Origin of the sequence: Agrobacterium sp. InxBP2 (assembly GCF_026191755.1) — a bacterium.
GTDB classification, from domain to species: domain Bacteria; phylum Pseudomonadota; class Alphaproteobacteria; order Rhizobiales; family Rhizobiaceae; genus Agrobacterium; species Agrobacterium pusense.
The window spans coordinates 169,500-627,011 of record NZ_JAINDY010000033.1 but is presented as its reverse complement, the minus strand read 5'-3'; the positions used below and the strand labels follow the sequence as shown (position 1 = coordinate 627,011).

The following is a 457,512-nucleotide window of genomic DNA, read 5'->3' as shown; positions in this document are numbered from 1 at the left end:
CGGAGGCGACCTGCGCGGCGTAACCGGAGAATTCCTGGCCGAGCGTCAGCGGCGTTGCATCCTGCGTGTGGGTGCGGCCGATCTTGATGATCTTTTCGAACTGCTTGACCTTGGCTTCCAGCGCCTGATGCAGGTGCCTCAGGCTCGGCAGCAGGTGGTGAACGATCTGCTCGACGCAGGCGATGTGCATCGCCGTCGGATAGGTGTCGTTCGAGGACTGGCTCATGTTGACGTGGTCGTTGGGATGAACCGGCTTCTTGCTGCCCATTTCGCCGCCGAGCATCTCGATTGCGCGGTTGGAAATCACCTCATTGGCGTTCATGTTGGACTGGGTGCCGGAGCCGGTCTGCCAGACGACGAGCGGGAAATGTTCGGTCAGCTTGCCGTCGATGACTTCCTGTGCGGCGGCGATGATGGCTTCACCGATCTTCGGGTCGAGGCCGGCAAGCGCCATGTTGGCACGGGCGGCGGCCTGCTTGACGATGCCGAGCGCGCGAACGACAGAGGCGGGCTGCTTTTCCCAGCCGATCTTGAAGTTGCCGAGCGAGCGCTGCGCCTGCGCGCCCCAGTAGCGATCGGCCTGAACTTCAATAGGGCCAAATGTATCGGTTTCCGTCCGTGTGGCTGTCATCAATCTTGCCTTTTTACTCGTGTTCCTCCGCCAAAACGGCGCCTTCGCCCGCCTTGCGCGGCCGATATATAGAATCATCGCGGCGGCAAAGAAAGCCGCTGCAATGCGGCGCGGGAAGATATTTCCCGTCGTTCCGCGGCGATTTGCCTGCAGCGAATGCAGCAAGGCGAAAAACCCGGCTGCGTGGCATTTTTACTACGTCATGAAAAGGCAGGGAAACCGGGCTTGTACCGGGGCGGGCGCTCAAAGCAAAGTGAATGAAATAAATAGAAATTTAACCATTCTCGCCAATTCTGGAAATTACGTTTTTACGGCTTTGGCTGTATTATGAGGTTCATTTCGGCACGATTTTGAGCTTTGGGCGTTTTCTTTTCAACAGGCCGTTGATCGGCTAGACAGGCATGAAACTAATGCCCGCCGTTTTTCCGGTGGTGCTGGGTGCTACGAGGATCAAATTGCAAGTCACATCTGGAAAATCATCGGCAGCACTGGTGCTGGCTCTCGGTCTTTCCGTTTCCACCGCTCTTCCCGGCAGCGCCGGTGCGGTGACCCTGATGGACCTCCTGCGCGGCGGGCCCGGCAAGATCGCGCGGGATCGCGGCGAGTTGCCGCCGGCCGGCATCGTCACCTCGCCATCCGGCTCCGGATCGGGCGCTGGTCAGAGTGCAGATGCTTCCGATCCCGAGCCTTTGCCCCGCGTTTCCGGCCCACGCTATTATGATTACAAGGCAGATGCAGCCCGGGCGGTGAACACCGCGAATTTCGGCGAAGGCCTTGCCAATCTCAAGTTCAGCGCCACGCCCGAGATCGCCAAGGCGCTTGAGGCTTATTACGGCGCTGGCGGCAAGACGTTGTGGGTATCCGGTGGCGAACTGACCGAGCGCGCCAACGCCGCCATCGCTTTCCTGGAGACGGTTGGCGAAAGCGGTCTCGATCCCGCCGATTACAGCATTTCCGCACCGGCCAAGGATGTGACTGCGAGTATCAGCAGCAATGTTGCCGGCACCACATCGAACGGCACACCGGTCGAGACGGCTTCGGCGCCTGTTTCCGATGCCTATCAGCGGGCGCAGATGCAGTTCGAGCTGGCGCTGTCCGCCAAGGTTCTCGCCTATGTGCAGGATACGACCCGTGGCCGCGTCGATCCGAACCGGCTGTCCGGTTACCATGATTTCAAGCGCAAGACGGTTAACCTCGCTCCCGTGCTGAAGCTTGCTGGCCTTAGCCCAGATGTGGCCGCTTATCTGCGCAGCCGCGAGCCCTCCAGCGCCGAGTATCAGGCGCTGAAGGCAGAGCTTGCCCGCCTGCGTGGCGAGGGCGATGCCGCCCATGTCGTTCGTGTTCCCGCCGATCTGGTGCTGAAGCCCGGCAACAGCAGCGCTGACATGGCGAGTGTCGTCAAGGCTATCGAACATCGGGCTTCTCCCGCCTTCAAGGCGGAACATGCCGCAACGATCTCCGCTTACCAGCAGACACCGGATTACACGCCCGATCTCGTCGATCTGGTGAAGGCGTTCCAGAGCGAAAATGGCCTGAAGGCGGATGGCGTCATCGGTCGTGCGACCGTGCGCGCCATGGTCGGCGAAAGCAATGACGCGAAGATCGCCAAGGTGCAGGTGGCCATGGAGCAGATCCGCTGGTTGCCGGCCGATCTCGGCCAGCGTTACGTCTTCATCAACCAGCCCGCTTTCATGGCCTATTACCACAATGAAGGCGTCGAACAGTTCGGCATGAAGGTCGTGGTCGGCTCCAAGTCCAACCAGACCTATTTCTTCCAGGATGAAATCCAGACGGTCGAGTTCAACCCCTATTGGGGCGTACCGCAGTCGATCATCATCAACGAGATGCTGCCGAAGCTGCGCCGTGACCCATCATACCTCGATCGCCTGGGTTACGAAGTGCAGGTGAATGGCCGTGCGGTATCGTCTTCCAGCGTCAACTGGTATGGCTCGACCAACGCCGTTTCCGTGCGCCAGCCGCCGAGCAGCGACAATGCGCTGGGCGACCTGAAAATCCTCTTCCCCAACGCGCATGCCATCTACATGCATGACACGCCGGCCAAAAGCTTCTTCAACCGCGATATGCGGGCGCTGAGCCACGGCTGTATCCGCCTGGTCGACCCGCGCCGCATGGCGGCTGCCGTTCTTGGCACCAGCGTTGACAAGGTTGGCGAGCAGATTGCGTCAGGCAAGAACCGCGCCGTGCAGGTGCCGGAAAAGATTCCGGTTTATGTGGCCTATTTCACCGCCTGGCCGGATAAGGACGGCAAGGTCCAGTTCTTCGATGATGTCTATGATCGCGACAGCTACGTGCAGAAGGCCTTTGCGGTGACGACGAAGGCAAGGGCCAGCTCGATCTGATTAGGGTCTATTCAAAAGAAAAGCGCCGGAAACGGCGCTTTTCTTTGTTTTATGGATCGGTTTTGGAATAGTTCGGCTGCAGACCCTGTCAGGGATGTTGGCGTAAACGGGTACTCCGTCACCCCGGACCTGATCCGGGGTCCAGCGCGATCAAGTCCTTGATTGCAAAGGCTCCTTTCACGGCGCAGACGCGCCGTGGCTGGATGCCGGATCAAGTCCGGCATGACGGACGGCAGGGAAGTCGTTTAGCTCTCATTGATGTCGAAAGTGCCGTTTCCTTGCGTTTGTCGCTCAGTCTCTCAAGCCGCGGCCGCACCCCTTGCAATCAGCTTCTCGAACAATGTCGGTGTCAGCGCATCAAAATTATCGATTACTACATCCGGCTTCAGCTCGGCCATCGGTACATCCGTGTAACCGAAAGTGACGCCGATGGAGGGCACGTTGGCGTTTTTCGCGGCGAGGATATCGTTGATGCTGTCGCCGACCATGATCGTGCGCGCCGGGTCACCACCGGCCCTTTCGATGGTCCCCAAGATATGGCGCGCGTCCGGCTTGCGGAATTCGAACGTGTCGCCACAGGTGATGGCCGCGAAATACGGCGTAAGGCCGAGTTTTTCGAGCAGCGGTACAGCGAGGACTGCGGTCTTGTTGGTGCAGACGGCAAGCGTGATGCCGGATTGCGAAAGCGCATCCAGCGTTTTGACGATGCCGGGGTAGGGGCGGCTTTCGCCGGGCATTTCAGCGCGGTAATGGGTGATGAAGCGTTCGTAGAGCGGATCGATTTCGGCTTCCGGCAGTTCCGTTTCGCGCAGTGCAAAGGCGCGCTTGATCATGACCCGTGCGCCCTGGCCGACGAGATGCGTCAGGTCGTCATAGGTGACGGGCGCAAGCCCGGCTGCGGCAATGGTATGGTTGAGGCTCGAGACGAGATCAGCGGCGGTATCGACCAGAGTACCGTCGAGATCGAAAATGGCGAGCGGGGCGAGCGGGCGGGATGTCACGGAAACGGCCTCTTGTAGAATGCGGGGCTGAGCTATTCATGCTTTCATTCGCGCCAAGCCTAGGCAAAGCCTCCTGTCTTTGCAACCGCATCACAACGTTCTGTTCGTTGCCTTGAAAAAGGCTTTCGTTTGGCTTTCGACCCGTGTAAACAGCACGGCGACGACAAAGCTACCGGAGTTTCAGGCACATGGATGCCCGCCAGATGAAGATCAAGGCCGCCGAGGCCGCATTGTCCCATGTACAGGATGGGATGCGGCTCGGTATCGGCACGGGTTCGACGGCCGAGGAATTCGTCCGGCTTCTGGCCGAGAAGGTCGCCGCCGGCCTCAAGGTCGAGGGCGTGCCGACATCCGAGCGCACCGCGCGTCTGTGCGTCGAGCTTGGCGTTCCGCTGAAATCTCTCGATGAATTGCCGGAACTGGATCTGACCATTGACGGTGCGGATGAGGTTGACCACGCGTTGCGGCTCGTCAAGGGCGGCGGCGGTGCACTGCTGCGCGAGAAGATCGTCGCGGCGGCATCCGCACGCGTGATCGTCATCGCCGACCAGAGCAAGGTTGTGGAGACGCTGGGCGCCTTTCCTCTGCCCATCGAGATCAATCCGTTTGGCCAGGTTGCGACCCGCATCGCCATCGAAAAGCTGGCATCGCGGTCCGGCCTGTCGGGTGAGTTGAAGCTTCGCTCTTCCGGTGACGGCGTCTTCATGACGGATGGCGGACACCTTATTCTCGACGCATCTTTTGGCCGTATTCCTGATGCAGAAGCGCTAGCACGCGAGCTGAACACGATTCCCGGTGTCGTCGAGCACGGACTTTTCATAAATTTGGCATCGCTTGCCATTATCGCTGGCCCTGAAGGCGCCCGCGTGATGCAGGCAGTATAACAGGAGCGAGATTTTCATGATCAAACTAGCGGGACTGGGCAAAGCTGCCGCTGCTTCGATCCTCATTTCCGGCATCGTGTTCGGTACTGCCGCACGCGCCCAGGAAATTTCCGAAGCGCATATTGCTGCCGCGCGGCAGGCGATCGCCTCTCTTGGCGTTACCGACCGTTTCGACGACATTCTGCCGGGACTGGCCGAGCGTCTGAAGGCAGAACTTATTCAGGCTTCGCCGAATGTTCAGGATGCGATCACCGCGACGGTTGACGCCAAGGCGCTTGAGCTTGCACCGCGCCGCGCCGATCTCGAGCGTGAGGCCGCGCTGACCTATGCACGTGCTTTTTCGGTCGAGGAACTGAACGCCATCTCCACCTTCTACAGCAGCGAAGCTGGCAAGAAGCTGTTGAAGGACGGCCCGATTGCGACCCGCGAACTGATGAAGGCTGCCGATATCTGGGCCGCCGGTATCAACCGCGATCTCAACGCTGCCAGCATGACCGAACTGCAGAAGGTCGCAGGCGCTGATCTGAAGCCGCTTCCGGCGGATCACAATGCCACGGGTGGCGCTCCGGCTGCCAAGCCATAAGGCGCTTTTCCAGGTTCAGAAATATTCAAAGCCCGGCCGCAAGACCGGGCTTTTCATTTGTGCGCCGCAGCACCTATATGTGGGCGTGAATGCACCGCTGCCCGTTTGCGGCTGATGGCGGTTTTGATCAGGGGTTTTTGACTATGACAGCTTATGACTACGATCTCTTCGTCATCGGTGGCGGTTCCGGCGGCGTGCGCAGCGGCCGTGTGGCTGCCTCGCTCGGCAAGCGCGTGGCGATCGCCGAGGAATACCGCTATGGCGGCACCTGCGTCATCCGCGGCTGCGTGCCGAAGAAGCTGTTCGTCTACGCCTCGCAGTTCCCCGAGCATTTCGAGGATTCTGAAGGTTTCGGCTGGAGCGTCGGCGAGCGCAGCTTCGACTGGAAAAAGCTGATCGCGGCGAAGGACAAGGAAATCACCCGTCTCGAAGGGCTCTACCGTAAGGGTCTGGAAAACGCCAAGGCTGATATTTTCGACAGCCGGGCGGAACTCGTGGATGCCCATACCGTCAAGCTGACGAAAACCGGCGAAACCTTCACCGCCGAGCGCATCGTCATCGCTGTCGGCGGCACGCCGAACGAACACAAGGCGCTGCCCGGCCATGAGTTGACGATTTCGTCCAACGAGGCTTTCGATCTCGAGGAGCTGCCGAAATCGATCCTGATTGCCGGCGGCGGTTATATCGCGGTGGAATTCGCCAATATCTTCCACGGGCTCGGCGTTGAAACGACATTGATCTATCGCGGCAAGGAAATCCTGTCGCGCTTCGATCAGGATATGCGCAAGGGCCTGCATGAGGCGATGGAGGCCAAGGGCATCCGCATCATTCTGGAAGACATCATCGAGGAAGTCAGCAAGGATGGCGCCGGCGGTTTCGTGGCCCGCACCAAGCAGGGCGCTTCGCTGCATGTGGGCCTGGTGATGCTGGCGCTTGGCCGCGATCCGAATACCAAGGGGCTCGGTCTCGAGAATGCCGGTGTGGAGGTGGACGCCCGCGGCGCGATCGTCGTTGACGATTATTCGCGCACGAACGTGCCCAGCATCTTCGCACTTGGCGACGTCACCGACCGGGTACAACTGACGCCGGTGGCGATCCACGAGGCGATGTGCTTCATCGAGACGGAATACAAGAACAACCCGACCAAGCCGGATCACGAGCTGATTGCGACGGCGGTATTCTCGCAGCCGGAAATCGGCACTGTCGGCCTTTCGGAAGAGGAAGCCGGCAAGAAATATCCGGAACTGGAAGTCTATCGCGCCCAGTTCCGTCCGATGAAGGCAACGCTATCTGGCCGGCAGGAGAAAACGATCATGAAGCTGATCGTCAATGCCGCTGACCGCAAGGTCGTCGGCGTGCATATCCTCGGCCATGAGGCCGGCGAGATGGCGCAGCTTCTCGGCATCACGCTGAAAGCCGGCTGCACGAAGGATGACTTCGACCGCACCATGGCTGTTCACCCAACGGCGGCAGAGGAACTGGTGACAATGTATTCGCCGAGCTATCGCGTCGTAAACGGCGAGCGGGTCTAGCTCATCTTCCGCTCCGGCTTCCAGCTCGTCTCTGCCTGATAATGGCGGCTGCCATCGAATAACGCCTCGTTGCCCTTCAGGAGAGCGACGAGGCGATCTATGTCGAGCCGCATTTCCGGGGCGTGCCGGTCGTCGTCGTTGACGATGATCCAAAGCGGATGGGAGAGTTCCTCGATGATCTCGCCGTCGCGGACGAGGCCGGGGACGTTGTCACCAGTAAAGCAGGGCAGGACGCCTTTTCCGGCGCCGCTCTGGATCAGGCTCGGCAAAAGGGCAGGGGCATTCGTCCAGGTGTGGATCAGCGGTTCCCGATGCCGGAACACCCATTTTTCGGCCTCGGATTTCGCGACCTCGGTGCCGATCGAAATCCATTGCTCAACATTCTTGCCTGAGCTGTCGCGCGCGCGATAGGCGCAATAGGCAACGTCGACCGATTTCCGGACGGCGAAATTCCCGGCGGCTGGCCTGACGTGCCTGATCGCGATCATGCCGCGCCTGTAGGTCAACTCGTCGTCATTCTCACATTGCTTGCAGCACAGGCGGAAAGCGTCCGACGGGCCGCGAATGGCCGCCGCATTGGTGGCTATGAATCCGGCAATCCAGATGTCACTCGACAGAGAAACGATCGGTAGCGAAAAAGCGTCGCTATGCCATTGAGTGATTTCCGCCGCGCTGTTGCGCATGGACCTTACCTTCTCGAACAGGACCTGGCCGTCCGGTGCGAGCCGGTATCCGTTCTGACTCCGAATAAAGAGCGTTCGCCCCATTTTGCGTTCAAGAAGCATCATCTTTCGGCCAATCGTCGGCGCACTGAGCCCGGCTTTACCCGCCGCGCCGGCGAGGCCGCCCTCTGTGGCGACAATGTCGAAAAGCCTCAACTCGTCCCAGTCCACTTCTGTCACGGCATCCTCTCCACATCATGGCAGCATCTTAGCCGCATCAGGGCCTGTCTTCTCCGTTCAGATATGAAACGGGTCTTTCAGTCCTGCCTCTATGCTTGCTGCAGGGCGCAACCTAACTCGTCTCCAACAAAGGAGACAGACATGTTACCCGAAACCATGTTCCTTATGGAGAAGATTAGACACATGGAAATCCGCCACGGAAGAGGCGGGTGTGTTTCCGAATGGGAGAACTGGCCTTGCTCGCCACTGGACCGGCTTGTGGTGTTTCTCTTGCATCTGCCCCATTCCCTGCGCCGATATCTCTGCATCAAGCCCGGAAGTCGGTGACTTCGGAGGGATGGGCAACCATCCACGGAAACTATTTAAATCGTTTGAAATCATTTTTCTCCTTCATGGCGGATCAAAACGGTCCGAAAGAGGGCGGGCGGCGCGCGGATGTCTATGCAAAGCCTGTGCTTGGAGCTATAAGCCGCTCAAATTTCCGAGGCGGTCGCGCGGCGGTTGCGCGGTCGAAAGAAGGGTAAGAACATGGCACAGAATTGGACCCCCGGCAGCTGGCGGCAGAAACCGATCCAGCAGGTTCCCGAATATCCTGATGCGGCAGCGCTTGCGGCAACGGAAGCCACGCTTGCAACCTATCCGCCGCTGGTATTTGCCGGTGAGGCCCGCCGCCTCAAGAAGCAGCTTGCCAATGTGGCGGAAGGCAACGCCTTCCTGCTGCAGGGCGGCGATTGCGCCGAAAGCTTCCTCGAGCACGGCGCGGACAATATCCGTGACTTCTTCCGTGCCTTCCTGCAGATGGCCGTGGTGCTGACCTATGGCGCACAGCTGCCAGTCGTAAAGGTGGGACGCATTGCCGGCCAGTTCGCCAAGCCGCGCTCTTCCAACGTGGAAGTGCAGGATGGTGTTTCCCTGCCGTCCTACCGCGGCGACATCATCAACGGCATCGAATTCAACGAAGCCTCGCGCATTCCGAACCCGGAGCGCCAGCTCGATGCCTATCGCCAGTCGGCGGCGACGCTGAACCTGCTGCGCGCTTTCGCAATGGGCGGTTATGCCAACCTCGAAAACGTTCACCAGTGGATGCTCGGCTTCATCAAGGACAGCCCGCAGGCCGACCGTTACCGCAAGCTGGCCGACCGAATCTCCGAAACCATGGACTTCATGAAGGCCATCGGCATTAGCGCGGACAGCAATCCGAGCCTGCGCGAGACCGACTTCTTCACCAGCCATGAGGCGTTGCTGCTTGGTTACGAAGAAGCCTTGACCCGTATCGATTCCACCTCTGGTGACTGGTACGCCACGTCGGGCCACATGATCTGGATCGGTGATCGCACGCGTCAGCTCGACCATGCGCATGTGGAATATTTCCGCGGCATCAAGAACCCGATCGGCCTGAAATGCGGTCCGTCGCTGACGCCCGACAATCTGATCGAGCTGATCGACGCGCTGAACCCGGCAAACGAGGCCGGCCGTCTGACGCTGATTTGCCGTTTCGGCCATGACAAGGTGGCGGACAGCCTGCCGAAGCTCATCCGTGCTGTCGAGAAGGAAGGCCGCAAGGTCGTCTGGTCCTGCGATCCGATGCATGGCAACACGATCACGCTCAACCACTACAAGACGCGCCCGTTCGAGCGTATCCTGTCGGAGGTCGAAAGCTTCTTCCAGATCCACCGCGCCGAAGGCACGCATCCGGGCGGCATCCATATCGAGATGACCGGCAAGGACGTGACGGAGTGCACGGGTGGCGCGCGCGCCGTGACGGCGGATTCGTTGTCCGACCGTTACCACACCCATTGCGACCCGCGCCTCAATGCCGATCAGGCGCTGGAACTGGCGTTCCTGCTGTCAGAGCGTATGAAGAGCGGGCGCGACGAGAAGCGCCTGGCAATCGCCAGCGCTTGATGGAAGAGCTGAAAGTCTCTCTGCGCTTGCGCGAGGTCTGATCGTGCCGGACTGAAGATCTGGTCCGGCTTCGGGAGTGTGAGGCTCCCGCTCGCGGACGCTTCAGCCTCTGGTAATGATAAAGCCGCCGGATTTCCGGCGGCTATTTTTATCTGTGGCTATAGGCTTACTGTACCAGAGCCGGCTGCTGGCAGCGGACATCGGTAACACGAACATCGGCTTCGCCGATCTTGACGCCGAGAACCAGAAGCGTGTTGTAAAGCAGCGTATCAACCGGTGCGGTGACGAGGGACAGCGTGTTGGCGAGCGCCGTCTGGATGACGCCGAGGCCGCCAAGGTTGAGGAAGAGAATCCTGATGTCGAGATCAAGGTTCTTCAGCAGCGAGCTGACGAGCGTCGTGACGGTATCCTTCGTGGAGACGCTCTTGATCTTGCCCTGGGCAATATCCAGCTGCGTGAAGGTCAGCTTGGTCTTCGTCATGTTGGTGGCGTTGATGAGGGCGCTGCCGTTGACGGCAAGCAGGGCAGAATCCACGATTGCCGCCTTTGTCACGCGCGGGTCCCGTCCGAAATTGGCGAAGGCCGTGGTATCGACATTGCCAAGTGCAATTTCTGCAACGCCGGGAACAACTTCGACATCCACGGTTCCCTGTGCGCCGCCCGTGCAGCGAATGTCCGCAAGCCGGGCTTCCGCGTGGGCGACTTCCACATAAAGCGGGACATTGACCTTGAGGCCAGCGATTGCCTGGAGCCCATCCACCACGACATTGACCGCAAGGCGGGTCTGGGCGGTACGGACCACGGTGCCCTGGCCGCCAACGGCGAGCGAAGGCGTTTCGACCGGCGGCTGGCCGATGGCGAGTGTCACCTTGGCCGAGGCGAGGCCGAGAACATTAGCGCCGAGATCAAGCGCCAGCTGGTTGCCGCCATTACCGGCAACGGCTGCGGCATTGAGAAGGTCGAAGACGCTGGCATTGACCTTGAGATTTTCCCCGCTGCCAATGAGCTTTTCGGTGAAGGGGCCGAGATTGACGATTTCTTCTAGCTTGAGCTTGATGTTGCTCTTGCCGGCGGTTTTTTCCAATGTCTTCAGAACGGTGACGACGGCTGGCTGCAGGCCCGTCGTTTTTGTCAGCGCGTTCAGGAACTTGCCGTAGGTAATCTCCGTCTGCAGCACGTCCTTGTAGGTGCCGGCGGTGAGGCCAAGATCGATCGCGAGAGCCTCGACGACATGCAGCGCGTTGACATCGGCATCGACGAGGGCCTGATAGTCCATGAGCTTGAGCGAGACCGTGGTGCCGAGCAGACCGCCGAGCAGGCTGTTCAGGAGGCCGTCATTGAGGCTGGCAAGCCGCGATCCCACCGAAAACGCGGCGACTTTCTGAGACGAGGCGGTTCCGGCGGCCGAAATCCTTGGCGGCGTTGTAAAGGCCGAAGCGAAGAAGATCTGGCCCTTTTCGAAGATGTTTACTTTCACCGCATTGGTCGGCTGGGCGTTTTCGACGAACCGCTGTCCGACCGGGAGGCTGGCATCCGGTTCATAATGGCCTTTGACAACCTCGGCGTAGCCGTGGGTTTTGGCAAACTCATTCCGGGGATCGAAAGGCTGCAGCCCGGTTGGTGTTAGCAGCCCCTGCGCCGTCCTGACGCCGAGGTCCAGGCCGTTGAGGGCAAAATATTGCTGCACCGTCTTTTCGGCGTCGGTGACGTTGGCTGCTGCCGAAATGGCCGCGAGATCGGCGGTCTGCTGCAATTGCCGCTTCTGCAGGGTCAGATAACCGTAATCGACGCCAATCGCCAGGATGCCGATAAAAAGCGGCGCCGTCAGGCCGGCGGAGATGGCGATGTTGCCGGCGCGATCCCTCAGGAAACCGGAGAGCAGGGAATGGATGGTCCTCATGTCATGCTCCTCCGATCCGGATGGTGGAAAAACGCCGGATGACCGGCTCGGGCAGGGTGTAGCTGTAGAGGCTCCAGATCGGCAGATCACGGGCGTCATATTCGACTTTCACCGTGAACTGGTTGGCATTGGCGGGATCAGTGGCGACGTCGACCGTGAAGTGTCTTTTATCCAGGAAGGCGTAGCCGAGATCGCTCTTGGCGACGAAATCCCGGGCGAGCTGCTGGCGCTCGGTTGTGTTAAGACCGGCGACCGCCGTTCTTGCCGCGTCGGCGGCGATCTGCTGCACCGAATAGGCCGCCATCAGATAAATGCCGTAGGCAATCATAGTCAGGAGGACGAGAAAGAAGATTGGCGCGACAATGGCGAACTCGACAGCGTTCGAGCCGGACCGATCGCGAAGGAAACGCACTGCATTACGCATAAAGCACCCCCGTTCCTTAAGGCACCAAGGTTCGATGCCTTGATTTATTATTTTCGGAAATGCTAATTTATAGGTGTTAATTTTGTGTTGACGTGCGCTTATGGGTTGCAGGCCTGTGTAAACCTTCGCGTCTGCGTCAGATCAGGCGAAGGCCCTTGAAGCTGGCGTGGCCATCCTTGCCGATGATGATATGGTCGTGGACGGCGATACCGAGCGGCTTTGCCGTATCGATGATGGTCTTGGTCATCTCGATATCCGCACGCGACGGTGTCGGGTCGCCGCTCGGGTGATTATGTATTAAAATCAAGGCGGTAGCGGATAGTTCGAGAGCGCGGCGCACCACTTCGCGGGGATAGACCGGTGTATGGTCCACGGTCCCGTGCCCCTGCACTTCGTCGGCGATGAGGACATTGCGCTTATCGAGGAACAGGATGCGGAACTGTTCGCGCGTTTCATGGGCCATGGCGGCGTGGCAATAATCGATGACCGAGGACCAGGAACTCAGAACCTGCTTGTTGCGGATTTCGCTTTTCAGCATGCGCTGGGAAACGGAGGCGACGAGTTTCAGGTCGAACGCCACGGCTTCGCCCACGCCCTTCACCTCCTGCAACAGTGGCAGAGGTGCGCCGAGTACACCGCCCAGCGTGCCGAAACGGGCAAGGAGCGCCTTGGCGATGGGCTTTGTGTCGCGCCGCGGTATCAGCCGGAACAGTAAAAGCTCCAGCAACTCATAATCGGCAAGCGCCGCGTCGCCGCCATCGCGATACCGCGCCCGCAGCCGGTCCCGGTGACCATGATAATGGGCGGCATCCGCCGGCGGCTCGATGACAGGCACCGGCTTCTTCACCGCATTTCGCGGCTCGGCGAAAAAACCGCGCTCGTCCGCCCCTTCGAAGAGATCGCCTTCGCCCGCCTGAAAGCCGGACGTCGTGGAAAGCTCGGCGGGAGGCGGGGCGGGGCGTCTTGCCATGGGCGGTCTGGCCTTATGAAGGGGTAAGCGGCGGCAGGCCCGGACGGTCGAAGCCGCCGGGCGACAGCGTGAAGATTTCGCAGCCGGTGGCCGTGACGCCAACGGCGTGTTCATATTGGGCGGACAGCGAACGGTCGCGCGTCACCGCCGTCCAGCCGTCGGAAAGCACTTTCACATGCGGTTTGCCTAGATTGATCATGGGCTCGATGGTGAAGATCATGCCTTCCCGGATTTCCGGACCTTCGTCCGGACGGCCGTAATGCAGGATGTTTGGCGTATCGTGGAACAGCCGCCCAACGCCGTGCCCGCAGAAATCGCGCACCACCGAGCAACGTTCGGCTTCCGCATAGGTCTGGATCGCCGCGCCGATCGCGCCGGTGCGCACACCGGGCTTTACAGCCGCGATACCACGCAGCAGGCATTCATAGGTCACTTCCATCAGCCGCTCGGCAGCGCGCTTGATCTGGCCGACCGGATACATGCGGCTTGAATCGCCATGCCAGCCATCGAGCACATAGGTAACATCGATGTTGACGATATCGCCTTCCCGCAGCGGCTTTTCATCGGGAATGCCGTGGCAGACCACATGGTTGATCGAAGTGCAGACGGATTTGGTATAACCACGATAATTGAGCGTTGCCGGCAGCGCGCCGTGATCGGCGCCGAATTCGAAGACGAAACGGTCAATGGCGTCCGTTGTCACACCCGGCTTGACGATTGCGGCGAGTTCATCGAGACAACGCGCCGTCAGCTGGCACGCCTTGCGCATGCCGTCGAAATCCTCAGGGGTGTAGAGGCGGATGACGCCTGTATTCTTGAGGGGGGCGGAGGCGGCGTCGATATAGGTGACCATCATAGTGCTTTCTGTCTCTTTACGTCCCTGTTCATAAAACAGCCGGACGCCACTCGTCCATCTTAACCGTTCCGTTGACTGAAATTTGTGCCGGGGCGACCGCGCATTTCACGGCATAAGCCTCCACGCCCCGCGCCATTGCCCGTTGGAAAGCCAGCGCATAGACCGGATCGAGATCGTCGCAGATGCGCATCCGATCGCAATCGCCGCGCTGGATGAGATAAAGCATCACCGCCCGGTGACCGGCTTCCGCTGCATTGCCCAGTTCCTCGAGATGCTTTGCGCCGCGTTTGGTGGCGGTATCGGGGAATTCTGCAAGGCCCTTCTCGCGCATGAAATGCACGTTCTTGACTTCCACATAGGCGTCCGGCCGACCGGGTTCGGATAGCAGGAAATCGATGCGGGAATTGCGCCCGTATTTCTGTTCTCGGCGGATTATCGAATAGCCGGCGAGTTCCGGGATACGGCCGTTCAGGATCGCCTCTTCCGCCAGCCGGTTCGGCATGCCGGTATTGATGCCGACGACGGTGCCGTCGGCCTCGACCATTTCCAGCATATGACGGTATTTGCGGGTGGGGCTGTCATGTTGCGACAGCCAGATGCGGGAACCCGGCGTCGTCAGCCCACGCATGGAGCCGGTGTTGGGGCAGGACCCGGTGATCGCCGTGCCGTCTTCCAGAACTGCGTCGAAGAGGAAACGTTTATATCGGGAGATCAGCGTTGCGGGAACGAGCGGGGGCGTGAAGAACATGATGCCTTGAGGTAAGCTTGTGTGTTTGCAGGGTCTTTTTATCTCTCATCCCTGTGCTTGTCACAGAGAACCAGCCAGCCCAAGTCCTTGGGCTGAAGCAAGTCTTTCGCCGCGTAGACCGGCGCCTACTGGATTCCTGTGACAAGCACAGGGATGAGGGTGACGGGGAACGCCTGTGGAAGAGGCCTTTCTGCCGTGTACTGGTCATCTTTTTCACAGATATTCTACAAAAGAACATAGGTTCCCGGCGCATCGCCGAGCACCGGGCGCTTGCCGTCCTCCGGTTTCCGCGCCTTTACCTTCTCGGCGTTCTGGCTTTCGATCCAGTTCTGCCAGTGCACCCACCACGAACCCTTATGAGGTGTGGCGGCGGCCTGCCAGGCGTCGAAGTCTCCGGCTGGTGATGGCCCCGTCCAATATTGGTACTTCTCGAGCTGCGGCGGGTTCACGACGCCGGCAATGTGGCCGGAAGCGCCGAGCACGAATTCCACCGGTCCGCCAAACAGGGCAGCACCCGTGAACACCGATTTCGCGGGTGCGATATGGTCATCGCGGGTGGCGAGATCGTAGACGGGTATGTTGATATCGCCGAGATTGATGCGCTTGCCGGCAACGCGCATCAGACCGCGGGCGAGATTGTTCTCGAGGTAACAGTTGCGCAGATAGAACGAGTGGCTGGCGGCCGTCACCCGGGTGGAATCGGAGTTCCAGTAGAGCAGGTCGAATGGCAGGGGTTCGGTGCCGCGCAGATAATTATCGACCACATAGGGCCAGATAAGATCGGAGGCGCGCAGCATGTTGAAGACGGTGGCCATGATCGAACCGTCAAGATAACCGACGGCCTGCATGTGTCTGTCGAGCGCGGCCAGCTGACCTTCGTCCACGAAGACCTTGAGGTCTCCGGCATGGATGAAATCGGTCTGGGCGGCGAGCAGCGTGGCGCTGCGGATGCGCTCATTGTTCTGCTGCGCATGCAGTGCCAGCGCCGAGGCCAAAAGCGTGCCGCCGACACAATAACCGACGGCGTTTATCTCCTTTTCGCCAGTCCGTTCCTCGATGGTATCAAGCGCAAAGTCGATGCCTTCGCTGATATAATCGTCCCAGCCTTTTTCGGCCAGACCGGCATCCGGGTTGATCCAGGACACCATGAAGACGCTGTGGCCCTGTTCGAGGCACCAGCCGACGAAGGATTTCTGCGGGTTGAGATCGAGAATGTAGAATTTGTTGATCCAGGGCGGTACGATCAGCAGCGGCCGTTTGAAGACCTTTTCCGTCGTCGGCTCGTAATGGATGATTTCGCAAAGCGCGCTTTTCGCAACGACCTTGCCTGGCGTGACGGCAATGTTCTGGCCAATGACGAATTTGCTGTAATCGGTCTGGCGAAGCTTCAGATGGCCGTTTCCGGCCGCGACATCCTCCGCCAGCTGCGCCATGCCCTTGACGAGATTGGCGCCGCTGGAGGCTACCGTCTCGCGGAAGACCTGCGGGTTGGTGAAGACGAAATTGGCGGGAGAAAGCGCCTCTGTCACCTGCCGCATGTAAAACAGCGCCTTGGTGCGGGTGTGCTCATCCAGCCCCTCCGCCTCCGTCACCATCCGGTCTGCAAAACCGACGGTCGTCTGATAGGCCTTTAGAAGAAAATCGAAGAACGGGTTGGCCTGCCAGTCGGCATCGGCAAAACGTTTGCTTCTGCGCTGTGCAGGGCCGCTTTCGGCCGTTTTCTCCGAGGTCGAATCGGAGGCTCCGGAAAATTGCGCCACCGATTTCGACCACAGATCGTAATAGCTCGACAGCAGATGGGTCTGCGCTTCCAGTGACCGCTTCGGCTCGGCCATCCAATATTCGGCGACATCGGAGAGCGTCTTGACCAGATCGGTCACGGGATCGGCGCTCGTCTGCGGAATTTCGCCGCGTTCGCGTGGCGCCAGCCATTCACCGGCAGCCTTGCCGAGGTTTTCGAGCGCGCGTGCGATGTTGATCGCGAAGGTTTCGGGGTCGCGGATCAGGTAGGCCTCGGCGGAACTGGCGTCGAAGCCGGGCGTTTTGTCACCCTTTTTCGTGCCCCCGCCGTCAACACCTGCCATGCACCATCCTCCACCAAATTTGTGTTTGCACATTCTGCATGAAAACGAATACAAGTTCCACCAGCAAGGGGAGGCCGCAAAGGGCCGAACCGCGGTCGAATTCGATATCGGCAGATATCCTTACAGGCGGAACATGACGATGGGCAAGCACATGGGCAAATGCGGCACATGGGGAACATATGCGGAAAGCGCCGCAAGAATAGCTTTCCTCTCGCTCTCCGGCGCCATGCTCGTCACCACGCTTGCCGCCTGCAAGGCCCCCGAGCCGATTGTCGCGCCCGCCCATATGCGCCGTCCGACGGCTGAAATCGTCGGACCTCGCCCGGTCAGCGACACCGCGGTAAGCCAGAAGCGCGACACCGGGACCTATCCGACGTTCTCGCAGCCGCTGACGGCCGCTGGCACGCAGATGGGCGACGACGAAGCCTCAACCATGGAATCGAGCCTGTCTCGCCTCGGCGCGGCACGGCGCAACGGCCAGATATCGGAAGCCGAATACAAGCGCCGGGTGGCCGAGCTGCGGGCGCTGGCAGAAAATCAGAAGCCGGTTGCGACGCCTGCATCGCAGTGACGAGCTGGGCGAGTGCATGTCACTTGTTTCTTCTCCCATAGGGGGAAGTCCGCGGCAGCGGGATGAGGGGCAAGCTCTCCGCATATCTCCGCGTTTGCCCCTTCATCCGGCCCGTCGGGCCACCGTCTCCCCGCCGGGGAGAAGAAACAAGCGGGGATGCCGAACATCCTACAGCGACAATCACGGCTGAAGGTCCTGTCGGCCCGGCAATCATAACTCCTTCTTTACCCTGCATTTGAACCTTCCGCTTACCGAAGATGTTAAGCGGATGGATGCGGTTTGCAGCTTATGGTGCAGCCATAACAAACAGGCCGCTGAAAAAGCGGCGCACAGGGTGAAATATCATGAAATGCATCGCCGCTTTGCTGGTCCTTGCCGGTTTTGCGCTCGCACCAGCTCAGGCGCGGGCGCCGCACATCAATTTCGGAACGTCCGCACTTCAGGGGCGATGATCGAGGGGGCGGCTGTCAGTCGTTGCCTGCCGCTTCACTCAGCGCATCGAGATCGGGCACGGTGATGTGACGGTTGTTCTCGATGCGGATAATGCCTTCCTTTCGCAGCTTTGTCATTTGCCGGCTAACGGTCTCGATGGTGAGACCGAGGAAATCGGCAATGTCGGCACGCGAGAGCGGCAGGTCGAAGCATGACTTGTCGTCGTTTTCCGGATCGATATGGGTGGCGATCATATAAAGGAAGCTGGCAACCTTTTCCTGCGCCGATTTGCGCCCCAGTGTCAGCATCCAGTCACGTGCCTCGTCCAGTTCCTTGAGTGACTGGCTGTGCAGCTTGCGTTCCATATCAGGCACTTCGGAGACCATGCGGTCGACGACGCGGCGCGGAAAGAGGCATATTTCCACATCGGTTGCGGCTTCCGCCGTCATCTTGCTTTCCGCCATGAACGGACGGCCGAGAAAATCCGGTGCGAATTGCAGGCCGACGATCTGCTGGCGGCCATCCGACATCATTTTCGACAGCTTTACCACGCCATTCAGGATATTGCCGTAGGAGGTGACGAGCTCGCCCTGGCCGAGAAGCTCATTGCCCGCCTCCAGCTTTTTGCGGCTGGAATGGCGGTTCAGATCGCAAAGCTGCTGCGGTGTCAGCGTGCTGCAAAGACCGCCGTGACGCGCCTCGCAGGAGCGGCAAACAACCGGCTCTTCCGAATTGTGGATGGTCTTCTGCAGCGTGTCCATAAGCCTTTTCCAATGCTGGCTTTGCGGGACGATTGCGACCCTGGATATCAAATCCGGTCTCTTTAAAGGCGTGTGCGCTGTAGCCGTCGTCCCCGCGTCTACTTTAGCAAGAACTTATGGCTCAATTTGATTGAAGTCAAAGTTGCAAACTGTCGCAGCCGCTACTGAAAGAGGGGAAATCGACATTTTCTTGATAAAAGGCAAATCGGGTGATGAATATCGACCTTCTTCACAAATATTCCGGGGCAGTGCCGCGTTACACGAGCTATCCGACCGCGCCGCATTTCCACGAGGGAATCGATAATACGACCTATCGCGGCTGGCTCGGCGCACTCGGTCACAGGAATCGCCTGTCGCTTTACGTGCATATTCCCTATTGCGACCGGCTTTGCTGGTTCTGTGCCTGCCATACCAAGCACACGCTGAAATACGAGCCGATTGCTATTTATCTTGAAGCACTTAAGCAGGAAATTGCTGCGGTCGGCGCACTTGTTTCGCCTGACGCCGTGGTGAGTGCCGTGCATTTCGGCGGCGGCTCGCCGACCATGCTTGACCCGCAGGACATGCAGGACCTGATGGACTGTCTGCGGCGTCACTTCACCTTCGGTCTTGCACCCGAGATCAGCGTCGAGATGGACCCCAACGATCTGGATGACAGCCGCTATGACGCGCTTGCCGCCATCGGCATGTCGCGGGCGAGCCTCGGGGTGCAGGATTTTGATGACAAAGTGCAAAAAACCATCAACCGCATCCAGTCTTTCGAGCAGACGAAATCCGTGGTGGACGCCGTGCGGGCGAGGGGCGTTCACTCAGTCAATTGCGACATTCTTTACGGGTTGCCGTTCCAGACATGCGAGACACTGAAAACAACGGTCGATCAGATCGTATCGCTTGACCCTGATCGCATCGCGCTTTTTGGCTACGCCCATGTTCCCTGGATGAAAAAACACCAGTCGCTGATCCCCGAACATGCGCTGCCCGATGTTGCCGAACGCTACCGCCAGATGACGATGGCGGGGGAGATGCTGAGGCAGGCCGGATACAGCCAGATCGGGATCGATCATTTTGCCCGGCCGACCGATACATTATCCCAGGCCGCCGAAGCCGGCGCCCTGCGGCGGAATTTTCAGGGCTATACGACCGACACGGCCGATGCGCTGATCGGGCTTGGCGCATCATCCATCGGCCGGCTGCCGCAGGGCTATGTGCAGAACATGGTGGCAACCGGTGAATATCAGCGCATGGTGGGTGAGGGCGGTCTTGCCGCCGTGAAGGGCATTGAGTTGTCGCAGGACGATCATCTGCGCTCGCATGTGATCGAAAGGTTGATGTGCGATTTCTCTATCGATCTTTCGGACTTGCAGCACCGTTTCGGCAAGGTGAGCCATTCCGTGAGGGATCAGGCGCAGCAGTTTGCCGCAGGCGACAGGGACGGTCTGGTGCGGCTGGATGCCGATATTTTTGCCGTGACGGAGGTGGGAAGGCCGTTTGTACGTAATATCGCGGCAATCTTCGATACCTATCTCGGCAATGGGCGCGGCCGTCATTCGGTTGCTGTTTAGGCAACAGTTTTGGGGCAAATTTCAAAGTTACGTCACGAAACCATTGGCTTTTTTGTGCGACTTGCCTATGTGGTGCGTCAGAAAGAATAATTCATACGAACGACAATAAGGATTATGGGCGTGACAGCTACATTCGACAAGGTTGCCGACATTATCGCCGAAACCAGCGAAATCGACCGCGAAACCATTACGCCGGAGAGCCACACGATCGACGATCTGGGCATCGACAGCCTCGACTTTCTTGATATCGTTTTCGCGATCGACAAGGAATTCGGCATCAAGATTCCGCTCGAGCAGTGGACGCAGGAAGTCAATGAAGGCAAGGTTTCCACGGAAGAATACTTCGTGCTGAAGAACCTTTGCGCCAAGATTGACGAATTGCGCGCGGCCAAGGGCTGACATGACGGTGCCCGCTTCCGGCGGGCATTTTCTTTTGATGCCGCCTGCGGGCAAACCATGACTAACCGACCAGAGACGGGCCGGACGGATGCTGCTTGAATATTTCCAGATGATCGACAAGGTCGAGGCCGTGGACATGACGGCGCGCACGTTGAAGGCGCGGTCCGTTGTTCCCGATAAAAGCCCGGTTTTCGAAGGCCATTTCCCCGGCATGCCGCTGGTTCCGGGTGTGCTTCTGATCGAGACAATGGCGCAGGCCTCCGGCATGCTGGTTCTGGCATTTTCCGATTTCGCGTCCATGCCGTTCCTGATGTCGGTCGATGGCGCCAAGATGCGGACTTTCGTGGAGCCGGGTGCTGTTCTCGACATCGAGGCAGTGCTTGAGCATGACGGTTCGGGCTTTGCGGTTACCAAGGCAAAGATCACCTCCGATGGCAAAAAGGTCTGCGACGCGCAGCTGAAACTGCGCACCATGCCCTTCAGCGAGATCCCGCTTGGGCCTATCGTCAAGAAGCGGGCGGAAGAAGTTGGCCTGATGGCGGCGATTGCCGCCGATGCACGGAAATAAGCTTTTTCATTCGTTTCGGAGAAGACAGTTTTTCCTGTCGGCCCGGTTTTGATGCACGAAAATCGTGGGCTCGCGACGGTGGATCGGGTCTTCGCCATTGCCAATCCGCACCGCGCGCTTTATTCCGCAACGCATGAAGTGGTTGTTCTCAACCGCTGTTGGATAGCCGTGACCGTTTCGGCGGGCCGGCTGCAAAGGATGACAGACGATGAAATCTGACAATGATGTGGTGATAACAGGGGTCGGCATCGTGACCTGTCACGGCGTTGGCAGCCAGGCGCATGTGGCGCTTCTTTCGGGAACCGCCGCGCCGGCGACGATTGTCGAGACGGAAAAATTCAAGCCATATCCGGTTCATCCCATGCCCGAGATCGACTGGTCGGCCCAGATCGCCAAGCGCGGCGACCAGCGCCAGATGGAAAACTGGCAGCGGCTCGGCGTTTTTGCCGCCGGTCTTGCACTTGATGATGCCGGCTTGAAGGAAAATGCCGAAGCCTGCGCCACCATGGATATGATCGTTGCTGCCGGCGGCGGCGAGCGCGACATCAATGTCGATACGCTGATCGTTGACGAGGCTTTGAAGCGCAACGACCGCGAAAAGCTGCTGAACGAAAAGCTGACGACGGAACTGCGCCCGACGCTGTTTCTCGCCCAGCTTTCCAACCTGATGGCCGGCAATATCTCCATCGTGCACAAGGTCACCGGCTCTTCCCGGACCTTCATGGGCGAAGAAGCGGCCGGCATTTCCGCCGTCGAAACCGCGTTCCATCGCATTCGTTCGGGCGAATCGAGCCACGCTCTCGTGGGCGGCGCCTTCTCTGCCGAACGTCCAGACATGATCCTGCTGTTCGAAGCCATCGGCGCGCATGCGCAGGGCGAATGGCAGCCCCTGTGGTCGCGCGAAGGCCAGGACGGCGGCGGCATGGTTTCCGGCTCGCTCGGAGCCTTCCTCGTGCTGGAATCACGCAAGCATGCCAGCGAGCGCGGTGCGCGCATCTATGCCCGCATCGACGCCATCGAAGGTGATCGCGGCAGCCGCGACGACGGCAAAATGGAAAAGCGCATGGAGCGTCTGCTGGCCCCGGCAACGGACAGCGCCGCGACCGTCGTCTTCTCCGGCGCCAGCGGTTATGACGGCGTTACGGCCCGTGAGAAGCACATTCTCGAAAAGACCTTGCCGAAGGCTGCCATCCGCGGTTTCGGCGGTGTCACGGGCCATGGACTTGAGGCGCAGTTTCCGCTCGGCCTCGCTCTGGCGGCGCTGACGCTTGAAAGCGGTGCCAAGGTTCCTACCTTCGACGCGAATGCGGAAAAGCCAATGGGCGAGGCGGCGACCGAGGCTGTCGTCACCACTGTTGGCCATGTCCGCGGCGAAGGTGTCGCCGTTCTGTCCCGTGACGTGTGAGGAGAAAGACCATGACCAATTTTAAGGATCATCTCGGTCGCCCGATCGTCGCCGTCACCGGCATGGGCATCATTACCTCGCTCGGTCAGGGGCTTGCCGATAACTGGGCGGCGCTGACCTCGGGTAAGTCAGGCATTCACAAAATCACCCGTTTCCCGACCGAAGGGCTTTCGACCAGGATCAGCGGCACGGTGGATTTCATCGATATTCCGGTTCCGAATTCCGTCGAACGTTCCTATGCCTTCGCGCGCGAAACCACCATCGAGGCGCTGGCGCAGGCCGGCATTTCCGGTGACTTTGACGGCCCGCTGTTTCTCGCAGCGCCGCCGATCGAGCCGGAATGGAGTGCCCGTTTCGAGCTTGCCGACCGCTCTCCGCCAGCCACCCAGCCGGGTGATGCCTATGAGCGGTTCCTGACGGCCTTCCGTCAGCGTCCCGATCCGGCATTCCAGGAAGCAGCGCTGTTTGGTGCCATCTCCGAGCGTCTGTCTGACCGTTTCGGTACGCGCGGTCTGCCGGTTACCCTGTCGACCGCCTGTGCATCCGGCGCGACCGCGATCCAGCTCGGCGTCGAGGCCATCCGACAGGGCCGCGCCGAACGGGCTTTGACGGTCGCGACCGATGGTTCTGTCAGTGCCGAGGCGTTGATCCGCTTTTCGCTGCTGTCTGCCCTTTCGACCCAGAACGACCCGCCGGAAAAGGCTTCCAAGCCGTTCAGCAAGGACCGCGACGGTTTCGTGATCGCTGAAGGTGCGGCAACGCTGGTGCTGGAATCGCTCGAAGCCGCCGTCGCACGTGGCGCGAAGGTTCTCGGCATCATCAAGGGCGCCGGTGAAAAGGCCGACAGCTTCCACCGTACACGCTCTTCGCCCGATGGCGGCCCCGCGATTGCGACGATCCGTGCGGCACTGGCCGATGCGGGCGTGGCCGAAAGCGATATCGGCTATATCAACGCCCACGGCACCTCGACGCCTGAGAACGACAAGATGGAATATGGCTCGATGCTGGCCGTCTTCGGCGAAGGCCTGAAGAACATTCCGCTGTCGTCCAACAAGTCGATGATCGGTCATACGCTGACCGCCGCAGGTGCTGTGGAAGCGGTGTTCTCGCTGCAGACCATGCTGACCGGCACGCTGCCACCAACAATCAACTATAACAATCCCGATCCGACCATCACGCTCGACGTGGTGCCGAACGTGAAGCGGGATGCCGAGGTGGGTGCGGTTCTGTCGAATTCCTTCGGGTTCGGCGGGCAGAATGCAAGCCTTGTCATGACGCGGGAACCGGCTTAACCGGTTCGTTACAACAGGGGCGTTTCCGAATGACTTGCGGAAACGCGCCCGTTTCTTTGATTTCGCATTCCAGCCGCAAAACCGTTACAGAGTTTTGCTGGAATGATTTTAGATAACGCCTTCGGGCGAAGGACTGATATATGCGCGCTCTTCAACTCGTCGACGACCGGAAGCTCGAAAAAGTGGATCTGCCCGAACCGGATGCGCCGGCGCCGGGCGAGGTAACGCTGCGCGTCAAGGCCGTGGCGCTCAACCACATCGATGTTTGGGGCTGGCGCGGCATGGCTTTCGCCAAGCGCAAGATGCCGCTCACAATCGGTGCGGAAGCCTCGGGTGTGGTGGAAGCCATCGGTCCGGGCGTATCCAACGTGCTGCCCGGCCAGCTGGTCGCGATCTATGGCGCGCGCACCTGCGGGCTGTGCAAACCCTGCCGCGAAGGCCGTGACAATCTGTGCGAACATGTCCAGGGCGTGCACGGTTTCCATCTCGACGGTTTCGCGCAGGAAAAGATCAACATTCCCGCCCGCCAGCTCGTGCCTGCGCCGCATGGCGTCGACGCCGTCGGTGCCGCTCTCGCGCCGGTGACCTTCGGCACGGTCGAGCACATGCTGTTCGACAATGCCAAGCTGGAGTCCGGCGAAACCATCCTCATTCATGCCGGCGGTTCGGGCATCGGCACGGCGGCAATCCAGCTTGCGAAGAAGATGGGTTGCACCGTCATCACGACAGTCGGTTCCGACGACAAGATCGAACGGGCGAAGGCGCTCGGGGCCGATCATGTGATCAACTATCGCACCGACCGTTTCGAAGGCGTCGTGCGCAAGCTGACGAAAAAGAAGGGCGTCGACGTCGTGTTCGAGCATGTCGGCAAGGATACCTGGGCGGGTTCCATGTTCTCGCTGAAGCGCGGCGGTCGTCTCGTCACCTGCGGTTCCACATCCGGTGTTTCCACCGACATCAACCTGATGATGCTGTTCCAGCAGCAGCTGAAACTGCTCGGCTCCTTCGGCTGCCGTATGGAGAACATGGCCAACGCCATGCAGAAGATGGCACGTGGCATCGTGCGTCCGGTCATCGACACCGAAGTGACCTTTGACGATATCGACCGGGCGCTGGAGCGCATGGAGACGCGTCAGGTGTTCGGCAAGATCGTGCTGCGGATGGACTGAGCATCTTGAAGCTGTTCCTGACACGGATCGTCCTGAAACTGGACCACTTCCGGCAGTGGCTGATTGCGACATTCGCCTTCGGCCTTCTCAACCTGCTGAAGCTCTTTCCCGCCGATGCGGGCATTCGCGCCGCTGACAGACTGGCACGCTGGGTGGGGCCGAAAACCGGCCGCCACAAGCTGATGCTCTACAATCTGGCCCGCGCCTTTCCGGAGAAATCCGAAGAGGAACGGCTGGCAATCGCCATGGACAGCTGGGCTAATATGGGCCGGCTGGCGGCGGAATATGTCTTTCTCGACCGGCTGTTCGATTTCGATCCGGAAAAGAACGAGCCGGGACGCATCGAGGTCCAGGGCATCCCGACCTTCCTCGAGCTGCGCGACAATCCGCGGCCTTTCATCGTCTTTACCGCCCATAGCGGCAATTTCGAACTGCTGCCGGTTGCCGGCTCGGCTTTCGGTCTCGATGTGACGGTGCTGTTCCGGCCACCGAACAATCCCTTTGTGGCCGAGAAAGTGTTCAGTTTCCGCAAGGAGCGCATGGGCAATCTCGTGCCCTCGCATGCCGGCTCCTCCTTCGCGCTGGCGCGGCAGCTGGAAAAGGGCGGTGGTGTGGGTGTGCTCGTCGACCAGAAATTCGGCAAGGGACTGACGACGAAGTTCTTCGGACTTGAGGTTCGCACCAATCCGCTTCTCGCCAAGCTGGTGCGGCAGTTCAATTGCGATGTCTATCCTGCCCGTTGCGTGCGCCTGCCCGATAATCGCTACCGGCTGGAAATCGAACCAAAGGTTGAGATACCGCGCGATGACAAGGGCAATGTCGACATTCAGGCGACGGCGCAGCTTCTGAACGACAAGGTGGAGAGCTGGGTGCGCGAATATCCCGGCCAATGGCTGTGGTATCACGACCGGTGGGACGTTAAGCACCAGATTTGAGGATGCCGGCCGGCTCGTGCTTTCAGAGCAATTTTCACAAAATCGGGCGCAGAAACTGTGCTTTTCGAAATTTTTCCATAGTAGTGGAACCTCATTTTTCGTTCATGGATTATCGAAATTGAAAAAATAGCAGCAGCTGTGATATTTTGAACAACAATCCCCGCCGTGTTTTCGTGCTTCGTTACGTCATTTTTAAGCGCGGAGACGCTATTATCAGGGATAATTGGTCTATCCTTTCGGATTAGGATCGGGATGTTTGCCCGTTCAGGGAGAGTTGGGTTGAAAGATTTGATTGAGCTGTTCTGGCTGCGTTATACGGAACTGCAATCTGCCGTTGGTAAAAACGAGGCCGACAAGATCGCAGTGCTGGAGCGTGAACTGGAGCAGCTTCTCGAGCGCGTCGTCGGACGCAAGACCGAAAGCTCCGAAGACATTCGCGAGCAGTTCCGTTTTGCTATCGATCTCCTCAACCACGAGGCGGAAGACCTTGGCTGCGTGCAGCGCAATTCCGAACTTCTGCGAACGCTCGTCGACCGTTACGTCGGCATGCCGCTCAAGGCGAAAGTGATCGGTGACGAAGATGCGGATAGCCTCGAATGGCACCACCGCCATCTGATCCTCGATGAAGATATGCTCAACGATCTCGATGAGCCTGTCGTCATCGTGTCCCCCGGTTACCGCGTGTCCTTTGCCAATGCGCTCGACGCCTTCCAGCGTAATGCGCCGGAAGGGCTCGTCGGCTGCCACATCGCCGAACTCGTCGGTGTCCACCGTTTCCAGAACGCACTCAGGGAAAAGCTCGATAATTGCTTCAAGGGCGATACGTCGAAATATACCTATGCGGAAGACCAGAACGGTCGCACAATCGTCAAGTCGCTCGAAATGTCGCCTTGTTATTCTTCCGCCTACAAGCTCGTGGGTGCCATGGTGGTCATCCGCGAAATTGCCGATCGCAGGCGCCGCGCTGCGGGTTGACCCCAAACTCCGCTGATATCCGAAGGACGCGCTGAACGCGCCCGATCAGTCCCTTATTTCGGGAAGACGGTTTCCCAGATCGTGGCGATGGACCAGGCGGACGAGGCGTCAATCAGAAGCTTCGTCGCCATGGCCAGACACGACAGAACCAGAAGCGGGCGGATGATCTTCGCGCCGTTTTTCATGGCGAAACGCGACCCGATCTGCGCCCCGATGAATTGGCCGAACCCCATTGCCAGTCCGAGCTTCCACAAAACCGCGCCGCCCATCGCGAAGACGACGAACCCGCCGAAATTGGAGCCCAGATTGAGAAGCTTGGTATGGGCTGTCGCCTTCAGCATGCCAAAACCGGCAAGTGCCACGAAGGCGAGCATGTAAAAGGAACCGGCGCCCGGACCGAAGACGCCGTCATAAAAGCCGATCAGCGGCGCGGCGGTAAATCCGAAAACCAGCGGTGTGATGCGGCGATGGCTGTCTACATCGCTGAGCTGTGGCTTGAAGGCGAAATAGATCGCTATGGCGATCAGCAGGAAGGGCATGATGGTGCGCAGAAGATCGGCAGGCACGAAGGCGGCCGTCAGCGCCCCGAGCATTCCGCCGGCCATCGCCATCAACCCCATCGGCAATTGCTCTTTCAGATTGACATGGCCACGTCTTGCGTAAGCGAGAGTAGCGGAGGCCGAACCGAACTGTGCCTGCAGCTTGTTCGTGCCAAGCGTATCGAGTGGCGGTATTCCCATGATCATCATTGCCGGAATGGTGATGAGGCCACCGCCGCCGGCAATGGAATCGATGAATCCGGCAAAGATGGCGACGCAGAAGAGGACGATGAAAACGTTGAGGGCGATGTCTTGCACTTGGCATGTCCGGGCAGGCGGAAGGAGAGGCCCCTTCTTTCACCGAAAACGCGGTCACGCAATATTTTTCTGTATGGTCTGAGGGGCGCCGGGGGATTGCGGTGTGGCCGCTTATCGTTATGTTTCCGTGGCGCGTCGCCGGAACGACGGATGGCGCCTGACACATGTGGATGAGGGCATTATGCATAAAGTGATATTCGATACGGACCCCGGTGTGGATGACGCCATGGCGCTTCTGTTCCTGCACCGCCACCCCGATATCGATCTGATCGGCGTCACCACCGTTTTCGGCAACGCGCCTATCGACATCACCACCCGCAATGCGCTTTTCCTCAAGCGGGAATGGCAGATGACCGCGCCGGTCGCGAAAGGGGCGGGCGTGACCTTCGATCCGGCCCGCAAGGAAGGCCACTGGCCGACCTTTATCCATGGTGAAAACGGCCTTGGCGATATCGACATTCCAGCGACCATCGACCTGCCGCTCGACCCGCGGCCCGCGCATCGCTTCATCATCGAGACCGTTAAGGCCAATCCCGGTGAAGTGACGCTTATTGCCGTTGGCCGCATGACCAATCTGGCGCTGGCTTTGCGCGAAGAACCTGATTTCGCGGCGCTCGTGAAGGAAGTCATCGTCATGGGCGGCGCCTTCGACATCAACGGCAATGTCTCGCCGGCGGCCGAGGCCAATATTCATGGCGATCCGGAAGCGGCCGATCTTGTCTTCACCGCGCCGTGGCGCGTGGTTGTCGTCGGTCTCGATGTCACGACAAAAACCGTGATGACCAGCGCTTTCATGGCTGAGATGGCAGAGGCGGGCGGCAAGCCGGTGCAGCTGCTTTCGGACCTGTCGCAATTCTACATCGATTTCTACAAGACCCGCACCGGTGACGGCATGGTGGTGCACGACAGCTGCGCCTGTGTTTATCTCGTCGCGCCGGAACTGTTTACCACCCGCAGTGGCCCGGTGCGCGTCGTCTGCGGCGGTCTTGCCGACGGCCAGACCATCCAGAAACCGGACGGACGCGCCTTTCCGCCGGGCGACTGGGACGGGCATCCGAGCCAGCTGGTCTGCACGGATATCAAGCCGGAGCGCGTGCTTTCGGTCATCCGCGCGGCAATTGTGAAGGGCGAGCGCGGCTGAACGACAGGAATGGCCGTTCTTGAGCATGGCTTGCCTTGCATTTTCCCAGAATCTGGCGTTATGCAAGTTCCCTGATCATAGTGCGCGATCCGCCTTGCCGGAGGGCTTGAAAAGGCGGTGCCGGTAGGACGGGCGGATCACCGCTAGGCGGCGTTGGCCCGAGAAAACCCTTGTGGGTTTTCCCCTGCTTTGCGCTACAATGAATAACGCCTGCCGGGTCGGTTCGTGTCGGCTGCGTTTAACAACAAAAACGAACCTTCGTTATGGACCGGAAGAACCGGTCCATTCCCATGAGGAAAGAGATGGAAGAGTTTCACAAGGTCCGGCGTCTGCCGCAATACGTCTTCGAACAGGTCAACCGTTTGAAAGCGAGCGCGCGAGCGGCCGGGGCCGATATCATCGATCTCGGCATGGGCAATCCCGACCTTCCGACCCCGAAGGCCATCGTCGACAAACTTTGCGAGGTCGTTCAGGACCCGCGTACCCATCGCTATTCCTCGTCCAAGGGCATTCCCGGTCTTCGCCGCGCGCAGGCGGCCTATTATGCCCGCCGTTTCGGCGTTAAACTGAACCCCGACACGCAGGTCGTCGCCACGCTCGGCTCCAAGGAAGGTTTCGCCAATATGGCGCAGGCCATCACCGCGCCGGGTGACGTGATCCTGTGTCCGAACCCGACCTATCCGATCCATGCCTTCGGCTTCCTGATGGCGGGCGGCGTTATCCGCTCGATGAATGTCGAGCCTGACGACAGCTTCTTCGGGCCGCTGGAGCGCGCCGTGCGCCACTCCATTCCGAAGCCGCTGGCGCTGATCGTCAATTATCCTTCGAACCCGACGGCGCATGTCGCGTCGCTCGATTTCTACAAGGACGTCATCGCCTTTGCGAAGAAGCACGAGATCATCGTGCTTTCCGACCTTGCCTATTCGGAAATCTATTTCGACGAAAGCAATCCGCCGCCCTCCGTTCTCGAGGTTCCCGGTGCGATCGACGTTGCGGTGGAATTCACTTCCATGTCGAAGACGTTTTCCATGCCCGGCTGGCGGATGGGCTTTGCCGTTGGCAACGAGCGGCTGATCGCGGCGCTGACCCGCGTGAAGTCCTATCTCGATTACGGCGCCTTCACACCCATCCAGGTTGCTGCGACCCATGCACTGAACGGTGACGGCTCTGATATCGCCGAAGTGCGCAATGTCTATCGCCGCCGTCGCGATGTCATGGTCGACACCTTCGGCAAGGCGGGCTTCGAAGTACCGCCGCCGGCGGCCACCATGTTCGCCTGGGCGAAGATCCCGGAAAAATTCCGCCATCTCGGCAGCCTGGAATTCTCCAAGCTCCTGGTCGAGAAGGCAGATATCGCCGTTGCTCCCGGCATCGGCTTCGGCGAGATGGGCGATGATTACGTCCGTCTCGCGCTCGTGGAAAACGAGCATCGAATTCGTCAGGCAGCGCGCAATCTGAAGCGTTTCCTGTCGACCGCAGACGAAACGATGCACAACGTCGTTTCGCTCAACGCCCACAGATAAGGGCAAACCCAGGGCGGCCGGGTCTCGGCCGCCACCATCACCAGCAATCAGGAACATACCCATGGCAGATTCATTGAGAATCGGCATAGCGGGGCTCGGCACTGTCGGCGCTTCGCTCGTGCGCATCCTCCAGCAGAGAAGCAACGAACTTGCGATTACCTGCGGACGCGCAATTGAGATTATTGCCGTAAGCGCGCGCGATCGTTCGCGTGACCGCGGCATTGATCTCACGGGTATTACCTGGTTCGACACGCCGGAACAGATGGCGAGCGAAGCCGACATCGATGTATTTGTCGAACTGGTCGGCGGTGCTTCCGGACAGGCCGAAAATGCGGTGCGGGCAGCGCTGTCGCGCGGTCTCCATGTGGTGACAGCCAACAAGGCGCTGCTGGCCAAGCATGGTGTCGAACTGGCGACCATTGCCGAAGACAAAGGCGCGCTTCTGAACTTCGAGGCGGCGGTCGCTGGCGGCATTCCCGTCATCAAGGCCCTGCGTGAATCGCTGACCGGCAATCACGTGACGCGCATCTACGGCATCATGAACGGCACCTGCAACTACATCCTCACAAAGATGGAGAAAGAAGGCCTGTCCTTCGAGGCCTGTCTGAAGGAAGCGCAGCGGCTGGGATATGCAGAGGCTGATCCCGCCTTCGATATCGAAGGTAACGACACCGCGCACAAGCTTTCCATTTTGACCACGCTTGCCTTCGGCAACAAGATCGCTGCCGACGACATTTATCTCGAAGGCATCACCAATATTTCGATCGAGGACATCCAGGCGGCTGCCGATCTAGGCTATCGCATCAAGCTTCTCGGCGTGGCGCAGGTCACCGAATCCGGTATCGAGCAGCGCGTCCATCCGACCATGGTGCCGCTCGATTCCGTCATCGCGCAGGTCGATGGCGTCACCAACGCCGTGGCGATCGAATCCGACATTCTCGGTGAATTGCTGATGGTCGGACCCGGCGCCGGCGGCAACGCCACAGCATCCGCCGTGCTTGGCGATATCGCCGATATCGCCAAGAGCCGTCCCGGTGCACAGCGTGTGCCGGTGCTCGGCCGTCCGGCGAAATCGCTGACGGACTATCGCCGCGCCAAGATGAAGAGCCACGAGGGCGGTTACTTCATCCGCCTCACGGTGAAGGATCAGGCCGGTGTGTTCGCCTCCATCGCCAGCCGCATGGCTGACAATAACATTTCGCTGGAATCCATCGTGCAGCGCCAGCGCGTGCACGTGGAAGGCGCGCCGCAGACAATCATCCTTGTTACGCACGCGACAATGGAAGATGCGATCCGCAAGGCGGTAAAAGCGATCAAGAACGAGAAATATCTCGTCAGCGAGCCCCAGGTCATCCGCATCGAGCGGACCTGAAGCGCGACGCTACTGTCGTGAGATCAAAAACCGCGTTTCCATCCGGAAACGCGGTTTTTTGTTGCTTGGGGGACCGGCGCCTTCCTGCGGTCTGGTGGCCGCAAAATTTGAGGGGACGGTGCGTGAAGCGCTGGAAAGCAGGGCGATTCGGCCTTATGGTTAATCGTGTTCACCAAGCGAGGGAGGCGTGGCCGTGACATCGATCATCCTGTTCAAGGACAACAAGCGCCAGGGCGCTCCGGCGAGCCATCACCGGGCGCGGCCGCACAATGCCAATGACAATATTCGCAGCATGGAATTCGATATGGCCGAATATGAGCGTAACTGGTGTTCGCTCGCGGTATTTTCGCTGCTGCTGCTTGTCGCGGCCGTCTCGATTGTCAGCCCTTTTTTCTCGATTTTCTCGACGTGATTTCGTCAAGGCGCGTTTTTGCTTGAAAAACGCAGCATCGCCATTTAGCCCGTTCTAACCATTAGAGCGCCTGTTGGCGCGAATGACAGGACGAATGGACAGGATGGTAATGATGGAGCCGGCCGATACCGTGGCCCGCGCATTTTTAAGCGTGGAGCGGTCGGCAACAGAACAGCGGTGGGTGTCTCGGCTGGATCAGGCCGGGCAGAACCGTGCGCTGGCCATGTCCCAGGTCCACGGTATTCCGGAACTGATCGCCCGGGTGCTCACCGGGCGCGGTGTAGGGGTGGACGATGCCCTGGCGTTCCTTGATCCCACCATTCGCTCCCTGATGCCCGACCCGCATGTGCTGACCGATTGCGAGAAGGCCGCCGAGCGGCTTGTGCGCGCCATTGAAGCGGGTGAGAAGGTGGCGATCTTCGGTGATTACGATGTCGACGGCGCTGCTTCCTCCGCGTTGATGTACCGGTTTCTTGCACATTTCGGGCTGACGCCCGAGATCTACATTCCCGACCGAATTTTCGAGGGTTACGGGCCTAACCCGGCGGCGATGCAGCAGCTGGCCGCCAATGGCGCGACGCTGATCGTGACGGTGGACTGCGGATCCACCAGCCATGAATCGCTCAAGGCGGCAAAAGAGGCAGGAACGGACGTTGTGGTCATCGACCACCATCAGGTGGGTACGGAACTGCCGCCGGCGGTGGCGCTGGTCAATCCCAACCGGGAGGACGATCTGTCGGGGCAGGGGCATCTCTGTGCCGCTGGCGTGGTGTTCCTCGTGCTCGTCGCCACGCTTCGCGTTCTCAAGGACAGGCGGCACCGCCAGGCCTTCACGCTCGATCTGCTGTCATTGCTCGACATCGTTGCGCTTGCGACGGTCTGCGATGTGGTTCCCCTGAAAGGGCTGAACCGCGCCTATGTGGTGAAGGGCCTGATTGCCGCACGCCACATGAAAAATGCCGGCCTTGCCGCGCTGTTCAAGAAGGCGGGGCTGGGCGGGCCTGTGACACCCTATCATTTCGGTTTCCTGATCGGGCCCCGCATCAACGCCGGGGGGCGTATTGGCGACGCTGCGCTTGGCAGCCGATTGTTGACGATCGATGATTCCTCGCAGGCCGAGGTGATTGCCGAGCGGCTGGACGAGCTGAACCGCGAGCGACAGGCGATGGAAGCGGCGATGCTGGCGGAGGCCGAAGCGGAGGCCCTGTTCGAATATGGCGACGGCTCGGGTGCCGGTGTTATCGTCACCGCGCGTGAAAACTGGCATCCCGGCATTGTCGGCTTGTTGGCCTCGCGCCTGAAGGATCGCTTCCGCCGCCCGGCTTTTGCCATTGCCTTCGATCCCTCCGGCAAGGGCACCGGCTCCGGCCGTTCGATCGCCGGCTTCGACATGGGGCGGATGGTGCGCACTGCCGTGGAGGCCGGCCTGCTGGTCAAGGGCGGCGGTCACGCCATGGCGGCAGGCCTCACGGTTGAGCGCGCCAATCTCGGCAAGCTCAGGACCTTTTTCGAGGAAGCCGCGGCAAAGACCGTAAACGAGCTGGTAGAGAGCAGCGTATTGAAGATTGATGGCGCCATCGGCGCTTCGGGGGCTACCTTGCAGCTTGTCGACCAGCTGGAACAGGCCGGTCCCTATGGTTCCGGTCATTCTCAGCCGATCTTTGCCGTTCCGGCGCATCGCCTGCGTGATGTGCGGCTGGTGGGCACATCCCACGTCAAGATCACGCTGGAGGCCATGGATGGCTCACGGCTGGACGGAATCGCGTTCCGCGCCGCCGAGGCGCCCCTGGGACAGATGCTCATGAATGCCCGCGGACGGAATATTCACGTCGCGGGTACTGTGGGCGCCGATCTCTGGCAGGGGCAAAGGCGGGTTCAACTGCGTGTTCTGGACGCCGCTTTCGCGCCCTGAGAGGGGCCACCAATCTATCTCGACTGTCACCGGCCAACGGTTGTCGCTGACCTATGCACTACAACAGGATATCTTTACGCGATGCGTGAAGATATACGTTTATGCTGCTGATTTTAAGGAAGAAGCAAGTGGCACGCCCTAGGGGAGTCGAACCCCTCTTTTCAGAATGAAAATCTGACGTCCTAACCGATAGACGAAGGGCGCGTGCGCTTGTGGTGTGGCGCCCTTATAGTCAGGCTCCCGTTGCTCCGCAAGCGGAAAAACTGATTTTTTTCGCTTTGCGGCGAGTTTTTTTGGCAGGGCGGAACGGGCTGTGGAAAACTCGGTCGGACCGGCCCAAATCCTTGAATTACCGCTCCAATCTCGCGCGGCACGAGACGCGACGATGCGGTGCAAGTGGGCAAAGCCCAGCATCTTGGATGTTGAACTGGCAGTGCTCTGCCGAAGCTCGGGACTTCCTGATGATCCGGGAGAGGGGAAAGGCAAGCCGGGTGAGTTGCGCGGCGGCATTTCGTCCGGCTTGCCTTCCATCGGGGGGACAGGCATCTAACGTGCCGACGGCAAATCGGTTCCGCAGCAATGATGAGATGCTGGAATTATTGCGATTTTATCGAATGATTTTGCCGTGTGGGAGGTAACCAGGGAAGCAAGTGGCACGCCCTAGGGGAGTCGAACCCCTCTTTTCAGAATGAAAATCTGACGTCCTAACCGATAGACGAAGGGCGCGTGCGCTTGTGGTGTGGCGCCCTTATAGTCAGGCTCCGGTTGCTCCGCAAGCGGAAAAACGCATGATTTGACAAAAAAATGACACGGGTGGCCAGAAGCCCTGAAAAACAAGGATTCTTGTTTCGTAACAAAAGGTTAAAGCGTGCTTGGTCCCGCGGTTTTGCGCTTCTAACGGAAGAGAATGATGTGGGGGACCGCGTTGGTGGGCAGTGATTCACTCAAGTGGCTCCGGGACGTGAGAAGCGCAGCGTCATGAAAAGCCAAAGATCACGCCAGATCTGGAGCTGGGTTGTCGTCATAAAAAAACGGGGCCCAGAGGCCCCGTCCGATGATGCTTGTTCTCAATGCAGTATCTGGCTGAGGAACAGGCGGGTACGCTCGTGCTGCGGATTGTCGAAGAATTCGGCGGGCGAGTTCTGTTCGACGATCTGGCCCTGGTCCATGAAGATAACGCGGTTTGCGACCTGACGCGCAAAGCCCATTTCGTGGGTCACGCACAGCATGGTCATGCCGTCTTCTGCGAGGCTGACCATGGTATCAAGCACTTCCTTGACCATTTCCGGGTCGAGCGCCGAGGTCGGCTCATCGAAGAGCATGATCTTCGGCTTCATGCAGAGCGAGCGGGCAATCGCCACACGCTGCTGCTGACCGCCGGAGAGTTGGCCCGGATATTTATGCGCCTGCTCGGGAATCTTCACGCGCTTCAGATAGTGCATCGCCACTTCTTCGGCTTCCTTCTTGGGCATCTTGCGAACCCAGATCGGCGCCAGCGTGCAGTTTTCGAGGATCGTCAGATGCGGGAAGAGGTTGAAGTGCTGGAACACCATGCCAACTTCGCGGCGCACCTCGTCGATCTTCTTGAGGTCGTTGGTAAGCTCGATGCCATCAACGACGATGCTGCCCGACTGGTGCTCTTCCAGACGGTTGATGCAGCGGATCATGGTCGATTTGCCCGACCCGGAAGGACCGGCGATGACAATGCGCTCGCCCTTCATGACCTTCAGGTTGATATCACGCAGCACATGGAAATCGCCGTACCATTTGTTCATGCCGGTGATTTCGATTGCGACGTCCGTCGCCGAGACGGTCAGTTTTTTTGCCTGGGTTTCTGCCATTTTGAGCGTCCCTTATCGTTTATGCCCGGTGTCGAGGTGCCGTTCCATGAACAGCGAATATCGCGACATGCCGAAGCAGAATATCCAGAATACGAAGCCTGCGAAAATATAGCCAGTCATGGCGGTGACGGGCGTGGCCCAGTTCGCATCCGATTGGTTGAGTGTGACAATACCGAGCAGGTCGAACATGCCGATGATCGAGACCAGCGACGTGTCCTTGAAAAGCCCGATGAAGGTGTTGACGATGCCCGGAATGACGAGCTTCAGCGCCTGCGGCAGCACGATCAGCCTCGTCTTCTGCCAGTAATTCAGGCCGAGCGAGTCCGCACCTTCATATTGTCCCTTCGGAATGGCCTGCAGGCCGCCGCGGATCACTTCCGCCATATAGGCGGAGGAGAACAGCGACACGCCGACCAGCGCACGCAGGAACTTGTCGAAAGTCCAGCCGTCGGGCAGGAACAGCGGCAGCATGATGCTGGCGAAGAACAGGACGGTGATCAGCGGGATGCCCCTGATGACCTCGATGAAGAGGACGCAGAGCATCTTGATGACCGGCAGGTTCGAGCGTCTGCCGAGAGCCAGAAGAATGCCGAAGGGCAGCGACACCGTTATCCCGAAGAAGGACAGGATGAGCGTGACCATCAGGCCGCCCCAGAGCTGCGTTTCCACCTTCGGCAGGCCGAAGACGCCGCCGATGAGCAGGAAGAACGCAATGAAGGGCAGGATGATGAAGAGCGCCAGCGCATTGAGACGCTTGAACGGCGCCTTCGGTATGAGCATCGGGACCAACAGGATCGCGAACGTCACCATCACGAGGATGGGACGCCAGCGCTCGTCAATGGGGTAACGGCCGAAGACGAATTGTCCGAGCTTGGCCGAGACAAAGGCCCAGCAGGCGCCGGACTGTCCGTCCGGAAGCGCGCCGCCCTGTGAAGCGGTGAGACACGCAATACGGTCGCTGCCGGTCCAAACCGCGTCGATAAACAGCCACTCGATGATCGGCGGCACGATATAGACGAGGAGGGCAATAGCAAGGACGGTAAGCACCGTATCCTTGGGCGTGGCGAAGAGCTTGGTGCGCAGCCAGTGGGTTACGCCCACTGCGCTCGATGGCGCGGGGCGGGCTTCCTCAATGGTCTGGCGCACGAAGGCGTGGTTGCTGATCGTCATCGTCATCTCTCCACCAGAGCCATTTTCGCGTTGAACCAGTTCATGACCACGGCCGTGAGCAGGGACAGCGAGAGGTAGATGACCAGCCAGATGGCAACGACTTCAACCGCCTGACCCGTCTGGTTCAGGATCGTACCGCCAACGGAGACGATATCGGCAAAGCCGACGGCGACCGCAAGCGACGAGTTCTTGGTGAGGTTGAGGAACTGACTTGTCAGCGGCGGAATGATGATGCGCATGGCCTGCGGCACGACGATGAGACGTGTCGTGGTGCTGGAGCGAAGCCCAAGCGCGTCGGCAGCTTCCGTCTGCCCCTTCGCCACGGCCTTGATGCCGCCGCGAACGATCTCGGCGATGAAGGAGGCGGTGTAGAAGGACAGCGCCAGGAACAGCGACATGAATTCAGGCGCGACGACGGCGCCGCCCGAAAGGTTGAAGCGTCCGGCGATGGGGTAATCGAATGTCAGCGGCGCGCCGATTGCGAGGAACGTGGCGAGCGGCAATCCGATGACGAGCAGCGTTATCGTTATTCCGGTGCGGAATTGCTGTCCGGTTTTTTCCTGTCTGGCTTTCGCCCAGCGGTAAACAAGCACGCTGACGACGACGGCGACAAGGAAGGCCAGCGGCACGAGCCAGATTCCGTCCCCCCAGAGCGGTTTCGGAAAGAAGAAGCCACGATTGTTGAGGTAGGTGCCGAGCGGCAGCTCGAGCGATTCGCGTGCCTGCGGCAGGACCGAGATGACGCCCTTGTACCAGAAGAAGATCACGAGCAGCGGCGGGATGTTGCGGAAGATTTCCACATAGGCCTGCGCGAGCTTCGAGATCAGCCAGTTGTTGGACAACCGGGCGATACCGACGATGAAGCCGATGATCGAGGCGGCGATGATGCCAAAAAACGCAACCTGGATCGTGTTGAGAATGCCGACGAGCAGCGCCCGGCCATAGGTCGCATCGCTGGTATAAGCGATCAGCGACTGGCCGATGTCGAAGCCGGCGCGTCCGTTGAGGAACCCGAAGCCGGATGAAATGTTTGAACGTTGAAGATTGGTGATCGTATTCGTCACGATGACCCAGACGAAGGCGGCCAGGATGACGACCGTCAGGACCTGGTAAAAAATGCCGCGTATGCGTGGATCGTAGATAAGTGACGACGCGCTTTGCGCGCGCGATCGTTGCGAACTGACCGCGTTGCCTGCCATAGGCACCTTTCCCTTTTATATGCTCTTTGCGAGCTTATTTATATAATTTGAAGCGGAGGCCGGGTGTTGCCCAGCCTCCTTATGATCTAGCCGATGATGGGGCCGATCAACGGACCGGCGGTGCGTATTGCAGGCCGCCCTTGGTCCAGAGCGCGTTCTGGCCGCGCTCGATCTTCAGAGGCGAGCCGGCGCCGACGTTGCGGTCGAAGACTTCGCCGTAGTTGCCCACCAGCTTGATGATGTTGTAGGCCCAGTCATTGGTCACGCCGAGATCGGTACCGATCTTGGTGCCTTCTTCCGTGCCGAGCAGGCGCTTCACGTCCGGATTTGCGCTGTTCTTCTGCTCGTCGACGTTCTTGGAGGTGATGCCAAGTTCTTCGGCATTGACCATGGCGTAATGAACCCAGCTGACGATGTCGAACCACTGGTCGTCACCCTGGCGAACGGCCGGACCAAGCGGCTCCTTGGAGATGACTTCAGGCAGAACGATGTTTTCTTCCGGGTTCTTCAGCTTCAGGCGGATCGCGTAAAGGCCAGACTGGTCAGTGGTGTAGACGTCGCAACGGCCGGCATCATAAGCAGAGGTCGCGTCGGCTTCCTTTTCGAAAACCACCGGGTTGTACTGCAGATTGTTGGTCTTGAAGTAGTCGGCGAGGTTGAGCTCCGTGGTCGTGCCGGTCTGTACGCAGACGGCGGCGCCGGAAAGCTCGAGAGCGGACTTCACGTTGAGGCTCTTCTTGGCGATGAAGCCCTGGCCGTCGTAGTAGTTGACGGTACGGAAGTTGAAGCCCAGCGACGTGTCGCGGCTGATCGTCCAGGTGGTGTTACGGGTCAGAACGTCGACTTCACCGGACTGGAGAGCCGGGAATCGGTCCTTGCTCGAAAGTGCGACGAACTTGGCCTTCGAAGGATCGCCGAAAACCGCTGTGGCAATACCACGGCAATAGTCCACATCGATACCGGACCACTCGCCCTTGTCATCGGGATTGGAGAATCCCGGAATGCCGGCGCTGACGCCGCAGGTGACGAAACCCTTGCCCTTCACATCCTGAAGCGTCGCAGCCGAAGCGACCGAGGCTCCTCCCAAAACTGCTGCGCCGATGGCGGCCGACAGAATTGCCTTTTTCATTTTTCCCAACCTTTGTTTGTTATCGTCACTTGGAAGAGGACCGGCATGTTTGTTCTGCCCCAGCTCCCCCTTCAGCGAGATCTTTTCGATCCGCTTTTTCTATCACAATCGCAATTGGCAGCGGGGTCAAGACGTGCGGGCAATAATTGTGCCTATAAAACGGAATTTTCCAAAATTTGGTCGTGAAGTGTGCAAAGGGTGAAAATATAAGCATATTTTTGCGGAAATTTGCACTTGCACAGTATTTGTATACTTGTTGTATTCTGGCTGGCGATGGATCAATCCCGTCGGTTGTTGCGTCCCGGCGGGACTTGACCTTGCGGTTCGCTCTCAGCATTGTCGCACGCGTCAATGTTCCTTCGAAAGCTGATCTGAAATGACCAAGACAAATGACCTGCTTTCCGCCGCAGGTGTGAATACGCGCCTCACCCATGGCGGCAATGATCCCGCGGACTGTTTCGGTTTCGTCAATCCGCCAATCGTGCGCGGCTCGACGGTGCTTTTTCCCGACGCGGAGACGCTTTCGACCGAAAACCAGAAATATACCTATGGCACCCACGGCACGCCGACGACCGATGCGCTCTGCAATCTCGTCAATGAGCTGGAAGGGTCTGCCGGAACCATACTCGTGCCTTCGGGCCTTGCGGCCATCACGGTCCCGTTCCTTGCCTATCTCGGCGCTGGCGACCACGCGCTGATCGTCGATTCCGTTTATTTTCCGACACGTCGCTTCTGCAATATGATGCTGAAGAAGCTGGGTGTCGAAGTGGAATATTACGATCCGGCCATCGGGGAGGGCATAGAGGCTCTCATCCGGCCGAACACGAAGCTGGTGCATCTGGAAGCGCCGGGTTCCAACACCTTCGAAATTCAGGATGTCAGGCTGATCACCGATATCGCTCATCGGCATGATTGCGTTGTGACGATGGACAATACCTGGGCGACGCCGCTTTATTTCAAACCTTTGGATTTTGGCGTCGATGTTTCCATCCACGCTGCCACCAAATATCCCTCGGGCCATTCGGATGTGCTGATGGGCTTCGTTTCGGCCAATGAAAAGCACTGGAAGGCGCTTTATCAGGCCAATACCAATCTCGGGATCTGCGTCACTTCGGACGATGCCTATCAGATCCTGCGCGGCATGCGCACGATGGGAATCAGGCTGGCGCACCATCAGAAAAGCGCGCTCGACATCGCCACATGGCTGGAGAGCCGGGACGACGTCGTGCGCGTGCTGCATCCGGCGCTGCCGAGCTTTGCAGGGCATGATCTGTGGAAGCGCGATTTCAAGGGAGCAAGCGGCGTCTTCTCCTTCGTGCTGAAGGCGGAAGAAGGCAGATACAAGCAGACGGCGGCCGCGTTCCTGAATGCGCTGACCTTTTTCGGGCTCGGTTACTCCTGGGGCGGCTACGAATCGCTTGCCGTTTCGGTCTCGCTTGTCGACAGGACCATCGCCAAAGGTCCCTCGGAGGGACCGGTCATCCGCCTGCAGATCGGGCTTGAAGATGTCGCCGATCTCAAGAAGGACCTCGAGGCCGGCTTTGCAGCCGCGGCCGCGGTTTGATCTCAGCCCTTGGCGCGATAGCCGTAGAGCCAGTCGAAGTCCTTCAGGAAGGCGTCGGTGGGACGCGTGGAAAACACGAAGTCCCGCGCGATACGCACCGGGCCCGTGGCGTGATAGGCAAAGCGATTGAGAGAGGCCCGCTTGCGGGCCTTTTCTATGCGCGGCAGGCGCAGCGCCTCGAAGGCGGCAAGAGCCTGCGGCGCGGGCAGGGTGGCTGCAGCATCGCTGCCCACCATGGTTCCCGCGAGTTCAAACGCATCCTCGATCGCCATGGCTGCCCCCTGGGCGGCGAACGGCATCATGGCATGCGCTGCGTCGCCGATCAGCACCGTGTCCCGGCCATTGTGCCAGCGGCCGGGGCCGGCCTGATAAAGCGGCCAGAAGGTCGGGTTTTCGGACGAATCGAGCAACCGGACGATGTCAGGGCTGAAGCCGCGAAACTGTTCAAGAAGCAGGGCTTTCTGCCGCCCGCTCGATTCCGCCCGCCATGTTGCACCGGGATCGGCGCCCAGCGCGATGGCGACGATGTTGAAACCGCCGACTTCTTTCAGCGGATAGGCGACGATATGGCCACCCGAGCCCAGATAGGCCGTGACGGCGCTTTTGTTGATGGCCGACGGCACGGCATTGGCGGCAACGGTGAAGCGCCAGGCGACATTGCCGGAGAAGGTGGCGGTGGGAGCGGCAGGAACGGCAAAGCGGGCCGCCGACCAGACACCGTCCGCGCCGACAATCAGATCATGGGCGCGGAATGTGGTTGCGGCAATCACATCGGCCGTCGCGTTTTCGATGCGTTTGCCGAGATGCAACCGGCATAGCGGATTATCTGTCACCGTCTGGAGAAGTGCGCTTTGCAGGGTGGAGCGGTGCAGCACGCCATAGGGTGCGCCCCAGCGTATACGCGCCACCGCGCCCACAGGCAGGGAGAGCAGCGTTGCGAGCGATTTTCCGGAGGCGAGTTCGACACTGACGGGCTCGGTCCAGCGCGCCTCGATGGCAGGCAGCACGCCAAGCGTGGCGAGAATGCGGGCGGCATTGGGCGAAATCTGCAGGCCGGCGCCCACTTCCGTCAGTTCGCCGGCCTGTTCGATGATGTCGCAGTCTATACCGTGCCGGGCAAAAGCAAGGGCAGCGGTGAGACCGGCAATGCCGGCACCGATAATGGCTACGGATTTTATGGGCATGGTGCGCCCCGATCAGGAAAAGTGGAGGTCAGGCAGCCTTCACGTGGAAAACGCAGCCCGGAGGATTGGTCTGCTCGGCCTTCAGCGACGGGTTGTAGCGATAAAGGGTGGAGCAGTAGGAACAGACCTTCTCATTGTCGTCGCCCATATCGATGAAGATATGCGGATGATCGTAAGGAACGGAAGCGCCGGTGCACATGAATTCCTTGACGCCGATCTCGATCATGCGGTGTCCGCCATCGTTCTGGAAGTGGGGAATGGTATGCCCGGCCATGTTCGTCTCCAAATGCAATATCGTTGTAGAGCCGCAATCCGTCTTCGCATGCCGGCTCGTCGTTGCGGATATGTAGCCTCAAACGCATTGCATCTCCATAAAAATCGTCAGCAAAACATGTTCAACATTGCTAATTCCTGCCATATGGTCCGGCAAAAAGGATGTCCTTGATGAATCTCAACACGCCGCAGTTTTCCGATTTTTTCCATGACGGCCTTCGCCTCGCTTATTTTGACGAAGGCGATCCGGCGGGCGACCCGGTTTTGCTGATCCATGGCTTTGCATCCAGCGCCAACGTCAACTGGGTCCATCCGGGCTGGCTGAAGACGCTGGGAGATGCCGGCTACCGGGTGATCGCCATCGATAATCGCGGCCATGGCGCAAGCGACAAGCCGCATGATACGGAGGCCTATTATCCGTCCGTTATGGCCGAAGATGCGGTGGCGCTGCTCAACCATCTCGGCATCGCAGAGACGCATGTGATGGGTTACTCCATGGGTGCGCGCATTTCCGCCTTCCTGGCCATGGCGCATCCCGAGCGCGTGCGTTCTCTGGTCTTCGGCGGGCTCGGTATCGGCATGGTCGAAGGTGTGGGCGACTGGGACCCGATCGCAGAGGCGCTTCTCGCGCCTTCGCTCGATGTCGTGACCCATGAGCGCGGCCGCATGTTCCGAGCCTTTGCCGATCAGACGAAAAGCGACCGCTTGGCGCTTGCCGCCTGCATCGAGACATCGCGGGTTCTCGTCACACGCGACCAGGCGGCAAAGATAGATGCGCCGACGCTGATCGCGGTCGGAACGAAGGACGATATTGCCGGCTCCGGTGAAGAGCTCGCTGCCATCATGCCGCACGCGCGGGCGATCGACATTCCCGGCCGCGACCACATGCTGGCCGTCGGCGACCGCGTGTTCAAGGCGGCGGTGCTGGATTTCTACCGTTCGTTCTGAGTTGACGCATTTTCGAGGAAAAACGGGGCAGGCTTTCCGCGCAGAAGCGCGGCAAAGCGCAGTTCGGCAAGAAACGGTTTTTCAAGCTGCATGAAGAAAAACTGAAGCCGTGCCGCCTTTAAAGTCGTCATTCGAATCCCATTTCTAATGCACGTCTTTTTCTGTATAAAGAACGACCACTGCAAACGAGGAGACCGTTCATGGTCGCACGTACCGAGGCCCGTCAGCCTGAACAGCTGGCGATCGTCGACCCGATCTGGGGCAGCCTGCTGCATGAAGCGCGCAGCGCCGCTGCACAGGATCCGCTGCTTTCAGCCTTTCTTTATTCGACGATCCTCAACCACCGGTCTCTCGAAGAATGTGTGATCTACCGTATCTGCGAACTTCTCGACCATCCGGACATACAGGCCGTGCTGTTGCGTCAGACCTTCCAGGACATGCTGGATGACTGGCCGGAATGGGGAAGCGTTCTCCGCGTCGACATCCAGGCCGTTTACGATCGCGATCCGGCTTGCACGCGCTTCATGGAACCGCTGCTCTATTTCAAGGGTTTCCAGGCCATCCAGACCCATAGGCTTGCCCACTGGCTGCTGCAGAAGGGCCGCAAGGATTTCGCGTTTTATCTGCAGAGCCGGTCTTCGAGCATTTTCCAGACCGATATCAACCCCGCAGCACGCATCGGCAAGGGCATCTTCCTTGACCACGCCACCGGGCTGGTGGTCGGCGAGACGGCAGTCATTGGCGATAACGTCTCCATCCTGCATGGCGTCACCCTCGGCGGTACCGGCAAGGAAGGGGCGGATCGCCACCCGAAGATCGCCAACGGTGTGATGATCGGCGCGGGGGCGAAAATCCTCGGCAATATCGAAATCGGCAGCTGCTCGCGCATCGCCGCAGGATCTGTGGTGCTGAAGCCGGTTCCGCCGAAGACCACGGTTGCCGGCGTGCCGGCGCGGGTGGTGGGAGAAGCAGGGTGTTCTGAACCCTCGCGCCTGATGGACCAGCTCATCGGAGCCGATATCTGAGCGGCACTGTCGCGCTGACAGGTGGCCGGGTTTTTTGCCGTCGTCCGTGTGGAAGACACGGATGACCTGCCGCTTTCACTTTACTTTGGCCTTTGTCCCATGCCAAAAGCGGGCCAACGCGAACCGCACAGGAGAATAGTGGTGAAAGCCGACGAAATCAAAAAACTCGACGCCTACTTCAAGCGTACCTTCAACCCGACGATGGTGGTCAAGGCGCGTCCACGCAAGGACGATTCCGCCGAAGTGTATCTTGGCGAAGAGTTTCTCGGCGTCGTTTACATCGATGACGAAGACGGCGACCGTTCCTACAATTTCTCGATGGCGATCCTCGACGTCGACCTGTGATCGTCACCGTTTGGTGACCCAGGGGGCCTCCATTCATCGCCCGCGGTGGTTCACGCCGCGGGCGATTTGTTTTTCCGTTGCACGATCCGCATCGTCAGGCGATTTTCCGGCCGCAATGTTACCCGCATCAGCGGTGCCGCAGTTGCCGTTGACCTGTTTTCCAGATGAAGGCCTTGCAGAAGAACGGCCAGGATCGTCACGGCTTCCATCATCGCAAAAGCATTGCCGATGCAGATGCGGGGTCCCGCCCCGAATGGCATATAGGCATAGCGGTGGCGCGCCTTCGTCTTTTCCGGTTCGAAGCGCGACGGATCGAAGCGCTCGGGCTCGTCCCACAAGGCGGCGTGGCGGTGCACGGCATAGATGGGCACATAGAGAACGGTGCCCGCCGGAATATCATGCCCGCCGAGCCTGAAGTCTTCAAGCGCCGTGCGTGTGATGACCGGAGCTGGCGGGTAAAGCCGCATCGCTTCCGAGAACACCTGTCGGGTGTAGGTCAGGCCGGCGATATGTTCCGCCGCGACCGGTTCACCGGCGGTGACGGTGTCGATTTCCTCGAGAATTTTTCTCTCCGTCTCCCGGTTCTTCGACAGAAGGTGAAACGTCCATGCTAGACCGAGCGCCGTCGTTTCGTGGCCGGCGGTGATGAATGTCAAGAGATTGTCGACGATTTCCGTGTCGGTCATCATGCGTCCGGTTTCAGGATCCCTGGCCTCCAGCAGCATCGAGACGAGGTCGTTCCTTTCGGATGGATTTTTCCGCCGTCCGGCAATCACCTTCGCAAGGCTTTCGCGCAGATAACCGACGGCGATCCGGGCCTTGCGCCGGCCAGGATGAGGTAGCCATTCCGGCGCCCCCAGCATGGTGAGCGCGAAGGTCCAGCCTGTTGGTTTCAGATAATCGGTGATGCTCTGTTCGACCCGCGCAACATCAATTCCGTATCCACCGGACATGATCGTTTCGACGATGATGTCGAACGTGGTTCGCATCATTTCGTGGCCCACGTCGATGTCACCAATGGAAGGAGAGCGCCAGCGCGCTTCCGTGCGTCGTGCCGTCTCGATCATGACCGGAAGCAGATCCAACAGCTTTTCGTGGCGGAAAGCGCCCGCGACGGATTGCCGTTGCCATTTCCAATGGTCCCCGTCCGCGGTCAGAAGTCCCTGACCGAGGGCCGGGCCGAGGACGCGCCTCACATCTTCACCCTTGCCAAGCAGATGGGCGTTCTTGACCAGAGCCTCGTGGATCAAAACCGGGTCGGCGAGATGCACGCGCATCGTATCGCCAAGGCGAGTGAAAACCGCAGGTTCATGAAAGATTTCCGGCGGCAACGCCTTCAACGGATTGCGAATAATGGAGAGAGCGAGACGCGCGGTGGCGAGTTTCGATACGGTTTGTGTCCCGATCGCCTCGGGTGAGGGGGTGCGAAGGCCGGTGTCGGTCATCTGCGGGTCCTTTATGCGCGTTGAACAATGGCAACATGCTGTTAAGGTGTTTACCTTATACCGGTAATTTAAGGTGTACGCCTTAATTTTCAATGGTGGGGTGAAATTTCTATGATGAACGGCGCGAAACGGCCGGGGCGATCCCTGACACGTGAAAAAATTCTAGATGTTACGCTCGGTCTCTTCAACGAACGTGGCCCGGACCGTGTGACAACGGCCGAAATCGCCGGCGATGTGAAAATAAACGAGGGCAATCTCTATTATCATTTCCGCACCAAGGAATCGCTGGTCCTTGCCCTGTTCGCCCGCTTCGAAAACGATGCGCTGGCGCTCGTCGCGACTGTTGACGGAGCGGACGAGGCGGCTGCGGCGACTTATGCCGGCTTTTTGCGGCAGTGGTTCTCTCTCGTCTGGAACTACCGCTTCCTTTTTCGCGATCTTGTCGGTCTGGTGGCGTTGGCACCGGGGCTGGTGGAGCCCGTCCGAACCATAAGCGCCGCCATGCGTCTGGCGGTCGGCCACATCGTCACGCGGATGCAGAATGCGGAGCTGGTGGACATTCCCGAAGCGGAGCGCGAGGCGGTTTTGACGAATTTGTGGATCGTCTCGACCTATTGGGCGTCCTATCTTAATCTGCAGGAAGGTGGCAGCGAATTCGGGTCGCAGCAACTGGAGTGGGGGCTGCGGCAGGTATCCAGTCTGTTCAGGCCTTATCTTTCTTCCGAGGCAATGGCCGAGCTGGAGTCACTGGGAGAAGGCGAGAAATAGTGTCTCCGACAGGGGACATTTGCGCCAATGGAAAACCGCCCGTTTATAGCGGGCGGTTTCATTACACCGGTTTTCCGGTGCAGGCGTCAGGCCGCCTTGAGCAGGTCGCCATGCGGATCGAGCACGAACTTGGTGGCTGCGCCCTGATCGAAGCTCTCATAGCCCTGTACGGCATCGTCGAGCGCAATGATCCTGGCGTTGACGATGTCGGCAATCGGCAGGCGGTCGTGCAGGATCGCCTGCATGAGCTGGCGGTTATATTTCAGCACCGGTGTCTGGCCGGTGTGGAAGGATTGCGCCTTCGCCCAACCGAGGCCGAAACGCAGTGACAGGCTGCCCTGTTTGGCAGCATCATCCACCGCGCCCGGATCTTCGGTGACATAAAGGCCTGGAATGCCGATCGAGCCGGCGGCGCGGGTGATTTCCATCATCTGGTTGAGAACGATCGCCGGCTGTTCGCCGCCTGCGTGGCCGCGCGCTTCAAAGCCGACCGCGTCGATCGCGCTGTCCACCTCGTTGGTGCCGACAATCTCGGCGATCATGTCGCCCAGCCGGTCGCCCTTCGAGAGATCGACGGGTTCGAAGCCGACTTTCGCAGCGTGGGCAAGACGATCCTTGTTGAAATCGCCGATCATGACGACCGCAGCACCCAGAATGCGGGCGGAGGCGGCAGCCGCGAGGCCTACCGGGCCGGCACCGGCGACATAAACAGTGGAGCCGACGCCGACACCGGCCTTCACTGCGCCGTGGAAGCCGGTTGGCAGAATGTCGGAGAGCATGGTGAGGTCGCGGATCTTCGACATCGCCTTGTCACGATCCGGGAATTTCAGCAGGTTGAAATCGGCATAGGGGATGGTGACATATTTCGCCTGACCACCGATCCAGCCGCCCATGTCGACGTAGCCATAAGCGCCGCCGGCGCGGGACGGGTTCACCGTGAGGCACACGCCGGTATCCTGCGACTTGCAGCAGCGGCAGCGGCCGCAGGCGACGTTGAACGGCACGGAGACGATGTCGCCAACCTGCAGCATCTCAACGTCGATGCCCTTCTCGATGACTTCGCCGGTGATTTCATGACCGAGAACGAGGCCCGGCATCGCCGTGGTGCGGCCGCGCACCATGTGCTGGTCGGAGCCGCAGATATTGGTGGAAATCACCTTGAGAATGACACCGTGCTCGATGCGGCGGCCATCCGGCGCCTCAAGCTTCGGGTCGTCGATGTCGCGGACTTCGACCTGACCCGGCCGCATGTAGACGACGCCTCTGTTCCTGCTCATATCCATCTCCTCCATGGTTGAACACCGTACCTGTCCGCTCCTCCGCGGGCAGATGACTTCATGGGTGCAGCAAACCATGAGAGGGGAGATGTGGCGTTCGGGAATACGACACGCGGTGTGGTCGTAACGACACCGCGTTTCGCCCGATGTCACGGTGGTGTTATCTGTCGAGCGGTTTCCTGAGGCGGCCGGCGGCGTCCTGAATATATTGCCAGGCGACACGGCCTGAGCGGCCGCCGCGGGTGGTTGCCCATTCCAACGCCTCGTGATGCAGTGTCTCGCGGTCGAGACCCAGATCGAAATGCGTGGCATAGCTGTCGATCATCGTCAGATAATCTTCCTGACCGCATTTGTGGAAACCGAGCCAGAGGCCGAAGCGATCGGAGAGCGACACCTTTTCCTCAACCGCTTCGGATGGGTTGATGGCAGTGGACTGCTCGTTTTCCATCATGTGACGCGGCAGAAGATGGCGACGGTTGGAGGTCGCATAAAACAGCACATTGTCAGGACGTCCCTCGATGCCGCCGTCGAGCGCTGCCTTCAGCGATTTATAGGCGGTGTCGTCATGGTCGAAGGAGAGGTCGTCGCAGAAAACGATGACGCGCTGGCCGGAGGCCTTGAGGATGTCGAGCAGGGCGGGCAGGGTGTGGATGTCCTCGCGGTGCACTTCCACCAGCTTGAGCGAAACACCGCTTGCAGCACGCACATCTTCGTGAACGGCCTTCACCAGCGATGACTTGCCCATGCCGCGCGCACCCCACAGCAGCACGTTGTTGGCGGCGAAACCTTCCGCGAAACGCAGCGTGTTTTCGTGGAGAATGTCGCGGACATGATCGACGCCGCGGATGAGTTTCAACGCGATGCGGTTGGGGCGGGCAACAGGCTGCAGGAAAAAGTTCAGCGGCGCCCAGACAAAACAATCCGCCGCATTCCAGTCGTTTACGGCGGGCGCCGGTCCCGCCAGCCGTTCGACGGCATCGGTGAGCCGGCGCAGTTCTGAAAGAAGCAGGGAGGCCGTTTCTTCTCGAATCATGGTGTTTCTTCCGCTTGTCTGATGTTCAAAACTCTGTTTTGCGCCCGGCCTAGCATGGTGTTTGGCGCCCATAAAGGTTAAGAGGTCCGGAATCGGTACGGCGAGGGCCCTGCATCTGTTGCAATCCCGGCGTTCCCCACTATATTCCGGCGGCTTGAAAGCTGGGGCGGCATACGAGGTCGTGCCGTAATCGTTGAGGAGTTTTATATGTTCATTAGTCAAGCTTTTGCCCAGGATGCAGCGGGCGGCACGTCGGCGCTGGGTTCCGGCCTTGAAATGCTTTTCCTGTTTGCGCCGCTCATGGTGGTCTGGTATTTTTTCCTCATCCGTCCGCAGCGCGCACAGATGAAAAAGCGCCAGGAAACGCTGACCAATATTCGCCGCGGTGATCAGGTCGTTCTCGGCGGCGGCATCGTCGGCAAGGTGACCAAGGTCATCGATGACAGTGAACTCGAAGTCGAAATCGCCGAAGGCGTGAAAATCCGCGCTGCCCGTGCTTACATTGCCGAAGTGCGCGTGAAGGGCGAAGTGGTCAAGACGGAAGCCGCTTCCTGATCCTGCCGGACAACCGAATGCCCGATTGCGAATTTTGACGGGTTGCGCAGAGCGCGACCCCAACCCTGACCGAGATCGAAATGCTTCATTTTTCCCGTTGGAAAACAGTCTTCATCTGGCTGCTTGTGCTGGCAAGCGTCGTCATCGCCTCTCCCAATCTGTTTACGGACAAACAGCTGGAGGGCATGCCCGCCTGGTACAAGGACAACAAGGTAACGCTCGGTCTCGACCTTCAGGGCGGTTCCCACATCATGCTCAAGATCGAGCGTTCCGACATCGTCAAGGAACGGCTCGAAACCATCGTGGGCGATGTGCGAACGCAGCTTCGCGATGCCAACATCCGTTATTCGGGCTTGACCGGCAACGGCCAGCAGATTCAGGTCCGCATCAGCGATCCGGCGCAGCTGGAAGCCGCCAAGAACGCACTTCGCGACCTGACGCAGCCGGTCTCCGCCGGTACGCTGGTCGGCGGCTCCATTACCGAAGTGACGATGAATGATGGTGGCGACAATCTGCTGCGTCTCAATCTCACGGATGAGGGCATCGATTACCGCCTGTCATCAGCCGTTTCGCAGTCCATCGAAGTCGTGCGCCGCCGCGTTGACGAAGTCGGTACGACCGAGCCGCTCATCCAGCGTCAGGGTTCCGACCGTATCATCGTGCAGGTGCCTGGTCTTCAGGATCCGCAGCGCCTGAAGTCACTTCTCAACCAGACGGCAAAGCTCTCCTTCCGCATGGTTGACACCACCATGCCGGTGCAGGAAGCCATGAACGGCCGTCCGCCAGCGACGTCCGAGGTTCTCTATTCGCAGGACGATCCGCCGGTTCCCTATCTCGTGGAGCGCCGTGCGCTCGTTTCCGGCGACAATCTCGTCGACGCGCAGGCAAGCTTCAACCAGCAGACCAATGAACCCGTCGTCACCTTCCGCTTCGACAGCCGCGGCGCGCAGCGGTTTGCGCAGGCGACGCAGCAGAATGTCGGCAAGCCTTTCGCCATCGTGCTCGATAACCAGGTCATTTCCGCGCCTGTCATCCGTGAGCCGATCATTGGCGGTTCGGGCCAGATTTCAGGTAATTTCTCGGTGCAGGGCGCGAACGACCTTGCTGTGCTGCTGCGCGCCGGTGCACTGCCGGCGACGCTGACGGTGGTTGAAGAGCGTACCGTCGGTCCGAGCCTCGGTAACGACTCCATTACCGCCGGTCTGACGGCAAGCGCCATTGGCGCCGTGGGCGTCCTCATCTTCATGTTCGTCTTCTATGGCTTCTTCGGCCTGCTGGCGAATATCGCTCTTGTGGTCAACGTCATCATGCTGCTGGCCGTCCTCAGCGTGATCGGATCGACGCTGACACTACCGGGTATCGCCGGTATCGTCCTGACCATCGGCATGGCTGTCGATTCCAACGTACTGATCTATGAGCGAATACGCGAAGAGGTGAAAAGCGGCAAACCACTGATCCAGTCACTGGATAATGGCTTTACCCGCGCCTTTGCGACCATCATTGACGCCAACCTGACGACGCTGATCGTGGCGAGCGTGCTGTTCTACATGGGCACGGGCCCGGTCAAGGGCTTTGCGGTTACGCTGGCCGTCGGTATCATCACGACCGTCTTCACGGCCTATACACTGACAGCGTGGATGTTCGGTTACTGGGTTCGTCGCAGCCGTCCGAAGCATCTGCCGAAGGGCGTTCGTACCGCCATGTTCGATGGTCGCGACATCCCGTTCATGCGCTACCGTCGCGTGGTGTTCATGATCACCGGCGTCATCATGCTTGCCTGCGTTGGCGGTTTCATCGCCAAGGGCCTGAACCTCGGTATCGACTTCCAGGGCGGCTCCGTCATCGAAGTCCGTGCCAAGCAGGGTGAGGCCGATCTGGCCGATATCCGCGATCGTCTGAACCAGCTCAACCTGGGTGAAATCCAGGCTCAGAATTTCGGTACGCCGCAGGATGTTCTCATCCGCATTCAGGCGCAGGAAGGCGGCGAAAATGCCGAGCAATCCGCCATCACCATGGTGCGCGGCGAGCTTGAGGACAAATATGACTTCCGCCGCGTTGAAGTTGTCGGCCCCGCCGTTTCCGGTGACCTCACCTTCACCTCCACGATCGGCATCCTGCTCGCCATGACGGCGATCATGATCTACATCTGGGTTCGCTTCGAATGGCAGTTTGCGCTCGGCGCCGTCATTTCGATGGTGCACGACGTGGTCTTCACAATCGGCCTCTTCGTGTTCCTGGGGATAGAGTTCAACCTCACCAGTATCGCGGCGATCCTGACGATTATCGGTTATTCGCTGAATGACACCGTCGTCATCTATGACCGTATCCGCGAAAACCTGAGGCGCTATAAGAAGATGCCGCTGTCGATGATTATCGACGTGTCGCTGAACCAGACGCTGTCGCGCACCATCCTCACCGGCTTGACCGTGCTTCTGGCGCTGCTCGCGCTCTACCTCTTCGGCGGCGAGGTCATCCGCTCCTTCACCTTCGCCATGCTCTTCGGTGTCGGTATCGGCGTGTTCTCGTCGCTCTACATTGCCGCTCCGGTGCTGATCGCCTTCAAGCTTCGTCCTGATAGCAAGGATGCGGAAGACGAGAAGGATGAAAAGTCCGGCAACGCCATCGGCGGCAAGCCTGCCGTCTGATGGCCGGCGGGATCGAAATACGCCCGGCCCATTTTCCCGGCCGGGCGCCCATAGATGCTTATGGCAATGGCGGCTTCCGCTTTGCCGACATGTCGCATCGAGGCTCGCTTCTGCTCCTGCCTTCGGGCATTTACGGGTGGGAGCCCGTTGACGCCAAAGAACTGAGCGTCGGGCATTTCGAAAAGGTTCTTGCGGAAGCGCAGGATATCGAAGTGCTGCTGATCGGCACGGGAGATGGTATGCGGGTTCTGCCGAAGGAGCTGCGCGCGGCTTTCAAGGAAGCGGGCATTTCCATTGATCCGATGAGCACGGGTGCCGCCGTACGCACCTACAATATCATGCTTTCGGAATCGCGCGCCGTGGCTGCGGCGTTGATTGCCGTCGAAGGCTGACGTAACGCTCCGCGCGGGGAACCATGGCACCCACAGAAAATCTCGACGTCTGCCTTGCGACGCTGCGCGATACGGATCGTGACCGCTATCTCGCCTGTCTTCTGTCTCCCGCGGACAGGCGCAACGCCCTTGCAGCGCTTTATGCCTTTAACGCCGAGATTGCGCGTATTCGCGATTCCGTGCGTGAAGCGCTGCCAGGTGAGGTGCGCATGCAATGGTGGCGCGATCTGCTCGAGGGAAGTCCCCATGGGGACAGCCAGTCGCACCCCGTCGCGTCGGCGCTTCTGGATACGATCGAGCGTTACAGACTGCCGCGACCGGTGCTTTCCAACATGATCGAGGCGCGCATCTTCGATCTCTATGACGATCCTTTCGAGGATCGCAACGCGCTTGAAGGCTATGCAGGGGAAACGGCTTCGGCGCTGATCCAGCTTGCCAGCCTCGTTCTGTCTCCGGAAGAGGCCGCAGCAAGCGCGGAAGCGGCTGGACATGCGGGTGTGGCGCAGGCCATGGCCGGCATGATGCTGCTCATGCCACTGCACCGTCGCCGTGGTCAGGTGTATATTCCAGCCGACATGCTCTCGGCCGCCGGGCTTGACCGGGAGACGTTCCTGGAAGGCACGGACCGACAGCGGATCGGCATTGCCATCGAACTGTTCGCGGCCCATGCGCTGGATCATATCGAGAAGGCAAGACGCGCTCGCATTTCGGGCAACGTCTTTGCGGCCTATTTGCCCGTCGCCATTTCCGGACCGGTCATAACGGCCGCGAGAAAGGCTGGCGCGGGCGTGTTTGAAGGCGAAGTGCAATTATCGCAGCTTCGTCGGCAATGGCTGTTGGCAAAAGCCTCTTTCCTCAAGCGCTTCTGATCGTCGCTCCTGGCGCCGATGCGGGGAGCCATACTTCGCGCAAGCCTCGTTTCCTATCAAAGCGAACCGGGTTCGCTTCGTTTCGATTCGCGACCCATGATGTTTGGTTGCTGAGGGAGCGTTCCGGATGAATATGGCGATCTGGATTATCGTTTTCGTGCTGCTTTTGGTCTTTGCCGTTTATGCCTGGCGCATGTCGCGGGCGACGGATGAGGACAACAGCCATGATGTCGGGCAGGCGATCATGGATTTCGCCCGCGCCTTTCCCAATGAGGCGATCAGAAGCCTGCACATGACGGTAGATGGAGGCGCTGCCTTTGTGCGGCTGCACGACAACAAGGCCGGTTTCATGCGCAACATGGGTTCTCATTACGTCTGCGTGATGATCGATCCCGAGCGGATACGGGTGGAGAGCCTGGAAAGCGGAGACGGTTTCGTCGTTACCTTCTTCGACATGCCGAAATATAGCGGTTCATACCGATTCAAATCGGCAGGAGAGGCGGCCGAAGTCTCTCTCTGGCTGCTCGGCAGTCTCGTCGAGGCGCAGGATCATCACGATGAAGGGCCGCTGCCTTCCGGCACCTGATGGCTATCGCATGGCCCGTCACTGCCCGTCGAGCGGCGGCCGATTGGCCCCTGCCTGCTGGCGTTCGCGCCAGATGATGAACAGGCCGGATGCGACGATGATGAAAATACCGAGCCATTTCGACGGCGTCGGAAAATCCGAGAACAGCGCATAACCGAGGATCGTCGCCGAGATGATCTCGAAATACTGGAACGGCGCCAGCAGCGAGAGCGGGGCCAGCCTGAAAGCCCTGACGATCAGCAGATGCATGTAGCCGGATATCGATCCTAGCAGCACGAGCAGAGCCAGGGCCAATCCCGATTGCGGCAGCGAGACGGCGAAATCCTTGTCGCCGAGCGCATCGCCGGCAAGAAGGGCAGCTCCCATGAATAGCGTGCCGGCAATGCCCGACATGGTCTGCATCACAAGCGGGCTGTCGGCGTCGCCGATGGCTCGGTTCAGGAAGAGGTAGAGCGTGTAGAGGAAGGCGCAGGCCACCGGCAGCAGCGACGTCCAGCCGAAGATTTCGAAGCTCGGCTGAATGACGATCATCGCGCCGCCGAAGCCGACCACGATCGCCGTCCACCGCTTCCAGCCGACCCTGTCGCCGAGAAACAGAGCCGACATCATCGTCAGCATGAACGGTTCTACGAAATAGATCGCGAACACATCGGCAAGCGGCATGTATTTGACTGCGGCGAAGAACATCAGGCTGGCCGAAGCGTGCAATACGCCGCGCAGGCAGTTCATCCACGGACGCTTCGCGCTGAAAAGCGCGCTGGGTGAGACCATGAGCAGCAGCGGCAGGGTGCAGACCACCTGGAAGAAGAAGCGATAGAAGGTTACCTGCGCCGGTGACATGCCGCCGACCACGGCCATGTATTTGGCTATTGCGTCCATGACGGGCAGCACGAACATGCAGGTCGCCATGATCGTCATGCCCTTGGCGACATCGCTGAAACCGGTCTGGCTGGTCATGGTTCGAATAGCGCTTTCGACCGGGAGGTCCATTGAGAGAAGGGGGCGCTAAAGGCTGCCCCCCTTCGCAGGTCAGGCGGCCTTCTGGCGCGGCAGGCTCTTCATATCAATGACGAAACGATAACGCACATCGCTTTTTATCATGCGTTCATAAGCATCGTTGATCTGATCGATATCGATCATCTCGATTTCGGCGGCGATGCCTTTTTCGGCGCAGAAATCCAGCATTTCCTGGGTCTCGGGAATGCCGCCGATCATCGAGCCGGCAAAGGTCTTGCGGCCCGGAATGAGACTGAACGCCATTACCGACAGCGGCTTTTCCGGCGCACCCACCTGCACCAGCGCGCCGTCTCGCTTCAGCAGGGCAAGATAAGCGTTGATGTCATGGTCGGCGGCGACGGCATCGATGATGAGGTCGAGGCTCGAAGCGGCCTTTTTCATCTGATCCGCATCGCGGGAGACGATCACCTCATGGGCGCCGAGTTTTTTTGCGTCTTCAGCCTTGCCGGGCGACGTCGTGATCATCACCACCGTCGCGCCCATGGCATTGGCGAGCTTCACCGCCATATGACCAAGGCCACCGAGACCGACAACGCCGACCCGCTTGCCGGGGCCTGCATTCCAGTGGCGCAGCGGGGAGTAGGTGGTAATGCCCGCACAGAGCAGGGGTGCGGCAGCGGCCGGATCGAGACCTTCGGGTATGTTGAGAACGTAACGGTCATCGACCACCACATGAGCGGAGTAACCGCCAAGCGTATGGGCGCCGCCGCCCATCGCCTTGTCAGGCGAATTATAGGTGCCGGTCATGCCGTTCTCGCAATATTGCTCCAGCCCCTCGGCGCAGCTTGCGCATTGCCGGCAGCTATCCACGATGCAGCCGACGCCGACGCGGTCACCCGTCTTGAACCTGGTGACATCCGAACCCACGCGGCCGACACGGCCGATGATTTCGTGGCCGGGAACGCAGGGGTAAAGAGAGCCCGGCCATTCGCTGCGTGCCGTGTGGATATCGGAGTGGCAGACGCCACAGAATTCGATTTCGATTTCGACATCGCGCGGGCCGGGATCGCGACGCTTGATGGTCGCGAGCTTCATCGGTGAAGATCCGTCGTCGCAGGCGTAAGCGGATGTTGTGAACATGGTCGTTCCTCCTCTTGTGTTGATCGATGCATCAAACACCGGCCTGCGGCAAGGGTTGCGGCGGTCAGCCGCCAGCGCCGGTTTCGGGGACTGCCGGGCCAAAAACCTCCTCGAAGGCCTCGCGCAGCAGGACGTCGACATCACCGATCATAACCGGCAATCCAAGATCGACAAGGCTGGTGACGCCATAGGCGCTGATGCCGCAGGGAACGATGCCGGTGAAATGCGAGAGATCGGGATCGACATTGATCGCGAGCCCGTGAAAACTCACCCATTTGCGCAGACGGATACCCAGTGCGGCAATCTTGTCTTCTGCCATGCCGCCATCCGGCAGGAGAGGTTTTTCGGGGCGCCTGACCCAGACGCCGACGCGATCCTCCCGTCGCTCGCCACGCACGTTCATCTTATCAAGCGTGCGGATGATGACATCCTCGAGTGCCGCAACATAGGCGCGGACATCCTGGCGGCGGCGTTTGAGATCAAGCATGACGTAAGCGACCCGCTGGCCAGGGCCGTGATAGGTATATTCGCCGCCGCGCCCCGTGGCGAAGACCGGGAAACGATCCGGTTCGATCAGATCGGCCACATCGGCGCTGGTGCCGGCCGTATAAAGCGGCGGATGCTCCAGAAGCCAGACGAGTTCGTCCGCCTCGCCAGCTGCGATGGCGCTAACCTCGCGCTCCATTTCCTCTACCGCCTGCTCGTAAGGCACGAGGCCATCGGAGATTCGCCAGCGAACGGGCGGCGAACCGGCGGCGGGGAGCATTTTTGTCTCGATATCCGTGCGTGTAAGCATGAAAAAGTCCTTTCCACAGCCTTCTCGCAAAATGGCGTCACGGCCGCAACCCCAGCATTTCCGGGCTTCCTGCATATAGGATGGTGCAGTGCGATTTTTAATTTCAAAAAACTGTCACGACGCTCTTGTGCACCCAAAATCCTTTTGCTACATGCACCCCCGTCGGCGCAAGTCGACGCCTACCACGATGCGGTCGTGGCGGAATTGGTAGACGCGCAGCGTTGAGGTCGCTGTGGGGCAACCCGTGGAAGTTCGAGTCTTCTCGACCGCACCAAAGAAACCCGCTTCGGCGGGTTTTTTCTTTTTTAGCCAATCGGTTAGCCCTGACCCCACAAGACGCCGGGCTGCCTCTGAGCCAATTCGGCTACTGTGTTTTATCTTGCCGTCGGCATTATAAAAATTACGGGCGGCAAATCATTGACCCGACGCCGCCCGAATTGAATGGCCGGACTGAACTAGCGTCGGTAACGCTGTCCGTCCCCGACACGGTAGGGGTCCCCATCCATTACCTGATCCATTCGCCACTCGTTTCCACGATATGGGCTATGCCACGTCTGGCATCCGGCCAGAAAGACGGTTGCGGTCAGCAATCCGAAAGTAAGGGCGGCTCGCATCATCTTGAACTCCTCGAAATGTCATCCCAGCCATGTAGGCGCCCGCCCGCATGTTTGCGATACCTCGTCGGAATTTGTCGTCCGTTTTAGAACGGCGCAACAATTTGGATTGCCGGAAAATTCCGGTGGATATTGATGCACGCTTTGGTAGCTCGTCTGCTCCCCCCACAAAACGAGGGGTGGAATATGAGAGGTCTGATGTTAGCTTTTGTCAGGAAATAATATCCGGGGGTTTTCGTGCAGGGGGACAAGACGGATTCAGACAATGCGCTTGGTTATTACATGTGGAGCATTTCCGACAACAGGCTGATCATGGATGCGATTACCGCGGAATGCCATGGATTTTCCGAACCGGTTGCATCACGCGGGGTAACGATCGAGGAGATTCTGGAAAGGATCGATATTGAGATGCGCGATCGGGTGGCACAGGCCATTTTCGACAGCATCACCACGGGCGTCTTTTTCGATCAGCGTTACAAGGTCAACCTGCCTGACGGCTCTAGCCGATGGATCGCGGCAAAGGGCAGGGCGATCTTCGATCCGGAGGGCACGCCTTTTCTCGGTATAGGCAGCGTCCGGGATATCACGCTGAAAAAACCTTACCAGTTTGAACCACGCCAGTAACGACAACAAAAAAGAGGCGGCTTTCGCCGCCTTTTTTCGTCTGCGCCTTGCCGGGACATCAGAACACGGCGAGATATTTCAACAGCGAAATAATGCCGATAATAATGACGATCACCTGTGCGATCTGTTTGGCGCCGCCGCCAACGGGCAGTCGCGCGATGAGCCACAAGACAAGCACAATCACCAGGAAGGTGATCAGAATGCTGACGAGCGTAGATGTAACCATATGTCCCAGCTCCCTATTGAAATTAGATATTCAACGATGGTTCACCGTTGCGTGAGTAAAAAGGCGCCAGCCAGTATTTTGTTCCATGTGATCGATTGCGCGCGATTAAATTAGGATTTTCTGAATGACCGAGAGCGTGAGGATGAAATCGAGGCCGGTCGGCGCTTCCGTCAGCGTGGGGCGGCTTGGCCGTCCTCATGTGTCGTCGGTCACCGGTGGCGCTCTGGACATCGTCACGGGGATTTCGGAGCCAGGGTTTAACCCAATCGATCTTTTATACTCCTCGCTGGCCGCGTGCCTGGCGCTCAGCGTCCGCATCGCAGCCAGCGGCTTGGGACTGCTCGATCTGTTCGAGGGTGTTCGTGTTGATGTCTCCGGCGAGAAATCGGCTGATGAACCCTATCGCATCATCCGCTTCGACATTCGGATGGAGATCGCCGGAAACTTCAACGCGGCGGAGCGACTGGCGCTTGCGCACAGGGCGGAGGATATCTGCACCGTCAGCAACACGCTGAAGGGCGATGCGAAATTTGTGCTGTCGATTACCAGCTGACGTTACGGCTTCCTCGACTTTTCCCATTTCTTCACCAGCCGGTCGCGTTTCAGCTTCGAAAGCCGCTTCACCCAGAAAATGCCGTCAAGCTGGTCAATCTCGTGCTGGATGCAGATGGCGTGAAATCCCTCGACGGCCTGACGGTGCTCCGCGCCGTCGATGTCCTGAAACCTCACTTCGATCTTGGATGGCCGCTCCACTTCGTCCGTGAAGCCCGGCATCGAGACGCTGCCCTCCACATGTCGCATGGTCTGCGTGGCGCGGCCGATGATTTCGGGATTAACGTAGGTAAGAACCGTCCCCGGCGTTAGTTCCAACACAAAAACACGCTGCTTCACGCCGATATGGGCGGCGGTGATGCCGACACCCGGGGCGGCGCGCATCGTGTCGATCAGGTCGCTGACAAGATCCTGCAATTGCCCGTCAAACACCGTGACCGGCTCGCAGATTTCCGATAAGCCGGGATGCGGATAGGGCAGGATAGGCCTGGTTGCCAAGGAAATGCTCCGTTCGTTTCAAATCCGGGCGGCGGCAGCGAGCGCCTTTCCCTCCGCTGTCGCTTCCAGGAAGCTGCGCTGGGTGCGGGCATCGCGTCTCGTTACCTGCACGAAGCGCGGTGACAGACCGGCGATTTCGCGCAGAACGAGGGCATGTGCAAGACCCAGCCTGTTGGCAATGCCGCGGCTGTCGGTGGCTATATTGAAGTCGACCGCAATCAGTATCGCCGCGCCGGTGGATGTGAGCAAGGGCTGCGATCGCTCTTGAACCCGTGCCACCGCGGCCATGAAGGCATCAGCGGACTGTTCCTCATTCATCAGGAGGCATCCGGGCGCAGGCGGACGGACACGAGCACGGATTTAGACGTCGGTGTAAAACTGTCTTTGCCATAGCTCGACAGCGGCACCAGCACATTCAGTTCCGGATAATAACCGCCGATGCTGCCCCGCGGAATATTGTAGGGCACCAGCCGGAAATTCTGTGCGATGCGTTCGATCCCATCGCCATATTCGCCAACGACATCGACACGCTGGCGGGAATGGGCGCCGAGCGCTTGCATATCCACCGGGTTCATGAAGATGACGTGGCGTTCGCCATAAACGCCACGATAGCGGTCGTCCATGCCGTAGATCGTGGTGTTGTATTGATCGTGGCTGCGGAAGGTCTGCAGGACGAAAAGGTTCTCGCGCGTGAGCGCCTGCTGGTGTTCGGTCTGCTCGGGCAGGGGGCCGCTGAAAAAGATCGCCTTTTTCGCCGGTGTGTTCCATTGCCGTTCCGCAGCCCTATTGGGCAGACGGAAGCCGCGCGGCACGCGAACGCGTTCGTTGAAATTCTCGAAGCCGGGTATGACCCGCTCGATCATGTCGCGGATAAGATCGTAATCATCAGCGAGCGCTTTCCAGTTCACAGGCCCGCTGCCCAGCGTCGCTTCTGCGATGCCGGCGATGATGGCGACTTCCGAGCGCAGCTCGTCCGACGCCGGGGGATTGATGCCGCCGGAGCCGTGCACCATGCTCATGGAATCCTCGACCGTGACGATCTGCGCCCGGCCTGCCGAATTGCGGTCGATCTCGGTTCGCCCCAGGCAAGGCAGCACGAACGAGGTTTCGCCCGGCACGAGATGCGAGTGATTGAGCTTGGTGGCGATGTTGACGGTGAGCTTCTGATTTTCGAATGCCTTGATAATAAGCGGGCTATCGGGCGTGGCGCGCAGGAAATTACCCCCGAGCGCAATGAAGGCTTGCGCCTTGCCCTCAAGCATGGCCGCCACAGCCTCCACCGTATTGTGGCCGGGCTTGCGCGGCATGGTAACGCCGAGTTCCTTTTCCAGCGCATCGAGAAGTGCGGGCGGTGCTTTTTCATCGATGCCGACGGTGCGGTCGCCCTGAACGTTGGAATGACCGCGCACGGGGCAAAGGCCCGCACCGGGACGACCGACATTGCCGCGCAGCAACATGAAATTGGTGATCTCGCGCACGATGACGACCGAGTGACGATGCTGAGTGACGCCCATGGCCCATGTCGCGATGACGGAGCCGGCCTTCATGTAGATGTGGGCGGCTTCTTCGATCTCCTCGCGGGTGAGGCCGGACTGGTCGAGAATGGTCTCCCAGCTCGTCGCTTCGACGGCGGCACGGTAGGCCTCGAACTCCGCTGCATGTTCGGCGATGAAGTCGTAGTCGATGATGGCGGGTTCGCCCGCCGCCCTTGCGGCGTCGTCAGCGGCGAAGACCGCCTTGCTCATGCCGCGCACCGCCGCCATGTCGCCGCCCTGGCGCGGCTGGTAATAATTGGTGGCAATCTTCGTGCTGCCGCCACTGATCATCTCGATCTTGTCCTGCGGGTCTGCAAAGCGCTCCAGCCCCTTTTCGCGAATGGGATTGAAGACGGCGATCCGGGCGCCGCGCAGGGCGGCGCGGCGCAGGTCGCCCAGCATGCGCGGATGATTGGTGCCAGGGTTTTGCCCGATCACGAAAATCGCGTCGGCCTTTTCAAAGTCCTCGAGCAGCACCGTTCCTTTGCCGACACCGATCGATGCGTTCAATCCGACACCGCTTGCCTCGTGGCACATGTTGGAGCAGTCGGGGAAATTATTGGTGCCGTAAAGCCGCACCATTAGCTGATAAAGGAAAGCCGCCTCGTTGGAAGCGCGGCCGGACGTATAGAATTCAGCCCGGTTCGGGTTGTCGAGACCGTTGAGGATGCTGCCGATTTCGGTAAAGGCCTCGTCCCACGATACGGGCAGGTATTTGTCGCTCATCCGGTCATAGCGCATGGGATGGGTGAGACGCCCCTGTTTTTCCAACTCGTAATCGGACCAGCCGCGCAGTTCGGAGACGGTGTGGCTGGCGAAGAACGCCGGCGGCACGCGGGCTTCGGTCGCTTCCCAGGATACCGCCTTGACGCCGTTTTCACAGAACTCGAAAGAGGAGCCGTGTTCCGGATCGCCCCAGGCGCAACCGGGACAGTCAAAACCATCCGGCTGATTGGTCTTCAACAGGGTGCGGACGCCCGAGATCGGTGCCCCGGATTCCAGAAGGCGCTTGCCGACGCTTTTAAGTGCGCCCCAACCGCCTGCGGCGGACGATGCCTTGCCGATGAAACCCGTCTTGCTCATGGTTTGCCACCCCGAAACCGACTTTCCGCGTCCGGTCGGCGCGGTTTGTCCTTTGTCAAAAACATCTTCAGAAGCGCCCATCCGCATCGGCTGTCAACGCCTTTGTTGTGCGTTGCGGTAAAACCAGCGTCATGGCTATCAACCTTGGCTGCGGAACGGCGTAAAGGGTGCGGGCGTTGTCGTAAAACAAGCGGCACGGATCGGCTATTCATGCTTATAAGCCGCACTCCGCCCGGTCCTGCCGGAGAGGCGAAGAGGAATGACGAATGGAATTTTCGCGACACGCGCGAAGCTTAGGTATTTGCAGCTATCCGGTTGTTGACAATATGCTTTTTAACGCCATTCTGCCTTCGAATCCGAGCATTGCGGCATTTGAATACAAGGGGACGCCAGATGACAGACCGTGACGACGACGCTGTCGCGCCCGATGAATTGAAGCCGTCGGATGCCCCGTCGGATATTTATGCCGAAGATGGCTCGGTGCGTTCCGATTTTCTGACCATGGTGGGTGCGGCAATCGCCGATCGCGACCTCTTGTTCCTGCGCAAGAATGTGGCGCGACTGCATGAATCCGAACTCGGAGACCTGCTTGAATCCATTCTCCCGGAACAGCGCCACGCGCTTGTGCGGCTGCTCGGTTCCGATTTTGATATGACGGCGCTGACCGAGGTGGATGAAGGTATCCGCCTCGATATCGTCGATCAGATGTCGAACGAGCAGATCGCTGCCGGTATCGGCGAACTCGATTCGGACGACGCCGTCTACATTCTTGAAGACCTCGACGACGAGGATCGTAAGGACATTCTCTCGCAGCTGCCCTTCACCGAACGCGTGCGATTGATGCGGGCGCTGGACTATCCTGAGAGCTCGGCCGGTCGGCGCATGCAGACGGAATTCGTCGCCGTGCCGCCATTCTGGACTGTCGGGCAGACTATTGATTATCTGCGAGAGGAGGAGGAACTCCCGGATTCCTTCACCCAGATTTTTGTCATCGATCCCACTTTCAAGCTGGTCGGCGCGCTCGATCTCGACAAGGTGCTGCGGGCCAAGCGCCAGGTGAAGATCGAAACGATCATGCACGAGACAAACCATTCCATTCCAGCAGAAATGGACCAGGAAGAGGCAGCGCAGCTCTTCGAGCAATACGACCTTCTGTCCGCCGCCGTGGTGGACAATAACGGCCGGCTGGTCGGCGTGCTGACCATCGATGACGTGGTCGACGTCATCCAGGAAGAGGCCGAGGAAGACCTTCTGCGTCTCGGCGGTGTGGGTGACGAAGAGCTGTCGGACTCCATCGCCAGCACGTCGCGTTCCCGTGTTCCGTGGCTCGCCGTCAATCTCATCACTGCCTTTCTGTCCGCTTCCGTCATCAGCCTGTTCGATGCGACAATCCAGCAGATCGTCGCGCTGGCGATCCTGATGCCTGCGGTCGCCGGCATGGGCGGCAACGCCGGATCGCAGACCATGACGGTATCGGTGCGCGCGCTTGCCACCAAAAGCCTCGATATCAACAATGCCGCCCGCATCATCCGGCGCGAGGCGGGGGTGGGCATTCTGAACGGCATGCTGTTCGGCTGCGCCATCGGTGTTGTCGCGGCGCTATGGTTTCAGGACATCCATATTGGCGGCATCATCGCCACGGCCATGTGTCTCAACATGCTCGCGGCGGCCCTGGCGGGAATTCTCATTCCGCTCGTCCTCGACAAGTTCGGAGCTGACCCTGCCGTCTCATCCGCCGTTTTCGTAACGGCGGTGACGGACATTGTCGGGTTTTTTGCCTTCCTGGGAATAGCGACCTGGTGGTACGGAATTTCGGGATAGGCGAGGGCGGCCATAAAATTGACTTTTACGTGAAGGTCAAATAATAATTATCCGGTAAGGAATCGGATAGGCCCGTGAACAAATATTATAGCATAACCGAACTGACCCGAGAATTCGGTGTTTCCACCCGCACACTCAGATTTTATGAGGATGAAGGGTTGATCCATCCTGAGCGGCGCGGGCGCACCAGGCTTTTCCGCGCTGCGGACCGCCGTCTCATTCAGGAAATCCTGCGCGGTCGCCGTATCGGTTTCACGATAGCCGAAATCCGCGAGATCATTCAGGTCTACAAGGAGCCGCCGGGGGAATCGGGCCAGCTTGTGCTCCTGATGAAGAAGGTCGATGAAAAGCGCGCTGATCTTCGGCAGAAGCGTAAGGATATCGAGGAGACGCTGGCGGAGCTCGACAATGTCGAAGAAGCCTGTCTAACGCGTCTTGCTGAAATCGGCGTTGGGACCTGAGCACTGCTTTTTAGCGGTATTGGATATTCCGTTGACGTAACTGTCGGGAACGGCTCCGAGCCTCTCCGCTTTGCTTCATAGGAAACGAGCGGGTTCCGCTAGCCTTTTCTCCCCGCCGACGAGAATGTCGCGGCAGCGGGATGTGGGACATGATCTCGATTTATCACCGACGTTCGCCCCCTGATCCGACCCTTCGGGCCACCTTCTCCCCGGAAAGGGGGAGGAAAGACGGCGACCGCTGACGCTCTGGCTGCCTGCGCTACTGCGCCTCAACAGTGCACTGCTGTGCCACTTCGCTGACCTTCGTCTGCTGATCCGCGGTCAGCTTGCCTTCCATCATGATGTCAAAAAGGCTTTCCGCCTGGAGCTTCTCCAGCGTGCAGCCGCAGAAGCGCTGGCACAGCTCCAGCCCGTTCGCCTGTTCGACGCAGCTTTTTTCGCAGCTTGATTTGTATAGTTCGACCTGATCGACAGGCGGCGGCGGGGCGACGAGCGACAGGGTATAAACAAGGCCGATTAATACCGGCTGGTGGATGAGATAGAAGGCAAGGCTGTGACGGCCGGCGCTTGCAAGAAGGTTGCGAGGTGAACTCGGGCTTCGAAAGCGGTCGAGCCAGCCGCGCGGCGAGACGAATTGCGAGACCGCAAGCCCGGCGAGGAACGGCGCAAGCCAGGGCAGCAGCGGGACATAATCATTCGAACGGGGTGGCTGGGTGGAAAAGCCGATCCAGGCCAGCCATTTTGCATTGAACAGTTCGGATTGCAGATATTGCGGCAGGATAAAAGCAATCACAGCGAAAAGCAGTGTCACGGCTGCGGGTGCCCTGAGGAACAACAGTCCCACGAGGCTTGCGGCGGCAATATTATGCAGTATGCCGAAGAAGATGAAGCTGTCCGGAAAGGCGAAATAGGTGGCGATGGTGATGAGCAGCGCCGAACCGGCCACCATGGCGAAACGCTTGCCGAAGGATGGCCAGTTCACGCCCTTGCCGTGGGCGAGAAACAGGCTGAAACCCGCAAGGAACAGAAATGACGTCGCGATGCCGCGTGCGTACAGCTTCCAGAGGCCCGTGGTTGCCGTGCCTGGTTCGAGATAACCGAAATATTCCAGATTCCACGTGAAGTGGTAGGACGCCATGGCGATGAGGGCCAGCCCGCGGAGCGTGTCGAGGCCGCCTATGCGGCCTTTACGGCGGTTTTCGTCGGCGACTGTGTTTGTGTCCATGGTTTCCGTTTTTCAGCTTTCGGTAAGGCCGGTGTCTTGCTCGGCTTGGCCCTTGAAGTGCGGCTATTTCAAGGCCTGTTTTCTTCCATGATGGCGCGTCGCGCCTCGGAAAAGAACTGGCGGCGCAAGAGCGCGACAATGATGATGACCGTGCTGGCGATGAAGACATAGGGGCTGATGAACCAGCCGAGATAACCGATGGACAGAAAGATGGTCCGCAGGCCGTCATTGAAGTTCTTGGCGGCGATGATATTCATCTTGATGACGTTCTCGGCCGCGCGTTCCGCCGCCTCGCGGTCGGCGCCGACGTCGTGCACCATGGGAATGGCGCCGAAGAGGATGGTGCAATAGTTGAACAGCCGGTAGGACCAGCCGAATTTGAAGAAGGAGTAACCGAAGAGACAGGTGAGCCCGATGACCTTCAGTTCAAAAGCCGTGCGACCGGCATAATGCACGAAAGGCATGTCGCGAAACACCGACTCGACCTGCTCGGTCGCCCCCAGAAGGGCAAAACATCCGCCGATGGCGAAGATGGAGGTGGAAGCGAAAAAGGCGGTTCCGTTCTGCAGGCCGGCCATGATCTGTGTGTCGATCATCTTCAGGTCGCGCTTCAGCGAATTCATGATCCAGTCGCGACGGCGCTCGGCCATGGCCTGGTTGAGGCTGGCGCGCGAAAACAGCCTCGTTCCCGTCGTCACATGGGTGTAGGCGGCCCATAGAAGGATGAAAACGACAATCGCGATATAGTCGATGACGGTCATTACGGGCAGGCCACCTTGCTGTTTGCGAATCTTCGAAACCATATTGATTTGAAGGCCATGGCAAGGCAATGGCGGCGGCTGACGTCACTCCCATATTCTCTTTTGGCGTTGCGGTTTCATCATTCGGTTTAACGCTAACTTTCCGGTAACCAAGTCGCTTTATCAGTCCTGTCGCGGACGACAGGTCTGCCGGTTCCGGGTTAAGGTTTTGCGTACCGGTTCCGCCTGGTTTTTCACCAACGGCAGGGACGGATTGACAGGATGGACGTTCGCACCTAGCTTTTCTTCCGGACCGGTGTTTCCGGTATCCGGAGCGTCAAGACTGATATGCCCCGCATCCTGCAGGCAGGTCTTGTTTTTTCCGGCCCGGTATCAGCGGCAGTCCGGCGTGAGCAACCGGGGGACGCCTTTTCTACGAATCGTTCCTTTCATGTCCGCCTGTCACTGGCTCGCGACCCGGCGAAGATGCCGGTCCGTTTATTCTCTTCCTTCAGGTTTCCCATGACAGATAATAACCGCTCCGTTTTCATTCTTGGCGGCGCGCGCTCCGGCAAATCGCGTTTTGCGGAAGAGCTTGCCATAAAAGCGGGCGGAAACCTGCATTATCTGGCCACCGGCCGGGCTTGGGATGACGAGATGCGTGACCGGATCGCCCATCATCAGGCGCGGCGTGGCGGCGAATGGGCCACCCATGAAGTGCCCGTCGATATCGCCGCCATGCTGGAGCGGCTGGACCGGCCGGACAATGTCGTTCTCGTCGATTGCCTCACTTTGTGGCTTACCAATCTGATGATGGAAAATGCGGATTTCGATGCTGCCTTCGCGGCACTTGAGGCGGCGATCCTGTCGGCTCGGGCGAAGCTGATTTTCGTTTCCAATGAAGTCGGTCTCGGCATCGTGCCGGAAAATCGCATGGCGCGGGAATTCCGGGATCATGCGGGGCGGCTGCATCAGCGAATCGCCGCCATTGCCGGTGAGGTCTTTTTCGTCGCCGCCGGGTTGCCCCTGAAAATGAAGGGCTGAAGCGGCACCCGCGAAAGCGCGGTCGACATCGCCGCACTCCAGCTTAGAGGCAAATTTCCCCTGCAAATGCGAGCCGCATTTTGGCGAGGCTGCGGCAGCTTTGCTTTCTTGATCTGGATCAAGGTCGCTTCCCATTCCCGATGGCAATGCTCCAACCGACGCAAAGGCGCACGTCCGCTCTCCCAGGCGCATGCAGTGCCTTTCGTCGGTCGGCTTGCACGTTGGGGGAAACCAACAATGAACTACACACTGGAAACCGCGATCGTGGCCCTTGGGGCCTTTCTCGCGTTGCTCGGGGCGGCATTCGCCCATGACAGTCTTTTCGCCGCCCATATGTGGGTGCTGTTCTTTACGCTGCTGGTCAGCACGGTGCTTCTGTTACGCCGTGTCTCCTTTGCGCCCGTCGATCCGGCCGCGCGGGCCCGGCGCAAGTCGGAATATTTCGACGGAGTCGTACGATACGGTGTCATCGCCACCGTCTTCTGGGGCGTCGTCGGCTTCCTGGTCGGCGTCGTGGTGGCGCTGCAGCTTGCTTTTCCGGATCTCAACATCGCGCCCTATTTCAATTTCGGCCGTGTAAGGCCGCTGCACACGTCGGCGGTGATCTTCGCTTTCGGGGGAAATGCGCTGATCGCCACCTCATTCTACGTGGTGCAGAGAACCTGTCGGGCACGCCTGTTCGGCGGCGATCTCGGCTGGTTCGTGTTCTGGGGCTACAACCTCTTCATCGTCATGGCCGCCACCGGCTATCTGCTCGGCATAACGCAGGGACGCGAATATGCGGAGCCGGAATGGTATGTCGATATCTGGCTGACGATCGTCTGGGTTGCCTATCTCATCACGTTCCTCGGCACGATCCTGACACGCAAGGAGCCGCATATCTATGTGGCGAACTGGTTCTACCTGAGCTTCATCGTGACGATTGCCATGCTGCACATCGTCAACAACCTCGCCATTCCCGTCTCTTTTCTCGGCGTCAAGAGCTACTCCGCCTTTTCGGGCGTGCAGGATGCGCTGACGCAATGGTGGTATGGCCATAACGCCGTCGGCTTCTTCCTGACGGCCGGCTTCCTCGGCATGATGTATTACTTCATTCCGAAGCAGGTGAACCGCCCGGTTTATTCATACCGCCTGTCGATCATCCACTTCTGGGCGCTGATCTTCATGTATATCTGGGCAGGCCCGCACCACCTGCATTACACGGCACTTCCGGACTGGGCGCAGACGCTTGGCATGGTGTTCTCGATCATGCTGTGGATGCCATCGTGGGGCGGCATGATCAACGGCCTGATGACGCTTTCTGGCGCCTGGGACAAGATCCGTACCGATCCCATCGTGCGCATGATGGTGATGGCGGTTGCCTTCTATGGCATGGCCACCTTCGAGGGCCCGATGATGTCGATCAAGGCCGTCAACTCGCTCAGCCACTATACCGACTGGACCATCGGCCATGTGCATTCGGGCGCTCTCGGCTGGAACGGCATGATCACCTTCGGCGCGATCTATTATCTGACGCCCAAGCTGTGGGGCAGGGACCGTCTTTATAGCCTGCAACTCGTGAACTGGCACTTCTGGCTCGCCACGCTCGGCATCGTCATCTACGCCGCCGTCATGTGGGTGGCCGGCATCCAGCAGGCGCTGATGTGGCGCGAATATGATAGCCAGGGCTTCCTTGTCTATTCCTTCGCGGAATCGGTGGCAGCGCTGTTCCCCTATTATGTGATGCGTGCACTGGGCGGCCTGATGTTCCTCAGCGGCGCGCTGATCATGGCCTACAACGTCACCATGACCATCCTCGGTCATCAACGCGAGGAGGGCGCCAGCAAAGGCGCGGCTCCTTCGCTGCAGCCCGCTGAATAGGAGGGGCCGATGTCCATACTCGACAAACACGGCGTCATCGAACGTAACGCCACCCTGCTTCTGGTCGGCTCGCTGCTGGTGGTCTCGATCGGCGGTATCGTGGAAATCGCACCGCTCTTCTACCTCGAAAACACCATCGAGAAGGTGGAAGGCATGCGGCCCTACACGCCGCTGGAGCTGGCCGGGCGCAACATCTACATCCGCGAGGGATGTTATGTCTGCCACAGCCAGATGATCCGCCCGTTCCGCGACGAGGTGGAACGTTATGGGCATTACAGCCTGGCGGCGGAATCCATGTACGACCATCCGTTCCAGTGGGGTTCGAAGCGTACGGGGCCTGACCTGGCGCGCGTGGGTGACCGTTATTCGAACGAATGGCACGTGCAGCATCTGGCTGATCCACGCTCGGTGGTGCCGGAATCGATCATGCCGTCCTATGCCTTCCTCAAGACAACGCCGCTCAAGATCACTGACATCTCCATGGAGCTGAAGGCCAACCGTGCTGTCGGTGTGCCCTATAGCGACGAGATGATCGAGAAATCCGCGGCCGATCTCGCCGCCCAGGCGGACCCGAATGCGGATTCGTCGGAACTGCTGACGCGCTATCCCAAGGCCAAGGTCGGCGATTTCGACGGCGATCCGGCAAAGCTCACGGAGATGGATGCGCTGGTCGCTTATCTCCAGATGCTCGGCACGCTGGTCGATTTCTCGACCTATGACGATGCCGCCGGTTACCGGTGAGGAGGCGGAACGATGGAAACCTACACGGCCATGCGCCACTTCGCCGATAGCTGGGGCCTGCTTGCCATGACCCTGTTCTTCGCCGGCGTCGTCATCTTCACGCTTCGCCCAGGCTCGAAAAGGGCCGCGGACGATGCGGCCAGCATTCCGCTCAGGGAGGACTGAACATGTCCGAAAAACACATCGATAAAATCAGCGGCGTCGAAACCACCGGCCACGAGTGGGACGGTATTCGCGAATTGAACAACCCCATGCCTCGCTGGTGGGTGTGGACATTCTACGCCACGATTGTCTGGGCCATCGGCTACACCATCGCTTTTCCGGCATGGCCGCTGATTTCAGGTGCAACCCAGGGCGTCCTCGGCTGGAACAGCCGTGCCGAAATCGCCGCGGACCTGGCCGATGCCAGACAGTCTCAGAGCATCTATGTCGACAAGATCGCCAATTCGTCGCTTGCCGACATCCAGGCGGACCCGACGCTGATGCAATTTGCCCTTTCGGGCGGTGCTGCCGCTTTCAAGGTCAATTGCATTCAGTGTCACGGTTCTGGCGCGGAGGGCGGGCAGGGTTATCCCAACCTCAATGACGACGACTGGATGTGGGGCGGCAGCGTCGATGATATCTATACGACGGTGAAGCACGGCATCCGCTTTCAGGATGATCCAGACACACGTGCTTCGGAAATGCCGGCCTTTGGCGATATACTGCAGCCGGATGAAATTCGTCAGGTTGCCGCTTATGTGTTCAGCCTCACGGGAACGCCTTCCAACCCGGTGCTGGTGGAACCCGGAAGGCAGCTGTTTGCCGACAATTGTGCCTCTTGCCATGGGGAAGATGCCAAGGGCAACCGCGAATTCGGTGCACCCAATCTTGCCGACGCCATCTGGCTGAAATCTCATGGCGAGGAGGGGATCGTTTCGCAGATACGCTCTCCCAAGCATGGCGTCATGCCCGCCTGGGGTGAGCGCCTCGGTGACACGACGGTCAAGCAGCTTGCGATCTTCGTGCACTCGCTGGGCGGCGGCGAATAAGAGCGTCTGAGCAAAAGCAGGGGCCGCATCATGCGGCCCTCGACTGTTTCCATTCTTCTTCGATGATGCAGCTCGGCTGCGGGCGGAGAAAACCGGCGCTCGAGCCGCGAGGCGTCCCGCCCCTCAGGACGTGACCTTATCGAGCGCGCGTTCGATGCGCTTTGCCGCTTGCCAGAGGTCTTCCATCCTCTCGAGGCTTGCTTCCTCCAGCGTCTCGCCATTTTCGCCAAGCGATTTTTCGATGTGGTTGAAGCGCCTGCGAAATTTCGTGTTGGTGCCGCGCAGCGCGTTTTCCGGATCGGCCTTGACGTGACGGCCGATATTGACGAGGGCGAAGATCAGGTCGCCCAGTTCGTCTAAGACCTTTTCAGGCCTTCCTTCCTCCAGCGCTTCGCGCAGTTCGGCGATTTCTTCTTCGATCTTGTCGAGAATGGGGGCGGGGTCCGACCAGTCGAAACCGACGCGCGCCGCCTGTTCCTGCAGTTTGAGCGCTTCGGTCAGCGCCGGCTGGCTGCGTTGCACACCGCCGAGAAAGCCGGCCTTGAAATCCTCCGTCATGCCCCGGCGCTCACGGCGCGCTGCGCGCTCGCGTTTTTCCTCGGCCTTGATCCGGTCCCACTGCAGCTTGACGCTGTCGGGCGTATCGGCCTCGGAGGCGGCAAAGACATGCGGGTGTCGGCGGATCATTTTCGAGGTGACGGCATGCACCACATCGCCGAAGGCAAACTCACCGCGCTCTTCGGCGATACGTGAATGAAAGACGACCTGCAACAGAAGATCGCCCAGTTCTTCGCAAAGATCGTCCATGTCCCTGCGCTCGATGGCGTCGGCGACTTCATAAGCCTCTTCAATCGTATAGGGCTTGATCGTCTCGAAGGTCTGGACGACATCCCACGGGCAACCGGTTTCCGGCTGGCGCAGGGCTTCCATGATCTCGATCAGGCGGGAAATGTCCTTCGAGGCTTCCATATGCTCAAACCTTCGCTTGTGTTTATGCCGGTCCGGCCGTCCAGTTCCGCGCTTAATTCAGAGGAATATCGTTGCCGCCCTTCGACGACTGATAGCTGGTGGACAGATCGTCATAGGCCGCCTTGATGCGGGCGGTCTGCGCCTTCAACGTGCTCTTCAGCGGATCCTCCTCGGCTTCCACCAGATCGGTGATGAAATACGAGTTCCAGAAAGCGTTGTTGCGGCGATAGCCGCCCGGCTCCAACCCGAAGACTTCCTTCAGAATTTTCAGATCATGCGGGATAGCGAAAGCGTCGCGCGAATCCTCGTGGCTGAAGAAGGAGTAGAAATTGTCGAAACCGGCCCAGGTGATGGCGGACATGCACATGGTGCAGGGTTCGTGGGTGGAGAGGAAAATCAGGTCCTTCGTATTCGGCTTTTCGCCCAGTTCGTAAAACCGCTTCAGCGTATGCACCTCGCCGTGCCAGAGCGGATTTTCCAGCTCGTTGTTGGTTTCCGCAACCACCAGCGACAGGTCGGACTTACGCAGGATTGCCGCGCCAAAAACCTTGTTGCCAAGGCTGACACCGCGCGCCGTCAATGGCAGGATATCGTGTTCGATGACATCAAGAAGGCGGGCGGAAAGTGGCTGGCTGGTCAAGGGGGCGGTCCTTCTTGCCGCTTGTATAAAGCGGTCTTCGCATGGAAAACAGATGGCAAATTGTCTTCCCTTGTTCGGCGCAGGGGCCGGGTTTGTCAAGGGATTCGCGCTGCGCTTGGAAGCCTCCAGGCGTGCGGGAAACAGAGGCCGGTTTGTTTTCCTCCAAAACCGGGGTGTTCGAGAAATAAAAATCCAGGTGCCGGAAAGGCTTGAATTTCTGTTTCTTCAATCTTGCGCCGCGATGCGGGATATATGTCCAATGCACAACGAACATGATTTTTCCGCTGCCGGCGATCGCCTTTCAACCTTCCCCGCATTCTTCCGGGTCGAGGGCAGGCAGGTTGCCGTCTTCGGAAATGGCGATGAGGCCTTCGCAAAGGTCAGGCTTCTTGCCAATACCAATGCGCATATCGTTGCCTATGCCGACGAGCCGGAGGCTGATTACGCAGTTTATCTCCGCGAACACGGCATCGATCATCGGCCTCATGCTTTTGCCAGCCATCTGATCGACGGTGCGACCCTGGTTTTTGCTGCAACTGGCGAGGCTGTTCTGGACAGGGACATCGTTGCTGCCGCGCGTTCCCGGAAAATCCCCGCCAATGCGGTGGACCAGCCGGAATTCTGCGATTTCTTCACGCCGGCGCTTGTGTCCCGGGCACCCGTCGCGGTGGCTATCGGCACCGAAGGGGCAGGGCCGGTGCTCGCGCAGATGATCCGCGCGCGCATAGACCAGATGCTGTCGCCTTCACTTGGCAAGCTGGCACATCTCGCCGTGCAGTACCGCGGTGCAGCGGAACAAACCGTACCGAAGGGCGCGTTGCGGCGCAATTTCTGGCGGCGATTTTTCTCCGGTGCAGTTGCGGATGCCGTCGCCGTCGGCGACGCCCCGGCCGCCCATCAGGCTGTCGACCGTCTTCTGCGGTCGCCCGAACGCAGCGAAGGCCGCGTATGGCTTGTCGGCGCCGGGCCCGGTGCGGAAGATCTTCTGACGCTGCGCGCGCAGCGCGTGCTGATGGAAGCCGACGTCATCGTTTACGATGCGCTGGTGCCGCAGGCGATCATCGATATGGGCCGTCGCGACGCCGAGAGGCTATCGGTCGGCAAGCGCAAGGGCTGCCATAGCAAGTCGCAGGACGAGATCAACCGCCTGCTGGTGCGTCTCGGAAAGGACGGCAAGCGCGTCGTACGCCTCAAATCCGGCGATCCCCTGGTTTATGGCCGTGCGGGCGAGGAGATGGCAGCGCTGCGCGATGCCGGCATCGCTTACGAGATCGTGCCTGGCATCACGTCGGCCTTCGCCGCCGCTGCGGATTTTGAACTGCCGCTGACGCTGCGTGGTGTCGCCTCGTCGCTGATTTTCACCACCGGTCACGATCTGACAGGCGATGTTCTGCCCGACTGGGCCCGGCTTGCCGTTTCCGGTGCGACCATTGCCGTCTATATGGGCCGCAGCGTCGCTGCCTCGGTGGCCACAAGGCTTATCGAAGCGGGGCTCGGTGTGGAAACCACCGTCGCCGTTATCGAAAACGCCAGCCGCGCGGATCGCCGCCTGCTGCACGGAACATTAAACGATCTGCCCGACCTTGAACATCGCGATGAACTGACCGGTCCTGTCATGGTCATCATCGGCGATGCGGTGGCGGGCGCCAATTTCGACAGGTCCGAGGCGCTTGCGCTTGCCGGAAGGCCGGCGGACCTCAAACGGGAGTATGTAAATGGCTGACAAGGTTTTGACCGCCAACCGCCTGAGCGATGGCATTGCCGTCTGGCTCGACGCCAACGGCGAATGGACGGAAAACCTGCAGGGCGCAATCGTCGCCCGCCATGCGGAAGCGGTCGCCTCGTTCGAGGAGATCGGCAAACGGGATTTTTCCGCCAACAAGGTCGTTGACGTTAATATCGTTGACGTTGTGGAAGAGAACGGCAAGCTCTGGCCGACGCGCCTGCGCGAGCGCATTCGCGCCGCCGGCCCGACCGTGCACTATGCGACCGGCTACAAGCCGGCCGATGCAGCATTTATCGCAGTCTGAGGAAGAATATGTACCGTTACGACGAGTTCGATCACGCATTTGTTGAAGGCCGCGTGGCGCAGTTTCGCGATCAGGTTGAGCGCCGGCTATCCGGTGAGCTGGCCGAGGACGCATTCAAGCCATTGCGCCTGATGAATGGTGTCTATCTTCAGCTGCACGCCTATATGCTGCGCGTCGCCATTCCCTACGGTACGCTGAATTCCAAGCAGATGCGGATGCTGGCGCATATCGCCCGTAAATACGACCGGGGTTACGGCCATTTCACCACCCGTCAGAACATCCAGTATAACTGGCCGCGCCTCTCTGACACCCCGGATATCCTCTCCGAACTGGCAAGCGTGGAAATGCACGCGCTGCAGACCTCTGGCAACTGCATTCGCAACGTCACGGCGGATCATTTCGCTGGCGCTGCGGCCGACGAGGTTGCTGATCCGCGTCCTTATGCCGAGATCCTGCGCCAATGGTCTTCCGTGCATCCGGAATTCTCGTTCCTGCCGCGCAAGTTCAAGATTGCAGTGACGGGTGCCGAACGCGATCGTGCGGCCATTCAGGTTCACGATATCGGCCTGCATCTTAAAAAGAACGACAAGGGCGAGATTGGCTTTGCCGTTTATGTCGGTGGTGGACAGGGGCGCACGCCGATGATCGCCAAGAAGATCCGCGACTTCCTGCCGGAAGAAGATCTCCTGTCCTATACCACGGCCGTGATGCGGGTTTATAACCTGCATGGTCGTCGCGACAACAAATACAAGGCGCGCATCAAGATCCTCGTGCATGAGACGGGTGCGGAAGAACTGGCCCGTCAGGTCGAGGTCGAATTTGCGGAACTCAAGAACTCCGAATTGAAGCTGCCGGATGCCGATATCGCCGCCATCACCGCCTATTTCGCGCCGCCGGCGCTGAAGGACCGGCCGGAAGGCTGGGAAAGCCTGGCGCGCTGGAAGCGGGCCGACGAGGGCTTTGCCCGTTTTGTCGAGCAGAACGTCGCCCCGCACAAGCATCCGGACTACGGCATGGTAACGATCTCGCTGAAGCCGATCGGTGGCATTCCGGGCGACGCGACGGATGAGCAGATGGAGCTGGTCGCCGATATTGCCGCGGAATATGCCTTCGACGAAATCCGCATCAGCCATGAGCAGAACATCATCCTGCCGCATGTGGCGCTGGCTGACCTCGAGCCGGTCTATCGTGCACTTGCAGGCGCGGGTCTTGCGACCGCCAATGCCGGGCTCATCACCGATATCATCGCCTGTCCCGGGCTGGATTATTGCGCGCTTGCCAATGCGCGCTCCATTCCGGTGGCGCAGGAAATTTCCACCCGCTTCGGTTCGCCGGAGCGTCAGGCGGAAATTGGTGAGCTGAAGATCAAGATTTCCGGCTGTATCAATGCCTGCGGCCACCACCATGTCGGTCATATCGGGCTGCTGGGCGTGGAAAAGAAGGGTGCGGAACTCTACCAGATCACGCTTGGCGGATCGGGTGACGAAAACACCTCGATTGGTGAGATCATCGGTCGCGGCTTCGAACCGGAAAAGGTGACCGACGCGGTTGAAACCATCGTCGACACCTATCTCGGGCTTCGCCTTTCAAAGGAAGAGAATTTCCTTGAAGCCTATCGCCGCGTCGGGCCGCAACCGTTCAAGGATGCGCTCTACGGTTCCGCCGCCGAAGCCGCCTGAGGAGAATGTCATGACGAAAATCTGGACCCGCGACGGCTTCGTGGAGAACGATCCCTGGGTGATCGAAACGGAAGAATTAAAAGCGGTGGCTGAGCAGAAGTCCGTGCTGCCGCTTGCCGATTTTCTGGTTCGTGCGGCCGAAAGCAACGATATCGGTCTCGGGGTGCTGATTGCGCCGGCCGATGATGTGACCCGGCTGGAACCTTATCTCGACCGTATCGAGCTTGTCGCGGTGAGTTTCCCGGCTTTCAATGACGGCCGTGGTTTCAGCCACGCGTCGCTGCTGCGCAGCCGCCTCGGTTTCACAGGCGAGGTGAGGGCGATTGGCGACGTGCTGATCGATCAGGTGCCGCTCATGCTGCGTACCGGCTTCACAAGCTTTGCGGTGACGAATGGTACGGCGATCCGCCGCCTGTCCGAAAATCGCCTGCCGGAAATTCCGGTCTATTACCAGCCGACGGCCAGGCCTGCGAGCGACGGCGAGGCTTATAGCTGGCGTCGGCGTGCGTCTCTGTGACACGTTGCACGGAAATATGAGTTTCTGATACATATTTCCTACGCACATGGCAGTATTGACATTCTCATGCCTTCAAACCGGAGCAGAAATGGTATAATTGCCCGGTCGGAGAATGTCGCTCATCGAATAGAATGGACGGAACCTAAATGAACGCGCCAGCCAAGACGGAAGATTTCGCGATCAAGATACCCGATGGTGTTTATGCCGAGACGGTTTTGTCGGTGGAACATTATACGGATCATCTGTTCCGTTTCCGCATGACGCGTCCGGCCGGCTTCCGTTTTCGTTCCGGCGAATTCGCTATGATCGGCCTGATGGTCGGCGACAAGCCGATCTATCGCGCCTATTCCATCGCCAGCCCCGCCTGGGACGAGGAGTTGGAATTTTTCTCGATCAAGGTCCCGGATGGCCCGCTGACCTCCCATCTTCAGGCGATAAAGCCTGGCGATACTGTTTTGATGCGCAAGAAGCCGACAGGCACGCTGGTTCTCGATGCGCTAACGCCCGGCCGACGGCTTTACATGTTCTCCACCGGCACCGGCATTGCGCCTTTCGCGAGCCTGATCCGCGATCCCGAGACCTATGAGAAGTTCGAAGAAGTCATCCTCACCCATACCTGCCGCGATGTGGCCGAACTGAAATACGGTTTCGATCTGGTCGAGGAAATCAAGAACCACGAGTTCCTCAGCGAGATTGTCGGCGACAAGCTCAAGCATTATGCCACGGTGACCCGCGAAGATTATCCCTTCAAGGGCCGCATCACCACGCTGATCGAAAACGGCAAGCTGTTTTCCGATCTCGGCGTACCCGCGCTCGATCCGGCCATTGACCGCGGCATGATCTGCGGTTCCTCGGCGATGCTCAAGGATACCAAGGAACTGCTTGAGAATGCCGGTCTTACCGAAGGCGCCAACAACAAGCCTGCCGAATTCGTGATCGAACGCGCTTTCGTCGGCTGACGCAACACGGTCTACGACATATAAGGAGGCCAGATGGCCTCTTTTTCTGTTTGCGCCGTTACTGCCTTCCTTGAGACAGGCCATCATTATTCTGTTTAGGCGCTATCTCGTTGCGATAGAGCAGGAAAAGCCCGATGGCGATTGCCGCAATGCCGCCGCCGACAAGGTGCGACAGTGAATAACCGCCCTTCGTCACCAGCCAACCTGCGACGACATTGCTGAATGACGCGCCGATGCCTTGAACCATCATGACGCTGGCAAGACCGACATTAAAGCGGCCCGTGCCCTTCAAAATTCTCTCCACCGCAACCGGCGTGACTATGCCGAGAAGCCCCGCTCCGACACCGTCCAGAAACTGGACGGGGAAAATGACCCAGAAGTCCGTAAAGGCGGAAGCGAGAACGCCGCGGATCGGCAGTGCGACGAGCGCGATGATAAAGACGGTTGAGAGACCGAAACGTCGTATCAGCCAAGGCGCCATGGCGGCGACGAAAATCATCGCAAATTGCGCGACGCCGGTAATGATCGCAGTGGTGCGGAAGGGTGTCTGAAGTTCGATGGCGAAATCCTGCGCGATCAACCGGCCCATCGGCGCGTTGCCGAAGTGGAAGACGAGCAGGATGATGGCCAGAAAGATAAGTCCGCGTTCCTGCAGCAAGACCGCGATGCCGGATGGACCGGGTTCGCCCCTGTCTTCGCCAAGGCCGCGCGCCACCTTGTGGTCAATGCGTTCGGGGTCGATGGCCGCCGTCGCGACCAGAGCACCCGCAGCGGTCAGCAGCATCAGGCCGATGATGCCGTCCATGCCGAAGAAAGTGACGACGACATAAGTCGCGAAGAGCGATGCGAAATTGCCGCCGTGGTTCCAGAACTCGTTGCGCGAAATCTGATGGGAAAACAGGCGCTCGCCGACAAGGCCGAGCGTGAGGCCGGCAAGCGCCGGGCCGACCACGGCGCCGACGACGGCCGTCATGATCTGGCCGGTCCAGACGATCCAAACATCGGGAAAGATCAAGGTGATCAGCGCGCCGATGGTCACGAGGACGACGGGTATGGCAATCAGCGTCCTTTTCCACGTCGTTCCATCTACCAGGGCGCCACAAAGCGGCGTGGCAAGCAGACCCACGAGGCCGCCGACCGTGGCGATCATGCCCAGCGAGAGCGAAGACCAGCCCCGTGTCGCCAGAAATGCATCCAGAAACGGCCCGAGACCGTCGCGGGCGTCGGCGAGAAAGAAATTCAGTGCAGCAAGGGCAAAAAGCGTGCGATCCGAGATGCCACCGCTATGCGGCAGGCCGCCGGAAGGAAGGCGGCCGTGTGGTGCCGCAACGCCTACAGTCGTCATGAAAATACTCCGATAAATATGCAGGGAATCGAAAAAAATTGATCGAGGCTGGCGAGAAACATCTGTGCCCGCATTTGGTTGCATTGGCACGACATCAGCAGGGATGTTCCGATATTTTTGCCCGTTGCGGGATTAGCTGGAGGAACGTTTAACGGCATTTGGGAGTTAGGCTTCGTGGAAAAACGGATAATCGCCATGAAGATCAAGGCTCTTGCAGTTTTATTTTCGGTCGGATTGCTCGCGACCCAGCCTGCTTACGCGGAAGAGGGCGCTTTTCTCTCCTCGCTGAAGGGCACGTGGGCGGGAAAGGGAACCGTAATTACCCGGATCGGCACACCGCCCATTAACGTCAGCTGCACGCTGAATTCCAACGCGGGATCATCGTCACTCAACATGTCCGGCACTTGCCGCGGTCTTCTGGTGGTAAGGCGCGCGATCGCAGCCGATCTCTCGGAGAAGGGCGGGCGCTATAGCGGCGCCTATACGGGCCCTTCCGGTCGGCCGTCCGCACTATCGGGCACAAGAAAAGGAAACGCCATCAATCTGACGGTGCGATGGAACCGCGATATCAACGGCGACCGCGTTGCCGCCATGACCATCGAAAAGGTCGGAGCCAACGGCTTGCGGCTGCGCACAACCGATAAGGACGGCAGGACCGGCAAGACGGTGGTGACGAGCGACATCCAGCTGGTGCGTTGAAGAGCTTACGGATAGCATCTCCAGTTCTTCAGCTGAATTCAAGCAGCAACGGGCAATGATCCGAGACTTCGGGCTGCCTAACGACGTCGAAATGATCAACTTTCACAGCCGGATTGATCAGCAGGTAGTCCGCATATCTGTTCTGCTTGGCGTAATGTGAGGTTCTGGTATCTGTGAAACCGCGGGTCGTGACGAGCTCGACAAGATTGAGTTCATTCAACACGGTAAAGGTTTCGCTGTCGGGCAGGACATTAAAATCGCCGCAAACGATGACCCGGTCGCCATCCTCCGCAATGTTCTTGACGAGGTTCACAAGTCGTTTTGCCTGCGCCAGGCGGGCGGCGGTATCGTGTTTGCCGTCGAGGTCGCGTAGCCCATGCATATGGGCAATGACAGCCGGCTGTCCGGTGGCAAAGTCGAAAACCCTGATGGCATGGCCGGTGCGTGACCGTGGATGATCGCCATATCCGTCCGCAGAAAAGGTCCCATGGACGAAGCCCTGTGCCTGCGCAACGATGGCGATGGACTTGCGAACGAATGTTGCCAGTCCCCATTGGGAAAAATATCTAGTCGTACCGTGCCAGAGATCACCCTGCGCCGCGGGGCAGAATATCGCGACATGATCCGGCAGGGCATCGGCGACATCGCGGAGGAAATTCGCTCTCTGCGGAAGCTCGATGCCGTGATCACGATAGGTCAACCAATCCTCTTGGGCAGCGGGCGTATGCACCACTTCCTGCAGGCACAAGATATCCGGGTCGGACAGGGAGATGTAAGGGACGAGTTCGTCGTGGAGCTTTCCGCCCCAACCGTTCAGGCAGATAAGGCGCATGCACACTCCATCGCTTGATTGTGTGATCCGATTTAGCATGGAAGCGATGAAGATCAATCACACCCCGTTCTTTTTCACGGCCGGGATTACGCCCACCTGAATGAGGAAGGCCCGAATTGCTTCGGGCCTTAGTCGTTCGAGCCCAGATTGGCGCTGCGGCGCTGCCTTACATTTTCGGCAGCAACACCTTGTCTATGACATGTATGACGCCGTTGGATTGTTTAACATCAGCGATGGTGACATGGGCGACCGTGCCATTCTCATCGGTGAGTGTGATTTTTCCCATGCTTTCTTTTGCCTTGAGTACGCAACCGCCGACCGTCTTCACGTCGTGCTCGCCCTTGTCATCCTTGATCATTTTTTCGATGGCGGATGACAGTGCATTGGCTGCAACGACGTGGCAGGTGAGAACCTTGACCAGCTTCTGCTTGTTCTCTGGCTTCAGAAGATCGTCGACCGCGCCTTTCGGAAGGGCCGCGAAAGCCTCGTTGGTGGGTGCAAAAACCGTAAACGGTCCTTTGCCCTGAAGTGTTTCCACAAGTCCGGCGGCCTTTACCGCGGCGACGAGGGTCGTGTGGTCTTTTGAGTTCACCGCATTTTCAACGATGTTCTTGTCCTCGAACATCGCCGCGCCGCCCACCTTGGGGTTCGCGGCATAGGCCGAAACCGTGCCGATGGAAAGAGCTGCAGCCAGCGTCAGGGCGCGAACGGAAAGCTTGTACATCATTATTCCTCCTTGTGACATCCAAGGCCCCGAAAGGTGGCTCTTCCAGCGGCCGCTATCGGTTATCCGTAGCGACACAAGAGACGGAAGCCGGTCTCGCAAAGTTTCAGGCGAGCCGGAAAAAAAGATAAATGGCTGATTTAAAACATGGTCCGGGCGCGCAAACGCCGAGGGTTCGTCCTGCGACGGGACGGAAAACGAAAAAGCCCGGATCGCTCCGGGCTTTCTGTCTCGAACGAAGGACAGCTTATTCGGCCGCCTCGGCATAGGCCTCCATCGGCGGGCAGGTGCAGATGAGGTTGCGGTCGCCATAGACATTGTCGATGCGGTTGACCGGCGACCAGTATTTGTCGATGCGGAATGCGCCGGGCGGGAAGCATCCCTTTTCGCGGCTGTAGGGACGATCCCATTCGCCGACGAGGTCTTCCACCGTATGGGGCGCGTTCTTGAGCGGATTGTTGGTCTTGTCCGCGCGGCCTTCCTCGATGTCGCGGGCTTCCTCGCGGATGGCCAGCATGGCGTCACAGAACCGGTCGAGTTCCGCCTTGGTCTCGGATTCCGTCGGCTCGATCATCAGCGTGCCGGCAACCGGCCAGCTCATGGTCGGCGCGTGGAAACCGCAGTCGATCAGGCGCTTGGCCACGTCATCGACAGTCACGCCGCAGCTGTCTGCCAGCGGGCGGGTGTCGATAATGCATTCATGTGCCACGCGTCCCGTTTCGGATTTGTAGAGCACGTCATAAGCACCCTTCAGCCGCTCGGCGATGTAGTTGGCGTTGAGGATCGCAACCTTGGTTGCCTGCGTCAGCCCTTCGCCGCCCATCATCAGGCAGTAGCTCCAGGAAATCGGCAGGATGGACGGCGAACCGAACGGGGCGGCAGACACCGCACCCTCGCGGCCATCGGTCGCCGGATGGCCGGGCAGGTAAGGGGCAAGATGCGCCTTGACGCCGATCGGCCCCATGCCAGGACCACCGCCACCGTGCGGAATGCAGAAGGTCTTGTGCAGGTTAAGGTGCGAAACGTCGGAGCCGATATCGCCGGGACGGGCAAGGCCCACCATGGCGTTCATGTTCGCGCCATCAAGATACACCTGACCGCCATGCTTATGGGTGATCTCGCAAATTTCGCGAACCGTCTCCTCGAACACGCCGTGAGTGGACGGATAGGTGATCATGCAGCATGAGAGGTTTTCGGCGTACTGCTCTGCTTTTGCACGGAAATCATCGATATCGATGTCACCGTTATCCCGCACTTTCACCGGCACCACCTTCATGCCCACCATCTGCGCCGAGGCAGGATTGGTGCCATGCGCCGAGGTCGGAATGAGGCAGACATCACGGTGTGTCCCGCCATTGGCGAGGTGATAGTTGCGGATGGTCAAGAGCCCGGCATACTCGCCTTGCGCACCGGAATTCGGCTGCATGGAGAAGGCGTCGTAACCTGTGACCGAGCACAGCTTTTCGGAGAGATCGTCGATCATCTCCTTGTAACCGAGTGCCTGATTGGCCGGTACGAAGGGATGGATGTCGGAAAATTCCGGCCAGGTGATCGGCAGCATCTCTGCCGTCGCATTGAGTTTCATGGTGCAGGAACCGAGCGGGATCATCGAGCGGTCGAGCGCCAGATCGCGGTCCGAAAGACGGCGGATGTAGCGCGTCATCTCGCTTTCGGCACGGTTCATGTGGAAGATCGGATGCGTCATGTACTGGCTGGTACGCAGCAGCTCCTTCGGCAGGCGATAGTCCGGCGTGAAATCCGAGACCGAGAAATTGCCGCCGAAAGCGCGCCAGACGGCTTCCAGCGTTGCCGGGCGCGTACGCTCGTCAAGGCTCATGCCGATCTTGGTGGCGCCGACCTTGCGCAGGTTCACCCCTTCCGCGACGGCCGAACGCAGGATAACGCCCTGCATATGGCCGACTTCGACGGTGATCGTGTCGAAGAAGGTCTCCGGCTCGATGGTGTAACCGAGCTTTTCCAGTCCCTTGGCCATCAGCACGGCCTTCTGGTGGGTCTGCTGGGCAATCGCCTTGATGCCCTGCGGGCCATGGAAGACGCCGTACATCGAAGCCATGACTGCCAGCAGCACCTGCGCCGTGCAGATGTTGGAGGTGGCCTTCTCACGGCGAATATGCTGCTCGCGGGTCTGCAGCGACAGGCGATAGGCGCGGTTGCCGCGCGCATCGACCGAGACGCCGACGAGACGGCCCGGCATGGAGCGCTTATGCGCATCCTTGACGGCCATGTAAGCGGCATGCGGACCGCCGTAGCCGACCGGAACGCCAAAGCGCTGCGAGGTGCCGATGGCGATGTCAGCGCCCATTTCGCCGGGAGATTTCAGCAGCGTCAGGGCCAGAAGATCGGCGGCGACGGCGGCAATCGCGCCCGTCTGATGCAGGCGGGAAATCAGGCCGGAGAAATCGCTGACATGTCCGTGCGTGCCGGGATACTGGAAGATCGCGCCAAACACGTCGACCGGATCGAGATCGGTGAAGGGGTTGCCGACAATCACCTTCCAGCCGAGCGGGGCCGCACGGGTCTCGATCAGCGCGATGGTCTGCGGATGGCAATTGGCATCCACGAAGAAGGCGGTCGCCTTGGATTTCGCGACGCGCTGGCACATGGCCATGGCTTCGGCGGCCGCAGTCGCTTCATCGAGCAGCGAGGCGTTGGCGACGTCAAGGCCGGTCAGATCGCAGACCATGGTCTGGTAGTTCAGCAGCGCCTCAAGACGGCCCTGGCTGATTTCCGGCTGGTATGGCGTATAGGCCGTGTACCAGGCCGGGTTTTCCAGAATGTTGCGCTGGATGACCGGCGGCGTGATGGTGCCGTAATAGCCCTGACCTATCAGCGAGGTCAGGACCTGGTTCTTGTTTGCCGTCTCGCGAAGACGATCCAGCGCCTCACGTTCGGTCAAGGCCGCACCCCAGGTGAGAGGCACTTTTTGACGGATGGAGGAGGGAACGGTGGCGTCGATTAGCGCGTCGAGGCTCTTATAGCCGACGACCTTCAGCATCTCGGCCATTTCCGACGGCGACGGCCCGATGTGACGCCGGTTGGCGAAGTCATAGGGCTGATAGTCGGTGAAATGGAATTCGGTGGGCGTCGTCATTACGCGATCAGCTCCTTGTAGGCTGCCTCGTCGAGCAGCGTATCGGCATCTGCAACGTTGGAAAGCTTGAGCTTGAAGAACCAGCCGGCGCCTTGAGGATCGGAATTGACCAGCGAGGGGTCGTCGACGATGGCCTGGTTGATCTCGACCACTTCGCCATCCAGCGGACAATAGACGTCGGAAGCCGCCTTGACGGATTCAACGGTTGCGGCTTCTCCATCCTTGGAGAAGGTGGCACCCACTTCCGGCAATTCGACGAAAACGAGATCGCCGAGCTGTTCAGCGGCGTGGCTGGTAATGCCAACGGTGGCGACATCGCCTTCGAACTTCAGCCATTCGTGTTCTGCAGTAAATTTCAGCATCGTGTTCTCTCCGGAGATGGGATGAAATTATCGTTTGTAGGTGGGCTTTATGAAGGGCAGGGCGGCGACGGTGACGGGCAGATATTTGCCGCGCACTTCCGCGAAGATCGCCGTGCCGGGAGCGGCGTAAGAAACAGGCACGTAACCCATGGCGACGGGGCCTTCGACCGAAGGACCGAAACCGCCCGAGGTCACTTCGCCGATTTCCGTCTTGCCTTCAGCATCCGCGAAAAGCTTCGAATGGCCACGCACCGGTGCCTTGCCCTCGGGCTTCAGGCCGACGCGGCGGCGCGATGTGCCGTCCTTCAGTTCACCAAGAATGCGTTCCGCGCCCGGGAAACCGCCTTCGCGATCACCGCCGGCACGGCGCGCCTTCTGGATCGCCCATTCCAGCGATGCTTCGATGGGGGAGGTCGTGGTGTCGATGTCATTACCGTAAAGGCAAAGGCCTGCTTCCAGCCGCAGACTGTCACGCGCGCCAAGTCCGATGGCTTCGCAATCGGGGTGTTCGAGCAAGGCCCTGGCGATCTCTTCTGCCTTGTCTGCCGGCACGGAAATTTCAAAGCCGTCTTCACCGGAGTAACCGGAGCGGGAGACGATGCAGGCAACATCGTGCAGCGGCACCTCCTGCACGTCCATGAATTTCATCTCGGAAACGCCCGTCCAGAGTTCGGCCAGTACCTCCTCGGCGCGGGGGCCCTGCAGCGCGATCAAGGCGCGGTCCTCGAGAAGGGTGATTTCGCAGCTGTCTGAAAGATGCGCCTTCATATGGGCGACGTCGGCATCCTTGCAGGCCGCGTTGACGACGACGAAAAGGTGATCGCCGCGATTGGTGATCATCAGATCATCAAGAATGCAGCCCTTGTCGTCGGTGAAGAAACCGTAGCGCTGGCGGCCTTCCTTGAGGCCGAGAATATCCACCGGCACCAGCTTTTCCAGTGCCTGTGCGGCATCGGCGTTGTTGCCGGACTTTGCCTTCACAATCACCTGCCCCATATGGGAGACGTCAAAGAGACCGGCTGAGGTGCGGGTTTGAAGATGCTCCTTCAAAACGCCGGCCGGATATTGCACGGGCATGTCGTAACCGGCGAATGGCACCATGCGGGCGCCAAGCGACAGGTGCAGGGAATGAAGCGGCGTGGTTTTCAGCGCGGCGGTATCGTCCAAGGACGCCTCCAGGGTTGCGCGAGCAATCGCGCGGGCTCAGGTCGTGGCGCAGATGCGCCGGTTCAAGAGCCCCCTCTGTCCTTGTCGCCTGAGATTGTTATCCCTTCGGCGAGCCGTCCTTATGAAAGGTGGCTTCTCTCCAGAGTTCCGTCGTCATCGCTGGTCCTTTTGCCTGAGAGTTTCCGGGGCGGTTGCTCCTTCGGCACCGCATTGAAGCGGTTTCTCCCAACGATGATGCGACGCTCATTATCTTCGAAGACCCGCTATTGGCAAGGACCAAATGACGCATCTGAACAGATTCTTGCTCCATCTGCGCCATCATCCCTCATCTCTCTCGCAACGACGTTTTGATATTGTCATTCCGTCATCATTCCAACGAATGGGAATGGCGGTGGAAAGACGCCGTCATTCCGATTTTTTTGCCGGCAGACCCTTGCGTTTCGTTGAGGCAAAATCCTCAAGTTCCTTTTCCGTCATGGACTTCTCCATGCTTTTTGAAGCACCTTTTAAACTGGATTTCTTCGTTTCGCCCCTTTTGGCGGCGAGTGCTGCACCCGCGGCTTTCTGCTGGGCTTTCGATTTGGCAGGCATGTCATGTCTCCCTTAAACGATCCGTGTTGCAGGAAAATGCCGCCTTGCGGCGATTGTTCCTCATACACGTCAAGCCTGCGGCAAAATTCCCCTTTGAAATCGAAGGGAAGCGCGATATCGCATGAGATCATGGGCGCACATCGAAAAAGACGGCTGACAGGGATCGAGAAAATGCTTCGCATTTTCTGTGCAATCCTGATGCTGTCGCTCGGTTTTGCCCATAGGCCGGCGCTTGCCGCAGCCCCCGCAGTCGCGCTCGATGAGAGCTACCGGCTGCCTGATGGCACCTTTGCGGAGATCTGCCTCGGCCATGGCGGCGGGGTGAATGCCTCGCATGCCAAGGAGGGGCCCGCCCATTCGGGCGACGCGATCCTGTTTTGCGAGGCCTGCCTGCTGGCCTCGTCCATTCTTCTTCCGGTCCCCGACAAGGAAAGCTGGCTGAAGACCGAATTTGCCTGGCTTGAGAACCGCCCGTCCACCGATTGGCGTTTCCACCCGGTCCCGACGATCCGCAAACCGGTCGCACGCGGCCCGCCAGCCTTGTCCGCCTGATTTTTCATCTTACAGGATCATCGCCGCCGAACCGGTGGCAAGAAACGGCTGCTTGAACCCGAAGGGCTGGCAGTCGCAGGGACAGACAAATGAAAACCACCAAGATCATCACATCGACCCTTTTTATCGCCGCGGTTTCCACCGCGCAGGCTTCTGCCCACGCCACCTTCGTTGACGGCTCGGCCGAACAGGAAAGCACTGTCGTCGCCGCTCTTCAGGTGCCGCACGGTTGCGAAGGCGGGCTTGCCACGACGGAAGTGCAGATCAAGCTGCCGGAGGGCTTCATTTCCGCCAAGCCGCAGCCGAAGGCCGGCTGGGAGCTGGAGGTCATCAAGGGCGATTACCGGAAGGCCTATAAAAATCACGGCAAGGAGATCAAAAGCGGGCCCGTCGAAATTCGCTGGAAGGGCGGCAATCTGCCGGACGAATTCTACGATACCTTTGCCGTGCAGGGGAAGGTTTCGAGCGTCGAGGTGGGGCAGGAACTACCCTTCAAGGTGACACAGCTTTGCGGCGACAAGGGCAAGGTTTCCTGGGATGAAGTGGCTGCAGCCGGTGTCGATCCCCACTCGCTGAAAAATCCCGCGCCGACCATCAAGGTCACCGCCAATGCCCATGCGGGCGGACACGATCACGCAGGCATGAGCATGGATACGGATGTCGTGAAGGCTGGCAATCTCGAAGTGTCTGGCGGCGCGACGAAGGCCATGTTGCCGGGCCAGCCCGTCGGCGGCGGTTATGTGACGATCAAGAATGGCGGCGATAGCGACGACAAGCTGATCGGTGTCGAATCGTCTGTCGCCGGACGCGCTGAAATCCATGAAATGGCCATGGTCAATGACGTGATGAAGATGCGCAAGCTGGACGAGGGCATCGTCATCCCCGCCGGTCAGACCGTGGAATTGAAACCCGGCGGCCTGCACATGATGTTCTTCGACGTGAAGAAGCCCTTTGCCGAAGGAGACAAAGTGCCGGTAACGCTGATCTTCGAAAAAGCCGGGAAGGTCGACGTCATACTGTCTGCGGGAGCTGCCAAGGGCGGCGGCGACCATCAACATAATTGACCAATGAAAAGCGGCTACCGGAACGCGTGACAGGTCCGGTAGCCGCAAGATTTCTCATTTGTCCGGTCTATTGTTTCGGCGCCGCGGCGGAAAACGGATGACGCTCGCTTTTGGTGATTTCCGGAAGCCGGGTGTAGATATCTAGAAACTCAACCTGACACCAAGCTGAATGCCACTCCCGCAACGACAGGGTTGAAATCTAACAAGCGACATCAGGATGTCTGTCTATCATCCTGATTCAAAAGAATATCATCTGCTTTTTGGGGGAGGTTGTTTTCCTCGTATGCCTCCACGGCCTGCTCAAGCGTCGCCTGCGGTTCCTGATGCTGGCTGGCGACGGTCAGGAAATAGAGGGTGAGGGCTGGTGGCTTGATCACAGTCATCATGCCGCGAAGCTGGAAGTCGTCGCTGTTCTCGGCCTTGCGCGCGAGTTCGTGAATGGCCTCTTCGACCTCGCTCCGGCGCGGCACGCGCTGTGACGGTTTTACAGCCTCCAGCGCATAGGCTGCCGTGTTCGCAGAAACGGAAAGAACCTGTGTCATCCAACCTCCGGCCATCGTTGCCGACCTTCAAAAACCGCAGGTTAGCATCTGCGTGTTGTTGGAAGGCTAAATCGCGGAGGCGCAATTTAATCGTATTTTAACAGCTGGTAGTGCCCGGCCAAGGGTTTCGCAGGCGGTTTACGTGGTCTAGAAATCCAAGCGGACCGTGAGGTCCGGCCGTTCCCTCCGGAGATAAATGCATGATCAATATAGTCCTCGTCGCAGCGGGCGGCGCAATCGGTTCCGTCTTCCGTTATCTGGTCGGCGTCTGGAGCGTCCGGCTGGCGGGGGTGAATTTCCCCTGGGGAACGCTTACGGTCAACGTGGTGGGTTCTTTCCTGATCGGTCTCCTGGTGGAGCTCGTGGCACGACGGCTGAATGCCTCGATGGAAATGCGGCTTTTTCTCGTGACCGGCGTGCTCGGCGGGTTCACGACGTTTTCATCTTTTTCGCTCGATGCTGTCTCGCTTTTTGAACGCGGCGCGCTCGGCCTTTCTGCCGTTTACGTTCTTGCGAGCCTTTCGGTTTCCATCGCTGCGGTTTTCGCCGGGCTGGCCTTGGGCCGCAACTTGTTCTAAAGGCTTGATCCAAACGGCGCGCCGAAGAAACGGCTGCGCGATCAGGACAGAGAGACTGGAAAATTTATGGCAGGTATCGAGCATATCAAGGTCGAGGCCGACGAGGCCGGTATGCGCCTCGATCGCTGGTTCAAGATTCACTATCCGGGGCTTGGGTTCGGGCAGTTGCAGAAGCTGCTGCGATCCGGCCAGGTGCGTGTGGATGGCGGCCGGGTGAAGACGGACGCGCGGGTGCAGCCGGGACAGATGGTGCGCGTGCCGCCGGTCGATTCCGATATGAAGACCAAGAGCGGTCCGATCGGCTCGAAGGACCTCAAACATTCCGCCGATGGCGAGCTGTTGGCACGAATGCTGCTGCATGAAGACGACAAGGTGTTCGTTTTCAACAAGCCTGCTGGCATCGCCGTTCAGGGCGGCTCGGGGGTGACCCGGCACATTGACGGCTTGCTGGAAGCCTGGACCAACCAGAAGGGCGAAAAGCCGCGTCTCGTGCACCGGCTGGATCGTGATACGTCGGGTGTGCTGGTGGTTGCCCGTACCAGAGGTGCCGCGCAAAAACTGACCGCCGCCTTCCGCGAACGCGACACCAAGAAAACCTATTGGGCGCTCGTCAAAGGCGTGCCGCGCAAGCACCAGGACAAGATTTCCACCTGGCTGGTCAAGGAACAGACGATCGACGGAGACCGCATGCGCATCGCCAAGCATGGCGAGGAGGGCGCCGATCACGCCGTGTCCTATTACCGCGTCATCGATACCGCCGCGCAGAACCTCGCCTGGCTGGAAATGGAGCCCTATACCGGCCGCACCCATCAGCTTCGCGTGCACGCGCTGCATATGGGGCACCCGATCATCGGCGATCCCAAATATTACATCGACGATCCAAACTGGGATTTTCCGGGCGGCATCCAGAAGCGCCTGCATCTGCATGCGCGCCATATCGACATTCCGCATCCGAATGGCGGCCGGCTTCGGGTCAGCGCACCCCTGCCGCCACATATGGTACAGACCTGGAACCTGCTCGGTCTCGACGTGGCCGATGGCGATAGGGAAGACTGACGGCAGATGAAACTGGTTCTTTTCGATTGCGACGGAACGCTGGTGGACAGCGCGGGCCTTATCCATGCCGTCATGGCCGATACGTTCGCCGATTTTGGCAAGCCGCGCCCCGATATCTCCGAAACCAAGGCGATCATCGGTCTGACGCTGGATATCGCCATCGCCCGCATGCTCGGCAAGGCGCATGTGGATGACGAGGTTCAGGCGATGACCCAGCGTTATAAGGAAATCTACCATCCGATCCGTGCACGTCCGGGGATGATCGAGCCGCTTTTCGAGGGCATCGCCCCGCTGATCGACACCCTTTCAAGGCGGGATGACGTGCTGATCGGTGCGGTGACGGGCAAGGGGAGGCGCGGGCTGACCCACATTCTCGAAACCCATGGATTTGCCAGGCACTTCATTGTCTCGCGTACGGCGGATGATTGCCCTTCCAAGCCGCATCCGGCCATGGTGATGGAATGCTGCCATGAAACCGGCATGGTTCCGGCCGATACTGTCGTTATCGGCGACGCGGTCTATGATATGCAGATGGCAAAAGCTGCGGGCGCAAAAGCGATCGGCGTCGCCTGGGGTTATGCGTCCATCGACGAACTCTGGACGGCGGGCGCCGATGCGGTCGTCAGCCACCCGCGTGAAATCCCGGTCTATGTTCCGACCGATAATCCCTAATTATCCTTTCTACCGACCGATGAGGATGTGCCATGCGTGATCTCCTGAACGACCTTTCGGAAGGCCTGAGCCACCCCGATCCGATCCTGCGCGCGCAGATCCAGATGCAGAAACCGCTGCCCAAGCGGTTCTACAAGGATGTGACGGTCGGCGAGGCGGCGGAGGAAGGCTTCACCATCCTTCTCGACGGTAAGCCGTTGCGCACCCCCGCCAAGAAGCCGTTGGTCGTGCCGTCGAGGTCGCTCGCGGAATTGCTTCGCGATGAATGGGACGCCCAGACCGAGGCCGTTAATCCGGTTGTCATGCCGGTGTCGCGCCACGTGAACACGGCCATCGACGGCGTCGCCAATGATACGCAGGCGGTTTTCGAGGATATATTGCGGTTTTCCTCCTCCGATCTCCTCTGCTACCGCGCTGGTGAACCGGAAGCGTTGGTCGCGCGCCAGACGGACCATTGGGATCCCGTGCTCGACTGGGCGGCCAATGTACTTGGCGCGCGCTTCATTCTGGTGGAGGGCGTAATGCATCGCGACCAGCCGCGGGAGGCCATCGCTGCCTTTGCAGTGACGCTGAAAAAATACGATACACCGATCGCGCTCGCGGCACTCCATACCATGACGTCGCTGACAGGGTCTGCCATTCTGGCGCTGGCGCTGGCGGAAGGAGAGCTGACGCTTGAGGAAGCCTGGGCGCTTGCCCATCTGGATGAAGACTGGACTGCGGAACAATGGGGTGAGGATGAGGAGGCGCTGGAGCGCCGGGCCGTCCGTCTCATCGACATGCGTGCCGCGGTCAATGTTCTGGAGTCTCTGACGAGCGCATCTTAACGCTTTTCTAACCCTGATCGACGATCATCAGGCTACCTCACGTAAGGGGAGCCGCAGATCATGACAACCATGCTGAAACGCCTTGGCATCATTGTGCTGGCGTGTTTCATGCTCATGTCTTTCAGGCTTGAACCGGAAGCGACCAGTGCCGATCGGCTGCTTTACGACGTGCGCGGCGCGTTTGTTGCAGCACGACCGGATGTGGCGCCGGCGCTGATGCAGTCCATTCATGCGCAGGTTCAGAATGCGATCAAGACCACAGCACGGGGAGAAACCCGACCGCGCGTGGTGCTGACCATCCGCCTTGCATCCGTCACACGCGGTCCCTTCCTTTTCGGTGAAAAGGCCTCCGCCAAGGTCATCGTGCGGGCCGCCGCCGTGGCCACGGGCGAGGTGATCGCCGAAGCCAAATTCACCGCCACCGTCGTAAGCTTCGATGACGAGGCTTTAGAACAGGAGCTTGCTTATGGCGTTGCCGAGCGGGTGATCCGCGAATTCAGATTGAACCGGCCGGGTCCGACCACGCTGGCGACGGCGCTGTTTCCATAGATTGGACCAAAGGCGTGAGCGGGACTGCGGCAGTCATCCGCGCGCCAGCGCCGGAAACCATCTTCTGCTTTGACAAAGTGCGTCTCGATATTCACATACGTTACGTATCTCAATTGACATGCGTCGTGTAGGTTACTATCTCACATACGCAACGTATGTGAATTGGACGTCCGGAGTTTTTCTTCCGACGCCACTCAGCCAAAAAGAGAGATCCAAGATGAGCAAACGCGAGGCAATTTTTCCCGCAGACCGGCACGCGCTTTACGAACAGCACGGTTACTCTGCGGCAATTCGGTCGGGTGACCTTCTTTTCGTTTCCGGCCAGGTCGGCAGCCGTGCCGACGGAACGCCCGAACCCGACTTTGAGCGTCAGGTTCGGCTTGCTTTCGAAAATCTCGCGGCCACGCTCAAGGCCGCGGGATGCACGTTCGACGATATTGTCGACGTGACGACGTTCCATACCGACCCGCAGAACCAGTTCGGGACGATCATGGCCGTTAAGCAGGAGATTTTCAGCAAACAGCCTTATCCGAACTGGACCGCCGTCGGCGTCAACTGGCTTGCGGGCTTCGATTTCGAGATCAAGGTGATCGCCCGCATCCCGTGAGATGCGGTCGGCCTAAAGGGGCGGCGTTCGCAGGCGCTGCCCGTTTTGTGTTTGCGGCTTATCCGAGCCGTTCGGCATGCCATTTCAGATGATCGTCCATGAAGGTGGAGATGAAATAATAGGAGTGATCGTAGCGGTCGTGCAGGCGCAGCGTCAGGCCGATATCCGTGCCTTTGATCGCCTCTTCGAACAGCCATGGCCGCAGGCCCTTTTCCAGGAAACTGTCGGCCTTGCCCTGATCGATCAGGAATTCGGGAAAACGCGCACCGTCCTCCACCAGTGAGCAGGCGTCGTATTGACGCCATGCTGCCCGGTCCGGTCCCAGATATTTTTCCAGCGCGGGTTCCGACCAGTCAGCGGAGGAGGGAGCCACGATCGGCGCGAAAGCGGAGCAGCTTTTGAACCGTTCGGGGTTTTTCAGGGCGATGGTCATCGCGCCGTGGCCGCCCATGGAGTGGCCGAAAATGCCCTGACGGCTCATATCGGCGCGGAAATGCTGGCCGACCAGTGCAGGCAACTCCTCCGTCACGTAGCTGTACATCCGGTAGTGCTCCGACCAGGGTTTCTCGGTCGCGTCGAGATAAAATCCCGCGCCTTTGCCCATCTGCCAGTTGGTCAGTTCATCCGGTACGTCATTGCCGCGCGGACTGGTGTCGGGGCACACGACGATAAGACCAAGTTCGGAAGCCATGCGGCGATATTCGCCCTTCTCCATGACATTGGCATGGGTGCAGGTGAGGCCGGAGAGATACCACAGGACGGGGCATGGCTCGTGGATTGCCTTCGGCGGTACGTAAACCGCAAAGGTCATCTCGCATTTCAGGGTCTCGGATACATGGGAAAATACGCCCTGCATGCCACCAAAGGCCGTATTTTGCGAAATAATGTTCATGAAGCCATTCCTTTGAAAAAATCCCGGTTCAACCGGCAAGCGAGACTGCGGCATTGACGGCTGCCGCTACCAGAACCGTGTTGAAGAAGAAAGAGACGATGGAGTGCAGCAACGTGACCTTGCGCATGGCGGTCGTGGTCACACCCACGTCCGAGGTCTGCGCCGTCATGCCGATCACCACGGCGAAATAGAGAAAGTCGTAACCGCAGGGCTCTTTGGTCGCGGGGAAGTCCATGCCGCCGCGATGCTGGCGCTTGCCGTCGACCGTGTGCGGACGCCAGTAAAGATGCGCGTAGTGCAGGGCCGTCATGGTGTGGATGGTCAACCAGCCGAAAATCACCGAGGCGAAAGCGATGACCAGCGTCCAGACGGTTTCACCAGTATGGTTTAGCGCCTGAAAAAGGGACACCACGGCGACGGTCACTGCCAGCAGCGTCACGGCGATGATGGCAATTGCGGGGAGATCGTCGCTGTCGGCATGGGCTTTCAGATGCTGCGCCGTCAATTTGGAAAGACGAAAGGCAACCAGCGTCAGATAGGTCAGGAAGAAAGAAACTGCCGCGATTTCTATTGCCACGGAAGGCGCGAGAGCCAATGCAATACCGAGGCCGGAAGCCCCGACAAGAGCGGCGATGAAAAAAGGTTGATGGCGGCGATAGGTATTGCTGTTGGAACTGGCCGGGGTCATGGGCTGGGCCTTTCTGCTTGCGGCATCACTTTTTGACACGGCGGCAGAAACGGTCAAGCGTCTCCAGAAAAGCGGATCGATCGCGCGGCGAAAAAGCGGCATTATAGCCCTTGCTTTCACCGGTTTCGCGCAGATGTGCACCAAGGTCTCGCATCGCCGTTGCCATGCCGATATTCGACTGGTCGAAAACGCGGCCCGTGGGGCCCGTCACCAGTGCGCCTTTGGCAACACAGCGCCCGGCCAGCGGCACATCGGCGGTAACGACGATATCGTTCTCGCCGGCATGATCGGCAATCCAGTCGTCCGCCGCGTCGAAACCGGCGGAAACAATGACATTTCTGACCATGGGGTCGCGTGACGGGCGCAGACCGGAATTGGCAACAAAGGTTACCTCCAGCCCATGCCGCTCCGCGACCCTGAGGATTTCCGGCTTCACTGGACAGGCATCGGCATCGACGTAAATTTGCGGATTTTGCTGCATGGACACTCTTTTGGATCGTTCTGCCACGCTTCTAAGCGCAAATGCTGCGATTACCAAGCCCGCGATTGGTAAATTGCGGGCGAGGCAAGGGCAGGGCGTGGCGCTTGCGAAGGATCCGGAAATGAATTATGTTCCCTTTATGTTCTTTCCCAAGAGGGTTCCATGCTGGAAGAGTTCATAGTGAGGGCCAAGTCCGCCACATATGTTGGCGGGGGCAACAAATCCGCCACGCCCACTCGCACGGGATCGCATGATCTTGGCTATCGCGACGGAGACTGGCACTATATCGACAGCTATTTCGGCGGAACCGATTTCATCGGTCAAGAGGTCGTCTGGCACCGGGGGACAGCCATGTGGGCGATGAACTATCACGGCCGCATCCTACGGCCCGATATGATCGACGCCGCAACGGCCGGCATGGTCATTCAACGTTCGCTTTCCACGCTCTATCGGGAAGGGCGGTTTCTGGGCGGCTTCACGCACCCGGTGGAGAATTTGGTCTATGTCGACACGAATGCAGGCGAATTCCAGTCGTTCACCGGCGTCGAGCGCATTTATCTCGGACATTTCGAGACTTACCGACTCGACTATCATGGCGGGATCATAAAGCCATGAAAATTGCGATGATGGGGCGATGATGTTTCGCCGCCCCATCAGGCTTCAAATTAGCCCGGCTGCTTCGTCTTGCGCAGATAGGGAAGAACCGTGTCATAGGAACCAAAACGCGCAATCGCATCCTCATTGGAGACGGCGGCGGTAATGATGACGTCTTCGCCTTGCTTCCAGTTGGCTGGCGTCGCCACCTGGTGTTTCGAGGTCAGCTGGATGGAATCGATGGCGCGGAGAATTTCCTCGAAGTTGCGGCCGGTGGTCATGGGGTAGGTGAGGACCAGCTTGATCTTCTTGTCAGGACCGATGACGAAGACCGAGCGTACGGTGGCGTTATCGGCCGGTGTGCGGCCTTCCGAGCTGTCGCCGGCGCCGGCCGGCAGCATGTCGTAAAGCTTCGCGACCTTCAGGTCCTTGTCGCCGATCAGTGGATAATCGACATTGAAGCCAGTGGCGGCGCGGATGTCGTTCTTCCATTTTTCATGGCTTTCGACGGGATCGACCGAGATACCGATGATCTTCACACCGCGCTTTTCGAATTCCGGCTGCAGGCCGCCCATGGCGCCGAGTTCGGTGGTGCAGACCGGCGTAAAATTCTTCGGATGCGAAAACAGGACCGCCCAGCCATCGCCAATCCAGTCGTGAAAGCTTATCGGACCATGGGTGGTCTCGGCGGTGAAGTCGGGCGCTATATCGTTGATACGCAGGCTCATCTGGTGCTTTCTCCCTAATCATTTGAACTGAAAACTGATGGTGCGGCAATCCGTGTCCAGCGCAGGAGCTTAGAGTTTTTGCGTGAAATGGCCAGCCCTTTAGCGTGTGCCGACAACACGATGCGTTGTTTTCGCTCATTCCGGCGCCTATTGTGACACAACGCCAGGTAACAGAATTGCGGGGGGCAATTTTGCATGGGGGAGTGATGGAGAACAGCAATGACAATCACCATTACCGCCTTTGAACGCTCGCCCGATGGCGGCAAGGGTCTTGCCCGCGACATGCGTGTCCGCTGGGCACTGGAGGAAGTGGGGCAACCGTACGAGGTTCGCCTTCTTTCCTTCAAGGCGATGCGGGAGCAAGGGCATCTTGCACTTCAGCCCTTCGGGCAGATCCCGACCTATGAGGGCGATCTCGTCCTGTTCGAATCCGGTGCGATAATATTCCACATAGCCGAGCGCCACGCCGGCCTGTTGCCGCGGGAAGCGAACGCGCGGGCGCGCGCGATCATGTGGATGTTTGCGGCGCTCAGCACCGTGGAACCGCCGATAGTCGAGCATTTTGTCGCCGGTTTTGTCGAAAGGGACAAGAGCTGGCATCGTGAACGCCTGGAGATCGTCGATGAACGTATTCGCAAGCGACTTGGCGAACTGTCCCAGCGACTGGGTGAGGGCGGGTGGCTCGACGGCGCGTTCAGCGCCGGCGACCTGTTGATGATATCGGTGCTGCAACGGATAAAAAGCTCGGGCATTCTCGATGAATATGCGAACCTTGCAGCTTATGTGGCGAGAGGCGAGGCGCGTCCCGCCTACCGACGCGCATTTGCCGATCAGCTGGCGGTTTTCAAAGCCGCATCGAACTGATTGATACCATCGCGAGGGCCCGAACTTCAGGCCCTCGCTGTGCGCTAGCACTCCGCCGTGACAGATTTCCACAAACATGCCGGATCGAGGCCATCGCACCGCTCGATCACGATCCGCGTGCCGTTTTTCACCTGGCGTCGCCATGGATCGGAGGCGTCGCCGTGCGTGCGAATCCGGCCGCCGCGCTGAAGCCTTTGTAGAAGCGACCGCGAGAGCCCGAGCTCAGACGCCAGCAGGCGGTCGAGGCGTATACCGGTCTGGAACGGAACGATGAGATCAATTTCCGCCACGGCCCAATCCGGAGATTCATCCCGTATCTGTTTCACGATATCGAATTCGGGAAACTCGTCGACGCGCGGCGATCTGCGTCTCAACGCCTCGAGATTGAACGTTTCCAACCTTATCCATTGCGGGTCATTGTTCTGCAGCGCCTCGAGAACAGAAGGGCTGATGTCGCGAATAGTCCGCCGCTCAAAGATCGGCCGGTTCCAGCTCCTGTCGCATATCCGGCATCTGTATATGAGCCAGGCATCCAGCTTGCGGCCATTGGCATTGAGGCGGATCTTGCCGCTCGGCTGAAATGGCCTCGCTTCTCCGCATCCGCTGCAGGCAATCCAGGGCTGCGGCGCGGTTCTGGGTGTAACGGTCCACTGGACCCGAAATATATTGCACATAGTCGGTTGGTCTTCCATTCGGAAGTCCACCAAGATGGTGCAGGAGAAAACCCATGCGGGAACGGCGTGGCGGTGTTCTGGAGTGGTGAAGAGCTGAAACAGCATAGCTGCGCAGGGCACATTGTAACGATGCCAGACCGGTCTCTTGCCACCACCCGATGAACATGATCATGCTGCGATAGCCGGTGGCTATCCGCACAGGGTGAAACTGGATTGAGACCGGTATTTACTTAGGCAAAGTCTACCTCGATGCGCCAATGCTCTTCGCCAGGAGCAATAACACATAAACGGCGGCAGATGGAGTCCCTCATAGAAAAGAAGACCAAGTTTTTATCTTCGGACTATTTATAATAAATACAATGGCTTGTCGACCAATGTTAAACTAATATCAGAAATGCATTTTACGGGGAGAGGGGAAGGTCTGGCTCAAGCCCAATCTGGACATCGACAGACAGCTGTGCGCATCGTGGATCATGTCACTGATGCAAGACCTCGAGAAAATTCTGGACACTGTCCTGCCAGTCGATCCCAGCTTTCGGCGCATCGAACCGGCGATGATAGATCGCTGCATTTATGATACCCGACGATACGCTTTGGAGGGCTCCAAAGAGGCCTTTCTGTTTTCCGCGATGCGCCTGCTTGCGCTTCCCGACAACGGACACACACGGTTGATCCCGAACGATTCCATTTCGGTGCTCCCGCTGAGGTTTGTAAGCGTTGGAACGGCGGTGCAGTTAACTGACACGGCACTGGAAACAACTGTGCCAAGAGGGGAGCTGATAGCAGTCAACGGCACACCCCTTAGCCAGATTGAAGCCGCCGCGGGGAAATTTCTGGCGGGAACGCGCCAGCGGAAACGGGTGATCGGACCGATTCTCCTCGCATGGCCATATGCATTGGCCCATCTCGGGTTTTCTTCAAAAGAGAGTAGCACTGAATATCGCCTGAAAGGCCAGAATGGGCAGATCACCGACCTGAAAGTGGAGAACCGGCTTACCGTTCCGGCATCGATGCTCTACCCGAGAAACGAGCATGGCAAGGCTGACCCGGCCTGGAAACCTCGGACATTTGTGGAGATTGAGGACCGGCAGGAGTTTGGGCTTTCAATATTATTGCCGAGTTTCTTCGACCCAAGCGAAAGTGCGCTGCCGAAAGCCATCTCCGCTGCGGCGGAGCGCGTGAGAACCTGCGGGAACAACAAACTCTTGATTGATGTTCGCGGAAACACCGGTGGCGATTTTCTTCAAACTATGCCCTTGATCGACGCCATCTCTGAAAACGCAGGCAGGCAGGTTGTTGTGCTTGTCGATAAGTTTACGTTTTCTGCAGCGATAGTATTTGTGGCCATTCTCAAACATCGTCTGGGACGTAGGCTCAAGCTCGTCGGGGAAGAAATGGGCGACGGCTTGACGTTTTTTGCCGAGGGAGGGTTGCTCGATTTGCCGACCAGTGGAGCGGTCGTTCGATACTCATCAGCCTTTCACGACTGGGAGAACGGAACCAGCGACGAAACCACACCGGCTGAGATCGCACAGCAAATGGTTCCTGCAGGAAAACTGCATCTCGATTTGGAATGGATCGAAGGGCCTGCCGCTGAGGTTTCACAAGAAGCGTTCCATCAGCGAGTTTTAAAGGTTCTGTGTGATTAGACGAGGGGCCATTTATGCCAGCGAGCGATCTGGCTTCTCTCATCCATGCCGATATTGGGACAGGCGTGTTTCACTGAATGTGCCTTGCAGGACAACCCATAGGAACATTTGCAGGTTGACGTCATTCCCGAACCCGCCAGCACGCATACAATAATCGCATAAGATAGATTATGGAACTTTTCGTGCTTAGTTACCGGGAAAACCGTAAGCTGTCAGATCGCAGCGCCGTCGCTGTCATAATTGAAAAGCGCCGCTTGTCGCATTGATACATCCATATCCAGGTCGATCATAATTCTCCTGATGCCTCTCGGCGTCGCAGATCGAGCTCTTCACTGTAGCGTCTCAGCGTGTGACTTTCGGTAAGCAGGCCAACGGGACGATTTTCGATCTTGTCGTTGACGACGACGAGTGCTTCGCTTTCCGCCGCGTCAAAGGCTGCCGCCGCTTGCCGTGCATTCATGGTCGGCAGCAATACGTCGTTCTTGTAGTGCAGATAGGTCTCGAGGCTGATCTTGCTTGGGTCGCGATCCATCGGATCGGCATAGATTTCCGGCACGAGAACGATCCCGGCATAACGCCCGTCATCGTGGGTCATGATGACCCGCTGCGTCGAACCGAGCGGGAACTTCTCCTTGAAGGCCGGAAGCCCCATGCTGACATTGGCCTTGCGGATGTCAGCGCGCATCATCTTGCCCACCGTCAGGTCGCGGATCCAGCCGATGTCATGGGCGCTGCGAATGCTCTCACCGCGCAGGTGAAAACGCCAGGTGGCGAAGGAGTAGCCGAAGGTGGTGCGCACCACCAGCGATGTGGTGATGACGGCGGCAAGCACGAGCGCCGTAATCTGGAAGTCGCCGGTCAGTTCCAGCGCCAGAAATGTCATTGTCAGCGGACCACCGATGATGGCGGCGGCAAAGGCGCTCATGCCGATCACGGCGTAGACGATCGGGGCCGTCGAGCCATAGCCGATATAGGGCGCGCAGAGTGCGAAAATCTTGCCGAGCAGCGATCCCATGAACAGCGAGGCGAAAAACAGGCCGCCGCGGAAATTCGAACCTATCGAGATCGCGCTGGCCGCCGCCTTCAACAGGAACAATCCTGCAAGCCCGTAGATCGTCAGGTCGGCATCGATGTTGAGATGCAAGGCTCCATGGCCGCTCGAGAGAACCTGCGGTGAAATCAACGCCAGCCCACCGACAACGATGCCGCCAAGCGTAGGACGCAGCCAGCCAGGAATAGCGCTTTTGCGCGCCGTCTCCTCAATGAAGGACACCGCCTGCATGAGCACGATACCGATTGCCGCGCACACAACCCCAAGAAAAATAGCCGGCACGTAATCGGCGGGCGTCACGCGGCTGGCATCGACGATATCGATGGAAAGGCCATGGCCGCCAATCAGGCCGATAACGGTTGTCGCCACCAGCGCCGAAACGATCAGCGGGGCGAGCGTGACGACTGTATAGGTGCCGATGATGAGTTCGATGGCGTAAAATGCGCCAGTCAGAGGCGCGTTGAAGGCGGCCGCGATGGCGCCCGCGGCGCCGCAGCCAACGAGGATGCGCATGTCCCCTCGCCTCAGTTTCAGCTTGATGCCGATCTTCGATGCAACGCCGCTGGCAATCTGCGTGTAGCCCGCCTCGAGCCCGACAGATGCGCCAAAACCGTTGGAAACGATGTTCTGCACGCAGACAATGATGCTGTCCGTGAGCGACAGGCGGCCACCATGCAGCGCATTTGCCTCGATGGGGTCGACCATCGGCTTTTTGCGGGTTTTGGAGAGGATGAAGATGATCAGCCCAAGCAGGACACCGCCCATGATCGGCCCCACCAGCACGATCTGTCCGGAAAGATCGCTGCTGCTCAGACGTTCGACGCCAAAGACGAGCACATGCAATGCCGTGCTCAAAGCGCCGATCAAGGCCACCAGCAGGCCGGCTGCGATGCCGATGAGCACGGCAAGCGCGACGAGGCCGAGTTCGCCGCGTCGGAACATGGCGCGCAGGCGGCTGGCGCGCAGATTGTCGAAGAAGCTCGCCATACTCGGTGCACGGAAAGGCTTAGTCGACATGCTGTTCCTTTTCAGGTGGCGTCAGGCGGCTTCGAGATCGATCTCAATTTCGAAACGCATCTGATCATAAGCCGGTTCAACATGATCAGGCGTTCCATGCATCACCGTCTCATAATCGAGCGGAATATGCATGTGGGTCAAGATCGCCCTTTTGGGTGCCAGTGTTTCGATCCACCCGAGCGCCTGTTCGAGTGATAGATGGCTGGGGTGATAGCGATATTGCAGGGCGTCGATGACGAGCACCTCAAGTCCGGCGAGTTTCGGCAGGCTTTCGGCCGGAAAATCGCTGACATCGGTGCAATAGGCCACGTCACCAATGCGGAAACCCAAAGAATGGACGTCCCCATGCTGTTGCATATGCACCCGAAAGGCGATTGGTCCTCCTGCTCCATCAATAACAACCGGCTCGTTGATATCGGCAATCAGATAAGGCCGGACAATCGGTGGATAATTGCTGCCCGCCGGCGTCTCGAGACAATAGGCAAAACCATCGCGGATGCGCGCCATGGTAATGGGATCGGCATAGATCGGGACGCGGCTTTTCTGGAGTGCGAAATAGATGCGCAGATCGTCAATGCCATGCAGATGGTCGGCATGAGCATGGGTGTAGAGAACGGCATCGATAGCCTCCACCTTCGCGGCGATCATCTGCTCGCGAAAATCAGGACCAGTATCGATCACAACGGTCGTTTTGCCGCCATCAGGACCGATCTGTTCCACCATGAAGGCCGCACGCGTGCGCCGGTTCTTCGGATTATCGGGGTCGCAGGCGCCCCAGTCGCCGTTAATGCGCGGCACGCCGGGTGACGAGGCGCATCCGAGAACCGTGAAGCGGCGACGGTAGATTGCCACGCCTACACCCTTGTCATCTTGGAAAAGCAGCGGAAGGCGTTTTCGGTGGTGATCTCGGCCATCCGCTCGAAGGAGATGCCATGCACCTCGGCCAGAACCTCCGCGGTATTGACGACGTAGGAAGGCTCGTTGCGTTTGCCACGCCAGCGCTTCGGCGCAAGATAGGGTGCGTCCGTTTCTACAAGCAGCCGGTCAAGAGGCACGGTTGCAGCGATATCGCGAATATCCTGCGACTTTGGGAAGGTCAGAATGCCCGAGAAAGACACATATCCGCCAAGCTCGACACCCGTTTTTGCGAGCTCGGGACCAGCGGAAAAGCAGTGCAGAATGAACGGAAATGCGCCCTTCCCGCTTTCGGAGCGCAGGATAGCGGCCATGTTGTCATCGGCACTGCGGCTGTGAATGACAAGCGGCAGCTTCGTTCGTCTCGCCGCCTCGATATGGCGAAGAAGGCCGGTCTTCTGGTCTTCGGGCTTCTGCGTGTCGTAGAAGTAATCCAGACCCGCCTCTCCGATCGCTACGATCTTCTCATGACTTTCGGCTAGCTGCACCAGCTCATCGGCGGAGATATCCAGTTCCTCATCGGCATTGTTCGGATGGGTGCCGACCGAGCAAAAGACTGACGGATATTTTTCCGTGATCTTCAACAGCTCCGGCAGACGACGCACCCGGGTCGAGATCGTCACCATCTGGCTCACGCCGGAGGCATGGGCGCGAGCGATGATGTCGTCGCGCTCCGCCTCGAAATCAGGAAAATCCAGATGGCAATGGGTATCGATCAGCATCGTGGTCGCCTTCACGCTTCCGGCGCGACGTAACGCGGAAAGACTGGCTTCGGAGCTTCCAGTGGTGTCCCCGGCACCAGACGACCGGCTTCGCCCAACGCCGTAAAGTCGCGCTTATCGGCTGGCGCCGCAACGAGATCGAGCAGCTTTTCGCAGGAACCCGGCATGATGGGCTGCAGGAGAATGCCGATCTGGCGCACAACTTCCGCCGTGACGTAAAGCACGGTGCCCATCCGCTCAGGGTCGGTCTTTTTCAGCGCCCAAGGCTCCTGAGAGGCGAAATAGCGGTCGGTCTCGGAAACGACGGCAATGATGGCGGCTACCGCGCGGTGGATGAGTTGCTTGCCCATCTCCTCCCGGCAAATGGCGAGCAGACCGTCTGCAGACGCCAGCATCGCCTTGTCTTCGTCGGTGAACGGACCGGGTGTGGGGATCTTGCCGTCGCAATTCTTGACGATCATCGACAGCGAACGGCTGGCGAGATTGCCGATGCCATTGGCAAGATCGGCATTGATGCGGGTGGCAATGCCCTCTTCGCTATAGCTGCCGTCCTGGCCGAAGGAGACTTCGCGCATGAAGAAATAGCGGACCTGATCAAGGCCGAAATGGTTCACCAGATTGGCGGGATCAACGACATTGCCGAGCGACTTCGACATCTTCTCGCCCTTGTTGAGCAGGAAGCCATGTGCATAAACGCGCTTCGGCAGCGGCAGCTTTGCGCTCATCAGGAAGGCTGGCCAGTAGACGGCGTGAAAACGAATGATGTCCTTGCCGATGATATGCACGTCGGCCGGCCAATACTTCGCCCGCGGTCCGTTCCTGTCTTCGAGGTAACCCGTTGCGGTGATGTAGTTGGTCAGTGCATCGACCCAGACATACATCACGTGCTTCGGATCATTGGGAACCTTGATGCCCCAGTCGAAGGTGGTGCGGGAAATCGACAGGTCCTTCAGACCGGATTTCACGAAGGAGATGATTTCGTTACGGCGTTCCGCCGGACCGATGAAGTCGGGGTTTTCCTCATAGAGCTTCAGCAGCTTGTCCTGGTACTCGGAGAGCTTGAAGAAATAGCTTTCCTCCTCCACCCATTCCACCGGCGTGCCCTGCGGGCCGTAACGGACGCCATCGGCGCGCACTTCCGTCTCGTCCTCGGCGTAATAGGCCTCGTCACGAACGGAATACCAGCCGGCATAGCTATCCTTGTAGATGTCGCCGCTCTCGGCCATCAGGTTCCAGATATTGCGCGAGGTCTCGTGATGACGTTCTTCCGTCGTGCGGATGAAATCGTCGTTCGAGGCGTTGAGCAGCTTGCCCATCTCGAGAAACTGATTGGAATTTCGCTCCGCGAGTTCTTCCGGCGAAACGCCTTCCGCACGTGCCGTCTGCTGCATCTTCTGGCCGTGTTCGTCGGTGCCCGTCAGGAAGAACACATCCATTCCGTCCAGGCGCTGAAAGCGTGCCATGGCGTCCGTTGCGATCAGTTCATAGGCGTGGCCGATATGCGGCTTGCCGTTGGGATAGGAGATCGCGGTGGTGATGTAGAATGGTGTCTTGTCTGTCATGACGGTCTATCGACTTTACGCGCTGTTTTTTGGATAGACCGCTCTTAAACCATTGTTCGCAGCAGCGAAAGAAAAAGCTACCGAATTGGTACAATGATATCAATATTGCCGACTATTCGTCATCCTCGGGCTCGAGCCGAGTATTCATTAATTTCAGCGGGTTGTGGATTCCCGTGTCAAACCCGGGGATAATGCGGCTTAGAGTGGGCCAATCCGAAAAGGCAACTTCGGTCCTTACGATTTTCCGGCCTTAGACGCCCCGGATATCCTCAAGAATGGAAATCACCATCTGTTTCTTGTCGAGATTATAGGCCTGCGCCACGGTGATGCGTTCAGAGAGCGCCGAAGAAAGCCGTGCCAGCCTTTCCGCAGCCGTGATATCGCCCGTCATGGCCGCCGCGCGCGCGCGCGCCATCAGATCTTCCGTTACATGTTCCATGAAGAAACCGAGGACGATGTCGCCATCCTTCTGGGCCAGGATCTCGGCGAGCTTGTGCATCTGTTTGCGGGCGCCCGGGCCGTCGGCATTCATGACTGCCGCAAGGGCCTCGACAATATCGGAGCCGCCGTAGTTCATCAGCTTCAGCGCCTGCGCAACGCTACCCTTGGAGGCGGCAAGCAGGGCATCGCGCTTTTCCTCCGAGAGACTTATGCCGAGATGATCGAGCGCCTGCACCATGGCCGAATCCGAAAGCGGTAGCAGCCTGAGCGGCATGCAGCGTGAGCGGATTGTCGGCAGCAATTTTCCCGGTGCGTGGGAGAGCACGAGAAACATCGCCCTTTTGGGCGGCTCTTCCAGTATTTTCAGGATCGCGTTCGCGGCATTGCGGTTGAGATCATCGGCGGGATCGATGATGACGATGCGCCAGTTGCCGGTGCCCGAGGTCTGCGAGAAAAAATGCCCTGCCCGTCGCACCTCGTCCACCGTGATGGCGGATTTCACGCGGCCGGTCTTTTCATCCACGGGCCGGGTGAGATGCAGCAGGTTATGCGAGGCGCCGGCGGTGATCTGCCGGCTGACCAGCGACTGCGGATCGGGGTCCGGCAGAAACTCCGGCGCCGACAAAGGATCGGGATGGTTCAGCACATGATTGGCGAAACGGAAAGCGAGCGTCGCCTTGCCGATGCCCTCCGGCCCTTCGATGAGAATGGCATGATGGCCTTTGCCAGAGCGATAGGACTGCGCGAGAAACGCCTCCGCCTCCTCATGGCCAAAAAGCCTCGTGTTCTGCTGCGGCGCGATTGCACCGTCGAGAATGCCCTGGACCTCAATCATGGGCCCTGCCCGCCTCGGTCCCCAGCTGTTCGAGCAAGGGCTCGACGAAGGACATGACATCCTCAGCAACTTTTTCTTCCGGCTGATCGGCATTGACGATGCGGCAGCGACGCGGCTCGGCAAGCGCGATATCGAGATAGGCTTCCCGCCGCTTCTCGTGGGTTTCGATTTCCTCTTTCTCGAAGCGATCGGGCTTCGCGCCTTCATCCGCACGCTTTCTGGCGCGGGCAAGGCCTTTTTCGGCAGCGATATCGAAAATCAGTGTCAGCTCCGGAACGACGCCATCAATCGCGATGCGCTGCAGCGTCTCGATGAAATCCGGCTCCAGATTGCCGGTCGTGCCCTGATAGACGCGGGATGAATCGAGAAACCGGTCGCAGAGCACGATCTCGCCGCGCTCCAGCGCAGGGCGAATGACCTCTTCGACGTGATCGTTGCGCGCGGCGGCGAACAGGATGGCTTCCATCCGGACGCCAAACGGCTCCGCCGCACCGGAAAGGAGAACATGTCTTACGGCCTCCGCACCCGGCGAACCGCCGGGCTCACGCGTTACGACCACCTTGAAGCCACGATCGCGAAGCGCTTCGGCAAGCGTGCGAATCTGCGTCGATTTGCCGGCGCCTTCGCCGCCTTCGAAGCTGATGAACAATCCGGTCTTTTCGGCCAATGTCACGTCCTGCAAGGAATTCACGTCAATGTTGAAATGCCTGTTTACAGCATCGGACCGAAATGTGTGAAGCGCTTTTCAGAAAAACCGGTGCCTGAACAAAAGCATAGGAGAAATGGCGCGTGCTGAACCGCACTTCACAGCCAGAACAGCAGAAGTTCTTTCAATGCTCCTGCGGCATTCTGGGTGAGCGAACCCTTGTTCACCCGGCTCTTCGTATAGAGCGGCACTTCGCGCAATAGACGCTCGCCCGAGAATATCTTCAGCGTTCCGGCATTCGCCCCGACATCGAGCGGCGCGTTCAGCGGCCAGCGATAGACGATACGTCCGGAGAGGCGTTCCGGATTGTTGACGGGCACCAGGACGCTGACATCGTCCTTCGGAGAAAGGTCGACATAGGAGGCATCGCCGCCATACACGCTGACGGAGCCAACCACTTCATCCTTGCTGAACAGGCGGCGTTTTTCGAAGGCGGTCAGGCCCCAGTCCACCACTCTGCGCGCTTCCTCCTGCCGCGTCTTGTCGTCTGCGATGCCGGCAAGCGCCAGATAGATGCGGCGCCCTTCCCGCTCCGCCGAAACCACGGCGGCAAAACCGCTGCCTTCTGCAAAACCGAGGCCAAGACCGTCTATACCGCTTCCCGGCATCAGCAACGTGTTCTTGTTGCGCTGGAAAATCCGGTTCCATTCGAAGTCCGGCTTCGTAAACAACGAGTAGCGGTCTGGATAGGTGTCATGCAGATGCTGGGCAAGGCGCACCATGTCCCTGGCAGTCGTCTGGTTTCCGGAATCGGGAAGTCCGGTGGAATTGGCAAACGTGCTGCGGTTCATGCCAAGTTCGCCGGCCCGTGCCGTCATGCGCTTGGCAAAGGCAGCGTCCGATCCCGCCATGCCTTCGGCGATGATGATGCAGCCGTCATTGGCGTTCTGCACGATGATTCCGGTCAAAAGGTCATTGATGCCAACGGAGGATTTCAGGGCGGCGAACATGGTTGACGTTCGCGATGGGGCTCCGCCCGTGCGCCAGGCATATTCCGAAACGGGATAGGCCGTTTCCGACGCCAGCTGTCCTTTCGACAGCGCATCCAGCACCACCTCCACCGTCATCAGCTTGGCAAGCGATGCGGGCGGAAAGGACTGATCCTCATTTTGGGCAAGAAGCACCGTACCGGTTTCGGCATCGATCATATAGGCCTGCTCGGCCTTGGCGATGAAGGGCGCTGTCTGCGATTGCGCCGCGCCGGCGCTCAAAAATGCAAAAGCGGCCGCCGCGACGGCCGACAGATAGGAGCGATGAAAGGTCTTGCGCATGAAACCGCCCAGTGCTGTCTGCCACAACCGGCCGCCCGCCATGAGAACGGTGTGCCGGTGTCCTTAATCCGTCAGCGTGACTTCGCCTGCTGACGCTTCACATGGGCGAGGATCGACTCTTCGCTCAAGCCGTCACGATTGACGAGCACGGTGTCGAACACCTTTGCGGTTTTGGATACGGCGGCGGATTCTTCGGAATAGGCCGCTGCATATTTGGAAGACGGCGTGGGCACACGCAGATAATTGCCGCCTGGAGCTGCTGGTTCCCGCAGGAAGTTACCTTCGGGGCGCTCCGCCAGGATCGGGCCGATTTCCGGCAGGATCGCGAATTGTTCGAATGCGGGCTGTACACCGTTGACGAGTGGCATGGCCTGAAGCGCCGCATTCTTCTTGGAACCAACGAGCGCGGTCTGAGCCGAGCCGGCATAATTCGGGTTCGATGTCGGCGCCGGCACGAAATTCGGCGAGGCCGAAGCAACCATCACGCCGGTCGCGATCTGCCCTTCAGGCGCGACGCCCGGCGAACGCGAACCCTTCGGAATATAGGAAGCCATCAGGTAAGGCATGTCATGGCCGTCGAGCGGCGCACGGCCCGCATATTGAACCCGTACATTTGCCGTCCCCGTCGCCTTCATGTCCAGAAGATCTGCCGTCTTGCTGGAAACGTCGATCAGACGGCCCTCGTGGAACGGACCGCGGTCGTTGACACGGACGAGCACCGACGCGCCATTATCCATATTGGTGATGCGCGCGTAGCTCGGCAGCGGAAATGTCGGATGTGCGGCAGAAAGATGTTCCTTGTCGTAAACCTCGCCATTGGCCGTGAGGCGTCCATGGAAGGCAGAGCCATACCAGGAAGCAAGGCCAACCTTGTTGTAGCCCGGCTCTTCTTTCGGGAAGTAACGGCGGCCCTTGACGGTGTAGGCGTTACCCAGCAGCTCGCGTCCGCCACCCTTCGGGATGTTCTTTCCATCGGCAACGCGCGGGCTGGCCTTCACGCCATATTCGGATTCGGAGAAATATTCCTTGCTGCGCTTGGGCTTAGGCTTTGTCTCGGAGGTGGTGGAACACGACGCCGTTGCAGCGCAAAGCACGGAAATTGCAAGCCACTTCACGCCCGACCTGGCGCTGATGCCTGTTTTCTTGACCGTAGAATTCAAATCGTCTGCCCCACGCTGCTATTGGCTCGGAGAACCGCACCCTCACTTGCCTCGATATTGCCCCTGCCATCGAAGCACCTAACAGTCGCTTAACCTTGTGCATAACGTGGCGAAAATGCGAACGACTTTTGCAAATTCGATAAAATTGTAACGAACGTGGTTAATGATTTCTATCTTTTCGGCATGCCCCTCCACGGCGGAATCCGCCCGCCGCAAGTCCTCCCCTCGCAGCCTCGCAAGGAACAAAGCAGCGGTAACCGCGTTTTCTCCGCTCAAACAAACGAGCTTCCGCCGGTTTCGGCTGAGGGAGGAAACATGATAAATTTTATGAAAACCACAGGTCTGGCGATTGGCATCGCCCTGGTATCCTTCGCCGCACCTATGCCTGCCGGTGCCCAGGATATGGAGCTCAGAATCGGCCCGGATGGCGTCCGTCCCGTCATCCGCGACCGTGATCGGGACATGGACCGCCGGGGTCCTCCACGCATGCGTGGCTGCAGCGAACGCGAAGCCCGCGCCGCGGCCCGTGAAGCAGGCCTTCGTGATCCCGAAGTCGTGCGCGTCACGCCGGGCCGCGTTGTTGTCGAAGGCTTCACGCGCCGGGGACCGGACCGGATCACCTTCGCAAATGAACGAGGCTGTCCGGAAATCTGATCCACGACCGCCGCCTGGAACCCGCCGAAAGGCGGGTTTCTTATTCGTACGGAATTGACGCCCAAACGCTGCGGGAACATGCCTCGTCGCGACATTATTAGAAATGATGTTGCGCTTGATGGCAGATGGGGTGGGATTCGAACCCACGGTACGCTCTCACGCACGCCGGTTTTCAAGACCGGTTCCTTAAACCACTCGGACACCCATCCATGGTGGTGAGGCTTTATAGCGGTTTGAAAAAGGGCGTCAATCCCGCTCCGACGAGCATCGTCGTCCTTCTCTCACAGTTGGCGGATCATTGCCCCGGGGTCGCTGCGGGCGGCAGCAGGGAGCCGTCACCTGAAGGTATCGAAGGGACCTGCTGCGCTGTATCGAACAGCGTAAGGCTCAAAACGATTGCAACAAGCACCAACAAAAGCGCCACAAAGAGGATTCCGGATTTATCCATGCGTCTGCTCATGTCACGTTACGTTAAAGGAGAATATGTGCAATTCGAGGCAAGCAAAGAATAAAGCGAAAGCCTGTCAAGTTGTCTTACAGATCCGTCAAATTCATCGTTCAAAAATCTGCGGATTAAGTGAAATTTGTGCATTGGCGTACTGTTTGGGACGGAAGTGGCCTATCGCGTCCGCACCATTGTCTCTTATATCCCACTCATCGCTCCCGGGCATTGCCCAACTTTCCCCGAGCGATCAACCTGCCCCGCCTCTTTGCGGGGCTTTTTTCTTTTATGGTCATGACATGATGTGCGGCCGGAGGATGGGCGACCCTTTACGGCGGGCGCCTCACTCAAACGCCGATGCTGGGCGCGCCATGGCCGTGCCGGCCTTCCCCCTGGAGAAGGTCCTCGAAGAGGTTCAGCAGCGCCGGCGGCAAGGTATCGGATAACTCGGCGATGATTTCGTTGGCGCGGTTATAGGAGTAGATCGCGCAGAGCGTGAGCACCAGCAGAACGATCCAAGGCCAGATTGGTTTGCGCCTTTGCGGCGCTCCGTTGGGCTGTTGCGGTAAAGTCATGCCGGCACCTTCCGTTCAGGCCTTGACGCGCGGCTCGCCTCCCGGCGCATAGGCGGTTTTCTGCAGGAAGCGGAATATGTTGCCGCATTGGGCGCAGCGGATCATGAAGTCGGTTGGGTCGCCCGAAGGGCGTTCTGCGCGAAATCCCCGGGGCATTTCGTCAATGCGGAAATCAACGTCCCGGCGGGTTTTGTCATCCGACTCGGACGCCTCGGCAAAACCCTGATGGCCACATTTGGAACATTCGAGTTTCCGGGAATATCTGTCACGCGCTGCCATATGCCGTCCTTTGCTTGCGCTTATCAGGTAGCAGCGGCAAAACATCATTTCAATGGCGATCGCCGCGGGTTAAAGCTTTGCCTGTTATTTCCGCGCCGAAAACCCGGCGGACAGAACGAGTTTGAAAGCTCATGCATAGCGACACAGGCTTCCTTTCCTCTTCTCTCATAAGACGCGTCATCGTCATATGCGGAGCCCTTGCCGCCCTTCTCACTGCGCTCAATTTCGGCATGAAATGGTATGGCGACAGAATTATTCAGGCGGGACACACCACGTCGACCGACGAAGTGGAGATCACGATCGGCAACGACCGGCTGAAACTGGCAAAAAACACCCTTCGGAATCCGTCTGATCGTGACAGTGGTGCACACGAGCGCGCCGACCTCTACCTCACCTGGCCCGACCTTGCGGGGTATCGAGATTCGAATCGTGCCCTTTTCGACGATCCGAAAAATGCAGTCGGGCTGATTTTCGTTCAGCTGTCGCAAAGCACCATGTCGCAGGACATGTCAGGACGTTTCGAGCCGATTTATACCAGACTTATAGAAGGTGAGCCGACGCCCCTGAAGCACGGTCTGCTGCTCCATCGGCTGCGCGCTGATTCCGGTTATGGCAAGGAAGTCATATTGACCGGCCGACGCGACGGCGAAAGCGTCTATGTGGTGCGCTGCCTGCTGCCGCAGACGCCTCAGGAAACAACGGGTAGCGATTGTCAGAGAGATATCCACGTCGGGCAGGACCTGAGCCTGTTCTACCGATTCTCGGCCAACCTGCTGCCGCAATGGCAGGCGCTAGACGCGGCCGTGACACGCTATGTCGAGAAACGCCTCGTAAAAGACGAAAACCCGTGACACGGCACGAGACAGATCGCGTGTCAAAAGTCGCATTTTATGGAAGGCGGATACCTTTCATAAACCACTTGGTAACGCCATCCCGATAAAGTTCCTACCCGGAGCATTCGGGCGGGGCGTGTCCGAGCGGAACATAAATATGCGATTGAAGAGTTCAGCAGTGTTGAAAAGTCTATCTTGGGCACATTCGCGCAAAGCGGGTACAGGGTCTTTTGTAAGGTTTGTGGCGTTGACACTTGCGGCGGCGTTCATAACCGCAACATCCGTCCAGACCGCAAAGGCCGATCCGAAATATGCGGGCATCGTCATCGATGCGAAGACCGGCAAGGTGCTTTACGGCGAGGATCCCGACGGGCTGCGTTACCCGGCTTCGCTCACAAAGATGATGACGCTTTATCTGACGTTCGAAGCCCTCAGTGCCGGACGTATCTCTCTTGATTCCAAGGTGCCGGTTTCGGCGAATGCAGCCAAGGAGCCGCCGTCCAAACTCGGTGTGCGCGCTGGCGGCAGCATTACGGTCGAGCAGGCGATCCTTGCTCTCGTTACCCGGTCGGCCAACGATATGGCGACGGCGCTCGGTGAATATCTCGGCGGCTCAGAAGACCGTTTCGCCAGAATGATGACCGCAAAGGCCCGTGCCCTGGGCATGACGCGCACGACCTACCGCAATGCCAACGGGTTGCCCAATACAGCCCAGATGACCACGGCGCGCGACCAAGCCCGCCTCGGCATCGCGCTTCGCCAGCATTTTCCGCAATATTACGGTTACTTCTCCACCCGCACCTTTAATTTCGGCAAGCAGGTGATCGGCAATCACAATCGTCTCGTCGGGACCGTGAAGGGCGTTGACGGTATCAAGACCGGTTACACGCGTGCAGCCGGCAGCAATCTTGCCACCTCCGCGCAGCTCGACGGGCGCTCCATTGTCGCCGTCGTTCTCGGCGGTCGCTCCAGCGCTGCCCGTGACGCCACCATGCGCAAACTGGTTGCAACCTATCTGCCGCAGGCGTCGCGTGGCGGCAACAGCAACCTGATTGCGCAGACGCGTTCCGCCCCGGTCGAAGAGCCGGTCGCTGTGGCCGCCGCCGTTCCCTCTGTCGCCGTCGCCGCGACGGATGCCGGCCTGCCCAATGCCGGACCCGTTCCGCAGACGCGTTACGAGGAAGCGCCGGTTACCGCCTTTGCTGGCTCCTCTTCCAATGCAGCCGTCAAGGCGATGGAGGCGGCTACATGGCAGAAGGGTAAAGATCCCATCCGTCAGGCGCCCTCCGCGCCCGATCGCAAGCTGATAACCAATTCCACCAAGGTCGATAATATCGTCACGGCTTCCACCTCGGCTTCCACCTCGGCTTCCGCAGCCTCCGCACCTTCCGTTGCGGCAAGGTCTGACGCGCCGCAGGGCGGCTGGGTCATCCAGATTGGCGCATCGCCGGACGAAAATTCCGCGCGCGGCCTGCTGCAGAGCGCCCAGGAAAAAGGTGGTGCAGCGCTGCGTTCAGCCAAGCCCTTCACAGTGGCCTACAGCAAGGATGGCTCCCAGATATACCGCGCCCGTTTCGGCGGCTTCGATGGCCAGAACGCCGCGGTGAATGCATGCAATGCATTGAAAAAGAAAGGCGTCAGCTGCTGGGCATCCCTTCAGTGAAGACGTTCCCGCAGGCGGTGCTCTCTGTTTCGAACATCGCCTGTCTCCTCGAATTGTGTAATGAGTAGCGAGGCTTTCCAAGATGGCAGTCAACGAGAATTATTCGGACATTGCGTCTGGCAACGGGCATGGCAGCCTGTCGGTTCTGCATCCCATTCATGAGGCGGCGATGCGTATCGCCGATCTCGGTCTCAACCGTTCCAAGGCAAAAACGCGTGATCTCGTGGCGTTGCTGCTCTCGCATGGCGCCCGTGCCTGGCGCGCCAACCAGCCGGAAGCCAGCATTCACCTGCACGTCGCCCGTCGGTCGGGGCGCTCACCGGTTCATATACGTATTCGCTGACAGACCGCACCAGACGGAAACCCAAAGAAAAACCCCGCGGCGCACAGGCACCGCGGGGTTTTTGTTGATCCTGATGTGAAAAACGAGGCGGCTTACGCCTCGCTTTCCGGTGCCTCCGGCGTGGTTGGCAGATTGTCATCCGCCTCCTCGCCATTGCCATTTTCAGCCTCGTCGTCGCCTTCAGGCTCGTTGATGCGCTCCACGGAAACCACCTTCTCATCCTTCGCGGTCGAGAAGATTGTCACACCCTTGGTCGCGCGGCTGGCGATGCGGATGCCGTTCACAGGCACACGGATGAGCTGTCCGCCATCGGAAACCAGCATGATCTGGTCGCCTTCTTCCACCGGGAAGGCCGCAACAAGTTCACCGATCTCCGACGTCTTCGCGGTATCGGTGGCGCGGATGCCCTTGCCGCCGCGGCCTGAAGTGCGGAAATCGTAAGACGATGAACGCTTGCCGAAGCCCTTCACGGAAACCGTCAGCACGAATTCTTCGCGCGCCTTCAGTTCCTGGTAGCGCTCCTCACTGAGTTCGCCCTCTTCCGTTACTTCCTCACCGACGAGCGCGATATCGTCCTCATCCACGCCTGCGGCACGCCGTTCGGCAGCCGAGCGCTTGAGGTAAGCCGCACGCTCCCACGGCTCCGCTTCCACATGGCCCACAATGGTCATGGAGATGATGCGGTCGCCTTCGGCCAGGTTGATGCCGCGCACGCCGACGGAATTGCGGCCGGCAAAGACGCGTACATCGTCCACGGGGAAGCGGATGCACTGGCCGAGCGCGGTCGTCAGCAGCACATCGTCGCGGTCCGTACAGGTTTCGACGGAGAGGATTTCATCGCCCTCCTCGTCCAGCTTCATGGCGATCTTGCCGTTGCGGTTGACCTGTACGAAATCGCCGAGCTTGTTGCGGCGAACCGTGCCGCGCGTCGTCGAGAACATCACGTCAAGCGTTTCCCAGGTCGTTTCGTCCTCGGGCAACGGCATGATGGTGGTGATGCGCTCGCCGGGTTCCAGCGGCAACATGTTGATAAGGGCCTTGCCCTTGGACTGCGGCGTGCCGATCGGCAGACGCCAGACCTTTTCCTTGTAGACGATGCCACGCGAGGAGAAGAACAGGACCGGCGTGTGGGTGTTGGCGACGAACAGACGGTTGACGAAATCCTCATCGCGCGTTGCCATGCCGGAGCGACCCTTGCCGCCGCGACGCTGTGCACGATACGTCGTCAGCGGCACGCGCTTGATGTAACCGAGATGCGAAACGGTCACGACCATGTCTTCGCGGGCGATGAGGTCTTCATCGTCCATATCGGGACCGCCCTCGACGATCTCGGAGCGACGCGGCGTGCCGAATTCGTCGCGGACGGCGGAAAGCTCGTCCTTGACGATCTGCATGATGCGCAGGCGCGATGATAGGATTTCCAGATACTCGCTGATCTCAGCGCCGATCTTGTTCAGCTCGTCGCCAATTTCATCGCGGCCGAGCGCTGTAAGACGTGCGAGGCGCAATTCGAGAATGGCGCGCGCCTGTTCCTCGGAAAGGTTGTAAGTCCCGTCTTCGTTGATGCGGTGGCGCGGATCATCGATGAGGCGGATCAGGCTTTCCACATCCTGTGCAGGCCAGCGACGCGTCATCAGTTCTTCTCGGGCCGAAGCCGGATCGGGAGCATGCCGGATGACGCGGATGACCTCATCGATATTGGCGACGGAAATCGCCAGACCGACCAACACATGCGCCCGCTCGCGCGCCTTGCGCAGCAGGTATTTCGTGCGACGGCTGACGACATCTTCGCGGAAGGAAACGAAAGCACGCAACATGTCGAGCAGCGTCATCTGCTCGGGCTTGCCGCCGTTCAGCGCCACCATGTTGCAGCCAAACGAGGTCTGCAGCGGTGTGTAGCGGTAAAGCTGGTTCAGGATGACGTCTGCATTGGCGTCGCGCTTCAATTCGATGACGACGCGATAACCCTGGCGGTCGGATTCGTCGCGCAGGTCGGAAATGCCCTCGATGCGCTTTTCCTTGACCAGCTCAGCCATTTTTTCGATCATCGACGCCTTGTTCACCTGGTAGGGAACTTCGGTGATGATGATCTGCTCGCGGTCTCCACGCATCGGCTCGATCGTCGCGCGGCCACGCATGATGACCGATCCGCGGCCCGTTTCGTAAGCCGAGCGGATGCCGGAACGGCCCATGATCAGCGCACCGGTCGGGAAATCAGGGCCCGGAATGATCTGCATCAGTTCCGGCAGCTCGATCGCCGGATTGTCGATCAGGGCGATACAGCCATCGATAACCTCTGACAGGTTATGCGGCGGGATGTTCGTGGCCATGCCGACCGCGATTCCGCCTGCCCCGTTGACCAGCAGGTTCGGGAACTTGGCCGGAATGACGACCGGCTCCTGCAAGGTGCCGTCATAGTTGTCGCGGAAGTCGACCGTTTCCTTGTCGAGATCATCAAGCAGCGAGTGCGCGGCCTTATCCAGACGGCATTCGGTATAACGTTCAGCGGCCGGCGGATCACCGTCGATGGAGCCGAAGTTGCCCTGGCCGTCGATCAGCGGCAGGCGGAGCGACCAGTCCTGCGCCATACGCGCCAGCGCGTCATAGATTGCCGAGTTGCCGTGCGGATGGAATTTACCCATCACGTCCCCGGTTACGCGGGCGCATTTGACGTATTTCTTGTTCCAGTCGATGCCGAGTTCGGACATGCCGTAGAGAATACGGCGATGAACCGGCTTCAGGCCGTCTCGCACATCGGGAAGCGCGCGGGACACGATAACGCTCATGGCGTAATCGAGATACGACCGCTGCATTTCCTCCATGATGGAAATCGGTTCAATGCCTGGCGGAAGCTTTCCGCCGCCGGGGGGGCTCTGGTCAGTCAAAACGGATCACATTCTCTGTTAAGAATCGGATGGATTTTTATAGCGGAAACAGCCACGTTAAGCCAATTTCCCGGCGAGTTTTGAACAGGCTTTTGCGTCATTTGCAAGACGAACGCCGCTTTTCACGATTTAGCCGCCCAAATGCGTGGCGCTCTCTTTCAAAGTGCCCGCGACTTGCGTAGGCTCCGGCCTAAAAACAAAACCAACGGGGAAAGAATGGCCAGCAGCGAAACGCTCATCAATGCGCTTACCACACTTCTGGTCACACTCGATCCGCCTGGGCTTGCGCCCGTCTTTCTGGCGCTGACTGCCGGAATGACCCGTGACCAGCGCAGCCAGGTGGCGTTGCGCGGCTCCATCATCGCTTTCGGTATCCTTGCCGTCTTTGCCCTCTTCGGCCTCGCAATCCTCAATCTGCTCGGTATTTCGCTGGGCGCCTTCCGCATCGCCGGCGGCCTTCTGCTGTTCTGGATCGCCTTTGAAATGATTTTCGAAAAGCGCCAGGAGCGCAAGGAAAAGACCTCGGAAATCGCCATTACCAAGGACCATCTCCACAATCTCGCGGTCTTCCCGCTGGCCCTGCCGTTGATTGCCGGGCCGGGTGCTATTTCCGCCACCGTTCTGCTTGCCGGCTCAATGAAGACCACGGTCGAGATGGTGGTGCTCATCCTTATCCTCGCTTTCGCGATGGCTCTCGTTTACGCGGCCTTGATCGTCTCGGAACGGATGGACCGCTTTCTCGGCAATACCGGTCGCGCCATCCTTACCCGGCTTCTCGGCGTGCTGCTGGCCGCGCTTTCCGTGCAGTTCGTTGTCGACGGCATAAAATCGGCCTTCGCGTTCTGAGCCGTCCCTGCGCGACACCAACGCAATAAATTCCTGCCCACCGCTGAAATGCCGGAAAATCCTCCCTTAAATTCAGCTGGCGCTTCGGCTAAAAGACGCGTGTCATTTCGGATTCGAAAGTTATCTCCATGCGTTCCACGCTGCGCCGCATCATTCCCGATGCCGCACCCGTCAGCAACAGGGAAAGGCTCCGCTCCGCCACAGGCGCCTTCGTAGGCATACTGCTGACTGGCATTCTCGCCAGTTTCGCTCTTCGTTTCGATCCCACGCTGCCCGCCATGATCGCGCCGATGGGGGCTTCGGCCGTGCTGTTGTTCGCCGTACCCTCCAGCCCGCTGGCGCAGCCCTGGTCGATCCTGTGCGGGAATTTCGTCTCGGCTTTTGTCGGGGTGACGGTGGCGCTGCTGGTTCCGGATCCGTTCCTCGCAAGCGCGCTCGCCATCAGCCTGGCCATCGCCGCCATGATGGCGCTGCGCTGCCTGCACCCGCCGAGCGGTGCGGTGGCGCTGACTGCCGTTCTGGGCGGCCCCGCCGTACATGGCCTCGGCTATAGTTTCCTGCTGTGGCCGGTCGCCGGAAATTCGCTGATCCTTCTTGCCCTGGCCGTCGCTTACAACAATGCCACTGGCCGCGCCTATCCACACGGTCTGAAGCTTGGCAAGGCCGCGCACGGGACAGCCGACCCGACACCCATCCAGAAAATCGGCTTTTCCTCCACCGATCTCGACGACGTGCTGAAGGAATATGACGAGTTCATCGATATCGACCGCGACGCGCTGGAAACCATCCTGCGGAAGACAGAGTTGCGCTCCTACCGGCGTCGCGCGCTGCATCTCGATTGCGAAAGTGTCATGTCCCGGGATGTGGTCGGCGTCGCCCCTGATGACAGCCTGCGCCACGCGCATGCCCTGATGCAAAGCCATCATTTCAAGGCGTTGCCCGTCACCAATGATAGCGCCGAAATCGTCGGCATCGTCACCCAGACAGACTTTCTGGAAAAGGCGAGCTGGAGAAACGGTCGTCCCTCGATCGGTTTCCTGCAGCGGCTTCGCCTCATCCTGTCAGGCGCAAGTGCCCCCAACGATACGGTCAAGGACATCATGACATCGCCCGTTAAAACCGTGCGGCCGGAAACACCGATCGAGGAAGCAATCATCCGCTTTGCGGAGGAAGGATTGCATTATCTGCCTGTCATCGACGCAAGGGGTAAGATGGTCGGCATCGTGTCGCAATCCGATGTCATGGTGGCGATGCTGGCCGACAAGGTCGCGGCATAGACTGCCCCGGGCGTCGAAGTGTTCTTCTCTTAAAAAAAACGGCAAAGCCCGATGTCAGCGTCTCGCCTTCAAAAGGCGCTGCCACAGTGTGCCACCGAAGAACCGCCCGAGCACGACAAAATAGGCAATGATCAGCGCAAAGGCGATAAAGGCGGGCGCACCGTTGAGGGCAAAACCTTCGGGCGTTCGCCCTCCCGCTACCGTCGCGACCAGAAATCCGGCGGCGAAAAACGCCGTCCAGAAGTCGAGAAAAAAAGCGAGGATGATGCGCCAGGTGGCGGGCTGTTTTGGCTGCAGGGTTTCGTCAGTCAAGCTCACCTCCTGTCACACGTTTCTTCGTCCCCGGTCCGATCAGAACGGGATATCGTCATCCATGTCGTTGGAGAATCCGCCCGAAGGCTGGTTGCCGCCACGGGAAGAACCGCCGCGCGAGGAGGACTGCTGGTCGTAACCGCCGCCATAGCTGGAGCCGCCGCTGCCATAATCATTACCGCCGCCGAAGTCGCCGCCGCCGCTACGGCCGCCGCCCTCACCGCGACCATCGAGCATGGTCAGCGTGGAGTTGAAGCCCTGCAGCACGATTTCGGTGGAGTAACGGTCGTTACCGGTCTGGTCCTGCCATTTGCGGGTCTGCAACTGGCCTTCGATATAGAGCTTGGCGCCCTTCTTCACATATTGCTCGACGACCTTGCACAGGCCTTCGTTAAAGACGACGACCGTGTGCCACTCGGTCTTCTCCTTGCGCTCGCCGCTGTTGCGGTCCCGCCAGGTCTCCGAGGTGGCGATGCGCAGGTTGGCGATGGGTCGGCCATCCTGCGTCCGGCGGATTTCGGGATCAGCGCCCACGTTTCCGATCAGAATTACCTTGTTTACGCTACCAGCCATCTCGTCATCCTGTCCGCCGGCCATCATGACCGGCAATTGCATTTCAAAAAATTCGGCACACAATAGCTGCCGCCGCCCGCAAAGGGCACCGCAAGCATGGAACTATCCACAAAGAATAATCTTAAGCTGTGGGGGGCAGACATTCGCGCTTGCAATTCGTTCCTTTTTTGTTCTATTAAATTGCAGATTTCGAGTCAAGCATCGTGAAAAGCTGCGACCGATAGGGAATAGACCTCGACACGTCCGGCTGCGTCACTACATAAGGACGCGCCGCCATCCAGCCTGTTATTTTTGTCCGAGCCTTGTCATGAGTGAACTGAAGACGATTTCCATCCGTGGTGCCCGTGAACACAATCTCAAGGGTATCGATCTCGATCTGCCACGCAACAAGCTGATCGTCATGACCGGGCTTTCCGGCTCAGGCAAGTCGTCGCTCGCCTTCGATACGATCTACGCCGAAGGCCAGCGCCGTTATGTCGAAAGCCTCTCGGCCTATGCGCGCCAGTTCCTCGAAATGATGCAGAAGCCGGATGTCGACCAGATCGAGGGCCTGTCGCCGGCAATCTCCATCGAACAGAAGACCACCTCGCGCAACCCGCGCTCCACGGTCGGCACGGTCACCGAGATCTACGACTATATGCGCCTTCTCTTCGCGCGTGTCGGTGTCCCCTATTCGCCGGCCACGGGCCTGCCGATTGAAAGCCAGACGGTCAGCCAGATGGTCGACCGCATCCTCGCTTTCGAGGAGGGCACGCGTCTTTACATCCTCGCGCCGATCGTGCGCGGCCGCAAAGGCGAGTACAAGAAAGAACTTGCCGAGCTGATGAAGAAAGGCTTCCAGCGCGTCAAGGTGGACGGCCAGTTCTACGAGATCGCCGACGTTCCTGCTCTCGACAAGAAGTACAAACACGATATCGACGTGGTGGTTGACCGCGCCGTCGTGCGCCCGGATATGGCCGCGCGTCTTGCCGACAGCCTTGAGACCTGCCTCAAGCTCGCGGACGGCCTGGCGATCGCGGAATTCGCCGACAAACCGCTGCCCGCAGAAGAAACCGCGGCCGGTGGCTCCGCCAACAAGTCTCTCAATGAGACCCACGAGCGCGTGCTGTTTTCGGAAAAATTCGCCTGCCCCGTTTCCGGTTTCACCATTCCGGAAATCGAACCGCGTCTCTTCTCCTTCAACAACCCCTTCGGCGCCTGCCCCAGCTGCGATGGCCTTGGCTCGCAGCAGAAGGTGGATGAGAACCTGATCGTACCGGAGCCAGCCCGCACCCTGCGTGATGGGGCCATTGCTCCCTGGGCAAAATCATCGTCGCCCTATTACAACCAGACGCTTGAGGCACTGGGCAAGGCCTTCGGATTCAAGCTCTCGAGCAAGTGGTCCGATCTTTCGAAGGAGGCGCAGCACGCCATTCTTCAGGGCACTGACGACAAGATCGAGTTCAACTATCAGGACGGCGCCCGCTCCTACAAGACAGTCAAGAACTTCGAAGGCATCGTGCCCAATCTGGAGCGGCGCTGGAAAGAGACAGACAGCGCCTGGGCGCGCGAGGAAATCGAGCGCTACATGTCGGCAGCCCCCTGCCCGGCCTGCGCCGGTTACCGCCTGAAGCCGGAGGCGCTGGCGGTCAAGATCAACAAGCTGCATATCGGTGAAGTCACCGAAATGTCGATCCGCACGGCGCGCGACTGGTTCGAGGTGCTGCCGGAAAGCCTGAACGCGAAGCAGAATGAAATTGCCGTCCGTATTCTCAAGGAAATCCGCGAACGCCTGCGATTCCTCAACGATGTAGGGCTGGATTATCTCAGCCTGTCGCGCAATTCGGGCACGCTGTCGGGCGGGGAGAGCCAGCGTATCCGTCTGGCCTCGCAGATCGGCTCTGGCCTCACCGGCGTTCTCTACGTTCTCGATGAGCCCTCGATCGGCCTGCACCAGCGCGACAATGCGCGCCTGCTAGATACGCTCAAACATCTGCGCGATATCGGCAACACCGTCATCGTGGTCGAACATGATGAGGACGCCATTCTGACGGCGGATTATGTTGTCGATATCGGCCCGGCGGCCGGTATTCACGGCGGCCAGGTGATTGCCGAAGGATCCCCGCAGGAAGTGATGGCCAATCCGAAATCGCTGACCGGCAAATATCTCTCCGGTGAACTCGGCGTTGCCGTGCCGGCTGAGCGCCGCAAACCGAAGAAGGGCCGCGAGATCAAGGTTTTTGGCGCACGCGGCAACAACCTGAAGAATGTCACGGCCGCTGTGCCGCTCGGTGTTTTCACGGCCGTAACCGGGGTTTCGGGTGGCGGCAAATCCACCTTCCTGATCGAGACGCTCTATAAGTCGGCGGCGCGCCGGGTCATGGGCGCGCGTGAAATCCCGGCCGAACACGACCGCATCGATGGTTTCGAATTCATCGACAAGGTGATCGATATCGACCAGTCGCCGATCGGACGCACGCCGCGTTCCAACCCGGCCACCTATACCGGCGCCTTTACGCCGATCCGTGACTGGTTCGCCGGCCTGCCGGAAGCCAAGGCTCGTGGTTACGCGCCCGGCCGCTTCTCCTTCAACGTCAAGGGTGGCCGCTGCGAGGCCTGCCAGGGCGACGGGGTGATCAAGATCGAGATGCACTTCCTGCCTGACGTCTACGTCACCTGCGACGTCTGCCACGGCAAGCGTTATAACCGCGAGACGCTGGACGTCACCTTTAAGGGCAAATCCATCGCCGACGTGCTGGATATGACGGTTGAGGAAGGCGTCGAATTTTTCGCCGCCGTTCCCGCCGTGCGCGACAAGCTGCAATCGCTCTTCGATGTCGGCCTCGGTTACATCAAGGTCGGACAGCAGGCCAATACGCTTTCAGGCGGCGAGGCGCAGCGCGTCAAGCTCGCCAAGGAACTGTCGAAGCGCTCGACGGGCCGCACGCTCTATATTCTCGACGAGCCGACGACGGGCCTGCATTTCCACGACGTCAACAAGCTGCTCGAAATGCTGCATGCGCTGGTGGAACAGGGCAATTCCGTGGTGGTGATCGAGCATAATCTCGAAGTCATCAAGACGGCGGACTGGATCATCGATATCGGGCCTGAAGGCGGCACGGGCGGCGGCGAAGTGGTGGCCACGGGCACGCCGGAGGACATCGTCAAGGTGGAGCGTTCCTATACCGGCCACTTCCTGAAGGAGCTTCTGGAGCGCCGGCCGGCCGGAAAACGGGAGGCTGCGGAGTAAGCCGCAGCTTTCGTCGCAAAGGTTCGAAAGGCCGAAGGCCGGAGGAGGAACTAGATATGTCGACATCAGGCACGATCCGCACCGGTATCGGCGGCTGGACCTTCGAGCCTTGGGAAGGCACTTTTTATCCCGAAAAACTGCCGAAAAAACGCCAGCTGGAACACGCCAGCCGGCAGCTCACGGCAATCGAGGTGAACGGCACCTATTACAGCAGCCAGAAACCGGAGACCTTTGCGAAATGGGCATCCGAAGTGCCCGAGGATTTCGTCTTTTCGCTAAAGGCAAGCCGCTTTGTCACCAACCGCAGGGTTCTGGCCGAGGCAGGTGAGTCGATGACGAAGTTCCTGACGCAGGGGTTGACGGAACTCGGGTCCCATCTCGGTCCCATCCTCTGGCAGTTTGCGCCCACGAAAAAATTCGACGCGGAGGATTTCGGTGCATTTCTGGCGCTGCTGCCCGAAAAGCAGGACGGGCTCACTCTTCGCCATGTCGTGGAGGTGCGCAACCCGACATTTCAGGTTCCGGAATTCATCGAACTTCTTGCCAGGCACAAGGTCGCCGTCGTCTGCGCTGACCATCACGATTATCCGATGCTGCCTGACGTAACGGCCGATTTCGTTTATTGCCGCCTGCAGAAGGGCGAGGACGACATCGAGACCTGTTATCCGAAAAAAGAGATCGCGCACTGGGCTGAGCGGGTAAAGACCTATGCCAGTGGCGGTGTGCCGGACGATCTGCCGCTGATCGCGCCGGATCGGAAGGTTGAGAAGACCCCGCGCGATGTTTTCGCTTTCTTCATTACCGGCGGCAAGGTCAATGCGCCTAATGGTGCGCAGGAACTGCAAAAGGCGGTCTGAGCGCTGTCAGCCCGCCATGTCTTTCGTGGTGCTAAAATCAATGCTGGCGAAAGCGGCCTCGATGACCTCCGGCCCTGCCCCGGGCCTCGTGGCATCGCTGGAGAGGATTTGCCGGAAACGGCGCGCGCCGGGCATGCCCTGAAACAGTCCGACCATATGGCGGGTGACGTGATTGAGACGTCCGCCCGCGGCGATGTAATCGGCAGCATAGGCCATCATCGCGTCACGCAGCGCCATCCAGTCCGGGTGGCGAGCCTCCTCGCCATAGATGCGATGGTCGACGTCAGCAAGGATGGAGGTGTTGTGATAGGCGGCCCGGCCGAGCATCACGCCATCCATATGCTGGAGATGTCCGCTCGCCTGATCGAGATCGGCGATGCCGCCGTTGATGCCGATAAAGACGTCAGGATTTTCCCGCTTCATGCGATAGACGAGGTCATAATCGAGCGGCGGCACTTCGCGGTTTTCCTTTGGCGAAAGCCCCTGCAGCCAGGCTTTGCGCGCGTGAACCCAGACCGCGTCCGCACCCGCCGCAACAACCCTCTTCAGAAAATCAGGAAGAACCGCTTCCGGCTCCTGCTCATCCACCCCGATCCGGCATTTCACGGTAACCGGCCCACTGGCGGCGGCCTTCATTGCGGCCACACATTGCGCCACCACGTCAGGCTCGCGCATCAGGCAAGCGCCGAAGGTGCCGGATTGCACCCGATCCGAGGGACAGCCAACATTCAGATTGATTTCATCATAACCGTAGTCCCCGGCGATCCGCACCGCTTCGGCAAGCTTGGCCGGATCAGACCCGCCGAGCTGCAACGCGACGGGATGTTCCTGAGGGTGATAACCGAGCAGCCTGTCACGCTGGCCGTGGATGATGGCGTCGGCAACGATCATTTCGGTGTAAAGCAGCGCACGCTTCGACAATTGCCGGTGCAGAAACCTGCACCTCGTATCGGTCCAGTCGATCATGGGGGCCACGGCGAAGATTTTTTCGCCGCTTGCAAGCGCTTGTCTGTACATGGATTAACCTCTTTGCGCCGGCTTCTACAGCAAAGGACCGTAAAAAGCCAGTTTTGCAGGCGAGGCAATTTTGAACTGGAAATCGCGCCGGAATCGCGGGACAAGAATTGCACCCTAAAAGACGACAGGAAATCCACATGGCCGCTACCGTCATCCCCGCCCCGAAGCCCGTTCTCCTGCCCGTCGAAGGCACGAGCGATCTGTTCCCTGTACGGCGGGTCTATTGTGTCGGCCGCAATTATGCCGATCACGCCATTGAGATGGGCCACGACCCCTCGCGCGAGCCGCCCTTCTATTTTCAGAAGAACCCGGACAACCTGCTGCCCGCAGGACAGGATTTTCCCTATCCGTCGCTCTCATCGAATGTGCATTACGAAGTTGAGTGCGTCGTGGTGCTGAAAAGCGGCGGAGCGGATATTCCGGCGTCGGAAGCGCTGAACCATGTCTGGGGTTACGCCGTCGGTATCGACATGACACGCCGCGACCTGCAGGACGGGCTGAAGAAGATGGGACGTTCCTGGGAGGGCGCGAAGGCCTTCGAATATTCCGCGCCGGTGTCCCCCATCGTCCCAGCGGACAGGATCGGGCATCCCGCAACCGGCGCGATCTGGCTCGACGTCAATGGCGAACGCAAGCAGACGGGCGATCTCGCCCAGATGATCTGGAAGGTGCCGGAAGTGATTGCCGAGCTTTCCAAGCTGTTCACCCTTGCCGCTGGCGACGTCATCATGACCGGCACGCCGGCTGGCGTTGGTCCAATCGTTCGCGGTGACCGCATAGAATGCGGCGTCGAGGGTGTCGGCACACTGTCGGTGACGGTCGTCTGACGCACGAACATAAGGGAGGACATCGACATGCCGCTTTACCGCCTTGCCGACCGTGTGCCGCAAACGCCTGCAGCGGATCGCTACTGGATCGCTCCCGACGCCAATGTCATTGGCTCAGTCACGCTCGGCGAAGACGTCGGCATTTGGTTCGGTGCAACGCTGCGTGGAGACAATGAGCCGATCATCGTCGGGCGCGGCACCAATATTCAGGAAGGCGTGATGGTTCACAGCGATCCCGGCTTTGCCGCAACGATCGGCGAAATGTGCACCATTGGCCACCACGCTATCGTGCATGGCTGTACCATCGGCGATAATTCGTTGATCGGCATGGGCGCGACGATCCTGAACGGCGCAAAGATCGGCCGAAACTGCCTCGTCGGCGCCAATGCTCTAGTGACGGAGGGGAAGGAATTTCCGGATAATTCCCTGATCGTCGGCTCGCCCGCGCGCGCTATCCGCACGCTTGATGACGACGCCGTGGCGGGGATTCGTCGCTCAGCGGAAAAATACGTCGAAAACTGGAAGCGTTTCTCGCAGGATCTGGCGATCATCGAAAGGTGATCGGGAGCGGGCAACAATACCCATTCCATCCATCGTCCGTCAGGCCGAGCAGGCGGCGCAAAGACCGCGGATTTCGATGGTGGTCTTTTCCGCTTTGAACTTGCTGTCCTTCACCCAGCGCTCCAGCCGGTGATCGATCTCGTGATCGTGGAATTCCGTCACCTGCCCGCAGGACTCGCAGATGGCAAAGGCGACGGTGCCATGGTGACTGGAGCAGCACTCCGCCTGGGTATGGGTGCAGGCGACGAAGGCGTTAAGGCTCTCCAGCCGGTGCACAAGGCCATATTCCACCAGTTTTTCCAGCGCCCGATAGACCTGCAGCGGCGCGCGGAAACCATCATCGCGCAACTTGTCGAGGATCATATAGGCGCTGAGCGGCTGATGCGCGTTTGAAAGGGCGTTCATGACCAGCGACTGGTTCTTGGTGAGGTTCTGCTGGGTCTGCGCATTCATGACTTGCCTCCTTCATCCGCGGAGCGGGACAAACCCGGCGCCGGCAACAGGCTTATAACGAAGAGGATCACCGCGGCAACCACGATGGATGGACCGGACGGTGTATCATAGGTGAGCGATCCGAAGAGGCCGCCAACAACGGCAACCGCACCGATCAGCGAGGCCACCACCGCCATTACCTCCGGTGTAGCGGAGAAACGTCTGGCGGTCGCAGCCGGTATGATGAGCAGCGATGTGATGAGCATGATACCGACCACCTTCATCGCGATGGCGATCACCAGCGCCATCAGCAACGTGAAGATCAATTTCGCCCGTTCCGGTTTCAGCCCCTCGGCTTCCGCCAGCTCCGTATTGACGGTGGAGGCAAGCAGCGATCGCCACAGGAACACCATGGAGACGATGACAACCAGTCCGCCGCCCCAGATCAGTGCAATATCGCTGCGGGTGACGGCGAGAATGTCGCCGAACAGGAACGAGACGAGATCGATGCGGACCCAGCTCATGAAGGCAACGATGACAAGGCCGATCGCCAATGCGGAGTGGGATAGGATGCCCAGCAGCGCATCGGCGGAAAGCGCCTGCCGCCGTTGCAGGAAAATCAAAAGGAGCGACACGGCCGACGCGACCAGAAACACGCTGACAATGAGGTTCAGCTGCAGCAGCAGAGACAGGGCAACACCCAGAAGCGCCGAATGGGCCATGGTATCGCCAAAATAGGCCATGCGCCGCCAGACGACAAAGCAGCCAAGCGGACCGGCTGTCAATGCAACCCCAATGCCGGCGACCATGGCGCGGACGAAGAAATCGTCAAACATGGCGTTCTCCCTGCCGCTGGTTAAGGTGGGCGTCGTCGTCACGTTCATGGCCGCAGCCGCATTCTCCATGATCATCGTGGCGGTGGCCGTGGTCATGATGGTCATGCCCGTGGTCATGATGAAGATCATGCCCGTGATGGTGACCATCCTCGGGGTGGCAATGGTCCGTCACCGTGCCATCCGCATGTTGCACCCGGCCGTCCGGCAAATGGGTGTGATCATGATGGTGACTGTAGACGGCCAGCCCCTTCGCCGCCGCGCCGCCGAACAGGCGCATATATTCCGGACTCTGGCTCACCGCCTGCGGTGTGCCGCGGCAGCAGACATGGCCGTTGAGGCATATCACCGTATCGGTTTCCGCCATCACTACATGCAGATCATGCGAGATTAACAGAATTCCGCAATTATTTGAATTCCTGATATTTTTTATCAGATCATAAAGCGCGATCTCGCCGGAGAAGTCCACCCCCTGCACGGGTTCGTCAAGAACCAGAAGGTCGGGCTTGCGGGCAATGGCGCGGGCAAGAAGCGCGCGTTGGAACTCGCCACCGGACAGATGCTGCACCTCGGCATTGGCAAGATGCGCGATACCGGTCGCATTCAGAGCGGCGTCTATTTCGCGGGCAGCGAGCGGTCCTGTCAGTGTCATCAGTCGGCGCACCGAAAGCGGCATTGTCCAGTCGACCGAAAGCTTCTGCGGCACATAGCCCACTTTCAGACCAGCCTTGCGGGTAACCACCCCCTCGGTTGGTTTGACGACACCAATCGCCATTTTCGCGCTCGTGGACTTGCCTGATCCGTTCGGCCCGATCAGTGTGACGATCTCGCCCTTGCTGACGGAAAACTCCACGCCGCGCACCAGCCAGCGGCCGTTGCGCTGGACGCCGGCATTGGCAAGGGAGACCAGTATCTCGTTACCCGAATGGGCGGAATGAAGCATGGGATTGTCCGTTTGGCGATGTTGCTTACCGCTATCGCATACGTTATAGAGTTACGCAATAAATGTAATAACATAACTAACGTTCTTCAAGTGGAGTGCATTTCATGAAATCGATCCTGATCCCGCTCGCGGCGTCCATGGCAATCGCGGTCGCCGCTTCGGGCGCCACCGCTGCACCCGAGGTCGTGGTGTCGATCAAGCCCGTCCACTCCCTCGTTGCGGCCATCATGCAAGGTGTCGGGGAACCACAGCTCATCGTAGACGGCGCGGCCTCGCCGCATACCTATAATCTCCGTCCGTCGAATGCACGCAAGCTCGAAACGGCGGATGTGGTTTTCTGGGTGGGTCCCGGACTGGAAGCATTTCTGGAGAAGCCGCTGGAAGCGCTGGCCGCCAAGGCGACTGTTGTGGAACTGGAAGATGCCAAGGGGCTGGAAAAGCTGGCCTTCCGTGAAGGGGGGCCCTTTGAAGCGCATGATCATGGCGAAGAAGGCCATGAGGCGAATGACGGTCATGCCGAAAAGCCGGACGCGCACGAGCATGGTCACGAGCATGACGGAGGCGGTCACGCCGGTCACGACGGTGAGAGCCACGATGCCCATGAGCATGGCACCTATGACACACATCTCTGGCTTGACCCCGCCAATGCCAAGGCCATGGCCCAGGCAATCGAAACCGCGCTGATCGCGGCCGATCCCGCCAATGCCGCGATCTATCAGTCCAACACAAAGAAACTGATCGATGATCTCGATACACTTGACGCCGAACTGGCCAAAACGGTTCAGCCGGTGAAGGACAAGCCGTTCATTGTCTTCCACGACGCCTACCAATATTTCGAACATCGCTATGGCGTGAAGACGGCGGGATCGATCACCGTCAGCCCCGAAACCCTACCGGGCGCGGATCGCGTCAAACAGATGCAAGAAAAGGTTCGCCAGCTCGGCGCGACCTGCGTTTTTGCCGAACCGCAATTCGAGCCTAAGCTGGTCTCGGTCATCACCGAAGGCACGGCAGCGAAATCGGCTACGCTTGATCCGGAAGCGGCAACGCTGGAGCCGGGCCCGGAGCTTTACTTCAAGCTGATGCGCGGTATCGCCGGGTCGCTGAAGAACTGTTTGTCCTGATGGGCACCTCATCAAGCCCGGCATGGCCAATGCGCCATGCCGGCTCGGTCTTGCGTGTGCCTTAAGGCTTCGGCGCCATGGAGGACCAGACCGGGCGGCTGATACTCTGCAGAGTATCAGCGGGGGCGCCGTTGATGCGGGCCAAAAGGGCTTTCGCAAGCTCCCTGCCCGCCAGTTTGATATCTTCATTGACGGTATGGATCTGCGGCTTGATCCAGTTCAGGAATTCGGCGGACTGTTTCGAGACGATGTCGATGTCCTTTCCGATTATCACGCCCGCGGCCTCGAACCCGGCCACCAGCGCGATGGTGCTGCTGCCACTGATCGAAACGATGCCATCGGGACGATCATCGGACTGCATGAGCCTCTGACCGAAATCGCGGATTTTTTCCAGCGGCGTTTCGATTGTAACGGTGTCCAACGGAAATTCGGTAAGGCCGAAATCCCTGATTGCCCGATTAAACCCCTTGCGAGCGTGGTCGTGAAACGAAAAACGTGACGGCGGCACGATGACGGCGATCTTCCTGCGTCCGCATTGAGCCAATCGTTCAACCGCTTCGTAGGCATAGGCCTCATTGTCAAAATCATGAAAGGCATGGTCGATGCCCATGTCCGAACGTCCATGGGTGACGAAGGGCATCTTGCGCTCCGTCATGAAACGGACTCGCGGGTCGTTGGGTTCGATCTTAGAAATGATGACGCCATCCGCCGATCCCGTTTCGAGAATGTAGCGGATCGGCACCATGGAATCCTTGGCGTGGATATGGGGCGTTACGACCAGATGATATTGGGTCGAGGACAGAACCTCGGTGATACCGAACACCATCTGGCTGGTAAAACCCATAAGCTCTTCATCGACGCTGAGAACGAGGGCAATCACATTGGTCTTGCCGGTGCGAAGGCGCACGCCGGCGCGGTTTGGCTGATAGCCGATCTGGCGGGCAATCAGCCGCACGCGCTCCTTGGTCTCCGCGCCGATATCAGGCGCATCCTTGAGAGCGCGCGAAACGGTGGTGATGCCGAGGCCCGTCATGTAAGCGATGGTCTTCAGGGTCGGGCGCTCGCCCGTCGTCACGGGCGCTTCGCTCCCGCCGGATTTACCAGTATCGTTCATGTCATTTCGCCATGCTTGACCGAACGGTGATCATAGATAGCTTTTACGTCGTTGCAAAGGCAAAGGTCCTCAACCGGGATCCGCTTTCCGCGCGGGAGCCCCTGTTTGGGCTATAACGATGTAGCTCGAAAAAATGTCCGGTTCTTACTGCGCTTTTCTCTCGCCCGCCCGTGATGGCTGCGTAGCCAATATATGATTTAATTATAAACATTGAAAAATAATAATAACTTATTGATATAAAATATAAAAATAAAATAACATTTAGAACGATCCATCCGGCCGCAATTGATGCGCCGTTCCAGAAATTTTTCCTGACATATGTTGTACCTGAAAGACATGACGGAATGGAGGTTTTACGGTAACGTTGCCGAAGGGAGGGTATCATGAGACCGAGCAAGCGGGCGTTTAGCCACTTGCGGCGTCCATCCTCCCCAGATTCTGACACAAGCCTGCATCACAATGCCGGCTTCCTTATTTGAATTCATAAATGCAGGGTCCCGTCATGATTTCTTCCTCCACGCCCGAAACCGTCATCGATCTGGCAGGGCTCTGGCGCCTGACATCAGTGGACAGAGATCATACGACCGAGCTTACCGTCCCTGGGGATATCCATACGGCACTCAAAGATGCGGGCATCATTCCAGATCCCTACCACGGAGCCAATGAAAAGGCCGTGCAATGGGTGGCCCAACAGGACTGGGTTCTTGAGCGAACGTTCATCCTCGATGAGGCGGACGCAAGCTGGTATCTCGACATCGACTATCTCGACACCGTCGCGATTGTCTTCGTGAACGACGTTCCGGTGCTCAGCGCGGACAATTGCTTCCGTCGCTACCGCCCTGACATTTCCCGTGCAGTGCGCCCCGGTGAAAACACCATTCGCATCCATTTTCACTCCAATATAACCGCCGGGGCGGAGCGGCAGGCGCGCCAGCCGTTTTATATACCCTATCACCCGGGGAATTCGCCTATCGCCAATGGCAATATGCTGCGCAAGCCGCAATGCCATTTCGGCTGGGACTGGAACATCGCGATCGCGCCACTCGGGCTTTACGGCAAAATCCTGCTGAAACGGCTCGATACGGCCCGGATCGAGCATGTCGTTACCTCACAGCGCCATATCGACGGCGGCGTCGAGCTGCATGTGGCCGTCACCCTCTTTGCCGAGGGACCGGCAAGCCTCCCGGTTTATCTGTCTCTCAACGATGAAAGGCTGAGGCTCGATTGCGGCGTCGGCGCAGGCGAAACCGTGGTGCGTCACGTCTTCTTCGTGGAAAATCCGGAGCTCTGGTGGCCGGCCGGCAGTGGCGGGCAGACGCTCTACACGCTGATGGTGGAGCTGCCCGATGAGACTGTGACCCGGCAGATCGGCTTCAGGACCATCGAGCTTCTGACCGATAAGGATGATGCCGGCAGCCGCTTCGCGTTCCGCATCAATGGCCGGGAAATCTTCTGTCGCGGTGCCAACTGGATTCCCGCAGATGCGCTCTATTCGCTCACCAGCCGGGAAAAGACCGAAGACCTCCTCTGCTCCGCGGTCGAGGCTAACATGAACATGATCCGGGTCTGGGGCGGCGGATTTTATGAGGAAGACTGGTTCTACGATCTCTGCGACCGTCTTGGCCTGCTGGTGTGGCAGGACTTCATGTTCGCCTGCAATCTTTATCCCTGCAGCGAGGATTTTCTCGATAATGTCGAACATGAGGTTGATTATCAGGTGAAACGCCTCTCCTCGCATCCTTCCATCGCGCTCTGGTGCGGCGATAACGAGCTGGTGGGTGCACTGACCTGGTTCGATGAGTCCCGCAACAATCGCGACCGATACCTTGTGGCTTATGACCGACTGAACCGCACCATTGAAAAGGCCCTGAAAAAGGCCGCTCCCGAAGCACTGTGGTGGCCATCAAGCCCCGCCTCCGGTTATCTCGATTATGGCGATGCCTGGCACGCGGATGGTTCCGGCGACATGCATTACTGGTCCGTGTGGCACGAGAACAAATCATTCGACAATTACCGTTCGGTGAAGCCGCGTTTCTGCTCGGAATTCGGTTTCCAGTCCTACACCTCCATGCCGGTCATCCGCACCTATGCGGAAGACAGGGACATGAACATCGCCTCCCCCGTCATCGAACTGCACCAGAAAAATGCCGGCGGCAACGAGCGGATCGCCGGTACGATGTTCCGCTACTTCCGCTTCCCAAAGGACTTCGAGAATTTCGTTTATCTGAGCCAGGTCCAGCAGGCATTGGCTATCCGCACGGCCGTCGATTACTGGCGCTCGCTGAAGCCGCATTGCATGGGAACGCTATACTGGCAGCTGAACGACACCTGGCCGGTCGCCTCGTGGTCAAGCCTCGATTATGGCGGCGGCTGGAAGGCGCTGCATTATGCCGCCCGCCGCTTCTTCCAGCCTGTCACGGTTTCGGCTATTCCCGCGGAAGATGGACGCCGAATAAACTTCTCCATGGTGAACGACACGGCGGAAGACGTCGAGATCGACATGAATATCGTTGCCCTGACCATGGACGGCAACCGAGTGCCGTTGAAATCCGCCAACGGCACCTGCACGACTGACAAGGCCGCTACGCTGACCGACATCGACATGAGCAGCCTGCCTGACGGCACCATCCTTGCCTGGAGCTTCATCGCCTCCAACGGCATGACCGGCGAAGGCCACCATGTGCGCGACACCTATAAAGCGCTGGAACTTCTGCCCGCCGGTCTGACACTCACCACCAGCTCACTGAAAAACGGGCAGTTCGAAATAGATGTCACCGCAAGCGGGCTTGCGCTCTTCGTCATGCTGGAGGCAGATCAGCCCGGGCGTTATTCCGACAACCATTTCGATCTCGCTGCCGGCGAAACGCGGCGTATCATCTTCACCCCGAAAGCGGGCGGCGGACAGCCGCACTTCCGTGTCTTCGATCTTCATGGCTGCCAGTCCCCGCATTGAAACGATGCGGAGAAAGGCATAACCATCCTGTTCGGGAAGACAGGCTTCGCGGCCTGCCCTCATCAGTTCAAATGGTTGCCGGGTTCTTCGGCAGCCGATCATCAGCAAGTGGAGGAAGACCCATGGTTTGGCAACCGGCCGAAAACCGTTACACGTCCATGAAATACAATCATTGCGGCAAAACCGGACTGAAACTACCGGCGATCTCGCTGGGACTCTGGCATAATTTCGGCAACGATACGCCGCATCAGACGAAACAGGCCATCTGCCGCCGTGCATTTGATCTCGGCATTACCCATTTCGACCTCGCCAACAATTATGGCCCGCCGCCCGGCAGCGCCGAGACCGCCTTCGGCGAAATCCTGAGGACGGATTTCCGGGGTTATCGTGACGAGATGATCATCTCCTCCAAGGCAGGTTACAACATGTGGCCTGGTCCTTACGGCGAATGGGGCAGCCGCAAATATCTTATCGCCTCCTGCGACCAGAGCCTGAAACGCATGGGGCTGGATTACGTCGATATCTTCTATTCTCACCGTTTCGATCCCAACACGCCGCTTGAGGAAACCTGTGGTGCGCTTGACCAGATCGTCCGCTCGGGCAAGGCGCTTTATGTCGGCATTTCCTCCTATAACTCTAAGCGCACCCGTGAGGCCGCCGCGATCCTGAAGGACCTCGGCACGCCCTGCATCATCCACCAGCCGAGCTATTCGATGATCAATCGCTGGATTGAAGAAGATGGTCTCGTTGATACGCTGGAGGAACTAGGCATCGGCTCCATCGTCTTCTCGCCGCTGGCGCAGGGCATGCTGACGACGAAATATCTCGGCGGCGTGCCGGATGGCAGCCGCGCATCGCAGAGCAAGTCGCTGAACCCGGCCTTCCTCAACGAGCGCAATGTTGAAAACATTCGCGCGCTCAACGGCATCGCCGAACGCCGTGGTCAGACACTGGCGCAGATGGCCATCGCCTGGGTGCTGCGCGGCGGTCGCATCACCTCGGCGCTGATCGGCGCCAGCCGCGTCGAGCAGGTTGAAGACTGTGTGAAAGCGCTGGACAAACCGGATTTCACGACCGAAGAACTCGCTGAAATCGACCGCTATGCCAAGGACGCGGATATCAACCTCTGGGCAAAATCTGCCGAACGCGTCTGACCGAGGAGAGACCGCCCGGTTATTCCGGGCGGTCCGACCGCGTCAAGAAACTTCAAAACAAAAGATTAACTTCCGCCTCTAAGCCTTAACAACCATTACATAATTGTAATTTTAAATTCAGTTTCCGTTCATTCGTTTATTCGTAAGTTCTTCTCATTGAAACACGAGAGGAAACTTCCATGAAAAAGTTCGTCACCATTCTTCTGGCTGCAACCGTTCTCGCGGCCCCGATGGCTCAGGCGCAGGGCCGTCACGATGATCGCCACCGCGGCGTCACCGTCGAGCGTCATGTCACGAAAAAGGTCATCGTCAAGAAGCACCGCTGGGATCGTGGTCAGCGCCTCTCGCCAGCAGAGCGTCGTCATTTCGTCGATCGTCGCGATTATCGCCGTTACCGCCTGGCCGAACCGCGCCGCGACCAGCGCTGGGTGCGCGTTGACAACCAGTTCCTGCTCATCAATGCCGTCAGCGGCCTGATCGTCGGCCTTGCCGCCGCTCGCTAATTCCAAGCACCGGTGAAATGAAAAAGGCCCGCTTGCGCGGGCCTTTATCTTTATCCAATGGCCGATCAGAAAATATCGGCGCCGCTGCCCCACGGGCCATGCGGCTTGTCCACGCCGTCGGTGCGTTCGAAGCCATGGGCGCCGAAGAAGTCGCGCTGCGCCTGGATAAGGTTGGCGCTGCCGCGGCCGCGACGATAGGCATCGAAATAGCCGAGTGCAGAGGCCAGCGCCGAAACCGGCAGGCCCGACAGGGCAGCGTAAGAAACGACGCGGCGTAGCGGCGCATCGGTTTCCTTGACGATAGCGGAGAAAGCCGGCGTCACGATGAGGTTGGCCACATGCGGATCCTTGGTAAAGGCCGAGGTGATTTCATCGAGGAACTCCGAGCGGATGATGCAGCCGGCGCGCCAGATGCGGGCAATCGTCGGCATCGGCAGGTTCCAGTTGAACTCCTTCGAAGCGGCCGACATGATGGCGAAGCCCTGCGCATAGGCACCGACCTTGGCGGCCAGAAGCGCGCTTTCCAGATCGGCGATGAAGGCCTTCCTGTCGGCCGGTGCAGTTGCAAGGGCCGGAAGGCCAAAGATTTTCTCGGCAGCTTCGCGCTCATCCTTCTGCGAGGAGAGAATACGGGCAGCCACGGCCGCTTCGATGGCGGTTGCGGCGACGCCCATGTTCTGCGCCTCGATGACGGACCACTTGCCCGTGCCCTTCTGGCCGGCCTTGTCGAGGATCAGATCGACCATCGGTTTGCCGGTGATCGGATCGGCGGCACGCAGAACCTTTTCGGTGATTTCGATCAGGTAGGAATTAAGACGGCCCTTGTTCCATTCACCGAACACATCGGCGATTTCGGCAGCGCTCATCTTCAGACCGTCACGCAGGATGCCGTAGATTTCCGCGATCATCTGCATGTCGGCATATTCGATACCATTATGGATGGTCTTGACGAAGTGGCCAGCACCATCATTTCCGAGCCATGCCACGCACGGATCGTCATTATATTTGGCGGAGATGGAGGTGAGCACTTTCTCGACGCGCTTCCAGCTGTCCTCGGTGCCGCCAACCATGATGGACGGTCCATGACGCGCGCCCTCTTCGCCACCCGAAACGCCCATGCCGATAAAGGTGAGGCCGCTGTCCTTCAGATTGTCGAAACGGCGGATCGTGTCGCGGAAATTCGCATTGCCCGCATCGATCATGATGTCGCCGTTCGAAAGATGCGGCTTCAGGATTTCCATCTGCTGGTCGACCGGATCGCCAGCCTTGATCATGATGATGATCGGGCGCGGAGGACGAATGGCGGCAACGAATTCCTCGATGGTTTCGCAAGGGATCAATTGTCCCTGCAACTCGCCGGCTTCAGCGTAGAATTTTCTCGTCGCTTCAGGGGTTCGGTTGAATACGGCGATCTTGTTGCCCTTTTCGGCGATGTTGAGCGCCAGGTTAGAGCCCATGACGCCGAGACCGATCAAACCGATTTCTGCCTGTTCCACGGATGTGCCTCCATCTTGCTTTTTGGTGGTCGTGTTGTGGCACTGTAATCACCAAACGGCAAGGCTGGGCGTGACTGAAACGATTAAATTTTGATGACGCAAATCAGCTTTGCATATTTGCGGCAGGTCACGGCCTATTCGAAATCGAGGTTCGCGGCCGGTTATCACCATCGTCCAGCGCCCGCCAGGCGGCCCCTTCCATGTCCTCATACTGGCCCGAACGCACCGACCAGAGGAAGGCAAAAAGTCCGAGTGCGCCTAATAGCAGCGCAACGGGAATGAGATAGATCAGCATATTCATGCCAGTTGCGCCCCCTCGCCCGCAAACCCGGTCTCTGGTTCATTCCGACGACCGGCGGATTCAACCGATCCGGCGAGGCGCAATGCGTTGGCGACGACGATCAGCGACGATGTCGACATGGCGATGGCCGCGATCATCGGCGTCGCATAACCAGCAATCGCGATCGGCACGGCAATGATATTATAGCCGATGGCAAGCGCGAAGTTCTGCCGGATGAGCTTTCCGGCCTGCTGCGATGTCTCGATCGCGAAAGGCACGGCATCGAGGTCCTCCTGCATAAAAACAAAATCGGCGGCCTGCCGGCCGATATCGGCGGCGGTGGCGGGCGCCATCGAAACATGTGCGGCGGCGAGCGCCGGCGCATCGTTGATACCGTCTCCCACCATCAGGACTTTGTGCCCTACCCCGGCAAGCGAGGCGCAACGCGCCGCCTTGTCCTTCGGCGACAGGTCCGCGCTCCAGTTGGCGATCCCCAGCCGGTCGGCCATGGCGCTGACAGCTGCTGCCCGGTCACCCGAAACGATTTCCTGAGCCAAACCCCGCACCGACAGGCTGCGCAATGCCGCAGCCGCACCTGCGCGCGGATTGTCATCGAAACCGAAGCTCGCCAGAAGGCGGCCATCGAGTGACAACACCACCTCCGACCGCGCATTGCCGTTGTCGGCACCCTCATCATCCGGGCACGCGAAACGGCGGTTACCGAGCCGATAGGTTCCCACATCAGTCTTCGCCTCGACGCCCGAACCCGGGATTTCATGCACCGTCTCATACGCCGGCAAAGGGCCGCTGTAGGCGGCATGCAGAGCTTTTGAGAGGGGGTGGCGGGAATGGGCAGCAAGTCCTGCCGCAATTGCCATGGTGGCGGGCTTCACCTCGCCCGTCTCGACCAGTCGCGGCCTGCCGATGGTCAATGTGCCGGTCTTGTCGAACAGTACGGTATCGATCTCCGCCAGTCGCTCCATGGCCGACCCTTCCTTGACCATGATCCCATGCCGGAAAAGCCTTCCCGCGGCCACCACCTGCACGACGGGAACGGCAAGGCCAAGCGCGCAGGGGCAGGTGATGATGAGAACCGCGATGGCGATCAGCATCGCCTGCTTCCAGTCGCCACCGAAGAAACCCCATCCGAGAAACGACACCAGCGCCAGAAGATGGACGACGGGCGAATAATAGCTTGCGGCCCGGTCGGCAATACGGCGGTAACGCGCTCGCCCACCTTCGGCCGCCTCCATCAGACCGATGACCTCCGACAGGAATGAATCCCTGGCCGAGGCGGTCACCCGGGCCACCAGCGAACCGGTAAGGTTCAGCGTACCCGCCTGCAGGCTGTCACCCACCGCAACACGCCTTGGCGCGCTTTCACCATTGACGATCGACATGTCGAGATCGCTGCTGCCACTCTCGACCACCGCGTCGACCGCCACACGGTCTCCTGCCGCTATCGCAATCGACATTCCCGGCTCGATATCGGCAAGCGGGCGGTATTCGCGTGTTCCGTTCTCACCGAGGACGGTCGCGCCCCGTGGCGAGAGCCGGGCGAGCCCGGCAATCGCCGAACGAGCCTTGTCGCGCATGATGTGATCGAGCGTGCGGCCGATCAGCAGGAAGAACAGCAGCGACACCGTCGCATCGAACCAGGCATGTTCACCGTGGTGGATCGTCTCCCACAGCGAAACGGCATAGGACAGCGTGATGGCCAGTGCGATCGGCACGTCCATGTTTGTGCGGCCGTGTTTCAGCGCTGTCCAGGCCGACTGATAAAAGAAACGCCCACCGTAGATCAGCGCCGGGGCGGCGATCATCGCCGAAATCCAGTGAAACATGTCGCGCGTCGCCGCATCCGCGCCTGACCAGACGGAAACGGACAAAAGCATGATATTGGCCGAGGCAAAGCCGCATAGCGCAACCGCCCTGATCAGCTGCGAACGCAACGCGTCGGAAGCGTCCTGACCACTGGCGAAAAGATGCGTGCGGTATCCCGTCGCCAGAATGGCGCGGGCAAGGTCGGCGGGATCGGTCCTGACACCCTCGACCTCTTCTCTCCAGACAATCGCAACACGCTTGGACGAAAGGTTCAACCGCGCCCGCTCCACCTGCGGCAAGCGGCCGAGCGCGCGCTCCACGGTGGTAATGCAGGCGCCGCAATAAACATCCGGCACGCTGAGATCGGTCTGGCGGAGACCCTGCCCCAGATCACGGCTTGCCAGCATCAGCTCCTCTGACGACGGTGGATTGACCGGATCGGCAAGCTGCAGCGATCCTTCTGTCCCCGGTGCACAACAGCTCATTGGCGCCCCCTGACAACGGCGATCCGCGTGCCCTCGTGCACGATGATCCGGCCGTTCTTGACGGCTGTAATTTCTACGATCCACTGACCCGGCAGCATGTCATGCGGGCCGGTAAAGACCCCTTTGGCAACCGGGGTCAGCTCCATGTCGAAATTCTGGCGTTCCCCAACGGGCCGGCGAAAATGCGCGATCACCTGATCGGTATCGACCGGGCCGGTATCGGGATGAAAGACCTCGTAGCGGACCGTCCTTTCGTCCACCGCAAGTTTACCCTTTATGCCGGTCGCCGCTCTCGCCTTGGCTGCTTCCGCCTTCGCGTTGAACTGCTGGCTGGCCACATAGGTATTCGGCACGACAAGCCCGCTCCAGCTGTTGACCGCGTTCCAGGCCATCACCATGTTGACGGTGATGACGGTGCCGAAAAACAGCAGCATGACGCCCAGCATATGCCAGCCGGTGAAAGTGAAACCGGACGTGTGACGATTGTTCACGGTCATTTTGTCGCTCCCGGAGCGTTGAAAACAGCGTCATAGCGGGCCGTCTCATGGCCGCCCGTATCGCTGACGATAAACTCGAAATTTTCCGCGGCCCGAGCGACGCGCCCGCCCGGCCGGGTGACGAAGACCTTCAGCGTCGTCGCTTCATCCGGCTCCACCGTCACCTCAAAGGCACGCGCGGCCGCATCGGGCATACCGTTTATCTTCATCACGGCATCAGGAAGGCCATTGATGGTCAGGCTCATCGTGCGCGGCTGCGGCACCATGTTGAGGATGCGCACGGTGTAGCCGTTGCGGATGGATCCGTTCGATTCCAGCACGTATTGCGGATTGCGGTCGTGCAGAACATTGAGCGCCAGCCGCTCGCGCGTCACCAGCGCAAACAGCATGCCGATGCCGACAGCCGCCCAGATGGCAGTATAAAGCAGCGTGCGCGGACGGAAGATGATGCGCCAGTTGAAGTGGCGCACGCGCTTGCTGAACTTGCCGTCTTCCTCACGCACGTTGGCTGGGCGGATTGCGTGCTGACCGTTGCCGGTCGCGAGCGCCATGTTGGATTGATACTCGGCAAGCGTGGCATAGGCGATCAGGCCACGCGGCTTGCCGATCTTGTCCATCACCCCGTCGCAGGCATCGATGCAGAGCGCGCAGGTGATGCATTCCAGCTGCTGCCCGTCCCTGATGTCGATGCCCATGGGACAGACCGCCACGCAAGCGTTGCAATCGACGCAATCGCCGACGCTCTCCCCCGCTGCGGCGGCCTTTTTGGCGTGCCGTGAGCGTGGCTCGCCGCGCCAGTCGTTATAGGTGACGACAAGCGAATTCTCATCCAGCATCGCCGCCTGAATGCGTGGCCAAGGGCACATGTAGGTGCAGACCTGTTCCCGCATCAACCCGCCAAAGACATAGGTCGTGGCGGTGAGGATGGCGACGGTCGAATAGGCAATCATGGGCGCCTGGCCGGTGACGAATTCCCGCGCCAGCGTCGGCGCATCGGCGAAGTAGAAAATCCAGGCGCCGCCGGTCAGGGCGCCAATCACCAGCCAGATCGCGTGCTTCAACACACGCTTGCGGAATTTGCCGACTGTAGGGGGCGCGGCGTCCAGCTTCATGCGTGCATTTCGGTCACCCTCGATCGCCCGTTCGACGACGAGAAACAGGTCCACCCACACTGTCTGGGGACAGGTATAACCGCACCATGCACGTCCCACGGCGGAGGTGACGAGAAACAGCCCCAACCCCGCCATGACCAGCAATCCCGCGACGAAGAAAAATTCCTGCGGCCAGATTTCGATGAAAAAGAAATAAAAGCGTCGATTGGCGATATCGATCAATACCGCCTGATCGGGCGCATAGGGGCCACGGTCCCAACGCAGGAACGGCGTGAGATAATAAATGCCGAGCGTGACGAGCATGACAAGCCATTTGAACCGCCGGAACCGACCTTCCGCGCGCTTGGGAAAAATTTTCCTGCGTGCTTCGTAAAGCGGTTTGCGCGTTTTTGCGGAATTGACGGCCTCCGCGTCCAGCCTTTCAACGGGCTGCTGCGGGCGTTCCTGTCCGGCGCGATAGATGTTCATGATAGGAGTCCGGTTTTTATCTCCTTGCTTTCTCCCATCTCTGCGGTGAAACATCCTTGACTTGCATCAAGTGACGACAAAGTGGCGCAGCAAGAGGAGCGTGCCGCAAGAGGAGGATGAAATGTCTGTCATGCAGTCGAGAATCATTCATCTGTCTATCGAGAAGCCGTGGAGTCACGTCTATGACTTCGTTTCCGATCCGAACAACATGGCTCGCTGGGCTGCCGGACTGGCAGGTGGCCTCAGGCCGGATGGCGAAGACTGGATCGCCGAAGGCGGACCACTCGGCGAGGTCAGGGTGAATTTTGCGCCAGCAAACGAATTCGGGGTCGTGGATCACGTCGTCACCTTGCCCGATGGCCTGAAGGTCTATAACGCGCTCAGGGTGACCCCGAACGGCAGTGGCGCCGAGGTCAGTTTCACGCTGCTTCGTCTTGAGGGGATGACGGACGAGGATTTCAACGGGGATGCGAGGGCTGTCACAGCCGATCTCGAAGCCTTGAAGGCGCTGCTCGAAGAGACGTGATGGAGTAAATGATGACGGAAAATGGCAACGACCGGCGAATCGACTATGTCGAATTCAACGTGAGCGATATTGAGCGCAGCAAAGCCTTTTACGGCGGCGCTTTCGGCTGGTCTTTCAAGGATTACGGTCCGCAATATTGCGAATTTTCCGACGGCCGTCTGACCGGCGGTTTTACCACCACGGCGCCGGTTTCCGCGAAGGGTGGACCGCTGGTTATTCTCTATGCGGCTGATATCGAGGATGCCCAGCGGCAGGTCGTGGCGGCGGGGGGCGAGATAACCGTCGCAATCTTCGCCTTTCCCGGCGGACGCCGGTTCCATTTTACCGATCCCGATGGATATGAACTGGCGGTCTGGTCTGCGGCGTAAGACGTTTCGGCAAACGTCAATTCTCGGCTTTGCGCGGAAGAATGACTTGGAATAAGGGGCGGCCGGGAGCGCTCAGCGTTCCCAGTCCTCCCGCTCGCGTGTAGTCGTCTTCCCGAGCTTGCGTTCCAGCTCTGCGGCCTGCGCTTCGGAAAGGCGAACATCGAGGGCAACCGAACCATCCTCGTGATCTTCCCGCCCGTCGACGATGGAATTGCTGTAGACCCAGGAAATCAGCGGCAATTGTTCAACGGACAGGACCACGGTCGTCTCCGTCAGGACACCGGAGAGGCGTTTCGAAATCTCGTCCATCAGGGCATCGACGCCCTCGCCCGTGATCGCAGAGACAGCACGAATATTGGCGCTGCCTTCGGCTCTTTGCATGATGGCGTCGTGGGCTTCCGGATCGAGGCGGTCAACCTTGTTCCAGACCTCGATGATACGGTGCTCGGCTTCCTTTTCGTCAATGCCGAGATCGCCGAGAATACGCAGCACATCCGCCGACTGCGCGGCATTGTCCGGATCGGACATATCGCGGACATGCAGGATGAGATCGGCTTCCAGCACTTCTTCCAGCGTCGCACGGAAAGCCGCGACCAGATGTGTCGGCAGATCCGAAATGAAGCCGACCGTATCGGACAGGATCACCGTGCGGCCGTGCGGCAGTTTCATGCGCCGCAATGTCGGATCGAGTGTGGCGAACAGCATGTCCTCGGCCAGAACGCCCGCACCGGTAATGCGGTTGAACAGCGTCGACTTGCCGGCATTGGTATACCCGACCAGCGCCACGATCGGATGCGGCACCTTGCGGCGCTTGGCGCGATGAAGCTGGCGGGTTCGCACCACATGCTCCAGTTCCCGCTCGAGCTTGACGATGCGTTCCTGAAGCAGGCGCCGGTCAGCCTCGATCTGCGTTTCACCGGGGCCGCCCATGAAGCCCGCGCCACCGCGCTGGCGTTCAAGGTGGGTCCAGCTTCGAACGAGGCGACCCTTCTGATAGTTCAGATGCGCAAGATCGACCTGCAGCGTACCCTCCTTGGTGGAGGCTCGGCGCCCGAAGATTTCCAGGATCAGGCCCGTTCGGTCGATGACCTTGGCATTCCAATGCTTTTCGAGATTGCGCTGCTGTACCGGCGTCAGCGGATGGTCGACAATGACCAGGCCGGAATTGGTTTCATCCAGAAGATGACCGATTTCCTCGATCTTGCCGGTGCCGAACAATGTCGCCGGGCGTGGCTGGTTGACCGCGACGATGAGCCCCTGGGTCACCTCGAGATCGATAGCGAGCGCCAGCCCCTTCGCTTCCTCAAGCTTCGCCTCGACCGAGCGGCCAGCAGCGGCAGGTGATGCAGCCGCGTCGCGGGTGTCGCGCTGCTTCAGGACCGGCACAAGAACCACGGCGCGCATGTCGTCGCGGTGTTTTTCCTGCTCGGGAATGATCGATTCGTTCGAGGTGTCGCGGGTCGAAATGGCAGTCCTCATCGGGAAAGACGGTTGGAATTCGTCCGCGCCGGCGCGGACGTCAATAGGAAGCAACCGCCCAGCGGCAAATAAGTTCCCGGTGCGGTTGGTTCCATTAAGACGAGAAGGTCAGGACGCCTCGCGTGCAGCGCCTTCTTCGTTTTCGAACATCTGCATCGGCTGACCCGGCATGATGGTCGAAATAGCGTGCTTGTAGACAAGCTGTGCGTGATCGTCGCGACGCAGAAGCTCGCAGAAATTGTCGAAAGCCGTGACCACGCCCGTGAGCTTGACACCGTTGATCAGGAAGATCGTCAGCGCAATGTTCTTCTTGCGAACCGTGCTGAGGAACAGATCCTGAAGGTTCTGCGAGCGGTCCGGACCTTCTTCGATTTCGAGTTCCAGCGGCTGTCCGGGCATGATGGTCGAGATCGCATGCTTGTAAACCAGCTGCGAATGACCGTCCCGGCGCAGCAGAACGCAGAAATTATCGAAGGACGTTATCACGCCCGTGAGCTTCACACCGTTGATCAGGAAGATCGTCAGTGAAATCTTTTTCTTGCGTACGGTGTTGAGGAAAAGATCTTGAAGGTTTTGAGAACGTTCCGCCATGGCGCCGCTTCTTTCTTTTTTGCCGGCAGGGATACCGGAAAATAATCAATCAATAATAAGCCGGCCAAATCTCGTCCCCCGTTTGGCCGACCTCAAACTCTGGTATCAAATCGTGTCTTGTTCGGCAACGGCGAAAACAGTCGAATGGGTACGAGTATTGACCCGTTTTCTGCCGTCGAAACAGTCAGAAATATTGTATCGAAACGCGGAAAAGCTGTTCCACGTCCCGCACCGCGTCGGCGGAGGCGAACAGTACGACACGGTCTTTCGCCTTGATCTTGGTGCTCCCGTCCGGCCGGATGACCACGCCATCGCGATATATCGCGCCGATACGGACGCCTTCGGGCATTTCAACGTCACGAAAGGACTGACCGACGAGCGGTGACGTTTCCAGCGCCTCCGCCTCGATCACCTCTGCCGAACCGCGCTGCACGGCATAGACGGAACGAATACGACCCTTGCGCACATGCTGGAGAACGCGGGAAATGGTGACCGCCCTCGGATTGATATAGGCGTCAAGTCCGAGCGAGTCGGCAACCTCGTGAAAGGAGGAACTGTTCAAAAGCGCGAGGTTCGACTTGCAGCCGAGTTGCTTGGCCATGACCGCAGCCAGGATATTGGTCTGGTCGTTATTGGTCAGGGTGACGATCAGGTCCGCGTCCTGAATGTCGGCCTGCATGAGAATTTTCTGGTCCAGCGCTGAACCATGCATGACGATGGTGTGGCTGAGCTGTTCCGATGCGGCAACCGCCCTGTCGCGATCCGCTTCGATAATTTTCACCCGCGTCTTTGGCTGCAACTCCTCGATCTTGCTGGCAACGAAGTGGCCGATATTGCCCGCGCCCGCAATAACGATGCGCTGCGCCTCCTGCTCTTCGTGACCGAACAGGCTGAGCGTGCGGCGGGCGTGTTGCCGCTGGCAGATGACGTAGGCAAGGTCGCCGACCCGCAATTGTTCGGAAGAATGCGCCACCTTGAGGAAACCATCCCGGTAGACACCCACAACCGTCGCGATGAGGTCTGGAAAGAGGCTGGAGAGTTGCTGCAACGGCGTATTGATGACCGGGCAATCCTCCATACATTCGATGGCCAGCATGTAGACCGTGTCGTCCGCGAAACGCACCACGTCGGTCGCGCCCGGAAAGGCGATACGCCGCAGCACCATCTTGCCGACTTCAACTTCCGGCGAGATCGTCACGTCGATGGACATGTTTTCGCGGCTGAAGAGATCGGCATATTCAGGCTTAAGATAGCTCTGGTCGCGGATGCGGGCGATCTTGGTCGGCACGCTGAACAAGGCATGCGCAACCTCGCAGGCGACGATGTTGATTTCGTCATGCAGCGTCACGGCGATGATCATGTCCGCCTGGTCCGCTCCGGCCTTGGCCAGCATGTCCGGATGCGCGCCGTGGCCGACGTAACCGCGGACATCAAGCGTCTCTGTGATGGCGGTTATCAAAGACGCGGCGGTATCGATGACGGATACTTCGTTGTCCTCGCGCGACAATTGTTCGGCGATGCCGTAACCCACCTGCCCTGCGCCGCAAATGATCACTCTCATGCTGTCTCTCTGACGGATAATCGGTTACGGCGACCTGGCCCTGGCCCCCTTATACGCCGAGAGATTTCAGTTTGCGATGCAGTGCAGAGCGTTCCATGCCGACAAATTCCGCCGTTCGCGAAATATTGCCCCCGAATCGGTTGATCTGCGCCACCAGATAGTCTCGCTCGAACATTTCGCGAGCTTCGCGCAACGGCAGCGTCATGATGTGCTGATCGCCCTGAGCCGATATCTTCGGCAGCATGTCGCCGATATCGGACGGCAGCATGTCGGCAGAGATCGGGGCTTCACCGCCTTCGGGACGCGCCAGTATCATCAACCGCTCGATATTGTTGCGAAGCTGTCGGATGTTGCCCGGCCAGTCATGGGTCTGAAGAACGGCCATTGCGTCGTCGCCGATCTTGCGCGGGCGGATGCCAGCCTGTTCGGAAATCTGCCGCATGAACATGTCGACGAGGAAGGGAATATCCTCGCGTCGCTCGGACAGCGCCGGTACCTTCACCGGCACGACGGCGAGCCGGTGGTAGAGGTCCTCACGGAACTGGCCCTCGGCGATCAGGCTTTCGAGGTGATGGGCCGTCGACGAAATGATGCGCACATCCACCTTCACGCGCTTGCCGCCGCCCACACGCTCGAATTGCTGGTCGACAAGCACGCGGAGGATCTTGTTCTGGGTCTCGCGGGGCATCTCGCCCACTTCGTCGAGATAAAGAACGCCACGATGGGCTTCTTCCAGTGCGCCCACCTTCCGGGGCTGTCCAGGCAGGCCTTCGGTGCCGAAGAGTGCAATCTCCATGCGATCCGGCGTGATCGTCGCGGCGTTAAGGGCAACAAAGGGACCTGTCGCCCGAGACGACTTTTTGTGGATCATCCGCGCCACCAGTTCCTTGCCGGAACCTGACGGGCCGAGAATCATGATTCGGCTGTTGGTGGGCGCGACCCGGTCGATAGTCTGGCGCAGCTGCGATACCGCAAGTGACGCACCGACAAGTTCAACCGCATCCCCCGTGCGCTTCTTGAGCTCCTGAACCTCGCGCTTCAGCTTGGAGTTTTCCAGCGCGCGTTCGGCAATGAGAATAAGGCGGTCAGCCTTGAACGGCTTTTCGATGAAGTCGAAGGCGCCACGCTTGATGGCGTTGACGGCGGTTTCGATATTGCCGTGACCCGAGATCATCACGACCGGAATTTCGGGATGGCGGCTCTTGATCTCATCAAGCAGCGCCAGACCGTCGAGCTTCGAACCCTGCATCCAGATGTCGAGGAAGATCAGGCGCGGCACACGCTCCGAAATGGCGGCCAGCGCGCTGTCGCTGTCGAACGCCATACGCGTTTCGTGCCCCTCATCGGAGAGAATGCCCGCCACGATTTCGCGAATGTCCGCCTCGTCATCCACGACCAGAATATCAGACGCCATATGCTGCTTCCTTGTTATTTTCGCCGCCGACCGCCTCGATATAGGGCAGCAGCACTCTGATCATGGCGCCGTGGCCATGATCGAACTCCGGCGGGGCATCATGGAGTTCCAGATACCCGCCATGCTCTTCGATGATCTTCTTGACGATGGCGAGGCCAAGGCCTGTGCCCTTATCCCGCATCGTCATATAGGGTTCGAGAATGCGGTGGCGATTTTCCACCGGCAGACCGCGGCCATTGTCGATGATGTCGGCCACAAAACGTGAGTTGGCCTCGTCGAAGGACGCGCGAACGAGGATCTTGCCTGGCCGCTTTTCGCCTTCCACCGCTTCGATGGCTTCCGTCGCATTCTTGATGAGGTTGCCAAAGGCCTGCCCCAGCATGCGGGCATCGAACATGCCGTCCAGCGGGGTGTCACCCAGCTCCGTCGTGAACTTGGTGTCCGCGGCGCTGATTTCCCGGAGAAACGCCGCGTCCTTCAGGATCGCCCGCAGGTCCGACTTTTCCTTCGTTGGCTTCGGCATACGCGCAAAAGCGGAGAATTCATCCACCATGCGGCCGATATCGCCGACCTGCCGGACGATGGTGTCCGTACACTGGTCGAAGACGGCGCGGTCGCTTTCGTCGATCTGCTTGCCGAAACGGCGCTTAATGCGCTCGGCGGAAAGCTGGATCGGCGTCAGCGGGTTCTTGATTTCGTGTGCGATACGCCGCGCGACATCCGACCACGCCGTCGAGCGTTGCGCGATGACGAGATCGGTGATGTCGTCGAGCGTGATGACGTAGCTGTCACGGCTGTCGCGGGCGTCTTCGCGCGTCACCTGCACATTCAGCGTTCGTTCCTTGCCACGCCGCATAATGTTGATCTGCTTGCGGAAGTTGCCGCGCGACCAGCTGTTGGCCTCGTTGACGACCTGTTCGATCTCAGGCGCAATGTCGGAGAGTTGTGCGCCAATGAGCTGTTCCGACGTTTGTGCGAGGAACTCTTCGCCCGACGGATTGACGATGGTGATCCTGCGGTTTTCGTCAACGCCGATAACCGCGGCGGTCACGCCTGACAGCACGGCCTCGATGAAACGGCGGCGATCATCGATGTCGTCCTTGGCCTCGATGATCTGCTCCTGCTGGCTGCGCAGTTCCGACACCATCTTGTTGAAGGTGCGGGACAGGCGCCCGACGTCGCCATCGACGGCGCGAACGGGAACGAGAACATGCATGTTGCCGGTGGCGACACTGTCTGCGGCGCTGATGAGAAGGCGGATCGGCCGCACGATACGGTCGGCCACCGCAATGGCCGTCCAGATTGCCGCGAGCAGCACGATCAACGCAAAACCGAGATAGAGAATTGCGAAGGCGATCTGCAGCGGGGCGCGGCCTGCCTCCATGGCCTTGTATTCGGCGCGGTTCTCTTCCATCAGCCGCATCGCGCCCATCACCTTGGGATCGACCGCACGCACCGTATAAAGGAATGTGCCGCTGATGCCTTCGAGCTTGATGATGGCGCCTACGAGGTTGGTAATACCGGGCGGGATCAGCGTCGGCTGGCCGGCGGCCGCCTTTTCGAGCGCGTCATGCGGTATCGCGGGAAGCGGCTTTTCCGTCTTGATGTCGGCCTGGGCGACGGCGTCGCCATCCTCCTGCACGAGAAACGCACCAAGAAGGCCGCGCCCTTTCGCCTGGCGGGTCATAAGATCAACGAAGCCGGTGCGGTCGAGATAAAAGAGAGCGCGGTTGCGGTCGAGGTCGGTCGCCATCGACAGGGTCTGCCCCTGGAGGTAACCGGCATTCTCCATCATGTATGCCTGGGCGATATTACTTGATGAATCGACGATCGACTGGGTGCGCAGCGAAAACCAGCGATCGAGACCGACATTCAGCGTCAGGCTGGCGAAGATGGCGACAAGCACTGCGGGCGTGATCGCCACGATGGAGAAAAGGACGACAATGCGCACGTGCAGACGCGCCGCCGCCCTGCCCTTTTTGCGCGCTTTCAGCAGCCGGTTGATTTCGCGACCGATCAGGAAGATCAGGCCGATCACGAAGATCGAGTTGATGACGACGGAAGCGATGACCACATTCGATGTCGGCGCGATTGGCGTAACGCCCAGCAGAACGAAAAGCGTGATGATGGCGCACACGAGGGCCACGCCGGCGAGCACCAGCCCCGGCAGAGCGAAAGACATCCTGCGATCGGCGACCACCATGCCCGCTGCTTCGTCGGCAACGGCGTTTTCGGCGGCGGGTTTCCGCATGCACTACTCCCAATCGCTGGCCAGCCAGCGCCACAGTCATGAAGTCAGGCGAGGTTCGCACATGTGGGGCGAATCTCTGTCCTTCCTAGTGTTTTCCAAGCAACACAATGTGGCGAAAATGCAACGACAAATGCGGCCTTGTCAACATTCTCAGCTGGGGCGGGAGCTGCGATAAACGGAAACACCCAGCTCGCGGATTTTCTTGCGCAGGGTATTTCGGTTCAGGCCGAGAAGATCGGCAGCCTTGATCTGGTTGCCGCGCGTGGCAGTCAACGCAGCTAGAATCAGCGGATACTCCAGTTCGCGCAGCACGCGGTCATAAAGGCCGGGCGGCGGAAGGCCATCGCCGAAGCTGGCGAAATAGTCCCGCATGTTCTCCTCGACCGCCTGCGAGATGGTGAGTGAACCGGTGCGGACCGCCATCTTGTCGAGCGGGCTGTCGGGGACATCCGACTGCAATTCCTGCTCGATGATCTCGCGGGTGATGACTTCCTGCGGATAAAGCGCCATCAGGCGGCGGATCAGGTTTTCCAGCTCGCGCACGTTGCCCGGCCAGGCATAGGCCTTCATGACTTCAAGAGCTTCGGTCTCGAAACGCTTCCCTTCCAGGCCTTCCTTCTCGCCCGTCTGGATGAAATGGCGAACCAGATCGGGAATATCTTCGGCGCGGTCCCGCAGAGGTGGCAGGCGCAACGGCACCACGTTCAGGCGATAATAGAGGTCCTCGCGGAACAGGCCCTGATTGATCGACTGTTTCAGGTCCTTGTTGGTTGCCGCGACGATACGGACATCAGTGCGGATCGGCGTGCGTCCGCCGACCGTCGTATATTCACCCTGCTGCAATACGCGCAGCAGGCGCGTCTGGGCGTCCATCGGCATGTCGCCGATTTCATCGAGGAAGAGCGTGCCGCCCTCGGCCTGTTCGAAACGCCCGGTGGAGCGGTTCTGGGCACCCGTGAAGGCGCCTTTCTCATGGCCGAAGAGTTCGGATTCAATCAGGTCACGCGGGATTGCCGCCATGTTGATGGCGACGAACGGACCGTTGCGGCGCTTGCCATAATCATGCAGCGCGCGCGCCACCAGTTCCTTACCCGTACCGGATTCACCCGTGATCATCAGCGTCAGGTCGGTCTGCATGAGGCGGGCAAGAACACGGTAGATTTCCTGCATCGCCGCCGAACGACCCACAAGCGGCATACCGTCCTGCATGTCGTCATCGAGCTTGGCCGGCTTGCGCTTCGGCTCGGAGAGTGCGCGGCCGATGATGGCGATCAGTTCTGTCAGGTCGAAGGGCTTGGGCAGGTAATCGTAGGCACCCTTTTCCGAGGCCTTGATGGCGGTCATGAAGGTGTTCTGAGCGCTCATGACGAGAACGGGAAGGTCCGGACGGGCTTTCTTGATGCGCGGCAGAAGGTCGAAGGCGTTCTCATCGGGCATGACGACATCGGTGACGACAAGATCGCCCTCACCTGCCGAAACCCAGCGCCAGAGCGTTGCAGCATTGGAGGTGATGCGCACGTCATAACCGGCGCGGCTCAGCGCCTGGTTGAGCACCGTGCGGATTGCGGCATCATCATCGGCGACGAGGATCGTAGCTGTCATTGGTCATTCCCTGTCGTGTTCGGCAAAGTGCTGTCGTCGAGCGCCACTTCCGGCGAGACGGGCATCAATACGCGGAAAGTCGTGCGGTGGTTCTGGCTGTCGCATTCGACAATGCCGCCATGGGCGCCGATCAGCTTGGCGACAAGCGCCAGACCGAGGCCCGAACCATTCGTCTTGGTGGTGATGAACGGATCGAAAAGATGCGGCAAGAGATCGGCGGGTACGCCCGGGCCATTGTCATGCACGCAGAATTCCAGCGGAAGCGAGATGCGCTCCCGGCTGCCGGCAACCGATAGTCGGATCCCGGGACGATAGGCGGTCGTCAGCACGATCTCGCCATCCGACTGATTGGCCACAGCTTCGGCCGCATTCTTGACCAGGTTGAGGAAGACCTGCACCAGCTGGTCGCGGTTGGCGTAGACCGGCGGCAGCGACGGGTCGTAATTTTCCGATATCTTGATGTTACGGGCGAAACCGGCCTTGGCGATCGCCTTTACATGATCGAGAACCGAATGGATGTTGACCGGCACGCGATCCACCGGTCGCTCGTCGGAAAACACCTCCATGCGGTCGACCAGCGAAACGATGCGATCCGTCTCGTCACAGATCAGCCGGGTCAGCGCCCGGTCCTCATCCGCAACCGAGGTCTCCAGAAGCTGGGCCGCGCCGCGAATGCCCGAGAGAGGGTTCTTGATCTCATGCGCGAGCATCGAGGCAAGGCCGGTGACGGAGCGGGCAGCAGCGCGATGGGTCAGCTGCCGGTCGATCTTGTCGGCCATAGACCGTTCCTGAAAGACGACGACGACCGATCCAGGCTCGCTGACGACGGGCGCGACATAAAGATCGACCAGCTTGTCCTGGCCGAGACGCGGCGAGCTCAGATCAACGCGATATTCATTGACCGGCGCGCGGCGCTCCCGCACCTGATCGATCAGGGCAAGCAGCGGGCTGCCGAAGGGGATGAAAGTGGAAACCCTATAGCGCGCGAGGTGGGAGGCGCTGGCGCCGAAAAAGGCTTCGGCTTCCCAGTTGGCGAAGGCGATAAAACCTTCGGCATCCACCAGAATTACGGGATTCTGCACCGCGTTCAGAACCGCCATGGCGAGCGGGTTCGCATCTGCAGGGCTGTGTTTATCAGCGCTCATGCGGCCTTCCTTGCGGCATCTTCGCCCGCATTTTCGCAAAGGGCGGAACGCAGCAGGTCTGCCACCTCCCCCGTCTCGCGCGATGTCATGATTTTTGCCTTGTCGGTCGTGGCGATACCTGGCGCGAAACGGTCGAGATACCAGCCGAGATGTTTGCGGGCATGCCGGAGGCCGGCTTCCCTTCCGTAAAATTCCAGCATCATCTCATAATGTTCGACGGCGATGGCGGGGATATCCTCTCGATGCGGCGCTGCATGCCCCGCGAGCACCGCCGGCAACCACGGCTGCCCCTGCGCGCCGCGACCGACCATGACGGCGTCCGCACCCGACCGCCGCAGAATTTCGCGTGCATCTTCCGCCGTCTCGACGTCACCATTGGCGATCAGCGGCACGGAGATCACCTCACGCACGGCGCGGATGGCATCCCAATCCGCCCGACCCTCGTAAAACTGCATGCGGGTACGACCGTGAATGGTAATAAGGCGAACGCCTGCTGCTTCGGCGCGCCGAGCTATATCAGGTGCGTTAATGCTGTTTTCATCCCAGCCGAGCCGCATCTTCAAGGTCACCGGCACATCGACCGCATTGACAGTCGCCTCGATCAGCGAAAGCGCGTGATCGGGATCCCGCATCAGCGCCGAGCCTGAATAACCGCCCGTCACCTTCTTGGCAGGACAGCCCATATTGATATCGATGATACCGGCGCCATTGTCAGCAGCGATCTTCGCCGCTTCGGCCATGAAATGCGCCTCGCGCCCCGCAAGCTGCACCATGTGCGGAACCATGCCTGCATTTTTCAGCCGCGCCCAGGATTCCCCGCGATTGGCAACAAGCTCCCGGCTTGCCACCATTTCCGTCACCACGAGGCCCGCTCCATAACGCCAGGCGAGCTGTCGGAACGGCAGATCCGTCACGCCCGACATGGGCGCCAGCACAGCCCGATTACGGATCGTGACTGAGCCGATGCTGAACGGTTCTGACAACTCCGGAAGGGCCAAATGATGATCTTTCATGCAGAAGGGTTATTTGCATTATTTTTAGACAGTGTTTGCGCAGTTGCCAAGCACTTTTAGAACGTTGCACCTTTTATTTGCTGAGCAGCTGCCTGCCTGTTTTGCTGTCGGCGGCAAATTGTGCAGCTTCGAAAGCGCAGCAACGTCATCTCCTGCGCTTTGCGGGGCTGATGCCCGCCTTATCGGGCTGGCCATCCGGGTTTTGAAACGCTAGAGCATGACTGTCAACCACGAAGGGTTGCACGCAAAGCATACGACCAATGCAGGAACGTACTATGAAACTCGGCATCGTCATCGTGGCCGCGGGACGCGGGGAAAGAGCCGGCTCTCCCGAGGAGGGTCCGAAACAATATCGTCCGATCGGCGGCAAGGCTGTGATCGAGCACACTTTGTCGACGTTCCTCCAGTGGAAGAACGCTTCCCATATCGTCGTCGTGCACCATGCGGACGATACGGCGCTGCTCACTCCGGTTCTCCAGCGACTTGATGCCGGGGAGCGCGTCACCACGGTTATTGGCGGCGTGACACGGCAGCAGTCTGTTCTGGCAGGGCTGGAGGCGCTTTCCCGCCATGGCCTGAGCCACGTAATGATCCACGACGCGGTGCGGCCTTTCGTTTCCGTCGATATGCTTGAACGTATTGTCACCCTGCACCGGGAGGGTGCGGGCGGTGTTCTACCCGCCCTGCCCGTCACTGACACGCTGAAACGCGGCGCGGGCAATCGTGTCACCGACACGGTTTCGAGACAGGGCCTTTATGCCGCACAGACCCCACAGAGTTTCGACTATGCCGACATCCTCGCCGCGCATCGCGCTGCTGCCGCCTCGGGAAAATCGGATTTTACCGATGACGCGTCAATTGCCGAATGGGCGGGGCTGGCAGTAACATTGACCGAAGGTTCGGTCGATAATGTGAAACTCACTCTCAAGCGGGATATCGCCATGGCCGATGAAAAGCTCTCTCATGCAATGCCGGACGTGCGCACCGGGAACGGCTACGACGTACACCAGCTGGAGGCCGGCGAAGGCGTGACGCTGTGCGGCATATTCATCGAGCATGATCAGAAGCTCAAAGGTCATTCGGATGCGGACGTTGCGCTGCATGCGCTGACGGATGCCTTGCTTGCGACCTGCGGCGCTGGCGACATCGGTGACCATTTCCCTCCTTCCGATCCGCAATGGAAAGGAGCTCCTTCCCGCATATTTCTGGAGCACGCGGCGAAAGTGGTGCGCGACAATGGCGGCACGATCATGAATGCCGATGTCTCGCTGATCGCCGAAGCGCCGCGCATCGGGCCGCATCGGCAGGCCATGCGGGAAGCGCTCTCCGACATGCTCGGCATCTCGCTGGAGCGTTGCTCGGTGAAGGCGACGACCAATGAAACCATCGGCTTCGTTGGTCGCAGGGAGGGGATTGCAGCAATCGCCACCGCCACGGTCGTTTACAGGGGCAGACCGCTATGAGCTTGTTTCCAGCGGATATTGAAGGGCTCGCACGGCAGATCATTGCTGATTTTGCAGCAGACGGTCTCATGGTCTCGACCGCGGAAAGCTGCACGGGCGGCCTGATCGCGGGTGCGTTGACGGAGATTTCGGGCTCCTCGGCGGTGGTCGACCGCGGTTTTGTCACCTATACGAACGAGGCCAAGATGGACATGCTCGGCGTTGGCGCTGAAACGCTGACGGGCTTTGGCGCGGTCTCGCGGCAAACCGCACTGCAGATGGCGCACGGCGCCCTGTTCCGGTCACGCGCCGATTTCGCGGTTGCCGTTACCGGCATTGCCGGTCCGGGGGGTGGATCCGCCGAAAAGCCGGTGGGTCTCGTTCATCTGGCCGCCAAGGCCCGTCACGGCCGGAGCCTGCATCAGGAAATGCATTATGGCGAGATCGGCCGCACGGACATCCGTCTTGCAACGGTCAGGACGGCGCTCGAGATGCTGATCGCCCTCCGTCAGGCGGGATTGGTGTAGATCTTGTCGGCGCGGGTCTCGAAAGCTTCTGCGAACATGCGGAAGGCACGGTCGAACATGGACCCCATGACTGCGCCCAAGAGGCGGTTCTTGAACTCGTATTCGATGAAAAAATGCACGTTGGAGCCGCCCTCGGCAGCATCGAAACGCCAGCGATTGTCGAGATATTTGAACGGCCCGTCGATATATTTGACGTCGATGGCCCGTTCCGCGGGATTGAGCAGAACCTGCGTGGTGAAGGTCTCGCGAATGGCCTTGTAACCCACGGTCATATCCGCCACCAGCAGCGTCTTGCCATCGCGCTCCTTGCGGGAGCGCACGGTAAGTGCTTCGCATAAGGGCAGGAACTGCGGATACTTCTCCACATCGGCGACGAGGTCGTACATGCGGTCCGGCGAGTGTTTTACAAAACGATGCGTTTCGAACTTGGGCATGAGCGGCAGTTAATCCTCGATGTGCAGAAGATCAAGAAGGCGGCGGAGTTGTTTTCGGCTTTTCAGCTGCCATACCGGCACATCCGGCCCATAGAGGTCGAAATTCTGCTCGAAAAGTGGTCCGTGTCGCCGCTCGAAATTCCAGATATAGCGCAGGAATTCGCGGTCCAGTCGCTCAGGGCAGCCCTGCGCCATTTCCGGTCGCGCCTTGCCGTAGCCTTTCACGATTCGGCTGGTGGCACCCCAGAGACAGAGCCAGCGCGGCATGCGAACCCAGATCACGATATCGGTTCTCGGCAGACGCAGATCAAACGACGAGGGATTGCTGCCATCCATCAACCACCGCTCGCCCGCAACGAAGTCCGCGATCCTTTCACGCTGTTCCGCACGCGGGCGCAGTTGCCAGCCCGGCAGCCAGAAAATTTCCCGGTCCATCGAGATATATTCCAGTCCAAAGCGCCGCACGAGCTTGCGCGAGAGCGTGGACTTGCCACCGCCGGAACAGCCGACGATCATGATGCGTTGCGCGCCAGCGATGATGGCGGCCGCATCATCCGCCTTTTCGAGGTAGTTCGGCATATTCTGAGCCCCATTCGAGCGCTGCGCGTCCCTCTGCCGTCTGGCGATCGCTTTCAATCGATATCCGGGTGGCGCATGGCAGTTACGGAAAATTGACTATTGCAACCCCTTACGGGGGATTGCTATTTATTTGCGACTAATATTACACCCATTGGATGCAACGGCGCTGGAAGCTCCCTATTTCGCCCAGCCTATTCATCCTTGGGTTCAGACCCGATACATAACCGCTTTGAGCCACTGAGTGAGCCGATGGACGATTTTTCCAACATCATCAACCTTCTCGAATCCGCCAAACAGCTTGCATCGATGAACGGCATGCCTGTGCTCGCCTATCTGATCGACGTCGCCAAATGCGAGGCGAGAGAAAACAAGCCGGTTCTGCGCAAGCGCAAGCGCGGCGAATCGACCGCCAAGGAAGACTGTTAATTGCCGGCGCCTGGCCGACCGATAAAGCCGGCTGGCCCAATCTTCAAGACAATGTCATAATCACCCAATGAAACCGGCCGCTTTTCCAGGCGGCCGTTTCTTTGCCCAATGGAAACGACAGCGTCATGACAGCCGCATCAGCCGACATCAGAACCTACAGACAGGAAAGACCGAAGGAGCGACACGCATTCGTTCAAATCGTTCTGCCGTTCTCGGGTTGCCTGCGTATCGATGTGGCAGGACGGCAAGATGAGTTGTCCATCGGGCGCGGCGTCTTTATCCACCGCGATCTTCCGCATACCCAGGAAGCCACGGCCATCAATCATTCGCTGGTGGTGGATATCGATGAATGCGTTATTCCCGAACAGACGCTTGAAAAATTCGCTCACGCGCCTTTTCTCGATATTGCGCCTGAGACACGTCAATTAATCGCCTATATGCGCAGCCTGGTTGCAACGGATGGACGCCGTGACGATATTGCAGCCATTTGGGCGCCGCTGCTGGTTGACAGCCTTGTCAACAACAAGCGCGATATGCGCCAGCGCCTGCAAAAGCTGAGCGGGGTCGTGAGGGCCGAGCCCTTCTTTCCGTGGACGATCGAGATGCTGGCCTCTTGCATGACGCTCAGCGACAGCCGCCTGCATGCGCTGTTTCTTGAAGAATTCGGTCTTCCCCCGCATCGGTGGCTGTCCGGGTTGCGCATGGAGAAGGTGTGCGCCCTGCTCAGCAACTCCGTCATGCCGATTTCCGAAATCGCGCTTAGGGCCGGTTTTTCCGACCAGACGGCGCTGACACGGGCCATGCGCCTCGCGGTGGGAGAGACCCCCGCCGCGTATCGCCGCCGCCACGGCATTCATTAGAACCGTTCACATTCGTCAGGAGTTTTTGTCAAGACAGCCGCAACCGCCTGTGGCACATCGCTGACAAATGTGAATGCGGATGTGATGGACATGAACAGGACTGGTCTCGGTGTTTTTTACGGCATAATGGCGGGTGCGCTCTGGGGCGGGATATTTCTCGCTCCGAAACTCGTGCCGGATTTTTCCGCCCTGCAGCTTTCCACGGCGCGCTACCTGACCTATGGGCTGATTTCGCTGGCCATCATCGGGCCACGCCTCAAACAAGTGTCGGCGCGGTTTGGCGCGCGCGAATGGTTGGCGCTTGGCTGGCTGAGCATGATCGGCAACATCGCCTACTATGTTTTCATCTCGACCGCGGTGAAATTGAGCGGCGTCGCCTTCACCTCAATCATCATCGGCTTCCTGCCTGTTGCCGTTACCATCATCGGCAGTCGCGACCACGGCGCCGTATCGCTGAAGCGGCTGTGGCCGTCGCTTGCCTTCGGCGCGATAGGCATTCTCGGCATCTCATGGCAGTCGCTGACGGAAAACGATGCGGGTATGGATATTTCTCGTGTCATCGGCCTTGCCTGCGCGCTCGGGGCGTTGACTTCATGGACGGCTTTTGCCGTAGGCAATGCCCGCTGGCTTTCGCGCCTTCACGATGTGAGCGCCGATGACTGGAACATGATGACGGGTGTAGTGACCGGCGGGCTTGCGCTGGCGCTCGCCATCCCCGCCTTCGCACTGGGTGGAGAAAGCCACAGCACGGGCGACTGGCTGTATTTCGCCGCCATCGCCGCCGGGCTCGGCTTCACCGCGTCCATCCTCGGCAATGCCTTCTGGAACCGTATGAGCCGCATGCTGCCGCTTACCATGGTTGGGCAGATGATCCTGTTTGAAACGCTGTTTGCGCTGCTTTACGGTTTTCTCTGGGAAGGGCGTGGCCCGACGCTGGTCGAGGTCCTGGCGATCTGCTCGGTCGTGCTGAGCGTCGTGCTCTGCATGCGGGCGCACAGGCCTGAAAAGGTTGCGGCGTGATCGGCCTGAGGGTCAAGACTATTGTATTGATCCACAGGCGCCGCGTCTCACGCACCGTCATCCTCGGGAATATCCCAAGGATCTAATCACCCATTGTCATTTCCATAGGTTGCAGATGCTCGGGGCAGGCCCGAGCATGACGATGGTGAGAACATGAAGACTTCAAATCTCAATGCCGTATTGGCGAACCTTTGCGTCGCTTACTCCGCAGCCGCCAGCAGCTTCTTTTCGCGTGCCGCACGCAGGCGTTCGAAATCGTCACCGGCATGGTGGGAAGAACGGGTCAGCGGGCTCGACGAAACCATCAGGAAGCCCTTGGTGTAAGCCACCGTCTCGTAGGACTTGAATTCCTCCGGCGTCACGAAAGCCTCGACCTTGTGGTGCTTGCGGGTGGGCTGCAGGTACTGGCCGATGGTCAGGAAGTCGACGTCAGCGCTGCGCAGATCGTCCATCAGCTGCAGCACTTCATTGCGCTCTTCACCGAGGCCAACCATGATGCCCGACTTGGTGAACATGGTCGGATCGAGTTCCTTCACCCGTTGCAGAAGGCGCACCGAGTGGAAATAGCGCGCACCCGGGCGGACCGTGAGGTAGTTGCCCGGAACCGTTTCCAGATTATGGTTGAAGACGTCGGGCTTTGCGGCAACGACACGTTCCAGCGCGCCGGGCTTCTTCAGGAAGTCGGGCGTGAGGATTTCGATTGTGGTCGTCGGAGAGGCTGCGCGGATCGCCCAGATCACCTTTTCGAAATGTTCAGCACCGCCATCGGCGAGATCGTCACGGTCGACGGAGGTGATGACGACGTGGGAAAGTCCCATCTGCTTGACGGCCTTGGCGACATTTTCCGGCTCATTCATGTCGAGCGGATTGGGCTTGCCGGTCGCGACGTTGCAGAAGGCGCAGGCACGGGTGCATATTTCACCCATGATCATGAAGGTCGCGTGCTTCTTGTCCCAGCACTCGCCGATATTTGGACAGCCGGCTTCCTCGCACACGGTCACCAGCTTGTGGCTGCGCACCAGTTCGCGCGTCTCGTGGTAACCCTTGGAGGTCGGCGCCTTGACGCGGATCCATTCGGGCTTGCGCATCACCTCGGTATCAGGCTTGTGCGCCTTTTCCGGGTGGCGGATACGCTTTTCGTCAGACGACGTCCTGTCGAGAATAGTGACCATAAAAACCTGCTTCCATCGCCCTTGGCGATCCAGACATCTTTGGTGCGATGCTTTAGAACAATTCCAGAAAAAGCGTAAGCCCCTTCCGGTCACGACGCCCTGTCAGCGCCGCACGAGCTTAGCCACGAACAGCAACAGGCTTGCGCCGATGAAGGCGGTAACGAAATAACCGAGCCTGCTATCCTGCACGAAAACATCGAAGGTTCGCAGCACCGCAACAGCAACCACCGACCCGACAATGCCAAGGACAATGTTCATGAAAATGCCGAAACGCATGTCCATGAGCTTGCCCGCAAGCCAGCCGGCGAGACCGCCGATGATGATTGCTGCAATCCAGCCTACACTTTCCATTCCCACGCTCCCTGAAATAACAGCCCGCCTTAAGGCTGTATCGAGACATATGGGACACCCGGCATGGTTAGACAATGCCGGGCATCACGCGGCACTTATGCGTTCAGCACACGTCCATAGGCATCGAGTACGCTTTCCTTCATCGATTCCGAAATGGTCGGATGCGGGAAGATCGTGTGCATCAAATCTTCTTCTGTCGTCTCCAGATTCATGGCGACGACAAAGCCCTGGATGAGTTCGGTCACTTCCGCCCCGACCATATGCGCGCCAAGCAGCTCGCCGGTCTTCTTGTCGAAGATGGTCTTGACCATGCCCTGATCTTCACCCAGCGCGACCGCCTTCCCGTTCGCCGCAAAGGAGAAGCGACCGACGCGGATATCGCGGCCCTGTTCCTTGGCCTTGGCTTCGGTGAGACCGACAGAAGCGACCTGCGGGTTGCAATAGGTGCAGCCGGGAATCTTCAGCTTGTCCATCGGGTGGACATTCGGCAGACCGGCGATCTTTTCGACGCAGATGACAGCCTCGTGCTCAGCCTTGTGGGCAAGCAGCGGCGGACCCGCGACATCGCCGATGGCGTAGATGCCGGGAACGTTGGTCTTGCCGTAACCGTCGATGACGATGAAGCCGCGATCGGTCTTCACACCGGCAGCTTCGAGGCCGATGCCTTCGATATTGGCAACGACTCCGACGGCGGAGATCATGCGATCAGCCGTGATCTTTTCGGAAGAACCGTCCTTCTTCTCCAGCGTCGCGGTGATGGAGTTTGCGCCCTTCTCCACCTTCGAAACCTTGGTTTCCAGATGGATCTTCATGCCCTGCTTTTCGAGTTGCTTCTTGGCGAAGGTGGATATTTCCGCATCTTCGACAGGCATGACCTGGCTCATGATTTCGACAACGGTCACGTCCACGCCCATGGTGCGGTAGAAGCTGGCGAATTCGATGCCAATCGCGCCGGAGCCCATGACGAGCAGCGACTTCGGCATTTCTTCCGGCTTCATTGCCTCGAAATAGGTCCAGATCAGCTTGCCATCGGGCTCAATGCCGGGCAGCGCGCGCGGGCGGGCGCCCGTGGCGACGATGATGTGCTTGGCGGTGTACGTGCCCTCACCCAGCGTGTTCTTCGGAACCGGACCCTGCGGCTGCACCACCGGCTTGGTGGACTTGCCGACCACGATTTCGCCCGGCCTGGTGATCTTGGCTTCACCCCAGATGATATCGACCTTGTTCTTCTTGAACAGGAAACCGACGCCATTGTTCATGCGGGCTGCAATGCCGCGCGAGCGCGCCACGATTGCCTTGACGTCAGGCTTGATCGAGCCTTCCAGCGTCAGGCCGTACTCCTTGGCGTGGGTGGCGGTGTGCATGACATCGGCTGTGCGCAGCAGCGCCTTGGTGGGAATGCAGCCCCAGTTGGAGCAGATGCCGGCCAGATGCTCACGCTCCACGACGGCAACCTTCATGCCGAGCTGGGCTGCGCGGATCGCGGCAATGTAACCGCCCGGTCCCGAACCGATGATGATGACGTCATATGATTGAGCCATTGGAAATCCTGCCTTGTCCTATCGGGTCGCGAGCAGCGCCACGACCGGGAATTGTTCTTAAAGTCCGAGCATCATGCGGACGACGGGCTCCAGCCCCCGCCCGATGGCCCGCGTATTTTCAGCATCGAGATGAACGCCATCCACCGGCGTCGTTCGGGCGACGGAACCCGCATCGAAAAAGCCGCAATCAAGCTCGTCGGCCAGATCCCGATAAACGGACGCCAGCATCGCCGATTCATCGATCGCATCGCGAAAGATCGCGCCCATGAACGGATTGGCCGTCTCACACAGCTGCGGCGGTGCGACGATCAGCACGTCAGGCGCCTCCCAGTCCGGCACCTGCCAGATGTGGTTGCGCGTGAGCTTCACCAGCCGTTCGACACCCTTCATGGCAACGATCGCCGATCCATGGATTGACGGTTTCAGGTCGTTGGTGCCGAGCATTATAATCACCAGATCCAGCGGCGCATGGCTGTGCAACAACGTCGGAAGAACCCGCGCGCCGTTGCGATCGCAATCGGCGGTGTTGTCGTCATAGGCGGTGGTGCGACCACCCAGACCTTCGTGAATCACATGCACGTCAGGACCGAGCGCCTTCTGCAAGACGCTCGGCCAAAGATCGTCATGGCTGTGCCGGCCACCCGTTTCCGCATTTGATCCCCAGGTTAGGGAATCGCCAAAGCAGAGGACCGACTTCACCATCTCACTCTCCGATCAAACCAGCATGCCCATCGGGTTTTCGATGTAGCGCTTGAAGGCGCCGATCAGTTCGGCTCCGAGCGCGCCATCGACGCAACGGTGGTCGGTGGAGAGCGTGACCGTCATGACGTTGGCGATCTTGATCTCGCCATTCTTGACGACAGCGCGTTCTTCACCCGCGCCGACCGCCAGGATGGTGGCATGCGGCGGGTTGATGACGGCGGAGAAGCTTTTCACGCCCATCATGCCCATGTTGGACACGGCGGTCGTGCCACCCTGATATTCCTCGGGCTTCAGCTTGCGCTCTTTCGCGCGCTTGCCGTAGTCCTTCATCTCGTTGGAGATGGTGGAGAGCGACTTCTGTTCGGCCTTGCGGATGATCGGCGTGATCAGGCCACCCGGAATGGAAACGGCGACGCCGACATCCGAATGCTTGTGCTTGACCATGGCGCTCTCCGTCCAGGAGACGTTGGCGTCGGGCACGTCACGAAGGGCCAGCGCCAGCGCCTTGATGACCATGTCGTTGACCGACAGCTTGTAGGCCGGCTTGCCGTCCTTTTCAGGGGCAGCGGCGTTGAGCTGGGCGCGCAGCGCCAGAAGCGTATCCAGTTCGCAATCGACCGAAACGTAGAAATGCGGAACGGTCTGCTTGGATTCGACCAGACGCTTGGCAATGACCTTGCGCATGCCGTCATGCGGCACGAGCTCATAGGAGCCTTCTTCGAACAGCTTGAGAATGGCTTCGTCCGACTGGCCCTTGGCAAGCGCCGGAGCCGGTGTGCCTGCGGATGCAGCAGCGGCGGGAGCAGCCTTTGCACCGCCGGAAGCAGCAGCTTTTTCGACGTCGGTCTTGACGATACGGCCATGCGGGCCGGAACCGGAAACGGCCGAAAGGTCGAGACCGGCTTCCTTGGCGAGACGACGTGCCAACGGCGAAGCGAAGATGCGCTCGCCGGACTTGGAAACCGGCGCTGGCGTGGACGAGGCAGCGGTCTGGTCGGCAACCGGCTTTTCAGCCTTCGCCGGGGCAGCCTCTTCCTTCGGCGCTTCCGCCTTGACGGCGTCCTGCTTGGGGGCCTCCGTCTTTGCCTCAGCCTTGGCGGGAGCGGCATCGCCGCCCTTTGCCGCCTCGGCCACATCTTCGCCATCGGCGGCGAGGATTGCGATGAGGGCATTGACCTTGACGGCTTCCGTGCCGGCCGGAACGACCAGCTTGGCAACGGTGCCTTCGTCGACGGCTTCCACTTCCATGGTCGCCTTATCGGTCTCGATCTCGGCGATCACGTCACCGGGTGCGACCTTGTCGCCTTCCTTGACCAGCCACTTGGCCAGATTGCCCTCTTCCATCGTGGGGGAAAGGGCAGGCATGGTGATGTTTATCGGCATCGAAACGCCTCCCCTTACTTGTAGCAGACGGTTTTGACGGCCTGAACGACTTCATCGACGTTGGGCAGAGCCAGCTTTTCGAGGTTCGCCGCGTAGGGCATCGGAACGTCCTTGCCGGCAATCGTCAGGATCGGCGCGTCGAGATAATCGAAAGCAGCGCGCTGGACCTGGTTGGAGATGAAGTCACCGACCGATGACTGCGGGAAGCCTTCTTCGACAGTGACGAGACGACCTGTCTTTTTCACCGATTCGATAACGGTCGGCAGGTCCATCGGGCGGATGGTGCGCAGGTCGATCAGTTCGACGTCGATGCCGAGCTTTTCGAGTTCCGCAACAGCCTTCACCGCATAGGTCATGCCGATGCCGAAGGAAACGATGGTTGCGTCCTTGCCCTTGCGATGAATGCGCGCCTTGCCGATCGGCAGCACGAAATCATCGAGCTTCGGCACTTCGAAGCTCTGGCCGTAGAGAATTTCGTTCTCGAGGAAGATGACCGGGTTCGGATCGCGGATGGCGGCCTTCAAAAGACCCTTCGCATCGGCAGCCGTATAGGGCATGACGACCTTGAGGCCCGGAATATGGCTGTACCATGCGGCGTAACATTGCGAATGCTGGGCCGCAACGCGGGCAGCAGCACCCGAAGGACCACGGAACACCATCGGCGCGCCCATCTGGCCGCCCGACATGTACAGGGTCTTCGCTGCCGAGTTGACGATCTGGTCGATCGCCTGCATGGCGAAGTTGAAGGTCATAAATTCGACGATCGGCTTCAGGCCGGTCATGGCTGCGCCGACGCCGATGCCGGCAAAGCCGTGTTCGGTGATCGGGGTGTCGATGACGCGGCGCTCGCCGAATTCCTGCAGCAGGCCCTGGGTAATCTTGTAGGCGCCCTGATATTCGGCGACTTCTTCACCCATGATGAAGACTTTTTCATCTGCGCGCATTTCTTCGGCCATGGCGTCACGCAGCGCTTCACGCACCGTCGTCATCACCATTTCGGTGCCTTCCGGAATGTCCGGGTCAGCGGCAACGTCGATCTTGGGCGCTGCCGGAACCTTCGCGGCTTCCTTGGAAGCGCTCGGCTCTTCGGTCGCTTCGCGGGTTTTGCCGCCAGCGGCATCAGAACCGGAATTGGCAGCTTCGGCCTTCGGCTCTTCCTTCTTGGCAGAGGAAGAGATGTCGTCGGCGCTTTCGCCTTCCTGGATGAGCACGGCGATCGGGGTGTTGACCTTGACGCCTTCGGTGCCTGCATCGATCAGCAGCTTGCCGATGACGCCTTCATCCACGGCTTCCACTTCCATGGTCGCCTTGTCGGTTTCGATTTCCGCGATCACGTCGCCGGAGGTGACCTTGTCGCCTTCCTTTTTAAGCCATTTGGAAAGCGTGCCTTCCTCCATGGTCGGGGAAAGGGCGGGCATAAGAATTTCTACAGGCATGGGTTTCCCTTTCCCGATCAGAGCAGAATGTCGGTGTAGAGCTCGGACGCATCCGGCTCGGGGTCGTTCTGGGCGAAGTCGGCGCTGTCGGCAACGATATCACGGACATCCTTGTCGATGGCCTTGAGTTCGTCTTCGCTGGCCCAGCCCTGCTCCAGAAGGCGTGCTTTCACCTGCTCGATCGGATCGTGTTCCGAACGCATCTTCTGCACTTCGTCCTTGGAACGGTATTTCGCCGGGTCGGACATGGAGTGACCGCGGTAACGGTAGGTCAGCATTTCCAGAATGATCGGACCCTTGCCGGAACGGCAATGTTCCAGCGCCTGATCGGCTGCTGCCTTGACGGCGCGCACATCCATGCCATCCACCTGAATGCCTGGAATGCCGAAGGACTGGCCACGCAGCGAATAGTTCGACTGGGCGGTGGCGCGGGCGGTCGAGGTGCCCATGGCATAACGGTTGTTTTCGACGATATAGATGATCGGCAACTTCCAGAGAGCGGCCATGTTGAAGCTCTCATAGACCTGGCCCTGGTTCGCCGCGCCGTCACCGAAGTAGGTCACGGAGACGTTGTCGTTACCGCGATAGCGGTTGGCGAATGCGAGGCCGGTGCCGAGCGACACCTGGGCACCGACGATGCCGTGACCACCATAAAAATGCTTCTCTTTCGAGAACATGTGCATGGAGCCGCCCTTGCCCTTAGACAGACCGCCCTTGCGGCCGGTCAGTTCGGCCATGACGCCACGGGCGCTCATGCCGCAGGCGAGCATGTGACCATGGTCGCGATAGGCGGTGATGACCTGGTCGCCCTCTTTCTGAGCCATCTGCATGCCAACGACGACAGCTTCCTGGCCGATATAGAGGTGACAGAAACCACCGATGAAGCCCATGCCATAGAGCTGGCCGGCCTTTTCTTCAAAACGGCGTATCAGAAGCATCTCGCGATAGGCGTGAAGCTCTTCTTCCTTCGAGAAGTCGGGGCTGTTCTTGCCGGTGAATTCGGTTGCGGACTTTGCCGTTGTCTTGCGGCCGGATACGGTCGCTGATTTTCGCGGCGCCATTCATCCCTCCCTGAGTTGCCGTTTGAATGGATAGAGTGGCGCGTACCATATGCAAGAAAGCGCCATGCAGCAATGCTTTAAACGCATGGCACATATTCACGCTAAGATGCTGTGAATAAATCAAAAATGTTGAATTAACCTAATCTCGGTTAATCAGAAATATGTGTTCATGATGACGATTTCGTCCGTTCGGGACATGTTCAGCTGGTACCGGGAAATCTCGTCGATCATGTCCCGCTCAAGCGAACCGTCACTCAACAGTTCCACCTGACGCTCCAGCGCCACGCGCGCCTGTGTCAGCTTTGCAAGCTCCGCCGTCCGGGTAATACGCTGCCGTTCCAGCCGCTCCGTTGCCTGAAGGCCGAAATCACCATGGATCGAATGATAACCGAAGTAGGAAAGAAAAGCGATGGTAATGGCTGGAACGATCAGCCGACCGAATCGTCTCTTTTTATGATGCCTGGTCCACATGCCGGAGAGATGCCTCAAAACGCGTAACGTGAGTCTGAGACTAGAGCGGATTGTTTAACTATCCGTTGACCTTAAATTCCAATCGGCAATTGGGCATGAAAAAGCCCGCCGGAGGGCGGGCTGGATTGGTGGGGGACCTGCCCTCCCCACCGTCATCCTCGCCCTTGAGGCGAGGATCCAAAAACGTACCGTGGTGGATCCTCGGGTCAAGCCCGAGGATGACATCTCATATGTAGATGCGTTTTTCACCACCTCTGCCCGCAAGACAGCGGGCCCAGAAACCCGAACGCAAATTAACCGCGCAGGATTGAACGGCCGGCGTAAGCAGCCTGAGGGCCGAGCATTTCCTCGATACGGATCAGCTGGTTGTACTTTGCGAGCCGGTCGGAACGGGCAAGCGAGCCGGTCTTGATCTGACCGCAGTTCGTGGCAACTGCGAGATCGGCGATGGTCGAATCTTCGGTCTCGCCCGAACGGTGCGACATGACGGCGGTGTAGCCGGCCTTGTGGGCGGTTTCGACCGCGTCCAGCGTCTCGGAAAGCGAACCGATCTGGTTGACCTTGACGAGGATGGAGTTGGCGACGCCCATCTTGATGCCGTCACGAAGACGCGCGGAGTTGGTGACGAAGAGATCGTCGCCGACCAGCTGGCACTTATTGCCGATGAGATCGGTCAATGTCTTCCAGCCGTCCCAGTCGTCTTCAGCCATCCCGTCTTCGATGGAAATGATCGGGTACTTGGCAACGAGGTCAGCAAGGTATTCAGCCATGGCGCCCGATTCCAGCGTGCGGCCTTCGCCCTCGAGAACGTATTTGCCGTTCTTGAAGAATTCCGTCGATGCACAGTCGAGGCCGACATACATGTCTTCGCCCGGACGGTAACCGGCCTTTTCGATCGACTTCATGATGAAATCGAGCGCGGCAGGCGCGCTTTCGAGGCCGGGGGCGAAACCGCCTTCATCGCCGACATTGGTGTTGTGGCCCTGCGCGGAGAGCTCTTTCTTCAGCGTGTGGAACACTTCCGAACCCATGCGCACGGCTTCGCGGATGTTTTCTGCGCCAACCGGCAGGATCATGAATTCCTGGAAGTCGATCGGGTTGTCGGCGTGGGCGCCGCCGTTGATGATGTTCATCATCGGAACCGGCAGCAGATGCGCGTTCGGGCCGCCCACATAGCGGTAGAGCGGCAGGCCGGAGGCTTCGGCAGCAGCCTTGGCGATGGCGAGCGAAACGCCGAGAATGGCGTTGGCGCCGATGCGCGACTTGTTCGGGGTACCGTCCAGCGCGATCATCATCTGGTCGATCTGAATCTGGTTTTCAGCATCGAAGCCGCCGATGGCGTCGAAGATTTCCGTGTTGACGGCTTCAACAGCCTTTTCCACGCCCTTGCCGAGATAACGCTTGCCGCCGTCGCGCAGCTCAACCGCTTCATGCGCGCCGGTGGAGGCGCCCGACGGAACGGCTGCACGGCCCATGGAGCCGTCTTCGAGGTACACATCGACTTCAACGGTCGGGTTGCCGCGGCTGTCGAGGATTTCGCGCGCGATGATATCGGTAATGGCAGTCATGGTCTCTCCCTTGGGAATGGAACAGATATTTTCCGTCGCCTGTCTTAGACGATGGCGAAGAAATTACAATGACGGCAGGCCGTAGAAAGGGAACCACCGCCATTTAAAATCGATTGGCACGGCACCGCGCCCGCCGCTCAGGCTTTCGCGATGGCGTCGAAGGCCAGCAGCTTTTCGAGCAGTTTCGGCATATCCTTCAGGTGAACCATGTTCGGGCCGTCAGAAGGCGCATTGTCCGGGTCCTCATGGGTCTCGATGAAGAGGCCTGCGACACCAACGGCGACAGCTGCGCGAGACAGCGTCTCGACAAATTCCCGCTGACCGCCGGTGGAACCGCCCTGCCCGCCCGGCTGCTGCACCGAGTGGGTGGCGTCGAAGACAACAGGTGCGCCGAGGGATGCCATGATCGGTAGAGAACGCATGTCGGAGATCAGCGTATTGTAGCCGAAGGACGCGCCGCGTTCGCACAGCAACACATTGGGGTTGCCGCTTTCATTCAGTTTGGCGAGCACGTTCTTCATGTCCCATGGCGCCAGGAACTGGCCTTTCTTGACATTGATGACACGGCCGGTTTTTGCGGCGGCAACGAGAAGGTCGGTCTGACGGCTGAGGAAGGCCGGGATCTGCAGCACATCCACCACTTCGGAAACGATGGCGCACTGTTCTTCGGTGTGAATGTCTGTCAGGACGGGAAAGCCGAATTCCTTCTTGAGATCGGCAAATATCTGCATGGCACTGTCCAGACCGATGCCACGCTTGCCGGAAAGCGAGGTGCGGTTCGCCTTGTCGAAGGATGACTTGTAAACGAGGCCGATTCCGAGCCCGTCACAAAGCTCCTTCAAGACGCCCGCAATCATGAAGGCGTGCTCCCGGCTTTCCATCTGGCAGGGGCCGGCGATCAGTGAAAAACGCTCGCTATTGCAAAAGGAAACCTTGCTGGCGCCCTGGCCGGCGGTGACTTTGAGATTGTTCGTGACGCTCATCTTTTTTCCTCGAAGGCGAAATCGACGCCCTGTCCGGGTGCTGCGGGCACCACCAGACGGCCGCCCGCTTCTGCGCTGGACACGCCATTAGCAGCAAGTACCGTCGCTGTCACGGCAAGATCGTCAACGGAAAAGACAACGCCCATGCCGCGCAGGCCCTCACCGCTTTTTCCCGTAGCCTTCGGGTCAACGCCAGAAAGGGCGGGTCTTCCGCTCAGCCTCACCCTTGCATTGCCGGTTTCGAAAACGACATCACCATCCGGAGACACAACGCCGTTGCAGCCGAAAACCGTTTCGATCAAGTGAGTGTCACTCCGCTTACCGGAACACAGCACGATCTCGCAAAGGCCCAGAACTCCGTTCTGGTGACGTTCCAGTGCAGCGCGGTCCCCCGGCAGTGCCTGCAGGCGTTGACAACTGAAGAGGAAGAAATCCGCAGCCGATCCGCTTGCCGCGAAGGCAAGCCGGAACGCCGCCTCGCCTGACGATCCGTCCGGCATTTGCATAGGCCGCGAAAATTCGAAGACCTCGCCGGCCGATACGCCGGACGCCACGAATCTCCGGTGATCGGCACGAGCGTCAGCGGTGGAGGCCGTAAGGGCAGAAAAACCTTCCTGTCCGTACGATCGCCGGAATGCCTGATCCCTGCCGGTGAAAACATCACCTCTCTCGACCGACGCGATATAGCTAACCCGGTCAGTAACTGTCAGAGGCTCCAGATAGGTGCCATCCCTGAAGAAGACGCAGGCATTCTCCGTGCCGAAAGGATGGAGAGCCTGTGGCGCGACCGTAAAGCCAAGGACCTTGAGCCGCGCGGCCGCTACCGCAAGGTCCCGAACGGGCAGAACGAGATGATCGACGCGATGCCTGTCAGCCATAAATCTTGCCTTTTTGACGCGCCCGGCGCAGATGCCGGGTATTGAAGCTGACAAAAGCACGAAGGGCGCCGGGAATGCAAATGACGGGCCTGCGCGTCGATGCCTGTATCGGCAAAGGCTGGAGTTCAAGAAAGCGACGGCATCCCGCCCGTCAGTCATCGTTTCCGCTTCGGCGTTGTCCCTAAGATCAAATCACGATCGGAGGCGCATCCTTCACGAAATTTTAGGGGATTGCGGAACACATATGGAACATATAGTGTTCGTTCTGTATTTGTTTCGCGACTTCAACGACGATTCTCAAGGGTGTTTTCCTCATGCTCACGCGCAAACAGCAGGAATTGCTTCTCTTCATTCATGAAAGAATGAAAGAGTCCGGCGTGCCGCCCTCCTTCGATGAAATGAAGGACGCACTCGATCTTGCCTCCAAATCCGGCATCCACCGGCTGATCACTGCCCTGGAAGAGCGCGGGTTCATTCGCCGGCTACCTAACAGGGCGCGAGCGCTTGAAGTGATCAAGCTGCCGGAGGCCTATGTGCCCGGCTCGAGGCCGCAACGGGGCTTCTCGCCGAGCGTTATTGAAGGCAGTCTCGGCAAGCCCAAGATGCCCGAGCCCGCCCCTGCTCCCAAGGCGCCTGCGAACGACATAGCAGGCGCGGCAACCGTGCCCGTCATGGGCCGGATCGCTGCCGGTGTGCCGATCTCAGCCATTCAGAACAATACGCATGACGTGGCGGTTCCGGTGGACATGCTCGGCTCGGGCGAACATTACGCGCTCGAGGTCAAGGGCGATTCGATGATTGAGGCCGGCATCTTCGATGGCGATACCGTCATCATTCGCAACGGTAACACCGCCAATCCCGGCGATATCATCGTGGCGCTGGTGGATGACGAGGAAGCGACGCTGAAGCGCTTCCGTCGCAAAGGCGCCTCGATCGCACTTGAAGCCGCAAACCCTGCCTATGAGACCCGCATTTTCGGACCTGATCGGGTTAAAATCCAGGGCAAGCTGGTAGGGCTGATCCGCCGGTATCATTGATGCTGCTGCCGGTCCGGATAAGGCCGGAGCGGTCGATGAGCGATAAACCAGGCCTTCAAGATGAACGGCGCGTCATTCCACTCGAGTGATGCGCCTTTTCTTTTTAATGGCGGCGAAGGCGGCTTTGCCAGAGGACGTCGGCAGGGATGGCGCCCCACCCATCAATTGGCGTTATGGGAGCGATGGATTCTTTGCGATATTCCGGGCCGGGCCGCTGGTATAAAAACCCGCTTCACAGTCAGGAGACCCGCAATGTACGATCTTTATATCGCCAACAAGAATTACTCCTCCTGGTCGCTGAGGCCATGGGTCCTGATGCGTACGCTCGGTATCGCCTTCGAGGAGAAACTCGTCCCGTTTGGTGAAGGCGTGTCATTCTCCACCTTTTCCCCAACTGGCAAGGTGCCTTGCCTTGTCGATGATGGCGTGACGATTTGGGAGTCACTCTCGATTGCCGAATATCTTGCCGAACGTCATCAAGGGGTATGGGCAAGCGACAAGCATGCGAGAGCCTGGTCGCGGTCGGCAGCAAGCGAAATGCATGCGGGATTTTCGTCCCTTCGCAATCTCTACCCCATGTCCGTTGGCGTTCGTGTCAGACCGAACCTCAGCGATGCCGGGCTTGCGGCGGATATAAAGCGTGTCGATGCGTTGTGGAGCGAGGGCCTGTCGAATTTCGGTGGTCCCTATCTCGCCGGTCAGAAGTTCACGGCGGTGGATGCCTTCTACTGCCCTGTGGCATTCCGTTTCCAGACGTATGGCGCAGACCTTTCTCCTGCGGCAAAAGCCTATTGTGAGCGACTGCTCGCTCTGCCTTCCATGCGCGAATGGTATGAGGCGGGACTGAAGGAGACCTGGCGTGACGCGGCACATGAAGAGGAGATCGCCGGAATTGGCGAATTGACGACGGATCTACGCGCAAAGGCCTGACGATCCTCGCTGGTGGCGATCATTGCGACGCCGCCAGCAGACGGGTGATCGTTTCAGGCAATTCCCGGTCGAAACGTCCGGTTTTCCAGTCATAATATCGATGTTCACTCCACGGGCGGTTTGCGCCCGCGGTCGACGCCCGTAGCCGACCGACAACGCCGGGCTGATCGCTCCTCGCGAAGTCTATCTCCACGGAACCGATGCGCCGCAATATGTCGCGGTTGAGGAGTAACGCGCCCGAGCGACACTGTGCAAACGACGTTCTGCGGGAAACAATGACGATGTCGGCAATGTCACATGCTTTTCCGGCGAGGCGGCCGTCTTCCAGTACGATGATCCATTCGCCGCTTTCCGCACGCGCCACGCACCAGCGACCTGACTTGCATGTAAAAATTCCAGGCGCTGCATCCTTCAACGCAGCCGCCATGTCTCGTCCCACAGCCTTTATTTCGTCCCGCGTGAGCTTTGATTTCCTGGTGAGTGCGATGCCGGACGCGGTTGGAACGTCTTGTCTGAGGATAACGGGCGCGAGCGGTTTCTCCGGAAGCAGCAGCGCCCTTTGCCACTGGTCATAGATGAAGCCATGCGGCCGGGTTTTTGTGGCGTAAACCTTGTTCCCGTCCAGAAGCGTGACCAGAGAACCGTCTTCATGAACGAGGAGATCGGGCAGATCGCGCTGAGATGTCGCTGCCGAGAGGCCGAAGGCAAGCAGCAAAGGCGGAATGCCCAAAAGCGCAAGGCGGCTGCGCAGCAGGGTCAGCAGCAGGAAGCCAGCCGAGGCGATGCCGATGAACCAGCCATGCGGACGTCCGGTCGCGGCGCTGCCACCCCAGGAGGCGACTTCGTCCGCGACCTCTATGACCAGCGCCATGCCATGGCCCATGACCTTCAGGAATGGCGCGTCGAGCCCGAACGGCATGAGCAGCATGGCAATCAAACCGAAGGGCATGACGATCAGCGACATGAGCGGGGTGGCGGCGAGATTGGCAAAAAGTCCATAGGTGGTGACACGCTGGAAATGTTCGGCAGAATAGATTGCTGTCGAAAGCCCACCGATCAGCGACGTTGTGATAACGCCGCCGATCACCGCACCTGCCGTTTGCGCCACCGTCACCCAAGCCGGTTTTCGCCCCCTAAAAAGACGCTCGCGGTCAATGCGCCATCGGCTCCAGGCCGCATAGGCAGAAACAAGCGCGATCGTTGCGGCAAAAGACATCTGAAAGCTTGGACCCATCACTTCGGACGGGGACAGCGCCAGTATCACGAGGGCGGAGAGCGCAACATTTCTCAGGCTGAGCGAGGGCTGATCGAAGAGCACCGCAATCAGCATCACCGACATCATCAGCCAGGCCCGCTCTGCGGAAACTGCGAAACCGGAAATCAGATAGTAGCAAAGTGTCATCAGGAGCGCTGCGAAGGCGGATATCTTCTTGACCGGCCATCGCTGGGCAAAGGCTGGGAACAGGCTGAATGCGAGCCTCATGCCGACAAAGAAGATGCCTGATGCCAAAGCCATATTGAGCCCGGATATGGCAACGATATGAGCCAGCCCCGAGACCCGCAGCGCCTCCATGGTTTTCGGCGATATGGCTTGTCTCTCATCGGTGACGATGGATGCAGCAAAGGCACCCGCGTCGCCGCCGATCGTCGTGCGAATGCGCTCGGCGATGGCGGCACGCAGGCGATAAAGCCACATGTCGGCCATCTCCAGCCAACCCTCGGCCCCAAGGTCCGCCGTCGCCACCGCCTGGGGCGGCTGGTAAAAAAAGCCTGTCGCGCCGATGCCCCGGAAATAGGATGAAAAGGCAAAGTCGTTCAATCCCGGCAAAGCCGGTCCGGACGGTGGAGAGAGCCGTGCCTTGCCGCGTATGGTCGCGCCGATGGGCAGGGCGTCGCCGCCACCGCGCGCAAGGAGCGACACCCTCCCCGGCAGACGCGTTAGTGACGGCGCTTCAGTGGAGTGGAGCTGCACCAGATACCGCCAGTCGCCCCGAGCATCCACTTCCCGGCGCACCACCTTGCCGGTGAGCGTGGTGGTGACCGGCGTGTCCAGAAGGATGGTCGCCGCACGGCGGGTTTCCAGTTCCGCAAAAAGCATGCCGAGCAACAAGAGGGCGACAAGGCTGCACGCCCTTCCCACCGTATCAAGGCGGTATCGGTTGAGAAGCGCCAGTGGGGCCGCGACTAAAAATGCGACGATCAGAAGGGGCAAGGAAGGCGCGGTGTCGAGAGAAAACCAGAGGATCGCTCCGCAACCGATGACAACGGGTACGAAAAGAAAATCGTGCCCGAATGCGCGTTCTTCCGTCAGCCAGACGGCAACTTTTCGAGAAACGGAAACGCCGGGTTCGGGCCTGTCGACCAGAGGCGGCAGAACAGGGATCGCGACGGCGACGGTCCGCTGCAGCGGAAACAGGATATCCACCGTGCCGGGGGCGTTTCCCTGCATCGTTTCGGCATATCCGAAATGCTGTTTTTCGCCTTGACCAAGCATTCTGCGCCGCGCCCCTGCCGCACTGTAAACAGGTTTGCAGAGGGACGCCCGAGATTGCAATGCTTTCCTTTAACCGCGCGTTGACCGAGATTGAATTGCTTCGATCGACGAGGCCAAAAGCAACGCATTTGCGTTTGCCGCAATGCACAATTTGACCTTTGGATAGCTTGGCATCTGCGACAGGATCATATAGCTAATCGGTAGACGCTTAACCGCGGGGCGTGTCTCAACGCCCCCACCCGCATGTTTTCGGAGGATCAGTATGACGGAAAAAAGCGCTACAGTGACACTTGGCGACAAACAGGTCGAACTCCCTGTCAGGGAAGGCACGATCGGGCCGAGCGTCGTCGATATCGGCACGCTGTACAAACACACGGGCTCCTTCACTTACGACCCGGGTTTCACGTCGACGGCCTCCTGCGAATCCAAGATCACCTATATCGACGGTGACGAAGGTGTTCTCCTGCACCGTGGCTTCCCCATCGAACAGCTCGCCGAACAGGGCGACTTCCTGGAAACCTGCTATCTGCTGCTTTACGGCGAACTGCCGACGGCGGCACAGAAGAAAGATTTCGATACCCGCGTCACGCGCCACACCATGGTGCACGAGCAGATGAGCCGCTTCTTTACCGGCTACCGTCGCGACGCACATCCGATGGCCGTCATGTGCGGCACGGTCGGCGCTCTCTCGGCCTTTTACCACGACTCGACCGACATCACCGATCCGCATCAGCGCATGGTCGCATCGCTTCGCATGATCGCCAAGATGCCGACGATCGCCGCGATGGCCTACAAGTACCATATCGGCCAGCCCTTCGTTTACCCGAAGAACGATCTGGATTACGCCTCCAACTTCCTGCACATGTGCTTTGCCGTGCCGTGCGAGGAATACAAGGTCGATCCGGTTCTGGCCCGCGCCATGGACCGCATCTTCATTCTGCATGCCGATCACGAGCAGAATGCCTCCACCTCCACGGTGCGTCTTGCCGGTTCGTCGGGCGCCAACCCGTTCGCCTGTATTGCGGCCGGCATTGCCTGCCTCTGGGGTCCGGCACACGGCGGCGCCAACGAAGCGGCGCTCAACATGCTCAATGAAATCGGCTCGGTTGATCGCATTCCGGAATACATCGCCCGCGCCAAGGACAAGAACGACCCGTTCCGCCTGATGGGCTTTGGTCACCGCGTCTACAAGAACTACGACCCGCGCGCCAAGATCATGCAGAAGACGATGTATGAAGTGCTGGAAGCCACTGGCAATTCCGACGATCCGATCATGCAGGTCGCGCTGGAACTGGAAAAGATCGCCCTTTCCGACCCGTATTTTGTCGAAAAGAAGCTTTACCCGAATGTCGACTTCTATTCGGGCATCACGCTGAAGGCACTCGGCTTCCCCACGACCATGTTTACCGTTCTCTTCGCTCTCGCCCGTACCGTTGGCTGGATCGCACAGTGGAACGAAATGATCGAAGATCCGCAGCAGCGCATCGGCCGTCCGCGCCAGCTTTACACGGGTGCCGGCAAACGCGACTACGTTCCGGTTTCCAAGCGTTAATCGGCAAACCACATCAAAGGCCGGCGGGTTTTACTCGCCGGCCTTTTTGCTTGCCATTGTGGATTGGGATACACGCGATGGGACCGGCAGCAACACAGACCCTGACACAGCCGGGGCTTCAACTTCACTGTCTGCGGGCGTTCACGACCTCAAGGAGAATAGCCGCGCCGGTTTCGCCGGGCGGGACATCCGTGCGCAGACGTTGCTGCACCAGAGCATAACCTTCAAGCATGGCCTTCCGCTCAATTGTATCGGATGACAGGCGTTCCGCCCAACGCAGCATCGATCCGGCCCTGACCACCTCGTTGAAATACTCCGGGACGACAGCATAATCGGCAATGAGATTGGGTAGCGCACCCGTCCAGGTCTTCACCCGCTTGCTCAGCATGGTGAAAATCCAGTCGGTCTTGTAGACAGATATGGTCGGCACGCCGGCAAGAGCCAACTCAAGAATGACCGTGCCTGACGCTGCGATAGCCGCATCGGCTTCCGCAAAGGAGTTCCACTTGAAAGCAGGATCGATGCCGATTTCGGGTCTGATTTCCTGCGGCCAAGACGCCGCCAGTTCGCGGATGCGATGTTCCTGACGTGGAACGGTGGGCAGCAGAAACCGCGTCGGACCATTCCGTTCCACAAAAGCCTTCGCCGCGTGCTGGAACGGCTCCATCAGCCTGGTGGTCTCGGTGGAACGCGACCCGGGCAGAAGAAGAATCGTCTTCGGCCGCCCCTCCGCTGGAAGTGGCCGTTCTGCCCGCTTCCGACGCACCGCGAGGACGTCCGGATCGACGCTGAGGCGATGGCCGACGAATGTGGTCGGCGGGCCTCCGAGACTGCGCATCGCCTCCGGCTCAAATGGCAGGAGAGCCAGGACATGGTCCACATAGGATAACATCGCCGTGGCGCGATGTTCTTTCCAGGCCCAGACGCTCGGGCAAACATAATTGACGACCGGCAGATGCGGCAGTTCCTTGCGGACTTTTTTTGCCACTCGATGGGTGAAATCCGGGCTGTCGATGATCAAAAGGACATCCGGTTTTTCCCGTATCACCGCCTCAGCCGCCCGGTTGATCAGGCCGATCAGTTTGGGCAGTTTCTTGAGGACCTGCGTGAACCCCATGATCGAGAGTTCGGAATAATCAAAAAGAGAAGTGAGCCCCTGTCCCTCGAGCGCCTCGCCGCCGACGCCGACAAGTTCGATCGAACCGGGATATCGGGCCTTGAGGGCCCGGATCAGATCCGCGCCGAGAAGATCGCCCGACACTTCGCCGGCGATGACCGCCACCTTCAATCTCTCCGTCATTCCATCATGTCTCCGTGAAGTGACGTATCGATGCCACAGACGAATATGCCCGCCTGATCGGCAGCTTTCAACATCGCGTCACGATCGAGCACCAGTGCGCGTCCGGCTTCGACGGCAATGCCCGCAAGCCCGGCCTTTTGGGCATTTTCGACAGTTTCGATCCCGATTGTCGGCAGATCGGCGCGTATATCCTGCTGCGGTTTGCAGAGCTTGACCAGCACGCCCCGGCGGCGGGGCGAGATGCGTCCCTCCGCGCGCAATGCCGCGACGCGCAGTAACATTGCGTCCGTGCCTTCAACGCCCTCGAGCGCCACGATGCGGCCGCCGACGGAGACCGCACCCTGCCCGACATCAAGTTTGCCGAGCGCAAGCGCCGCCTCAGCTGCCTTGCGTATGTCCTTCAAATCATCTTCGGCCGGTTTTTGCGTGCCGAAAGCGCCAGTCGTGGCCAAGAGGCCTGGAGCGATCTCATGCGCGCCGATGACTTTCGCACCGAGCGTGCCGATGATCTTTATGACCATCTGCAGAACGGCGTCATCGCCGCCCGACAACAGCGTTTTGACGATGGATGGCAGTTTTAGCAGGATGGCGACGGTGGGGCGGATTTCACGCCATTCCGGCCGCCGCGCCACGGCCCCGGAAAGCACGACACGATCCACCCGATTGTCACGCAGCAGCCTGCCAAGCCCGGCGACGTCTCCGACGGAGATGACGGCGTTGTCGAAACCGCTCCAGTCGAAGCGGGAATCATCGCGCAGCCGCACGATGAAAGGATCTTCTCCCATCTCACGGGCTGCGTTCGCCACGTAAAGCGGCAACTGGCCGCTGCCGGCCACAATGGCGAGACGCCCGCCGCCTGTCACGGCTCACTTGCCCCGGTTGGGGGAAGAGATCGCGCGGTCGCTGTCCACTCCAATGAAATCGATGATTTCTAGCGCCTGCGGGCAATCCAGATATTCGCTGCGGTCGATCGCTGCCGCATTGCCGCGGATCGTGCCTTCCGCCTCGAATATCTGCTTGAAGACGCGCCGGACCTTGTGGATATCTGCGCGCTCAATGCCGGCACGCGTCATGCCAACGACATTGAGGCCGCCGAGAATGCCGGGATTGCCATTCAGCATGCCATAGGGAATGACATCGTAATTGACCGCGGACAGTCCGCCGATGAAGGCCTGACGGCCAATGCGGGTGAACTGGTGAACAGCACAGCCGCCGCCCAGAATGGCGCGGTCCTCGATCGTCACATGGCCGGCCAGCATCACATTGTTGGACAGGATGATGTGGTCGCCAAGGCGGCAATCATGCGCCACATGTGAGTTGGCAAGGAACAGATTGTCGTTACCGACGATCGTCTTGCCGCTGCCATCAGAGCTGCCGGCGTTCATGGTGACGCCTTCGCGCATGATGCAGCGCTCGCCAATTTCGAGCGTGGTTTCAGAACCGTCGTGGCGAACCGCCTGCGGCGTGCCGCCGATGACCGCCATGGGGTGGACGACCGATCCACGGCCGATGACCGTCAGGCCGGATACAACGGCATGATTGTGCAGCCGGACATCATCATGCAGCGTGACTTTCGCGCCGACGTAGCTCAGCGCACCGATGACGACGTTTTCACCGATCACCGCGCCATCTTCGATCACGGCGGTGGGGTGAATTCTGGCCGAGGCGGCAATCGTGCTCATTGCTGGTCCTCGGGGATCATCATGGCGCCGACATCAGCCTCCGCCACCAGCGCGCCGTCCACCTTCGCCTCGCAATGGAATTTGAAGACATTGCCGCGCTGGCGCTGCTTGACGACGTGGATTTCCAGACGATCGCCGGGGATCACGGGTTTGCGGAAACGGGCGTTGTCGATTGTCATGAAGTAGACCAGATGGCCGCCCTCACCTTGACTGCGGGCGCATATTGCACCTGCCGTCTGGGCCATGGCTTCGACGATCAGAACACCCGGCATGATCGGCCGGTCCGGGAAGTGGCCGGTGAAATGCGGTTCGTTGACCGTCACGTTCTTGATGCCGGTCGCCGAATTGTTACCGTCAATATCGATGATCTTGTCGATCAGCAAGAATGGGTAACGATGCGGCAGAAGCTTCATGACTTCCAGAATGTCAGCCGCGCCGAGCGTCGTCTTCGTTTCTTCAGTCATTGTTTTTCTCTCCTGTTTTCTTATCACGCCCTTCAGCGCGTGCCAGAATTTCGGCCATGTCGCGCAGGAAATATTTCATCGGTCGCGCAGGCGTTCCGCCATAACGGGCGCCTGCCGGCACGTCCGCCACAACACCGCTCATGGCAGCGATCTGCACGCCGTCGCCAATGTTGATATGGCCATTGATGCCTGCCGCACCACCAATCATCACACCGTCGCCGATACGGGTGCTGCCCGCAATGCCGACCTTGCTGACGATGCCGCAATGGCGGCCGATGCGAACGTTGTGGCCAATCTGGACCTGATTGTCGATCTTGGTGCCTTCGCCGATCACCGTGTCATCCATGGTGCCGCGATCGATCGTGGTGTTCGCGCCGATCTCGACATTGTCCTGGATGATGACACGGCCAATCTGGACGATCTTCAGCATGCCGCGTGGACCGGGGGCATAACCGAAACCGTCTTGCCCGATGCGCGCACCATTGTGGATAATCACATTATTACCGATGAGCGCGGCAAGAACGCTTGCGCCGCCTGCAATGGTGCAATCGCGTCCGATCTGTACATCCTGCCCGATGATGACACCGGGCCCGATCCGCGTACCAGCACCGATATGGGCGCCGGCGCCGATCACTGCGAGCGCCTCGACAATGACGCCCGATTCCAGCTTCGCGGAAGGATCGACATGCGCAGCATGAGAAATTTCGCTTTCCATCCGCGCGATCGGACCGGGACGCATCGCCGAGGGGTGCAGCAAGGCACCAACCTGGGCAAACAGCGTGTGTGGATTTTTCGATATCAGCGCGGGGATGTCGGACGGAAGCATGTCCACAAGGGCAGCGTCACAAATGACGGCGGCGGCTTCGCAGGTCTGCAGCTCATCGCGGTTCTTGCGCGAAAGGATATAGCAGAGCTGATCGGGTTTTGCCCGATAGACCGGAGAAACGGACCTGACAATCCGCTCTCCCGCCGCCTCATCAGACAGTTCCGCCCCAAAGCGGTCTGCGATGTCTTTCAATCGCAGTCCCTCGTGGGGCGGAAAAAACGCGTTGTATTCCATTAGCCGGAAACTCCAGAACGTTCAAAGTTGCAGTTCTGGACTGCCGATATCAGAAAGTGTTGGACATGCCAAACCGGAAACGCTGTTCCTCGTCGTAGTCTTCCTTGGCGATCGGAACCGCGTAGTCTACACGGATCGGACCGAAGGGCGACGCCCACATCACGCCAATACCGGCGGATGCGCGGATGGAATTGTCATCCTTTACACCGGCGCTGTTGGCGACCTTATTGCCGTAAAGCGTACCGGCATCGACGAAACCAGCAAGACGCAGACCGAAATCCTCGGGAACGCCAGGCATCGGAGCCGTGACTTCAGCAGAGGCGGCGAAATAGGTCGTGCCGCCGATGGAGTCGGAACCGATGCGCGGACCGATACCATCGTTCTTGAAGCCGCGCACCTGACGTCCGCCGAACTTGAACTGATCGAATACCAGCAGATTGTCGCCCGTCGGCATCACGTGACCGGCCTGACCGGTGAGCGACCCGATGACGTCGTACTCATCCGACAGGGTATAGAAGAAGCGCGCCTTGGCGTAGATCTTGTAATATTCGGAATCGCCACCCAGACCGGCAAATTCGTTCGTCAAAGCAGCCTGCCAGCCTTCACGCGGCATGTTGCGGTCGTCAAGCGTATTGTAGTTCAGCGTGTTGGAGATGATGGACTGCGTCCAATCGCCACCGCGGATCAGGTCCTTATAAGGTGCAGCAAGGTTGCTACCGGTCTCCCAGTCACCCTCACCATCATAGTTGAGCTGCTTGTAGGTATACTTGAACGTCGTCGAAAGATCCTCGGTGATAGGCGCGGTCACGCGCAGCGAGAAGCCCTGCTCGTCGTAGTCGTAATAATCTTCGCTGCGGCTCTGGCTCTTGAACAGGTCGAAACCTGCAGCAAGGCGGTAGCCGAGGAAATAAGGCTCGGTAAAGGAGAGCGTGTAGCTACGCGCATCGTCTTCACCCGCACCGGCAGCGAGACGGATATACTGACCGCGGCCGAGGAAGTTCTTTTCTTCGATGGAGGCTTCGAGCAGAACACCGTCGTTCTGCGAATAACCGGCGCCGATACCGAATGAACCGGTCGACTGATCTTCAACGTCAACCACGATCACGACGCGGTCAGGCGCGCTGCCGCCGGCGGTCGAGATATTGACCTTCGAGAAGTAACCCAGCGCTTCCAGACGACGCTTGGCAGCGGTGATAACCGTCTGGTTGAACGCATCGCCTTCGGAAATATCGAATTCGCGACGAATGACATAGTCACGCGTGCGGGTGTTGCCACGGATTTCGATACGCTCGACGTAAGCGCGCTCGCCCTGATCAACGATGTACGTCACGCCAATGGTGTTGCCGGACATGTCGCGGTCGCCGCGCGGCGTTACACGGGCGAAAGGATAACCTTCACCGGCGACGCGCTTGGAAATCGCCTCCATGCTCTGCTGAACTTCCTTGGCGCTGTAGCTTGCGCCCTGGCGGGTCTCAACGAGGCCCTGAAGCTCCGAACCCTCAACACCCGGAACGGTCGATTCGACCGCGACGTTGCCGAAGTTGTAACGCTGACCTTCATCGACCGTGATGGTGATGTTGTATTCGTTTTTGGACTCATCAAGCACAGCCTCGGAACCAACGACCCGGAAGTCGGCGTAACCGCGGTTGTAATAGAACTGGCGCAGCGCCTCTTCATCGGCGCGCAGCTTGTCCTCGTTGTAGACGTCCTTACGCGTCAGGAATGACAGCATGTTGGACTTCTTGGTATTGATGACAGCAGCCAGACGACCATCGCTGTAGGCATTGTTGCCCACGAAGTCGATGCGGCCGATCTTGGTACGCTCACCTTCATTGATGACGAAAGCGATGTTCACGCGACCCTGACCGACGGAAACCGTCTGGGTGGTGACTTCGACATCGCTGCGGCCGATAGCGGCATAGGCTTCCTTGATGCGGGCAATATCCGCTGTCACAATGGCCTGGTTGAACGGGCCGAGCGACTGCGTCTGCACGATGCCGGCGAGCTTGTCGTCCTTGATCTTGCGGTTGCCGTTGAAGACCACCTGGTTAACGAGCTGGTTCTCGTTGACGGTCACGACAAGCGTGCTACCCGAAACGCGCATGGAAACATTCGAGAAGTAACCGGTGGCGTAAAGACGCTTCACCGATTCATCGATGTCCGAATTGGAAAAGTTCTTGCCGGGCGCAATGGTGATGTTGGAACGAACCGAATCCGCACCCGATCTTTCGGCGCCGCGAACGTCGATTCTGCTGATGACGGCTGCGTGTGCAACGCCAGCAGAGGCAAGCACACCAAGGCCCGCAACCGAAGAAACACCGGCAGACAGAGCAACCGCCGACACAGCGTTCAAAAATCTTGAACCAGCCTTCATTTCAATTCTTACCTTTTTACGTTGTCCCTCAGCGGGCGGAACCCGACTCCGGCCATGTGCGTCGTTTTACCTGCTTTTCCCCTACAAGCAAGCGCGAACGTTAAATTCTGTTTACTTCGTGCTCCAGAGTGGCTCATTCGCCACTTTGGCATAAAAACAAGGTAAACAACCGACTAACAAAACCGTTAAAACACAATCCTCAGCCAATCAAGCTGCTGATATCATTCCATGTTGCAAAAACCATAAGACCCAAAATCATCGCCATGCCGATGCGGAAGGCAACCTCCTGCGCGCCCGCTCCCAGCGGCCTGCCGCGGATGGCCTCGATGGCGTAGAACACGAGATGTCCGCCGTCCAGAACCGGGACGGGCATCAGATTGAGGAGCCCGATCGATACCGACAAAACGGCTGCAAGTTGAATCACGGCGGAAATGCCAAGCGTCGCCATCTGGCCAGAAGCCTGCGCGACCCGCACCGGGCCGCCGAGCTGATCGGCATTCATGCGGCCGGTAACGAGATTGCCGATATAATTGAATGTGCCGGTGATGACGTGGCCTGTCTCGCGCACACCTTCCAGAAGCGCCTGCGACGGTGAATATTCGATGTGACGGAAATTACCGCTGGTCTGGTCGGTGACAATGCCGATGATACCCATTTCCAGCTTGTTGCCAAACTGGTCGGTGGTTTCGGTACGGGTCGGCACCATCGGCAGTTTGAGCTCCTCGCCTCCCCGCTCGACGGTGACCGTGATAGGCGTGCCGGGCCGGATGCCGACATAACGGCGGACATCTTCGAAGGTCACCACTTTTTCGCCGTCAATCGCCACCAGACGGTCGCCGGGGCGCACGCCCGCAGCGGCGGCGGCACTGTTTTCACGCACCTCTGCAACAACGGGATCGGCGATCATCCGGCCGTAAATGCCGAAGAGTACTGCGAAGATGAGAATCGCGAGGATGAAGTTTGCGATCGGGCCCGCAGCGACGGTCGCCGCCCTTTTCCACAGTTTTGCACCGGAAAGCGTCTGCGCCCTCTCCTCCAGCGTCATATGGGACAGGCCCGAGCTGTCTGGCTTGCTCGCTGCGTCTTCATCACCAAAGAATTTCACGTAGCCGCCCAGTGGTATGGCTGAGATCTTCCATCTCGTCCCGCGCTTATCGGTGAAACCGAGCAGCTCGGGGCCGAATCCGACGGAGAATGCCGTGGAACGGATGCCGCACCAGCGACCGACGAGATAATGCCCCATCTCGTGGACGAAAACGAGAAGGGAAAGCACCAGGATGAAGGGCACGATATAGCCGGTCAAAAAGCCGGTCGCCGCCATTACTGTGTTCATGACAATCTGCCCTTCATGTCGTGACCTTTCGTGCCGCTTAGAAACCCGGCAGCAGACCGCCGCCCGACCCGGGTACATCACCGGTTGCCGCCGCGTGCACGAAAGCTATGAGGAATACCGTAAAGCAGGCGAAAACAAGACCGTCAACACGGTCCATGAAGCCGCCATGGCCAGGAATGAGATGGCTTGAATCCTTGACCTGGAAACGCCGTTTCACGAAGGATTCGAAGAGATCGCCGATCTGGCTGAACACGGAAAGAAGGAGCGCAAGCCCCAGCACCAGAAAGCTGATGCGTCCGTGATAGGCCATGGAGACTGCCGCGCCGCCGATCACGGCCGCCGCCGCCCCGCCAATCGCGCCGGACCACGTCTTGCCGGGCGAAATAGAAGGCGCCAGCTTCGGCCCGCCGATGGCGCGACCAACGAAATAGGCAAGAATATCCGTTGACCAGACAACGGCGAAAATGAAAAGGATGGATACAAAGCCCGTCAGTTCGTCACCGCGGATGGCCGCCAGTGATATACCGCTGAGACCCGCATAAAAAATGCCGCCCACCAGCCACCAGTTTTTGCCGCGCAATACCGGAAACAGCGCCGCTGTCAGCGTGAAGCCTGACAAAAGCGGCAGGTCGAGCGAGGATTCGCCGAAAATCGTGTTGCCGGCAATGACGGCGACGGAAAACCAGCCCCAGGCGTTGCCGGTCGGATTGCTCTCCGACATCCGGGTAATCGTCGACCACTCATAATAGATGAGAATCGCCAGAAGGCCCGCAACGATGCGGAACAGAATGCCGCCATACCAGGTTGCGGCCAGAATGACCGCGGCCATGACGATCGCGGAAACAATCCGCAGTCTGAGTTCTCGGCTCATCAGGCGCCTGCCACGGCAACCTGCTCGGTGAGTGCACCGAAGCGGCGGTCACGCGTTGCATATTGCTCGATTGCGGAGAAGAAGAGCTGCCGGTCGAAGTCCGGCCAATATTCCGGAATGAACAGGAACTCGGAATAGGCCGCCTGCCAGAGCAGGAAGTTAGACAGGCGTTCCTCGCCGCTGGTGCGGATGATCAGGTCAGGATCAGGAATGCCCGAGGTGTCGAGCCGGGCCGAAATCATCTCGGGGGTGATGGAAGCGGCGTCTAGCCTGCCTGCGGCAACATCAAGGGCGATCGACGCCGTCGCGCGAGCGATCTCGTCACGGCTGCCGTAGTTGAAGGCGATCACCAGCGTCAGCTTGGTGTTGTCGGCCGTCATCTGCTCAGCCTCTTCCAGAAGCGAGCGAATATCGTTCTTCAGCCCCTGCCGGTCACCGATGATCCGCACGCGGACGTTCTCGCGGTGCAGTTCGGCAAGGTCGCGGCGGATGAAAGCCTTCAAAAGCCCCATCAGGTCGCTTACCTCGGATTCGGGCCTGCGCCAGTTTTCCGACGAGAAGGCGAAGAGAGTGAGATAGCGTATGCCGCAGTCACCGGCCGCGCGCACGGTCTCGCGCACGGCCTCCACACCGCGGCGATGCCCCATCACGCGCGGGAGGCCGCGCTGCTTTGCCCAGCGGCCGTTGCCATCCATGATGATGGCGACGTGCTCGGGTATGGAGGAACGTGTCGTCGTCGGCATATCGATCCAGTAACAGGGCAGCGCGGAATTAAACGGAAAAGACAGGTCTATCGCAGGCGATATCAGACCTGCATGATTTCCTTTTCCTTCTCGGCAAGCAAGCGGTCAATTTCCGAAATCGTGTCGTCGGTCATTTTCTGCACCTTTTCCGACTGGCCACGGCTTTCGTCCTGACCGATGTCGCCATCCTTTTCGGCTTTTTTCAGACCGTCCATGCCATCACGACGGACATGGCGAATCGCCACCTTGGATTTTTCGGCATAGTCATGGGCGACCTTGACGAGCGACTTGCGGCGCTCTTCATTGAGTTCAGGCAACGGAATTCTGAGGTTCTGGCCGTCAACGATCGGGTTGAGGCCGAGGTTGGATTCGCGGATGGCGCGGTCGACAGCGTTGACCATCGACTTGTCCCAGATGTTGACGCCGAGCATGCGCGGCTCGGGAACGGTGATGTTGGCCACCTGGTTGAGCGGCACACGCGAACCGTAGGCGTCGACGGTCACTGGGTCCAGAATGTTGGCCGACGCGCGGCCGGTGCGCAGCGACGCGATATCGCTCTTGAACGCATTGATGGCGCCATCCATACGGCGCTTGATATCGTTGAGGTCAACACCACTCATCTTGATACTCCATCTTGTCGGCCAGCGGCCGTATTCGCCCCAGGGGCGGCATCGTTTTGGATTATTTGTCGTGCACGATGGTCTTGCGGCCGCCGCCGGTCAATATCTGTGCAAAACCGCCCTTCTCATGGATCGAGAAAACAATGATCGGGATGTGGTTTTCGCGGGCAAGGGCGACAGCGGCGATATCCATGACCGCGAGCCCCTTGCCGAGCACTTCGCTATGGGTCAGCTCATCAAAGCGGGTTGCCGTCGGGTCCTTCTTTGGGTCAGCGGAATAGATGCCGTCCACCTGGGTTCCCTTGAAGATCGCCTCTGCGCCCATTTCGGCGGCGCGCAGTGCAGCAGCGGAATCGGTGGTGAAGAACGGGTTGCCCGTACCGCCGGCGAAAATCACCACGCGGCCCTGGGCCAGATGATGAAGGGCGGCACGCTGGGAGAAGCTCTCACAGATCTCGGGCATGGCGATTGCCGAAAGAACGACAGTGTCGATGCTGAGCTTGCGGAGCGAGGTGGCAAGGGCCAGCGCGTTGATGACGGTTGCCAGCATGCCCATATGGTCGCCGGTGACGCGGTCGCCGCCCTTGGATGCCACGGCCACGCCGCGAAAGATATTGCCGCCGCCGACGACAACGCCGACTTCAACGCCCATCGCCCTTGCCTCGGCGATATCGGAGGCAATGCGGTCGGCCACCGCCACATCGATACCGAAACCCTGATCACCCATGAGGGCTTCGCCGGAAGCCTTGAGAAGAACGCGTTTGTAGATCGGCTTGGAAGACATCATGACTCCTCGGAAATGTAACCGAAACGCGGATACACGAAGGGCACCGCGTTGTCACGCGATGCCCTCCCGTTTTCCCAAGATTGGGTAAATATAATCAGCCCTTGGCGACGGCTGCGACTTCAGCTGCGAAATCGCTTTCTTCCTTTTCGACGCCTTCGCCGAGCAGCAGGCGAACCATGCCGGTAACTTCGATGGAAGCGCCAGCTTCCTTCTCGGCTTCCTTGACGGCAGCGCCGACGGTCAGGTCGGGGTTGATGACGAAAGCCTGCGACAGAAGGGCGACTTCTTCGAAGAACTTGCGCATGCGGCCATCAACCATCTTTTCGATGATGGCTTCCGGCTTGCCGGATTCGCGGGCCTGTTCGATGAAGACGTTGCGCTCGCGCTCAGCAACGGCAGCGTCGACTTCTTCAGCACGGATGGCGAGCGGGTTGGTTGCGGCGATGTGCATGGCAACCTGGCGGCCGATGGAGTTGAGAACTGCCTTGTCGCCTTCCGACTTCAGCGCAACGAGAACGCCGAGCTTGCCGATGCCGTCGCCGGCAGCGTTGTGGATGTAGGTCGCGACAACGCCGTGCGGCACTTCCAGCGCAGCGGAACGACGCAGGGTCATGTTCTCGCCGATCGTTGCGATCGCGTCCTTGATGCTGTCGGAAACGGACTTGCCGGTTGCCGGATAGGTGGCAGCGGAAACAGCGTCAACGGTGCCATCGGTGGAGAGAGCAACCTGGGCGATGCCGCGGATGAGATCCTGGAAAGCGTCGTTACGGGCAACGAAGTCGGTTTCCGAGTTCAGCTCGACAACGACAGCCTTGTGACCCATGGTGGCAACGCCGACCAGACCTTCGGCAGCCGTGCGGCCGGACTTCTTGTCGGCCTTCGCGATGCCCTTGGCGCGCAGCCAGTCGATCGCCGCTTCCATGTCGCCATTGGTTTCAGCAAGAGCCTTCTTGCAGTCCATCATGCCTGCGCCAGACTTTTCGCGCAGTTCCTTCACCATTGCGGCTGTGATTTCGGTCATTGTGTGCCTCTTATCGGTTCGATCGGTCAGCCGGCGGAATTTGCCGTGCCGAAGTTCTGGGTGATGACTGTACCCGGCCGCACACCCTTTGAAACCCTGAGGTTCCGACAAGGGGCATGCGCATTCCCAAGTGCTGCGGCGTCGCCAAACATCGAAATGATGGGTGCCGCTCTAGTGTGACAGCGTTATGAAGACTGCCTGCCGTTCCAACCACCTCGGACGCCTGTGGTTTCCAGAAACCGTGGCGGAGCGGTTAGAAACGAACAAGGCCGTCAACCCATTGAAGGTCTTTGACGGCCTTGTCATATCCTGGTCGAGGAGACGGCGATACGGGATCGCCGCCAGACAGGGCCTATATCAGGCGCCAGCCTCGTCTTCGAGAGCGGGCTCGATCGGAGCTTCTTCAGAAGCGCCGATGTCGCGGCCGGAAGCGCCCTGCTGACGGGCAATACCGTCGATGGCAGCGCGGGCGATCAGGTCGCAATAAAGCGAGATGGCGCGCGAAGCATCGTCGTTACCCGGGATCGGGTAGTCGATGTGATCCGGATCGCAGTTGCTGTCGATGATCGCAACGACCGGAATGCCAAGACGCTTGGCTTCTTCGATCGCGATCTTTTCCTTGTTGGTGTCGATGATGAACATCAGGTCCGGAACGCCGCCCATATCGCGGATACCGCCGAGAGCCTTTTCAAGCTTTTCGCGTTCGCGCTCAAGGTTCAGGCGTTCCTTCTTGGAGTAGCCGGAGCCTTCCGAGTTCAGGATCTCGTCAACCTTGCGCAGGCGCTGGATCGAGTTCGAGATGGTCTTCCAGTTGGTCATCATGCCGCCGAGCCAGCGGGAGTTGACGTAGTACTGGGCCGAACGCTTTGCGCTGTCGGCGATAATTTCGGACGCCTGGCGCTTGGTGCCAACGAACAGAACGCGGCCGCCACGGGCAACGGTGTCGGACACGACCTGAAGGGCGCGCGACAGCATCGGAACGGTCTGAGCCAGGTCGATGATGTGGATGTTGTTACGGTCGCCGAAGATGTACGGCTTCATCTTCGGGTTCCAGCGGTGCGTCTGGTGGCCGAAGTGAACACCAGCTTCCAGAAGCTGGCGCATAGAAAAATCGGGCAATGCCATGCCTTGTTACTCCTTTTCCGGTTTAACCCCCGCGAAGCGAACAGCGCCGATTTTCATCGACACCACCGGGCGGAACGGACCGGATTTCTCCCGGAACATCCCAAGCTTCGCGTGTGGAATGGTGAGCCGCATACAGTCGCCTGCTTAAAAATGCAAGCGATTATGCGAAAAAACCGCGCAAATGGCCCCGTTTCAGCGCACGGGCTTGTTTTCGCAGGTTTCGGGCTTGAGAATATCAAGCTTCGCAAGCTTTCCCGTCAGAACGAAATCACCGTAATCCATGGTGAGATCGCGGGTGATTCCGTTTTCATAAAGCTTGAACGACATGCGGTAGATCGGCAAAGCGTCGGTGCCGGTCTTGTCGTTGTAATAGGCGATGGTCACCGGCCAGAAGGCGGCCTTGGCGAAATCGCCCGCCTTGCCGGCATCCGCGTCCCCGTCCTTCGGTGTCTGCGCCTTGCCGACCAGCGTCGAGGTGATCAGGCTTTCATCACCATCATCCGACCCATCGAAAATACGGGATTCGAAAATGCGCTTTCCCTGCTTCGCGTGCTCGATGACCTGAAACATGTGTTGTGTCGGGAATTCGCTTGCGACCAGACTGACCTGGCGGGCATCCGGACGGGTCAGGTCGACCTTCACGCCATCGCTGCGGTCGGTTGCCGCCCCCTGCACTTCCTTGTCCAGCTTGTCATCGGTGTAGGACTTGGTCTCGAAGGTGAATTTCTTGGCGGCAATGTCTTCGAACGTCGTCGTCTGCTGATCCGTCATCCGCACGGCATCGCCCGTGTTGATCTGCGTTACGAAACGGAAATCCGTCTTGTAACCCTGGCAGGCGGAGCCGGTGAACTCATAGACCATGCGACCAGTCATGCCTTCGATGCCGGAGCGATCGGACGCATCCTTGAGTTCGAGGTCGTAGACGGCGCGATGTGCAATGAGATCGGGAACCGCGACGGGCAAGGCGCTGGCGGCGTTCGACAGGCCGGTCATAAGCCCTGTTGCGGCGACGAAACCAAGCGTCCTGACAAACATGCAATATCTCCTGTTGGACTCGCCGCTCATATTGTACAAGCAACCGCCCGGCTTTTGGATAAACATCTTCTGAATGCCGGATTCTTGAAGGATTTACAACAAAACCGGAGACGAAAATGTCGGACGTCATCGAAGGCCGCCTCAAGGAACTAGGCTTTACGCTTCCTGTTGCGGCAGCACCAGCCGCAAACTACGTTCCGTTCACCATCAGCGGCAATCTGCTTTATGTATCGGGTCAACTGCCGATGGAATCGGGCAAGATTGCGGTGACGGGCCTCGTTGGCCGCGATGTCGACGTGGCAGGCGCCCAGCGCGCAGCCGAACTTTGCGCCGTGAACATCCTCGCACAGGTCAAGGCCGCCTTGAATGGCGATCTGTCGAAAGTCCGCCGCGTCATCAAGCTGAACGGCTTTGTGGCTTCCGTTCCCGAGTTCGTTGAGCAACATCTTGTCATCAACGGTGCATCGAACCTCATCGCCAATGTTCTGGGCGAAGCCGGCAAACATGCCCGCGCCGCCGTCGGCATGGCCGCCCTGCCCTTCAATGCATCGGTCGAAATCGACGCCATCGTGGAAATCGACGTATGACACTGAAACTTTCCTGGCTGACGGCCCAGCCCGTCGCCCATCGCGGTTATCATGATCTCAACAAGGCGGTCTGGGAAAACACGCTCTCCGCCTTTTCCCGCGCCGTCGAGGCCGGTTTTGCGATCGAATGCGACGTTCAGCTGGCGGCCGACAGTGTGCCGGTGGTTTTCCATGATCACGATCTGGAAAGGCTGACCGGCATCAAGGGCGATGTGCGTGAACGCACCTCGGCGGAGCTGGCAATGCTTTCCGTCGGCCAAACCAAGGATCGCGTTCCGAGCCTCAAGCAGCTTCTGGCTCTCGTGGCCGGCAAGGTGCCGCTGGTTATTGAGCTGAAGGGCCGCGAGGGCGAAGGCGTCGATGACGGCTTTGCCGAAGCGGTGCTGGAAGACCTCGAGGGCTATAACGGCCACGTGGCGCTGATGAGCTTCGACCACCATCTGCTGAAGGACCTGAAGGCTGCGGGCTCGCCCTGGCCTCTTGGGCTGACGGCCGAAGGCGACAAGCCGGAGGACTTCTTCAGACATGACGACGCCATGCAGTTGGGGCTCGATTTCATCTCCTATCATTGGGGTCACCTGCCCAACAGCTTCATCGAAGCGCAAAGAAAACTCGGGCTTCCGGTGATTACTTGGACGGTCAGGGATGAAAATGCGCGCGAGACGACCTATAAATATGCGGACCAGATGACATTCGAAGGTTTCGACCCGAGAGAGAACCCGTCCACCACGGCATGACAGAAGATTATTCCATCAGCATTGCGCAGTCCTTCGCGGACATCGATCCGGAGAGCTGGAAACGGCTTTCCGGAACATCGCGCGATGCATCAGGAAAATCTTACAACCCGTTCATATCGCATGAATTCCTGTCTTCTATGGAAGACTCTGGCTCGGCGACCGCCAAGACTGGCTGGCTGGGGCACCACCTGCTGCTGGAAAACGCTGCAGGCACCCTCATTGGTGCCGTTCCTGCCTACCTGAAAAACCACAGCAAGGGCGAATACGTCTTCGATCACGGCTGGGCAGATGCCTTCGAGCGGGCTGGCGGGCATTATTATCCGAAATTGCAATGCTCGGTGCCCTTTACCCCGGCGACGGGCCCGCGGCTGCTGGTTGCCAACGGCGAAGATGTCGGACGATTCAAGCCGCTACTTGCTTCCGGTCTCGCACAAGTGACCGAGAAGATCGGCGTTTCCTCGGCTCACGTCACGTTTCTGCAAGAGGATGACCTATCCGCTCTTCTGCCAGGCGATTTCCTGCATCGTACGGACCAGCAATTCCATTTCATCAATGACGGTTATCGCGATCACAACGATTTCCTCGATGCGCTGTCATCACGCAAGCGCAAGGGGCTCAAGAAGGAACGCCGATTAGCGCTGGAACACGGCATCGAGATCGACTGGCTGACGGGTTCCGACCTGACGGAGGACATCTGGGACCAGTTTTTCGCCTTCTACATGGATACCGGCAGCCGTAAATGGGGCCGGCCCTATCTTACCCGGGAATTTTATTCGCTGATCGGCGAGCGAATGGCCGATGACGTGCTGCTGGTCATGGCGAAACGCGAGGGGCGCTATATTGCCGGTGCGATCAACTTTATCGGCTCGGACGCGCTTTACGGCCGGCACTGGGGCTGCATCGAGGATCATCCTTTTCTGCATTTCGAGGTCTGCTACCATCAGGCGATCGATTTTGCGCTGTCCAAGGGTTTGAAACGGGTGGAAGCCGGTGCGCAGGGCGAACACAAGCTGGCGCGCGGCTACGTGCCGGTCACCACCCATTCGGCGCATTTCATCGTCCACCCGGGCCTGCGCCGCGCCATTGCCGATTATCTTCAGCGGGAGCGCGAAGAGGTCGAGCATATCGGCGATTACCTTGATGAACACACGCCTTTCCGCAAGGGCGAAAGATAGGAACCGGACGCATAGTCCGACATACGGAGAGAGCAGAATGACGGCCAGCGCCTATGACGACAACAATATCTTCGCAAAAATCCTGCGCGGCGAAATTCCGAGCCATAAGCTTTACGAGGACGAGCATACCCTGGCCTTCATGGATGTGATGCCGCAGGCCCCGGGCCATCTGCTCGTCGTTCCCAAGACCGGCTCCCGCAACCTGCTCGACGCCGATCCCGAAGTGCTGGCGAAAACCATTCCGGTGGTGCAAAAACTCGCAGTCGCGGCAAAGGAAGCCTTCGATGCGGACGGCGTTTTCATCGCCCAGTTCAACGAACCGGCCGCTGGCCAGACCGTTTTCCACCTGCACTTCCACGTCATTCCACGCAAGGAAGGCGAGCCGCTGAAGCCGCACTCGGGCGTGATGGCCGATGGTGAAGTGCTGAAGGCTCACGCAGAGAAGATAAAGGCGGCGCTCGCCTCGTGACGGGCGCCAAGACATCTGCGCGTTTGTCGCGGCCTCCGCACGCCGTTGTCACAGACGCGATCCCTCGGCTGGCGCGATCAAGTTCTCGATCGCGCTAGCTTTAAGGCGCAGAAGCGCCCTGGCTGCACGCGGCATCATCCTCTGGCCCGTTCGGGAACGCGCACGGCGGCAATATTGTTTGCAGTCACGCCGGAGGGCGATAGGCATTCCTCTCCGGCCATGGCCAGCCTTCAAGCATCGTCAGATCCGGCCGGTAGATCTCTACCTGCAGCGGATAACAGGCCGCCGTATCGCTGGAATGCGTGGCGCTGCAATCGCCTCCCGGGCAGGCGGACAGCGCGCCGATGAGATCAATTTCCGCAAAGAACTCGAGATAATCGCCCGGACGCACCGGACTTGCCTTCATGAAATACTGGTGGGTGTCGCGGGTGAACCCCGTGCACATGAAGACGTTCAACACATCATGAACATGCGGCTCCGCTTGCCGGAACGAAAGGCCTTTGGCGGAAGCAAGCGCGTTCGTGAGGTTGGAGTGGCAACAATGATGATAATCGCCGCCGCTGAGCAGCTTGTTCGTGTAGGGATCGCAGCGCGTGCCGATCACGTCATGCACACCGCCGCCGTCCTCGTCCCAGCCATACCATGACAGCGTGTCATGGGTGATGGTCGCCATCGGCCGAAGGGATGGCAGGTTGCTCCACAACCGGTTGCCGACAGAAACATGGGTGGCATGCAGCGCGCGGGTCTTGCCGCTGAAAAACCGTTCATTCAGATCATGCGCATTCCAGAGGTTCAAATCCCCCACCTGCGGGCCTTCGATACTGACGATGCGGAAAAAATGGCCCTTCGGAACATTGAAGGTTCGGCCGTCACGCGGCGGCACGATAACCTCATCGATCTTTTCCATGCTCCCGCGTGCTTTTTCCAAAAGCGCAAGGTCGGGAGTCTCAAGTGTGCCGTTCGGGTAAACGACGACAGGCGAAATGGCGCGACGCGCGGCGGCGTCATCGGGTTCGGCAACAGGCGTTCGGGGCATGAAATCCTCTGAGCGATGAAATGTAAGGGCGAAATTGCGGTACGAATGCCCGGCTGACAAGATGGGTTCTTCTTGTGCTCAGACCAAGTTTTACTTATCCTTGTTTCTCATGATGTTGCCTCCGCTCGCCACTCTCCGCGCCTTCGAAGCCGCCGCCAGGAAAGGCAGTTTTGCCCTGGCCGCTGTTGAACTCGGCATGACGGCGACCGCCGTCAGCCAGCATATACGCAATCTCGAGGCATGGCTTGGTGTTGTACTCTTCGAACGGCATGCCAGGGGCGTAACGCTGACGCCAGCCGGGAAGGATTTCGGGGGCACGGTTTCCTCAAGCCTCAGGCAGATCGCTTCCGGCGTAGAACGCATACGCGGCCGTCGCGATCGCATCACGGTCCGCCTCGCCAGCCTGCCTTCAGTCATCGCGCATTTTCTGACGCCGCGGCTTCCGCGTTTCCGGGCGATGCATCCCGATATTCAAGTGTCCATCAGCTATCTCGGCGCCAGGCATGCCGTGCCGGCCGATCTCACTATAGAGCATGGCGTGTCTGCCGGGCCAAATGCCGTGGCGCTTTTCAGCGCCGAGACGCGCCCCACCTGCGCTCCCGGTTACGCCGCCCAATTCGGTCCATTCAGCGCGGTTGCCAGCCTGTTGCAGGCGGAATTGCTGCATGACGATAGCGAAATGGCCTGGCGGGCCTGGTTTGCCGCCGCCGGCACGGTCCCGCCGCATAGCACCGGCCCGATCTTCGCGGATTTCAATCTTCTCGTAACAGCGCTGAAGGCCGGCCAGGGCGTCGGTCTCTGTCCGACAGAACTTCTGCGCGACGAGATTGCGAAAGGCGAACTGACCGTTCTCTTCGAGCGCGCCGCCGACAAGGACAAATATTACTGGCTGGTGGAAACGGAAGAAATGAGTACATCGGCGAGGCTTCTGGCGAACTGGCTGTTGGCAGAAGCACGCGAAGCCGGGGCGACTATTCCGCCACCATGACCTGCCCGGCCGCCTCGGCCGTCCTTTCCATGCGCTCTTTTGCCGACAACCATTGGAGCAACCGGCCCGAGACAGCGCAGATGATGGCAAAAGCGACGAGACCGCCAAAAACATCCGAGAGGTGGTGCCCGCCCTGCACGAGGACGGTCGGGAGCATCAACATGTTAAGCGGCAGTATGACGAGCATCGCCCACCAGTGCCTTGGTGCAAACCAGACAGACATTGCCGCCATGAAGATGTGGAACGACGGAAAACCGATAAGTCCCAGGACGCTTTTAGGGGAAAGGTAGTCAACACCCTGCGTCGCAAGACGGTTCAGTTCCTGCCCATACTCATTGCCCACCGCCAGAGGAATTGCCTGGGAGACCCATTGGGGCAGCTCCATATAGGCAGATGGTCCGAATGTCGGGAAAAATATCCAGAAAACAATGCTCGCAAAAGCGCCCAGCACCCCGGTGACGAGGAAATGATGCAGCACCCGGTTCTTGCCCGTAAAGCCCAGAGTGAGGACAATCAATAGAAGCTGGGGAAGTGATGTCGCATAAACGAAGAACAGGATTGTCCCGATCCACGGATGCGTTGCCGCCCAGATGACAATGTCCTTCCAACTATAGCCAAATGCCGCGTCCACAGCGAAGAGCGCATTATCGATCGTCGGGAACGCAATTGGCAGGAACATATAGTTGAAGATGGAGGCCGCGAGCGTGAAGAGGATAAAAAGCCCTCCCGACATGAGGGCGGCAGCTATACGGTAATCGCGCCCGCTTCTGCGATAGAATTGACCAAGAAGAAAGACGCCGGCACCCGCGAATACACACAGGAAGTACCCGGCATAATCCACGCTGATGCCCCTTGCTGCAATCAAGGCTGCATCAACGACAAATAATAAAGCGATAAAGCCAACGACGAAACGTTCCGCTGCAAATAATCGCATGGCGCTGGATCCCTGTTTTGATCGCGCAGTCTAAACAGGGAGTTTTAATACTAGGTTAGAAACCCAGCGCGAAAAGTCCGCCTGCCAGGAGCACGATCGGCACCGCGACGCCGACGATGACGCGTTGGCCGGCGGCCAGAAAGGCAATAAAGCCGAGTACTGCCGCACCGATACGCAGCCACACCGGCGAGGACTCAAGCGTTCCGGTCGGAAACACGATCAGCTTCGCGGTGACCGCCATGACGAGTGACGTGGCAACCGCCCTCACCCAATAAAGCGCCTCGGAATCCTCTTTCAACCGGTTACCGGCGAGAACGCCGAGCCAGCGCCAGAGATCGGTCGCCAGCCAGCCTGCGATTGCGATGAAGAGATAGGGTGCCCACCAATGGTCGCTCATCATGGTTCACTCTTCGGTGAGGCCGGTTTCATCCTGCGGCGGAATATGAGGCGATCGATTGCATAAGCCACCGTGCCTCCACCGATACCGGCATAAAGGATGTCGAATTCGGGTGCGAGGACCGCAAAGGCCGGACCGGCGATGACGCCGATGACAAAGGCGACCTTGACGACGGAGTGGCGCGCGGAAGCCCAGATGGACGCGATGAAATAAACCGGCGTCAGGAAGAACAGGACACCAGCAACCAGCGGCGGAAACGCGGCGACGACACCGTAACACAGGCCAACGATGATGGCATTGACGACGGTGAGCGTGATGCCAAACCCGGCAAACCAGGCGGCGCGGGCCTCCCGCGGCACCTTTGAAAGGTTCTGTGTTGCAAAGACCCACGCCGTAATCGCAACGAAATGCGAAAGGAACAGTAAAATCCAGGTCGGCGTCTTCGCGCCGCGCATTTCGGGAATAATGGAAGCCACCATCGGCATCATACGGACCGATGACAATGTCACCGCCAGAAAACAGGCGGCAAGATTGGCGCCGCCGACCATGGAGCCGATCAGGATCATCTTGGCGGGCAACGCCCAGATGAACAGCGTCATGAACACGGCTTCGCCGCGGGCTACGCCCGATTCCAGTGCAAAAGCGCTGAAACCGACGAAGGACGTCATGAGAATAAGGGAGGGCAACGAGAAAATGCCCTGCATCCCCCTGAAAAACCAGCCGCGCAATGGGATGGTGTCGCTATCGGCATTTTGCATTGCGAACCCACTCGTGCATGTCGTCTGAAATGCCGTGGCATCGCGGCAACGTCATACAGACGGAGAAATGAAGACTTGCCGCCGATTCCATTAAAGAGCGGCACGCTTCATGCATAAAAATGCCGGGCTTTCGCCCGGCATCTGTTTATCGATCAAAGACCGCGGTCACTTCTTCTTCGGTACCTTCGGTACGGCGTTGGCCTTGCGCCGCGGCTTTTCGGCATCGTCGGACTTGTCAGCTTCGGCGACGAGGACATCCGCCTCTTCCTTCGCTTTAGCAGCCTTGGAAGATGTTTTCGCCTTTGCCTTGCCAGGGGACTTCGCCGCCTTGAGTTCGGCTTCCGGCTGCGGCTTGACGGGTGCGGTCTCCGGCAGAACCTCGAGTATGAGGCCATCGGCACCGTCATCCTTCTTGCCGACGGTGACGCTGACGACGCCGCCCTTCTTCAGCTTGCCAAAGAGAATTTCATTGGCGAGCGGCTTCTTGATGTTCTCCTGGATCACACGAGACAGAGGACGGGCGCCCATCTTCTCGTCGTAACCCTTCTCCGCCAGCCAGGAGATCGCATCTTCATGCAGATCGAAGGTGACGTTGCGCTCGGAGAGCTGGGTTTCCAGCTGCATGACGAACTTCTGCACGACCTTGTGGATGACGGCAGTCGGCAGCGGCGAGAACGGAATGATCGCATCCAGACGGTTGCGGAACTCCGGCGTGAACAGGCGGTTGATCGCCTCTTCATCTTCACCCGTGCGGCGCGAAGAACCGAAACCGATGGCGGATTTCGCCATTTCGGAAGCGCCCGCATTCGTCGTCATGATGAGGATGACGTTGCGGAAGTCGATTTTCTTGCCGTTATGGTCGGTCAGCGAGCCGTGGTCCATCACCTGCAACAGGATGTTGTAGATGTCAGGATGCGCCTTTTCGATTTCGTCCAGCAGCACCACGGAATGCGGATGCTGATCGACTCCATCGGTCAGGAGCCCGCCCTGATCGAAGCCGACATAGCCGGGAGGCGCACCAAGCAGGCGCGACACGGTATGACGCTCCATGTACTCCGACATGTCGAAGCGCAGCATCTCGACGCCGAGCGAGGCGGCGAGCTGCTTGGCCACTTCCGTCTTGCCCACCCCTGTCGGGCCGGAGAAGACATAGGAGCCGATCGGCTTGTTCGGTTCGCGCAGACCGGCACGGGCCAGCTTGATGGCCGTGGCAAGCGCCTCGATGGCGATGTCCTGCCCATAAACGACGGAGCGCAGTTCCTTCTCGAGGTTGGCGAGAACCATCTCGTCATCCTTGGACACCGTCTTCGCGGGAATACGGGCCATCGTCGCGATGGTCGCCTCGATTTCCCGTTCCGTGATCAGCTTGCGGCGCTTGGAAACAGGCAGCAGCATCTGCGCTGCACCGGTCTCGTCGATCACGTCGATCGCCTTGTCCGGCAGCTTGCGGTCCGAGATATAGCGGGCCGACAGCTCGACAGCAGCCTTGATCGCCTCATTGGAATATCTGAGGTGATGGTAATCCTCGAAATAGGGCTTCAGGCCCTTCATGATCGCAATCGCATCATCGATCGACGGCTCATTGACATCGATTTTCTGGAAACGACGCACGAGCGCACGATCCTTCTCGAAGAACTGGCGGTATTCCTTATACGTGGTCGAACCGATGCAGCGGATTGCACCCGACGAAAGCGCAGGCTTCAGCAGGTTAGACGCATCCATCGCGCCGCCGGAGGTCGCGCCCGCACCAATGACGGTGTGGATTTCATCGATGAACAGGACCGCGCCCGGGTACTCTTCGAGTTCCTTGACGACCTGCTTCAGACGCTCTTCGAAATCACCGCGATAACGGGTGCCCGCCAGCAGCGTGCCCATGTCGAGCGAAAAGATCGTGTCATTGGCGAGCGCCTCCGGCACTTTGCCTTCCACGATCCGCTTGGCAAGCCCTTCAGCGATCGCCGTCTTGCCCACGCCCGGATCACCCACATAAAGCGGGTTGTTCTTGGAGCGGCGGCAGAGGATCTGGATGGTGCGGTTGACCTCGTCGTGACGGCCGATCAACGGGTCGATCTTACCGTTTTTCGCCTTTTCATTGAGGTTGACGCAATAGGCCTTCAACGCATCCTGCTGCTTCTTGGCGGACGATCCGTCCTCCTCGGGATTGCTGCGGTTCGGCTTGTTTTCGCTTTCCGGTTCGTCAGCGCCACGCGGCGTGCGCGTCTGGGACGTGCCGGGGCGCTTGCCGATACCGTGAGAGATATAGTTGACCGCATCGTAACGGGTCATTTCCTGTTCCTGCAGGAAATAGGCAGCATGGCTCTCGCGCTCAGCGAAAATCGCCACAAGCACGTTTGCGCCGGTCACTTCCTCGCGGCCGGATGACTGAACATGGATCACGGCGCGCTGAATGACGCGCTGGAAGCCGGATGTGGGTTTGGAATCCTCGTCGTAACCGGTGACGAGGTTGGTCAGTTCATTGTCGACGTAATCGCTGACAGTCTTGCGAAGGGCATCGAGATCGACGTTGCAGGCGCCCATGACGGCTGCGGCATCCGCGTCGTCGATCAGCGCCAGAAGTAGATGTTCGAGCGTCGCATATTCGTGGTGACGCTCATTTGCAAAGGTCAGTGCCTGGTGCAGCGCCTTCTCGAGACTCGGGGAAAAAGTTGGCACGTTGCGATCCTCATTTCTTTTCCATGACGCACTGCAGCGGATGCTGGTGCTGTCGGGCGAAATCCATGACCTGGCTTACTTTCGTCTCTGCGACCTCATATGTAAACACCCCGCATTCGCCCACGCCGTGCTGGTGCACGTGCAGCATGATGCGGGTTGCCGCTTCACGATCTTTCTGGAAAAACCGTTCCAGAATGTGAATGACGAATTCCATGGGAGTGTAGTCGTCATTCAGTAAAAGAACACGGTACAAATTCGGTCTTTTCGTCTTCGGCTTAACGCGGGTGATAACAGACGTTCCACGGTTGGTACCGCCCCCGTCTTCCCCTTCGCCCTCGCCCTGCATGTAGATCGGCTTAGCGATCATCTTTCATCATTCTCCAAACTGTTCTCAAACCGACAGCTGATTGCCAGGAGGGAGAACTTCGCCTCTCCATATTTAGGTCGTTAAGAAGCGATTTTAAGCCCCTTGCGCGACGGTGCAATCACTATTGCGTTTGCGAAGAGGCAAACCTCGCGAAAAGTGCGGGATATGAGAGGTAACCGAAGTCCGAGAAGACATACCTCGCCCGCATGGGCGCGCCTTCGCGCCAAATGCGGACGGCTGCGACAGGCGACGGCACCGCCGAATTCGGCTCGACGGCGCCGGTCTCACTCCTTGTCGTCGAGCATTTCGCGCACGGCGATGGCAAGCTGCTTCAACGAGAAGGGTTTGGGCAGGAAACCGAACTTGGCATCAGCCGGCAGGTTTTTCGCGAAGGCATCCTCGGCATAACCTGAAACGAAGATGAATTTCAGGTCTGGATAGGACTTGCGCAGCTCTCTCAGCAGCGACGGGCCGTCCATCTCAGGCATCACGACGTCGGAAACGACAATATCCACTTTGCCTTCCAGTTCCTCCATCACCTCCAGCGCCTCTGTGCCGGAGCCTGCCTCGTGCACGGTGTAGCCGCGCGTTTCCAGCATGCGCTTGCCGCCACGCCGCACCGCCTCTTCGTCTTCCACCAGCAGCACGACGGCGGATTTGCCTGTGAGGTCCAGCGGCTCCTCCTTCACCGGCTCGGCCGCGGCGACCGGCGCAAGCGCCGCCTCGCCTGGCTGCTGTCCAGTGCCGGGAACCGCCTCCACCATGTGGCGCGGCAGGTAGATGCGGAAGGCCGTTCCCTTACCCACTTCCGATTCGGGATAAATATAGCCGCCGGACTGTTTGACGATGCCGTAGACCATCGACAGCCCGAGGCCCGTGCCCTTGCCCACTTCCTTGGTGGTGAAGAACGGTTCGAAAATCTTGTCCATGATCTCCGGCGGGATGCCCGTGCCGTTATCGGCAACTTCCACCATCACCATGTCTTCGGCCGGGAATTCGGGACGGCCGAGCGCGGCGATCTCTTCTGCGTCGACGTTGCGTGTCCTGATGGTGATCTTGCCGCCATCGGGCATGGCGTCGCGTGCATTGACGCAGAGATTGATGAGCACCTGCTCGAACTGCGACAGGTCTGTTTTCACCGGCCACAGGTCCCGGCCATAATCGACCTCCAGCTTGACATTGGTGCCGGAAATCAGCCTGTCCACCAGCATGCGCAGATCGCCGATCACATCCGTCAGGTTGAGGATTGCCGGGCGCATCGTCTGCTTGCGCGAGAATGCCAGAAGCTGGCGCACCAGTACGGCGGCGCGGTTGGCGTTTCGCTTGATCTCCATCAGATCGGCGAAGCTCGGATCGGCCGGACGCGCCTGCAAGAGCAGATGGTCGGACGACAGCAGGATGGCGGTCAACACGTTGTTGAAATCGTGGGCGATGCCGCCTGCGAGCGTGCCCACCGCGTTCATCTTCTGCGTCTGCGCCATCTGGGTTTCGAGCGCCTTCTGCTCGGTCACCTCTATCGCATAGACGATTGCCACCTCTTCCGGCGCCTCGTCGTCCTGGTCGATGACGGCATTGACGTAGAAACGGAAATGCCTCGTCTCGTCGCTCGGATGGCGGGAATCGAAGGGCGCGATATCGCCCTGACGGTCCTTGGCCTCGGCGAGCGCCTGTTCAAGGCGCGGCTTTTCATTGTCGTGAAGGACTGTCTCGAGTGCCACGCCGCGATCAATATCGTCGCGCCCGACAACGCCGGAGAACAGCTTGAGGAAAGGCGCATTGATGCGCAGGATGCGTCCATCGCCGTCAAGCGAGGCAATCGCCATCGGCGTATTGTTGAAAAAGCGCGTGAAGCGCATGGCGGAGGAAGATTCGGTATCCTCCTGCCCCTTGGGCCGCATCAGGACGATGGTACGGCTCTCGCCGGGCGCGCCGTCCTTTGCCGTGACCTGGTGGACGAGGCGGGCCGGCATGCTCTGGCCATTCACCCGGCGCATGTCGAGATCGAGGATTTCGGTGCGCTTTGCTGAACCCTGGGGCTGGACGGATTCGATCAGCGCCATACCCTCGCCGGCGACGATGTCCGAGACCGTCATCGAGCCTGGCGAAAACTGTGCGAGATCGATGCCGAGCCATTCCGACAGAGTGGCGTTCAGATAAACGATCTCACCCTTGCGACCGGCGGAAAAGAAACCGGCCGGCGCGTGGTCGAGGTAATCGATGGCATTCTGCAATTCGCGGAAAAAGCGCTCCTGATCTTCGCGCTCTGGCGTGATATCGGCAATCTGGAAGACATGCAGCCCCTCGCCGCCCGAATCCTTCAGCACCCTGCCCTTCAGCCTGTACCAGTGTGGCCCCGCATTGGAATCCTCGCCCAGCGGTTTCAGCAGGCGAAATTCTTCGTAGCCGTCGCGGCCTTCGCGCAGCATGTTGATGAGACGGTAAAGAGCCTCCGTCGCTTCCCGGCTGCGCGACAGCAATGTTTCAAGACTCTGGATATCGCTCGCCTTGGTGGTGCCGCTCATCCTGCAATAGGTGGCGTTGGCATAAACCATATGCCCCTTGGCATCTGTTATCAGCGTACCATCGGGGTGGGCAGAGAGAAACCGGCGTGCAAGCCCATCAGATTGCGATTGCGGCATGACCTCAATGAAACCGATGATCGACGACACCAGAAAGAAAATGCCCATCATTGCCAGCACACCAAGAATGCCGAGCACGATTTCGTTTTCGAGAGAATCCTTGAAATAGACAAAGGCGGCGGCAGCCGCGATCAGCACCAGCGCCAGCAGCAGAATGCGCAACACCGTGCCGGAACGGGCACGCCTGTCCACCAGCGGAAGGTCGTTGTCGCTTGTCTCGCGCACCCGTGTCATCTTGGCCTCGCAGTCGTGCAGGTCTTCATTCGAACAGTCCCGCACTCCGGACGGAATCGGGCAGCAGAATTTCTTGTAGCAACTCGCTCGACCCTCAAAAAGCTCCGCAGTGACACAAAGGCTTAAAACGCACAGCGAAAACGGCTTCAAAACCGCATATCAGCCTCAAAAGACTAATGGCGCGTGCAGGTGAGTTCCCTCACCTGGCATTGGATCCGCGGCGCGGAGCACTCAATCCTGCCGTCACTGACAGTGCAGACCGAACATCCATCGGTAAAGTCCACACACGATGGGTTGTCCCGAACGAACTCATCCATCGTGAAAACCTTGCCTGGCGCCTTATCATCCGCCGCTGCCGAACAGGAAATCAACAGGGCGGCAGTGCAGCGCCTCAGTACGGGTCCGACGAGACGGGATCGTAACATGGCAAGCGCTCCCTTCTATTGGAAGAATTGCAACTTTCGCTCTCGCCCAGCATTGAAGGACGAGATGTGGCGCTTTGGTGGCGCCGTTGCCATCGATAAGGCGATGCCCGTGCTGAAATGAATAAACCTTGTGTTGCGCCTAAAAAAATCGTCTTTTCGTGCTTGATGTTCACATTATAAGAACCACGGCAATATTAATTGCCCAAGAAATCAAAAAGCCAAAAATCTGAAGGGATGATCTCCATGATGGAAGATTTTATCGGCACCTATGGAAACCGTCTCATCGTCGCCGTCGTCGGTGTGGGTGTGGCCCTCCTCGTTCTGGCGATTGCTCTGTGGATCCTGCGCAGACGAAGCGGTTCGGCGCCCTTTATCCGCGGCGGCCGCAACCGGCAGCCACGTTTGCAGGTGCTTGACGCCACAGCCGTCGATGCGCGTCGTCGGCTCGTGCTGGTGCGGCGCGACAATGTCGAGCATCTGGTCATGATCGGCGGCCCAACCGATATCGTCATCGAGAGCGGCATAGGCGCGATCCCGATCGTCAGGGACGTGCAGGAGCCGGAACTCAAGGCGCTCCCGCGTCAGGAAAGCGAGCCGAAAAGGACCGAGCCTTCCATCTCACCGGAACGCCGCGCCGTGCTGCCGCAGCAGCAACCGTCTCAAGCCCCTGCGCCCGCTCCGACAGCAGCGGCAGCACCACCGTCGCCGCGCCCGGCAACGCCACCGCCGCCTGCGTCCCCGCCTCCGACGGCGCGTGAATCCGCCGCGCCGGCAAGACCTGCACCTTCCGAGCGGGAGGCGGCCCGTCCTGCCCCGCCGCCAATACCGGTGACCGTAGCCGCCACGGGCGCGACTGTTCTGCCCGTCGCCGCCGCGTCGCTCCCCATCGCCCCGGAGCGGCCGGAGTTTAAGCGGGCCGAACCCTCGGCACCCGCCCCCGCACCGGTTGCGCCGCCAATCCCGGCCCAGGGACCTATAGAGACAAAGACGGCAGAGGGCGGGCCTGCGGACGTTGCGCCGCCCGTTTTTGCTGCGCGCGAGCCGGTGATCAATCAATCCATCGCAGCCGATTTTCTCGACGCTGCGCGGGAGCGGGTTCTTCCCGGTATGAGCCCGGCGGCGAGCGCACCGTCTGTCCCGTTCCCACCCAAGCCTGAGAATCCGGCTGTCGCCGCCAATGACACCGAGCCGAAATTTTCAGACGAGCTGGCCAGCGATTTCGAGAGCTTCCTCGAAGCCGAGATCGCCAAAAGCAAGGAAGCCGATAGTGACCCGGCCACTTTCCCCGTAGCGGAAAAGCAGGCAAAACCGCAGCCGGCCACGCCACCAGTCACCGGCGCATCGCCGGATGGTGACGTCCAGAAGGAGATGGCACGCATCTTCGGTGAGCTTTCGGTGACCCGCGACCGCTGAAGGGACGAATTTACCCGCCCGAGGCTATTGCGTAAAAAAGGGCACGGAAGCGTTTCCGTGCCCTTGTTCTTTTATAGTGTCACCGGTCTGACGCGGCTTAGCCTTATTCGTCGCGGTAGACTTTTTCGCGACGCTCGTGGCGCTCCTGCGCTTCGATGGAGAGGGTCGCAATCGGGCGCGCGTCCAGACGCTTGAGGCCGATGGGCTCGCCTGTTTCCTCGCAATAACCGTAAGTGCCGTCTTCGATCCGCTGAAGGGCTGCATCGATCTTTGATATCAGCTTGCGCTGACGGTCGCGGGCGCGAAGCTCGATCGCCCGGTCTGTTTCGGAAGAGGCCCGATCCGCAAGATCGGGATGGTTGGCGCTTTCTTCGGCGAGATGTCCGAGCGTCTCGCGCGCTTCTCTCAGGATATCGTTTTTCCAGGCTATGAGCTTCGCGCGAAAGTAGGCGCGCTGGCTGGCATTCATGAACTCATCGTCTTCCGAGAGCACATATTTGCTAAGATCGATCTTCTCACTCAACGCGATTCTCCTCGAAGAACATCTCAATGCGGCGGTGTATACTCCAATGATAGTGGCCGGTTCAAGTCTACAGATCAGTTTTCGGGCATTTTTAAAACTGACACAAAAATCATCTAAATGACTAATTTTTATTCTTTATTCGTATTGAAGCGATCTCTTCTTCAATCACTTCAATGCGACTTACCAACAGGAAAGAGGACTTGCGGTCCTGCAACCCAATCCTGTAGCATTCCGCCCGTGCCCTGACATTCGAACGCCGGTCCCCGCCCTTGACAGCATCTTCCCCGAGCCGAGTTTATCTTCTGCGTCACGCCAAGGCCGCCTGGGCGGCGCCGGGAGAACGGGATTTCGACCGGGGATTGAACGAGGCCGGCTTTGCCGAGGCGGAGGTCATTGCCGACCTCGCCGCCGACCGCCGCTACCGGCCCGAAGTCCTCCTGTCTTCCACGGCCGTTCGCTGCCGGCAGACAACGGAGGCCTGGCAAAGGGCCTTCAATGAAGGCATAGACATCTTCTATGTCGATGAGATGTATAATGCGCGCAGCGAAACCTATCTCTCCCTTGTCGCCGCTCAGACGGAGGCGCAGTCAGTGATGCTGGTGGGCCATAACCCCACCATGGAGGCAACGCTGGAAGCGATGATAGGCGAGGACTTGCTACATGCCGCCCTGCCCTCGGGTTTTCCGACATCGGGCCTCGCGGTTCTGGATCACAACGGCGGTGCTGCCAACGGCAGAGACCGCTGGCGGCTGGTCGATTTCCTCGCACCGGGCAAATAATCGCTTCGGCGTGCGATGAATTGTCGAAAGAAGGCGCGCTGAAAATCCGCTGGCGCGCTTCTTTTTTGGGCAACCGTATCTTCCTATATTGCAGCCGTGACCGTTTAACGCAGCCGGGAAATTGCCATTGCCGCCTTCTCTTACGTCCCTGACAGACAGTGCGCTCATTGCGTTCGATAATCTGGCCGACCGCGCGAGTAACCTCACTCACCCAACATTGCGGCTTGGTGTCACCGGCCTTTCGCGGGCGGGCAAGACGGTTTTCATCTCTTCGCTGGTCCACAATCTTCTCAACGGCGGGCGGCTGCCGCTGTTTGAGGCCGTGCGCTCCGGACGCGTTTCTAACGTGCGGCTGGAGCCGCAGCCGGACGACGCCATTCCCCGCTTTCAATATGAAGATCACATCCAGGCACTGGTGCGCGACCGGCTTTGGCCGGATTCGACGCGGGCGATCTCGGAACTCAGGATCACGCTGGATTACCAGAGGGCCAGCGGCTGGGGCCGCTGGTTCTCGGCCGGCAAGCTCTCTATCGATATCGTCGATTACCCCGGCGAATGGCTGCTCGACCTGCCGCTTCTGTCGCAGGATTACAGGCAATTCAGCGATACCACGGTCTCGCTGGCCGGAAGCGGGGTCCGCGCCGAGCTGGCACAGGAATGGCTGGCCATCGCCTCTTCGCTCGATATCAACGCGCCCGCCGACGAAATGACGGCCCGACGCTTGGCTGAAAGCTTCGCGGCCTATCTCAAGGCTTGCAAGTCCGACGAGAGATCGCTGTCCACCCTGCCGCCCGGCCGCTTCCTGATGCCCGGCGATCTGGAAGGGTCGCCCGCGCTGACCTTTGCGCCGCTTCCCGGCCTGACGGACGAAAAAGCGCCGAAAGGCTCCCTGCGCGCCATGATGGAGCGGCGCTACGACGCCTACAAGTCGATTGTCGTCAAACCCTTCTTCCGCGAGCATTTCGCCCGCCTCGACCGGCAGATCGTCCTGATCGACACGCTGCAGGCCGTCAATCGCGGTCCGGAAGCCGTTCAGGATCTGGAGCGGGCGCTGGGCGATGTTCTCGCCTGTTTCCGCCCCGGCACCAACAGCCTGCTGTCGTCGCTGATCGGCCGTCGCATCGACAAGGTGCTGATTGCGGCTACGAAGGCCGATCATCTCCATCACGAAAGCCATGACCGGCTGGAGCGCCTGACCCGGCGTCTGGTCGACCGCGCCATCACCACCATCGGCATGAATGGCGCCGGTATCGAAGTCATGGCGCTGGCTTCGGTTCGCGCCACGAGAGAGGCAAGTGTTCGACAGGATGGCCACGAACTGCCCGTCATCGTGGGCACGCCGATGGCCGGCGAAACAATCAATGGCGAGACATTTGACGGCAATCGCAAGACAGCGATCTTTCCGGGCGACCTGCCTGACGATCCGGAGCCATTGTTCCGCAGCATAGACCGGGATGGCGACAAGGCGACACTACCTGATGTCAATGTCGTGCGTTTTCGACCGCCCAACATTGACGAGCCGGGCAGCGGCGGCATTCGGCTTTCCGTTCCACATATCAGGCTCGACCGCGCCATGCAGTTCCTGTTCGGAGACAAGCTCGCATGAAAGCTCCCACACAAAACGATCCGCAGACGCGCCGCCCCGCCGCTTTCACGCTCGAGACGGAAGAGATGGCACGACCGTCCGCCACGCAGAAGCGAGCGCCGCGCAGTTTCGATGCGGAGATATCTTCGACGCCAGATGAAGACGATCCGTTTCTGGTACCTGAGGACATAGACGCTGCCGCTCTGCCCGTGGCGATCCCGAAGAAAAGCCGCTTCTCCTTCGGCAAGCTGGCGCTGGGTGCCTTGGGTGTCCTGTTCTCGCTTGCCTTCGGGCTCTGGGCGGATCAGCTCATCCGCAATCTGTTTTCCCGCTCCGACTGGCTGGGCTACACGGCAACGATCGTCCTCATCGTGGCGCTTTTTGCGGTTCTCGCCCTCGTCGGCCGCGAAGTCTTCGGCATCATGCGGCTGAATGCCGTACAATCTCTCAAGGCGGATGCCGAGACGGCAAGCCTCGACAAGAGCTCGAAACCCGCCCGCGCCATCGTCACCCGCCTGAATGCCGTCCTTTCCCATCGGGCGGAAACGGCCAAGGGGCGCGCGGCGCTGAAGGAAACCGAAAGCGATGTCATCGACGGGCCGCATCTGATCGAGCTTGCCGAACGTGAACTGCTGGTGCCGCTCGACCGACAGGCGCGGGCGCTGATTCTCAATTCATCAAAACGGGTCTCGGTTGTCACCGCCGTCAGCCCACGCGCCGTCGTCGATCTCGCTTATGTGCTGTTCGAAGTGACGCGGCTGGTGCGCGCCATGGCAGAGCTTTACGGCGGCCGTCCCGGCACGCTCGGCATGCTGAAACTCCTGCGCGATGTTGTCGCCCATCTCGCCGTCACGGGATCGATCGCCGTCGGTGACGGGCTCGCTCAACAGGTTCTCGGACACGGCCTTGCTTCGAAACTCTCCGCACGTCTCGGCGAAGGCGTCATCAATGGTCTGATGACGGCGCGAATCGGTATTGCTGCAATGGATCTTTGCCGCCCGCTGCCGTTCAGGGCTGTGAAACGGCCGGGAATCGGCGATTTCATGTCCGACCTCACGCCCGATTTAAGCAGTGGAAAAAGCGGCGAGAAAGCCTGATCGCTCGGCTTTGAGCGGTTCAAAAGGTTACGGACGACGCCGCAAATGAGAGTGAAATAAACCAAGCATTAACCATTCCGCCGGTAGATTGCAGCCTATCGAACAGGCTTCTTCGCCGGGGAAAGTATCATGTATTCGCGCTTCTTTTCGCTTGTGGGCGGACTTGCCGCCATATTGTCCGTCAGCGGCGGTTTCGGCATGTCTGACGTGCATGCCGCATCACGCGATCGCGACGACGTGTTTTTCCGCTCCGTTGCTGGCGTCTGGAAGGGTCCGGGCGAAATCGTCGCCGGCAAATACAAGGGCACGAAATTCACCTGCGACCTGACGGGCGAACCGCTTGACGACAAGCAGACCGGCATAAAGCTCGGCGGCACCTGCCGCGTCGGCGTCTTCAGCCAGCCCATGTCCGCCGTCATCAGCCAGAAGGGCAACAGCTACGAAGGCAGGTTCCTTGATGGCGCGGCCGGCAAGGGTCTGGACATCACCTCTGGACAGGTCAGCGGCGACAAGGTCGTCGTCGGCATCAACCGCGCCAAACTCAACGGTGCAATGGTTGCCCGCGTCTCCAACGACAATTCGATGAACATCACCATCTCGGTGAAGGTCGCCGATCAGATGATACCGGTCATCGGCGTCACGCTGGCGCGCGATATCGACCAGCTGGCTGTCGGCTCGATCAAGCCGTAAAGACTACAGTTTTTCAGCCATTGCCAGGCGGGAGTGTCCACCACTCCCGCTTTTCGTTTGCGCTGACAATGCCGCTCTTGTCCGCCTGCTGAAGCCATTCCCGGACGGACTTTCCCCTGACCTGGAGATCAGGCGCTATATCAGCAAGCGGCATCAGCACGAAAGCGCGCTCCGTCATGCGCGGATGCGGCACTTCAATGCTTTCCGTAACGATAGACTGGTTCCCGAAGGTCAGCACATCGATATCGATGGTGCGCGGGCCCCAACGTTCCGTCCGTACCCGTTTCATGCCTTTTTCGATATCGAGGCACCGTTCCAGCAGCGCTGGAGCCGAAAGCGAGGTCTCGACCAAAGCGCAGCAATTGAAAAAATCGGCCTGATCCGTCTTGCCCCAGGGAGGTGTGCGGTAAAGGTTGGAAACGGCCAGCAGGCGGCAATCGCCATGCGCATCGAGTTCGCGCAGTGCCCTGGCCATGGCGGCAGCCGCATCGCCGATATTGCCGCCGAGACCCAAGGCAGCGACGGTCATCGTTTCAGGCTCGGTGTTCAACGCTCACCTGTGCATAATCCAAAATACCGGGAACCGGCGCCGAGGGCTTGCGCACCGTGATGCGCAGCCAGACGATTTGCGGATAACGGGCACGCAGCGCCTTGGCGATGTCGTTCGCAAGCGCCTCTATGAGATACCGGCGCTGGCCGACGACGATCTTTTCGATGACCGCGAAAGCCACGCCATAATCGACGGTGTTCTCAATATCGTCGGTTTCCAGCGCGTCGCCCGCCTCGACCTCCATCTCGGCATCGACGAAAAAGCGCTGCCCCAACACCTCTTCCTGTTCAAGAAGACCATGACGGGCAAAGAAGGAACAGTTTTTCAGGATGATGGTATAGCGGCTCATCGCATCGCCTCCATGGCAGGACTGTTTCGCCGGAAAGCCGCACCCTCCTCGGGACATGACATTCCGGCACTCATTGATCTAGGCATCGGCCTTTGCCGACGCTTTGGCAAGAACCGCATCGGCGATTGCCAATGCATCACGCGTCGCGGCGACATTGTGCACACGAAAAATCGAAGCGCCGGCAAGCCTCAGAATCGCCGTCGTCGCAGCCGTTCCGATATCGCGTTCATCGGCCGCATCCCGGCCCGTCAGCGACCCGATAAAACGCTTGCGCGACGTGCCGGCAAGAACCGGCAGGCCAAAGGCGGCAAGCTCGCTGAAACGGGCCATCAGCTCAACGTTTTCCCGTTCGTCCTTGGCAAAACCAAAACCGGGATCCAGCGCGACGGCATCGCGGGCAACACCCGCGTCCTCGGCGATCTCGAGCGAATGATTGAGGAATTCGAACTGGTCGGCGATGACATCGGCGAGCTTCTGCCGGTCGCGGCCGGTATGCATGATGCAGACGCCCGCGCGGGTGGCGGCGACCACGCCCGCCATTTCGGCGTCTTTCTGCAAACCGAAAACGTCATTGACGATATGCGCCCCTGCCGCGATGGCGAGCCGAGCCGTCGAAGCGCGGTAGGTATCGACGGAAATCAATACATCCGTCTCGCGGCGCAATTTCTCGATGACGGGCAGCACCCGATCCTGCTCCTCGGTTTCCGTTACCGCGGCAGCCCCGGGCCTGGTGGACTCGCCGCCGATATCGATGATGTCGGCTCCTTCTTCCACGCAGGTCAGCGCATGGGAAAAAGCCGCATCGACGGCGAGATAACGACCGCCATCCGAAAAGGAATCGGGCGTTGCGTTGACGATGGCCATAATACGGCCACGCCCATCAAGTTTCAGGGAGCGGCCATGGGCCGCTTGCCACGCGTTGCTGCCGGCTGTTATCACGTAACACGTGCCTTTCGGAATAACGGAGTGTTATGCCAATTCTTATAAGTTCCGCTCCGCCTATGCAGCAAACGTTTTTCAAGTTCAACCGGAAGGCCGGGTCATGACCAAATCATCACGTGCTCTTTGCGCCGCTTTGGCGGTCACAGTCGCACTTTCCATCCCCGGACCGGCTTTTTCCGAAACCATCGTCCGCAAGACCTATTCCTATTTTTCGATCAGCGGCAAAACCGCCGCCGACCTCGACCAGCAGCTTTCCAGGCACGGCCCTCTGACCCGCAATACCGGCGCGCGCCATCCGGGCGCGACCGAAATCAAATTCGGCGGCGAACTCACCTATGTCGAGAAAAACGGCCTTTGCAGCGTCGGAACCGCCAAAGTGGTGCTCAACACCCGTATTCTCCTGCCGCAATGGAAAAACCGCCGCCGCACCACGGCGGAACTGGCCTTCATCTGGGATACGCTGCTTGCCGATATCAAGCGCCACGAGGAACGGCATGCCGAAATCGCCCGCACTCACGCCCGTTCGCTCGAACGGCAGCTGACCGCGCTTCGCCCTCAGAAAAACTGTGAAACGCTGCAGGAAATGGTTGGCAAGATCACCCAGACGGTGATGGACGAGCACGACAGGGACCAGATGCGGTTCGACGTGGTGGAATCGCGAAATTTCGATGCCCGCATGACACGGCTCCTGAAAAACCGGCTCGAACAGGGACAGAGCCGCCGCTGAGAGGCCTGCGCCTTTCTTCCGACAAAGCTGAATGATTGGCCGACTGACGTTACGTGATGTCCGATCTCACCCGTGACTTCTGGTGATGGTGCGTCCGGCGAGACTCATTGTACGTTCTACGTACGGTTTCGGACCATCCTGTCTCAAAAGCTTTGATGGTCGCAGCCGCCTCCGGTTCTCCCGGTGCGCACTTGAGGGCTCGCAGGTGTTTCCTCCCTCGCCTGCATGCTGCGTACCCGCCTCGCCCCGCTCCCCGCTACCTTGGTGAGCGGGGCTTTTTCTGCCGCAAAGCCGTTTCGTCTCAGCCCTGGCGCTCAGGAACGTGAACGACGAGACCGTCAAGGTCGTCGCTCATCTTGATCTGACAGGAAAGACGCGAAGTCGGCCGCACGTCGAAAGCGAAATCCAGCATGTCTTCTTCCATCGGCTCCGGCCCGCCAACGCGCTCCGACCAGGCGTCGTCGACATAGACATGACAGGTGGCGCAGGCGCAGGCACCGCCACATTCCGCGTCGATGCCAGGGATGGAGTTGCGCACGGCATTCTCCATCACGGTGGAACCGTTGCTCACGTCGAGTTCATGGGGCGTGCCGTCAAAGGCAACGATTGTCAGTTTTGTCATGCCGAAATCCAGAATGTGATCTAAGAACTGTTCTAAACACATAGAAAGGCCGGTTCGCCTTGGCAACCCGCTTGGAGGGCGCCCAGGGCCTAAACCGGCCTTGCGAAACCGCAATTTTGATTAGTTACGCCTCAGCGGCAAAGTTTCAGGATGAAATTTTCCGCCTCGACAATGGCGGCCGCAAGCTTTGCAATCGCGGCGCTGTCATTGCCACCAGCCTCCACGGCGGCGGCAGCCACAGAAACATCAAAGGCGCCGACAGCCTGTGCTGCGCCCTTCAAGCGGTGCGCGGTCGCCTTCACGCCCGTGTCGCCGGCGCCCGCCATTTCGTGCAGCGCGGCGCGCGCATTGCGGCTGAACAGTTGCAGCACCTCGATCTCAAGATCCTTGTCGCCCATCGTCTGACGGGCCAGATGATCGAAATCGATAGGCTTTTTTCCAGTGACCGGCGCGCCGCCGCAATTATCGGGCGCTTCGAAAGCGATACTGACTGCTGCCATGTCTCAAATTCCTGTCTTGCCGTTTCCTGTTTCGTGTCACATCTGTGTCGTATTCAGGCATCCTAACCCGTGCTATCGGCTTAAATTACGGCGTGACGCGGCTGAAAATCTTCTGCTATGGTTAATTTATGTTAAACTTATGCGAAACAAGGCGTTCAGCGTGAAACTCAGGTTTAAAAACTGTTAAAAAGCCGACACTTCGCCACCACCGCAAATCCGCATTAATTGTTTCGAACACCTAAATGTGTCACTACGGTACTGCTGTTGCTGCGAGGCCTAAGCACAAGCTTTGTTATTGCGGCACAGTGTTGTAATTTCGCCCGAAAGCTGGATCACCAGCATTCGGGATTTGGTAAGTGGCGGGATTGTTCTCTCTTGGAGGGACATGTTCCGCTGGCATGATGGCGGCAGTCCGCCTGCATAGGCAGGCGGTCCAACGGCATGAAGCCGGGCGTATGTGTAACGAGGCGTAACCGCATGGCGAATAACAAGATCAGCGACTCTGTCGACGAGACTGCTTTCCAGGCATTGGAAGATGCCCTGCAGCTTGGCGCTTTCGAAGAAAAGCCGGAGACGCGGAAGACTGCAGCGCCGAAGCAGCCGGAGGCCAGAGTGAAGGAAGCCAGCAGACCGAACCCTGCTCCCGAAGTCGCGCGCACGCCTGTCGAACCGGCGCCGAAATCGCCCAATCTCGAAGCGGCCAATGACGGGTCCAAGCGCAGCCCGGCCATGATCCTCAAATCGCTGGAAGGCGGGTCCATCGGCGGCGCGCTTCGCAACGCTACGATCATGTCGGTCATATGGGCGCTCGGCGGCCTTGGCATCGCGCATCTTCTTTACGGCAATGCGCTCTGGAATATCGGTTCGCTTTCCGACCTTGCCGCGATCCCCGGCCTGATGGCGATCGTCGTCGGCATTCTGGTGCCGGTCATGTTGTTTTTCGCCTTCGCCATCATGATGGCGCGTGCCCGCGATCTGCGCAACGCCGCCCGCTCCATGGCGGAAGTCGCGCTTCGGCTTGCCGAACCCGAAACCGTTGCCTCTGACCGCATCATGTCCGTTGGCCAGGCGGTTCGCCGTGAAGTCTCGGCCATGAATGACGGTATCGAGCGCACCATTGCGCGTGCGACGGAACTCGAAACACTCGTCCATTCCGAAGTCAATGCGCTTGAGCGCAGCTATGCGGACAATGAGCTGCGCGTGCGCAGCCTCGTGCAGGAACTGACCGCCGAACGCGACGCAATCGTCAACCATGCCGAGCGCATCCGCTCCTCCATCGTCGGCGCGCAGGAACAGATCAAGGAAGAACTCTCCATCGTCGGCGAAGAGCTTTCGATGCGGATCGCCACGACCGGCGAGGCCTTTGCGTCGATGATCGACACACGTTCGGCGGCTCTCCTGGAAAAATCGCGCGCTTCGACGGAAGCGATGGGCAGCCTGATCGCTGCCAAGACCGAGAACCTGCTTCAGGCGCTGAACTCCTCCGGCACGACGATTTCCAACGAATTCGACATGCGGCTGCATAATCTCACCTCGACGCTGGACGAACGCGGTGAAGTGCTGCTCGAGCGTTTCGCGATCCATGCCTCGACGCTCGACAGCGGCGTGGAAAGCCTCAACAGCGCGCTTGAGGAACGCACCCGCCAGCTCAATGAGACGCTTTCCAGCCGCACGCTCGAGCTCAACCGCAATATCGAACGCGGCCAGCAGATCATCGGCGGTTCGCTGGATACCGTGCTCGACAAGCTCTCCACGACGCTCGAGGAAAAAGGCCTCTCCTTCCGCCAAAGCCTGCAGAGCACGGCCGACGACGCCATCATGGATCTCGATCTCCGCTCCGGCCTCTATGAGGAACGGATGCAGGCGACGGTGGGTCAGGTCAACTCGGCCTTCGATGAACACGTGGCGCAATTCGCCAGCGCCTTCGACCAGCGCGCCGGCAGCCTCGATAGCAAGCTGATGGAAAGCCTTGCCCGGATCAACGAAACCGTGGCGGGCGGTTCTGAAGCACTAGACACCATGTTGAGCGCCGGTCTGGAACGCATCGGCACCACCATGACCGATCAGTCGCTGGCGCTCGCCACCGCGCTCGGCACGGGTCAGGAAATGCTGGAAAGCGCGCTTGAGGCCCGGACTCAGGCCTTCAGCGACGCGATCGGCCAGCGCACCGCCGAAATCACAGACGTCTTCGCCAATTCGCACGAGAAGATCGACGCCGTGCTGTCGGAACGCAGCAACGCCCTGTTCGGCGCGCTTTCGGCCAGCCAGAACCGTTTCGACGAAGCGCTCGCCAGCCGTTCCATGGCTATTACCGGCTCCGTCTCCGGCACGGCAGAACGCCTCGCTGCCATGCTCGACGAACGTGCAGCTGCGATCAACAACGTCGTCGCCGACGTGGAACGTCGCCTTGCCGAAACGCTCGAAACGCGGGCCGCAGCCATTACCGGCGCAGTCTCCGGCATCGAGGACCGCATCTCCGACACGCTGGAAAGCCGCACGGCTGTCCTGCACGACGTCGTCTCCGGAGCCGAGAGCCGTATCGCCGAAACGCTTGATGGCCGCACGGCTGCGCTTTCCAGCACCATTTCCGGCGTCGAGGAACGCATCGCCGACACCATGGACAGCCGCACGCTGTCTCTCGACATGACCTTCGCCAATGTGGAGGAACGGCTTTCCGAGACGCTCGACAACCGCACCTCCGCGCTCACCGGCATCGTGGCGAGCGCCGAAGAGAAAATTGCCGGCGCGCTGGACAGCCGCACAGCCGCGCTCGGCGATGTGGTGGCGGGCGCCGAAACCCGGATTGCAGAAACGCTGGACGGCCGCACCGCAGCCCTCAACGCCGTGGTTTCGGGTGCGGAAGAACGCATCACGGATGCACTCGACAGCCGCACGATGGCGCTGGATATGGCCTTCTCCGGAGTCGAGGAAAAAATCACCGAAACGCTCGATACACGCACCGCGGTTCTCGGCGAGTTGGTGGCCAGCGCCGAAACCCGCATCGCCGGCGCGCTCGACAGCCGGACGGATTCCCTGAAGTCAGTCGTTTCGGGCGCGGAAGAGCGCATCACCGACGTCCTCGACAGCCGCACGATGGCGCTCGACATGAGCTTCTCGGGCGTGGAGGAAAAGATCGCGGATATTCTCGACGGCCGCACCGCCGCCCTGCACAGCGCCGTTTCCGGCGTGGAAGACCGCATTGCCAGCGCGCTGGACACCCGCACGGCGGCTCTTTCCGGTATCGTATCGGGTGCGGAAGAACGCATCGCCGATGCGCTCGACAGCCGCACCATGGCGCTCGACATGACCATTTCGGGTGTCGAAGAACGGATCGCCGAAGCCATGGACGCCAGGGCGTCATCGCTTTCGCTTGCGGCGGCCGGCGTCGGCCAACGCCTGGAAGCCACTGCTTTCACGCTTGAAAATGCGCTTGCCAGCGGCCATGAGCGGCTCGAAACCATGCTTGGCTCGCAGGCCGAGCGTATTGCCGGGTCGCTGGAACGCAACAGCGGTCTGATCGAGCTAAGCGTTTCGGGCGCGGCCAACCGCATTGAAAGCGTCGTTGAGGACGGCAGCACCCGGTTTGCGCAGACCGTGGAAGAAGGCGTCTCGCGCCTCGAAAGCAATCTTTCGCAATCGCACGACGACATCCGCAGCACGCTTGAGCAGCGTCAGGCAGAAATTGCAGCCACGCTCAGCTCCGCCACGACCCAGATGGGCGACATGCTCTCCGAGCAGGCGATGATGATCGGCACCACGGTCGCCTCCAGCGCCAGCATGCTTGAACTGTCGCTCGAAACCCAGCAGGAAACGCTGCAGAAGGCGATTGACGGTAGTGCGGCAACGCTGGAAGAGCGTCTTCGCAACAGCGCCGGCGATATCGCCGTCAAGATCGGCGAAGCCGCACGCGAAATCGGCGGCGCGACGGACGCCCTCTCCTCGAAAATCGAGACCTCTATCGGCAACGTCACCACCCGTCTCGACGAAACCGGCACCCGCATCGAGACCTCTCTCGATACGCTTCAGGCACGCGTCGGCGGCGATCTCGCCAATGTGAACACGTCAATCGAGGATGCCGGCCGCCGCTTCGCCGAGGCGCTGGAAGACAAGACAGCCGTCTTTGCGCGCACCAGCGATGAGGCCGCCGAGCGGATCACCGGCATCCTGGACGAGCAGACGACCCGCGTTGCCGACACCTTCGAAAGCCGCACCAGCCGCCTGGCCGAAACCTTCGATACCGGCACGGCCCGCATCGATGAGCGCCTCGGCACGATGGACCGCGCACTGACGATCGGTCTCGAAAACGTCAATCGCACCATCGAAGGCAAGGCCACCGATCTTGCTGTCAGCCTGCGTGGGGCGGTTACCTCTGCCACGCAAAGCATCGGCGACGAAGCTGCCCGTTCCTCCGCCCTGCTGGCGAAGTCCGGCGCGGAGTTCGCCGAACAGGTGCAGGCACAGAACGAGGCCTTTACCAAGGCCATCGAGGAACGCTCGGGTGAAATCGTCAACCGTATTTCGGATGCACAGACGCGCCTCTCCGGCCAGGCTGCCGCCGTGGCGCAGACCTTCTCCGAGGCGGGCAACATCATCGTCAACAAGGTTGCCGAGGCTGAAGCCGTTGTCCGCTCACAGGTTGGTGTCATTTCCGAGACTTTGACGGGTGTTGAATCCGCCCTCGACGCGCGCGGCGAATCGATCCGTTCGGCACTGGACAACCGCACCCGCGAACTCAACTCGATGCTGGCCAGCCGCTCCGCGGAGCTGTCGCGTCTTATCGAGGAAAAGGCAAAGCCTGTCGTCGACGAATATGCCACCATCGGCCGCGAAGCCGCCGAAAAGATCGTTTCCGCCGCCCAGCAGAGCGCCGAGCTTCTGTCGCAGAGCAATAGCGGCATGGTCGGCATGGTGGAGCAGGCAATCAGCGATTATGCCGCCGCCGGAACGGATGCGGCAAGCAAGCTGGTCGCAGCCACCCGCCAGAGCACCGACATGTTGTCGGAAACCCATACTGCAATGGCGGACGCCGTCGAACAGGGTATCGACAAATATGCCCGCGCCGGAAGCGAAGCAGCCAACAAGCTGGTTGCCGCCACTCGTCAGAGCACGGATATGCTGTCGCAGACCCATAACAGCATGGCCGAAATCGTCGAACAGTCGGCAACCAACTTCAATTCGGCCGTTGAGCGCGCCGCTCAGGGCTTCGGTGCAGCGGATGAAGCGCTGAATGCGTCTGCAGCCCGTTTCTCGGAGTCCGCGTCGCAGGCCGCCGACATGGTGTCCAGTTCCAGCCGTCTGCTGGAAGGAAAGATCGACCGTCTGTCGAATATTTCCGGCCAGACGCTGGCGCAGGTCGCTGGCATCGTCAGCCGCTTCGAAGAACATTCCAAGGTGCTGAGCCAGGCATCCGAGCTGCTGAATGCCGCCCAGTCGAGCCTCGTCGGCACGCTGGAAGAACGCCAGGATGCGTTGCGCAGCCTGTCTGTCGGCCTCGTCAAGCGTTCCGAGGAAATCGAAAGCGCCATGCGCAATGTCATTGGTGTGGTAGAAACCACACTTAACGAGGCTGAAGAGCGTTCGCAAAACGTCGCCGGCAACCTGCGTGAAAATCTGCAGGCTTCCTTCTCCGATATCGGCCGCTCGCTTGATGAAACCGAACAGCGCGCCCGTTCGGCGGCACAGACCATGCGGGGCGCCCTGCTCGCCGCCGGTCAGGATGCCAGCCGCTCGATCGAGAGCACGCTCTCCGACGCGCAAAAATACTCCGACGAGCTGGTCAACCGCCTGCGCGGCGGTGTCGAATCCTCTCTCTCGGAAGTCGACAACCTTCTCGGCAGTGCTTCCGAAAAATCCAATGCGGCCGCAGCCAACCTCAAGGAAACGCTGCGCGAGGCTGTCGAGGAAGCGGTGAGCCGCTTCGCCGGCGCGACCGATGAAATCCGTCGTTCAAGCCACGATATCCGCCGCGAACTTGACGCGACCCGCGCCGAACTGAAGCGTGGCGCCTTCGACCTGCCTGAAGAAGCCAAGGAAAGTGCGGCCGCAATGCGCCGCGCCGTATCCGAGCAGATCAAGGCGCTGCAGGATATTTCCCAGCTCGTCGGCCGCTCGACGCAGCAGATGGAAGTGTCCGAGCCGGTTGCCCGCGCCATCGCCGCAACCCAGCCGGCTGTCGAGCGCCGCGTAGAGCCGCGCCCGCAGCCCGCAGCCCCGGTGCCGGTTCAACAGCAGCGCCCGGCGCAGCAGCAGCCAGCACCTGCCCTGCGCGGCACGTTGCCGCTCGAAAATCGCCAGGTCGAAAACCGGCAAGTTGAGAATCGTCAGGCACCCGCTCCGGCGCAGCCGGTCGCACCAAGCCAGGCGGGACGTCGCGAAGAAGGCGGCGGCTGGATCAGCGATCTGCTGCGCGGCGCCTCGCAGGAGACGCCCGCAGCCCCCGCACCGCGCGCCAGCACCGAGCAACAGCCGACCCGTGCAGCCGACACCCGTAATCCCCGCCACATGGTGGAATCGCTGAACTCGCTCTCCGTTGACATCGCCCGCGCCATCGATCACGATGCGTCGGTGGAACTGTGGCGCCGTTACCAGCGTGGCGAACGCGACGTCTTTACCCGTCGTCTCTACACGCTGAAAGGCCAGACGACCTTCGACGAGATCAAGCGCAAATATGAGCGTGAAGCGGAGTTCCGCACCGCCGTTGACCGCTATATCAACGATTTCGAGAAGCTGCTTGCCGATGTGGCCCGGACCGACCGCGACCGGACCGTGACACAATCCTACCTCACCTCCGATACCGGCAAGGTCTATACGATGCTTGCCCATGCGGCGGGTCGGTTTAATTGATCTGAACGACACTGAAAGAAAAACTCCGGTAAAGACCGGGGTTTTTCTTTTGTGCGAGCCAGTTGCTTCGCCATCCTTTCACGCTACGTATTTGACCAGCATGGCCTGCATCAAATCTCGAACGTGCCTGATGCAACCCGCACCGCGTGGCCGCCGATGCGGGCGCGGCCGATTTCGCCGTCCTTGATGTCCATGCGCAGGTGGATGTGAGACGGTCTTTCCATCTCCACCCCCTGCTCGATCAGAAGCGGATAATGTCCGTCAGTCAGCCCGTCGAAATGGTGGATGGCGCCGGAAAGCGCGGCGGCGGCCGAGCCGGTTGCGGGGTCTTCGGCAATGCCCATATCCGGGGAGAACATACGGGCATGGAACTTTGCGGCGTGATTGACACCGCCGCGACAGTAAATATAGGCCGCCGTCAGCAGCCCCTCAACCAGCGGTGCGGTGCGCAGCCACAGACCGGCGTCGAAATCCATATCACGCACTGCGGCGATATTATGCATCGGCACCAGCAGGAAAGGCACGCCGGCCGTCCAGATCGATGGCACATGATTTTCAAAACCGAGATGGCCTTCGCTGACACCCAGCGCATCCGCCAGGGCGGCATGATCGAGGGGCAGGTCCACCCTTGAAGATCTGCGCGGCAGATCGAATTCCGCAAAGCTGACGGCGCCGGCGCGCATTTTCACCGCGCAGCGCACGGGCCCCACCTTCTCCTCGAGTACGCAGACCATATCGATGTCGTCGTCGCCATCCCCTCGATTGCGCTCGGCAATCGCTACTGCGGCGCCGACGGTCGGATGTCCGGCGAAAGGCAATTCACCCGAGGGTGTGAATATGCGCAGGGAAGCCGCGTGCGCAGGGTTGCTGGAGCGATTGATGAAAACGGTCTCGGAGAGATTCATCTCCCGGGCGATGGCCTGCATCGTCCCCTGATCGAGGTCATCGGCATCATACATCACCGCCAGCGGGTTTCCCGCCATTTTCGTCTCGGTAAATACGTCGTAGATATTGTAGTGCAGCGCCACACCCGTCTCCTGCCATTCGACACCTCGTCTGCCTTGCGCAAACTGCATCAGGCCGCCTTACACCGCAACCCTTGTTGCGACAGGAAATCAAGAAGCTGTGGAACGGCGCGATTCAATGGCATGGCCGGGAGAACGTCTCCCCGCCCGAAAGGCCTTGTCGCCAGCGGTCGTCTTCATGTACCAAGGGTGCGTCTTGCGGCTTGCGACCGGAGGTCTTGAACGACTTTCGAAGATTGCGAACCGCTTCAACAGGTTACATTGCAGTCGCAGGCCGGGTCCCGGTCTTCGCCGTTGTCGAGGGAAGCGGATGTCGCATTCTACCTATTCACTATCCTTCGTAGCCTCCCCGACTGCGGAGGCGCAGGCGGCGCTGGAAGAGCTGAAAAGCGCTTATGGCAATACTCCGTTTGACGAAGCGGACGTCATCGTGGCTCTCGGCGGTGACGGATTCATGCTGCAGATTCTCAACGAGACGATGAATTCCGGCAAGCGTGTCTACGGCATGAACCGGGGCTCGGTCGGCTTCCTGATGAACGACTACCGGGTGGAAGGCCTCATCGAACGCATTGCGGTGGCAAGCGGCAACGATTTCCACCCCCTGCGCATGACGACGACGGATTCCGACGGCGACGAGTTTACGGCGCTCGCCATGAACGAAGTCAGCCTGTTCCGCCAATCGCATCAGGCTGCCAAGCTTCGGGTCGAGGTGGACGGCAAGGTGCGACTGGAAGAGCTGATCTGTGACGGCATGATGGTGGCGACGCCAGCAGGGTCTACGGCGTATAATTTTTCCGCCCATGGACCGATTCTGCCGCTGGAATCGCCGCTGCTTGCGCTAACGCCGGTCAGCGCTTTCCGTCCGCGGCGCTGGCGCGGCGCGCTTTTGCCGAATAAGGTCACGGTCGACATTCATGTTCTCGAACGCGACAAGCGCCCGGTGAACGCGGTGGCCGACCACACCGAGGTGAAATCCGTTCGTCATGTACGGATCGCACAATCGCAGGACAGGACGGCCAGAATTCTCTCGGATCCGGACCGTTCGTGGTCGGACCGGGTCCTCGCCGAACAGTTCAACAATTGAAGCCAACGATCGACAATGCCATGCAACTGACAAGAACCCTCATCGCAGCCTGCCTTTTCGCCGCCGCCGTGCTTCCGGCGCGGGCGCAGACTGAAGCGATTGACGCGCTGCCGGTTTCGGCGATCTTTGTCACCAGCAGCGGCATGTGGGAAGATCGTAATCTTGAGCCGGTGAAGGGGCCTGACGGACAGCTGCGGCCCCCACCTGCCTCACCAACGCGCGGCTATTACAAGGTCATCGCGATACGTCAGGGCGATGGTACGGCGAAAATTTATCTGCAGCGCATCGCCTTCACCGCCGAGGGGCCGAATCTCCTCGAAAATATCGAGCTCGAGGAATTCAGCCAGATGAAGTCCTATGTCACGGATATTCGTCCCGAAAGCTCGAATGGAGCGCCCGCCTCGCCCGGGCTTTTCGTGACGGTTTATCTCAAGACCGATCCGATGAGCAAGGAAGCGGAAAGCTGGACGATCCTGATCGACGAGCTGGGTGAGATGAAGGTCGAGAAGGCTTCGAACTAGCCCGTGATTGGCCGGTGGGCATTCGTCATGCGATAGTCTGGGTGCTCAACTCATGAGGGCCATCCAGAACTGCACCGAAATGATGCTTCCACAAGCGCGCGCCCAGTTCGCCGCTGCGGTCGAGACTCGAGCCGACCGTCAGCCACGGCAGAAGCGTGGGATGAAGTCCCGCATCGAAGAGGGCAAAACCGGCAGCCAGAACACAGGTATCGGCCTGTATGCCGCAGACCAGCACGCGGTCGAGTTTCAGCGACAGAAGATAGTCGATGGCCTCCCGTGGCGGCGCATAGCCATGTTTGATGAATATGCGATCGGCAACCACCAGCGACTCATCGTCCCTGCCCGGCTTCCAGCCCAGTTGCCGTTCAAATGGCGTCACGCTTTCGTCATGGCGTTCGACAGTGGCGAGGCTGGGCATGGTCTGCGCGAGACTGGATATCTCGGCAACCAGCGTTGCCGGAGGATTGAAGCTCGGCTGGACGTCGACGATATAGAGCGCCTGATTCATGCATCTCCTCCAATGAAAAACCCCTCGCAATGGGTTCGCGAGGGGTGATCTTTTTCGATCGACGCGCCTGGGGCCTCAGTCGATATCCGCCACGTCCACATCCGCACCGCCGCTGATGCGGTGGGCAAGAGCGGCTTCCATGAATTCGTTCAGGTCGCCATCCAGCACGTTGCCGGGCGCCGTGCTTTCCACGCCGGTACGCAGATCCTTCACCAGCTGGTAAGGCTGCAGGACGTAGGAGCGAATCTGGTGGCCCCAGCCGATATCGGTCTTGGATGCCGCCTGCGCATTGGCCGCTTCTTCCCGCTTCTGCAGCTCCACCTCATAAAGGCGGGCGCGCAGCATGTCCCACGCCTTGGCGCGGTTCTTGTGCTGGGAGCGTTCCTGCTGGCAGGCGACGGCAATACCGGTCGGAATGTGCGTGATGCGCACGGCCGAGTCCGTGGTGTTGACGTGCTGACCGCCCGCACCGGACGAACGATAGGTATCGATGCGGCAATCGCTTTCATTGATATCGATCTGGATCGAATCGTCGACGACGGGGTAAACCCAGACGGAAGAGAACGACGTGTGGCGACGCGCGTTGCTGTCATACGGCGAAATGCGGACGAGGCGATGCACACCCGATTCCGTCTTCAGCCAGCCAAAGGCATTATGTCCCTTGACGAGGATCGTCGCGGACTTGATGCCGGCTTCTTCGCCATCGTGGACTTCCAGAACCTCGACCTTGAAACCTTCACGGTCGGCCCAGCGGGTATACATGCGCAGCAGCATGTTCGCCCAGTCCTGGCTTTCGGTGCCGCCAGCGCCGGAGTGCACTTCGAGATAGGTATCATTGCCGTCGGCCTCGCCTGAGAGCATGGCTTCCACCTGACGGCGGTTTGCCTCGCTCTTCAACGCCTTCAGCGCGTCTTCGGCGTCCTTGACGATTTCATCATCGCCCTCCATCTCGCCGAGTTCGATCAGCTCCATATTGTCCCGGAGCTGCTGCTCCAGCGCCTTGACGCCATTGATGCTGTCATCGAGCTGCTGGCGCTCGCGCATCAACTTCTGCGCCTCTGCTGCATCGTTCCAGAGGGTCGGATCCTCTGCCTTGTTGTTCAACCAGTCCAGTCGTCTTATCGCCTGGTCCCAGTCAAAGATGCCTCCTCAGCAGGCTTATGGCCTGCTTGATTTCGTCGACTACGTTCACGATTTCATTGCGCATTTCGCTGGTTCTTCACCTTCATTGAAACTCGTTGCTCAAATAAATGCGGGGGGCGCGGATGTAAAGACCCGCGCCCCCGCCAAACGTCATGGCTGATGTCAATAAAGGCCGCCGCCACCGCCGGTGATGGCCTGCTGCGCCTGAGGCGAGGTCTTCAGAATATCTTCCTGCGACATGTAGCCTTCAGCACCGATGACCGAGAAGCTATCGGCCGGGCCTGTGCCGGGCTTAAAGGCTTCCATGATCGTGTCCGGTTCGCCTTCCGCTGCCGCCATACCGGTCTTGCGGTTGACGGCAACGAAGTTCATGCCTGCAGGCACGATGAACTTGCTCGGCTGGAGATGCTTGGCCGCATCGGCGATGAATTCACCGAAAATCGGCGCAGACAGCGAGCCGCCGGTACCACCGCGACCGAGCGGTGCGGGCGAGTCGAAACCAATGTACAGGCCGGCAACCATGTCCGGCGTGTAACCGACGAACCAGGCATCCTTTTCATCATTGGTGGTACCCGTCTTGCCGGCAACCGGCAGATCGACCTTGATCTTGCCTGCGGCCGTACCGCGCTGCACGACACCTTCCAGCATCGAGGTGGTCTGATAAGCGGTCATCGGGTCCAGAACCTGTTCGCGGTTGTCGACGATCACAGGCTCATCCTGGTTCTGCCAGCTGGTAGCGTTGCAACCTTCGCAGGCGCGCTCCTCATGGCGGAATATCGTCTTGCCGTAACGGTCCTGAATGCGGTCAATCAGCGTCGGCTTGATCTGCTTGCCACCATTGGCGATGACCGAATAGGCCGAAACCATACGCATCACGGTGGTTTCACCCGAACCGAGCGACATGGAGAGAAGCGGCGGCATCTTGTCGTAGATGCCGAAGCGTTCGGCATATTCCGCCACCAGATTCATGCCCATGTCCTGCGCCAGACGCACGGTCATGAGGTTACGGGACTTTTCGATGCCGAGGCGCAGGGTCGAGGGACCTGCAGAACCGCCGCCGTAATTCTGCGGTTTCCAGACCTGGCCGCCCGACACCACCTCAATGGGCGCATCAAGAATAACCGATGCGGGCGTATAGCCATTGTCGAGCGCCGCTGCATAGATGAATGGCTTGAACGAGGAACCGGGCTGACGCATTGCCTGCGTCGAGCGGTTGAACTCCGATTGCGCATAGGAGAAACCGCCGACCATGGCCAGAACGCGGCCGGTATGCGGGTCCATCACCACCATGCCCCCCTGGACCTTGGGCGGCTGCCGCAGGCGATATTCATTTCCGGAGCTGGAAAGCGGTTGTGCATAGATGACGTCACCGACTGTCAGGACGCCAACTGGAGACTTGGCGGTGGCTTTCTTGCCTGCCGCGTCACGATAGGCCCAGCGCATGTTCTCCGCAGAGATGTGACCGCGCGTGCGCTTGTCGCCATCTTCCGCATCGGGGTCGGCCTGGATGCCGATATCGACACCATCTGCGGCAACCGCAAGCACGACCGCGACCTTCCATTCCGGAACGTCTCTCAAGCCCTTGACCTTGGCAAGCGCAGCCGTCCAGTCGCCGGCCGTCTCGATCTTTTCGATGGGTCCACGGAAACCGCGACGCTCATCATACTGCACCAGACCATCCTGAAGCGCCTTGCGGGCCTCCATCTGAATCTGGGGATCGAAGGAAGTGCGAACGGAAAGGCCGCCTTCGAGAAGTGCTTCCTCGCCGTATTTCTCGACGATCTGGCGGCGGACTTCTTCGGCAAAGTAGTCGGACGCGAAGATATGCGCGCCACCGCGGCGCAGGTTCACTCCAAGCGGCTGTTTCTTGGCGTCTGCAGCATCGGAGGCCGTGATATAGCCGTTTTCGGCCATGCGGTCGATCACCCAGTCGCGACGCTCGAGAGCCGCCTTTTCGCGGCGGATCGGGTGGTAATTGGCCGGACCTTTCGGCAGCGATGCCAGATAGGCGGTTTCCGCAATGGTCAGTTCCGTCACCGACTTGTTGAAATAGGTGAGCGCCGCGCCGGCGATGCCGTAGGAATTCAGGCCGAAGAAGATCTCATTGAGATAAAGCTCAAGAATCTTGTCCTTGGAATAGGTCTGCTCGATGCGGAAGGAAAGAATGGCTTCCTTGAGCTTGCGGTCGATGGTCTGGTCGTTTGTCAGCAGGAAGTTCTTCGCGACCTGCTGGGTGATGGTGGATGCGCCCACCGGACGGCGGCCGGAGCCGAAATTCTGGATATTGACGAGAATGGCACGGCCGAGGCCCCATACATCGACGCCGGGGTGATTGTAAAAATTCTTGTCTTCCGCGGACAGGAAGGCCGCCTTCACCCGGTCGGGAATCGCCTGGATCGGCAGGAACAGGCGCTTCTCATGGGCATATTCCGCCATAAGCGCCCCGTTGCCCGCATGCACGCGGGTCGTGACCGGCGGTTCATAGGTGCTCAGAACTGCGTAATCCGGCAGGTCCTTCGTCACGCCGTGCAAATAAATCGCACCGGCGGCGGCGGCGCACAGGAAGAGCACGCTGGCCAAGCCGAAAAAATATCCAATCAGTCTGATCATACCAAGCTACCGATAATTCGAATCGTAACCATCCACGCCCGAGGAAACGGGCGCATCTTTGCATATCGCGTGCCGTTTTGCACACCATACCTTCGATGACAAGCCGGATACGGCAGCATTCGCTGATATGTTACCGGGCCACCAGCCCGCAACTCCGCGCCAACGCTTTGCGGACCGCCACCGAATCCGAGTTCCGAGTAACGCGGCGAATGTGAGTAAAATAGGGCTCGGCCCCGTTATTCATCCGCAAGGTCCCGAATTGAACAGCATTTTTAGCGATCAATGGCAACGCGGCAACAGCTCTGCCGACGCGGCGCATTTCCCTTCAACCACCGTTCGCCAGAGCCTTCGAACGGTACCGCCCGACGGCTGTTGCCAGCGTATCGGCCACCTTCTTGCGCCATTCCGCATCGAGAAGCAGCTTCTCGTCGTCAGGATTGGAAAGGAAACCAAGCTCGAGAAGCACCGATGGCACGTCATGGGCGCGCAACACCATGAAACCGGCGTAACGATGTGGATTGTTGATGAGGCCAACCTGCCCCTCGAAGGAAGAAACGATGTTTTCGGCGAGTGTCACCGAGAACGCCTGGGTTTCCCGGCGCGTGAAATCGAGGAGAATATCGGCGACTTCCGGCGGCTCGCTGGAAACGGCGACACCGGCGATCTGGTCGGACTTGTTTTCACGCTCCGCCAATTCCTGCGCCATACGGTCCGACGCGCGATCGGACAATGTATAGACGGTCGCGCCGCGTATGCCTTTCTGTTTCAGTGTATCGGCATGCAGGGAGATGAAAAGATTGGCGTTGTTCTGCCGCGCGATCGTCACGCGTTCGGACAAGGCAAGAAATGTATCGGAATCGCGCGTCAGAAAGGCCTTTATGCCGGGCTCGCGGTTCAGGCGCTCCGCGAGCTCCTTCGCGAACATCAAGGTGATGACCTTTTCCTCGGTGCCCGTCGTGCCACCTGAGGCGCCGGCATCGATGCCTCCATGACCGGCGTCGACCGCGATGACGAATTCCGCCGGACGGGAAGTCTTGTCCGCGGGAGAAATCGCGGCGGTGGTAACGGGCGCAGGCGCCTGCCACTGCTGCTCCTTCACAAGTTCGGCGAACTTGCCCTTGGTGGTGATTTCCGTATCGAGGACGAAACGGAAGGACTGCCCGTCATCGGCCTTTTTCGTTTCAGCGACCGCCACCCGCACCGGCTTCCTCGCCGTCAGCACGATACGGGCGCTGTTTTCCCCCATTCCGCCGAAGCGAATATCGGAAAAAAGGCCGGTCGGCCTGAGATCGGATGCGGGAAAGCTGAAATTCACCGCCGGGAAGTCCACCACGATGCGGGCGGGCGAATCGAGATAGTGAACGTCGAACTCCGGCTCCTCGGCAAAATCGAGAACGATGCGCGTGCGCGCCTCATCGCCGATGATGCGGGCCTGATGCGCGACAAGCGGCTCTGTTGCCTGGACGGCCGGGACGACGGAAACCGAGGCGACGGCAGACAATGTCACGACAGCCGCAAGCCGCGCGATTCGCGCGCCAATCCACCCTGCCCCACCTGATTTCGTTGCGCTGCGCGTGAAATTCATGGTCTTCAAGAAATTCCGTATTTCAATCATTTTCGATAACCGGCGCGGTAAAACACCCGGAACGGTGCCGTTTCAACCACGCCGGACGACAATTTGCGCGTTTGCGCCTCACCATCGCAGGCCTTGGTGAACCAATTGTTAACCCGGAAATTCCACCAACAATATGGCATATTTAGCCAGCCTATTGCTATTATGACAGAGAAAACATACAACATGGATGAGGGTTAAAAGTGTTGACGGGATAGATGCCCGCCGGCTGCCAATCGAAAAAGACGCTGGCGCTGCAAATCGGGCAATCATCTGCCGTCGTTACATTTATCCTGAAACTCGATCAATTCCGGCCGTGGCCGGAGACCTACCCGGTGGCGCTGCCACCGCCGCTCTGAGGAGAGCAAATTCATCGGACCCCAAGGGGTCTATATATTATTGTCGTTCCGCCTGGCCAATGATGTCGCAGCAGTTTTCACATGAACCGGATACCAGGAGCAGGCCAAGCGCCTCGCCGTCGGTCCGGATGCTGCCAGTTTACAGACGCCCGGCAGGAGACTTCATTTCCGGCACATCCTTGCACTCATATGAAAGGCTCGTCCGTGTGGCGGGCCTGTTCTCGTATAAAACAAGGCTGCGCCGAGGAGCACAGCTTACATGGCAGACAAAATGCTTATCGACGCCTCCCACGAAGAGGAGACACGCGTAGTCGTCGTCCGTGGGAACCGGATCGAAGAATTCGATTTTGAATCGGAACACAAGAAACAGATCCGCGGCAATATTTACCTTGCCAAGGTCACCCGCGTTGAGCCCTCCCTCCAGGCGGCCTTCGTGGATTACGGTGGAAACCGTCACGGCTTTCTCGCTTTCGCGGAAATCCATCCGGATTATTACCAGATCCCGCTCGCTGATCGTCAGGCCCTGCTGAAAGCGGAAGCCGAGGATCATCGCCGCAGCGACGATTTCGAATCGGCCGATGCGCCTGAGCCCGCCGCCCCGATGATCGACCTTTCGCAGGTGGATCAGCCGGATGTCGGCATTGTTTCCGCAAGCGAAACCACTGAGACCGTTGTGACGGAAGAAGCTGCACCCGTCGTGGAAGCGGTTTCCGAAGAAGCGGCCGTCGAAGTCGTCGCGGAAGAAGCGCCGGCTGAGGAAGAAAAGCCGAAGAAGCGCGTTCGCCGCCCCCGCGCCAAGAAGAAGACAGCCGAAGAAATCGCAGCCGAGGCGGCAGACGCGTCTTCCGAAGACGACGGCAGCACCGGCGGTGAAATGGCCGCGATGGTCGATACCGACACGATTTCCGAGGAAGTCGAAGGTCTTCGCCGCGGCAATGACGATGATGACGACGACGATGACGATCATCACGAAAAGGAAGTGATCGAATCCGTCGGCGCCGAAGACGCCATGGAAGAAGTTCCGGATCGCGTTGCCCGCAAGCCGCGCAAACAATACCGCATCCAGGAAGTCATCAAGCGCCGCCAGATCCTTCTCGTGCAGGTGGCCAAGGAAGAGCGCGGCAACAAGGGTGCTGCACTCACCACCTATCTGTCGCTGGCCGGCCGTTACTCCGTGCTGATGCCGAATACGGCGCGTGGCGGCGGTATTTCCCGCAAGATCACCCAGCCGACCGACCGCAAGCGTCTGAAAGAAATCGCGCGCGATCTGGAAGTGCCGCAGGGTATGGGCGTCATTCTGCGCACCGCAGGCGCCAACCGCACCCGCGTCGAAATCAAGCGCGACTTTGAATATCTGATGCGCCTGTGGGAAAACGTCCGCACGCTGACGCTGAATTCCACGGCTCCCTGCCTCGTTTACGAGGAAGGCTCGCTGATCAAGCGTTCGATCCGCGATCTCTATAACAAGGATATCAGCGAGATCATCGTTTCCGGCGAAGAAGGCTATCGTGAAGCGAAAGACTTCATGAAGATGCTGATGCCGAGCCACGCCAAGGTGGTTCAGCCTTACCGTGACATTCACCCGATCTTCTCGCGCTCCGGCATCGAAGCGCAGCTCGACCGCATGCTGCAGCCGCAGGTGACGCTGAAGTCCGGTGGCTACCTCATCATCAACCAGACCGAAGCTCTGGTTTCGATCGACGTCAACTCCGGTCGTTCGACACGCGAGCATTCCATCGAGGAAACCGCGCTGACGACCAACCTGGAAGCTGCGGAAGAAGTGGCACGCCAGCTGCGTCTGCGCGACCTTGCCGGTCTTGTCGTCATCGACTTCATCGACATGGAAGAAAAGCGCAACAACCGCGCCGTCGAGAAGAAGCTCAAGGACTGCCTTAAGAACGACCGTGCGCGCATCCAGGTCGGCCGCATCTCGCATTTCGGTCTTCTGGAAATGTCGCGCCAGCGCATTCGCGCTTCGGTGCTGGAATCGACCACGCAGGTCTGCCAGCATTGTGGCGGCACGGGTCATGTGCGTTCGGAATCCTCCATCGCGCTGCATGTGCTGCGTGGCGTCGAGGAATATCTGCTGCGCAACACCACCCACAACATCACCGTGCGTTGCACGCCGGAAACGGCGCTCTATCTGCTCAACCACAAGCGCGGCACGATTGTCGATTATGAAGGCCGCTTCGGCGTGTCGATCATCATTGCCGCCGACTCCGGCGTCGGCGCCCAGCATTTCGCCATCGATCGCGGTGAAGCCGTCGAAAATCCCGTGAAGATCGAAAGCCTCATCCAGATGCTGCCGAACTTCGTGGAAGAAGAAGACGATTTTGTCGCCGAGGTGGAAGAGGACGAAGACGAGGAAGAAATCGTCAAGACCGAAAGCGCCCAGCCCCGCCAGCAGCAGCAGGGCGACAATGGCGAAGAAGGCAAGCGCAAGCGCAAGCGCCGTCGCCGCCGTCGTGGCAAGGGCGGTCAGAACGACCAGAACGGCTCGCTTGAGGCCGGTTCCGGCAACGACGCTGACGGCGACGATGCCGAGGGTGATGACGACGGGATCGACACCGATGACAATGGCGTTGAGACCGAAAACGGCACTGCGGAAGCTGTAACCTCCGAAGAGGAAAGCAAGCGCAAGCGCCGTCGCCGCGGGAAGCGAGGCGGTCGCCGCAATCGTGCAGAGGACGAAGCTCTCGACGCCTCCGGCGCTGAGGACGAAGGCGAAAGCGAAAGCGACGAAGCGCCTGTAACTGAGGCACCGGTAACCGAAGAGGCGACCGCAGCCGAAGTGGTGGAAGGTGTCGTTGCCGACGTCGTGGAAGAGGAAGCACCGAAGAAGCCACGCCGTACCCGCAAGGCGAAGGCCAAGACGGAAACCAAAGAAGCGCCGAAGGCCGAAGCCGTTGAAACGGTGGAGCCGGTGATCGTTGAGGAAACTGTCGTGGATGTCGCTGTTGAAGAAGCAGGCGAAGCGTCGGCCGATGTCGCTCCGCAGGCGGATGCACCGGCGAGCGAAGAAAAGGTCCGCGCGAACCGGGGCAGCAATGTTTCGACTTCGGAGCCGGTGGTTACGTCGTCGTCTCCCAATCCCGATGGCGATGAGCCGAAGCCGCGCAAGGGCGGCTGGTGGCAGCGCCGCGGCTTCTTCTGAGAGAAGCTACGTTTTGGATAAAAGACGCCCGCAACGATGTTGCGGGCGTTTTCTTTTATTGGTGCTAAGGACAGGCGCTTTTGGCGCCGCTGACATTTCCTCATCCCAAGCTTGTCACAGGAACGCAGTCAACGCATGCTCGCGGCGGGAGCGCCCTTTCAGCCCAAGGACCTGGGCTGGCTGGATCCCTTTAACAGGCACGGGATGAGGAGTGGGAGAGGCCAACCGTCAGACGGACCGCGTGAGACCACCATCCACGCGGATATTCTGGCCGGTAATATACCCTGCCCCCTCAGATGCGAGAAATGCCACTGTGGCGGCGATCTCTTCGCTCTTGCCGTAACGCTGCATCGGAACGCTTTCGCGGCGTTCTTCCGTCGCCGGCAGGCTGTCGATCCAGCCGGGAAGGACATTGTTCATGCGGACATTGTCGGCGGCATAGGTATCGGCAAAAATCTTGGTGTAGGAGGCAAGGCCGGCGCGGAACACGGCGGATGTGGGGAACATACTGCTCGGTTCGAAAGCCCAAGCAGTCGAGATGTTGACGATCGCGCCCGCCCTCTGCCTTACCATGACCGGGGCGATGATGCGCGTCGGGCGAATGACGTTCATGAGGTAGACATCGAGCCCGGTATGCCATTGTTCGTCGGTAATATCGAGGATGGCGGCGCGCGGGCCATGGCCGGCGCTGTTCACCAGCACGTCGATACGGCCGAATCTCTCAAGCGCCAGATCCGTCAGCCGTTGCAGGTCTTCATTGGACTGGTTGGAACCGGTAACGCCGATGCCGCCCAACTCTTTCGCCAGCGCCTCTCCCTTGCCAGAAGACGACAGGATAGCGAGCTTGTAACCATCCGCAGCCAGGCGTTTCGCAACGGCAGCTCCCATGCCGCTGCCGCCTGCCGTCACCACCGCCACTTTTTCTGCCGACATCGCTTTTCTCCCATTCCAGGTCTGACGGACAGCCCGTATGGCGGTCCTTCTTCAGCTTAAACTGTCTCATCTTTAACGGGTTTCCAAGACGAGTTTGAACCAGAAAGGCTTGTCGAGGCATGCAGAAAAATTGATGCTGATGCGTCAGCCCGGGCCGACACCCGTTGGGTGAGCAGACCGGCTATCCGCCGGTGCTTCCTCCCTCTCCTGCAAACCATAGTCACGCATCACATGCGCGATACGCAACCTGTAATCGGAGAAGACGCCAGTCCGGCCGAACGACTGGGCGGCGCGATGAGGCAGGGTGTTACGCCACGCCTTCACCGCCTCCTCATCACGGAAGAACGACAAGGAGAGCATCTTTTCGGGATTGCCGATGCTCTGAAACCGCTCGACGGAGAGGAAACCGTCGATGGTTTCAAGTTCTGCCCGCAGGCCGGCGGCTATATCCAGATAATGTTGCTTCTCGCCTGCAGCTGGCCAGACCTCAAAAATCACGGCGATCATCGTCCGGCTCCCGCGTGGGGGGCGGATGCGAGGCGCAGAAACAGTCGGTCCTCGCGACGGATGAATTGTTCGCGGCGCGCGAATTCATAATTTTCCTGCCCGGCCGGATCGGCGGCGAGCCGCGCCCTATAGGCTTCGTACGCGGCGAGGTTTTCGATGTTGTAGACACCGTAGGCAATGGTGCTCGATCCCTCCTTCGGCGCGTAATAACCGATCAGATCAGCCCCGCAACGCGGGATCGCCTCTCCCCAGTTGCGGGCATAGCGTTCGAAGGCATCGACCTTGAAAGGATCGATCTCGTAGCGGATGAAACAGGTCAGCATCGTTTGTCTCCTCATGTTCTGCCTCTCCCTTCTACGCCATTGCCATGCCTCGATGCTTCGGTTACCATCGAAGCATGAAAGACGGACCCGTGATTGCCAATGTTGCCGCCCTTATCGGCGATCCTGCCCGCGCCAACATCTTGACGGCGCTGATGGACGGGCGCGCGCTGACAGCGAGCGAGCTCGCGGAAGCCGCGGGTGTGACCCTGCAAACTGCCAGCGGTCACCTGTCAAAGCTCTCGGACGCACAATTGCTGAAAGCGGAAAAACAGGGTCGACATCGATATTTCCGCCTCTCCGATGAGGATGTGGCGCAGGTTCTGGAAGCGTTGATGGGGCTTGCCCAACGCACTGGCGCGGTACGTGTGCGCACCGGGCCGAAGGACAAGGCGCTTCGTGAGGCGCGCATCTGCTACGATCATCTGGCCGGGGAAAGCGGCGTGGCACTGCTTGCCGCCATTACCGCAAAGGGTCTCCTGACGTTAGGTGATGATCCTGCCTTAACGGAGAGCGGACGCGACTTCTTCTCGAACTTCGGCATAGACCTTTCGCCGCTCGAAAAGGCCCGCCGCCCGGTCTGCCTGCATTGCCTGGACTGGAGCGAACGCCGGCATCACCTCGGCGGCGGGCTTGGCGCATCGCTTCTTGAAGCGATGCAGCAGCGCGACTGGTTGCGGCGCGGAAACGGCCGTGTGCTGACCTTTACTGCCAAGGGTGAAAAGGCGTTCAACAGCACCTTTGGCTGCACGCCCGCCTGATCTCCCCAGCGTATGATACCCGGTTATTTCAGCCAGCCGGCTATACGCCCAACGGCCTCGGCAATGTCAGACACGGAACCCGCATAAGAAATCCGCAGCGCCCTGTGGCCTTCCTCCGGGTCGAAATCCATGCCTGGTGTCGCTGCCACGTCGATTTCTGCCAGCATACGCTTTGCGAAATCCATGCTGTCATTGGAAAAACGGCTGGTATCGACATAGGCATAAAACGCGCCATCCATGGGGGATGCCAGCGGCAGGCCTATTTCCGGCAGTCGCGCCATCAGGAAATCGCGATTGGTGCGATAGCTCTCCCGATAGACATCCAGTTCCTCGGCCGCCGAAAAGGCTGCGGTCGCCGCAAGCTGCGACAGTTCAGGCGGGGAAATATAAAGGCTCTGGGCCAGACACTCGACCGGACGGACGAGGTTTTCCGGCAAGACCATCCAACCGATGCGCCAGCCCGTCATGCAATAATATTTGGAGAAGGAATTGATGACCACCGCATTGTCGGTGATTTCGAGTGCGCTCGTCTCTTCGCCGACGAAGGTAAGGCCGTGGTAAATCTCATCGGAAATGAAGGCCATGTCGCGGCTTTCGCAATAGGTCGCAAGCCGCTTCAGCGCCTCGCGGCCTGTGACGGTGCCGGTCGGATTGGCCGGGCTTGCCAGCAGAACGCCCTTCAGCTTGCAGCCCGCTTTCGTTTCCGCACGCTCCAGACTTGCCGGCGTCAGCGTGTAGCCGGTTTCAGCCGTGACCGGCACTTCCACGACGTTGAGGCCGAGAGCCTTCAGGATATTGCGATAGGCCGGATAACCGGGCCTCGCGATCGCGACATGATCGCCTGCGTCGAAAAGGCTGAGAAAGGCAAGATTGAAGGCCGCTGACGAGCCCGTTGTCACGGCGATGCGAGCCGGATCGATCGCGACCTGGTGACGCAACCGGTAATGGCCGGCAATCGCCTCCCGCAGTTCGCGCAGGCCGAGCGCATCGGTATAACCGATCCGCCCATGTTTCAGCGCCTCTTGAGCCGCTGCCAGCGACGCCTTCGGTGCGGGATGGGAGGGCTGGCCGACCGCCATGGAAATGACGGGGCGGCCCGCCTGCCTGCGCCTGTTCGCCTCCGCCAGAATATCCATGGCGTGAAAGGGTTCGACTGCGCTCCGCTTCGACATCGTAATCAAGGGCATGCTCTTTCCTGAACCGTATTTCAGAGACTTGCCGCAGAATCACAATCTTCACAATCATGCGACCATAATGCGGACAAGTATTTTTGCCGTATGGCATTTGGCTTAAAGTAAGGTAATTGCCTTCATAAGATTTCAAGAGGCTCCGGCCGCACAGAATGAGGACCGATATGGCGCATTTTCTCCGTTCCACCCTTCTTGCCAGCGTGACGGCCCTTTCAGCGGTATTCGCCTCCCTGCCCGCGCATGCGCTCGATGAGCAGCAGAAGAAGGAAATGGGCGAGTTCATCAAGCAGTATCTGATCGAGAACCCGGAGATCATGCTTGAGGTTCAGGATGCGCTTGAGCGCAAGCAATATGCGGCGCGCAACGCCAAGGCGGCAGAGGCGGTCGCCGACAACAAAAAGGCGATCTTCGAATCGAAATTCGATCTGGCACTCGGCAATCCCGATGGCGACGTCACACTCGTTGAGTTCTTCGATTACAACTGCGGTTATTGCAAACGCGCCATGGGAGACATGGACAACATCCTGAAGAGCGACAAGAAAATACGCGTCGTGCTCAAGGAATTCCCGATCCTCGGACCGGAATCGGTTGCCGCCCACCGCGTCTCCAATGCCGTGAAGCTGCTGGCGCCTGCCAAATATCCGGAGTTCCAGCGCACGCTCCTCGGCGGCCGCGGACGGGCGAATGAGGACAGCGCCATGGAAGTCGCGACCTCGCTAGGCCTCAAGGAAGCCGATATCCGCAAGTCGATGGCCGAAAACCCCAATGATGCGCAGGTGCAGGAAACCTACAAGCTGGCAAACAGCCTCGGCATCACGGGAACGCCGTCTTATATCGTCGGCGACGAGGCGGTTTTCGGCGCCGTCGGTGCCGACCCGCTGAAGGAGAAAATCGCCAATATGCGCAGCTGCGGTAAAGCCACCTGCTCCTGATTGCTAAAAAAGCAAGTGCATTCCCTGTGAGATGCCGGCCTGGCGGCCGGTTTACGGCTTGCAGGGGCTTTTCCTTGGCGGCTGCGCAGTCTATAGGTGTCGCTGATTTTCGTATGGAAACGTGAATGAGCAACATCATCATCGTCATCAACGGCCCCAATCTCAACATGCTGGGAAAAAGGGAACCGGGTATCTATGGTGGCAAGACGCTGAAGGACATCGAGAATGATTGTCTTCAAGCCGGTGCCGATCTCGGTTTCGCAGTGGAATTCCGCCAGTCCAACCACGAAGGCGTGCTCGTGGACTGGTTGCATGAGGCGGGAGAAAGGGCGGCGGGTGTCGTCATCAATCCCGGCGCTTACAGCCACACCTCTATCGCGTTGCACGACGCCATTCGCGCGATTTCCACGCCCGTCGTGGAAGTGCACATTTCCAACATCCACGCCCGGGAAGAGTTCCGCCACAAATCGATGGTCTCACCGGCAGCGAAGGGCATGGTCTGTGGTTTCGGACCATATGGATACGTCATGGCGCTTCACGCGCTGAAAAACATCACGGCATAAAAAGAAACAAAGAATAGGGTTTGTCATGTCTGAAAAGAAACAGGGTATCGACAAGGAACTGATCCGCGAACTCGCAAATATCCTCAACGATACCGACCTTTCGGAAATCGAAGTGGAGCAGGATGACCTGCGCATCCGCGTTTCGCGCGCCGCTCCCGCAGCCACGGTTTATGCCGCAGCACCGCCCGCTTATGCACCGGCTCCCGCAGCAGCGCCCGCCGCGCCGGCAATCGCGGCCCCTGCTGCACCGGCAGCAGCCGCTGCACCGGCACGCAACCCGGCAAACACCGTGTCTTCGCCCATGGTTGGCACAGTCTATCTCTCGCCAGCCCCTGGCGCCCGCCCCTTCATCGAAGTCGGCGCAACCGTCAAGGAAGGCCAGACACTTCTCATCGTCGAGGCCATGAAGACCATGAACCAGATCCCGGCTCCGAAGTCCGGCAAGGTCGTGGAAATCATCGTCAACGACGCACAGCCCGTGGAGTATGGCGAAGCCCTCGTGGTCATCGAATAAAGGCGGTTCAGCATGGTTTCGAAGATCCTCATAGCCAACCGCGGCGAAATTGCGCTGCGCGTCCTGCGCGCTGCCAAGGAGCTTGGCATTCCCACCGTCGCCGTGCATTCCACGGCGGACGCGGACGCCATGCATGTGCGCCTCGCCGACGAAAGCGTATGCATCGGCCCGCCGCCTTCGCGTGACAGCTACCTCAACATCCACCAGATCGTTGCGGCCTGCGAAATCACCGGTGCGGACGCCGTTCACCCCGGCTACGGCTTCCTGTCGGAAAACGCCAAGTTTGCCGATATCCTTGACGCGCACGGTATCACCTTCATCGGGCCGACCGCCGAGCATATCCGCATCATGGGCGACAAGATCACCGCCAAGCAGACGGCGCAGGAACTTGGCATTCCCGTGGTTCCCGGCTCCGATGGCGAAGTGAAGCCTGAGAACGCGCTGGAAATCGCACGCACGATCGGCTTTCCGGTCCTCATCAAGGCAACCGCCGGCGGCGGTGGTCGCGGCATGAAGGTGGCGAAGACCGAGGCTGATCTGGAAGAGGCCGTTGCGACTGCCCGCTCCGAAGCGGCAGCAGCATTCGGCAACGACGCCGTCTACATGGAAAAGTACCTCGGCAAGCCACGCCATATCGAAGTGCAGGTGTTCGGCGACGGTGAAGGCAATGCCATTCATCTCGGAGAGCGCGATTGCTCGTTGCAGCGTCGACACCAGAAGGTGCTGGAAGAAGCCAATTCTCCGGCTCTGACGGTTGAACAGCGCATGAAGATCGGCGAGATTTGCGCGAGCGCCATGCGCAAGCTGAAATACCGCGGTGCCGGCACCATCGAGTTCCTTTATGAAAACGGCGAGTTCTATTTCATCGAAATGAACACGCGTCTGCAGGTGGAGCATCCGGTCACGGAAGCGATTACCGGCATGGATCTCGTGCAGGAACAAATCCGCGTCGCATCGGGTCAGGGCCTCTCGGTCACGCAGGCCGATATCGAATTCCATGGCCACGCCATCGAATGCCGTATCAATGCCGAAGACCCGCGCACCTTCGTTCCCTCGCCTGGCACGCTGACCTATTTCCACACGCCGGGCGGCCTTGGTGTGCGCGTCGATTCGGGCGCCTATCAGGGCTACAAGATCCCGCCCTATTACGACAGCATGATCGGTAAGCTCATCGTTCACGGCCGCGACCGTGACGAATGCATTCGCCGCCTGCGTCGGGCGCTCGACGAATTCGTCGTCGACGGCATCAAGACCACGCTGCCGCTTTTCCAGGATCTTCTTCAGAATGAGGATATCCTGAAGGGCGATTATGATATTCACTGGCTGGAAAAATATCTGGCCGGTGACGCGTCTCACTAAGACGATATGGCTGGGCGGCGCAGCAGAAATAACGACATAACGGTCGATATCCTGCTGCGCGCCTATTCCGCCGGCCTGTTTCCGATGGCCGATTCGGCTGACGATCCCGAGCTTTTCTGGGTCGAGCCGGAAGTGCGCGGTATCATCCCGCTCAATTCCTTCCACATTTCCAAAAGCCTCGCCAAAGCGATGCGCAAGAAGCCATTCGACATACGCTTCAACACCGCTTTCGAGGCTGTCATGGCGGGCTGCGCCGCAGAGGCCCCGGACAGGCCAAGTACCTGGATCAACGCCACCATTCGCAGGCTTTATAGCGAACTGCATCAGATCGGCCATGCCCATAGCGTCGAGGCCTGGGAAGGCAAGGAGCTTGTCGGCGGACTCTACGGCGTTTCGCTGGGAGCGGCATTCTTCGGCGAAAGCATGTTCTCCCGTCGCACCAATGCATCGAAGATTTGCCTCGTGCATCTGGTGGAGAGATTAAAAGCAAGCGGCTTCGTGCTGCTCGACACTCAATTCACGACGGAGCATTTGAAAACGTTCGGCGCCATCGATGTGCCGAAGCTTGAATATGCGAAAATGCTCGACGTCGCCGTCAATCGGCCGAGTCTGCATTTCTAGACGTTATCTTGGGTTATTTGCTTGCCGTAGAGGGCGCAGGCACTTCCGAGTCCTGTTTGCAACCCGTCAGCCATACGTCATAGATCGGGTGTTCCACGGCGTTGAGGCCGGGGCTGTCGGCGAACATCCAGCCGGTGAAGATGCGACGGATTTTACGGTCGAGGGTGATTTCATCCACTTCGACAAATGCGTCGATCTTCTGCGCTTCCGTCTGGTCGCGCGAGTAACAGACCTTCGGCGTGACCTGAAGCGCGCCGAACTGCACCGTCTCATCGATATAGACATCGAAGGACGTGATGCGGCCCGTGATCTTGTCGATGCCGGAAAAGACCGCTACGCGGTTTTCAAGCCGGGCGGCGGAGACGGGCGAAATGAGGAAGGCAGCAGAAACCGCCGCGAACAGCGTCACCGTCAGCGCACGCAAAGAACGGTCCCGCGTGATTTTCCTCATACGATGTGTCTCCAAAATTTGCCTGTGTCGGGACGCCGACCGGATCAACGCCTAAGGGCGGAATGTGGCAAAAACCGGTGAGGCCGGATGCATGCGCGGCGTTTTGCACAACACCGCGCATCGCGATAGCTCAGTTGCCGGGTGTCCAGGCGTCGTAGTCGCCGGTCACACGCGGGCGCTCCCCGGCCACAGCCAGCGAGCCCTGAGGGCGATAGGCCTTGGACGAGCCTGTAAGGTTTGGCTGATGCGGCTTCTGCCACTCGCGCGCAACGTAGCTTTCCTGGCTCGGCGGAACGTCGGTGCGGTAATGCATCCAGCCATGCCAGCCGGGCGGAATGGCAGAGGCCTCAGCGTAGCCGTTATAGATCACCCAGCGGCGTGGCATGCCCCAGGAGGTGGTGCCGCCTTCGTAATAGGTGTTACCCAACTCGTCCTGCCCCACCTTCTTGCCGAAACGCCAGGTGTGAAACCGCGTTCCGATCGTCTGGCCGTTCCACCAGGTGAAGATTTGCGTCAGGAGAGTCTTCATTCTACGTTCCTCAGGCTTGAATGCGCCGCAGCGATTTTCCGTGCACGGCACAAGACATGCTTATGCCGCCCCTCACGCCAATTGTCCAGCATTTCAAGATATATCCGTGCTATTTCAGCTTCATCCTGAAGCCAAGATGCCGCTTCTCGAAACCCAGCCGCTCGTAGAAGCGGTGCGCGTCCAACCGGGCCATGTTGGAGGTGAGCTGCGCGGCTTTCAGGTCCTGACGGCGGGCTTCATCAAGACAATAGTTGATCATCACCGCGCCGATGCCGCGACCGCGCATGTCGGCCCTTGTCTGCACCGCTTCGATGACCATAGACTTGGCCCCTCGCCCGACGAGCTTGGTGAGGATCGCCGTCTGAAAGGTGCCGACCACCTCGCCATCCAGTTCGGCGACGTAAAGCGTTTCGCTCGGCGAGGCCTCGATTGCCCGGAAGGCGGCAAGATAATCGGGCTGTGCCGATTCGTCCGCCGTATCGCCGTGGCCGCCGATCTCGTCAGCGGCAAAAATGGCGGCGAGCGCCGGCAGATCGTCTTCACGGGCCGTTCGAATTATCAGATTTTCCAGGGTCGCATTCATCGAGTCAGGCTCTTTTCCATCACGATGCCGGGCAGCCCCTCGATACCCGCCATGCGCTCGATTCGGTCCACCTCGACAAATCCGACGCCTTCATAGAAGTTGATTGCGACAGTATTTTTGGGCTCAACCTCAAGCCGCATGATTTCCGCGTCGGGAAAGCAGGTTTCTAGCTCTGCGAAGAGATCGCGGCCGACGCCCTGCCGCTGAAGATCGGGCGCCACGTAAAGCTGGTGCAACAGCGCCGTCTTCGCCATCTTGGTAGACATGGAGCCGTAAGCCATGCCGCCGATCCGCTTGCCGTCATCGGCAACAAGGAACTCGCCACCTTTCTTTTCGACGCGGTCTTTCATGGCCTGCGGCGAATGCCAGGCTGCGATCAGCTGGTTGACCTTATCCGCGCCGTAGATAGCGTCATAGGTCGCGTGCCATGTCGTCGCGAGCAGCGCCCGGACTGGCTCGATGTCACGCAGGCTGGCTGTGCGGATGAAAAACATGATCTGGCTCCGTCTTGAAACAGAAATGCCGGGCGTTGATCCCGGCAGAAGTGATGTCAGTCGCCCTTGCTGGACGTCATCCTCTGGTTTGCCCCGAGGATCTAAACGCGGTGAACCTTGTGTGGCTCGTTAGATCCTCGGGGCAAGCCCGAGGATGACGAAGGAGAGGTCTACAGTCTCCCTCAACCTTTTCTGAGGGCCGCTCCGACCCACAGTTCCTATTCGTCTTCGATTCCGAGCTTCGCCTTGACCAGCGCCTGCACAGCCTGCGGGTTGGCTTTGCCGCCCGTCGCCTTCATCACCTGGCCGACGAACCAGCCGGCGAGCGTCGGCTTCGCCTTGACCTTCTCGACCTGATCCGGGTTGGCGGCGATGATCTCGTCAACGGCCTTTTCGATGGCGCCGGTGTCGGTCACCTGCTTCATGCCGCGGGCTTCAACGATCTCGGCCGGATTACCGCCCTCGTTCCAGACGATTTCAAACAGATCCTTGGCGATCTTGCCGGAGATGGTCTCGGCCTTGATGAGATCGATGATGCCGCCGAGCTGTTCTGGCGACACCGGCGTCGTCTCGATGTCCTTGCCGGACTTGTTCAGCGCGCCGAGCAGGTCGTTGATGACCCAGTTGGCGGCAGCCTTTGGATCGCGTCCGGCGGCGACGGCTTCGTAATAATCGGCAATCGCCTTTTCTGAGACCAGAATCGAGGCGTCATAGACCGACAGGCCGAGATCGGCGACGAAACGGGCCTTTTTGTCATCAGGCAGTTCCGGCAGATCGACCTTCAGCGCCTCGACGAAGGCATCATCGAATTCGAGCGGCAGCAGGTCCGGATCGGGGAAATAGCGATAGTCATGCGCGTCTTCCTTGGAGCGCATGGACCGCGTTTCGCCCTTGCCGGGATCGAACAGGCGGGTTTCCTGATCGATGACGCCGCCATCTTCCAGAATGGCGATCTGGCGACGCGCCTCATATTCGATGGCCTGGCCGACGAAGCGGATGGAGTTGACGTTCTTGATCTCGCAGCGCGTGCCGAAGCCTTCGCCCGGACGGCGCACGGAGACGTTGACGTCGGCGCGCATGGAGCCTTCGTCCATGTTGCCGTCGCAGGTGCCAAGGTAACGCACGATGGAGCGCAGCTTGGTGAGATAGGCCTTCGCCTCATCCGACGAACGCATGTCCGGCTTGGAGACGATTTCCATCAGCGCCACGCCCGAACGGTTCAGGTCCACGAAGGACATGGTCGGGTGCTGGTCGTGCATCGACTTGCCGGCGTCCTGCTCCAGATGCAGGCGCTCGATGCCAATCTCGATATCCTCAAAATTGCCCTGACGGTCGGGACCAAGCGAAATGGTGATGGTGCCCTCGCCGACGATCGGATCCTTGAACTGCGAAATCTGATAGCCCTGCGGCAAATCCGGATAGAAGTAGTTCTTGCGGTCGAAGATCGAGCGATTGTTGATCTTGGCCTTGAGGCCGAGACCGGTGCGCACCGCCTGCTTCACGCATTCCTCGTTGATAACAGGCAGCATGCCGGGCATGGCCGCATCCACCAGCGACACGTTGGAATTCGGCGCATTGCCGAAGGTGGTGGAGGCGCCGGAGAACAGCTTGGAATTGGAGAGAACCTGCGCATGCACCTCCATGCCGATCACGATTTCCCAATCGCCGGTGGCGCCGGGAATGAAGCGTTTCGGGTCGGGGGTGCGCACGTCTACAAGGGTCATCTGAAGCTCACGATATACGGGTTCTTTGGCCTTGGTGGGTAGAACAAATGAAGCGCTGGCGCAAGACATCTTGCACCCCGTCGCGCGACGGCCGGAATTTTCGAAGACATCAGATACGCGTTTTTTACCCTTATAGGTTTCAATTCACGCCATGCAAACGATCGCTCTCTGCTTTCTGGCTTATATCGCCTTCAATCTCTTCGTCTTTCTTGTCTATTGGTGGGACAAGGAAGCGGCGAGGAATGGAGGATGGCGTATCCGGGAAAGCACGCTGCTTTTGCTCGCGCTCGTGGGTGGCAGTGCGGGCGCGATCTCGGCGCAAAGGTTGCTGCGGCACAAAACCCGCAAAGAACCGTTTCGCAGCAAGCTGATATCGATCGTCATCTTGCAGGCGGGCCTCGTCGCATCGCTCCTCATCACGCCGGACTGGCCGATGCGGCTGATGGCCACTCTACAAACCCTGTTTCAGAACGCCGGCCCGTAAAGACCACTCTCGACCTCAGCCAGTTGCTTCTGCAGGCCCACCGATTGCACCTCGCGGTCCAGCTTCGGCGCATAGGAAACCGAGAGCCAGCGAATGCTATAGCCATGGTAGCGGAAAAAGGCGACGGCCGGTTCATTCTGGGCATGGGTTTCAAGCCGTATGGTCTCGAAGCCCTTTTCCTCTATCAGTCGTTCGATGTCGCCCAGCAGGCGGCTGCCGACGCCCCTCCGCTGAAACTCCGGATCGATCCAGAAGTCGGAAATCGCCTCGTTAAAATGCTCCCGCGCGGCCCAACCCGCAACCGAGCCGCCCAGTTCCGCGACGCGGATGGCAAGCCAGGACGAGCGGGTGAAATTGGAAAAGGCGCTCGCCGCATTGTCGTAAAGCGTCGGTGTGATGCCGAGAGCCGCGGTTGCCTGCCGCCACGCCCTGAGGCCGATGGCCGCCAGAACCTCCGCTTCCTGCTCATACGCGTTGCGAATGACGATCAAGCCGCGCCCTCCTTGGCCGTTTGAAGTAAACCATTGCGGGTGCGATTCGACCAGCGTGGTTTTCCCGCTTCCTGCGGGACTTGACCGCGCCGGTTTGGCCCATTACCCAAAAGGAGCAAGAACGGAGTTTTTATGTTCGCTCAATCGGAGTCCCGGTAAAGGCCCTGCCCGCAAGTTTCTTGCGCGCCGGGCCAAATGAAACCGAGCCGGATGCCCTAACGGCACCCGGGTTTGCTTTCACGCGTCTAGAAGACGCCGACCGGACTTCCAACAATGGACATTTCCCGCGCTGAACAGCGCATTCTTCACCTGCTCGCCCAGGGCGGCAGAATTGAACTCGTTCGAGACGACGCCCGCAAAATTGAAAAACTTTCGCTCTTCACGCGTGAAGGATGGATTTTCAGCGGCCTCGATCTCCTCACCTTCCGCAAGCTGAAACGGAAGCGAGCCATCGCCTCCTCCGGTGGCAAGCCCTACCGCATTACCACGCGCGGGCTGGAACTTGTGAGGGGTGAGCTGGACAACCGATAAACTGACCGGGCGGCGGCAATGCCGTCGCCCGGCAGTTCGCCACGCGGCATCGACGGTGTCACAAATTATGAGAGAGCATTTGCTCCAGCTTCACCTTCTCAAGTTCGACTTTCATGATGTCGGACCATTCCATGCCGCGCCAGACGATCTGAAAGCCGCAACGCTGGTAAAGGCCTATGGCGGCGCGATTTTTCGCATGGGTGTCGATGGTGGCAAGCGGCAGGCCCGCAGCCCGCATCCTGTCGAGAAAGTGGAGGATCAGCGCTTTGCCAATCCCCTTGCCCTGCCAGTTCGGGTCCACCCACAGATCGGAAATATGATGAGGCTTGGCATCACAAGCGCCCCAACCGACGACAACACCGTCGATTTCGGCCACGACGACATCACCGGTCGGAGACTTGGCGAAGCTTTCGAATTCGCCCCTCACCCACTCGATGACATGGGAATCGAGATAGGCGGCGTCGAAGGCTTCACCGGCACGCCATGCGGCAAAACCGACAAAGCCGACCGCATCGCGATCGGCTTCGTTCATCTGTCTGAGCTTGAGACTGCTTACCACCACTTGGCAGGCGTGAACTTGCCCGCTGCCTGCTCGATGGCGTGGGCCGTCTTGAACAGCGTTTCTTCTTCGAACGGCTTGCCGATGAGCTGCAGGCCAAGCGGCAGGCCCTTGCCATCAAGACCAGCAGGCACCGAGAGGCCGGGAAGACCGGCCATGTTGACGGTGATGGTGAAGACGTCCTGCAGGTACATCTTGACGGGATCGGAGGCGAGCTCCTCATCACCGACCGCGAAGGCGGAAGACGGCGTGATCGGCGCCAGAATGGCGTCGACGCCTTCGTGGAAGACGTTCTCGAAGTCGCGCTTGATGAGCGTACGGACCTTCTGCGCCTTGAGATAATAGGCGTCGTAATAACCGGCCGAAAGCACATAGGTGCCGACCATGATGCGACGCTGCACTTCCTTGCCGAAACCGGCGGCGCGGCTCTTTTCGTACATGTCGGCAATGTCCTTGCCGTCGACGCGCAGGCCGTAGCGGACGCCGTCATAACGGGCAAGGTTGGACGAGGCCTCTGCCGGTGCGACGATGTAATAGGCGGGAAGCGCATATTTGGTGTGCGGCAGCGAGATGTCGACCACCTCTGCACCGGCGTCGCGCAGCCATTCGACGCCCTTGGCCCAGAGCTTTTCGATTTCGTCAGGCATACCGTCAACGCGGTATTCCCGGGGGATACCGATCTTCAGGCCCTTGAGCGACTGGCCGATGGCCTTTTCGTAATCCGGCACAGGAAGGTCAACCGAGGTCGTGTCCTTGGCGTCGACGCTTGCCATGGTCTTCAGCAGGATGGCCGCGTCGCGCACGTCGCGGGCAATCGGGCCAGCCTGATCGAGCGACGAGGCGTAAGCGACGATGCCGAAGCGCGAGCAGCGGCCGTAAGTGGGCTTGATGCCGACGGTGCCGGTGAAGGCCGCCGGCTGGCGGATGGAACCGCCGGTATCGGTTGCGGTGGCGCCGGCGCAAAGATGCGCGGCAACGGCAGCGGCCGAACCGCCCGAGGAGCCGCCAGGCACCAGCTTCTGCTCGGAACCATTGGCGCGCCACGGGTTGATGGCCGGGCCGTACCACGAGCTTTCATTGGACGAGCCCATGGCGAATTCGTCCATGTTGAGCTTGCCGAGCATGACGGCGCCCTGATCCCAGAGGTTCTGGGTGACGGTGGATTCGTATTTCGGCTTGAAGCCATCGAGGATGTGCGAGCAGGCTTGGGTATGAATGTCACGCGTTGCGAAAAGGTCCTTCACGCCGAGCGGAATACCTTCCAGCTCACCCGCGGAACCGGCAGCAATACGGCCGTCGGAGGCTTTCGCCATCTCACGCGCCTTTTCGGGCGTCGTCGCCACATAGGCGTTCAGCGCACCGTTGGCGGTGTCGATGGCGGAGAGATAGGCGTCGGTGAGCTCAAGGGCGGAAAATTCTTTCGCCTTCAGCTTCTCGCGGGCTTCGGCAATGGTCAGGCTCGTCAGGTCGGTCATGGTCGGCAACGGCTTTCGAAAATCTCGGAAAAATCGGGCGGCAAGATGGATCGATTACTCGACCACTTTCGGCACCATGAAGAAATTGCGATCGGTCGCGGGCGCGTTGGCGACGATGTCGTCCGCCTTGTCGCCATCGGTCACCTCGTCGGCGCGCTTCTTCATCGCCACCGGCGTCACCGACGTCATCGGCTCGACGCCATCCACATTCACTTCCGAAAGCTGCTCCACGAAACCGAGTATGCCATTCAGCTGGCCGAGCATGTTCTGTGCTTCGTCTTCAGTGACAGCGATACGGGCAAGGCGCGCAACACGCTTTACGGTGGCGAGATCGACGGACATGGTTTTACTCCGATGGGATATTTCCCATTCGCTATAATGACCATGTCCGTCCTTCGCAACGGTAGAAAGCATGTCGCGGCTAACTCGGCGGCGGTTTTGCGCTCACGACATGCGGCGTTGACGCTTAGAAGGACAGGACGTCGCCCGCCCTGGGTGTATGGACGCGCGCTTCGGCGCCTTCCATGCCGGCCACGAATTTCTCCGGCGTCTGGTCGATTATCGGGAAGGAGCCGTAATGGCAGGGAAGCACGTGCTGGAACTTGAAGAAGCGCTGGCAGGCAAGCGACGCCACAGCTCCGCCCATGGTAAAGCGGTCACCGATCGGCACGAGACCGATATCAGGCTGATGCAGTTCATTGATGAGCTTCATGTCGGAGAAGATATCCGTATCGCCCATGTGGTAGACGGCCGGACCGTCCTCGAAATGCAGCATCAGGCCGTTGGCATTGCCGAGCGAATGGGAAACGCCATCCTCGGTGATCTGGGCGGAGGAATGCAGCGCATTGGTGAAGGTAACCGAGAAACCGTCAAAATGAACGGTGCCGCCGGTATTGCCCATATCGACCTTCGCAACACCCTTGGCAGAAAGCCACGCGGCTAGATCGGCATTCGCCAGCACGGTCGCACCCGTCTCGCGGGCAAGCTGCACGGTATCTCCGACATGGTCGCCATGGCCGTGGGTCAGCAGAATATGGGTGACGCCTTCGGCTGCAGACTTGCCATCCTGCCCTGCAAAACCGGGGTTGCCGGTGAAAAACGGATCGATGAGAATCTTCGCGCTGCCGTTTTCCAGACGGAAGGCGGAATGGCCGAGCCAGGTGATTTTCATGGGAAGTTCTCCTTTGTATTGCCGGTATAATATGACATAGGACGGCCTGAACAACCGCACTACCTGTATTTAAGAGGGGCGACAATGGCCGCTGACAATGACGATTATGTGTACGACGAAGCGACCGGCGAATGGCGCCCTGCTTCCGAACTGGCCGCAGAAGCGGCACGCGCGAAGGAAGTGCGCGATGCAGCAGGCAATGTGCTCGCCGATGGCGATTCCGTGACCTTGATCAAGGATCTGAAGGTCAAGGGCACCAGCACGGTCATCAAGCAGGGCACGGTCATCAAATCGATCCGGCTGACCGATAATCCGGAAGAAATCGATTGCAGGCATGATGCGGTGAAGGGTCTGGTGCTGCGCACCGAATTCGTCCGCAAGCGATAAGGACAGCACGCGACATGGCAACACTCACCATCGAGGAACTGGCGGCAACGCTTCAGCCCGCGCAGGCAATTGCCGGCCTCGACCTTGGTACGAAAACCATCGGGCTCGCCATGTCGGATCTGTCGCGGCGTTTTGCGACACCGCGCCCCGTTATCAAGCGCGTGAAATTCACGCTGGATGCGGAAGTGCTGCTGGCCTTCGCTGAAAAGGAAAAGGTCGCCGCCTTCATTATCGGCCTGCCGATGAACATGGACGGCTCCGCCGGGCCCCGCGTGCAGGCAACCCGCGCTTTCGTGCGCACCATGGGCGAAAAAACCGCCCTGCCCTTCGTTTACTGGGATGAGCGGCTTTCGACCGTTGCGGCAGAGCGCGCTCTTCTCGAAATGGATGTGTCTCGCGCCAAGCGGGCCGAACGCATCGATTCGGCGGCGGCGAGTTTCATTCTTCAGGGTGCGCTGGACAGGCTTTCCGCACTCACCCGCGCGGCCGACTGACGGCCCTGCCACCAGGCGTAAATCTGCCTGCGTTTGCGGAAACCGAGAATCGCAAAAACGATCAGGCTGTCGACCGCAATGGCACGCGCCACCAGCGGCGGCAGGCTTTCCGGCGGAAGTCCGAGAATATTCCCGTATATCTCGAAGACGAGATCATGGGTCTGACGTGTGAGCATGTAGAAGCCGAAGCTCATGTCGTAATAGGAAAGCCAGTACCAGCTGCCCAGCAGCGCGACAGGACCGGCCCACAGGATCAGAAACCACTTCATGCCGCCTGCCCCCGCACAAACAGTGTATCGGGAATGCCAGCAAGCACCGCCCAGCGCGCCACGGCCATCAGGCAGAGGTTCAGCGCCGGCACGTCGATATCCAACGGCAGCATAGCAAAAAACGTCATCATGACGCCCAAAGCTGTCCAGCGGCTCACTTGCGGCTCCCTTATGCGCAGTCATTGCGCATGGTTAACATTTCGTTAATCCACACTGGACCGGCCGGGATGGAGAGGCAAATGAAAGCTGTGATTATGGTTAACGACGGGCGGCCGGCATGTGGAAAACAACGTGACCGGCTGCACGGACGGACGCGCCGAGCGGTTGCCGGCCCGGTAAGAACATGGCTGATTTTTCTTTAATGCCCAGCGTCCAGCGCGGCTGCCTGGGCCCGTGTCTGAGACCGGTTCAGCCGTAAACGCCCCGCACCAGCCTTTTGACGGCAGTGGCGATCTTGTCCCAGTCCCGATCCGATTTGAGCGCAACACCGGCAAACTGCCCGCTGGTGGCGGCGGAAATGACAAGGTGCTGGATGGCGGCGAACAGCACGGCATTGACGGCGGCGGTATCAACACCCTTCGGCGCCGCCAGCGAACCGCGCATGCGCTCCAGCCATTTGCCAAGCGACTTGGCACGGGCTTCCGCCAGCTGGCGCACCTGCGGCGAGCCGTCGGAAACTTCCCAGGCGATGATTTTGCAGACAAGAGGGTCGCTGCGCAGCGCATCCATGAAGTAGAGCGCCAGCTTTTCCATCAGATCACCATAGGTCAAAAGGAACATGCCGCCGGTATCTTCCGGAATGCGATCCTTCACCCAAGACCCGAGATCCTCACCGATCGCCTCAATCAGACCATCGAGGCCGCCGAAATAACGGTAGATCAGCTGCTTGTCGCAGCCGGCACGGCGAGCAACGGCATTGATCCCGAAGCCCTGAAATCCCTCTTCGGCAAGCAGCGACCGCGCCGCATTAAAAATCGCCTTCTCGGTCTGAGCGCGATCCTTGATGCGCTTTTCCGGTCTGTCGGCTGAAATCGCCTCTGCGGTCGCCAGCATGATTCCCTACCCGTTTTCTGAAAGCCTGACTACACGGGTTAACAAAGCATGAAAGCAAGGACAATGTGATGGGAAGATTGGACGGAAGGTTCCTGTGGATGACGTGGCGGGGCCAACAATATCGCCCCGCATTCTCAGCGTGAGCCGCTCACTCCAACCCCATGCCAAACCACACGCTGCCGGGGGTTTCGTGGCTGTCCAGACGCTTGAAGCCTCGGGTTTCCCAGAAACGCATTCCGGCCAGGTTGCGTTCGCTGGCGCCGAGATGGATGCCGTAGACGTTGTTCTGTCGGGCCATATCCAGCCAGCGCGACAGGAGCCGGGTGCCGCCGCCCTTACCCTGCGTGCGTGGCAAAAGGTTCATGTGTATGTGGGCGGGGAACGGGTCGGTGAGCCAGGTCGGGGTGCGGCGTGGGTGGTGAATGAAATGGGCGCGGCGCTGGTCGGCGTCCCATGTCTGCTGGTCGCCCCCAGGATCGGCATAGATGGCGCGCAGATGCGGCCACCATTCCCGCTCCAGTCGCTCTTCATGCAGGGCCGTATCGAGCGCGCCGACGATGTAACCGCAGACGCCTTCCTCATCCTCGGCAACGAATACAGCATCCGGCCACAGATGCAGATAGGGCACGGAATAGATATGCCCCACCATGCGGCCATCGTTGTAAAGTGGCGTGGCATCCTGCCCGGCATCGCCGGTGGCGAGGCTTATGGCATAGAGCGCGTCTTCATCCTCGGAACGAGCGGAGCGAAAAGTCAGCATCGGCCGCCATCCTCCATTGCCGCGCCTCGATGTGCGAAGCTATCGTGACAGACAAGAATACGTCCTAGGCCATTGCTGTTTTTCAAATCCGAGACCCCTCCCGCCGGAACTGTAAAACCTTCATCCGCATCCATCGCTCAAGCTGCAGGCGGATAAAGAAGATCGATTATATAAGTCGGATCGAAGCGGGAATCGAGCATGCCGTAAGTATGCCGCCAGCCACCGGCAAGCCGGGTTTCGAGGAAGGCATCGGCAATCTTGCCGGCGCCGAGGCGGCAAAGCTCGGCGGCAGCGGCCGCAAGCGCGAACTGCTCCACCAAAAGGCGAGCTGCCCCCTCATCACGTTCGGCAAGTGCGATTGCGGCGCGCAGCACGTCCGTTGTCTTCTTCCCGGCAGGTCCGAGGTCACGCTCCAGCGTCTGGAAGACGAGATCGAACAGGTCCTTGCCGCGCTGAAGAACCCGCAGGACATCCAGCGCCATGACGTTGCCGGAGCCTTCCCAGATGGCATTGACGGGCGCTTCGCGATAGTGGCGGGCAATCGGCCTCTCTTCCACGTAACCATTGCCGCCAAGGCATTCCATGGCTTCGTAGATAAGCGCCGGCGCAATCTTGCAGCACCAGTATTTCACGATCGGCGTCATCACCCGCGCATAGGCGGCCTCGGCCGGATTGTTGCGGGCGGCATCAAAAGCACTCGCCAACCTAAAGGACAAGGCGGTCGCCGCAGCGACGTCCAGCGCCATGTCGGCAAGCACGCGCGTCATGATCGGCTGGGTGACCAGCATCTTGCCGAAAACGGAGCGACCGCGGGCGTAGTGCACGGCTTCGGCAAGCGAGGCGCGCATCATGCCGGCCGACGCCAGCGCGCAATCGAGCCGCGTCAGCGTCACCATGTCGAGAATGGTGCGGATGCCGCTGCCGGGATCGCCGAGCAGATAACCGAAGGCATCGGTGAATTCGACTTCGGCGGATGCATTGGATCGATTGCCCAGCTTGTCCTTCAAACGCTGGAATTGCAGGCCATTTTTCGAACCGTCCTCGAGATAACGCGGCACGAGGAAACAGCCCATGCCGTCACCCATCTGGGCCAGCATGACAAAACCGTCGCTCATCGGCGCAGACAGGAACCACTTGTGGCCTGAGAGACGGTAGATGCCCTCGCCCACCCGCTCTGCCGTGGTGCGGTTGGCGCGCACATCCGTGCCGCCCTGCTTTTCTGTCATGCCCATGCCGATGGTAACGGCAGTTTTCTGCAAGGCCGGCTTCTGTGCGGAATCATATTTGCGCGAGAGGATCTTCGGCGCCCATTCCTTCTGCACACGCGGAGACGCCATGATGGCGGCAACGGAGGCGCTGGTCATGGTCAGCGGGCAGAGATGACCGGCTTCCAGCTGCGAGGTCAGGTAGAACTTCGTGGCGCGGGCCTTGTGCTCGTTACCGCGCGTGTCGGGCGAGTTTTCCCACACGCTGGAATGCAGGCCCGAGGACATGGAACGGCGCATCAGCGCGTGCCAGGCCGGGTGGAATTCCACCTGGTCCAGACGCTCGCCCCGCGGGCCGTGTGTGTGCAGCTGCGGCACGCCCTGGTTCGCCATACGCGCCAGTTCCTGCGCCTCATGCGAGGTGACATAGCGGCCGATCTGATCGAACTCGTCCCTCAGATTGCGTGACAGGCCGGAGGTCAGATCGACGATCAGCGGATCGGAACGATAGGCGTTGATACCGGACCAGAGGCTGGGCTGGTTCAGTTCGGCGAGCTGTTCTTCTGTCCGGTTCATGCCTGTCATTCGCATCCTTCTATCGGGATTCGTGCTTTATTGCGTGTATATGCCAAAACCCGGCTTATCGCATGCTTGCCCGCAACGCCACCTGTCTTTATAGACCCGTTGACTATTGCGACCCGGAGGACAATTTCCATGGTCTTTTTTCCCCATCGCCATCTCCTCGGCATCAAGGGGCTTTCCCATCAGGATATTACCCTGCTTCTCGACAAGGCCGATGAGGCGGTGAAAATCAGCCGCCAGCGCGAGAAAAAGACCTCGACGCTTCGGGGCCTGACACAGATCAATCTCTTCTTCGAAGCTTCGACGCGGACGCAATCCTCCTTCGAACTTGCCGGAAAGAGGCTTGGTGCAGATGTGATGAACATGTCCGTCGGCAACTCCTCGGTGAAGAAGGGCGAAACGCTGATTGACACGGCGATGACGCTGAATGCCATGCGCCCGGATGTGCTTGTCGTGCGCCACTCCTCGGCCGGTGCCGCAGCGCTTCTCGCCCAAAAGGTCGCCTGCTCCGTGGTCAATGCCGGCGACGGCCAGCACGAGCACCCGACGCAGGCGCTGCTCGACGCGCTGACCATCCGCCGCGCCAAGGGCGAGCTTTCAGGTATCACCGTAGCGATCTGCGGCGACGTACTGCACTCGCGCGTTGCCCGCTCCAATATCATCCTTCTCAACCAGATGGGCGCGCGGGTTCGTGTCGTCGCCCCGGCCACGCTTCTTCCTTCGGGCATTCGCGACATGAGCGTGGAAGTCTTTCACGACATGAAGGAAGGGTTGAAGAATGCCGATGTGGTGATGATGCTGCGCCTCCAGCGTGAGCGCATGTCCGGCTCCTTCGTTCCTTCAGTGCGCGAATATTTCCATTATTACGGTCTGGATGCCGAAAAGCTGAAGGCGGCCAAGGAAGATGCGCTTGTCATGCATCCCGGCCCGATGAACCGCGGCGTGGAAATCGCCTCCGAAGTGGCCGATGGCCCGCAGAGCGTCATCGAAAGCCAGGTTGAAATGGGGGTCGCCGTGCGCATGGCCGTCATGGAAACCCTGCTTGTCTCGCAAAATCAGGGTGAGCGCGTATGAGTGCCGTTACCGTTCTCAAGAACCTCCGCGTCGTCGATCCCTCCCGTAATCTCGACGAGAACGGCAGCATCGTCATCGGCGCCGATGGTACCATTCTTGCTTCAGGAAAAGACGCTCACAATCAGGGTGCGCCCGACGGTGCGACGGTGCGCGACTGCAAGGGTGTCGTGGCCGTTCCGGGTCTGGTGGATGCCCGCGTCTTCGTGGGTGAACCCGGTGCCGAACACCGCGAAACCATCGAATCCGCATCGCGTGCGGCAGCGGCCGGCGGCGTCACCAGCATCATCATGATGCCTGATACGGATCCCGTGATTGATGACATCGCCCTTGTCGAATATGTGAAGAAGACGGCGCGTGACAAGGCAATCGTCAATGTGCATCCGGCAGCCGCCCTGACCAAGGGTCTGCGGGGCGAGGAAATGACCGAATTCGGCATGCTGAAGGAAGCCGGTGCGGTGGCCTTCACCAACGGCCGCAAGGCGCTGTCCGATACGCTGGTGCTGCGCCGCGCCATGACCTATGCCCGTGAACTCGGCGCTGTCATCGCGCTCGAAACCCGCGACAAATATATCGGCGGCGGCGACATGAACGAGGGGCTTTTCGCGAGCTGGCTCGGCCTGTCAGGCGTTCCCAAGGAAGCCGAGATCATTCCGCTGGAGCGTGACCTGCGCATTGCCGGCCTGACGCAGGCGATCTACCACGCCGCCAAGATTTCCGTGCCGGAATCGGCAGAGGCGATCCGGGTTGCGCGGCAGCGGGGCGTGAAGGCCACCTGCGGCATCTCGATCAATCACCTGACGCTCAATGAAAACGATATCGGCGAATATCGCACTTTCTTCAAGCTCTCCCCGCCGCTGCGCGCCGAAGACGACCGCAAGGCAATGGTGGAAGCGCTGAAGGACGGCACCATCGATATCATCGTCTCCTCGCACGACCCGCAGGATGTCGATACCAAGCGGCTGCCGTTTTCGGATGCTGCGAGCGGCGCTGTCGGGCTCGAAACCATGCTGGCGGCGGCGCTGCGCCTCCACCACAGTGGTGAAGTTCCGCTGATGCGGCTTATCGATGCGCTCTCCACCCGCCCGGCCAAGATTTTCGGTCTCGATGCAGGAACGCTGAAAGCGGGTGCCAAGGCCGATATCACCCTGATCGACCTCGACGAACCGTGGCTCGTGGCCAAGGAACAGCTGGTCTCGAAATCCAAGAACACGCCGTTTGAGGATGCCCGGTTCAGCGGTCGCGCCATCGCCACTTATGTGGCTGGCAAAGCCGTTCATTCCTTGGCATAAGATCATCAACAGATCACGCGGCAGGCGGGACAGAGGGGACATTGAATGAGTGCTTTGACTGACTGGCAGACCGCGCCTGCCCTTCTCGCGCTTTCGGCGCTGATCGGCTATCTGTTGGGCTCCATTCCCTTCGGCCTCCTCCTGACCCGCATGGCCGGGCTGGGCGACGTTCGCAAGATCGGCTCCGGCAATATCGGCGCGACCAACGTGCTGCGCACCGGCAACAAGAAGCTCGCCGCCGCGACCCTGTTGCTGGACGCACTCAAGGGCACGGCGGCAGTTCTGGTCGCCAATGCGCTCTGGGGTTATGAGGCCTCCCTCGTAGCCGGTTTCTTCGCCTTTCTCGGCCATCTCTTTCCAGTCTGGCTGGGCTTCAAGGGCGGCAAGGGCGTGGCAACCTATATCGGGGTACTGCTGGGCGCCGCTCCGCTGATGATGCTGGCCTTCGCGCTGATCTGGCTCGCGACCGCCTTCATCACCCGCTATTCGTCGCTCTCTGCGCTCGTGGCAATGCTGGTCATCCCCGTTGCCCTCTGGGTCCTCGGACCAGAAAAAACAGCCCTGCTCGTGATGGTGCTCAGCGTGATTTCCTGGTGGAAACATCGCGAGAACATTGCCCGGCTGCTGGCGGGCACCGAAAGCAGGATCGGTCAAAAGGGCTGAGGCCGTCTCGGGGATATGCCATGCCGCATGAGGAAACGACACGGCAGGGCATAGAGCTTTCCGCGCGGCAGCGGGTGGCGTGGCTACGGTTGATCCGCAGCGATAATATCGGTCCCGTCACCTTTCGCGAACTTATCAATCATTTCGGCAGCGCTGAAAAAGCGCTGGATGCGCTGCCCGAACTGTCGCGCCGTGGCGGTTCGTCGCGCAGTCCGCGCATCGCAACACAGGCAGAGGCGGAACGGGAGCTTGAGGCGGCCGAGAATTTCGGCGCGCGTTTCGTCGGCATCGGCGAACCGGATTATCCACCGGCCCTGCGGCATGTGGATGGCGCGCCGCCGTTGATCGCCATGAAAGGATCGGCGGATACGGCGACGAGAGCCTGCGTCGGCATCGTCGGTTCGCGCAACGCTTCGATCAACGGCGCAAAATTCGCCGCCATGCTTGCGCGCGACTGTGGTCGGGCCGGTTATACGATCGCCTCGGGGCTGGCGCGCGGCATCGATGCGGCGGCCCACAGGGCGAGCCTTTCAACGGGCACTGTAGCAATGCTGGCAGGCGGTCTCGACCGGCCCTACCCGCAGGAAAATTTCGGACTCTTGCAGGAGATATACGATCAGGGCGGCGCGACGATCAGCGAAATGCCTTTCGGCTGGGAGCCGCGCGCCCGGGATTTCCCGCGGCGCAACCGGTTGATCGCGGGCGTGTCACTCGGCGTCGTCATCGTCGAGGCGGCGGAGCGTTCGGGCTCGCTGATCACAGCGCGGCTTGCCGGTGAAGCGGGACGACTGGTGTTCGCCGTGCCCGGCTCGCCGCTCGACTTGCGCTGCGAAGGCACGAACCGGCTGATCAAGGAAGGTGCCATGCTGACTACGGGAGCGGCCGATATTCTTGATGCACTGCGACCATTGATGGAGCCCCAATTGCCCAATGACCGGAAGATCGAGGAACCGCAGCAGGACGCTGAAATGTCACCACCGGGAGACGACGAGCGCAGCATCATCGCCGCTGCTCTCGGTCCCTCGCCTGTGGAGATCGACGACATCATCAGACACACGGGTTTCTCCGCCGCCACCGTTCATCTGGTGCTGCTGGAGCTCGATATTGCCGGGCGTCTAAACCGGCATGCCGGGGGGCGCGTGTCGCTCTTCATCGCGGATTGAGAGTTTGCGCCTTCCGCTCTGGATATCACCGACTTCGACATAGGCCATCTCGATGAGATAGCACAGCATATCGGCACCTTCCCGGTGGGCCACCTGCCGCAGCTCCGCCAGCATCTGGCGGATGTAAGCCAAGTTCTCCCGGGTCCCCTCATTATCGGCATTATTGTTTGTTGCGTTCGGGACCATATATTTATCCTGGGAATGCCGGACTGAAACGAAGAGCGTCAAGTAGATTCAAATGATGTTGCCCATCATAACCAATTTACCAAAGATTGCAATACAACGATAGATTATCCATAGGTTGCAGTCACCTGGAAGCGAGAAAATCGGGCTTGCCTCTTGACCAGCGGGCATTACCTGTCCATGTCGAATTATAAAGAAGGCCAATTGCGGCAATAGGCTGCAACCGGGGCCACGTTAACGGACCAGTTCCAGAGAAGAACAATATGAATGTCGTCGTCGTAGAATCTCCTGCCAAAGCCAAGACGATCAATAAGTATCTTGGCTCGGGCTATAAGGTTCTTGCATCCTTTGGCCACGTCAGAGACCTTCCTGCCAAGGACGGATCGGTGCTGCCCGACCAGGATTTCGAAATGTCCTGGGAGGTCGATAGCGCGTCCGCCAAGCGCATGAAAGATATTGCCGATGCGGTAAAATCCTCCGACGGCCTCTTTCTGGCAACCGACCCGGATCGCGAAGGGGAAGCCATTTCCTGGCATGTTCTCGATCTTTTGAAGAAGAAGCGGGTTCTCGGCGACAAGCCGGTGAAGCGCGTCGTCTTCAACGCCATCACCAAGAAAGCGGTGCTGGACGCGATGGCGAACCCGCGCGACATCGATGTGCCGCTGGTGGACGCCTATCTCGCCCGCCGAGCGCTCGACTATCTCGTCGGCTTCAACCTCTCTCCGGTTCTGTGGCGCAAGCTGCCGGGTGCGCGTTCGGCCGGCCGGGTGCAGTCCGTGGCGCTGCGTCTCGTCTGCGATCGCGAATCCGAAATCGAGCGTTTCGTTTCCGAAGAATACTGGAACATCAGCGCACTTTTGAAGACACCGCGCGGTGACGAGTTCGAGGCTAGGCTGGTTTCGGCCGATGGCAAGCGATTGCAGAACCGCGCCATCAAGACCGGCGACGATGCGAACCGGCTGAAAGCGCTGCTCGAAGGCGCGACCTATGTGGTGGATAGCGTCGAGGCGAAACCCGTCAAACGCAATCCCAGCCCTCCCTTTACGACCTCGACGCTGCAGCAGGCGGCTTCTTCGCGGATGGGCTTCGGCGCCTCGCGCACCATGCAGGTGGCGCAGAAGCTTTATGAAGGCATCGATATCGGCGGCGAGACCGTCGGTCTGATCACCTATATGCGTACCGACGGCGTGCAGATGGCCCCTGAAGCCATAGATGCCGCCCGCAAGGCTATTGGCGAGCAGTTCGGTGGCCGTTACGTGCCGGAAAAAGCGCGTTTCTACTCTACCAAGGCCAAAAATGCGCAGGAAGCGCACGAGGCGATCCGCCCGACCGATTTCAACCGCACACCGGATCAGGTGAAGCGTTACCTCGATGCCGACCAGCTGCGCCTTTACGAGCTGATCTGGAAACGCGGTATTGCGAGCCAGATGGCGTCAGCCGAAATCGAGCGCACAACGGTTGAAATTCTCGCCAGCAACGGCGGCGAGAAGGCTGGCCTGCGCGCCGTTGGCTCCGTCATCCGCTTCGACGGCTTTATCGCCGCTTATACCGACCAGAAGGAAGATGGCGAGCAGAGCGACGATGGTGACGACGAAGGCCGTCTGCCGCCGATCAATGAGCGCGAGAACCTCGCCAAGCAGAAGATCAATGCCAGCCAGCACTTCACCGAGCCGCCGCCGCGTTATTCGGAAGCGTCCCTGATCAAGAAGATGGAAGAACTCGGCATCGGCCGTCCTTCCACCTATGCGGCGACGCTGAAGACGCTGAGCGACCGCGAATATATCGTCATCGACAAGCGCAAGCTGGTGCCGCATTCGCGTGGCCGACTGGTGACGGCTTTCCTCGAAAGCTTCTTCACCAAATACGTCGAGTATGATTTCACCGCCGCCCTTGAAGAAAAGCTCGACCGCATTTCCGCCGGCGAACTGGACTGGAAGCAGGTTCTTCGCGATTTCTGGAAGGATTTCTTCGCGCAGATCGAAGATACCAAGGAACTGCGCGTCACCAACGTGCTGGATGCGCTGAACGAGGTTCTGGCGCCGCTGGTGTTCCCGAAGCGCGAGGATGGTTCCGATCCGCGCATCTGTCAGGTTTGCGGCACCGGCAATCTGTCGCTGAAGCTCGGCAAATACGGTGCCTTTGTGGGTTGCTCGAACTACCCTGAGTGCAACTATACCCGCCAGCTGACCTCCGATGGCGCGGAAGCCGAAGCCGCTGCTCTCAACGAGCCGAAGGCGCTGGGCGCTGATCCCATGACCGGCGAGGAGCTGACGCTTCGCTCCGGCCGTTTCGGGCCCTATATCCAGCGCGGTGACGGCAAGGAAGCCAAGCGCTCCTCGCTGCCGAAGGGCTGGAAGCCTGAGGATATCGATCACGAAAAGGCGTTGGCCCTCATCAACCTGCCGCGCGATATCGGCAAGCACCCGGAAACCGGCAAGATGATCTCGGCTGGTCTCGGCCGTTACGGACCTTTCCTGCTGCATGATGGTTCCTATGCGAACCTGGAGAGTATCGAGGACGTCTTCTCGATCGGCCTCAACCGCGCCGTGACCGTGATTGCCGAAAAGCAGAGCAAGGGTCCGGGACGCGGCCGCAGCGGCACGCCCGCTGCTCTCAAGGAGTTGGGCGACCACCCTGATGGCGGCCCGATCACCGTTCGTGACGGGCGCTACGGCGCCTATGTGAACTGGGGCAAGGTCAACGCCACCATTCCCAAGGGGCAGGATCCGGCATCCGTGACGCTGGACGAGGCGCTCGTGTTGATCGCCGAGCGCATTGCCAAGACCGGCACCGGCGGCAAGCCCGCCAAGGCCAAGAAAACAACCGCCAAGAAGGCCGATGGTGACGCCGCTGCAAAGCCGAAGGCGACCAAGGCCAAGGCGGCGACAAAGAGCAAGACGGCCGCCAAGCCGAAGGCAGCGGCCAAACCCAAGAAGGCAGCAGAGTGAGCAAAGCGCCGCGTCAGAGACAGGGTTCCGCCAGCGACGGTTTCGGACGCACCGGGCGCGGCAAGCGGGTGAGCGAAGGTGAAGGCATCATCCACGGCGAGGTGCCTTCGCGTGAAGTGCTGCTGAAATTCATCGCAGATCATCCGCAACAGGCCTCCAAACGCGAAATTGCCAAGGCTTTCGGGCTGAAGGGTGAAAACCGCGTTGTCCTCAAGGCGCTGCTGAAGGAACTTGAAGTCGACGGCATGGTGCACAAGAGCCGCAAGTCGCTGACGCGACCGGGCGGCCTGCCGCCTGTGACGGTTATCGACATCACGACCCGCGACAAGGACGGCGAGCTGATCGGCCGCCCGGCGGAATGGCCTGAGGATTTGGGCGCAGCGCCGGCCGTGCTGATCCGCCAGTCCTCGCAGGACCGTGGCAAGAAGGCCCCGGCCGCCGGTCTCGGCGACCGTATTCTCGCGAAAATCTTCCCCTCGAAGGAAAGCACCGGTCCCGCCTACACTGCCCGCGTCGTCAAGCTGATCGACCGCCGCCAGAATGCACTGCTCGGCGTGTTCAAGGAGACGCCTGGCGGCGGCGGACGGCTGATGCCAATCGATCGCCGCGGCGAGGAAATGGTCATCGATCCTGATGGCGTCGGCGATGCCAAGGATGGCGATCTGATCGAGGTCGAAACCTCGCGCAACAGCGGTCGTTACGGCCTGACGCGTGCCAAGGTTCTCTCGGTCATCGGCTCCGTGGCCTCGGAAAAGGCGATCTCCATGATCGCAATCCACGCCCACGGCATCCCGCATATATTCCCGCAGAATGTTCTTGCCGAAGCGGATGCGGCCAAGGCAGCGACGATGTCCCACCGCGAGGACTGGCGCGACCTGCCGCTCATCACGATCGATCCGGCCGATGCCAAGGATCATGACGATGCGGTCTATGCCGAACCGGACACATCGCCCGACAATCCCGATGGTGTCATCGTCACCGTCGCCATTGCCGATGTCTCCTGGTATGTTCGGTCGGGTTCGCCACTGGACCGCGAGGCGCTGAAACGCGGCAACTCCGTTTATTTCCCGGATCGCGTCGTACCGATGCTGCCGGAGCGTATTTCCAACGATCTCTGCTCGCTGAAGGAAGGGGTCGACCGCCCTGCCCTTGCGGTGCGGATGACCTTCTCGAAGGAAGGCCGCAAGGCTGGCCACACCTTCCATCGGATCATGATGAAGAGCGCCGCCAAGCTCTCCTACCAGCAGGCACAGGCGGCGATCGACGGCAAGCCCGACGACAAGACCGGACCGCTGCTGGAGCCGATCCTCAAGCCCCTGTGGCACGCCTATGAGGTTATGAAGCGAGGCCGTGACCGGCGCCAGCCGCTGGAACTCGACATGCCCGAGCGGAAGATCAAGCTTCGCCCTGACGGCACCGTCGACTCCGTGGTCATTCCCGAACGTCTAGATGCGCACAAGCTGATCGAAGAAATGATGATCCAGGCAAATGTCGCCGCCGCCGAGACGCTGGAAAAAAAGAAACAGCCGCTGGTTTACCGTGTCCACGATGCGCCCACGCTTTCCAAGCAGGAGGTGCTGCGCGAATTTCTCGGCACCATCGGCATCTCCATGGCCAAGGGTGCGGCCATGCGCGCCAATTCCTTCAACGGCATTCTGGCACGCGCCCTCGACACGCCGCACCAGATCATGGTCAACGAGATGGTGCTGCGCAGCCAGAGCCAGGCTATTTACAGCCCCGAAAATATCGGCCATTTCGGCCTGAACCTCATGAAATATGCCCATTTCACCTCGCCGATCCGCCGGTATGCCGACCTCATCGTGCATCGCGCGCTGGTGGGCTCTCTGGGGCTCGGTGAAGGCGGTATCACGCCACAGGAAGAAGCGACACTCGACGATATCGCCGCTGAAATCTCGACCTTCGAGCGCCGCGCTATGGCGGCCGAGCGCGACACCGTCAACCGCCTGATCGCCCATCATCTTTCCGAGCGGGTCGGCGAGGAATTCGAGGGCCGGGTCGGCGGTGTCACCAAGGCGGGACTATTTGTCGCGCTTCCGCAGTTTGGCGCTGATGGTTTCGTTCCTATATCTACACTCGGAACGGATTATTTCCTGTATGACGAAGCCCATCAGGCTCTCACGGGGGAAAAGACCGGTCTTGGTTATCAGCTTGGCGACACGGTGCAGGTAAGGCTCGCGGAAGCGGTGCCGCTGGCGGGTGCGCTCAGATTCGATATGCTGAGTCCCGGGCGGAAGATGCCGGTGGGCGTGCGCTCGTTCCACAAGGCCGGACGGCGGACAGCACGGGCTGCCGCCAAGCCCGGAACACGGCCGCCTAGAAGGCGACGATAACAAAGCCGCCTCAGCGGTTGAACGGACGGGAAGGACTTAAGGATGAGTGCACATCAGGGCTCGGAGACAGTTACCTTCGGAGACGATAGCGCCGAGCGGCCGCTTGGCCGGTCCATCATGCGCGGCATGGCCAATCGCTGCCCGGCCTGTGGCAGCGGCCGCCTCTTCCGCGCCTGGCTGAAGCCGGTGGACGCCTGCGCGGCCTGCGGCGAGGAAATGCACCATCATCGATCGGACGACCTGCCGCCCTATATCTCCATCGTCATCATCGGCCACATCGCGGTCGGCGGCTTCATGATGACGGACATGGTTCTAAACATTCCCATGTGGGCTCATTTCGCCATCTGGGTGCCGATCACAATTCTGGCAGCGCTTCTGACGCTGCAGCCCATCAAGGGCGGCGTCATCGGTCTGCAATGGGCGCTGCGCATGCATGGCTTCGACGGGAAAAAACCGCAGATACAGATAGACGGCTCCTCGCACTGACGCGCGCGGGTCTTGTACATGCCCCGGCATTCCACCAAGGCGGAAGCGGCAAGCGCCCCATTGCGGCCGCGCGATGCCGCCTCCCTCATTCTATTCGACCGATCCGGCCCGACGACACGGGTGCTGATGGGCCAGCGCAGCAGCGCCCACGTCTTCATGCCCGGCACTTATGTCTTTCCAGGCGGCAAACGCGATCCGCGCGACCATGCGCTGCCCTTTTCCGGCGATCTGCACCCCGCTGTCCTTGACAGCCTAACGGCGTCGGCTTCGCGGCGCCTGAGCGCCGCCGGGGCAAGGGCGCTGGCGCTTGCCGCCGCGCGCGAACTTGTGGAGGAAACCGGGGTCGAGCTTGGGCCGGCCACTGAAGGTCCGGACCTCTCCTGTTTCCGCTATGTGGCGCGCGCCATCACACCGCCCGGCAATGTCAGGCGTTACGACACGCGATTCTTTTGCTGTTACGCCGACGAATTGCGGCTGGATATCCGGCTAACCCGGGATTCCGAAGAGCTTCACAACGTGCAATGGCTTGACATGACAGACCTTTCCGGTCTGAACATGCCGAAAATCACGCGTACGGTTCTCGAAGATGTCACAAATTTCATGATAGGTGATCCCTCACTGCCCTATGAAAGCCCCGCGCGGCTTTATGTCACGCGCCACGGCCGGTTCATTCGAGACTTTGTATAAAGGCCGTCATGTCACAAATGAAATGCGAAGAAGCGGATGCCATTCACTGGCCCTCACTGATCGCCGCCATTTCCGCCATCAGTGCGGTCGGCGTCGCCATCGGCCTTGGCCTGCCGCTCCTGTCGATCATCCTTGAGAAACGCGGCATCTCCTCCACCATGATCGGGGTGAACTCGGCCATGGCCGGCGTCGCGGCCATGATGGCGGCCCCGGTGACCACCAAGATCGCCCATGATTTTGGCGTGGCCCGCACCATGTTGTTTGCGGTTTTCATCTCCGCGCTGAGCGCGCTCGGCTTTTATTTCGCCGATGCTTTCTGGATGTGGTTTCCGCTGCGAATCGTCTTCCATGGCGCAACCACCACGCTCTTCATCCTCTCCGAATACTGGATCAACATGACGGCGCCGCCGAAGAAGCGCGGTATGGTTCTCGGCATCTACGCCACCGGCCTTGCGGTCGGTTTTGCCGTTGGTCCGCTTCTGTTTTCGGCGGTTGGCAGCGAAGGCATCCTGCCTTTCCTCGTCGGGGCGGCAATCATATTGCTCGCGGCAATTCCCATCTTCATGGCGCGCGGTGAGAGTCCGGAACTGGACGAGCGGCCCAACCACCATTTCGTCCGTTATGTCTGGCTGGTGCCGATGGCATCAGCCGCCGCTTTCGTCTTCGGCTCGGTACAGGCAGGCGGCCTTTCGCTGTTTCCGATCTATGCCACCAGAGAAGGCTTCAACGAATCGCAGGCGGCCCTTCTCCTTACCGTGATGGGCATTGGCAACATGGTCTTCCAGATACCGATCGGCCTGCTTTCTGACAGGATGAAAGACCGGCGGACGATGCTGGGCCTGATGGCCCTTGCCGGTGTCTGCGGCACGCTGGCCCTGCCGTTCCTGGTGGAAAGCTGGATCCTGGTGGCGGCACTGCTGCTGTTCTGGGGCGGCCTCGTTTCCGGCATGTATACGGTCGGCCTCACCCATCTCGGGTCGCGTCTGAAGGGTGCCGACCTGGTGGCCGCAAATGCCGCCTTCATCTTCTGTTATGCCATTGGTACGATCGCGGGTCCGCAGGCCGTGGGCATTTCCATGGACGTCGCCGGAACCGACGGCTTCGCCTGGTCGCTGGCGGTATTTTTCGGGCTCTACGTGGTCCTTTATGCCGTCCGTTTTGTTTTCCGGGCAAAACAGGCTTGACTTTTCAGGCGCGATACGTAGTTTCGCGCCAGATTTAGCCGAGGTGAGAAGCGCCTGCGGCTTCTCTTTTGTTTAAAGGCAGGACGACCATGGCGAAAGCTACAACAATCAAGATCAAGCTGCTGTCGACAGCCGACACCGGTACCTTCTACGTCACCACCAAGAACAGCCGTACGTTCACGGACAAGATGACGAAGACGAAGTACGACCCGGTTGTACGCAAGCACGTCGAATTCAAGGAAACCAAGATCAAGTAATTTCTTGATCGGTGTTCCGGCAAAAGCGCGCCCCCACGGGCGCGTTTTTTGTTTATGCGGATACAGGCCATTCGCTCAGCAGAACGCCCTGTCGACACGGCTTCACGCCTGGCCGGCTGCCCCACCTGATTCTCTCCGCCGCGCCGGCGACAACATATGTTGCAGGTTTGATACCACTGCCCCCGTCAGCGGCCACAGGCCGTCCGATTGCCCGGCGGGGCAACGGAAAACGCGACGGCTACCCCGACGATGCGGAACGTGATTGTAAGAGAAAGCGACGGCGTGTCGACTTCACGGCGTTGGGAATGCCGCCGATCTTTTCAAAGCGAGCGATGCTCCAACGCATCAAGCAGGGAATAAGGCGGCCGGCCAACGATGCGTTACGGCACGAGGAACCGAATCGAACATCGTCAGCCGACCGACCCCACGATTCAGGAGATGCGGCGGACCTGAGCATCATGGGGCATTCAAACTACGCAAAACCAGCCCCTGACAAGCGAAACCGCAGCGGCACACGCCGCTCTCATTCCATCATCAAAAGACGGAAGAACCGCCGGAAGAACTGTTACTCTCAATAAGGAGTGTGCGCAGAAGTAAAATAAAAATCAACAAATTCTTAAGCCAGCGACAAGTCACCTGAAAAACATGGTTAAATATACAACGCTGGCACACTATAGTTTTTCACGAGATTGAATTCAATATATTTTTCAACTTGAAATCTAGTTGCCTCGCGCGATTTCGCCTTTTCATTGCATGAAGTTAAAATACAGGCGAAGTCAGGGACTTGGCTTCTAAAGACCGGACTTTCCTCTGCCGTTTTCTTGAGACGTCCGAAATTATTTTGGACGGCGGTGCAATTCTCCCGCACCGCTACTTCGTAAAGCCGTTCAGGCGGCCGCCGATACGACGCGGTTTCGGCCGGCGTGTTTAGCCTCGTAAAGCGCCCTGTCAGCCTGCCTCAGCAGTTCGTCCGGCGTTCCAAAGGCGCCGCTGCCGGATGCTATGCCGAGCGATGCCGTGATGCTCAGTTCACGATCGATGGAACGGACGTAGAAAGGCTTGTCTTCCACGATCGTCCGCAGGCGTTCGGCAACGCTCGCAGCAAGCTCTATCGGCGTGTCCGGCATGACGACGACAAATTCCTCGCCGCCGTAGCGGCAGGCGAGATCGGCGCCGCGGACCGTGCTGCGGATGCGTGCCGCAAATTCCCGCAGGACTTCGTCACCCACATCATGACCATAGGTATCATTGACCAGCTTGAAGCGGTCTATATCGGTCATGCAGATGGAGATCGGGCGGCCGCGGACAGCGGCGCGGTCGAAGAGTATCTTGAGATGATTGTCGAGATAACGACGATTGTTGAGGCCGGTCAGGCCGTCAACGATGGCGAGCTCCATGGTGTGCTGGAGATTGAGCCGCAGATGTTCATTGTAGCGTTTGCGCCTGATCTGCGTCAGCGATCGGGCAACGAGTTCGTTGGGATCGATCGGACGAAGGATGTAATCGTTGACGCCGAGATCCAGCGCGCGCGCCACCATGTCGTCGGCCCCCTGCTCCGCCACGAGGAGCAACGGAAGGAAACGGGTCCGCTCCAGCGAGCGAAGCTGCGAGCACAGTCTCAGCGGATCGTAATCTTCGAAATTCGAATTGACGATGACAAGCTCGAAGGGATTGCCTGTCGCCTTGAGCAGGGCCGCCTGCGGCTCCGTGACGGCATCCACCTCTGCGACCGGCTTCAGCGCCCGAACGATGCGCTCCTGCGAGCTGGCGCGGCCATCCGCAACCAGAATCCGGCCCGGCGTCTGCATCAGCCCATCGCTGCGCAGCATCTCTTCGATGCCAATCTGACGGGCCGCTTCGGCGCGCACGCGCAATTCGTCGCTAACGGCCTTCAGGCGCACCAGGCTTTTGACGCGGGCGATCAACTGCAGGTCATTAACCGGCTTGGTCAGGAAATCATCGGCGCCAGCCTTCAGACCCCGCACGCGATCCGAGGGCTGATCCAGCGCCGTGACCATCACAACGGGGATATGCGCCGTATCCGGATTGGCTTTCAGCCTTTCGCAGACTTCGAAACCATCCATCCCCGGCATCATGATATCGAGGAGGATGATATCGACCTGCTCTTTATCGCAGATGGCAAGCGCCTTGAAGCCATCCTCGGCGGTAACGACATCGAAATACTCCGCCACCAGCCGGGCCTCGAGAAGCTTCACATTGGCCGGAATATCGTCAACAACCAGAACTCTCGCCGTCATAACCGTTCCCCAGTCGCCTCACGCATCGCCCAGATAAGTCTTGATGACTTCAATGAACTTCGGGACGGAAATCGGCTTCGACACATAGGCCTCGCATCCACCCTGGCGAATGCGCTCCTCGTCTCCCTTCATGGCGAAAGCGGTGACCGCGATGACCGGAATGACATGGAGCTCGTCATCTTCCTTCAGCCACTTCGTCACCTCCAGCCCCGAAACCTCCGGCAGCTGGATATCCATGAGGATCAGATCCGGCCGGTGCTTGCGGGCGAGATCGAGCGCTTCCATGCCGTTGCGTGTCTGGATCGTCGTATAGCCAGACGCCTCGATCAGGTCGCGAAAGAGCTTCATGTTCAGCTCGTTGTCTTCGACTATCATGACCTGCTTGGGCATGGTGAGCAGTCCCCGTTTCGCTTTGAAACCTTCACCCAGACATATAAGTTGGCTGAGAACCGATTCCATCGTCCATTTGTTGCGCAAGGCTAGAGGGATTTGGTTTCAAAATAGGTAACTTCAGGTGAGAAATGCTGCGCGATACAAAAAACAAAGGCAATGCCAGCCAGGATCCGCAAGAAACGGCGGCCGCCATACTTGGCTGGCTGGCAAACGAGCCGGAAATGCTGGGACGCTTTCTGGCGTTGAGCGGATTACAGGCCAATATGCTGCGCCAGGCCGTCAGCGATCCAGGTTTTCTGGCGGGACTCACCGATTTCCTGATGAGCCACGAACCCGATCTCATGGCGTTCTGCGCCGCAACTGACACGTCGCCCGAAACGGTGGCTGCGGCCTGGCACCACTTTTCCGGACCCGGGCTGGATTCGGGTGTGTATTAAGGGGAGAGCCCTTGAGCCGTTGTTACAACCGGAGTATGGTCGGCGACGTTCTGGTTTTGTTTTCGGCCCATGTCCACGTCGCATCCTTATGATCCCGGTTTTTGCCGCGACTGTCTGGTCGGCCAGCCAGAGGGGCTTAGACGTTGCCGTGCCTGCGGAAGCCCGCGGCTTGTCTATCACGCCGAACTCTACGGTCTGAGCATCGCCCATATCGATTGCGATGCCTTTTATGCCTCCGTTGAAAAGCGGGATAATCCGGAACTGGCCGATAAACCTGTCATCATTGGCGGCGGCAAGCGCGGGGTGGTTTCCACTGCCTGTTATATTGCCCGTATTCAGGGCGTGCGCTCCGCCATGCCCATGTTCAAGGCGCTGGAAGCCTGTCCCGACGCCGTGGTCATCAAACCTGACATGGAGAAATACAGTCGTGTCGGGCGCGAAATCAGGGCGATGATGCAGGAGTTGACGCCGCTGGTGCAGCCGCTTTCCATAGACGAGGCGTTTCTCGATCTTTCAGGCACCGAGAAGCTGCATCACGATCCACCGGCGCGCGTGCTGGCGAAATTTGTCCGGCGCGTGGAAAAGGAAGTGGGGGTGACGGTTTCAGCCGGGCTTTCCTACTGTAAATTTCTCGCCAAGGTCGCGTCCGACCTGCAAAAGCCCCGCGGCTTTTCCGTGATTGGCGAAGCGGAAGCGCTGTCGTTTCTTGCGGCGCGGCCGGTCACGACCATCTGGGGCGTGGGCAAGGCCTTCGCGGCGACGCTGGAGGCCGACGGCATCCGCATGATCGCACAGCTGCAGGAGATGCAGGAAAGCGAGCTGATGCGCCGTTATGGCGTGATGGGCCAGCGGCTCTTCCGGCTGTCGCGCGGCATTGACGAGCGGCATGTGCACAATAACGACCCTGCCAAAAGCGTCTCCTCCGAAACCACCTTCTTCAACGATATTTCCCGCCATGAGGACCTTGTGCCGATCCTGCGGTCGCTCTCGGAAAAAGTCGCCTGGAGGCTCAAGAAAAATGGCATTGCCGGCCATACGGTTGTCTTGAAAATGAAGACGGCCGACTTCAGGATTCGCACCCGTAATCGCAAGCTAGACGACCCCACGCAGCTAGCCGACCGAATTTTCCGCACCGGCCTCTCATTGCTCGAAAAGGAAACCGACGGCACGAGATTTCGCCTCCTCGGCATCGGTGTCAGCGATCTGCGCGATGCCGGCCTTGCCGATCCTCCCGATCTCGTCGACAGACAGGCGGGGCGCCGGGCCGCGGCGGAAGCGGCAATGGACAAGCTGCGCGACAGGTTCGGCAAGGGCAGCGTCGAGACCGGCTATACGTTTGGCTCGCGGAAATAACCGAACCCGTTAAGCCCTTCGGCCGACATATCGGCGCATCGATCTCCCGAACTATTTATTTTAGATTTTACACAAATTAGTGATAGCGCGGCAGCGCCGCCCTTAAACTTCATTAAACTTAGCGTGGTTGAGTGAGGGAAGTTTTGTGCATGTGGTGTATTGCGTCATGTCCCTTCGCCTCCGTCTTATGGCCGGCATGCTGTCGGCCAGCATTCTCGCCTTTCCGGCGCTCGCCGCTGACAGCAGGTCCCTCCAGATACTTGTATCGAAAAGTGACCAGTCGCTCGCGCTTTATGAAAATGGTGAAATCATCGCCACCTCCAAAGTCTCGACCGGCAAGGCCGGGCATGAGACACCGAGCGGCATATTCTCCATTCTAGAGAAGCGGAAATACCACGAGTCGAATATCTATTCGGCCGCCCCCATGCCGTTCATGCAGCGACTGACCTGGTCCGGCATCGCGCTGCACGAGGGCAAGGTGCCGAACTATCCGGCTTCCCACGGCTGTGTGCGCCTGCCTTCCAAATTCGCGAAGTCACTCTTCGGTGATACGCGTACAGGGGTGCATGTCATCATCACCGACCGCCCGGTCTCGCTGCGCTTTGTGCAACATCCGGCGCTGTTTTCGCCGCGTGACGACGCAGATGACGGCAAGCTGCTTCTGTCGGATGTAGAGTTGCGGCCCGCGAGCTTCGATGCGGCTCTGGGCGCGGTCGAAGTCGCCGTCAATGAAAAAACCCAGGCGATCAAATCGACGGCGAAGGCGAGAGAGCCTTCACCGCTGCGCATTCTCATCACAAGGCGTGGCGAGCGGGAAAGGGTAATGGATATTCAGACCGTGCTTACCCGTCTCGGCTTCGATGCCGGTTCGGCCGACGGTTATGCCGGGGAGATGACAATCAGCGCCATCAACGGTTTCAAGCGGTGGAAGGGGCTGAAAACGTCAGGGCCCCTTCTGACCGACGCTTTCGTGGCGGCGCTTTATGCCTCCGCCGGTGAAGACCACCCGCCAACCGGGCAGATCATGGTGCGGCAGGACTTCAAGCCGCTTTTTGAGGCCGCCATCGACATCAAGGACCCGGAAGTCGCGCTCGGAACCCATTTTTTCGAGGCGGTGTCCGTGGATCGCGCTGCCGGAACCGCGGAATGGAACGGCGTAACGCTCGACAATCATCTGCCAGCCGCTGCCCGCAAGCGGCTCGGCATCACCGTTACCGAAGCGCCCGGCGGTTTCGACCAGTTGAGTGCCGTGCTCAGCCGTCTCGACATTCCGCAGGACATACGCGCCCGGATTGAGCAGGAACTTTCAAGTGGAAGCTCCATCACCGTTTCCGACCTCAGTCACCAAATGGAGACAGGAACGGGAACGGACTTCATCACCGTGACGAAGGAAGGGCCGGTCTGAGCGAGGCGCGAAGGCGCTGCGCCTCACACCAGTTCCACATCAACGACACCGGGGGCTGACCGAAGAGCAGCGGCTATTTCAGGCGAGATACGGTATTTCTCCGTCAGTTCCACCTCGATCTCGCGGCTACCCTCATCCTTGATAACGATGAAATAGACCGAGCCGTCACCCCTGGTGTTGAGGTGGCGGGCAACCGTTTTCAGCGGGCCGGAATCACGCACATAAACACGCAGTGCCTTCTGCATCTGCACGGATTTTTCTTCCAGCGACTGCGCCGTCTGGATGCGCAGACCGATACCTTCAGGGCGCTCTTCCGCCTGCACCGTGATCACCAACGACTTGCCGACCTCAAGCAGGTCGCGGTACTGGCCGAGACCTTCGGAAAACAACACCGCCTCATATTGCCCTGAAGCATCCGAGAAGGTGACGATACCCATCTTGTTGCCGGTGCGCGTCTTTCGCTCCTGTTTGCCGGTAACGGTGCCGGCAAGACGCCCGGCAGTCGCTCCCTGTTTCACAGCAGCGGAAAAATCGGCGAAATTCTGCACGCGCAATTTTTCCAGTACGGGGCGATAGGTATCCAGCGGGTGGGCCGTGAGGTAGAAGCCGAGAACCTGATATTCGCGCAGCAGCTTTTCCGAGGCAAGCCAGGGCTGGAAGGCAGGAAGCACCAGCTTTTCCGGGCCATTGCCGCCGCCCGAGCCGAACATGTCCGACTGGCCGATGGTGCGGTTGTTCTGCGCCATCTGGGCATAACCGATGATACGGTCCAGCCCGCCGATCAACTCTGCGCGGTCGCGGCCGAAACAATCGAAAGCACCGGCATTGATGAGACTCTCGAGCACACGACGGTTGATCTGCTTGGGGTCGATGCGCAGGCAGAAATCCTCGAGGCTCGTGAACGGCTTGTCGCCGCGGATCGCGACGATATGTTCGACCGCTCCTTCGCCAACCCCCTTGATGGCAGCCAACGAATAATAAATGCGGTTCTCGCCCGTTTCGAACTGGCGGAACGAGGTCTGGACGGACGGCGCGACGATTTCAATGCCGAGACGACCGGCGTCCTGACGGAAATCGTTGAGCTTTTCCGTATTGGCCATATCGAGCGTCATGGAGGCCGCCAGGAACTCCACCGGATAATGCGCCTTCATATAGGCCGTCTGGTAGGAGACGATGGCATAGGCCGCGGCATGGCTCTTGTTGAAGCCGTAATTGGCAAATTTTGCGAGGAGATCGAAGATGGTGTCGGCCTGCGGTTTCGAGACACCGTTCTTGATGGCGCCATCAACGAAGCGCTCGCGCTGCTTGTCCATTTCCTCCTTGATCTTCTTACCCATGGCGCGGCGCAGAAGATCGGCTTCGCCAAGCGAATAACCCGACAGAACCTGGGCGATCTGCATCACCTGTTCCTGATAAACGATAACGCCCTGTGTTTCCTTCAGCAGATGGTCGATGGTCGGGTGGATCGATTCCAGCTCTTCTTCGCCATGTTTGCGGGCGTTATAAACGGGGATGTTCTCCATCGGGCCGGGACGATATAGCGCCACCAGAGCGATAATGTCCTCAATGCAGTCCGGCCGCATGCCGATCAGCGCCTTGCGCATGCCGGCACTTTCCACCTGGAACACGCCGATGGTCTCACCGCGCGACAGCATTTCATACGTCTTGGCGTCATCGAGCGGGATGGCGGCGAGATCCACCTTGATGCCGCGCTTGGCGACAAAATCGACGGCCACCTTCAGCACCGTCAGCGTTTTCAGGCCAAGAAAGTCGAATTTGACAAGGCCGGCGCTTTCAACCCACTTCATGTTGAACTGGGTGACCGGCATATCGGACCGCGGATCGCGATACATCGGCACCAGCTTCGACAGCGGGCGGTCGCCGATGACGATACCGGCAGCATGGGTTGAGGCGTGGCGATAAAGCCCCTCGATCTTCTGGGCGATATCCAGCAGGCGGGCGACAACAGGCTCCCTGTCCGCTTCTTCCTGCAGGCGCGGCTCCTCCTCGATCGCCTTCGAAAGCGGCGTCGGGTTGGCCGGGTTGTTGGGCACCAGCTTGCAGATCTTGTCCACCTGCCCGTAGGGCATTTCCAGCACGCGGCCGACGTCGCGCAGGGCCGCGCGCGCCTGGAGCGAACCGAAGGTGATGATCTGCGCCACCTGCTCGCGGCCGTATTTGGCCTGAACGTAGCGGATCACTTCTTCGCGACGATCCTGGCAGAAATCGATGTCGAAGTCGGGCATCGACACGCGTTCAGGATTAAGGAAGCGTTCGAACAGCAGTGAGAAACGCAGCGGATCGACATCGGTAATCGTCAGCGCGTAAGCGACGAGCGAACCCGCGCCCGAACCACGGCCCGGTCCGACCGGGATATCGTGCTGCTTGGCCCATTTGATGAAGTCGGCAACGATCAGGAAATAACCGGGGAACTTCATGCGCGAGATGACGCCGAGTTCGAAATCGAGCCGCTCGCGATAATCCTGTTCCGTATAACCGGGCGCCATACCGAGCGCGGCAAGGCGCTGATCCAGCCCCTCCACTGCCTGACGCCGAAGCTCTTCCGCTTCGGCGCGTTCCGCCGCCTCAGGATCATCGCTGGCGCCGGTGAAACGTGGCAGGATAGGCCCGCGCTTCTTCAGCACATAAGAACAGCGCAACGCAATCTCGACGGTATTGTCCAGCGCCTCCGGCAGGTCTGCAAACAACGCCGTCATTTCCTCCCGACTTTTGAGGTAATGGTCGGGCGTCAGGCGAAAGCGGCTGTCGTCCGAAACAATGGCATTATGCGCCACCGCCATCAACGCGTCATGCGCTTCGTAGTCGGCCTTTGACGGGAAGAACGCCTCGTTTGTGGCAACCAGCGGAATATCATGGTCATAAGCGAGGCCGATCATACGCCGCTCATGCGAACGGTCATACCCGGACTGACGCTGCAATTCGATATAAAGCCGGTCACCGAAGAGTGACTTCAGTGTCAGCAGCCGTTCCTTCGCCTGGGCGGCATGACCTTCCCTCAAGGCCATATCCACCGGGCCGCCGGAAGCGCCGGTCAGCGCGATTAGGCCCGCATTTGAGTCCTCTTCCAGCCATGCGCGGGTAATGTGCACGGAATGGCCACTCCCCTCGCCCTCAAGATAGGCACGGCTCACAAGATCCACCAGCCGCTCATACCCTTCGGCATTGGCGGCGAGAAGAACGATAGCGGGAAGTTTCTGAAGGTGGCTGTTGTGGTTGCGGCGATCCTCCGCCGCATCCTGCATGTCGATCGACAGCTGGCAGCCGATGATGGGCTGCAAACCCTCATCCCGCGCCTTTTCGGAAAACTCCAGCGCGACGAAGAGGTTGTTGGTATCTGTAATGGCAATGGCCGGCTGGCCGTCTGAAACGGCCTTGGACATGATTTTCTTGAGGGGCAGAGCCCCTTCAAGCAGGGAGTAAGCGGAATGAACCCGAAGATGAACGAAACCCGGGGTGTTCAGGTTTTCGTCAGAGGTTTCTGCCCGCACAACCGTATCGCCCATATCATCATCCTGTCATTCTGAATCACGGGGGCGATTTTCCGATTTCCGGCGCTTGATGTCCACCGCTTTGCGATGTCCATACAGGCTTCTGCGCCGGTATCTTCTTCACAGCGCGGTGAGGATTACCGAAAAGCTGGCAACGAAGACAGCAATGGAGGTGAAAGCGGCAACGTCACGGATGAAATCAGTCATTGGTCTCTCCTTACTCGTTATGTTCCAACTTTGTTCTCATTTCGTTCGATTGTCAACAGGGTTCTGCTGATGTTCTCCTTGCCAACGTGGTAGAATCGCTTTCGGTTCCCGCTTCGAAGACCGCAAGCCGCTGACTCCAAAGCGAAAAACCCGGAAGAAAAAATCCTCCGGGTTCAAAAAATGAAACTTGGAAAATCCCTGCTCGCGGCAGCCAAGCGGCTAGCCTCCGTCGAGGGCGCATCCGATCCCTCGCCTTGCTCGCCGTTCGGGGTCGGTGGATGGCGGGACAGGCTCGGTCAGGTCAAAAATCGACGATCTTACCCTCGGCGAGCGTTACGCGGCGATCCATCCGGCCGGCGAGCTCGTGGTTATGTGTCGCGATCAGCGCTGCGAGGCCAGACTGGCGAACCAGCGCCTCCAGTGCGTCGAAGACATAAGAGGCGGTCTCCGGATCGAGATTGCCGGTCGGCTCGTCCGCCAGCAGCAGGAGCGGTGCATTGGCGACGGCGCGGGCAATGGCAACGCGCTGCTGTTCACCCCCGGAGAGCTCGGCCGGACGGTGTTCGCCACGATGCCCCACCCGCATGTAATCCAGAAGCGCACTCGCGCGTTTACGCGCCTCCGCCTGTGACAGGCCGGCGATGAGCTGCGGCATCATCACGTTCTCAACTGCCGAAAACTCGGGTAGCAGATGGTGGAACTGATAAACGAAGCCGATGTCGCTGCGGCGGATCGCCGTGCGCGTCTCATCCGGCAGGCCGTTGCAGGGCGCATCGTTGATATAGACTTCGCCGGCGTCTGGATGTTCGAGAAGCCCGGCGAGATGCAACAGGGTGGATTTGCCGGTACCGGAGGGGGCAACCAGCGCCACCATCTCACCGCTTTTCAACTGGAAATCCGCCTTGCGCAGAATGGAAAGCGACGTCTCGCCCTGACCATAGGTTCTCTCGACGCCGGTAAGCCGCAGCACTGTTTTTTTTGCCATATTGCGAAGCGGTCCTTATTCGTAACGCAGGGCCTGCACCGGATCGAGCTTGGAAGCACGCCAGGCCGGGAAGATCGTTGCCAGGAAAGAGAGCGTCAGGGCCATGATGACGACGGTGATGGTTTCACCAACATCCATTTCGGCCGGAAGCTGGCTGAGGAAATAGAGCTGCGGATCAAACAGCACCGTTCCTGATATCCAGGAGAAGAACTGGCGGATGGATTCGACATTGAGGCAGACGATGACGCCAAGCGCCACGCCAGCGAAGGTGCCGACCGTGCCGATCGCCGCGCCGGTCATGAAAAAGATGCGCATGACGGCACCTGAGCTTGCGCCCATGGTGCGCAGAATGGCGATATCGCTGCCCTTGTCCTTTACCAGCATGATCAGGCCGGAAATGATGTTGAGCGCCGCCACAAGAACGATGAGGGTCAGGATCATGAACATCACGTTCCGCTCCACCTGCAGGGCGGAAAAGAAGGTCTGGTTCCGCTGCCGCCAGTCGACGATGTAGATCTGCCGTTCCGCCGCCTGCTCCACCAGCGGGCGGATGCCATCGACGTCGTCCGGGCGGCTGACATAAAGCTCAATGGACCCGACACGCCCTTCCGTATTGAAATAGAGCTGCGCCTCGGAGAGCGGCATGTAGATCATAGAGGCGTCATATTCGGACATGCCGATCTCAAAGACGCCGGAAATCTTGTAGGATTTCACGCGGGGATTGACACCCATCGGCGTCACATCACCTTCCGGTGATATGAGGGTGATATCGTCACCAGCCGTTACACCCAGTTGCGATGCGAGCCTGGAACCGACGAGGACGCCGTCTCCGGCCATAAAGCCAACGAGATCGCCGGTCTTGATGTTGGTCGCTACTTCCTTGACCTTGTCGATGTCTTCCTGGCGCACGCCGCGCACCAGCGCGCCGGAGCCCGCGCCACCGCGGCCGGAGGCAAGCGTCTGGCCTTCTACCAGCGGCAGCGCCATGGTGACGCCGGGGACGGCGGCGAACTTCTTCGCCAGTTCATCATAATTATTCAAGGGCTGGTCGATCGCATTAACGATCATGTGGCCGTTGATGCCAAGAATGCGAGAGATAAGTTCCGTGCGGAAACCGTTCATGACTGCCATGACGATGATGAGCGTCGCTACGCCCAGCATAATGCCGACAAAGGAAAAACCGGCAATGACGGAAATGAAGGCTTCCTTGCGCCGCGAGCGCAGGTAACGCCAGGCCACCATACGTTCAAAAGCGGAAAACGGCCGGGCGGTCTTTGCCCCGGCGGAAACAGCCGCACCTTTTTCAGCTTCGGCTTGTGCCATGTCGTCTCCCTGATCTCAAACTGCAAGGCCGGTCTTTTCCTAAAACCGGCCCCTCTTTCTGCGGCTGTGCGACGAAACCGGAGCGGACTTCTGGTGAAGCCGCTCCGGTTTCCGCTCGCTTAGCCGAGCACCCTGTTCATCGCCGCCTCGATCGTCACGGTTTCCCGTTCGCCGGTCTTGCGATCCTTGACTTCGACTTCGCCATTCGCGACCGAACGTGGGCCGACGATGATCTGCAGCGGCACGCCAATTAGATCGGCAGTGGCGAATTTCTGGCCTGCACGGTCTTCCGTATCGTCGTAGAGAACATCCTTGCCGGCGTTGGAGAGCGAATAATACAGCTTTTCGCAAGCAGCATCGCAGGCCGCATCTCCAGCCTTCATGTTGATGATCACGACGTCGAAAGGAGCGACCGAAGCCGGCCAGATGATTCCGTTCTCGTCATGCGATGCTTCAATGATGGCGGGAACAAGGCGTGTCGGGCCGATGCCATAGGAACCCATGTGGACAGGATGTTCCTTGCCATCCTTGCCCTGCACTTTGGCGCCCATCGGTTCGGAATATTTGGTGCCGAAATAGAAGATGTGGCCGACTTCGATGCCGCGTGCCGAAAGGCGCTCGCCCTCGGGAATGGCGTCATAGGTGGCCTCGTCATGCATTTCGGAGGTGGCGGCGTAATCGGCTGTCCATTCGTCAAACACGCCCTGCAACGCTGCAACATCATCGAAATCGGTGTTTTCGGCGGGAATGGCGCGGTCCAGGAAGCTCTTGTGGCAGAAGACTTCGGATTCGCCGGTATCAGCGAGAATGATGAATTCATGGCTGTGGTTGCCGCCGATCGGACCTGTATCGGCACGCATGGGAATAGCGCGAAGGCCGAGACGTTCGAACGTGCGCAGGTAAGCCACGAACATCTTGTTATAGGAATGGATCGCATCTTCCTTGGTCAGGTCAAAGGAATAGGCGTCCTTCATCAGGAATTCGCGCGAGCGCATCGTGCCGAAGCGGGGACGCACCTCGTCGCGGAACTTCAACTGAATATGATAGAGGTTCAGCGGCAGGTTCTTGTAGGACTTCACATAGGAGCGGAAGATGTCGGTGATCATCTCCTCGTTGGTGGGGCCGTAGAGCATCTGACGATCCTGGCGGTCCTTGATGCGCAGCATCTCCTTGCCGTAGTCGTCGTAACGGCCGCTTTCCTGCCAGAGTTCCGCGGACTGCAGGGTCGGCATCAGAAGCTCGATGGCGCCGGAGCGGTTCTGCTCCTCGCGGATAATCTTGTTGACCTTGTCCAGCACACGCTTGCCCAGCGGCAGCCAGGAATAAATGCCAGCCGACTGCTGCCGGATCATGCCGGCGCGCAGCATGAGACGGTGAGAAACGATTTCCGCTTCCTTGGGGTTTTCCTTCAGGATGGGCATGAAATAACGGCTGAGACGCATGACGGCTTCCATTGATGCGGACGATAGCGCGCGAAGCTGCGGGAATCGCCCCGAATAGAGGGATATTGGCGCCGGATATAGCCGTTTCCGGGGCGGATGAAAACCCGCCATGAAAAGAGCGTTTAATGGGCATTTCGTTGTATTTTCGCGATAGCTAATTCGCGTCAAAACGCTTTGGCCGAAATATTATTCTGGATAGGGTGCGACAAAATGCACCACAGGGAATTTTTTGCCGACTGTAACAAATATGCAAAAAATGAGATGACAAGGCTGGGGGTTTGAGCTAGCTTTAGCTTACAAAAGAGGCAGGAAGTTTAAATTCTTGTCATTTTCGCGGTCAGTCTTGGGAGGATCAGATCTTAGGCGCGCTCGTTCGCAGCCCCGGTAACGGTTACAGATCACGCGAAAACTGGAAAACAAGGCTGAAAGGCCTTGTTTTTTTTTGCCTTGGCAAATTGCCCCGCTCGCTTCGTCATTCCGCAGAGCTCCGCGATGAATCGAGATCAGCAAGCTCCTGCTGTGTGCACGATAGATATGACATCCATATGACAGTGTTTGGCCGGATTGATGGCGGACTGCCCGATGCTTAGGCAGTTCCGGGGTTCGTTCTCGGGCCAACCCGTCAAGACGCGACTGGGGCGGATACCGCCCCGCTGTCTTTAGTCGAAAACGGGAATAATTCTCGGCAGATCATCAAGGCTGACACCGAACCACCAGGTTCCGCCATACCATAGGCCACAGATCAACGCCGAGATCAGAGTCGTCCACAGAACGATCCGCCCGCCCTTGAAGCGGGAGGGTGCGCTGGCGACCGTGCCCAGTGCGACATCTCCGTCTTCATCCTGGGTGCGCAGGCCAATCGGCAACACGATGAAAAGCACCGTCCACCAGACGATGAAATAAACGGCGAAGGCCGAAAGAAGCGGCATGTGATCCTCCTGCGCAATGGGCTTCTTGTAACGCATTCATCTGCAGATCGGAATCACTTCTCCGCAAGAAGCGCAAAAAGCCTTGGGAGGACAACCAGAACCGCGCTTTGAGCAGGTGCCATCAGGGCGCTGACGAAGGCGGACGACCTCTTCTCCGTCATGCCGGACTAGATCCGGCATCCAGCTACGGCGCGTCTGCGCCGTGAGACGAGTCTTTGCGCGATCAAGGACTTGATCGCACTGGACCCCGGATCTAGTCCGGGGTGACGGAGTGCGGATGATACTATCGCCCGAAAGCTCCTGCCTCCCGGCTCAGACCTTGGTTACGAAAACCGTCACGATCGGCTTCTTGCCCCAGCTCTGGTTGGCGGCGGCGCGTACTGCGCGGCGCACGGCTTCACGCAGCAGTTCCAGATCCTTGCGGCGGGCGCGCGGAATGCTCTCGACGGCGCCGAGCACGGCGTCATAAAGCGTGTCCTCCATCGCCTCATCCTCATCATCGAATTCCGGCAGGCCGAAAGGCACGACATCGGGATCGCCGAGGAAGTCGTAACGGCTGTCCAGCACGACATTGACGGCGACGTGGCCGGCGAAGGAGAGCTTGCGGCGATTGCTGATGCCCATCTCGTCCATGTCACCGACGAGATTGCCGTCCTTGAAGACGCGGCCATGCGGCACGTCATCGATTACTTCCGCCGGGCCGGGTGCGAGGCGCAGAACGTTGCCGTTGCGCACCTTCGGCACCTGCGAAATGCCGGCCTGTTCGGCCAGTTCCTTCTGCGCCACCAGATGCGCCGCTTCGCCGTGCACAGGCACGACGATCTGCGGCTTCGTCCATTCATACATCTTCAGAAGCTCGTTACGGCGCGGATGGCCGGAGACGTGAACGAGCGCCTCATTGTCGGTGACGATGTGGACGCCCTGTTCGATCAGGCCGTTCTTGATATCGATGATCGCCTTTTCGTTGCCGGGGATGGCGCGTGACGAAAAGACGACCGTATCCCCGGAGGCGAGCGCCACATTACGCATCTCATCACGGGAAAGCTTGGCGAGTGCTGCGCGCGGTTCCCCCTGCGAACCCGTCAGGATCAGCACCACACGATCACGCGGGATATAACCGAATTCATCTTCAGCGAGGAACGGCTTGATGCCTTCCATAATGCCGAGGTCCTGCGACACGTTGACGACACGTTTCAGCGACGAGCCTAGCAGCAGCACTTCACGACCGGCAGCCTCAGCCGCCTGCGCGATCGAGCGGATACGCCCGACATTGGAAGAGAAGGTGGTAACGGCCACGCGGCCTTCGGCATTTTCGATGATCTGGCGCAGACCTTCCGAAACCTCATGCTCGGAAGGCGATACACCATCCCGCACGGAGTTCGTGCTGTCGCACATCAGCGCCAGCACGCCCTCTTCACCGATGGCACGGAAACGGGCTTCATCCGTCAACGGCCCAAGTGAAGGCGCCTCATCGATCTTCCAGTCACCGGTATGGATGACATTACCGAGCGGTGTGCGGATGACCAGCGACATCGGTTCGGGAATGGAGTGATTGACGCCAACCGCTTCGATTTCGAAGGGGCCAACATTGATGCGGTCACCCGCCTTGAACGGCGTGATCGGAATTTCCGCGCGGCTGCCCTCATAAGCGCGCTTCGCCTCCAGCATGCCGGCGGTGAAGGCAGACGCATAGACCGGCACGTTGAGGCCGGGCCAGAGATCGTTCAGCGCACCATAGTGGTCTTCATGCGCGTGGGTGATGATGATGCCCTTGAGGTTCTTTTTCTGCGCCTCGATATAGCTGATATCGGGCAGCACGAGATCGACACCAGGCAGATCGAGACCGGCAAAGGTCACGCCGCAATCCACCATGATCCACTGGCGCTTGCTCGCCGGCCCGTAGCCGTAAAGCGCCAGATTCATGCCAATTTCACCCACGCCGCCAAGCGGCACAAAAACCAGTTCGTCCTGTTGAGCCATTGTTTTTCTTATCCATTCAAAAAGCGCGCAGGACGGCATCATGCCGCGCCATGCCGCTGCTATCAGCATCGGACCTGTTGAACCATCTGATCGACCGGGCCGATGCGGAGCCGGTTTGTCACCCTGCATTTCATGAGCTGCAGGAAAGCTCCAGCCTATGGGATCCGGTTCGGCGCGGTTTTTTTACCCGCACCGTGCACCTCATCCGAAAAACACGTCGCCAGCGGCAATGGAGCGTCTTGCGCCCTCGTCCTCATCCAGCAGCAGATAACCATTATCATCAATTCCGACAAAACGCCCGCCGATCGAACGATCCGGGAAATTGACGGTGATATGTTCGCCAATGCCGCAGGCCGCTGCCCGCCAGCTGGCGATGATACCGGATACACCCCTGCCCTCATCCCATTCGCGCAGGACCTCGGCCGTTTCACGGAAGAGATGGGCAAACAGTTCCTCGGGCGAGCAAGACGCACCATGTTCCGACAGCATCGTAACGGGATAAAGCGGATTGTCAGGCTTGTGGGCGATATTGATACCAATGCCGATGACGATGGCGCGCCGGCCGTCAGGCAAAAGCTCGGCTTCCATCAGAATGCCGCAGGTCTTGCGGCGGCCGATCAGCACGTCATTTGGCCATTTGATTTCAAGCGCCTCACCGCCCGGCGGCAAAACCGCGCGAATGGCGCGATAGACCGCGAGCGCAAAAGCGAGCGGCAGGGAGCCGATGCGCTCCATCGGCGCAGGATCGATCAGAAGAAGGGAAGCGTAGAGATTGCCGGGCTCCGACACCCAGGGCCGGCCACGGCGGCCCCGGCCGCCGGTCTGGCGGATGGCGGTAACCCACAGGTTGCCGCCATCGCCCGCCCGCACCCGGGCGAAACATTCCAGATTGGTCGATGGCGTTTCCGCCATCGCCTCGTGCCTGATATCGTCGATGGACATCCGGCCCGTATTCCTTCGTGTACTGCTCAAAAGAAGGTCTTCGCCGCAGCAGTGACCGCGTTGCCAAGTGCACCGCCGAAGACGATGAAGGCGACGGTGAAGAAGGCCGACAGCGCATAAACCACTTTGAGTTCGCCCGACGGACGCTCGAACTTGTCCTTGGCTTCATCAAACCACATGACCTTGACGACGCGGATGTAATAATAGGCGCCGACAACCGAACCGATCACACCGATGATGGCGAGCGGATAAAGCTTCGCTTCGATGGCGGCCAGGAACACGTAGTACTTGCCGAAGAAGCCGGCGAGCGGCGGAATGCCGGCAAGCGAGAACATCAGGATCGTCAGCACAACCGCCATGAAGGGATTGGAAGACGAAAGACCGGCGAGATCTTCGACATTCTCGACATTGCCGATTTCCTTGCGGCGCATGGCGAGGATGCAGGCGAAGGTGCCAAGCGTCATGACCATGTAGACGGCCATATAAAGGATAACGCCAGCAACACCAGCCTGCGTGCCAGCAGCAAGGCCGACCAGCGCATAACCCATGTGACCGATGGAGGAATAGGCCATCAGGCGCTTGATGTTCTTCTGGCCGATTGCGGCGAAGGAACCGAGCAGCATGGACGCGATGGAGATGAAGACGACGATCTGCTGCCAGTCGGCAAAGACCGGCTGGAAGGCCTCGATGACGATGCGGACGAGGATCGCCATGGCGCCGATCTTCGGTGCTGCCGAGAGGAAGGCCGTAACCGGGGTCGGAGCGCCTTCATAGACATCCGGCGTCCACATGTGGAACGGCACGGCGGAAATCTTGAATGCCAGACCGGCCAGCACGAAGACCAGACCGAAAACGAGACCGAGCGAACGGGTTTCCGAGGCCAGAACCTGGGCAATTTCCGTGAAGCCGGTATTGCCGGTGAAGCCGTAGACTAGCGACATGCCGTAAAGCAGCATGCCGGAAGAAAGCGCACCGAGCACGAAATACTTCAGGCCCGCTTCCGTGGAGCGCAGGCTTTCACGGTTGATGGCGCAGACGACGTAGAGCGCCAGCGACTGCAGTTCCAGCGCCATGTACAGCGAGATCAGGTTATTGGCCGAGATCATCAGCAGGATGCCAAGCGTCGCGAGAACCAGCAGCACCGGATATTCGAAACGGCCGATCGGTTCGAAGCGGCCCTGGCCAACGGCCAGGATCATGGCGGTGATGGAGCCGATCAGCGCCAGCACCTTCATGAAGTTACCGAAGGCATCGGCGATGTAGACACCGCCGAAAGCCACACCAGATGCGGGGGCAAAGATGATCCAGAGACCGACGACGAGCAGGAGGGCAACGGCAAGGCCGGTGACCGTCGTTGTCGACTTGTCGCCCGAGAAGACGCCAATCATGAGCAGCGCAAGCGCGCCGATCGCGAGGATCAGCTCGGGCGTCGCAATGTGCAGACTGGCAAAAAGGATTTCAGCGGTCATGTCCAACGGGTCCTGTCGTCAATTCATAGTGAGCGCAACATTTTGCGCCGCCTGCAATGCAGCCGTATAGTTGTTTACCAGAAGATCGACCGATGCGGCTGTCGCATCGAACACCGGAGCCGGATAGACGCCGAAGAAGATGGTCAGCACAACCAGCGGATAAAGGATGACCTTTTCGCGGGTCGAGAGATCGAGCAGGCTCTTCAGGCTTTCCTTCTCCAGCGCACCGAAGATCACGCGGCGATAAAGCCACAGCGCATAAGCAGCCGAGAGAATGACACCGGTGGCGGCAAACAGCGCAACCAGCGTGTTGGCGCGGAAGACACCGACCAGCGTCAGGAATTCACCGATGAAGCCGGACGTGCCGGGCAGACCGACATTGGCCATGGTGAAGATCATGAAGGCGACCGCATATTTCGGCATGTTGTTGACGAGACCGCCATAGGCCGCGATTTCGCGGGTATGCAGACGGTCATAAACAACGCCGACGCAGAGGAAGAGCGCGCCCGAGACGATACCGTGCGACAGCATCTGGAAGATCGCGCCCTGCACGCCCTGAACGTTGGCGGCGAAGATACCCATGGTGACGTAACCCATGTGGGCAACAGACGAGTAGGCAATCAGCTTCTTGATGTCGTCCTGCATCATCGCCACCAGCGAGGTGTAGATGATGGCGAGAACCGACAGCGTAAAGACGAAAGGTGCGAAATAGTCCGACGCCAGCGGGAACATCGACAGCGAGAAGCGGATGAAACCGTAACCGCCGAGCTTCAGCATGACGCCAGCCAGAATGACCGAACCTGCGGTCGGGGCCTGAACGTGGGCATCCGGCAGCCAGGTGTGCACCGGCCACATCGGCATCTTGACCGAGAAGGCGGCAAAACAGGCGAGCCACAGCCAGGTCTGCATGCCGGCCGGGAAGCCGTATTTCAGCAATTCCGTCATATCGGTCGTGCCGGCCTGCCAGTACATGGCCATGATCGCGAGCATGGTCAGAACCGAGCCAAGCAGCGTGTAGAGGAAGAACTTGTAGGAGGCGTAAACGCGATCCTTGCCGCCCCACACGCCGATGATGATGAACATCGGGATCAGCGTCGCTTCGAAGAAGACGTAGAAGAGAACGGTATCCAGCGCCACGAAGACGCCGATCATGACAACTTCCAGCAGCAGGAAGGCGATCATGTATTCCTTGATGCGCTTCTCGACCGAATCCCAGCTTGCCAGCACGCAGAAAGGCATGAGGAAAGTGGTGAGGATAACGAAGAGCATGGAGATGCCATCGACGCCGAGATGATAGGCGGCGATGTTGCCGAACCATTCATGCTTCTCGACCATCTGGAAGCCGGGGTTCGAATTGTCGAAACCGATCCAGATGAACAGCGACACGATAAAAGTGAAAACGGTCGTCAGCAGCGAGACATTGAGAATGTTGCGGCGACCATAGGGGCCGTTCTCATTCGTCAGAAGCAGGAGCACCACGCCGACGAGCGGCAGAAAGGTGACCGTTGAAAGAATGGGCCAATCGGTCATCAGAGGGCACTCCCGAGCATCATCCAGGTGACAAGCGCCGCGATGCCGATCAGCATCGCAAAGGCATAATGATAGAGGTAACCGGATTGCAGGCGGACCATGCGGTTGGTCACGTCAACCACACGCGCTGCAATGCCGTTGGGTCCATAGTGGTCGATGACGGCGACGTCGCCCTTCTTCCACAGGAAGCGGCCGAGCGCCTTCGCGGAACGAACGAAGAGGAAGTCATAGAGTTCGTCGAAATACCACTTGTTGAGAAGGAACTGGTAGAGGCCACGATGGGTCTCGGCCAGACGCTTCGGCGTCTCAGGCGACTTGATGTACATGTACCAGGCGGTCACGAAACCAAGCGCCATTGCGAAGAACGGGCTCCACTTCACCCACAGCGGAACATGGTGGAACTCTTCGAGGATCTCGTTTTCCGGGAGCGTGAAGAGAGCGCCCTTCCAGAATTCGGCATATTCGTGGCCGAAGAAGTAACCTTCGAAGGCAACGCCGGCGAAGATCGCGCCAACGGTGAGGATGAAGAGCGGGATCAGCATGACCATCGGCGATTCATGCACATGGTGCATGACGTCGGCAGATGCACGCGGCTTGCCGAAGAAGGTCATGAAGGCGAGACGCCAAGAGTAGAAGCTGGTGAACAGCGCGGCGATGACCAGCAGCGTGAAGGCGAAACCGGACAGAACCGAATGCGAGGCATAAGCGGATTCGATGATGACGTCCTTCGAGAAGAAGCCGGCAAAACCGATCATCGTTCCCGGGATACCAACGCCGGTCAGCGCCAGCGTGCCGACAGTCATGGTCCAGAAGGTGATGGGGATGTGCTTGCGCAGACCGCCCATGTAACGCATGTCCTGCTCGCCATCGACGGCGTGGATCACAGAGCCGGCGCACAAGAACAGCAGGGCCTTGAAGAAGGCGTGCGTGAAGAGGTGGAACACGGCAGCGCCGTAAGCACCGACGCCAAGCGCCACGAACATGTAACCGAGCTGCGAGCAGGTCGAATAGGCGATAACGCGCTTGATGTCGTTCTGCACCAGACCGACGGTCGCCGCGAAGAAGGCGGTGATCGCGCCGATCAGCGTCACGACGGTCAAGGCATCATGCGAGAGTTCAAACAGCGGCGACATGCGGGCGACGAGAAAGACACCGGCGGTGACCATGGTTGCGGCATGAATAAGCGCCGAAACCGGGGTTGGGCCTTCCATCGCGTCCGGCAGCCAGGTGTGCAGCAGGAACTGCGCCGACTTACCCATGGCGCCCATGAAGAGCAGCAGGCAGACGCCCGTCATCGCATTGGCCTTGTCCAGCTGCATGCCGAACAGGTTGATGACGGTTTCGGTCGAGGCAGCGCCCTCAGCCGGCAGATAAGTGCCGGCGGCAGCAAAGATGGTTTCGAAGTTGATCGAGCCGAACAGCACGAAAACGCCGGAGATGCCGAGGATGAAGCCGAAGTCACCGACGCGGTTGACGATGAAGGCCTTCATCGCGGCAGCCGATGCGGACGGCTTCTTGAACCAGAAGCCGATCAGCAGATAGGACGCCAGACCCACGCCTTCCCAGCCGAAGAACATCTGCAGCAGGTTGTCGGAAGTCACCAGCATCAGCATGGCGAAGGTGAAAAGCGAGAGATAGGCAAAGAAGCGCGGACGATGCGGATCGTGGTGCATGTATCCGATCGAATAGAGGTGCACCAGCGTCGAGACGGTGTTGACCACGACGAACATGACGGCCGTCAGCGTGTCGATGCGGAACGCCCATTCGACGTCGATACCGCCCGACTGGATCCAGCGCAGCACGGTGACCTTGATCACCTCGCCCGGCTCGCCATGGGCGAGTGCGACGTTGAAGAACACGATCCACGACAGGATTGCAACCACGATCATCAGACCGGTGGTGACATATTCCGATGCCTTGGCGCCGATGGAGCGGCCGAAGAGGCCCGCAATCAGGAAGCCGATCAGTGGAAGAAAGACGATAGCCTTGTAGATCATAGCCTTATCAGCCCTTCATCATATTGACGTCTTCCACGGCGATCGATCCGCGGTTGCGGTAGAAGACAACGAGTATTGCAAGACCGATCGCCGCTTCAGCGGCTGCAACGGTCAGAATGAACAGGGCGAAGACCTGGCCGACGATATCGTTCAGGAATGCCGAGAAGGCCACCATGTTGATGTTGACCGCGAGCAAAATGAGTTCGATCGACATCAGGATGACGATGACGTTCTTCCGGTTGAGGAAGATGCCGAAGACGCCGATCGTAAAGAGGATCGCGCTGACCGTCAGGTAGTGGGAAAGACCGATTTCCATATTCTGTTTCCTTGGATCCGTTCGCGCCTCAGATGCCCTGGCCCGGCTTGACCTTGACCGTGGTAACCGCGGTCTTGGGGTCACGGCCGACCTGCGTGGCAATGTCCTGCCGCTTGATGTCGGTGCGATGACGCAGCGTCAGCACGATGGCGCCGATCATGGCCACCAGCAGCACGAGGCCGGCGAGCTGGAAGAAGTAGACGTAATTGGTATAAAGCACGTCACCGAGCGCGGCCGTATTGGTGCGTTCGGCAACCGGCGGGATCGGCATGGTGATGGACTTGGCCGCCTGCGGGTTGAGCACGCTGCCGCCCACGACGACGATCAGCTCAGCCGCAAGAATGACGCCGATCAGCGCGCCAACAGGCGCATATTGCAGCACGCCGGAGCGAAGCTCGGCGAAATCCACATCCAGCATCATGACGACGAAGAGGAAGAGCACCGCCACGGCGCCGACATAAACCACCAGCAGGATCATGCCGAGGAATTCGGCTCCCGTCAGCAGGAACAGCGCAGCTGCGTTGAAGAAGGTCAGGATCAGAAACAGCACCGAATGAACAGGGTTCTTCGATGCGATGACCATGAACGCAGACGCCACGGCGACGAAAGCGAATATATAAAAGAATACAGCGTGCAGACCCATTTTGGTGCCTTCTTGTCCTCATCGGGAGAAATGGCCGGAAGCCCCCTCGCCCGTTTCGTCCCCGCCGGCGAAAACCGCGCAGGCATTTTACTTTTCATCGCTCTCCGGGGTTGCTCCCCGGAAAGACGGTTGCACCTTAACGGTAAGGTGCATCCAGTGCGAGGTTGCGCGCGATTTCACGCTCCCAGCGGTCGCCATTGTCGAGAAGCTTCTGCTTGTCGAAATAAAGCTCTTCGCGGGTTTCCGTCGCGAATTCGAAGTTCGGGCCCTCGACGATGGCGTCCACCGGGCAGGCTTCCTGGCAGAAGCCGCAATAGATGCACTTCACCATGTCGATATCGTAACGCACCGTGCGGCGGGTGCCGTCGTTGCGACGCGGGCCGGCTTCGATGGTGATCGCCTGAGCAGGACAGATCGCTTCACACAGCTTGCAGGCGATGCAGCGTTCTTCACCGTTCGGGTAGCGGCGCAGAGCATGTTCACCACGGAAGCGGGGCGAGACCGGACCCTTCTCGAAAGGATAGTTGATCGTCGCCTTCTGCTTGAAGAAGTGACGCATGGTCAGGAAGATCGCGCCGACGAATTCCTTGAGGAACAGCGAGTTGACGGCTTGGGAGAGGCTTGCCATCTCAGTCTCCAGATCTTTGAGCGAGGAGTTCAGACATCAACCGGCCCACCCCGTCAGCTTCAATACGAATGCAACAATAACGACCATGGCGAGCGACAGCGGCAGGAACACCTTCCAGCCAAGGCGCATGAGCTGGTCATAGCGGTAACGCGGAACGAAGGCCTTCACCAGAGCGAACATGAAGAAGACCATGCAGCCCTTGATGGCGAACCAGACGATGCCCGGCACCCAGTTCAGGAACCATACATCGACGATCGGCAGCCAGCCGCCAAGGAACAGGATGGTCGTCAGGCAGCAGATCAGAACGATCGCAGCATATTCACCGAGCATGAACATCATGTACGGCGTGGAGCCATATTCCACCATGTGACCGGCAACCAGTTCCGATTCCGCTTCCGGAAGGTCGAAGGGCGGACGGTTGGTTTCGGCGAGACCCGAAATGAAGAACACGATGAACATCGGGAACAGCGACAGCCAGTGCCAGTCAAGGAACGATGCCGGCAGGCCGAGCATGGTGCCGAGGCCGGTACGCTGCGCCAGAACGATATCAGTGAGGTTCAGCGAACCAACGCAAAGCAGAACGGTGACGATGACGAGACCGATCGAGACTTCGTAGGACACCATCTGTGCCGCCGAACGCAGCGCGCCGAGGAACGGATATTTCGAGTTCGAAGCCCAGCCGCCCATGATGATGCCGTACACTTCAAGCGACGAGATCGCGAAGATGTAGAGAATGCCGACATTGATATTGGCGACGACCCAGCCTTCATTGAAGGGAATGACGGCATAGGTGGCGAGCGCCAGCGTCACGGCAACCAGCGGCGCCAGCAGGAAGACCGCCTTGTTGGCGCCGGCCGGAATGACGGGCTCCTTCAGGATGAACTTCAAGAGGTCAGCGAAGGACTGGAAAAGACCGAAGGGACCAACGACGTTCGGACCACGGCGCAGCTGTACGGCCGCCCAGACCTTGCGGTCAGCAAGCAGCAGGAAGGCGATGGCCACCAGAAGGCAAACGAGAAGCAGCAGGGACTGGCCGACCATGATCAGCGCGGGCCAGACGTAGCTCCAGAAAAACGATTCCATAATCCCCTACCCTTACTCTGCCGCAGCCTGGAAATTGTTGCGGGCCAATGCGGAGCACTCGGCCATGACGGCAGAGGCGCGCGCAATCGGGTTCGTCAAATAAAAGTCTTTTACCGGCGAAGCAAACGCCGACTTCACGAGCGAGCCGGTTTTAGCAGCCAGAGCCTCGATATCCGAAGCCTTGCCGGCAACGATCTCATCGGTCTCAGCGAGATGCGGATGCGCGACGTAGAGCTGGCCGCGCAGGGCAGACAGCGAATCGAACGGCAGCTTCTTGCCGAGGACGTCGGACAGCGCACGCAGGATCGCCCAGTCTTCGCGGGCCTCGCCCGGTGCGAAACCGGCACGGTTGCCAAGCTGAACGCGGCCTTCGGTGTTGACCCAGATACCGGACTTCTCGGTATAGGCCGCACCCGGAAGGATGACGTCGGCGTTCATTGCACCCTGATCGCCATGGCTGCCAATATAGACGGTGAACTTCGCACCCTTGTTCGACAGGTCGAGTTCATCGGCGGCGAGCAAGAAGAGAACATCCATCGAGGCGACCATGTCGGCTGCAGCAACACCGCCCTCACCCGGCACGAAGCCGATATCGAGACCACCAACGCGGGCAGCGGCAGTGTGCAGGACCGAGAAGCCATTCCACTCTTCGGTGACAGCGCCGACGGAGGTCGCGAGCTTGGCAGCAGCGGCAAGAACGGCAGCGCCATCAGCACGGGACAATGCGCCCTGACCGATGATGATCAGCGGATTCTTGGCGGACTTCAGCTTGTCAACGAAGCTGTGCGAACCATTGGCGAGATCGGACAGTGTTTCAGCGCCCGAGCCGAGATATTCGTAATTGTAACGCAGCTCACCGGCTTCACCGATCACACCGATCGGGAAACCGCCGCGACGCCAGCGCTTGCGGATGCGGGCGTTGAGGACAGCTGCTTCGTAACGCGGGTTGGAGCCGACGATCAGCAGGGCGTCCGCCTGTTCGATACCTTCGATGGTGGAATTGAACAGGTAGCTGGCGCGGCCGAGAGACGGGTCAAGCGCTGCGCCATCCTGGCGGCAATCAACATTGGCCGAGCCGAGCGACGCGAGAAGCGACTTCAGCGCGAACATTTCTTCGACGGACGACAGATCGCCGGCGATCGCACCGATCTTGTTGCCGGACGTTGCGGCAACAGCCTGCTTGATCGCACCGAAGGCTTCGCCCCAGGTTGCGGGCTGCAGGCGGCCATCCTTGCGGACGTAAGGCCGGTCGAGGCGCTGAGTCTTCAGGCCATCCCAGATGAAGCGGCTCTTGTCGGAAATCCACTCTTCGTTGATGGCCTCGTTGACACGCGGCATGACACGCATGACTTCGCGGCCGCGGGTATCGACGCGGATGGCCGAACCGAGCGCATCCATCACGTCGATGGTTTCGGTCTTGTTCAGTTCCCACGGACGGGCCGTGAAGGCGAAAGGCTTGGAGGTGAGCGCGCCGACGGGGCAAAGGTCAACGACGTTGCCCTGCAGCTCCGAGGTCATCGCCTGCTCGAGATAGGTGGTGATTTCAGCATCTTCGCCACGGCCGATGAGGCCGAGTTCAGCAATGCCAGCCACTTCCGTGGTGAAACGGACGCAGCGCGTGCAGTGGATGCAGCGGTTCATGACCGTCTTGACGAGCGGTCCGATATATTTGTCTTCAACCGCGCGCTTGTTTTCCGCATAACGGGAACCGGCGATACCGAAGGCCATGGCCTGGTCCTGCAGGTCGCATTCGCCGCCCTGGTCGCAGATCGGGCAATCCAGCGGGTGGTTGATGAGCAGGAATTCCATCACGCCTTCGCGTGCCTTCTTGACCATCGGCGTGTTGGTGAAAACCTCAGGCAATTCGCCGTTCGGGCCGCCGCGAACGTCGCGCACGCCCATGGCGCAGGAAGCGGCCGGCTTCGGCGGTCCGCCCTTCACCTCGATGAGACACATGCGGCAGTTACCCGCGACCGACAAGCGCTCATGAAAACAAAAGCGCGGAACTTCGGCACCAGCCTCCTCGCACGCCTGCAACAGCGTGAAATGATCCGGAACCTCGATCTCTTTACCGTCAACCTTGAGCTTTGCCATGGTTCTACTTACGTCCTGTTGCCTGTTCGTCCCATGTCTCACACGGTCCGCAACAAATCCTTAATCACGCCCGGCACTCTTAATCATCTGCCAGGCGCTTCATGGTGTCGCGAGGCCGGAAATTCCGGCTCCGCTCGAAGCCTCAACGCTTATTCAGCGGCTTCCAGAACAGCGCCATCATCCATGGCCCTGTAGGTATATTGGTCGATGCGCTTTTCGATTTCCGGACGGAAATTGCGGATCAGCGCCTGTACCGGCCATGCTGCGGCGTCGCCGAGCGCACAGATGGTGTGGCCTTCGATCTGCTTCGTCACTTCGAACAGCATGTCGATTTCGCGCTTCTGCGCATTGCCCTTGACCATGCGCTCCAGCACGCGCCACATCCAGCCCGTGCCTTCACGGCACGGCGTGCACTGGCCGCAGCTTTCGTGCTTGAAGAAGGCCGCGATGCGAGCGATCGCCTTGATGACGTCGGTGGACTTGTCCATGACGATCATGCCTCCGGTGCCGAAGGAGGATTTCACTTCGCGCATGCCGTCGAAATCCATGATGGCGTCCTTCATGTCCTCACCGCGAACGATGGGGCAGGAAGCGCCGCCGGGGATGACGCCGAGCAGATTGTCCCAGCCGCCACGAATGCCACCGCAATGGTGTTCGATCAGTTCGCGGAAGGACAGGCCGAGCGCGTCTTCGAAGGTGCAGGGACGTTCGACATGGCCGGAGACCATGAACAGCTTGGTGCCGACGTTGTTGGGACGGCCGATGGACGAGAACCAGGCAGCGCCGCGGCGCAGAATGGTCGGGGCAACCGCGATCGATTCAACGTTGTTGACGGTCGTCGGGCAGCCGTAAAGACCCATATTGGCCGGGAACGGCGGCTTCAGACGCGGCTGGCCCTTTTTGCCTTCAAGGCTTTCGAGCAGTGCCGTCTCTTCGCCGCAGATATAGGCGCCCGCGCCGTGATGCACGTAGATGTCGAAATCCCAGCCATTCTTGTTGTTACCGCCGAGCAGACCGGCATCGTAACATTCGTCGATGGCCGCCTGAAGAGCCTCACGTTCGCGCATATATTCGCCGCGAACATAGATGTAAGCGGTGTGCGCGCCCATGGCGAAACCGGCGATCACGCAGCCTTCGATCAGCGTATGCGGATCGTTGCGCAGGATTTCGCGGTCCTTGCAGGTGCCGGGCTCGGATTCATCGGCGTTAACGACGAGATAATGAGGACGGCCGTCATTTTCCTTCGGCATGAAGGACCACTTGAGACCCGTCGGGAAGCCAGCGCCGCCGCGACCGCGAAGGCCCGAAGCCTTCATCTCGTTGATGATCCAGTCACGGCCCTTTTCGATGATCTGCTTGGTGCCGTCCCAGTGGCCGCGCGCCAGCACGCCTTTCAGGGACTTGTCCTTGAGGCCGTAGAGATTGGTAAAGATGCGATCCTGATCTTTTAACATGCTTCACCTCTTACCGCGGCTTCTTGCCGAAGACCCTGATATACTCGGCTTCGCCACCCTTGGCGAGCGCCTCGGCCTGCTTGACCCAGTCATCACGGCCGATACGGCCCTTGAAATTCAGATATCCATCGACCCAGTCGCATTCGGCCTGCTTCCAGCCGGCGATCTGCGCATAGGTGAAGATGCCGAGCTCGTTCAGCGTACCCTCAATCTTGGGGCCGACGCCGGAAATGAGCTTCAGGTCATCAGGGGCAGCTGGCTTTTCGATGCCTGCCGGACGATCCGCGGAATCCAGCGACGGCTTTGATGCTGCCGCTTCCTTGCCGACCGATTCCTTTTCGCCAGCCTTTGCGTTTTCAGCAGCAGCCTTGGGCTCGTTGGCCGGCGTCTTCAGCTTCGGATCGGTTTCCGGCGCATCCGTCTTCGGCTTGGCGGCGTTGGACGGCGGAACCTGTGCGGCATCCGCTGGCACTTCAGCCGGCTTGTCGAGATTGGAACGGTCAGGCTTGATCTCTTCCGTCAGGGTCGTCAGGCCGCCAACGGGCACGGACTGGTGACGGTCGATCTGGGGGCCGGTCTTGACGGTGTCGCCCTTGCCTGCCTCGAAAGCATCGATGATCTCTTCCAGACGCTCGGGCGTCAGGTCTTCATAGGCATCCTTGAAGATGATGACCATCGGCGCGTTGACGCAGGCGCCCTGACATTCCACCTCTTCCCAGGAAAGCGTGCCGCTCTCATTGGTGTGCAGCGGATCGTGATGGATCTTCTTGCGGCAGACATCCATCAGCGCTTCGGAGCCGCGCAGCATGCAGGGCGTGGTGCCGCAGACCTGAACGTGGGCACGCGTGCCGACCGGCTTCAGCTGGAACTGCGTATAGAAGGTCGCGACCTCAAGAACACGGATATAGGCCATGTCCAGCATGTCTGCGACTTTTTCAATGGCGGCGCGGGTAACCCAGCCATCCTGCTCCTGGGCACGCATGAGCAGCGGGATGACCGCTGATTGCTGGCGCCCCTCGGGATATTTCTTGATCGTCTTTTCAGCCCATGCGGTGTTTTCCGCGTTGAAGGCAAATGCCACGGGCTGGAACTGATCTTCGGCTAGTCGACGAACGGACATACTTCCTCACGCCTTTTCAGTTTAACGTCTCACACCGCGATCTCGCCACCGTGACGAATTCGCAGGCATAAGCCGCCTTGTCTTTTTGCATGAACACGATGAACTTGCTGCCATTGGGAACCGAGGCCTTGATCTCGTATCCCGACGACAGAAGCTGCTTGATGGTCGAGGAGCCGCCGCTCGCCAACGATACACCGCCCTCGTCCGTCGCCGTCTGGGCGAAAAGGGGGGTGGACATCGCTGCGAGAAAAGCCGGAATGGCCAGCGGCAGACGCATCAGCGGTCGACCTCCCCGAACACGATGTCGAGAGAGCCGAGCACGGCTGTAACGTCGGCAAGCTGATGGCCCTTGCACAGAAAATCCATGGCCTGCAGATGGGCATAGCCCGGAGCGCGGATCTTGCAGCGGTAAGGCTTGTTGGAACCATCGGCAACCACATAAACGCCGAACTCGCCCTTTGGCGCTTCGACGGCGGCGTAAACTTCGCCAGCGGGAACGTGGTAACCTTCGGTGTAGAGCTTGAAGTGGTGGATCAGCGCTTCCATCGAACGCTTCATCTCACCGCGCTTGGGCGGAACCACCTTGCCATCCAGCGAGGAGACCGGGCCGATGCGGTGCTTGCCGGACAAAAGCTCGACGCACTGCTTCATGATCTTCACGGATTCGCGCATTTCCTGCATGCGGATCAGGTAACGATCATAGCAGTCGCCGTTCTTGCCAACAGGGATGTCGAATTCCAGATCGGAATAGCACTCATAAGGCTGCGAACGACGCAAATCCCAGGCAGCGCCGGAACCACGCACCATCACGCCCGTAAAGCCCCAGGCAAAGGCATCTTCCAGCGAGACGACGCCGATATCGACGTTACGCTGCTTATAGATGCGGTTATCCGTCAGGAGGCCCTCGATATTGTCGAGGACGGTGATGAAGGGATCGCACCACTTGCCGATATCGTCAACCAGTTCCGGCGGCAGGTCCTGGTGAACGCCGCCCGGGCGGAAATAGGCCGAGTGCATGCGCGCGCCACAGGCGCGCTCATAAAACACCATCAGCTTCTCGCGCTCTTCGAAGCCCCAGACCGGCGGCGTCATCGCGCCCACGTCCATGGCCTGCGTGGTCACGTTCATGATGTGCGAGAGGATGCGGCCGATTTCCGAATAGAGAACGCGGATCAGCTGGCCGCGCATCGGGATCTCGAGGCCGAGCAGCTTTTCGACGGCGAGCGCGAAAGCGTGCTCCTGGTTCATCGGCGCGACGTAGTCGAGACGATCGAAGTAAGGAACGGCCTGCAGATAGGTCTTCGTCTCGATCAGCTTTTCGGTTCCGCGATGCAGAAGACCGATATGCGGATCAACGCGCTCGACGATTTCGCCGTCCAGTTCCAGAACCAGACGCAGCACGCCGTGCGCGGAGGGATGTTCCGGACCGAAGTTGATCGTGAAGTTGCGGACGTTATGCTCAGTCATTCTAGTGCTCCGCCGAGGTGATCATGGCGATGAATTCGGGGCCGGTCATGTTCTGCGTGATCTCAGCGAAGGAATAGCTCGAAGGCTTTTCATCCGTGAAAATCTGCGACGCGAACCTGAAACTGGAAGGGTTGTCAAAAGCCTGCAGCGACACGGCAAAATGCTTGCCATCCTTGGAACGCCACATCAGCGTGCTGCCGCAATTCTTGCAGAAGCAGCGCTCGCCCCACTCCGACGAGGAATAGACGCCGAGGCTCTCTTCGTTTTCGACGGAGATATCAGCGCATTCGACGGCCAGAAACGCGCCGCCGGACCAGCGGCGGCACATGGAGCAATGGCAAACGCCGAATTCGCGGGCGCCGATGACGGCCTCAAGGCCGACGGCGCCGCAAAGACATTGCCCATGCTCTGTCGCGGAGACCTGGCTCATTGCTTGGCCTTTTCGTCGCCAGGAAGAACGTAATCGGTCCCTTCCCAAGGGGAAAGGAAGTCGAAGTTACGGAATTCCTGCTTCAGCTCGACCGGCTCATAAAGCACGCGCTTCAGAACGTCATCGTAACGCACTTCAACAAAGCCGGTAACCGGGAAATCCTTGCGCAGCGGGTGGCCTTCGAAACCGTAATCGGTGAGGATGCGGCGAAGGTCCGCGTGGCCCTCAAACGGAATGCCATACATGTCCCAGGCTTCACGCTCGAACCACTCCGCACCCATGTAGACGGAGGTCGCAGAAGGAACGCCCTCGTCCTCCTCCACCTGCAGCTTGACGCGGACGCGCAGATTCTGGCGCGGCGACAGCAGGTGATAAACGACATCGAAACGCTTTTCGCGCTGCGGCCAGTCAACGCCGCAGATATCGATGATATTGACGAATCCGCACTGCACATCGTCGCGCAGGAAGGTCAGAAGCGCGATTACGCTTTCAGGCGTCGTGTTCAGCGTCAGCTCGCCATAGGCGATATCGGCCGACACCACGAGTGAACCGCGCGCTTCCTTAACGTAAGCAGCAAGATCGTTGAGAGCTTCGCTCATTCTAAATCCGTCCTTTGCCCTTAGCGCTCGATCGTACCGGTACGCCGGATCTTTTTCTGCAGCAGAAGCACGCCGTAAAGCAGCGCTTCGGCCGTGGGGGGACAGCCCGGAACGTAGATATCCACCGGCACGACGCGATCGCAGCCGCGCACGACGGCGTAGGAATAATGGTAATAACCGCCGCCATTGGCGCAGGAACCCATGGAGATGACGTAACGCGGCTCAGGCATTTGGTCATAGACCTTACGCAGAGCCGGAGCCATCTTGTTGGTCAGCGTGCCAGCGACGATCATCACGTCCGACTGGCGCGGCGAGGCGCGCGGGGCGACACCGAAGCGCTCCATGTCGTAACGCGGACCGGAAGCCTGCATCAGTCCTTCGACGGCGCAGCAGGCGAGACCGAACTGCATCCACATCAGCGAGCCGGTACGGGCCCAGGTGATCAGTTCGTCGGTCGAGGTGACGAGGAAGCCCTTATCGGCCAGCTCGTCGTTGATTTCCGTGAAGTAGGCATCGTTGCTGCCAACCGGCTTGCCGGTGGAGGGATCGATGATCCCCTTCGGCTGCGGCGTGACGAGCGTGCCGTTGTTCTGGCTCATGCCCATTCCAGCGCTCCCTTCTTCCACTCATAGATAAAGCCGATGGTGAGAACGAGGAGGAACACCATCATCGACCAGAAACCGAACCAGCCCATCTCACCGAAAGACACCGCCCATGGGAACAGGAACGCGACTTCGAGGTCAAAGATGATGAACAGAATCGACACCAGATAAAAGCGGATATCGAACTTCATGCGGGCATCGTCGAAGGCGTTGAAACCGCACTCGAAAGCAGAGAGCTTTTCCGGGTCCGGCGCCTTGTAAGCGACAGCGAAAGGCGCGATCAGAAGCGCCAGGCCGATGACAAGAGCGATACCGATGAATATTGCGATCGGAATGTAGGAACTGAGGAGTTCAGTCATGGTCTCTTCCCTGCCCGGCCGGGTGCCGGGCCTGCCTTTGTGACCTTAGTCTCAAAGAGCGGACAAATATGTTGCAACGCCAAAGTGGTTAGCGCAGCCGCGCCCTCTCTGCAAGAGTTTAGGCACCATTTCAAGACACCTGCCGCATTGATTGGCAACAATATTGCCGGAATTGACGCAAATTTGGGCCACATTTCCGACCTAAGCCCCTCAAATACAATAATAATCGATTGAAGGAAGCAACCGCAAAAAAGTCACACGATTTTTACGCCCAAACGTTGGCGAAGTGACGATATCGGGAAATCGAAACTTGACTAATAAAAGCAGGAAAAATCCCGCGGAAAACGGCCGGAATCAGAGACCTGAATCGCTGAAGACAAAGCCGCGCAGACCGCGCATCGATTGTTCAGATGGAGACATTTCAAGAAGGAGAAATGGCGCGAGTGACGGGGCTCGAACCCGCGACCTCCGGCGTGACAGGCCGGCACTCTAACCGACTGAGCTACACCCGCGCTCCACAGACATTCATCTGCGTTTTTTCCGAGGAACAGGATGGCGCGAGTGACGGGGCTCGAACCCGCGACCTCCGGCGTGACAGGCCGGCACTCTAACCAACTGAGCTACACCCGCTTATCCTGACCGACAGAACCTTGGTTCCGCCGTACGAACCAGCCTCGGCTGTTCGTTGAGCGGCTAACTACGGCGTTCGTGCGGGGGTGTCAAGCAGGTTTCACGACAAAAGAATAAGCTTTTTTATTTTGATCAGGAAAAACCCTGGGGCCTTTTATCGACGCTCCGGCAAATGCCCTGTTTTGCGGGCTTTTCCCAACGAAAACAAAAAACTTGTCCACAGCCAGCCGCTTTATCAACGTCATTTCTACGGGGCCGTCATGACGTCATTGGTTTCTGAATTTACCAAAAAGCCCGCAGTTCCCGGCTTTTTACCCCTCCCCTTCGGCGGAGGGAAAAACCTCCCCGAAAAAAAACAAAAAAACTTCACAAAAGCCCTTGCGGTTTTTTTCCGATCCGAATACATCACGGCCACCGACGCGGCGGACATGATCCGCAAGACGCGAAGGGCGATTAGCTCAGTTGGTAGAGCGCCTCGTTTACACCGAGGATGTCGGGAGTTCGAGTCTCTCATCGCCCACCATTCCTTCTCACAGTGATTTAAAGAACCCTTGCCGATTGCGGTTTGAACCGTATGCGGTTGCGCTTCACCATGTATGCTTGGCTTCGATGCGCAGCCCCTGCCCTCGGTGGCATGGAAGGGGCCATGGTCGCGCGCTACTGCGGTGTAGAATCACATTTCCCAGTTGCCGCGTCGTGCCAAACCGGGACTTTCGTTTCAGATTCGCACAGCCGCAGCCATCCCTGTTTCACCCCGCAACATACCGAAAAATAAGCAGATTTAGAATTTTTAAAGAGATTTCGGGCATTGTTTTCAGGCCGTTTCATGATGAGCGGTAGAACTGATGGATGAAACCATGTCACTCGACGCGTTTGTTACACTCGCGCTTATTGCGCTGCCTGTTTACATTTTTTTCCGCTGGGTCCAGCAGGATTCGGAGAAACCAGATATTTCCAAAAACAAGAATTCCATGGGGCGGTGATCCGGGCGCTGGGATCGCACCATTATCCCGGACGACCTCCGGAGAGAACTTTCGATCACCGATGCGAAGCGGCAATGCCTTTTGAGGGCTTGCATATGACGTATCGTATAAACGCCCGGCATTCAGACCCATACCGCATTAAAAAAGCCGGGCTATGCCCGGCTTTTTCCGTTGCGGCGCTGTCGTGTGCAATCAGTTGATCGCCTTCATCTCGACCTTGAAGAACAGCGTCTCGCCGGAAGAATCATCGACGCCGTCATTATCTGTCACGGCATAGGCCGTTCCCGCCTTGTCGAAGGTGAAGCCTTCCAGCTTGTCGACGACATAGCCGTTGGTCTGGGCCTTGAGGTCCGGCAGGAAGTCATGGGCTTCCTGCTTGGTGACCAGCGGCAATTCGCCACCGATCTTGCCCGGCTTCAGGTCAGCAATCGCCACGCGGTAGAGCTTCTTGATCTTGGCTTTGTCACCAATCTGGTTGTCGCGCTCGACGATATAGACATTGTCGCCCTGTGCGGTGATTTCGGACAGGCCGACCCAACCGGCTTCGGTCTTATCGAGCGGGTAGCGCACGGCGCCCCATTCCTTGGACTTCGGATAATAGGAGACGAGCTTGACGAAGCCCTTCTCGTCCGTGCCCCATTCGCGCTGCACGGCCATCCACAGCGTCGCGTCATCGCCCTTGCCGATCATGGTAACGCCTTCGAAACCGAAGCGGGTATCGCCGGCGAGCAGTTCCTTTGGCAAGGCGATTTCGGCCTTGATTTCGCCCTTGGCATTGACGTTGTAGAGCGCATGCGGAACAAGCTTGGCGCTGTCGCCTTCGGAGGCCAGCCAGAACCCTCCCTTGCCATCCAGCGTGATGCCTTCGATGTCGAGTTTCTGCGCCGCAATGCCGTCGCGCTTGACACGCAGCACGTTGGTGATGGTGGCGGGCTTCTTGGTCGCGTCGATGGTGTAGATTGACGGCTGGTTACCATAGACCGAGTCGGACACGGCATAGAGGATGCCTGGCTTCTCGGCATCGCCTACCAGACCCGAAAGAGCGCCCCAGCCGATAGGCGCACCATCGACAGTGGCGGAAACCAGTTGCGGATAGGCCGGCTCGCCTTCGGCACGTTCGTAGATCATGACATGCGAGCGGGCGCCGCCGTCTTCCACCAGATCAGCCTCATTGGCCGTGACGAAGAGGTTGCGCGCGGGGATGGCGACAGCGCCTTCCGGCGAAATGCCCGAAGGCAGGAGCTGCGTGAGCTGCGGCTCTGCGCCGGTATCCTTATAAACAGCGGCAATCGAGGCGCGCTCGGCGAGGACGAAGAAGTACTTCTGGCCATCGAAGGTCGCCGTTTCGAGGCCTTCCGGCTCTATGCCCTTTGCCTTGGAGCGCTTTTCCGGATAATGGCCAATGGCCGCTACCGCGTGCTCGAGCGAAGCGCCAGCCTCATAAAGAAGCTTGCCAGTCTTGTCGAAAATGGTGAAGCCGCGTGCACCGCCCTGCCAGTCGCCTTCATTGGCGATGACGATACGGTCATTGTCCAACCACTTGACGGCGTCAGGTTCGCGCTTGCGGCCTTCCTGCTTGTCGGTGAATTTCAGCTGGCCATCGGTCTTGGTGTCGATGCCTTCCAGATTGACGGTGCCGGCAGAGAAATGCGTCTTCACCGTGCCGGTCTTGCCGTCGATGATGACTATATGGTTGTTTTCCTGCAGCGTCAGCGCGATCTCGCCATTGGCATTGATCGAGACGAATTCCGGTTCCGGATCTTCAGGGGAAATCTCGGCGAGACCGGTGACGTCGATCTTCTTCAGCGTCGCGCAGTCGGCAACGCTGTCCTTCAGGCCGACAGTGACGAGATAACCGGCTGGCATCTGCGGCAGAGCGCCTTCGTTCACCTCTTCATCACGTTCGTTTTCGATAGCGATGGCGGCAAAGGTTTTATCCGGAGACACCGCGACTGAATCCGGTTGACCGCCGAGATCACAGCTCGCTTCGATCTTCTTGGCAGCGATATCGACAGTCACGAGCTTGCCGGAGGGCTTGGCGCGGTTTTCCGAGGTATTGACGCCGGCGAGAACCTTGAGACCGGCAACGGCAACGGAGGTCGGCTCACCTTCCAGCAGCAATGCGCCGCCGGCCTTGGGAGCCTTGGCATCGGTGATGTCGATGAAGCCGATGCCGCCGAGCGGGCTGTCCGAATAGATCAGCGTCTTGCCGTCTTCGCTGGCGGTGATGATTTCAGCCGAGGTCACGGACTTGGCGTCCTTGTCCGCGGGCAGGTTCTTCGCTACCGGGAAAGAAGCAATGCGGTTAAAAACCGGCTCTGCGGCCGCCGGAAAGGCTGCAGATGTAAGCAGAGCCGCGGTCAAGGCCATCTGAGAAAATCGGAACGCCATTTTATCCCCCTTGGGTTCAGAAATATCCCAAGGCTTCTGCGTCACGGACATGACAGTGGCATGACACTTCATGGCCCGGAATCAAAAAGCCCGGCCGCAAAGGCCGGGCTTTCGTGTTTATGCGCATATTCCGTATATCGAAACGCCGTGTGTCCGGATGGAGGCTACACAGGCACGCCCGACTTTCATTCCATACCATTCGGCATAAACGGCGCCGCTCGAAAGAACTTTCGAAAGGCACGCTCCTTAGACCGGTTGATGGCGTGAGCGCGTCAAAACATGCTTCCTCGTGAACCTGAAAAGCCGCCGCCCGCCGCGGGCGTTACGGCTTTCCGGAAACCTTACGAGTTGACGGCGTCCTTCAGGCCCTTGCCTGCGGAGAACTTCGGAACGTTGCGAGCCGGGATATCGACTTCAGCACCCGTGGAAGGGTTACGGCCCTTGGAGGCTTCACGACGGCTGACGGAGAAGCTGCCAAAGCCGGCGAGGCGGATATCGCCACCGTTCTTCAGTTCGCTCTGTACGGTTTCGAATACGGCATCAACAGCGGAAGCAGCATCTGCCTTCGTGAGACCAGCCTTTTCGGCAACAGCAGAGACGAGCTCGTTCTTGTTCATGTTTCCACCCCTTTCAATGGTTTGAAACGACTCAAATTAAGCCGGCGCAGAATACGTTCGTATCCGCGCGCAGCAACTCAAAAGCGCTGGAATCGCCTGAAAAACAAGGGGTCTGCGGTTTTTTTCACAAAAAAGGCCGACATTTCTGCCGGCCTTCCCCATAATCGTGCCAATTTCGCATCACTTGCGCCGACCTGAAGCCGTACCTTCGTCGTGAAGCCTAACGCATTGAATCTACGCAGGACCTGTCGCGAGCACCGATTCCGGCCCTCGCGACGACGCGTCTCAATGCGCGATGGTCTGGCTGCCGTCATCAACGCCTTCGACCGTTGCGATCACCGGCGTCTCGATGCTGCCATCCCACTCGATGGGCTCCGGCTGGCGAATGAGGGCGTGCTTGATAACCTCGCCCATGCGCGACACCGGAATGATTTCCATCTCGTTCTTCACATTATCCGGAATCTCCGCCAGATCCTTGGCGTTTTCTTCCGGGATCAGCACCTTCTTGATGCCGCCGCGAAGCGCTGCAAGCAGCTTTTCCTTCAGGCCACCGATCGGCAGAACGCGACCACGAAGCGTGATCTCGCCTGTCATCGCCACGTCCTTCGAGACCGGAATACCGGTCATGATGGAGACGATCGCGGTTGCCATGGCGACACCGGCGGACGGACCGTCCTTCGGGGTTGCCCCTTCCGGAACGTGCACGTGGATGTCGCTCTTGTCGAAGCGCGGCGGCTCGATGCCGAAGTCCACGGCGCGCGAACGGACATAGGATGCCGCCGCCGAAATGGATTCCTTCATCACTTCCTTGAGGTTGCCGGTAACCGTCATGCGGCCCTTGCCCGGCATCATCACGCCTTCGATGGTGAGCAGCTCACCGCCGACTTCCGTCCAGGCCAGACCCGTGACGACACCGACCTGATCCTCGCGCTCAGCCTCGCCGTGGCGGAACCGCGGAACGCCCAGATAATCCGGAACGTTTGCTGCGGTAACCTCAACGGACTTGACCTTGCCCTTGATGATCTCGGTGACAGCCTTCCGCGCCAGCTTCATCAGCTCGCGTTCGAAGCTGCGCACGCCCGCCTCGCGGGTGTACTGCTGGATGACAACCATCAGGGCATCATCGGTGACCGAGAATTCTTCCGGACGCAGGGCATGTTCCTTGATCGCCTTGGGCAGCAGGTGACGCTTTGCGATTTCGCGCTTTTCGTCTTCCGTGTAACCGGCGATGCGGATCACTTCCATACGGTCCATCAGCGGGCCGGGAATGTTCAGCGTGTTGGCCGTGGTCACGAACATCACGTCGGACAGGTCGTATTCCACTTCCAGGTAGTGATCCATGAAGGTGGAGTTCTGTTCCGGATCGAGAACCTCGAGCAGCGCCGACGACGGATCGCCACGGAAATCCATGCCCATCTTGTCGATTTCGTCGAGCAGGAAGAGCGGGTTTGCCTTCTTGGCCTTCTTCATCGACTGGACGATCTTGCCCGGCATGGAGCCGATATAGGTGCGGCGGTGACCGCGGATTTCCGCTTCGTCACGAACGCCACCCAGCGCCATGCGCACATACTCGCGGCCGGTCGCCTTGGCGATCGACTTGGCGAGCGAGGTCTTGCCGACGCCGGGCGGGCCGACGAGGCACAGGATCGGGCCACGGATCTTCGTCGCGCGGGCCTGCACGGCCAGATACTCGACGATACGCTCCTTGACCTTGTCCAGACCGAAATGGTCCTGATCCAGGATCTTCTCGGCATTGTTGAGGTCCGCCTTGATCTTGGACTTCTTGCCCCAGGGCAGACCAAGCAGCCAGTCCAGATAGTTGCGCACGACAGTCGCTTCCGCGGACATCGGGCTCATCTGGCGCAGCTTCTTCATTTCCGCTTCGGCCTTTTCCTTGGCCTCCTTGGAAAGCTTTGTCTTGGCGATGCGCTCTTCCAGCTCGGCCATCTCGTCACGGCCGTCCTCGCCGTCGCCGAGCTCCTTCTGGATCGCCTTCATCTGCTCGTTCAGGTAATATTCGCGCTGGGTCTTCTCCATCTGGCGCTTTACGCGCGAGCGGATGCGCTTTTCGACCTGAAGAACGGAAATCTCGCCTTCCATGAAGCCAAGCGCTTTTTCAAGCCGCTGCTTCACGCTGACGGTTTCCAGCATTTCCTGCTTTTCGGTGATCTTGATCGACAGGTGCGAAGCGACCGTGTCGGCGAGCTTCGAGTAATCATCGATCTGACCGGCAGCGCCGACAACCTCGGGCGAAATCTTCTTGTTGAGCTTCACATAGCTCTCGAATTCCGAAACGACCGAACGCGAGAGCGCCTCGATCTCGACCGGATCTTCGGCAGGCTCCTGCAAAGGCGTGGCCGAGGCTTCGTAGAAATCCTCGCGACCGGTGTAGCTGTCGATCTGGGCGCGGCCCTTGCCTTCCACCAGCACCTTCACGGTGCCGTCGGGAAGCTTCAGAAGCTGCAGGACATTGGCGACCGTGCCGACCTTGTGGATGGCTTCAGGCGCCGGATCGTCGTCGCTGGCGTTGATCTGGGTAACAAGCATGATCTGCTTGTCGGAGCCCATGACTTCCTCGAGCGCACGGATGGATTTTTCCCGCCCGACGAACAGGGGAACGATCATATGCGGGAAAACGACAATGTCGCGCAGGGGAAGTACCGGATAGGTACCGCCAGATGCCGCAGACGTGATGTTCGTCATATCATTTCCTTTCCATGGTCCCTTTCGGGACACTTTGCCGAACGTCTTGGGGGCGTCCGGCATATTCATTTCTCGAGACTGAAAGTGGAGTTTCGAAACACCGATTTCAAGTCGTCGGAGCAGACGGCCTTACGCGACGGCAGGACCGTGAAATTCAACAAAACTCAGCGCTGGCTAATACTACCGACATTTCCGGTTATCCTCGAGGGCTCAGGAACCGGGTCGCCGACGAAATTCACATTTCCGTCATATCGCGCTGCAAATCAGTTGTAAGACTTTATCAGCAAAGCGCAATCCGCTCCAAACGCAAAATCGGGCTTCGTCAAGTTAGCCGCAAGTTTCGTAAGGCCCATCTAATAGAAAAGGCCCGCACGGATGCGGGCCTCTGATTTCATCAAACATCACAGCAGCCGGATTACGCCGAGACGTTGGTCTTTTCTTCCTGACGGTCCGCATAGATGTAGAGCGGACGCGCAACGCCGCTAACGACGTCGTTGGAAATGACCACTTCGCGCACGCCCTCCAGCGTCGGCAGTTCGAACATGGTATCCAGCAGGATCTTTTCCATGATCGAGCGCAGGCCACGGGCACCGGTCTTGCGGGTGATCGCCTTGCGGGCGATTTCGCGCAGCGCGTCCTCGTGGAAGGTCAGCTCGACGTCTTCCATCTCGAACAGGCGCTGGTACTGCTTGACCAGAGCGTTCTTCGGCTCGGACAGGATCTGGATCAGCGCATCTTCATCCAGGTCTTCCAGCGTCGCCAGAACGGGCAGACGGCCGATGAATTCCGGAATGAGGCCGAACTTCACCAAATCTTCCGGCTCCAGCTCGCGCAGCACTTCGCCCACACGACGGTCGTCTTCCGCCTTGACGGTCGCACCGAAGCCGATCGAGGTCTTTTCGCCACGGGCCGAGATGATCTTGTCGAGGCCGGCAAAAGCACCGCCGCAGATGAACAGGATGTTGGTCGTATCCACCTGCAGGAATTCCTGCTGCGGATGCTTGCGGCCGCCCTGCGGCGGTACGGAAGCGACCGTGCCTTCCATGATCTTCAGAAGCGCCTGCTGAACGCCCTCGCCCGATACGTCGCGCGTGATGGACGGGTTGTCCGACTTGCGGGAAATCTTGTCGACTTCGTCGATATAGACGATGCCGCGCTGGGCGCGCTCGACATTGTAATCCGCAGCCTGCAACAGCTTCAGGATGATGTTTTCCACGTCCTCGCCGACATAACCGGCTTCGGTCAGCGTCGTTGCGTCCGCCATGGTGAAGGGAACGTCGATGATGCGGGCGAGCGTCTGGGCAAGATAGGTCTTGCCGCAGCCCGTCGGGCCGACGAGCATGATGTTCGACTTCGCCAGCTCGACATCGCCATTCTTGGAGGCGTGCGCGAGGCGCTTGTAGTGGTTGTGAACGGCCACGGACAGGATTTTCTTCGCCTGCTTCTGGCCGATGACGTATTCGTCGAGGATCTTGATGATGTCCTGCGGGGTGGGTACACCCTCGCGCGACTTCACCATAGACGTCTTGTTCTCCTCGCGGATGATGTCCATGCACAATTCGACGCATTCATCGCAGATGAATACCGTCGGTCCGGCAATGAGTTTCCGGACTTCGTGCTGGCTCTTGCCGCAGAATGAACAATAGAGTGTATTCTTAGAGTCGCCGCCGTTGCTGCCGCTGACTTTGCTCATATCTCTTTCCTTCCAGCACGCCGCAGGTCCGTCAAACGGATCGCGGTCAACTTACCGCCCGCAGATACGGCCGCCCTTGGGGTGCATCGCCGTATCCGCCTCGTTTCCCGGGGTACTAACCGTATCAGATACAGGAGCTGATAACCGGCGGCAACGAATTCCCCATTAAACCAAAGGCCGCGTCATAAAAAATCAACATAGCCTTTATATATACTAATATCGCTTTCTGTTCCGGTTGAAAGCCCCGAAATTACTTTTGCGGGGTCAAACAAACGTCAAAAAGCGTCGCGCCTCAATTCGCGACGGCGCCTTCGATTTCCTGGCGCGAGGTCAGGATCTTGTCGATCACGCCCCAGTCCTTCGCCTCGTCTGCATCCATGAAATGGTCGCGATCAAGGGTTTTTTCAACCTCTTCGAGCGTGCGGCCGGTATGCTTCACGTAGACTTCATTGAGGCGGCGCTTCATCTTGATGATGTCGCGGGCGTGGCGTTCGATATCCGAAGCCTGGCCCTGGAAGCCGCCCGATGGCTGGTGCACCATGATGCGTGCGTTGGGGGTGGCGAAACGCATTCCCTTTTCACCGGCAGCGAGAAGCAGCGAACCCATGGAGGCAGCCTGGCCGACGCAGAGCGTGGAGACCGCAGGGCGGATAAACTGCATCGTATCGTAGATCGCCATGCCGGCGGTCACGACGCCACCTGGCGAATTGATGTAGAGCGCAATTTCCTTCTTCGGGTTCTCGGCCTCGAGGAACAGCAGCTGCGCGCAGACGAGCGACGCCATCTGGTCTTCCACCGGGCCGGTGAGGAAAATGATGCGTTCCTTGAGAAGACGGGAAAATATGTCGTAGGAGCGTTCGCCGCGATTGGTCTGCTCAACGACCATCGGCACCAGAGCCATGGCGGTATCAACTGGATTTTTCATGTCCGTCCTTTGTCAACTCTGCCCGTTGCGGAAACCGCCCCGGAATCACTTCTAACCTTCATACTCCCTACATAGAGTGTCCCTGCCCCGTACTTCAAGACACGAAGCCGCATATCCTTAACGGCTCAACAGCGTTTGCAGAGCTTCAGAGGCCGGCCGCGGCGGGCTTTTGCACCCGTTCGTCCCGGCCGCAGCCATTTGTCTCCCCGCCATCAATTTTTTACCAAGACTGGCGAGGACCAAAAAAATGTACTTCATGCACAGATATAACTTCTAACCGGCAAGAACTCGTTAGTATTTGCTGCTGATACTGAAAAACGAATTTCGGTTCCCATCGGCGAACAGCCCTATCCGGGCGAAATGGCAGCTCAACAATTCAGCGGGAATAACGCACGTCGTGCGAGCTTCTCCGCTTTTGCCGCATGATGGCGCAGATAGGATTTTGCAATGCTGGATGCAAAGACGAGCACGCTACTATGGGCGGCGGAGACGTTCACCCTTGCCGTGCTTCTGGGAACGCTGTGGCTGCACCGCCCTTCCCGCCGGCACAATCTCTATTTCGCCGCCGGCTTTCTCGCCACCGGCTTCGGCACCGTCATGGTGGCGTTTCGCGGAGATATTTCCAGTTTCCTGTCCATTCAGGTCGGCAACGCGCTGGCGCTTTCCGCCTTCGGCTTCTGGCTCGCGGGCCTCTTGTCCCTGGAGAAGCGCAAGCTCGCTGGCTGGATTGCCATTCCGGCCCTCCTGTGGATCGCCGGAATGTTCGTCCCACCCGTGCGAGAAAACATGGTGGCCCGGATCCTGCTTTATCACGCCAGTGCGGCCACGGGCTATTTCATGCTCGCCGGTGTGCTTCTGGCAAATGGCGAGCGCAGGTCGCGCAGCAGAAAAGTTCTGGCGACGATTCTGATCCTGCAGGCTTTTGCCGGCGCCGTCGTCGCCTCCATTGTCATCCCGGCCAATGCGGCTGCGCCCAACGCCATTCCTCTGACATCGGCGCTCGCTTTTTCCGGCATGCTCGGCTTCACGGCCATCATCATGATCAGCGCCAAGATCATCATGGAGGATACGGAGCTTCGTCTTCACCGGCTCGCCATGACCGATCACCTGACCGGTGTCCTTAACCGGCGTGGTCTGCTGGAGGAGTTCGACCGCATCAAGAAGCGCTCACACGGCTCCAGCCGATATGTGGCGCTTGTTCTCTTCGATATCGACCATTTCAAGAAGATCAATGACAGATACGGCCACCAGTCCGGCGACGCCGTACTCGTGCATTTCTGTCAAATCGCGCAACGCGCGATCGGCGACCGCGGCCTTTTCGTGAGGATGGGCGGCGAGGAGTTCGCGCTGGTGGCGGAGGTCGAAAGCCCCTCCAGCACCGTCACGCTTGCCGAATCCATCCGTAACAATCTGCTTCTTTCGAAAATCACCTCACGCGGCGAACCCATCAAGGTGACGACCAGCGTCGGCATATCCGAAGCGATGATCAAGGACGCCGAGCTGAATGTGATGATGACCGAGGCCGACCGAGCGCTTTATGCCGCAAAGAAAGCCGGGCGCAATCGGACCGTAATCCACGTAAATTCGGCCAATGTCGTCGTGCCCGCCTCGGACCGTGACGAAAACCCTATGGATAACAATGCCGACCGGCAGGTCGCGGCGCTGAACCGGATATCCGCAATTGCCAGCCGGTGAAGGTGTAACCATTTGGTGACATATAAAGGAACGCCTGCCGCCCTTCCCAAAGCGCCAAGCGCGGAATAAACCATCAGCATGACAGCGACGTTTCCCTTTCTCAAAATCGATTCCGCCACCCGCCACGTTTCACTCGATGCGCGCGACCCGGCTTTTTACAACGATCCGAACCCCGTCTACGCCGCCCTGCACGCGCAATGTCCCACTTTCTACTGGGAAGAGCAGCGGCAATGGTTTTTCACCTCTTATGACCATGTCAGCTCGCTGCTGCGCGACCGCCGGTTTGGACGACAGATCCTGCATGTGGCAACTCGTGAAGAGATCGGCCTGCCAGAGCCGCTTGAGCATGTGAAGCATTTCGCCCTGGCCGAGCAGCATTCGCTTCTGGAACTGGAGCCGCCGGAGCATACGCGGCTGCGCACGCTGATCAACCGCGCCTTCGTGTCACGGCATGTCGACAAGATGAAGCCGGAGATCGAGGAACTCGCCAACCGGCTGATTGACGCTTTCGAAGAGAAGGGCGAGACGGAACTGCTTTCCTCCTACGCCGATATCATCCCGGTAACGATGATCGCCCGGATGATCGGCATTCCCGAGGAAATGGGGCCGCAGCTGCTGAAGTGGTCGCATGCTTATGTCGGCATGTACATGTTCAAGCGCACACCGGAAGACGAGCTTCTGGCCGACAGGGCTGCGAAGGAATTTTCGGATTATGTGCGCAGCGTGATCGCCGAGCGGCGGGCCAAGCCTGAGGACGACCTGCTGAGCCACATGATCCATACCGAGCACAAGGGTCAATATCTGACGGACGACGAGCTGGTGTCCACCACCATCGTCCTGCTCAACGCGGGCCATGAAGCGACCGTTCATCAGATCGGCAATTCCGTGCGTATCATTCTGGAGAGCGGGATATCGCCGCAGACCTTGTTCAGCGATGAGGCCGCCACGGAACGCACGGTGGAGGAAACCCTGCGGATCTGCGCGCCGGTGCACATCTTCCAGCGATGGGTTCTGGAGCCGGTCGAGATTGACGGCGTGCAGTTCAAGCGCGGCGACAAGGTGAGCCTGATCCTGGCTGCGGCCAACCTCGATCCGTCAAAATTCCCTGATCCACTGACCTTCCGGCCGGAGCGCAACGAAGGCGCCAATGTCTCCTTCGGCGCCGGCATCCATTTCTGTATCGGCGCGCCATTGGCAAGACTGGAACTGAACCTTGCCCTGCCACTGCTTTTCAAACGCCTGCCGCGCCTGAAAATTGCCGAGCCGCCCAAGGTCAAGGATGTCTATCATTTCCATGGGCTGGAGCGGCTCGATCTCAGCTGGTAGCGTGTGCCGGCCTTAAATCTGGGCCAGACCGCCATCGACCGAAAGCTCGACGCCGGTGATGTAACTGGCCTTTGAAGAGGCCAGGAACAGAACGGCCTCAGCGATCTCGTCGGGGTCGGCCATCCGGCCGATCGGCGCGGCATCCTTCAGATAGGCCTCGAAACCGGCGATCTTTTCTTCATCGAGCTTCAGGCCGTTTTCCATGATCGGCGTGCGGGTCACGCCCGGGCTAACCGTATTGACGCGGATGCCCCGCGCCTTGAGGTCGTTGGCAAAACTGCGGGCGAATGAGCGAACGGCCGCCTTGGAAGCATTATAGGCGCTCAACCTCTCCAGGCCCTTGTTGCCGACGATCGACCCGGTGAGCACGATCGAGCCGCCATCGCGCAGGACCGGCAGCAATGTCTGCACGGTGTAGAAAACGCCCTTGACGTTGATGTCGAAAATCCGGTCGTACAGCGCCTCGTGGGTATCACCGAGGTCATTGTTCTCGGCAATGCCGGCATTGGCGACGAGCACGTCCACCTTCCGGCCATCGGCTTCAATGCGCGCCTTGAGCCGCTCCAGATCGGAGAGCTCGGCAACATCGGACGCGAAGCCGATCGCCCCCTGCCCGAGCCTGGCGACCGCTGCCTCGAGATTGGCGGTATTGCGGCCCGTCACGTAAACGGCGGAGGCTCCGCCTTCCAGAGCCAATCTCGCGACGGAAAAGCCGATGCCAGTCGACCCACCGGTGACGACCACGACCTGCCCACTGAATAATCCAGACATTGCAAACTCCATGAATGTCGTAATTTCCGAATAACCATAATTCGGTATTTCGGTTTTATTGAAATATTGAAGCTTGTCAATCCGTGTGCTAGAGGCGGTCCATGGCTCAGTTTTTTCATCCCGCACGCGAAGACATTTCGCTCACGGCCGTGCTCGCCGCTCTTGGCGAACCGGCACGCATGGGCATCATCCGAAAATTATGGGGCTCCGAGACCGGACAGAATTGTGGAGCCGCGGCACCCTGTCAGGACATGCCGCGTTCAACCCTTTCCAGCCATATGCGGATCCTGCGGGAGGCAGGCTTGATTCGAACCCACAAACAGGGTGTCGAGAATATCAGCGTCGTGCGTGTCGACGATTTGGAAGCCCGTTTTCCCGGGCTCCTTCAATCCATCATTTCGTTCGACCAGCAATAGCGTGACCGAGCGGATTTCCGCCGTCACAGCCTGATGACATAGTCTTTTCGTGTTGTCTCCACGACTTCCCAGGTGCCAGTAAAGCCGGGCCGCAGCACAAGCCTGTCGCCCGGTCTGAGGTCACGCGGGGGCCCGCCATCCTCGGTCAGGATGGAATGGCCCTCGAGGATGCTGAAATATTCCCATTCGTCATAGACGACACGCCATTTTCCGGGTGTGGATTGCCAGATGCCGGCATAAATTCCGCCCTGCGCTTCCTCCAGATTCCATGTGGTGAATTTGGGGTCGCCGGAGATCAATCGCTCCGGCGCTGGCGCACCATGCTCTGCTTCGAGGGGAGCATCTTCGAATGTCAGTAGGTTGCTCATCGCGACGCCGACCTCTCAGACTTTTGCAAGCGATTGTTCAAGATCGGCAATGATGTCGTTGACATCCTCGATTCCGACGGACAGACGCACCACATCCGGACCGGCGCCGGCCGCCGTCTGCTGCTCCGGCGTCAGCTGGGCATGGGTGGTGGAAGCCGGGTGGATGACAAGCGAGCGCGTGTCACCGATATTGGCGAGATGGGAGAATAGCTGCAGCCCTTCGACCAGTGCCTTGCCGGCCGCATAACCGCCCTTGACGCCAAATGTAAAGACCGAACCCGCGCCCTTCGGCGAGTAACGCTGCTGGAGGGCGTGATTGTCGCTTTCCTCCAGGCCGGCATAATTCACCCAGCCGACCTTGGGATGTGCCTTAAGCCATTTGGCGACGGCAAGCGCATTGTCTGAATGGCGTTGAACGCGCAGCGGCAGGGTCTCAATTCCCGTGAGAATGAGGAAGGCGTTGAAGGGCGAAATCGCCGGGCCGAGATCGCGCAGGCCAAGCACGCGGCAGGCGATGGCAAAGGCGAAATTACCGAAAGTCTGGTGGAGCACGACGCCGGAATATTCGGGCCGGGGCTGTGACAGGGCCGGAAACCGGTCAGTCGCCGACCAGTCGAACGTTCCGCCGTCAACGATGATGCCGCCCATGGAATTACCGTGGCCACCGAGGAATTTCGTCAGCGAATGCAGTACGATGTCTGCACCGTGTTCCAGCGGTCGCAGCAGATATGGGCTTGCCATCGTGTTGTCGACGATCAGCGGCAGGCCGTGCCTATGGGCAACTTCGGCAATTGCGGCGATATCCACAAAGGTGCCGCCTGGATTTGCAAGGCTTTCTATGAAGACGGCGCGCGTGCGCTCATCGATCTGCTGTTCGAAACTGCCGGGATCGGTGGCGTCGGCCCAGCGAACCTGCCAGTCGAAACCTTTGAAGGCGTGGCCGAACTGGTTGATCGATCCGCCGTAAAGCTGACGGGCGGCGATGAAATTGTCGCCGGACTGCAGCAGCGTATGAAAAACCAGCAATTGTGCGGCGTGGCCGGAGGCGACGGCAAGCGCTGCGGTACCACCCTCAAGCGCGGCCACACGCTCTTCCAGAACCGCCTGAGTGGGGTTCATGATGCGGGTGTAGATATTGCCGAACTCTTTCAGCCCAAACAGGGCGGCGGCATGATCCGCATCACGGAAAGCGTAGGCCGTCGTCTGATAGATGGGTGTCGCCCGTGCGCCGGTCGTAGGATCAGGCTGTGCGCCCGCATGGATGGCCAGCGTTGAAAAACCGGGATTGCTGCTCGGCATGATGTTTCCTCCAATGGAATTCTGGAGGGATCATAATGCCTTGACGCCAAATGATAAGCCCAATCCGTACCAACTATCGTGCGATATTGAGACGCGGATACTCAATTGCCGGGCAACGGTTCATCACCACGTCAATGCCATAAGCCTCGGCCTTGGCGGCGGCATTATCGTCCCGCACGGATAGCTGACCCCAGATCACCTTTGGGCGTTGCGGCAGCAAGATCGCCTCGTCGACAATCGCGGAAAGATATTCCGGCGCACGAAACACATCGATCATATCAACAGCCTCGGGAATATCGGCCAGCCGGGCATAGACCGCCTGTCCCAGTATCTCCTTGCCCGCCTGACCCGGATTGACCGGAAACACGCGATAGCCCTTGGACAGCAGGAAGCGCATGACGCCATGGCTCGGCCGATCCGGATTGGGCGAAGCTCCCAGCAGGGCGATGGTTTTGACATTCGTCAGGATTTTCCTGAGGTAATCCGCTTCGTAAGTATCATGCTGCATGTCAACTTATTCCTTTGGCATACCACCTGATCCAGAGAGGCGCAGGCGTCTGGAGCGTTGCTTTAATGCCCACCAGCCTCTCCTCTCCCGCATGGTTCCAGCGCCGGCAACCTTCACGCCGTTTCATGCGATGCCATTCTCATCTAGGACGCTCCGGTCGTCTCCGGAACCCCGAAAGCGCAAAAATTAATATCTCCGCCGGATCGGCACTCTGCAACCCCGTTTTCATCGACGCAAAATGATTTCACAAAATCGCGCACACACCGGATGTATTGAGTATTTTCATCCACTTTTCAAAAATTGCGCCGAACGGCCATCGAAACAGGCGGAAACAACATTAGCGTGCATTTCATGCGCTCTTCGTCTCCTGTTTGTTTTCATTCCGTTCACCGGTTATTTAGCCGCGACTAATTTTCAAAAAGTTATTTCTTAAACCAACCATTCTATAAGTCTGCAACGTTATAGTGGAGTTTCGATGGGGATTCTGAAATTTATTTTCATTGGTGATCATACGATTTTAGTCGCCCCCACGCTCATTTGAAACGCCAGGCGCAATACCAACAACTGGGATAATTGGTGTGCTCTGTCATTTTTCAAGGAAATCCGCAGCGCGAGGCAGAGCCGCAAGCCGTGCATCAGGCGTTATTTTCCGGATTAAATCAGAAGCAGGAAAGCGTGTCTTATGCGCGATATTGGATCTCGTTTTTCATGACGCATAGAAATCAAAAATTTGACGCGTGTCATAATCCATAAAAACAAAGCCCCTAGGCACCGGATTGGGGACGGCCTCGGCGAGGCGATTGAAAGCGTACACCTGCCCGTCCGGAAAATGACTACCAGTTTCTGAGGCCAATGCTGTAGATTGCCCGAAAAGCCCGTGAGCGAGTCTCTGACTGTGACATTCGACATTCTTATTCTGGTGCTTCTGGGCGCAATGCTGCATGCCGGATGGAATGCGCTGGTCAAATCCGGTTCCGATAAATCGCTGGACGCCTCGTTGATTGCGGCGGGGGCTGCAGCCTGTTCGCTGCCGTTTCTGCCTTTCCTGCCGTTTCCCTCGCCAGTCGCCATTCCCTTCCTGATCGCCTCAGCCGTCCTGCAATTCGCTTATTTCCGCCTTGTCGCCGCCGCCTATACGATCGGCGACATCGGCCTTGTCTATCCCGTCATGCGCGGCGTGGCACCCTTGATCGTGGCGGCGACGAGCAGCCTGTTCCTGAGCGAGATTTTGAGCCCGCTGGCGATTGCGGGCATCGGCGTCATCTCCGCGGGGATCCTGACGCTTGCTTTCGAGGCAAGGCGCGGGGGCGGAAAGGCGATCATGGTCGCCCTGCTCAACGCTTTCGTGATTGCATCCTACACCTTCGTCGACGGTGTCGGCGCAAGGCTTTCCGGCAACGCCATCTCATACACGCTCTGGATGTCTCTGCTGCCACCCGTGCTGCTGTTCGGTTTCGCGTTTTACCAGCGGGGCGCTGGCCCCGTCGTCCAGCATGTCCGGCGCAACTGGTGGCGTGGCCTTATCGGTGGCGGCGGCTCCATACTCTCCTATGGGCTGGCGCTCTACGCCATGACCAAAGCGCCTGTTGCCGTCGTCGCAGCACTCCGGGAAACCTCCATTCTTTTCGCGCTGGTGATATCAGTGGTGATCCTGAAAGAACGCGCCAGCATCTGGCGCTACCTCGCCGGAGGCATCATTGCAGCGGGCGTTCTGGTGATGCGGCTGGGGTAAAACGAGGTCAGATGATGGGGTAAAATAATACCCCATAACCAACCGTTTGTTTTTACTTGATTATTTTTGCGACCTCCAAAATCAATCATATTGACGCTTTCGTTCGCGCACCGTATAAGCGCGCCAGATCGGATTCCAGCCGGAATAGGGTCATTTGCGGTAGCCCTTATCGGCAACCAAACCAAGCAACAAGAAACGCCCGTATGCTCTTCATGAAGAGGATGACGGGTCCACGTTAGAAAGTGAAATTCATGTCTACTTTCGTTCAGAAGCCCGCTGAGGTGGAGAAGAAGTGGGTCATCATCGACGCCGAAGGCCTCGTTGTTGGTCGCCTCGCCACCATCGTTGCAACCCGCCTGCGCGGCAAGCACAAGGCTACCTACACCCCCCACGTTGATGATGGCGACAACGTCATCGTTATCAATGCGGAAAAGGTTGCCCTCACCGGCAAGAAGTATTCCGACAAGAAGTACTACTGGCACACCGGTCACCCGGGTGGCATCAAGGAGCGTACGGCTCGCCAGATCATCGAAGGCCGCTTCCCGGAGCGCGTCGTTGAAAAGGCCGTCGAGCGCATGATCCCGCGCGGTCCGCTCGGCCGTCGTCAGATGAAGAACCTGCGCGTTTACGCCGGTTCCAACCACCCGCACGAAGCACAGCAGCCGGTCGTTCTCGACGTTGCCGCGCTCAACAAGAAGAACGTAAGGAGCGCCTGATAATGGCCGATCTTTCCTCTCTGAAAGACCTAGCCCCGGCTTCGGAAGCTTCGGCTCCCGTGCATGTCCGCAAGGTTGATACCCTCGGCCGCTCCTACGCGACCGGCAAGCGCAAGAACGCCGTAGCCCGCGTATGGGTCAAGGCGGGTTCTGGCAAGATCATCATCAACGGCCGCGATTTCACCACGTATTTCGCACGTCCGGTTCTGCAGATGATCCTCCAGCAGCCGATCGTTGCCGCTGCCCGCACGGGTCAGTTCGACATCATCGCCACCGTTGCCGGTGGTGGTCTGTCCGGTCAGGCCGGCGCAGTTCGTCACGGCCTGTCCAAGGCCCTCACCTACTTCGAACCGGGCCTGCGCTCCGTTCTGAAGAAGGGTGGCTTCCTGACCCGCGACAGCCGCGTTGTCGAGCGTAAGAAGTACGGTAAGGCCAAGGCCCGCCGTTCGTTCCAGTTCTCGAAGCGCTAATCGCTTTCAGGAACGGTTCGTTCAGAACTTCGAAAGGCGGGGCTTCGGCTCCGCCTTTTTTCATGGCCTCCTCCCTTGTTTTTTCATCGGGAAGACAGCAACCTCGGCGCAAATCGCAATGGGGTGATCAATGCCGGCCAAAACCATCGACCATGCCTTCACCGCAATGTCCCTGACATCGGCCGCCACGGACCCGACCCATGCCGGTGTCCTCTCCTTCATGCGGCGCAAATATACCAAGAACCTCAAAGGCGTTTCGACTGCCGTGTGGGGTATTCCCTTCGACGCGGCGACCTCCAACCGTCCCGGCGCACGTTTCGGGCCCCAGGCGATCCGCCGCGCTTCGGCGATTTTCGATAATGATCCGCAATATCCTTTCGCGCGCGATCTCTTCGTCCATATGCCGACCATTGATTATGGCGACTGCCTGCTTGACTACGGCAACCACTGGAAAACGCCTGACACGATCGAAAAGGAAGCGCGCAGGATCATCTCCAAGACGGATTACCTGCTGACGCTCGGCGGCGATCATTTCATCACCTGGCCATTGCTGAAAGCGCATGTGGCCAAGCACGGCCCACTCGCGCTAGTGCAGTTCGACGCGCATCAGGATACATGGTTCGACGATGGCAAGCGCATCGACCACGGCTCCTTCGTGGCCCGCGCCGTGCGCGACGGGCTGATCGATGCCGACCGCTCGATCCAGATCGGCATCCGCACCCACGCGCCTGACGATTTCGGCATCCGCATTCTTCACGGTTACGAGGTGGAGGACATGCGGGCCAGCGATATCGCGTCGCTGATCGTCAAGCACACGGGCGGTATGCCCACCTATCTCACCTTCGATATCGATTGCCTCGATCCCGCCTTCGCGCCGGGAACCGGCACACCCGTCGCCGGCGGGCCGACCAGCGCTAAAATTCTCTCCGTTTTGCGTGGGCTTGGCCAGCTCGATATTCGCGGCTCTGATGTGGTGGAGGTGGCACCCGCCTACGACCATGCGGATATTACCGCCATTGCCGGAGCGACCGTTGCAATGTATATGCTTGGCCTGCGTGCCGAACGGCTGGCCAAGGCTGGCTGACAAAGACGACGGCACTTGCCAAACTGATTCCGACTACCCTCGCAACCCTCTGAAAAGTCAGGACAAGGACATGACAGCGAAGATCTTCATCGATGGCGAACACGGCACCACGGGTCTGCAGATCCGTACGCGCCTTGCCGGTCGCCGCGATATCGAGTTGCTGTCCATTCCGGAAGCCGAGCGCCGCAATGCGACGATGCGCGAGGATATGCTCAATAGCGCCGACATTTCGATCCTCTGCCTGCCGGACGACGCGTCCCGGGAAGCGGTTTCCATGGTGGCTGGCAACAATAATGTCCGCATCATAGATACCTCCACCGCTTATCGCGTTCATCAGGACTGGGCTTACGGTTTTGCCGAAATGGATAAGGACCAGGGCGAGAAGGTTCGCTCTGCCCGCCTCGTCGCCAATCCCGGCTGCTATCCGACCGGTGCTATCGCCCTTATTCGCCCGCTGCGGGCCGCTGGCCTGCTGCCGGACGGTTATCCTGTCAGCGTCAATGCGGTCTCCGGCTATACTGGCGGCGGCAAGCAGATGATTGCGCAAATGGAAGACGAGAGCCGCGACGATGCCATCAGCGCCAATAATTTCCTTTATGGCCTGACGCTCAAGCACAAGCATGTGCCTGAAATGACCATTCACGGCCAGCTTGACCGCGCGCCGCTGTTTTCGCCCTCCGTAGGTCGCTTCCCGCAGGGCATGATCGTCCAGGTGCCGCTGTTCGCCGCCGACCTTAAGGAAGGCACTGATATTGAAACGATCCATGCGGCACTCACCGCCCATTACGCTGGACAGGATATAGTCAGCGTCGTGCCTCTGGCCGAGAGCAAGGGGTTGGCGCGTATCGATGCCGAGGAATTGGCTGGCAAGGATACGATGAAGCTCTTCGTCTTCGGCACCGAGGGCGGCGAGCATATCAACCTCGTCGCGTTGCTCGATAATCTCGGCAAGGGTGCCTCCGGTGCTGCTGTGCAGAACATGGAACTGATGCTCTCTGCATGAGACGTTGCTCATGACCATGACCACGCCCTCTTTTCCGGCCTCGTGGAATATCGAGGCCGTAAAGCAGATTGCGGATACGCCTGCCGGGGTGGTCTACGAGCTTGTGCGCGATGACGGTTCTCTTGCGGTCGCCAAGGTTCTGAAGAAGAAAGTATTGACGGACAGCCTTCGCGGCGCGGATTTCATCGAATGGCGCGCCGGGATCGGCTGCGTGGAGTTGCTTGACCGCTCCGATGATATTCTTCTGATGGAACATGCCGGCACGGAGACCCTGCGCGACGTGCTGTTCCGCGACGGTGACGACGATGCCACCACGGAAATCGCAGCGGAGGTCCTGCTTCGATATCACCAGCCGTCCGAGCAGCCGCCGCCCTCAAGTCTGCTGACGCTGCCTCTCTATTTCGAAAGTCTGTTCCGCAAGGCCGAACAGGATCGTTCCGACGGCATCGACAGCGCCTATATCGAGGCCGCCGCGCTTGCGAAGGAACTGATCGGCCAGCAGCGCGATATCAAGCCGCTGCATGGCGATCTGCACCATGAGAATATCATGCGCAGCGATCGCGGCTGGATCATCATCGATCCGGCTGGCCTGATCGGCGATGCGGCGCTCGATGTCGCCAACATGTTCTCCAATCCGCTCGACCGTTTTGACCTCACCCGCAGCGAAGCGCGCATCGCCTCCATGGCGGCGATTTTTGCGAAGGCTCTCCAACGGGACGAACGGCTATTGCTGCAATATGCCTTTGCCTATGGCTGCCTTTCTGCCGCGTGGCATGAAGAGGACGAAAATGCGGAAGAACGCGACAACGAACTCGCTGTCGCGGCAACCATTAAGGCCGTCCTGAAACAGTTCTGAGCGAGTTCAGTCCCTGACTTCAACCGCAACTGGCGGCGGATATTCTCCAATGAATCCGCGCCAGTGGGCAACCGCAAAACCGAGCACGACCAGCGCCATGCCCTGATGGGCGAGCGCGACATGAATATCCACATGCATGAGCAGCGTGGTTACTCCCAGCGCCGCCTGAATGCAGACGAGCACGAAGAACAACACCGAGCGGCGGGCGTGCGGCGTACCGGGCAAGGCGCGCGCCATCGATGCCATATGCCACAGCGTGGCGGCAAACAGCGTATAGGCGCCCAAGCGGTGAATGAACTGCACCGTCTTGGGGTTTTCGAAGAGGTTGATCCACCAGGGCTGCTGCAGGAAGAGATCGCCCGGCACCAGCGAACCATCCATCAGCGGCCACGTATTATAGGACAGGCCGGCATTCAACCCCGCCACCAACGCGCCGAGATAGATCTGGAAGAGACAGAGCACCGTTAACAGCGCGGCAAAGCCCCTGCCCGTCTTTTCGTCGGTGGCCTCGGGGGAATGATGGGACAGGCCGCGCAAAATCCACATGCAGCCCGCAAAGATGAGGCAGGCGATGGTCAGATGTGTGGCAAGACGATATTGCGAGACATCCGTGCGGTTGACGAGGCCGGAAGAGACCATCCACCAGCCGATGAAGCCCTGGAAGCCGCCAAGCGCCAGTAGACCGACCAGTGGTAGCCGGAGGCGCTTTTCGACGCGGCCTGTCAGCCAGAAGAAGGCGAGCGGCAAAGCGAAGATGAGGCCGATGGCGCGGGCAAGCAGGCGATGCGCCCATTCCCACCAGAAGATCGTCTTGAACTCGTCGAGCGACATGCCCTTGTTGATTTCCTGATATTGCGGAATGCGCTTGTAGAGCTGGAACTCCTCTTCCCATTCCGCAACGGAGAGCGGCGGTATCGCGCCATGGATCGGTTTCCATTCGGTAATCGACAGGCCGGATTCGGTCAGGCGGGTTGCGCCACCAACGAGCACCAGACAGAAGAGTGTGAAAAGCACGAGGCGCAGCCAGACGCGCAGCAGGCGGCGGTCCTTCTCCTGCTTCTGCAGGGCAGCCTGCACCACCATTTCCGCGGAACCATTGGCCATCGTCATGCCGCTCGAACTCATCTTTCAGTCTCCTTCATACAGCCATGTTGATTAGCCCCAACCGGCACCACAAAACAAGGCCTCAGGGTTTGCGGCATCCGGTCGCGGCGCTATAGTCATGCACCTGTTCAATCACGGAAGATTTCATGCACCCTCGCCTCAGATCGCTTATCGGCACCATCGTCATCATCTGCCTCGTCGTCGTTTACGCCGTGGTGGCGACGGCCATTGCATCGGCGGCGCTGGCGCAATCGCCCTGGTGGGTGCATCTCGCTTATTTCGTGCTGACAGGAATTTTGTGGATTTTGCCGGCGATGCTGATCATCAAATGGATGGCCGGGCCAAAAAAACAGGGCTAATGCGGGACCACCGCGTGACACCTTAAGGTCGCAATTTTATAAACCGATTGTTTGCCGCTCAAAGATATAGTCCGACCGAAACAACCGGAGAGAGTGGATGGCGGCTGAGGGGCCGGTCTTTACCAGCGACGAGCAAGCGCCAACCGCCGTGCAAAACGAGCGGCGGGGCGCTGACCGTCTGTCGGTCGATCTCGTCGATGACGCTTCCACCATCCATGTCGATTGGAAGCGGCTGGAAAACGATCCGCTCAATTCCCTGCATCAGGGTTTTGGGTGGTGCTCCATCTGGGCACAAACGCAGGACAGCGCGCTCCTGACGCTTCGCGGCCGGCAGGGCGGCAAGACGATCTTCCTGCTTCCGCTTGAAATCGTGCTAGAGGGCGGCATTCGCAAGGCGCGTTTCCCCGGCGGCCGTTTCAACAATATCAATACCGGGCTTTTCGACCCCTCCTTTGCCGAACAGGCCGGAGAGGAAATCGCGGCGGCGATTGCCCGCGAGGCGCGGAAGCTGCTGCACGGCCGGGCCGACATTCTGGCTTTGCAGAACATACCGCTGACGTGGCGCGGCAGGACCAACCCCCTGTCGCATCTAGCTTCGGTCGAAAACCAGAATCCGGCCTTCCAGCTTCCGTTGCTCGAAAGTTTCGAGGCCACGCTCCGGCAGGTCAATGCCAAGAGACGGCGGAAGAAATTCCGGATCCAGAGCCGGAGAGCCGAGGAAATGGGCGGTTACAGCCATGTGATCGCGTATTCGCCACAGGAAAGATGTGAATTATTGCAGGCCTTCTTCCGGCAGAAAGCCGCCCGTTTTGCATCGCAGGGCATTCCGGATGTCTTTCGCGACCAATCGGTAAAGGATTTCTTTTACGACCTGGCCAATTTTCCCGAGACGGGCACAGACAGTCTGCTGGAGCTGCATGCCATTCGCCTGCACGGCGAGAACGAGGGCGTCATCGCCGCAATAGCCGGTCTTTCGCGCAAGCAGGACCACATCATCTGCCAGTTCGGTTCGATCGATGAATCCGTTTCGGAACTCAGCCCCGGAGAATTGCTGTTCTGGCTGATGATTGAAAGGGCGTGCCACCAAAGGGCTGCGATCTTCGATTTCGGGGTCGGCGACCAGCTCTACAAGCGCAGCTGGTGCCCGCTTTTCACCGTGCAGCACGATATATTCCTGCCGATAACGGTGAAAGGTCGCATCGCCGCAGCAGCCTATGTCGCGATCGCCCGAACGAAAAGCCTGATCAAATCCAATCCGGCTCTCTATGCGCTCATTCAGCGTTTCCGCGCCGGCCGGCCGACAGCAGCTTCGACAAGGGGTCTCGACTGAACAGCCGGTCAGGCCGCGCTCAGGTGGTCCGGCTTTCGCATGCCGGTCATCGGCAGAGCCTGCTCGTAGCCATGAGCAACCAGTTCTCCGAGCGTTTTCTCCAGCATCTCCCCGTCCTTGTCTGGAACCGAGACAATGATTTCTGCCGGCAGATTGCGCAGCATTTTTTCGAGGCTCGAAATCTGCACCGCTCCACACTCCACAAGCACCGTGTCGTAAGCGTCGGAAAGCGCACCGAGGATCATCGTCAGGCGGTCCAGAGCACGCATCGCCTCGCGGGGCTGCGCATTGCCGCGTGGAACGATATGCGCATCTGACAGACGGTCGCCGTGAATGGTTTCACCGAAGGCGGCCGCTCCTGCCAGAAGGTCCATGACACCGGGAAGTCCGGCCTCGGGCGACATCAGCCGTGTCGGGCAGGCGGATGCCGTCATGTCGACGAGAACGACCGAACGCCCCATTTCAGACAATGCGCGCGCCAGCATGACGCTCGTGGTCGAACCGCTGTCACCGGCCGGAGATACAATGGCGGCGACGGGTTTGGCGAGCCGTGTGGACAGAAAGCCCGCCACGGCGTCGATCGAAAAGTCACTGGCGGCATCGGCATCCTCATCCACCACCGCCTCTTTCGCAGCCGCGACATCTTCTGCCGCCAATACCGGCGGCATGGCAGTGGCTGCGGGCGGGTCACGCCGTTTCTCTTCTACGGCGACGGGCTGTTGTGCCGCAACCGGCATGGCGCGGACGCCCGGCGCCACATTTTCAGCAGGTGCCGGCGCCGGCTGCTCATGCGCATCCGTCGTCTCATCCGCTTCAACCGGCCCGCGTGCAGGTGGTGGCGGATCGGAAAGTGGTGGAACCTGACTTCTTCCGACCGGTTTCAGCGCCCTACCCGTAAAGAGTTCCACCAGCATGACGACAATGCAGGACAGCAGAAATGCTGCGAGCGTGACAACGATGGTGATGGCACCGGTTTTCGGGAAATAGGGTTCGCGTGGCTCAACTGCCGTCGAAATCACACGCGCATCGGCCGGCGTGGAATCCGCAGAGCCAGCCCTCGACGTCGCCTCGCGATAGCGGGCGAGATAGGTTTCCAGAAGCTGCCTCTGCGCGGATGCTTCCCGCTCCAGGTCGTTAAGGCCCACCTGCTGCTCACCGGCACGCACGCTTTCCGATTTCAGCACGTTCAGTTGCTGCACCAGTTGCCGCTCCCGAAGGCGTGAGACATTGGCCTCATTTTCGAGACTTGCCAGCACCTTGCGGGTTTCTTCCTGAATTTGCCTTTCGATGCCATCGAGCTGGTTGCGCAGCGCCCTTATGCGGGGGTGGCCTTCCAGCAGCGAAGACGAAAGATCGGAAATCTGGCTGCGGATGTTGGTTTCGTTTTCCTTCAGCCTCTGGATGGTGGGAGAAGCGACGACATCGGGAAAGGTATCGAGAGGACGACCGCTGGCAAGCGCGTTGCGCACGCCTTCTGCGCGCGCCTCCGCATTGGCGCGCTCGCCGCGGATACGGCCGAGTTCCGTGGAGATGTCGCTCAGCTGACGTGTGGCGAGCGTTTCGCCCTGCCCGGCCGACAAAAGATCGGAGGAGGCACGATAATCCGCGACCTTCTTGTCCGCCTCCCGCACCTTTTCCCGCAGCGTGGCTATTTCCGGCTCAAGCCAGCGCGCTGCTTCCGTGCTGGTATCGAGCTTCGCGCCGCTTTGCAGCGCGAGATAGGCCTTCATCATCTCGTTCGGGATGGCCGCAGCGAGCTTCGGGTCTTCTGAAGAAAACTCGACCGTGATGACACGAGAACTCTCGACCTGATAGACCTGCAATTTCTCGCGGAACGCCTTCAGAACCCGCTCTTCAGGCAGAACCTGAAGTGGATCCTTCTTGACGCCGACGGCAACCAGCAGGCTCGAAACCAGCGAAGGATGCGCCTCCGGATCGAATTCCTCGAGTTCATAGAGCTTCATGTCCCTGGCGACCTGCTTGATGAGGTCGACGGACTGCAGGATCTGCACCTGGCTGGATACTGTCAGTTCGTCCAGCACCGGCTCGGCCGGCGCGTTGGACTGCTGGGAAGCGCCAAAGGAAGCAGCACGGGATTCAATGAGCACGCGCGCCTCGCCCTTATAGGCGGGCGACATCATGCTGGAAACGACAAAGGCGGCGCCGCCGGCCAGCAGCGTTATGGCCGCGATTCTTCCCCGACGCCGCCATATGGCCGCGACGAGTTGCGCAAGATCAATATCCACATCCCTGTCGTCAATGCGATCGCCGTTCATACGGGCTCCGTAACCGAGATAAACCTCGGGCGCTCAAATAAAGATGGTCAATTTTCGCGAAGTTTAAGTCTTGCGGGTAACACAACCGTTAATCACCGAGACTCCGACGAAATAAAGCCGATATTACCGGGCCTGACGCTGCGCGTTTACCGTGCATTAACCCTAACAGAACGATAAGAATGATCAAAGTTCGACTCGGAGCCAGATGAGATGCCGCTCGCCGGATCACGACATGTCACCGCACTGACGTTTGCCGTTCTGACGGCCCTTTCCGGCTGTTCGGCCTATCAGCCTGCGCCGCGGTCATTCAATGAGGCCGCACTGCAACCCTATCACGTCGACAGCGGCGACAGACTGCGTATCAACGTGTTCGAACAGGCCGGGCTGACAAATACCTATACGGTCGATCAGGCGGGCTATGTCGCCTTCCCTCTCGTCGGCCAGGTGCCCGCGCGGGGCAAGACGCTGCCGCAGCTGGAAGCCACGATCGCGGCCAAGCTTCGGCAGGGATATCTGCGCGATCCCGATGTCACGATCGAGATAGATCGTTATCGCCCCGTCTTCATCATGGGCGAAGTGGGCCGTCCTGGCCAATATTCCTATGTGCCGGGCATGACGGTGCAGAACGCCATCGCCATTGCCGGCGGCTTCAGCCCGCGCGCCAATCAGGCAGATGTCGACGTCACCCGCAAGATAAACGCGGAAGTGATGACGGGCCGGATCGGTATCACCGCACCCATTCTTGCGGGTGATACCGTCTATGTGCGTGAACGCTTCTTCTGAAAGGGGCGCGGCGAACGTGTCGGACGACGGCCCTCCCCTGCGCATCATTCACTGTTTTCGCTCGCCAGTGGGCGGCGTTTTCCGCCATGTGCGTGATCTTATCGAAGAACATGTCAGGCAAGGCCACAAGGTTGGCATCGTCTGCGACAGTTCCACCGGCGGTGCGCATGAGGAGAGGCTTTTCGCGCAGATTGCGCCGATGCTGGAGCTCGGCCTGACGCGCCTGCCCATCCGGCGCTCCATTACCCCGGGCGATCTGCTGGCGCTTTGGAAATCCTACAAACACATCAAAAGTTTGCGGCCGGACATTCTACACGGGCACAGCGCCAAGGGTGGCGCTTTGGCCCGGCTGATCGGCTCATTGCTGCGGGCGAACAGGTATCGCGTAGCCCGCCTCTATTCACCGCACGGCGGAAGCCTGCATTATGCCCGCAACACCCTGAAAGGACAGCTCTTCCTGCGGCTGGAGCGGTTTCAGGAACGGTTCACCGATGCGCTCTGTTTCGTCTGCAAGTTCGAGCAGGCGGCCTATGAAGCCAAGGTTGGCAAACCGCGCACCCGTACCGCGATGATCTATAACGGCGTACAGGAAAACGAGTTCGAACCCGTCCCCGCGCAAGAGGGCGCGGCGCATTTCCTCTATATCGGCATGCTCCGTGACCTTAAGGGGCCTGACCTCTTCATCAAGGCCTTCGCGGAAATGGAGCGCGGCATCGGCCGGCCGATGTCCGGTGTCATCGTCGGCGATGGGCCGGACAGGGACAAATACGCGGCGATGATCGACAAGGCCGGTCTTTCCCGGCGCATTTCCATGCATGCCGCCATGCCCGCCAGACAGGCCTTCGCCCTGGCCACGACGGTGGTAGTCCCCTCTCGCGCGGAGGCCATGCCCTATATCGTGCTGGAGGCACTTGCAGCGGGAAAAACGGTCATCGCCTCCCATGTCGGCGGGATTCCCGAAGTCTTGGGAGAAGAAAGCGACGCGCTCGTCCCGGCCGGCGACGTCGAGGCGCTGGCGAGGGCCATGGCCAGGGATGCCGAAGATGCCGGTTGGGCGAAACGGATCATGCCCCACCCCGACAGCTTCAGGGCGAAGTTTTCGACGCCGGTCATGGCGGATGACATGATGAAGCTCTATCGCGACCTGCTGTTGCTCTAAAATCATTTCAAAAACACGATTTTTGATTGTATATTCCGTCATCCTCAAGAAACCCATCATAAACGTTTCTTAGCATGTTTCGGCTAGTTTCCAGATCGTGGAGCGCCGTGCGTCCGTCCGGATGCATCAGACCCGCTCCACCACTTTGAAGTTGCGTATCGTCCGGTCGGAAATCGATGCCGATTTTCGCGCCGATGCGCTGGAGGGTGCGGACCAGGCAATGACCAAGGCTGACAAGGATAGACTGCAATTCGATCTGGCGTCGTTGCGCAAACAGATTTCCGAGCAAGAGGCCAACGGGCCTTCGACATCGGAAGCCGTCGTTCTCAACCCTCTCGCACGGCAGATTGCCAACCAGCTTCGCGGCGGCAATCACTCCCCGAACATGGTGATAGGCCAGTTGCGGCTTCTGGAATTCACCATGCTCGTGGTGATCGCCGCCATCATCAACGGCGTCGCCGCCGATCGGGGTATTGAGACCTTCTTGGCGGTTTTTGGCGGCGGCGTACTGGGGGCCGCGCTCTGCGTCTTTCTTCTTCAGGCCGGCGACTGTTATCAGTTGCCGACGCTACGCACGCCACTGTCGATGTTCGCTCGCATTCAGGGCGCGGTCTGCCTGTCTTTCGTTGGCACAGCCTGTTTCCTTCTGCTCTTTTTTCCCGATGCGCTGCATTCCTGGCAAGCCTTCGGCATCTGGTATGCAATTGCCGCGATTGCCATTTTCACCGGACGACTGATCCTTGGCTTCGCCATCCGCCACTGGGGCCGCAATGGCGTCATGGAACGCCGGGCGGTCATCGTCGGCGGTGGTGATGCTGCCAAGGATCTCATTCGCTCGCTCGAGCAGCAATCCGACAACGACATCCGCATCTGCGGCATCTTCGATGACCGGCAAAGCGCGCGCTCTCCCGACGTCGTCGCGGGTTATCCCAAGCTCGGCACTTTCGCCGAACTGGTGGAATTCGCCCGCCTGACCAAACTGGATATGCTGATCATTGCCCTGCCGTTAAGCGCCGAGGCACGCATTCTCCAGCTTTTGCGAAAGCTTTGGGTGCTCCCGGTCGATATCCGCATTGCGGCGCATGCCAACAAGCTGCGCTTTCGCCCGCGTGCCTATTCCCACGTCGGCAAGGTGCCGATGCTTGACGTTTTCGACAAACCGATCCGGGACTGGGATTCTGTCGCGAAGCGGCTGTTCGACATCACCTTCAGCCTCATCGGCATCGCCCTTCTGTGGCCGGTCATGGTGGGCGCGGCAATCGCGGTCAAAACGACGTCCAAGGGGCCTATCCTCTTCAAGCAGAAGCGCCATGGCTTCAACAATGAAACCATCAACGTCTGGAAGTTCCGGTCCATGTATACGGAACTCAGCGACCCGACCGCAAAAAAGGCCGTCACTAAGAACGATCCGCGCGTAACGCCCGTTGGCCGCTTTCTGCGCAAGTCCTCGATGGACGAGCTGCCGCAGCTTTTCAACGTTCTTCATGGCGACCTGTCGCTGGTCGGGCCCCGCCCGCACGCGGTTCATGCCCAGACCGGCGACCTGAAATATACCGAAGTGGTGGAGCATTATTTCGCAAGACACAAGGTCAAGCCCGGCGTAACCGGTTGGGCCCAGATCAATGGCTGGCGCGGAGAAATCGACCATGGCGACAAGATCAAGTTCCGCACCGAATATGATCTCTATTACATCGAGAACTGGTCGCTGTTTCTCGATCTCAAGATCCTGTTCCTGACGCCGATCCGGCTGCTCAAATCGGAAAACGCCTATTGACCCACACCGGTTACCAGCACGCCCCGGATTTCGATGCGCCTTTGGCTGCCATGCGGCTCATAGGTTCGTTCTTCATTGCCTTCGGCGTGTTTCTTTCCGGATTCGTTATCTCCGAGCCAGCGCCCTATGAGCTGATGATGGTTGGGCAAGTGGCCCTGTGGTTTCTGCTTGGCCTGCGACTTTCACGCACCGTCGTCCTGCTGCTGTGCCTGTTGCTCGCCTTCAATATCGGCGGATATCTCTCGCTCACCACCATGGCCGACCTGGATGAGGGTCCGCTTTATCTCGCTGTTTCAACATTTCTGGCGCTGACTTCGGTGTTTTACGCGGCAATCATCGAGGACCGATACCAGCGGCTGCTTTTGATTTTCCGGGCGTGGCTGGCGGCGGCGGTGATCACCTCCCTGCTCGGCATCATCGGCTATTTTCACGCCATTCCGGGCTTCGAAGTCTTCACCCTTTACGATCGCGCCAAAGGCGCCTTTCAGGATCCGAACGTCTTCGGTCCCTTTCTGGTGACACCATCGCTTTATCTCATCTACGGCCTGCTGACCGGCAAGACGATGCACGCACCCTGGCGAATCCTCGGCCTGCTGATCCTGTCGCTTGGCGTGTTCCTGTCGTTTTCGCGTGCGGCCTGGGGGCTGTTTCTGTTTGCCACCGTACTGCTCGTCTTCGTCATGATGCTGAAGGAACGTACGGCGGCGTTTCGCCTGAAAATCCTCGTGCTGTTTCTCGTCGCCGCCGGACTGATGGTAGCGGCTGTCCTCATCGCGCTGCAGTTCAAACAGGTGGCCGATTTGTTCTCCAGCCGCGCCTCGGCCGTGCAATCTTATGATGGCGGCCATCTGGGACGGTTCGCCCGCCATTATCTCGGTTTCCTGCTGGCGATGGAACATCCGCTCGGTATCGGCCCGATGGTGTTCGACAATATCTTTCCCGCAGCCGAGCACAATATCTGGCTGAAAAGCCTGACGACACATGGCTGGTTCGGCTTCGTCATCTATCTCGTCCTGATCTGCTGGACCATCGCCGCCGGTTTCAGACATCTCTTGCGCCCGCGCCCGTGGCAGGCCTTCCTGATCATTTCGTGGGTGGCTTTCGTCGGGCATGTGATGATCGGTGCTGTCATCGATACCGACCACTGGCGACACTTCTTCCTGCTGCTCGGCATATTGTGGGGTTGCATGGCACTGGAAAAACGCGAAGGCCTGCGCCGGCGCGCGGTTGGCGCATAAACAGCTAACCTAACGGAACCTTCCACGATTTCATGCGTTTAGCCCCCGATTCTGATTGTCAAACGGGGAGACATCTTATGACGCAGACCAATAATCTCTATCTCATCATCGGCGCGCTGATTGTCGTCATCGCAGGCCTTGGCATTTACGTCTGGCATGAAGAAAGCAAGCCCAAGGGGATCGAGATGAATATCGGCCCGAATGGTGTTTCCGTTCAGGAAAACTGAGCCGCAAGCGTCGCGCAAAGTCCGACCATTAAACCGGGTGCGTTCCAGCCAAAAAAAGGCCGGAACGCACCCGGTCTTCTTATGAAAGAGGACAAATGGCAGGAATCGCAGATTCACGCCGCGCCGGCCCGGTACGGATGATGCGTATCTGGTCCGATCATGGACATCCCGCGCAATGGTCTCCTCCATCGACCTTTCCACACGTCTCACCGCCACCAAACTGGCACTCAAGGCCATCAGGGAACAGGAAGGCAACTCCGCTGCGACTTCCACATCATCACGGACGACGCTCCTCAATTCCTATGGCATCGACACCACCACCTCCACCTCTTCCAGCAATACGCGGCTGACGCAGCTTCTGGCGCAATATGCGCAGACCTCGGGCAATGAAGCGGAGAGCGGTGATACGGACAAGACGGCCGCTTCCGGGGACATCACCCAGGCGGATTTCATGAAGGATCTGAAAGCGACGCTCGAAGAACTGTCCGGGGATCCCGCCAAGGCGGCGCAGGCCAAGGCGATGCTGGAAGCATTGGCTGCCGGCACGCTGACGGTGTCCGACCCGGCGGACGGCGTAAAGATCAAAGCGTGGGATGTGACAGACGACCCCAAGACCGCCTCGAAACCCGCCACAGCGATCGCAACGGCGGGCTGGAGCGACTTCCTGAAGGATCATCTGAAACGCGATGGAGCGGCCTATGCAAAGGGCGCCAACGGGGCTTATATCGATGGCATTTCCGGCGACAACGCGTTTTTTGGCAGTGTCGGCAGCCGTTATTATTATCTCACCTGGCCGCAGGCTAAGGACGGCACACTCACCGTTTGACAGCAACGGCTGACGCAGAAGCGCTGCGACATCGATGATGCCGCAGCGTTGCTTTTATCCGTTTCAGGCAACCGGTGTAGCAGGCTGATGGCTCCCGCCCGAAAGTGCTTTCTGTAGTTCGGCTTCCTGCTCCGGCGAGAGCGATGTTTTGATAACCCTGCCGCGCAGCCCTTCCAGTTCCGCCAGAACCTTTTCCGGCTGCACCTTTCGGATCAATACGAAAAGAGCCGACGACCCGTTTGGAATGGTCTCGCCCAGGGATTTGATGAAATCGTCATCGATGCCGTAATCCGTCAGCGAGCCCGCAAGCGCGCCCGTTCCCGCGCCAATGGCACCGCCGATCGCAAATCCCGCCAGCGGGTTGAGGAACAGCAGGCCGACGAGTCCGCCCCACAGGCCACCGGACAGAAATCCGGAACTTGCACCGATCGCTGTCAGGTTGACGCTCTGCTTGAGATGAACCTTGCCATTTTCATCGCGAACCACGACAACGGCATCTTCCAGATCGACCAGATACTCCTTCTTCAGGCTCGCAAGCTTCAGAAGGACCCGGTCGGCCTCTTCCGTTCCGTCAAAACCGACAACGACAAGTTCGGACATTGTTTGTCTCCCTGAGTTTCAATTCCGCTGCGAATGAACGTTAAAGATCGCGGCAGGTTCCGGCCATGATGAAAAGATGATGTGTCAGGTGTTTGACAGCCACGCAGCCGGCAAAACGCGGTGCTCCATTGATCCCATTCCCGCAGTCCACATCCTTTGTTCGTTTTTTTTAGAAAAGGCCATTTTCCGCTTGCGCCCTAACAGGCTTCTATATAAACGGCTTTCAGGTTCGGAGCGTAGCGCAGCCCGGTAGCGCACTTGACTGGGGGTCAAGGGGTCGTGGGTTCGAATCCCGCCGCTCCGACCATTAAATCAGATAGATAGCCAGTTCCCCCAGAGCTGGCTATATTTGTTTTAGCGCTCCAGTAGCGAGCGTTTTGCGCAAGTTTCAAACATCCCGTTCGGGTGTGCATTTATTCAAGCCTTGAAAACGAAGTGTGCTGAGATGGCAAAAAAACCGAAAATAGAACACTCGGAATTTTCAGGCGAGTTTGAAGACGAGGGTATCACTGTCCTTGTTGACATCTACCGGCCCGCGGGCACCCAGCAAGACTGGACCCTGGAAGTTATCAGCGAGCACGACGATGTCACCACCTGGGACGAACCTTTCGCAACCGATAAAGACGCATGGGAAGAATTCCTGGCTACTTGCGAAAAAGACGGGATTCGCAGCTTTCTGGATAGCGAGGATCCTTCGGTCCATTAACCCATCGGGCGACGCCGCGCTTCGGTTGGGTTAAAGCTCCTGTAGGACCCCAGGCTCACCGGCCCATTTTGCTTAGGTGCTCACCGGCAAATTCTACAAAAAAAGCGGGCGCGATATGCCGTCGCCCTCCGTCAAACGACGATGTGCATTGCCGTGTTGACTCTCTGCTAAAATTAGAACATTTAGTGAACAAAAGAGAGGTCACCCACCATGTCCGACGCTAAAAAGATCACCCCCATACGGCCTGACGACATAGCAGGATACGTCATCCAGTGTCATGACGGTAATGCAAGGGCGGCCGTCGAGGCGCTACTCGGCGAAATCGAGCATTTGCAGGAGCAGCTGTCCCTCGCTGTCGCCATCATGGGAAAAGGATATACGCGCGGGTGGACGCCGGACATGGAGCGCGATTAGAAATCGCCTTATCCACAGCTGGTCTCCGATACCCATGACGCGGTCAAGTCGAACAGATTCCACGCGCCGATAAAAGCTTCCCCTGCCGACAGAGAGCCGAAGCGCGGGTGGACAATTCACAGAAGCATTACAGCCAATGGCGCTTCAGAAACGGGGCGTTATCAGTTACTTCCCGACCGGTCGAAGCCTTGCTCAATATTCATTGGAAGCGATGGCAAAGTCGTCAGTGATCGGCATATCCTCCACATTTTCCCAGGTCCGGTCCATGGCATAGGTTTGCGAGAGATAGGGAATGCCGATGTGGCCATAGCGAACCGAGAGCTGACTTTCTGCTTCCTTTTCTCCAAGACGCGCGACGCGACTGAGATAAAGCGCGGTCGCGAGGCCCGTCCTGTCCGCACCCGCCTTGCAATGAATGAGAATCGGTTTCGGCGCGTCGCGCATGATCGCGACCAGCTCGTTTACCTGGCTCATGTTGAGCTCCTGGCTCGCGGACATGCCAAAATCAATATGATTCAATCCGAGTTTGCGCGAGGTCTCGACCTCATCCCGGTACCACGCCTGGGATTCATTTGACCCGCGCAGATTGATCACAGTCCTTATTCCGTGATCCTTGGTGTAGCGAACAAGTTGCTCGCTGCTCGGCTGGTTGGAGCGATAAAGCTGCCCGGCCATCACCTCGTGGAAGTTGCCGAGGAGTTGAATGGCATAGAGATATCCGCCTGCCGCAAGCACGACGAGGCCCATGCCCCCAAAGGAGCACTTCCAGAATCTTCGCATAATAAAACGGTTCCCTGATTGGACAGGGGACCGATACAGGTGGATTCTGACAGTAGGCTGAAAGTTATGCGACAGTATTGTAAGAGTAGAAAAATTGCTTTCGATCAGCGCACGAAAACGTAAACCGCGTAGATGGCGATAAGTGCCGCCGCCGCCGCGGCCGTGATGGCGCCGAGGCGTTTTTCGATGAAATGGCGGACCGATTCGCCGTATCTCTGCAGCAAACCGGCAAGGATGAAAAAGCGTGCGCCGCGCGTGGCGACCGCCGACAGAATGAACAGGCCAAGGCTGATATTGGCCGCGCCCGAGAGAATGGTAACCACCTTGATTGGCGGCAGGTGCGCAAGGCCAGATGTCACCAGCAGAAGAACGATGGTTTCATAATCCACCGAGTTCTTCAGATGCTCGAAGCTGTCGAGCTTGCCGTAAAATTCAAGAATCGGCCGGGCAATACTCTCAAACGCATAATGACCGAGGAACCAGCCCGCTATGCCGCCCAGAACCGAGGCGACCGTGGCCACGAGCGCGTAAAACATCGCTTTTTTCGGCTTCGCCAATACCATGGGCAAAAAAAGCACGTCGGCAGGAACGACGAAAACGGAGCTTTCCACGAAAGCCACGATTGCCAGCCACCACACGGCGGTTTTGCGCGCGGCGAGCGCCATCGTCCAGGCATAGATGTTTTTCAGCATTTTCATGTCCCCGGGGAAGAATGGTCAGGAGGCAAGACACAGGCGGAATTTCACCCGGTCAATCAACGGCAGGCGGCGGGTCTGGAAACCCGTCACGAAGCAGGATTAGAGACAACTCAAGAGAATGGCAAATGTTGGAAGATTTATTTTTGCATCGCGGAAAATGAAAAAGTCCCACGATTCCAATCCATACCGGAGACTGGTTGCTGCGATGCGAAATTTCATCTCTAGGTAGATGAACTCGCCTTTTTGCTGTAGAATAAGAGGTGGCGGGAAGAGGAGGAAGTTATAATGGACTATGTCAACTTCGTTACATCAATCAATCCGGTCATACTTGTCATTCTGCTGGTGGTTCTTCTTGCAGGTGCCTATAGCAACTGGGTTTCGCATTAGATCTTTCGGACGGCATGACCAAATGTGAAGAGGCCCGTTTCCATCTGTGATAGGCATCGGGCCGGAGGAATGGTATCAATCCCGGAGTTGAACAACTTCCGGGAAGCTGCATGTCGAACGAATTCGCATTCACTGATACGTCTGAAAAGCTCAGCACCACGCTTGAAAAGCTGATAGGAAAACTACAGGGCCAGACGATCACATTGCGCGAATTGATGGAAGCGATCGGTGAACAGGGCCTGCTGCTCATCTGTGCCATAGCCTCCCTGCCCTTTCTGATCCCGGTTTCCATTCCCGGAGTCAGCACCGTTTTCGGCGCTGCAATCATTCTCGTCAGTCTCGCGATCACTCTGAACCGCCTGCCATGGCTGCCGGCGAAAATTCTTGACCGGCAGATGGAAACGGCAAAGCTGGTCCCGGCGCTGCAAAAGGGTGTGGCGATCGTATCGAGACTGGACCGCTTTATCCGTCCACGCATTCCGGCGCTGACGACGGGCGTCATCGCCAACAGGATAAATGGCCTCGCCCTGATGACGGCGGGCGTGCTTCTGATGATGCCGCTCGGCTTCATTCCCTTTTCCAACACCCTGCCGGGCATTGCGATCCTGCTTTTCTCAGCGGGCATGATCCAGCGGGACGGCGTCACGGTGCTGGGCGGTTACCTCTTTCTGGGGCTGACGACGATTTATTTCGCTGCACTCGCCTATGCCGCCTTCTGGGCAGGCCAGGGCATCAGCAGCTCCATCGGGGCGTAGCAGGATTACTGTCGGTCCCGGTCGCGGGGCTCCCGCCGGTTCCGCCGCGATGCCCACCAGATCACCAGCCTTCGCCGCTGGCGACGAACAGCCGGCAGGTCGTGGGAAAGCACGACAAGGCCGACGGGAACCATCCAGAAACCCAGAATGGGCAAAAAGCCCAGCGTCCCGCCCACGACCAGCGCCGAACCCGTTGCGATCCTGCCGACGCGCGAACGCGGCATGGCAAGGCTCCATTTTCCGAGATTGAGACGACCCGTTCTATGGTCGATTCCGAATTTCATTCCAATCCGCCCTTCAGCATCTGGCCTGTGGATAATTTTTTCAGCGTCGATAAGCCCGGAAAATCGGGACTCCGGAGGGATAAAACAAGAGGAATGCGTTTTTTTTGAAAAAAGCGCTTGGCAAATCGGAAAAGCATTTGTATTACCCCGCTCACACCGCGCCAAGCAGCGCACGTTCCCTGGTAGCTCAGCGGTAGAGCATTCGACTGTTAATCGACAGGTCGCCGGTTCGAATCCGGCCCGGGGAGCCATTTTTCTCAAAAGCGTGTCAGCCGAGCGAAGTGCAGCTGCAATTCGCCCGACGTGAACTGGAAGTTTTCGTGACTTCCTGCTGTGCGGCCGTCAGGCCATCAGCTTTTCTTGACCGCCCGTTTTGTTGCCTTCGTGGCGTTGGTCAATGCCGGTGGATCGCTGGCCGGAAAACTCTCCTCAAGGCTTTCGGTCAAATCGTCTTCCTTGTTCTTGTCCGTGGATTTCTGCTCTTTCTCCAGCGATTTTACCGCAGGAGATTTCACCTTTGTCGAATTGGCTTTTTTCGTGGGCGACTTTTTTGCAGGCCCCTTCTCCGCTGACGCGGTGGTGGAAGCGGACTTCTTCACGCCATTTCCGCTTTTGGGTTTTGCCGGTTCCGCCTCCGCGGAGATTTCCCGTTCCGCCTCGATCCAGTGTCTTTCATGATGCCCGTCGGGTCTTCCTTCCCTCTCCCATATTGCGCGCGCTTTTTCACGGATTGCGGCTTCGCGGTCGTGGCTCATAACGGACCTCCCTCTTTGCGTTGCACCAGCTTCAATTGTGCCATTGAAAAAACAAAAAAAGCCAGAGTTAGTTCCGCATCGACCTGCGACGAATGAGCATTTTGGCGAGAAAGGGAACCGGCATCGGCTGCCGAGCGTTTGGCCTGCAGAAACCAGCAGGAGATCGCTTCATGAACACCCCGCAGAAGCCGAAAACCGAACCGCTTGATATTGAAGACGACGACGTTGCGCGTTTCGAGACAGACAGCGAGTTGAAAGACAAGGAAGGCGAGATTTATCCGGACGAGAGCATGAACCTGCGTGCACGCCGGCAGGCTGCAAGGCAGCACGAGGATGCTTTCATTGTCGCCACCGATCTGGAGGACGACGACCAGCGCGAGGCGGCGCCAGGCACGAGAGAACAGCCTTAAAAGGAAAAGGCGGGTCGAGGCCCGCCTTTATCAAGGAAATGCAGGGAATTTATCGCCGAACCGAAACGATGGCCTTGCGGTTAAAATTCGAGACCTGCACCCTGCCCGATTGGTTGCCGCCCAGGATTTGTGCGGTCTTGCCGCTCATGCTCTTTAGAATACCAGCATGATATCCCCGGCCGTTGCGGATGACGACGACATCACCGGGCTTTGCCTGGCCAACCGGGACGGCATAACCGAAGGAACTCCAGGATTTCGCAAATCCGTAGGATTTGGGTGATTGCCGGCCGGCCTTGCTGGCTACGGCATGCAGGAAAAGGCCGCACCACGGCGTACTTCTCGGATTTGCCCCAAGAATGTTCTTGAGGCTCTTGTTGTTCTTGGACTCATGCAGCCCGGTGTATTTCTCAGCCTGGTTCAGCATGCCAGCCGAGGCCGGTGCCACGACTGTAAAAGACAAGGCAACGGATAGAATTAACGCGGATACTCTCAAACGTCTCGCCCTTATGTTAGCGGGCGTTCGTGTATTGTGACAATTTAGCGACAATTTGACGAGAAATGGGCAGAAATCAGACGCCTATTCATGCGGGCTGATCTGTCATTGCTTCAGAACAGGCTGCCCTGCGCATCATCCGCACGGCTACGGCCGGCATTTTCAAGGTCCAGCATCCGCAATTTGGTAGTGGTCCCGCCCGGTGCGGAGAAGCCGCCAAGCCTGCCACCTGCGGCAAGGACCCGGTGACACGGAATGATCAGCGGCACCGGATTTTTCGCCATTGCCTGGCCGACGTCACGTGCTCTCTCCATGCCAAGACCGAGTGTCTTCACGATGCCGCCATACGTCGTCGTGTTGCCCCAGCCGACCTGTCGCGCGACGGCATAGACGTCGAGAAAAAATCGTTCCTGCCCGGCGAGATCAAGGTCCACGGCCTTAAAATCGATTGCCTCACCGCCGAAATAACGGGTGATCATCGCAATCACCTCACGTGTCCGCGTCTCGGGAACGGCGATGGAGGCGGACGGCAGGCGCTTCTGAAGGAGCTTTTCCGTTTCGCCGGCGTCCGCTCCCGGTAATTGCAGACGCACGATACCTCGCCCCGCCCATGCGAGGCCGCAATGGCCAAGCGCCGTTGGAAAAACAATATAGCCGTAGTGGCTGCCCATCACCGTCACTCATTCGCCTTTTCGCCTGCACGATGCCATATCCCGCATTCGAAACAACCCGTTTCCTGCCGCACAACAAAAAAGCCACCCGTTTTGGGCGGGTGGCCTTTCACACGTCAGTTCCAAAATCGGCTCAGGATGCGATTTTTTCCGGCTCCTCAACGAGGCAACGCGCCTGCCGGCTGGCGGCGACGAAGGCCGTGCGGGCTATCTCTCCCGCCACGTCGCCCATGAGCGAGGCGCGGCACAGGCGAAGCGCCTGTTCGTGCGCCTTGTCTCCCCGCTCGGGCCACTCATGCTGGAGAAAATCGAAGGCTTCGTAAACGCCTGTGAAAATTCGAGGGGCACCGTTTTCGAGGGAGATGGTAACGGGCTTTTCCCACTTAACGTCATTCAGCAACATTGATTGCACTTCCATGCTCTATTAACCCGCGACAAACGCCGGCTCCTCCAGTTGGTTCCCTTCACCTGCGGTTTCAAGAGCGAAAAAATAACCCTCGAGAAACCATGTGCCCCATCTTTCCATTCTAGCCGATTTGCGGAACAAAGCGTTTCAACACTCGTTCAAACGGAAGTGAACCGGGCCCTCCCATGCAGACAAAAGCCTCTCCCGTCATCGTGTGGTTCCGCAAGGACCTGCGCCTTTCGGACAACCTCGCTTTGCTTGCGGCGGCCGACCATAAAGGTCCCGTCATCCCCGTCTATATCAGGGAAAAATGTTGCGGCGCGCTGGGGCGTGCGCAGGAATGGTGGCTTCACCACTCGCTCACTGCACTTCATGCCGCGCTCAAGAAAACAGGCAGCCGCCTCGTGCTCGCCAGCGGCGACGCCGGGGAGGTTTTGCGCAGGCTGGTCGCGGAAACCGGCGCAGACACCGTATTCTGGAACCGCCGCTATGATCCTGAAGGTATTTCGACCGACAAGACCTTAAAACACGCGCTCCGGGATGAAGGCCTGACGGGACGAAGCTTTTCCGGACATCTGCTGCATGAGCCATCGAAGCTGCAGACGAAATCCGGTGGTCCCTACCGGGTCTATACACCGTTCTGGCGCGCCCTGGAGGGCGGCGAAGAGCCCCACGCGCCTGCGGATGCGCCAGACAGACTCAACACGCCCAGGAATTGGCCAAGATCGGAAACGCTCGACGAATGGCAGCTGCTGCCCAAAAGGCCTGACTGGGCAAGGGAGTTTAGCGATATCTGGACGCCTGGCGAAGATGGGGCCCGGGAGAAGCTCTCCGATTTCATTGACGGCGCACTGAAAGGTTATGAAGAGGGCCGCGACCTGCCGGCGAAGGACGCGACTTCCCGGCTTTCACCGCACCTCGCATTAGGAGAAATCTCACCCGCCACCGTCTGGCATGCGACGAAGGGACTTTCCCGCCACATCGCCTCAAACGATATCAGCCGTTTTCGCAAGGAAATCGTCTGGCGGGAATTCTGCTATCACCTCCTGTTTCATTTTCCCGAGCTGGACGAAAAGAACTGGAACGACAGTTTCGACGCCTTCAGCTGGCGGGACGATGACAAATCCTTCACGGCCTGGACGCGCGGCATGACCGGCTATCCGATCGTGGATGCCGGGATGCGGCAACTATGGCGCCACGGCACGATGCATAACCGCGTCCGCATGATCGTGGCGTCCTTCCTCATCAAGCATCTGCTGATCGATTGGCGCAAGGGTGAGAAATGGTTCCGCGATACGCTCGTGGACGCCGATCCGGCCTCCAATGCCGCCAACTGGCAGTGGGTGGCGGGTTCGGGAGCGGATGCCTCGCCATTTTTCCGCATCTTCAACCCTATACTGCAAGGCGAAAAATTCGATGGGGACGGCGATTATGTCCGCCGTTTCGTACCGGAGCTTGCAAGGCTAGAACGCAAATATATTCACAAACCATTCGAGGCCCCGAAAGAGGTGCTGACCAAAGCGGGCATCACGCTCGGGGAAACCTACCCGAACCCCATTGTCGACCATGGCAGGGCGCGGGAGAGAGCACTTGCTGCCTATGCCAGAGTGAAGAAGAAGACATAAAACTGGGTATCGGCAAAATTTTGCGTGGCGAAGCCGAAGCCGGGAAGATAATTTCTTGCCTTGAAGCGGTTGTAACGGGACATAACGGCACCTAATTTCCGCTCAGACAAGAAGGCTCAATCATGACCATTCACCCCTCTGCGCTCAGTGCCATCGGCAATACGCCGCTCATCCGTCTGAAAGCTGCTTCTGAAGCGACGGGGTGCGAAATCCTCGGCAAGGCGGAATTCCTCAATCCTGGCCAGTCCGTAAAGGATCGCGCCGCGCTCTACATCATCCGCGACGCCGAAAGGCGCGGACAATTGCGCCGGGGCGGCACCATCGTGGAAGGCACGGCGGGCAATACCGGCATCGGCCTTTCGCTGGTCGCCAATGCGCTCGGTTACAGGACGGTCATCGTCATTCCCGAAACGCAGAGCCAGGAAAAGAAGGACGCGCTGAAGCTTCTCGGCGCAAAGCTGGTCGAAGTCCCGGCAGCTCCATACTCCAACCCGAACAATTACGTGAAAGTCTCCGGCCGGCTAGCGAGACAGCTTGCGGCGACGGATGAGAACGGCGCGATCTGGGCTAACCAGTTCGACAATATCGCCAACAGACAGGCTCATATCGAGACCACTGCTCCCGAAATATGGGACCAGACGGATGGCAAGGTCGACGGTTTCATCTGCGCGGTCGGCTCCGGCGGAACGCTGGCGGGTGTGGCGGACGGCCTTCGCGATTTCAATCCCGACATCAAAATCGGCCTTGCCGATCCCGAGGGAGCGGCCCTCTACGAATTCTATAAGAATGGCGTCCTGAAATCGGAAGGCACCTCCATCACGGAAGGCATCGGGCAAGGGCGCATCACCGCCAATCTCGAGGGTTTCACACCGGATTTCTCCTATCGCATTCCGGATGCGGAAGCGTTGCCCATCCTTTTCGATCTGGTAACGAAGGAAGGCCTGTGCCTCGGCGGCTCCACCGGCATCAATATCGCCGGCGCAATCCGGCTTGCCCGTGAGCTTGGTCCGGGGCATACAATCGTGACGATACTTTGCGACTACGGCAATCGTTATCAGTCGAAGCTCTTCAATCCAGAGTTCCTGCGGTCCAAGGGCCTTCCTGTTCCGCAGTGGCTGGCGACGAAAACCGATATTTCGGTTCCGTACGAAACCGTTTGAGGACATGCCGAAATGCCTGTGAATGCCCTGTTCCGTGACGATTTTTATCTTTCTACCGCAGAAGCGATCGTCACGGCGGTGCATGAGGACGGCGGCATCGAGTTCGACCAGACCTGTTTTTATGCCACCTCGGGCGGCCAGCCTGGCGATACCGGCTTTCTCGAGCGCGCTGATGGTTCGCGCATCGCGCTCGGCATTACAAAGCATGGCGCCGACAAGAGCGTCATCATCCATGTCCCGCTTGAGGATCAGCCGTCTCCTGAAGTCGGGGAAAAGCTGACGCTGCATGTGGACTGGCCGCGTCGTTACAAGTTGATGCGCATGCACACGGCCTGCCATCTGCTCTCCGTCGTCTGCCAATGGCCGATCACGGGAGCAGCCGTTGGTGAGGACGAGTCGCGTGTCGATTTCGACATGTCGGAGACCATTGACAAAGACGACGTAACCGCCAGGCTGATGGAACTGGTGAGAGCCAATCATCCCGTTTTCCTGCAATGGATCACGGACGAGGAGCTTCAGGCCAATCCCGGCATTGTCAAATCCAAGAATGTGCGTCCGCCAATGGGCCTCGGTCGGGTTAGCCTCGTCTGCATCGGCGAAAATTCCAGCATAGACAGCCAGCCCTGCGGCGGCACCCATGTATCCGAAACGCAGGAAGTGGGCGATATTCACATTGCCAAGATAGAAAAGAAGGGCAAGGAGAACAGGCGGTTCCGCATTCGTTTCGGCGCGCCTGAAGCTGTTGCCTGAGATCGGGAGAGACATCGTGAGCACGGATAAGAGCCGTTTCGTCGTTTCGGCGGACTGGGTTGAGAAACAGCTCGGCACGCCCGGGTTTCGCATCGTCGATGCCTCCTGGTATCTGCCGGCGCATAAGCGCAACGGCGCAGAAGAATATGCGGCAGGTCACCTTCCTGGCGCCGTGTTCTTCGATCAGGATAAAATCGCCGATCACACAACCGGCCTGCCGCACTCCCTGCCCTCGCCTGAATTTTTCGCGGAACAGGCCGGCGCGCTCGGCCTCAGCGAGACCGATACGATCGTGGTCTATGATGGTCCGGGCTTCTTTTCCGCACCCCGCGTCTGGTGGATGCTGCGGGTAATGGGCGTGCGCAAGGCCTATGTGCTGGATGGCGGCCTGGACGGCTGGAAGCGCGAAGGCCGGCCGCTGGAAACCGGCGCGCCGGAAATTGAGCCCACAACCTTCACACCCGATTTCAACGAAAAGCGTGTGACCTCGCTTGGCACCATGCGCGGTATTGTCGACAGCGGCGAAAAGCAGATTGCAGATGCCCGCGGTGCCGGCCGCTTTACCGGCGAGGAGGCCGAGCCGCGTGCGGGCATGCGTTCGGGCCATATGCCCGGTGCACGCAGCCTGCCGGCGACAGCCTTTTCCGAAAACGGCCACTTCAAGGACCTTACGGCAATCCGCAAAATGGTGACCGATGCCGGCATCGATCTTACGAAGCCCGTCGTGACGAGCTGCGGTTCGGGTGTGACGGCGGCCGTCATTACCCTGGCGCTGGAATCGCTCGGTCATCAGGACAATTCTCTCTATGACGGCTCATGGTCGGAATGGGGCGGATTACAGGACACGCCGGTGGTTACCGGTCCGGCGGATGCGATCCCCACGCTGTCGCACGGCCCATTGAAGGCGCACGTGACGCAGCTCGAAATGACGGCACCGCCGAAGGTCAGCCTGCCGATCCCCGTCAACATCCAGACGGCGCTGATGCGGGTCAACAATATTCCCCTGCATTTTTACCGCTATCTGTACTGGCGGGTTGGAAAGCGATGGCACTGGCAAAAGCGCATGCGCATGAGCGATGCTGAACTTTCCGCCATCCTACGCGATCCGAAAAACAGCGTTACGGTTCTTTATATGAACGGAGCGCCCGCCGGTTTCTTCGAGCTGAATAAGACAAGCGACGAGGTGACAGAGCTTTCTTATTTCGGGCTGCTCGAAGAAGCGATCGGCGCTGGTGTCGGCAAGTGGTTCCTGTTGCAGGCGCTTTACGCCGCCTGGCAGGACAATCCGCAGCGGGTGACGGTGACGACCAACACGCTCGACCATCCGCGCGCCTTGCAGCTCTACCAGATGATGGGCTTTTCGCCCGTGGGCACCTATGAGGCCTGGGTGGAGCCGTTGGCCGATACGGAGCTCCTGGAGATATCGCTACGCAATTGAGGGGTAGCGGTTTACGCGCCTTATCATCCCGTGTTGTTCACGGGAGGGATGGTAAAAAGGGACGCGGCGCTCACGCTTTGTCGATAATCAGATGTGTCGCGCCCTCGCCCGCCACCGCTCCCGTGCAGCGGTAACCGAGGGCGGGCAAATCCATGCCTTCGAATAATTGTTCGCCGCGCCCGAGAAAAACCGGCGCCAGCGCCAGATGCAGCTCATCTATCAGGCGCGCCGTCATATATTGCCGGATAGTGGAAACCCCGCCGCCGATGCGGACATCCCTGCCATTTGCCGCCGCCAGCGCCATGTCGAGCGCCGCCTCGATGCCGTCGGTCACGAAATGGAAGACAGTACCGCCCTGCATCGTGAAGGACGGTCGCGCGTGATGCGTCAGGACGAAGACTGGAACATGATAAGGCGGCTCGTCGCCCCACCAGCCTTTCCAGTTTTCATCCGGCCACGCGCCGCGCACCGGCCCGAACATGTTGCGGCCTAAAATCCATGCTCCGATATTTTCAAAGCTCTTTTCGGAAAAATCCTCGTCGGTGCCGGTCGAGCCGCCGTCTTTACCGAACATGCGGTGAAAGGTGCGGGTCTTGAAGGCCCATTGGTGCAACTCTTCACCCTTCACACCCAGCGGGTTCTGCAGACTTTGATCTGGCCCTGCCCCATATCCGTCAAGCGAGATGGCGAAATTGCGAACGACAACCTTCGGCACGGCACTCTCCTCCGTCATGAGGAGGCCAGGCTATCCGCGACTGCAACCCTGGCCTCAGATTTCCCGTTCCAGATTAACCGCGGCAGTCGGGATCTGCCCGCCGGCTGCGCCCTTGTCTTCGGTGACCGTGTTCAATAGATGATCGGCAATGAGTTCCGCCTGGAACTTGCCGAGTTCATAACAATAGGTGATCTCGCGCTTTTCCGCCGACCAGTAGACATCGGGGCGACCGCAGGACTTGGCCGTCAGCTTCACGTCCCCTTTCAGGCCATAACCGCCAAAGCTGCGGCTGATGAGATCGAGGACCTTCGATTCCTTGATCATGATGGCATAGGGTTCAAGTTCCGGATCGCGCGGCGGCACGTAGCTGACGGAGAACCTGGAAGGCGTCTGACTGCGGTGGGGCGCGAGAAAATTATCCCAGGCCGAAGCGACCGCCGGATAGGCCGCGGCGCATTTGTCAAATTCGGCATTGGGAAGCCCCATCATGGCGGCGAGATCGCCATAACCGTCCTTGTCGCGGCCCACCATCAGGCAGGCCATGTTGCGGTCGCGGCTCCTGTCGGGCACCAACGCGGAGAAGACAGGGGCTTCGTGCTCAGGAAGCGTCTCCGCCTCACGTGCGAGATACCAGCTGTCGGTGGCGTTCACGAGCGCGGTGTCAAGCCATTCTTCATTGGCCTGCAGGATCAGCGTTCCTGCCAGTTGGTCGGCCGGGGCCTGTACACTTCCCGTGTCCGCCGTGCCGAAATCCGAGATCAGCATGCGCGCGCCCTCATGGTAGAGCGAAAAAATCGCGTTGCCGATGACGAAATTGACCGCCTGCTGGAGCTGATCGTCGGACAGGCCGTCGAGACCGGAGGCGACCTGCGCCTCGGCATCAATCGGAGCCGTCAACGATACGAAAGCCAGCGGAACGGCGGCCAGAAAACGACGGAACATAAAATCAGACCTTCCGGGAACGAGGAGCGTCACTGATTCCCGAACCTAACGAGTCACGCAATGGGCTGGTTGCATCAGCTGTCAAGAATCGGGTGGATAGCAGCGCGTTTCGGGACCATAGCTGCAAAGAAGCAACGCCGATCCCAGCCAGAAGAGGCCGCCATGACCAATATCGTTTTCACCGCAATGCCGGCTAAGGACGCCGAGGATTTCCGCGCGGGCGCCGATGCCTATGGCAATCGACCGGAAACAGCCGTTTCTCCCGGCGGCATGCCGTGTCGCCACTGCCTCGACCAGATCGGCGCGGGTGAAGCCATGCTCGTACTCGCCTACCGGCCGTTTCCCTCGCTGCAGCCCTACGCCGAGACTGGGCCGGTCTTCCTGCATGCCGAAGCCTGCGACCGTTATCCACTGACAGATATCCTTCCGCCGATGCTGGACAGCCCCGATTATATCGTGCGCGGATATGGCGACGATGACCGTATTGTCTATGGCACGGGTGCGGTAACGGCCACCGGCGAGATCGCCTCGCGGGCGCGGGCACTTCTGGGGCGCGAAGACGTCGCCTATGTCCACGTCCGTTCCGCACGAAACAATTGTTACCAATGCCGTATCGCCAAAGCATAATCACAGCATTGTCTAGAATTTTAACCGAACGGCTAAACGGGTTTCAAACTTTTACAGGTTAATCTGCACGCATCGGAAACAATTGATTTGAGTAGCAAAATGACAAACAACCTCAATATGGCGACCCGGACCGCGCCTCGCAGCAAGACAAGGATCTTTGCGACTGTGCATTATTTCAGCCAGTCGACCAGAGGACGTGTCGTCGATCTGTCGGCAACCGGAATGGCGCTCGAGCTGGACGGGCCTTTCGCTGCCGCCAAGGGTAGCCGGGTCAAGGTGCAGAGTGAGGATCTGGGCTTCATCGAGGGCGTCGTGCAGTGGCAGCACATGAACCGTCTTGGCCTGCAGCTCAAGCTTTCCACCAACACGCTGGCGCAGCTCTCTTCCTATTTCCGTTTCTTCCATGAAGACGTGAAACCGACACTGGCCCGCTGATCCGGAGCATTACAATGCGCGGAACAAATGACGCGCATTTTCCAGTGCGGCGGGACCTGCGCCGCACGTTACTGACAAAAAATTTATCAAACGGTTGAAAACCGGCCTATCTGTCATGGGCCTGTCATTTTGGTGATGGACTCCTCTGCGATTGCTTCTACCCTGTCGTTTTTAAAGACAGAGCAAGCTTCATCCGAAGGAGTTCCCATGTCGTCGCTTCTCGCCCTCCACCCCATTACCCGGCGCTCGCTTCTGGGTGGCATTGCAGCCACTTCGGCGCTGGTGATGTTGCACCCTTTTGCTGCGCGCGCGGCGGCCAACCAGGCGCATCTGCGCATCATGGAAACGACCGACATCCATGTTCATGTCTTTCCCTATGATTATTACGCCGACAAGCCGAACGACACGATGGGTCTGGCGCGCACCGCCTCGATCATAGACACCATCCGTGCCGAAGCCGGGAACTCGATGCTGGTGGATAACGGCGACTTCCTGCAGGGCAACCCGCTCGGCGACTATATCGCCTATGAGCGCGGCATGAAGGCCGGCGACAAGCACCCTGTCATCAATGCCATGAACGTGTTGGGTTACGATTGCGGCACGCTCGGCAACCATGAATTCAACTATGGCCTCGACTATATGTCGAACACGCTTGCGGGCGCCGGTTTCCCCTATGTGTGCGCCAACCTCACCAAGGGGCAGCTGGCTTCCGATCCGAAGAACGACGAGCTGTTCTTCAAGCCCTATGTCATTCTGGAAAAACAGATCCGCGATGGCGGCGGCGTCACCAGCCCGGTCAAGGTCGGCATCATCGGTTTCGTGCCGCCTCAGATCATGATGTGGGACTCCAAGAATCTCGAGGGCAAGGCGCAGACGCGTGACATCGTCGAGGCGGCGAAAGCCTGGGTGCCTGTCATGAAGGAGGAAGGCGCGGATATCATCATCGCCCTTTCCCATTCCGGCATCGACGGCAAGGGCCAGACCGAGCGCATGGAAAACGCATCGCTGTATCTCGCAGCCGTTGAAGGCATTGACGCGATCTTCACCGGCCACCAGCACCTTGTTTTCCCCGGTCCGAAGACCTGGGACGGCATCGAGGGTGCTGATGCGGTCAAGGGTACGCTGATCGGCAAGCCGGCGGTCATGGCCGGCTTCTGGGGCTCCCATATGGGCCTTATCGACCTGCTGCTTGAAAAGGATGGCAAGAGCTGGAAGATCGTCGACTTCACCTCAGAAGCCCGCCCGATCTACCATCGCGATGAAAATCGCAAGGTCGTTGCTGACTATACTGACAAGCCGGAGGTTCTCGCCGCAGCCAAGGTGGATCATGAAGCGGCCCTTGCCTATGTGCGCCGCCCGGTCGGCAAGACATCCGCGCCGCTCTATTCCTATTTCGCGCTGGTGGCAGACGATCCGTCCGTGCAGATCGTCTCCAACGCCCAGACCTGGTACATCAAGGACATGCTGAAGGAAGGGCAGTATAAGGATCTGCCCGTGCTTTCGGCAGCGGCCCCCTTCAAATCGGGCGGTCGTGGCGGCGCGGATTATTACACCGATGTCCCCGCCGGTGACATCGCCATCAAGAACGTCGCCGATCTCTATCTTTATCCCAACACGGTGCAGGCAGTGCTGATCAACGGGGCGCAGGTGAAGAACTGGCTGGAAATGTCCGCCGGCATGTTCAATACGGTTGAGGCCGGTGCCAAGGATGCGCCACTGCTCAACCCAGACTTCCCGTCCTATAATTTCGACGTGATCGATGGCGTGACTTATCAGATCGACATTTCCAAACCGGCGAAATTTGACAAGGACGGCAAGGCGGTCAACCCGGACAGCAACCGCATCGTCAATCTGCAGTTCAATGGCAAGCCGATCGATCCCGAACAGAAATTCGTGGTTGCGACCAATAATTACCGTGCAAGCGGCGGCGGCAAATTCCCCGATATCGCCGGCGACAAGGTGATCTTCGTCGCGCCCGATACAAACCGCGACGTGATCGTGCGCTATATCATCGATCAGGGCACCATCAACCCGTCCGCGGATGCCAACTGGTCCTTTGCACCGGTGGAAAACACCACCGCCGTCTTCGAGACCGGGCCCAAGGGACGCCATTACGCAGCCGACATCAAGGGCGCCAGGATCGAGGATGCCGGCGACGGCGCGGAAGGTTTCGCGAAGTTCCGCCTGATTCTTTAACGACCGTGCCCTCCCGGCGACCTGTCGCCGGGAGGTATTTTCCTAGTCGCGCCCAGCCAACGCGCGTAACAGCATCGGCAGTTCCTGCGGCGGCTTCTGTTCGATACGCCGATAGTCGCTGCCGTCACGGTTACGGCGGATGAGTCTCAGGCCAACCATGTCGCGCCTCAGCATGGCCGCATCTCCGAACAGGTGCAGGCTATCCAGAAAGCTGCTGAATTCTCGCTCGGAAAAACTCTGCCCGGCGGGAATTTTTGCCCAGAGATACCAGAGGCACAGTTCCTGATGCGACCGGCGGGCCGGCCATTGCATCAGCCGGCCGGCGGCATCAAAGACACGAACGGTCTTCAGCACCCTGCCCTCATTGACGGCTGGCAGCAGCTCAGGCTGAGCGGTTGCGCTTTCGGCGGAAGAGATGCGGTCAGCGCGCAGATGCTGGAAATTTCGAAAACCGGCGGCCCGGCTCAGAAGATTGAGCATCTCCACATGGCTCGGCTGGCGGTCCAGCCTGCCGATCTGCTCGCGCACGGATTTGGCAAAGGTCGAGAGATCGGCGATATCAATGGAAAGGATCGAACGTGGCATGACTTACCCTCAAGTGCCATTCCGAAAAGGTGTCGCTGATCGCCGGCTTCCGACAAGGCACGGGACAAGTGCTGTCAAACCATAAATATGCAGGTTTAGCTTCCCATGCGGGACGGCGATGCCTCGGTGAACTGCAGACCGTGATTAGGTATAGGCAGGCGATCCGCCCACGTCAATTGGCCTCTGCGGCATAGCGCCTAGGTTGCCGCGCGTTTCCTCTCCCAGCCGGGGCAAGAAGCAGGCCCGGCTGGTCCACATATAATTAGCCAATATCACTCAGCGGCGACAGCAATGGTCCTCTGTTTGCTGGCAGCAAGCATACCGTTGAAATCCTTATGGTTCGGGCAGGCGGACAGGCGCTGCTGAAAAGCCTCGGCGAGCCATTGCCCCGCCGGACCCGCAGGCGAATCGACCCGTCGCAGTGCAAACAGCGGATATTCCCCCTGCTCATAGGCCTCGAGTTCGAGCGCCTTGAGGCTGCCATTGGTAAGATCGTTGCGGACGATCGATGCGGGCAGACCGCCCCAGCCGAGACCGCCCTTGATGAGCTGGTATTTGGTGGCGATGTCGCTGACCCGCCATGTCTTGTAGGAGAGAACATTGAAATCGCGGCCCTTGGTCAGGCCGGAGGCATCGGTGACGACAAGCTGAACCTCCTCGCGCACGTCGGCGAGAACCAGCGGGCGTTCGATCTGCGCCAGCGGGTGATCCGACGCGACGACCGGCAGCATGAAGGAATGGCCCACCTTTTCGACGACGAGCTCATCATCCTGGCGCAGCATCGCCCCACCAATACCGATGCCTGCCTTGCGGGAGAGCACCATGTCCATGACCATGCCCAGCTCGCCAACATTGAGGCTGAGGGCTACGGTTGGGAATTGCGTGCGAAAATCCCGCAGCACAGCCACCACGGCCTCCGCCGGCACCATGGTGCTGATAGCTACGGAAAGTTCCGCTTCCAGCCCCTGTTTCAGCCCCTTGGCGCGGGCACGCATTTCCTGCAGACCAGCGACGATGCGCCTTGCATCCTCCAGCATGGCGCGCCCTTCGTCCGTCAGCTTCGGCTGGCGCACCCCGTTGCGCTCAAAAAGCGTAACCTCAAGCTGCGCTTCGAGATTGGCGATGGTGTAACTGACCACCGACTGCGCACGATTGAGCGCCCGCGATGCGGCGGAGAAACTGCCGGTCTCGGCAACCGTCAAGAATACCTGCAATTGATCGAGCGTTGGGTTCGCGTCCATGTCCCATCCATTTTATCGATAGATTGCTTCCACATTATCACAGTTTTCTTGATGGCAGTAATTTTTCATATAGAGCGCAAAGGCAGGGCATCGTGCTCTCCCGCCCTCCCAAGGCGCCCGTCAATTCATCGCATATGCAAGGAAAAGACCATGTCCAACATTCTTCTCATCACCTCCAGCCCGCGCGGCGACGAATCGGTTTCGAACAAGTTCGCCGGTGAGCTCGCCAGCAAGCTGAAGGCCAAGTCGGCTTCCAACACCCTTGTCCACCGCGATCTCGCAGCTGACCCGATCCCGCATCTCGACACCGTCAAGACAGCCGCAATCCGCAAGGCACCCGATCAGCGCACGGCTGAAGAAGCGGTTGCAGCCGATTATTCCGACAAGCTCGTTGCAGAGCTTCTGGCCGCCGACACCGTCGTCATCGGCACCGGCCTCATCAACTTCAACATCTATTCCGGCCTGAAGTCGTGGATCGACAACGTCGCCCGCGCTGGCCAGACCTTCAAATACACCGAAACCGGCCCGGTCGGTCTCGCCACTGGCAAGAAGGTGTACATCGTCCTGGCGGCTGCCGGCGTTTACTCCGAAGGCCCGGCCGTTTCGATGAACCATGCCGTTCCCTATCTGAAGACCGTTCTCGGCTTCATGGGCATGACCGATGTGGAAGTGATTTACGTCGAGGGTCTGGCTTTCGGCCCCGAAGCCGTCGAGAAGGCTGTAGCCGCTGCAGAAGCCAAGGTGGAAGAACTGGCACAGGCCGCCTGAGGCATTCATTCAAAGGCAATCCCGGCATGACCGCCGGGTATTGACCGAACTCCGTTCCGTAACGGCCGTGGACGCTGTCCCGGCCGTTATTCTTTGCCACGTAGGCCACGCACCTGATTCAGATAACAAAGCATAGAAATGCTGCCGTCCCTGAAGGCCGTAGCGTTCAGGCACTCAATGCAGCCGTCATCATTTTCCCGGGAAGAGAGATGAGCCGTTCTGATCGATAATCAGCTTCGCCTTGCGGATGGTGAACTCCACCGCATCATCGAGGCTGGTGAAGACGTCGGCCCGCACGAATTCATGCACCAGCACCTCGTCACCGGCCTTTTTTTCAATACGGCCAGCCAGGCGGAACTGGCCACCTTCCTTGATCGGGGTCGCATAGATCAGATAGTCGCCATGCGCATGCGGTTCTGCCTGCGCCGTCTTCTGCGGGGCGTCGGAAGACGGCTGGCCGGAGCCGAAGGCCGAGAGGATTTTGGAAAAAAACGATGCCATGGCTTGCACTCCCTCAATTCGTGTCACGTTTGAAGGGCGGATGACACCCGCCCTTCCCTGCCTCTTCCGATCAGATGATCAGGTTTGACAGGATGTCATTTTCGGTGATGTCCTCATAACCGAGACCGGCCGCTTCGAAGCGCTCCAGCAGGCCGGCGAAGTTCTCCTTCGCGCTGGTTTCGATGCCGATAAGGATCGAGCCGAAGTTGCGGGCCGATTTCTTCAGATATTCGAAACGGGCGATATCATCATCCGGACCAAGCAGGTTGAGGAAATCGCGAAGCGCACCGGGACGCTGCGGCAGGCGCAGGATGAAGTATTTCTTCACGCCCGTGTAACGCATGGCGCGCTCCTTCACATCCGGCAGGCGCTCGAAATCGAAATTGCCGCCGGAAACCACGGCGACGACCGTTTTGCCTTCCAGCTTTTCGCGGCCGAGCTTTTCCAGCGCGGCGATCGAGAGCGCGCCTGCGGGCTCCAGCACCACGCCTTCGAGATTCAACATCTCGATGATCGTCACGCAGATGGCATTTTCCGGGATGAGCTGGACCTGATCGGCCGGGAAATCCTTCAGCGCCTTGAAGTTGAGGTCGCCGATGCGGGCGACGGCGGCGCCATCGACAAAATTATCGATCTTGTTCAGCGTCACCGGTTCGCCACGTTCGAGGCTTTTCTTCAGGCTCGGTGCGCCTTCCGGCTCGCAGAACACGAAGTTTTCCTTGCGGACCGTCCCGGCCAAAAATCCGGACAGGCCAGCCGAAAGACCGCCACCGCCGACAGGCATCACGACGATGTCAGGCTTAGTGCCTTCCGGCAGCTGATCCATGATTTCGGCAGCGACAGTTGCCTGGCCCTCGATGATATCCTCATGGTCGAACGGCGGCACCATGTAGCCGTCATTGTCCTGCACGTGCTGGCGGGCAGCAGCGTAACACTGGTCGAATATATCGCCCACCAGACGGATGGAGATGAACTCGCCGCCGAAGATGCGGGTCTTTTCGATCTTCTGCTGCGGTGTGGTCACCGGCATGAACACAACGCCATGAACGCCGAAATGGCGGCAGGCGAAAGCAAAACCCTGGGCGTGGTTGCCAGCCGAAGCACAGACGAAAATCTTGCCCTTGCCGGCCTTGGCCACCGCCTTGCGCAGAAAATTGAATGCGCCTCTAATCTTGTAGGAACGAACCGGGGACAGATCCTCACGCTTCAGCCAAATCGACGCGCCATACCGACGGCTGAGATGTTCATTCAACTGCAGCGGCGTTTCCGGGAATATTTCCCGCACTTCCCGCCGCGCTGCTTCCACAAGCTGCTTGTCCACGATAGTCAATCCATTGAAATTCATAATGGCACCCGCTATGCCATAGGAAGGCGTCCGAGACAAAGACTCATTTCAGCGCGGCCACGAACTCCGGGTTTCATTTCTTGAACAGTAACCTTCTGCGCTCGGTCATATATGTAGCGTCCATCTTCGGGCTCTATCTCGCCACGGCCATGTTCCTGCCCGCACTGACGGATCTTTATTACGGCAATGACGACTGGATGGTGTTCGCGCTTTCCGGCTTCATGTGTGGTGGGTTCGCGCTTGCCTGCGCGCTCGCCACGCGCGGGCCGATCGCTTCGTTCAACAAGCGTTTCGGCTTTTTGCTCGTCAACCTGCTCTGGCTGGTGTTTTCCATCGTCGGTGCAGTGCCGCTTTATCTGTCCGAACTCAACCTGACGCCGGGCCAGGCGCTTTTCGAGTCCGTCTCAGCCATCACGACGACCGGATCCACCGCCATTTCGGGTCTCGACAATGCGCCGCAGGGTATTCTCCTGTGGCGGTCGCTGCTGTGCTGGCTCGGCGGCATCGGTATTGTCGCACTCGGCCTCTTCATCCTGCCGCTGCTGCGCGTCGGCGGCATGACCTTCTTCCGCATGGAATCCTCCGACACCGGCAACGACCGCCCCTTCGCCCGGCTGGCAAGCTTCACCCGGGCTTTCGTGGCGATCTACATCGTCATGACGCTCGCCTGTACCATCGCTTATGATTTTGCCGGCATGTCGCATTTCGATGCGCTGAACCATGCCATGTCGACGGTTGCGACGGGCGGCTTCTCCACCCATGACGCGTCCTTCGCCTATTTCAACAATACGGCCCTGCTGTGGATCGCCACCATCTTCCTCATCTTCGGCAGCCTGCCGTTCTCGGTCATGATCCTGCTCGCCGTGCGGCGCCGGCTGGAGACGCTGCGCGACCCGCAGATCGCCGTCTTCCTCGGCTACCTCTGTGCGATCTCGGTTGCCGTTGGTGTCTACCACCATTTCAGGAACGGCGTGCCGCTGGATGATGCGCTCAGCCACTCCTTCTTCAACATGACCTCCATCCTGTCGACCGGCGGCTTTGCCAGCGATGACTACACGCTGTGGGGGCCCTTCGTCGTCGTCGTCGCCTTTTTCGCCACTTTCATGGGCGGCTGCTCGGGCTCGACGGCCGGCGGCATCAAGGCCTATCGTTTTCTGATCATCTTCAACGTGGCGCGGGCCGGGCTCAAGAAGCTGATATATCCGAACGCCGTCTATTCCGTGCGCTACGGCCAGCAGGTGGTCGATCCGGAAACCATCCGCACCATCTTTCTCTTCATCAGCTGTTTCATCGCACTTTGGATTGCCGGCAGTCTGGCCATGAGCCTGATGGGCTATGATTTCCTCACCGCCACCTCGGCTGTGGCGACCTCGCTTGCCAATGTCGGCCCCGGCATCGGCCCGATCATCGGCCCGGCAGGCAATTTCTCCACGATAAGCGAACCGGCGCTCTATCTCCTGTCGATCCTTATGCTGCTGGGGCGTCTGGAAATCCTGACGGTTCTGGTGCTGCTGATGCCGATTTTCTGGAAGAGCTGAAATCACTGGCTTTGGGCGAATAAAGCGCTTGACCTTCCCACGTTGGAATAGTCCAGGCTCTCCCTGTTACGAATTCCCAATCACGGAGAACCGCCTATGTGCACCGCTCACCAGCATCACCCGGAAACCACTGCCGCACCTGTCAATGCCGACCTTTCTTTCCACGTTGAAGACATGACCTGCGGGCACTGCGCCGGTGTGATCAAGGGTGCGATCGAAAAGACCGTTCCCGGCGCTGCCGTACATGCCGATCCGGCAAGCCGCACAGTGGTGGTTGGCGGCATCTCCGATGCGGCACGTATCGCAGAAATCATCACCGCGGCTGGATACACGCCGGAAGCACGCGCCTGATCAGACGAGATACCGGCGGCGCTTTCATACAGCCGCCGCCGGATCGCACTGCCTGCCCCGCTTCGCGCTGAATTGTGTGACGGGTTTGGACGGCATCCATCCCTCTCTCCTCCCGGACGGCAAACGCCCTCTCCCTTTCAATCAAGGGTGACGGAGGAGGTTTCCCCAGCTTAATGAATCGAATCCGCCCTCCTCCGTCGTTCCGGCCCTGAACCGGAATCCAGCTGACGCGCGTCTGCACGGCGGGAAGACTCCTTTCAGTCCAAGGACCTGGACTGGCTGGATTCCGGCACAGGGCCGCAATGACGGCGAAGAGGTTCAGGGGCCTTCTTATAAAAGAGACCCGGCTCTTGCGAACCGGGCCACACCTCGTCAGCAATGTCACGTCGGCTTATTTCACCGCCAGATCCTTGGTCATGATGAAATAGTTGATCGGATGCGGCTTGAAGTTCTCGACCTTGTCCGAATAGGCGTCGAAAGCCGTCTCGTGGATGAGGTAGACGGTGACCGCTTCATCGTAAACCCTCTTCGCCGCCTCGGCATAGATGGCGTAACGCTTGGCCGGCTCGGCCACCGCATAGGCCGATTTGATCAGCTTGTCCGTCTCTTCGCTGCAATAATGCGAGATGTTGTAACCACCTGTGCAGGTGTAGTCGGCGTTCAGGAAACCGATCGGCTCTGCAACGTCAGTGGCGTAACCGCGCGACAGAAGAACCATGTCGAAGTTGCCGGACAGGAGATCGGGCTCGATCGCTGTGTAATCGGCAACGCGAACATCGACCTTGATGTCGATTTCCTGCAATTGGGCCTGGATAACGGCGGCAACATCCTTGAGTTCGGTTCTTTCCGTGTAGGCGAGAAGCGTCAACTTCAGGCTGCCGGGAGCAACTCCGGCCTCTTTCAGCAGAGCCTTTGCCTTCTCCAGGTCATAAGCGGGTGTGGCGTCTTGCGGCGCCCACGGCTCACCCGGTGCGAAGGGCATCGTTGCGGGCTTCACCACGCCTTCATAGATGCTGTCCGCAATACCGGCGGTATCGATGGCAGCCCGGATCGCCTGCCGAACCTTGATATCCTTGAAAGGCGCCTTTGAATTATTGAGCAGCATTTCGGTGATCCGCGGCACGGTGATCGGCGCAACCTTGACGCCCTTGGCCGCTTCAACGGTCTTCACTGTCCAAGGCGGGATCATGCGCGAAATCTGCACTTCACCGCTTCTTATCTGGGTGGCGCGCGTATCGGCGTCCGGAATAAAGTTCACGCGGCCGCCCGAAAGCTTCGGCATACCGGCCCAATAGTCATGGTTTGCGGTCAGCTCCATGTACTGGTTGGCATCGACCTTGGTAATCTTGAAGGGTCCGGTGCAGGTTCCGATCGGATCGACCTTGCCATCCTTATAGGCTGAAGGCGCGAGGATCGACGTTGCCGGACTTCCCATTTGCGCCGGCAGCAGCACCGATGGCTCGATGGTCGTGATCTTCACGATATCGTCACCATCGGCATCAACAGCGGCGATCAGCTTGGGCGAGAAGGCGCGCGCCGGAACAGGCGCTTTCAGAAGATTGGTGAGTGCATTGACCGCGGCTGCGGCATTGAGCGGCTCACCATTCTGGAATTTCACACCCTTGCGCAGCTTGAATTCCCAGACCTTCGGCGCGGTCTGTGTCCAGGATTCGGCTAGGCCAGGCTCCAGTGTCGCGTCATAACCGACACGAACCAGACTTTCGAAACATCCCGCCCGCGAGCCGAGATAGGCATCGTCGGAAGCCATCTGCCAGCCGGTCTTGACGCCGGTATAATCGTCATAGGTGATCGTTCCGGCTGTCGCCGCATGTGCCCCGAATGAGACAACAACGGCGCACGTCGCCAAAAGTGCGTGCTTCATCATAGAAGATTCCCCTTTTATTTTTGATGACAACGCTCACATCTCTTACATTTTCTCGAAAATTCGCTTATTCCATAAAATTACAACAATAATACCCTATGGATATCTTTCGATTATCCATTCGAATATCATCTATTTTACGTTTTATACTCGGAATTTTATTCCGATATTAAGCTTCAAACACACAATTCATCTGTTTTTACAGCATCAGAGAACTGTAGCTGCGTCGTCCTTCAACCCAGTTCCTGCCAGCGGTGGCAACGCGCGAAATGCTCGCCGGAAACGCCTTCCAGAACGGGTTCTACCTCTCCGCATATTGCGGTCGCGTATTTGCAGCGCGTGTGGAATTTGCATCCGTCGGGGGGATTGAGAGGGCTCGGCAGATCACCGTCCAGGAGCATTTCCGGTGCATATAACCCCGTCTCGTCCAGCATCGACGATGCAATGAGGGCCTTGGTGTAGGGATGCTTCGGCGCCCGGAAAAGCTCTTCACGGTCGGCGATTTCAACGACGCGCCCGAGATACATTACCGCTATGCGATCGCACAGATAACGCACCACACGCAGGTCATGAGAAATCATCAGAACCGTCAAACCGTGGCGACGCTTCATGTCCATCAGGAGGTTCAGTATCTGCGTGCGCATGGAGGCGTCGAGCGCCGATGTCGGCTCATCGCAAACGAGGAAACTCGGATTGAGAAGAAGTGCGCGCCCTATGACGACGCGCTGCAATTGCCCGCCGGAACACTGGCTGGGATAACGATCGTAAAATGAGGCATCAAGGCCGACCTCCTCCAGCATCCGGAAAACCCGCGTCGCGCGTTCCTCGCGAGAGCCGATGCCGTGCTGGGCAAGCGGTGCTTCCATGCTTTGCCCGATGCGCATACGGGGATCGAGTGCCGAATAGGGATCCTGGAACACCAGTTGCACGACCCGACGCATCCGCCGAAGCTCTTCGCCCTGGATTTGCAGTATATTATGATTACCGATGCTGACCTCGCCTTTCGTCGCGTTCGTCAGCCGCGTTATCAATCCGGCGACGGTGCTTTTGCCGCAGCCGGATTCGCCGACGAGGCCCAGAACCTCGCCTTCGCCGATCGTCAGCGACACGTCGTCAACGGATTTCACCACCCGGTGACCAAAGCCCGATATGGGGTAATATTTGCAAAGATTTTTGGCAATCACATAGGGTCGGCTGTCGCTGCCGGCCGATGGCGTGGCCTGTTTCATCGTTGGCGATAACATCGTCACCTCCTTCAGCACATTGCGTGGCCAGCATGATCATGGTTGACCTGCTCGTCACCGACTGCCCAGCACCGGGCCTTGCGTCCTTCCGGCAGGGCATTCAGATTCGGTTCGGCTGCCATGCAGCGGCTGCCCATGCCGGCGGATTTGGCGAGCGCGCAGCGCGGGTGAAACCGGCAGCCGCAGGACATGTCGTGGGCCTGCGAACTGGAGCCGGGGATTGTCAGCAACTGCCCCTCGCCGTCAGTGGTCAGAAGCGAGCAGCTGATGAGCGCCTTGGTATAGGGATGCTGCGGCGCCTTGAGGATCGCCTGGGTGGGCCCTTCCTCCACGATGCGGCCGGCATACATGACCGCGATCCGGTCCGCGAATGCGGCGACAACCGAAAGATCATGGGTGATGAGCAGCGTGGCCAGCCGGCGCTTGCGGCGCTCGTCATCAAGCAGGCGCAATATCTGTGCCTGAACGGTGACATCGAGCGCTGTCGTCGGCTCGTCGGCGATCAGCAGTTGCGGATTGCCCGAGAGTGCCGCGGCGATCATGACACGTTGCGCCATGCCGCCGGAAAGTTCGTGCGCGAAGCATTGCGCCCGTGCAGACGGGTCGGGAATGCCGACATCGGACAGAAGGCCGACGACCCGGTTGAGAGCGGCGTGCCGGCTCATCTTGCGATGGACCCATAGCGGTTCGGCAACCTGCGTCCTCACCCGGCTGGTGGGATCCAGCATGGCCTGTGGCTGCTGAAACAGCATACCGATATCTGCGCCGCGCAACGCGTCGAGTTCGGCGGATGACAGGGCGAGAATATCACGCCCGGCAAAGGAAATTCGGCCGGAGTCGATTTCCGCACCCTGTGGCAGGAGCCGCATCAGCGATAGCGCCGTCATGCTCTTGCCGGATCCGGACTCGCCGACGAGAGCGACAACTTCCCCGGCATTGACGGAAAGCGTCAGCCCGGAGATGACGAATTTCCGGCCATGTTGCGCCGGCACCGAAACGTGCAGGTCCTCAATTTCCAGAAGCGGTGCGCATTCGGAAGACATGGCCGTGCTGGCATGCGTGTGTCCTTCGATATTCATAAGAGTTCCCCTTATTTTTATTGAATCGGAGGCATTTACGGATTTTCATGCGGCTTCAGACGATATTACTCTCCTTCATTGTCCGTGGCGTCATCTATGTTTGACGGCAGTCAAATCGACCATTGCCCCTTCGCGGGCGTCAATGACCGCTCGTTTTCTTGGTTTCAAGGTTGAGGCCATGGCCGATCCAGGTCACGCTGAGCGCCGCCAGGAAAATCGCCAGACCCGGTGCGATAACCAGAACGGGCATGCGTTCGGCGTAGGCCTGCGCATCGGACAGCATCAGCGCCCAGTCGGCGGCCGGCGGTTGTACGCCGAGCCCCAGAAATGACAGTCCGCCCACCGTGATCAGCTTGTGGCCGAACCGCAGGAACGCGACAGCGGCAATGGGCCAGATCGTGTTGGGAATAATATGCCGGAAGATGATGAAGCTCCGCGTACATCCAAGCACCTCTGCCGCGCGGATATATTCACGGGAATTGATCGAAAGCGTCAGTCCCCGTGCCAGCCGTGCGAAAGGCGTCCAGCCAACGATGGTCAGCGAGGCGATCAGTGTGCCGTATCCGGGCCCGAAGATGGCGACGAGGAAAATCGCGATCACGACATCTGGTATGGCTATGAGCAGGTCCACGATGCGCATCAAAATCTGATCGACTATGCCGCGGCTGCGGCCGCTGACGATGCCGATCAAGGCTCCTATCACGACCGAGAGAATGACGGTGATCGCGGCGATGGTAACCGTGAAACGGCCGCCTATGAGCAGACGGCTGAGCACATCACGCCCCAGATGGTCCGTTCCGAGCCAATGGGCGGCGCTCGGCGCGTTCAGCCGCAGGCGAAGGTTCTGCTGCGCCGGATTATAAGGCGAAATCCACGGCGCAATGATGAGCAGCAGGATGATGGCGAGAAAGATCGCCGATCCCGCATAGAAGGTCCAGTGCCGCCGGCGAATGAAATCCATGAACCGGTTGAGTGTCGAGGGGCGTCTGGGCGCGGTCATCGTCATGGCGGCAGCCTGTGGAAAGTGACTAATGGTCATGGCGACCTCGCATTGCCGGATTGATCAGGACATAGAAGCTGTCGGCCAGGGTATTGATCAGGATGGAAAGCGCGACGATGCAGATGAAGCCGCCCTGCAGCATCGGGATGTCGCGGTTGACCACCGCATCGTAGAGAAGCCGACCCATTCCGGGGATGGCGAAGATCACCTCCACCACCACCGATCCGCCCAGCAGGCCCGCAAGCCACAGGGCAAAAAACGTGACTACCGGAAGCGAGCCGTTGCGGATGCCGTGCCGCATGACCGTGCCATGCATGCCCAGCCCGCGGCTGCGCGCCGCCGTGATATAAGGGGCGCGTAAAACTTCGGCCATCGCCGCGCGCGTCACCTGCGTGAAATAGGCGAGCGGTCGCAGGGTCAGCGTCAGCGCAGGAAGGACCAGCGAACGCCAGCTGTCCCATCCCGCGGAGGGCAGCCAGCCAAGATAGAGGGCAAAGACGAGCGCAGACATGGGCGCGAACCAGTATTCGGGCGTGGCGACGAAGGTCTGGATCATCAACGTCGCGAAATTGTCCAGCCTTCCGCCGGGACGCATTGCGGCAAGCGTGCCGAGCGGCAGGGCAACGGCCACCGCTATTGCCAGCGCCGTCAGCGCCAGTGTCACCGACACGCCGAGGGAACGCAAAAGCTCACCGGCGACGGGTTGGCTGCTGGTGAAGGAGAAGCCAAGGTCACCGCGTAACGCGTTCGACAGCCAGGCGAAATATTGCACGTAGAGCGGACGGTCGAGCCCGAGGCTGGTTCTCAGCGCTTCAACGGCGTGTGGATCAAGCGCCGTATCACGCATGCGCGAAAACAGGATGGTACGGGCCGGATCGCCACCGGCCATATAGGGCAAAAGAAACGCGATGACGGAGACGATCGCCAACATCAGGCAAAGGATAAGGAAGCGCTGTAATATCTGTATCCACATGGCTGGTCTCCTTCACCGCATTGGCATTTTTACCGCAATCGACGACGTCCACGATTGGAACGGCCGCTCATTTCGCAAGGCGCTGTAGTTCCGCTACCGGGCCGGACGTGCCCTTCAACATGCCCGACCGTTTCGGCACCACCGCCGCCGGGACGAAATCGGGATCTTCCGATTGCGCCAGATCCTGAATGATCGGACACTCCGGCTCGCCATTATCGGGGCAGTAGGTCGCCAGATGGCGGAGCGTATCGGCCATGTCGCGAAGCGTTTGCATCTTGGCTTCGAGATCGACGACGTGTTCCATGACGATGCGTTTGACGTCGCAGGAGGCGCCCCCGGGATCACGCCACAAGGTCATGAGCTGCCTTATCTTTTCGATTGAAAAACCGAGGTCGCGGCCGCGCCTTATAAAGCGCAGTGTTTCCAGATCATTGGCCGTATAGACCCGGTAGCCGGAATCGGTGCGGCTCGCCGATTTGATCAGACCGATCGTCTCGTAATGTCTGATCATCTTTGCAGAAACGCCGGATGCGGTGGCGGCTGTGCCGATGTTCATGGATCCTGCTCCTATCTTTCCGGGGTGGACAACAGATCTGCATTACTGTCGGAGAGCCCGTCAGCGCCATTCAGCCAGCCGATCTCCACGTCGCTTAATGGTATGGCTCGGCATGCAAGCGTCAGGCCATCTGCTTTCTCTTCCTCAGTCAGCGAAAAAGGCGTGTGCTTGAGAAGGTCGACCTCACCGGAGATCAGCCTCGACTTGCAGGCCCCACAGCGGCCCATGCGACAGCCGTGCGGGTAAGCGATGCCTGCTGCCAGGGCGGCCTGAAGGACAGTCTCGCCCTCCGCCACCGCGATGCTGCGATCAATCTGCGGCAAGTGGATGGACCGGGGGAGCGCCATTGTGTCCCCTCCTATTCCGCTGCTGCGAGCTGCAAGCCCGCGGGTCTGTCCGTGAGCGGCGCACGGAAGCTTTTCAGGCGCAGCGCGTTCGTCAGGACGAAGACGCTGGAAAGTGCCATTGCGCCGGCAGCAAGGACGGGTGACAGCAACACGCCGTTGACAGGATACAATATTCCGGCCGCCACGGGAACGAGCGCGGCGTTGTAAGCGAAGGCCCAGAACAGGTTCTGGCCGATATTGCGGATCGTGGCCTTGGACAGGGCGATGGCATTGGCCACACCGCGCAGATCGCCCGACATCAGCACCACATCGGCGCTCTCAATCGCGACATCCGTGCCCGTTCCGATGGCGAGGCCGACATCGGCTGCCGCAAGCGCCGGTGCATCGTTGATGCCATCGCCTACGAAGGCGACCCGGCGCCCACCGGTGGCAAGCCTTTTGACGGCTTCCACCTTGCCGTCCGGCAGCACTTCCGCCACCACCTCGTCAATGCCGAGGCGACGGGCGATGGCCTCTGCGGTGCGGCGATTGTCACCCGTGATCATCGTGACCTTGAGGCCGAGCGCATGCAGCGCCGCGATCGCCTCCGGGGTCGTCTGCTTCACCGGATCGGCCACTGCGATAATCGCGGCCAGCCTGCCGTCGACTGCAGCATAAAGCGGCGACTGCCCTTCCCTGCCCAGCCGGTCTGCTTCATGCGCAAACATCGCAGTATCGTAACCGAGCTTCGCCATGAACCGGTCCGCGCCCGCTTCAACCCTGCGCCCTTCAACCACCGCCGCCACGCCAAAACCCGGCGTTGCCTCGAAACCTTCCGCATCGGCAAGCGCCAGGCCGCCATGTTTCGCGGCTTCGACGATCGCCTCCGCAATCGGGTGTTCGGATCGGCTTTCGAGGGATGCCACAAGGCGCAGCACCTCATCGGCACCGAAGCCCTCGGTCGTTGTAAAATGCACCAGTTTCGGCCTGCCGAGCGTCAACGTGCCGGTCTTGTCGACGGCGATCACCTCGGCATCACGGAGCGTCTGGAGCGCATCGCCGCGCCGGAACAGCACGCCCATCTCGGCGGCGCGGCCAGTGCCGACCATGATCGAGGTAGGCGTGGCAAGGCCCATGGCACAGGGACAGGCGATGATGAGAACCGCAACCGCATTGACGAGCGCGAAGGTCAGAGCCGGATCCGGCCCGAAGAAGAACCACACGAGGAAAGTGGCGGCTGCGGCCAGCATCACCGCCGGCACGAACCAGTTGGTGACCTTGTCGACCAGCGCCTGAATGGGCAGCTTGTCGGCCTGTGCTTCCTCGACCATGCGGATGATCTGGGCGATCAGCGTATCGGCGCCCACCTTGGTGGCGCGGAAGGTGAAAGAGCCGTTGCGGTTCACCGTACCGCCCACGACCTCGGAACCCGCCGTTTTCGTAACCGGCACGGGTTCGCCGGTTATCATCGATTCATCGACATAGGACGAGCCACTGAGGATCACGCCATCGACCGGCACTTTCTCGCCAGGACGGACAATGATCACATCACCGGCGTGCACATCCTGCAACGGCACATCCACGGTTTCGCCGTCGCGCAACACCCGCGCCGACTTGGCCTGCAACCCGAGCAATCGTTTTATCGCCTCGCTGGTGCGGCCTTTGGCGCGCGCTTCAAGGAACCGGCCAAGGAGGATGAGCGTGACGATGACAGCAGCGGCCTCGTAATAGACATTCGCCGTGCCGCGCGGCAATATTTCGGGCAGGAAGGTTGCCACAACCGAAAATCCCCAGGCGGCGGCGGTGCCCAACACGACAAGCGAATTCATATCCGGCGCAAGCCGCAGAAGTGCGGGTATGCCTTTTTTGAAGAAACGCAGACCCGGTCCAAAGAGTACCAGCGTCGTCAGAACGAATTGCAGATACCAGCTTTCCCGCATGCCGACCGTTTCCATCACGATGTCGTGGATCGCGGGGACAAGATGCGAGCCCATTTCCAGAACGAAGACTGGCAGGGTCAAAGCAGTGGCCACGGCCAGGTTGATTTTCAGGCTGCGCAACTCCACGGCGCGTCGGTCCTGTTCCACTTCGCCGGCCCTGTCGGCGACGATTTCCTTCGCCGTGTAACCCGCCCGTCTGATCGCCTCCCCCAAGGTGGCGGTAGAGGCGGCATTGCCGGCGACGCGGATGGTGGCGCGCTCGGTCGCCAGGTTGACGCTCGCTTCCGAAACACCGGAAACAGCCTTCAGGGCCTTTTCAACACGGCCCACACAGGAGGCGCATGTCATACCCTCAATATCAAGCTCTATGGTTTTTTCTTCGACGCCATAGCCGGCATTCCGCACCGCCGCGATCACGGCCGGCACGTCAGGTGATCCGGAAAAAGAGATGTCAGCGCGTTCCGTCGCAAGATTGACCGAAGCCTTGAGAACCCCGGGCACCCTGGCGATCGCCTTTTCAACGCGGCCGACGCAGGAGGCGCATGTCATGCCATCGATCGCAATCTGATGGCTCGCCCGGATCTCCATTTGTGACATGCGTATGACCCCTCTTTTCTCATTTAAAAAAAAGATAGGGCTTCCCATCGTGGCAAGGTCAATAGGTTCTTTCGGGTGATTTCAACGGAAAAATGCCGCCTGCGTGATCAAGCACACTTTTAAGGCAATCCTGCGGATCTCAGCGCCGCCCGTGCTGAAAACCTGGAAAATTCGGCATAAAATCCCTTCATACGCAGGGAAGCCGCAGGGAAGCAAAAAAGAAAATTTAATCGGGGGTATGGTGCGGACGGCGGGACTTGAACCCGCAAGACCAATGGTCGGCAGATTTTAAGTCTGCTGCGTCTACCGATTTCGCCACGTCCGCATTGCGGCGCCATCAACCGCTCGGGGTCAAGTCGCTGCAAATATGCTGTCATCGTTCAGGTGGCCGGCGCAAAGGCCGATCTTAAACACGACTGCGCCTCATCTACACAGTCCGGGCCGTTTCGGTCAACGGGGCCTCAGCCACACCAGGACTGATTTTTTCCCGAGAGCGGATGGGCCAGACCTTCGCGCACAAGCTGATCGGCGAAGGAGACACCTGAACGCGAAAGGCGTGTCCGTTCTGTAGCTTGCCCGCCCGCAGCACCGGTAGATGCGACATCGAAGGCGCCGGCGTTCAGCATTTCGCGAAGCCTGACTTTCGCAATGAAACCGCGCTGGCGTTCTTCCATGCAGCGCGCCCGGTCGATCTGCGGAACCTCGATGCCGGCGAGCTGCATTTTGACGCCCTTCATCCAGAAGGTGTTGCCATCGGCCACACAATTGTTGAGGCCGGAGCGGCCGCAAAAGGCAAAAGTTCCGCTTTTTTCGCCGAGTGAGACCTTCTCGACTGACGGGCGGGTTTCCGGCAGGATAGCTGCGACCTTGTTCTGAGAGGCCGTAGGCGGCATGGCGATGGGGCGTGGCGGAACCGGTGCGTTGCCGGGCAGGACGGGGGCAGCAGGGCGCATGGCCGCGACTTTCTCGGAGGTAACCGCCTCGCGCTTGGCCGCCGTCGTGACTTTAGGAGCGTTGGCTGCCGAAGACGTCGCCTTAGCAACAGCCCGCTGCGGCAAAAGACTATCGCGATGTTCGTAGGCCTGAATGCCGCCGGCAACCACACCCAGCATCAGCACCCAGGGCCAAACGCTACCGCCACTCGATTTCTTCACCGTGCGGCGTCGCGCTGTCGATTTTCGGTTGCTCACGGTCGGACTCCTTTTTACGGAGCCGCATTATCGGCCAAAGGGGTTTCTGAAAGGTTGGCGTCCCGAAACAGCTGTGGAAAAGGTTTAGCGAACCTGATCCAGCAGGCGCTTGCATTCGAGCAGATCAAACAGGGCCTCCTGCAAAAGCGCCTGGTCATCCTTGCCAATGCCGGACTTGCCCACCGATATTTCAGCGTCGCTGCCGCCACCGCCAAAACCGAAAAACCGGCCGCTTGGCTTCGCCTTCGGACGGCCGACGACCTCATCGCCATCGGTATCGATAACCCGCGGCTCGTTGACTTCCTTTTCGCCGCTCGCCGCCATGATGGCTTCCATGGTCGCGAGATCACCGGAGGCAATGGCAGCCACGAAGCGGTTGCCATTGGCTTTCAGCAGCTTCTGCACGCCCTTGATAGTGTAGCCATGGTCATAAAGAAGATGACGTATGCCTTTCAGCAGGTCGATGTCATCAGGGCGGTAATAACGGCGGCCCCCGCCCCGTTTCATCGGCTTGATCTGCGGAAAGCGCGTTTCCCAGAAACGCAGCACATGCTGCGGCAGGTTCAGCTCATCCGCCACTTCACTGATCGTCCGAAACGCGTCGGGGCTTTTATCCAAATTTCCACTCCCATCCGAACCGGAGCGCCATGCATCCGGCCGGACACTGAACGAGAACGCTTTTCACCCGCCGGCCCGCATATCACGCAAGGTCAGGTCCGACCTTCGCGCCGACACCGGTTGCGGCAGGATACAAATCACTAAAATTGATTATGATGTGAGTCGACCGGATTTCAACGGCTTGCGCGTTGAAATTCAAGCATGTTCACAGGAAGAATGGGAAAAAGGGCTTACGGAGGCGCAAAACCGCGCCATGGCGCCGCTTCGCGCGCAGGCTTACGTACCGGACTTCTGGCCCTTCTGCTTGGCTTTACGAGCGGTATGCGCTTTCAGAATGCGCTGCTTCAACACATTCGAAGCCTTGAAGGTCATGACGCGACGTGGGGAAATCGGAACTTCCTCCCCCGTCTTCGGGTTGCGGCCAATGCGCTCGTTCTTTTCCCTGATCTGAAACGTCGCGAAAGAGGAGAGCTTGACGACTTCGCCGCGGGTGATCGCATTGCATATTTCGTCGATAATCGTTTCGACCAGCTCGGCGGATTCGGTGCGGGACAGCCCGACTTTACGAAACACAGATTCTGCAAGATCTGCGCGTGTCACTGTCTTCCCGGCCATTTTTCCCCACAAACCGTGTCTGAATTCTTCTCTAGGAGACGCCAAGATTATTTCCCTTGTGGCGGCCGGTCAAGGGACTGTTCCAGATTCATTTGCGGCTTTCGGCAATCGCTGCAAGGGCTTAGAGCAACTGATACGGTTTTGACACAGGCCGAGCCGTCAAGGCGCGTCTTATCGGGGCGTGAGCGCGAAAATCACAGCGGATTTCGCTTCACCGCCCCGGCAAACGCTGAAATCGCGCCTTTACCAGCGCAGCAACACCGCACCCCAGGTGAAACCGCCGCCCATGGCCTCCAGCATGACAAGATCGCCCTTCTTGATGCGGCCATCACCTGCGGCAACGGCAAGCGCCAGCGGAATGGAGGCCGCGGAGGTATTGCCATGCTGATCGACGGTAATGACGACCTTTTCCGGGTCGATGTTGAGCTTTTTCGCCGATCCGTCGATGATGCGCTTGTTTGCCTGATGCGGAACGAGCCAGTCCAGATCGTCTGCCGTGGTGCCCGTGGCTTCGAATGCCTGTTCAATCACGTCGGTGATCATGCCGACGGCGTGTTTGAACACTTCACGGCCTTCCATGCGCAGATGACCGACCGTGCCCGTCGTTGAGGGCCCGCCATCGACATAGAGCTTTTCCTTGTGCGAACCGTCGGAACGCAGCTGCGCCGTCAGGATACCGCGATCGGCAGAGGTACCCTCGCCTTCCCCAGCTTCCAGAACAAGCGCGCCGGCGCCATCGCCGAAGAGAACGCAGGTGGTGCGGTCCTTCCAGTCAAGAATGCGCGAAAAGGTCTCGGAGCCGATTACAAGAACGCGCTTGGCCATGCCGCCTCGAATATAGAGGTCGGCGGTAGAGACGGCATAGACAAAGCCCGAGCAGACAGCCTGCATGTCGAAGGCGAAGCCGTGGGTCATGCCGAGGCGGTTCTGGATGTTCACTGCCGTCGCGGGGAAGGTGTTATCCGGCGTCGAGGTGGCGAGGATGATGAGATCGATATCGTCGGGCGTCAGACCGGCATTGTCGAGAGCCGCACGCGCCGCCGCTTCGCCGAGAGACGCGGTGGTTTCACCTTCGCCGGCGATGTAGCGCTGCTTGATGCCGGTTCGCTGCACGATCCATTCGTCTGACGTCTCCACGACGCCTTCGATTTCGCTGTTGGTCATCACACGCTTCGGCAGCGCTGCCCCGAAACCACGAACTATAGAGCGGATCATTCCGTTATTCCTCGTCAGCCACGAGTGCTTCGGGCGCCGGGGGCGGAAGCCGTCTTGCGTGGTAAATCTTGAGATCGTTTTCTATTTTGGCCGTCAGGCCGTTATGAACCATGTCGTAGCCGACATCGACGGCGGAAGCAAAACCGATGGCATCCGTACCGCCATGGCTCTTGATGACAATGCCGTTCAGGCCGAGAAACACGCCGCCATTGACCTTGCGCGGATCCATCTTTTCACGCAGCACGTCGAAGGCGCTCTTTGCGAGAACATAACCGATCTTGGCGAAGAAGCTGCGGGAGATCGCCTCACGCAGCAACGTGCTGATCTGGCGGGCGGTGCCTTCGGCCGCCTTCAGCGCGATATTGCCGGTGAAACCTTCGGTCACCACGACATCAACCGTGCCCTTGCCGATATCGTCACCTTCGACGAAACCGCGATAATCGATGGTGCCGAGATCTGCCTCGCGGATCAGCCGTCCGGCCTCGCGAACCTCTTCCTGACCCTTCACCTCCTCGACGCCAACATTGAGCAGGCCGACCGTCGGACGGTCGATATCGAAGAGCGCGCGCGCCATGGCGCCGCCCATGAGGGCGAAATCCAGAAGCTGCTGTGAGTCGGCGCCGATCGTCGCGCCTATGTCGAGCACGATGCTTTCGCCCTTCAGTGTCGGCCAGATACCGGCGATTGCCGGGCGCTCCACCCGCGCCATGGTGCGCAGGCAGAATTTCGCCATGGCCATCAGCGCACCGGTATTGCCGGCGGAAACGGCGACGTCAGCCTCGCCGAGTTTCACGGCCTCGATGGCGCGCCACATGCTGGAGACGTAGCGGCCGCGGCGCAGCGCCTGGCTGGGCTTCTCGTCCATGCTGACAGAGACTTCACAATCGTGAAAGACCGACTTTTCCCGAAGTGCGGGATATTGTGCCAGAATGGGGTCGCATTTGCTCTTCTGCCCGTAGAGCAGAAAAGTTACATCGTTGTGCCGTTCGAGCGCCTTGGCGGCACCCGGGATGGCAACATCTGGGCCGAAATCGCCGCCCATGACGTCAATTGCAATTCTGATCACTCGTCCCTTATCCTTACTTGCCGCCAATCAAGCGGATTTTGCGCGAAAATACCTTTTCCGGCCTTCGTTACAATAAAATTATTTCAGCCCGGCTGGGCCATTCAGTCTTTTTTCCAATCTTTCAGCACGGCAAAGGGCGATGGCCGCTTCTCTTCTTCAGGTTCTTTTTCGGCCGTTTCGGGGAACGCCGCATCCGGTTTGCGCGGATAGGGATCGATGGCAAGGGCGGCAAATTCGGCAACGACAGCGCCGACATCGATGCTGTCGCCGGTGAACTGATCGGGAATGTCGGGACCATCGGGATCGAGCACGATTTCGCCTTCTTCGTTCGTGACCATCCGCGCCAGTTTCGAACCTTCCGGCACGAAAATCTGCTCGACAGTCTCGTCGATCTTGCTCGACACCGGCTCCAGCGTCACGACGCAGGACTGGGTCACGGCCGCATGCACCTCGCCTTTTATCTTCACGCCATCCTTCTTCCAGCGGGATACCTGCAGCTCTGCCTTCAGATATTCGACGGAAACCACGTCCCAGAATTTCGCCAGCGCCTTGAGCTCCTCGGCATCGGCTTCGAGACCAATCCTGACGGGATTGGCGGAAATATGGCCTACCTTCACGGGATAGGAGAAAGGCAGGTCGTCATTTGCGGCGTGTCGCGCGTTCATGTGAACCTCATCGTCCAGGCAAGGGCAGCGTCAGGCTTCCGGTTGCGATTGTTTCTTCGGAACAGGCGGCAAGGACGGAAGAAGTCTCCATCATCCAGCCCGCCAGCCCATCCAGCGCCGGCGCGTTCTCGTCTGCCTGCGGATATATATTGCGCCGGAGTGCCGCGGCAAGGGCCGCAAGGTCGGACGTATCCAGCGCCGCCGCGTAGGATTCGAGACGGCCATAAAACATGCCGGCGAATTTCTTCATACGTTTTGGCACGCCCTGATCGCCAATGCCAAGCTCACGGATGGAGTGATCAAGGTCCTGAAAGAAGGCGTCGACAATCTCCTGGGCAATCTCCTGCCCGCTGACACCGGAGGATTTGGTACGGCGGAAATAGAGAATCATCATGACCGACAGCATCTCGAAACGGCCCATTACAGTGTCGGGGACCCCGAGGTTGAGATAAAATTCGGGTGTGCGGGCTGCTGCCGTCAAGGTCGCATATTGCCTGTCAACTATGGCGCGATTGTTGTTTTTCTTCTTGAACAGCCCGAATATCATCGTTTTTTTTCCGAACGGGACGGGTGAATGCGCTTACCGCCCATCGCACTTGTTGCATGATCGTCAAAGCTGGTTTACCGAAGCATCCACGAATTGCAATGCTGTCGCGGTCACGTTCGTCTTTGCGCTGAAACAGTCGAAGAGAACCGGAGGAGTTCCAAAAGGCCGGGAAAGCATTGAATTTGGGGGGTGATCGGGATTTTCCGTCCCCGGATTGACACAATCATGTGCACAGACACTGTGCACCACGCAATGCCGGAAGGTGCCATTCATGATCGCAGTCGGGGAAAAGCAGTTGAGCAAGCAGAAATCCGCAAGTCACGGCAAAATTCTGAGCAAGACCGCCATCGCAATCGTGCTCGCATCCAGCCTGCTTTCCGCCTGCACCAGCACGACAGATGTATTCCATAACGGCTATGTCATGGACGAGCAGTCGCTCCAGCTGATCCCGGAAGGCTCGAGCCGTGAGCAGGTTCTCCTGACCATGGGCACGCCCTCCACGACCGCGACCTTCGGCAATGAAGTGTTCTATTACATCTCGCAGAAGCGTGTGCGCCGTGCGGCCTTCATGAAGCCGTCGCTGGTCGAACAGAACATTCTCGCCATTTATTTCAACAAGGACGGCGTCATCGAGCGCAAGGCCAACTACACGCTGCAGGACGGCAAGGTCTTCGACACGATTTCGCGCACCACGCCGACAGGCGGCAAGGACCTCACCTTCCTGCAGCAGCTGCTTTCCGGCGGCACCTCGGGCGCCAATATCGCCAAGAGCATTCTCGGCCAGGGTGGAAATACGCCCTGACCTCAGCAGGAACGGAAAATTCAAAGGCCCGGGGATCGCTCCCCGGGCCTTTTCAATTTGTCGAAACGGTAGCCTTCAGTGGGCGAGAACCGCCAGCAGCAGCAGCGCCACGATATTGGTAATCTTGATGGCCGGGTTGACCGCCGGACCCGCGGTATCCTTATAGGGATCGCCTACGGTATCACCCGTCACCGATGCCTTGTGCGCCTCCGAACCCTTGACGTGGCGTACGCCATCCTTGTCGACGAAACCGTCTTCGAAGCTCTTCTTGGCGTTATCCCACGCACCACCACCAGACGTCATGGAAATCGCCACGAAGAGGCCGTTGATGATGACACCGAGCAGTGATGCGCCGAGTGCGGCAAAGGCCGAGGCCTTGGAACCGGAAATCAGCAGCACACCGAAATAGACCACGAGAGGCGCCAGAACCGGCAGAAGCGACGGGATGACCATTTCCCTGATCGCCGCCCTGGTGAGCAGGTCCACGGCCTTGCCGTAGTCAGGCTTTTCCGTGCCGGCCATGATGCCGGGTTTTTCGCGGAACTGGCGACGGACTTCCTCAACGATGGCGCCTGCCGCCTTGCCCACCGCCGTCATGGCAATGCCGCCAAAGAGATAAGGAATGAGGCCGCCGAACAGCAGGCCGGCAACCACGTAAGGGTTGGCGAGGCTGAAGGAAATCTCGCCTATATCCTTGAAGTAGGGATAGGTGTCGCCGTTGGCTGCGAAATAGGAAAGGTCGTTGGCATAGGCGGCAAACAGAACCAGCGCGCCGAGACCGGCTGAGCCGATGGCATAACCCTTGGTCACGGCTTTCGTGGTATTGCCGACGGCGTCCAGCGCGTCTGTCGCCTTGCGAACGTCTGGATCAAGACCAGCCATTTCAGCAATGCCGCCGGCATTGTCCGTGACCGGGCCGAAAGCGTCGAGCGCGACGATCATGCCGGCGAGACCAAGCATGGCGGTAACGGCAATACCGGTGCCGAACAGGCCACCGAGCTGGTAGGTGCCGATGATGCCTCCGACGATGACGATGGCCGGCAACGCGGTCGATTCGAGCGAAACGGCAAGCCCCTGGATGACGTTGGTGCCGTGGCCCGTCACCGAGGCCTGGGCGATGGAATTGACCGGGCGCTTGTTGGTGCCGGTATAATATTCGGTAATGACAACGATCAGCGCCGTCACGACGAGACCGACAAGGCCGCACAGGAAAAGATTGGTGCCGGTGATTTCCGTGCCGGCCACCGTGCCCACCGTCCCCCAGCCGATCGTCGCATAAGTGGCGACGGCAAGACCCGCGACGGAAAAGATACCGGTGGCGATCAGGCCCTTGTAGAGCGCGCCCATGATGGAATTGTTGGTGCCGAGCTTCACGAAGAAGGTGCCGGCAATCGAGGTCAGGATGCAGGCGCCGCAGATCGCCAGCGGATAGACCATTGCGCTTTCGAGTATCGGCGTTCCCGCAAAGAAGATCGCGGCGAGGACCATGGTCGCCACCACCGAAACGGCATAGGTCTCGAAAAGATCGGCCGCCATGCCGGCGCAGTCACCGACGTTGTCGCCGACATTGTCGGCGATGGTTGCGGGGTTGCGCGGGTCATCCTCAGGAATGCCCGCCTCGACCTTGCCGACGAGATCGCCGCCGACATCGGCGCCCTTTGTGAAGATGCCGCCGCCGAGACGCGCGAAGATGGAGATCAGCGACGCGCCGAATCCGAGGGACACCAGCGCATCGATCACTTCCCGCGAGCCGGGCGCATGGCCCATCACCGAGGTGAGGATGAAATAATAGATGGATACGCCGAGCAGCGCGAGGCCCGCCACCAGCATGCCGGTAATGGCGCCTGATTTGAACGCGATGTCGAGTCCGGCGGACAGGCTGTGCGACGCGGCCTGCGCCGTACGCAGATTGGCCCTGACGGACACATGCATGCCGACGAAACCGGCAACACCTGAAAGGACAGCGCCGATGATGAAACCGATCGCGGCCATGGATGACAGGAGATACCAGGCCAGAACGGCGACGATCAGGCCGACGATGGCGATGGTGAGATATTGGCGGGTGAGATAAGCTTGCGCACCTTCACGGATATAACCTGCTATTTCACGCATGCGCTCGTTGCCCTGATCGGCATCGAGGACGCTCTTGGTTGCCCATACCGCGTAAACCACGGACAGGACACCGCATAAAATGACGATGGGTATTACGGTCATGCGCACTTACCTCCCAAAAGGCCGGGCCTCACTCCCACCCCGGCGTGGCGAAACCATGTGCAGCGGGACGCGGACGGCCTGTCCGAAGTCCCCTATTGGGCATTTGTTCCCCTCCCAAGGAAAAATGTCCTCGACGGGAGATTGCGTTGGCGCGACGTCTCGCGTCAAGCCCACAAATTTGCCTGAAACTTGAAAGGCGTAGCGCCGGCTATGCGACTGAGGCCGCTTTTCTGCGTGCCGTGAAGATGAGCGACAGCACCAGCAGGAGGCAAAGCCCTGAAACGGGCCAGATGACGAGGTTCATGACCGACCAGCCCCATGCCGTGAAGACCTTGCCGGAGGAGAAGGATGACAGGGCAACCGTGCCGAACAGCACGATATCGTGAAATCCCTGCACCTTGTCCGCTTCATGCGGGCGGTAACTTGACGTGATGATGGCGGTCGCACCGATGAAACCGAAATTCCAGCCAAGCCCGAGCAGAATCAGCGCCGTCCAGAAATTCCACAATTCGATGCCCATGTGGGCGACGATGGCACAGGCCATCAGCACGATGAGGCCGGAAGCGACAATCTTTTCCGCGCCGAACCGGGAAATCAGCATCCCGGTGAAGAAACTCGGGCCGAACATGGCAAGGACGTGCCACTGGATGCCGAGCGTGGCGAGTTCGGTCGGGAAACCGCAGCCGACCACCATGGCGAGCGGTGCGCCGGTCATCATGAAGGTCATCAGCGCATAAGAGCCGATGCCGCAGATCATGCCGGTGACGAAACGCTGCGTGCGGACGATTTCAGAAAGCGGCCTTGCCGATTCGACATGGGCGGCGGCCTTGGGATCGGGCAACTTCAAAAACGCCAGAATGGCGATCGAAACGAGCCCCAATGGCACGAGCGCCATGAAAGCGCCGGCAAAGGTGACCGGCGCCAGCAGGTCCTTGCCGAAGATGGCGAGCTGCGGTCCGACAATGGCGGAGATGATACCGCCCGCAAGTATCCAGGAGATAGCCTTGGGTTTGTAGAAGGACGGCGACGCGTCGGCTGCGGCAAATCGGATCTTCTGCGTAAAGCCGCCGGAAATGCCGATCAGCAGCAGGCCGACGGCAAAAAGCCAGAAATCCGACCGGAAGAGCGCGACCGCAGCAACTCCGCCGCCGATCGAGCACATTAGTGCGCCGACCATGAAGCCAGCCTTGCGGCCAAGGAAACGGGATGCGGCCGCCACGCAGATCGCGCCAAGCGCCACACCGATATTAAACCCGGTAAGCGGTGCGGTCGCCAGCGACTTGTCGGCGCCAAGCAGTTGGTACCCTGCGAGCGCGCCGACGGAAAAGCTCATGGGCGCGGCCGATCCCATGATCGCCTGCGCCAGGGTGAGGAGGAAGACGTTGCGCTTCGCCTCGTCCAGTTGACCTTCAAGTCCGGGGACGGAAACGGCGCTCATCTCTTCCTCATCTGCTTTTAGTTCAGCGTTTTGCCTCGCCGCGCACCTGCTTGGCAATGCGGTCAAGAACCGCATTCACCAGCTTCGGCTCGTCATGCTCGAAGAAAGCGCGGGCGATTTCAACATATTCCGTGACAATGACGGCGACCGGCACGTCCTTGCGCTCGAGAATCTCGAAAGTTCCTGCACGCAGGATAGCGCGGACGGTGGCATCGAGTCGCGACAGCGGCCAGTCTTCGAGAAGGGCGGAGCGCACCAGCGGGTCGATCTTCGTCTGGTCACGCACGACGCCCGAGACGATCGAACGGAACCACGACGGGTCGGCCTTGAGATAGGTATCGCCATCGACTTCCTGGCCGAGACGATGCGCTTCATATTCAGCGACGACTTCCATAACGCCGGTTCCGCCGACATCCATCTGATAAAGCGCCTGCACGGCCGCAAGGCGGGCTGCGCCGCGCTGATTGGCGGGCTTTACCGAAGGCTGGCGCGGTTCACCGCCATTTTCCACATTAGACATGCGTTCAGCCACCCAGTTTTTTCTTCAACTCGATCATCGTGAGCGCCGCACGGGCAGCGAAACCACCCTTGTCCTTGTCGGAGCGGCGCACGCGCGCCCAGGCCTGCTCGTCGTTCTCGACGGTGAGGATGCCGTTGCCGATCGGCAGCGATTCACTGACGGCCAGATCCATCAGGGCGCGGGAAGATTCGTTGGCGACGATATCGAAGTGATAGGTCTCACCACGAATGACCATGCCGAGTGCGACAAAACCGTCATATTCGGTGCCGTCATTGTCGGCGCCATCAAGCGCCATGGCGATGGCGGCCGGGATTTCGAGCGCGCCGGGAACGGTGATGACGTCATAGGTGGCGCCAGCTTCATCGAGCGCGAACTTCGCGCCTTCGAGAAGAGCGTCGGCCATATCATCGTAAAAACGTGCTTCCACGATAAGAAGATGGGGTTTGGACATGTGAGGGTTCCTGGGGATTTTCCCGAAAAGCTTGACGCCGGATCACACCGGCATTTGCGGCGGTCAAACCACGGCTGGCCGTTTTTGGCAAGTAATTTCATGTGTCGGCGGCGCAATCGGCCGCGTTTGCAGGGCATTTGGCCGGGTTTTGCGCTCCCGGCGCGGCTCCCCGTGAATCAGGTTTTCTGGAAAGCGAGATGGACGCCGAGCCCCATCAGCACCGTTCCGGCAGCACGGCGGACAAGCATCTGCGCCGCTCTCGAACGCTTCAAGCGCCCGACCATTGCGTCTGCCAGAAGCACGCCGACGAGATCGGCGGAGGAGAAAATGAAATTGACGGCGATGCCAAGGATCAGGAACTGCAGCCAGACGGGAAAGGCGGCGGCCGGATCGACGAATTGCGGCAGGAAAGCCAGAAAGAACAGCGCTGTCTTCGGGTTGAGTACATCAACGATGATGCTGTCGATGAAGGCGCGGCGTGCCGATTTCGGCTCGATGGTCAGATTGACCGCCTCGCCTTCCATCTTGCTGCGCAACATCGAGAAGCCGAGCCAGACGAGATAAAGCGCGCCACAGAGCTTCACGGCGAGATAGAGCCACGGAACCGCCTGAAACAACACCGAGAGACCGGCCGCAGAGGCGAAGATGTGGACATAGCAGCCGACATGGATGCCGAGCACTGCCATCAACCCGGCAAACCGGCCGCGCGCCATGGTCTGCGCCGCCGCGTAAAGCATGGCCGGACCGGGGATATAGGCGAACAGGGCGGTGGTTATGAAAAAGGCGGTCAGCAGTTCGAAGGAAGGCATGATGTATTTCCCCTACCCCGTTTGGCTCGCGATCGATTTCAAACGGCCAAAAAGTCCTAAAGCGTTTCCAGCTTCATCGGAAGCGGGTGCTTGAGAACAATTGCTATAGGCCGCGATTTCAGGTGTTGGCCACTCCCCTTTCCGTCATTCCGGCCTTGAGCCGGAATCAGTCGACGCGCGTCTGCGCGGCGGGAAAAGTTCTTCCAGCCCAAAGACTTGAGCTGACTGGATTCCGGCTCGAGGCCGGAATGACGGAGGAGGCGTCGGTGCGTCCTCCTCTCCAAAGCATCGTCACATTACGCCGAGGGGAATTCCGCAAGCCGCGCGGCGTAACGCGCCATGGTGTCGACCTCGAAATTGACGAAATCGCCCGGCTGGCGCTCACCCCAGGTGGTGACGGAAAGCGTGTGGCGGATCAGGAGAACGTCGAAATCGGTGCCATCAACGGCGTTCACGGTGAGCGATGTGCCGTCGAGCGCCACGGAGCCCTTGGGGGCAACGAATTTCGCCAGATGTTCCGGCGCGCGCAGGCGGATACGCACCGCCTCGCCTTCCGGCTCGACCGACAGGATTTCCGCCTTGCCGTCCACATGGCCGGAGACGATATGACCGCCAAGCTCATCGCCGATCTTGAGCGCCCGCTCCAGGTTGACGTGCGTGCCCTTCTGCCAGCTGGCGATCGTCGTCAGGCGCAAGGCCTCTTCCCATGCTTCGACCTCGTACCAGCGCTCATTGCTGCCATCATCAGGCAGTCTCGTCACCGTCAGGCAGACGCCGCCATGGGAGATGGACGCGCCCATATCGATGGTCTTGGGATCGTAATTGGTCGCCACGCGCAGGCGGACACCCTCGGCCAAGGCCTCCAGTTCGGAAACGGTTCCGACATCGGTGACAATTCCGGTAAACATCAAATCGGCCTTTCATAATTGAAGCAGCGATCCGGCCCGTAGGCGGTTTCACTGATCAGAGCATAGTCGCCCTTGATGTCGGCACGGCTGAGCGGCGTTTCAATGCCGCCCTTGCCGATCATGACGGGGCTTTCAAACAGCATGATACGATCCACCAATCCAGCTTCAAGGAATGATTTTGCGGCAAAGGCGCCGCCTTCGACCAGAAGTTCCGACATGCCGCTTTCGGCAAGGATGTGGAGGAGGTTTTCGAGCGTAGGGGCTTCGAGGATTTCGACGCCGGCGTTGGTCAGGAGTTGGCGGCGGAGGTCGAGGTTACCCCCCTCTGCCCTGCCGGGTATCTCCCCCTCAACGGGGGAGATCGGCAAGGGGCTGTCCGCTCGGTCAAATTGCGCCCTAGACGCACCCTCTCCAGCCGTCGATGCAGGGCGAAGCAGCGCTCCATCGATCTCCCCCCTTGAGGGGGAGATGCCCGGCAGGGCAGAGGGGGGTAAAGCGGCAACCATCACCGGAACTTCCCGCGCAGTCCGCACCAGTTTCGACGCCAATGGCAATTCAAACTGCCGATCCAGCACGATCCGCACAGGCGAGCGGTTTTCCAGACCGGCAATGCGCACGGTCAGCTCAGGATCATCCGCGATAGCGGTCCTGATACCAACGAGAATGCAGTCGCAGCGCGCCCGAAGTTGGTGCACTGCATGGCGTGACTCAGGGCCGGTAATGGCAATCTGCCCCTCACCTTGCCTGCCGATCATTCCGTCAGCAGAAACCGCAAGCTTCAGAATCACATGCGGGCGTTTTTTCACCTGTCTTGTGAGGTAACCGGCGAGCGCCCGTTGGGCTTCGGCACGCAGCAGACCGGTTTCCACCACGATACCAGCATCGCGCAATATCTGATAACCACGGCCGGAGACGCGCTCGTCCGGATCGTCCACCGCGACCACGACACGGGCAACGCCATATTCCACAAGCGCGTTGGCGCAGGGCGGGGTTTTACCCCAGTGTGAACAGGGTTCGAGCGTCACGTAGGCGGTCGCGCCGCGTGCCGTCTCTCCGGCCAGTTCCAGCGCCTGGCGTTCGGCATGGGGGCGTCCGCCGATGGCGGTCACGGCTTCGGCGATGATTTGTCCGTCCTTGACGAGAACACAGCCGACCGAGGGGTTGGTCAGCGTCTGGCCCTGGTGGCGAAGCGAAACCTCGATGGCCCGCGCCATGAACCTTTCGTCATCGGCACGGCTCATCACGTCTATGCTCCAGCGTCGGTATCGCGCGCGATCTTGGCGTTGATTTCGGCAATCACGTTCTCGAAATCCTCGGCATGGCTAAAATCGCGATAGACCGAAGCATAACGAACGAAGGCGACGTCATCGAGGCTTTTCAGTGCTTCCAAAACCTGAAGGCCGATTTCTTCCGAGGGGATTTCCGTCTCGCCGGAGCTTTCGAGGCGACGGGCGATACCCGACACGGCGCGTTCGATCCGGTCACGATCGACCGGTCGCTTGCGCAGCGCGATCTCGAACGAGCGCACCAGCTTTTCGCGGTCGAAAGGAAGCTTGCGGCCGCTTTTCTTGATGACCATCAGCTCGCGCAGTTGTACGCGCTCATAGGTCGTAAAGCGGCCGCCGCAATCCGGGCAGATGCGCCGCCGGCGGATGGAGGTGTTGTCCTCCGCCGGACGCGAGTCCTTGACCTGTGTGTCTTCGGAACCGCAGAATGGGCAGCGCATCGTCTTCTTTCCTTACATGTACGGATACATCGGGAAACGGTCCGTCAGGCCGACGACCTTTTCACGCACCGCAGCCTCGACGGAGGCATTGCCTTCATCCGAATTGGCGACCTTAAGACCATCGAGAACCTCAACGATCAGCTTGCCGATTTCGCGGAATTCCGCTTCCTTGAAACCGCGCGTCGTGCCGGCCGGCGTGCCGAGACGGACACCAGAGGTAACGAAGGGCTTTTCCGGGTCGAAGGGAATGCCGTTCTTGTTGCAGGTGATGTAGGCGCGACCAAGGGCTGCCTCCGCACGCTTGCCGGTGGCGTTCTTCTTGCGAAGGTCGACCAGCATCAGGTGGTTGTCGGTGCCGCCGGAAACGACATCAAGACCGCCTTCAACCAGGGTTTCGGCCAGCGCCTTGGCGTTCTTCACGACCTGTGCGGCATAGTCCTTGAACTCGGGCTTCAGCGCTTCACCGAAGGCAACAGCCTTGGCGGCGATGACGTGCATCAGCGGGCCGCCCTGCAGGCCGGGGAAGACGGCGGAGTTGAACTTCTTCGCCAGATCCTCGTCGTTGGTGAGGATCATGCCGCCACGCGGGCCGCGCAGGGACTTGTGCGTCGTCGTGGTCGCGACGTGGCAGTGCGGGAATGGCGACGGGTGCTGGTCACCAGCCACTAGACCGGCGATGTGAGCCATGTCGACCATGAGGTAAGCGCCGACTTCGTCAGCGATTTCGCGGAAGCGCTTCCAGTCCCACACGCGCGAATAGGCGGTGCCGCCGGCGAGAATGAGCTTCGGCTTATGTTCTTTGGCCTTGCGCTCCACTTCGTCCATGTCCAGCAGGTTATCGCCTTCGCGCACGCCGTAGGACACGACGTTGAACCACTTGCCGGACATGTTGACCGGGGAACCATGCGTCAGGTGACCTCCCGAATTCAGATCGAGACCCATGAAGGTGTCGCCCGGCTGCAGCAGCGCGAGGAACACGGCCTGGTTCATCTGCGAGCCGGAATTCGGCTGAACGTTGGCGAAGTTGACGCCGAACAGCTTCTTGGCGCGTTCGATGGCGAGTTCTTCAGCAATGTCGACGAACTGGCAGCCGCCGTAATAACGCTTGCCCGGATAACCTTCCGCATATTTGTTCGTCATGATCGAACCCTGTGCTTCGAGCACGGCACGGGACACGATGTTTTCCGAGGCAATCAGTTCGATCTCGTGGCGCTGGCGTCCCAGTTCCTTCTCGATCGCGCCGAAAATTTCCGGATCGACATCGGCAAGCGGACTGGAGAAGAAAGCATCTGTGTTCGACATGGTGAAGGCTCCTGAAACAGTAATGCGATGGCGTCTTAGCGCCCTGCCCGAACAAGAGCAATACGGAGAGCGAGATTTGCCCGTCAAACTGCGACGTCGCGACGAAAAGTGGCAGTTGTTTTCAGGAAAAGCAGAGCGCGACGGAAACTTAAAGGCGGCGCTGCGATGATGCGCGGCCAAGCCGCGCACCTGCGTCATCCTCGGGATGGCCCCGAGGATCTGCAATGCTCTATTTTACGATAGGTGATTAGGTCCTCGGGACAAGCCCGAGGATGACGGCGGAGGGACTGGCCGGTTTCCGGCGATCACCTCTCCCCTCGCTCACAATTCAAAGCTTATGGCAAAAGCCCGATCAGTTGCGCGGCAGCAGATCGTCGTCCACGGCACCGGCCGGCTGTTCCATGCCCGCCGTCGTGTTCAGCGCCAGTTCGGCATTGCCGTCCTTGCCGTAGATATCGTCGCGGAACTGAACCACGCCGTCCTTCGCCGACCATGCGGTGATGTAGACGAAGTAGACGGGCACTTCCTGTGCGAGCTTGATCGGCGTGTTGACGCGCGAGGCGATGACGCGTTCCATTTCCTGGCGCGACCAGCCGGGCGTGTCGCGCAGCAGCCATGACGTCAGGTCGCGCACGTTCTGCACGCGGACGCAACCGGAGGACTCGAAGCGCATCAGCTTGTTGAACAGGCCCTGCTGCGGCGTGTCGTGCATGTATTCGTTGTTCGGATTGTGGAAGTTGATCTTCGTCGAGGACATGGCGTTGATCTTGCCGGGGTCCTGGCGGAACATCAGGTTCGGCGCCTTCGGCGCGAACCAGTCCACCGTGGTAGGCGAGACTTCCTGTCCCTTGCCGTCGATGAGGCGGATGTTGTTCCGCTCCAGATAGGTCGGGTCCTTCTGCATCAGCGGCACGATGTCCTTTTCGACGATCGAGCGCGGTGCGGTCCAATAGGGGTTGAGGATGACCTCGTAAATCTTCGAATTGATAACGTGCGTCGGACGGCTGGCGCGGCCGACAACGGCAGTGTTGCGCAGCACGACGCGTTCGTTTTCAACGGCTTCAATGGCGGCGGCCGGAATGTTCACCATCAGGTGACGCTGTCCGAGATCGCCGGACATGGACTGGATGCGCACGAGGTTGGTCTGCAGCTGCGCGAGACGGATCTGCGCGGACACATTGAGAGCCTTGGTGGTATATTCGCCGCTGACGCCGTCAGCCGGAAGGCCATGACGGGCCTGGAAACGCTTCAGCGCGCCATCGACATAGGAGTCGAAGGCGCTGGAAATGCCGGCTTCACGCGGCAGGTCGCCCGATACCATCAGTCGCTGGCGCAGTGCCTGAACGGAGGGATCGGAGACGCCGATCTGCAGACGCTGCTGTGACGCCGGAACTTCCGGCCAGCCGCCATTCTGCACGATCTGCTGATATTGCATGATCGCCTGCTGCATATAGACGGGGGCTTCGCGGCCGAGGACCGGATTGTTGGAAACGACGCCCACAGCCGAACGCGACGTATTGGCGTCGAACTGGTCATCCCAGTTGCCGCGGCGCGAGGAACCCATGAGATCGTTAAACGCGTCCTGCGCCAAGGCCGGCGCAGCGAGCGCGGCGACACCAGCGGAAACGGCCGAGCGCAGAAGCGTGCGGCGCGATACGGAATTGGAAACGGATGTCTTTGTCATTCTACCTACCAGCCACTCTATTCGGCATTCTCTATAATGCCTAAATCAATATGATTAACAAACACGTACAACGTGCCTGCCGGCCTGGAATACTCGACACCCATCGCCTGGGCGCTATTGTCTGGCAGAACGGTCGGGACTTGCCGCGACAGCAGGAGAAACAGCCGGCTCCTCAAGCTTTGCGGGTCCCATATCAATATGGCCAATTCGTGTCACGGGCCATTTCTCACGAAGCTGTGTATGCCCCACAAAGCAGGGTTCCTACGAGCTTTGCAGGTTGGGCTTGACATGAAGAAACGGCAGAGATGTAGCCGCCGAATCCGCAGGCCGGGAGCAAGAATGCCCCCGGCCTAAACAGTGAAACCGTCGCGGTATTACAGGCGGTAAGCGATCGAGTCGTTCCAGAAGCGATCGAGGCGCTGCAGCAGCTTGTTCATTTCGGAGAACTCACCGGTGCCGATGCCGCCGACCTTTTCGATCGAGCCGACGTGGCGTTCATAAAGGCGGGCAACCGTTTCGGCGATTTCCTGGCCCTTTTCGGTCAGGCTGATGCGAACCGAGCGGCGATCGACGCGAGAGCGCTGGTGGTTGATGAGACCAAGGTCGACCAGCTTCTTGACGTTGTAGGAAACGTTTGAGCCGAGATAATAACCACGCGAACGAAGCTCGCCGGCGGTCAGTTCAGAATTGCCGATGTTGAACAGCAGCAGGGCCTGAACGGCGTTGACGTCATCGCGACCCTGGCGGTCGAACTCATCCTTGATGACATCGAGGAGACGGCGGTGGAGACGTTCCACCAGATGCAGCGACTCCATGTAGAGCGAGCGGATGGTATCTTCATGTGCATCGGCAACAACGGCCTGGGGCTTAACTTTGCTATTGATCATGACTGCCTCACTGTTTTGTTTGGCGGTGTGTTTGTTTGTCTCCCGCCTTGAGTGAGAACCTAATCAATGCGCATAAAATTCTACTTAAAAGCTACGATTAACAAATGGTTACCTGCATTTTGCCTGGAGGCCCCAACTTGTGGCGAAGCGGGAATGCCTGACAGGCGATCGTTATAAATCAATGGGTTAGATATGAAATTCGGCCGCAAATCAGGCCGAATTGCTTTATTCTTATGGTAAATCAATTCTTGCCCGTTCTTCATTCTGCCGCTGATCCAGCCAGAAAGCGACCAGGAATAGTATATAAATGGTTGCCACGAGACCGTGCATGACGGGCACCAGCGTGTTGGCGCCGAAAATGTGGGGCCACACCTTATACATCGCGATCTGCGTGCCCGCGCCCATCACCCACATGACAGCGCCCCAGGAGGCGCCGAGCCACAGGCCGAGAGCGGCGACCGGGAAAATGACGGCAAGCGCGCTGCCGGCCACACGCCAGGGCAGGTTCAGCATATCAAACCTGCCGTGACCGCCCAGAGAATAGCCCGTCAGCATTGCCCAATATTGCAACCCGAACCAGAAACACGAAACCGCGACCAGCCTCATGAAGACCAGAAACAGGATTTCAGTGAGCGGGCGCTTCGGCAGAGGTTGAGAATCAGGTTCCATGGCCGGAAGATACGGTCTCGACGAACGGGCGACCAGCCCATATTGAATTCCGCCGCCTGCCTTGTCAAAGCATCATCGTCATTGCCGGACGGCAATGAGGGAAGATTGTCGCATTCGCATGCGCCGCGCTTCATGGTATGCAGCCTTCCAAATTTGATCGAAGGACATTCTGACATGCAGGACAAAACCCACCTGGTCGACGAGATCACCGGCCATCGCCGCATGCGTCGCAATCGCAAGGCGGATTGGACGCGCCGTCTGGTACAGGAAAGCCGCCTCACTGTGGACGACCTGATCTGGCCGGTCTTCATCGTGCCGGGCAGCAATATTCTGGAGCCCATTCCAGCGATGCCTGGCGTCAACCGCATGAGCGTCGACAGACTGGTCGAAGCGGCGAAGGAAGCCGCCGATCTCGGCATTCCGGCAATCGCCACCTTCCCGAATGTCGAGATGGAATTGCGGGACGAGACCGGCTCGAACGCGCTTGAGGCCAATAACCTCATCAATCAGGCGACTGCCGCCGTCAAGAAAGCCGTTCCCAATATTGGCATGATCACCGACGTGGCGCTCGACCCATTCACCAGCCACGGGCATGACGGCATTCTGCGCGGCAACGAGATCGTCAACGATGAGACCGTGGAACAGGTCGTCAAGGCGGCGATCCTGCAGGCGGAAGCCGGATCGGACATTATTTCTCCTTCTGAGATGATGGACGGCCGTATCGGCGCCATCCGCCGCGGCCTTGATGCGGCCGGGCACCAGAATGTCGGGATCATGGCCTATGCGACAAAGTTCTCATCCGGCTATTACGGCCCCTATCGCGAGGCGATTTCCACCGCCGGCCTGCTGAAGGGCGACAAGGCAAGCTACTACATCAGCCCTGCCAACGGCATGGAGGCCATCCGCGACGCGGCGCTCGATGTGGAAGAAGGCGCGGACATGCTGATGGTCAAGCCCGGCCTGCCCTATCTCGACATCTGCTGGCGGCTGAAGGAGAATTTCGGCCTGCCGACCTTTGCCTATCAGGTCTCCGGCGAATATACCCAGATCAAGGCTGCGGCGATGAACGGCTGGATCGACGGCGAGCGGGTGATGATGGAAACGCTTCTCTGTTTCAAGCGTGCAGGTTGCGACGGCATTCTGACTTATTTCGCCATCGAAGCCGCACACAAACTCAACAGGGGCTAAGGCCAGCGCTTATTGTATTCGGTGGTTCCTTACCCATATTGTTGCTGACACGGCACTCATGCCGAGCTGTCAGTTCCTTCAGGAGAAAACGACCGATGAGCCTCGACCAGAACCCCACCTATGCCGCACCGGATGACTGGCGCGCCTATAGCGGCGTCCTGAGCCGACGGGTCTTTGCGTTCCTGATCGATTACGCAATCGTTCTCCTCCTGTGCATCCCGGCCGCCGTGATTGTCATCTTTCTCGGCATTATCACGCTGGGTCTCGGCTTCATTCTCCTGCCTTCGCTCTTCATTATCGTTGCGGTACTCTATTTCGGCATGACGCTCGGAGGCCCGTCGCAGGCCACCCCCGGTATGCGGGCGATGGGTATTGCGATGGCGCGCATGGACGGGCGGCGAATCGATTTCCTGCTGTCCACCGTTCACATCGTGCTTTTCTGGGTCATCAACTCGGTTTTGACGCCGCTGATCCTGCTTGCCGGCCTGTTTACGGAGCGCTCGCGCCTCGTTCACGACTTCCTGCTCGGCACCGTCATCGTCAGAACACGCTAATATTACGGAAAGCCACGGAAACGTGGCTTTCACCCCGCCAAATACCTCATCCCGCAGTTGACGTTTTCCGTCATTTTGCCATTCTGTGACATTATGCATGTCGCTTGAAGCGCCGCCGTCAGCCCCGTGAAATCGCGGCGCGCTTTATAACAGACGCAGGAGGCGATCACGGTTCGATGAACACGCAGGCGACGCCCTCTCCACAATTCTATCTTACGGCGCCGGCCACCTGCCCCTATCTGCCGAACCAGATGGAGCGGAAGGTCTTCACCCATCTGGTTGGCCCGCGCGCCTCGGAAATGAACGACCTTCTGACCCAGGGCGGTTTCAGGCGCTCGCAGAACATCGCTTATCGTCCGGCCTGCGAAAACTGCCGCGCCTGTGTATCCGTGCGGATCCTGACCGAGCAGTTTCAACCGACAAAATCGATGCGACGCGTTCTTGCCGCCAACAAGGATGTCGTCGCCACGGTGCATGCGGCCGAGCCTTCCACCGAACAGTTTGCCCTGTTTCGCCGCTACCTCGACCACCGGCACCAGTCTGGCGGCATGTCCGACATGTCGGCGCTGGATTATGCGATCATGGTGGAAGACACACATGTGAACACCCGCATCATCGAATACCGCGTCCGCGAGCCCGGCTCCGGCATCGATTCCAGCAAACGCGGCGAGCTTCTCGCCGTGGCGCTCAGCGACGTGATGAGCGACGGCCTGTCGATGGTCTATTCCTTCTTCAATCCGGAACTCGAGAAGCGCTCGCTTGGCACCTACATGATCATCGATCATATCACCCGCACCCGTGCGCTCGGCCTGCCACACGTCTATCTCGGCTATTGGGTCGATGGCTCCGAAAAGATGGGCTATAAGACCCGCTACCACCCGCAGGAGCATCTGACGCCGCGCGGGTGGGAGGTTTATACGCCGGAAGATAAGTAACCCGCGTTTGGAAGTGTCATACCGAGAACCTCCGGAAATCGTACATTGTGTACGAATTTCAGCCATGTTATAACCACTGTTATAACAGGAGTTACTACCATGAACATTACGATCCGCAAAATCGGCAATTCCGAAGGCATCCTCATTCCGAAGGAAGTTCTGGATCGCATGGGTCTCAAGGCCGGCGACGCGCTGGAACTCAGAGAAACTGCCGGCAATATCGAACTCATTCCCGAGCATGCGGAAATGAGAGAACAGCTTGAAGCCGCCCGGCGTGGTATGAAAAAATACCATAAAGCTCTGAGAGAACTCGCTAAGTGAGCAATATAAAGTGGCTCTCCCGTGTCGCCATCGAAGTTATACATCAAGAGCAATTAGCCGAACATGGTGGCTTGCCGGGCCTTAAGGATGAAAACGCACTCGAGGCAGCTTTGGCGCGTCCATTGCACAAAGCTGCCTATGGAGAAGAGGAACCGCTGAAACTCGCCGCCGCTTATCTTTACGGTATAGCGCGCAACCATCCCTTTTCCGACGGTAACAAACGGACCGCTTTTCTTGCCGCCTACACCTTCCTTTTTATCAACCGACTTGAAGTCGTTGCCGAACAAGCGGAGATCGTGGCTTTTGTTCTTGATGTCGCGGCAGGTGAGATCGATGAGGACGGCGCATATCTGTTCCTCAAGGACCACGTCATCCCACTCGAATAGACAGAAACGCCGCACATCTTTCCGATGCGCGGCGCTTCATCGATAACCTGTCAATACCAGGCGGCTTTACCCACCAAATTTCCCGCTGCGCGGAAAGCCCTTCGGCACGGTGCGGCCGGCGGTGGCGCGGTCGGCAAGCCATTCGCGCAGTTCTTCACCCACCTTGTTGAAGAGACGCCCGGCCGTGTCGGACCAGCTGAGGCCGTCGGCAAGCGCGAAACATTTCACATCCACGACGCCGCCGTCCTTGTAACGCTGCAGGCGCACGCCCTTGCCGCGCGACATTTCCGGGACCTGCGCCAGCGGGAACGCCAGGAGCTTGCGGTTTTCGCCGACGACAGCGACGTGGTCGCCGGTAACGGGAACCGCGAGCTTGGCCTCATCGGGCATGGATACGTTCATGATCTGCTTGCCCTTGCGGGTATTCGCGACCATTTCGCTTTCCGCCACGACGAAGCCGTTCCCGGCCGTCGAAACGAGCAGCAGCTTGCGCGACGGATCATGCACGAAGGCGGTGAGGACATCCTGATCGTTTTCCATATCGACCATGATGCGGATCGGCTCGCCATGGCCGCGTCCGCCCGGCAGCTTGTCGGCGCCGAGCGTATAGGCCTTGCCACCCGTCGTCAGCAGCAGCAGCTTGTCGGTCGTCTGCGCCGGGAAGGCAAGCTTTGGACCGTCGCCTTCCTTGAAGGTCAGGGTCGAGGTGTCGGACATGTGACCCTTCAGCGCCCGGATCCAGCCCTTCTGCGAGATAACGATGGTGACCGGTTCCTTCTCGATCATCGCCTGCTGAATGGCCTCGATATCGGCATCCGGCGCGTCGGCAAACTGCGTGCGACGGCGGCCGAGTTCGGTCGCCTTGGCATATTTCTTTTTGACCTCGCCGATTTCCCAGGCGATTGTCTGCCACTGTTTGTCATCAGAGGCGATCAGCGCTTCGATCTCGGCCTTCTCATTCGTAAGTTCGTCGAATTCCTTGCGGATTTCGAATTCCTCGAGCTTGCGCAGGTTGCGCAGCCGCATGTTGAGGATGGATTCGGCCTGCAGGTCCGTCAGCGACCATTTCGCCATCATCACCTGTTTCGGCTCATCCTCCTCGCGGATGATGCGGATCACCTCATCAAGATTAAGATAAGCGACGAGCAGGCCGCCCAGAATTTCCAGTCTGCGATCAATTGCCGCCAGACGATGGCGCGAGCGGCGGACCAGCACGTCCTTGCGGTGCGCCAGCCACTCCGTCAGCACCTCGTTCAGCGCCATCACCTTCGGCACCTTGCCGAGCGACAGCACGTTCATGTTGAGCGGCAGGCGGCTCTCAAGATCGGAGAGACGGAAGAGCGATTCCATCAACAGCGTCGCATCGACGGTGCGGCTCTTCGGCACCAGAACGATACGCACATCCTCGGCGGATTCGTCTCTGACATCCTCCAGAAGCGGCAGCTTGCGGGCAATCAGCAGCTCGGCGATTTTCTCGATCAGCCGTGATTTCTGCACCTGGAACGGAATTTCGGTGATGACGATCTGATAACCGCCGCGCCCGAGGTCTTCCGTCTCCCATTTGGCGCGCACGCGGAAACCGCCGCGGCCGGTCTTGTAGGCGTCGAGAATATTCTCGCGGCTTTCAACGATCACGCCGCCGGTCGGCAGGTCGGGACCGGGAATGAATTCCACCAGCTTTTCAACGGTCGCATCGGGATGCTTGATGAGGTAAAGCGCTGCGTCACACAGTTCATGCGCATTGTGCGGCGGGATCGACGTCGCCATGCCGACAGCGATACCGGAAGCGCCATTCGCCAGCAGGTTCGGAAACGCACCGGGCAGAACGACCGGCTCGGAATTGGACTCGTCGTAAGTGTCGCGGAAATCGACCGCGTCCTCACCGATACCTTCCAGCAGAAGCTCGGCCACCGCCGTCATCTTGCTTTCGGTATAACGCATTGCGGCGGGGCTGTCGCCGTCGATGTTACCGAAGTTGCCCTGCCCGTCGACCAGCGGATAACGCAGCGAGAAATCCTGCGCCAGACGCGCCAGCGCATCATAGATCGCCTGGTCGCCGTGGGGATGGTAGTTACCCATCACCTCACCGACGATCTTCGCGCATTTGCGGAAGGCGGAATTGGGTCTCAGGCCCATTTCGCTCATCGCATAGACAATGCGGCGGTGGACCGGCTTCAGGCCGTCGCGGACATCCGGCAGCGCACGATGCATGATCGTCGACAAGGCGTAAGCGAGGTAGCGCTCTTCAAGCGCTGCCTTCAAATCGACCGGATGAATATTATCGTCTCCGCCGGACGGAGGTACAAGATTTTTTCCCATGGTGCTTGACTAGCGGAAATGGCGATTCCCGGCAAGAAACACAGGGGTCGCGGCTGTGGATGAAACCATCCCTTCCATGCGGTTTTTTGTTAACCGCGCTGCAAATGCCGCAATGCCGCCGTCATGGGAATCGATCTAAGTACACTAGACCTTTGATTATCAGCGAATATAAGTATCACCATTAGCATTAAGGCTCGGTTTGCAGCCGTACGTTGAGGGAAGAAACATCATGAGACTGAAATCCACCCGGCAGGTTCTTTTTGCGAGCGCCGCGCTTCTTGCCCTTTCCGCGCCGGCTTTCGCGATGGATGGTGGGGATGTGCTGAAGAAGATCAATGCGGCCTATGCCGCGCAGGGCGGTCAAATTGATGCAGGCTCCGTCGCCGTCAACGGCTCGACGGTGACGCTGAACGACGTGACCCTCAGTGCCGCTGCCGACCCGGCCAAGAAAATCCCGGTTGGCAATATCACGCTTGATGGCGTCGAGGAAAACAACGGCGGCTACAAGATCAAGAACGCCCGCTTCGACAATATCGACTACAAGCAGGACAAGGTCGAGATCAAGGCCAGCGACATCTACATGTCCGGCCTCGTCATCCCCGCTGATGCCACCACCGGCACGGTCGATGCGCTGATGTTCTACGACGAAGCCCATAGCGGCCCGATTACTGTTTCCGTCGACGGCAAGCAGGCTTTCTCGCTTGAGGAAACCAGCGCGACGATGTCGGTCAGCGACGACAAGAACTCGATCGGCTTTGACCTCGACGCCTCCGGCTTCAAGGCCGACCTCAGCGACGTCACCGACCCCGCCACCAAGGATGCAATCGAAAAACTGAAGCTGCAGGCGCTTTCCGGCGACATGACCATGAGCGGCAGCTGGGAAGTGGCTTCCGGGACTGTCGATGTCGAGGAATACGCGATCGACCTCGATGATGTCGGCCGCCTGAACATGTCGTTCGGTTTTTCCGGCTATACGCTCGCCTTCATCAAGTCGATGCAGGAAACGGTGAAGGCGCAGGCTGCCAACCCGAACAAGGAACAGGCAGACCAGGCCGCGAGCCTTGCCATGCTCGGCCTGATGCAGCAACTCTCCTTCGTCAACGCCGAGATCAGCTTCGAAGACGCCAGCATCACCAAGCGCGCGATCGATTATGCAGCGAACCAGCAGGGTATGACGGGCGACCAGCTTGCACAGACCATCAAGGGCATGGCGCCGATCATGATGGCCTCGCTCAACGTTCCCGAATTGCAGAACATGGTGTCGGCGGCGATCAACACCTATATCGACGATCCGAAGAACTTCTCGATCACGGCAGCGCCGGAAAAGCCGGTCCCCTTCCCCATGATCATGGGCGCTGCCATGGGCGCGCCGAACACCTTGCCGAAAATGCTCGGCGTCACGGTGACGGCAAACGAATAAGACCACATACGCAAAACGCAGAGGCCCCGGTCATCGAACCGGGGCTTTTCTTTTGGGCAACTCTCTACGGTGGAGACGGCGTCATATCTCCTGCACGGGGAGTAGAGTTGACCGGTAAAAGCTAGAGTTTCAGCCGCTCGCGAAAGAAGACCAGCGCTACGGTGACACCGGTCGCGACACCCACGATCACGTCGATGAAGCGGACAAGGCCGGCAACCTGCGGCCCCATGAGGAGCACGAGCATGGCGGAAGCACCAGCCTGTATCGGCACGACCGGCGGCAGGCCGAACATGGAGGCGAGGATCATGGCGATGAAGGTCGCCGAGGCCAGCCTGATTTCGGCGAAATCATGCGGAACCAGGAGGGCTATTTCCCCGACGAGAATGCCGACGGTGACGCCCACCATCAAGCCGAGGCCCTGACGAACATGGCTTGGAATTCCCGGCGCCAGACAGATGAGCGCGCTGATCGCCGCGAAGACGGGTTGCGGGTGGCCTAGCCAGCGATGCGCGACCCAGAACGCAAAAGCGGCCGCAAGTGCGGCCGCCAATGCACGGGTGAAGGCTGCGCGAACACGGTCGAGCAGCGTCTTCAACACGATCAGTCTTTCTTGGATGGAACGACGCGCAGCGCCAGTTCGCGAAGCTGCGTCGGCGTTGCCGGCGACGGCGCGTTCATCAGAAGGTCCTGCGCCTGCTGGTTCATCGGGAACAGCGTGATTTCGCGCAGGTTCTTCGCACCGACCAGCAGCATGACCACACGGTCGATACCGAAAGCGCAACCGCCATGCGGAGGCGCGCCATACTGGAAGGCGCGGTAGAGGCCGCCGAAGCGCTCTTCAACGTCGGTCTGCGACAGGCCAACCTTTTCGAAAGCCTTGACCATCAGCTCGGGCGACTGGTTACGGATCGAACCGGAGGCGATTTCGAAGCCGTTGCAAACGGCGTCATACTGGAAGGCCTTGATGGAGAGCGGGGCCTGCCCTTCCAGCGCTTCCAGACCACCCTGCGGCATGGAGAAGGGGTTGTGGGCGAAATCGATCTTCTTTTCTTCTTCGTTGTATTCGAAGAAGGGGAAGTCGACGATCCAGCACATTTCGAAGCGGTCGCGATCGATCAGGTTCAGTTCATCGGCGGCGCGGGTGCGCGCCTCACCGGCAAACTTGTAGAACTTGGCGGGATCTCCGGCGACGAAGAAGCAGGCATCACCTGCCTCGAGGCCGAGCTGCTGGCGCAGCGCCTCGGTGCGTTCCTCGCCAATGTTCTTGGCGAGCGGACCGGAACCGCCGACCTTGCCGTCTTCTTCCTTCCAGAAGATGTAACCGAGGCCGGGCTGACCCTGAGACTGCGCCCAGGCGTTCATGCGGTCGCAGAATGCGCGCGAACCGCCGGTCTTGGCCGGAATTGCCCAGACCTGAACCTTCGGGTTGGAGGCGATCATGTTCGCGAAGACCTTGAAGCCCGAACCATCGAAATGCTCGGTCACGGCCTGCATGACGATCGGGTTGCGCAGGTCCGGCTTGTCGGAGCCGTATTTGCGGATCGCTTCATCATAGGGAATGCGCGGCCACTCTTTGGTGACAGGCTTGCCTTCGGCAAACTTTTCGAAGACGGCAGTCATCATCGGCTCCATCGTGGTCCAGACATCTTCCTGGGTCACGAAGCTCATTTCGACGTCGAGCTGGTAGAATTCGCCCGGCAGGCGGTCGGCGCGCGGGTCTTCATCGCGGAAGCATGGCGCGATCTGGAAGTAACGGTCGAAACCCGCCACCATCAGAAGCTGCTTGTACTGCTGCGGCGCCTGCGGTAGCGCGAAGAACTTGCCCTCATGAATACGCGACGGCACTAGGAAGTCGCGTGCACCTTCCGGCGAGGAGGCCGTGAGGATCGGCGTCGTATATTCGGCAAAGCCGGCATCGGCCATGCCGGTGCGCATGGCGGAGATGATCTGCGTGCGCTTGACAATGTTCTTGTGCAGCGTTTCGCGGCGCAGGTCGAGGAAGCGGTACTTCAGGCGAACGTCTTCCGGATAGTCAGGCTCACCGAAGACCGGCAGCGGCAGCTCCTTGGCGACGCCGAGAACCTCGATCTCCTGAGCGTAAAGTTCGATCTCGCCGGTCGCCATGCCCTTGTTGACGGTGTCTTCCGAACGCGCCTTGACGAGGCCGTCGATGCGGATGACCCATTCGCCGCGCACGGTTTCCGCAACCTTGAAAGCCGGGCTGTCAGGATCGGCAACCACCTGGGTGATGCCGTAATGGTCGCGAAGGTCGATGAAGAGAACGCCGCCATGATCTCGCACGCGATGAACCCAACCGGAAAGGCGAACGGTTTCGCCGACGTCGGACTTGCGGAGAGCGGCACAGGTGTGGCTGCGGTAACGATGCATTTTTTTATCCTGGAACGTGTCGTGGGCCCGTTGGAGGCCAGATGGGCGGCACTGTCGAAATTTGCCGGAAAAGCGCATGGCCAGCCTGATTTGTCAAGGCAAAGCGCAACAATGTCGCCTTCAGCCTGTCCTTTCCCCCGCCTTGGCTTTAGATAGTGCATATTCAGCCCGCCAAACCGAGTCGGCCCGCAATGAGCCAGATCAGACCCCTCATCCCGCTTCTCGTCACCGCCGGCATCCTGATCGGCGGCAACGGCCTGCAGGGAACCTATATTGCCCTGCGTGGCATCTCCGAAGGTTTTTCCGCCAGCACCATCGGCGTCATCAGCGCCGCCTACAGCATCGGATTCGCACTCGGCTGCATTTCAGTGACGCGGCTTCTGCGAAAGATCGGTCATATCAGAACATTTGCCACCATGGCAGCGGTCGCCTCGGCCGCTTCCATCGCCATGCCGCTCATCATCCACCCGCTATTCTGGATGCTGATGCGTTTCGTCATCGGCATTGCCGTCGCCTGTCTTTTTGCGGCCATCGAAAGCTGGATCAATGCGCAGGTGACGAATTCCAATCGCGCGCGGACGCTTTCCATCTATCGTTTCGTCGATCTCGGCTCCGTGACACTGGCGCAATATGTCATTGCCGTGATGGGTGTCGAAGGCCCGGTGGTGTTTTCGCTGATCGCAATAGCACTGGTGCTGTCTCTGGTGCCGATCTCGCTTGCCGACAAATCCAACCCTGCCCCGCCGAAGCAGATTCCCTTCGACCTTTTCGCCGTCTGGCGCATTTCCCCGCTTGCCGTCGTCGGTTGCGTGGCAGTCGGCCTCAGCATGGCGGCCTTCCGCAATATTGGCCCGATCTATGCCGAACAGATAGGCTTTTCCGTCACCGCCATCGCCACATTCATGAGTGCGGGCATTATTGGCGGTGTGGTGCTGCAATATCCGCTTGGCGTTTATTCCGACCGTTATGACCGGCGCATCATCATCCTCGCCACCACGGCGGCCTCTGTCGTCGTCGGGCTCTTTCTCGCTTTCTTCGCCGGTACTGATGAATGGAGCAATATCATCGGCGTCTTCATCTTCGGCGCCTTCGCCCTGCCGCTTTATTCGCTGAGTTCGGCGCATGGCAACGACCACGCCAGGGAAGGCGAACATGCGATGATGTCAGCCGGACTGCTGTTCTTCTGGTCGGTGGGCGCAACCGTGGGGCCGCTTCTCGCCTCCGTCCTGATCGATCAGTTCGGTCCGAAGGCACTCTTCAGCTATACCGCCGCGATCCAGATCGTTTTCATCGCCTACACCATATATCGGCTGCAGGTGCGCGAGGGCGTTCCGCTTGAGGAGAGGAACTGGCGTTTCAGTTCGCTGTTGCGCACCTCGGCCTATTTCCAGAAGCTCGCCGCACCCGCACCACCTAAAAAGAATGGGTCGGAGCCCAATCCGCCGGAGAAAAACGATCGTTAGGCCTTCAAAAACGGGCTTTGTATTGACATGCGCCCGGCAAAGGGAAAGTAAGACGGATAATTTTCACGAGTGGCCATTTGCAATGATTGAAACGACTGCCGCCCTCGCCGAGGCCTGCACGGAACTGGCGAAATCGGAATTCATCACCATCGACACCGAATTTTTGCGGGAAACCACCTTCTGGCCGGAACTCTGCCTCGTGCAGATGGCAAGCCCGACTCTCGAGGTGCTGGTCGATCCGCTGGCGAAGGGCCTCGATCTTACGCCGCTTTTCGAGTTGATGGCCAATCCCGACGTCGTGAAGGTTTTCCACGCGGCGCGACAGGACATCGAAATCATCTACCATCTCGGCGGGCTTATTCCGCATCCGATCTTCGACACGCAGGTCGCCGCCATGGTCTGCGGTTTCGGCGATTCGATCTCCTACGACCAGCTGGTGCAGAAGATCAAAAACGTGCAGATCGACAAATCCTCCCGTTTCACCGACTGGAGCCGCCGCCCGCTGACCGAAAAGCAGCTGGATTACGCGCTGGCCGACGTGACCCATCTGCGGGATGTCTATCTCTCGCTGAAAGCCCAGCTCGAGCGCGAAGGCCGCTCGCTGTGGCTGACCGAAGAGATGGATATTCTCGAGTCTCGCGACACCTATGACATGCATCCCGACGATGCCTGGCTGCGGTTGAAATCGCGCCTGCGCAAGCCGACCGAGCTTGCCATCCTCAAATTCATCGCCGCCTGGCGCGAGCGTGAGGCGCGCTCCCGCAACGTGCCGCGTTCGCGCGTGCTGAAGGACGATGCGATCTTCGAAATCGCCCAGCAGCAGCCAAAGGATGCCGAGGCGCTGTCGCGGCTTCGCACCATTCCCAAGGGCTGGGAACGGTCCGCGTCCGGCAACGCCATCGTCGAGACGGTGAATGCGGCGCTGGCGCTGCCGAAAGAAGAAATGCCGAAGGCACCGCGTCACAGCCACGCGCCGGAAGGCTCAGGCGCTGCCGTGGAACTGTTGAAGGTTCTGCTGAAGCTGACGGCTGACAAGCACGGCGTCGCCGCCAAGGTCATCGCCAATAGCGACGATCTGGACAAGATCGCCGCCGAGGGCGAAAAGGCAACTGTGGCGGCACTGACCGGTTGGCGGCGGGAGCTTTTCGGCAATGTGGCGCTGAAGCTCATCAATGGTGAGGTCGCCCTGCGTTTTGCCGGCAAGAAGGTCGAAGCTGTAGAGGTTGCGGCGAACGAGTCGTAACGCTCGCTCTTTCCGCGACCTTCTCATACCGCGTATCGCCTCATTCGCTAGCGCTGCATCTGAATGGCGCTGGCCGAACACCCGAATCGCCCGACAGGGCGTCGGGCGACAAAATCGGTGAAGCCATCGATTATACGATATCAACTTAGGCGGGGTGCGGGCCCCGCCCGTTGCGGCAACCGGGCAACAGGCTTTCCGATCCTTTATGCAACCTTACCGATTGCTCACTTTTTCCAGCGCTTTTTCCACATTAATGTCGCATATGACCTGAACAGAAGCTTTGCCCGCAAGGAGCGACGGGCCTGCCCTTCCCGAGATCAAGAATCGACATGAGAAAATTGCTGCCCATTCTGGATTACGTGGTGCTCTTCGTTGCCGTGGCCGGCAGCGGCGTGGCCTACGCCTTCCTGGAATATGGCGGTGGCGCGCTCATCGGCGCGACCTATGCGCTGTTTGCCTGCGCGCCAATCCTCGCCTTCGAGCGCGGTTACATCATGCCCGGCCTGTCGCGGCAGGTCAGCGCCCTGCCGACACCGGTTTACATTGCCGTCGGTCTTGTCATCTATGCCGTTCTCGTCTTCTGCGGCTTCGGGCTGGGCGGCACGATCCTGTGGCTGAGCGGCATCTTTCCCGGCACCTGGAAACGCGCCGTTCATGCCGAAGTACAGACGCTGGTCTTCACGCTCATCGTCTGCGGCATCATCGTCTTCATTATGCGTGTGCGTGAACTTCTTGGCCGCGATATCTTCATCGACCTCATTCTCGGGCGCTATCGCAGACCGGTGAGCGAAGACCGCGTCTTCATCTTCATAGACCTTGTCGGTTCCACCTCCTTCGCCGAAACCCATGGCGACCTGAAGGCACAGGAATTTCTGGGCGAAATCTTCGCGAGCTATGCCGCACCGGTCAGGAAACACGGCGGCGTCATCGACGATTACATCGGCGACGCCGCGATCATCACCTGGCCGTACCATAGGGCGATAAGGCGCGCGGCCTGCGTGCGCTGCGTTTTCGATATTCAGGCGACCATCGAGGAAAAGCGCGACATGTGGCTTTCCCGCTTTGGTGAAGTGCCGCGCCTGCGCTTCGCCATCCATGGCGGACCTGTCATCACTGCGGAAATCGGCGTCGACCATCACAAGATCACCTATTTCGGCGATACGGTGAACACGACCTCCAGACTCGAATCGCTGAGCAAGATGCTTGGCCATCCCGTGCTGATTTCCGCCGACCTCGCCCATCAGCTGGTGCTGCCCAAGGGCGTGCGCAGCGAATATCTCGGCGAGCACGCGGTCAAGGGCCGTGGTCAGACGCTCGGTGTCTGCACGCTCAGCCAGTATCAGGCCCCCGCCGCTTAGGGCAAAGCAACGTCGCCGTCACCTTTGCCAGCGGCGCCGTCATCAAAATTCATCAAAGCTTCAAACGGCAATCACCTCTCTGTCATGTGCTGCCCCTATCGCGTCAATCCTGTCTTCAACAGGTACTGAGAGGGGTCTCAACATGAAGCACGTTCTTTTCGCCTCTTGCGCGGTTCTCGCGCTCGCTTCCGCATCGCTGGCAGCGGAAAAGGAGTTTCCGGCAAAGCTGGTTTCACATGCCATTCTGCCGGCCAACACCATCATCGCCGCGCCTGCCGATGCGCCGGCACATCTCAAGACCTCCGCCAAGTTCACCACAGCCGACCGCAAGCGCGCCGAAGGCCTCGGCACCGTTCCCGGCAAGGATGGCGCGCGCCTGACAGGCCTTTCCATGCCGTTCAACGGCCAGCCCATGCAGGGCTTTTCCGGCATCAAGGCCATGCCGGACGGCAGCTTCTGGAGCCTTTCCGACAACGGTTTCGGCTCCAAGCTCAATTCGAGCGACGCCATGCTGATGCTTCACCATCTGAAGTTCGACTGGGAAGCCGGCAAGGTCAATGCGCTTGAAACCGTGTTTCTCTCCGACCCTGACATGAAATCGCCCTTCCCCATCGTTCTGGAAGGCACGGAAAAGCGCTACCTGACGGGCGCCGATTTCGATGTCGAATCCATTCAGCCTGTTGCCGACGGTTTCTGGGTGGGTGAGGAATTCGGTCCTTACATCCTGAAATTCACCCGCGACGGCAAGCTGACCGATGTGATCTCCACCAAGGCCGGTGATATCGAGGTGAAGTCTCCCGACCATCCGGCTCTCGCACTGCCTGGCAACCCGACTCAGAAAATGCCCGCTTTCAACCTGAAACGCTCCGGCGGTTATGAAGGCATGGCGCTCTCCAAGGACGGCTCAAAGCTCTACGGCCTTCTCGAAGGACCGCTTTATATGGCGGACGGCCAGGTAGAAAAGACCGAAGACGGCGCGACCGCGCTGCGCATCATCGAACTGGACACCGCCAGGAAAGAGTGGACCGGTCGCAGCTGGCTTTATCCGCTGGCGGAAGGCGGCGAGGCGATCGGTGACTTCAACATGCTGGACGAGACCACTGCCCTCGTCATCGAACGCGACAACGGCGCCGGCACGGCCGACAAGGCCTGCGCCGACCCCAAGGCCCCCACTGCGGACTGCTTCGCCCGCCCAGCCAAGGTCAAGCGCATCTACAAGATCGAATTCAACGACGCCAATGTCGGCAAGGCCACCCGCAAGATCGGCTATATCGACCTGATGAATATCTCCGACCCTGATAACAAGAAGCGCCAGGGCGGCGGCAACGGTTTCTACGACATGCCTTTCGTCACCATCGAGAATGTCGACCGCGTCGATGCCACGCATATCATCGTCGGCAATGACAACAACCTACCTTTCTCTGCCGGGCGGGCGCTGGACAAGGCTGATGACAACGAATTCGTTCTGCTTGAGGTCAAGGACCTGCTCGAGGCGAAGTGAGGCCACGGCTGCCGTCATTTGCATTGACGGTCACCAATGATCCGGACGGAGCGCTGGCAGACACGAACGTCTGCGCGGCGCTCCTTTCCGATTTTCCGGCCGCGACAGAAACATGCTTGCGGAAAAGAAGACGTTTCATGCAGGACCATGCCGAAAGACTGTACTACGCCCTGAAGAGAAGCTGGTCGGGCGAGACCAGCGGCCTCTGGTCGCGCGAAAATCCAGCCAGGGGGCAAGGAAGCGTCACTGCCCTGGTTGTTCAGGACATTTTCGGCGGCGAAATTGCGAAAACCGCTGTCAGCGGCGCGCAACACTTCTACAATATCATTGATGGCGTCCGCTGGGATTTCACCTTCACCCAATTCGATCTGCCGGTGGGTTATCAGGATCATCCCGCCAATCGAACCGAAGTCATGGCGACGATAACGCCGCTGCAATATGCCTATCTCAGCGCCTGCATTCGAAAGGCACTCGGCCACGGCTGAACGGCTTGCAAAAAGGACAGCCCATTGCTGTTCGATCCGCACAGACGGCATGGAGGTCAACCGGCGCGCTCCACTTCAAGACCAAGATTTATGTTTCCCGCAAAGCGGACACAATCCACGCGATAATATTGCTTGGCGAAATGGTTGTACCGACAGGAGAGACATTTAATGAGCGAGAGTTGTCCGGTTCTGACACCGGCAGAACGGCAGGTTCAGGATATATTGGAACGCAAGGAAGCGGCGATGATGGCGAGTGTTCATGCAGCGGTTGAGCGCGCCAGCAAAGAAGTCGCCGAAGCATTCGAGGCGACCGGGTCAGACATGCAGCCACCACCCCGGGATTATTTTGCCGCGGTCGCGCATCAACAGCTCTTTTTGTTGTTATGCGGGGCCGACCCGCAGACCTTTGAGGGGGGCGACCCAGAAATCGCCGGTCATATCATTCGGAATGCTCAAAACATAACGGAGCACTACTGGAAACGATAATGCGCCCGAATGTCGCCGGCAGGTGACGCCGATCTGTAAGCAGAGAATGTCACACGAAGCAAGAGACGTAATCTGAACTTGAGAGGGTATGCCGGTCACGGACGGACTGCTCCGCCGTCTCGCGTCATAGGGCCTTCATCATGCCCGGTTAAGCAGGCGCAAAATCGGGAGACTGCAATGGATTCGACCGCACAGATCAAGCGCCCTAAGCTCGCAGAGACCGTCATTCATGCAACAGCCAGCGTAAGAGACTCGAGCATCGGCAGATGCTGCGAGATTTTGGCCGATACCTCGCTGCATAATGTTGAGCTCGGAGACTACTCTTATCTTGGTCCGCGCTGCATGGTGGGGGATGCGATCATCGGGAAGTTCTGCGCCATCGCCGCGGAGGTCAGGATAGGCGCTCCCAACCATCCGATGGACCGGCCATCCATGCACCGTTTCAGCTACTGCCCGGAATATTACTCTGCCGATGCGGTGCGCGACGATGCCTTTTTCGCGCAGCGGAAGCAGGATCGCGCCGTTATCGGTCACGATGTCTGGATCGGACACGGGGTAATCGTCCTGCCGGGCGTCAAGGTCGGACACGGCGCGGTGCTGGCCGCCGGCGCCGTGGTAACCAGGGACGTGCCGCCCTATACCATCGTCGGCGGCGTACCCGCAAAAATCATTCGCGAGCGCTTTTCACGATGGATTGCGCAGAAGCTTACCGCTATTGCCTGGTGGGACTGGCCCTTCGAGACGATCATGGCGCGGCTTGGCGACTTTCAGTCAAACGATATCGAAGCGTTCTGCGAGCGCTGGTCCTAGCACGGGGCCAATGTCGTTTCTGTCGTAAACAGAAACTCCGCCGCTCCTTATTCGAACACGAAGGCCAGCCGCTTGCCCGTCAGCTTCGCCAGTTGCTGCAAACGTCCGTCCAGCCGCTCGCCGGCAAAATCGCAATAATCATGCGGCACCACAAATTCCAGATCGAGATCCGGATTATCTGTCTTGCGGAATTTCAGGTGATCCACGACACCCGGCATGGAGGCTGAAAAAAGATATACGACGCGCAGCAGGCCGCCCAGCAGTTTGGCGAGTTCCTGCAGACGCTCCCCCGCCATGGCGGCAAGCGGCTCGGTGGTGCCGTTGTCGTTCAGGCCTTCAAAGCGGTAATAATTGGCAAGTGCAATATAGGCCCGCCCGGGATGGGTAATCGCCACGAAGGACGAGTGGGCGATGATATTGAGGGCCTGCAGACCGCGGTAATCCGGATGCGCGCGCCAGCTGATGTCGGCCAGCAGGCAGGCGGCCTGCCGATAGCGGCTTTCTTCTTCCGTCTCGTCGATGCCGAAAACCGGGAAGGTGCGACCGCTCCAGTCCGCCAGTTCTCGCGCATGCTCCGGAGAACGGGCGCGCAGAATGGCAAGTTCGTCGGCGGCAACCAGCAGCGGATCGGATTCGCGCTCCGCCTCCGTCAGCAGCGAATAAAGGTAACCCTCGCGTACGCCCTGTGCGGAAAAAGCGATCCTGGCCGGCTTCATCATCTTCAGAACTTCGCGCATGGCGATGGCACCGAATGGCAGGAGCGAGCGGCGGTTCTTGGAGACCGCCTGCCAGGCGGGATCCTTGCTATCCCGGGAGACGATGACCTCCTCGAGGAAATTCAGCATTTCCTCCAGCGGCAATTCATAACCCTGCATCATGTGCAGGGGATAACCGGATATCTCCATGTGCAGCTTGGCGATATTTCGCCAGGTGCCGCCGACGGCGTAAAAGGTGCGCCCCTCACCCGCCGCCAGAAGTTTGGCGAAGGATTTGACGTGCTTTCTGGCAATGGTCGCCGCTTTTTCCAGCGAGCCGTCCGATTGCTCCGAAAGCCGCAAACCGCCAAGCGGCAGGGTGATGCCTTCGCCGCAGCTCTTGCCCTTGATGTCGATCAGTTCCAGCGAGCCGCCCCCGAGGTCGCCGGCGATGCCATCAGGATCATGGAAACCGCTGATCACGCCATAGGCCGAATAAAGCGCTTCCTTCTCACCCGACAGAACCTCGATCTCGCAGCCGAGGATTGCTTCGGCCTCACGAATGAAATCGGGACCATTTTCCGCTTCTCGGGCCGCGGCCGTGGCCAGCACATAAAGCTGCTGCGCCTGCGCCTGCTCGGAGAGGGCGTGAAAACGCCTGAGCGCCAGGAGCGCGCGGCTCACACCTTCCTCATGCATGCGCCCCGTCAGCGCCAAACCTTTGCCAAGCCCGCAAAGCACCTTTTCGTTGAACAGCACCGCAGGCGCGCGGGAAAGACCTTCATATACGACAAGACGAACGGAGTTCGAGCCAATATCTATGACGGAAACGGGGGCAAGGCCGGTCAGCCGCCCCTGTGCTTCTGATCGAGTCATTCAGCCTGTTTCTTGCGGGACGAAATCAACCCGGCAATCAATTTGGGCGCACTGGATTTCAGGGCTTCACCACGTCCGGAAAGGCTGGGATTGGTCATGAAATAGTGCTGCGCGTTGAACGGTTCTTCGCCTTTACGCACCTCGATGCGCCTCGACGTTCCGTCCGCAAGTATCTCGTAGCTCTGCTGGTTGTCAATGAGATTGCCCAGCATAATCTGTGAAAGAACCTGCTCATGCACGGTGGGATTGGTCAGCGGCACCAGCGTTTCCACGCGGCGGTCAAGATTGCGCGGCATCATGTCGGCGGAGCCGATATAGACCAGCGCCTTGTCCGACGGCAGGCCGAAACCATTGCCGAAGCAGAAGATGCGGCTGTGCTCCAGGAAGCGGCCGACGATGGATTTGACGCGGATATTGTCCGACAGGCCGGGCACCTGCGGGCGCAGGCAGCAGATGCCGCGCACGACGAGGTCCACCTCAACACCCGCGGCGCTGGCATGGTAGAGCGCATCGATGATCTCTGGATCGACAAGCGAATTCATCTTCATCCAGATCGCCGCCGGCGCGCCGCGCTTGGCGTGCTCGATTTCCTCGTGAATATGCTTGAGGATGCGCGCGCGTAACGTATAGGGCGAGACGGCCAGCTTCATGCCCTCCTCCGGTTCGCCGTAACCCGTGATGAAGTTGAAGATATTCGCCATGTCGTGGGCGATCTTCGGGTTGCAGGTGAAGAAGGACAGGTCGGTATAGATCTTGGCCGTGATCGGGTGATAGTTGCCCGTGCCAAGGTGGCAGTAGGTCCTGAGCTTGCCATCCTCGCGGCGCACCACCATCGACATCTTGGCGTGGGTCTTGAGTTCTATGAAGCCGAACACGACCTGCACGCCGGCGCGCTCCAGATCGCGCGCCCAGCGGATGTTTGCTTCCTCGTCGAAACGCGCTTTGAGCTCGACCAGCGCGGTGACGGATTTACCTGCTTCCGCGGCATCGATCAGCGCGCGAACGATCGGGCTGTCGTTGGAGGTGCGGTAAAGCGTCTGCTTGATGGCGAGTACTTCGGGATCGCGCGCAGCCTGCAGGAGGAACTGCACCACCACGTCGAAGCTTTCATAGGGATGGTGAACCACCATGTCCTTTTCGCGGATAGCAGCGAGGCAATCGCCGGCATGTTCACGAACGCGCTCCGGGAAACGGGCATTGTAGGGCTCGAATTTCAGGTCGTCGCGCGGGGCACGCACGATTTCCGAGATAGTGTTGAGCGCGAGAAGACCGGGCAGAACCGCGACGCGATTATCCGGCACACCGAGTTCGTGCACCACGAACTGCCTGAGCGACTGCGGCATTTCGCTATCGGTCTCGATGCGGATGACGGAACCGCGGCGGCGGCGTTTCAGTGCGCTTTCGAAGAAACGCACCAGATCTTCGGCCTCTTCCTCCACCTCGATATCGCTATCGCGGATGATGCGGAACGTGCCGGAACCGCGAACGGTATAGCCGGGATAGAGCCGGTGAATGAACAGACCGACCACATCCTCGAGCGTGATGTAGCGGATGGCGTTCTTTTCATCCGGCAGCCGCACGAAGCGGTCGAGCGCCGGCGGCAGGCGCAAAAGCGCCGTCATCGGCTCGCGGCCGTTGACGCTGTCCAACTGCAGGCCCATGGAAAAGCCGAGATTGGGAATGAAGGGGAACGGGTGCGCCGGATCGATGGAGAGCGGCGTCAGCACCGGGAACATGCGTTCCTCAAACTCGGTCTCCAGCCAGTTGCGATCCTCATCCGAAAGCGCAGCCGGGCGTACGATGTAGATTTCTTCCTTGGCAAGATATTGCTGCAGAACGGCAAGCGAGGCCTGCTGCTCCATCTGCAGGTTGTCGATTTCCTTCAGAATATCTTCGAGCTGTTCTGCCGGGGTCTTGCCGTCCGGGGTCCTGACGGTGATCTTCTGGCGCACCTGGCCTTCGAGGCCGGCGACGCGAACCATGAAGAACTCATCGAGATTGGCCGCCGAGATGGACAGGAAACGCAGCCGCTCCAGCAGCGGGTGATCGGTGTTCAGCGTTTCCTCAAGGACACGGCGGTTGAACTGGAGCCAGGAGAATTCACGGTTGATGAAACGCGCGGGGCTATCCCAGAGGTTCTCGCCCTCGGTCTGCGGCTGAACCTTGTTGAAATCTTCCTGCGCGACAGCGTCCATGCCCTGTTCCATCCCCTGACCAATTTCCAATCCGTGATCCTGCTGCATCCCGCGAGCGTCCTTCTTGCCCGTATAACAGTTTGACGACGGAACTGTGACAGTCAATCGTCGTCCGGTCCGTTATGTCTCTCGGCATTGTCCATCGCGTTGAGGACTTCCGCCACCAGTGGGCGGGTGATCCTCGTTCCGCGCGAAAGCGCCAGCCTGTCGATACGCTCTACGATCGTCTGCGCCGTATCGAGCGAACGTTCCATTCTGTTGACGATGTAGCCTATGAGTTTGTCATCCATGTAAAGCTGCCGGTCAGCGAAGAGCTTCACCAGCACCTGCGCCAGCAGCGCCTCGTCCGGTTCACCCGTTTCCACCACCGTCACGGCCTTGAGGCGCGAGCGCAGATCCGGCAGCGTGACGGGCCAGGCCGACGGCCATTGCCGGCTGGTCATCAGAAGCGTCGTGCCATTCTGGCGTACGCTGTTGATGACATGGAAGAGTTCGGTATCGTCAAAACCACGCCGATCGGCATCCTCGAATAGCACCGCCCCCCTTTCGGCCGCGCGCGCGGCATCCGCGCCCGCTTGCGGATGAATTTCGCGGGCCTCGCTGATATTTTTCCAGATATTGGCAAGGTGCGATTTTCCGGAACCGGGCGGCCCTGCCAGCACGACCACCGGCGAGGGCCAGTGCGGCCATGCGTCAACGAGGCTGACGGCGGCCTCCAGCGAAGCCGACACGAGGAGATCGTCCCGGCCGGAGGCGGACGGATGCGAAAATGCGAGCGGCAGCTGCTCGGCCTTCGACCGGGCGTTGTCGATTTTGATTGGGTCAGTCATTGTCAGCTCTGAGAGTCAACCTTGCCGGAGGACGTTTCCCTTTCTTCCAGGGTAAGGTTGGCTTCCCAGGGAAGGTTGGCGGCGTGCCCGTGGTAAAGATCGCTTTCAAGATACCGTGACAAGGCGAAGCGGACAAGCACGCCGACCGCCGCCGCAGCCGGCACCGCGACGAGAAGCCCGACGAAGCCGAAAAGCGCGCCGAAAGCGAAGAGGGCAAACATCAGCCAGACAGGATGCAGGCCGACGCTGCTGCCGACAAGTTTCGGCTGCAGGATGTTGCCTTCGATGAACTGGCCGGAAAAGAACACGACGAGGGTCAGCACGACATAGAGATAATCCGGCCAGAACTGCACGATGGCGACGCCAACCGCCAGGATCAGGCCGACCATGGAGCCGATATAGGGAATGAAGCTGATGAGGCCCGAAAAAAGGCCGATCAAAAGGCCGAAATTAAGGCCGACCAGCGACAGGCCGACGGCGTAATAAACCCCGAGAATGAGGCAGAGCGAGCCCTGCCCACGCACGAAACCGGCAATGGTCTTGTCCATGTCGCGGGCGATCTGGCGCACCGTGTGCACGTAATCGCGCGGTATCCAGCTGTCGACCTTGTCGATCATCCGGTCCCAGTCAAGCAACAGGTAAAAGGCGACGACGGGAGTGACCACCAGGAGCGACACGACATCGACCAGCGATTTCCCGGAATTCCATATCTGCGTCAGCAATGTGCCGATGAAACCCGCACCTTCGGTGAGGAGTTTCGAGAAGTTCTCCTTTACCGCATCGATCTGGCTGCTCACCCAGTCCGGCAGGAGATTGGTATCGGCGCCGGCGATCAGCTGCTGCAGCGACGAGATATATTGCGGGATGCGCGTAATGAATTCCGAGGCCTGGGCGGCAATGAGCGGAATGATGATGATGAGCGACAGCGCGAAGACCAGCACGAAGGAGATGAGAATGACGACTGTGGCCATAAGCCGGCTGAGGCCGCGCCTCTCCAGCCAATCGGCCACCGGATCGAGAAAATAGGCTAGCGCCATGCCAGCCACGAAAGGCAGGAGAATGGAGCTGAAGACCATCAGGAAGAGGATAAAGACGGCAAGCACGCCGATCCAGAAAAACACCTGCCGGCGCAGGCTGGTACCGCTTACATGGGGTTGCATCCGTTCATCCTTCTGTCACCGCATCGTCATCCCGCATCATGGAGATAGGATGGGCGTGGGCACATGGTCAAGACTGCGTCGGCAAAGGGATAAGGGGGGCTGAAAAAGCCGACAACGCAGAATATCCGGTCCCACCTTCGCCGCATTGCGGCAAATGCTGCCGAGAGCGGCCATCGCGGAACGTCAAAGCCGTTAAAAACCGGAGGTTTTGCCACGCAAACCCTTGCATCAGGCCCCGTCCCGTGCGAATGGCGACGCCAAAGGAACCAGCGGAGACGAGAGCCATGAGCCAGTCGGGCAAGAACGGTCTTACCTATAGTGACGCAGGGGTGGATATCGACGCCGGCAATCTGATGGTCGAGAAGATCAAACCGGCGGTGCGTTCCACGCGACGTCCCGGCGCGGACGGCGAAATCGGCGGCTTCGGCGGCCTGTTCGATCTGAAAGCCGCTGGCTTCACCGACCCGGTTCTGGTGGCCGCCAATGACGGCGTCGGCACCAAGCTGAAGATCGCCATCGACGCAAACTATCACGACACCGTCGGTATCGATCTCGTCGCCATGTGCGTCAACGATCTCGTGGTTCAGGGTGCAGAACCGCTGTTCTTCCTCGATTATTTTGCCACCGGCAAGCTCGATCCCGACCAGGGCGCTGCGATCGTTTCCGGCATCGCCGCCGGCTGCCGCGAATCCGGTTGTGCGCTGATCGGCGGCGAAACCGCTGAAATGCCGGGAATGTACTCAGATGGTGATTACGACCTCGCGGGCTTTGCCGTGGGCGCGGCCGAACGCGGCCAGCTGCTGCCGGCCGGCGACATTTCCGAGGGCGACGTCATTCTTGGCCTGTCCTCATCCGGCGTCCACTCCAACGGCTTCTCGCTGGTGCGCAAGATCGTATCGATCTCCGGGCTCGACTGGGATGCACCTGCTCCCTTCGCCGATGGCAAGAAGCTGGGCGAAGCGCTGCTGACTCCAACCCGCATCTATGTGAAGCCGCTCCTGAAGGCGATCCGCGAGACCGGCGCGCTGAAGGCACTGGCGCATATTACCGGCGGCGGTTTCCCGGAGAATATTCCGCGCGTTCTGCCCAAACATCTCGCCGCCGAGATCGACCTCGAAGCGATAGAGGTTCCTGCCGTCTTCTCCTGGCTTGCGAAAACCGGTGGTGTCGAAGCAAAGGAAATGCTGCGCACCTTCAATTGCGGCGTCGGCATGATCGTCGTGGTTTCGGCTGAAAATGCCGAAAAGGTCACCGAAGTTCTGACGGCCCAAGGCGAGACCGTCTTCCCGCTCGGCCGCATGGTCGCCCGTGAAGAAGGCGCGCATGGCACCATCTACAAGGGCGCCCTCGCCCTATGATGCCCGCCGCCCTGTCGTCCGGCCGCAAACGTGTCGTCGTTTTCATCTCCGGCAGCGGCTCCAACATGGTGTCGCTGGTAAAGGCCTGCCAGACGGCGGATTTTCCGGCGGAAATCGCCTGCGTGATCTCGGACAAGGCAACTGCCGGCGGGCTGGAAAAGGCACGGGGTTTCGGCATTCCGACCCTCGTCTTCGAACGCAGGACCTATGCGAGCAAGACGGAACATGAGGGCGCCATTCTGGCCGCTCTTGGGGAGATTGCGCCTGACATCATCTGTCTCGCCGGCTATATGCGGCTGATCTCGGGGGATTTCATTGCCCCCTATGAAGGCCGCATCATCAATATCCACCCTTCCCTGCTGCCGCTTTTCCCCGGTTTGCATACGCATGAGCGTGCCATCGACAGCGGCATGAAGATTTCCGGCTGCACGGTCCATTTCGTCACCGAAGGTATGGACGAGGGCCCGACGATTGCGCAGGGGGCTGTGCCGGTTCTTTCCGACGACACGGCCGATACCCTGGCTGCGCGGATCCTCACCGTCGAGCACCAGCTCTATCCACTGGCGCTGAAATTACTCGCCGAAGGCAAGGTACGGATGGAAGGCGGAAAAGCCGTTTTCGACAGGAACGAAAGTAAAACCGAGTATTCCATCCTTGTTTCTGCCTCGTGATGTAGCTATTCCTAAAGTACATAGATAAATCAGAATTGGTATCTTCGGTGAAATAAACCGATCATTTACCATAATCGTCTTTAATGACCGCAACGGCCTCTACTTCAGGCCCTCCGGACGTTCAGGAGCGATTATGCGATTTTCGAGATTTCCCCTGCCGCTTTCTGCGGCTTTACTGATGGGTACCTGCCTGCCACTCGCCGCCGAACAAAACGGCATTACGGCTTCACTGGATGCCGGCGTTCTCAATCTCCGGGCGACGGAAACTGTTTATCTCGGTGGCCGCAAGGTGAGCGAACTGGAATGGGAAACGAAAAACGCCGTGGCGTTGCGCGGCTCGCTCGGCCTCGAACTAGCGCCCGGCTGGCGCGTCAAGGCGGAAGGCCGCATCGGTTTTGAAGGCGATGGCTACATGACCGACTACGACTGGGTATGGCCCTTTTCGAAAGACAGCTCCAAGGAGAATTGGAGCGATCGCTCCCAGCATGATGACACACGGCTCGACCATTATTTTTCGGGAGGCCTCGAACTCAATCGCACATTGCTGGAGGATCCGCAGCAATATCTCAGCGCGGGCGTCGGTTTTCGCTACACCGATGTGCAATGGTCGGCCTATGGCGGCAACGCCGTTTACAGTGTTTTCTCCCGCCGCGATTTCTCAGGCAAATTCAAGGATGGCCTCAAGGGAATCACCTATCGCCAACAGATACCGGTTTTCTACGGCAACCTGACGGGCGGCCAGAGATTCGGCAACTGGTCGCTCAATCTCGGTCTCGAAGGTGGCGCCATGGTCTACGCCAAGGCGACTGACGATCACTGGCTGCGCGACATGCGCTTCACTGACAAATTCGACGTTGCCGGCATGTTCGGGGTGAAGGCAGGCGTTGCCTATGACGTGACGGAAAACGCCTCGATCTACCTCGACGGCGCTTACGACTATACCAGCCTCGGGCGCGGGAACACGCATTATAGCGGCGCGGGCGCCGGAAGCCTGTCGTCGGAGAAGAACGCTGGTGGCGGCGACTTACAGTCGATTTTCGTGGGTGCCGGCGTCAGAGGGCGATTTTAGCGTCGATGGCCGTATCCGTGGGTTAGTTCACTGGATATGCTCAAGCCGCCCCGCCTTTAAAGCCGGTCGCGATTAAGCATCGCCCATTGCAGCAGAATGATCGTCTTCGAATCCGTGATTTCACCCGAGGCGATCATTCCGAAAGCTTCGTCGAGACCATAGGTCAGAACCTCGATATCTTCGCCTTCATCCTCCAGTCCGCCACCGCTGCCCGCTTGCACGTCGAGATCGATGCGGGCGACGAAGAGACTGACCTTTTCAGTCAGCGTGCCAGGGCTGGCATACATGTCGAAGAGGTATTCAACCTTTTCGACGGCGTAACCGGATTCCTCCATCGCCTCACGGCGGATTGCATCAGCGGCATCGTCGCCATCGAGAAGCCCTGCCGGAACTTCGATCATGAAGTTCGGGTCGCCGTTGACGAAGGCGGCGGGGCGAAACTGGCGTACCATTACCACGCTGTCGCGTTTCGGGTCATAAAGGAGAATGGCGGCGGCGAGGCCGTGATCATGGACCTCCCTCACAATACGGATCGTCTTGCCGTCAGGCATGCGCTGGTCAAAAACGAGCTTCTGCAAATGCACGAAGCCCTTCCAGACGGTTTCCTTTTCCACCAGCCGGATCCGGTCAGTCGCGGCAGCGGGCGACTTTAAGAGCGACACGTTCATAAGAGTCTCCGAAAGATGATGAAATCTCAGGCTGTCAGGGAGGCGCGGTTCAACGCCGCCCATTGCAGCAGCATGATCGTCTTGCCATCGCATATCTCGCCCGTCTCGATCATCTTCATGGCGTCGTCCAGCGGGATTTCCACGACCTCGATATCCTCGTCCTCATGGGCCGCACCGCCGCCTTCTTCGACACGATCCGAAGATTCGACAATCGCGGCGAAGAAATGAATGATCTCGGTGACAGAACCGGGCGACATGAACGATTTGAACAGGAACCGCACGTCCCTCACGACGTAGCCCGTTTCTTCCGTCACCTCGCGGCGGATGGCTTCGGCCGGATTATCGCCGTCCAGCAGGCCGGCCGGGGCTTCAAGGAGCCAGCCGGGATGACCGTTCACATGGGCCGGCATGCGAAACTGCCGTACCAGAACAACCGTCTGGCGTCGTGGATCAAACAGCAGGATCGTCGCGCCGTTGCCACGGTCATAGGCTTCGCGCCTGATGACTTTCGTTTCGCCACGGGAATTGGTGTAATTGTAGGTTATGTTGCGGAGGTGATACCAGTTCTTTGAAAGCGTTTCGTCTTTCAGAATTTCAATTTTCACGTTGTCGAACTTCGTCATTCAAAATCTTCCGTCAGCTTTTGCGCAGCCAAACCTTGTTGTCGTGAAATGCCGCGCCGCCATAGGGAGCGACGGCGTCGGCACCGGTCAGCACGTTGATGCCCTCGCCGTCCAGATGCGCCTTGTTCGGCCATAGCCCTTCGGCAATGAGCACTCCCGGCCTAGCACCTTCCACGATTTTCGCGTGGAGCCGGACCTCGCCTCGCCCGTTGCCGATGCGGACGATGTCGCCATCAGAAATGCCGTTGATGGCGGCATCCTCAGGACAGATCATCAGTTCCGGGCGACCTTCCTTCTGCACGGAGGTTTTGGTTTCCGCGAAAGTGGAATTCAGGAAGTTGCGCGCGGGCGATGTCGCCAGTCGGAAGGGATGGTCAGCATCCGCAACCTCGATGACATCGACCTGATCCGGGAATTTCGGAAATTCCGACACCGGCCCCATCACGCCGATGTTCTTCGGCGGCTTGTTGGGAGAAGGCCCCGTTGCCCAATCGGGGCTGAAACGGAACTTCCCGTCACCGTAACCGAAGCCTTCAAGATAATGCGCGACCTCGAACGGTGGCTGCGCATCGATCCATTTCTCTTCGGCGAGCGTATCGAAGTAGCCCCAGCCACTGACTTTCAGCATATGATCGACATGATCGCGCGCTGAAAGGCCAAAGCCCGGCATGTGGTCGATCCCGAGACGCTTTGCCAGCTCCTCGATGACGAAGAGGTTGGTACGCACCGTTTCGGGCGGCTCCACCAGTTTAGGACCAAGCAAGATGTGATTCTGGCCGCCGGCGCGGTAAATGTCGTCATGTTCGAGGAACATGGTGGCGGGCAGCACGATATCGGCAAGCTCGGCCGTTTCCGTCATGAATTGCTCATGCACGGCGACGAAGAGATCATCGCGCAGGAAGCCCTGCTTCACCAGCCTCTGTTCGGGCGCGACATTGACCGGATTGGTGTTCTGGATGAGCAGCGCCGTCACCGGGCCGCCGTGGCGCAGCGCTTCGGCGTCCCCCGTCAGCACGCGGCCGATCTGCGACTGGTCGAGCTGGCGCACGTCGGGGTCGGCATAGGCCGTGCCCATGAGCTCCGCCTTGTTGAGCCGGAAGATGTCGCCATTATTGTGGAACGCGCCGCCGCCCTCATATTGCCAGGAACCGAGCACCGTGGCGATCGAAAGCGCTGCATGCATGGCGACCGCGCCGTTGCGCTGTCGGGCAAAGCCATATCCGAGCCGGAAGAAGGTCTTTTTCGTGACGCCAACCAGCCTCGCGAAATCCTCGATCTCGTCGACCGAAAGGCCCGTGATCTCTGATGCCCACTGCGGCGTCTTCGTCTTCAAATGCGCCTCGAGCCCGGCCGGGTCGTCGGCGAAGCGCGCCATGTAACCACGGTCGGCGTAACCGTCGCGGAAGGCGATGTGCATTACGGCGCATGCCAGCGCCGCATCCGTGCCGGGTCGGACGACGAGGCGCATATCCGCCTGTTTCATGGTCGGATTGTCATAGATGTCGACCACGACGATCTTCGCGCCGCGTTCCTTGCGGGCCTTGACCGCATGGGTCATGACATTGACCTGCGTGGCGACCGCATTGGTGCCCCAGATGACGACGACATCGGCCTTGCCGATCTCGCGCGGATCGGGGCCGCGCAAGGCGCCCGTGCCCATCACATAGCCGGTCCAGGCCATGTTGGTGCAAATCGAGCCGAAGAAGCCCGAATATTTCTTGGCGTGGCGCAGCCGCTCGATGGAGTCGCGCTGCACCTGCCCCATGGTGCCCGCATAGAAATAAGGCCAGATGGCCTCCGCGCCGTGCCGGGCTTCTGCCTTCACAAAAGCGTCGGCGACCTCGTCCAGCGCCGCTTCCCAGGAAATTTCCTGCCAGTCGCCCGCCCCTTTTGCGCCCTTGCGGCGCTTCGGGGTCAGCAGACGACCGGGATGATAGATGCGCTCGGAATACCGCGCCACCTTGGCGCAGATCACGCCGGCGGTGTAGGTGTTGGCATTGGCGCCGCGCACACGACCGATGCGGCCATCGGCATTGATATCGACCTCCAGCGCGCACGCGCTCGGACAGTCATGCGGGCAGACCGTGTGTCCGATACGGACTTCGGCCTTCAGGGTGGCTTTTTCAGCGGAAATCGGGGTCGCAACGTTCATGTCTTTTGTATATTGCATCAACGATGCGGCAAAAAGGCCGAAGTGACGTCCATCAAGAATATTCATCCTGACCATTCATCCGGATAAACGGCAAGCGAGACACATCCATGAACTACCGCCACATTTATCACGCCGGCAATTTCGCGGATGTCCTCAAACATGCCGTTCTCGCCTGCCTCGTGCGTTACCTGCAGAACAAGGACAAGGCCTTTCGGGTACTGGACACCCATGCCGGCATCGGTCTTTACGACCTGACGTCTGAAGAGGCGCAGAAAACCGGCGAATGGCAGACCGGCATCGGAAAGCTGATGGAGGGTGATCTGCCCGACCCTATCGCCGAACTGCTGGAGCCCTATCTTGCCGCCGTGAAGGAACTCAATCTTGAAGGCGGTGTCAAATTCTACCCCGGCTCACCGAAACTCGCGCGTATGCTGTTTCGCCCGCAGGACCGGCTTTCGGCCATGGAACTGCACCCGGATGACAGCCGCGCGCTCGCGCGGCTATTCGAAGGTGACTATCAGGTGCGGGTGACCGAGCTCGATGGCTGGCTGTCGCTTGGCGCGCATCTGCCGCCGAAAGAAAAACGCGGGCTCATCCTCGTTGATCCGCCATTTGAGCTGGAGAATGAATATCAGCGCTTGGCCGATGGCCTGAACAAAGCCTACCGACGTTTTTCCACTGGCACCTATTGCCTGTGGTATCCGCTCAAGAAAGGCGCGCCGATCAAGGATTTCCACGAGCGGCTGCAATCCTTCGAGATTCCGAAGATGCTATGCGCGGAACTTTCCGTCAGGAGCGACCGGCTGGATGGGCTGAGCGGCTCCGGCCTCATCATCGTCAATCCGCCCTACACGCTGAAAGAAGAGCTGCACACGCTGCTGCCTTACCTCAAGACAAGGCTGGCGCAGGACAGGTTTGCCTCGCAACGCGCCTTCTGGCTGCGCGGCGAGGAAAAGCCGGAAGACGGCTGAGTTACCTTAACCCTTCCCTTTTCTGCGCCGCGGCCAGCTGTGATCTTTCGAAGAAGAGGATCACGAACAGCGCCATGATGAAGGGGATGATGAGGTAAAACAGGCGGAAGACCAGGAGCGCCGCGATGACGTCGGCCGGGTTCATGTCCGGCAGGCCGGTGACGAAGACGAGTTCCAGCACGCCCAATCCGCCCGGCGCATGCGAAATGAGCGCTGCGGAAAACGACACCAGAAATATGCCGAGAATGACCATATAGCCGGGATTGCCGGCTTCCGGCAGCGCGAAATAGATGATGCCCGCCGCGCCGATCAGCTCGATGGGGCCAATGACCAGTTGCTGCGCCACAAGCTTCGGCGCCGGGTATGGCAACACGAAGGAGCCGATCTTCAGAGGCTTCAGCCTGAGCAGGCTACCGAGAACATAAAGGCTGACGAAAAAGAGCAGCACGACGCCTGTCGTGGTCGAGGCTTCGACCGGCAGTATGCCCGTGAACCGTTCAGTGATGTCAGGCTCGTAAAGCAGCACCAGTCCGATCAGCATGATCGTGCCGATGAGGAAGGTGAAAGAGCAGAGGCCGACGAGAACGCCCACTTCCGCCACACTTAGTCCCTTCGACGTATACGCCCGATATCGCACCACGGCGCCCGAAAACACCGACGCACCGACATTGTGGGACAGCGCATAGGTGGTGAAGGAGGTGAGCGTGATGAAGAGCCAGTTCACCTTGCGGCCAAGATGCTGCAACGCGATGCGGTCATAACCGGCAAGCGCGGCATAGGCCAGCAGGGTGGAGAGACCCGAACACAACCAGTCCCGCACCCGAATGGCCTTCAGGCTGTCCCAGAGATCATCAAGCGACAGGCCGCGCAATTCGTGAAAGAGCAACCAGGCGGAAAAACCGATCGTCGCAAAGCCAACGACGGGCCAGATATATTTCTTGAATTTCATGCGGTCATGCCCGCCTATTTCCTCCAGCTTCACCCCAGCCTGTTCCGTCTTTTGCGGAGATTCGTTCGACTCTATTCGTTATGCGGCGAAGCTTTCAACCTTTTCATCAAAGATTGGCGGTTTGCCCCGTTCACAAGTTGATGTAAGACCGGATCGTCGCCTGCCGGCGATATGAGGTCGTCCATTTTCCGGGGAACGTACACGGAATGAAGCGTTATGCCGGTTTCATCGCTCTGGGCCTTCTGTCGCTCGGCGCCTTATGGTTCGCGCAGCAAAATCCGGCCCCAACCACACCGGCCGACCGGCAGACACAACCCCAATCGCAGACCGCCGGCAATTCCTGGCCGGATGCTCCAGGGCGCGCGGTTTCTCAAGCGAAGCCGGATAAGAGGCCTCCGCCGCGCGGAAGCGGCTTCGATTTTTATGTGCTCTCGCTTTCATGGTCACCGGCATTCTGCGCCAGTTCCGAAGGCTCTGGCAACCGACAGCAGTGCGGCAGCGACAGGCGTTACGGATTCGTGGTGCACGGGCTATGGCCGCAGAACGAAAACGGCTATCCCGAATTCTGCCGAAGCGACGAGCCTGAGCGTGTTCCGGACGCGATCGGCCGCACCATGTTCGACATCATGCCCTCCATGGGCCTGATCGGCCATCAGTGGCGCAAACACGGCTCCTGTTCCGGCCTGTCGCAGCGAGACTATTTCTCGGCGACGCGGGCCGCCTTCGAGGCCGTCCGGCTGCCGGAGAGAATCGCTTCCGGCGCCGAAACAGCCACGCTTTCCGCCGATGCGATAGAAACCGCCTTTATCGATGCCAATCCCGGCCTGTCGAAACGCGGCATTTCCATCAGCTGCGATGGCAAGCGCCTCGAAGAAGTGCGCATCTGCCTTAACCGGGACATGACATTCCGCGATTGCCCGGAGCTTGACCGCAAGGGCTGCCGCGCGAGTTCAACCGAAATCATCCCCATTCGCTGATCAACCCACAGGACCCAACCATGGAACTGCTCTATTCGCCTGCCTCCCCCTACTCCGCCAAGGTGCGCATGGCGGCCCGTCATCTCGACATCGACATAACCTCCGTTCGCGTTGACACCAACGCCGAGCCGGCCACGCTGATGGACAATAATCCGCTGGGAAAGATTCCGGTGCTGCTGCTTGATGATGGCGGATCGGTCTACGACAGCGTGGCCATCATGCATTATCTCGACCGTCTTTCAGGCGGTAAACTCTACCCCAAAAAGAACGGCAAGCGCACGGATGTGGAAATTCTGGAGGCGCTGTGCGACGGCATCATGGATTGCCTGCTGGCCATCGTCTACGAGCGCCGTTTCCGACCGGAAGAGAAAATTCACCAGCCCTGGATCGACAAGCAGTGGAGCAAGGTGGTGCGCGGGCTCGACCATCTCAACGCCAACCCGCCGAAGACCGGCAAGAAGCTGCACGGCGGCCATTTCGCGCTGGCTGCGATGATCGGTTATCTAGACCTGCGTTTTGCGGGCGAGTGGGCCGAAGGGCGCGGTGCGCTGGCGGCGTGGCCGGAAACCTTCGGCAAGCGTTTCGAGGCCTATACGGAAATGAAGGCCGCCGCCTGACGTGACCGCGCAGAACACCCGGCTTTTTGCCGGGCGTTCAACGGCAAATTACAGACACAAAAAAGCCGGGGCATGACCCCGGCTTTTCTTTGACCGATCCGGAAAGGATCAGAACTTGACGCCGATACCGGCCTTGACCGAGTGGTCGTCATAACCGCGCGAGAAGGCGTCGTTGCCGAGCGTATAGTCCTTCTTCTGGTAATCGCTGTAGCGATATTCCAGACGGGCGGTGATGTTGTCGGTCACCATGGCTTCTACACCGGCACCAACCGTGTAACCGAGAGCCGTGGCGCTGTCCTTGTTGACGCCGTCACGAACCTTGTTGTCGGAGACAGCAAGACCGGCCGTACCATAGAGCAGGAACGGGTTCATGTCGTAACCAACGCGGCCACGCAGCGAGCCGTTGACGCCCTGCTTGCCTTCGACCGAGCGACCTGCGACCGTACCGGCGGAACCGCGCTCGTCACCCATGTTGACGTCAGCTTCGGCACCGTAAACGATCTGGCCATTCTGCCAGTTGTAACCGCCGTACAGACCGCCGCCAGCGCCCTTGGCGTCACGGCCGTCGTTGCTGGAGCTGAAACGGCCCCAATCGTAGTTGACGGTACCACCGAGGTAAGCGCCGGACCAGTCCTTGACCGGTGCTGGCTGGTCGTAGGAAACCGGTGCCTGCGGCACTTCGTTTACGGCGTCAGCGGCGTGAGCAGCCGAAAAGCCAGCGGCGGCCATGGTCGAAGCCATAAGGGTTGCTACGAAAATACGCATGTTATTCTCCTTTCAGGACCGCTCTGCACTCAAAACATTGTTTTCAGACGCGGCATAATTCGTCGGGTTGATCGCCCCTCTGGAAACCGAATTTGATGGGAGAATGCGGAGATCAAAGAGCCAAAATGTGAATTGTTTGGGGCAGACGCGTGACTAGAATTAGACGTTGCCTAATTGCCACAAGGGTTTTATTAACCCTAACAGAAGGCTAAACAAAAATAGATCGCCTTTAAACTTCGTTATATTAAAATTAAACCGAAATTGCATTGTGAATAAAAAATCGCCCAATTCTTTTCGGGCCGAGTGACAGCTTGCGATTTGCATTTATATCCAGCAAATAGGGCGTGTATGAGCAAATGCAGGTCCGCTGTGAAAGAAGATATACCGAAGACAGTCTTGATTACCGGGGCCGCGCGGCGGCTTGGGCGCGCTATCGCCACCGATCTGGCCAGCCACGGCTTTGCGATCGCGGTCCATGCCAATGAATCGATCGCGCAGGCGGAGGAATTCGCTAACGAAATAAGGCAGAAAGGTGGCAGGGCTGCAGCCGTTCAGGCGGACCTGACACAATCAGCCCCGACAGCGGCGCTGATCGAAAAGGCGTCTTCCGCCCTCGGCCCCATCGGCGTCGTCGTCAACAATGCGTCTGTTTTTCTCGGCGACACGGCGGAAGCGCCTGACCCTGATATCTTCGATGCGCATTTTGCCGTGCATGTGCGGGCGCCTTCCCTCATCGCCGCCGCCTTTGTCGAACAGTTGCCCGCCGATAAATCCGGGATGATCGTCAATATCATCGACCAGCGTGTGCTTGCGCTCACGCCACGCTTTTATTCCTACACCCTTTCGAAATCAGCGCTTTGGACCGCCACACGGACGATGGCGCAGAGCTTCGCGCCGCGCGTCAGGGTGAATGCCATCGGGCCTGGGCCCACCTTCAAAAGCGAAAGACAGGCGCCCGAGGACTTTCAGGCGCAGATCGACGGCCTTATATTAAAGCGTGGTCCTGCGCCGGACGAGTTCGGGCGGACGATTCGCTTTCTTTACGACACGCCGTCGGTCACCGGACAAATGATCGCGCTCGACGGCGGCCAGCACCTTGGCTGGGAAACCCCTGACGTGGCGGAGATACCTGAATGAACGGAAAGAAGCTGCCTGATGGCGGTATTCTCTTCGATGAAACCGACGACGAAGATGACGATGCAAGCCTTGCCGCAACGGAAACGGCCGAGGCTCCGCGCGACGTCGCCGGCATGGACTGGAATGCGGGATGGAAGAACGAATCCGGCCTGAGGGGCATGGACCTCATTGGCGAATTCGTCAAACACCTGCCCAATGCGCCGGGTGTCTATCGCATGTTCAACGAGGCGGGCGACGTGCTTTACGTCGGCAAGGCACGCTCGTTGAAGAAGCGCGTCGGCAATTATGCGCAGGGCCGCGTGCATTCCAACCGCATCGCCCAGATGGTGCGTCATACCACGCACATGGAATTCGTCACCACCCGCACGGAGACCGAGGCGCTTCTTCTGGAAGCGAATCTAATCAAGCGCTTGCGGCCGCGATTTAACGTACTTCTGCGCGACGACAAGTCCTTCCCCTATATTCTCATCACCGCCGACAACCGTGCCCCAGCGATCTTCAAGCACCGGGGAGCAAGGGCGCGCAAGGGCGACTATTTCGGACCCTTCGCGTCCGCCGGCGCGGTTGGCCGCACGATCAATTCGCTGCAGCGCGCCTTCCTGATACGCACCTGCACAGACAGTGTGTTCGAAACCCGCACCCGTCCCTGTCTTCTGTACCAGATCAAGCGCTGTTCCGGGCCCTGTACGCATGAGATCAGCGACGAGGGCTACGCGGAGCTGGTCAAGGAAGCCAAGGATTTCCTGTCCGGCAAGAGCCAGAGCGTCAAGACCGCAATTGCCCGACAAATGAACGAGGCTTCCGAAGACCTCGATTTCGAGCGCGCCGCCATCTATCGCGACCGGCTAGCGGCACTTTCGCACGTACAGAGCCACCAGGGCATCAACCCCGCCGGCATTGAAGAGGCGGATGTCTTCGCCATCCACCACGAAGGCGGCATTTCCTGTATTCAGGTGTTCTTTTTCCGCACCGGCCAGAACTGGGGCAACCGCGCCTATTTCCCCAAGGCCGATCCGTCCCTGCCCGGCTCGGAAATTCTCAACGCGTTTCTGGCGCAGTTCTACGACGACAAGCCGGTGCCGAAACAGATCCTGCTTTCCGAAACGGTGGAGGAACAGGAACTGCTGGCGGCCGCCCTCGGGGAGAAAGCCGGGCACAAGGTCACGATCAGCGTGCCGCAGCGCGGCGAGAAGAAGGACATTACCGATCACGTGCTTGCCAATGCCCGCGAGGCGCACGGCCGCAAGCTCGCGGAAACATCGTCTCAGGCGCGGCTGCTGAAGGGCTTTGCCGAGACTTTCGGCCTTGCCTACGTGCCTCGGCGGATCGAAATCTACGATAACTCGCACATCATGGGCACCAATGCGGTCGGCGGCATGGTGGTGGCGGGGCCGGAAGGTTTCGTGAAGAACCAGTATCGCAAGTTCAATATCAAATCGACCGACATCACGCCGGGCGACGATTTCGGCATGATGCGGGAGGTGATGACCCGCCGCTTCTCACGCCTGCTGAAAGAAGAAGGAAAGCCGGATCGCGAGCGCATACCGACAGCAGAAGAAGCTGCCGACATGCCCTTCCCCGCCTGGCCGGACGTGATCCTGATCGATGGTGGTCAGGGGCAGATGACGGCGGTGCGGGCCATCCTCGACGAACTCGGCATTCGCGACTGCGTAACCGCCATCGGCGTCGCCAAAGGCATGGACCGCGAGGCGGGCCGTGAACGTTTCTTCGCGGACGGGCGCAGCGATTTTTCCCTGCCGCCACGTGATCCCGTGCTCTACTTCATTCAGCGCATGCGTGACGAGGCGCACCGTTTCGCGATCGGATCGCACCGGGCCCGGCGCAAGAAGGAAATGGTGCGCAATCCGCTGGACGAAATCTCGGGAATCGGACCGGGGCGCAAACGTTCGTTGCTGCAGCATTTTGGAACCGCCAAGGCGGTTTCCCGCGCGGGCCTCAATGACCTGATGGCCGTCACCGGCATTTCCGAGACGGTGGCGCGGCAAATTTACAATCACTTCCACGAGAGCGGCAGCGATTGACGCAGAACGGCGGGGCTGACCTGCTAAAAAAACATAATCACGTGTTGACGCTATGCCCTAGCGGCGGCATCAAGGCAGCTGATCTCAGACTGACAGGTTTCCCCATGGCTTCGCGCGCATACAGCATTCCCAACCTCCTCACTTATGGCCGGATTCTCGCTGTTCCGGTCATTGTCCTTTGCTTTTACGTTGAAGGAAAACTGGAGAGTTCGGATTTTGCGCGCTGGACGGCACTGTGGCTGTTCATCATCGCCTCGCTGACCGATTTCCTCGACGGTTATCTGGCACGCATCTGGAACCAGACGTCGAATATCGGCCGCATGCTGGACCCGATCGCTGACAAGCTGCTGGTCGCATCCGTCCTGCTTCTGATGGCGGCCGACGGCACCATTGCCGGCTGGTCGCTCTGGGCGGCCATCACCATTCTCTGCCGTGAAATTCTTGTTTCCGGCCTGCGCGAATATCTGGCGGCGCTGAAGGTCAGCGTTCCCGTCACCCGCATCGCCAAATGGAAGACCACCATCCAGATGGTCGCCATCGCTTTCCTGCTCGCGGGTCCTGCCGGCGACAAGGTTCTGCCATACACGACCGAGATGGGCATCACGCTTCTCTGGCTGGCCGCAGCGCTCACCATGTATACCGGTTATGATTACTTCAAGGCTGGCCTCAAGCACATCGTGGACGAAGAATGATGACACGGATCGTTTATTTCGCCTGGGTTCGCGAGAAGATCGGCACGGATGAAGAGGAGCTGGACCTCCCTTCCTCCATCACTACGGCCGGCGAGCTGATTGCCTGGCTTGCGACGCGCGGTGAAAATTACGAGGCTGCCTTCGAATTTCCCAATGTCATCCGCGTTGCGGTCAATCAGGAACACGTCGAGCATGATGAAAGCATCGTCGGCGCGCGCGAGATCGGCATATTCCCACCGATGACGGGGGGATGAGCGAATGCAGCCGACCGTCCGTGTCCAGGCAGAGGATTTCGACGCTGCGGAAGAAACCCGCCGTCTGACGGAAGGTGACAGGAGCATCGGCGCGGTTGTCGCCTTCACCGGGCTCTGCCGGGATGATGGCGGCACGCTCGCGGCGCTGGAACTGGAACATTATCCCGGCATGGCGGAAGCGGAAATGACGCGCATCGCCAAGCTCGCGATGGAACGCTTCGGCCTGCTTGGCCTCACCGCCATCCATCGCCACGGCAAGATCGCCACGGGCGAAAATATCGTCCTCGTCATCGCCGCTTCATCGCATCGACAGGCAGCCTTCGATGGCGCGAATTTCGTGATGGACTACTTGAAAACATCCGCGCCGTTCTGGAAAAAGGAACATGGCAAGGATGGAACGGCGGGCGAGTGGGTTGCGGCAAAGACAACCGACGATACCGCCAGGGAAAAGTGGCGATAACGCCTTGTTCTTCCCGCATGGTCCGGTGGAAGCGGGCACCGCTTTCGTCAATGCCCTAAGGCGCTTCAACCCTGCTGCGCATGATAACCAGCCAGCCGACCAGCATCGCGAGGACCATCGCATCCCGCCAGGCGGCCGGTCCGTAACCGACCCAGAAAGTTTCTGCAAAACCGACAGCGGCGGCTCCCAGCCCACAGATGAGCGGACTGGCATAACCGCCTGCCGCAGAAATCAGCACCACCTTCAGGCCAAAGACCAGACCGGCCCCGAAATCCATGGTGCCGTAATAAAATGTGGCCAGCACGCCCGCAATGGCGGCGACGAGACCCGCCGCGCAATAGGACATGAGAAATATCCGGCCTGCATTTACCCCGCATAAGGCTGCAGCAAAAGCATCGTCCGACACTGCCTTCCAGCGCCTGCCGAAAGCGGAGCGGCCAAGATAAAACGATCCGGCGAGAATGATCAGGCTGAAGGCCATCGTATTCAGCATTTGCATCGGCGTCAGCGTCACGGCGAAGCCGCCATCGGCCCAGAAACGTATCGGCTCCGACAAAAGCGGCGGGAGCCATAATTGCCGTGTATCGGCGGCCAGCCTTGCACTTTCCGTCAGCGCTATCAACACCCCGATGGAAGCGACCGTCACCGCGTTGGGAGAGGCTTTCGCTAACGGCCGCATCACCACCCTGCCGATGAAACCCGCCGCCCACAGCCCGCCGAACAGGCCCGCCCCTGCCCCTAGCGCCAATGTCGCCGGCAGAACAAGCCACAGGCGGTTCCAGCCGAAATCGGCAAAAAGCAGGCATGTCTGGCCAGCAAAGGCGAATATGGCGCCATAGGTGACATCGGCGCGTCTGGTGACTGAAAAGGCGACGGCATAACCAAAGGCCAGAGCCGCATAAAGCGCGGCGACCGGCACGGCATTCAGCAATTGTTGCATGAAATAGGCCAAACGCATCCTCCCGCTGTGATTATAACTATTAAAACCTGTTTTGATAGTTATAATGTGCGGCATGACCTTTCGCTGGACAGAACATCGTTTCGCGGGCGGCGCATTGGCGCTGGATGTTGCCAACAGCGTGATCCTGCGTTCAGACGCCGCTAGATCGGTAGACCGCTTCGCCGTGGCCGGGCAGATCGCCACCTTCGCCGAAGCGGCGACACGGCTTGGTGCGGAGCGAGAAAGATTTCCCGCCCTCGTCGCGCCCGACGAAGAGAGACGGCCGGTTCTTTTCGATCTGCGCGAGGCAATCGACGATTATTTTCGCTCGTCCATCGCCGATGGCGGCGAGGACAACGGGAAACTGGCGCAGTTTCTCTTCGCTTGCAGCGCCGCCCTGCGCATGTTCCCGAAGGCAGAACATCTCGCCAATGCCACCGCCCACTCCGCACTGTCGCTGCTTGCGGACGAACCACGGCAGCGGTTGAGGATCTGCGGCAATTGCGGCTGGCTGTTCATCGACCGCAGCAGAAACAGAAGCCGGATCTGGTGCGATATGGCGGTGTGCGGCAACCGGCAGAAAGCCAGCCGGCACTATCACCGCACGAAGGAGACGCGGTCATGAAGAGAACCGGCCTGCCATTGCTGGCAATGGTGGCGATACTCACCCTTTCCGGCTGTCAGCGCGACGAACCGCGCGAGGTGGCGAAGGTTTCCGGCCGCATGTTCGTCTTCAACTATCGCGTGGCCATTGCCACCTATCTGGTGACGCTGCAGCGTATTGCCCCCATTCGCGATGGCAGCAGCGTTGAAGCAACATTCGAAAACCCTCGCGGAGGGCCCGACCTCACCACCCGCGAGAAGATTTTTCCGAAGGACGAAAGGATCACCGTTCAGAGCCGGCCGGTCGAATGTGTGAAGCAGGACCGGCCCTACAGGGTCACCGTCCGCATCAAAGGGCCGGATGGCGACATTCTGCAGACGATCGAGACCACCATCCGCTCCGATACCGACCAGTCGGCTCTCCCCGCCAAGCCGCTGGTCGTCGGCCCCCTCTATACGCCCAATCCGGAGGTGTTTAAACCTGACGGAACGACCGATATGCGGCCGGCTCAGGGGTGCCCGGCGTCGTAGGGACTGACGGAGCGAGTGCAACCTCTCCTCGTCCCTGTGCTTGTCACAGGAATGATGATGAAGGCGGGTGCGGCATCCCTTATCGCATCCAAAAACAAAAAACGGAGCCTTTCGGCTCCGCTTCTTCGAGTCTTTTCAGCGGCTTCGAGCAATCGCCTGATAGAGCGATTCAAGCCGTTGAGACTTTGAATCAGCCGACGATTTCGGTTTCGGCGAACCAATAGGCGATTTCCTGAGCGGCGGTTTCCGGAGCGTCGGAACCGTGAACGGAGTTTTCGCCGATGGAAAGCGCGAAGGTCTTGCGGATGGTGCCTTCAGCGGCCTGGGCCGGGTTGGTGGCGCCCATGATTTCGCGGTTCTTGAGGATGGCGTTTTCGCCTTCCAGAACCTGAACGATGGTCGGGCCGGAAGTCATGCCTTCAACGAGTTCGCCGAAGAAGGGGCGCTCCTTGTGGACGGCGTAGAAGCCTTCGGCTTCGCGCTTGCTCATCCAGACGCGCTTGGAGGCGACGACGCGCAGGCCGTTGTCTTCAAATACCTTGGTGATCGCGCCCGTGAGGTTACGCTTGGTTGCGTCCGGCTTGATCATCGAAAATGTGCGTTCAATCGCCATGTGTCCGTTTCCTTTTCCTTCAGAGAAAGTGGGCGGTCTTTACCCGCCCAAAGGCCCGAAAACAAGGGGGATCAATGAGATTGCGGCACTGACGGCAGACATTTCACGCCGCTGTCACACTGCGACCCCTTGCATCGTAAAGATCGAGGCACCCTTCGAACCAGTCGCGCACAGGGTCATTATCTGAAAACAGATCAGCACCGGTGGTGATCCTCGCCCATTGCAGCGCGCCAAAAACGATGTAATCCGAAAAAAGCGGGGACGTGCCGCCGATGAAGGGCTGAAAACTCAGCATCCGGCGGATGGGAGCGAGCAAAGCAGGAAAGGCGGCGATCTCGTCTTCGCGGTTGGCGACGACATCCTCGAGCGGGCGGCCAAGCGCCCTTGTCCGGCTTTCGCGAAAATAACGACGATCCGGCTCATCCAGCATATTGTGGATGTCCAGCACGGCGATACGGACGATGGCCGGATGCAGCTGGGTTTGGGACCAGCTTTCGACAAAGCGCGCCATGGCCTTGCCGCCCTCCCCATCGAACAATGACGGCCGCTCCGGGTAGGCCTCGTCCAGATAAAGGGCAATCTCGAAACTGTCGCTCACCAGCCGGTCGCCGTCCCGCAGGATCGGCACCGTCTTCGAAAAACCATCCTCCACGGTCGGGATGACGGTGAAGGGCAACGGACGCTCTTCGAAATCCAGTCCCTTATGCGCCAACGAAAACACGGTTTTCCAGCAATGGGGGGAAAATGGCCTGGAGACATCGCTTCCGCAGAGCGAATAGAGGGTTCGGGAATTCGTCATGGGCTGCACCTTCTCTGCAATAACGGCCAAGCGATATAAAATCGGCGGGAGCCGGAAATCAAATCAGCATTTGTCATGTTATCAATCAAAGGACGTTTGAAAGGTTCCGTTCGCCAAGGGCCGAAATAAAACCTGGAAGTGATGAATTTCGCTCGCTGGTTTAGCCAATTTTAAGCCGTCTCGCCTATGATTTGGCCATTCAGAAAACGGTTATTTCGTTCGATTGATAAGACCATCGATACTGGAGCTGACAGCGATGACATCTGCTGGCGATAAAAAACGCGAACAGGCGAGAAGTAGTCTTGTCCTTACCAAGGTCGCGCAGTTCATCGCCAGGATGAATATTGCACCATTGCCGCGCAATTACGAATTGATCTATGAAATATTGTCGGGCCATAACCCGGCCATGGGCCGAGACATCCTGGCGCTCGGTAATGCGCCGCAACAGCACGAGATCGATCTGGTTGGCCAGAGGCACAATTTGCCCGGCTTCTCCCGCATCGAAGCGGAACAGATGGCCAGCGAGGCCTTTGGAACGCTGAAACAGATTTCCGCAAGGCTGGAAGCTGGCCAGAGGCGCACGGAAGCCTTCATCGGACGCCTTGGCGAAGACGAAACTGTTGGGTCCCCGGCCACCGATCGCGTCGCCCGATTGCTGGACGACATCCACGAGGAACAGACCAGCCTAAGGCATTTCATCTCCATGGGGCTGATGAAAATACATGACGTCGAAAGGCGGCGCGCCGAACTGCAGGCCGGTTCCCTGCGCGACGTGCTGACGGCGCTGCCCAACCGGGCGGCTTTCCTCGAAAAACTCGGAGAGCTTTTTGCCGGAGACAGGGCCGCCTCCGCGACATCGCTGATGCTCCTCAATATCGACCATTTCCGCGAGATCAACGCCAAATACGGCCCCGCCGCCGGAGACAAGGCCCTGCGGCGGCTTGCTGGGCTCTTTCGCAAGACGATCAAGAAGGATGATTTTGTCGCCCGCATCGGCGGCAACGAATTTGCTTTCCTGTTTGCAGGCGTTGCGCAAAACACGGCTGAGGCGATCGCTGAACGTCTGCGGCAAAGCGTCGAAGCCTTGCGCTTCGTGACGAGTGAGGGCGGCGGCGAGCATCTGACGGTTTCAATCGGCGTCGCCTCGGTGGACGGCACCGCAACGCCCGCGGAATTCTTCAGCCAGGCTGAATTGGCCCTGCTTTGCGCCCGGTGCGGCACCCGCAACTGCGTCGTCGGTTATTGCAGGGACCTCGCGCAGCACAATCGCGACAGCTATCTCGCGCAGTTGGGTTGCTAGGACATTTCGGCAAGCCTTCAGGATGGGCTTATATCCGGAAAACGAGCTGCCATCCCGCGCCTTGTCCCCGTTTGCCGCCTCTTCATTTCCGACCTCATAACTGCCGCGGTGTGGCGTGCCTGCTCTTGCCTTGGTCACACAGTTCGGCCAAAACGACGCCATGATTACGATTACCGATCTTTCGGCCCGCATCGCCGGGCGTCTGCTCCTTGACCACGCCAGCGTGACGCTTCCCGCCGGTGTGAAGGCGGGCCTCGTCGGCCGCAACGGTGCCGGCAAATCCACCCTTTTCCGCATCATCACCGGCGATCTCGCGGCAGAGGGCGGTTCGGTGACCATTCCGAAACAGGCCCGCATCGGCCAGGTGGCGCAGGAAGCGCCGGGCACGGAGGAATCTCTCATCTCCATCGTGCTTTCCGCTGACAAGGAGCGCAGCGCGCTTTTAGCGGAGGCGGAGACCGCAACCGATCCGCATCGTATCGCAGAGATCCAGATGCGGCTTGTCGATATCGATGCCCATTCGGCGGAAGCGCGTGCATCGAGCATTCTTGCCGGTCTCGGTTTCGATCATGAAGCGCAACTCCGCCCAGCCTCCTCCTTTTCAGGCGGCTGGCGCATGCGTGTGGCGCTCGCCTCGGTGCTGTTTGCCGAGCCCGATCTGCTGCTGCTCGATGAGCCGACCAACTATCTCGACCTTGAGGGCACGCTGTGGCTGGAAGAATATATCCGCCGCTATCCGCACACTGTCATTATCATCAGCCATGATCGCGATCTGCTGAACAACGCCGTCAATTCCATCGTGCATCTCGACCAGAAGAAGCTGGCCTTTTATCGCGGCGGCTACGATCAGTTCGAGCGGCAGAAGGCCGAGGCCGACGAATTGCAGATGAAAGCCAAGGCGAAAAACGACGCCGCGCGCAAACACCTGCAGAGCTTCATCGACCGTTTCCGCGCCAAGGCCACCAAGGCCCGTCAGGCGCAGAGCCGCATCAAGGCCCTGGAGCGCATGGGCACCGTCGCCGCCGTGATCGAAGATCATGTGCAGCCGATCACGTTTCCTGAGCCGGAGAAACAGCCGGCCTCGCCGATCGTTGCCATCAATGGCGGCGCGGTCGGCTATGAACCGGGCAAGTCCATTCTGAAACACCTCAACCTGCGCATCGACAATGACGACCGCATTGCGCTGCTCGGCTCCAACGGCAACGGCAAATCCACTTTTGCGAAGTTCATTTCCGGCCGTCTCGCCCCGCAGGCGGGTGATCTTCGCGTCGCGCCCGGCCTCAAGATCGGCTTCTTCGCGCAGCATCAGCTCGACGATCTGGTGCCGGATGAAACCCCGGTCGAACATGTGCGCAAGCTGATGCCGCTGGCACCGGAGGCGCAGGTGCGGTCACGCGTGGCGCAGATGGGGCTTGCGACTGAAAAGATGGCGACGGCTGCCAAAGACCTTTCCGGTGGCGAAAAGGCTCGCCTGCTGATGGGCCTTGCGGCCTTCCACGCACCCAACCTCTTGATCCTCGACGAACCGACCAACCATCTCGATATCGACAGCCGCCGGGCGCTGATCGAGGCGCTGAATGATTATAATGGCGCGGTGATCCTCATTTCCCACGACCGCCATCTTATTGAGGCGACCGTTGACCGGCTGTGGTTGGTGGCCGACGGGACGGTCAAGACGTTCGAAGGCGACATGGAGGAATATCGCGATCTCGTCGTTTCCTCCGGTAAAAAGAAGGACGACAAGAGCGACACCGTTGCCGATCAGGCTTCCAAGGCCGATCAGCGCAAGGCAAGCGCGGAAAAGCGTGCCCAACTCGCGCCGTTGAAGAAAAAGATCAACGAAATCGAATCCCTGACGGCAAAGCTTGAGAAACTGATTCAGACGCTCGACACCGAACTGGCCGACCCGGCGCTATATGAAAAAGCCCCTGCCAAAGCCGCTCAGAAAGTCAAGGAGCGTGGCGAAGCCGCTGCCAGGCTATCGGATGCGGAAGAGCAATGGCTGATGCTTTCCAGTGAATACGAGGAAGCAATGGCCGGCTGATGCGCGACGGCACAGGAGCGGCGGCCTCTTGCGAAGCCGCCGTATCGCATTGACGAAACTTACTTCGCGCCGATCGTGTTCAGACCTTCACGCGCACATTCGGCATCGATTGCACCCGACGGCGCGCCTCCAACGCCAATACCGCCGACGAGCGCGTCGCCGATCTTGATCGGCAGCCCGCCTGCCTGAATGACCATGCGCTCATCCATGTTGCGGAGGCCATCATTGGCGGGCTTGGAGGCGATGAATTCGGCAATCTCGCCAATATCACGGCCGAGCGATGCGGCAGCGAATGCCTTGCCGGTGGCGCTGGAGACCGTGTGCGGAGCCGAACCATCTGCTTTCAGGACCGTCTTTACGGCGCCGTCGCGGGCGACGATGGCAACGGTGACAGCGTTGCCCTTGGCCGAGCAGGCCTGAAGTGCTGCACTGGCCGCCTTTTCCGCCAATTCAAGTGGCAGGTAAGGTGCGGTCGGCAGCGTCTGCGCCAGGGCGACCGAAGGAGCGAGCAGAGTGGAAACAACGAGAAGGTTGCGGATCATGAAAAGGTCCTCTTGCTTGATGAGGACTGCAGTTTAAGCGGATGGCGTTGAGCCGCGAATCCGTAAGACTTTCCGGCTGCTCGGTAGTTCTACCGATCCGCACCCGCTTCCAGCCAAAGCCTTGTCATTTCCGCCTGCGAGGTTGTGCCGAGCTTCAGGCCAATGGCGGCGCGATGGCTGTCCACCGTGCGTGGCGACAGACCAAGTCCGTCTGCGATCTGGCGCGAAGTAAAACCGAGCGCGATGCGTTCAAGTATCTCCCGCTCCCGCGCGGTCAGCAGCGACAGGAGCGCCAAATTCTCCGCCTGCAGCGCTTTTGCGTCAAGCGTGCGGGCCAATATCCGGTGCGCTTTCTGGATCGCGTCGATGAGATCCTGTTCGTCGACCGGCTTGGAGAGAAAATCCACCGCCCCATTATGGAAGGCCCGGCGGCAGGCTTCGATGTTGCCGTGACCGGAAATGATGATGACCGGCCAGTCTATCCCCTCTTCCGTCAGTTTCTCCTGCAATTTCAATCCGGTTATGGCGGGCATGCGAATATCGAGGATCAGGCAGCCCGGCTCGAGGGCGGCAAGCTGGCTGAGAAACGCCACGGGATCAGCAAAGCCCTTCGCCTTTATGCCGACGGTGGAGAGAAGCAGGATGAGCGCCTTGCGCACGGCGTCATCGTCATCAACCAGATAGACGGGCAGCGTCATGGGTCCCGTGCCTCCGGTGCAAGCGGTAGGACAACCCGGAAATGGGCACCATTCTCACTCGCGACGTATCGGATTTCACCGCTGGCGCGTTCCACCAGCCTCTGGCTGAGGGCAAGCCCCAGCCCCATTCCGTTGCTTTTCGTGGTGGTGAAAGGTGTGAACAACCGGTCGCGCAGCTCGGGCGCTACGCCGGGGCCGTTATCGGCAACATCGAGAACGGCGAAATCACCGTTCCGGCTCAATCTTGCCGTGATCGCACGTCTGCCTTCAATGGCAGTGAGTGCGTCAAGCGCGTTGCGCAGCAAATTGAACATGACCTGTTCTATTTCGACGGGATCGACCCGCACCGGAAGCGGCACTTCCGGCATCGCGATATCAATGCTGGCCTCATGCCGGGCCGCTTCGCCGGCAAGCAGCGCATCGACATTGCGCAGGGCGGCGCGCAGGTCATGCGCAGCGACCGGCTGGCGGTGCGGCAGCGACCAGTTGCGGAACCGGTCGAGCATATTCGCGGCGCACCGCGCCTGATCGATCATATCGTCGAGAGCGCCGGAAAGAGCCGTGACATTCTGACGGGCAAGCAGCCGCCTCCCCGCCTGCGCCTGCGCCAATATCGCCGTCAGGGGCTGCGTAAGCTCGTGGGCAAGGCCGCTCGCCATTTCTCCGAGAGCGTTAACCCGCGAGGCGTGGGTCAGTCTCGCTTCCATGCCGCTCAGTTCGGCCCGTCTTTCGGCGGCGCGCATGCGCGTCCTCTGTCTTGTCATGACGATACAGAGCAAGAAAACGACGCTTGCGCCAGCCACGCCCGCCAGCAGGGCGCGGCCGGGCAAAAGGTCCCGCCAGGTGATTGCGAGCGCGACTTCCAGTGTCAGCGGCTGGCTGGCGCTGCTGAGCTGCCGGACATATTGCGGCGCTTCCGGCATCGTGGGTGGGCCGAGAAGGACTGTCCCGCCAGGCATTTTAAGACGGATCACCGCCTGTTTTTCCGACCAGAACGCAGCGTCGGACGCGAGAAGCCGCCCGGCATCGACGGCAAGCACCAGCACCTTCGAGGCCGACCCGCTATTGGGGCTGCGCTTGACGATCATGTAATGGCCCGGTCTGAGATCGCTCGCCACCAGAGCCGGCCGGCCGGTAAAGACCGATGCCGCCTCGCGGATCGTCGCTGCCAGCTCGCTCTCCAGCGGCCGTGTGCCGACAACAGGCCCCGCCTCGTTGAGGGAAACCAGCTGGACCTCGTCAATACGCGGGTAAAATTGCAGAATGGGTGCCGCGACATCGAGCAAGAGGCGATAATCCGCCCCCTGCTGCGCCTGCGCCACCGCCGAAAGCGCCGTTACATGGGCATCATGCTGATCGGCCCGGCGGGATGCCTCAGCCTGCAACGCATCGCTCTGCCGTGCCAATTCGCCGAGCAGGCTGACATATTGATAAGCCGCCAGTGCGGACACGACGGCTGCCATAAGCAGGGCCCAGACCAGAAACAACTTGAGAAACGGCCGCCCCGTCAGCGGCCACGGCGCGTGCGCCATGCGCCGGCTGCCTGAAAGGGAATGGGCGGTGGCATCAAGTGAGCGGCCGGCCGCAGCATCGCCCCTGGCCGCTTCGTTCAGTCGGCGCTCGACCGGCGTTCCGGGCATGTCGTTCCATGCATCGTTTTTTTCAAGCATCGGCTCGCCCGCATGACCGACAGAGCGGATCATGACATTCGTTCAACAGGTGACTTTTCTCAGCACAGACAGTGAAAACATTCAATCCGGCCCCAGCCGAATTTACCCCTGATCATCATTGGCGCGGGAAGATGTGAGCGGCGCCCTTGGCGCTAGGCACACGCCCTGCGGGACTGCAGCCGTGCGAGCGGCACGGCAGGGGAATAAAGATAACCCTGCCCGAAGCGAATGCCCATCTGCATGAGAAGCCTGCTCTGCTCCTCGGTTTCTATACCTTCCGTCACCAGCTTAGCGCCATAACGCTCCGCGCTCTCGAAGGCGAGCGCAATGGCCTCCCGGAACCGCGATTGATCCAGCCTCGACGTCATCCAGTGATCGATCTTGACCTCTTCAAACGGGAACCGCGCCAGCAAAGTGAGCGCGGCATAACCGGTCCCGAAATCATCGAGCGCCAGTCGCACGCCGGCGGCGAACAGCGCATCGAAATTCTGCTGCACGACGTCGTTGGTCGGAATCCTGCTCATCTCCGTCACTTCGATCGCCAGGCGATGCGCCGGCACCGCCATTTCCTGCAGCAGCGCCGCGACCCGGTCAGCAAAGTGCACGGTTGCAAAGGACGAAGCGGAAATATTCACCGCGAGATGAAAATCCGCATCGAGATCATGTAGATCGCGAAGGTCGTGCACCACGGCTTCGATCGTCGACCATTCGAATTCCGCCAGCAACCGATGACGTTCGGCGATCTCCAGCACGTAATAGGGCGAAAGCGCCTGCCCCCGCGCATCGACCGCGCGCAGCAGCGCCTCAGCACCGATCATGCGGCGATTGCGCATTTCGAATTTCGGCTGATAGCAAATGGGCGGCCTGCCGGATTTGATCCAGTTGACGAGCATCTGCCGCACGGTCTCGTCCCGTGTCGCCTTCTCGGCAAAGGAAAAGGGGAAAATCTGCACGGGATGATCGCTTCCCTTGAGCGCCAGGCTGAGATGTCTGAAGAACGAGGCCACGTTCTGCCGGGAAAGCCTGTCCAGACTTGCAGCGCCTATTTTGAGATGCGGTACCGGCCCCGCTTCCGCCGAGCGGCAAAAGGTGCTCAACCCCTCATGCAGATGCATCATGAGTTTTGTACCTTCGGACTTCTCCAGCGAAATCTCCCGCATGACAACTGCAAGTGTCGTATCGCCGAACATGAAGCTGCAAGGTGCATGGGCGCTGCACAGCAGGCCGTATTCCCCATCGCAGATTTCCCGCGCCAGCCTGGGCCAGAAAATATCGCTCCAGTCCTCCCCCTCGCAGGCGGCGACATCGGCAATATTGACGATCTCGATCAGAACGAGGGCGTGCGAAACGGCCGGCTCCTGCCGCATGACCGTTTCCATATGGTCCTTGAGGGCGCGCCTGTTGGGCAGTCCGGTCAATGAATCCGTCCGCGCCGCCAACTCGCGTTTCTTTGCCTCGTCGCGCGCGCGCCTCGCTGCGCAGCAGGATGAACAGGCAGACGATCATCGGCAGGCCAACGGCGACAGCTCCCAGCGTTCGGCGGCCTATTGCGCTCAAGAACAGCGTCTGGTCGATCAGACCAAACACGAACGAGATTGTGATGGCAAGCAGCGCGGCCATGAATCTGACGGCGAAGACGGTGAGAATATCCCGAGTTCCCAGATCGGCGAGGCGTCGGTCGCGCATCCAGCCATACATGATGATGCCGCAGGCCGAAATGACGACCATGTCCTGCAGGGCCGCAAAAAACAGCACGGGGCCGCCGAACACGAAACGCCCGGCCGCGACGAGGGACAGGCTGATAAGCCCGCCCTGCCATGAGCCCAGCACCCCCGCGAGAAACAGCAGATCGGAGCGGATGTAAGGCTTGGAGGGCAGCTTGATGAATTCGGAAACAAGCAGCGTCAGCAGAAAACCTGTCATTCCGAAGACGAGGCCATAGTAGATTTTATAGCGGGGATCCTCGAGGGCGATGTTCCGCCGCAGAAGGATCAGCACGGACACCATGCCAACCACCGCGGCCGCCTGAAGCAGCAGGAATGGAAGTTCGGTAGCGGACGCTGCCGCTTGTGCGGCGATCAATTCCATCATCTGCATTCCCCGATTATTATGTGTTCTTGCCCCGGAATTCCGGTGGCCGGCCTTCAACAATCCCGCTTGCGCGAGGCAAAATTTATGGCGCCGCCAAGCCATCAGCCCTATCCGGACATCATGGCCTCGACCCCGTACAGCTCCGCCGGCATTCCCATATGCCCGGAGGCCAGCACCAGCCGGTCGCGGCCCTGGCGTTTTGCCTCGTAAAGCGCCATATCGGCCCGGTTCACCATCTCGTATATGATTTCCCTGCCGTCGCCGGAAACGGCAATGCCGAGGCTGACGGTGACGATTTTCTGTCTGTCTGGACGGTTGAGATGGGGGATGGCCTCGTCGATTACGGCCAGTCTCAGTCTTTCGCCAATGGCAAGCGCAGCGGAAGCGGTACAATCGGCAAGCAGAACGACAAATTCTTCCCCACCGTAACGGGCTATGAAACTTCTGTCGCCATCGTCCCTGCGCAGGGCGCCACGCAGCCTGCCGGCAATCCTGCGCAGGCAGTCATCGCCGGCGACGTGGCCTTCTGCGTCATTGTAGTTCTTGAAATAATCGACATCGAGAAGGATGAGCGCCCGCGGCCGGCCGCTACCGACCGATGCCTCGTTCGCCGCCTCGTCGAAGCTGCGGCGATTGCGAATTCCGGTGAGCTGGTCGGTATTGGAAAGCTGCTGAAGCTCGTGATTTGCACTTTGAATCCGCTGCAGCATGGTCTTCTCCCGCAGAGAGGCCAGATAGTCCTTTCTTTCCACCTGCTCGATGCGGTAGGCCGCAAACAGCGAGACGGCGCTGATGCCAGCGGAACACATGATGGCCGGTAGCTTGGCCACCTCGCTCGTGACCGTGACATATTCCATGCCGACGATGAAAACCGCCATGCAGCCAACCGTGCCCATGACCGCAAGCGGAAACGGTTTGCGATGTATCGTATTCATATAAAGGACGACGGTGACGATACCCACGTAATATTCGCTCGCCGACGAGGTTTGCGCATTGGCATAGATGAACATGATCGAGGCGACGACCAACATGCAACCCAGCCCGTGCAGGACCTCATGCGCCACGCCGTCCGGCCGCATCCTGATCGCATAATATCGGGCGGGAAAATAAAGAAAGAGAAGCGGTGTGATGATCATCAGGCGGACTGTCAGATCCAGCCAGATGATTTCCGGCACCAGACTGATGTCCACGAATACGTAGAGATTGTAGAGGATGATGCCGAAGATCAATCCGTATGTATTGAATTGCCGGCTGCTTTCGTTGACTTTCTGAACGAAGCCAGACAGACGGTCAGCCTTGAATAAAACCACCACGACCCGCTCTTTAAAATATACTCAAGTTAAAAATACATAAAACTCTAACAAAATGAGAATATACCTAAAAAATTGGATTAAGACAGCCCGGCCATCGAAAACATCACTGAAAATTACAAAGAAATATTTTCATGATCAACCATTACACGATCGATAATGTGTATCGAAAGTTTCCGTGAAGTCATCGGCTGGAAAAGACGCGTCGCGCCGAAACGATCACCTTGCTCCTGCGGGCGTTTCTGCTAAAAACCTGTAAAAATCACACTTTATCTTAGGCAGCACTCACACACGGGTTCCACTTCATGTCAGCCACCAAGCTTGCCATCGTCGGCGTCGGCAAAATCGTTCGCGACCAGCATCTTCCCGCCATTGCAGGCAATCCGGATTTTGAATTGATCTGCACCGCAAGCCGCCATGGCACGGTGGATGGCGTCGCATCCTACGGCACCATCGAGGCGATGCTCGAGGCCGTACCCGATATCAACGCCGTCTCTCTGTGCATGCCGCCGCAATATCGTTATGAGGCAGCCTATGCGGCACTGAATGCCGGCAAGCACGTCTTCCTCGAAAAACCGCCGGGCGCGACGCTTTCGGAGGTACAGGATCTCGTCCGCCTCGCGGATTCTAAAGGCCTGTCACTGTTTGCAAGCTGGCATTCGCGTTATGCACCTGGCGTCGAGGCTGCCAAGGCGTTTCTAGCCTCCACGACGATCAACAGCGTTCATGTGATCTGGAAAGAAGATGTGCGCCACTGGCATCCGAACCAGGAATGGATCTGGCAGGCGGGTGGTCTCGGCGTGTTCGATCCCGGCATCAATGCGCTTTCCATCATCACCCATATCCTGCCGCGCGCGCTGTTCCTGACCAGGGCGACGCTTGAATTCCCGGAAAACCGCGACGCGCCGATCGCGGCCGACCTGCATTTCTCGGACGTGACAAAAATGCCCGTCCATGCCGAGTTCGACTGGCGTCAGACCGGCAAGCAGAGCTGGGACATCGTGGCCGAGACCGCCGCGGGGCGGATGGTGCTTTCGGAAGGCGGGGCGAAGCTTTCGATCAATGGTGAGGAAAAACTATCCCAGCCGGAACGGGAATATCCGGCCCTTTACGAGCGCTTCGCCGAGATCATCAAGTCAGGCCGCTCGGACGTCGATCTTGCGCCGCTGACCCATGTGGCCGATGCTTTCCTGCTCGGCCGCCACAAATTCGTGGATTCTTTCTACGACTGAGCAGCGAAACGCTTCTCAAGGCAATCTTTCAGAGGGCGCGGCTGACAAACCGGTCGCGCCCCGATTTTTTGGCCTGATACAGGGCTTCATCGACGCTCCGCAGCAGCGTCGCGCGATCCGCGCCCGCCTGCGGCGCGATGGCGCCGCCGATGCTGAGGCGCGCAAGCACGCTCTCACCCTCTACATGAAACGGTTGCCGAAACGCGTGGAGCAGTTTTTCCGCAAGGCCACTGATGAGCATGGATGAATCCGGACGCGGCACGAATATTGCGAATTCGTCGCCCCCCATGCGCACCACCACGTCATCTTCTCTTACAGCATCGCGGATTCGGGTGGATGCCTCGACCAGCACCCTGTCTCCTGCCGCATGGCCAAGCGTGTCATTGATGGTCTTGAAGCCGTCGAGATCGAGATAGAGAACACCGAAAGTGTCCTTCTCGCAAAGCGCGGCGCCAAGTTCCAGATCAACGATCGCGTCCAGAGCCTTGCGATTATAAAAGCCCGTAAGCGGATCAGTCATGGCCGCATCGCGCAGTTCCCGGGCGGCAAGGCTCATGGTGAAGTTCGCTTTCTGCAATCTCAAAAGCGCGCCCGCGAGTGTCGCAAAATACTGGAGATTATCGACCTCCGCAGCGGTGTACTCCCGAACGTGCGGGTCGAGCAGACAAAAAGTCCCGACCACCAGACCCGGTTCGAGTTCGATCGGGGCGCCTGCGTAGGACCGCAGGTCGGGCGCGCCCTTTACATAAGGCAAAGAGCCGAATTCAGGATGAGCGCTCAGATCCGTAACAGTCAGAATATTCTGCGTGACGACCACACGGTCGCAGATCGCAATGTCACGGGGGCATTCCTGGAACTGCAGCCCTGCCTGCTCGGCAATGTGGAGCCAGTCCTCATCCAGAATATGCACGGCCGCGCGTGCCACCCCGAATACGCCCTGCGCCAGTTGCGAGATCGCCTTCAATTCAGCGGTTTCCGCATTCTTGAAAGCCACAACGGACCGCACTGCTACCAGTCGTTCCAGCTCCAGATCCGGTCGTGGCATCATCTGTCCCATCGCATATCCCCTCTGTCTGCTGATAACGCGTCTGAAAGCGTACATGTTGCATGCGTTCATAAAACAACCGCCACGGGCGACACCACATGCGATTTCTTACCGGCCATTTTCCCGTTGCAAAGGTAGTCAGACGGGGGACGGGTCATGCCTTTTTCTGCCAGCGCCCTTCCGGCGATTGCTGCCAGTAGGTCAGCGAATGCCCCTCCGTTTTCAGCCTTTTCCAGTGGTTTCGCGCCATTTCGGTTTGGTAGGCATCGTATCCGTCGAACATGAAGACGATGCGTTCATAAGCCTCCACTGCCGGGGGCTCGGCGCCATCGACGAGAAAACGAACACTCGCTGCGTTGGCGTTCCCGTCCGATGCCGTCAGGAGAATCGGCTGGTTTTGCGGTACTGGCGAAGTGTCGGTGGCGTGCGGAAGGAAGCTGTCGTCGCGGAACGTCCAGAGATGCGTGTCGAGGAAGTCCCGGCGCTCCTCGCCCACTGTCTGGACCGCGACCTTCCAGCCGCGTTCCAGCGATTTCTCGAGCAAGGGCGGCAGCGCGTCCTCCAGCTTCGATTCCGTCAGGTGATAGAACAGAATTTCAGTCATGCGCTGGCGTGCCGCTCCGCTCGTCTCAATCTTCGTAATGGGCGCGAACGAGTTCATTCAGAAGACGCACGCCGTAACCCGATCCCCAGGACTGGTTGATCTCGGTCAGCGGCGAGCCCATGGCTGTCCCGGCGATATCGAGATGCGCCCACGGTGTTTCACCCACGAAGCGCTTGAGGAACTGCGCAGCGGTGACGGAGCCCGCCAGGCGGCCCGAGCTGTTTTTCATGTCGGCAAATTTGGAATCGATGATCTTGTCGTAATCCTTGTGGAGCGGCATGCGCCACAGTTTTTCAGCCGTCACCTCGCCGGCCTGCGAAAGCCGCGTTGCCAGTTCATCGTCGTTGGAGAACAATCCGGCCTGCAGATTGCCGAGCGCCACGGTGATCGCGCCCGTCAGTGTTGCGAGATTGATCATGAATTTCGGATTGAAACGCTCCTTGGTGTACCAGAGCGCATCGGCCAGAACCAGCCGTCCTTCGGCGTCGGTATTGATGATCTCGATGGTCTGGCCGGACATGGAAGTCACGATGTCGCCGGGGCGCTGGGCGTTGCCATCAGGCATGTTCTCGACAAGGCCGATGACACCGATAACGTTTGCCTTGGCCTTGCGGGCCGCAAGCGCATGCATCAAGCCGGTTACGGCTGCAGCACCACCCATGTCACCCTTCATGTCTTCCATGTTGAGGCCGGGCTTCAGCGAAATGCCGCCAGTATCGAAAACGACCCCCTTGCCGACAAAGGCAACGGGTTCATCCTTTTTGGAGCCGCCGTTCCATTGCATGACCGCAAGCCGCGGCGGACGGGCCGAACCCTGCGCCACGCCGAGAAGGGCATTCATGCCAAGCTTCTTCAGTTCCTTTTCGCCAAGGACCTCCACCTCGACGCCGAGTTTGCGCAACTCTTCCGCCTTTTCGGCGAATTCGACCGGGCCGAGAACGTTCGGAGGGAGGTTGACGAGATCGCGCGCCAGTATAACGCCGCCCGCAACCGCCTCGGAGACGGCAAAAGCCTTTTCCGCATCCTGATGGGCGGCCGTGACGATGATGATCTCCACCTTCTTCGGCGTCTTTTCGTCCTCGGACTTTTTCTTGGTCTTGTATGCATCGAAGCTGTAGGCGCGCAGCAGAAGACCAAGCGCGAAATCCGCCGCCGCCTGAGCGCCAACCTCTACGCCCGGCGCATCGAGATAGACAACGACCTTGTCCGCCTTCTTGAAATGGGCAGCCGCCGTACCGCCGGCACGCAGCCAGTCATGGGCGACCAGCTTCGACGGCTTTCCGATTCCGATGACCAGCAGCCGGTCGGCAGCGGAACCCTGCGGCGCGATGACATCGAGCGTCGTCATGGATTTTGCGGAAAAGCCCGCGATCTTCGCCGCCCTTTCGATCACACCAGCCGGATCGGCTTCGGAAGCACCGGCGACGGCCTTCGCGTCACCCGAGGCCTGCAGCATCACGGCCAGGGCATTTTCCAGCGAGGCGGAATTGGCGAAAGATATATCGAATTTGGCGGACATGTTTTCCTGCTCTTCTTCTACGACTTGCACGATGCGCATGATCATGGCCTTTTCGGCCCCGGGCGCAACCCCGCATTCTTTAAAGCCCCACAGCCGTTAAAGGAAATGCATTTTTAGTGAATGCGAACTCCCGTCATGAAACCGACAGCTTGTTCCACAAAAAGACACAGGCGGCGGAAAAATTGTCGCGCAAAACATATTTGTGAGCCTGCCGGAATAGCCAATTGCAAACGATGCGATTAGATAGGCGGAAACTCGGCGAGCGATCGCAGGGAAAAACAATGTCGAACAGGGCCGTATGAAGCTTCTCGAGAACTATATCCTGCGGCGGACAACGCAGATGTTTCTGGTCGCGCTGTTGCCGGTGCTGGCCATCATCTGGACCATCCAGGTTCTCCAGAGAATCAATCTCGTGACCGATACGGGCCAGTCGATGGGTTCCTTCATGGCGCTCGCGACGATGATCCTGCCGACGCTCATTCCCGTCGTGCTGCCTTTCGCGCTCGTCATCGGCATCACCCAGATTTTCACGACGATGAACAATGATTCCGAGCTCGCGATCATCGATGCGGCCGGATCTCCGCGTTCGATCATGTATCGCCCGGTTCTCATTCTGGCCGCCGTCCTGAGCGCGCTTTCCTTCACCATCACCAATTTCGTCGAGCCGCCTGCCCGCAGTTCGGCGCGACAGATGGTGGCTGCGGCCTATGCCGACCTTCTCTCCTCCGTGATCGAGGAAAAGACGTTCCGTACCATCCAAGACGGCCTTTACGTGCAGATTGCCCAACGGCAGGGTCGTATTCTCAAGGGACTGTTCGTTGCCGACCGCCGCGATCCGAATTTCGATCTCATTTATTATGCCAAGGAAGGCATGATCGACGAAAGCGGTACGTCGCTCACCATGCGCGACGGCGAGGTGCAGCAGAAGACGCCTGACGGCAAGGTCTCGATCGTCAAGTTCCTGTCCTATGCCTTCGACCTTTCGACCATGTCGGAAAAGCAGGATTCGGAGCCTTCGCTCTCTCCGGGCGACGCCAGCCTCGGTTTCCTTCTCTCGCCCGATGAAAACAATGCGAGCTACAAGCGCTCGCCGGAGACGTTCCGCAGCGAATTGCACAAGCGACTGTCGGACTGGATGTTCGCCTTTTCTTTTGCGCTGATATCGCTGGTCATCGCCGCCGACGCCCGTTCGCACCGCGAGGCGCGCATGCATCCGATGGTCGCGGCGCTGGTGACGGCTTTCGTGCTTCGCTGGCTCGGTTTTTACGTTACGAACCAGGTGAAGCAGAGCGCAGCCTTCATTCCTCTGGTCTATGCCGTTCCGGGCCTCAGCGGTGCTGCGGCCGCCTTCGTGCTGATCACCGGCCGTAAACCGAAAATGCCGAGGATGGTAACCGATGCGGCGGGCCGGTTGCGCCGTCTCTTCTCCAGCCGGCTGGCGCGCAATTCGGGGAGCGGCAACGCATGATCTTCAACACGCTCGCCCGGTACTTCCTGAAACGATATCTCATCACGGCCATCTGGTTCGTGATCGGCGTATCCTCGATCATTTACCTTGCCGACTTCAGCGAAACGGCGCGGCGCATGTCCGGCCTGCCCGGCTATTCCGTTCCGGCCGCGCTTGGCCTGACAGCGCTTCGCCTGCCGTTGATCCTGCAGCAGACCATACCATTCATTGCGCTGTTCGTCGGCATGACGACGCTGATCTCGCTCAACCGGCGCTACGAACTGGTCGTGACGCGCGCCGCCGGCATTTCCGCCTGGCAGTTCATTCTCCCCTTCGTGCTCGGCGCGGTCCTCATCGGCATCCTGTCGGTCACTGTCCTGAACCCCATCGCAGCGTGGGGCCAGAACAAGTCGCTCGCCATGGAGGCCGGTCTGCGCAACGAAGCGGGCGGCGGACGCCAGCAGCAGATCATTCCGTGGATGCGCCAGTCGAGCGGCGGCCAGGATACGATCATCGGCGCCAAGAGCTTCGAAGACAACGGAACGATGCTTCTCGACGTGGTTCTCATCGACCTCGACAAGGACGGAAACATCGTCTCACGGAAGGATGCGAAGTCGGCTAAATTGGAAGATGGTTACTGGCTTCTTAACGGCGTTTCTGAAACGCGGGCCGGACATGTGCCAGTTCGGCAAGAGAGCATGCAGATCAGTACCAATCTGAGACGGGAATTCGTCCAAGAGCGCATGACACAGACGGAAACCGTTGCTTTCTTTGACCTTTCTCACAAGATCGAAGTTGCAAAGTCCTTTGGACTATCTTCAAAGGCGCTTGAGACGCAGTATCATTTCCTGCTATCGACGCCCCTGCTTCTGGTTGCGATGACCTTGATCGCCGCGACCGTTTCATTAAAGTTCAGCCGCTTCGCCCAGTCGCGCTCCGTGATTCTGGGTGGAATCGTTTCCGGCTTCGTGCTTTATGTAGTAACCGTGCTCGTAAGGGCATTCGGGAGTGGTGGTGTTGTCCCTCCCACCGTCGCGGTCTGGGTTCCAGTCATCGTGGCGTTGGCTTTGGGGGCAACCATTCTGCTTCATCAGGAGGACGGCTAAGTGGCGGTAATTGACCGCGGGAATATCAGGCGGCTTTGGACGGCCCTTCTGACAGGTGCCGCTGTGTGCGCGTATTTGGCATCCAGCCCGGTCGCTTTCGGCCAGGATGGTTTGCTTGCGTCGGCAAGCCAAGACGATTCGAAACTCCTGCTTACAGCAAATGAACTGACCTATAACCGCGATTCCCAGCGCGTCATCGCGAAGGGCGTGGTTCGCATGAAATATTCGGGCTACCGTATGGTGGCCCAGCAAGTGGAATATAACCAGCAGACCGGTCGCGTGGTCGCCCATGGCAACATCGAGCTGATCGAGCCGGGCGGCAACAAGATCTATGCCGACGAGATGGACGTGACCGACGACTTCGGTCAGGGCTTCGTCAACGCATTGCGCGTCGAGACCACGGACAATACCCGTATTGCCGGGGAAAGCGCCGAGCGCCTTGAAGGCGACCTGATGGTCCTCAACAACGGTGTCTACACCGCGTGTCTGCCCTGCGCCGAGCGCCCGGAAAAGGCGCCGCTGTGGCAGGTAAAGGCCGAGCGCGTCATTCAGGACGGCAAGACCCATACGGTGCGGCTGGAAAAAGCACGTCTGCAGCTTTTCGGCCATTCGATCGCCTATATCCCGTTCCTGACGGTGCCGGACAATACGGTGAAGCGGAAGTCGGGCTTCCTGTTCCCGCAGATGAGCATGACCAACAAGCTCGGCTTCGGTATCGGTGTTCCCTATTTCCAGGTTCTTTCCGATACGTCCGACCTCACGGTCACACCGACCTACTACACAAAACAGGGCCTGCTTCTTCAGGCCGAGTTGCGCCAGCGTTTCGAAACCGGCATGCACACGCTGACGATCGCCGGCATCAGCCAGCAGTCCTCGGATACGTTCATTGCCGGAACGAGTGACGCGCTGAACGATCAGCGCGGCATGGTTGCCAGCAAGGGCGATTTCAGCATCAACCCGCGCTGGGCCTTCGGCTGGGACGCCATGGTGCAGTCGGATAACAATTTTTCGCGTACCTACAGCCTGAAAGGCTACAAGAACGACGTCCAGACCAATCAGATTTATCTGACAGGCACTGGCGAACGTAACAGCTTCGACGCCCGCGGTTATTACTTCAACGTTCAGGACACGGATAATTCCGAGCTCAAGGAACGTAAGCAGGCGATCGTTCATCCGGTCGTTGACTATCGTTACTTCCTGCCGGATCCGATCTATGGCGGCGAGCTCTCGCTGACCACGAACTTCACGAGCATCAGCCGTTCGACGCAGGATTCCTACGCGATGGGCGGCTTCCCGCGCTTCAACGGTCTGGAAGGCTCTTACACGCGCTGGACCACGGAAGCGGAATGGAAGCGCACCATCACGATGGATAGCGGTCTTCAGATCACGCCGATCCTTGCGGCGCGCGGCGACGCGTTGTGGACCGACATGACTGCGGCAAGCTTCACCTCCGGCGGCACATCCTATGCCTATGAAGGCATGATCCATGACGATGCTGCCTTGCGCGGCATGGTCACCGGTGGCCTTGAGGTGCGTTATCCCTGGCTGTTCACGGCTCTCAACAGCAGCCACGTGATCGAGCCCATCGCGCAAATTTTCGTGCGGCCGAACGAGCAATATTCCGGTCGTTTCCCGAACGAGGACTCACAAGCCTTTGTGTTCGACGCCACAAACCTGTTTGAGCGCGACAAATTTTCGGGCTTCGACCGGATCGAAGGCGGCACACGAGCCAATCTCGGCTTCCGTTACAACGGTACTTTCGACAATGGTTACGGTGTTCGCGCCATTGCTGGCCAGTCCTTCCATCTCGCTGGCGATAATTCCTTCGCCTCCTATGATCTTCTGAATGTCGGCGCCGATTCCGGCCTCGAATCCGATCGTTCGGATTATGTCGCCATGGCTGCATTCGATGCACCTATCGGTCTTTCGCTGTCCTCGAGCCTGCGTCTCGACAAGGACAATTTCGAAATCAACCGGTCTGAAACGGGCATCAGCTATTCGGATCGCCGCATCAACGGCAGGCTCAGCTATACGCAGGTCAAGGCGCAGCCGAAATACGGCTATAACGAAGACCGCGATATCATCCAGGCATCCGGTTCACTGCGCATGGACGATAACTGGTCGCTGTTCGGCTCGATCAACTACGATCTGAACGGCAAGTTTGCCGCCGAACGCCGGATTGGTATCGCCTATCAGGATGAATGCACGATCTTGACGGTCAGCTATTCCGACGAAGGCAACATCAACTCCAGCCGCCAGGCCGCCAATGACTGGTCGATCAATGCCCGTCTTGCCTTCCGTACCCTTGGCGATATCAGCGTCGGCTCCGCGAACGAAGACTGGAACGACATGGATATTGGCTGGAAGCCGAACAATTACTGAGTTTAAAGGCGGGCCGCACAGCATTGTGGCCTGCCTTTTTGCTATCAGACCAGTAGTAGTCACGGTTTTGCCGCAACACCGCGCCAGTGTCGACCCGGCATGACAGTATCGGGTTTCTTTCAACAAACCGACACATTGCCGTTTTGCGGATCACGATGATATATACGTGGCAAATTCGCGGTGCGGATGCATATGTGCAGGTCTGAAAGGCGGGGGAAGGCAAAATCCCTGTTACCAGACGAACAGATTGGCGGGACAGGGCAACAGGACCCAGCCTGACGAAAGGGAGAAGGATATGATGAATTTCGGAAAGTCGGCTTTGCGTGGCGCTGCTTTTGCCTTTGCGATATTCGCCGTTCCCATGGCCATCGTGCCTTATGCCGGTCAGGCCTTTGCCGATAACACCGTGAAGATCGTCGTCAACAAGACCCCGATCACCAATGACGACATTTCCAAGCGCGTCGCCTTCCTGAAGTTGCAGCGCCAGTCCGGCAACCTCAATGAAAAGGCGCGTGAGCAGCTTGTCGATGAAGCGCTGAAGCGCGAAGAAATCGCCCGCGTCAAAATGTCGGTCAGTACGGAAGATGTCGATGCTGCCTTCGCGCGATTTGCCGGCAACAACAAGATGAAGCCGGAGCAGTTGACGAAGGTGCTGGCGCAGGCGGGTGTTGGCGCGGACCACTTCAAGGCCTTCATCGCCGTTCAGATGAGCTGGCCGCGCCTTGTGAACGCCCGTTATGGCGCGCGCGGCAAGATGTCAACGCAGGATCTGGTCACCCGCCTGAAGGAGCGAGGCGACAAACCGGTCACCACGGAATATTTCCTGCAGCAGGTTATCTTCGTTATCCCGGAAGCAAAGCGCAACGCCATCACCGGCAAGCGCAAGGCTGAGGCTGAAGCCTCGCGCAAACGTTATCCCGGCTGCGACCAGGCGATGAGCTTTGCCGCGACCATGCGTGATGTGGCAATCAAGGACCTCGGCCGCATTCTGGCGCCTGAGTTGCCGGAAGACTGGAAGGCTCTGGTAGAAAAGACCAAGGAAGGCGGCACCACCGGCACACGCGTGACCGAAAAGGGCGTCGAATATCTGGCCATCTGCAAGCAGCGCCAGGTTTCCGACGACTATGCGGCGGAAATGGTGTTCAAGTCCGAAGACCTGATGAAGGCCAAGGAAGGCGAAAACCCGAACGAAAAGAAGTACATGGATGAGCTGCGCAAGAAGGCGCAGATCGTCAACACCTGATATTGATACAAGAGCCGGGTCTTTCCGTGACATATGCATCCCTGCCGCTTGCCCTGACACAGGGAGATCCAGCCGGTATCGGCCCCGATATCGCCATTACCGCCTGGGCGAAGCGCCGGGAAAACGGTGTGTCCCCCTTCATCTTCATCGGCGACCCCGATGTGGTGGCAAGCCGCGCGGCGCTGATCGGCGTGCCGCTCAATATCGAGACCTGCGATGCGGACAGTGCCGTTGGCCTTTTCGAAAACGCGTTTCCGATCTTACCTCTTCCCGTCGGCTTCGACGTGCAGGCGGGGCAACCGCATGTCGGCGCTGCCCATGCCACGATCAAGGCCATCGAAACCGCCGTTTCGCTGACGGTCGAGGGCAAGGCTGCGGCCGTTGTCACCAATCCCATCGCGAAATCGGTGCTTTACGAGGCTGGCTTCGGTTTCCCCGGTCACACGGAGTTTCTGGCTGATCTCGCCTTCCGCCAGACCGGTGAACAAGTCACGCCTGTCATGATGATCGCCGGCCCCAAGGTCCGTGTCGTGCCGGTGACGATCCATATTCCCGTGAAAGATGTGCCGGCCGCGCTGACGGAAGAATTGATCGTCACGACCTGCCGGATCATCGATGCCGATCTGCGACGGAAATTCGGCATCGAGGCTCCGCGTCTGGCGGTTGCCGGGCTGAACCCGCACGCGGGTGAAGACGGCGCACTCGGCACGGAGGATCGCGATATCGTTCACCCCGCGACCATGCGGCTGCGCAAGGATGGGATCGATGCGTTCGGTCCCCTGCCCGCCGACACCATGTTCCACGATGCCGCCCGCAAGCGTTATGACGTGGCAGTGTGCATGTATCACGATCAGGCGCTCATTCCCGCCAAGGCGCTGGGCTTCGACGATTCGGTCAACGTCACACTCGGGCTGCCCTTCATCCGTACCTCGCCAGACCATGGCACTGCCTTTGGTATTGCCGGCCAGGGCATCGCCAATGAGGCGAGCCTCGTGGCGGCACTCAAGATGGCGGCGGACATTTCCCTCCGCAGCCGGGCCGGCGCATAATGGCGGCCATCGACGGACTACCACCGCTACGGGACGTCATCCAGCGTCATGGGCTCGATGCGAAGAAATCGCTCGGACAGAACTTCCTGTTCGACCTCAACCTTACCCAGAAGATCGCCAGAACGGCGGGACCGCTCGAAGGCGTGACTGTCATTGAGGTCGGGCCCGGTCCCGGCGGCCTCACCCGCGCTATTCTTTCGCTCGGGGCGAAAAAGGTCATCGCCGTCGAACGGGACAGTCGCTGCCTGCCGGCGCTGGCGGAAATCGAGGCGCATTATCCCGGACGGCTTGAGGTCATAGAGGGAGACGCCCTGCAGACCGATTTCGAGGCTCTGGTCCCCGTCGGCGAGCCGGTGCGCATCATCGCCAACCTGCCTTACAATGTCGGCACGCAATTGCTGGTCAATTGGCTTCTGCCGAAGCAATGGCCGCCCTTCTGGCTCTCCATGACGCTGATGTTCCAGAAGGAAGTCGGGCAGCGCATCGTGGCGGAAGAAGGCGACAACCATTATGGCCGCCTTGGCGTTCTCGCCGGCTGGCGTACGGTTGCCGAAATGGCCTTCGATGTCCCGCCACAGGCCTTCAGCCCGCCACCGAAGGTAACCTCCACCGTCGTGCATCTGCTGCCGAAGGACAAGCCGCTGCCCTGCGACGTCGCCAAGCTCGAAAAAGTGACCGAAGCCGCCTTCGGTCAGCGCCGCAAGATGTTGCGCCAGAGCGTGAAAAGCCTTGGCGGCGAGGCGCTGCTTGAAAAGGCTGGTATCGATCCCACGCGCCGGGCGGAAACGCTCTCAGTGGAGGAATTCGTGACACTGGCGAATTGCCTGTAACATCTGGCAGATGTTCGCCGTTCCGAACGGAAGCAACGGTTCCTGGACACCTGCGAATGGAGGAGCAAGTGCGTGGAGAATGCCGGTTTTCACTATAAGCTTGATATTCCCGCTGAAACGCCGGATTGCGCTGTCATCTTGCTGCATGGATCGGGACGAACGGAAGACGACCTCATTTCTTTTGGCCGCGCCGTCTTTCCCAAGGGGGCGTTATATGCGCCGAGGGGCGCGGTTCCCTGGGAGAATGGTTTCGCATTTTTTCGCAGAAAACCCGACAGAGAACTCGATATCGACGATCTGAAACATCAGGCAACCAGACTGTGCGGCTTCGTTGCCTTTGTATGTCAGCAGACGGCGCAAGAACCCCTTCTCGTCGGATACTCGAACGGCGCGATCATCGCGGCTGAAACCATGTGCCGGGCGCATCATCTGTCGAAAGGCGCCATCCTGCTTCGTCCGTTGTCTCCGAGAAAAGACCAGCCTCTTCCGAACCTCGCGGGGTACCCCGTACTTCTGCTTGCAGGCGTCAACGACGACCGGCGTCACCCCTCCGACGCTCCGCATTTGGCCGAGCAACTGGTCTCAGCCGGCGCTGATGCCGTGCTCGAAACGATCAATACAGGTCATGGCTGGGCGGAAGACGCGGCGGACGAGCGATTGTCACGGCGATGGCTGGCGCGCGGACTCATCGCATAAATCAGAGCTTCGGCTCTTCCTCCAGCAAAGCCCGCACGAAATCGAACATGCCATGGCGGCGGTCTCGGCGGACGCGTTCGGCTTTGACGATTGCTTCGACGGCCTCGAAAGCCGCCTGCAGGTCGTCATTGAGGATGACGTAGTCATAGTCGCGCCAGTGCTCGATTTCGGCGCGGGAATTGAGGAGCCGCGTCTTGATCACCTCTTCGGTGTCTTCGGCGCGGCGGTGCAGGCGCGATTGCAGTTCGGTCATGGTCGGCGGCAGGATGAAGATCGAGACCACGTCTGCCTTCATCTTGTCCTGCAACTGCTCGGCACCCTGCCAGTCGATGTCGAACAGCATGTCGCGGCCGGCGGCCATGGCATCTTCCACCGGCTCGCGCGGCGTGCCGTAGAAATTGCCGTGAACCTCGGCCCATTCCAGCAATTCCTCATTATCACGCATGCGCTCGAAATCGCGCTTGGAGATGAAGTGGTAGTGAATGCCCTCGATCTCGCTCTGCCGTCGAGCGCGTGTGGTGACGCTGACGGAAAGGCTGATATTCTTGTCTTTCTCAAGCAGGTTGCGCGCGATCGTGGATTTGCCCGCGCCGGAAGGCGAAGAAATCACCAGCATCAGCCCCCTGCGGGCGATCGTGACGGGAGAAATATTCACCGGGGCCATGGGTCTACTCCAGATTTTGGACCTGCTCTCGGAACTGGTCGATAACCACTTTCAGCTCTATACCTGCTGCGGTTACCGCACTGGCGTTCGATTTGGAACAGATTGTATTCGACTCACGGTTAAATTCCTGTGCAAGAAAATCGAGCTTGCGGCCAGCCGGACCGCCATTGGCCAAAAGCTCTCGCGAGGCCCGCACATGGGCATGCAGCCGATCAATCTCTTCGCGCAGATCCGCCTTGGTGGCGATCAGCGCCGCCTCGGCATGAAGGCGGTCACGATCAAGCCCGTGCATGCCATCGCCAATCAGCGCAATCTGCTGAGCAAGCCTCGCCGCGATCTGCTCCGGGTGACGGGAGGGATCGCTTTCAATGATGTTCACAAGCTGCTCGATCCGGTCGATATGACCGGAAAGGATGGCGAACAGAGATGCCCCTTCCCGCTCGCGCATGTCCTTCAGCTTTTCGACTGCAACAGCGAAGCCAGCCAGCACATCGCCGTTGCGCGCAGCCAGCGCCTCCGCATCGTCTTCCGCCTCGCGAAAATCGACCAGACCGCGCAACGTAAGCAGCGTATCGAAGCTCAATGGCTTGTCGTCGACGACATCGCCCAGTTCCTTCTTGAGCGCCAGAACCGCGGCGAGAGCATCGCGATTGATGACCGCCTCGAGCCGGTTCTCGGCAACTGAGAGCGCCAGTCCCGCCTGGATATTGCCGCGGGAAAGATGCGCGCCCGCGATTTCCCTCAGCCCGGTTTCCAAGGCTTCCAGACCGGCAGGCAGACGCAGGCGCAGATCCAGCCCCTTGCCGTTTACCGAGCGTAATTCCCACGCCCAGCGGTAGCGGCCGGAGGTGCCTTCGCTGCGCGCGAAGCCGGTCATCGATTGCAATGTCATATATGGAATCCCCCCGTCACGCCGCACGAAACCGGGCCTTGTGGTCACAAGGCCCGGCCGTGATTTATCAGTTAGTTATTGGCCGGTTTTTCCGCCTCTGCACCACCGGGCTGACCATCCACGACAACTTCGGGATTCGCTCCGGCAGCCGCCTTTTCGGCCTCGATTTTGCGCCAGCGGCGCACATTGGCATTGTGCTCGTCCAGCGTCTTTGCGAACACATGACCGCCCGTACCATCGGCCACGAAATAAAGATCATCCGTGCGCCATGGGTTGGCAACCGCCTCCAATGCGGCCCGGCCGGGATTGGCGATGGGCGATGGCGGCAGGCCCTTGATCACGTAAGTGTTGAACGGCGTCTGTTTCTGCAGATCCGATTGATAAATCGGCCGATCCGAAGGTTTGCCGTCACCGCCGAACAGACCATAGATGATCGTCGGGTCGGATTGCAGACGCATGCCCTTTTTCAGGCGGTTGTAGAAGACCGAGGCAACATGGGCGCGCTCGTCATCCTTGCCGGTTTCCTTTTCGACGATCGAGGCCAGCGTCACGAACTCCTCGACGGTCTTGATCGGCAGGTCGGGATCACGCCGTTCCCAGATCATGTCGATCAGCTTGTCCTGCGCCGCGCTCATCTGATTGATGATTTCTTCGCGCTTGGTGCCACGGGTGAAGCGGTAAGTATCCGGACGCAGACTACCCTCCGGTGGCAAGGTGGCGGGAAGTTCACCATCCAGAACCTCGTCGGCAGCAAGGCGGGCGAACATCTGCTTGACCGTCAACCCTTCAGGCAGCGACACGGAATAAAGGATCGACTTGCCCGATTCCAGCAGCATCAGGATGTCCTTCATCGATGCGCCGGCCTTGATCTCATATTCGCCGGTCTTCAACGTCTGGTCCTTTTGCAGATAGCTTCCGGCCATCAGACGGAAAACGCGTGCGTTGGAAATGATGTCATTGCGCTCGAGATTATTGGCGATCTCAATGAGACCGGCACCATTACGCACGGTGAAATGTGTATTCGTTTCAAGCGGCCCCGGCTCCTGAAACGCATTGATCATGTAATAAAAGGCGGCGATCGCCAGGACGCAAACGGCAACGGCAAGCGTCATCAGGAAGTTCAGGAAGATGACAAGCTGGCCATGGGCCTTGCGGGAGCGCTTCGGCGGCGCCGGCACCTTTTCCGGCCGCAAGGCTTCCGTCGGGGATTTCGGAATGATCGGACCGCGATTGCCTTCGCCCGCGCCGTTTTGTCCGTATGGTCCCTGGCTGTTCTGGTTCGTGTCGCTCACCGTCGGTCCTTTTCAGTTCGGCGTTGTCAGCGCTTTTTGCGCAGGTAATGCGGCAAAAACAGGTTCGGAATGGCTTCCTGCACCACATAAAGACACCGTGAAGCCTTCTTGTTCTACCTCACGAATATCACCTCGGACAAAGCCGATGGGGGAAAGATACCTGTGGTCCGAAATCGAGCAGACCGGCAAACTCTCCCAATCAATGACTACAATATCGGCGCGAAAACCGGAATGGCTTTCGCAAGCCGAACCACGTTCTTCTAAGGAAAGAACATTCTTTTAAAGCGTCCGGCAGGAGAGCGCCGCACCGCCGGGGACGGTATGCGGCGCGGACGCCATCGCGACGGCCACAGCCGCCGCGACTTACGCTTCGTAACGGCGCAGCACGAGGGAGGCGTTTGTGCCACCGAAGCCGAAGGAATTCGAAAGCGCCACATTGACCTGCCGCTTGCGCGCCTTGTGCGGCACAAGATCGATCTTGGTCTCGACATCGGGATTGTCGAGATTCAGCGTCGGCGGAACGATGTTGTCGCGGATTGCAAGCGTAGCGAAGATCGCCTCTATGGCGCCCGCCGCACCGAGCAGATGGCCGGTGGCCGACTTGGTGGAAGACATGGAAATCTTCGAGGCCGATTCGCCGACAAGACGCTCGACAGCTCCAAGCTCAATGGTATCGGCCATGGTGGATGTGCCGTGGGCATTGATATAGTCGATATCGTCAGGCGTCAGACCCGCCCGCTTCAGCGCCATCGACATGCAGCGGTAGGCGCCTTCGCCATCTTCGGACGGCGCCGTGATGTGATAGGCATCACCAGAAAGGCCGTAACCGACCACTTCCGCATAGATCTTCGCGCCGCGCGCCTTGGCGTGCTCCAGCTCTTCCAGAACGACGATGCCAGCACCCTCGCCCATGACGAAACCATCGCGGTCGCGATCATAAGGGCGCGAGGCTTTTTCCGGATTGTCATTGTGCTGGGTGGAAAGGGCCTTGCATGCCGCAAAACCGGCAAGCGCGATGCGGCAGACCGGCGATTCGGCGCCACCGGCGACCATGACATCGGCATCGCCGAGGGCGATCAACCGGGCGGCGTCGCCGATAGCGTGCGCGCCGGTCGAGCAGGCCGTCACCACGGCATGGTTCGGTCCGCGCAGCTTGTGGCGGATGGAAACCTGGCCGGATACGAGATTGATCAGGCGGCCGGGAATGAAAAACGGGGAAATGCGACGCGGGCCCTTGTCGCGCAGCGTATAACCGGCCTCGACGATGCCTTCCAGACCACCGATGCCGGAGCCGATCAGAACGCCGGTTGCGATCTGGTCTTCGTCGGTTTCAGGATGCCAGTCTGCATCAGCAAGCGCCATGTCGGCAGCAGCCATGCCATACAGGATGAAGGGATCGATCTTGCGCTGTTCCTTCGGCTCCATCCAGTCATCGGCATTGAAGGTGCCGTTGGAACCATCGCCCACGGGAATGCGGCAGGCGATCTTTGCAGGAAGGTCTTCGACTTCGAATTCAGTCACGAGACGGGCGCCGTTCTGGCCGGCCAACAGCCGTTCCCAGGTCACTTCCGTTCCACATCCAAGAGGAGATACCATGCCGGTACCGGTGATAACGACACGCCTCATCGCCAATGCTCCGCCCTTATCCAAATCATCGGTCTTCTGCGACATCGGGCACCACGGGGTGTTCACGCAATGGCGCAGCATTTCAAAATCACGGCATGAGAATCGCGGCTACCGTTCCGGGCCGTAACCTCATGCATCGCCGGGAAACGAGCACCTGTCGGAGCACGTGCCACCGGCCGATAAAACATTGGCCCGGACAAGCCGGGCCAAGACGGGAGGATATTGCACCTCCCCATGCGGGTCGATCAGGCCTGGGCCTTCTCGATGAACTTGACAGCGTCGCCGACGGTCAGGATCGAATCCGCAGCGTCGTCGGGAATTTCAACGCCGAATTCTTCTTCGAAAGCCATGACCAGTTCAACGGTATCGAGCGAATCAGCGCCCAGATCGTCAATGAAGCTGGCGCCTTCAACAACCTTGTCGGCGTCAACGCCAAGATGATCAATTACAATTTTCTTTACGCGTTCTGCGATATCGCTCATGTCGGTTTCCTCGACCTTTATTTTGAAGGGAATGCCTCGCGGCACCCTGCCCTGTTAGAAGCCCTCATGCGCCGTTCAAATCCGGCACTGCGGGCAAACCCGTTCAACCCGGTCCAAGCTAGACATCGTCACGCAAAATCGCAACGGCTTCCTGTCTCTCCGGGACGACTGTTCACAGTCTTGGCCCGCTTAACATGGTTTCAATCGGTCGAAAAGCCTGAAAACGCGCTAAGCACAGCGTATGACAGGCAATTTCGCCGAAAACCGGTCAGCGGGGCCTTGCGGCGCCAGCTACCCAAGAAGGTGCTTAAACAGCGCCGCAATCCTTTTCATGACGGACTTACGTGCCGTCAGATCATCGCCATGCCGCCGTTGACGTGCAGGGTCTGGCCGGTCATGTAGGCCGCTTCGTTGGAAGCGAGATAAAGCACGGCGGAGGCGACTTCGGCACCCGTGCCCATGCGCTTCATGGGAATGGCACCCATGATGGCGTCTTTCTGCTTGTCGTTCAGCTTGCCGGTCATGGCGCTTTCGATGAAGCCCGGGGCTACGCAGTTGACGGTAACGTTGCGGGTGGCGATTTCCTGCGCCAGCGACTTGGAAAAGCCGATCATGCCGGCCTTGGAGGCGCAATAGTTCGCCTGGCCGGGATTGCCGGTAACGCCGACGATGGAGGTGATGTTGATGATGCGGCCAAAACGGCGGCGCATCATCGGATGCGTCAGCTCGCGCGTCAGGCGGAACATCGCCGTCAGGTTCACTTCGATGACGTTATCCCAGTCTTCGTCGCTCATGCGAACGAACAGGCCATCCTTGGTGATGCCGGCGTTGTTGACGAGGATATCGACGCCTTCCAGCTCGGCTTCAGCCTTTTCACCGAGCGCTTTGACTTCAGCGCGGTCGGCAAGGTTGGCCGGGAAAATCTTGACGCGGTCGCCAAGTTCCGTCGCCAGCGCCTCAAGCTTTTCAACGCGGGTGCCGTGCAGGCCGACAGTTGCGCCCTGTTTGTGCAGAAGGCGCGCGATTTCTTCGCCAATGCCGCCGGTCGCGCCGGTTACGAGGGCCTTGCGGCCTGTCAGATCAAACATGTCCTATTCCTTCTTTAGAGCTTCGGACTGAAAATGTTGAGCGTTGTTGCGCCCTGAGGAATGCGGCTGCGGGAGAAATCCCGCCTCAGCCGATAAGCGTGGCGAGAAGCTGATCGATATCGGCAGCACCGTTGACGGCAACGCCATTCACCGTCTTGTCGATACGGCGGGCAAGGCCCGTCAGCACCTTGCCGGAACCGATTTCGTAAAGCTGGGTCACGTTGTTGGCGGCGAACCATTCCACCGTCTCACGCCAGCGCACCTGGCCCGTCACCTGCTCGACCAGCAGGCCGGCGATCTCATTGGCGTCGGAAACGGGGGCGGCACGCACATTGGCGATGACAGGAACGACCGGATTGTGCTTTTCGACTTTGGCCAGCGCCTCGCGCATGGCTTCCGCCGCCGGCGCCATCAGCGCGGAGTGGAAGGGAGCGGAGACCGGCAGCATGATGGCGCGCTTGGCGCCCTTTTCGGAAGCGATTGCCGCTGCCTTTTCGACAGCCGCCTTGCTGCCTGATATAACCAGCTGGCCACCGCCATTGTCGTTGGCGATCTGGCACACGCCGAGAATGCCAGCCTCGTCGCAAATGGCGGAAACGGCATCGTGCTCAAGCCCGATGATTGCGGCCATCGCGCCCTCACCCACCGGCACGGCGGCCTGCATGGCATTGCCGCGGATGCGCAGAAGACGGGCGGTATCGGCAACCGAGAAAGTACCGGCGGCACAGAGCGCCGAATATTCGCCGAGGGAGTGGCCCGCGACATACGAAACCGTATCGGACAGTTTTAATCCGCGCGCCTCAAGAACGCGCATGACCGCCATCGAGACGGCCATGAGGGCCGGCTGGGCATTGGCCGTCAGCGTCAGCGTCTCTTCAGGGCCGTTCCACATGATGTCGGAAAGCTTCTGGTCGAGCGCTTCGTCGACTTCCTGAAACACGGCGCGTGCTTCCGGATAGGTATCCGCCAGCTCCTTGCCCATGCCAACAGCCTGGCTTCCCTGACCGGGAAATGTGAATGCAATACCCATGGGATGTCGTCCTTCTTGTCTGGCCTTGCCTTTATTCTTGTCGACTTCCATTCACATTCCCACCAGCGAAGTCAAGGCTTGAGGCCGCCTGCCGGCCCGGTGTGAGGGGTTTTGTCGTGCTGTTTCCCCCTTTCTTTTCATCATATTTTTTCTTGCACTGCGGCAATTCCCCATTACTTTCACACCACCTTCCAAACTATCTGGCCAAGCACCGGGACATTTCCATGAAACAGAGACTATTGGGCCGCACGGATATTTCCGTGTCTGAAATCTGCCTCGGCACCATGACATGGGGCACACAGAATACCGAAGCCGAAGCGCATGCGCAGATGGATTACGCCGTCGAAAACGGCGTCAATTTCTTCGATACGGCAGAGCTTTACCCCACCACGCCCGTTTCCGCGGAAACCCAGGGCCGGACGGAAGATTATATCGGCTCGTGGTTTGAAAAGACCGGAAAGCGCGATCAGGTCGTGCTCGCGACCAAGGTTGCCGGCTCAGGACGCGATTACATTCGTGGCGGTCGCGATATCGACGCAGCCGCAATCCGTGAGGCTGTCGATACCAGCCTCCAGCGCCTCAAGACCGACTATATAGACCTCTACCAAATCCACTGGCCGAATCGCGGCACCTATCATTTCCGCGGCGCATGGAGCTTTGACGCTTCCGGCCAGGACACGGCGCGCACGCTTGCCGAAATCACCGAAAAGCTGGAAACGCTCGGCGAACTGGTAAAGGCCGGAAAAATCCGCGCCATTGGCCTTTCCAACGAAAGCGCCTGGGGCACGCAGAAATATATCGACATCGCCGAAGCCAAGGGCCTGCCGCGCGTCGCCACGATCCAGAACGAATATAACCTGCTCTATCGCAGCTTCGATCTGGACATGGCGGAAGTTGCCCACCATGAAGATGTCGGCCTGCTCGCCTATTCGCCGCTGGCG

At 59.4% G+C, this 457,512-nt stretch carries 437 protein-coding genes, 10 tRNA genes, 2 pseudogenes and 1 riboswitch (2 of these 450 running past the window's edge); of the genes and pseudogenes, 193 read left to right on the top strand and 256 right to left on the bottom strand.

Features of this window, described 5'->3' with window-relative positions:
- Nucleotides 1-631, bottom strand: the 5' end (the start) of a protein-coding gene (gene fumC, locus K7A42_RS20970; protein WP_060942550.1) for a class II fumarate hydratase. 761 nt of this gene lie to the left of the window's left edge; the window shows 631 of its 1,392 coding nt (coding positions 1-631); its start codon is at nt 629-631; its stop codon lies off the left edge, out of view.
- On the opposite strand from fumC, the gene K7A42_RS20965 reads away from it, so the two are divergent.
- Together K7A42_RS20965 and K7A42_RS20960 are read left to right on the top strand one after the other, a co-directional pair.
- Entirely contained in the window at nt 621-962 is a 342-nt protein-coding gene (locus tag K7A42_RS20965) for a hypothetical protein (protein ID WP_144115311.1), read from the top strand. The two genes, fumC and K7A42_RS20965, sit on opposite strands and share 11 nt — an antisense overlap.
- A 160-nt stretch (nt 963-1,122) precedes the next feature.
- Nucleotides 1,123-2,991 carry a L,D-transpeptidase family protein gene (locus tag K7A42_RS20960; RefSeq protein ID WP_282455862.1) on the top strand — a complete coding sequence of 623 codons (1,869 nt, stop codon included), beginning with the start codon at nt 1,123-1,125 and terminating at the stop codon, nt 2,989-2,991.
- Between the two features lie 299 nt (nt 2,992-3,290).
- Here K7A42_RS20960 and K7A42_RS20955 read toward each other — a convergent pair whose 3' ends face one another.
- Nucleotides 3,291-3,992, bottom strand: coding sequence for an HAD family hydrolase (locus tag K7A42_RS20955; RefSeq protein WP_282455792.1), 702 nt, complete (start codon nt 3,990-3,992; stop codon nt 3,291-3,293).
- A gap of 188 nt (nt 3,993-4,180) precedes the next feature.
- Here K7A42_RS20955 and rpiA point away from each other — a divergent pair, with 188 nt between their 5' ends.
- The 3 genes from rpiA (at nt 4,181) to gor (ending at nt 6,991) form a co-directional block, all read left to right on the top strand.
- A complete protein-coding gene (gene rpiA, locus K7A42_RS20950) occupies nt 4,181-4,876 on the top strand; it encodes a ribose-5-phosphate isomerase RpiA (RefSeq protein WP_006697397.1) in 696 nt (231 codons plus the stop codon).
- Nucleotides 4,877-4,892: 16 nt separating this feature from the next.
- Entirely contained in the window at nt 4,893-5,459 is a 567-nt protein-coding gene (locus tag K7A42_RS20945; RefSeq protein WP_006697398.1) for a DUF2059 domain-containing protein, read from the top strand.
- Nucleotides 5,460-5,602: 143 nt separating this feature from the next.
- A complete protein-coding gene (gor, locus tag K7A42_RS20940) occupies nt 5,603-6,991 on the top strand; it encodes a glutathione-disulfide reductase (RefSeq protein WP_037093218.1) in 1,389 nt (462 codons plus the stop codon).
- Here the strand turns inward: gor and K7A42_RS20935 are convergent.
- Nucleotides 6,988-7,893 carry a LysR family transcriptional regulator gene (locus tag K7A42_RS20935; protein WP_282455791.1) on the bottom strand — a complete coding sequence of 302 codons (906 nt, stop codon included), beginning with the start codon at nt 7,891-7,893 and terminating at the stop codon, nt 6,988-6,990. The two genes, gor and K7A42_RS20935, sit on opposite strands and share 4 nt — an antisense overlap.
- Before the next feature lie 528 nt (nt 7,894-8,421).
- Between K7A42_RS20935 and K7A42_RS20930 the strand changes: the two genes are divergently transcribed.
- Complete coding sequence (locus tag K7A42_RS20930) at nt 8,422-9,798, top strand: class II 3-deoxy-7-phosphoheptulonate synthase (RefSeq protein WP_022556211.1); 1,377 nt, start codon at nt 8,422-8,424, stop codon at nt 9,796-9,798.
- Between the two features lie 166 nt (nt 9,799-9,964).
- Here K7A42_RS20930 and K7A42_RS20925 read toward each other — a convergent pair whose 3' ends face one another.
- The 6 genes from K7A42_RS20925 to K7A42_RS20900 all read right to left on the bottom strand — a co-directional run bounded on the left by K7A42_RS20925 (nt 9,965) and on the right by K7A42_RS20900 (nt 16,780).
- Entirely contained in the window at nt 9,965-11,698 is a 1,734-nt protein-coding gene (locus tag K7A42_RS20925) for a TadG family pilus assembly protein (RefSeq protein WP_244404957.1), read from the bottom strand.
- Between the two features lies 1 nt (nt 11,699).
- Complete coding sequence (locus K7A42_RS20920) at nt 11,700-12,122, bottom strand: TadE/TadG family type IV pilus assembly protein (protein ID WP_004441978.1); 423 nt, start codon at nt 12,120-12,122, stop codon at nt 11,700-11,702.
- A 136-nt stretch (nt 12,123-12,258) separates the two neighbouring features.
- Nucleotides 12,259-13,092: a RadC family protein gene (gene radC / locus K7A42_RS20915; protein WP_004441977.1), complete on the bottom strand. Its 834-nt coding sequence runs from the start codon at nt 13,090-13,092 to the stop codon at nt 12,259-12,261.
- 13 nt (nt 13,093-13,105) lie between these two features.
- Nucleotides 13,106-13,945 carry a type I methionyl aminopeptidase gene (gene map, locus K7A42_RS20910; RefSeq protein ID WP_006697403.1) on the bottom strand — a complete coding sequence of 280 codons (840 nt, stop codon included), beginning with the start codon at nt 13,943-13,945 and terminating at the stop codon, nt 13,106-13,108.
- A gap of 31 nt (nt 13,946-13,976) precedes the next feature.
- Nucleotides 13,977-14,696 carry a DNA/RNA nuclease SfsA gene (gene sfsA / locus K7A42_RS20905; RefSeq protein ID WP_282455790.1) on the bottom strand — a complete coding sequence of 240 codons (720 nt, stop codon included), beginning with the start codon at nt 14,694-14,696 and terminating at the stop codon, nt 13,977-13,979.
- Nucleotides 14,697-14,920: 224 nt separating this feature from the next.
- Nucleotides 14,921-16,780, bottom strand: coding sequence for a PHA/PHB synthase family protein (locus K7A42_RS20900; RefSeq protein WP_269842119.1), 1,860 nt, complete (start codon nt 16,778-16,780; stop codon nt 14,921-14,923).
- Between the two features lie 139 nt (nt 16,781-16,919).
- Here K7A42_RS20900 and K7A42_RS20895 point away from each other — a divergent pair, with 139 nt between their 5' ends.
- Entirely contained in the window at nt 16,920-17,351 is a 432-nt protein-coding gene (locus K7A42_RS20895; RefSeq protein WP_004441969.1) for a hypothetical protein, read from the top strand.
- A gap of 467 nt (nt 17,352-17,818) precedes the next feature.
- Here the strand turns inward: K7A42_RS20895 and fnrN are convergent, their stop codons facing one another.
- Nucleotides 17,819-18,544, bottom strand: coding sequence for a transcriptional regulator FnrN (gene fnrN / locus K7A42_RS20890; RefSeq protein WP_004441967.1), 726 nt, complete (start codon nt 18,542-18,544; stop codon nt 17,819-17,821).
- Nucleotides 18,545-18,756: 212 nt separating this feature from the next.
- Here fnrN and hemN point away from each other — a divergent pair, with 212 nt between their 5' ends.
- The 9 genes from hemN (at nt 18,757) to K7A42_RS20845 (ending at nt 26,849) form a co-directional block, all read left to right on the top strand.
- Nucleotides 18,757-20,106 carry an oxygen-independent coproporphyrinogen III oxidase gene (gene hemN, locus K7A42_RS20885; protein ID WP_022556206.1) on the top strand — a complete coding sequence of 450 codons (1,350 nt, stop codon included), beginning with the start codon at nt 18,757-18,759 and terminating at the stop codon, nt 20,104-20,106.
- 114 nt (nt 20,107-20,220) lie between these two features.
- Nucleotides 20,221-20,505, top strand: coding sequence for an acyl carrier protein (locus K7A42_RS20880; protein WP_003495848.1), 285 nt, complete (start codon nt 20,221-20,223; stop codon nt 20,503-20,505).
- Nucleotides 20,506-20,593: 88 nt separating this feature from the next.
- Nucleotides 20,594-21,073, top strand: a complete 480-nt coding sequence (locus tag K7A42_RS20875) for a 3-hydroxyacyl-ACP dehydratase FabZ family protein (protein WP_004441960.1) — start codon at nt 20,594-20,596, stop codon at nt 21,071-21,073.
- 51 nt (nt 21,074-21,124) lie between these two features.
- Entirely contained in the window at nt 21,125-21,292 is a 168-nt protein-coding gene (locus K7A42_RS20870) for a hypothetical protein (protein WP_280170739.1), read from the top strand.
- A complete protein-coding gene (locus tag K7A42_RS20865) occupies nt 21,282-22,478 on the top strand; it encodes a beta-ketoacyl-ACP synthase (RefSeq protein WP_282455789.1) in 1,197 nt (398 codons plus the stop codon). Before K7A42_RS20870 ends, K7A42_RS20865 begins: the two co-directional genes overlap by 11 nt.
- A gap of 11 nt (nt 22,479-22,489) precedes the next feature.
- Nucleotides 22,490-23,770, top strand: a complete 1,281-nt coding sequence (locus tag K7A42_RS20860) for a beta-ketoacyl-ACP synthase (RefSeq protein WP_282455788.1) — start codon at nt 22,490-22,492, stop codon at nt 23,768-23,770.
- 140 nt (nt 23,771-23,910) lie between these two features.
- The gene (locus K7A42_RS20855; protein ID WP_077986270.1) at nt 23,911-24,939 is read left to right on the top strand and encodes a zinc-binding dehydrogenase; all 1,029 of its coding nucleotides are present in this window, start codon (nt 23,911-23,913) and stop codon (nt 24,937-24,939) included.
- A 5-nt stretch (nt 24,940-24,944) separates the two neighbouring features.
- Nucleotides 24,945-25,874: a lipid A biosynthesis lauroyl acyltransferase gene (locus tag K7A42_RS20850; protein WP_045533594.1), complete on the top strand. Its 930-nt coding sequence runs from the start codon at nt 24,945-24,947 to the stop codon at nt 25,872-25,874.
- Between the two features lie 279 nt (nt 25,875-26,153).
- Nucleotides 26,154-26,849 carry a hypothetical protein gene (locus K7A42_RS20845; protein WP_006697409.1) on the top strand — a complete coding sequence of 232 codons (696 nt, stop codon included), beginning with the start codon at nt 26,154-26,156 and terminating at the stop codon, nt 26,847-26,849.
- 53 nt (nt 26,850-26,902) lie between these two features.
- Here the strand turns inward: K7A42_RS20845 and K7A42_RS20840 are convergent, their stop codons facing one another.
- The gene (locus K7A42_RS20840; RefSeq protein WP_006697410.1) at nt 26,903-27,706 is read right to left on the bottom strand and encodes a TSUP family transporter; all 804 of its coding nucleotides are present in this window, start codon (nt 27,704-27,706) and stop codon (nt 26,903-26,905) included.
- Between the two features lie 181 nt (nt 27,707-27,887).
- On the opposite strand from K7A42_RS20840, the gene K7A42_RS20835 reads away from it, so the two are divergent.
- The 5 genes from K7A42_RS20835 to recJ all read left to right on the top strand — a co-directional run bounded on the left by K7A42_RS20835 (nt 27,888) and on the right by recJ (nt 34,066).
- A complete protein-coding gene (locus K7A42_RS20835; protein WP_004441945.1) occupies nt 27,888-28,847 on the top strand; it encodes a nucleoside hydrolase in 960 nt (319 codons plus the stop codon).
- Between the two features lie 302 nt (nt 28,848-29,149).
- On the top strand, nt 29,150-30,370 hold the full coding sequence (locus K7A42_RS20830; RefSeq protein ID WP_004441943.1) for an LL-diaminopimelate aminotransferase: 1,221 nt from the start codon (nt 29,150-29,152) through the stop codon (nt 30,368-30,370).
- A 61-nt stretch (nt 30,371-30,431) separates the two neighbouring features.
- Nucleotides 30,432-31,742, top strand: coding sequence for a homoserine dehydrogenase (locus K7A42_RS20825; protein WP_004441941.1), 1,311 nt, complete (start codon nt 30,432-30,434; stop codon nt 31,740-31,742).
- A 187-nt stretch (nt 31,743-31,929) separates the two neighbouring features.
- A complete protein-coding gene (locus tag K7A42_RS20820; protein ID WP_022556200.1) occupies nt 31,930-32,154 on the top strand; it encodes a hypothetical protein in 225 nt (74 codons plus the stop codon).
- A gap of 103 nt (nt 32,155-32,257) precedes the next feature.
- A complete protein-coding gene (gene recJ, locus K7A42_RS20815) occupies nt 32,258-34,066 on the top strand; it encodes a single-stranded-DNA-specific exonuclease RecJ (RefSeq protein WP_282455861.1) in 1,809 nt (602 codons plus the stop codon).
- 129 nt (nt 34,067-34,195) lie between these two features.
- Here the strand turns inward: recJ and K7A42_RS20810 are convergent.
- From K7A42_RS20810 to K7A42_RS20785, 6 genes are all read right to left on the bottom strand, one after another.
- Nucleotides 34,196-34,270: transfer RNA gene (locus K7A42_RS20810), tRNA-Glu, on the bottom strand.
- A gap of 447 nt (nt 34,271-34,717) precedes the next feature.
- A tRNA-Glu gene (locus tag K7A42_RS20805) sits at nt 34,718-34,792 on the bottom strand.
- A 341-nt stretch (nt 34,793-35,133) separates the two neighbouring features.
- On the bottom strand, nt 35,134-35,907 hold the full coding sequence (locus tag K7A42_RS20800) for an amino acid ABC transporter ATP-binding protein (RefSeq protein WP_004441935.1): 774 nt from the start codon (nt 35,905-35,907) through the stop codon (nt 35,134-35,136).
- Nucleotides 35,908-35,919: 12 nt separating this feature from the next.
- The gene (locus K7A42_RS20795; protein WP_004441933.1) at nt 35,920-37,077 is read right to left on the bottom strand and encodes an amino acid ABC transporter permease; all 1,158 of its coding nucleotides are present in this window, start codon (nt 37,075-37,077) and stop codon (nt 35,920-35,922) included.
- A 2-nt stretch (nt 37,078-37,079) separates the two neighbouring features.
- Nucleotides 37,080-38,276, bottom strand: coding sequence for an amino acid ABC transporter permease (locus K7A42_RS20790; protein ID WP_004441931.1), 1,197 nt, complete (start codon nt 38,274-38,276; stop codon nt 37,080-37,082).
- 106 nt (nt 38,277-38,382) lie between these two features.
- Complete coding sequence (locus tag K7A42_RS20785; RefSeq protein ID WP_004441929.1) at nt 38,383-39,405, bottom strand: amino acid ABC transporter substrate-binding protein; 1,023 nt, start codon at nt 39,403-39,405, stop codon at nt 38,383-38,385.
- Between the two features lie 376 nt (nt 39,406-39,781).
- Between K7A42_RS20785 and K7A42_RS20780 the strand changes: the two genes are divergently transcribed.
- Nucleotides 39,782-40,969, top strand: coding sequence for a cystathionine beta-lyase (locus K7A42_RS20780; RefSeq protein WP_045534980.1), 1,188 nt, complete (start codon nt 39,782-39,784; stop codon nt 40,967-40,969).
- A gap of 2 nt (nt 40,970-40,971) precedes the next feature.
- Here the strand turns inward: K7A42_RS20780 and K7A42_RS20775 are convergent, their stop codons facing one another.
- Both K7A42_RS20775 and K7A42_RS20770 read right to left on the bottom strand, forming a co-directional pair.
- Nucleotides 40,972-42,153, bottom strand: a complete 1,182-nt coding sequence (locus tag K7A42_RS20775) for an FAD-dependent monooxygenase (RefSeq protein WP_282455787.1) — start codon at nt 42,151-42,153, stop codon at nt 40,972-40,974.
- 28 nt (nt 42,154-42,181) lie between these two features.
- Nucleotides 42,182-42,427: a zinc-finger domain-containing protein gene (locus tag K7A42_RS20770; protein ID WP_004441925.1), complete on the bottom strand. Its 246-nt coding sequence runs from the start codon at nt 42,425-42,427 to the stop codon at nt 42,182-42,184.
- 170 nt (nt 42,428-42,597) lie between these two features.
- On the opposite strand from K7A42_RS20770, the gene K7A42_RS20765 reads away from it, so the two are divergent.
- On the top strand, nt 42,598-43,374 hold the full coding sequence (locus K7A42_RS20765) for an alpha/beta fold hydrolase (protein ID WP_004441923.1): 777 nt from the start codon (nt 42,598-42,600) through the stop codon (nt 43,372-43,374).
- Here K7A42_RS20765 and K7A42_RS20760 read toward each other — a convergent pair.
- The gene (locus K7A42_RS20760; RefSeq protein ID WP_004441921.1) at nt 43,359-43,505 is read right to left on the bottom strand and encodes a hypothetical protein; all 147 of its coding nucleotides are present in this window, start codon (nt 43,503-43,505) and stop codon (nt 43,359-43,361) included. The two genes, K7A42_RS20765 and K7A42_RS20760, sit on opposite strands and share 16 nt — an antisense overlap.
- Before the next feature lie 69 nt (nt 43,506-43,574).
- Here K7A42_RS20760 and cysE point away from each other — a divergent pair, with 69 nt between their 5' ends.
- Together cysE and K7A42_RS20750 are read left to right on the top strand one after the other, a co-directional pair.
- Nucleotides 43,575-44,399, top strand: coding sequence for a serine O-acetyltransferase (cysE, locus tag K7A42_RS20755; RefSeq protein WP_282455786.1), 825 nt, complete (start codon nt 43,575-43,577; stop codon nt 44,397-44,399).
- 141 nt (nt 44,400-44,540) lie between these two features.
- Entirely contained in the window at nt 44,541-44,744 is a 204-nt protein-coding gene (locus tag K7A42_RS20750; RefSeq protein ID WP_003524869.1) for a DUF3126 family protein, read from the top strand.
- 50 nt (nt 44,745-44,794) lie between these two features.
- On the opposite strand, the gene K7A42_RS20745 is transcribed toward K7A42_RS20750, so the two are convergent.
- Nucleotides 44,795-46,189: a cytochrome P450 gene (locus tag K7A42_RS20745; RefSeq protein ID WP_282455785.1), complete on the bottom strand. Its 1,395-nt coding sequence runs from the start codon at nt 46,187-46,189 to the stop codon at nt 44,795-44,797.
- 111 nt (nt 46,190-46,300) lie between these two features.
- On the opposite strand from K7A42_RS20745, the gene K7A42_RS20740 reads away from it, so the two are divergent.
- Nucleotides 46,301-46,957 (top strand): TetR/AcrR family transcriptional regulator, encoded by a 657-nt coding sequence (locus tag K7A42_RS20740; protein WP_282455784.1) that lies wholly within the window; start codon nt 46,301-46,303, stop codon nt 46,955-46,957.
- Between the two features lie 86 nt (nt 46,958-47,043).
- Here K7A42_RS20740 and fdhA read toward each other — a convergent pair whose 3' ends face one another.
- Both fdhA and K7A42_RS20730 read right to left on the bottom strand, forming a co-directional pair.
- Entirely contained in the window at nt 47,044-48,234 is a 1,191-nt protein-coding gene (gene fdhA / locus K7A42_RS20735; protein ID WP_004441915.1) for a formaldehyde dehydrogenase, glutathione-independent, read from the bottom strand.
- Between the two features lie 160 nt (nt 48,235-48,394).
- Complete coding sequence (locus tag K7A42_RS20730; protein ID WP_282455783.1) at nt 48,395-49,267, bottom strand: ATP-binding protein; 873 nt, start codon at nt 49,265-49,267, stop codon at nt 48,395-48,397.
- 207 nt (nt 49,268-49,474) lie between these two features.
- On the opposite strand from K7A42_RS20730, the gene yajC reads away from it, so the two are divergent.
- The 5 genes from yajC to K7A42_RS20705 all read left to right on the top strand — a co-directional run bounded on the left by yajC (nt 49,475) and on the right by K7A42_RS20705 (nt 54,314).
- A complete protein-coding gene (yajC, locus tag K7A42_RS20725; protein WP_004441911.1) occupies nt 49,475-49,822 on the top strand; it encodes a preprotein translocase subunit YajC in 348 nt (115 codons plus the stop codon).
- A gap of 80 nt (nt 49,823-49,902) precedes the next feature.
- On the top strand, nt 49,903-52,467 hold the full coding sequence (gene secDF, locus K7A42_RS20720) for a protein translocase subunit SecDF (RefSeq protein ID WP_004441909.1): 2,565 nt from the start codon (nt 49,903-49,905) through the stop codon (nt 52,465-52,467).
- Nucleotides 52,467-52,859: an Mth938-like domain-containing protein gene (locus K7A42_RS20715; protein ID WP_022556191.1), complete on the top strand. Its 393-nt coding sequence runs from the start codon at nt 52,467-52,469 to the stop codon at nt 52,857-52,859. The genes secDF and K7A42_RS20715 overlap by 1 nt, the downstream gene beginning before the upstream one ends.
- A 23-nt stretch (nt 52,860-52,882) precedes the next feature.
- Nucleotides 52,883-53,728, top strand: a complete 846-nt coding sequence (locus K7A42_RS20710) for a phytoene/squalene synthase family protein (RefSeq protein ID WP_282455782.1) — start codon at nt 52,883-52,885, stop codon at nt 53,726-53,728.
- 127 nt (nt 53,729-53,855) lie between these two features.
- Nucleotides 53,856-54,314: a hypothetical protein gene (locus K7A42_RS20705; RefSeq protein WP_207589282.1), complete on the top strand. Its 459-nt coding sequence runs from the start codon at nt 53,856-53,858 to the stop codon at nt 54,312-54,314.
- 18 nt (nt 54,315-54,332) lie between these two features.
- On the opposite strand, the gene K7A42_RS20700 is transcribed toward K7A42_RS20705, so the two are convergent.
- The 3 genes from K7A42_RS20700 to lipB all read right to left on the bottom strand — a co-directional run bounded on the left by K7A42_RS20700 (nt 54,333) and on the right by lipB (nt 57,207).
- Entirely contained in the window at nt 54,333-55,271 is a 939-nt protein-coding gene (locus tag K7A42_RS20700) for a DMT family transporter (RefSeq protein ID WP_162749519.1), read from the bottom strand.
- A 72-nt stretch (nt 55,272-55,343) separates the two neighbouring features.
- Complete coding sequence (locus K7A42_RS20695; RefSeq protein WP_282455781.1) at nt 55,344-56,411, bottom strand: NAD(P)-dependent alcohol dehydrogenase; 1,068 nt, start codon at nt 56,409-56,411, stop codon at nt 55,344-55,346.
- Nucleotides 56,412-56,475: 64 nt separating this feature from the next.
- Nucleotides 56,476-57,207, bottom strand: coding sequence for a lipoyl(octanoyl) transferase LipB (gene lipB, locus K7A42_RS20690; protein ID WP_006697422.1), 732 nt, complete (start codon nt 57,205-57,207; stop codon nt 56,476-56,478).
- Nucleotides 57,208-57,396: 189 nt separating this feature from the next.
- On the opposite strand from lipB, the gene K7A42_RS20685 reads away from it, so the two are divergent.
- Together K7A42_RS20685 and K7A42_RS20680 are read left to right on the top strand one after the other, a co-directional pair.
- A tRNA-Leu gene (locus K7A42_RS20685) sits at nt 57,397-57,481 on the top strand.
- Between the two features lie 577 nt (nt 57,482-58,058).
- Nucleotides 58,059-58,445: a PAS domain-containing protein gene (locus tag K7A42_RS20680; RefSeq protein ID WP_022556187.1), complete on the top strand. Its 387-nt coding sequence runs from the start codon at nt 58,059-58,061 to the stop codon at nt 58,443-58,445.
- A gap of 58 nt (nt 58,446-58,503) precedes the next feature.
- On the opposite strand, the gene K7A42_RS20675 is transcribed toward K7A42_RS20680, so the two are convergent.
- A complete protein-coding gene (locus K7A42_RS20675; RefSeq protein ID WP_003502827.1) occupies nt 58,504-58,671 on the bottom strand; it encodes a Thivi_2564 family membrane protein in 168 nt (55 codons plus the stop codon).
- A 124-nt stretch (nt 58,672-58,795) separates the two neighbouring features.
- Between K7A42_RS20675 and K7A42_RS20670 the strand changes: the two genes are divergently transcribed.
- The gene (locus K7A42_RS20670; protein ID WP_282455780.1) at nt 58,796-59,224 is read left to right on the top strand and encodes an OsmC family protein; all 429 of its coding nucleotides are present in this window, start codon (nt 58,796-58,798) and stop codon (nt 59,222-59,224) included.
- 2 nt (nt 59,225-59,226) lie between these two features.
- On the opposite strand, the gene K7A42_RS20665 is transcribed toward K7A42_RS20670, so the two are convergent.
- From K7A42_RS20665 to K7A42_RS20655, 3 genes are read right to left on the bottom strand one after another with little or no spacing between them, the layout of a single operon-like run.
- Nucleotides 59,227-59,721 (bottom strand): peptide deformylase, encoded by a 495-nt coding sequence (locus tag K7A42_RS20665; protein ID WP_282455779.1) that lies wholly within the window; start codon nt 59,719-59,721, stop codon nt 59,227-59,229.
- A gap of 18 nt (nt 59,722-59,739) precedes the next feature.
- Complete coding sequence (locus tag K7A42_RS20660) at nt 59,740-60,039, bottom strand: hypothetical protein (RefSeq protein ID WP_006697425.1); 300 nt, start codon at nt 60,037-60,039, stop codon at nt 59,740-59,742.
- The gene (locus K7A42_RS20655) at nt 60,039-62,339 is read right to left on the bottom strand and encodes an FdhF/YdeP family oxidoreductase (protein ID WP_282455778.1); all 2,301 of its coding nucleotides are present in this window, start codon (nt 62,337-62,339) and stop codon (nt 60,039-60,041) included. The genes K7A42_RS20660 and K7A42_RS20655 overlap by 1 nt, the downstream gene beginning before the upstream one ends.
- A gap of 393 nt (nt 62,340-62,732) precedes the next feature.
- Here K7A42_RS20655 and mgtE point away from each other — a divergent pair, with 393 nt between their 5' ends.
- Together mgtE and K7A42_RS20645 are read left to right on the top strand one after the other, a co-directional pair.
- Entirely contained in the window at nt 62,733-64,160 is a 1,428-nt protein-coding gene (gene mgtE / locus K7A42_RS20650; RefSeq protein WP_022556183.1) for a magnesium transporter, read from the top strand.
- Nucleotides 64,161-64,234: 74 nt separating this feature from the next.
- Nucleotides 64,235-64,621: a MerR family transcriptional regulator gene (locus K7A42_RS20645; protein ID WP_004441868.1), complete on the top strand. Its 387-nt coding sequence runs from the start codon at nt 64,235-64,237 to the stop codon at nt 64,619-64,621.
- Nucleotides 64,622-64,880: 259 nt separating this feature from the next.
- On the opposite strand, the gene K7A42_RS20640 is transcribed toward K7A42_RS20645, so the two are convergent.
- Nucleotides 64,881-65,846, bottom strand: coding sequence for a DUF1624 domain-containing protein (locus tag K7A42_RS20640; RefSeq protein ID WP_022556182.1), 966 nt, complete (start codon nt 65,844-65,846; stop codon nt 64,881-64,883).
- A gap of 68 nt (nt 65,847-65,914) precedes the next feature.
- Nucleotides 65,915-66,607, bottom strand: coding sequence for a DUF599 domain-containing protein (locus tag K7A42_RS20635; protein ID WP_006697428.1), 693 nt, complete (start codon nt 66,605-66,607; stop codon nt 65,915-65,917).
- A gap of 501 nt (nt 66,608-67,108) precedes the next feature.
- Between K7A42_RS20635 and cobU the strand changes: the two genes are divergently transcribed.
- From cobU to ccoP, 5 genes are all read left to right on the top strand, one after another.
- Nucleotides 67,109-67,630: a bifunctional adenosylcobinamide kinase/adenosylcobinamide-phosphate guanylyltransferase gene (cobU, locus tag K7A42_RS20630; protein ID WP_153775543.1), complete on the top strand. Its 522-nt coding sequence runs from the start codon at nt 67,109-67,111 to the stop codon at nt 67,628-67,630.
- A 237-nt stretch (nt 67,631-67,867) separates the two neighbouring features.
- On the top strand, nt 67,868-69,490 hold the full coding sequence (ccoN, locus tag K7A42_RS20625; protein WP_035208797.1) for a cytochrome-c oxidase, cbb3-type subunit I: 1,623 nt from the start codon (nt 67,868-67,870) through the stop codon (nt 69,488-69,490).
- A gap of 9 nt (nt 69,491-69,499) precedes the next feature.
- Nucleotides 69,500-70,231, top strand: a complete 732-nt coding sequence (gene ccoO / locus K7A42_RS20620) for a cytochrome-c oxidase, cbb3-type subunit II (protein ID WP_006697431.1) — start codon at nt 69,500-69,502, stop codon at nt 70,229-70,231.
- A 12-nt stretch (nt 70,232-70,243) separates the two neighbouring features.
- Nucleotides 70,244-70,396 carry a CcoQ/FixQ family Cbb3-type cytochrome c oxidase assembly chaperone gene (locus tag K7A42_RS20615; protein ID WP_004441852.1) on the top strand — a complete coding sequence of 51 codons (153 nt, stop codon included), beginning with the start codon at nt 70,244-70,246 and terminating at the stop codon, nt 70,394-70,396.
- A gap of 2 nt (nt 70,397-70,398) precedes the next feature.
- Entirely contained in the window at nt 70,399-71,262 is an 864-nt protein-coding gene (ccoP, locus tag K7A42_RS20610) for a cytochrome-c oxidase, cbb3-type subunit III (RefSeq protein ID WP_006697432.1), read from the top strand.
- Nucleotides 71,263-71,385: 123 nt separating this feature from the next.
- Here ccoP and mazG read toward each other — a convergent pair whose 3' ends face one another.
- Genes mazG through K7A42_RS20595 form a run of 3 tightly spaced genes read right to left on the bottom strand, consistent with a single transcriptional unit; the run spans nt 71,386 to nt 73,145 of the window.
- Entirely contained in the window at nt 71,386-72,231 is an 846-nt protein-coding gene (mazG, locus tag K7A42_RS20605) for a nucleoside triphosphate pyrophosphohydrolase (RefSeq protein ID WP_282455777.1), read from the bottom strand.
- Nucleotides 72,232-72,283: 52 nt separating this feature from the next.
- Complete coding sequence (locus K7A42_RS20600; RefSeq protein WP_006697434.1) at nt 72,284-72,871, bottom strand: deaminase; 588 nt, start codon at nt 72,869-72,871, stop codon at nt 72,284-72,286.
- On the bottom strand, nt 72,837-73,145 hold the full coding sequence (locus K7A42_RS20595; RefSeq protein ID WP_269842115.1) for a hypothetical protein: 309 nt from the start codon (nt 73,143-73,145) through the stop codon (nt 72,837-72,839). The genes K7A42_RS20600 and K7A42_RS20595 overlap by 35 nt, the downstream gene beginning before the upstream one ends.
- Here K7A42_RS20595 and cysG point away from each other — a divergent pair.
- From cysG to K7A42_RS20570, 5 genes are all read left to right on the top strand, one after another.
- Entirely contained in the window at nt 73,131-74,594 is a 1,464-nt protein-coding gene (gene cysG / locus K7A42_RS20590; protein WP_112554646.1) for a siroheme synthase CysG, read from the top strand. The genes K7A42_RS20595 and cysG overlap by 15 nt on opposite strands.
- A complete protein-coding gene (locus tag K7A42_RS20585) occupies nt 74,587-74,901 on the top strand; it encodes a DUF2849 domain-containing protein (protein ID WP_004441838.1) in 315 nt (104 codons plus the stop codon). Before cysG ends, K7A42_RS20585 begins: the two co-directional genes overlap by 8 nt.
- An 8-nt stretch (nt 74,902-74,909) precedes the next feature.
- On the top strand, nt 74,910-76,580 hold the full coding sequence (locus tag K7A42_RS20580; RefSeq protein WP_006697436.1) for a nitrite/sulfite reductase: 1,671 nt from the start codon (nt 74,910-74,912) through the stop codon (nt 76,578-76,580).
- 10 nt (nt 76,581-76,590) lie between these two features.
- The gene (locus K7A42_RS20575; protein ID WP_004441835.1) at nt 76,591-77,097 is read left to right on the top strand and encodes a DUF934 domain-containing protein; all 507 of its coding nucleotides are present in this window, start codon (nt 76,591-76,593) and stop codon (nt 77,095-77,097) included.
- 146 nt (nt 77,098-77,243) lie between these two features.
- On the top strand, nt 77,244-78,056 hold the full coding sequence (locus K7A42_RS20570; RefSeq protein ID WP_022556175.1) for a ferredoxin--NADP reductase: 813 nt from the start codon (nt 77,244-77,246) through the stop codon (nt 78,054-78,056).
- Nucleotides 78,057-78,114: 58 nt separating this feature from the next.
- Here the strand turns inward: K7A42_RS20570 and K7A42_RS20565 are convergent, their stop codons facing one another.
- On the bottom strand, nt 78,115-79,401 hold the full coding sequence (locus tag K7A42_RS20565; protein ID WP_077986329.1) for an MFS transporter: 1,287 nt from the start codon (nt 79,399-79,401) through the stop codon (nt 78,115-78,117).
- 195 nt (nt 79,402-79,596) lie between these two features.
- Between K7A42_RS20565 and K7A42_RS20560 the strand changes: the two genes are divergently transcribed.
- Entirely contained in the window at nt 79,597-80,100 is a 504-nt protein-coding gene (locus tag K7A42_RS20560) for a hypothetical protein (RefSeq protein WP_282455860.1), read from the top strand.
- 28 nt (nt 80,101-80,128) lie between these two features.
- Here K7A42_RS20560 and K7A42_RS20555 read toward each other — a convergent pair whose 3' ends face one another.
- The 6 genes from K7A42_RS20555 to K7A42_RS20530 all read right to left on the bottom strand — a co-directional run bounded on the left by K7A42_RS20555 (nt 80,129) and on the right by K7A42_RS20530 (nt 86,888).
- Nucleotides 80,129-80,932 carry an endonuclease/exonuclease/phosphatase family protein gene (locus K7A42_RS20555; RefSeq protein WP_282455776.1) on the bottom strand — a complete coding sequence of 268 codons (804 nt, stop codon included), beginning with the start codon at nt 80,930-80,932 and terminating at the stop codon, nt 80,129-80,131.
- Nucleotides 80,933-81,098: 166 nt separating this feature from the next.
- Nucleotides 81,099-81,656 (bottom strand): fasciclin domain-containing protein, encoded by a 558-nt coding sequence (locus tag K7A42_RS20550; RefSeq protein ID WP_006697440.1) that lies wholly within the window; start codon nt 81,654-81,656, stop codon nt 81,099-81,101.
- A 247-nt stretch (nt 81,657-81,903) separates the two neighbouring features.
- Nucleotides 81,904-84,768, bottom strand: coding sequence for an aminomethyl-transferring glycine dehydrogenase (gcvP, locus tag K7A42_RS20545; protein WP_045534962.1), 2,865 nt, complete (start codon nt 84,766-84,768; stop codon nt 81,904-81,906).
- Nucleotides 84,768-85,130 carry a glycine cleavage system protein GcvH gene (gcvH, locus tag K7A42_RS20540; protein WP_004441817.1) on the bottom strand — a complete coding sequence of 121 codons (363 nt, stop codon included), beginning with the start codon at nt 85,128-85,130 and terminating at the stop codon, nt 84,768-84,770. Before gcvH ends, gcvP begins: the two co-directional genes overlap by 1 nt.
- 27 nt (nt 85,131-85,157) lie before the next feature.
- A complete protein-coding gene (gene gcvT / locus K7A42_RS20535; protein ID WP_006697442.1) occupies nt 85,158-86,297 on the bottom strand; it encodes a glycine cleavage system aminomethyltransferase GcvT in 1,140 nt (379 codons plus the stop codon).
- Nucleotides 86,298-86,447: 150 nt separating this feature from the next.
- Nucleotides 86,448-86,535: riboswitch (glycine riboswitch) on the bottom strand.
- Between the two features lie 167 nt (nt 86,536-86,702).
- Nucleotides 86,703-86,888 (bottom strand): DUF3008 family protein, encoded by a 186-nt coding sequence (locus K7A42_RS20530; RefSeq protein WP_006697443.1) that lies wholly within the window; start codon nt 86,886-86,888, stop codon nt 86,703-86,705.
- 171 nt (nt 86,889-87,059) lie between these two features.
- Here K7A42_RS20530 and K7A42_RS20525 point away from each other — a divergent pair, with 171 nt between their 5' ends.
- Entirely contained in the window at nt 87,060-87,440 is a 381-nt protein-coding gene (locus tag K7A42_RS20525) for a hypothetical protein (protein ID WP_077986327.1), read from the top strand.
- An 89-nt stretch (nt 87,441-87,529) separates the two neighbouring features.
- The gene (locus K7A42_RS20520; RefSeq protein ID WP_282455775.1) at nt 87,530-88,504 is read left to right on the top strand and encodes a copper chaperone PCu(A)C; all 975 of its coding nucleotides are present in this window, start codon (nt 87,530-87,532) and stop codon (nt 88,502-88,504) included.
- Nucleotides 88,505-88,716: 212 nt separating this feature from the next.
- Here K7A42_RS20520 and K7A42_RS20515 read toward each other — a convergent pair whose 3' ends face one another.
- On the bottom strand, nt 88,717-89,046 hold the full coding sequence (locus tag K7A42_RS20515) for a hypothetical protein (RefSeq protein ID WP_022556168.1): 330 nt from the start codon (nt 89,044-89,046) through the stop codon (nt 88,717-88,719).
- A gap of 200 nt (nt 89,047-89,246) precedes the next feature.
- Here K7A42_RS20515 and crcB point away from each other — a divergent pair, with 200 nt between their 5' ends.
- From crcB to K7A42_RS20485, 6 genes are all read left to right on the top strand, one after another.
- On the top strand, nt 89,247-89,624 hold the full coding sequence (gene crcB / locus K7A42_RS20510) for a fluoride efflux transporter CrcB (protein WP_006697447.1): 378 nt from the start codon (nt 89,247-89,249) through the stop codon (nt 89,622-89,624).
- Between the two features lie 66 nt (nt 89,625-89,690).
- Nucleotides 89,691-90,680, top strand: coding sequence for an RluA family pseudouridine synthase (locus tag K7A42_RS20505; protein WP_022556167.1), 990 nt, complete (start codon nt 89,691-89,693; stop codon nt 90,678-90,680).
- 6 nt (nt 90,681-90,686) lie between these two features.
- Nucleotides 90,687-91,352 (top strand): HAD family hydrolase, encoded by a 666-nt coding sequence (locus tag K7A42_RS20500; RefSeq protein ID WP_037092784.1) that lies wholly within the window; start codon nt 90,687-90,689, stop codon nt 91,350-91,352.
- Between the two features lie 32 nt (nt 91,353-91,384).
- Nucleotides 91,385-92,179 carry an ATP12 family chaperone protein gene (locus K7A42_RS20495; protein WP_282455774.1) on the top strand — a complete coding sequence of 265 codons (795 nt, stop codon included), beginning with the start codon at nt 91,385-91,387 and terminating at the stop codon, nt 92,177-92,179.
- A 60-nt stretch (nt 92,180-92,239) separates the two neighbouring features.
- Nucleotides 92,240-92,728, top strand: a complete 489-nt coding sequence (locus K7A42_RS20490) for a hypothetical protein (protein WP_035208812.1) — start codon at nt 92,240-92,242, stop codon at nt 92,726-92,728.
- A 217-nt stretch (nt 92,729-92,945) separates the two neighbouring features.
- Nucleotides 92,946-93,335, top strand: a complete 390-nt coding sequence (locus K7A42_RS20485; RefSeq protein ID WP_004441786.1) for a RidA family protein — start codon at nt 92,946-92,948, stop codon at nt 93,333-93,335.
- Nucleotides 93,336-93,393: 58 nt separating this feature from the next.
- Here the strand turns inward: K7A42_RS20485 and fghA are convergent, their stop codons facing one another.
- The 3 genes from fghA to K7A42_RS20470 are packed head-to-tail and all read right to left on the bottom strand — an operon-like array spanning nt 93,394 to nt 95,396.
- The gene (fghA, locus tag K7A42_RS20480; RefSeq protein WP_282455773.1) at nt 93,394-94,227 is read right to left on the bottom strand and encodes an S-formylglutathione hydrolase; all 834 of its coding nucleotides are present in this window, start codon (nt 94,225-94,227) and stop codon (nt 93,394-93,396) included.
- A 28-nt stretch (nt 94,228-94,255) separates the two neighbouring features.
- Complete coding sequence (locus K7A42_RS20475) at nt 94,256-94,915, bottom strand: DUF1345 domain-containing protein (RefSeq protein WP_244404979.1); 660 nt, start codon at nt 94,913-94,915, stop codon at nt 94,256-94,258.
- 25 nt (nt 94,916-94,940) lie between these two features.
- On the bottom strand, nt 94,941-95,396 hold the full coding sequence (locus K7A42_RS20470) for a YaiI/YqxD family protein (RefSeq protein WP_004441780.1): 456 nt from the start codon (nt 95,394-95,396) through the stop codon (nt 94,941-94,943).
- Between the two features lie 162 nt (nt 95,397-95,558).
- Between K7A42_RS20470 and K7A42_RS20465 the strand changes: the two genes are divergently transcribed.
- On the top strand, nt 95,559-96,011 hold the full coding sequence (locus tag K7A42_RS20465; RefSeq protein ID WP_153775530.1) for a DUF5680 domain-containing protein: 453 nt from the start codon (nt 95,559-95,561) through the stop codon (nt 96,009-96,011).
- Between the two features lie 50 nt (nt 96,012-96,061).
- Here K7A42_RS20465 and K7A42_RS20460 read toward each other — a convergent pair whose 3' ends face one another.
- A complete protein-coding gene (locus tag K7A42_RS20460) occupies nt 96,062-96,718 on the bottom strand; it encodes a peroxiredoxin (protein WP_004441776.1) in 657 nt (218 codons plus the stop codon).
- A gap of 219 nt (nt 96,719-96,937) precedes the next feature.
- On the opposite strand from K7A42_RS20460, the gene K7A42_RS20455 reads away from it, so the two are divergent.
- The gene (locus K7A42_RS20455) at nt 96,938-97,582 is read left to right on the top strand and encodes a glutathione S-transferase family protein (protein ID WP_282455772.1); all 645 of its coding nucleotides are present in this window, start codon (nt 96,938-96,940) and stop codon (nt 97,580-97,582) included.
- 44 nt (nt 97,583-97,626) lie between these two features.
- Here the strand turns inward: K7A42_RS20455 and K7A42_RS20450 are convergent, their stop codons facing one another.
- Nucleotides 97,627-98,256 (bottom strand): DUF1062 domain-containing protein, encoded by a 630-nt coding sequence (locus tag K7A42_RS20450; protein ID WP_037092773.1) that lies wholly within the window; start codon nt 98,254-98,256, stop codon nt 97,627-97,629.
- Nucleotides 98,257-98,738: 482 nt separating this feature from the next.
- Between K7A42_RS20450 and K7A42_RS20445 the strand changes: the two genes are divergently transcribed.
- Complete coding sequence (locus tag K7A42_RS20445; protein ID WP_234882045.1) at nt 98,739-99,905, top strand: peptidase S41; 1,167 nt, start codon at nt 98,739-98,741, stop codon at nt 99,903-99,905.
- 286 nt (nt 99,906-100,191) lie between these two features.
- Here K7A42_RS20445 and K7A42_RS20440 read toward each other — a convergent pair whose 3' ends face one another.
- The 8 genes from K7A42_RS20440 to K7A42_RS20405 form a co-directional block, all read right to left on the bottom strand.
- Nucleotides 100,192-101,973: a chloride channel protein gene (locus K7A42_RS20440; RefSeq protein ID WP_004441767.1), complete on the bottom strand. Its 1,782-nt coding sequence runs from the start codon at nt 101,971-101,973 to the stop codon at nt 100,192-100,194.
- 21 nt (nt 101,974-101,994) lie between these two features.
- Nucleotides 101,995-102,825: an MBL fold metallo-hydrolase gene (locus tag K7A42_RS20435; RefSeq protein WP_282455771.1), complete on the bottom strand. Its 831-nt coding sequence runs from the start codon at nt 102,823-102,825 to the stop codon at nt 101,995-101,997.
- Nucleotides 102,826-102,827: 2 nt separating this feature from the next.
- The gene (locus tag K7A42_RS20430) at nt 102,828-103,610 is read right to left on the bottom strand and encodes a TatD family hydrolase (protein ID WP_282455770.1); all 783 of its coding nucleotides are present in this window, start codon (nt 103,608-103,610) and stop codon (nt 102,828-102,830) included.
- 11 nt (nt 103,611-103,621) lie between these two features.
- Nucleotides 103,622-105,172 (bottom strand): methionine--tRNA ligase, encoded by a 1,551-nt coding sequence (metG, locus tag K7A42_RS20425; protein ID WP_282455769.1) that lies wholly within the window; start codon nt 105,170-105,172, stop codon nt 103,622-103,624.
- Between the two features lie 250 nt (nt 105,173-105,422).
- Nucleotides 105,423-106,448: a DNA polymerase III subunit delta' gene (locus K7A42_RS20420; protein ID WP_282455768.1), complete on the bottom strand. Its 1,026-nt coding sequence runs from the start codon at nt 106,446-106,448 to the stop codon at nt 105,423-105,425.
- Nucleotides 106,441-107,115, bottom strand: coding sequence for a dTMP kinase (gene tmk / locus K7A42_RS20415; protein ID WP_282455767.1), 675 nt, complete (start codon nt 107,113-107,115; stop codon nt 106,441-106,443). Before tmk ends, K7A42_RS20420 begins: the two co-directional genes overlap by 8 nt.
- A 137-nt stretch (nt 107,116-107,252) precedes the next feature.
- Nucleotides 107,253-108,425 carry a D-alanyl-D-alanine carboxypeptidase family protein gene (locus K7A42_RS20410; protein WP_112765912.1) on the bottom strand — a complete coding sequence of 391 codons (1,173 nt, stop codon included), beginning with the start codon at nt 108,423-108,425 and terminating at the stop codon, nt 107,253-107,255.
- A gap of 71 nt (nt 108,426-108,496) precedes the next feature.
- Complete coding sequence (locus K7A42_RS20405; RefSeq protein ID WP_006697463.1) at nt 108,497-109,585, bottom strand: septal ring lytic transglycosylase RlpA family protein; 1,089 nt, start codon at nt 109,583-109,585, stop codon at nt 108,497-108,499.
- Nucleotides 109,586-109,900: 315 nt separating this feature from the next.
- Here K7A42_RS20405 and K7A42_RS20400 point away from each other — a divergent pair, with 315 nt between their 5' ends.
- Nucleotides 109,901-110,239, top strand: coding sequence for a hypothetical protein (locus K7A42_RS20400; RefSeq protein WP_004441749.1), 339 nt, complete (start codon nt 109,901-109,903; stop codon nt 110,237-110,239).
- A gap of 119 nt (nt 110,240-110,358) precedes the next feature.
- Here the strand turns inward: K7A42_RS20400 and K7A42_RS20395 are convergent.
- A tRNA-Ser gene (locus K7A42_RS20395) sits at nt 110,359-110,448 on the bottom strand.
- Here K7A42_RS20395 and K7A42_RS20390 point away from each other — a divergent pair.
- The gene (locus K7A42_RS20390; protein ID WP_173614431.1) at nt 110,449-110,751 is read left to right on the top strand and encodes a hypothetical protein; all 303 of its coding nucleotides are present in this window, start codon (nt 110,449-110,451) and stop codon (nt 110,749-110,751) included. It abuts the tRNA gene before it with no gap.
- 277 nt (nt 110,752-111,028) lie between these two features.
- On the opposite strand, the gene K7A42_RS20385 is transcribed toward K7A42_RS20390, so the two are convergent.
- Together K7A42_RS20385 and K7A42_RS20380 are read right to left on the bottom strand one after the other, a co-directional pair.
- Nucleotides 111,029-111,256, bottom strand: a complete 228-nt coding sequence (locus K7A42_RS20385; RefSeq protein ID WP_282455766.1) for a hypothetical protein — start codon at nt 111,254-111,256, stop codon at nt 111,029-111,031.
- Between the two features lie 15 nt (nt 111,257-111,271).
- Complete coding sequence (locus tag K7A42_RS20380) at nt 111,272-111,535, bottom strand: hypothetical protein (protein WP_004441746.1); 264 nt, start codon at nt 111,533-111,535, stop codon at nt 111,272-111,274.
- Between the two features lie 131 nt (nt 111,536-111,666).
- On the opposite strand from K7A42_RS20380, the gene K7A42_RS20375 reads away from it, so the two are divergent.
- The 3 genes from K7A42_RS20375 (at nt 111,667) to K7A42_RS20365 (ending at nt 114,374) form a co-directional block, all read left to right on the top strand.
- A complete protein-coding gene (locus K7A42_RS20375) occupies nt 111,667-112,386 on the top strand; it encodes a hypothetical protein (protein ID WP_004441745.1) in 720 nt (239 codons plus the stop codon).
- A gap of 139 nt (nt 112,387-112,525) precedes the next feature.
- The gene (locus tag K7A42_RS20370; protein WP_282455765.1) at nt 112,526-114,031 is read left to right on the top strand and encodes a D-alanyl-D-alanine carboxypeptidase; all 1,506 of its coding nucleotides are present in this window, start codon (nt 112,526-112,528) and stop codon (nt 114,029-114,031) included.
- Between the two features lie 82 nt (nt 114,032-114,113).
- Nucleotides 114,114-114,374, top strand: coding sequence for a hypothetical protein (locus K7A42_RS20365; RefSeq protein ID WP_004441743.1), 261 nt, complete (start codon nt 114,114-114,116; stop codon nt 114,372-114,374).
- 92 nt (nt 114,375-114,466) lie between these two features.
- Here the strand turns inward: K7A42_RS20365 and gyrA are convergent, their stop codons facing one another.
- Nucleotides 114,467-117,259 carry a DNA gyrase subunit A gene (gyrA, locus tag K7A42_RS20360; RefSeq protein ID WP_004441736.1) on the bottom strand — a complete coding sequence of 931 codons (2,793 nt, stop codon included), beginning with the start codon at nt 117,257-117,259 and terminating at the stop codon, nt 114,467-114,469.
- 216 nt (nt 117,260-117,475) lie between these two features.
- Here gyrA and K7A42_RS20355 point away from each other — a divergent pair, with 216 nt between their 5' ends.
- Both K7A42_RS20355 and K7A42_RS20350 read left to right on the top strand, forming a co-directional pair.
- Nucleotides 117,476-118,105 carry a MarC family protein gene (locus K7A42_RS20355; protein WP_035208833.1) on the top strand — a complete coding sequence of 210 codons (630 nt, stop codon included), beginning with the start codon at nt 117,476-117,478 and terminating at the stop codon, nt 118,103-118,105.
- Between the two features lie 128 nt (nt 118,106-118,233).
- Nucleotides 118,234-119,382 (top strand): HPP family protein, encoded by a 1,149-nt coding sequence (locus tag K7A42_RS20350; RefSeq protein ID WP_282455764.1) that lies wholly within the window; start codon nt 118,234-118,236, stop codon nt 119,380-119,382.
- A 54-nt stretch (nt 119,383-119,436) separates the two neighbouring features.
- On the opposite strand, the gene K7A42_RS20345 is transcribed toward K7A42_RS20350, so the two are convergent.
- Together K7A42_RS20345 and K7A42_RS20340 are read right to left on the bottom strand one after the other, a co-directional pair.
- Nucleotides 119,437-119,700 (bottom strand): hypothetical protein, encoded by a 264-nt coding sequence (locus tag K7A42_RS20345; protein ID WP_234704074.1) that lies wholly within the window; start codon nt 119,698-119,700, stop codon nt 119,437-119,439.
- Nucleotides 119,701-119,733: 33 nt separating this feature from the next.
- A complete protein-coding gene (locus K7A42_RS20340) occupies nt 119,734-120,309 on the bottom strand; it encodes a single-stranded DNA-binding protein (protein ID WP_162699318.1) in 576 nt (191 codons plus the stop codon).
- Between the two features lie 265 nt (nt 120,310-120,574).
- Here K7A42_RS20340 and uvrA point away from each other — a divergent pair, with 265 nt between their 5' ends.
- A complete protein-coding gene (gene uvrA / locus K7A42_RS20335) occupies nt 120,575-123,496 on the top strand; it encodes an excinuclease ABC subunit UvrA (RefSeq protein WP_077987108.1) in 2,922 nt (973 codons plus the stop codon).
- Nucleotides 123,497-123,552: 56 nt separating this feature from the next.
- Entirely contained in the window at nt 123,553-124,353 is an 801-nt protein-coding gene (locus K7A42_RS20330; RefSeq protein WP_004441715.1) for a DUF72 domain-containing protein, read from the top strand.
- A 6-nt stretch (nt 124,354-124,359) separates the two neighbouring features.
- Here the strand turns inward: K7A42_RS20330 and dusA are convergent, their stop codons facing one another.
- Complete coding sequence (gene dusA / locus K7A42_RS20325) at nt 124,360-125,370, bottom strand: tRNA dihydrouridine(20/20a) synthase DusA (protein ID WP_184285472.1); 1,011 nt, start codon at nt 125,368-125,370, stop codon at nt 124,360-124,362.
- A 137-nt stretch (nt 125,371-125,507) separates the two neighbouring features.
- Between dusA and K7A42_RS20320 the strand changes: the two genes are divergently transcribed.
- Together K7A42_RS20320 and K7A42_RS20315 are read left to right on the top strand one after the other, a co-directional pair.
- Nucleotides 125,508-126,197, top strand: coding sequence for a fumarylacetoacetate hydrolase family protein (locus tag K7A42_RS20320; RefSeq protein WP_072494366.1), 690 nt, complete (start codon nt 125,508-125,510; stop codon nt 126,195-126,197).
- A gap of 27 nt (nt 126,198-126,224) precedes the next feature.
- The gene (locus tag K7A42_RS20315; protein ID WP_045534843.1) at nt 126,225-126,758 is read left to right on the top strand and encodes a gamma carbonic anhydrase family protein; all 534 of its coding nucleotides are present in this window, start codon (nt 126,225-126,227) and stop codon (nt 126,756-126,758) included.
- A 39-nt stretch (nt 126,759-126,797) separates the two neighbouring features.
- Here the strand turns inward: K7A42_RS20315 and zur are convergent, their stop codons facing one another.
- The 3 genes from zur to znuC are packed head-to-tail and all read right to left on the bottom strand — an operon-like array spanning nt 126,798 to nt 128,966.
- Nucleotides 126,798-127,211, bottom strand: a complete 414-nt coding sequence (zur, locus tag K7A42_RS20310) for a zinc uptake transcriptional repressor Zur (protein WP_004441705.1) — start codon at nt 127,209-127,211, stop codon at nt 126,798-126,800.
- Nucleotides 127,208-128,026, bottom strand: coding sequence for a zinc ABC transporter permease subunit ZnuB (gene znuB, locus K7A42_RS20305; protein ID WP_004441703.1), 819 nt, complete (start codon nt 128,024-128,026; stop codon nt 127,208-127,210). The genes zur and znuB overlap by 4 nt, the downstream gene beginning before the upstream one ends.
- Nucleotides 128,019-128,966, bottom strand: a complete 948-nt coding sequence (gene znuC, locus K7A42_RS20300; RefSeq protein WP_113380625.1) for a zinc ABC transporter ATP-binding protein ZnuC — start codon at nt 128,964-128,966, stop codon at nt 128,019-128,021. Before znuC ends, znuB begins: the two co-directional genes overlap by 8 nt.
- Before the next feature lie 104 nt (nt 128,967-129,070).
- On the opposite strand from znuC, the gene znuA reads away from it, so the two are divergent.
- Complete coding sequence (gene znuA, locus K7A42_RS20295) at nt 129,071-130,090, top strand: zinc ABC transporter substrate-binding protein ZnuA (protein WP_282455763.1); 1,020 nt, start codon at nt 129,071-129,073, stop codon at nt 130,088-130,090.
- A gap of 61 nt (nt 130,091-130,151) precedes the next feature.
- Here the strand turns inward: znuA and K7A42_RS20290 are convergent, their stop codons facing one another.
- A complete protein-coding gene (locus K7A42_RS20290; RefSeq protein WP_282455762.1) occupies nt 130,152-131,204 on the bottom strand; it encodes a LacI family transcriptional regulator in 1,053 nt (350 codons plus the stop codon).
- A 502-nt stretch (nt 131,205-131,706) separates the two neighbouring features.
- Here K7A42_RS20290 and K7A42_RS20285 point away from each other — a divergent pair.
- From K7A42_RS20285 to K7A42_RS20275, 3 genes are all read left to right on the top strand, one after another.
- A complete protein-coding gene (locus K7A42_RS20285) occupies nt 131,707-134,157 on the top strand; it encodes a beta-mannosidase (RefSeq protein WP_416220917.1) in 2,451 nt (816 codons plus the stop codon).
- Between the two features lie 122 nt (nt 134,158-134,279).
- Nucleotides 134,280-135,311, top strand: coding sequence for an L-glyceraldehyde 3-phosphate reductase (gene mgrA / locus K7A42_RS20280; RefSeq protein ID WP_022556113.1), 1,032 nt, complete (start codon nt 134,280-134,282; stop codon nt 135,309-135,311).
- Nucleotides 135,312-135,490: 179 nt separating this feature from the next.
- Entirely contained in the window at nt 135,491-135,814 is a 324-nt protein-coding gene (locus K7A42_RS20275) for an RcnB family protein (protein WP_004441687.1), read from the top strand.
- 65 nt (nt 135,815-135,879) lie between these two features.
- Here the strand turns inward: K7A42_RS20275 and gndA are convergent, their stop codons facing one another.
- From gndA to ccoG, 5 genes are all read right to left on the bottom strand, one after another.
- Complete coding sequence (gene gndA, locus K7A42_RS20270) at nt 135,880-137,310, bottom strand: NADP-dependent phosphogluconate dehydrogenase (RefSeq protein WP_035208854.1); 1,431 nt, start codon at nt 137,308-137,310, stop codon at nt 135,880-135,882.
- Nucleotides 137,311-137,437: 127 nt separating this feature from the next.
- Nucleotides 137,438-137,611: a cbb3-type cytochrome oxidase assembly protein CcoS gene (gene ccoS, locus K7A42_RS20265; protein ID WP_112765787.1), complete on the bottom strand. Its 174-nt coding sequence runs from the start codon at nt 137,609-137,611 to the stop codon at nt 137,438-137,440.
- Nucleotides 137,608-139,899 carry a cation-translocating P-type ATPase gene (locus tag K7A42_RS20260; protein WP_282455760.1) on the bottom strand — a complete coding sequence of 764 codons (2,292 nt, stop codon included), beginning with the start codon at nt 139,897-139,899 and terminating at the stop codon, nt 137,608-137,610. Before K7A42_RS20260 ends, ccoS begins: the two co-directional genes overlap by 4 nt.
- Nucleotides 139,896-140,396: a FixH family protein gene (locus K7A42_RS20255; protein ID WP_004441680.1), complete on the bottom strand. Its 501-nt coding sequence runs from the start codon at nt 140,394-140,396 to the stop codon at nt 139,896-139,898. Before K7A42_RS20255 ends, K7A42_RS20260 begins: the two co-directional genes overlap by 4 nt.
- A complete protein-coding gene (gene ccoG, locus K7A42_RS20250) occupies nt 140,393-141,976 on the bottom strand; it encodes a cytochrome c oxidase accessory protein CcoG (RefSeq protein ID WP_282455759.1) in 1,584 nt (527 codons plus the stop codon). Before ccoG ends, K7A42_RS20255 begins: the two co-directional genes overlap by 4 nt.
- A 121-nt stretch (nt 141,977-142,097) precedes the next feature.
- Between ccoG and K7A42_RS20245 the strand changes: the two genes are divergently transcribed.
- Both K7A42_RS20245 and K7A42_RS20240 read left to right on the top strand, forming a co-directional pair.
- Nucleotides 142,098-142,502: an SRPBCC family protein gene (locus tag K7A42_RS20245; protein ID WP_045534827.1), complete on the top strand. Its 405-nt coding sequence runs from the start codon at nt 142,098-142,100 to the stop codon at nt 142,500-142,502.
- An 11-nt stretch (nt 142,503-142,513) separates the two neighbouring features.
- Nucleotides 142,514-142,870, top strand: a complete 357-nt coding sequence (locus K7A42_RS20240) for a VOC family protein (RefSeq protein ID WP_244405000.1) — start codon at nt 142,514-142,516, stop codon at nt 142,868-142,870.
- Nucleotides 142,871-142,942: 72 nt separating this feature from the next.
- On the opposite strand, the gene hflX is transcribed toward K7A42_RS20240, so the two are convergent.
- The 8 genes from hflX to dusB form a co-directional block, all read right to left on the bottom strand.
- The gene (hflX, locus tag K7A42_RS20235; protein WP_282455758.1) at nt 142,943-144,349 is read right to left on the bottom strand and encodes a GTPase HflX; all 1,407 of its coding nucleotides are present in this window, start codon (nt 144,347-144,349) and stop codon (nt 142,943-142,945) included.
- A 108-nt stretch (nt 144,350-144,457) separates the two neighbouring features.
- Complete coding sequence (gene hfq, locus K7A42_RS26115; RefSeq protein WP_004441666.1) at nt 144,458-144,940, bottom strand: RNA chaperone Hfq; 483 nt, start codon at nt 144,938-144,940, stop codon at nt 144,458-144,460.
- A gap of 184 nt (nt 144,941-145,124) precedes the next feature.
- A complete protein-coding gene (trkA, locus tag K7A42_RS20220) occupies nt 145,125-146,501 on the bottom strand; it encodes a Trk system potassium transporter TrkA (protein WP_004441664.1) in 1,377 nt (458 codons plus the stop codon).
- A gap of 49 nt (nt 146,502-146,550) precedes the next feature.
- The gene (locus K7A42_RS20215) at nt 146,551-147,915 is read right to left on the bottom strand and encodes a sigma-54-dependent transcriptional regulator (protein WP_004441661.1); all 1,365 of its coding nucleotides are present in this window, start codon (nt 147,913-147,915) and stop codon (nt 146,551-146,553) included.
- Complete coding sequence (locus K7A42_RS20210) at nt 147,905-150,166, bottom strand: sensor histidine kinase NtrY-like (RefSeq protein ID WP_282455757.1); 2,262 nt, start codon at nt 150,164-150,166, stop codon at nt 147,905-147,907. The genes K7A42_RS20215 and K7A42_RS20210 overlap by 11 nt, the downstream gene beginning before the upstream one ends.
- 150 nt (nt 150,167-150,316) lie before the next feature.
- Nucleotides 150,317-151,768, bottom strand: coding sequence for a nitrogen regulation protein NR(I) (gene ntrC, locus K7A42_RS20205; RefSeq protein ID WP_004441656.1), 1,452 nt, complete (start codon nt 151,766-151,768; stop codon nt 150,317-150,319).
- Nucleotides 151,765-152,913: a two-component system sensor histidine kinase NtrB gene (locus tag K7A42_RS20200; protein ID WP_004441645.1), complete on the bottom strand. Its 1,149-nt coding sequence runs from the start codon at nt 152,911-152,913 to the stop codon at nt 151,765-151,767. The genes ntrC and K7A42_RS20200 overlap by 4 nt, the downstream gene beginning before the upstream one ends.
- The gene (dusB, locus tag K7A42_RS20195) at nt 152,910-153,926 is read right to left on the bottom strand and encodes a tRNA dihydrouridine synthase DusB (RefSeq protein WP_282455756.1); all 1,017 of its coding nucleotides are present in this window, start codon (nt 153,924-153,926) and stop codon (nt 152,910-152,912) included. The genes K7A42_RS20200 and dusB overlap by 4 nt, the downstream gene beginning before the upstream one ends.
- 275 nt (nt 153,927-154,201) lie before the next feature.
- Between dusB and K7A42_RS20190 the strand changes: the two genes are divergently transcribed.
- Together K7A42_RS20190 and K7A42_RS20185 are read left to right on the top strand one after the other, a co-directional pair.
- On the top strand, nt 154,202-155,389 hold the full coding sequence (locus K7A42_RS20190; protein ID WP_107339700.1) for a bifunctional 2-C-methyl-D-erythritol 4-phosphate cytidylyltransferase/2-C-methyl-D-erythritol 2,4-cyclodiphosphate synthase: 1,188 nt from the start codon (nt 154,202-154,204) through the stop codon (nt 155,387-155,389).
- Entirely contained in the window at nt 155,386-155,895 is a 510-nt protein-coding gene (locus tag K7A42_RS20185; protein ID WP_004441636.1) for a CinA family protein, read from the top strand. The genes K7A42_RS20190 and K7A42_RS20185 overlap by 4 nt, the downstream gene beginning before the upstream one ends.
- Here the strand turns inward: K7A42_RS20185 and K7A42_RS20180 are convergent.
- Both K7A42_RS20180 and K7A42_RS20175 read right to left on the bottom strand, forming a co-directional pair.
- Complete coding sequence (locus K7A42_RS20180) at nt 155,877-156,329, bottom strand: type II toxin-antitoxin system RatA family toxin (protein WP_004441633.1); 453 nt, start codon at nt 156,327-156,329, stop codon at nt 155,877-155,879. The genes K7A42_RS20185 and K7A42_RS20180 overlap by 19 nt on opposite strands.
- A 9-nt stretch (nt 156,330-156,338) precedes the next feature.
- A complete protein-coding gene (locus K7A42_RS20175) occupies nt 156,339-156,908 on the bottom strand; it encodes an AAA family ATPase (RefSeq protein WP_072494354.1) in 570 nt (189 codons plus the stop codon).
- Nucleotides 156,909-157,157: 249 nt separating this feature from the next.
- Between K7A42_RS20175 and K7A42_RS20170 the strand changes: the two genes are divergently transcribed.
- The 3 genes from K7A42_RS20170 (at nt 157,158) to K7A42_RS20160 (ending at nt 159,214) form a co-directional block, all read left to right on the top strand.
- Nucleotides 157,158-157,334, top strand: a complete 177-nt coding sequence (locus K7A42_RS20170) for a hypothetical protein (RefSeq protein WP_003496171.1) — start codon at nt 157,158-157,160, stop codon at nt 157,332-157,334.
- Nucleotides 157,335-157,459: 125 nt separating this feature from the next.
- Nucleotides 157,460-158,194: a helix-turn-helix transcriptional regulator gene (locus K7A42_RS20165; protein WP_282455755.1), complete on the top strand. Its 735-nt coding sequence runs from the start codon at nt 157,460-157,462 to the stop codon at nt 158,192-158,194.
- Between the two features lie 90 nt (nt 158,195-158,284).
- The gene (locus tag K7A42_RS20160; protein WP_282455754.1) at nt 158,285-159,214 is read left to right on the top strand and encodes a DMT family transporter; all 930 of its coding nucleotides are present in this window, start codon (nt 158,285-158,287) and stop codon (nt 159,212-159,214) included.
- A 200-nt stretch (nt 159,215-159,414) separates the two neighbouring features.
- Here K7A42_RS20160 and lipA read toward each other — a convergent pair whose 3' ends face one another.
- The 11 genes from lipA to K7A42_RS20105 form a co-directional block, all read right to left on the bottom strand.
- Complete coding sequence (lipA, locus tag K7A42_RS20155; protein WP_004441621.1) at nt 159,415-160,386, bottom strand: lipoyl synthase; 972 nt, start codon at nt 160,384-160,386, stop codon at nt 159,415-159,417.
- A 102-nt stretch (nt 160,387-160,488) separates the two neighbouring features.
- Nucleotides 160,489-160,737 carry a GlsB/YeaQ/YmgE family stress response membrane protein gene (locus tag K7A42_RS20150; protein ID WP_004441618.1) on the bottom strand — a complete coding sequence of 83 codons (249 nt, stop codon included), beginning with the start codon at nt 160,735-160,737 and terminating at the stop codon, nt 160,489-160,491.
- A gap of 95 nt (nt 160,738-160,832) precedes the next feature.
- Nucleotides 160,833-162,278, bottom strand: a complete 1,446-nt coding sequence (gene lpdA / locus K7A42_RS20145) for a dihydrolipoyl dehydrogenase (protein ID WP_282455753.1) — start codon at nt 162,276-162,278, stop codon at nt 160,833-160,835.
- A 57-nt stretch (nt 162,279-162,335) separates the two neighbouring features.
- Nucleotides 162,336-162,980: an SGNH/GDSL hydrolase family protein gene (locus K7A42_RS20140; RefSeq protein WP_006697549.1), complete on the bottom strand. Its 645-nt coding sequence runs from the start codon at nt 162,978-162,980 to the stop codon at nt 162,336-162,338.
- A gap of 12 nt (nt 162,981-162,992) precedes the next feature.
- Complete coding sequence (locus K7A42_RS20135; RefSeq protein WP_282455752.1) at nt 162,993-164,363, bottom strand: pyruvate dehydrogenase complex dihydrolipoamide acetyltransferase; 1,371 nt, start codon at nt 164,361-164,363, stop codon at nt 162,993-162,995.
- Nucleotides 164,364-164,377: 14 nt separating this feature from the next.
- Nucleotides 164,378-165,799 carry a pyruvate dehydrogenase complex E1 component subunit beta gene (locus K7A42_RS20130; protein WP_035208868.1) on the bottom strand — a complete coding sequence of 474 codons (1,422 nt, stop codon included), beginning with the start codon at nt 165,797-165,799 and terminating at the stop codon, nt 164,378-164,380.
- Between the two features lie 17 nt (nt 165,800-165,816).
- Nucleotides 165,817-166,860, bottom strand: a complete 1,044-nt coding sequence (gene pdhA, locus K7A42_RS20125; protein WP_004441604.1) for a pyruvate dehydrogenase (acetyl-transferring) E1 component subunit alpha — start codon at nt 166,858-166,860, stop codon at nt 165,817-165,819.
- A 153-nt stretch (nt 166,861-167,013) separates the two neighbouring features.
- A complete protein-coding gene (locus tag K7A42_RS20120) occupies nt 167,014-167,331 on the bottom strand; it encodes an FtsB family cell division protein (protein WP_004441601.1) in 318 nt (105 codons plus the stop codon).
- A 293-nt stretch (nt 167,332-167,624) separates the two neighbouring features.
- On the bottom strand, nt 167,625-168,899 hold the full coding sequence (gene eno / locus K7A42_RS20115; protein WP_022556098.1) for a phosphopyruvate hydratase: 1,275 nt from the start codon (nt 168,897-168,899) through the stop codon (nt 167,625-167,627).
- Between the two features lie 137 nt (nt 168,900-169,036).
- Nucleotides 169,037-169,882, bottom strand: a complete 846-nt coding sequence (gene kdsA / locus K7A42_RS20110) for a 3-deoxy-8-phosphooctulonate synthase (RefSeq protein WP_037089144.1) — start codon at nt 169,880-169,882, stop codon at nt 169,037-169,039.
- Nucleotides 169,879-170,760, bottom strand: coding sequence for a VOC family protein (locus K7A42_RS20105; RefSeq protein WP_282455751.1), 882 nt, complete (start codon nt 170,758-170,760; stop codon nt 169,879-169,881). The genes kdsA and K7A42_RS20105 overlap by 4 nt, the downstream gene beginning before the upstream one ends.
- Before the next feature lie 314 nt (nt 170,761-171,074).
- On the opposite strand from K7A42_RS20105, the gene lexA reads away from it, so the two are divergent.
- Both lexA and K7A42_RS20095 read left to right on the top strand, forming a co-directional pair.
- Nucleotides 171,075-171,797, top strand: coding sequence for a transcriptional repressor LexA (lexA, locus tag K7A42_RS20100; protein WP_045534120.1), 723 nt, complete (start codon nt 171,075-171,077; stop codon nt 171,795-171,797).
- 252 nt (nt 171,798-172,049) lie between these two features.
- The gene (locus tag K7A42_RS20095; protein ID WP_282455750.1) at nt 172,050-172,727 is read left to right on the top strand and encodes a glutathione S-transferase family protein; all 678 of its coding nucleotides are present in this window, start codon (nt 172,050-172,052) and stop codon (nt 172,725-172,727) included.
- Between the two features lie 19 nt (nt 172,728-172,746).
- On the opposite strand, the gene K7A42_RS20090 is transcribed toward K7A42_RS20095, so the two are convergent.
- Nucleotides 172,747-175,221, bottom strand: a complete 2,475-nt coding sequence (locus tag K7A42_RS20090; RefSeq protein ID WP_282455749.1) for a ComEC/Rec2 family competence protein — start codon at nt 175,219-175,221, stop codon at nt 172,747-172,749.
- Between the two features lie 262 nt (nt 175,222-175,483).
- Here K7A42_RS20090 and gltA point away from each other — a divergent pair, with 262 nt between their 5' ends.
- On the top strand, nt 175,484-176,773 hold the full coding sequence (gltA, locus tag K7A42_RS20085; protein WP_006697561.1) for a citrate synthase: 1,290 nt from the start codon (nt 175,484-175,486) through the stop codon (nt 176,771-176,773).
- A gap of 124 nt (nt 176,774-176,897) precedes the next feature.
- On the opposite strand, the gene lpxB is transcribed toward gltA, so the two are convergent.
- From lpxB to K7A42_RS20015, 14 genes are all read right to left on the bottom strand, one after another.
- On the bottom strand, nt 176,898-178,073 hold the full coding sequence (lpxB, locus tag K7A42_RS20080; protein WP_045534118.1) for a lipid-A-disaccharide synthase: 1,176 nt from the start codon (nt 178,071-178,073) through the stop codon (nt 176,898-176,900).
- The gene (locus K7A42_RS20075) at nt 178,070-178,936 is read right to left on the bottom strand and encodes an LpxI family protein (RefSeq protein WP_035208876.1); all 867 of its coding nucleotides are present in this window, start codon (nt 178,934-178,936) and stop codon (nt 178,070-178,072) included. Before K7A42_RS20075 ends, lpxB begins: the two co-directional genes overlap by 4 nt.
- Before the next feature lie 3 nt (nt 178,937-178,939).
- A complete protein-coding gene (gene lpxA / locus K7A42_RS20070) occupies nt 178,940-179,755 on the bottom strand; it encodes an acyl-ACP--UDP-N-acetylglucosamine O-acyltransferase (RefSeq protein ID WP_006697564.1) in 816 nt (271 codons plus the stop codon).
- Nucleotides 179,752-180,219, bottom strand: a complete 468-nt coding sequence (fabZ, locus tag K7A42_RS20065) for a 3-hydroxyacyl-ACP dehydratase FabZ (RefSeq protein ID WP_004441570.1) — start codon at nt 180,217-180,219, stop codon at nt 179,752-179,754. Before fabZ ends, lpxA begins: the two co-directional genes overlap by 4 nt.
- Nucleotides 180,212-181,279 (bottom strand): UDP-3-O-(3-hydroxymyristoyl)glucosamine N-acyltransferase, encoded by a 1,068-nt coding sequence (gene lpxD / locus K7A42_RS20060; RefSeq protein WP_174150896.1) that lies wholly within the window; start codon nt 181,277-181,279, stop codon nt 180,212-180,214. The genes fabZ and lpxD overlap by 8 nt, the downstream gene beginning before the upstream one ends.
- 49 nt (nt 181,280-181,328) lie before the next feature.
- Complete coding sequence (gene bamA, locus K7A42_RS20055) at nt 181,329-183,653, bottom strand: outer membrane protein assembly factor BamA (protein ID WP_045534115.1); 2,325 nt, start codon at nt 183,651-183,653, stop codon at nt 181,329-181,331.
- A gap of 199 nt (nt 183,654-183,852) precedes the next feature.
- On the bottom strand, nt 183,853-184,974 hold the full coding sequence (gene rseP, locus K7A42_RS20050; RefSeq protein WP_169692052.1) for an RIP metalloprotease RseP: 1,122 nt from the start codon (nt 184,972-184,974) through the stop codon (nt 183,853-183,855).
- 49 nt (nt 184,975-185,023) lie between these two features.
- Nucleotides 185,024-185,857: a phosphatidate cytidylyltransferase gene (locus tag K7A42_RS20045; RefSeq protein WP_004441563.1), complete on the bottom strand. Its 834-nt coding sequence runs from the start codon at nt 185,855-185,857 to the stop codon at nt 185,024-185,026.
- Complete coding sequence (locus tag K7A42_RS20040) at nt 185,857-186,600, bottom strand: isoprenyl transferase (RefSeq protein WP_004441561.1); 744 nt, start codon at nt 186,598-186,600, stop codon at nt 185,857-185,859. Before K7A42_RS20040 ends, K7A42_RS20045 begins: the two co-directional genes overlap by 1 nt.
- A gap of 62 nt (nt 186,601-186,662) precedes the next feature.
- On the bottom strand, nt 186,663-187,220 hold the full coding sequence (gene frr, locus K7A42_RS20035; RefSeq protein WP_004441558.1) for a ribosome recycling factor: 558 nt from the start codon (nt 187,218-187,220) through the stop codon (nt 186,663-186,665).
- A gap of 61 nt (nt 187,221-187,281) precedes the next feature.
- Nucleotides 187,282-188,004, bottom strand: coding sequence for a UMP kinase (gene pyrH / locus K7A42_RS20030; RefSeq protein ID WP_003502561.1), 723 nt, complete (start codon nt 188,002-188,004; stop codon nt 187,282-187,284).
- A gap of 97 nt (nt 188,005-188,101) precedes the next feature.
- Complete coding sequence (gene tsf, locus K7A42_RS20025; protein ID WP_004441554.1) at nt 188,102-189,028, bottom strand: translation elongation factor Ts; 927 nt, start codon at nt 189,026-189,028, stop codon at nt 188,102-188,104.
- Nucleotides 189,029-189,385: 357 nt separating this feature from the next.
- Nucleotides 189,386-190,153 (bottom strand): 30S ribosomal protein S2, encoded by a 768-nt coding sequence (gene rpsB / locus K7A42_RS20020; protein WP_003502558.1) that lies wholly within the window; start codon nt 190,151-190,153, stop codon nt 189,386-189,388.
- Nucleotides 190,154-190,345: 192 nt separating this feature from the next.
- The gene (locus K7A42_RS20015; RefSeq protein ID WP_282455748.1) at nt 190,346-191,188 is read right to left on the bottom strand and encodes a cell envelope integrity EipB family protein; all 843 of its coding nucleotides are present in this window, start codon (nt 191,186-191,188) and stop codon (nt 190,346-190,348) included.
- Nucleotides 191,189-191,304: 116 nt separating this feature from the next.
- Here K7A42_RS20015 and K7A42_RS20010 point away from each other — a divergent pair, with 116 nt between their 5' ends.
- Genes K7A42_RS20010 through K7A42_RS19995 form a run of 4 tightly spaced genes read left to right on the top strand, consistent with a single transcriptional unit; the run spans nt 191,305 to nt 194,156 of the window.
- Nucleotides 191,305-191,775: a RidA family protein gene (locus K7A42_RS20010; RefSeq protein ID WP_004441543.1), complete on the top strand. Its 471-nt coding sequence runs from the start codon at nt 191,305-191,307 to the stop codon at nt 191,773-191,775.
- Nucleotides 191,772-192,512, top strand: coding sequence for a glycerophosphodiester phosphodiesterase (locus tag K7A42_RS20005; RefSeq protein ID WP_282455747.1), 741 nt, complete (start codon nt 191,772-191,774; stop codon nt 192,510-192,512). The genes K7A42_RS20010 and K7A42_RS20005 overlap by 4 nt, the downstream gene beginning before the upstream one ends.
- Complete coding sequence (locus K7A42_RS20000) at nt 192,509-193,687, top strand: GNAT family N-acetyltransferase (protein ID WP_282455746.1); 1,179 nt, start codon at nt 192,509-192,511, stop codon at nt 193,685-193,687. Before K7A42_RS20005 ends, K7A42_RS20000 begins: the two co-directional genes overlap by 4 nt.
- Before the next feature lie 37 nt (nt 193,688-193,724).
- Nucleotides 193,725-194,156 (top strand): HIT family protein, encoded by a 432-nt coding sequence (locus K7A42_RS19995; RefSeq protein WP_006697570.1) that lies wholly within the window; start codon nt 193,725-193,727, stop codon nt 194,154-194,156.
- 184 nt (nt 194,157-194,340) lie between these two features.
- Here K7A42_RS19995 and K7A42_RS19990 read toward each other — a convergent pair whose 3' ends face one another.
- On the bottom strand, nt 194,341-195,192 hold the full coding sequence (locus K7A42_RS19990) for an urea carboxylase-associated family protein (RefSeq protein ID WP_112765769.1): 852 nt from the start codon (nt 195,190-195,192) through the stop codon (nt 194,341-194,343).
- A 109-nt stretch (nt 195,193-195,301) separates the two neighbouring features.
- Between K7A42_RS19990 and K7A42_RS19985 the strand changes: the two genes are divergently transcribed.
- A complete protein-coding gene (locus K7A42_RS19985; RefSeq protein WP_282455745.1) occupies nt 195,302-196,180 on the top strand; it encodes a LysR family transcriptional regulator in 879 nt (292 codons plus the stop codon).
- Here K7A42_RS19985 and K7A42_RS19980 read toward each other — a convergent pair.
- The 6 genes from K7A42_RS19980 to cckA all read right to left on the bottom strand — a co-directional run bounded on the left by K7A42_RS19980 (nt 196,164) and on the right by cckA (nt 204,182).
- A complete protein-coding gene (locus tag K7A42_RS19980) occupies nt 196,164-197,114 on the bottom strand; it encodes a phosphatase PAP2 family protein (RefSeq protein WP_282455744.1) in 951 nt (316 codons plus the stop codon). The two genes, K7A42_RS19985 and K7A42_RS19980, sit on opposite strands and share 17 nt — an antisense overlap.
- Before the next feature lie 55 nt (nt 197,115-197,169).
- On the bottom strand, nt 197,170-197,514 hold the full coding sequence (locus K7A42_RS19975; RefSeq protein ID WP_006697573.1) for an AzlD domain-containing protein: 345 nt from the start codon (nt 197,512-197,514) through the stop codon (nt 197,170-197,172).
- Complete coding sequence (locus K7A42_RS19970) at nt 197,511-198,269, bottom strand: AzlC family ABC transporter permease (RefSeq protein ID WP_282455743.1); 759 nt, start codon at nt 198,267-198,269, stop codon at nt 197,511-197,513. The genes K7A42_RS19975 and K7A42_RS19970 overlap by 4 nt, the downstream gene beginning before the upstream one ends.
- Nucleotides 198,270-198,434: 165 nt before the next feature.
- Entirely contained in the window at nt 198,435-200,942 is a 2,508-nt protein-coding gene (gene clpA / locus K7A42_RS19965; protein ID WP_004441518.1) for an ATP-dependent Clp protease ATP-binding subunit ClpA, read from the bottom strand.
- Between the two features lie 10 nt (nt 200,943-200,952).
- Nucleotides 200,953-201,309 (bottom strand): ATP-dependent Clp protease adapter ClpS, encoded by a 357-nt coding sequence (gene clpS, locus K7A42_RS19960; protein ID WP_003502541.1) that lies wholly within the window; start codon nt 201,307-201,309, stop codon nt 200,953-200,955.
- A 284-nt stretch (nt 201,310-201,593) separates the two neighbouring features.
- Nucleotides 201,594-204,182, bottom strand: coding sequence for a cell cycle histidine kinase CckA (gene cckA / locus K7A42_RS19955; RefSeq protein ID WP_207589152.1), 2,589 nt, complete (start codon nt 204,180-204,182; stop codon nt 201,594-201,596).
- 659 nt (nt 204,183-204,841) lie between these two features.
- Between cckA and K7A42_RS19950 the strand changes: the two genes are divergently transcribed.
- Nucleotides 204,842-206,020, top strand: a complete 1,179-nt coding sequence (locus K7A42_RS19950) for a flagellar biosynthetic protein FliO (protein WP_282455742.1) — start codon at nt 204,842-204,844, stop codon at nt 206,018-206,020.
- A gap of 103 nt (nt 206,021-206,123) precedes the next feature.
- On the opposite strand, the gene dksA is transcribed toward K7A42_RS19950, so the two are convergent.
- Entirely contained in the window at nt 206,124-206,543 is a 420-nt protein-coding gene (dksA, locus tag K7A42_RS19945; protein ID WP_004441503.1) for an RNA polymerase-binding protein DksA, read from the bottom strand.
- 302 nt (nt 206,544-206,845) lie between these two features.
- On the opposite strand from dksA, the gene K7A42_RS19940 reads away from it, so the two are divergent.
- The 4 genes from K7A42_RS19940 (at nt 206,846) to K7A42_RS19925 (ending at nt 210,694) form a co-directional block, all read left to right on the top strand.
- Nucleotides 206,846-207,322, top strand: a complete 477-nt coding sequence (locus K7A42_RS19940; RefSeq protein WP_282455859.1) for a SixA phosphatase family protein — start codon at nt 206,846-206,848, stop codon at nt 207,320-207,322.
- A 127-nt stretch (nt 207,323-207,449) separates the two neighbouring features.
- Nucleotides 207,450-208,928 (top strand): YcjX family protein, encoded by a 1,479-nt coding sequence (locus tag K7A42_RS19935; RefSeq protein ID WP_282455741.1) that lies wholly within the window; start codon nt 207,450-207,452, stop codon nt 208,926-208,928.
- Nucleotides 208,925-210,004, top strand: a complete 1,080-nt coding sequence (locus tag K7A42_RS19930; RefSeq protein ID WP_282455740.1) for a YcjF family protein — start codon at nt 208,925-208,927, stop codon at nt 210,002-210,004. Before K7A42_RS19935 ends, K7A42_RS19930 begins: the two co-directional genes overlap by 4 nt.
- 129 nt (nt 210,005-210,133) lie before the next feature.
- Nucleotides 210,134-210,694: a hypothetical protein gene (locus K7A42_RS19925; RefSeq protein ID WP_004441493.1), complete on the top strand. Its 561-nt coding sequence runs from the start codon at nt 210,134-210,136 to the stop codon at nt 210,692-210,694.
- Between the two features lie 13 nt (nt 210,695-210,707).
- Here K7A42_RS19925 and folK read toward each other — a convergent pair whose 3' ends face one another.
- The 3 genes from folK to folP all read right to left on the bottom strand — a co-directional run bounded on the left by folK (nt 210,708) and on the right by folP (nt 212,457).
- Entirely contained in the window at nt 210,708-211,223 is a 516-nt protein-coding gene (gene folK / locus K7A42_RS19920; protein WP_282455739.1) for a 2-amino-4-hydroxy-6-hydroxymethyldihydropteridine diphosphokinase, read from the bottom strand.
- Between the two features lie 4 nt (nt 211,224-211,227).
- Nucleotides 211,228-211,593 carry a dihydroneopterin aldolase gene (folB, locus tag K7A42_RS19915; RefSeq protein WP_003502532.1) on the bottom strand — a complete coding sequence of 122 codons (366 nt, stop codon included), beginning with the start codon at nt 211,591-211,593 and terminating at the stop codon, nt 211,228-211,230.
- Between the two features lie 78 nt (nt 211,594-211,671).
- Nucleotides 211,672-212,457, bottom strand: coding sequence for a dihydropteroate synthase (gene folP, locus K7A42_RS19910; protein ID WP_107339723.1), 786 nt, complete (start codon nt 212,455-212,457; stop codon nt 211,672-211,674).
- 178 nt (nt 212,458-212,635) lie between these two features.
- On the opposite strand from folP, the gene K7A42_RS19905 reads away from it, so the two are divergent.
- Complete coding sequence (locus tag K7A42_RS19905; protein ID WP_282455738.1) at nt 212,636-213,262, top strand: DUF922 domain-containing Zn-dependent protease; 627 nt, start codon at nt 212,636-212,638, stop codon at nt 213,260-213,262.
- Between the two features lie 301 nt (nt 213,263-213,563).
- Here the strand turns inward: K7A42_RS19905 and K7A42_RS19900 are convergent, their stop codons facing one another.
- Together K7A42_RS19900 and K7A42_RS19895 are read right to left on the bottom strand one after the other, a co-directional pair.
- A complete protein-coding gene (locus K7A42_RS19900) occupies nt 213,564-213,884 on the bottom strand; it encodes a 2Fe-2S iron-sulfur cluster-binding protein (RefSeq protein ID WP_006697584.1) in 321 nt (106 codons plus the stop codon).
- A 131-nt stretch (nt 213,885-214,015) separates the two neighbouring features.
- Complete coding sequence (locus K7A42_RS19895; RefSeq protein ID WP_022556070.1) at nt 214,016-214,384, bottom strand: Hpt domain-containing protein; 369 nt, start codon at nt 214,382-214,384, stop codon at nt 214,016-214,018.
- A gap of 477 nt (nt 214,385-214,861) precedes the next feature.
- Here K7A42_RS19895 and K7A42_RS19890 point away from each other — a divergent pair, with 477 nt between their 5' ends.
- Nucleotides 214,862-221,227: a hypothetical protein gene (locus K7A42_RS19890; RefSeq protein WP_282455737.1), complete on the top strand. Its 6,366-nt coding sequence runs from the start codon at nt 214,862-214,864 to the stop codon at nt 221,225-221,227.
- Between the two features lie 110 nt (nt 221,228-221,337).
- On the opposite strand, the gene K7A42_RS19885 is transcribed toward K7A42_RS19890, so the two are convergent.
- Nucleotides 221,338-222,255 carry a PhzF family phenazine biosynthesis protein gene (locus K7A42_RS19885; RefSeq protein WP_006698029.1) on the bottom strand — a complete coding sequence of 306 codons (918 nt, stop codon included), beginning with the start codon at nt 222,253-222,255 and terminating at the stop codon, nt 221,338-221,340.
- Between the two features lie 307 nt (nt 222,256-222,562).
- Here K7A42_RS19885 and K7A42_RS19880 point away from each other — a divergent pair, with 307 nt between their 5' ends.
- Nucleotides 222,563-223,336 (top strand): NAD kinase, encoded by a 774-nt coding sequence (locus K7A42_RS19880; RefSeq protein WP_022556066.1) that lies wholly within the window; start codon nt 222,563-222,565, stop codon nt 223,334-223,336.
- A gap of 20 nt (nt 223,337-223,356) precedes the next feature.
- On the top strand, nt 223,357-223,857 hold the full coding sequence (locus K7A42_RS19875; RefSeq protein WP_173614594.1) for a hypothetical protein: 501 nt from the start codon (nt 223,357-223,359) through the stop codon (nt 223,855-223,857).
- A gap of 25 nt (nt 223,858-223,882) precedes the next feature.
- Here K7A42_RS19875 and K7A42_RS19870 read toward each other — a convergent pair whose 3' ends face one another.
- From K7A42_RS19870 to K7A42_RS19855, 4 genes are all read right to left on the bottom strand, one after another.
- A complete protein-coding gene (locus K7A42_RS19870) occupies nt 223,883-224,365 on the bottom strand; it encodes a cysteine hydrolase family protein (RefSeq protein WP_184285444.1) in 483 nt (160 codons plus the stop codon).
- A gap of 75 nt (nt 224,366-224,440) precedes the next feature.
- Nucleotides 224,441-225,572, bottom strand: a protein-coding gene (gene prfB, locus K7A42_RS19865; RefSeq protein ID WP_282455736.1) for a peptide chain release factor 2 whose coding sequence is annotated in 2 segments (ribosomal slippage) — nt 224,441-225,502 and nt 225,504-225,572 — 1,131 coding nt in all. Because the reading frame shifts where the segments join, the coding sequence is not laid out codon by codon here.
- Nucleotides 225,573-225,670: 98 nt separating this feature from the next.
- Nucleotides 225,671-228,118, bottom strand: a complete 2,448-nt coding sequence (locus K7A42_RS19860) for a penicillin-binding protein 1A (protein ID WP_004441461.1) — start codon at nt 228,116-228,118, stop codon at nt 225,671-225,673.
- 325 nt (nt 228,119-228,443) lie between these two features.
- The gene (locus K7A42_RS19855; RefSeq protein ID WP_282455858.1) at nt 228,444-229,703 is read right to left on the bottom strand and encodes an N-acetylmuramoyl-L-alanine amidase; all 1,260 of its coding nucleotides are present in this window, start codon (nt 229,701-229,703) and stop codon (nt 228,444-228,446) included.
- Between the two features lie 645 nt (nt 229,704-230,348).
- Between K7A42_RS19855 and K7A42_RS19850 the strand changes: the two genes are divergently transcribed.
- Nucleotides 230,349-233,243, top strand: coding sequence for an Rne/Rng family ribonuclease (locus tag K7A42_RS19850; RefSeq protein WP_137068645.1), 2,895 nt, complete (start codon nt 230,349-230,351; stop codon nt 233,241-233,243).
- Nucleotides 233,244-233,471: 228 nt separating this feature from the next.
- On the opposite strand, the gene K7A42_RS19845 is transcribed toward K7A42_RS19850, so the two are convergent.
- The 3 genes from K7A42_RS19845 to K7A42_RS19835 all read right to left on the bottom strand — a co-directional run bounded on the left by K7A42_RS19845 (nt 233,472) and on the right by K7A42_RS19835 (nt 235,006).
- Complete coding sequence (locus K7A42_RS19845; RefSeq protein ID WP_004441449.1) at nt 233,472-234,176, bottom strand: SDR family oxidoreductase; 705 nt, start codon at nt 234,174-234,176, stop codon at nt 233,472-233,474.
- A gap of 144 nt (nt 234,177-234,320) precedes the next feature.
- Entirely contained in the window at nt 234,321-234,683 is a 363-nt protein-coding gene (locus K7A42_RS19840) for an antibiotic biosynthesis monooxygenase family protein (protein WP_137068644.1), read from the bottom strand.
- Complete coding sequence (locus tag K7A42_RS19835) at nt 234,680-235,006, bottom strand: NIPSNAP family protein (RefSeq protein WP_004441442.1); 327 nt, start codon at nt 235,004-235,006, stop codon at nt 234,680-234,682. The genes K7A42_RS19840 and K7A42_RS19835 overlap by 4 nt, the downstream gene beginning before the upstream one ends.
- Before the next feature lie 74 nt (nt 235,007-235,080).
- Between K7A42_RS19835 and K7A42_RS19830 the strand changes: the two genes are divergently transcribed.
- Nucleotides 235,081-235,764, top strand: a complete 684-nt coding sequence (locus K7A42_RS19830; protein WP_042935937.1) for an ArsR/SmtB family transcription factor — start codon at nt 235,081-235,083, stop codon at nt 235,762-235,764.
- Nucleotides 235,765-235,787: 23 nt separating this feature from the next.
- On the opposite strand, the gene K7A42_RS19825 is transcribed toward K7A42_RS19830, so the two are convergent.
- Complete coding sequence (locus K7A42_RS19825) at nt 235,788-236,945, bottom strand: pyridoxal phosphate-dependent aminotransferase (protein WP_006698022.1); 1,158 nt, start codon at nt 236,943-236,945, stop codon at nt 235,788-235,790.
- 173 nt (nt 236,946-237,118) lie between these two features.
- On the opposite strand from K7A42_RS19825, the gene K7A42_RS19820 reads away from it, so the two are divergent.
- From K7A42_RS19820 to aat, 5 genes are all read left to right on the top strand, one after another.
- Nucleotides 237,119-237,886 (top strand): DsbA family protein, encoded by a 768-nt coding sequence (locus K7A42_RS19820; protein WP_004441433.1) that lies wholly within the window; start codon nt 237,119-237,121, stop codon nt 237,884-237,886.
- Between the two features lie 125 nt (nt 237,887-238,011).
- Nucleotides 238,012-238,449 carry a type II 3-dehydroquinate dehydratase gene (gene aroQ / locus K7A42_RS19815; RefSeq protein WP_004441429.1) on the top strand — a complete coding sequence of 146 codons (438 nt, stop codon included), beginning with the start codon at nt 238,012-238,014 and terminating at the stop codon, nt 238,447-238,449.
- A gap of 25 nt (nt 238,450-238,474) precedes the next feature.
- A complete protein-coding gene (accB, locus tag K7A42_RS19810) occupies nt 238,475-238,963 on the top strand; it encodes an acetyl-CoA carboxylase biotin carboxyl carrier protein (protein ID WP_004441427.1) in 489 nt (162 codons plus the stop codon).
- Nucleotides 238,964-238,975: 12 nt separating this feature from the next.
- Nucleotides 238,976-240,322 carry an acetyl-CoA carboxylase biotin carboxylase subunit gene (accC, locus tag K7A42_RS19805; RefSeq protein WP_004441425.1) on the top strand — a complete coding sequence of 449 codons (1,347 nt, stop codon included), beginning with the start codon at nt 238,976-238,978 and terminating at the stop codon, nt 240,320-240,322.
- Nucleotides 240,323-240,328: 6 nt separating this feature from the next.
- On the top strand, nt 240,329-240,943 hold the full coding sequence (gene aat / locus K7A42_RS19800) for a leucyl/phenylalanyl-tRNA--protein transferase (protein WP_072494319.1): 615 nt from the start codon (nt 240,329-240,331) through the stop codon (nt 240,941-240,943).
- A gap of 13 nt (nt 240,944-240,956) precedes the next feature.
- Here the strand turns inward: aat and K7A42_RS19795 are convergent, their stop codons facing one another.
- The 5 genes from K7A42_RS19795 to gatB all read right to left on the bottom strand — a co-directional run bounded on the left by K7A42_RS19795 (nt 240,957) and on the right by gatB (nt 244,724).
- Entirely contained in the window at nt 240,957-241,394 is a 438-nt protein-coding gene (locus K7A42_RS19795; protein WP_004441417.1) for a DUF2155 domain-containing protein, read from the bottom strand.
- 130 nt (nt 241,395-241,524) lie between these two features.
- Nucleotides 241,525-241,923 carry an NADH:ubiquinone oxidoreductase subunit NDUFA12 gene (locus K7A42_RS19790; protein WP_004441414.1) on the bottom strand — a complete coding sequence of 133 codons (399 nt, stop codon included), beginning with the start codon at nt 241,921-241,923 and terminating at the stop codon, nt 241,525-241,527.
- Between the two features lie 109 nt (nt 241,924-242,032).
- Complete coding sequence (locus K7A42_RS19785; protein WP_037089102.1) at nt 242,033-242,506, bottom strand: GNAT family N-acetyltransferase; 474 nt, start codon at nt 242,504-242,506, stop codon at nt 242,033-242,035.
- Nucleotides 242,503-243,000 carry a GNAT family N-acetyltransferase gene (locus K7A42_RS19780; protein WP_022556054.1) on the bottom strand — a complete coding sequence of 166 codons (498 nt, stop codon included), beginning with the start codon at nt 242,998-243,000 and terminating at the stop codon, nt 242,503-242,505. Before K7A42_RS19780 ends, K7A42_RS19785 begins: the two co-directional genes overlap by 4 nt.
- Before the next feature lie 218 nt (nt 243,001-243,218).
- Nucleotides 243,219-244,724 carry an Asp-tRNA(Asn)/Glu-tRNA(Gln) amidotransferase subunit GatB gene (gene gatB, locus K7A42_RS19775; RefSeq protein ID WP_004441410.1) on the bottom strand — a complete coding sequence of 502 codons (1,506 nt, stop codon included), beginning with the start codon at nt 244,722-244,724 and terminating at the stop codon, nt 243,219-243,221.
- A gap of 151 nt (nt 244,725-244,875) precedes the next feature.
- Between gatB and K7A42_RS19770 the strand changes: the two genes are divergently transcribed.
- Complete coding sequence (locus K7A42_RS19770; protein ID WP_034496217.1) at nt 244,876-245,208, top strand: DUF1294 domain-containing protein; 333 nt, start codon at nt 244,876-244,878, stop codon at nt 245,206-245,208.
- Here the strand turns inward: K7A42_RS19770 and K7A42_RS19765 are convergent.
- The gene (locus K7A42_RS19765; protein WP_044458777.1) at nt 245,190-245,699 is read right to left on the bottom strand and encodes a GNAT family N-acetyltransferase; all 510 of its coding nucleotides are present in this window, start codon (nt 245,697-245,699) and stop codon (nt 245,190-245,192) included. The genes K7A42_RS19770 and K7A42_RS19765 overlap by 19 nt on opposite strands.
- A 273-nt stretch (nt 245,700-245,972) precedes the next feature.
- On the opposite strand from K7A42_RS19765, the gene K7A42_RS19760 reads away from it, so the two are divergent.
- A complete protein-coding gene (locus K7A42_RS19760) occupies nt 245,973-246,230 on the top strand; it encodes a YjhX family toxin (RefSeq protein ID WP_006698014.1) in 258 nt (85 codons plus the stop codon).
- A 58-nt stretch (nt 246,231-246,288) separates the two neighbouring features.
- On the opposite strand, the gene K7A42_RS19755 is transcribed toward K7A42_RS19760, so the two are convergent.
- The 4 genes from K7A42_RS19755 to K7A42_RS19740 form a co-directional block, all read right to left on the bottom strand.
- Nucleotides 246,289-246,792, bottom strand: a complete 504-nt coding sequence (locus tag K7A42_RS19755) for a GNAT family N-acetyltransferase (protein ID WP_282455735.1) — start codon at nt 246,790-246,792, stop codon at nt 246,289-246,291.
- Nucleotides 246,783-248,264, bottom strand: a complete 1,482-nt coding sequence (gene gatA, locus K7A42_RS19750; RefSeq protein WP_004441402.1) for an Asp-tRNA(Asn)/Glu-tRNA(Gln) amidotransferase subunit GatA — start codon at nt 248,262-248,264, stop codon at nt 246,783-246,785. Before gatA ends, K7A42_RS19755 begins: the two co-directional genes overlap by 10 nt.
- A 54-nt stretch (nt 248,265-248,318) precedes the next feature.
- Entirely contained in the window at nt 248,319-248,606 is a 288-nt protein-coding gene (gatC, locus tag K7A42_RS19745; RefSeq protein WP_004441400.1) for an Asp-tRNA(Asn)/Glu-tRNA(Gln) amidotransferase subunit GatC, read from the bottom strand.
- 124 nt (nt 248,607-248,730) lie between these two features.
- Nucleotides 248,731-249,435 carry a metal-dependent hydrolase gene (locus K7A42_RS19740; protein ID WP_282455734.1) on the bottom strand — a complete coding sequence of 235 codons (705 nt, stop codon included), beginning with the start codon at nt 249,433-249,435 and terminating at the stop codon, nt 248,731-248,733.
- An 84-nt stretch (nt 249,436-249,519) separates the two neighbouring features.
- Between K7A42_RS19740 and K7A42_RS19735 the strand changes: the two genes are divergently transcribed.
- Both K7A42_RS19735 and ruvX read left to right on the top strand, forming a co-directional pair.
- Nucleotides 249,520-249,822: a zinc ribbon domain-containing protein YjdM gene (locus tag K7A42_RS19735; RefSeq protein WP_022556051.1), complete on the top strand. Its 303-nt coding sequence runs from the start codon at nt 249,520-249,522 to the stop codon at nt 249,820-249,822.
- Between the two features lie 14 nt (nt 249,823-249,836).
- Nucleotides 249,837-250,316: a Holliday junction resolvase RuvX gene (gene ruvX, locus K7A42_RS19730; RefSeq protein WP_006698011.1), complete on the top strand. Its 480-nt coding sequence runs from the start codon at nt 249,837-249,839 to the stop codon at nt 250,314-250,316.
- Here the strand turns inward: ruvX and K7A42_RS19725 are convergent.
- The 5 genes from K7A42_RS19725 to K7A42_RS19705 form a co-directional block, all read right to left on the bottom strand.
- Entirely contained in the window at nt 250,268-250,585 is a 318-nt protein-coding gene (locus K7A42_RS19725; RefSeq protein WP_004441389.1) for a DUF6105 family protein, read from the bottom strand. The two genes, ruvX and K7A42_RS19725, sit on opposite strands and share 49 nt — an antisense overlap.
- Nucleotides 250,582-250,743 carry a hypothetical protein gene (locus K7A42_RS19720; RefSeq protein ID WP_004441388.1) on the bottom strand — a complete coding sequence of 54 codons (162 nt, stop codon included), beginning with the start codon at nt 250,741-250,743 and terminating at the stop codon, nt 250,582-250,584. Before K7A42_RS19720 ends, K7A42_RS19725 begins: the two co-directional genes overlap by 4 nt.
- Nucleotides 250,744-250,993: 250 nt before the next feature.
- Nucleotides 250,994-251,638 (bottom strand): TetR/AcrR family transcriptional regulator, encoded by a 645-nt coding sequence (locus K7A42_RS19715; RefSeq protein WP_004441386.1) that lies wholly within the window; start codon nt 251,636-251,638, stop codon nt 250,994-250,996.
- A gap of 148 nt (nt 251,639-251,786) precedes the next feature.
- Nucleotides 251,787-252,398, bottom strand: coding sequence for a GNAT family N-acetyltransferase (locus tag K7A42_RS19710; RefSeq protein ID WP_142181467.1), 612 nt, complete (start codon nt 252,396-252,398; stop codon nt 251,787-251,789).
- A 137-nt stretch (nt 252,399-252,535) separates the two neighbouring features.
- Nucleotides 252,536-254,188, bottom strand: coding sequence for an acyl-CoA dehydrogenase family protein (locus K7A42_RS19705; protein ID WP_142181469.1), 1,653 nt, complete (start codon nt 254,186-254,188; stop codon nt 252,536-252,538).
- Between the two features lie 129 nt (nt 254,189-254,317).
- On the opposite strand from K7A42_RS19705, the gene K7A42_RS19700 reads away from it, so the two are divergent.
- The 4 genes from K7A42_RS19700 to dprA are packed head-to-tail and all read left to right on the top strand — an operon-like array spanning nt 254,318 to nt 258,374.
- Nucleotides 254,318-255,259, top strand: a complete 942-nt coding sequence (locus K7A42_RS19700) for an aspartate carbamoyltransferase catalytic subunit (protein WP_003502441.1) — start codon at nt 254,318-254,320, stop codon at nt 255,257-255,259.
- Nucleotides 255,256-256,548: a dihydroorotase gene (locus K7A42_RS19695; protein ID WP_282455733.1), complete on the top strand. Its 1,293-nt coding sequence runs from the start codon at nt 255,256-255,258 to the stop codon at nt 256,546-256,548. Before K7A42_RS19700 ends, K7A42_RS19695 begins: the two co-directional genes overlap by 4 nt.
- A gap of 45 nt (nt 256,549-256,593) precedes the next feature.
- On the top strand, nt 256,594-257,211 hold the full coding sequence (plsY, locus tag K7A42_RS19690; protein ID WP_162719199.1) for a glycerol-3-phosphate 1-O-acyltransferase PlsY: 618 nt from the start codon (nt 256,594-256,596) through the stop codon (nt 257,209-257,211).
- A gap of 20 nt (nt 257,212-257,231) precedes the next feature.
- Nucleotides 257,232-258,374, top strand: a complete 1,143-nt coding sequence (dprA, locus tag K7A42_RS19685) for a DNA-processing protein DprA (protein WP_060942348.1) — start codon at nt 257,232-257,234, stop codon at nt 258,372-258,374.
- Here the strand turns inward: dprA and K7A42_RS19680 are convergent.
- Nucleotides 258,327-258,560: a hypothetical protein gene (locus K7A42_RS19680; RefSeq protein WP_004441372.1), complete on the bottom strand. Its 234-nt coding sequence runs from the start codon at nt 258,558-258,560 to the stop codon at nt 258,327-258,329. The two genes, dprA and K7A42_RS19680, sit on opposite strands and share 48 nt — an antisense overlap.
- A gap of 260 nt (nt 258,561-258,820) precedes the next feature.
- On the opposite strand from K7A42_RS19680, the gene topA reads away from it, so the two are divergent.
- The 6 genes from topA to rpmG all read left to right on the top strand — a co-directional run bounded on the left by topA (nt 258,821) and on the right by rpmG (nt 266,470).
- On the top strand, nt 258,821-261,505 hold the full coding sequence (gene topA, locus K7A42_RS19675) for a type I DNA topoisomerase (RefSeq protein ID WP_034495748.1): 2,685 nt from the start codon (nt 258,821-258,823) through the stop codon (nt 261,503-261,505).
- Nucleotides 261,502-263,856 (top strand): ribonuclease R, encoded by a 2,355-nt coding sequence (rnr, locus tag K7A42_RS19670; protein WP_282455732.1) that lies wholly within the window; start codon nt 261,502-261,504, stop codon nt 263,854-263,856. Before topA ends, rnr begins: the two co-directional genes overlap by 4 nt.
- A gap of 42 nt (nt 263,857-263,898) precedes the next feature.
- Complete coding sequence (locus K7A42_RS19665; protein ID WP_004441365.1) at nt 263,899-264,342, top strand: DUF983 domain-containing protein; 444 nt, start codon at nt 263,899-263,901, stop codon at nt 264,340-264,342.
- An 18-nt stretch (nt 264,343-264,360) separates the two neighbouring features.
- Complete coding sequence (locus K7A42_RS19660) at nt 264,361-265,029, top strand: NUDIX hydrolase (protein ID WP_004441364.1); 669 nt, start codon at nt 264,361-264,363, stop codon at nt 265,027-265,029.
- A 17-nt stretch (nt 265,030-265,046) separates the two neighbouring features.
- Nucleotides 265,047-266,213 (top strand): MFS transporter, encoded by a 1,167-nt coding sequence (locus K7A42_RS19655; protein ID WP_006698003.1) that lies wholly within the window; start codon nt 265,047-265,049, stop codon nt 266,211-266,213.
- 89 nt (nt 266,214-266,302) lie between these two features.
- A complete protein-coding gene (rpmG, locus tag K7A42_RS19650; RefSeq protein ID WP_003496403.1) occupies nt 266,303-266,470 on the top strand; it encodes a 50S ribosomal protein L33 in 168 nt (55 codons plus the stop codon).
- A gap of 887 nt (nt 266,471-267,357) precedes the next feature.
- Here the strand turns inward: rpmG and K7A42_RS19645 are convergent.
- Nucleotides 267,358-268,728, bottom strand: coding sequence for a PleD family two-component system response regulator (locus K7A42_RS19645; RefSeq protein ID WP_004441356.1), 1,371 nt, complete (start codon nt 268,726-268,728; stop codon nt 267,358-267,360).
- Between the two features lie 18 nt (nt 268,729-268,746).
- A complete protein-coding gene (locus K7A42_RS19640) occupies nt 268,747-269,118 on the bottom strand; it encodes a response regulator (protein WP_003521498.1) in 372 nt (123 codons plus the stop codon).
- 131 nt (nt 269,119-269,249) lie between these two features.
- Here K7A42_RS19640 and K7A42_RS19635 point away from each other — a divergent pair, with 131 nt between their 5' ends.
- From K7A42_RS19635 to K7A42_RS19625, 3 genes are all read left to right on the top strand, one after another.
- Nucleotides 269,250-269,558 carry a DUF3572 domain-containing protein gene (locus K7A42_RS19635; protein ID WP_004441355.1) on the top strand — a complete coding sequence of 103 codons (309 nt, stop codon included), beginning with the start codon at nt 269,250-269,252 and terminating at the stop codon, nt 269,556-269,558.
- A 69-nt stretch (nt 269,559-269,627) separates the two neighbouring features.
- Nucleotides 269,628-270,911, top strand: coding sequence for a DNA polymerase IV (locus K7A42_RS19630; RefSeq protein WP_072494310.1), 1,284 nt, complete (start codon nt 269,628-269,630; stop codon nt 270,909-270,911).
- A 166-nt stretch (nt 270,912-271,077) separates the two neighbouring features.
- Nucleotides 271,078-272,316, top strand: coding sequence for a L,D-transpeptidase family protein (locus K7A42_RS19625; protein ID WP_045534075.1), 1,239 nt, complete (start codon nt 271,078-271,080; stop codon nt 272,314-272,316).
- Between the two features lie 23 nt (nt 272,317-272,339).
- Here the strand turns inward: K7A42_RS19625 and dnaE are convergent, their stop codons facing one another.
- The 25 genes from dnaE to K7A42_RS19500 all read right to left on the bottom strand — a co-directional run bounded on the left by dnaE (nt 272,340) and on the right by K7A42_RS19500 (nt 300,054).
- Nucleotides 272,340-275,840: a DNA polymerase III subunit alpha gene (dnaE, locus tag K7A42_RS19620; protein ID WP_022556040.1), complete on the bottom strand. Its 3,501-nt coding sequence runs from the start codon at nt 275,838-275,840 to the stop codon at nt 272,340-272,342.
- Nucleotides 275,841-276,333: 493 nt separating this feature from the next.
- Nucleotides 276,334-277,017 (bottom strand): ABC transporter ATP-binding protein, encoded by a 684-nt coding sequence (locus tag K7A42_RS19615; RefSeq protein ID WP_004441345.1) that lies wholly within the window; start codon nt 277,015-277,017, stop codon nt 276,334-276,336.
- 15 nt (nt 277,018-277,032) lie between these two features.
- On the bottom strand, nt 277,033-278,340 hold the full coding sequence (locus K7A42_RS19610; protein ID WP_037089082.1) for a lipoprotein-releasing ABC transporter permease subunit: 1,308 nt from the start codon (nt 278,338-278,340) through the stop codon (nt 277,033-277,035).
- Between the two features lie 119 nt (nt 278,341-278,459).
- Nucleotides 278,460-279,782, bottom strand: a complete 1,323-nt coding sequence (proS, locus tag K7A42_RS19605) for a proline--tRNA ligase (RefSeq protein WP_282455731.1) — start codon at nt 279,780-279,782, stop codon at nt 278,460-278,462.
- Nucleotides 279,783-280,441: 659 nt separating this feature from the next.
- Nucleotides 280,442-280,747: a DUF1467 family protein gene (locus K7A42_RS19600; protein ID WP_006697998.1), complete on the bottom strand. Its 306-nt coding sequence runs from the start codon at nt 280,745-280,747 to the stop codon at nt 280,442-280,444.
- Nucleotides 280,748-281,023: 276 nt separating this feature from the next.
- The gene (locus tag K7A42_RS19595; RefSeq protein WP_035207842.1) at nt 281,024-282,691 is read right to left on the bottom strand and encodes a ribonuclease J; all 1,668 of its coding nucleotides are present in this window, start codon (nt 282,689-282,691) and stop codon (nt 281,024-281,026) included.
- Between the two features lie 201 nt (nt 282,692-282,892).
- Nucleotides 282,893-283,633, bottom strand: a complete 741-nt coding sequence (locus K7A42_RS19590) for a biotin--[acetyl-CoA-carboxylase] ligase (RefSeq protein ID WP_282455730.1) — start codon at nt 283,631-283,633, stop codon at nt 282,893-282,895.
- Nucleotides 283,634-283,659: 26 nt separating this feature from the next.
- Nucleotides 283,660-285,102, bottom strand: coding sequence for an NADH-quinone oxidoreductase subunit NuoN (nuoN, locus tag K7A42_RS19585; protein WP_022556035.1), 1,443 nt, complete (start codon nt 285,100-285,102; stop codon nt 283,660-283,662).
- Between the two features lie 18 nt (nt 285,103-285,120).
- Nucleotides 285,121-286,632, bottom strand: coding sequence for an NADH-quinone oxidoreductase subunit M (locus K7A42_RS19580; protein ID WP_004441333.1), 1,512 nt, complete (start codon nt 286,630-286,632; stop codon nt 285,121-285,123).
- A complete protein-coding gene (nuoL, locus tag K7A42_RS19575; protein ID WP_004441331.1) occupies nt 286,632-288,629 on the bottom strand; it encodes an NADH-quinone oxidoreductase subunit L in 1,998 nt (665 codons plus the stop codon). The genes K7A42_RS19580 and nuoL overlap by 1 nt, the downstream gene beginning before the upstream one ends.
- Before the next feature lie 7 nt (nt 288,630-288,636).
- Nucleotides 288,637-288,945, bottom strand: a complete 309-nt coding sequence (gene nuoK / locus K7A42_RS19570) for an NADH-quinone oxidoreductase subunit NuoK (protein WP_003521516.1) — start codon at nt 288,943-288,945, stop codon at nt 288,637-288,639.
- 28 nt (nt 288,946-288,973) lie between these two features.
- Nucleotides 288,974-289,588 carry an NADH-quinone oxidoreductase subunit J gene (locus K7A42_RS19565; protein ID WP_004441329.1) on the bottom strand — a complete coding sequence of 205 codons (615 nt, stop codon included), beginning with the start codon at nt 289,586-289,588 and terminating at the stop codon, nt 288,974-288,976.
- 136 nt (nt 289,589-289,724) lie between these two features.
- Entirely contained in the window at nt 289,725-290,216 is a 492-nt protein-coding gene (gene nuoI / locus K7A42_RS19560; RefSeq protein ID WP_004441327.1) for an NADH-quinone oxidoreductase subunit NuoI, read from the bottom strand.
- Nucleotides 290,217-290,252: 36 nt separating this feature from the next.
- Nucleotides 290,253-291,299 carry an NADH-quinone oxidoreductase subunit NuoH gene (gene nuoH, locus K7A42_RS19555; protein WP_004441324.1) on the bottom strand — a complete coding sequence of 349 codons (1,047 nt, stop codon included), beginning with the start codon at nt 291,297-291,299 and terminating at the stop codon, nt 290,253-290,255.
- Between the two features lie 12 nt (nt 291,300-291,311).
- Nucleotides 291,312-293,393, bottom strand: coding sequence for an NADH-quinone oxidoreductase subunit NuoG (nuoG, locus tag K7A42_RS19550; RefSeq protein WP_282455729.1), 2,082 nt, complete (start codon nt 293,391-293,393; stop codon nt 291,312-291,314).
- Nucleotides 293,394-293,542: 149 nt separating this feature from the next.
- Complete coding sequence (gene nuoF / locus K7A42_RS19545) at nt 293,543-294,847, bottom strand: NADH-quinone oxidoreductase subunit NuoF (protein WP_004441321.1); 1,305 nt, start codon at nt 294,845-294,847, stop codon at nt 293,543-293,545.
- Between the two features lie 10 nt (nt 294,848-294,857).
- A complete protein-coding gene (locus K7A42_RS19540; protein WP_004441319.1) occupies nt 294,858-295,967 on the bottom strand; it encodes an NADH-quinone oxidoreductase subunit E in 1,110 nt (369 codons plus the stop codon).
- Nucleotides 295,968-295,983: 16 nt separating this feature from the next.
- Nucleotides 295,984-296,244: a hypothetical protein gene (locus K7A42_RS19535; RefSeq protein WP_282455728.1), complete on the bottom strand. Its 261-nt coding sequence runs from the start codon at nt 296,242-296,244 to the stop codon at nt 295,984-295,986.
- Complete coding sequence (locus K7A42_RS19530) at nt 296,244-297,434, bottom strand: NADH-quinone oxidoreductase subunit D (protein WP_004441317.1); 1,191 nt, start codon at nt 297,432-297,434, stop codon at nt 296,244-296,246. Before K7A42_RS19530 ends, K7A42_RS19535 begins: the two co-directional genes overlap by 1 nt.
- A 1-nt stretch (nt 297,435) precedes the next feature.
- Nucleotides 297,436-297,864: a GFA family protein gene (locus K7A42_RS19525; RefSeq protein WP_004441314.1), complete on the bottom strand. Its 429-nt coding sequence runs from the start codon at nt 297,862-297,864 to the stop codon at nt 297,436-297,438.
- Nucleotides 297,861-298,463, bottom strand: coding sequence for an NADH-quinone oxidoreductase subunit C (locus K7A42_RS19520; RefSeq protein ID WP_004441311.1), 603 nt, complete (start codon nt 298,461-298,463; stop codon nt 297,861-297,863). Before K7A42_RS19520 ends, K7A42_RS19525 begins: the two co-directional genes overlap by 4 nt.
- Before the next feature lie 20 nt (nt 298,464-298,483).
- Nucleotides 298,484-299,068 carry a NuoB/complex I 20 kDa subunit family protein gene (locus tag K7A42_RS19515; protein ID WP_282455727.1) on the bottom strand — a complete coding sequence of 195 codons (585 nt, stop codon included), beginning with the start codon at nt 299,066-299,068 and terminating at the stop codon, nt 298,484-298,486.
- Nucleotides 299,059-299,424: an NADH-quinone oxidoreductase subunit A gene (locus K7A42_RS19510; RefSeq protein WP_003496469.1), complete on the bottom strand. Its 366-nt coding sequence runs from the start codon at nt 299,422-299,424 to the stop codon at nt 299,059-299,061. The genes K7A42_RS19515 and K7A42_RS19510 overlap by 10 nt, the downstream gene beginning before the upstream one ends.
- Before the next feature lie 435 nt (nt 299,425-299,859).
- Nucleotides 299,860-299,936 (bottom strand) — tRNA-Asp (locus K7A42_RS19505).
- A gap of 41 nt (nt 299,937-299,977) precedes the next feature.
- Nucleotides 299,978-300,054: transfer RNA gene (locus K7A42_RS19500), tRNA-Asp, on the bottom strand.
- Between the two features lie 447 nt (nt 300,055-300,501).
- Here K7A42_RS19500 and K7A42_RS19495 point away from each other — a divergent pair.
- A tRNA-Val gene (locus K7A42_RS19495) sits at nt 300,502-300,577 on the top strand.
- 652 nt (nt 300,578-301,229) lie between these two features.
- Here K7A42_RS19495 and K7A42_RS19490 read toward each other — a convergent pair.
- From K7A42_RS19490 to clpP, 5 genes are all read right to left on the bottom strand, one after another.
- Nucleotides 301,230-303,428, bottom strand: coding sequence for an esterase-like activity of phytase family protein (locus K7A42_RS19490; RefSeq protein WP_282455726.1), 2,199 nt, complete (start codon nt 303,426-303,428; stop codon nt 301,230-301,232).
- Nucleotides 303,429-303,769: 341 nt separating this feature from the next.
- Nucleotides 303,770-304,045: a DNA-binding protein HupB gene (gene hupB / locus K7A42_RS19485; protein ID WP_003502360.1), complete on the bottom strand. Its 276-nt coding sequence runs from the start codon at nt 304,043-304,045 to the stop codon at nt 303,770-303,772.
- A 285-nt stretch (nt 304,046-304,330) separates the two neighbouring features.
- The gene (gene lon / locus K7A42_RS19480) at nt 304,331-306,748 is read right to left on the bottom strand and encodes an endopeptidase La (protein WP_004441301.1); all 2,418 of its coding nucleotides are present in this window, start codon (nt 306,746-306,748) and stop codon (nt 304,331-304,333) included.
- 415 nt (nt 306,749-307,163) lie between these two features.
- The gene (clpX, locus tag K7A42_RS19475) at nt 307,164-308,441 is read right to left on the bottom strand and encodes an ATP-dependent Clp protease ATP-binding subunit ClpX (protein WP_003521528.1); all 1,278 of its coding nucleotides are present in this window, start codon (nt 308,439-308,441) and stop codon (nt 307,164-307,166) included.
- 292 nt (nt 308,442-308,733) lie between these two features.
- Nucleotides 308,734-309,366 carry an ATP-dependent Clp endopeptidase proteolytic subunit ClpP gene (clpP, locus tag K7A42_RS19470; protein ID WP_004441299.1) on the bottom strand — a complete coding sequence of 211 codons (633 nt, stop codon included), beginning with the start codon at nt 309,364-309,366 and terminating at the stop codon, nt 308,734-308,736.
- A gap of 447 nt (nt 309,367-309,813) precedes the next feature.
- Here clpP and K7A42_RS19465 point away from each other — a divergent pair, with 447 nt between their 5' ends.
- Complete coding sequence (locus K7A42_RS19465) at nt 309,814-311,061, top strand: sensor domain-containing diguanylate cyclase (RefSeq protein WP_004441298.1); 1,248 nt, start codon at nt 309,814-309,816, stop codon at nt 311,059-311,061.
- Between the two features lie 78 nt (nt 311,062-311,139).
- Nucleotides 311,140-312,387 (top strand): cytochrome P450, encoded by a 1,248-nt coding sequence (locus tag K7A42_RS19460; RefSeq protein WP_282455725.1) that lies wholly within the window; start codon nt 311,140-311,142, stop codon nt 312,385-312,387.
- A gap of 12 nt (nt 312,388-312,399) precedes the next feature.
- Here the strand turns inward: K7A42_RS19460 and K7A42_RS19455 are convergent, their stop codons facing one another.
- Nucleotides 312,400-313,170 (bottom strand): SDR family NAD(P)-dependent oxidoreductase, encoded by a 771-nt coding sequence (locus K7A42_RS19455; protein WP_322784294.1) that lies wholly within the window; start codon nt 313,168-313,170, stop codon nt 312,400-312,402.
- Nucleotides 313,171-313,259: 89 nt separating this feature from the next.
- Between K7A42_RS19455 and K7A42_RS19450 the strand changes: the two genes are divergently transcribed.
- Nucleotides 313,260-313,574 carry an ArsR/SmtB family transcription factor gene (locus K7A42_RS19450; RefSeq protein WP_006697985.1) on the top strand — a complete coding sequence of 105 codons (315 nt, stop codon included), beginning with the start codon at nt 313,260-313,262 and terminating at the stop codon, nt 313,572-313,574.
- Nucleotides 313,575-313,597: 23 nt separating this feature from the next.
- Here the strand turns inward: K7A42_RS19450 and K7A42_RS19445 are convergent, their stop codons facing one another.
- From K7A42_RS19445 to K7A42_RS19435, 3 genes are all read right to left on the bottom strand, one after another.
- A complete protein-coding gene (locus K7A42_RS19445) occupies nt 313,598-313,942 on the bottom strand; it encodes a cupin domain-containing protein (RefSeq protein ID WP_004441292.1) in 345 nt (114 codons plus the stop codon).
- Between the two features lie 15 nt (nt 313,943-313,957).
- Nucleotides 313,958-315,241, bottom strand: coding sequence for an O-acetylhomoserine aminocarboxypropyltransferase (locus K7A42_RS19440; protein WP_112554967.1), 1,284 nt, complete (start codon nt 315,239-315,241; stop codon nt 313,958-313,960).
- Between the two features lie 73 nt (nt 315,242-315,314).
- Nucleotides 315,315-315,749 (bottom strand): CoA-binding protein, encoded by a 435-nt coding sequence (locus tag K7A42_RS19435; protein ID WP_022556028.1) that lies wholly within the window; start codon nt 315,747-315,749, stop codon nt 315,315-315,317.
- An 895-nt stretch (nt 315,750-316,644) separates the two neighbouring features.
- Here K7A42_RS19435 and K7A42_RS19430 point away from each other — a divergent pair.
- From K7A42_RS19430 to K7A42_RS19405, 6 genes are all read left to right on the top strand, one after another.
- Complete coding sequence (locus tag K7A42_RS19430; RefSeq protein ID WP_004441289.1) at nt 316,645-317,481, top strand: EamA family transporter; 837 nt, start codon at nt 316,645-316,647, stop codon at nt 317,479-317,481.
- 251 nt (nt 317,482-317,732) lie between these two features.
- On the top strand, nt 317,733-318,197 hold the full coding sequence (gene rplM / locus K7A42_RS19425) for a 50S ribosomal protein L13 (protein ID WP_004441288.1): 465 nt from the start codon (nt 317,733-317,735) through the stop codon (nt 318,195-318,197).
- Nucleotides 318,198-318,199: 2 nt separating this feature from the next.
- Entirely contained in the window at nt 318,200-318,667 is a 468-nt protein-coding gene (rpsI, locus tag K7A42_RS19420; RefSeq protein ID WP_003521540.1) for a 30S ribosomal protein S9, read from the top strand.
- A gap of 130 nt (nt 318,668-318,797) precedes the next feature.
- Nucleotides 318,798-319,751 (top strand): agmatinase, encoded by a 954-nt coding sequence (speB, locus tag K7A42_RS19415; RefSeq protein WP_022556026.1) that lies wholly within the window; start codon nt 318,798-318,800, stop codon nt 319,749-319,751.
- A gap of 70 nt (nt 319,752-319,821) precedes the next feature.
- Nucleotides 319,822-320,754, top strand: a complete 933-nt coding sequence (argC, locus tag K7A42_RS19410) for an N-acetyl-gamma-glutamyl-phosphate reductase (protein WP_035207829.1) — start codon at nt 319,822-319,824, stop codon at nt 320,752-320,754.
- A gap of 10 nt (nt 320,755-320,764) precedes the next feature.
- A complete protein-coding gene (locus tag K7A42_RS19405) occupies nt 320,765-321,610 on the top strand; it encodes an aminoglycoside phosphotransferase family protein (RefSeq protein ID WP_035207828.1) in 846 nt (281 codons plus the stop codon).
- A 6-nt stretch (nt 321,611-321,616) separates the two neighbouring features.
- On the opposite strand, the gene K7A42_RS19400 is transcribed toward K7A42_RS19405, so the two are convergent.
- Complete coding sequence (locus K7A42_RS19400) at nt 321,617-322,720, bottom strand: COX15/CtaA family protein (RefSeq protein ID WP_168183784.1); 1,104 nt, start codon at nt 322,718-322,720, stop codon at nt 321,617-321,619.
- A 140-nt stretch (nt 322,721-322,860) separates the two neighbouring features.
- Between K7A42_RS19400 and K7A42_RS19395 the strand changes: the two genes are divergently transcribed.
- Entirely contained in the window at nt 322,861-323,073 is a 213-nt protein-coding gene (locus K7A42_RS19395) for a DUF2842 domain-containing protein (RefSeq protein ID WP_006697979.1), read from the top strand.
- 97 nt (nt 323,074-323,170) lie between these two features.
- Nucleotides 323,171-324,403 carry a polysaccharide biosynthesis GNAT family N-acetyltransferase UppA gene (gene uppA / locus K7A42_RS19390; protein WP_173614578.1) on the top strand — a complete coding sequence of 411 codons (1,233 nt, stop codon included), beginning with the start codon at nt 323,171-323,173 and terminating at the stop codon, nt 324,401-324,403.
- A gap of 8 nt (nt 324,404-324,411) precedes the next feature.
- Here the strand turns inward: uppA and uppB are convergent, their stop codons facing one another.
- Nucleotides 324,412-326,679 (bottom strand): polysaccharide biosynthesis protein UppB, encoded by a 2,268-nt coding sequence (gene uppB, locus K7A42_RS19385; protein WP_282455723.1) that lies wholly within the window; start codon nt 326,677-326,679, stop codon nt 324,412-324,414.
- 210 nt (nt 326,680-326,889) lie between these two features.
- On the opposite strand from uppB, the gene uppC reads away from it, so the two are divergent.
- From uppC to K7A42_RS19355, 6 genes are all read left to right on the top strand, one after another.
- Entirely contained in the window at nt 326,890-327,462 is a 573-nt protein-coding gene (gene uppC, locus K7A42_RS19380) for a polysaccharide export protein UppC (RefSeq protein ID WP_282455722.1), read from the top strand.
- Nucleotides 327,463-327,478: 16 nt separating this feature from the next.
- Nucleotides 327,479-328,621: a polysaccharide biosynthesis type 4 glycosyltransferase UppD gene (gene uppD / locus K7A42_RS19375; RefSeq protein WP_035207901.1), complete on the top strand. Its 1,143-nt coding sequence runs from the start codon at nt 327,479-327,481 to the stop codon at nt 328,619-328,621.
- A 220-nt stretch (nt 328,622-328,841) separates the two neighbouring features.
- Complete coding sequence (gene uppE, locus K7A42_RS19370) at nt 328,842-330,395, top strand: polysaccharide biosynthesis glycosyltransferase UppE (protein ID WP_004441267.1); 1,554 nt, start codon at nt 328,842-328,844, stop codon at nt 330,393-330,395.
- Nucleotides 330,392-331,633 (top strand): polysaccharide biosynthesis O-antigen ligase family protein UppF, encoded by a 1,242-nt coding sequence (gene uppF, locus K7A42_RS19365; protein ID WP_282455721.1) that lies wholly within the window; start codon nt 330,392-330,394, stop codon nt 331,631-331,633. Before uppE ends, uppF begins: the two co-directional genes overlap by 4 nt.
- A gap of 77 nt (nt 331,634-331,710) precedes the next feature.
- A complete protein-coding gene (locus K7A42_RS19360; RefSeq protein ID WP_003521552.1) occupies nt 331,711-331,860 on the top strand; it encodes a hypothetical protein in 150 nt (49 codons plus the stop codon).
- A gap of 175 nt (nt 331,861-332,035) precedes the next feature.
- On the top strand, nt 332,036-332,686 hold the full coding sequence (locus tag K7A42_RS19355) for a hypothetical protein (protein ID WP_112554983.1): 651 nt from the start codon (nt 332,036-332,038) through the stop codon (nt 332,684-332,686).
- Nucleotides 332,687-332,749: 63 nt separating this feature from the next.
- On the opposite strand, the gene K7A42_RS19350 is transcribed toward K7A42_RS19355, so the two are convergent.
- Entirely contained in the window at nt 332,750-333,286 is a 537-nt protein-coding gene (locus K7A42_RS19350) for a DUF1269 domain-containing protein (protein ID WP_004441259.1), read from the bottom strand.
- A 230-nt stretch (nt 333,287-333,516) separates the two neighbouring features.
- On the opposite strand from K7A42_RS19350, the gene K7A42_RS19345 reads away from it, so the two are divergent.
- The 3 genes from K7A42_RS19345 (at nt 333,517) to K7A42_RS19335 (ending at nt 334,406) form a co-directional block, all read left to right on the top strand.
- Nucleotides 333,517-333,593: transfer RNA gene (locus K7A42_RS19345), tRNA-Pro, on the top strand.
- 138 nt (nt 333,594-333,731) lie between these two features.
- Complete coding sequence (locus tag K7A42_RS19340; protein ID WP_004441257.1) at nt 333,732-333,992, top strand: hypothetical protein; 261 nt, start codon at nt 333,732-333,734, stop codon at nt 333,990-333,992.
- A gap of 210 nt (nt 333,993-334,202) precedes the next feature.
- The gene (locus K7A42_RS19335) at nt 334,203-334,406 is read left to right on the top strand and encodes a hypothetical protein (RefSeq protein ID WP_006697969.1); all 204 of its coding nucleotides are present in this window, start codon (nt 334,203-334,205) and stop codon (nt 334,404-334,406) included.
- 192 nt (nt 334,407-334,598) lie between these two features.
- Here the strand turns inward: K7A42_RS19335 and K7A42_RS19330 are convergent, their stop codons facing one another.
- On the bottom strand, nt 334,599-335,153 hold the full coding sequence (locus tag K7A42_RS19330) for a dual specificity protein phosphatase family protein (protein ID WP_006697968.1): 555 nt from the start codon (nt 335,151-335,153) through the stop codon (nt 334,599-334,601).
- Between the two features lie 137 nt (nt 335,154-335,290).
- The gene (locus K7A42_RS19325; RefSeq protein WP_022556014.1) at nt 335,291-335,878 is read right to left on the bottom strand and encodes a YqaA family protein; all 588 of its coding nucleotides are present in this window, start codon (nt 335,876-335,878) and stop codon (nt 335,291-335,293) included.
- 503 nt (nt 335,879-336,381) lie between these two features.
- On the opposite strand from K7A42_RS19325, the gene K7A42_RS19320 reads away from it, so the two are divergent.
- The gene (locus K7A42_RS19320; RefSeq protein WP_004441247.1) at nt 336,382-337,026 is read left to right on the top strand and encodes an exopolysaccharide biosynthesis protein; all 645 of its coding nucleotides are present in this window, start codon (nt 336,382-336,384) and stop codon (nt 337,024-337,026) included.
- A gap of 5 nt (nt 337,027-337,031) precedes the next feature.
- On the opposite strand, the gene K7A42_RS19315 is transcribed toward K7A42_RS19320, so the two are convergent.
- The gene (locus K7A42_RS19315) at nt 337,032-337,310 is read right to left on the bottom strand and encodes a hypothetical protein (protein ID WP_006697967.1); all 279 of its coding nucleotides are present in this window, start codon (nt 337,308-337,310) and stop codon (nt 337,032-337,034) included.
- Nucleotides 337,311-337,486: 176 nt separating this feature from the next.
- Between K7A42_RS19315 and K7A42_RS19310 the strand changes: the two genes are divergently transcribed.
- Nucleotides 337,487-337,561, top strand: a tRNA-Asn gene (locus K7A42_RS19310).
- A 99-nt stretch (nt 337,562-337,660) separates the two neighbouring features.
- On the opposite strand, the gene K7A42_RS19305 is transcribed toward K7A42_RS19310, so the two are convergent.
- Nucleotides 337,661-338,065 (bottom strand): DUF2934 domain-containing protein, encoded by a 405-nt coding sequence (locus K7A42_RS19305; protein WP_048902674.1) that lies wholly within the window; start codon nt 338,063-338,065, stop codon nt 337,661-337,663.
- Between the two features lie 170 nt (nt 338,066-338,235).
- On the opposite strand from K7A42_RS19305, the gene K7A42_RS19300 reads away from it, so the two are divergent.
- On the top strand, nt 338,236-338,475 hold the full coding sequence (locus tag K7A42_RS19300) for a hypothetical protein (protein WP_004441242.1): 240 nt from the start codon (nt 338,236-338,238) through the stop codon (nt 338,473-338,475).
- 49 nt (nt 338,476-338,524) lie between these two features.
- Here K7A42_RS19300 and K7A42_RS19295 read toward each other — a convergent pair whose 3' ends face one another.
- The 3 genes from K7A42_RS19295 to K7A42_RS19285 all read right to left on the bottom strand — a co-directional run bounded on the left by K7A42_RS19295 (nt 338,525) and on the right by K7A42_RS19285 (nt 340,042).
- Nucleotides 338,525-338,968 (bottom strand): TIGR02594 family protein, encoded by a 444-nt coding sequence (locus tag K7A42_RS19295; RefSeq protein ID WP_004441240.1) that lies wholly within the window; start codon nt 338,966-338,968, stop codon nt 338,525-338,527.
- Nucleotides 338,969-339,081: 113 nt separating this feature from the next.
- A complete protein-coding gene (locus K7A42_RS19290; protein ID WP_004441238.1) occupies nt 339,082-339,639 on the bottom strand; it encodes a methylated-DNA--[protein]-cysteine S-methyltransferase in 558 nt (185 codons plus the stop codon).
- A 133-nt stretch (nt 339,640-339,772) separates the two neighbouring features.
- Nucleotides 339,773-340,042 carry a DUF982 domain-containing protein gene (locus K7A42_RS19285; RefSeq protein WP_006697962.1) on the bottom strand — a complete coding sequence of 90 codons (270 nt, stop codon included), beginning with the start codon at nt 340,040-340,042 and terminating at the stop codon, nt 339,773-339,775.
- A 188-nt stretch (nt 340,043-340,230) separates the two neighbouring features.
- Here K7A42_RS19285 and K7A42_RS19280 point away from each other — a divergent pair, with 188 nt between their 5' ends.
- The 4 genes from K7A42_RS19280 to sseA all read left to right on the top strand — a co-directional run bounded on the left by K7A42_RS19280 (nt 340,231) and on the right by sseA (nt 345,018).
- Nucleotides 340,231-341,670 (top strand): cryptochrome/photolyase family protein, encoded by a 1,440-nt coding sequence (locus K7A42_RS19280; RefSeq protein WP_282455720.1) that lies wholly within the window; start codon nt 340,231-340,233, stop codon nt 341,668-341,670.
- A gap of 122 nt (nt 341,671-341,792) precedes the next feature.
- A complete protein-coding gene (locus tag K7A42_RS19275; protein ID WP_006697960.1) occupies nt 341,793-342,830 on the top strand; it encodes a cysteine synthase A in 1,038 nt (345 codons plus the stop codon).
- Nucleotides 342,831-342,842: 12 nt separating this feature from the next.
- A complete protein-coding gene (locus K7A42_RS19270; protein ID WP_077987795.1) occupies nt 342,843-343,580 on the top strand; it encodes an alanyl-tRNA editing protein in 738 nt (245 codons plus the stop codon).
- A 16-nt stretch (nt 343,581-343,596) separates the two neighbouring features.
- Complete coding sequence (gene sseA / locus K7A42_RS19265) at nt 343,597-345,018, top strand: 3-mercaptopyruvate sulfurtransferase (protein WP_022556006.1); 1,422 nt, start codon at nt 343,597-343,599, stop codon at nt 345,016-345,018.
- 70 nt (nt 345,019-345,088) lie between these two features.
- Here the strand turns inward: sseA and K7A42_RS19260 are convergent, their stop codons facing one another.
- Nucleotides 345,089-345,733 carry a dihydrofolate reductase family protein gene (locus K7A42_RS19260; RefSeq protein WP_045534286.1) on the bottom strand — a complete coding sequence of 215 codons (645 nt, stop codon included), beginning with the start codon at nt 345,731-345,733 and terminating at the stop codon, nt 345,089-345,091.
- Nucleotides 345,734-345,787: 54 nt separating this feature from the next.
- Nucleotides 345,788-346,675 (bottom strand): DUF4344 domain-containing metallopeptidase, encoded by an 888-nt coding sequence (locus tag K7A42_RS19255; protein WP_092651359.1) that lies wholly within the window; start codon nt 346,673-346,675, stop codon nt 345,788-345,790.
- A 162-nt stretch (nt 346,676-346,837) separates the two neighbouring features.
- Between K7A42_RS19255 and K7A42_RS19250 the strand changes: the two genes are divergently transcribed.
- From K7A42_RS19250 to K7A42_RS19240, 3 genes are all read left to right on the top strand, one after another.
- Nucleotides 346,838-347,302, top strand: coding sequence for a DUF1203 domain-containing protein (locus K7A42_RS19250; RefSeq protein ID WP_282455719.1), 465 nt, complete (start codon nt 346,838-346,840; stop codon nt 347,300-347,302).
- A gap of 99 nt (nt 347,303-347,401) precedes the next feature.
- Nucleotides 347,402-347,737: a PilZ domain-containing protein gene (locus tag K7A42_RS19245; RefSeq protein ID WP_004441225.1), complete on the top strand. Its 336-nt coding sequence runs from the start codon at nt 347,402-347,404 to the stop codon at nt 347,735-347,737.
- A 207-nt stretch (nt 347,738-347,944) separates the two neighbouring features.
- A complete protein-coding gene (locus K7A42_RS19240; protein ID WP_282455718.1) occupies nt 347,945-349,933 on the top strand; it encodes a bifunctional 2',3'-cyclic-nucleotide 2'-phosphodiesterase/3'-nucleotidase in 1,989 nt (662 codons plus the stop codon).
- 42 nt (nt 349,934-349,975) lie between these two features.
- Here K7A42_RS19240 and K7A42_RS19235 read toward each other — a convergent pair whose 3' ends face one another.
- Complete coding sequence (locus K7A42_RS19235) at nt 349,976-350,518, bottom strand: DUF2087 domain-containing protein (RefSeq protein ID WP_112765722.1); 543 nt, start codon at nt 350,516-350,518, stop codon at nt 349,976-349,978.
- 272 nt (nt 350,519-350,790) lie between these two features.
- The gene (locus K7A42_RS19230; RefSeq protein WP_022556000.1) at nt 350,791-351,759 is read right to left on the bottom strand and encodes a LysR family transcriptional regulator; all 969 of its coding nucleotides are present in this window, start codon (nt 351,757-351,759) and stop codon (nt 350,791-350,793) included.
- A gap of 150 nt (nt 351,760-351,909) precedes the next feature.
- Between K7A42_RS19230 and K7A42_RS19225 the strand changes: the two genes are divergently transcribed.
- A complete protein-coding gene (locus K7A42_RS19225; RefSeq protein WP_006697949.1) occupies nt 351,910-352,527 on the top strand; it encodes an FMN-dependent NADH-azoreductase in 618 nt (205 codons plus the stop codon).
- A gap of 189 nt (nt 352,528-352,716) precedes the next feature.
- Here the strand turns inward: K7A42_RS19225 and K7A42_RS19220 are convergent, their stop codons facing one another.
- Nucleotides 352,717-353,028 (bottom strand): HlyU family transcriptional regulator, encoded by a 312-nt coding sequence (locus tag K7A42_RS19220; protein ID WP_004441218.1) that lies wholly within the window; start codon nt 353,026-353,028, stop codon nt 352,717-352,719.
- A gap of 70 nt (nt 353,029-353,098) precedes the next feature.
- A complete protein-coding gene (gene ilvA, locus K7A42_RS19215; protein WP_282455717.1) occupies nt 353,099-354,373 on the bottom strand; it encodes a threonine ammonia-lyase in 1,275 nt (424 codons plus the stop codon).
- 80 nt (nt 354,374-354,453) lie between these two features.
- On the opposite strand from ilvA, the gene K7A42_RS19210 reads away from it, so the two are divergent.
- Together K7A42_RS19210 and K7A42_RS19205 are read left to right on the top strand one after the other, a co-directional pair.
- Nucleotides 354,454-355,911, top strand: a complete 1,458-nt coding sequence (locus K7A42_RS19210; RefSeq protein WP_035207806.1) for a TrkH family potassium uptake protein — start codon at nt 354,454-354,456, stop codon at nt 355,909-355,911.
- Between the two features lie 96 nt (nt 355,912-356,007).
- Nucleotides 356,008-356,262, top strand: coding sequence for a heavy-metal-associated domain-containing protein (locus K7A42_RS19205; protein ID WP_004441212.1), 255 nt, complete (start codon nt 356,008-356,010; stop codon nt 356,260-356,262).
- Nucleotides 356,263-356,653: 391 nt separating this feature from the next.
- On the opposite strand, the gene K7A42_RS19200 is transcribed toward K7A42_RS19205, so the two are convergent.
- From K7A42_RS19200 to K7A42_RS19125, 16 genes and pseudogenes are all read right to left on the bottom strand, one after another.
- Nucleotides 356,654-358,147, bottom strand: coding sequence for an ABC transporter substrate-binding protein (locus tag K7A42_RS19200; RefSeq protein WP_282455716.1), 1,494 nt, complete (start codon nt 358,145-358,147; stop codon nt 356,654-356,656).
- Nucleotides 358,148-358,377: 230 nt separating this feature from the next.
- Nucleotides 358,378-359,388, bottom strand: coding sequence for an ABC transporter ATP-binding protein (locus K7A42_RS19195; RefSeq protein WP_022555997.1), 1,011 nt, complete (start codon nt 359,386-359,388; stop codon nt 358,378-358,380).
- An 11-nt stretch (nt 359,389-359,399) separates the two neighbouring features.
- A complete protein-coding gene (locus K7A42_RS19190; protein WP_004441208.1) occupies nt 359,400-360,467 on the bottom strand; it encodes an ABC transporter ATP-binding protein in 1,068 nt (355 codons plus the stop codon).
- 139 nt (nt 360,468-360,606) lie between these two features.
- The gene (locus K7A42_RS19185) at nt 360,607-361,506 is read right to left on the bottom strand and encodes an ABC transporter permease (RefSeq protein WP_051634363.1); all 900 of its coding nucleotides are present in this window, start codon (nt 361,504-361,506) and stop codon (nt 360,607-360,609) included.
- Nucleotides 361,496-362,440 (bottom strand): ABC transporter permease, encoded by a 945-nt coding sequence (locus K7A42_RS19180; protein WP_004441204.1) that lies wholly within the window; start codon nt 362,438-362,440, stop codon nt 361,496-361,498. The genes K7A42_RS19185 and K7A42_RS19180 overlap by 11 nt, the downstream gene beginning before the upstream one ends.
- Nucleotides 362,441-362,507: 67 nt before the next feature.
- Nucleotides 362,508-362,996 carry a Cu(I)-responsive transcriptional regulator gene (gene cueR, locus K7A42_RS19175; protein ID WP_006697945.1) on the bottom strand — a complete coding sequence of 163 codons (489 nt, stop codon included), beginning with the start codon at nt 362,994-362,996 and terminating at the stop codon, nt 362,508-362,510.
- Between the two features lie 47 nt (nt 362,997-363,043).
- A pseudogene (locus tag K7A42_RS19170) lies at nt 363,044-363,343 on the bottom strand (2Fe-2S iron-sulfur cluster-binding protein); the annotation flags it as partial.
- 11 nt (nt 363,344-363,354) lie between these two features.
- On the bottom strand, nt 363,355-365,859 hold the full coding sequence (locus tag K7A42_RS19165) for a heavy metal translocating P-type ATPase (RefSeq protein ID WP_282455715.1): 2,505 nt from the start codon (nt 365,857-365,859) through the stop codon (nt 363,355-363,357).
- 239 nt (nt 365,860-366,098) lie between these two features.
- Nucleotides 366,099-366,184: transfer RNA gene (locus K7A42_RS19160), tRNA-Leu, on the bottom strand.
- Nucleotides 366,185-366,320: 136 nt separating this feature from the next.
- The gene (locus K7A42_RS19155; RefSeq protein ID WP_282455714.1) at nt 366,321-367,049 is read right to left on the bottom strand and encodes a nuclease; all 729 of its coding nucleotides are present in this window, start codon (nt 367,047-367,049) and stop codon (nt 366,321-366,323) included.
- An 84-nt stretch (nt 367,050-367,133) separates the two neighbouring features.
- A complete protein-coding gene (locus K7A42_RS19150; RefSeq protein ID WP_004441196.1) occupies nt 367,134-367,667 on the bottom strand; it encodes a MerR family transcriptional regulator in 534 nt (177 codons plus the stop codon).
- Nucleotides 367,668-367,943: 276 nt separating this feature from the next.
- Nucleotides 367,944-368,282: an integration host factor subunit alpha gene (locus K7A42_RS19145; protein WP_006697942.1), complete on the bottom strand. Its 339-nt coding sequence runs from the start codon at nt 368,280-368,282 to the stop codon at nt 367,944-367,946.
- Between the two features lie 243 nt (nt 368,283-368,525).
- Nucleotides 368,526-369,497 carry a beta-ketoacyl-ACP synthase III gene (locus K7A42_RS19140; RefSeq protein WP_006697941.1) on the bottom strand — a complete coding sequence of 324 codons (972 nt, stop codon included), beginning with the start codon at nt 369,495-369,497 and terminating at the stop codon, nt 368,526-368,528.
- Nucleotides 369,498-369,501: 4 nt separating this feature from the next.
- Entirely contained in the window at nt 369,502-370,563 is a 1,062-nt protein-coding gene (gene plsX, locus K7A42_RS19135) for a phosphate acyltransferase PlsX (RefSeq protein ID WP_004441191.1), read from the bottom strand.
- A 101-nt stretch (nt 370,564-370,664) separates the two neighbouring features.
- Entirely contained in the window at nt 370,665-371,228 is a 564-nt protein-coding gene (locus tag K7A42_RS19130; protein ID WP_107339782.1) for a YceD family protein, read from the bottom strand.
- A gap of 7 nt (nt 371,229-371,235) precedes the next feature.
- Nucleotides 371,236-371,775: a ubiquinol-cytochrome C chaperone family protein gene (locus tag K7A42_RS19125; protein WP_282455713.1), complete on the bottom strand. Its 540-nt coding sequence runs from the start codon at nt 371,773-371,775 to the stop codon at nt 371,236-371,238.
- A gap of 271 nt (nt 371,776-372,046) precedes the next feature.
- On the opposite strand from K7A42_RS19125, the gene K7A42_RS19120 reads away from it, so the two are divergent.
- Nucleotides 372,047-372,577: an outer membrane protein assembly factor BamE gene (locus tag K7A42_RS19120; RefSeq protein ID WP_004441184.1), complete on the top strand. Its 531-nt coding sequence runs from the start codon at nt 372,047-372,049 to the stop codon at nt 372,575-372,577.
- 75 nt (nt 372,578-372,652) lie between these two features.
- On the opposite strand, the gene K7A42_RS19115 is transcribed toward K7A42_RS19120, so the two are convergent.
- The 12 genes from K7A42_RS19115 to K7A42_RS19060 all read right to left on the bottom strand — a co-directional run bounded on the left by K7A42_RS19115 (nt 372,653) and on the right by K7A42_RS19060 (nt 385,185).
- Complete coding sequence (locus K7A42_RS19115) at nt 372,653-374,791, bottom strand: sodium-translocating pyrophosphatase (RefSeq protein ID WP_112555048.1); 2,139 nt, start codon at nt 374,789-374,791, stop codon at nt 372,653-372,655.
- A 208-nt stretch (nt 374,792-374,999) separates the two neighbouring features.
- Nucleotides 375,000-376,229: an MFS transporter gene (locus K7A42_RS19110; RefSeq protein WP_282455712.1), complete on the bottom strand. Its 1,230-nt coding sequence runs from the start codon at nt 376,227-376,229 to the stop codon at nt 375,000-375,002.
- Nucleotides 376,230-376,251: 22 nt separating this feature from the next.
- Nucleotides 376,252-376,749 carry a transcription antitermination factor NusB gene (gene nusB, locus K7A42_RS19105; protein WP_004441180.1) on the bottom strand — a complete coding sequence of 166 codons (498 nt, stop codon included), beginning with the start codon at nt 376,747-376,749 and terminating at the stop codon, nt 376,252-376,254.
- Between the two features lie 4 nt (nt 376,750-376,753).
- Entirely contained in the window at nt 376,754-377,200 is a 447-nt protein-coding gene (gene ribH, locus K7A42_RS19100; RefSeq protein WP_004441178.1) for a 6,7-dimethyl-8-ribityllumazine synthase, read from the bottom strand.
- Nucleotides 377,201-377,376: 176 nt separating this feature from the next.
- Nucleotides 377,377-378,009, bottom strand: a complete 633-nt coding sequence (locus tag K7A42_RS19095) for a LysE family translocator (RefSeq protein ID WP_113382576.1) — start codon at nt 378,007-378,009, stop codon at nt 377,377-377,379.
- Between the two features lie 296 nt (nt 378,010-378,305).
- Entirely contained in the window at nt 378,306-378,917 is a 612-nt protein-coding gene (locus K7A42_RS19090) for a riboflavin synthase (RefSeq protein WP_022555984.1), read from the bottom strand.
- A complete protein-coding gene (gene ribD / locus K7A42_RS19085; protein ID WP_282455711.1) occupies nt 378,917-380,161 on the bottom strand; it encodes a bifunctional diaminohydroxyphosphoribosylaminopyrimidine deaminase/5-amino-6-(5-phosphoribosylamino)uracil reductase RibD in 1,245 nt (414 codons plus the stop codon). The genes K7A42_RS19090 and ribD overlap by 1 nt, the downstream gene beginning before the upstream one ends.
- Before the next feature lie 2 nt (nt 380,162-380,163).
- The gene (nrdR, locus tag K7A42_RS19080; RefSeq protein WP_003512508.1) at nt 380,164-380,643 is read right to left on the bottom strand and encodes a transcriptional regulator NrdR; all 480 of its coding nucleotides are present in this window, start codon (nt 380,641-380,643) and stop codon (nt 380,164-380,166) included.
- A 12-nt stretch (nt 380,644-380,655) separates the two neighbouring features.
- Nucleotides 380,656-381,945 carry a serine hydroxymethyltransferase gene (gene glyA, locus K7A42_RS19075; protein WP_004441171.1) on the bottom strand — a complete coding sequence of 430 codons (1,290 nt, stop codon included), beginning with the start codon at nt 381,943-381,945 and terminating at the stop codon, nt 380,656-380,658.
- A gap of 352 nt (nt 381,946-382,297) precedes the next feature.
- A complete protein-coding gene (locus K7A42_RS19070; RefSeq protein WP_006700203.1) occupies nt 382,298-383,629 on the bottom strand; it encodes a L,D-transpeptidase family protein in 1,332 nt (443 codons plus the stop codon).
- A gap of 374 nt (nt 383,630-384,003) precedes the next feature.
- On the bottom strand, nt 384,004-384,513 hold the full coding sequence (gene ldtR / locus K7A42_RS19065) for a transcriptional regulator LdtR (protein WP_026363448.1): 510 nt from the start codon (nt 384,511-384,513) through the stop codon (nt 384,004-384,006).
- Nucleotides 384,514-384,747: 234 nt separating this feature from the next.
- Nucleotides 384,748-385,185, bottom strand: coding sequence for a DUF6163 family protein (locus K7A42_RS19060; RefSeq protein WP_006700200.1), 438 nt, complete (start codon nt 385,183-385,185; stop codon nt 384,748-384,750).
- Between the two features lie 174 nt (nt 385,186-385,359).
- Between K7A42_RS19060 and hemB the strand changes: the two genes are divergently transcribed.
- From hemB to K7A42_RS19035, 5 genes are all read left to right on the top strand, one after another.
- Nucleotides 385,360-386,373, top strand: coding sequence for a porphobilinogen synthase (gene hemB, locus K7A42_RS19055; RefSeq protein ID WP_004441167.1), 1,014 nt, complete (start codon nt 385,360-385,362; stop codon nt 386,371-386,373).
- A gap of 95 nt (nt 386,374-386,468) precedes the next feature.
- Nucleotides 386,469-386,927 (top strand): RDD family protein, encoded by a 459-nt coding sequence (locus K7A42_RS19050; RefSeq protein ID WP_004441165.1) that lies wholly within the window; start codon nt 386,469-386,471, stop codon nt 386,925-386,927.
- 176 nt (nt 386,928-387,103) lie between these two features.
- Complete coding sequence (locus tag K7A42_RS19045) at nt 387,104-387,862, top strand: arginyltransferase (RefSeq protein WP_004441164.1); 759 nt, start codon at nt 387,104-387,106, stop codon at nt 387,860-387,862.
- A 99-nt stretch (nt 387,863-387,961) separates the two neighbouring features.
- Nucleotides 387,962-388,183, top strand: a complete 222-nt coding sequence (locus K7A42_RS19040) for an AbrB/MazE/SpoVT family DNA-binding domain-containing protein (RefSeq protein ID WP_004441162.1) — start codon at nt 387,962-387,964, stop codon at nt 388,181-388,183.
- The gene (locus tag K7A42_RS19035; protein WP_004441159.1) at nt 388,180-388,569 is read left to right on the top strand and encodes a type II toxin-antitoxin system death-on-curing family toxin; all 390 of its coding nucleotides are present in this window, start codon (nt 388,180-388,182) and stop codon (nt 388,567-388,569) included. Before K7A42_RS19040 ends, K7A42_RS19035 begins: the two co-directional genes overlap by 4 nt.
- Before the next feature lie 66 nt (nt 388,570-388,635).
- Here K7A42_RS19035 and parC read toward each other — a convergent pair whose 3' ends face one another.
- A complete protein-coding gene (parC, locus tag K7A42_RS19030) occupies nt 388,636-390,888 on the bottom strand; it encodes a DNA topoisomerase IV subunit A (protein WP_004441156.1) in 2,253 nt (750 codons plus the stop codon).
- Nucleotides 390,889-391,117: 229 nt separating this feature from the next.
- On the opposite strand from parC, the gene K7A42_RS19025 reads away from it, so the two are divergent.
- Entirely contained in the window at nt 391,118-392,308 is a 1,191-nt protein-coding gene (locus tag K7A42_RS19025) for a hypothetical protein (protein ID WP_282455710.1), read from the top strand.
- Nucleotides 392,309-392,429: 121 nt separating this feature from the next.
- On the opposite strand, the gene K7A42_RS19020 is transcribed toward K7A42_RS19025, so the two are convergent.
- Complete coding sequence (locus tag K7A42_RS19020) at nt 392,430-392,906, bottom strand: FUSC family protein (protein ID WP_022555974.1); 477 nt, start codon at nt 392,904-392,906, stop codon at nt 392,430-392,432.
- Between the two features lie 2 nt (nt 392,907-392,908).
- Nucleotides 392,909-394,696 carry an aspartate--tRNA ligase gene (gene aspS / locus K7A42_RS19015; RefSeq protein ID WP_282455709.1) on the bottom strand — a complete coding sequence of 596 codons (1,788 nt, stop codon included), beginning with the start codon at nt 394,694-394,696 and terminating at the stop codon, nt 392,909-392,911.
- A 191-nt stretch (nt 394,697-394,887) separates the two neighbouring features.
- Between aspS and K7A42_RS19010 the strand changes: the two genes are divergently transcribed.
- From K7A42_RS19010 to K7A42_RS18980, 7 genes are all read left to right on the top strand, one after another.
- Nucleotides 394,888-396,159 carry an MFS transporter gene (locus K7A42_RS19010; RefSeq protein WP_004441149.1) on the top strand — a complete coding sequence of 424 codons (1,272 nt, stop codon included), beginning with the start codon at nt 394,888-394,890 and terminating at the stop codon, nt 396,157-396,159.
- 82 nt (nt 396,160-396,241) lie between these two features.
- Nucleotides 396,242-397,402: a ribonuclease D gene (gene rnd / locus K7A42_RS19005; protein ID WP_037088987.1), complete on the top strand. Its 1,161-nt coding sequence runs from the start codon at nt 396,242-396,244 to the stop codon at nt 397,400-397,402.
- 329 nt (nt 397,403-397,731) lie between these two features.
- Entirely contained in the window at nt 397,732-398,760 is a 1,029-nt protein-coding gene (locus tag K7A42_RS19000; protein ID WP_004441145.1) for an adenylate/guanylate cyclase domain-containing protein, read from the top strand.
- A gap of 142 nt (nt 398,761-398,902) precedes the next feature.
- The gene (locus tag K7A42_RS18995; RefSeq protein ID WP_282455708.1) at nt 398,903-400,261 is read left to right on the top strand and encodes an esterase-like activity of phytase family protein; all 1,359 of its coding nucleotides are present in this window, start codon (nt 398,903-398,905) and stop codon (nt 400,259-400,261) included.
- Nucleotides 400,262-400,398: 137 nt separating this feature from the next.
- Nucleotides 400,399-400,746, top strand: a complete 348-nt coding sequence (locus K7A42_RS18990; RefSeq protein ID WP_004441141.1) for a hypothetical protein — start codon at nt 400,399-400,401, stop codon at nt 400,744-400,746.
- A 168-nt stretch (nt 400,747-400,914) separates the two neighbouring features.
- Nucleotides 400,915-401,232 (top strand): hypothetical protein, encoded by a 318-nt coding sequence (locus tag K7A42_RS18985; protein WP_282455707.1) that lies wholly within the window; start codon nt 400,915-400,917, stop codon nt 401,230-401,232.
- Nucleotides 401,233-401,409: 177 nt separating this feature from the next.
- Complete coding sequence (locus K7A42_RS18980) at nt 401,410-402,042, top strand: DapH/DapD/GlmU-related protein (protein ID WP_282455706.1); 633 nt, start codon at nt 401,410-401,412, stop codon at nt 402,040-402,042.
- A gap of 47 nt (nt 402,043-402,089) precedes the next feature.
- Here K7A42_RS18980 and ppx read toward each other — a convergent pair whose 3' ends face one another.
- The 4 genes from ppx to K7A42_RS18960 are packed head-to-tail and all read right to left on the bottom strand — an operon-like array spanning nt 402,090 to nt 407,798.
- Nucleotides 402,090-403,613 carry an exopolyphosphatase gene (gene ppx, locus K7A42_RS18975; RefSeq protein ID WP_004441136.1) on the bottom strand — a complete coding sequence of 508 codons (1,524 nt, stop codon included), beginning with the start codon at nt 403,611-403,613 and terminating at the stop codon, nt 402,090-402,092.
- On the bottom strand, nt 403,610-405,913 hold the full coding sequence (locus K7A42_RS18970) for an RNA degradosome polyphosphate kinase (RefSeq protein ID WP_416220916.1): 2,304 nt from the start codon (nt 405,911-405,913) through the stop codon (nt 403,610-403,612). Before K7A42_RS18970 ends, ppx begins: the two co-directional genes overlap by 4 nt.
- Nucleotides 405,910-406,638, bottom strand: coding sequence for a DnaA regulatory inactivator HdaA (gene hdaA / locus K7A42_RS18965; RefSeq protein WP_153775401.1), 729 nt, complete (start codon nt 406,636-406,638; stop codon nt 405,910-405,912). Before hdaA ends, K7A42_RS18970 begins: the two co-directional genes overlap by 4 nt.
- 2 nt (nt 406,639-406,640) lie before the next feature.
- Nucleotides 406,641-407,798 carry an AI-2E family transporter gene (locus K7A42_RS18960; protein WP_004441130.1) on the bottom strand — a complete coding sequence of 386 codons (1,158 nt, stop codon included), beginning with the start codon at nt 407,796-407,798 and terminating at the stop codon, nt 406,641-406,643.
- 284 nt (nt 407,799-408,082) lie between these two features.
- On the opposite strand from K7A42_RS18960, the gene purM reads away from it, so the two are divergent.
- From purM to K7A42_RS18945, 3 genes are all read left to right on the top strand, one after another.
- Complete coding sequence (purM, locus tag K7A42_RS18955; RefSeq protein WP_004441129.1) at nt 408,083-409,156, top strand: phosphoribosylformylglycinamidine cyclo-ligase; 1,074 nt, start codon at nt 408,083-408,085, stop codon at nt 409,154-409,156.
- Complete coding sequence (gene purN / locus K7A42_RS18950; RefSeq protein ID WP_282455705.1) at nt 409,153-409,827, top strand: phosphoribosylglycinamide formyltransferase; 675 nt, start codon at nt 409,153-409,155, stop codon at nt 409,825-409,827. The genes purM and purN overlap by 4 nt, the downstream gene beginning before the upstream one ends.
- Nucleotides 409,828-409,960: 133 nt before the next feature.
- A complete protein-coding gene (locus K7A42_RS18945) occupies nt 409,961-410,896 on the top strand; it encodes an omptin family outer membrane protease (protein ID WP_153775399.1) in 936 nt (311 codons plus the stop codon).
- Nucleotides 410,897-410,952: 56 nt separating this feature from the next.
- On the opposite strand, the gene K7A42_RS18940 is transcribed toward K7A42_RS18945, so the two are convergent.
- The 3 genes from K7A42_RS18940 to K7A42_RS18930 are packed head-to-tail and all read right to left on the bottom strand — an operon-like array spanning nt 410,953 to nt 414,405.
- A complete protein-coding gene (locus K7A42_RS18940; RefSeq protein WP_035207694.1) occupies nt 410,953-411,564 on the bottom strand; it encodes an NUDIX domain-containing protein in 612 nt (203 codons plus the stop codon).
- Between the two features lie 26 nt (nt 411,565-411,590).
- Nucleotides 411,591-412,187: an NUDIX domain-containing protein gene (locus K7A42_RS18935; protein WP_004441124.1), complete on the bottom strand. Its 597-nt coding sequence runs from the start codon at nt 412,185-412,187 to the stop codon at nt 411,591-411,593.
- A 13-nt stretch (nt 412,188-412,200) separates the two neighbouring features.
- Nucleotides 412,201-414,405, bottom strand: a complete 2,205-nt coding sequence (locus K7A42_RS18930; protein WP_282455704.1) for a molybdopterin-containing oxidoreductase family protein — start codon at nt 414,403-414,405, stop codon at nt 412,201-412,203.
- Nucleotides 414,406-414,446: 41 nt separating this feature from the next.
- Here K7A42_RS18930 and K7A42_RS18925 point away from each other — a divergent pair, with 41 nt between their 5' ends.
- On the top strand, nt 414,447-415,310 hold the full coding sequence (locus K7A42_RS18925; protein ID WP_282455703.1) for a 23S rRNA (adenine(2030)-N(6))-methyltransferase RlmJ: 864 nt from the start codon (nt 414,447-414,449) through the stop codon (nt 415,308-415,310).
- 1 nt (nt 415,311) lies between these two features.
- On the opposite strand, the gene K7A42_RS18920 is transcribed toward K7A42_RS18925, so the two are convergent.
- Entirely contained in the window at nt 415,312-416,259 is a 948-nt protein-coding gene (locus K7A42_RS18920) for a lysylphosphatidylglycerol synthase domain-containing protein (protein ID WP_004441121.1), read from the bottom strand.
- 206 nt (nt 416,260-416,465) lie between these two features.
- Here K7A42_RS18920 and K7A42_RS18915 point away from each other — a divergent pair, with 206 nt between their 5' ends.
- A complete protein-coding gene (locus tag K7A42_RS18915; protein WP_282455702.1) occupies nt 416,466-417,236 on the top strand; it encodes a ribonuclease T2 family protein in 771 nt (256 codons plus the stop codon).
- 20 nt (nt 417,237-417,256) lie between these two features.
- Complete coding sequence (locus K7A42_RS18910) at nt 417,257-417,853, top strand: glutathione S-transferase (protein WP_282455701.1); 597 nt, start codon at nt 417,257-417,259, stop codon at nt 417,851-417,853.
- Between the two features lie 108 nt (nt 417,854-417,961).
- Here the strand turns inward: K7A42_RS18910 and K7A42_RS18905 are convergent, their stop codons facing one another.
- Nucleotides 417,962-418,618, bottom strand: coding sequence for an outer membrane protein (locus K7A42_RS18905; protein ID WP_004441118.1), 657 nt, complete (start codon nt 418,616-418,618; stop codon nt 417,962-417,964).
- 348 nt (nt 418,619-418,966) lie between these two features.
- Here K7A42_RS18905 and K7A42_RS18900 point away from each other — a divergent pair, with 348 nt between their 5' ends.
- From K7A42_RS18900 to K7A42_RS18880, 5 genes are all read left to right on the top strand, one after another.
- Nucleotides 418,967-419,755: an SDR family oxidoreductase gene (locus K7A42_RS18900; protein ID WP_153775395.1), complete on the top strand. Its 789-nt coding sequence runs from the start codon at nt 418,967-418,969 to the stop codon at nt 419,753-419,755.
- Nucleotides 419,752-421,797 carry an excinuclease ABC subunit UvrC gene (gene uvrC / locus K7A42_RS18895; RefSeq protein ID WP_282455700.1) on the top strand — a complete coding sequence of 682 codons (2,046 nt, stop codon included), beginning with the start codon at nt 419,752-419,754 and terminating at the stop codon, nt 421,795-421,797. The genes K7A42_RS18900 and uvrC overlap by 4 nt, the downstream gene beginning before the upstream one ends.
- A gap of 104 nt (nt 421,798-421,901) precedes the next feature.
- Nucleotides 421,902-422,489: a CDP-diacylglycerol--glycerol-3-phosphate 3-phosphatidyltransferase gene (pgsA, locus tag K7A42_RS18890; RefSeq protein ID WP_004441114.1), complete on the top strand. Its 588-nt coding sequence runs from the start codon at nt 421,902-421,904 to the stop codon at nt 422,487-422,489.
- Nucleotides 422,489-422,743 (top strand): molybdopterin converting factor subunit 1, encoded by a 255-nt coding sequence (gene moaD / locus K7A42_RS18885; RefSeq protein ID WP_006700176.1) that lies wholly within the window; start codon nt 422,489-422,491, stop codon nt 422,741-422,743. Before pgsA ends, moaD begins: the two co-directional genes overlap by 1 nt.
- 4 nt (nt 422,744-422,747) lie before the next feature.
- Nucleotides 422,748-423,203, top strand: coding sequence for a molybdenum cofactor biosynthesis protein MoaE (locus tag K7A42_RS18880; protein ID WP_022555953.1), 456 nt, complete (start codon nt 422,748-422,750; stop codon nt 423,201-423,203).
- A 55-nt stretch (nt 423,204-423,258) separates the two neighbouring features.
- Here the strand turns inward: K7A42_RS18880 and K7A42_RS18875 are convergent, their stop codons facing one another.
- Entirely contained in the window at nt 423,259-424,155 is an 897-nt protein-coding gene (locus tag K7A42_RS18875; RefSeq protein ID WP_282455699.1) for a branched-chain amino acid ABC transporter permease, read from the bottom strand.
- Between the two features lie 52 nt (nt 424,156-424,207).
- On the opposite strand from K7A42_RS18875, the gene K7A42_RS18870 reads away from it, so the two are divergent.
- Both K7A42_RS18870 and K7A42_RS18865 read left to right on the top strand, forming a co-directional pair.
- On the top strand, nt 424,208-424,768 hold the full coding sequence (locus tag K7A42_RS18870; protein WP_282455698.1) for a CGNR zinc finger domain-containing protein: 561 nt from the start codon (nt 424,208-424,210) through the stop codon (nt 424,766-424,768).
- A complete protein-coding gene (locus tag K7A42_RS18865) occupies nt 424,765-425,277 on the top strand; it encodes a hypothetical protein (RefSeq protein WP_282455697.1) in 513 nt (170 codons plus the stop codon). Before K7A42_RS18870 ends, K7A42_RS18865 begins: the two co-directional genes overlap by 4 nt.
- Before the next feature lie 190 nt (nt 425,278-425,467).
- Here K7A42_RS18865 and ndk read toward each other — a convergent pair whose 3' ends face one another.
- Together ndk and K7A42_RS18855 are read right to left on the bottom strand one after the other, a co-directional pair.
- Nucleotides 425,468-425,890, bottom strand: coding sequence for a nucleoside-diphosphate kinase (ndk, locus tag K7A42_RS18860; protein ID WP_003496769.1), 423 nt, complete (start codon nt 425,888-425,890; stop codon nt 425,468-425,470).
- 103 nt (nt 425,891-425,993) lie between these two features.
- Nucleotides 425,994-426,689 carry a glutathione S-transferase family protein gene (locus tag K7A42_RS18855; RefSeq protein WP_004441100.1) on the bottom strand — a complete coding sequence of 232 codons (696 nt, stop codon included), beginning with the start codon at nt 426,687-426,689 and terminating at the stop codon, nt 425,994-425,996.
- 256 nt (nt 426,690-426,945) lie between these two features.
- Between K7A42_RS18855 and K7A42_RS18850 the strand changes: the two genes are divergently transcribed.
- Both K7A42_RS18850 and K7A42_RS18845 read left to right on the top strand, forming a co-directional pair.
- Nucleotides 426,946-427,989 (top strand): GGDEF domain-containing protein, encoded by a 1,044-nt coding sequence (locus K7A42_RS18850; protein WP_072494262.1) that lies wholly within the window; start codon nt 426,946-426,948, stop codon nt 427,987-427,989.
- Between the two features lie 160 nt (nt 427,990-428,149).
- Nucleotides 428,150-430,033 (top strand): ABC-F family ATP-binding cassette domain-containing protein, encoded by a 1,884-nt coding sequence (locus tag K7A42_RS18845; protein ID WP_044458763.1) that lies wholly within the window; start codon nt 428,150-428,152, stop codon nt 430,031-430,033.
- Nucleotides 430,034-430,092: 59 nt separating this feature from the next.
- Here K7A42_RS18845 and K7A42_RS18840 read toward each other — a convergent pair whose 3' ends face one another.
- The 5 genes and pseudogenes from K7A42_RS18840 to K7A42_RS18820 all read right to left on the bottom strand — a co-directional run bounded on the left by K7A42_RS18840 (nt 430,093) and on the right by K7A42_RS18820 (nt 436,347).
- The gene (locus K7A42_RS18840; protein ID WP_077987776.1) at nt 430,093-430,575 is read right to left on the bottom strand and encodes a GlcG/HbpS family heme-binding protein; all 483 of its coding nucleotides are present in this window, start codon (nt 430,573-430,575) and stop codon (nt 430,093-430,095) included.
- 89 nt (nt 430,576-430,664) lie between these two features.
- Entirely contained in the window at nt 430,665-431,273 is a 609-nt protein-coding gene (locus K7A42_RS18835; RefSeq protein ID WP_004441091.1) for a response regulator transcription factor, read from the bottom strand.
- Nucleotides 431,270-432,976: a sensor histidine kinase gene (locus tag K7A42_RS18830; RefSeq protein WP_282455696.1), complete on the bottom strand. Its 1,707-nt coding sequence runs from the start codon at nt 432,974-432,976 to the stop codon at nt 431,270-431,272. The genes K7A42_RS18835 and K7A42_RS18830 overlap by 4 nt, the downstream gene beginning before the upstream one ends.
- 119 nt (nt 432,977-433,095) lie before the next feature.
- Nucleotides 433,096-435,034, bottom strand: a pseudogene (locus K7A42_RS18825) (EAL domain-containing protein).
- Nucleotides 435,035-435,141: 107 nt separating this feature from the next.
- Complete coding sequence (locus K7A42_RS18820; protein WP_282455695.1) at nt 435,142-436,347, bottom strand: GGDEF domain-containing protein; 1,206 nt, start codon at nt 436,345-436,347, stop codon at nt 435,142-435,144.
- Between the two features lie 302 nt (nt 436,348-436,649).
- Between K7A42_RS18820 and K7A42_RS18815 the strand changes: the two genes are divergently transcribed.
- Entirely contained in the window at nt 436,650-437,576 is a 927-nt protein-coding gene (locus tag K7A42_RS18815; protein ID WP_004441083.1) for a Gfo/Idh/MocA family protein, read from the top strand.
- Between the two features lie 28 nt (nt 437,577-437,604).
- On the opposite strand, the gene K7A42_RS18810 is transcribed toward K7A42_RS18815, so the two are convergent.
- The 3 genes from K7A42_RS18810 to K7A42_RS18800 all read right to left on the bottom strand — a co-directional run bounded on the left by K7A42_RS18810 (nt 437,605) and on the right by K7A42_RS18800 (nt 440,744).
- A complete protein-coding gene (locus K7A42_RS18810) occupies nt 437,605-438,633 on the bottom strand; it encodes a sensor domain-containing diguanylate cyclase (protein WP_004441080.1) in 1,029 nt (342 codons plus the stop codon).
- Nucleotides 438,634-438,775: 142 nt separating this feature from the next.
- A complete protein-coding gene (locus K7A42_RS18805; protein ID WP_004441079.1) occupies nt 438,776-439,225 on the bottom strand; it encodes a DNA polymerase III subunit chi in 450 nt (149 codons plus the stop codon).
- A 25-nt stretch (nt 439,226-439,250) separates the two neighbouring features.
- The gene (locus tag K7A42_RS18800) at nt 439,251-440,744 is read right to left on the bottom strand and encodes a leucyl aminopeptidase (RefSeq protein ID WP_174151058.1); all 1,494 of its coding nucleotides are present in this window, start codon (nt 440,742-440,744) and stop codon (nt 439,251-439,253) included.
- A 298-nt stretch (nt 440,745-441,042) separates the two neighbouring features.
- Here K7A42_RS18800 and K7A42_RS18795 point away from each other — a divergent pair, with 298 nt between their 5' ends.
- From K7A42_RS18795 to K7A42_RS18765, 7 genes are all read left to right on the top strand, one after another.
- Nucleotides 441,043-442,212 (top strand): LptF/LptG family permease, encoded by a 1,170-nt coding sequence (locus K7A42_RS18795; protein ID WP_004441075.1) that lies wholly within the window; start codon nt 441,043-441,045, stop codon nt 442,210-442,212.
- A complete protein-coding gene (gene lptG / locus K7A42_RS18790) occupies nt 442,209-443,297 on the top strand; it encodes an LPS export ABC transporter permease LptG (RefSeq protein WP_004441073.1) in 1,089 nt (362 codons plus the stop codon). Before K7A42_RS18795 ends, lptG begins: the two co-directional genes overlap by 4 nt.
- Complete coding sequence (locus tag K7A42_RS18785; protein ID WP_022555938.1) at nt 443,298-445,679, top strand: LPS-assembly protein LptD; 2,382 nt, start codon at nt 443,298-443,300, stop codon at nt 445,677-445,679.
- Between the two features lie 295 nt (nt 445,680-445,974).
- Nucleotides 445,975-446,922 (top strand): peptidylprolyl isomerase, encoded by a 948-nt coding sequence (locus K7A42_RS18780; RefSeq protein WP_006700162.1) that lies wholly within the window; start codon nt 445,975-445,977, stop codon nt 446,920-446,922.
- 26 nt (nt 446,923-446,948) lie between these two features.
- Nucleotides 446,949-447,971, top strand: coding sequence for a 4-hydroxythreonine-4-phosphate dehydrogenase PdxA (gene pdxA / locus K7A42_RS18775; protein WP_037089223.1), 1,023 nt, complete (start codon nt 446,949-446,951; stop codon nt 447,969-447,971).
- Nucleotides 447,971-448,801 carry a 16S rRNA (adenine(1518)-N(6)/adenine(1519)-N(6))-dimethyltransferase RsmA gene (rsmA, locus tag K7A42_RS18770; protein ID WP_004441067.1) on the top strand — a complete coding sequence of 277 codons (831 nt, stop codon included), beginning with the start codon at nt 447,971-447,973 and terminating at the stop codon, nt 448,799-448,801. Before pdxA ends, rsmA begins: the two co-directional genes overlap by 1 nt.
- 72 nt (nt 448,802-448,873) lie before the next feature.
- Nucleotides 448,874-449,497 (top strand): alpha/beta hydrolase, encoded by a 624-nt coding sequence (locus tag K7A42_RS18765; RefSeq protein ID WP_184285389.1) that lies wholly within the window; start codon nt 448,874-448,876, stop codon nt 449,495-449,497.
- A 1-nt stretch (nt 449,498) separates the two neighbouring features.
- Here the strand turns inward: K7A42_RS18765 and gmk are convergent, their stop codons facing one another.
- From gmk to fabD, 7 genes are all read right to left on the bottom strand, one after another.
- A complete protein-coding gene (gene gmk / locus K7A42_RS18760; protein ID WP_004441063.1) occupies nt 449,499-450,161 on the bottom strand; it encodes a guanylate kinase in 663 nt (220 codons plus the stop codon).
- Between the two features lie 4 nt (nt 450,162-450,165).
- On the bottom strand, nt 450,166-451,053 hold the full coding sequence (locus K7A42_RS18755; protein WP_045534207.1) for a YicC/YloC family endoribonuclease: 888 nt from the start codon (nt 451,051-451,053) through the stop codon (nt 450,166-450,168).
- A gap of 71 nt (nt 451,054-451,124) precedes the next feature.
- Nucleotides 451,125-452,345 (bottom strand): endolytic transglycosylase MltG, encoded by a 1,221-nt coding sequence (mltG, locus tag K7A42_RS18750; RefSeq protein WP_004441060.1) that lies wholly within the window; start codon nt 452,343-452,345, stop codon nt 451,125-451,127.
- Nucleotides 452,346-452,708: 363 nt separating this feature from the next.
- Nucleotides 452,709-453,971, bottom strand: a complete 1,263-nt coding sequence (gene fabF / locus K7A42_RS18745; protein ID WP_004441057.1) for a beta-ketoacyl-ACP synthase II — start codon at nt 453,969-453,971, stop codon at nt 452,709-452,711.
- Nucleotides 453,972-454,216: 245 nt separating this feature from the next.
- Nucleotides 454,217-454,453 (bottom strand): acyl carrier protein, encoded by a 237-nt coding sequence (locus K7A42_RS18740; RefSeq protein ID WP_003502080.1) that lies wholly within the window; start codon nt 454,451-454,453, stop codon nt 454,217-454,219.
- Nucleotides 454,454-454,803: 350 nt separating this feature from the next.
- Nucleotides 454,804-455,541, bottom strand: a complete 738-nt coding sequence (gene fabG / locus K7A42_RS18735) for a 3-oxoacyl-[acyl-carrier-protein] reductase (RefSeq protein ID WP_037088954.1) — start codon at nt 455,539-455,541, stop codon at nt 454,804-454,806.
- Between the two features lie 85 nt (nt 455,542-455,626).
- A complete protein-coding gene (fabD, locus tag K7A42_RS18730) occupies nt 455,627-456,571 on the bottom strand; it encodes an ACP S-malonyltransferase (protein ID WP_022555932.1) in 945 nt (314 codons plus the stop codon).
- Nucleotides 456,572-456,795: 224 nt separating this feature from the next.
- Between fabD and K7A42_RS18725 the strand changes: the two genes are divergently transcribed.
- Nucleotides 456,796-457,512 carry the 5' portion of an aldo/keto reductase gene (locus K7A42_RS18725; RefSeq protein ID WP_282455694.1) on the top strand. It continues 327 nt past the right edge of the window, so only the first 717 of its 1,044 coding nucleotides appear in the window; the start codon lies at nt 456,796-456,798; the stop codon falls past the right edge of the window.

Bases quoted from the DNA above. Each gene is read 5' to 3' on its own strand.
- rpiA (WP_006697397.1), top strand. From the start codon at position 4,181: ATGGATGCCCGCCAGATGAAGATCAAGGCCGCCGAGGCCGCATTGTCC.
- K7A42_RS20945 (WP_006697398.1), top strand. From the start codon at position 4,893: ATGATCAAACTAGCGGGACTGGGCAAAGCTGCCGCTGCTTCGATCCTC.
- gor (WP_037093218.1), top strand. From the start codon at position 5,603: ATGACAGCTTATGACTACGATCTCTTCGTCATCGGTGGCGGTTCCGGC.
- K7A42_RS20930 (WP_022556211.1), top strand. From the start codon at position 8,422: ATGGCACAGAATTGGACCCCCGGCAGCTGGCGGCAGAAACCGATCCAG.
- K7A42_RS20925 (WP_244404957.1), bottom strand. From the start codon at position 11,698: ATGAGGACCATCCATTCCCTGCTCTCCGGTTTCCTGAGGGATCGCGCC.
- K7A42_RS20920 (WP_004441978.1), bottom strand. From the start codon at position 12,122: ATGCGTAATGCAGTGCGTTTCCTTCGCGATCGGTCCGGCTCGAACGCT.
- radC (WP_004441977.1), bottom strand. From the start codon at position 13,092: ATGGCAAGACGCCCCGCCCCGCCTCCCGCCGAGCTTTCCACGACGTCC.
- map (WP_006697403.1), bottom strand. From the start codon at position 13,945: ATGGTCACCTATATCGACGCCGCCTCCGCCCCCCTCAAGAATACAGGC.
- sfsA (WP_282455790.1), bottom strand. From the start codon at position 14,696: ATGTTCTTCACGCCCCCGCTCGTTCCCGCAACGCTGATCTCCCGATAT.
- K7A42_RS20900 (WP_269842119.1), bottom strand. From the start codon at position 16,780: ATGGCAGGTGTTGACGGCGGGGGCACGAAAAAGGGTGACAAAACGCCC.
- K7A42_RS20895 (WP_004441969.1), top strand. From the start codon at position 16,920: ATGGGCAAGCACATGGGCAAATGCGGCACATGGGGAACATATGCGGAA.
- fnrN (WP_004441967.1), bottom strand. From the start codon at position 18,544: ATGGACACGCTGCAGAAGACCATCCACAATTCGGAAGAGCCGGTTGTT.
- hemN (WP_022556206.1), top strand. From the start codon at position 18,757: ATGAATATCGACCTTCTTCACAAATATTCCGGGGCAGTGCCGCGTTAC.
- K7A42_RS20880 (WP_003495848.1), top strand. From the start codon at position 20,221: ATGGGCGTGACAGCTACATTCGACAAGGTTGCCGACATTATCGCCGAA.
- K7A42_RS20875 (WP_004441960.1), top strand. From the start codon at position 20,594: ATGCTGCTTGAATATTTCCAGATGATCGACAAGGTCGAGGCCGTGGAC.
- K7A42_RS20870 (WP_280170739.1), top strand. From the start codon at position 21,125: ATGCACGAAAATCGTGGGCTCGCGACGGTGGATCGGGTCTTCGCCATT.
- K7A42_RS20865 (WP_282455789.1), top strand. From the start codon at position 21,282: ATGAAATCTGACAATGATGTGGTGATAACAGGGGTCGGCATCGTGACC.
- K7A42_RS20860 (WP_282455788.1), top strand. From the start codon at position 22,490: ATGACCAATTTTAAGGATCATCTCGGTCGCCCGATCGTCGCCGTCACC.
- K7A42_RS20855 (WP_077986270.1), top strand. From the start codon at position 23,911: ATGCGCGCTCTTCAACTCGTCGACGACCGGAAGCTCGAAAAAGTGGAT.
- K7A42_RS20835 (WP_004441945.1), top strand. From the start codon at position 27,888: ATGCATAAAGTGATATTCGATACGGACCCCGGTGTGGATGACGCCATG.
- K7A42_RS20830 (WP_004441943.1), top strand. From the start codon at position 29,150: ATGGAAGAGTTTCACAAGGTCCGGCGTCTGCCGCAATACGTCTTCGAA.
- K7A42_RS20825 (WP_004441941.1), top strand. From the start codon at position 30,432: ATGGCAGATTCATTGAGAATCGGCATAGCGGGGCTCGGCACTGTCGGC.
- recJ (WP_282455861.1), top strand. From the start codon at position 32,258: ATGGTAATGATGGAGCCGGCCGATACCGTGGCCCGCGCATTTTTAAGC.
- K7A42_RS20800 (WP_004441935.1), bottom strand. From the start codon at position 35,907: ATGGCAGAAACCCAGGCAAAAAAACTGACCGTCTCGGCGACGGACGTC.
- K7A42_RS20795 (WP_004441933.1), bottom strand. From the start codon at position 37,077: ATGACGATCAGCAACCACGCCTTCGTGCGCCAGACCATTGAGGAAGCC.
- K7A42_RS20790 (WP_004441931.1), bottom strand. From the start codon at position 38,276: ATGGCAGGCAACGCGGTCAGTTCGCAACGATCGCGCGCGCAAAGCGCG.
- K7A42_RS20785 (WP_004441929.1), bottom strand. From the start codon at position 39,405: ATGAAAAAGGCAATTCTGTCGGCCGCCATCGGCGCAGCAGTTTTGGGA.
- K7A42_RS20780 (WP_045534980.1), top strand. From the start codon at position 39,782: ATGACCAAGACAAATGACCTGCTTTCCGCCGCAGGTGTGAATACGCGC.
- K7A42_RS20775 (WP_282455787.1), bottom strand. From the start codon at position 42,153: ATGCCCATAAAATCCGTAGCCATTATCGGTGCCGGCATTGCCGGTCTC.
- K7A42_RS20770 (WP_004441925.1), bottom strand. From the start codon at position 42,427: ATGGCCGGGCATACCATTCCCCACTTCCAGAACGATGGCGGACACCGC.
- K7A42_RS20765 (WP_004441923.1), top strand. From the start codon at position 42,598: ATGAATCTCAACACGCCGCAGTTTTCCGATTTTTTCCATGACGGCCTT.
- K7A42_RS20760 (WP_004441921.1), bottom strand. From the start codon at position 43,505: ATGACGACTTTAAAGGCGGCACGGCTTCAGTTTTTCTTCATGCAGCTT.
- cysE (WP_282455786.1), top strand. From the start codon at position 43,575: ATGGTCGCACGTACCGAGGCCCGTCAGCCTGAACAGCTGGCGATCGTC.
- K7A42_RS20745 (WP_282455785.1), bottom strand. From the start codon at position 46,189: ATGACCGACACCGGCCTTCGCACCCCCTCACCCGAGGCGATCGGGACA.
- K7A42_RS20740 (WP_282455784.1), top strand. From the start codon at position 46,301: ATGATGAACGGCGCGAAACGGCCGGGGCGATCCCTGACACGTGAAAAA.
- fdhA (WP_004441915.1), bottom strand. From the start codon at position 48,234: ATGAGCAGGAACAGAGGCGTCGTCTACATGCGGCCGGGTCAGGTCGAA.
- K7A42_RS20730 (WP_282455783.1), bottom strand. From the start codon at position 49,267: ATGATTCGAGAAGAAACGGCCTCCCTGCTTCTTTCAGAACTGCGCCGG.
- yajC (WP_004441911.1), top strand. From the start codon at position 49,475: ATGTTCATTAGTCAAGCTTTTGCCCAGGATGCAGCGGGCGGCACGTCG.
- secDF (WP_004441909.1), top strand. From the start codon at position 49,903: ATGCTTCATTTTTCCCGTTGGAAAACAGTCTTCATCTGGCTGCTTGTG.
- K7A42_RS20715 (WP_022556191.1), top strand. From the start codon at position 52,467: ATGGCCGGCGGGATCGAAATACGCCCGGCCCATTTTCCCGGCCGGGCG.
- K7A42_RS20710 (WP_282455782.1), top strand. From the start codon at position 52,883: ATGGCACCCACAGAAAATCTCGACGTCTGCCTTGCGACGCTGCGCGAT.
- K7A42_RS20705 (WP_207589282.1), top strand. From the start codon at position 53,856: ATGAATATGGCGATCTGGATTATCGTTTTCGTGCTGCTTTTGGTCTTT.
- K7A42_RS20700 (WP_162749519.1), bottom strand. From the start codon at position 55,271: ATGACCAGCCAGACCGGTTTCAGCGATGTCGCCAAGGGCATGACGATC.
- K7A42_RS20695 (WP_282455781.1), bottom strand. From the start codon at position 56,411: ATGTTCACAACATCCGCTTACGCCTGCGACGACGGATCTTCACCGATG.
- lipB (WP_006697422.1), bottom strand. From the start codon at position 57,207: ATGCTTACACGCACGGATATCGAGACAAAAATGCTCCCCGCCGCCGGT.
- K7A42_RS20675 (WP_003502827.1), bottom strand. From the start codon at position 58,671: ATGGTTACATCTACGCTCGTCAGCATTCTGATCACCTTCCTGGTGATT.
- K7A42_RS20670 (WP_282455780.1), top strand. From the start codon at position 58,796: ATGACCGAGAGCGTGAGGATGAAATCGAGGCCGGTCGGCGCTTCCGTC.
- K7A42_RS20660 (WP_006697425.1), bottom strand. From the start codon at position 60,039: ATGAATGAGGAACAGTCCGCTGATGCCTTCATGGCCGCGGTGGCACGG.
- K7A42_RS20655 (WP_282455778.1), bottom strand. From the start codon at position 62,339: ATGAGCAAGACGGGTTTCATCGGCAAGGCATCGTCCGCCGCAGGCGGT.
- mgtE (WP_022556183.1), top strand. From the start codon at position 62,733: ATGACAGACCGTGACGACGACGCTGTCGCGCCCGATGAATTGAAGCCG.
- K7A42_RS20640 (WP_022556182.1), bottom strand. From the start codon at position 65,846: ATGGACACAAACACAGTCGCCGACGAAAACCGCCGTAAAGGCCGCATA.
- K7A42_RS20635 (WP_006697428.1), bottom strand. From the start codon at position 66,607: ATGACCGTCATCGACTATATCGCGATTGTCGTTTTCATCCTTCTATGG.
- cobU (WP_153775543.1), top strand. From the start codon at position 67,109: ATGACAGATAATAACCGCTCCGTTTTCATTCTTGGCGGCGCGCGCTCC.
- ccoN (WP_035208797.1), top strand. From the start codon at position 67,868: ATGAACTACACACTGGAAACCGCGATCGTGGCCCTTGGGGCCTTTCTC.
- ccoO (WP_006697431.1), top strand. From the start codon at position 69,500: ATGTCCATACTCGACAAACACGGCGTCATCGAACGTAACGCCACCCTG.
- K7A42_RS20615 (WP_004441852.1), top strand. From the start codon at position 70,244: ATGGAAACCTACACGGCCATGCGCCACTTCGCCGATAGCTGGGGCCTG.
- ccoP (WP_006697432.1), top strand. From the start codon at position 70,399: ATGTCCGAAAAACACATCGATAAAATCAGCGGCGTCGAAACCACCGGC.
- mazG (WP_282455777.1), bottom strand. From the start codon at position 72,231: ATGGAAGCCTCGAAGGACATTTCCCGCCTGATCGAGATCATGGAAGCC.
- cysG (WP_112554646.1), top strand. From the start codon at position 73,131: ATGCACAACGAACATGATTTTTCCGCTGCCGGCGATCGCCTTTCAACC.
- K7A42_RS20595 (WP_269842115.1), bottom strand. From the start codon at position 73,145: ATGTTCGTTGTGCATTGGACATATATCCCGCATCGCGGCGCAAGATTG.
- K7A42_RS20585 (WP_004441838.1), top strand. From the start codon at position 74,587: ATGGCTGACAAGGTTTTGACCGCCAACCGCCTGAGCGATGGCATTGCC.
- K7A42_RS20580 (WP_006697436.1), top strand. From the start codon at position 74,910: ATGTACCGTTACGACGAGTTCGATCACGCATTTGTTGAAGGCCGCGTG.
- K7A42_RS20575 (WP_004441835.1), top strand. From the start codon at position 76,591: ATGACGAAAATCTGGACCCGCGACGGCTTCGTGGAGAACGATCCCTGG.
- K7A42_RS20570 (WP_022556175.1), top strand. From the start codon at position 77,244: ATGAACGCGCCAGCCAAGACGGAAGATTTCGCGATCAAGATACCCGAT.
- K7A42_RS20565 (WP_077986329.1), bottom strand. From the start codon at position 79,401: ATGACGACTGTAGGCGTTGCGGCACCACACGGCCGCCTTCCTTCCGGC.
- K7A42_RS20560 (WP_282455860.1), top strand. From the start codon at position 79,597: ATGAAGATCAAGGCTCTTGCAGTTTTATTTTCGGTCGGATTGCTCGCG.
- K7A42_RS20555 (WP_282455776.1), bottom strand. From the start codon at position 80,932: ATGCGCCTTATCTGCCTGAACGGTTGGGGCGGAAAGCTCCACGACGAA.
- K7A42_RS20550 (WP_006697440.1), bottom strand. From the start codon at position 81,656: ATGTACAAGCTTTCCGTTCGCGCCCTGACGCTGGCTGCAGCTCTTTCC.
- gcvP (WP_045534962.1), bottom strand. From the start codon at position 84,768: ATGACGACGCCCACCGAATTCCATTTCACCGACTATCAGCCCTATGAC.
- gcvH (WP_004441817.1), bottom strand. From the start codon at position 85,130: ATGCTGAAATTTACTGCAGAACACGAATGGCTGAAGTTCGAAGGCGAT.
- K7A42_RS20530 (WP_006697443.1), bottom strand. From the start codon at position 86,888: ATGCCTGCCAAATCGAAAGCCCAGCAGAAAGCCGCGGGTGCAGCACTC.
- K7A42_RS20525 (WP_077986327.1), top strand. From the start codon at position 87,060: ATGCTTCGCATTTTCTGTGCAATCCTGATGCTGTCGCTCGGTTTTGCC.
- K7A42_RS20520 (WP_282455775.1), top strand. From the start codon at position 87,530: ATGAAAACCACCAAGATCATCACATCGACCCTTTTTATCGCCGCGGTT.
- K7A42_RS20515 (WP_022556168.1), bottom strand. From the start codon at position 89,046: ATGACACAGGTTCTTTCCGTTTCTGCGAACACGGCAGCCTATGCGCTG.
- crcB (WP_006697447.1), top strand. From the start codon at position 89,247: ATGATCAATATAGTCCTCGTCGCAGCGGGCGGCGCAATCGGTTCCGTC.
- K7A42_RS20505 (WP_022556167.1), top strand. From the start codon at position 89,691: ATGGCAGGTATCGAGCATATCAAGGTCGAGGCCGACGAGGCCGGTATG.
- K7A42_RS20500 (WP_037092784.1), top strand. From the start codon at position 90,687: ATGAAACTGGTTCTTTTCGATTGCGACGGAACGCTGGTGGACAGCGCG.
- K7A42_RS20495 (WP_282455774.1), top strand. From the start codon at position 91,385: ATGCGTGATCTCCTGAACGACCTTTCGGAAGGCCTGAGCCACCCCGAT.
- K7A42_RS20490 (WP_035208812.1), top strand. From the start codon at position 92,240: ATGACAACCATGCTGAAACGCCTTGGCATCATTGTGCTGGCGTGTTTC.
- K7A42_RS20485 (WP_004441786.1), top strand. From the start codon at position 92,946: ATGAGCAAACGCGAGGCAATTTTTCCCGCAGACCGGCACGCGCTTTAC.
- fghA (WP_282455773.1), bottom strand. From the start codon at position 94,227: ATGAACATTATTTCGCAAAATACGGCCTTTGGTGGCATGCAGGGCGTA.
- K7A42_RS20475 (WP_244404979.1), bottom strand. From the start codon at position 94,915: ATGACCCCGGCCAGTTCCAACAGCAATACCTATCGCCGCCATCAACCT.
- K7A42_RS20470 (WP_004441780.1), bottom strand. From the start codon at position 95,396: ATGCAGCAAAATCCGCAAATTTACGTCGATGCCGATGCCTGTCCAGTG.
- K7A42_RS20465 (WP_153775530.1), top strand. From the start codon at position 95,559: ATGCTGGAAGAGTTCATAGTGAGGGCCAAGTCCGCCACATATGTTGGC.
- K7A42_RS20460 (WP_004441776.1), bottom strand. From the start codon at position 96,718: ATGAGCCTGCGTATCAACGATATAGCGCCCGACTTCACCGCCGAGACC.
- K7A42_RS20455 (WP_282455772.1), top strand. From the start codon at position 96,938: ATGACAATCACCATTACCGCCTTTGAACGCTCGCCCGATGGCGGCAAG.
- K7A42_RS20450 (WP_037092773.1), bottom strand. From the start codon at position 98,256: ATGTGCAATATATTTCGGGTCCAGTGGACCGTTACACCCAGAACCGCG.
- K7A42_RS20445 (WP_234882045.1), top strand. From the start codon at position 98,739: ATGCAAGACCTCGAGAAAATTCTGGACACTGTCCTGCCAGTCGATCCC.
- K7A42_RS20440 (WP_004441767.1), bottom strand. From the start codon at position 101,973: ATGTCGACTAAGCCTTTCCGTGCACCGAGTATGGCGAGCTTCTTCGAC.
- K7A42_RS20430 (WP_282455770.1), bottom strand. From the start codon at position 103,610: ATGCTGATCGATACCCATTGCCATCTGGATTTTCCTGATTTCGAGGCG.
- metG (WP_282455769.1), bottom strand. From the start codon at position 105,172: ATGACAGACAAGACACCATTCTACATCACCACCGCGATCTCCTATCCC.
- K7A42_RS20420 (WP_282455768.1), bottom strand. From the start codon at position 106,448: ATGATTGAGGTCCAGGGCATTCTCGACGGTGCAATCGCGCCGCAGCAG.
- K7A42_RS20410 (WP_112765912.1), bottom strand. From the start codon at position 108,425: ATGCGCAAGACCTTTCATCGCTCCTATCTGTCGGCCGTCGCGGCGGCC.
- K7A42_RS20400 (WP_004441749.1), top strand. From the start codon at position 109,901: ATGATAAATTTTATGAAAACCACAGGTCTGGCGATTGGCATCGCCCTG.
- K7A42_RS20390 (WP_173614431.1), top strand. From the start codon at position 110,449: ATGGTGGTGAGGCTTTATAGCGGTTTGAAAAAGGGCGTCAATCCCGCT.
- K7A42_RS20385 (WP_282455766.1), bottom strand. From the start codon at position 111,256: ATGACTTTACCGCAACAGCCCAACGGAGCGCCGCAAAGGCGCAAACCA.
- K7A42_RS20380 (WP_004441746.1), bottom strand. From the start codon at position 111,535: ATGGCAGCGCGTGACAGATATTCCCGGAAACTCGAATGTTCCAAATGT.
- K7A42_RS20375 (WP_004441745.1), top strand. From the start codon at position 111,667: ATGCATAGCGACACAGGCTTCCTTTCCTCTTCTCTCATAAGACGCGTC.
- K7A42_RS20370 (WP_282455765.1), top strand. From the start codon at position 112,526: ATGCGATTGAAGAGTTCAGCAGTGTTGAAAAGTCTATCTTGGGCACAT.
- K7A42_RS20365 (WP_004441743.1), top strand. From the start codon at position 114,114: ATGGCAGTCAACGAGAATTATTCGGACATTGCGTCTGGCAACGGGCAT.
- K7A42_RS20355 (WP_035208833.1), top strand. From the start codon at position 117,476: ATGGCCAGCAGCGAAACGCTCATCAATGCGCTTACCACACTTCTGGTC.
- K7A42_RS20350 (WP_282455764.1), top strand. From the start codon at position 118,234: ATGCGTTCCACGCTGCGCCGCATCATTCCCGATGCCGCACCCGTCAGC.
- K7A42_RS20340 (WP_162699318.1), bottom strand. From the start codon at position 120,309: ATGCAATTGCCGGTCATGATGGCCGGCGGACAGGATGACGAGATGGCT.
- uvrA (WP_077987108.1), top strand. From the start codon at position 120,575: ATGAGTGAACTGAAGACGATTTCCATCCGTGGTGCCCGTGAACACAAT.
- K7A42_RS20330 (WP_004441715.1), top strand. From the start codon at position 123,553: ATGTCGACATCAGGCACGATCCGCACCGGTATCGGCGGCTGGACCTTC.
- dusA (WP_184285472.1), bottom strand. From the start codon at position 125,370: ATGTACAGACAAGCGCTTGCAAGCGGCGAAAAAATCTTCGCCGTGGCC.
- K7A42_RS20320 (WP_072494366.1), top strand. From the start codon at position 125,508: ATGGCCGCTACCGTCATCCCCGCCCCGAAGCCCGTTCTCCTGCCCGTC.
- K7A42_RS20315 (WP_045534843.1), top strand. From the start codon at position 126,225: ATGCCGCTTTACCGCCTTGCCGACCGTGTGCCGCAAACGCCTGCAGCG.
- zur (WP_004441705.1), bottom strand. From the start codon at position 127,211: ATGAATGCGCAGACCCAGCAGAACCTCACCAAGAACCAGTCGCTGGTC.
- znuB (WP_004441703.1), bottom strand. From the start codon at position 128,026: ATGTTTGACGATTTCTTCGTCCGCGCCATGGTCGCCGGCATTGGGGTT.
- znuC (WP_113380625.1), bottom strand. From the start codon at position 128,966: ATGCTTCATTCCGCCCATTCGGGTAACGAGATACTGGTCTCCCTTGCC.
- znuA (WP_282455763.1), top strand. From the start codon at position 129,071: ATGAAATCGATCCTGATCCCGCTCGCGGCGTCCATGGCAATCGCGGTC.
- K7A42_RS20290 (WP_282455762.1), bottom strand. From the start codon at position 131,204: ATGAACGATACTGGTAAATCCGGCGGGAGCGAAGCGCCCGTGACGACG.
- K7A42_RS20285 (WP_416220917.1), top strand. From the start codon at position 131,707: ATGATTTCTTCCTCCACGCCCGAAACCGTCATCGATCTGGCAGGGCTC.
- mgrA (WP_022556113.1), top strand. From the start codon at position 134,280: ATGGTTTGGCAACCGGCCGAAAACCGTTACACGTCCATGAAATACAAT.
- K7A42_RS20275 (WP_004441687.1), top strand. From the start codon at position 135,491: ATGAAAAAGTTCGTCACCATTCTTCTGGCTGCAACCGTTCTCGCGGCC.
- ccoS (WP_112765787.1), bottom strand. From the start codon at position 137,611: ATGAATATGCTGATCTATCTCATTCCCGTTGCGCTGCTATTAGGCGCA.
- K7A42_RS20260 (WP_282455760.1), bottom strand. From the start codon at position 139,899: ATGAGCTGTTGTGCACCGGGGACAGAAGGATCGCTGCAGCTTGCCGAT.
- K7A42_RS20255 (WP_004441680.1), bottom strand. From the start codon at position 140,396: ATGACCGTGAACAATCGTCACACGTCCGGTTTCACTTTCACCGGCTGG.
- ccoG (WP_282455759.1), bottom strand. From the start codon at position 141,976: ATGAACATCTATCGCGCCGGACAGGAACGCCCGCAGCAGCCCGTTGAA.
- K7A42_RS20245 (WP_045534827.1), top strand. From the start codon at position 142,098: ATGTCTGTCATGCAGTCGAGAATCATTCATCTGTCTATCGAGAAGCCG.
- K7A42_RS20240 (WP_244405000.1), top strand. From the start codon at position 142,514: ATGACGGAAAATGGCAACGACCGGCGAATCGACTATGTCGAATTCAAC.
- hflX (WP_282455758.1), bottom strand. From the start codon at position 144,349: ATGAGGACTGCCATTTCGACCCGCGACACCTCGAACGAATCGATCATT.
- hfq (WP_004441666.1), bottom strand. From the start codon at position 144,940: ATGGCGGAACGTTCTCAAAACCTTCAAGATCTTTTCCTCAACACCGTA.
- trkA (WP_004441664.1), bottom strand. From the start codon at position 146,501: ATGAGAGTGATCATTTGCGGCGCAGGGCAGGTGGGTTACGGCATCGCC.
- K7A42_RS20215 (WP_004441661.1), bottom strand. From the start codon at position 147,915: ATGGCGTCTGATATTCTGGTCGTGGATGACGAGGCGGACATTCGCGAA.
- K7A42_RS20210 (WP_282455757.1), bottom strand. From the start codon at position 150,166: ATGCGGAAACCCGCCGCCGAAAACGCCGTTGCCGACGAAGCAGCGGGC.
- ntrC (WP_004441656.1), bottom strand. From the start codon at position 151,768: ATGACAGCTACGATCCTCGTCGCCGATGATGATGCCGCAATCCGCACG.
- K7A42_RS20200 (WP_004441645.1), bottom strand. From the start codon at position 152,913: ATGAGCGCTGATAAACACAGCCCTGCAGATGCGAACCCGCTCGCCATG.
- dusB (WP_282455756.1), bottom strand. From the start codon at position 153,926: ATGAAAGATCATCATTTGGCCCTTCCGGAGTTGTCAGAACCGTTCAGC.
- K7A42_RS20190 (WP_107339700.1), top strand. From the start codon at position 154,202: ATGAAACTCGGCATCGTCATCGTGGCCGCGGGACGCGGGGAAAGAGCC.
- K7A42_RS20185 (WP_004441636.1), top strand. From the start codon at position 155,386: ATGAGCTTGTTTCCAGCGGATATTGAAGGGCTCGCACGGCAGATCATT.
- K7A42_RS20180 (WP_004441633.1), bottom strand. From the start codon at position 156,329: ATGCCCAAGTTCGAAACGCATCGTTTTGTAAAACACTCGCCGGACCGC.
- K7A42_RS20175 (WP_072494354.1), bottom strand. From the start codon at position 156,908: ATGCCGAACTACCTCGAAAAGGCGGATGATGCGGCCGCCATCATCGCT.
- K7A42_RS20170 (WP_003496171.1), top strand. From the start codon at position 157,158: ATGGACGATTTTTCCAACATCATCAACCTTCTCGAATCCGCCAAACAG.
- K7A42_RS20165 (WP_282455755.1), top strand. From the start codon at position 157,460: ATGACAGCCGCATCAGCCGACATCAGAACCTACAGACAGGAAAGACCG.
- K7A42_RS20160 (WP_282455754.1), top strand. From the start codon at position 158,285: ATGAACAGGACTGGTCTCGGTGTTTTTTACGGCATAATGGCGGGTGCG.
- lipA (WP_004441621.1), bottom strand. From the start codon at position 160,386: ATGGTCACTATTCTCGACAGGACGTCGTCTGACGAAAAGCGTATCCGC.
- K7A42_RS20150 (WP_004441618.1), bottom strand. From the start codon at position 160,737: ATGGAAAGTGTAGGCTGGATTGCAGCAATCATCATCGGCGGTCTCGCC.
- lpdA (WP_282455753.1), bottom strand. From the start codon at position 162,278: ATGGCTCAATCATATGACGTCATCATCATCGGTTCGGGACCGGGCGGT.
- K7A42_RS20140 (WP_006697549.1), bottom strand. From the start codon at position 162,980: ATGGTGAAGTCGGTCCTCTGCTTTGGCGATTCCCTAACCTGGGGATCA.
- K7A42_RS20135 (WP_282455752.1), bottom strand. From the start codon at position 164,363: ATGCCGATAAACATCACCATGCCTGCCCTTTCCCCCACGATGGAAGAG.
- K7A42_RS20130 (WP_035208868.1), bottom strand. From the start codon at position 165,799: ATGCCTGTAGAAATTCTTATGCCCGCCCTTTCCCCGACCATGGAGGAA.
- pdhA (WP_004441604.1), bottom strand. From the start codon at position 166,860: ATGGCGCCGCGAAAATCAGCGACCGTATCCGGCCGCAAGACAACGGCA.
- K7A42_RS20120 (WP_004441601.1), bottom strand. From the start codon at position 167,331: ATGTGGACCAGGCATCATAAAAAGAGACGATTCGGTCGGCTGATCGTT.
- eno (WP_022556098.1), bottom strand. From the start codon at position 168,899: ATGACTGCCATTACCGATATCATCGCGCGCGAAATCCTCGACAGCCGC.
- kdsA (WP_037089144.1), bottom strand. From the start codon at position 169,882: ATGAGCGTCACGAACAATCTCAAAGTCACCGCCGGCCAGGGCGCCAGC.
- K7A42_RS20105 (WP_282455751.1), bottom strand. From the start codon at position 170,760: ATGGCTGACAGGCATCGCGTCGATCATCTCGTTCTGCCCGTTCGGGAC.
- lexA (WP_045534120.1), top strand. From the start codon at position 171,075: ATGCTCACGCGCAAACAGCAGGAATTGCTTCTCTTCATTCATGAAAGA.
- K7A42_RS20095 (WP_282455750.1), top strand. From the start codon at position 172,050: ATGTACGATCTTTATATCGCCAACAAGAATTACTCCTCCTGGTCGCTG.
- K7A42_RS20090 (WP_282455749.1), bottom strand. From the start codon at position 175,221: ATGCTTGGTCAAGGCGAAAAACAGCATTTCGGATATGCCGAAACGATG.
- gltA (WP_006697561.1), top strand. From the start codon at position 175,484: ATGACGGAAAAAAGCGCTACAGTGACACTTGGCGACAAACAGGTCGAA.
- lpxB (WP_045534118.1), bottom strand. From the start codon at position 178,073: ATGACGGAGAGATTGAAGGTGGCGGTCATCGCCGGCGAAGTGTCGGGC.
- lpxA (WP_006697564.1), bottom strand. From the start codon at position 179,755: ATGAGCACGATTGCCGCCTCGGCCAGAATTCACCCCACCGCCGTGATC.
- fabZ (WP_004441570.1), bottom strand. From the start codon at position 180,219: ATGACTGAAGAAACGAAGACGACGCTCGGCGCGGCTGACATTCTGGAA.
- lpxD (WP_174150896.1), bottom strand. From the start codon at position 181,279: ATGGAATACAACGCGTTTTTTCCGCCCCACGAGGGACTGCGATTGAAA.
- bamA (WP_045534115.1), bottom strand. From the start codon at position 183,653: ATGAAGGCTGGTTCAAGATTTTTGAACGCTGTGTCGGCGGTTGCTCTG.
- rseP (WP_169692052.1), bottom strand. From the start codon at position 184,974: ATGGCGGCGACCGGCTTTTTGACCGGCTATATCGTGCCCTTCATCCTG.
- K7A42_RS20045 (WP_004441563.1), bottom strand. From the start codon at position 185,857: ATGAGCCGAGAACTCAGACTGCGGATTGTTTCCGCGATCGTCATGGCC.
- K7A42_RS20040 (WP_004441561.1), bottom strand. From the start codon at position 186,600: ATGCCGACGACGACACGTTCCTCCATACCCGAGCACGTCGCCATCATC.
- frr (WP_004441558.1), bottom strand. From the start codon at position 187,220: ATGAGTGGTGTTGACCTCAACGATATCAAGCGCCGTATGGATGGCGCC.
- pyrH (WP_003502561.1), bottom strand. From the start codon at position 188,004: ATGTCTTCCAAGCCGATCTACAAACGCGTTCTTCTCAAGGCTTCCGGC.
- tsf (WP_004441554.1), bottom strand. From the start codon at position 189,028: ATGACCGAAATCACAGCCGCAATGGTGAAGGAACTGCGCGAAAAGTCT.
- rpsB (WP_003502558.1), bottom strand. From the start codon at position 190,153: ATGGCATTGCCCGATTTTTCTATGCGCCAGCTTCTGGAAGCTGGTGTT.
- K7A42_RS20015 (WP_282455748.1), bottom strand. From the start codon at position 191,188: ATGTTTGTCAGGACGCTTGGTTTCGTCGCCGCAACAGGGCTTATGACC.
- K7A42_RS20010 (WP_004441543.1), top strand. From the start codon at position 191,305: ATGTCGGACGTCATCGAAGGCCGCCTCAAGGAACTAGGCTTTACGCTT.
- K7A42_RS20005 (WP_282455747.1), top strand. From the start codon at position 191,772: ATGACACTGAAACTTTCCTGGCTGACGGCCCAGCCCGTCGCCCATCGC.
- K7A42_RS20000 (WP_282455746.1), top strand. From the start codon at position 192,509: ATGACAGAAGATTATTCCATCAGCATTGCGCAGTCCTTCGCGGACATC.
- K7A42_RS19995 (WP_006697570.1), top strand. From the start codon at position 193,725: ATGACGGCCAGCGCCTATGACGACAACAATATCTTCGCAAAAATCCTG.
- K7A42_RS19990 (WP_112765769.1), bottom strand. From the start codon at position 195,192: ATGCCCCGAACGCCTGTTGCCGAACCCGATGACGCCGCCGCGCGTCGC.
- K7A42_RS19985 (WP_282455745.1), top strand. From the start codon at position 195,302: ATGATGTTGCCTCCGCTCGCCACTCTCCGCGCCTTCGAAGCCGCCGCC.
- K7A42_RS19980 (WP_282455744.1), bottom strand. From the start codon at position 197,114: ATGCGATTATTTGCAGCGGAACGTTTCGTCGTTGGCTTTATCGCTTTA.
- K7A42_RS19975 (WP_006697573.1), bottom strand. From the start codon at position 197,514: ATGATGAGCGACCATTGGTGGGCACCCTATCTCTTCATCGCAATCGCA.
- K7A42_RS19970 (WP_282455743.1), bottom strand. From the start codon at position 198,269: ATGCAAAATGCCGATAGCGACACCATCCCATTGCGCGGCTGGTTTTTC.
- clpS (WP_003502541.1), bottom strand. From the start codon at position 201,309: ATGATCGCTAAGCCGATCTACATGCAGGGCGAGGGCGAAGGGGAAGAC.
- cckA (WP_207589152.1), bottom strand. From the start codon at position 204,182: ATGACACGGGTGCGCGAGACAAGCGACAACGACCTTCCGCTGGTGGAC.
- K7A42_RS19950 (WP_282455742.1), top strand. From the start codon at position 204,842: ATGATCTCCATGATGGAAGATTTTATCGGCACCTATGGAAACCGTCTC.
- K7A42_RS19930 (WP_282455740.1), top strand. From the start codon at position 208,925: ATGAAAGCTCCCACACAAAACGATCCGCAGACGCGCCGCCCCGCCGCT.
- K7A42_RS19925 (WP_004441493.1), top strand. From the start codon at position 210,134: ATGTATTCGCGCTTCTTTTCGCTTGTGGGCGGACTTGCCGCCATATTG.
- folK (WP_282455739.1), bottom strand. From the start codon at position 211,223: ATGACCGTCGCTGCCTTGGGTCTCGGCGGCAATATCGGCGATGCGGCT.
- folB (WP_003502532.1), bottom strand. From the start codon at position 211,593: ATGAGCCGCTATACCATCATCCTGAAAAACTGTTCCTTCTTTGCCCGT.
- folP (WP_107339723.1), bottom strand. From the start codon at position 212,457: ATGGCCATCGTCAACGCAACGCCCGATTCCTTTTCGGATGGCGGTCGT.
- K7A42_RS19905 (WP_282455738.1), top strand. From the start codon at position 212,636: ATGACCAAATCATCACGTGCTCTTTGCGCCGCTTTGGCGGTCACAGTC.
- K7A42_RS19900 (WP_006697584.1), bottom strand. From the start codon at position 213,884: ATGACAAAACTGACAATCGTTGCCTTTGACGGCACGCCCCATGAACTC.
- K7A42_RS19895 (WP_022556070.1), bottom strand. From the start codon at position 214,384: ATGGCAGCAGTCAGTATCGCTTTCGAAGCGCCCGATAATTGCGGCGGC.
- K7A42_RS19890 (WP_282455737.1), top strand. From the start codon at position 214,862: ATGGCGAATAACAAGATCAGCGACTCTGTCGACGAGACTGCTTTCCAG.
- K7A42_RS19880 (WP_022556066.1), top strand. From the start codon at position 222,563: ATGTCGCATTCTACCTATTCACTATCCTTCGTAGCCTCCCCGACTGCG.
- K7A42_RS19875 (WP_173614594.1), top strand. From the start codon at position 223,357: ATGCAACTGACAAGAACCCTCATCGCAGCCTGCCTTTTCGCCGCCGCC.
- K7A42_RS19870 (WP_184285444.1), bottom strand. From the start codon at position 224,365: ATGAATCAGGCGCTCTATATCGTCGACGTCCAGCCGAGCTTCAATCCT.
- K7A42_RS19860 (WP_004441461.1), bottom strand. From the start codon at position 228,118: ATGATCAGACTGATTGGATATTTTTTCGGCTTGGCCAGCGTGCTCTTC.
- K7A42_RS19855 (WP_282455858.1), bottom strand. From the start codon at position 229,703: ATGAATTTCACGCGCAGCGCAACGAAATCAGGTGGGGCAGGGTGGATT.
- K7A42_RS19850 (WP_137068645.1), top strand. From the start codon at position 230,349: ATGGCAGACAAAATGCTTATCGACGCCTCCCACGAAGAGGAGACACGC.
- K7A42_RS19845 (WP_004441449.1), bottom strand. From the start codon at position 234,176: ATGTCGGCAGAAAAAGTGGCGGTGGTGACGGCAGGCGGCAGCGGCATG.
- K7A42_RS19840 (WP_137068644.1), bottom strand. From the start codon at position 234,683: ATGATCGCCGTGATTTTTGAGGTCTGGCCAGCTGCAGGCGAGAAGCAA.
- K7A42_RS19835 (WP_004441442.1), bottom strand. From the start codon at position 235,006: ATGCTGACCTGTTTCATCCGCTACGAGATCGATCCTTTCAAGGTCGAT.
- K7A42_RS19830 (WP_042935937.1), top strand. From the start codon at position 235,081: ATGAAAGACGGACCCGTGATTGCCAATGTTGCCGCCCTTATCGGCGAT.
- K7A42_RS19820 (WP_004441433.1), top strand. From the start codon at position 237,119: ATGGCGCATTTTCTCCGTTCCACCCTTCTTGCCAGCGTGACGGCCCTT.
- aroQ (WP_004441429.1), top strand. From the start codon at position 238,012: ATGAGCAACATCATCATCGTCATCAACGGCCCCAATCTCAACATGCTG.
- accB (WP_004441427.1), top strand. From the start codon at position 238,475: ATGTCTGAAAAGAAACAGGGTATCGACAAGGAACTGATCCGCGAACTC.
- accC (WP_004441425.1), top strand. From the start codon at position 238,976: ATGGTTTCGAAGATCCTCATAGCCAACCGCGGCGAAATTGCGCTGCGC.
- aat (WP_072494319.1), top strand. From the start codon at position 240,329: ATGGCTGGGCGGCGCAGCAGAAATAACGACATAACGGTCGATATCCTG.
- K7A42_RS19795 (WP_004441417.1), bottom strand. From the start codon at position 241,394: ATGAGGAAAATCACGCGGGACCGTTCTTTGCGTGCGCTGACGGTGACG.
- K7A42_RS19790 (WP_004441414.1), bottom strand. From the start codon at position 241,923: ATGAAGACTCTCCTGACGCAAATCTTCACCTGGTGGAACGGCCAGACG.
- K7A42_RS19785 (WP_037089102.1), bottom strand. From the start codon at position 242,506: ATGAATGCGACCCTGGAAAATCTGATAATTCGAACGGCCCGTGAAGAC.
- K7A42_RS19780 (WP_022556054.1), bottom strand. From the start codon at position 243,000: ATGTTTTTCATCCGCACAGCCAGCCTGCGTGACATCGAGCCAGTCCGG.
- gatB (WP_004441410.1), bottom strand. From the start codon at position 244,724: ATGACCCTTGTAGACGTGCGCACCCCCGACCCGAAACGCTTCATTCCC.
- K7A42_RS19770 (WP_034496217.1), top strand. From the start codon at position 244,876: ATGCAAACGATCGCTCTCTGCTTTCTGGCTTATATCGCCTTCAATCTC.
- K7A42_RS19760 (WP_006698014.1), top strand. From the start codon at position 245,973: ATGGACATTTCCCGCGCTGAACAGCGCATTCTTCACCTGCTCGCCCAG.
- gatA (WP_004441402.1), bottom strand. From the start codon at position 248,264: ATGACCGACCTGACGAGCCTGACCATTGCCGAAGCCCGCGAGAAGCTG.
- gatC (WP_004441400.1), bottom strand. From the start codon at position 248,606: ATGTCCGTCGATCTCGCCACCGTAAAGCGTGTTGCGCGCCTTGCCCGT.
- K7A42_RS19740 (WP_282455734.1), bottom strand. From the start codon at position 249,435: ATGAAAATCACCTGGCTCGGCCATTCCGCCTTCCGTCTGGAAAACGGC.
- K7A42_RS19735 (WP_022556051.1), top strand. From the start codon at position 249,520: ATGGCCGCTGACAATGACGATTATGTGTACGACGAAGCGACCGGCGAA.
- ruvX (WP_006698011.1), top strand. From the start codon at position 249,837: ATGGCAACACTCACCATCGAGGAACTGGCGGCAACGCTTCAGCCCGCG.
- K7A42_RS19725 (WP_004441389.1), bottom strand. From the start codon at position 250,585: ATGAAGTGGTTTCTGATCCTGTGGGCCGGTCCTGTCGCGCTGCTGGGC.
- K7A42_RS19715 (WP_004441386.1), bottom strand. From the start codon at position 251,638: ATGCTGGCGACCGCAGAGGCGATTTCAGCCGACAGACCGGAAAAGCGC.
- K7A42_RS19710 (WP_142181467.1), bottom strand. From the start codon at position 252,398: ATGCTGACTTTTCGCTCCGCTCGTTCCGAGGATGAAGACGCGCTCTAT.
- K7A42_RS19705 (WP_142181469.1), bottom strand. From the start codon at position 254,188: ATGACAGGCATGAACCGGACAGAAGAACAGCTCGCCGAACTGAACCAG.
- K7A42_RS19700 (WP_003502441.1), top strand. From the start codon at position 254,318: ATGGTCTTTTTTCCCCATCGCCATCTCCTCGGCATCAAGGGGCTTTCC.
- K7A42_RS19695 (WP_282455733.1), top strand. From the start codon at position 255,256: ATGAGTGCCGTTACCGTTCTCAAGAACCTCCGCGTCGTCGATCCCTCC.
- plsY (WP_162719199.1), top strand. From the start codon at position 256,594: ATGAGTGCTTTGACTGACTGGCAGACCGCGCCTGCCCTTCTCGCGCTT.
- dprA (WP_060942348.1), top strand. From the start codon at position 257,232: ATGCCGCATGAGGAAACGACACGGCAGGGCATAGAGCTTTCCGCGCGG.
- K7A42_RS19680 (WP_004441372.1), bottom strand. From the start codon at position 258,560: ATGGTCCCGAACGCAACAAACAATAATGCCGATAATGAGGGGACCCGG.
- topA (WP_034495748.1), top strand. From the start codon at position 258,821: ATGAATGTCGTCGTCGTAGAATCTCCTGCCAAAGCCAAGACGATCAAT.
- K7A42_RS19665 (WP_004441365.1), top strand. From the start codon at position 263,899: ATGAGTGCACATCAGGGCTCGGAGACAGTTACCTTCGGAGACGATAGC.
- K7A42_RS19660 (WP_004441364.1), top strand. From the start codon at position 264,361: ATGCCCCGGCATTCCACCAAGGCGGAAGCGGCAAGCGCCCCATTGCGG.
- K7A42_RS19655 (WP_006698003.1), top strand. From the start codon at position 265,047: ATGAAATGCGAAGAAGCGGATGCCATTCACTGGCCCTCACTGATCGCC.
- rpmG (WP_003496403.1), top strand. From the start codon at position 266,303: ATGGCGAAAGCTACAACAATCAAGATCAAGCTGCTGTCGACAGCCGAC.
- K7A42_RS19645 (WP_004441356.1), bottom strand. From the start codon at position 268,728: ATGACGGCGAGAGTTCTGGTTGTTGACGATATTCCGGCCAATGTGAAG.
- K7A42_RS19640 (WP_003521498.1), bottom strand. From the start codon at position 269,118: ATGCCCAAGCAGGTCATGATAGTCGAAGACAACGAGCTGAACATGAAG.
- K7A42_RS19635 (WP_004441355.1), top strand. From the start codon at position 269,250: ATGCTGCGCGATACAAAAAACAAAGGCAATGCCAGCCAGGATCCGCAA.
- K7A42_RS19630 (WP_072494310.1), top strand. From the start codon at position 269,628: ATGTCCACGTCGCATCCTTATGATCCCGGTTTTTGCCGCGACTGTCTG.
- K7A42_RS19625 (WP_045534075.1), top strand. From the start codon at position 271,078: ATGTCCCTTCGCCTCCGTCTTATGGCCGGCATGCTGTCGGCCAGCATT.
- dnaE (WP_022556040.1), bottom strand. From the start codon at position 275,840: ATGGGCGATACGGTTGTGCGGGCAGAAACCTCTGACGAAAACCTGAAC.
- K7A42_RS19615 (WP_004441345.1), bottom strand. From the start codon at position 277,017: ATGGCAAAAAAAACAGTGCTGCGGCTTACCGGCGTCGAGAGAACCTAT.
- K7A42_RS19610 (WP_037089082.1), bottom strand. From the start codon at position 278,340: ATGGCACAAGCCGAAGCTGAAAAAGGTGCGGCTGTTTCCGCCGGGGCA.
- proS (WP_282455731.1), bottom strand. From the start codon at position 279,782: ATGCGTCTCAGCCGTTATTTCATGCCCATCCTGAAGGAAAACCCCAAG.
- K7A42_RS19600 (WP_006697998.1), bottom strand. From the start codon at position 280,747: ATGCGTTACAAGAAGCCCATTGCGCAGGAGGATCACATGCCGCTTCTT.
- K7A42_RS19595 (WP_035207842.1), bottom strand. From the start codon at position 282,691: ATGGCTCAACAGGACGAACTGGTTTTTGTGCCGCTTGGCGGCGTGGGT.
- K7A42_RS19590 (WP_282455730.1), bottom strand. From the start codon at position 283,633: ATGTCCATCGACGATATCAGGCACGAGGCGATGGCGGAAACGCCATCG.
- nuoN (WP_022556035.1), bottom strand. From the start codon at position 285,102: ATGACCGCTGAAATCCTTTTTGCCAGTCTGCACATTGCGACGCCCGAG.
- K7A42_RS19580 (WP_004441333.1), bottom strand. From the start codon at position 286,632: ATGACCGATTGGCCCATTCTTTCAACGGTCACCTTTCTGCCGCTCGTC.
- nuoL (WP_004441331.1), bottom strand. From the start codon at position 288,629: ATGATCTACAAGGCTATCGTCTTTCTTCCACTGATCGGCTTCCTGATT.
- nuoK (WP_003521516.1), bottom strand. From the start codon at position 288,945: ATGGAAATCGGTCTTTCCCACTACCTGACGGTCAGCGCGATCCTCTTT.
- K7A42_RS19565 (WP_004441329.1), bottom strand. From the start codon at position 289,588: ATGGGTCTGCACGCTGTATTCTTTTATATATTCGCTTTCGTCGCCGTG.
- nuoI (WP_004441327.1), bottom strand. From the start codon at position 290,216: ATGGCAAGCCTCTCCCAAGCCGTCAACTCGCTGTTCCTCAAGGAATTC.
- nuoH (WP_004441324.1), bottom strand. From the start codon at position 291,299: ATGGAATCGTTTTTCTGGAGCTACGTCTGGCCCGCGCTGATCATGGTC.
- nuoG (WP_282455729.1), bottom strand. From the start codon at position 293,393: ATGGCAAAGCTCAAGGTTGACGGTAAAGAGATCGAGGTTCCGGATCAT.
- nuoF (WP_004441321.1), bottom strand. From the start codon at position 294,847: ATGTTAAAAGATCAGGATCGCATCTTTACCAATCTCTACGGCCTCAAG.
- K7A42_RS19540 (WP_004441319.1), bottom strand. From the start codon at position 295,967: ATGTCCGTTCGTCGACTAGCCGAAGATCAGTTCCAGCCCGTGGCATTT.
- K7A42_RS19535 (WP_282455728.1), bottom strand. From the start codon at position 296,244: ATGCGTCTGCCGCTGGCCATTCCGGCTTTTCTCGCAGCGATGTCCACC.
- K7A42_RS19530 (WP_004441317.1), bottom strand. From the start codon at position 297,434: ATGACTGAGCATAACGTCCGCAACTTCACGATCAACTTCGGTCCGGAA.
- K7A42_RS19525 (WP_004441314.1), bottom strand. From the start codon at position 297,864: ATGAGCCAGGTCTCCGCGACAGAGCATGGGCAATGTCTTTGCGGCGCC.
- K7A42_RS19520 (WP_004441311.1), bottom strand. From the start codon at position 298,463: ATGAGCGAAGCTCTCAACGATCTTGCTGCTTACGTTAAGGAAGCGCGC.
- K7A42_RS19515 (WP_282455727.1), bottom strand. From the start codon at position 299,068: ATGGGCATGAGCCAGAACAACGGCACGCTCGTCACGCCGCAGCCGAAG.
- K7A42_RS19510 (WP_003496469.1), bottom strand. From the start codon at position 299,424: ATGACTGAACTCCTCAGTTCCTACATTCCGATCGCAATATTCATCGGT.
- K7A42_RS19490 (WP_282455726.1), bottom strand. From the start codon at position 303,428: ATGGCGTTCCGATTTTCTCAGATGGCCTTGACCGCGGCTCTGCTTACA.
- hupB (WP_003502360.1), bottom strand. From the start codon at position 304,045: ATGAACAAGAACGAGCTCGTCTCTGCTGTTGCCGAAAAGGCTGGTCTC.
- lon (WP_004441301.1), bottom strand. From the start codon at position 306,748: ATGACGAACATCACGTCTGCGGCATCTGGCGGTACCTATCCGGTACTT.
- clpX (WP_003521528.1), bottom strand. From the start codon at position 308,441: ATGAGCAAAGTCAGCGGCAGCAACGGCGGCGACTCTAAGAATACACTC.
- clpP (WP_004441299.1), bottom strand. From the start codon at position 309,366: ATGAAAAATCCAGTTGATACCGCCATGGCTCTGGTGCCGATGGTCGTT.
- K7A42_RS19465 (WP_004441298.1), top strand. From the start codon at position 309,814: ATGCTGGATGCAAAGACGAGCACGCTACTATGGGCGGCGGAGACGTTC.
- K7A42_RS19460 (WP_282455725.1), top strand. From the start codon at position 311,140: ATGACAGCGACGTTTCCCTTTCTCAAAATCGATTCCGCCACCCGCCAC.
- K7A42_RS19455 (WP_322784294.1), bottom strand. From the start codon at position 313,170: ATGGAGTTTGCAATGTCTGGATTATTCAGTGGGCAGGTCGTGGTCGTC.
- K7A42_RS19450 (WP_006697985.1), top strand. From the start codon at position 313,260: ATGGCTCAGTTTTTTCATCCCGCACGCGAAGACATTTCGCTCACGGCC.
- K7A42_RS19445 (WP_004441292.1), bottom strand. From the start codon at position 313,942: ATGAGCAACCTACTGACATTCGAAGATGCTCCCCTCGAAGCAGAGCAT.
- K7A42_RS19440 (WP_112554967.1), bottom strand. From the start codon at position 315,241: ATGCCGAGCAGCAATCCCGGTTTTTCAACGCTGGCCATCCATGCGGGC.
- K7A42_RS19435 (WP_022556028.1), bottom strand. From the start codon at position 315,749: ATGCAGCATGATACTTACGAAGCGGATTACCTCAGGAAAATCCTGACG.
- rplM (WP_004441288.1), top strand. From the start codon at position 317,733: ATGTCTACTTTCGTTCAGAAGCCCGCTGAGGTGGAGAAGAAGTGGGTC.
- rpsI (WP_003521540.1), top strand. From the start codon at position 318,200: ATGGCCGATCTTTCCTCTCTGAAAGACCTAGCCCCGGCTTCGGAAGCT.
- speB (WP_022556026.1), top strand. From the start codon at position 318,798: ATGCCGGCCAAAACCATCGACCATGCCTTCACCGCAATGTCCCTGACA.
- argC (WP_035207829.1), top strand. From the start codon at position 319,822: ATGACAGCGAAGATCTTCATCGATGGCGAACACGGCACCACGGGTCTG.
- K7A42_RS19405 (WP_035207828.1), top strand. From the start codon at position 320,765: ATGACCATGACCACGCCCTCTTTTCCGGCCTCGTGGAATATCGAGGCC.
- K7A42_RS19400 (WP_168183784.1), bottom strand. From the start codon at position 322,720: ATGACGATGGCCAATGGTTCCGCGGAAATGGTGGTGCAGGCTGCCCTG.
- K7A42_RS19395 (WP_006697979.1), top strand. From the start codon at position 322,861: ATGCACCCTCGCCTCAGATCGCTTATCGGCACCATCGTCATCATCTGC.
- uppA (WP_173614578.1), top strand. From the start codon at position 323,171: ATGGCGGCTGAGGGGCCGGTCTTTACCAGCGACGAGCAAGCGCCAACC.
- uppB (WP_282455723.1), bottom strand. From the start codon at position 326,679: ATGAACGGCGATCGCATTGACGACAGGGATGTGGATATTGATCTTGCG.
- uppC (WP_282455722.1), top strand. From the start codon at position 326,890: ATGCCGCTCGCCGGATCACGACATGTCACCGCACTGACGTTTGCCGTT.
- uppE (WP_004441267.1), top strand. From the start codon at position 328,842: ATGACCAAGGCTGACAAGGATAGACTGCAATTCGATCTGGCGTCGTTG.
- K7A42_RS19360 (WP_003521552.1), top strand. From the start codon at position 331,711: ATGACGCAGACCAATAATCTCTATCTCATCATCGGCGCGCTGATTGTC.
- K7A42_RS19355 (WP_112554983.1), top strand. From the start codon at position 332,036: ATGGTCTCCTCCATCGACCTTTCCACACGTCTCACCGCCACCAAACTG.
- K7A42_RS19350 (WP_004441259.1), bottom strand. From the start codon at position 333,286: ATGTCCGAACTTGTCGTTGTCGGTTTTGACGGAACGGAAGAGGCCGAC.
- K7A42_RS19340 (WP_004441257.1), top strand. From the start codon at position 333,732: ATGGCAAAAAAACCGAAAATAGAACACTCGGAATTTTCAGGCGAGTTT.
- K7A42_RS19335 (WP_006697969.1), top strand. From the start codon at position 334,203: ATGTCCGACGCTAAAAAGATCACCCCCATACGGCCTGACGACATAGCA.
- K7A42_RS19330 (WP_006697968.1), bottom strand. From the start codon at position 335,153: ATGGGCCTCGTCGTGCTTGCGGCAGGCGGATATCTCTATGCCATTCAA.
- K7A42_RS19325 (WP_022556014.1), bottom strand. From the start codon at position 335,878: ATGCTGAAAAACATCTATGCCTGGACGATGGCGCTCGCCGCGCGCAAA.
- K7A42_RS19320 (WP_004441247.1), top strand. From the start codon at position 336,382: ATGTCGAACGAATTCGCATTCACTGATACGTCTGAAAAGCTCAGCACC.
- K7A42_RS19315 (WP_006697967.1), bottom strand. From the start codon at position 337,310: ATGAAATTCGGAATCGACCATAGAACGGGTCGTCTCAATCTCGGAAAA.
- K7A42_RS19305 (WP_048902674.1), bottom strand. From the start codon at position 338,065: ATGAGCCACGACCGCGAAGCCGCAATCCGTGAAAAAGCGCGCGCAATA.
- K7A42_RS19300 (WP_004441242.1), top strand. From the start codon at position 338,236: ATGAACACCCCGCAGAAGCCGAAAACCGAACCGCTTGATATTGAAGAC.
- K7A42_RS19290 (WP_004441238.1), bottom strand. From the start codon at position 339,639: ATGGGCAGCCACTACGGCTATATTGTTTTTCCAACGGCGCTTGGCCAT.
- K7A42_RS19285 (WP_006697962.1), bottom strand. From the start codon at position 340,042: ATGTTGCTGAATGACGTTAAGTGGGAAAAGCCCGTTACCATCTCCCTC.
- K7A42_RS19280 (WP_282455720.1), top strand. From the start codon at position 340,231: ATGCAGACAAAAGCCTCTCCCGTCATCGTGTGGTTCCGCAAGGACCTG.
- K7A42_RS19275 (WP_006697960.1), top strand. From the start codon at position 341,793: ATGACCATTCACCCCTCTGCGCTCAGTGCCATCGGCAATACGCCGCTC.
- K7A42_RS19270 (WP_077987795.1), top strand. From the start codon at position 342,843: ATGCCTGTGAATGCCCTGTTCCGTGACGATTTTTATCTTTCTACCGCA.
- K7A42_RS19255 (WP_092651359.1), bottom strand. From the start codon at position 346,675: ATGTTCCGTCGTTTTCTGGCCGCCGTTCCGCTGGCTTTCGTATCGTTG.
- K7A42_RS19250 (WP_282455719.1), top strand. From the start codon at position 346,838: ATGACCAATATCGTTTTCACCGCAATGCCGGCTAAGGACGCCGAGGAT.
- K7A42_RS19245 (WP_004441225.1), top strand. From the start codon at position 347,402: ATGACAAACAACCTCAATATGGCGACCCGGACCGCGCCTCGCAGCAAG.
- K7A42_RS19240 (WP_282455718.1), top strand. From the start codon at position 347,945: ATGTCGTCGCTTCTCGCCCTCCACCCCATTACCCGGCGCTCGCTTCTG.
- K7A42_RS19235 (WP_112765722.1), bottom strand. From the start codon at position 350,518: ATGCCACGTTCGATCCTTTCCATTGATATCGCCGATCTCTCGACCTTT.
- K7A42_RS19230 (WP_022556000.1), bottom strand. From the start codon at position 351,759: ATGGACGCGAACCCAACGCTCGATCAATTGCAGGTATTCTTGACGGTT.
- K7A42_RS19225 (WP_006697949.1), top strand. From the start codon at position 351,910: ATGTCCAACATTCTTCTCATCACCTCCAGCCCGCGCGGCGACGAATCG.
- K7A42_RS19220 (WP_004441218.1), bottom strand. From the start codon at position 353,028: ATGGCATCGTTTTTTTCCAAAATCCTCTCGGCCTTCGGCTCCGGCCAG.
- ilvA (WP_282455717.1), bottom strand. From the start codon at position 354,373: ATGAATTTCAATGGATTGACTATCGTGGACAAGCAGCTTGTGGAAGCA.
- K7A42_RS19205 (WP_004441212.1), top strand. From the start codon at position 356,008: ATGTGCACCGCTCACCAGCATCACCCGGAAACCACTGCCGCACCTGTC.
- K7A42_RS19200 (WP_282455716.1), bottom strand. From the start codon at position 358,147: ATGATGAAGCACGCACTTTTGGCGACGTGCGCCGTTGTTGTCTCATTC.
- K7A42_RS19195 (WP_022555997.1), bottom strand. From the start codon at position 359,388: ATGTTATCGCCAACGATGAAACAGGCCACGCCATCGGCCGGCAGCGAC.
- K7A42_RS19190 (WP_004441208.1), bottom strand. From the start codon at position 360,467: ATGAATATCGAAGGACACACGCATGCCAGCACGGCCATGTCTTCCGAA.
- K7A42_RS19185 (WP_051634363.1), bottom strand. From the start codon at position 361,506: ATGACCATTAGTCACTTTCCACAGGCTGCCGCCATGACGATGACCGCG.
- K7A42_RS19180 (WP_004441204.1), bottom strand. From the start codon at position 362,440: ATGTGGATACAGATATTACAGCGCTTCCTTATCCTTTGCCTGATGTTG.
- cueR (WP_006697945.1), bottom strand. From the start codon at position 362,996: ATGAACATCGGCACAGCCGCCACCGCATCCGGCGTTTCTGCAAAGATG.
- K7A42_RS19165 (WP_282455715.1), bottom strand. From the start codon at position 365,859: ATGTCACAAATGGAGATCCGGGCGAGCCATCAGATTGCGATCGATGGC.
- K7A42_RS19145 (WP_006697942.1), bottom strand. From the start codon at position 368,282: ATGGCCGGGAAGACAGTGACACGCGCAGATCTTGCAGAATCTGTGTTT.
- K7A42_RS19140 (WP_006697941.1), bottom strand. From the start codon at position 369,497: ATGATCCGCTCTATAGTTCGTGGTTTCGGGGCAGCGCTGCCGAAGCGT.
- K7A42_RS19130 (WP_107339782.1), bottom strand. From the start codon at position 371,228: ATGAACGCGCGACACGCCGCAAATGACGACCTGCCTTTCTCCTATCCC.
- K7A42_RS19125 (WP_282455713.1), bottom strand. From the start codon at position 371,775: ATGATATTCGGGCTGTTCAAGAAGAAAAACAACAATCGCGCCATAGTT.
- K7A42_RS19120 (WP_004441184.1), top strand. From the start codon at position 372,047: ATGATCGCAGTCGGGGAAAAGCAGTTGAGCAAGCAGAAATCCGCAAGT.
- K7A42_RS19115 (WP_112555048.1), bottom strand. From the start codon at position 374,791: ATGACCGTAATACCCATCGTCATTTTATGCGGTGTCCTGTCCGTGGTT.
- K7A42_RS19110 (WP_282455712.1), bottom strand. From the start codon at position 376,229: ATGAGCGCCGTTTCCGTCCCCGGACTTGAAGGTCAACTGGACGAGGCG.
- nusB (WP_004441180.1), bottom strand. From the start codon at position 376,749: ATGTCTAATGTGGAAAATGGCGGTGAACCGCGCCAGCCTTCGGTAAAG.
- ribH (WP_004441178.1), bottom strand. From the start codon at position 377,200: ATGTCCAAACCCCATCTTCTTATCGTGGAAGCACGTTTTTACGATGAT.
- K7A42_RS19095 (WP_113382576.1), bottom strand. From the start codon at position 378,009: ATGCCTTCCTTCGAACTGCTGACCGCCTTTTTCATAACCACCGCCCTG.
- K7A42_RS19090 (WP_022555984.1), bottom strand. From the start codon at position 378,917: ATGTTTACCGGAATTGTCACCGATGTCGGAACCGTTTCCGAACTGGAG.
- nrdR (WP_003512508.1), bottom strand. From the start codon at position 380,643: ATGCGCTGCCCATTCTGCGGTTCCGAAGACACACAGGTCAAGGACTCG.
- glyA (WP_004441171.1), bottom strand. From the start codon at position 381,945: ATGTCGAACACAGATGCTTTCTTCTCCAGTCCGCTTGCCGATGTCGAT.
- K7A42_RS19070 (WP_006700203.1), bottom strand. From the start codon at position 383,629: ATGACAAAGACATCCGTTTCCAATTCCGTATCGCGCCGCACGCTTCTG.
- K7A42_RS19060 (WP_006700200.1), bottom strand. From the start codon at position 385,185: ATGGAACCTGATTCTCAACCTCTGCCGAAGCGCCCGCTCACTGAAATC.
- hemB (WP_004441167.1), top strand. From the start codon at position 385,360: ATGCAGGACAAAACCCACCTGGTCGACGAGATCACCGGCCATCGCCGC.
- K7A42_RS19050 (WP_004441165.1), top strand. From the start codon at position 386,469: ATGAGCCTCGACCAGAACCCCACCTATGCCGCACCGGATGACTGGCGC.
- K7A42_RS19045 (WP_004441164.1), top strand. From the start codon at position 387,104: ATGAACACGCAGGCGACGCCCTCTCCACAATTCTATCTTACGGCGCCG.
- K7A42_RS19040 (WP_004441162.1), top strand. From the start codon at position 387,962: ATGAACATTACGATCCGCAAAATCGGCAATTCCGAAGGCATCCTCATT.
- parC (WP_004441156.1), bottom strand. From the start codon at position 390,888: ATGGGAAAAAATCTTGTACCTCCGTCCGGCGGAGACGATAATATTCAT.
- K7A42_RS19025 (WP_282455710.1), top strand. From the start codon at position 391,118: ATGAGACTGAAATCCACCCGGCAGGTTCTTTTTGCGAGCGCCGCGCTT.
- aspS (WP_282455709.1), bottom strand. From the start codon at position 394,696: ATGCATCGTTACCGCAGCCACACCTGTGCCGCTCTCCGCAAGTCCGAC.
- K7A42_RS19010 (WP_004441149.1), top strand. From the start codon at position 394,888: ATGAGCCAGATCAGACCCCTCATCCCGCTTCTCGTCACCGCCGGCATC.
- rnd (WP_037088987.1), top strand. From the start codon at position 396,242: ATGATTGAAACGACTGCCGCCCTCGCCGAGGCCTGCACGGAACTGGCG.
- K7A42_RS19000 (WP_004441145.1), top strand. From the start codon at position 397,732: ATGAGAAAATTGCTGCCCATTCTGGATTACGTGGTGCTCTTCGTTGCC.
- K7A42_RS18995 (WP_282455708.1), top strand. From the start codon at position 398,903: ATGAAGCACGTTCTTTTCGCCTCTTGCGCGGTTCTCGCGCTCGCTTCC.
- K7A42_RS18990 (WP_004441141.1), top strand. From the start codon at position 400,399: ATGCAGGACCATGCCGAAAGACTGTACTACGCCCTGAAGAGAAGCTGG.
- K7A42_RS18985 (WP_282455707.1), top strand. From the start codon at position 400,915: ATGAGCGAGAGTTGTCCGGTTCTGACACCGGCAGAACGGCAGGTTCAG.
- K7A42_RS18980 (WP_282455706.1), top strand. From the start codon at position 401,410: ATGGATTCGACCGCACAGATCAAGCGCCCTAAGCTCGCAGAGACCGTC.
- ppx (WP_004441136.1), bottom strand. From the start codon at position 403,613: ATGACTCGATCAGAAGCACAGGGGCGGCTGACCGGCCTTGCCCCCGTT.
- hdaA (WP_153775401.1), bottom strand. From the start codon at position 406,638: ATGACTGACCCAATCAAAATCGACAACGCCCGGTCGAAGGCCGAGCAG.
- K7A42_RS18960 (WP_004441130.1), bottom strand. From the start codon at position 407,798: ATGCAACCCCATGTAAGCGGTACCAGCCTGCGCCGGCAGGTGTTTTTC.
- purM (WP_004441129.1), top strand. From the start codon at position 408,083: ATGAGCCAGTCGGGCAAGAACGGTCTTACCTATAGTGACGCAGGGGTG.
- purN (WP_282455705.1), top strand. From the start codon at position 409,153: ATGATGCCCGCCGCCCTGTCGTCCGGCCGCAAACGTGTCGTCGTTTTC.
- K7A42_RS18945 (WP_153775399.1), top strand. From the start codon at position 409,961: ATGCGATTTTCGAGATTTCCCCTGCCGCTTTCTGCGGCTTTACTGATG.
- K7A42_RS18940 (WP_035207694.1), bottom strand. From the start codon at position 411,564: ATGAACGTGTCGCTCTTAAAGTCGCCCGCTGCCGCGACTGACCGGATC.
- K7A42_RS18935 (WP_004441124.1), bottom strand. From the start codon at position 412,187: ATGACGAAGTTCGACAACGTGAAAATTGAAATTCTGAAAGACGAAACG.
- K7A42_RS18930 (WP_282455704.1), bottom strand. From the start codon at position 414,405: ATGAATATTCTTGATGGACGTCACTTCGGCCTTTTTGCCGCATCGTTG.
- K7A42_RS18925 (WP_282455703.1), top strand. From the start codon at position 414,447: ATGAACTACCGCCACATTTATCACGCCGGCAATTTCGCGGATGTCCTC.
- K7A42_RS18920 (WP_004441121.1), bottom strand. From the start codon at position 416,259: ATGAAATTCAAGAAATATATCTGGCCCGTCGTTGGCTTTGCGACGATC.
- K7A42_RS18915 (WP_282455702.1), top strand. From the start codon at position 416,466: ATGAAGCGTTATGCCGGTTTCATCGCTCTGGGCCTTCTGTCGCTCGGC.
- K7A42_RS18910 (WP_282455701.1), top strand. From the start codon at position 417,257: ATGGAACTGCTCTATTCGCCTGCCTCCCCCTACTCCGCCAAGGTGCGC.
- K7A42_RS18905 (WP_004441118.1), bottom strand. From the start codon at position 418,618: ATGCGTATTTTCGTAGCAACCCTTATGGCTTCGACCATGGCCGCCGCT.
- K7A42_RS18900 (WP_153775395.1), top strand. From the start codon at position 418,967: ATGAGCAAATGCAGGTCCGCTGTGAAAGAAGATATACCGAAGACAGTC.
- uvrC (WP_282455700.1), top strand. From the start codon at position 419,752: ATGAACGGAAAGAAGCTGCCTGATGGCGGTATTCTCTTCGATGAAACC.
- pgsA (WP_004441114.1), top strand. From the start codon at position 421,902: ATGGCTTCGCGCGCATACAGCATTCCCAACCTCCTCACTTATGGCCGG.
- moaD (WP_006700176.1), top strand. From the start codon at position 422,489: ATGACACGGATCGTTTATTTCGCCTGGGTTCGCGAGAAGATCGGCACG.
- K7A42_RS18880 (WP_022555953.1), top strand. From the start codon at position 422,748: ATGCAGCCGACCGTCCGTGTCCAGGCAGAGGATTTCGACGCTGCGGAA.
- K7A42_RS18870 (WP_282455698.1), top strand. From the start codon at position 424,208: ATGTGCGGCATGACCTTTCGCTGGACAGAACATCGTTTCGCGGGCGGC.
- K7A42_RS18865 (WP_282455697.1), top strand. From the start codon at position 424,765: ATGAAGAGAACCGGCCTGCCATTGCTGGCAATGGTGGCGATACTCACC.
- ndk (WP_003496769.1), bottom strand. From the start codon at position 425,890: ATGGCGATTGAACGCACATTTTCGATGATCAAGCCGGACGCAACCAAG.
- K7A42_RS18855 (WP_004441100.1), bottom strand. From the start codon at position 426,689: ATGACGAATTCCCGAACCCTCTATTCGCTCTGCGGAAGCGATGTCTCC.
- K7A42_RS18850 (WP_072494262.1), top strand. From the start codon at position 426,946: ATGACATCTGCTGGCGATAAAAAACGCGAACAGGCGAGAAGTAGTCTT.
- K7A42_RS18845 (WP_044458763.1), top strand. From the start codon at position 428,150: ATGATTACGATTACCGATCTTTCGGCCCGCATCGCCGGGCGTCTGCTC.
- K7A42_RS18840 (WP_077987776.1), bottom strand. From the start codon at position 430,575: ATGATCCGCAACCTTCTCGTTGTTTCCACTCTGCTCGCTCCTTCGGTC.
- K7A42_RS18835 (WP_004441091.1), bottom strand. From the start codon at position 431,273: ATGACGCTGCCCGTCTATCTGGTTGATGACGATGACGCCGTGCGCAAG.
- K7A42_RS18830 (WP_282455696.1), bottom strand. From the start codon at position 432,976: ATGATCCGCTCTGTCGGTCATGCGGGCGAGCCGATGCTTGAAAAAAAC.
- K7A42_RS18815 (WP_004441083.1), top strand. From the start codon at position 436,650: ATGTCAGCCACCAAGCTTGCCATCGTCGGCGTCGGCAAAATCGTTCGC.
- K7A42_RS18810 (WP_004441080.1), bottom strand. From the start codon at position 438,633: ATGGGACAGATGATGCCACGACCGGATCTGGAGCTGGAACGACTGGTA.
- K7A42_RS18805 (WP_004441079.1), bottom strand. From the start codon at position 439,225: ATGACTGAAATTCTGTTCTATCACCTGACGGAATCGAAGCTGGAGGAC.
- K7A42_RS18800 (WP_174151058.1), bottom strand. From the start codon at position 440,744: ATGTCCGCCAAATTCGATATATCTTTCGCCAATTCCGCCTCGCTGGAA.
- K7A42_RS18795 (WP_004441075.1), top strand. From the start codon at position 441,043: ATGAAGCTTCTCGAGAACTATATCCTGCGGCGGACAACGCAGATGTTT.
- lptG (WP_004441073.1), top strand. From the start codon at position 442,209: ATGATCTTCAACACGCTCGCCCGGTACTTCCTGAAACGATATCTCATC.
- K7A42_RS18780 (WP_006700162.1), top strand. From the start codon at position 445,975: ATGATGAATTTCGGAAAGTCGGCTTTGCGTGGCGCTGCTTTTGCCTTT.
- rsmA (WP_004441067.1), top strand. From the start codon at position 447,971: ATGGCGGCCATCGACGGACTACCACCGCTACGGGACGTCATCCAGCGT.
- gmk (WP_004441063.1), bottom strand. From the start codon at position 450,161: ATGGCCCCGGTGAATATTTCTCCCGTCACGATCGCCCGCAGGGGGCTG.
- K7A42_RS18755 (WP_045534207.1), bottom strand. From the start codon at position 451,053: ATGACATTGCAATCGATGACCGGCTTCGCGCGCAGCGAAGGCACCTCC.
- fabF (WP_004441057.1), bottom strand. From the start codon at position 453,971: ATGAGGCGTGTCGTTATCACCGGTACCGGCATGGTATCTCCTCTTGGA.
- K7A42_RS18740 (WP_003502080.1), bottom strand. From the start codon at position 454,453: ATGAGCGATATCGCAGAACGCGTAAAGAAAATTGTAATTGATCATCTT.
- fabG (WP_037088954.1), bottom strand. From the start codon at position 455,541: ATGTTTGATCTGACAGGCCGCAAGGCCCTCGTAACCGGCGCGACCGGC.
- fabD (WP_022555932.1), bottom strand. From the start codon at position 456,571: ATGGGTATTGCATTCACATTTCCCGGTCAGGGAAGCCAGGCTGTTGGC.